General features: G+C 35.4%; 468 protein-coding genes, 1 tRNA gene, 1 other RNA gene, 2 pseudogenes and 1 riboswitch (3 of these 473 cut by a window edge). Of the genes and pseudogenes, 231 read left to right on the top strand and 241 right to left on the bottom strand.

What is annotated here, in order from left to right:
• Both QW060_RS07820 and QW060_RS07815 read left to right on the top strand, forming a co-directional pair.
• On the top strand, positions 1 to 375 hold the 3' portion of the coding sequence (locus QW060_RS07820; RefSeq protein ID WP_290363084.1) for an NAD(P)H-dependent flavin oxidoreductase. It extends 564 nt beyond the left edge of the window; 375 of the gene's 939 nt are visible here — the last part of the coding sequence; its start codon lies off the left edge, out of view; its stop codon occupies positions 373 to 375.
• A 179-nt stretch (positions 376 to 554) separates the two neighbouring features.
• Positions 555 to 1,433: an AraC family transcriptional regulator gene (locus tag QW060_RS07815; protein WP_290363083.1), complete on the top strand. Its 879-nt coding sequence runs from the start codon at positions 555 to 557 to the stop codon at positions 1,431 to 1,433.
• A gap of 5 nt (positions 1,434 to 1,438) precedes the next feature.
• Here the strand turns inward: QW060_RS07815 and QW060_RS07810 are convergent, their stop codons facing one another.
• Complete coding sequence (locus tag QW060_RS07810; protein ID WP_290363082.1) at positions 1,439 to 1,798, bottom strand: DUF983 domain-containing protein; 360 nt, start codon at positions 1,796 to 1,798, stop codon at positions 1,439 to 1,441.
• A 205-nt stretch (positions 1,799 to 2,003) separates the two neighbouring features.
• On the opposite strand from QW060_RS07810, the gene QW060_RS07805 reads away from it, so the two are divergent.
• Positions 2,004 to 2,741: an RDD family protein gene (locus tag QW060_RS07805; RefSeq protein WP_290363081.1), complete on the top strand. Its 738-nt coding sequence runs from the start codon at positions 2,004 to 2,006 to the stop codon at positions 2,739 to 2,741.
• Between the two features lie 3 nt (positions 2,742 to 2,744).
• On the top strand, positions 2,745 to 3,344 hold the full coding sequence (locus tag QW060_RS07800; RefSeq protein ID WP_290364719.1) for a trimeric intracellular cation channel family protein: 600 nt from the start codon (positions 2,745 to 2,747) through the stop codon (positions 3,342 to 3,344).
• On the opposite strand, the gene QW060_RS07795 is transcribed toward QW060_RS07800, so the two are convergent.
• Complete coding sequence (locus tag QW060_RS07795) at positions 3,339 to 4,004, bottom strand: ABC transporter ATP-binding protein (RefSeq protein ID WP_290363080.1); 666 nt, start codon at positions 4,002 to 4,004, stop codon at positions 3,339 to 3,341. The genes QW060_RS07800 and QW060_RS07795 overlap by 6 nt on opposite strands.
• A gap of 119 nt (positions 4,005 to 4,123) precedes the next feature.
• Between QW060_RS07795 and msrA the strand changes: the two genes are divergently transcribed.
• The 12 genes from msrA to QW060_RS07735 all read left to right on the top strand — a co-directional run bounded on the left by msrA (position 4,124) and on the right by QW060_RS07735 (position 16,922).
• The gene (gene msrA, locus QW060_RS07790; RefSeq protein WP_290363079.1) at positions 4,124 to 4,756 is read left to right on the top strand and encodes a peptide-methionine (S)-S-oxide reductase MsrA; all 633 of its coding nucleotides are present in this window, start codon (positions 4,124 to 4,126) and stop codon (positions 4,754 to 4,756) included.
• A 50-nt stretch (positions 4,757 to 4,806) separates the two neighbouring features.
• Positions 4,807 to 5,106, top strand: a complete 300-nt coding sequence (locus QW060_RS07785; RefSeq protein WP_290363078.1) for a hypothetical protein — start codon at positions 4,807 to 4,809, stop codon at positions 5,104 to 5,106.
• Between the two features lie 154 nt (positions 5,107 to 5,260).
• On the top strand, positions 5,261 to 6,085 hold the full coding sequence (ygiD, locus tag QW060_RS07780; RefSeq protein WP_290363077.1) for a 4,5-DOPA-extradiol-dioxygenase: 825 nt from the start codon (positions 5,261 to 5,263) through the stop codon (positions 6,083 to 6,085).
• A gap of 47 nt (positions 6,086 to 6,132) precedes the next feature.
• Entirely contained in the window at positions 6,133 to 6,828 is a 696-nt protein-coding gene (locus QW060_RS07775; protein ID WP_290363076.1) for a carboxylesterase family protein, read from the top strand.
• A 54-nt stretch (positions 6,829 to 6,882) separates the two neighbouring features.
• On the top strand, positions 6,883 to 7,977 hold the full coding sequence (gene ychF, locus QW060_RS07770; protein ID WP_290363075.1) for a redox-regulated ATPase YchF: 1,095 nt from the start codon (positions 6,883 to 6,885) through the stop codon (positions 7,975 to 7,977).
• 75 nt (positions 7,978 to 8,052) lie between these two features.
• The gene (locus tag QW060_RS07765; RefSeq protein ID WP_290363074.1) at positions 8,053 to 9,165 is read left to right on the top strand and encodes a hypothetical protein; all 1,113 of its coding nucleotides are present in this window, start codon (positions 8,053 to 8,055) and stop codon (positions 9,163 to 9,165) included.
• Positions 9,166 to 9,197: 32 nt separating this feature from the next.
• Positions 9,198 to 9,743 carry a hypothetical protein gene (locus tag QW060_RS07760; protein WP_290363073.1) on the top strand — a complete coding sequence of 182 codons (546 nt, stop codon included), beginning with the start codon at positions 9,198 to 9,200 and terminating at the stop codon, positions 9,741 to 9,743.
• A 68-nt stretch (positions 9,744 to 9,811) separates the two neighbouring features.
• On the top strand, positions 9,812 to 10,771 hold the full coding sequence (locus QW060_RS07755; RefSeq protein ID WP_290363072.1) for a YihY/virulence factor BrkB family protein: 960 nt from the start codon (positions 9,812 to 9,814) through the stop codon (positions 10,769 to 10,771).
• A gap of 68 nt (positions 10,772 to 10,839) precedes the next feature.
• Positions 10,840 to 12,705, top strand: coding sequence for a DNA topoisomerase IV subunit B (locus QW060_RS07750; protein ID WP_290363071.1), 1,866 nt, complete (start codon positions 10,840 to 10,842; stop codon positions 12,703 to 12,705).
• Between the two features lie 9 nt (positions 12,706 to 12,714).
• Positions 12,715 to 15,387: a DNA gyrase/topoisomerase IV subunit A gene (locus tag QW060_RS07745; RefSeq protein ID WP_290363070.1), complete on the top strand. Its 2,673-nt coding sequence runs from the start codon at positions 12,715 to 12,717 to the stop codon at positions 15,385 to 15,387.
• The gene (locus tag QW060_RS07740; protein WP_290363069.1) at positions 15,387 to 15,830 is read left to right on the top strand and encodes a GNAT family N-acetyltransferase; all 444 of its coding nucleotides are present in this window, start codon (positions 15,387 to 15,389) and stop codon (positions 15,828 to 15,830) included. Before QW060_RS07745 ends, QW060_RS07740 begins: the two co-directional genes overlap by 1 nt.
• A gap of 96 nt (positions 15,831 to 15,926) precedes the next feature.
• Positions 15,927 to 16,922 carry an OmpA family protein gene (locus QW060_RS07735; protein WP_290363068.1) on the top strand — a complete coding sequence of 332 codons (996 nt, stop codon included), beginning with the start codon at positions 15,927 to 15,929 and terminating at the stop codon, positions 16,920 to 16,922.
• An 89-nt stretch (positions 16,923 to 17,011) separates the two neighbouring features.
• Here the strand turns inward: QW060_RS07735 and QW060_RS07730 are convergent.
• Positions 17,012 to 17,847, bottom strand: a pseudogene (locus QW060_RS07730) (IS1595 family transposase); the annotation flags it as partial.
• Between the two features lie 407 nt (positions 17,848 to 18,254).
• Here QW060_RS07730 and QW060_RS07725 point away from each other — a divergent pair.
• Positions 18,255 to 19,331 carry a DUF4297 domain-containing protein gene (locus QW060_RS07725; protein WP_290363067.1) on the top strand — a complete coding sequence of 359 codons (1,077 nt, stop codon included), beginning with the start codon at positions 18,255 to 18,257 and terminating at the stop codon, positions 19,329 to 19,331.
• 47 nt (positions 19,332 to 19,378) lie between these two features.
• Entirely contained in the window at positions 19,379 to 21,082 is a 1,704-nt protein-coding gene (locus tag QW060_RS07720) for a hypothetical protein (protein WP_290363066.1), read from the top strand.
• A gap of 80 nt (positions 21,083 to 21,162) precedes the next feature.
• On the opposite strand, the gene QW060_RS07715 is transcribed toward QW060_RS07720, so the two are convergent.
• Complete coding sequence (locus QW060_RS07715; RefSeq protein WP_290363065.1) at positions 21,163 to 22,563, bottom strand: DUF4932 domain-containing protein; 1,401 nt, start codon at positions 22,561 to 22,563, stop codon at positions 21,163 to 21,165.
• Between the two features lie 212 nt (positions 22,564 to 22,775).
• Here QW060_RS07715 and QW060_RS07710 point away from each other — a divergent pair, with 212 nt between their 5' ends.
• Both QW060_RS07710 and QW060_RS07705 read left to right on the top strand, forming a co-directional pair.
• On the top strand, positions 22,776 to 23,768 hold the full coding sequence (locus QW060_RS07710; RefSeq protein ID WP_290363064.1) for an LLM class flavin-dependent oxidoreductase: 993 nt from the start codon (positions 22,776 to 22,778) through the stop codon (positions 23,766 to 23,768).
• Positions 23,769 to 23,823: 55 nt separating this feature from the next.
• The gene (locus QW060_RS07705; RefSeq protein ID WP_290363063.1) at positions 23,824 to 24,978 is read left to right on the top strand and encodes a hypothetical protein; all 1,155 of its coding nucleotides are present in this window, start codon (positions 23,824 to 23,826) and stop codon (positions 24,976 to 24,978) included.
• A 61-nt stretch (positions 24,979 to 25,039) separates the two neighbouring features.
• Here the strand turns inward: QW060_RS07705 and QW060_RS07700 are convergent, their stop codons facing one another.
• The 4 genes from QW060_RS07700 to QW060_RS07685 all read right to left on the bottom strand — a co-directional run bounded on the left by QW060_RS07700 (position 25,040) and on the right by QW060_RS07685 (position 28,200).
• Positions 25,040 to 25,645, bottom strand: a complete 606-nt coding sequence (locus QW060_RS07700; protein WP_290363062.1) for an HD domain-containing protein — start codon at positions 25,643 to 25,645, stop codon at positions 25,040 to 25,042.
• A 143-nt stretch (positions 25,646 to 25,788) separates the two neighbouring features.
• On the bottom strand, positions 25,789 to 27,420 hold the full coding sequence (locus tag QW060_RS07695) for a S41 family peptidase (RefSeq protein ID WP_290363061.1): 1,632 nt from the start codon (positions 27,418 to 27,420) through the stop codon (positions 25,789 to 25,791).
• A gap of 103 nt (positions 27,421 to 27,523) precedes the next feature.
• On the bottom strand, positions 27,524 to 27,910 hold the full coding sequence (locus QW060_RS07690; RefSeq protein ID WP_290363060.1) for a CCC motif membrane protein: 387 nt from the start codon (positions 27,908 to 27,910) through the stop codon (positions 27,524 to 27,526).
• Between the two features lie 17 nt (positions 27,911 to 27,927).
• The gene (locus QW060_RS07685) at positions 27,928 to 28,200 is read right to left on the bottom strand and encodes a DUF2752 domain-containing protein (RefSeq protein ID WP_290363059.1); all 273 of its coding nucleotides are present in this window, start codon (positions 28,198 to 28,200) and stop codon (positions 27,928 to 27,930) included.
• An 84-nt stretch (positions 28,201 to 28,284) separates the two neighbouring features.
• On the opposite strand from QW060_RS07685, the gene QW060_RS07680 reads away from it, so the two are divergent.
• Both QW060_RS07680 and QW060_RS07675 read left to right on the top strand, forming a co-directional pair.
• The gene (locus tag QW060_RS07680; protein ID WP_290363058.1) at positions 28,285 to 28,515 is read left to right on the top strand and encodes a hypothetical protein; all 231 of its coding nucleotides are present in this window, start codon (positions 28,285 to 28,287) and stop codon (positions 28,513 to 28,515) included.
• A complete protein-coding gene (locus QW060_RS07675) occupies positions 28,508 to 29,059 on the top strand; it encodes a Smr/MutS family protein (RefSeq protein WP_290364718.1) in 552 nt (183 codons plus the stop codon). Before QW060_RS07680 ends, QW060_RS07675 begins: the two co-directional genes overlap by 8 nt.
• Before the next feature lie 109 nt (positions 29,060 to 29,168).
• Here QW060_RS07675 and QW060_RS07670 read toward each other — a convergent pair whose 3' ends face one another.
• The 8 genes from QW060_RS07670 to QW060_RS07635 are packed head-to-tail and all read right to left on the bottom strand — an operon-like array spanning position 29,169 to position 36,890.
• The gene (locus tag QW060_RS07670; RefSeq protein WP_290363057.1) at positions 29,169 to 29,930 is read right to left on the bottom strand and encodes an acyl-[acyl-carrier-protein] thioesterase; all 762 of its coding nucleotides are present in this window, start codon (positions 29,928 to 29,930) and stop codon (positions 29,169 to 29,171) included.
• Positions 29,930 to 30,892 carry a tRNA (adenosine(37)-N6)-dimethylallyltransferase MiaA gene (miaA, locus tag QW060_RS07665; protein ID WP_290363056.1) on the bottom strand — a complete coding sequence of 321 codons (963 nt, stop codon included), beginning with the start codon at positions 30,890 to 30,892 and terminating at the stop codon, positions 29,930 to 29,932. Before miaA ends, QW060_RS07670 begins: the two co-directional genes overlap by 1 nt.
• Positions 30,855 to 31,685, bottom strand: coding sequence for an ion transporter (locus tag QW060_RS07660; RefSeq protein WP_290363055.1), 831 nt, complete (start codon positions 31,683 to 31,685; stop codon positions 30,855 to 30,857). Before QW060_RS07660 ends, miaA begins: the two co-directional genes overlap by 38 nt.
• 17 nt (positions 31,686 to 31,702) lie before the next feature.
• Complete coding sequence (locus QW060_RS07655; RefSeq protein WP_290364717.1) at positions 31,703 to 33,031, bottom strand: exonuclease domain-containing protein; 1,329 nt, start codon at positions 33,029 to 33,031, stop codon at positions 31,703 to 31,705.
• A gap of 19 nt (positions 33,032 to 33,050) precedes the next feature.
• Positions 33,051 to 33,710, bottom strand: coding sequence for a YggS family pyridoxal phosphate-dependent enzyme (locus tag QW060_RS07650; RefSeq protein WP_290363054.1), 660 nt, complete (start codon positions 33,708 to 33,710; stop codon positions 33,051 to 33,053).
• Positions 33,711 to 33,721: 11 nt separating this feature from the next.
• The gene (locus QW060_RS07645; protein WP_290363053.1) at positions 33,722 to 34,933 is read right to left on the bottom strand and encodes a DUF1015 domain-containing protein; all 1,212 of its coding nucleotides are present in this window, start codon (positions 34,931 to 34,933) and stop codon (positions 33,722 to 33,724) included.
• 49 nt (positions 34,934 to 34,982) lie between these two features.
• Entirely contained in the window at positions 34,983 to 35,873 is an 891-nt protein-coding gene (locus tag QW060_RS07640) for a 3-hydroxyacyl-CoA dehydrogenase family protein (RefSeq protein ID WP_290363052.1), read from the bottom strand.
• A gap of 51 nt (positions 35,874 to 35,924) precedes the next feature.
• Complete coding sequence (locus QW060_RS07635; protein ID WP_290363051.1) at positions 35,925 to 36,890, bottom strand: Gfo/Idh/MocA family protein; 966 nt, start codon at positions 36,888 to 36,890, stop codon at positions 35,925 to 35,927.
• Positions 36,891 to 37,041: 151 nt separating this feature from the next.
• Between QW060_RS07635 and QW060_RS07630 the strand changes: the two genes are divergently transcribed.
• The gene (locus tag QW060_RS07630; RefSeq protein ID WP_290363050.1) at positions 37,042 to 37,686 is read left to right on the top strand and encodes a protein-L-isoaspartate(D-aspartate) O-methyltransferase; all 645 of its coding nucleotides are present in this window, start codon (positions 37,042 to 37,044) and stop codon (positions 37,684 to 37,686) included.
• Between the two features lie 134 nt (positions 37,687 to 37,820).
• Here QW060_RS07630 and QW060_RS07625 read toward each other — a convergent pair whose 3' ends face one another.
• The 3 genes from QW060_RS07625 to QW060_RS07615 form a co-directional block, all read right to left on the bottom strand.
• Positions 37,821 to 38,078: a DUF6952 family protein gene (locus QW060_RS07625; RefSeq protein WP_290363049.1), complete on the bottom strand. Its 258-nt coding sequence runs from the start codon at positions 38,076 to 38,078 to the stop codon at positions 37,821 to 37,823.
• A 3-nt stretch (positions 38,079 to 38,081) separates the two neighbouring features.
• The gene (locus QW060_RS07620; RefSeq protein ID WP_290363048.1) at positions 38,082 to 38,390 is read right to left on the bottom strand and encodes a thioredoxin family protein; all 309 of its coding nucleotides are present in this window, start codon (positions 38,388 to 38,390) and stop codon (positions 38,082 to 38,084) included.
• A gap of 78 nt (positions 38,391 to 38,468) precedes the next feature.
• Positions 38,469 to 39,107 (bottom strand): peroxiredoxin, encoded by a 639-nt coding sequence (locus QW060_RS07615; RefSeq protein ID WP_290363047.1) that lies wholly within the window; start codon positions 39,105 to 39,107, stop codon positions 38,469 to 38,471.
• A 474-nt stretch (positions 39,108 to 39,581) separates the two neighbouring features.
• On the opposite strand from QW060_RS07615, the gene QW060_RS07610 reads away from it, so the two are divergent.
• Positions 39,582 to 41,495, top strand: a complete 1,914-nt coding sequence (locus QW060_RS07610) for an amino acid permease (RefSeq protein WP_290363046.1) — start codon at positions 39,582 to 39,584, stop codon at positions 41,493 to 41,495.
• A 94-nt stretch (positions 41,496 to 41,589) separates the two neighbouring features.
• Positions 41,590 to 43,257 (top strand): amino acid permease, encoded by a 1,668-nt coding sequence (locus QW060_RS07605; protein WP_290363045.1) that lies wholly within the window; start codon positions 41,590 to 41,592, stop codon positions 43,255 to 43,257.
• A gap of 14 nt (positions 43,258 to 43,271) precedes the next feature.
• Here the strand turns inward: QW060_RS07605 and QW060_RS07600 are convergent, their stop codons facing one another.
• Entirely contained in the window at positions 43,272 to 44,444 is a 1,173-nt protein-coding gene (locus QW060_RS07600) for a proline dehydrogenase family protein (RefSeq protein ID WP_290363044.1), read from the bottom strand.
• An 81-nt stretch (positions 44,445 to 44,525) separates the two neighbouring features.
• On the opposite strand from QW060_RS07600, the gene aroB reads away from it, so the two are divergent.
• The 23 genes from aroB (at position 44,526) to QW060_RS07485 (ending at position 63,055) form a co-directional block, all read left to right on the top strand.
• Positions 44,526 to 45,593 carry a 3-dehydroquinate synthase gene (aroB, locus tag QW060_RS07595; protein WP_290363043.1) on the top strand — a complete coding sequence of 356 codons (1,068 nt, stop codon included), beginning with the start codon at positions 44,526 to 44,528 and terminating at the stop codon, positions 45,591 to 45,593.
• Positions 45,594 to 45,882: 289 nt separating this feature from the next.
• Entirely contained in the window at positions 45,883 to 47,289 is a 1,407-nt protein-coding gene (locus QW060_RS07590) for a type III PLP-dependent enzyme domain-containing protein (protein WP_290363042.1), read from the top strand.
• Positions 47,290 to 47,311: 22 nt separating this feature from the next.
• Positions 47,312 to 48,286: a deoxyhypusine synthase family protein gene (locus QW060_RS07585; protein ID WP_290363041.1), complete on the top strand. Its 975-nt coding sequence runs from the start codon at positions 47,312 to 47,314 to the stop codon at positions 48,284 to 48,286.
• 94 nt (positions 48,287 to 48,380) lie between these two features.
• Positions 48,381 to 48,800, top strand: coding sequence for a DNA primase (locus QW060_RS07580; RefSeq protein ID WP_290363040.1), 420 nt, complete (start codon positions 48,381 to 48,383; stop codon positions 48,798 to 48,800).
• Positions 48,801 to 48,922: 122 nt separating this feature from the next.
• A complete protein-coding gene (gene pyrR / locus QW060_RS07575) occupies positions 48,923 to 49,474 on the top strand; it encodes a bifunctional pyr operon transcriptional regulator/uracil phosphoribosyltransferase PyrR (protein ID WP_290363039.1) in 552 nt (183 codons plus the stop codon).
• 23 nt (positions 49,475 to 49,497) lie between these two features.
• Entirely contained in the window at positions 49,498 to 50,424 is a 927-nt protein-coding gene (locus QW060_RS07570) for an aspartate carbamoyltransferase catalytic subunit (RefSeq protein WP_290363038.1), read from the top strand.
• Positions 50,425 to 50,462: 38 nt separating this feature from the next.
• Positions 50,463 to 50,792, top strand: a complete 330-nt coding sequence (locus tag QW060_RS07565) for a ribonuclease Z (protein ID WP_290363037.1) — start codon at positions 50,463 to 50,465, stop codon at positions 50,790 to 50,792.
• A 30-nt stretch (positions 50,793 to 50,822) separates the two neighbouring features.
• The gene (locus tag QW060_RS07560) at positions 50,823 to 51,734 is read left to right on the top strand and encodes a ribonuclease Z (RefSeq protein ID WP_290363036.1); all 912 of its coding nucleotides are present in this window, start codon (positions 50,823 to 50,825) and stop codon (positions 51,732 to 51,734) included.
• A 3-nt stretch (positions 51,735 to 51,737) separates the two neighbouring features.
• On the top strand, positions 51,738 to 52,382 hold the full coding sequence (pdxH, locus tag QW060_RS07555) for a pyridoxamine 5'-phosphate oxidase (protein WP_290363035.1): 645 nt from the start codon (positions 51,738 to 51,740) through the stop codon (positions 52,380 to 52,382).
• Between the two features lie 194 nt (positions 52,383 to 52,576).
• Positions 52,577 to 54,409 (top strand): T6SS effector amidase Tae4 family protein, encoded by a 1,833-nt coding sequence (locus QW060_RS07550; RefSeq protein ID WP_290363034.1) that lies wholly within the window; start codon positions 52,577 to 52,579, stop codon positions 54,407 to 54,409.
• Between the two features lie 20 nt (positions 54,410 to 54,429).
• A complete protein-coding gene (locus tag QW060_RS07545) occupies positions 54,430 to 54,855 on the top strand; it encodes a hypothetical protein (RefSeq protein WP_290363033.1) in 426 nt (141 codons plus the stop codon).
• 76 nt (positions 54,856 to 54,931) lie between these two features.
• Positions 54,932 to 55,315, top strand: a complete 384-nt coding sequence (locus QW060_RS07540; protein WP_290363032.1) for a hypothetical protein — start codon at positions 54,932 to 54,934, stop codon at positions 55,313 to 55,315.
• A gap of 150 nt (positions 55,316 to 55,465) precedes the next feature.
• Positions 55,466 to 56,053 carry a hypothetical protein gene (locus tag QW060_RS07535; RefSeq protein ID WP_290363031.1) on the top strand — a complete coding sequence of 196 codons (588 nt, stop codon included), beginning with the start codon at positions 55,466 to 55,468 and terminating at the stop codon, positions 56,051 to 56,053.
• Between the two features lie 91 nt (positions 56,054 to 56,144).
• Positions 56,145 to 56,525, top strand: a complete 381-nt coding sequence (locus QW060_RS07530; protein WP_290363030.1) for a hypothetical protein — start codon at positions 56,145 to 56,147, stop codon at positions 56,523 to 56,525.
• 3 nt (positions 56,526 to 56,528) lie between these two features.
• Positions 56,529 to 56,783, top strand: a complete 255-nt coding sequence (locus QW060_RS07525) for a hypothetical protein (RefSeq protein ID WP_290363029.1) — start codon at positions 56,529 to 56,531, stop codon at positions 56,781 to 56,783.
• Positions 56,776 to 57,183, top strand: coding sequence for a hypothetical protein (locus QW060_RS07520; protein ID WP_290363028.1), 408 nt, complete (start codon positions 56,776 to 56,778; stop codon positions 57,181 to 57,183). The genes QW060_RS07525 and QW060_RS07520 overlap by 8 nt, the downstream gene beginning before the upstream one ends.
• Before the next feature lie 87 nt (positions 57,184 to 57,270).
• Entirely contained in the window at positions 57,271 to 57,696 is a 426-nt protein-coding gene (locus tag QW060_RS07515; RefSeq protein ID WP_290363027.1) for a hypothetical protein, read from the top strand.
• 99 nt (positions 57,697 to 57,795) lie between these two features.
• Positions 57,796 to 58,320: a hypothetical protein gene (locus QW060_RS07510; protein ID WP_290363026.1), complete on the top strand. Its 525-nt coding sequence runs from the start codon at positions 57,796 to 57,798 to the stop codon at positions 58,318 to 58,320.
• Positions 58,321 to 58,469: 149 nt separating this feature from the next.
• Complete coding sequence (locus QW060_RS07505) at positions 58,470 to 58,802, top strand: PadR family transcriptional regulator (protein WP_290363025.1); 333 nt, start codon at positions 58,470 to 58,472, stop codon at positions 58,800 to 58,802.
• A gap of 2 nt (positions 58,803 to 58,804) precedes the next feature.
• Positions 58,805 to 59,404: a hypothetical protein gene (locus QW060_RS07500; protein WP_290363024.1), complete on the top strand. Its 600-nt coding sequence runs from the start codon at positions 58,805 to 58,807 to the stop codon at positions 59,402 to 59,404.
• Positions 59,404 to 60,723 (top strand): serine hydrolase domain-containing protein, encoded by a 1,320-nt coding sequence (locus QW060_RS07495; RefSeq protein WP_290363023.1) that lies wholly within the window; start codon positions 59,404 to 59,406, stop codon positions 60,721 to 60,723. The genes QW060_RS07500 and QW060_RS07495 overlap by 1 nt, the downstream gene beginning before the upstream one ends.
• 279 nt (positions 60,724 to 61,002) lie before the next feature.
• On the top strand, positions 61,003 to 62,010 hold the full coding sequence (gene glsA / locus QW060_RS07490; protein WP_290363022.1) for a glutaminase A: 1,008 nt from the start codon (positions 61,003 to 61,005) through the stop codon (positions 62,008 to 62,010).
• 43 nt (positions 62,011 to 62,053) lie between these two features.
• Entirely contained in the window at positions 62,054 to 63,055 is a 1,002-nt protein-coding gene (locus tag QW060_RS07485; protein WP_290363021.1) for a hypothetical protein, read from the top strand.
• Positions 63,056 to 63,148: 93 nt separating this feature from the next.
• Here the strand turns inward: QW060_RS07485 and QW060_RS07480 are convergent, their stop codons facing one another.
• On the bottom strand, positions 63,149 to 63,718 hold the full coding sequence (locus QW060_RS07480) for a hypothetical protein (RefSeq protein WP_290363020.1): 570 nt from the start codon (positions 63,716 to 63,718) through the stop codon (positions 63,149 to 63,151).
• Positions 63,719 to 63,876: 158 nt separating this feature from the next.
• Here QW060_RS07480 and QW060_RS07475 point away from each other — a divergent pair, with 158 nt between their 5' ends.
• Positions 63,877 to 64,068: a cold-shock protein gene (locus tag QW060_RS07475; protein WP_290363019.1), complete on the top strand. Its 192-nt coding sequence runs from the start codon at positions 63,877 to 63,879 to the stop codon at positions 64,066 to 64,068.
• Between the two features lie 134 nt (positions 64,069 to 64,202).
• On the opposite strand, the gene QW060_RS07470 is transcribed toward QW060_RS07475, so the two are convergent.
• The 9 genes from QW060_RS07470 to QW060_RS07430 form a co-directional block, all read right to left on the bottom strand.
• A complete protein-coding gene (locus QW060_RS07470; RefSeq protein ID WP_290364716.1) occupies positions 64,203 to 64,928 on the bottom strand; it encodes an SDR family NAD(P)-dependent oxidoreductase in 726 nt (241 codons plus the stop codon).
• Between the two features lie 74 nt (positions 64,929 to 65,002).
• Positions 65,003 to 65,524, bottom strand: a complete 522-nt coding sequence (locus QW060_RS07465; RefSeq protein WP_290363018.1) for a GNAT family N-acetyltransferase — start codon at positions 65,522 to 65,524, stop codon at positions 65,003 to 65,005.
• A gap of 228 nt (positions 65,525 to 65,752) precedes the next feature.
• The gene (locus tag QW060_RS07460; protein ID WP_290363017.1) at positions 65,753 to 66,328 is read right to left on the bottom strand and encodes a hypothetical protein; all 576 of its coding nucleotides are present in this window, start codon (positions 66,326 to 66,328) and stop codon (positions 65,753 to 65,755) included.
• A gap of 250 nt (positions 66,329 to 66,578) precedes the next feature.
• Positions 66,579 to 66,707 carry a hypothetical protein gene (locus QW060_RS07455; protein WP_290363016.1) on the bottom strand — a complete coding sequence of 43 codons (129 nt, stop codon included), beginning with the start codon at positions 66,705 to 66,707 and terminating at the stop codon, positions 66,579 to 66,581.
• 60 nt (positions 66,708 to 66,767) lie between these two features.
• Entirely contained in the window at positions 66,768 to 67,811 is a 1,044-nt protein-coding gene (gene arsB / locus QW060_RS07450; protein ID WP_290363015.1) for an ACR3 family arsenite efflux transporter, read from the bottom strand.
• Positions 67,796 to 68,380 (bottom strand): arsenate-mycothiol transferase ArsC, encoded by a 585-nt coding sequence (locus tag QW060_RS07445; RefSeq protein WP_290364715.1) that lies wholly within the window; start codon positions 68,378 to 68,380, stop codon positions 67,796 to 67,798. The genes arsB and QW060_RS07445 overlap by 16 nt, the downstream gene beginning before the upstream one ends.
• Complete coding sequence (locus tag QW060_RS07440; protein ID WP_290363014.1) at positions 68,337 to 68,477, bottom strand: hypothetical protein; 141 nt, start codon at positions 68,475 to 68,477, stop codon at positions 68,337 to 68,339. Before QW060_RS07440 ends, QW060_RS07445 begins: the two co-directional genes overlap by 44 nt.
• Entirely contained in the window at positions 68,447 to 68,920 is a 474-nt protein-coding gene (locus tag QW060_RS07435) for a DUF6428 family protein (protein WP_290363013.1), read from the bottom strand. Before QW060_RS07435 ends, QW060_RS07440 begins: the two co-directional genes overlap by 31 nt.
• 67 nt (positions 68,921 to 68,987) lie before the next feature.
• Entirely contained in the window at positions 68,988 to 69,320 is a 333-nt protein-coding gene (locus tag QW060_RS07430) for an ArsR/SmtB family transcription factor (protein ID WP_290363012.1), read from the bottom strand.
• 1,072 nt (positions 69,321 to 70,392) lie between these two features.
• On the opposite strand from QW060_RS07430, the gene QW060_RS07425 reads away from it, so the two are divergent.
• Complete coding sequence (locus tag QW060_RS07425; RefSeq protein WP_290363011.1) at positions 70,393 to 71,250, top strand: DMT family transporter; 858 nt, start codon at positions 70,393 to 70,395, stop codon at positions 71,248 to 71,250.
• Positions 71,251 to 71,252: 2 nt separating this feature from the next.
• Positions 71,253 to 71,672, top strand: a complete 420-nt coding sequence (locus QW060_RS07420) for an NUDIX hydrolase (protein ID WP_290363010.1) — start codon at positions 71,253 to 71,255, stop codon at positions 71,670 to 71,672.
• Positions 71,673 to 71,727: 55 nt separating this feature from the next.
• Here QW060_RS07420 and QW060_RS07415 read toward each other — a convergent pair whose 3' ends face one another.
• Together QW060_RS07415 and QW060_RS07410 are read right to left on the bottom strand one after the other, a co-directional pair.
• The gene (locus tag QW060_RS07415; protein ID WP_290363009.1) at positions 71,728 to 72,348 is read right to left on the bottom strand and encodes an L-threonylcarbamoyladenylate synthase; all 621 of its coding nucleotides are present in this window, start codon (positions 72,346 to 72,348) and stop codon (positions 71,728 to 71,730) included.
• 17 nt (positions 72,349 to 72,365) lie between these two features.
• Positions 72,366 to 74,702: an ATP-dependent helicase gene (locus QW060_RS07410; protein WP_290363008.1), complete on the bottom strand. Its 2,337-nt coding sequence runs from the start codon at positions 74,700 to 74,702 to the stop codon at positions 72,366 to 72,368.
• 113 nt (positions 74,703 to 74,815) lie between these two features.
• On the opposite strand from QW060_RS07410, the gene QW060_RS07405 reads away from it, so the two are divergent.
• The 3 genes from QW060_RS07405 to QW060_RS28450 all read left to right on the top strand — a co-directional run bounded on the left by QW060_RS07405 (position 74,816) and on the right by QW060_RS28450 (position 77,038).
• Positions 74,816 to 75,346: a DUF7935 family protein gene (locus QW060_RS07405; RefSeq protein WP_290363007.1), complete on the top strand. Its 531-nt coding sequence runs from the start codon at positions 74,816 to 74,818 to the stop codon at positions 75,344 to 75,346.
• A 41-nt stretch (positions 75,347 to 75,387) separates the two neighbouring features.
• Positions 75,388 to 75,597 (top strand): hypothetical protein, encoded by a 210-nt coding sequence (locus tag QW060_RS07400; protein WP_290363006.1) that lies wholly within the window; start codon positions 75,388 to 75,390, stop codon positions 75,595 to 75,597.
• Between the two features lie 77 nt (positions 75,598 to 75,674).
• A protein-coding gene (locus QW060_RS28450) for an IS3 family transposase (RefSeq protein WP_397385934.1) occupies positions 75,675 to 77,038 on the top strand; the annotation gives its coding sequence in 2 pieces (ribosomal slippage) (positions 75,675 to 76,155 and positions 76,155 to 77,038; 1,365 coding nt in all).
• Between the two features lie 48 nt (positions 77,039 to 77,086).
• Here the strand turns inward: QW060_RS28450 and QW060_RS07385 are convergent.
• Positions 77,087 to 79,177, bottom strand: a complete 2,091-nt coding sequence (locus QW060_RS07385; RefSeq protein ID WP_290363004.1) for a M1 family metallopeptidase — start codon at positions 79,175 to 79,177, stop codon at positions 77,087 to 77,089.
• 106 nt (positions 79,178 to 79,283) lie between these two features.
• Between QW060_RS07385 and QW060_RS07380 the strand changes: the two genes are divergently transcribed.
• Together QW060_RS07380 and QW060_RS07375 are read left to right on the top strand one after the other, a co-directional pair.
• On the top strand, positions 79,284 to 80,564 hold the full coding sequence (locus tag QW060_RS07380) for a DEAD/DEAH box helicase (RefSeq protein ID WP_290363003.1): 1,281 nt from the start codon (positions 79,284 to 79,286) through the stop codon (positions 80,562 to 80,564).
• Positions 80,565 to 80,597: 33 nt separating this feature from the next.
• On the top strand, positions 80,598 to 81,029 hold the full coding sequence (locus QW060_RS07375; RefSeq protein ID WP_290363002.1) for a hypothetical protein: 432 nt from the start codon (positions 80,598 to 80,600) through the stop codon (positions 81,027 to 81,029).
• A gap of 51 nt (positions 81,030 to 81,080) precedes the next feature.
• Here the strand turns inward: QW060_RS07375 and ettA are convergent, their stop codons facing one another.
• Positions 81,081 to 82,769, bottom strand: coding sequence for an energy-dependent translational throttle protein EttA (gene ettA / locus QW060_RS07370; RefSeq protein ID WP_290363001.1), 1,689 nt, complete (start codon positions 82,767 to 82,769; stop codon positions 81,081 to 81,083).
• Positions 82,770 to 82,917: 148 nt separating this feature from the next.
• Between ettA and QW060_RS07365 the strand changes: the two genes are divergently transcribed.
• Both QW060_RS07365 and QW060_RS07360 read left to right on the top strand, forming a co-directional pair.
• A complete protein-coding gene (locus QW060_RS07365; RefSeq protein WP_290363000.1) occupies positions 82,918 to 83,130 on the top strand; it encodes a hypothetical protein in 213 nt (70 codons plus the stop codon).
• 96 nt (positions 83,131 to 83,226) lie between these two features.
• Complete coding sequence (locus tag QW060_RS07360) at positions 83,227 to 83,763, top strand: YfiT family bacillithiol transferase (RefSeq protein WP_290362999.1); 537 nt, start codon at positions 83,227 to 83,229, stop codon at positions 83,761 to 83,763.
• 50 nt (positions 83,764 to 83,813) lie between these two features.
• Here the strand turns inward: QW060_RS07360 and QW060_RS07355 are convergent, their stop codons facing one another.
• The 3 genes from QW060_RS07355 to bcp all read right to left on the bottom strand — a co-directional run bounded on the left by QW060_RS07355 (position 83,814) and on the right by bcp (position 87,077).
• The gene (locus tag QW060_RS07355; protein ID WP_290362998.1) at positions 83,814 to 85,811 is read right to left on the bottom strand and encodes a heavy metal translocating P-type ATPase; all 1,998 of its coding nucleotides are present in this window, start codon (positions 85,809 to 85,811) and stop codon (positions 83,814 to 83,816) included.
• A gap of 163 nt (positions 85,812 to 85,974) precedes the next feature.
• The gene (locus QW060_RS07350; protein WP_290362997.1) at positions 85,975 to 86,382 is read right to left on the bottom strand and encodes a Fur family transcriptional regulator; all 408 of its coding nucleotides are present in this window, start codon (positions 86,380 to 86,382) and stop codon (positions 85,975 to 85,977) included.
• A 242-nt stretch (positions 86,383 to 86,624) separates the two neighbouring features.
• The gene (gene bcp, locus QW060_RS07345; RefSeq protein ID WP_290362996.1) at positions 86,625 to 87,077 is read right to left on the bottom strand and encodes a thioredoxin-dependent thiol peroxidase; all 453 of its coding nucleotides are present in this window, start codon (positions 87,075 to 87,077) and stop codon (positions 86,625 to 86,627) included.
• 77 nt (positions 87,078 to 87,154) lie between these two features.
• On the opposite strand from bcp, the gene QW060_RS07340 reads away from it, so the two are divergent.
• The 5 genes from QW060_RS07340 to QW060_RS07320 all read left to right on the top strand — a co-directional run bounded on the left by QW060_RS07340 (position 87,155) and on the right by QW060_RS07320 (position 93,152).
• The gene (locus QW060_RS07340; RefSeq protein ID WP_290362995.1) at positions 87,155 to 87,817 is read left to right on the top strand and encodes an endonuclease III domain-containing protein; all 663 of its coding nucleotides are present in this window, start codon (positions 87,155 to 87,157) and stop codon (positions 87,815 to 87,817) included.
• Positions 87,818 to 88,010: 193 nt separating this feature from the next.
• Entirely contained in the window at positions 88,011 to 90,815 is a 2,805-nt protein-coding gene (locus QW060_RS07335) for a S8 family serine peptidase (RefSeq protein WP_290362994.1), read from the top strand.
• Positions 90,812 to 91,579, top strand: coding sequence for a T9SS type A sorting domain-containing protein (locus QW060_RS07330; protein ID WP_290362993.1), 768 nt, complete (start codon positions 90,812 to 90,814; stop codon positions 91,577 to 91,579). Before QW060_RS07335 ends, QW060_RS07330 begins: the two co-directional genes overlap by 4 nt.
• Before the next feature lie 17 nt (positions 91,580 to 91,596).
• Positions 91,597 to 92,367 carry a T9SS type A sorting domain-containing protein gene (locus tag QW060_RS07325; RefSeq protein ID WP_290362992.1) on the top strand — a complete coding sequence of 257 codons (771 nt, stop codon included), beginning with the start codon at positions 91,597 to 91,599 and terminating at the stop codon, positions 92,365 to 92,367.
• 17 nt (positions 92,368 to 92,384) lie between these two features.
• On the top strand, positions 92,385 to 93,152 hold the full coding sequence (locus QW060_RS07320; protein WP_290362991.1) for a T9SS type A sorting domain-containing protein: 768 nt from the start codon (positions 92,385 to 92,387) through the stop codon (positions 93,150 to 93,152).
• A 60-nt stretch (positions 93,153 to 93,212) separates the two neighbouring features.
• On the opposite strand, the gene QW060_RS07315 is transcribed toward QW060_RS07320, so the two are convergent.
• Both QW060_RS07315 and QW060_RS07310 read right to left on the bottom strand, forming a co-directional pair.
• Complete coding sequence (locus QW060_RS07315; protein WP_290362990.1) at positions 93,213 to 93,362, bottom strand: hypothetical protein; 150 nt, start codon at positions 93,360 to 93,362, stop codon at positions 93,213 to 93,215.
• Positions 93,363 to 93,415: 53 nt separating this feature from the next.
• Entirely contained in the window at positions 93,416 to 94,000 is a 585-nt protein-coding gene (locus tag QW060_RS07310; RefSeq protein ID WP_290362989.1) for an RNA polymerase sigma factor, read from the bottom strand.
• 229 nt (positions 94,001 to 94,229) lie between these two features.
• On the opposite strand from QW060_RS07310, the gene uvrA reads away from it, so the two are divergent.
• Complete coding sequence (gene uvrA / locus QW060_RS07305; protein ID WP_290362988.1) at positions 94,230 to 97,034, top strand: excinuclease ABC subunit UvrA; 2,805 nt, start codon at positions 94,230 to 94,232, stop codon at positions 97,032 to 97,034.
• A 29-nt stretch (positions 97,035 to 97,063) separates the two neighbouring features.
• Here uvrA and QW060_RS07300 read toward each other — a convergent pair whose 3' ends face one another.
• The 6 genes from QW060_RS07300 to QW060_RS07275 all read right to left on the bottom strand — a co-directional run bounded on the left by QW060_RS07300 (position 97,064) and on the right by QW060_RS07275 (position 103,259).
• Positions 97,064 to 98,350 carry a glycosyltransferase family 4 protein gene (locus QW060_RS07300; protein WP_290362987.1) on the bottom strand — a complete coding sequence of 429 codons (1,287 nt, stop codon included), beginning with the start codon at positions 98,348 to 98,350 and terminating at the stop codon, positions 97,064 to 97,066.
• The gene (gene crcB / locus QW060_RS07295) at positions 98,350 to 98,706 is read right to left on the bottom strand and encodes a fluoride efflux transporter CrcB (RefSeq protein ID WP_290362986.1); all 357 of its coding nucleotides are present in this window, start codon (positions 98,704 to 98,706) and stop codon (positions 98,350 to 98,352) included. The genes QW060_RS07300 and crcB overlap by 1 nt, the downstream gene beginning before the upstream one ends.
• A gap of 3 nt (positions 98,707 to 98,709) precedes the next feature.
• Positions 98,710 to 101,139 carry a YfhO family protein gene (locus QW060_RS07290; protein WP_290362985.1) on the bottom strand — a complete coding sequence of 810 codons (2,430 nt, stop codon included), beginning with the start codon at positions 101,137 to 101,139 and terminating at the stop codon, positions 98,710 to 98,712.
• A 125-nt stretch (positions 101,140 to 101,264) separates the two neighbouring features.
• Entirely contained in the window at positions 101,265 to 101,552 is a 288-nt protein-coding gene (locus QW060_RS07285) for a DUF4834 family protein (protein WP_290362984.1), read from the bottom strand.
• Between the two features lie 100 nt (positions 101,553 to 101,652).
• Positions 101,653 to 102,024, bottom strand: a complete 372-nt coding sequence (locus QW060_RS07280; protein WP_290362983.1) for a rhodanese-like domain-containing protein — start codon at positions 102,022 to 102,024, stop codon at positions 101,653 to 101,655.
• Between the two features lie 32 nt (positions 102,025 to 102,056).
• Complete coding sequence (locus tag QW060_RS07275) at positions 102,057 to 103,259, bottom strand: NAD(P)-dependent oxidoreductase (protein WP_290362982.1); 1,203 nt, start codon at positions 103,257 to 103,259, stop codon at positions 102,057 to 102,059.
• 121 nt (positions 103,260 to 103,380) lie between these two features.
• Here QW060_RS07275 and QW060_RS07270 point away from each other — a divergent pair, with 121 nt between their 5' ends.
• Positions 103,381 to 103,917 (top strand): hypothetical protein, encoded by a 537-nt coding sequence (locus tag QW060_RS07270; RefSeq protein WP_290362981.1) that lies wholly within the window; start codon positions 103,381 to 103,383, stop codon positions 103,915 to 103,917.
• 57 nt (positions 103,918 to 103,974) lie between these two features.
• Here the strand turns inward: QW060_RS07270 and QW060_RS07265 are convergent, their stop codons facing one another.
• The gene (locus QW060_RS07265) at positions 103,975 to 105,681 is read right to left on the bottom strand and encodes an RluA family pseudouridine synthase (protein WP_290362980.1); all 1,707 of its coding nucleotides are present in this window, start codon (positions 105,679 to 105,681) and stop codon (positions 103,975 to 103,977) included.
• A 113-nt stretch (positions 105,682 to 105,794) separates the two neighbouring features.
• Here QW060_RS07265 and QW060_RS07260 point away from each other — a divergent pair, with 113 nt between their 5' ends.
• The 18 genes from QW060_RS07260 (at position 105,795) to QW060_RS07175 (ending at position 126,062) form a co-directional block, all read left to right on the top strand.
• Complete coding sequence (locus QW060_RS07260; RefSeq protein ID WP_290362979.1) at positions 105,795 to 106,214, top strand: GNAT family N-acetyltransferase; 420 nt, start codon at positions 105,795 to 105,797, stop codon at positions 106,212 to 106,214.
• 148 nt (positions 106,215 to 106,362) lie between these two features.
• Positions 106,363 to 107,325 carry a stage II sporulation protein M gene (locus QW060_RS07255; protein ID WP_290362978.1) on the top strand — a complete coding sequence of 321 codons (963 nt, stop codon included), beginning with the start codon at positions 106,363 to 106,365 and terminating at the stop codon, positions 107,323 to 107,325.
• Between the two features lie 6 nt (positions 107,326 to 107,331).
• Complete coding sequence (locus QW060_RS07250) at positions 107,332 to 108,279, top strand: hypothetical protein (RefSeq protein WP_290362977.1); 948 nt, start codon at positions 107,332 to 107,334, stop codon at positions 108,277 to 108,279.
• Complete coding sequence (locus QW060_RS07245; protein WP_290362976.1) at positions 108,272 to 109,078, top strand: DUF4129 domain-containing protein; 807 nt, start codon at positions 108,272 to 108,274, stop codon at positions 109,076 to 109,078. The genes QW060_RS07250 and QW060_RS07245 overlap by 8 nt, the downstream gene beginning before the upstream one ends.
• Positions 109,071 to 110,246, top strand: coding sequence for a DUF4350 domain-containing protein (locus QW060_RS07240; RefSeq protein ID WP_290362975.1), 1,176 nt, complete (start codon positions 109,071 to 109,073; stop codon positions 110,244 to 110,246). Before QW060_RS07245 ends, QW060_RS07240 begins: the two co-directional genes overlap by 8 nt.
• A 1-nt stretch (position 110,247) precedes the next feature.
• Complete coding sequence (locus tag QW060_RS07235) at positions 110,248 to 111,246, top strand: AAA family ATPase (RefSeq protein ID WP_290362974.1); 999 nt, start codon at positions 110,248 to 110,250, stop codon at positions 111,244 to 111,246.
• Position 111,247: 1 nt separating this feature from the next.
• Positions 111,248 to 112,582 (top strand): DUF58 domain-containing protein, encoded by a 1,335-nt coding sequence (locus QW060_RS07230; RefSeq protein ID WP_397386090.1) that lies wholly within the window; start codon positions 111,248 to 111,250, stop codon positions 112,580 to 112,582.
• The gene (locus QW060_RS07225; RefSeq protein ID WP_290362972.1) at positions 112,582 to 113,391 is read left to right on the top strand and encodes a TrmH family RNA methyltransferase; all 810 of its coding nucleotides are present in this window, start codon (positions 112,582 to 112,584) and stop codon (positions 113,389 to 113,391) included. The genes QW060_RS07230 and QW060_RS07225 overlap by 1 nt, the downstream gene beginning before the upstream one ends.
• A 45-nt stretch (positions 113,392 to 113,436) precedes the next feature.
• The gene (locus QW060_RS07220) at positions 113,437 to 114,081 is read left to right on the top strand and encodes a hypothetical protein (RefSeq protein WP_290362971.1); all 645 of its coding nucleotides are present in this window, start codon (positions 113,437 to 113,439) and stop codon (positions 114,079 to 114,081) included.
• Positions 114,082 to 114,199: 118 nt separating this feature from the next.
• Positions 114,200 to 116,404, top strand: coding sequence for a RelA/SpoT family protein (locus tag QW060_RS07215; RefSeq protein ID WP_290362970.1), 2,205 nt, complete (start codon positions 114,200 to 114,202; stop codon positions 116,402 to 116,404).
• 74 nt (positions 116,405 to 116,478) lie between these two features.
• The gene (locus QW060_RS07210; RefSeq protein WP_290364713.1) at positions 116,479 to 116,934 is read left to right on the top strand and encodes a Fur family transcriptional regulator; all 456 of its coding nucleotides are present in this window, start codon (positions 116,479 to 116,481) and stop codon (positions 116,932 to 116,934) included.
• An 18-nt stretch (positions 116,935 to 116,952) separates the two neighbouring features.
• Positions 116,953 to 118,224: an adenylosuccinate synthase gene (locus QW060_RS07205; protein ID WP_290362969.1), complete on the top strand. Its 1,272-nt coding sequence runs from the start codon at positions 116,953 to 116,955 to the stop codon at positions 118,222 to 118,224.
• 108 nt (positions 118,225 to 118,332) lie between these two features.
• Complete coding sequence (locus QW060_RS07200; RefSeq protein WP_290362968.1) at positions 118,333 to 120,003, top strand: OstA-like protein; 1,671 nt, start codon at positions 118,333 to 118,335, stop codon at positions 120,001 to 120,003.
• 7 nt (positions 120,004 to 120,010) lie between these two features.
• Positions 120,011 to 121,201: an aspartate aminotransferase family protein gene (locus tag QW060_RS07195; protein ID WP_290364712.1), complete on the top strand. Its 1,191-nt coding sequence runs from the start codon at positions 120,011 to 120,013 to the stop codon at positions 121,199 to 121,201.
• Between the two features lie 94 nt (positions 121,202 to 121,295).
• Positions 121,296 to 122,690 (top strand): tetratricopeptide repeat protein, encoded by a 1,395-nt coding sequence (locus tag QW060_RS07190; protein ID WP_290362967.1) that lies wholly within the window; start codon positions 121,296 to 121,298, stop codon positions 122,688 to 122,690.
• Between the two features lie 29 nt (positions 122,691 to 122,719).
• Positions 122,720 to 123,451, top strand: a complete 732-nt coding sequence (locus QW060_RS07185; protein WP_290362966.1) for a shikimate dehydrogenase family protein — start codon at positions 122,720 to 122,722, stop codon at positions 123,449 to 123,451.
• A 103-nt stretch (positions 123,452 to 123,554) separates the two neighbouring features.
• On the top strand, positions 123,555 to 125,432 hold the full coding sequence (locus QW060_RS07180) for a DUF349 domain-containing protein (RefSeq protein ID WP_290362965.1): 1,878 nt from the start codon (positions 123,555 to 123,557) through the stop codon (positions 125,430 to 125,432).
• Between the two features lie 18 nt (positions 125,433 to 125,450).
• Positions 125,451 to 126,062, top strand: coding sequence for a C40 family peptidase (locus QW060_RS07175; protein WP_290362964.1), 612 nt, complete (start codon positions 125,451 to 125,453; stop codon positions 126,060 to 126,062).
• A 262-nt stretch (positions 126,063 to 126,324) separates the two neighbouring features.
• Here QW060_RS07175 and QW060_RS07170 read toward each other — a convergent pair whose 3' ends face one another.
• From QW060_RS07170 to QW060_RS07110, 13 genes are all read right to left on the bottom strand, one after another.
• On the bottom strand, positions 126,325 to 126,618 hold the full coding sequence (locus tag QW060_RS07170; protein WP_290362963.1) for a hypothetical protein: 294 nt from the start codon (positions 126,616 to 126,618) through the stop codon (positions 126,325 to 126,327).
• Between the two features lie 558 nt (positions 126,619 to 127,176).
• Positions 127,177 to 127,842: a hypothetical protein gene (locus QW060_RS07165; protein WP_290362962.1), complete on the bottom strand. Its 666-nt coding sequence runs from the start codon at positions 127,840 to 127,842 to the stop codon at positions 127,177 to 127,179.
• Between the two features lie 583 nt (positions 127,843 to 128,425).
• On the bottom strand, positions 128,426 to 129,550 hold the full coding sequence (locus tag QW060_RS07160) for a TlpA disulfide reductase family protein (protein WP_290362961.1): 1,125 nt from the start codon (positions 129,548 to 129,550) through the stop codon (positions 128,426 to 128,428).
• A gap of 86 nt (positions 129,551 to 129,636) precedes the next feature.
• Positions 129,637 to 130,011: a DUF423 domain-containing protein gene (locus QW060_RS07155; RefSeq protein WP_290362960.1), complete on the bottom strand. Its 375-nt coding sequence runs from the start codon at positions 130,009 to 130,011 to the stop codon at positions 129,637 to 129,639.
• 5 nt (positions 130,012 to 130,016) lie between these two features.
• Entirely contained in the window at positions 130,017 to 130,949 is a 933-nt protein-coding gene (locus tag QW060_RS07150) for a transglutaminase domain-containing protein (RefSeq protein WP_290362959.1), read from the bottom strand.
• 7 nt (positions 130,950 to 130,956) lie between these two features.
• Complete coding sequence (locus QW060_RS07145) at positions 130,957 to 131,802, bottom strand: substrate-binding domain-containing protein (RefSeq protein WP_290362958.1); 846 nt, start codon at positions 131,800 to 131,802, stop codon at positions 130,957 to 130,959.
• A gap of 101 nt (positions 131,803 to 131,903) precedes the next feature.
• Positions 131,904 to 133,409, bottom strand: a complete 1,506-nt coding sequence (locus tag QW060_RS07140) for a succinate CoA transferase (protein WP_290362957.1) — start codon at positions 133,407 to 133,409, stop codon at positions 131,904 to 131,906.
• A gap of 164 nt (positions 133,410 to 133,573) precedes the next feature.
• The gene (locus tag QW060_RS07135) at positions 133,574 to 134,440 is read right to left on the bottom strand and encodes a nucleoside phosphorylase (RefSeq protein WP_290362956.1); all 867 of its coding nucleotides are present in this window, start codon (positions 134,438 to 134,440) and stop codon (positions 133,574 to 133,576) included.
• Positions 134,441 to 134,451: 11 nt separating this feature from the next.
• Entirely contained in the window at positions 134,452 to 134,802 is a 351-nt protein-coding gene (locus QW060_RS07130) for a translation initiation factor (protein WP_290362955.1), read from the bottom strand.
• 5 nt (positions 134,803 to 134,807) lie between these two features.
• Positions 134,808 to 135,656, bottom strand: coding sequence for an N-acetylglucosamine kinase (locus tag QW060_RS07125; protein ID WP_290362954.1), 849 nt, complete (start codon positions 135,654 to 135,656; stop codon positions 134,808 to 134,810).
• Between the two features lie 3 nt (positions 135,657 to 135,659).
• Positions 135,660 to 136,664: a type I glyceraldehyde-3-phosphate dehydrogenase gene (gap, locus tag QW060_RS07120; protein WP_290362953.1), complete on the bottom strand. Its 1,005-nt coding sequence runs from the start codon at positions 136,662 to 136,664 to the stop codon at positions 135,660 to 135,662.
• 6 nt (positions 136,665 to 136,670) lie between these two features.
• Entirely contained in the window at positions 136,671 to 137,660 is a 990-nt protein-coding gene (gene pfkA / locus QW060_RS07115) for a 6-phosphofructokinase (protein ID WP_290362952.1), read from the bottom strand.
• Positions 137,661 to 137,738: 78 nt separating this feature from the next.
• Positions 137,739 to 142,175, bottom strand: a complete 4,437-nt coding sequence (locus QW060_RS07110) for a translocation/assembly module TamB domain-containing protein (RefSeq protein ID WP_290362951.1) — start codon at positions 142,173 to 142,175, stop codon at positions 137,739 to 137,741.
• Between the two features lie 173 nt (positions 142,176 to 142,348).
• Here QW060_RS07110 and tsaD point away from each other — a divergent pair, with 173 nt between their 5' ends.
• From tsaD to QW060_RS07095, 3 genes are read left to right on the top strand one after another with little or no spacing between them, the layout of a single operon-like run.
• Positions 142,349 to 143,371, top strand: coding sequence for a tRNA (adenosine(37)-N6)-threonylcarbamoyltransferase complex transferase subunit TsaD (tsaD, locus tag QW060_RS07105; protein WP_290362950.1), 1,023 nt, complete (start codon positions 142,349 to 142,351; stop codon positions 143,369 to 143,371).
• A gap of 3 nt (positions 143,372 to 143,374) precedes the next feature.
• Positions 143,375 to 144,079, top strand: a complete 705-nt coding sequence (locus QW060_RS07100) for a 16S rRNA (uracil(1498)-N(3))-methyltransferase (RefSeq protein ID WP_290362949.1) — start codon at positions 143,375 to 143,377, stop codon at positions 144,077 to 144,079.
• Positions 144,080 to 144,085: 6 nt separating this feature from the next.
• On the top strand, positions 144,086 to 145,261 hold the full coding sequence (locus tag QW060_RS07095) for a THUMP-like domain-containing protein (RefSeq protein ID WP_290362948.1): 1,176 nt from the start codon (positions 144,086 to 144,088) through the stop codon (positions 145,259 to 145,261).
• Between the two features lie 34 nt (positions 145,262 to 145,295).
• On the opposite strand, the gene QW060_RS07090 is transcribed toward QW060_RS07095, so the two are convergent.
• From QW060_RS07090 to QW060_RS07065, 6 genes are all read right to left on the bottom strand, one after another.
• Entirely contained in the window at positions 145,296 to 146,786 is a 1,491-nt protein-coding gene (locus QW060_RS07090) for a malate:quinone oxidoreductase (protein ID WP_290362947.1), read from the bottom strand.
• Positions 146,787 to 146,815: 29 nt separating this feature from the next.
• Positions 146,816 to 147,244: a Holliday junction resolvase RuvX gene (gene ruvX / locus QW060_RS07085; RefSeq protein ID WP_290362946.1), complete on the bottom strand. Its 429-nt coding sequence runs from the start codon at positions 147,242 to 147,244 to the stop codon at positions 146,816 to 146,818.
• Positions 147,234 to 148,409 carry an AIR synthase related protein gene (locus QW060_RS07080; RefSeq protein ID WP_290362945.1) on the bottom strand — a complete coding sequence of 392 codons (1,176 nt, stop codon included), beginning with the start codon at positions 148,407 to 148,409 and terminating at the stop codon, positions 147,234 to 147,236. The genes ruvX and QW060_RS07080 overlap by 11 nt, the downstream gene beginning before the upstream one ends.
• A gap of 116 nt (positions 148,410 to 148,525) precedes the next feature.
• Entirely contained in the window at positions 148,526 to 149,653 is a 1,128-nt protein-coding gene (locus QW060_RS07075; RefSeq protein ID WP_290362944.1) for a cysteine desulfurase family protein, read from the bottom strand.
• Positions 149,650 to 150,558, bottom strand: coding sequence for an EamA family transporter (locus QW060_RS07070; protein ID WP_290362943.1), 909 nt, complete (start codon positions 150,556 to 150,558; stop codon positions 149,650 to 149,652). Before QW060_RS07070 ends, QW060_RS07075 begins: the two co-directional genes overlap by 4 nt.
• Before the next feature lie 97 nt (positions 150,559 to 150,655).
• The gene (locus tag QW060_RS07065) at positions 150,656 to 152,413 is read right to left on the bottom strand and encodes an MFS transporter (protein WP_290362942.1); all 1,758 of its coding nucleotides are present in this window, start codon (positions 152,411 to 152,413) and stop codon (positions 150,656 to 150,658) included.
• Between the two features lie 91 nt (positions 152,414 to 152,504).
• Between QW060_RS07065 and QW060_RS07060 the strand changes: the two genes are divergently transcribed.
• The gene (locus QW060_RS07060; protein WP_290362941.1) at positions 152,505 to 153,455 is read left to right on the top strand and encodes a hypothetical protein; all 951 of its coding nucleotides are present in this window, start codon (positions 152,505 to 152,507) and stop codon (positions 153,453 to 153,455) included.
• A 388-nt stretch (positions 153,456 to 153,843) separates the two neighbouring features.
• On the opposite strand, the gene QW060_RS07055 is transcribed toward QW060_RS07060, so the two are convergent.
• The 4 genes from QW060_RS07055 to QW060_RS07040 form a co-directional block, all read right to left on the bottom strand.
• Positions 153,844 to 154,305: a hypothetical protein gene (locus QW060_RS07055; protein WP_290362940.1), complete on the bottom strand. Its 462-nt coding sequence runs from the start codon at positions 154,303 to 154,305 to the stop codon at positions 153,844 to 153,846.
• Between the two features lie 58 nt (positions 154,306 to 154,363).
• Entirely contained in the window at positions 154,364 to 154,945 is a 582-nt protein-coding gene (locus tag QW060_RS07050) for a hypothetical protein (RefSeq protein WP_290362939.1), read from the bottom strand.
• Positions 154,946 to 155,003: 58 nt separating this feature from the next.
• Positions 155,004 to 155,636, bottom strand: a complete 633-nt coding sequence (locus QW060_RS07045; protein ID WP_290362938.1) for a hypothetical protein — start codon at positions 155,634 to 155,636, stop codon at positions 155,004 to 155,006.
• Between the two features lie 186 nt (positions 155,637 to 155,822).
• A complete protein-coding gene (locus QW060_RS07040; RefSeq protein ID WP_290362937.1) occupies positions 155,823 to 156,695 on the bottom strand; it encodes a PPK2 family polyphosphate kinase in 873 nt (290 codons plus the stop codon).
• Between the two features lie 49 nt (positions 156,696 to 156,744).
• On the opposite strand from QW060_RS07040, the gene QW060_RS07035 reads away from it, so the two are divergent.
• From QW060_RS07035 to QW060_RS07015, 5 genes are all read left to right on the top strand, one after another.
• A complete protein-coding gene (locus tag QW060_RS07035) occupies positions 156,745 to 157,593 on the top strand; it encodes a DUF6929 family protein (RefSeq protein WP_290362936.1) in 849 nt (282 codons plus the stop codon).
• A gap of 97 nt (positions 157,594 to 157,690) precedes the next feature.
• The gene (locus QW060_RS07030) at positions 157,691 to 158,296 is read left to right on the top strand and encodes a hypothetical protein (RefSeq protein ID WP_290362935.1); all 606 of its coding nucleotides are present in this window, start codon (positions 157,691 to 157,693) and stop codon (positions 158,294 to 158,296) included.
• A 1-nt stretch (position 158,297) separates the two neighbouring features.
• A complete protein-coding gene (locus QW060_RS07025; RefSeq protein WP_290362934.1) occupies positions 158,298 to 158,879 on the top strand; it encodes a hypothetical protein in 582 nt (193 codons plus the stop codon).
• Between the two features lie 77 nt (positions 158,880 to 158,956).
• The gene (locus QW060_RS07020) at positions 158,957 to 159,955 is read left to right on the top strand and encodes a hypothetical protein (protein WP_290362933.1); all 999 of its coding nucleotides are present in this window, start codon (positions 158,957 to 158,959) and stop codon (positions 159,953 to 159,955) included.
• Positions 159,956 to 159,990: 35 nt separating this feature from the next.
• The gene (locus QW060_RS07015) at positions 159,991 to 160,593 is read left to right on the top strand and encodes a hypothetical protein (protein ID WP_290362932.1); all 603 of its coding nucleotides are present in this window, start codon (positions 159,991 to 159,993) and stop codon (positions 160,591 to 160,593) included.
• A 30-nt stretch (positions 160,594 to 160,623) separates the two neighbouring features.
• Here QW060_RS07015 and QW060_RS07010 read toward each other — a convergent pair whose 3' ends face one another.
• Positions 160,624 to 161,565 (bottom strand): pyridoxal-phosphate dependent enzyme, encoded by a 942-nt coding sequence (locus QW060_RS07010; RefSeq protein WP_290362931.1) that lies wholly within the window; start codon positions 161,563 to 161,565, stop codon positions 160,624 to 160,626.
• Positions 161,566 to 161,702: 137 nt separating this feature from the next.
• Between QW060_RS07010 and QW060_RS07005 the strand changes: the two genes are divergently transcribed.
• Positions 161,703 to 162,086, top strand: a complete 384-nt coding sequence (locus QW060_RS07005) for a VOC family protein (protein WP_290362930.1) — start codon at positions 161,703 to 161,705, stop codon at positions 162,084 to 162,086.
• A gap of 3 nt (positions 162,087 to 162,089) precedes the next feature.
• Here QW060_RS07005 and QW060_RS07000 read toward each other — a convergent pair whose 3' ends face one another.
• On the bottom strand, positions 162,090 to 162,662 hold the full coding sequence (locus QW060_RS07000; protein ID WP_317623169.1) for a Crp/Fnr family transcriptional regulator: 573 nt from the start codon (positions 162,660 to 162,662) through the stop codon (positions 162,090 to 162,092).
• Between the two features lie 193 nt (positions 162,663 to 162,855).
• Between QW060_RS07000 and QW060_RS06995 the strand changes: the two genes are divergently transcribed.
• The 3 genes from QW060_RS06995 to QW060_RS06985 all read left to right on the top strand — a co-directional run bounded on the left by QW060_RS06995 (position 162,856) and on the right by QW060_RS06985 (position 166,673).
• Complete coding sequence (locus QW060_RS06995) at positions 162,856 to 163,926, top strand: sensor histidine kinase (RefSeq protein WP_290362928.1); 1,071 nt, start codon at positions 162,856 to 162,858, stop codon at positions 163,924 to 163,926.
• Complete coding sequence (locus tag QW060_RS06990) at positions 163,919 to 164,596, top strand: response regulator (RefSeq protein WP_290362927.1); 678 nt, start codon at positions 163,919 to 163,921, stop codon at positions 164,594 to 164,596. Before QW060_RS06995 ends, QW060_RS06990 begins: the two co-directional genes overlap by 8 nt.
• A 130-nt stretch (positions 164,597 to 164,726) precedes the next feature.
• Positions 164,727 to 166,673, top strand: a complete 1,947-nt coding sequence (locus tag QW060_RS06985) for a KUP/HAK/KT family potassium transporter (RefSeq protein ID WP_290362926.1) — start codon at positions 164,727 to 164,729, stop codon at positions 166,671 to 166,673.
• A 77-nt stretch (positions 166,674 to 166,750) separates the two neighbouring features.
• On the opposite strand, the gene QW060_RS06980 is transcribed toward QW060_RS06985, so the two are convergent.
• Positions 166,751 to 167,071 carry a winged helix-turn-helix transcriptional regulator gene (locus QW060_RS06980; RefSeq protein ID WP_290362925.1) on the bottom strand — a complete coding sequence of 107 codons (321 nt, stop codon included), beginning with the start codon at positions 167,069 to 167,071 and terminating at the stop codon, positions 166,751 to 166,753.
• 118 nt (positions 167,072 to 167,189) lie between these two features.
• Here QW060_RS06980 and QW060_RS06975 point away from each other — a divergent pair, with 118 nt between their 5' ends.
• Complete coding sequence (locus QW060_RS06975) at positions 167,190 to 168,263, top strand: saccharopine dehydrogenase NADP-binding domain-containing protein (protein ID WP_290362924.1); 1,074 nt, start codon at positions 167,190 to 167,192, stop codon at positions 168,261 to 168,263.
• Positions 168,264 to 168,265: 2 nt separating this feature from the next.
• Here QW060_RS06975 and QW060_RS06970 read toward each other — a convergent pair whose 3' ends face one another.
• From QW060_RS06970 to QW060_RS06955, 4 genes are read right to left on the bottom strand one after another with little or no spacing between them, the layout of a single operon-like run.
• Positions 168,266 to 168,838, bottom strand: coding sequence for a Crp/Fnr family transcriptional regulator (locus QW060_RS06970; RefSeq protein WP_290362923.1), 573 nt, complete (start codon positions 168,836 to 168,838; stop codon positions 168,266 to 168,268).
• A 52-nt stretch (positions 168,839 to 168,890) separates the two neighbouring features.
• Complete coding sequence (locus QW060_RS06965; protein WP_290362922.1) at positions 168,891 to 169,652, bottom strand: type 1 glutamine amidotransferase domain-containing protein; 762 nt, start codon at positions 169,650 to 169,652, stop codon at positions 168,891 to 168,893.
• Between the two features lie 4 nt (positions 169,653 to 169,656).
• Positions 169,657 to 170,625: an aldo/keto reductase gene (locus tag QW060_RS06960; RefSeq protein WP_290362921.1), complete on the bottom strand. Its 969-nt coding sequence runs from the start codon at positions 170,623 to 170,625 to the stop codon at positions 169,657 to 169,659.
• 21 nt (positions 170,626 to 170,646) lie between these two features.
• Positions 170,647 to 171,759 (bottom strand): alkene reductase, encoded by a 1,113-nt coding sequence (locus tag QW060_RS06955; protein ID WP_290362920.1) that lies wholly within the window; start codon positions 171,757 to 171,759, stop codon positions 170,647 to 170,649.
• A 202-nt stretch (positions 171,760 to 171,961) separates the two neighbouring features.
• Between QW060_RS06955 and QW060_RS06950 the strand changes: the two genes are divergently transcribed.
• From QW060_RS06950 to QW060_RS06905, 10 genes are all read left to right on the top strand, one after another.
• Positions 171,962 to 173,362 carry a gluzincin family metallopeptidase gene (locus tag QW060_RS06950; RefSeq protein WP_290362919.1) on the top strand — a complete coding sequence of 467 codons (1,401 nt, stop codon included), beginning with the start codon at positions 171,962 to 171,964 and terminating at the stop codon, positions 173,360 to 173,362.
• Between the two features lie 174 nt (positions 173,363 to 173,536).
• Positions 173,537 to 173,905 carry a DMT family protein gene (locus tag QW060_RS06945; RefSeq protein WP_290362918.1) on the top strand — a complete coding sequence of 123 codons (369 nt, stop codon included), beginning with the start codon at positions 173,537 to 173,539 and terminating at the stop codon, positions 173,903 to 173,905.
• A gap of 83 nt (positions 173,906 to 173,988) precedes the next feature.
• Positions 173,989 to 175,089, top strand: coding sequence for an MBL fold metallo-hydrolase (locus QW060_RS06940; protein ID WP_290362917.1), 1,101 nt, complete (start codon positions 173,989 to 173,991; stop codon positions 175,087 to 175,089).
• A complete protein-coding gene (locus tag QW060_RS06935) occupies positions 175,046 to 175,690 on the top strand; it encodes a Crp/Fnr family transcriptional regulator (RefSeq protein WP_290362916.1) in 645 nt (214 codons plus the stop codon). Before QW060_RS06940 ends, QW060_RS06935 begins: the two co-directional genes overlap by 44 nt.
• A 222-nt stretch (positions 175,691 to 175,912) precedes the next feature.
• Positions 175,913 to 176,449, top strand: a complete 537-nt coding sequence (locus QW060_RS06930; protein ID WP_290362915.1) for a DUF2867 domain-containing protein — start codon at positions 175,913 to 175,915, stop codon at positions 176,447 to 176,449.
• Positions 176,450 to 176,676: 227 nt separating this feature from the next.
• Positions 176,677 to 177,159, top strand: a complete 483-nt coding sequence (locus QW060_RS06925; RefSeq protein ID WP_290362914.1) for a MarR family winged helix-turn-helix transcriptional regulator — start codon at positions 176,677 to 176,679, stop codon at positions 177,157 to 177,159.
• On the top strand, positions 177,156 to 178,535 hold the full coding sequence (locus QW060_RS06920) for a TolC family protein (protein WP_290362913.1): 1,380 nt from the start codon (positions 177,156 to 177,158) through the stop codon (positions 178,533 to 178,535). The genes QW060_RS06925 and QW060_RS06920 overlap by 4 nt, the downstream gene beginning before the upstream one ends.
• 7 nt (positions 178,536 to 178,542) lie before the next feature.
• The gene (locus QW060_RS06915) at positions 178,543 to 179,499 is read left to right on the top strand and encodes an HlyD family secretion protein (RefSeq protein ID WP_290362912.1); all 957 of its coding nucleotides are present in this window, start codon (positions 178,543 to 178,545) and stop codon (positions 179,497 to 179,499) included.
• Between the two features lie 3 nt (positions 179,500 to 179,502).
• Entirely contained in the window at positions 179,503 to 180,714 is a 1,212-nt protein-coding gene (locus QW060_RS06910) for an ABC transporter permease (protein ID WP_290362911.1), read from the top strand.
• A 67-nt stretch (positions 180,715 to 180,781) separates the two neighbouring features.
• A complete protein-coding gene (locus QW060_RS06905) occupies positions 180,782 to 182,179 on the top strand; it encodes an AAA family ATPase (RefSeq protein ID WP_290362910.1) in 1,398 nt (465 codons plus the stop codon).
• Between the two features lie 66 nt (positions 182,180 to 182,245).
• Here the strand turns inward: QW060_RS06905 and QW060_RS06900 are convergent, their stop codons facing one another.
• A complete protein-coding gene (locus QW060_RS06900) occupies positions 182,246 to 182,701 on the bottom strand; it encodes a hypothetical protein (protein ID WP_290362909.1) in 456 nt (151 codons plus the stop codon).
• A gap of 228 nt (positions 182,702 to 182,929) precedes the next feature.
• Here QW060_RS06900 and QW060_RS06895 point away from each other — a divergent pair, with 228 nt between their 5' ends.
• Entirely contained in the window at positions 182,930 to 184,933 is a 2,004-nt protein-coding gene (locus QW060_RS06895; RefSeq protein WP_290362908.1) for a tetratricopeptide repeat-containing sensor histidine kinase, read from the top strand.
• Positions 184,926 to 185,558, top strand: coding sequence for a response regulator (locus tag QW060_RS06890; RefSeq protein ID WP_290362907.1), 633 nt, complete (start codon positions 184,926 to 184,928; stop codon positions 185,556 to 185,558). The genes QW060_RS06895 and QW060_RS06890 overlap by 8 nt, the downstream gene beginning before the upstream one ends.
• Before the next feature lie 93 nt (positions 185,559 to 185,651).
• On the opposite strand, the gene QW060_RS06885 is transcribed toward QW060_RS06890, so the two are convergent.
• The 4 genes from QW060_RS06885 to QW060_RS06870 all read right to left on the bottom strand — a co-directional run bounded on the left by QW060_RS06885 (position 185,652) and on the right by QW060_RS06870 (position 187,905).
• A complete protein-coding gene (locus tag QW060_RS06885) occupies positions 185,652 to 186,086 on the bottom strand; it encodes a VOC family protein (protein ID WP_290362906.1) in 435 nt (144 codons plus the stop codon).
• 49 nt (positions 186,087 to 186,135) lie between these two features.
• Positions 186,136 to 186,630: a DUF4199 domain-containing protein gene (locus QW060_RS06880; protein WP_290362905.1), complete on the bottom strand. Its 495-nt coding sequence runs from the start codon at positions 186,628 to 186,630 to the stop codon at positions 186,136 to 186,138.
• A 121-nt stretch (positions 186,631 to 186,751) separates the two neighbouring features.
• Positions 186,752 to 187,276 carry a GNAT family N-acetyltransferase gene (locus QW060_RS06875; protein WP_290362904.1) on the bottom strand — a complete coding sequence of 175 codons (525 nt, stop codon included), beginning with the start codon at positions 187,274 to 187,276 and terminating at the stop codon, positions 186,752 to 186,754.
• 140 nt (positions 187,277 to 187,416) lie between these two features.
• Positions 187,417 to 187,905, bottom strand: coding sequence for a hypothetical protein (locus tag QW060_RS06870; RefSeq protein WP_290362903.1), 489 nt, complete (start codon positions 187,903 to 187,905; stop codon positions 187,417 to 187,419).
• 604 nt (positions 187,906 to 188,509) lie between these two features.
• Between QW060_RS06870 and QW060_RS06865 the strand changes: the two genes are divergently transcribed.
• The 8 genes from QW060_RS06865 to QW060_RS06835 all read left to right on the top strand — a co-directional run bounded on the left by QW060_RS06865 (position 188,510) and on the right by QW060_RS06835 (position 198,685).
• A complete protein-coding gene (locus QW060_RS06865) occupies positions 188,510 to 189,856 on the top strand; it encodes a sigma-54-dependent transcriptional regulator (protein ID WP_290364711.1) in 1,347 nt (448 codons plus the stop codon).
• A 247-nt stretch (positions 189,857 to 190,103) separates the two neighbouring features.
• Positions 190,104 to 190,181 carry a potassium-transporting ATPase subunit F gene (locus tag QW060_RS28445; RefSeq protein ID WP_397386089.1) on the top strand — a complete coding sequence of 26 codons (78 nt, stop codon included), beginning with the start codon at positions 190,104 to 190,106 and terminating at the stop codon, positions 190,179 to 190,181.
• Positions 190,182 to 190,346: 165 nt separating this feature from the next.
• Positions 190,347 to 192,035: a potassium-transporting ATPase subunit KdpA gene (kdpA, locus tag QW060_RS06860; protein WP_290362902.1), complete on the top strand. Its 1,689-nt coding sequence runs from the start codon at positions 190,347 to 190,349 to the stop codon at positions 192,033 to 192,035.
• A gap of 21 nt (positions 192,036 to 192,056) precedes the next feature.
• Positions 192,057 to 194,069: a potassium-transporting ATPase subunit KdpB gene (kdpB, locus tag QW060_RS06855; RefSeq protein WP_290362901.1), complete on the top strand. Its 2,013-nt coding sequence runs from the start codon at positions 192,057 to 192,059 to the stop codon at positions 194,067 to 194,069.
• A gap of 99 nt (positions 194,070 to 194,168) precedes the next feature.
• A complete protein-coding gene (locus QW060_RS06850) occupies positions 194,169 to 194,729 on the top strand; it encodes a K(+)-transporting ATPase subunit C (RefSeq protein WP_290362900.1) in 561 nt (186 codons plus the stop codon).
• Entirely contained in the window at positions 194,730 to 195,806 is a 1,077-nt protein-coding gene (locus tag QW060_RS06845; RefSeq protein ID WP_290362899.1) for a porin, read from the top strand.
• Positions 195,806 to 196,930 (top strand): universal stress protein, encoded by a 1,125-nt coding sequence (locus QW060_RS06840; RefSeq protein ID WP_290362898.1) that lies wholly within the window; start codon positions 195,806 to 195,808, stop codon positions 196,928 to 196,930. Before QW060_RS06845 ends, QW060_RS06840 begins: the two co-directional genes overlap by 1 nt.
• 12 nt (positions 196,931 to 196,942) lie before the next feature.
• Entirely contained in the window at positions 196,943 to 198,685 is a 1,743-nt protein-coding gene (locus tag QW060_RS06835; protein WP_290362897.1) for an ATP-binding protein, read from the top strand.
• A gap of 225 nt (positions 198,686 to 198,910) precedes the next feature.
• On the opposite strand, the gene QW060_RS06830 is transcribed toward QW060_RS06835, so the two are convergent.
• Together QW060_RS06830 and QW060_RS06825 are read right to left on the bottom strand one after the other, a co-directional pair.
• Entirely contained in the window at positions 198,911 to 199,174 is a 264-nt protein-coding gene (locus tag QW060_RS06830) for a hypothetical protein (RefSeq protein WP_290362896.1), read from the bottom strand.
• A 388-nt stretch (positions 199,175 to 199,562) separates the two neighbouring features.
• On the bottom strand, positions 199,563 to 200,369 hold the full coding sequence (locus QW060_RS06825; RefSeq protein ID WP_290362895.1) for a hypothetical protein: 807 nt from the start codon (positions 200,367 to 200,369) through the stop codon (positions 199,563 to 199,565).
• A gap of 457 nt (positions 200,370 to 200,826) precedes the next feature.
• On the opposite strand from QW060_RS06825, the gene QW060_RS06820 reads away from it, so the two are divergent.
• The 3 genes from QW060_RS06820 to QW060_RS06810 all read left to right on the top strand — a co-directional run bounded on the left by QW060_RS06820 (position 200,827) and on the right by QW060_RS06810 (position 203,490).
• On the top strand, positions 200,827 to 201,165 hold the full coding sequence (locus tag QW060_RS06820) for a hypothetical protein (protein WP_290362894.1): 339 nt from the start codon (positions 200,827 to 200,829) through the stop codon (positions 201,163 to 201,165).
• 548 nt (positions 201,166 to 201,713) lie between these two features.
• Positions 201,714 to 202,709 carry a UDP-3-O-(3-hydroxymyristoyl)glucosamine N-acyltransferase gene (gene lpxD, locus QW060_RS06815; RefSeq protein WP_290362893.1) on the top strand — a complete coding sequence of 332 codons (996 nt, stop codon included), beginning with the start codon at positions 201,714 to 201,716 and terminating at the stop codon, positions 202,707 to 202,709.
• A 196-nt stretch (positions 202,710 to 202,905) separates the two neighbouring features.
• The gene (locus QW060_RS06810) at positions 202,906 to 203,490 is read left to right on the top strand and encodes a hypothetical protein (RefSeq protein ID WP_290362892.1); all 585 of its coding nucleotides are present in this window, start codon (positions 202,906 to 202,908) and stop codon (positions 203,488 to 203,490) included.
• 12 nt (positions 203,491 to 203,502) lie between these two features.
• On the opposite strand, the gene QW060_RS06805 is transcribed toward QW060_RS06810, so the two are convergent.
• On the bottom strand, positions 203,503 to 203,868 hold the full coding sequence (locus QW060_RS06805; RefSeq protein WP_290362891.1) for a winged helix-turn-helix transcriptional regulator: 366 nt from the start codon (positions 203,866 to 203,868) through the stop codon (positions 203,503 to 203,505).
• 81 nt (positions 203,869 to 203,949) lie between these two features.
• Here QW060_RS06805 and QW060_RS06800 point away from each other — a divergent pair, with 81 nt between their 5' ends.
• Genes QW060_RS06800 through QW060_RS06785 form a run of 4 tightly spaced genes read left to right on the top strand, consistent with a single transcriptional unit; the run spans position 203,950 to position 206,906 of the window.
• Positions 203,950 to 204,825 (top strand): NmrA family NAD(P)-binding protein, encoded by an 876-nt coding sequence (locus tag QW060_RS06800; protein WP_290362890.1) that lies wholly within the window; start codon positions 203,950 to 203,952, stop codon positions 204,823 to 204,825.
• Positions 204,797 to 204,982 carry a hypothetical protein gene (locus QW060_RS06795; RefSeq protein ID WP_290362889.1) on the top strand — a complete coding sequence of 62 codons (186 nt, stop codon included), beginning with the start codon at positions 204,797 to 204,799 and terminating at the stop codon, positions 204,980 to 204,982. Before QW060_RS06800 ends, QW060_RS06795 begins: the two co-directional genes overlap by 29 nt.
• Positions 204,983 to 204,994: 12 nt before the next feature.
• Positions 204,995 to 206,209, top strand: coding sequence for a DUF763 domain-containing protein (locus tag QW060_RS06790; RefSeq protein ID WP_290362888.1), 1,215 nt, complete (start codon positions 204,995 to 204,997; stop codon positions 206,207 to 206,209).
• Positions 206,199 to 206,906, top strand: coding sequence for an endonuclease V (locus QW060_RS06785; protein WP_290362887.1), 708 nt, complete (start codon positions 206,199 to 206,201; stop codon positions 206,904 to 206,906). The genes QW060_RS06790 and QW060_RS06785 overlap by 11 nt, the downstream gene beginning before the upstream one ends.
• A gap of 84 nt (positions 206,907 to 206,990) precedes the next feature.
• Here the strand turns inward: QW060_RS06785 and QW060_RS06780 are convergent, their stop codons facing one another.
• On the bottom strand, positions 206,991 to 207,140 hold the full coding sequence (locus QW060_RS06780; protein ID WP_290362886.1) for a hypothetical protein: 150 nt from the start codon (positions 207,138 to 207,140) through the stop codon (positions 206,991 to 206,993).
• A gap of 18 nt (positions 207,141 to 207,158) precedes the next feature.
• On the opposite strand from QW060_RS06780, the gene QW060_RS06775 reads away from it, so the two are divergent.
• From QW060_RS06775 to ssrA, 6 genes are all read left to right on the top strand, one after another.
• Positions 207,159 to 207,515, top strand: a complete 357-nt coding sequence (locus tag QW060_RS06775) for a hypothetical protein (protein WP_290362885.1) — start codon at positions 207,159 to 207,161, stop codon at positions 207,513 to 207,515.
• 11 nt (positions 207,516 to 207,526) lie between these two features.
• Complete coding sequence (locus tag QW060_RS06770) at positions 207,527 to 207,814, top strand: DUF3817 domain-containing protein (RefSeq protein WP_290362884.1); 288 nt, start codon at positions 207,527 to 207,529, stop codon at positions 207,812 to 207,814.
• Positions 207,815 to 207,904: 90 nt separating this feature from the next.
• Positions 207,905 to 209,167, top strand: a complete 1,263-nt coding sequence (locus tag QW060_RS06765; RefSeq protein ID WP_290362883.1) for an OmpA family protein — start codon at positions 207,905 to 207,907, stop codon at positions 209,165 to 209,167.
• A 74-nt stretch (positions 209,168 to 209,241) separates the two neighbouring features.
• Positions 209,242 to 211,245, top strand: a complete 2,004-nt coding sequence (gene uvrB / locus QW060_RS06760; protein ID WP_290362882.1) for an excinuclease ABC subunit UvrB — start codon at positions 209,242 to 209,244, stop codon at positions 211,243 to 211,245.
• 195 nt (positions 211,246 to 211,440) lie between these two features.
• Entirely contained in the window at positions 211,441 to 212,367 is a 927-nt protein-coding gene (locus QW060_RS06755) for a DUF4421 family protein (protein ID WP_290362881.1), read from the top strand.
• A 77-nt stretch (positions 212,368 to 212,444) separates the two neighbouring features.
• Positions 212,445 to 212,845, top strand: a transfer-messenger RNA (tmRNA) gene (gene ssrA / locus QW060_RS06750).
• A 161-nt stretch (positions 212,846 to 213,006) separates the two neighbouring features.
• Here the strand turns inward: ssrA and QW060_RS06745 are convergent.
• The 6 genes from QW060_RS06745 to QW060_RS06720 all read right to left on the bottom strand — a co-directional run bounded on the left by QW060_RS06745 (position 213,007) and on the right by QW060_RS06720 (position 216,652).
• Positions 213,007 to 213,351, bottom strand: coding sequence for a YciI family protein (locus QW060_RS06745; RefSeq protein ID WP_290362880.1), 345 nt, complete (start codon positions 213,349 to 213,351; stop codon positions 213,007 to 213,009).
• Positions 213,352 to 213,423: 72 nt separating this feature from the next.
• Positions 213,424 to 214,251, bottom strand: coding sequence for a sigma-70 family RNA polymerase sigma factor (locus tag QW060_RS06740; RefSeq protein ID WP_290362879.1), 828 nt, complete (start codon positions 214,249 to 214,251; stop codon positions 213,424 to 213,426).
• An 86-nt stretch (positions 214,252 to 214,337) separates the two neighbouring features.
• A complete protein-coding gene (locus tag QW060_RS06735; RefSeq protein ID WP_317623168.1) occupies positions 214,338 to 214,688 on the bottom strand; it encodes a DoxX family protein in 351 nt (116 codons plus the stop codon).
• A 153-nt stretch (positions 214,689 to 214,841) separates the two neighbouring features.
• The gene (locus tag QW060_RS06730) at positions 214,842 to 215,408 is read right to left on the bottom strand and encodes a Crp/Fnr family transcriptional regulator (RefSeq protein ID WP_290362877.1); all 567 of its coding nucleotides are present in this window, start codon (positions 215,406 to 215,408) and stop codon (positions 214,842 to 214,844) included.
• A gap of 84 nt (positions 215,409 to 215,492) precedes the next feature.
• On the bottom strand, positions 215,493 to 216,230 hold the full coding sequence (locus tag QW060_RS06725; RefSeq protein ID WP_290362876.1) for a DUF3667 domain-containing protein: 738 nt from the start codon (positions 216,228 to 216,230) through the stop codon (positions 215,493 to 215,495).
• A 77-nt stretch (positions 216,231 to 216,307) separates the two neighbouring features.
• Positions 216,308 to 216,652, bottom strand: a complete 345-nt coding sequence (locus QW060_RS06720) for a PKD domain-containing protein (RefSeq protein WP_290362875.1) — start codon at positions 216,650 to 216,652, stop codon at positions 216,308 to 216,310.
• A gap of 446 nt (positions 216,653 to 217,098) precedes the next feature.
• Between QW060_RS06720 and QW060_RS06715 the strand changes: the two genes are divergently transcribed.
• The 4 genes from QW060_RS06715 to QW060_RS06700 all read left to right on the top strand — a co-directional run bounded on the left by QW060_RS06715 (position 217,099) and on the right by QW060_RS06700 (position 218,926).
• Entirely contained in the window at positions 217,099 to 217,233 is a 135-nt protein-coding gene (locus QW060_RS06715; RefSeq protein WP_290362874.1) for a hypothetical protein, read from the top strand.
• 326 nt (positions 217,234 to 217,559) lie between these two features.
• Positions 217,560 to 217,739 carry a hypothetical protein gene (locus tag QW060_RS06710; protein ID WP_290362873.1) on the top strand — a complete coding sequence of 60 codons (180 nt, stop codon included), beginning with the start codon at positions 217,560 to 217,562 and terminating at the stop codon, positions 217,737 to 217,739.
• Between the two features lie 10 nt (positions 217,740 to 217,749).
• Positions 217,750 to 218,115, top strand: coding sequence for a hypothetical protein (locus tag QW060_RS06705; protein WP_290362872.1), 366 nt, complete (start codon positions 217,750 to 217,752; stop codon positions 218,113 to 218,115).
• A gap of 280 nt (positions 218,116 to 218,395) precedes the next feature.
• Positions 218,396 to 218,926 (top strand): hypothetical protein, encoded by a 531-nt coding sequence (locus QW060_RS06700; RefSeq protein ID WP_290362871.1) that lies wholly within the window; start codon positions 218,396 to 218,398, stop codon positions 218,924 to 218,926.
• A 287-nt stretch (positions 218,927 to 219,213) separates the two neighbouring features.
• Here the strand turns inward: QW060_RS06700 and QW060_RS06695 are convergent, their stop codons facing one another.
• The 10 genes and pseudogenes from QW060_RS06695 to QW060_RS06650 form a co-directional block, all read right to left on the bottom strand.
• A complete protein-coding gene (locus QW060_RS06695; protein ID WP_290362870.1) occupies positions 219,214 to 220,800 on the bottom strand; it encodes an ABC-F family ATP-binding cassette domain-containing protein in 1,587 nt (528 codons plus the stop codon).
• A 158-nt stretch (positions 220,801 to 220,958) separates the two neighbouring features.
• Positions 220,959 to 221,351 (bottom strand): hypothetical protein, encoded by a 393-nt coding sequence (locus tag QW060_RS06690; protein WP_290362869.1) that lies wholly within the window; start codon positions 221,349 to 221,351, stop codon positions 220,959 to 220,961.
• A 67-nt stretch (positions 221,352 to 221,418) separates the two neighbouring features.
• A pseudogene (locus tag QW060_RS06685) lies at positions 221,419 to 221,988 on the bottom strand (integrase core domain-containing protein).
• Between the two features lie 149 nt (positions 221,989 to 222,137).
• Complete coding sequence (locus QW060_RS06680; protein ID WP_290362868.1) at positions 222,138 to 222,503, bottom strand: hypothetical protein; 366 nt, start codon at positions 222,501 to 222,503, stop codon at positions 222,138 to 222,140.
• An 86-nt stretch (positions 222,504 to 222,589) separates the two neighbouring features.
• Positions 222,590 to 223,330, bottom strand: coding sequence for a hypothetical protein (locus QW060_RS06675; protein ID WP_290362867.1), 741 nt, complete (start codon positions 223,328 to 223,330; stop codon positions 222,590 to 222,592).
• 103 nt (positions 223,331 to 223,433) lie between these two features.
• Positions 223,434 to 224,396 (bottom strand): GLPGLI family protein, encoded by a 963-nt coding sequence (locus QW060_RS06670; RefSeq protein ID WP_290364710.1) that lies wholly within the window; start codon positions 224,394 to 224,396, stop codon positions 223,434 to 223,436.
• Positions 224,397 to 224,533: 137 nt separating this feature from the next.
• Positions 224,534 to 224,821: an alpha/beta fold hydrolase gene (locus QW060_RS06665; protein ID WP_290362866.1), complete on the bottom strand. Its 288-nt coding sequence runs from the start codon at positions 224,819 to 224,821 to the stop codon at positions 224,534 to 224,536.
• Positions 224,822 to 224,971: 150 nt separating this feature from the next.
• Positions 224,972 to 225,841, bottom strand: a complete 870-nt coding sequence (locus QW060_RS06660) for a DUF808 domain-containing protein (RefSeq protein WP_290362865.1) — start codon at positions 225,839 to 225,841, stop codon at positions 224,972 to 224,974.
• Between the two features lie 71 nt (positions 225,842 to 225,912).
• On the bottom strand, positions 225,913 to 226,581 hold the full coding sequence (locus QW060_RS06655) for a hypothetical protein (RefSeq protein WP_290362864.1): 669 nt from the start codon (positions 226,579 to 226,581) through the stop codon (positions 225,913 to 225,915).
• Between the two features lie 54 nt (positions 226,582 to 226,635).
• Positions 226,636 to 226,989 carry a hypothetical protein gene (locus QW060_RS06650; protein ID WP_290362863.1) on the bottom strand — a complete coding sequence of 118 codons (354 nt, stop codon included), beginning with the start codon at positions 226,987 to 226,989 and terminating at the stop codon, positions 226,636 to 226,638.
• A 428-nt stretch (positions 226,990 to 227,417) separates the two neighbouring features.
• Between QW060_RS06650 and QW060_RS06645 the strand changes: the two genes are divergently transcribed.
• The 3 genes from QW060_RS06645 to QW060_RS06635 all read left to right on the top strand — a co-directional run bounded on the left by QW060_RS06645 (position 227,418) and on the right by QW060_RS06635 (position 229,514).
• The gene (locus tag QW060_RS06645) at positions 227,418 to 228,302 is read left to right on the top strand and encodes a helix-turn-helix domain-containing protein (protein ID WP_290362862.1); all 885 of its coding nucleotides are present in this window, start codon (positions 227,418 to 227,420) and stop codon (positions 228,300 to 228,302) included.
• A gap of 77 nt (positions 228,303 to 228,379) precedes the next feature.
• Positions 228,380 to 228,871, top strand: coding sequence for a DUF1772 domain-containing protein (locus QW060_RS06640; RefSeq protein ID WP_290362861.1), 492 nt, complete (start codon positions 228,380 to 228,382; stop codon positions 228,869 to 228,871).
• Between the two features lie 10 nt (positions 228,872 to 228,881).
• Entirely contained in the window at positions 228,882 to 229,514 is a 633-nt protein-coding gene (locus tag QW060_RS06635; protein WP_290362860.1) for an NAD(P)-dependent oxidoreductase, read from the top strand.
• Positions 229,515 to 229,584: 70 nt separating this feature from the next.
• On the opposite strand, the gene QW060_RS06630 is transcribed toward QW060_RS06635, so the two are convergent.
• From QW060_RS06630 to QW060_RS06585, 10 genes are all read right to left on the bottom strand, one after another.
• Entirely contained in the window at positions 229,585 to 229,791 is a 207-nt protein-coding gene (locus QW060_RS06630; protein WP_290362859.1) for a hypothetical protein, read from the bottom strand.
• Positions 229,792 to 229,870: 79 nt separating this feature from the next.
• Positions 229,871 to 230,986, bottom strand: a complete 1,116-nt coding sequence (locus QW060_RS06625) for an efflux RND transporter periplasmic adaptor subunit (RefSeq protein ID WP_290362858.1) — start codon at positions 230,984 to 230,986, stop codon at positions 229,871 to 229,873.
• Between the two features lie 7 nt (positions 230,987 to 230,993).
• Positions 230,994 to 234,149, bottom strand: a complete 3,156-nt coding sequence (locus tag QW060_RS06620; RefSeq protein WP_290362857.1) for an efflux RND transporter permease subunit — start codon at positions 234,147 to 234,149, stop codon at positions 230,994 to 230,996.
• 6 nt (positions 234,150 to 234,155) lie between these two features.
• Positions 234,156 to 235,547 carry a TolC family protein gene (locus QW060_RS06615; RefSeq protein WP_290362856.1) on the bottom strand — a complete coding sequence of 464 codons (1,392 nt, stop codon included), beginning with the start codon at positions 235,545 to 235,547 and terminating at the stop codon, positions 234,156 to 234,158.
• A gap of 81 nt (positions 235,548 to 235,628) precedes the next feature.
• Positions 235,629 to 236,057 (bottom strand): HYC_CC_PP family protein, encoded by a 429-nt coding sequence (locus QW060_RS06610; protein ID WP_290362855.1) that lies wholly within the window; start codon positions 236,055 to 236,057, stop codon positions 235,629 to 235,631.
• 158 nt (positions 236,058 to 236,215) lie between these two features.
• Positions 236,216 to 236,362, bottom strand: a complete 147-nt coding sequence (locus QW060_RS06605; protein WP_290362854.1) for a hypothetical protein — start codon at positions 236,360 to 236,362, stop codon at positions 236,216 to 236,218.
• Positions 236,363 to 236,496: 134 nt separating this feature from the next.
• Positions 236,497 to 236,937, bottom strand: a complete 441-nt coding sequence (locus tag QW060_RS06600) for a hypothetical protein (RefSeq protein WP_290362853.1) — start codon at positions 236,935 to 236,937, stop codon at positions 236,497 to 236,499.
• A complete protein-coding gene (locus tag QW060_RS06595; RefSeq protein ID WP_290362852.1) occupies positions 236,930 to 238,060 on the bottom strand; it encodes a hypothetical protein in 1,131 nt (376 codons plus the stop codon). Before QW060_RS06595 ends, QW060_RS06600 begins: the two co-directional genes overlap by 8 nt.
• Positions 238,061 to 238,113: 53 nt before the next feature.
• Complete coding sequence (locus QW060_RS06590; protein ID WP_290362851.1) at positions 238,114 to 238,608, bottom strand: hypothetical protein; 495 nt, start codon at positions 238,606 to 238,608, stop codon at positions 238,114 to 238,116.
• Positions 238,609 to 239,089: 481 nt separating this feature from the next.
• Positions 239,090 to 239,177 (bottom strand) — tRNA-Ser (locus QW060_RS06585).
• A gap of 203 nt (positions 239,178 to 239,380) precedes the next feature.
• Here QW060_RS06585 and QW060_RS06580 point away from each other — a divergent pair.
• The 3 genes from QW060_RS06580 to QW060_RS06570 all read left to right on the top strand — a co-directional run bounded on the left by QW060_RS06580 (position 239,381) and on the right by QW060_RS06570 (position 241,844).
• Positions 239,381 to 240,619 (top strand): TraB/GumN family protein, encoded by a 1,239-nt coding sequence (locus QW060_RS06580; protein WP_290362850.1) that lies wholly within the window; start codon positions 239,381 to 239,383, stop codon positions 240,617 to 240,619.
• 222 nt (positions 240,620 to 240,841) lie between these two features.
• Positions 240,842 to 241,018: a histone H1 gene (locus tag QW060_RS06575; protein ID WP_290362849.1), complete on the top strand. Its 177-nt coding sequence runs from the start codon at positions 240,842 to 240,844 to the stop codon at positions 241,016 to 241,018.
• 313 nt (positions 241,019 to 241,331) lie between these two features.
• Entirely contained in the window at positions 241,332 to 241,844 is a 513-nt protein-coding gene (locus QW060_RS06570; protein ID WP_290362848.1) for a hypothetical protein, read from the top strand.
• Positions 241,845 to 242,020: 176 nt separating this feature from the next.
• On the opposite strand, the gene QW060_RS06565 is transcribed toward QW060_RS06570, so the two are convergent.
• The 3 genes from QW060_RS06565 to QW060_RS06555 all read right to left on the bottom strand — a co-directional run bounded on the left by QW060_RS06565 (position 242,021) and on the right by QW060_RS06555 (position 244,768).
• Positions 242,021 to 243,034 (bottom strand): threonine aldolase family protein, encoded by a 1,014-nt coding sequence (locus QW060_RS06565; protein WP_290362847.1) that lies wholly within the window; start codon positions 243,032 to 243,034, stop codon positions 242,021 to 242,023.
• 212 nt (positions 243,035 to 243,246) lie between these two features.
• Entirely contained in the window at positions 243,247 to 243,933 is a 687-nt protein-coding gene (locus QW060_RS06560) for a VOC family protein (RefSeq protein WP_290362846.1), read from the bottom strand.
• A 10-nt stretch (positions 243,934 to 243,943) separates the two neighbouring features.
• Positions 243,944 to 244,768, bottom strand: coding sequence for a siderophore-interacting protein (locus QW060_RS06555; protein ID WP_290362845.1), 825 nt, complete (start codon positions 244,766 to 244,768; stop codon positions 243,944 to 243,946).
• A 331-nt stretch (positions 244,769 to 245,099) separates the two neighbouring features.
• Between QW060_RS06555 and QW060_RS06550 the strand changes: the two genes are divergently transcribed.
• Together QW060_RS06550 and QW060_RS06545 are read left to right on the top strand one after the other, a co-directional pair.
• A complete protein-coding gene (locus QW060_RS06550) occupies positions 245,100 to 246,041 on the top strand; it encodes a DUF4421 family protein (protein ID WP_290362844.1) in 942 nt (313 codons plus the stop codon).
• Between the two features lie 153 nt (positions 246,042 to 246,194).
• On the top strand, positions 246,195 to 247,754 hold the full coding sequence (locus QW060_RS06545) for a hypothetical protein (RefSeq protein WP_290362843.1): 1,560 nt from the start codon (positions 246,195 to 246,197) through the stop codon (positions 247,752 to 247,754).
• A 72-nt stretch (positions 247,755 to 247,826) separates the two neighbouring features.
• On the opposite strand, the gene QW060_RS06540 is transcribed toward QW060_RS06545, so the two are convergent.
• From QW060_RS06540 to QW060_RS06480, 13 genes are all read right to left on the bottom strand, one after another.
• Positions 247,827 to 248,204: a hypothetical protein gene (locus QW060_RS06540; RefSeq protein ID WP_290362842.1), complete on the bottom strand. Its 378-nt coding sequence runs from the start codon at positions 248,202 to 248,204 to the stop codon at positions 247,827 to 247,829.
• 179 nt (positions 248,205 to 248,383) lie between these two features.
• On the bottom strand, positions 248,384 to 249,685 hold the full coding sequence (locus QW060_RS06535; RefSeq protein ID WP_290362841.1) for a TolC family protein: 1,302 nt from the start codon (positions 249,683 to 249,685) through the stop codon (positions 248,384 to 248,386).
• Positions 249,686 to 249,696: 11 nt separating this feature from the next.
• Positions 249,697 to 252,789 carry an efflux RND transporter permease subunit gene (locus QW060_RS06530; protein WP_290362840.1) on the bottom strand — a complete coding sequence of 1,031 codons (3,093 nt, stop codon included), beginning with the start codon at positions 252,787 to 252,789 and terminating at the stop codon, positions 249,697 to 249,699.
• Positions 252,790 to 252,856: 67 nt separating this feature from the next.
• A complete protein-coding gene (locus QW060_RS06525; RefSeq protein WP_290362839.1) occupies positions 252,857 to 253,984 on the bottom strand; it encodes an efflux RND transporter periplasmic adaptor subunit in 1,128 nt (375 codons plus the stop codon).
• Between the two features lie 46 nt (positions 253,985 to 254,030).
• Positions 254,031 to 254,747, bottom strand: coding sequence for an MgtC/SapB family protein (locus QW060_RS06520; RefSeq protein ID WP_290362838.1), 717 nt, complete (start codon positions 254,745 to 254,747; stop codon positions 254,031 to 254,033).
• Positions 254,731 to 254,922: a hypothetical protein gene (locus tag QW060_RS06515; RefSeq protein ID WP_290362837.1), complete on the bottom strand. Its 192-nt coding sequence runs from the start codon at positions 254,920 to 254,922 to the stop codon at positions 254,731 to 254,733. The genes QW060_RS06520 and QW060_RS06515 overlap by 17 nt, the downstream gene beginning before the upstream one ends.
• Positions 254,923 to 255,226: 304 nt before the next feature.
• A complete protein-coding gene (locus QW060_RS06510) occupies positions 255,227 to 255,445 on the bottom strand; it encodes a hypothetical protein (RefSeq protein ID WP_290362836.1) in 219 nt (72 codons plus the stop codon).
• 74 nt (positions 255,446 to 255,519) lie between these two features.
• Complete coding sequence (locus tag QW060_RS06505; RefSeq protein WP_290362835.1) at positions 255,520 to 258,177, bottom strand: beta-sandwich domain-containing protein; 2,658 nt, start codon at positions 258,175 to 258,177, stop codon at positions 255,520 to 255,522.
• Entirely contained in the window at positions 258,165 to 258,584 is a 420-nt protein-coding gene (locus tag QW060_RS06500; protein WP_290362834.1) for a GLPGLI family protein, read from the bottom strand. The genes QW060_RS06505 and QW060_RS06500 overlap by 13 nt, the downstream gene beginning before the upstream one ends.
• Positions 258,497 to 258,907 carry a hypothetical protein gene (locus tag QW060_RS06495; RefSeq protein WP_290362833.1) on the bottom strand — a complete coding sequence of 137 codons (411 nt, stop codon included), beginning with the start codon at positions 258,905 to 258,907 and terminating at the stop codon, positions 258,497 to 258,499. Before QW060_RS06495 ends, QW060_RS06500 begins: the two co-directional genes overlap by 88 nt.
• Positions 258,908 to 259,072: 165 nt before the next feature.
• Positions 259,073 to 259,909, bottom strand: coding sequence for a GLPGLI family protein (locus QW060_RS06490; RefSeq protein ID WP_290362832.1), 837 nt, complete (start codon positions 259,907 to 259,909; stop codon positions 259,073 to 259,075).
• A gap of 408 nt (positions 259,910 to 260,317) precedes the next feature.
• Positions 260,318 to 261,067: a GLPGLI family protein gene (locus QW060_RS06485; RefSeq protein ID WP_290362831.1), complete on the bottom strand. Its 750-nt coding sequence runs from the start codon at positions 261,065 to 261,067 to the stop codon at positions 260,318 to 260,320.
• Positions 261,068 to 261,199: 132 nt separating this feature from the next.
• On the bottom strand, positions 261,200 to 261,508 hold the full coding sequence (locus tag QW060_RS06480) for a hypothetical protein (protein ID WP_290362830.1): 309 nt from the start codon (positions 261,506 to 261,508) through the stop codon (positions 261,200 to 261,202).
• Positions 261,509 to 261,859: 351 nt separating this feature from the next.
• Here QW060_RS06480 and QW060_RS06475 point away from each other — a divergent pair, with 351 nt between their 5' ends.
• Positions 261,860 to 262,618 carry a response regulator transcription factor gene (locus tag QW060_RS06475; RefSeq protein ID WP_290362829.1) on the top strand — a complete coding sequence of 253 codons (759 nt, stop codon included), beginning with the start codon at positions 261,860 to 261,862 and terminating at the stop codon, positions 262,616 to 262,618.
• 44 nt (positions 262,619 to 262,662) lie between these two features.
• Here QW060_RS06475 and QW060_RS06470 read toward each other — a convergent pair whose 3' ends face one another.
• From QW060_RS06470 to QW060_RS06455, 4 genes are all read right to left on the bottom strand, one after another.
• Positions 262,663 to 264,030, bottom strand: coding sequence for a HAMP domain-containing sensor histidine kinase (locus tag QW060_RS06470; protein ID WP_290362828.1), 1,368 nt, complete (start codon positions 264,028 to 264,030; stop codon positions 262,663 to 262,665).
• Positions 264,031 to 264,093: 63 nt separating this feature from the next.
• Positions 264,094 to 264,774, bottom strand: a complete 681-nt coding sequence (locus QW060_RS06465; RefSeq protein ID WP_290362827.1) for a response regulator transcription factor — start codon at positions 264,772 to 264,774, stop codon at positions 264,094 to 264,096.
• Positions 264,775 to 264,938: 164 nt separating this feature from the next.
• Complete coding sequence (locus QW060_RS06460) at positions 264,939 to 266,786, bottom strand: T9SS type A sorting domain-containing protein (RefSeq protein WP_290362826.1); 1,848 nt, start codon at positions 266,784 to 266,786, stop codon at positions 264,939 to 264,941.
• A gap of 88 nt (positions 266,787 to 266,874) precedes the next feature.
• Positions 266,875 to 271,800 (bottom strand): PKD domain-containing protein, encoded by a 4,926-nt coding sequence (locus tag QW060_RS06455; protein ID WP_290362825.1) that lies wholly within the window; start codon positions 271,798 to 271,800, stop codon positions 266,875 to 266,877.
• 274 nt (positions 271,801 to 272,074) lie between these two features.
• Here QW060_RS06455 and QW060_RS06450 point away from each other — a divergent pair, with 274 nt between their 5' ends.
• Positions 272,075 to 272,248 carry a hypothetical protein gene (locus QW060_RS06450; protein ID WP_290362824.1) on the top strand — a complete coding sequence of 58 codons (174 nt, stop codon included), beginning with the start codon at positions 272,075 to 272,077 and terminating at the stop codon, positions 272,246 to 272,248.
• 201 nt (positions 272,249 to 272,449) lie between these two features.
• Here QW060_RS06450 and dapB read toward each other — a convergent pair whose 3' ends face one another.
• The 3 genes from dapB to QW060_RS06435 are packed head-to-tail and all read right to left on the bottom strand — an operon-like array spanning position 272,450 to position 275,636.
• Entirely contained in the window at positions 272,450 to 273,262 is an 813-nt protein-coding gene (gene dapB / locus QW060_RS06445; RefSeq protein ID WP_290362823.1) for a 4-hydroxy-tetrahydrodipicolinate reductase, read from the bottom strand.
• A gap of 18 nt (positions 273,263 to 273,280) precedes the next feature.
• Positions 273,281 to 274,414, bottom strand: a complete 1,134-nt coding sequence (locus tag QW060_RS06440; protein ID WP_290362822.1) for an Atu1372/SO_1960 family protein — start codon at positions 274,412 to 274,414, stop codon at positions 273,281 to 273,283.
• 16 nt (positions 274,415 to 274,430) lie between these two features.
• Positions 274,431 to 275,636 (bottom strand): CynX/NimT family MFS transporter, encoded by a 1,206-nt coding sequence (locus QW060_RS06435; RefSeq protein ID WP_290362821.1) that lies wholly within the window; start codon positions 275,634 to 275,636, stop codon positions 274,431 to 274,433.
• 78 nt (positions 275,637 to 275,714) lie between these two features.
• Between QW060_RS06435 and QW060_RS06430 the strand changes: the two genes are divergently transcribed.
• Positions 275,715 to 276,512 carry a helix-turn-helix domain-containing protein gene (locus QW060_RS06430; RefSeq protein WP_290362820.1) on the top strand — a complete coding sequence of 266 codons (798 nt, stop codon included), beginning with the start codon at positions 275,715 to 275,717 and terminating at the stop codon, positions 276,510 to 276,512.
• Between the two features lie 163 nt (positions 276,513 to 276,675).
• Positions 276,676 to 276,852, top strand: a complete 177-nt coding sequence (locus QW060_RS06425) for a hypothetical protein (RefSeq protein WP_290362819.1) — start codon at positions 276,676 to 276,678, stop codon at positions 276,850 to 276,852.
• Positions 276,853 to 277,105: 253 nt separating this feature from the next.
• On the opposite strand, the gene QW060_RS06420 is transcribed toward QW060_RS06425, so the two are convergent.
• The 4 genes from QW060_RS06420 to QW060_RS06405 form a co-directional block, all read right to left on the bottom strand.
• On the bottom strand, positions 277,106 to 277,741 hold the full coding sequence (locus QW060_RS06420; RefSeq protein WP_290362818.1) for a DUF4377 domain-containing protein: 636 nt from the start codon (positions 277,739 to 277,741) through the stop codon (positions 277,106 to 277,108).
• Positions 277,742 to 277,844: 103 nt separating this feature from the next.
• A complete protein-coding gene (locus QW060_RS06415; protein WP_290364709.1) occupies positions 277,845 to 279,476 on the bottom strand; it encodes an ABC-F family ATP-binding cassette domain-containing protein in 1,632 nt (543 codons plus the stop codon).
• A 114-nt stretch (positions 279,477 to 279,590) separates the two neighbouring features.
• Complete coding sequence (locus QW060_RS06410; protein ID WP_290362817.1) at positions 279,591 to 280,556, bottom strand: T9SS type A sorting domain-containing protein; 966 nt, start codon at positions 280,554 to 280,556, stop codon at positions 279,591 to 279,593.
• Positions 280,557 to 280,559: 3 nt separating this feature from the next.
• Positions 280,560 to 281,861 carry a DUF5074 domain-containing protein gene (locus QW060_RS06405; RefSeq protein WP_290362816.1) on the bottom strand — a complete coding sequence of 434 codons (1,302 nt, stop codon included), beginning with the start codon at positions 281,859 to 281,861 and terminating at the stop codon, positions 280,560 to 280,562.
• A 142-nt stretch (positions 281,862 to 282,003) separates the two neighbouring features.
• Positions 282,004 to 282,179: riboswitch (cobalamin riboswitch) on the bottom strand.
• 183 nt (positions 282,180 to 282,362) lie between these two features.
• Here QW060_RS06405 and lipA point away from each other — a divergent pair.
• Genes lipA through QW060_RS06390 form a run of 3 tightly spaced genes read left to right on the top strand, consistent with a single transcriptional unit; the run spans position 282,363 to position 284,900 of the window.
• A complete protein-coding gene (gene lipA, locus QW060_RS06400; protein ID WP_290362815.1) occupies positions 282,363 to 283,238 on the top strand; it encodes a lipoyl synthase in 876 nt (291 codons plus the stop codon).
• A 42-nt stretch (positions 283,239 to 283,280) separates the two neighbouring features.
• Complete coding sequence (gap, locus tag QW060_RS06395; RefSeq protein WP_290362814.1) at positions 283,281 to 284,285, top strand: type I glyceraldehyde-3-phosphate dehydrogenase; 1,005 nt, start codon at positions 283,281 to 283,283, stop codon at positions 284,283 to 284,285.
• 36 nt (positions 284,286 to 284,321) lie between these two features.
• Positions 284,322 to 284,900, top strand: coding sequence for a PhnA domain-containing protein (locus QW060_RS06390; RefSeq protein WP_290362813.1), 579 nt, complete (start codon positions 284,322 to 284,324; stop codon positions 284,898 to 284,900).
• A 189-nt stretch (positions 284,901 to 285,089) separates the two neighbouring features.
• Here QW060_RS06390 and QW060_RS06385 read toward each other — a convergent pair whose 3' ends face one another.
• Positions 285,090 to 285,905: a penicillin-binding transpeptidase domain-containing protein gene (locus QW060_RS06385; protein WP_290362812.1), complete on the bottom strand. Its 816-nt coding sequence runs from the start codon at positions 285,903 to 285,905 to the stop codon at positions 285,090 to 285,092.
• A gap of 110 nt (positions 285,906 to 286,015) precedes the next feature.
• Between QW060_RS06385 and QW060_RS06380 the strand changes: the two genes are divergently transcribed.
• Complete coding sequence (locus tag QW060_RS06380; RefSeq protein ID WP_290362811.1) at positions 286,016 to 286,558, top strand: hypothetical protein; 543 nt, start codon at positions 286,016 to 286,018, stop codon at positions 286,556 to 286,558.
• A 32-nt stretch (positions 286,559 to 286,590) separates the two neighbouring features.
• On the opposite strand, the gene QW060_RS06375 is transcribed toward QW060_RS06380, so the two are convergent.
• The gene (locus QW060_RS06375; protein WP_290362810.1) at positions 286,591 to 287,430 is read right to left on the bottom strand and encodes a 1,4-dihydroxy-2-naphthoyl-CoA synthase; all 840 of its coding nucleotides are present in this window, start codon (positions 287,428 to 287,430) and stop codon (positions 286,591 to 286,593) included.
• Positions 287,431 to 287,557: 127 nt separating this feature from the next.
• On the opposite strand from QW060_RS06375, the gene QW060_RS06370 reads away from it, so the two are divergent.
• Positions 287,558 to 288,733: a serine hydrolase domain-containing protein gene (locus tag QW060_RS06370; protein ID WP_290362809.1), complete on the top strand. Its 1,176-nt coding sequence runs from the start codon at positions 287,558 to 287,560 to the stop codon at positions 288,731 to 288,733.
• A 76-nt stretch (positions 288,734 to 288,809) separates the two neighbouring features.
• Complete coding sequence (locus QW060_RS06365) at positions 288,810 to 289,331, top strand: lipocalin family protein (protein WP_290362808.1); 522 nt, start codon at positions 288,810 to 288,812, stop codon at positions 289,329 to 289,331.
• Between the two features lie 51 nt (positions 289,332 to 289,382).
• Here the strand turns inward: QW060_RS06365 and QW060_RS06360 are convergent, their stop codons facing one another.
• Genes QW060_RS06360 through QW060_RS06350 form a run of 3 tightly spaced genes read right to left on the bottom strand, consistent with a single transcriptional unit; the run spans position 289,383 to position 292,687 of the window.
• Positions 289,383 to 290,339 carry a transketolase family protein gene (locus tag QW060_RS06360; protein ID WP_290362807.1) on the bottom strand — a complete coding sequence of 319 codons (957 nt, stop codon included), beginning with the start codon at positions 290,337 to 290,339 and terminating at the stop codon, positions 289,383 to 289,385.
• A gap of 9 nt (positions 290,340 to 290,348) precedes the next feature.
• Entirely contained in the window at positions 290,349 to 291,821 is a 1,473-nt protein-coding gene (locus tag QW060_RS06355) for a hypothetical protein (protein WP_290362806.1), read from the bottom strand.
• A 17-nt stretch (positions 291,822 to 291,838) separates the two neighbouring features.
• Positions 291,839 to 292,687, bottom strand: a complete 849-nt coding sequence (locus tag QW060_RS06350; protein ID WP_290362805.1) for a transketolase — start codon at positions 292,685 to 292,687, stop codon at positions 291,839 to 291,841.
• 138 nt (positions 292,688 to 292,825) lie between these two features.
• Here QW060_RS06350 and QW060_RS06345 point away from each other — a divergent pair, with 138 nt between their 5' ends.
• The gene (locus QW060_RS06345; RefSeq protein WP_290362804.1) at positions 292,826 to 294,034 is read left to right on the top strand and encodes an MDR family MFS transporter; all 1,209 of its coding nucleotides are present in this window, start codon (positions 292,826 to 292,828) and stop codon (positions 294,032 to 294,034) included.
• A 12-nt stretch (positions 294,035 to 294,046) separates the two neighbouring features.
• The gene (locus QW060_RS06340; protein WP_290362803.1) at positions 294,047 to 294,820 is read left to right on the top strand and encodes an ABC transporter ATP-binding protein; all 774 of its coding nucleotides are present in this window, start codon (positions 294,047 to 294,049) and stop codon (positions 294,818 to 294,820) included.
• Here the strand turns inward: QW060_RS06340 and QW060_RS06335 are convergent.
• Together QW060_RS06335 and QW060_RS06330 are read right to left on the bottom strand one after the other, a co-directional pair.
• Positions 294,817 to 295,863, bottom strand: a complete 1,047-nt coding sequence (locus tag QW060_RS06335; RefSeq protein ID WP_290362802.1) for a cation diffusion facilitator family transporter — start codon at positions 295,861 to 295,863, stop codon at positions 294,817 to 294,819. The genes QW060_RS06340 and QW060_RS06335 overlap by 4 nt on opposite strands.
• Positions 295,823 to 296,386 (bottom strand): pseudouridine synthase, encoded by a 564-nt coding sequence (locus tag QW060_RS06330; RefSeq protein WP_290362801.1) that lies wholly within the window; start codon positions 296,384 to 296,386, stop codon positions 295,823 to 295,825. Before QW060_RS06330 ends, QW060_RS06335 begins: the two co-directional genes overlap by 41 nt.
• 209 nt (positions 296,387 to 296,595) lie before the next feature.
• Between QW060_RS06330 and QW060_RS06325 the strand changes: the two genes are divergently transcribed.
• On the top strand, positions 296,596 to 297,084 hold the full coding sequence (locus QW060_RS06325) for a lipocalin family protein (RefSeq protein WP_290362800.1): 489 nt from the start codon (positions 296,596 to 296,598) through the stop codon (positions 297,082 to 297,084).
• Positions 297,085 to 297,114: 30 nt separating this feature from the next.
• Here QW060_RS06325 and QW060_RS06320 read toward each other — a convergent pair whose 3' ends face one another.
• Together QW060_RS06320 and QW060_RS06315 are read right to left on the bottom strand one after the other, a co-directional pair.
• Entirely contained in the window at positions 297,115 to 298,527 is a 1,413-nt protein-coding gene (locus QW060_RS06320) for an FAD-binding oxidoreductase (protein WP_290362799.1), read from the bottom strand.
• Positions 298,527 to 299,750 carry an MFS transporter gene (locus QW060_RS06315; protein WP_290362798.1) on the bottom strand — a complete coding sequence of 408 codons (1,224 nt, stop codon included), beginning with the start codon at positions 299,748 to 299,750 and terminating at the stop codon, positions 298,527 to 298,529. The genes QW060_RS06320 and QW060_RS06315 overlap by 1 nt, the downstream gene beginning before the upstream one ends.
• A gap of 118 nt (positions 299,751 to 299,868) precedes the next feature.
• On the opposite strand from QW060_RS06315, the gene meaB reads away from it, so the two are divergent.
• Positions 299,869 to 300,969 carry a methylmalonyl Co-A mutase-associated GTPase MeaB gene (gene meaB, locus QW060_RS06310; protein ID WP_290362797.1) on the top strand — a complete coding sequence of 367 codons (1,101 nt, stop codon included), beginning with the start codon at positions 299,869 to 299,871 and terminating at the stop codon, positions 300,967 to 300,969.
• Here the strand turns inward: meaB and QW060_RS06305 are convergent, their stop codons facing one another.
• Both QW060_RS06305 and QW060_RS06300 read right to left on the bottom strand, forming a co-directional pair.
• Complete coding sequence (locus QW060_RS06305) at positions 300,970 to 301,203, bottom strand: hypothetical protein (RefSeq protein WP_290362796.1); 234 nt, start codon at positions 301,201 to 301,203, stop codon at positions 300,970 to 300,972.
• Positions 301,204 to 301,213: 10 nt separating this feature from the next.
• Positions 301,214 to 302,605 carry an MATE family efflux transporter gene (locus tag QW060_RS06300; RefSeq protein WP_290362795.1) on the bottom strand — a complete coding sequence of 464 codons (1,392 nt, stop codon included), beginning with the start codon at positions 302,603 to 302,605 and terminating at the stop codon, positions 301,214 to 301,216.
• Between the two features lie 109 nt (positions 302,606 to 302,714).
• Between QW060_RS06300 and QW060_RS06295 the strand changes: the two genes are divergently transcribed.
• The gene (locus QW060_RS06295; RefSeq protein WP_290362794.1) at positions 302,715 to 303,212 is read left to right on the top strand and encodes a hypothetical protein; all 498 of its coding nucleotides are present in this window, start codon (positions 302,715 to 302,717) and stop codon (positions 303,210 to 303,212) included.
• 45 nt (positions 303,213 to 303,257) lie between these two features.
• The gene (locus QW060_RS06290; protein WP_290362793.1) at positions 303,258 to 303,683 is read left to right on the top strand and encodes an META domain-containing protein; all 426 of its coding nucleotides are present in this window, start codon (positions 303,258 to 303,260) and stop codon (positions 303,681 to 303,683) included.
• Positions 303,684 to 303,715: 32 nt separating this feature from the next.
• Here the strand turns inward: QW060_RS06290 and QW060_RS06285 are convergent, their stop codons facing one another.
• Positions 303,716 to 304,765 carry a peptide-N-glycosidase F-related protein gene (locus QW060_RS06285; protein WP_290362792.1) on the bottom strand — a complete coding sequence of 350 codons (1,050 nt, stop codon included), beginning with the start codon at positions 304,763 to 304,765 and terminating at the stop codon, positions 303,716 to 303,718.
• Positions 304,766 to 304,876: 111 nt separating this feature from the next.
• Here QW060_RS06285 and recG point away from each other — a divergent pair, with 111 nt between their 5' ends.
• The 7 genes from recG to QW060_RS06250 all read left to right on the top strand — a co-directional run bounded on the left by recG (position 304,877) and on the right by QW060_RS06250 (position 312,592).
• Entirely contained in the window at positions 304,877 to 306,985 is a 2,109-nt protein-coding gene (recG, locus tag QW060_RS06280; RefSeq protein WP_290362791.1) for an ATP-dependent DNA helicase RecG, read from the top strand.
• Positions 306,982 to 307,560: a non-canonical purine NTP diphosphatase gene (locus tag QW060_RS06275; RefSeq protein WP_290364708.1), complete on the top strand. Its 579-nt coding sequence runs from the start codon at positions 306,982 to 306,984 to the stop codon at positions 307,558 to 307,560. The genes recG and QW060_RS06275 overlap by 4 nt, the downstream gene beginning before the upstream one ends.
• Before the next feature lie 95 nt (positions 307,561 to 307,655).
• On the top strand, positions 307,656 to 309,461 hold the full coding sequence (locus QW060_RS06270) for a DEAD/DEAH box helicase (RefSeq protein ID WP_290362790.1): 1,806 nt from the start codon (positions 307,656 to 307,658) through the stop codon (positions 309,459 to 309,461).
• 74 nt (positions 309,462 to 309,535) lie between these two features.
• Positions 309,536 to 310,255: a hypothetical protein gene (locus tag QW060_RS06265; protein ID WP_290362789.1), complete on the top strand. Its 720-nt coding sequence runs from the start codon at positions 309,536 to 309,538 to the stop codon at positions 310,253 to 310,255.
• Between the two features lie 107 nt (positions 310,256 to 310,362).
• Positions 310,363 to 311,616: a dihydroorotase gene (locus QW060_RS06260; protein WP_290362788.1), complete on the top strand. Its 1,254-nt coding sequence runs from the start codon at positions 310,363 to 310,365 to the stop codon at positions 311,614 to 311,616.
• Positions 311,616 to 311,948 carry a hypothetical protein gene (locus QW060_RS06255; protein ID WP_290362787.1) on the top strand — a complete coding sequence of 111 codons (333 nt, stop codon included), beginning with the start codon at positions 311,616 to 311,618 and terminating at the stop codon, positions 311,946 to 311,948. Before QW060_RS06260 ends, QW060_RS06255 begins: the two co-directional genes overlap by 1 nt.
• On the top strand, positions 311,948 to 312,592 hold the full coding sequence (locus QW060_RS06250; protein WP_290362786.1) for an alpha/beta hydrolase: 645 nt from the start codon (positions 311,948 to 311,950) through the stop codon (positions 312,590 to 312,592). The genes QW060_RS06255 and QW060_RS06250 overlap by 1 nt, the downstream gene beginning before the upstream one ends.
• 52 nt (positions 312,593 to 312,644) lie before the next feature.
• Here the strand turns inward: QW060_RS06250 and QW060_RS06245 are convergent, their stop codons facing one another.
• Genes QW060_RS06245 through QW060_RS06235 form a run of 3 tightly spaced genes read right to left on the bottom strand, consistent with a single transcriptional unit; the run spans position 312,645 to position 314,396 of the window.
• Entirely contained in the window at positions 312,645 to 313,148 is a 504-nt protein-coding gene (locus QW060_RS06245) for a hypothetical protein (protein ID WP_290362785.1), read from the bottom strand.
• Positions 313,148 to 313,627, bottom strand: a complete 480-nt coding sequence (locus tag QW060_RS06240; protein WP_290362784.1) for a hypothetical protein — start codon at positions 313,625 to 313,627, stop codon at positions 313,148 to 313,150. The genes QW060_RS06245 and QW060_RS06240 overlap by 1 nt, the downstream gene beginning before the upstream one ends.
• 1 nt (position 313,628) lies before the next feature.
• Positions 313,629 to 314,396, bottom strand: coding sequence for an MBL fold metallo-hydrolase (locus QW060_RS06235; protein ID WP_290362783.1), 768 nt, complete (start codon positions 314,394 to 314,396; stop codon positions 313,629 to 313,631).
• 80 nt (positions 314,397 to 314,476) lie between these two features.
• Between QW060_RS06235 and QW060_RS06230 the strand changes: the two genes are divergently transcribed.
• Entirely contained in the window at positions 314,477 to 315,922 is a 1,446-nt protein-coding gene (locus tag QW060_RS06230; RefSeq protein WP_290362782.1) for a TonB-dependent receptor, read from the top strand.
• Between the two features lie 192 nt (positions 315,923 to 316,114).
• Positions 316,115 to 317,026 (top strand): DUF4476 domain-containing protein, encoded by a 912-nt coding sequence (locus tag QW060_RS06225; RefSeq protein WP_290362781.1) that lies wholly within the window; start codon positions 316,115 to 316,117, stop codon positions 317,024 to 317,026.
• A gap of 64 nt (positions 317,027 to 317,090) precedes the next feature.
• Here the strand turns inward: QW060_RS06225 and QW060_RS06220 are convergent, their stop codons facing one another.
• The 6 genes from QW060_RS06220 to QW060_RS06195 all read right to left on the bottom strand — a co-directional run bounded on the left by QW060_RS06220 (position 317,091) and on the right by QW060_RS06195 (position 322,043).
• The gene (locus QW060_RS06220; protein ID WP_290362780.1) at positions 317,091 to 317,657 is read right to left on the bottom strand and encodes an AAA family ATPase; all 567 of its coding nucleotides are present in this window, start codon (positions 317,655 to 317,657) and stop codon (positions 317,091 to 317,093) included.
• A gap of 9 nt (positions 317,658 to 317,666) precedes the next feature.
• Positions 317,667 to 318,137 carry a GNAT family N-acetyltransferase gene (locus QW060_RS06215; RefSeq protein ID WP_290362779.1) on the bottom strand — a complete coding sequence of 157 codons (471 nt, stop codon included), beginning with the start codon at positions 318,135 to 318,137 and terminating at the stop codon, positions 317,667 to 317,669.
• A 173-nt stretch (positions 318,138 to 318,310) separates the two neighbouring features.
• Positions 318,311 to 318,754, bottom strand: a complete 444-nt coding sequence (locus tag QW060_RS06210; RefSeq protein ID WP_290362778.1) for a carboxymuconolactone decarboxylase family protein — start codon at positions 318,752 to 318,754, stop codon at positions 318,311 to 318,313.
• Between the two features lie 983 nt (positions 318,755 to 319,737).
• On the bottom strand, positions 319,738 to 320,838 hold the full coding sequence (locus QW060_RS06205) for an adenylate/guanylate cyclase domain-containing protein (protein ID WP_290362777.1): 1,101 nt from the start codon (positions 320,836 to 320,838) through the stop codon (positions 319,738 to 319,740).
• A 19-nt stretch (positions 320,839 to 320,857) separates the two neighbouring features.
• Positions 320,858 to 321,844 carry a hypothetical protein gene (locus QW060_RS06200; protein WP_290362776.1) on the bottom strand — a complete coding sequence of 329 codons (987 nt, stop codon included), beginning with the start codon at positions 321,842 to 321,844 and terminating at the stop codon, positions 320,858 to 320,860.
• Entirely contained in the window at positions 321,837 to 322,043 is a 207-nt protein-coding gene (locus tag QW060_RS06195) for a hypothetical protein (protein WP_290362775.1), read from the bottom strand. Before QW060_RS06195 ends, QW060_RS06200 begins: the two co-directional genes overlap by 8 nt.
• A gap of 197 nt (positions 322,044 to 322,240) precedes the next feature.
• On the opposite strand from QW060_RS06195, the gene QW060_RS06190 reads away from it, so the two are divergent.
• Positions 322,241 to 322,405, top strand: coding sequence for a hypothetical protein (locus tag QW060_RS06190; RefSeq protein WP_290362774.1), 165 nt, complete (start codon positions 322,241 to 322,243; stop codon positions 322,403 to 322,405).
• Between the two features lie 57 nt (positions 322,406 to 322,462).
• Here the strand turns inward: QW060_RS06190 and QW060_RS06185 are convergent, their stop codons facing one another.
• The 5 genes from QW060_RS06185 to QW060_RS06165 all read right to left on the bottom strand — a co-directional run bounded on the left by QW060_RS06185 (position 322,463) and on the right by QW060_RS06165 (position 331,593).
• A complete protein-coding gene (locus tag QW060_RS06185) occupies positions 322,463 to 323,527 on the bottom strand; it encodes an AI-2E family transporter (protein WP_290362773.1) in 1,065 nt (354 codons plus the stop codon).
• Positions 323,528 to 323,711: 184 nt separating this feature from the next.
• The gene (locus tag QW060_RS06180) at positions 323,712 to 326,246 is read right to left on the bottom strand and encodes a glycoside hydrolase family 2 TIM barrel-domain containing protein (protein WP_290362772.1); all 2,535 of its coding nucleotides are present in this window, start codon (positions 326,244 to 326,246) and stop codon (positions 323,712 to 323,714) included.
• Between the two features lie 70 nt (positions 326,247 to 326,316).
• Complete coding sequence (locus tag QW060_RS06175) at positions 326,317 to 327,066, bottom strand: SDR family NAD(P)-dependent oxidoreductase (protein ID WP_290362771.1); 750 nt, start codon at positions 327,064 to 327,066, stop codon at positions 326,317 to 326,319.
• Between the two features lie 273 nt (positions 327,067 to 327,339).
• Entirely contained in the window at positions 327,340 to 328,194 is an 855-nt protein-coding gene (locus tag QW060_RS06170) for an alpha/beta hydrolase (RefSeq protein WP_290362770.1), read from the bottom strand.
• 66 nt (positions 328,195 to 328,260) lie between these two features.
• Entirely contained in the window at positions 328,261 to 331,593 is a 3,333-nt protein-coding gene (locus QW060_RS06165; protein WP_290362769.1) for a glycosyl hydrolase, read from the bottom strand.
• Positions 331,594 to 331,857: 264 nt separating this feature from the next.
• Here QW060_RS06165 and QW060_RS06160 point away from each other — a divergent pair, with 264 nt between their 5' ends.
• The 4 genes from QW060_RS06160 (at position 331,858) to QW060_RS06145 (ending at position 334,975) form a co-directional block, all read left to right on the top strand.
• On the top strand, positions 331,858 to 332,931 hold the full coding sequence (locus QW060_RS06160; protein ID WP_290362768.1) for a sensor histidine kinase: 1,074 nt from the start codon (positions 331,858 to 331,860) through the stop codon (positions 332,929 to 332,931).
• Between the two features lie 6 nt (positions 332,932 to 332,937).
• Positions 332,938 to 333,654 carry a LytR/AlgR family response regulator transcription factor gene (locus QW060_RS06155; RefSeq protein ID WP_290364707.1) on the top strand — a complete coding sequence of 239 codons (717 nt, stop codon included), beginning with the start codon at positions 332,938 to 332,940 and terminating at the stop codon, positions 333,652 to 333,654.
• Between the two features lie 202 nt (positions 333,655 to 333,856).
• Entirely contained in the window at positions 333,857 to 334,699 is an 843-nt protein-coding gene (locus QW060_RS06150; RefSeq protein ID WP_290362767.1) for an RteC domain-containing protein, read from the top strand.
• 126 nt (positions 334,700 to 334,825) lie between these two features.
• Entirely contained in the window at positions 334,826 to 334,975 is a 150-nt protein-coding gene (locus QW060_RS06145) for a hypothetical protein (RefSeq protein ID WP_290362766.1), read from the top strand.
• A 494-nt stretch (positions 334,976 to 335,469) separates the two neighbouring features.
• Here QW060_RS06145 and QW060_RS06135 read toward each other — a convergent pair whose 3' ends face one another.
• The 3 genes from QW060_RS06135 to QW060_RS06125 all read right to left on the bottom strand — a co-directional run bounded on the left by QW060_RS06135 (position 335,470) and on the right by QW060_RS06125 (position 337,644).
• Positions 335,470 to 336,390, bottom strand: a complete 921-nt coding sequence (locus QW060_RS06135; protein WP_397386088.1) for a helix-turn-helix domain-containing protein — start codon at positions 336,388 to 336,390, stop codon at positions 335,470 to 335,472.
• Between the two features lie 13 nt (positions 336,391 to 336,403).
• Positions 336,404 to 337,300: an NmrA family NAD(P)-binding protein gene (locus tag QW060_RS06130; RefSeq protein WP_290362765.1), complete on the bottom strand. Its 897-nt coding sequence runs from the start codon at positions 337,298 to 337,300 to the stop codon at positions 336,404 to 336,406.
• Between the two features lie 131 nt (positions 337,301 to 337,431).
• Entirely contained in the window at positions 337,432 to 337,644 is a 213-nt protein-coding gene (locus tag QW060_RS06125) for a hypothetical protein (protein ID WP_290362764.1), read from the bottom strand.
• A 504-nt stretch (positions 337,645 to 338,148) separates the two neighbouring features.
• On the opposite strand from QW060_RS06125, the gene QW060_RS06120 reads away from it, so the two are divergent.
• The 8 genes from QW060_RS06120 (at position 338,149) to QW060_RS06085 (ending at position 350,406) form a co-directional block, all read left to right on the top strand.
• A complete protein-coding gene (locus QW060_RS06120) occupies positions 338,149 to 338,994 on the top strand; it encodes an RteC domain-containing protein (protein WP_290362763.1) in 846 nt (281 codons plus the stop codon).
• Positions 338,995 to 339,252: 258 nt separating this feature from the next.
• Positions 339,253 to 339,606, top strand: coding sequence for a helix-turn-helix domain-containing protein (locus QW060_RS06115; protein ID WP_290362762.1), 354 nt, complete (start codon positions 339,253 to 339,255; stop codon positions 339,604 to 339,606).
• Between the two features lie 5 nt (positions 339,607 to 339,611).
• Entirely contained in the window at positions 339,612 to 339,893 is a 282-nt protein-coding gene (locus tag QW060_RS06110; protein WP_290362761.1) for a helix-turn-helix domain-containing protein, read from the top strand.
• 100 nt (positions 339,894 to 339,993) lie between these two features.
• Positions 339,994 to 341,475, top strand: coding sequence for a DUF3945 domain-containing protein (locus QW060_RS06105; RefSeq protein ID WP_290362760.1), 1,482 nt, complete (start codon positions 339,994 to 339,996; stop codon positions 341,473 to 341,475).
• 2 nt (positions 341,476 to 341,477) lie between these two features.
• Positions 341,478 to 343,562, top strand: a complete 2,085-nt coding sequence (locus QW060_RS06100) for a type IA DNA topoisomerase (protein ID WP_290362759.1) — start codon at positions 341,478 to 341,480, stop codon at positions 343,560 to 343,562.
• A complete protein-coding gene (locus QW060_RS06095) occupies positions 343,562 to 344,443 on the top strand; it encodes an ORF6N domain-containing protein (protein WP_290362758.1) in 882 nt (293 codons plus the stop codon). Before QW060_RS06100 ends, QW060_RS06095 begins: the two co-directional genes overlap by 1 nt.
• Positions 344,444 to 344,582: 139 nt before the next feature.
• Positions 344,583 to 345,020, top strand: a complete 438-nt coding sequence (locus QW060_RS06090) for a DUF1896 domain-containing protein (protein WP_290362757.1) — start codon at positions 344,583 to 344,585, stop codon at positions 345,018 to 345,020.
• Positions 345,007 to 350,406, top strand: coding sequence for a helicase-related protein (locus QW060_RS06085; protein WP_290362756.1), 5,400 nt, complete (start codon positions 345,007 to 345,009; stop codon positions 350,404 to 350,406). The genes QW060_RS06090 and QW060_RS06085 overlap by 14 nt, the downstream gene beginning before the upstream one ends.
• A 49-nt stretch (positions 350,407 to 350,455) precedes the next feature.
• Here QW060_RS06085 and mobC read toward each other — a convergent pair whose 3' ends face one another.
• Positions 350,456 to 352,456, bottom strand: coding sequence for a conjugal transfer protein MobC (mobC, locus tag QW060_RS06080; protein ID WP_290362755.1), 2,001 nt, complete (start codon positions 352,454 to 352,456; stop codon positions 350,456 to 350,458).
• Positions 352,457 to 352,514: 58 nt separating this feature from the next.
• On the opposite strand from mobC, the gene QW060_RS06075 reads away from it, so the two are divergent.
• Positions 352,515 to 353,192 (top strand): Crp/Fnr family transcriptional regulator, encoded by a 678-nt coding sequence (locus QW060_RS06075; RefSeq protein ID WP_290362754.1) that lies wholly within the window; start codon positions 352,515 to 352,517, stop codon positions 353,190 to 353,192.
• Between the two features lie 64 nt (positions 353,193 to 353,256).
• Positions 353,257 to 354,267 carry an NAD-dependent epimerase/dehydratase family protein gene (locus QW060_RS06070; RefSeq protein ID WP_290362753.1) on the top strand — a complete coding sequence of 337 codons (1,011 nt, stop codon included), beginning with the start codon at positions 353,257 to 353,259 and terminating at the stop codon, positions 354,265 to 354,267.
• Positions 354,268 to 354,331: 64 nt separating this feature from the next.
• Here QW060_RS06070 and mobB read toward each other — a convergent pair whose 3' ends face one another.
• Positions 354,332 to 355,621: a conjugal transfer protein MobB gene (gene mobB, locus QW060_RS06065; RefSeq protein ID WP_290362752.1), complete on the bottom strand. Its 1,290-nt coding sequence runs from the start codon at positions 355,619 to 355,621 to the stop codon at positions 354,332 to 354,334.
• A 2-nt stretch (positions 355,622 to 355,623) separates the two neighbouring features.
• Complete coding sequence (mobA, locus tag QW060_RS06060) at positions 355,624 to 356,064, bottom strand: conjugal transfer protein MobA (RefSeq protein WP_290362751.1); 441 nt, start codon at positions 356,062 to 356,064, stop codon at positions 355,624 to 355,626.
• 185 nt (positions 356,065 to 356,249) lie between these two features.
• Between mobA and QW060_RS06055 the strand changes: the two genes are divergently transcribed.
• Genes QW060_RS06055 through QW060_RS06020 form a run of 8 tightly spaced genes read left to right on the top strand, consistent with a single transcriptional unit; the run spans position 356,250 to position 360,138 of the window.
• Complete coding sequence (locus tag QW060_RS06055; protein WP_290362750.1) at positions 356,250 to 356,579, top strand: hypothetical protein; 330 nt, start codon at positions 356,250 to 356,252, stop codon at positions 356,577 to 356,579.
• Positions 356,576 to 356,833, top strand: coding sequence for a hypothetical protein (locus tag QW060_RS06050; RefSeq protein ID WP_290362749.1), 258 nt, complete (start codon positions 356,576 to 356,578; stop codon positions 356,831 to 356,833). The genes QW060_RS06055 and QW060_RS06050 overlap by 4 nt, the downstream gene beginning before the upstream one ends.
• 20 nt (positions 356,834 to 356,853) lie before the next feature.
• A complete protein-coding gene (locus QW060_RS06045; RefSeq protein ID WP_290362748.1) occupies positions 356,854 to 357,621 on the top strand; it encodes a ParA family protein in 768 nt (255 codons plus the stop codon).
• A gap of 5 nt (positions 357,622 to 357,626) precedes the next feature.
• On the top strand, positions 357,627 to 358,088 hold the full coding sequence (locus tag QW060_RS06040) for a DUF3408 domain-containing protein (protein ID WP_290362747.1): 462 nt from the start codon (positions 357,627 to 357,629) through the stop codon (positions 358,086 to 358,088).
• 11 nt (positions 358,089 to 358,099) lie between these two features.
• Positions 358,100 to 358,372 carry a DUF3408 domain-containing protein gene (locus QW060_RS06035; protein ID WP_290362746.1) on the top strand — a complete coding sequence of 91 codons (273 nt, stop codon included), beginning with the start codon at positions 358,100 to 358,102 and terminating at the stop codon, positions 358,370 to 358,372.
• 11 nt (positions 358,373 to 358,383) lie between these two features.
• Positions 358,384 to 358,656, top strand: coding sequence for a DUF3408 domain-containing protein (locus QW060_RS06030; protein ID WP_290362745.1), 273 nt, complete (start codon positions 358,384 to 358,386; stop codon positions 358,654 to 358,656).
• A gap of 2 nt (positions 358,657 to 358,658) precedes the next feature.
• Positions 358,659 to 359,303 (top strand): conjugal transfer protein TraD, encoded by a 645-nt coding sequence (locus QW060_RS06025; RefSeq protein ID WP_290362744.1) that lies wholly within the window; start codon positions 358,659 to 358,661, stop codon positions 359,301 to 359,303.
• Positions 359,304 to 359,340: 37 nt separating this feature from the next.
• Positions 359,341 to 360,138, top strand: coding sequence for a hypothetical protein (locus QW060_RS06020; RefSeq protein WP_290362743.1), 798 nt, complete (start codon positions 359,341 to 359,343; stop codon positions 360,136 to 360,138).
• Between the two features lie 113 nt (positions 360,139 to 360,251).
• Here the strand turns inward: QW060_RS06020 and QW060_RS06015 are convergent, their stop codons facing one another.
• From QW060_RS06015 to QW060_RS06005, 3 genes are all read right to left on the bottom strand, one after another.
• The gene (locus tag QW060_RS06015) at positions 360,252 to 362,597 is read right to left on the bottom strand and encodes a DEAD/DEAH box helicase family protein (protein WP_290362742.1); all 2,346 of its coding nucleotides are present in this window, start codon (positions 362,595 to 362,597) and stop codon (positions 360,252 to 360,254) included.
• Positions 362,564 to 363,475 carry a Hachiman antiphage defense system protein HamA gene (locus QW060_RS06010; RefSeq protein WP_290362741.1) on the bottom strand — a complete coding sequence of 304 codons (912 nt, stop codon included), beginning with the start codon at positions 363,473 to 363,475 and terminating at the stop codon, positions 362,564 to 362,566. The genes QW060_RS06015 and QW060_RS06010 overlap by 34 nt, the downstream gene beginning before the upstream one ends.
• 125 nt (positions 363,476 to 363,600) lie before the next feature.
• Positions 363,601 to 364,680, bottom strand: a complete 1,080-nt coding sequence (locus QW060_RS06005; protein WP_290362740.1) for a DUF3800 domain-containing protein — start codon at positions 364,678 to 364,680, stop codon at positions 363,601 to 363,603.
• Between the two features lie 274 nt (positions 364,681 to 364,954).
• Between QW060_RS06005 and QW060_RS06000 the strand changes: the two genes are divergently transcribed.
• The 18 genes from QW060_RS06000 to QW060_RS05915 all read left to right on the top strand — a co-directional run bounded on the left by QW060_RS06000 (position 364,955) and on the right by QW060_RS05915 (position 377,031).
• Positions 364,955 to 365,218, top strand: coding sequence for a DUF4134 domain-containing protein (locus tag QW060_RS06000; protein ID WP_123901942.1), 264 nt, complete (start codon positions 364,955 to 364,957; stop codon positions 365,216 to 365,218).
• Positions 365,219 to 365,229: 11 nt separating this feature from the next.
• Positions 365,230 to 365,559 carry a DUF4133 domain-containing protein gene (locus tag QW060_RS05995; protein WP_290364705.1) on the top strand — a complete coding sequence of 110 codons (330 nt, stop codon included), beginning with the start codon at positions 365,230 to 365,232 and terminating at the stop codon, positions 365,557 to 365,559.
• The gene (locus tag QW060_RS05990) at positions 365,556 to 368,057 is read left to right on the top strand and encodes a TraG family conjugative transposon ATPase (protein ID WP_290362739.1); all 2,502 of its coding nucleotides are present in this window, start codon (positions 365,556 to 365,558) and stop codon (positions 368,055 to 368,057) included. The genes QW060_RS05995 and QW060_RS05990 overlap by 4 nt, the downstream gene beginning before the upstream one ends.
• A 24-nt stretch (positions 368,058 to 368,081) precedes the next feature.
• The gene (locus tag QW060_RS05985) at positions 368,082 to 368,714 is read left to right on the top strand and encodes a DUF4141 domain-containing protein (protein ID WP_290362738.1); all 633 of its coding nucleotides are present in this window, start codon (positions 368,082 to 368,084) and stop codon (positions 368,712 to 368,714) included.
• A gap of 3 nt (positions 368,715 to 368,717) precedes the next feature.
• On the top strand, positions 368,718 to 369,713 hold the full coding sequence (gene traJ, locus QW060_RS05980; RefSeq protein WP_290362737.1) for a conjugative transposon protein TraJ: 996 nt from the start codon (positions 368,718 to 368,720) through the stop codon (positions 369,711 to 369,713).
• 20 nt (positions 369,714 to 369,733) lie between these two features.
• Positions 369,734 to 370,357: a conjugative transposon protein TraK gene (gene traK / locus QW060_RS05975; protein WP_290362736.1), complete on the top strand. Its 624-nt coding sequence runs from the start codon at positions 369,734 to 369,736 to the stop codon at positions 370,355 to 370,357.
• An 11-nt stretch (positions 370,358 to 370,368) separates the two neighbouring features.
• Positions 370,369 to 370,800: a hypothetical protein gene (locus tag QW060_RS05970; protein WP_290362735.1), complete on the top strand. Its 432-nt coding sequence runs from the start codon at positions 370,369 to 370,371 to the stop codon at positions 370,798 to 370,800.
• A 20-nt stretch (positions 370,801 to 370,820) separates the two neighbouring features.
• A complete protein-coding gene (locus QW060_RS05965) occupies positions 370,821 to 371,108 on the top strand; it encodes a nitrogen regulatory IIA protein (RefSeq protein WP_290362734.1) in 288 nt (95 codons plus the stop codon).
• On the top strand, positions 371,095 to 372,447 hold the full coding sequence (gene traM, locus QW060_RS05960; RefSeq protein WP_290362733.1) for a conjugative transposon protein TraM: 1,353 nt from the start codon (positions 371,095 to 371,097) through the stop codon (positions 372,445 to 372,447). Before QW060_RS05965 ends, traM begins: the two co-directional genes overlap by 14 nt.
• Positions 372,448 to 372,470: 23 nt before the next feature.
• A complete protein-coding gene (gene traN, locus QW060_RS05955) occupies positions 372,471 to 373,373 on the top strand; it encodes a conjugative transposon protein TraN (RefSeq protein ID WP_290362732.1) in 903 nt (300 codons plus the stop codon).
• Positions 373,374 to 373,394: 21 nt separating this feature from the next.
• Positions 373,395 to 373,955: a conjugal transfer protein TraO gene (locus QW060_RS05950; RefSeq protein ID WP_290362731.1), complete on the top strand. Its 561-nt coding sequence runs from the start codon at positions 373,395 to 373,397 to the stop codon at positions 373,953 to 373,955.
• 11 nt (positions 373,956 to 373,966) lie between these two features.
• Positions 373,967 to 374,416: a DUF3872 domain-containing protein gene (locus QW060_RS05945; RefSeq protein ID WP_290362730.1), complete on the top strand. Its 450-nt coding sequence runs from the start codon at positions 373,967 to 373,969 to the stop codon at positions 374,414 to 374,416.
• Positions 374,417 to 374,565: 149 nt separating this feature from the next.
• The gene (locus QW060_RS05940; RefSeq protein ID WP_450091472.1) at positions 374,566 to 374,793 is read left to right on the top strand and encodes a molybdenum ABC transporter permease; all 228 of its coding nucleotides are present in this window, start codon (positions 374,566 to 374,568) and stop codon (positions 374,791 to 374,793) included.
• 26 nt (positions 374,794 to 374,819) lie between these two features.
• A complete protein-coding gene (locus QW060_RS05935; protein ID WP_290362728.1) occupies positions 374,820 to 375,620 on the top strand; it encodes a TIGR02391 family protein in 801 nt (266 codons plus the stop codon).
• Positions 375,621 to 375,679: 59 nt separating this feature from the next.
• Positions 375,680 to 375,826, top strand: coding sequence for a hypothetical protein (locus tag QW060_RS05930; protein WP_290362727.1), 147 nt, complete (start codon positions 375,680 to 375,682; stop codon positions 375,824 to 375,826).
• Positions 375,777 to 376,088: a helix-turn-helix domain-containing protein gene (locus QW060_RS05925; protein ID WP_290362726.1), complete on the top strand. Its 312-nt coding sequence runs from the start codon at positions 375,777 to 375,779 to the stop codon at positions 376,086 to 376,088. Before QW060_RS05930 ends, QW060_RS05925 begins: the two co-directional genes overlap by 50 nt.
• Positions 376,069 to 376,368, top strand: a complete 300-nt coding sequence (locus QW060_RS05920) for a helix-turn-helix domain-containing protein (protein WP_290362725.1) — start codon at positions 376,069 to 376,071, stop codon at positions 376,366 to 376,368. Before QW060_RS05925 ends, QW060_RS05920 begins: the two co-directional genes overlap by 20 nt.
• Before the next feature lie 276 nt (positions 376,369 to 376,644).
• Entirely contained in the window at positions 376,645 to 377,031 is a 387-nt protein-coding gene (locus QW060_RS05915; RefSeq protein WP_290362724.1) for a DNA-binding response regulator, read from the top strand.
• A gap of 13 nt (positions 377,032 to 377,044) precedes the next feature.
• Here QW060_RS05915 and QW060_RS05910 read toward each other — a convergent pair whose 3' ends face one another.
• The 14 genes from QW060_RS05910 to QW060_RS05845 all read right to left on the bottom strand — a co-directional run bounded on the left by QW060_RS05910 (position 377,045) and on the right by QW060_RS05845 (position 387,645).
• Positions 377,045 to 378,433, bottom strand: a complete 1,389-nt coding sequence (locus QW060_RS05910) for a hypothetical protein (protein WP_290362723.1) — start codon at positions 378,431 to 378,433, stop codon at positions 377,045 to 377,047.
• Between the two features lie 70 nt (positions 378,434 to 378,503).
• The gene (locus tag QW060_RS05905; protein ID WP_290362722.1) at positions 378,504 to 378,941 is read right to left on the bottom strand and encodes a hypothetical protein; all 438 of its coding nucleotides are present in this window, start codon (positions 378,939 to 378,941) and stop codon (positions 378,504 to 378,506) included.
• A 529-nt stretch (positions 378,942 to 379,470) separates the two neighbouring features.
• Positions 379,471 to 380,280 (bottom strand): PRTRC system ThiF family protein, encoded by an 810-nt coding sequence (locus QW060_RS05900; protein WP_290362721.1) that lies wholly within the window; start codon positions 380,278 to 380,280, stop codon positions 379,471 to 379,473.
• Positions 380,277 to 380,990 (bottom strand): PRTRC system protein B, encoded by a 714-nt coding sequence (locus QW060_RS05895; RefSeq protein WP_290362720.1) that lies wholly within the window; start codon positions 380,988 to 380,990, stop codon positions 380,277 to 380,279. The genes QW060_RS05900 and QW060_RS05895 overlap by 4 nt, the downstream gene beginning before the upstream one ends.
• A 9-nt stretch (positions 380,991 to 380,999) precedes the next feature.
• The gene (locus tag QW060_RS05890) at positions 381,000 to 382,154 is read right to left on the bottom strand and encodes an alpha/beta hydrolase family protein (protein WP_290362719.1); all 1,155 of its coding nucleotides are present in this window, start codon (positions 382,152 to 382,154) and stop codon (positions 381,000 to 381,002) included.
• 17 nt (positions 382,155 to 382,171) lie between these two features.
• Positions 382,172 to 382,390: a PRTRC system protein C gene (locus QW060_RS05885; RefSeq protein ID WP_038330829.1), complete on the bottom strand. Its 219-nt coding sequence runs from the start codon at positions 382,388 to 382,390 to the stop codon at positions 382,172 to 382,174.
• 26 nt (positions 382,391 to 382,416) lie between these two features.
• On the bottom strand, positions 382,417 to 383,019 hold the full coding sequence (locus QW060_RS05880; protein ID WP_290362718.1) for a PRTRC system protein E: 603 nt from the start codon (positions 383,017 to 383,019) through the stop codon (positions 382,417 to 382,419).
• Positions 383,020 to 383,023: 4 nt separating this feature from the next.
• On the bottom strand, positions 383,024 to 383,227 hold the full coding sequence (locus tag QW060_RS05875; RefSeq protein ID WP_290362717.1) for a hypothetical protein: 204 nt from the start codon (positions 383,225 to 383,227) through the stop codon (positions 383,024 to 383,026).
• Positions 383,224 to 383,700: a DUF1281 family ferredoxin-like fold protein gene (locus QW060_RS05870; RefSeq protein WP_290362716.1), complete on the bottom strand. Its 477-nt coding sequence runs from the start codon at positions 383,698 to 383,700 to the stop codon at positions 383,224 to 383,226. The genes QW060_RS05875 and QW060_RS05870 overlap by 4 nt, the downstream gene beginning before the upstream one ends.
• Positions 383,681 to 384,112, bottom strand: a complete 432-nt coding sequence (locus QW060_RS05865) for a hypothetical protein (protein ID WP_290362715.1) — start codon at positions 384,110 to 384,112, stop codon at positions 383,681 to 383,683. Before QW060_RS05865 ends, QW060_RS05870 begins: the two co-directional genes overlap by 20 nt.
• A gap of 53 nt (positions 384,113 to 384,165) precedes the next feature.
• Positions 384,166 to 385,239: a DUF932 domain-containing protein gene (locus tag QW060_RS05860; protein WP_290362714.1), complete on the bottom strand. Its 1,074-nt coding sequence runs from the start codon at positions 385,237 to 385,239 to the stop codon at positions 384,166 to 384,168.
• Between the two features lie 45 nt (positions 385,240 to 385,284).
• Positions 385,285 to 385,677, bottom strand: coding sequence for a single-stranded DNA-binding protein (locus tag QW060_RS05855; RefSeq protein ID WP_290362713.1), 393 nt, complete (start codon positions 385,675 to 385,677; stop codon positions 385,285 to 385,287).
• Between the two features lie 252 nt (positions 385,678 to 385,929).
• The gene (locus QW060_RS05850) at positions 385,930 to 386,103 is read right to left on the bottom strand and encodes a hypothetical protein (RefSeq protein ID WP_290362712.1); all 174 of its coding nucleotides are present in this window, start codon (positions 386,101 to 386,103) and stop codon (positions 385,930 to 385,932) included.
• A gap of 231 nt (positions 386,104 to 386,334) precedes the next feature.
• The gene (locus tag QW060_RS05845) at positions 386,335 to 387,645 is read right to left on the bottom strand and encodes a site-specific integrase (protein WP_290362711.1); all 1,311 of its coding nucleotides are present in this window, start codon (positions 387,643 to 387,645) and stop codon (positions 386,335 to 386,337) included.
• A gap of 441 nt (positions 387,646 to 388,086) precedes the next feature.
• Between QW060_RS05845 and QW060_RS05840 the strand changes: the two genes are divergently transcribed.
• Positions 388,087 to 391,218 carry an Ig-like domain-containing protein gene (locus tag QW060_RS05840; protein WP_290362710.1) on the top strand — a complete coding sequence of 1,044 codons (3,132 nt, stop codon included), beginning with the start codon at positions 388,087 to 388,089 and terminating at the stop codon, positions 391,216 to 391,218.
• A 19-nt stretch (positions 391,219 to 391,237) separates the two neighbouring features.
• Here QW060_RS05840 and QW060_RS05835 read toward each other — a convergent pair whose 3' ends face one another.
• The 4 genes from QW060_RS05835 to QW060_RS05820 form a co-directional block, all read right to left on the bottom strand.
• The gene (locus QW060_RS05835; protein WP_290364704.1) at positions 391,238 to 391,828 is read right to left on the bottom strand and encodes a Crp/Fnr family transcriptional regulator; all 591 of its coding nucleotides are present in this window, start codon (positions 391,826 to 391,828) and stop codon (positions 391,238 to 391,240) included.
• A gap of 138 nt (positions 391,829 to 391,966) precedes the next feature.
• Positions 391,967 to 392,758 (bottom strand): subclass B1 metallo-beta-lactamase, encoded by a 792-nt coding sequence (gene bla, locus QW060_RS05830; RefSeq protein ID WP_397385833.1) that lies wholly within the window; start codon positions 392,756 to 392,758, stop codon positions 391,967 to 391,969.
• Between the two features lie 79 nt (positions 392,759 to 392,837).
• Positions 392,838 to 393,311 carry a GNAT family N-acetyltransferase gene (locus QW060_RS05825; protein ID WP_290362709.1) on the bottom strand — a complete coding sequence of 158 codons (474 nt, stop codon included), beginning with the start codon at positions 393,309 to 393,311 and terminating at the stop codon, positions 392,838 to 392,840.
• Positions 393,312 to 393,329: 18 nt separating this feature from the next.
• Complete coding sequence (locus QW060_RS05820) at positions 393,330 to 393,695, bottom strand: OsmC family protein (protein WP_317623167.1); 366 nt, start codon at positions 393,693 to 393,695, stop codon at positions 393,330 to 393,332.
• Between the two features lie 30 nt (positions 393,696 to 393,725).
• On the opposite strand from QW060_RS05820, the gene QW060_RS28020 reads away from it, so the two are divergent.
• A complete protein-coding gene (locus tag QW060_RS28020) occupies positions 393,726 to 393,863 on the top strand; it encodes a hypothetical protein (protein WP_317623166.1) in 138 nt (45 codons plus the stop codon).
• On the opposite strand, the gene QW060_RS05815 is transcribed toward QW060_RS28020, so the two are convergent.
• The 4 genes from QW060_RS05815 to QW060_RS05800 all read right to left on the bottom strand — a co-directional run bounded on the left by QW060_RS05815 (position 393,860) and on the right by QW060_RS05800 (position 397,421).
• Positions 393,860 to 394,618 (bottom strand): methyltransferase domain-containing protein, encoded by a 759-nt coding sequence (locus QW060_RS05815; protein WP_290362708.1) that lies wholly within the window; start codon positions 394,616 to 394,618, stop codon positions 393,860 to 393,862. The genes QW060_RS28020 and QW060_RS05815 overlap by 4 nt on opposite strands.
• Before the next feature lie 135 nt (positions 394,619 to 394,753).
• The gene (locus QW060_RS05810; RefSeq protein ID WP_290362707.1) at positions 394,754 to 395,434 is read right to left on the bottom strand and encodes a hypothetical protein; all 681 of its coding nucleotides are present in this window, start codon (positions 395,432 to 395,434) and stop codon (positions 394,754 to 394,756) included.
• A 62-nt stretch (positions 395,435 to 395,496) separates the two neighbouring features.
• Positions 395,497 to 396,456 (bottom strand): YeiH family protein, encoded by a 960-nt coding sequence (locus tag QW060_RS05805; protein WP_290362706.1) that lies wholly within the window; start codon positions 396,454 to 396,456, stop codon positions 395,497 to 395,499.
• A gap of 68 nt (positions 396,457 to 396,524) precedes the next feature.
• On the bottom strand, positions 396,525 to 397,421 hold the full coding sequence (locus tag QW060_RS05800) for a LysR family transcriptional regulator (RefSeq protein ID WP_290362705.1): 897 nt from the start codon (positions 397,419 to 397,421) through the stop codon (positions 396,525 to 396,527).
• 171 nt (positions 397,422 to 397,592) lie between these two features.
• On the opposite strand from QW060_RS05800, the gene QW060_RS05795 reads away from it, so the two are divergent.
• Entirely contained in the window at positions 397,593 to 398,156 is a 564-nt protein-coding gene (locus tag QW060_RS05795) for a hypothetical protein (protein WP_290362704.1), read from the top strand.
• A gap of 60 nt (positions 398,157 to 398,216) precedes the next feature.
• Here QW060_RS05795 and QW060_RS05790 read toward each other — a convergent pair whose 3' ends face one another.
• Together QW060_RS05790 and QW060_RS05785 are read right to left on the bottom strand one after the other, a co-directional pair.
• Positions 398,217 to 398,726, bottom strand: coding sequence for a phosphate ABC transporter permease (locus tag QW060_RS05790; protein WP_290362703.1), 510 nt, complete (start codon positions 398,724 to 398,726; stop codon positions 398,217 to 398,219).
• 84 nt (positions 398,727 to 398,810) lie between these two features.
• On the bottom strand, positions 398,811 to 399,434 hold the full coding sequence (locus QW060_RS05785; protein WP_290362702.1) for a chloramphenicol acetyltransferase: 624 nt from the start codon (positions 399,432 to 399,434) through the stop codon (positions 398,811 to 398,813).
• Positions 399,435 to 399,581: 147 nt separating this feature from the next.
• Between QW060_RS05785 and QW060_RS05780 the strand changes: the two genes are divergently transcribed.
• Positions 399,582 to 400,163, top strand: coding sequence for a Crp/Fnr family transcriptional regulator (locus tag QW060_RS05780; RefSeq protein ID WP_397385828.1), 582 nt, complete (start codon positions 399,582 to 399,584; stop codon positions 400,161 to 400,163).
• A gap of 71 nt (positions 400,164 to 400,234) precedes the next feature.
• Here the strand turns inward: QW060_RS05780 and QW060_RS05775 are convergent, their stop codons facing one another.
• The 4 genes from QW060_RS05775 to QW060_RS05760 all read right to left on the bottom strand — a co-directional run bounded on the left by QW060_RS05775 (position 400,235) and on the right by QW060_RS05760 (position 402,683).
• Complete coding sequence (locus QW060_RS05775; protein WP_290362701.1) at positions 400,235 to 400,405, bottom strand: hypothetical protein; 171 nt, start codon at positions 400,403 to 400,405, stop codon at positions 400,235 to 400,237.
• 238 nt (positions 400,406 to 400,643) lie between these two features.
• Entirely contained in the window at positions 400,644 to 401,828 is a 1,185-nt protein-coding gene (locus tag QW060_RS05770; RefSeq protein WP_290362700.1) for a calcium:proton antiporter, read from the bottom strand.
• 81 nt (positions 401,829 to 401,909) lie between these two features.
• Positions 401,910 to 402,470, bottom strand: coding sequence for a Crp/Fnr family transcriptional regulator (locus QW060_RS05765; protein ID WP_290362699.1), 561 nt, complete (start codon positions 402,468 to 402,470; stop codon positions 401,910 to 401,912).
• Positions 402,471 to 402,524: 54 nt separating this feature from the next.
• Positions 402,525 to 402,683, bottom strand: a complete 159-nt coding sequence (locus QW060_RS05760) for a hypothetical protein (RefSeq protein WP_290362698.1) — start codon at positions 402,681 to 402,683, stop codon at positions 402,525 to 402,527.
• Positions 402,684 to 402,729: 46 nt separating this feature from the next.
• Here QW060_RS05760 and QW060_RS05755 point away from each other — a divergent pair, with 46 nt between their 5' ends.
• The gene (locus QW060_RS05755) at positions 402,730 to 403,887 is read left to right on the top strand and encodes an aspartyl protease family protein (RefSeq protein WP_290362697.1); all 1,158 of its coding nucleotides are present in this window, start codon (positions 402,730 to 402,732) and stop codon (positions 403,885 to 403,887) included.
• 79 nt (positions 403,888 to 403,966) lie between these two features.
• On the top strand, positions 403,967 to 404,473 hold the full coding sequence (locus tag QW060_RS05750; protein ID WP_290362696.1) for a pyridoxamine 5'-phosphate oxidase family protein: 507 nt from the start codon (positions 403,967 to 403,969) through the stop codon (positions 404,471 to 404,473).
• Between the two features lie 297 nt (positions 404,474 to 404,770).
• Here QW060_RS05750 and bshA read toward each other — a convergent pair whose 3' ends face one another.
• From bshA to QW060_RS05710, 8 genes are all read right to left on the bottom strand, one after another.
• Complete coding sequence (gene bshA, locus QW060_RS05745; protein ID WP_290362695.1) at positions 404,771 to 405,895, bottom strand: N-acetyl-alpha-D-glucosaminyl L-malate synthase BshA; 1,125 nt, start codon at positions 405,893 to 405,895, stop codon at positions 404,771 to 404,773.
• Positions 405,896 to 405,929: 34 nt separating this feature from the next.
• Positions 405,930 to 406,385, bottom strand: coding sequence for a DUF1801 domain-containing protein (locus QW060_RS05740; RefSeq protein ID WP_290362694.1), 456 nt, complete (start codon positions 406,383 to 406,385; stop codon positions 405,930 to 405,932).
• The gene (locus QW060_RS05735; RefSeq protein WP_290362693.1) at positions 406,382 to 409,345 is read right to left on the bottom strand and encodes a glycoside hydrolase family 3 N-terminal domain-containing protein; all 2,964 of its coding nucleotides are present in this window, start codon (positions 409,343 to 409,345) and stop codon (positions 406,382 to 406,384) included. The genes QW060_RS05740 and QW060_RS05735 overlap by 4 nt, the downstream gene beginning before the upstream one ends.
• A gap of 82 nt (positions 409,346 to 409,427) precedes the next feature.
• Positions 409,428 to 409,910, bottom strand: a complete 483-nt coding sequence (locus QW060_RS05730; RefSeq protein ID WP_290362692.1) for an ABC transporter ATPase — start codon at positions 409,908 to 409,910, stop codon at positions 409,428 to 409,430.
• A gap of 2 nt (positions 409,911 to 409,912) precedes the next feature.
• Positions 409,913 to 410,704, bottom strand: coding sequence for a (Fe-S)-binding protein (locus QW060_RS05725; RefSeq protein ID WP_290362691.1), 792 nt, complete (start codon positions 410,702 to 410,704; stop codon positions 409,913 to 409,915).
• A 31-nt stretch (positions 410,705 to 410,735) separates the two neighbouring features.
• Positions 410,736 to 412,064, bottom strand: coding sequence for a (Fe-S)-binding protein (locus QW060_RS05720; protein ID WP_290364701.1), 1,329 nt, complete (start codon positions 412,062 to 412,064; stop codon positions 410,736 to 410,738).
• A 57-nt stretch (positions 412,065 to 412,121) separates the two neighbouring features.
• On the bottom strand, positions 412,122 to 413,066 hold the full coding sequence (locus QW060_RS05715) for an MlaD family protein (protein ID WP_290362690.1): 945 nt from the start codon (positions 413,064 to 413,066) through the stop codon (positions 412,122 to 412,124).
• Positions 413,067 to 413,121: 55 nt separating this feature from the next.
• Complete coding sequence (locus QW060_RS05710) at positions 413,122 to 414,282, bottom strand: N-acetylmuramoyl-L-alanine amidase family protein (RefSeq protein ID WP_290362689.1); 1,161 nt, start codon at positions 414,280 to 414,282, stop codon at positions 413,122 to 413,124.
• 113 nt (positions 414,283 to 414,395) lie between these two features.
• Between QW060_RS05710 and QW060_RS05705 the strand changes: the two genes are divergently transcribed.
• Positions 414,396 to 417,077, top strand: a complete 2,682-nt coding sequence (locus QW060_RS05705; protein WP_290362688.1) for a putative LPS assembly protein LptD — start codon at positions 414,396 to 414,398, stop codon at positions 417,075 to 417,077.
• A gap of 15 nt (positions 417,078 to 417,092) precedes the next feature.
• Positions 417,093 to 417,473 carry a Rid family detoxifying hydrolase gene (locus tag QW060_RS05700; protein WP_290362687.1) on the top strand — a complete coding sequence of 127 codons (381 nt, stop codon included), beginning with the start codon at positions 417,093 to 417,095 and terminating at the stop codon, positions 417,471 to 417,473.
• Between the two features lie 32 nt (positions 417,474 to 417,505).
• On the opposite strand, the gene QW060_RS05695 is transcribed toward QW060_RS05700, so the two are convergent.
• Positions 417,506 to 419,125, bottom strand: a complete 1,620-nt coding sequence (locus tag QW060_RS05695; RefSeq protein ID WP_290362686.1) for an ABC-F family ATP-binding cassette domain-containing protein — start codon at positions 419,123 to 419,125, stop codon at positions 417,506 to 417,508.
• Between the two features lie 132 nt (positions 419,126 to 419,257).
• On the opposite strand from QW060_RS05695, the gene QW060_RS05690 reads away from it, so the two are divergent.
• Positions 419,258 to 420,658, top strand: coding sequence for a hypothetical protein (locus QW060_RS05690; RefSeq protein ID WP_290362685.1), 1,401 nt, complete (start codon positions 419,258 to 419,260; stop codon positions 420,656 to 420,658).
• Positions 420,659 to 420,670: 12 nt separating this feature from the next.
• On the opposite strand, the gene QW060_RS05685 is transcribed toward QW060_RS05690, so the two are convergent.
• The 6 genes from QW060_RS05685 to QW060_RS05660 form a co-directional block, all read right to left on the bottom strand.
• Positions 420,671 to 421,576, bottom strand: coding sequence for an SDR family oxidoreductase (locus QW060_RS05685; protein WP_317623165.1), 906 nt, complete (start codon positions 421,574 to 421,576; stop codon positions 420,671 to 420,673).
• 44 nt (positions 421,577 to 421,620) lie between these two features.
• The gene (locus tag QW060_RS05680) at positions 421,621 to 422,751 is read right to left on the bottom strand and encodes an efflux RND transporter periplasmic adaptor subunit (protein ID WP_290362684.1); all 1,131 of its coding nucleotides are present in this window, start codon (positions 422,749 to 422,751) and stop codon (positions 421,621 to 421,623) included.
• 2 nt (positions 422,752 to 422,753) lie between these two features.
• Positions 422,754 to 427,088 (bottom strand): CusA/CzcA family heavy metal efflux RND transporter, encoded by a 4,335-nt coding sequence (locus tag QW060_RS05675; protein WP_290362683.1) that lies wholly within the window; start codon positions 427,086 to 427,088, stop codon positions 422,754 to 422,756.
• Positions 427,089 to 427,165: 77 nt separating this feature from the next.
• On the bottom strand, positions 427,166 to 427,540 hold the full coding sequence (locus QW060_RS05670) for a hypothetical protein (protein WP_290362682.1): 375 nt from the start codon (positions 427,538 to 427,540) through the stop codon (positions 427,166 to 427,168).
• Between the two features lie 108 nt (positions 427,541 to 427,648).
• On the bottom strand, positions 427,649 to 427,858 hold the full coding sequence (locus QW060_RS05665) for a hypothetical protein (RefSeq protein WP_290362681.1): 210 nt from the start codon (positions 427,856 to 427,858) through the stop codon (positions 427,649 to 427,651).
• A 4-nt stretch (positions 427,859 to 427,862) separates the two neighbouring features.
• Positions 427,863 to 428,426: a hypothetical protein gene (locus QW060_RS05660; protein WP_290362680.1), complete on the bottom strand. Its 564-nt coding sequence runs from the start codon at positions 428,424 to 428,426 to the stop codon at positions 427,863 to 427,865.
• 65 nt (positions 428,427 to 428,491) lie between these two features.
• Between QW060_RS05660 and QW060_RS05655 the strand changes: the two genes are divergently transcribed.
• Together QW060_RS05655 and QW060_RS05650 are read left to right on the top strand one after the other, a co-directional pair.
• On the top strand, positions 428,492 to 429,571 hold the full coding sequence (locus tag QW060_RS05655; protein WP_290362679.1) for a sensor histidine kinase: 1,080 nt from the start codon (positions 428,492 to 428,494) through the stop codon (positions 429,569 to 429,571).
• A complete protein-coding gene (locus tag QW060_RS05650; RefSeq protein ID WP_290362678.1) occupies positions 429,568 to 430,296 on the top strand; it encodes a LytR/AlgR family response regulator transcription factor in 729 nt (242 codons plus the stop codon). Before QW060_RS05655 ends, QW060_RS05650 begins: the two co-directional genes overlap by 4 nt.
• Positions 430,297 to 430,405: 109 nt before the next feature.
• On the opposite strand, the gene QW060_RS05645 is transcribed toward QW060_RS05650, so the two are convergent.
• Genes QW060_RS05645 through QW060_RS05635 form a run of 3 tightly spaced genes read right to left on the bottom strand, consistent with a single transcriptional unit; the run spans position 430,406 to position 432,322 of the window.
• Positions 430,406 to 431,272, bottom strand: a complete 867-nt coding sequence (locus tag QW060_RS05645; protein WP_290362677.1) for a helix-turn-helix domain-containing protein — start codon at positions 431,270 to 431,272, stop codon at positions 430,406 to 430,408.
• Positions 431,273 to 431,318: 46 nt separating this feature from the next.
• A complete protein-coding gene (locus QW060_RS05640) occupies positions 431,319 to 431,696 on the bottom strand; it encodes a hypothetical protein (protein ID WP_290362676.1) in 378 nt (125 codons plus the stop codon).
• The gene (locus QW060_RS05635) at positions 431,696 to 432,322 is read right to left on the bottom strand and encodes an SCO family protein (RefSeq protein WP_290362675.1); all 627 of its coding nucleotides are present in this window, start codon (positions 432,320 to 432,322) and stop codon (positions 431,696 to 431,698) included. The genes QW060_RS05640 and QW060_RS05635 overlap by 1 nt, the downstream gene beginning before the upstream one ends.
• A 450-nt stretch (positions 432,323 to 432,772) precedes the next feature.
• Here QW060_RS05635 and QW060_RS05630 point away from each other — a divergent pair, with 450 nt between their 5' ends.
• Genes QW060_RS05630 through QW060_RS05610 form a run of 5 tightly spaced genes read left to right on the top strand, consistent with a single transcriptional unit; the run spans position 432,773 to position 438,732 of the window.
• On the top strand, positions 432,773 to 433,921 hold the full coding sequence (locus QW060_RS05630) for a porin (RefSeq protein WP_317623164.1): 1,149 nt from the start codon (positions 432,773 to 432,775) through the stop codon (positions 433,919 to 433,921).
• Positions 433,922 to 433,937: 16 nt separating this feature from the next.
• Positions 433,938 to 435,368 carry an anion permease gene (locus tag QW060_RS05625; RefSeq protein ID WP_290364698.1) on the top strand — a complete coding sequence of 477 codons (1,431 nt, stop codon included), beginning with the start codon at positions 433,938 to 433,940 and terminating at the stop codon, positions 435,366 to 435,368.
• 10 nt (positions 435,369 to 435,378) lie between these two features.
• Positions 435,379 to 436,059, top strand: coding sequence for a succinate dehydrogenase cytochrome b subunit (locus QW060_RS05620; protein WP_290362674.1), 681 nt, complete (start codon positions 435,379 to 435,381; stop codon positions 436,057 to 436,059).
• Complete coding sequence (locus QW060_RS05615) at positions 436,056 to 437,969, top strand: fumarate reductase/succinate dehydrogenase flavoprotein subunit (protein ID WP_290362673.1); 1,914 nt, start codon at positions 436,056 to 436,058, stop codon at positions 437,967 to 437,969. The genes QW060_RS05620 and QW060_RS05615 overlap by 4 nt, the downstream gene beginning before the upstream one ends.
• A gap of 16 nt (positions 437,970 to 437,985) precedes the next feature.
• Positions 437,986 to 438,732 carry a succinate dehydrogenase/fumarate reductase iron-sulfur subunit gene (locus QW060_RS05610; RefSeq protein WP_290362672.1) on the top strand — a complete coding sequence of 249 codons (747 nt, stop codon included), beginning with the start codon at positions 437,986 to 437,988 and terminating at the stop codon, positions 438,730 to 438,732.
• Positions 438,733 to 438,785: 53 nt separating this feature from the next.
• Here the strand turns inward: QW060_RS05610 and QW060_RS05605 are convergent, their stop codons facing one another.
• Complete coding sequence (locus QW060_RS05605; RefSeq protein ID WP_290362671.1) at positions 438,786 to 439,160, bottom strand: VOC family protein; 375 nt, start codon at positions 439,158 to 439,160, stop codon at positions 438,786 to 438,788.
• A 60-nt stretch (positions 439,161 to 439,220) separates the two neighbouring features.
• Positions 439,221 to 440,009, bottom strand: a complete 789-nt coding sequence (locus tag QW060_RS05600; protein WP_290362670.1) for a DUF3667 domain-containing protein — start codon at positions 440,007 to 440,009, stop codon at positions 439,221 to 439,223.
• A gap of 251 nt (positions 440,010 to 440,260) precedes the next feature.
• Here QW060_RS05600 and QW060_RS05595 point away from each other — a divergent pair, with 251 nt between their 5' ends.
• Together QW060_RS05595 and QW060_RS05590 are read left to right on the top strand one after the other, a co-directional pair.
• Positions 440,261 to 440,740 carry a hypothetical protein gene (locus QW060_RS05595; RefSeq protein ID WP_290362669.1) on the top strand — a complete coding sequence of 160 codons (480 nt, stop codon included), beginning with the start codon at positions 440,261 to 440,263 and terminating at the stop codon, positions 440,738 to 440,740.
• 46 nt (positions 440,741 to 440,786) lie between these two features.
• The gene (locus QW060_RS05590) at positions 440,787 to 441,122 is read left to right on the top strand and encodes a hypothetical protein (RefSeq protein ID WP_290362668.1); all 336 of its coding nucleotides are present in this window, start codon (positions 440,787 to 440,789) and stop codon (positions 441,120 to 441,122) included.
• A 55-nt stretch (positions 441,123 to 441,177) separates the two neighbouring features.
• Here the strand turns inward: QW060_RS05590 and QW060_RS05585 are convergent, their stop codons facing one another.
• Positions 441,178 to 441,981 (bottom strand): DNA alkylation repair protein, encoded by an 804-nt coding sequence (locus QW060_RS05585; RefSeq protein ID WP_290362667.1) that lies wholly within the window; start codon positions 441,979 to 441,981, stop codon positions 441,178 to 441,180.
• Positions 441,981 to 442,619 carry a peroxiredoxin-like family protein gene (locus QW060_RS05580; protein WP_290362666.1) on the bottom strand — a complete coding sequence of 213 codons (639 nt, stop codon included), beginning with the start codon at positions 442,617 to 442,619 and terminating at the stop codon, positions 441,981 to 441,983. Before QW060_RS05580 ends, QW060_RS05585 begins: the two co-directional genes overlap by 1 nt.
• A 97-nt stretch (positions 442,620 to 442,716) precedes the next feature.
• Here QW060_RS05580 and QW060_RS05575 point away from each other — a divergent pair, with 97 nt between their 5' ends.
• Positions 442,717 to 443,070 carry a winged helix-turn-helix transcriptional regulator gene (locus QW060_RS05575; RefSeq protein WP_290362665.1) on the top strand — a complete coding sequence of 118 codons (354 nt, stop codon included), beginning with the start codon at positions 442,717 to 442,719 and terminating at the stop codon, positions 443,068 to 443,070.
• A 492-nt stretch (positions 443,071 to 443,562) separates the two neighbouring features.
• On the opposite strand, the gene QW060_RS05570 is transcribed toward QW060_RS05575, so the two are convergent.
• The 4 genes from QW060_RS05570 to QW060_RS05555 form a co-directional block, all read right to left on the bottom strand.
• The gene (locus tag QW060_RS05570; protein ID WP_290364697.1) at positions 443,563 to 444,915 is read right to left on the bottom strand and encodes a glycosyltransferase; all 1,353 of its coding nucleotides are present in this window, start codon (positions 444,913 to 444,915) and stop codon (positions 443,563 to 443,565) included.
• A 409-nt stretch (positions 444,916 to 445,324) separates the two neighbouring features.
• Positions 445,325 to 446,401 (bottom strand): aminotransferase class V-fold PLP-dependent enzyme, encoded by a 1,077-nt coding sequence (locus QW060_RS05565; protein ID WP_290362664.1) that lies wholly within the window; start codon positions 446,399 to 446,401, stop codon positions 445,325 to 445,327.
• A 91-nt stretch (positions 446,402 to 446,492) separates the two neighbouring features.
• Complete coding sequence (locus QW060_RS05560; RefSeq protein WP_290362663.1) at positions 446,493 to 447,335, bottom strand: tetratricopeptide repeat protein; 843 nt, start codon at positions 447,333 to 447,335, stop codon at positions 446,493 to 446,495.
• Positions 447,336 to 447,403: 68 nt separating this feature from the next.
• On the bottom strand, positions 447,404 to 448,942 hold the full coding sequence (locus QW060_RS05555; RefSeq protein ID WP_290362662.1) for a hypothetical protein: 1,539 nt from the start codon (positions 448,940 to 448,942) through the stop codon (positions 447,404 to 447,406).
• Between the two features lie 20 nt (positions 448,943 to 448,962).
• Here QW060_RS05555 and QW060_RS05550 point away from each other — a divergent pair, with 20 nt between their 5' ends.
• Positions 448,963 to 449,154, top strand: a complete 192-nt coding sequence (locus tag QW060_RS05550; protein WP_290362661.1) for a hypothetical protein — start codon at positions 448,963 to 448,965, stop codon at positions 449,152 to 449,154.
• A 218-nt stretch (positions 449,155 to 449,372) separates the two neighbouring features.
• Here QW060_RS05550 and QW060_RS05545 read toward each other — a convergent pair whose 3' ends face one another.
• Positions 449,373 to 450,110, bottom strand: coding sequence for a hypothetical protein (locus tag QW060_RS05545; protein ID WP_290362660.1), 738 nt, complete (start codon positions 450,108 to 450,110; stop codon positions 449,373 to 449,375).
• A 203-nt stretch (positions 450,111 to 450,313) separates the two neighbouring features.
• On the opposite strand from QW060_RS05545, the gene QW060_RS05540 reads away from it, so the two are divergent.
• Positions 450,314 to 450,463 (top strand): hypothetical protein, encoded by a 150-nt coding sequence (locus tag QW060_RS05540; protein WP_290362659.1) that lies wholly within the window; start codon positions 450,314 to 450,316, stop codon positions 450,461 to 450,463.
• Positions 450,464 to 450,483: 20 nt separating this feature from the next.
• On the opposite strand, the gene QW060_RS05535 is transcribed toward QW060_RS05540, so the two are convergent.
• From QW060_RS05535 to QW060_RS05525, 3 genes are all read right to left on the bottom strand, one after another.
• Complete coding sequence (locus QW060_RS05535; protein ID WP_290362658.1) at positions 450,484 to 451,152, bottom strand: hypothetical protein; 669 nt, start codon at positions 451,150 to 451,152, stop codon at positions 450,484 to 450,486.
• Positions 451,153 to 451,273: 121 nt separating this feature from the next.
• Positions 451,274 to 451,822 (bottom strand): hypothetical protein, encoded by a 549-nt coding sequence (locus QW060_RS05530; RefSeq protein ID WP_290362657.1) that lies wholly within the window; start codon positions 451,820 to 451,822, stop codon positions 451,274 to 451,276.
• A gap of 1,101 nt (positions 451,823 to 452,923) precedes the next feature.
• The gene (locus QW060_RS05525; protein ID WP_290362656.1) at positions 452,924 to 453,052 is read right to left on the bottom strand and encodes a hypothetical protein; all 129 of its coding nucleotides are present in this window, start codon (positions 453,050 to 453,052) and stop codon (positions 452,924 to 452,926) included.
• A gap of 16 nt (positions 453,053 to 453,068) precedes the next feature.
• Between QW060_RS05525 and QW060_RS05520 the strand changes: the two genes are divergently transcribed.
• Together QW060_RS05520 and eptA are read left to right on the top strand one after the other, a co-directional pair.
• Complete coding sequence (locus tag QW060_RS05520; RefSeq protein WP_290362655.1) at positions 453,069 to 453,911, top strand: phosphatase PAP2 family protein; 843 nt, start codon at positions 453,069 to 453,071, stop codon at positions 453,909 to 453,911.
• Positions 453,898 to 455,418, top strand: a complete 1,521-nt coding sequence (gene eptA, locus QW060_RS05515; RefSeq protein ID WP_290362654.1) for a phosphoethanolamine--lipid A transferase EptA — start codon at positions 453,898 to 453,900, stop codon at positions 455,416 to 455,418. The genes QW060_RS05520 and eptA overlap by 14 nt, the downstream gene beginning before the upstream one ends.
• Positions 455,419 to 455,427: 9 nt before the next feature.
• Here the strand turns inward: eptA and QW060_RS05510 are convergent, their stop codons facing one another.
• Positions 455,428 to 456,723: an alpha/beta fold hydrolase gene (locus QW060_RS05510; RefSeq protein ID WP_290362653.1), complete on the bottom strand. Its 1,296-nt coding sequence runs from the start codon at positions 456,721 to 456,723 to the stop codon at positions 455,428 to 455,430.
• Positions 456,701 to 456,940 (bottom strand): hypothetical protein, encoded by a 240-nt coding sequence (locus tag QW060_RS05505; RefSeq protein WP_290362652.1) that lies wholly within the window; start codon positions 456,938 to 456,940, stop codon positions 456,701 to 456,703. Before QW060_RS05505 ends, QW060_RS05510 begins: the two co-directional genes overlap by 23 nt.
• Positions 456,888 to 457,025, bottom strand: coding sequence for a hypothetical protein (locus QW060_RS05500; RefSeq protein ID WP_290362651.1), 138 nt, complete (start codon positions 457,023 to 457,025; stop codon positions 456,888 to 456,890). The genes QW060_RS05505 and QW060_RS05500 overlap by 53 nt, the downstream gene beginning before the upstream one ends.
• On the bottom strand, positions 457,018 to 457,602 hold the full coding sequence (locus tag QW060_RS05495) for a Crp/Fnr family transcriptional regulator (RefSeq protein WP_290362650.1): 585 nt from the start codon (positions 457,600 to 457,602) through the stop codon (positions 457,018 to 457,020). The genes QW060_RS05500 and QW060_RS05495 overlap by 8 nt, the downstream gene beginning before the upstream one ends.
• 134 nt (positions 457,603 to 457,736) lie before the next feature.
• The gene (locus QW060_RS05490; protein ID WP_290362649.1) at positions 457,737 to 458,840 is read right to left on the bottom strand and encodes a WG repeat-containing protein; all 1,104 of its coding nucleotides are present in this window, start codon (positions 458,838 to 458,840) and stop codon (positions 457,737 to 457,739) included.
• A gap of 36 nt (positions 458,841 to 458,876) precedes the next feature.
• Entirely contained in the window at positions 458,877 to 459,473 is a 597-nt protein-coding gene (locus QW060_RS05485; RefSeq protein ID WP_290362648.1) for a CHAP domain-containing protein, read from the bottom strand.
• Between the two features lie 248 nt (positions 459,474 to 459,721).
• Complete coding sequence (locus QW060_RS05480; RefSeq protein WP_290362647.1) at positions 459,722 to 460,204, bottom strand: SRPBCC domain-containing protein; 483 nt, start codon at positions 460,202 to 460,204, stop codon at positions 459,722 to 459,724.
• A gap of 79 nt (positions 460,205 to 460,283) precedes the next feature.
• Entirely contained in the window at positions 460,284 to 460,850 is a 567-nt protein-coding gene (locus QW060_RS05475) for a Crp/Fnr family transcriptional regulator (protein WP_290362646.1), read from the bottom strand.
• A gap of 90 nt (positions 460,851 to 460,940) precedes the next feature.
• Positions 460,941 to 461,373 carry the 3' portion of a DUF6265 family protein gene (locus tag QW060_RS05470; protein ID WP_290362645.1) on the bottom strand. It continues 44 nt past the right edge of the window, so only the last 433 of its 477 coding nucleotides appear in the window; the start codon falls outside the window, past its right edge — the gene reads right to left on this strand; the stop codon is at positions 460,941 to 460,943.
• On the bottom strand, positions 461,329 to 461,373 hold the 3' end of the coding sequence (locus QW060_RS05465) for a hypothetical protein (protein ID WP_290362644.1). 261 nt of this gene lie beyond the right edge of the window; 45 of the gene's 306 nt are visible here — the last part of the coding sequence; its start codon lies off the right edge, out of view; its stop codon occupies positions 461,329 to 461,331. The genes QW060_RS05470 and QW060_RS05465 overlap by 89 nt, the downstream gene beginning before the upstream one ends.

Raw genomic sequence — 461,373 nt, 5'->3', positions numbered from 1 at the left:
GTACAAATGGGAACCCGCTTTGCCATGACTACAGAAAGTTCATCCCACAACAACTTTAAACAAATGCTTGCCGAATTGGGAGAAGGAGATACTCACCTAACCTTAAAAGAGCTGGCGCCAGTTCGTCTGATAAAAAATAAGTTTTATAACGATATTCAGGAAGCCTATGCAAAAGGAGCAACGGTGGAAGATCTAAAAGCAGTCTTAGGTAGAGCACGTGCAAAAAAGGGGATGTTTGAAGGTGATCTTATAGAAGGTGAACTTGAAATAGGACAAATAGCAGGATTACTCACAGAAATAAAATCAGTACACGAAGTAGTTGATGATATCATAAAGGAATTTAAGGAATCAATAGCTACACCAATCAGTTATTAAAAGAAAAAAGGTATTGCTAATTTTTTATAAGTAGCAATACCTTCCAAAAAAAAATAACTATGAAATACAAAATTTAATTAATTGCTTAATAAATTTGTTATTCAAAATTACTGATTATCAACGTTGTTAAGTGTTAATAAAATCTAATATAACAAATGTTTAACTTTATTTAAAGTTTCATGAAAGAAATCCAATTATTGAAAATAGATGATATGAATCAGCATAAGAACAGTTCTAATTTTTATGTGAATACCATTCAAAATCATCTCATCAATAATCATCAAAGAATTGAAAAGCCGCACAAACATAACTTCTATGCCGTTTTTTTATTTACAAAAGGATCCGGAACACATGAAATAGATTTTACCACTTATGAAGTCAAGCCGGGTGCCATCTTCTTTTTATATCCGGGTCAGACCCATGGTTGGCATCTTTCGGATGACATTGAAGGTTATCTGTTTTTTCATACTAAAGAATTTTACGAAATGGGATATGTAAATAACACTTTGTATGAATATCCGTTCTTTAAATCAAATGCTTCTAATAAATGTTTTTATCTGGATCAGATGTTTACTTCAAAGCTCATGCATGATATAGAAAACATTTATAATGAATATCTGCAGAACAACTGGAAAAAAACTCAGTTGATATTGAGTTATCTCACTCAAATCTATATTTTACTCAACCGGCAGATAGAAAGCAATAGCCTGATAGATCATAATAGCCTGAGGCATTATCAAAACCAGTTCAACACCTTTGAACATTTGGTTGACAAGTATTACAAAGAAATCAAATCCGCCAGTGAATATGCTGAAAAACTCAACATCACTCAAAAACATTTAAACCGTATTGTAAAATCCATTACGGATAAAACCACAACAAACATCATTATTGAACGTAATATTCTTGAAGCTAAAAGAAACTTGATTTACACCAATAAAACATTCAATCAGATTGCTCAGGATCTGGGCTATACTGATTATTCCTATTTTAACAAACTGTTTAAAAAATACACAGGAGAGACTCCGACCGAATTCATCAAACGCTATAAAAAATAATCAGATTATTCTTGCTCATCTTTATCATAAAATAAATTCAACCACATAAGCCTTGATATTTTATAATTAAAGGTTGAAAGCAATAAAATAGTGATGACAACTAATATAAACATGGTCATAAATGACCAGCCAAACAACAGTCCTAAAACGAATACGGCTACCATCTCGGCAACGGTTAAAGCATAGCTCATATACATAGCTCCAAAATAAAAACCGGTCTCTCTGTGGAATGAATAGCCGCAATTGTCACATTTCATTTTCATCTTAGGCATTTTAAATAACAATGGATTACCATTAGAAGCAAATACCTTTGTTTTATTACAATTAGGACAGGTTCCTTTAACGACATTAGATACGTATGACATATTGCTTAGTTTTTATGATACAAAGATATTTCATAAATCTTCAAACGTATAAAATATTTAACCCTATTATTTGTTCTTTTCGGACATTTTGGGCTTATATCCTGTTTTGAAGTGTTATTTATTCCTCTTTTCACTTAAAGATACCTATTTTTGCTTTATTTTGTTCTGTATATAAATCAGAATTAAATGACTATTTAACTATTTTATGAATGAACTCTCTATAAATACCTCACAGAACGTAAGTATTGAATTTGTAATGGCTTCTTTGGGAGAGCGTATGGCGGCATCTTTAATTGATCTTATCATTAAGCTTATTTATGTATTTTCCATTACCTATATTCTGGAATTTTTTAGATTTTCACCTTTTGCTTTTGACGGAATGGAACAGATGGTAATCTCTTTTGTCGTTTATGCTCCGGTTATTTTTTATAGTCTTGTATTAGAATCCCTGTTCAACGGTCAGACCATTGGAAAAGCAATTTTGAAAATAAAGGTGATCAAAATAGACGGTTATCAGGCTTCCTTCGGTGATTTTTTGATGCGATGGATTTTGAGGATTGTAGAATTACTGTTGTTTTTGGGTTTAATTGCTATTCTTGTCATTATTTTCAACGATAAAAATCAGCGTCTGGGAGATATCGTCGCGGGTACTGCCGTAATTTCATTGAGAAACCGATACCGTATAAGCCATACCTTTTTACAGGAAACACACAGGTCGTATGAACCTGTTTTTACCAATGTATTGCGGTTTTCAGACAATGACATACGAATCATTCGGGAAACCTACAACAAATCATTGGAATCTAATGATAGGGGATTGATGGTACAACTGGTACAAAAAGTAGAAACCATTCTGAAAATAACCAACCCCTACAATACCCCTACAGAATTCATTGCTGTATTGCTCAAAGACTATAATTATTTAACCAGTAGAATTGAATAAATGATTTTTTCGATATTAGATATTTTAGGTACCGTTGCTTTTGCCGTTTCCGGAACGTTGGCGGCTATTCAGAAAAGGCTTGACTTATTCGGTATTCTTACCATTTCTTTTGTTACGGCAATTGGGGGAGGAACGCTCAGAGATGTGATGATTGGCAATACTCCTGTACTCTGGATGCAAGATTTATCGTATTTTTATATTGTTTTGGTAAGCACGGTTCTGGCCATTATTTTCAGAAAGCGATTGAGTATTCTGCGTACGTCTATCTTTCTTTTTGATACGATAGGGTTGGGATTATTTACACTTGTTGGATTGGAAAAAGGGGTTGCAGCAGATCTGGATCCGTTAATCTGTATTTCTCTTGGTACCATTTCAGCCTGTTTCGGAGGTGTACTGAGGGATATATTATGCAATGAAATACCTGTTATCTTCCAAAAAGAAATATATGCTACAGCCTGTATTTTTGGAGGTTTTATTTTCTTTTTACTAAAATACCTAAATCTGAATGACGATCTCATCTTTTTATCTACAGCCGGTAGTATTATCACAATACGTTTACTGGCAGTCATAAAAAAATGGTCGTTACCGACCATTACTTTATGATGGATTAATTTGACCGTCAGCCATAACTATTTTCCGGTCAGCCATATCTGCCAGATCTTCATTATGCGTAACAATGACAAATGTCTGACCAAATTCATCTCTTAATTGAAAAAACAGCTGATGCAGATTCTCTGCTGATGCTGTATCTAGATTTCCTGAAGGTTCATCTGCAAAAATTACAGCGGGTTTGTTGATCAAAGCTCTTGCAACGGCAACACGCTGTTGCTCGCCTCCTGAAAGTTCAGACGGAAAATGATTTACACGATGTGACAAACCAAGATAGTCAAGAAGTTTTTTTGCTTCTGTCTCTGTTTCTTTTCGATCTTTTCCGGCAATATAAGCTGGTAAACAAACATTTTCCAGTGCATTGAACTCAGGTAATAATTGATGGAACTGAAAGATAAAACCCAAATGCGTATTCCTAAATCTTGAAAGCTCTTTATCGTTTAATTTTAAAACATCAGTTCCATTGATAAACAAAGAAGTTGTATTCTCCCGGTGTGGGTGATCAAGAGTACCCAATATCTGTAATAAGGTTGTTTTTCCTGCACCTGAAGCTCCTACAATCGAAACAATCTCCCCTGAATTAATGGATAAATCAACACCTTTTAAAACGTGTAAAGCATCGTAATATTTATGAATGTTGGTCGCAATAATCATTTTCTGTATTTTTTACAAAGTAACACCTTTTTAGAGAAAATTCAAGAAATAAAGTTTCGTTAATATTTTATACTCAGCGGTGTTTTATCGTTATATTTGATATATAAAAAAAGGAAGGAATGAAAAATATACTGATAATAATATTGATTCCGTTAGTCCATTTTTGCAAAAATGATTCCCTTAACAGTAAAAAAGAAGCAGTCAAAACAATGGAGCAACAAGCAAACGAAGTGGCTATTTTAGCAAATGGTTGTTTTTGGTGTACAGAAGCCATTTTTCAACAACTCAGAGGTGTTGTAAAAGTAGAACCAGGTTATATTGGTGGTGATGTAGACAATCCTACTTATGAACAGGTTTGTACAGGAACAACCCATCATGCAGAAGCATTAAGAATAGAGTTTGACAACAGATTATTGTCTTATGATGATCTTCTCGAAGTATATTTTGCAACGCATGATCCAACTACTCTTAACAGACAGGGGGCTGATGTGGGTACACAGTACCGAAGTGAAATATTCTATCTGGATGAAAAGCAAAAAGCATCCGCTGAAAAAGCAATAAAGCAGCTCAACGATGAGCATGTATTTGGAAAACCTATAGTCACTAAAATATCTGCTGCAACTAAGTTTTGGGTGGCAGAAAACTATCATCACGACTATTTTAAAAATAATCCGAACCAACCGTACTGTGCTGCTGTTATAAGTCCTAAGGTTCAGAAGTTTATGAAAACATTTTCGGACAAAATAAAATAAATGGCATTAGAATTGATATCCATTAGCGTGTTAATTTTAAAATAAAATAAATGGCAGAACTCGTTTTGAATCAGAAAGTAACCCGTACCAATAAAACCACCTTACTTGTAATGGGAATTTTGTTTGATGCGATTGGTTATTTATCATATCTGATACCATTTTTAGGAGAGTTTTCAGATTTGATATGGGCACCGGTTGCCGGTCTGTTACTCAAAAGTATGTATAAAGGAACCATCGGTACTGTCGGAGGTATTTTTGCATTTGTAGAAGAATTACTTCCGGGTATGGATTTCATTCCTACGTTTACCTTAACCTGGATGTATACCTACTGCATTAAAAAGCAGTCATAAACCGGACAAAATATTTAATAACCATCCTCAGAATTATATGCAGTATTCTGAGGATTTTTTTATACACCGTTTTATGTAAAACAATTTTTTTATTAATTTAAATTAAGTGTTTTTGATTTTAATCTTCAGAACTTTGAATATAAATTAAAAGATCATGAACGATTTTAATAACTATATAACTTCTTTCAAAGTACGTGAAAAACTGCTGCCAGTATTCTTTATTGGTCACGGATCTCCTATGAACGGAATTGAAGACAATATTTTTTCAAATCAATGGAAAGAAATCGCTAAAAAGATAGAAATGCCGAGTGCTGTATTGGTAATTTCTGCCCACTGGCTTACTACAGGAACAAGGGTTACAGCAATGCAGGAACCGAAAACCATACATGATTTCGGTGGGTTTCCACAGGCTTTGTTTGAGGTGCAATATCCTGCTCCCGGATCTCCTTTCCTTGCAGAAGAGACCGCCAAGCTGATTACCTCAACCCATGTGGGATTGGATCATGACTGGGGGCTCGATCATGGAACCTGGACTGTCGTAAGACATATGTTTCCGGAAGCCAATATACCGGTATTACAATTGAGTATTGATTATTACAAACCCGCAAGCTATCATTACAATCTGGCAAAACAGCTGTATGAATTGCGTAAACGGGGGGTAATGATTATCGGAAGCGGTAATATGATTCATAATCTCAGAATGTTGGACTGGAAAAACATGAGCGGTTCAGGTTTTGGGTTTGACTGGGCAATGGAACTCAATCAGATTTTTAAAAATAAAATACAGGCGAGAGACCATAAAGCATTGATTGATTATGAAAACCTCAGTAAAGCTGCAACGCTTGCCATACCGACTCCCGATCATTACTACCCGATGCTATATGCACTGGCCTTACAGTCAGATAAAGAAGAGGTAAATATATTTAACGATGATTATGTAGGCGGATCTCTGAGCATGACCTCGTTCCGTATCGGATAATTTTATGCTTATCTATAAAATACTATCTTTACCATTAAAAACAAAAAATGAAAAAGATAGTATTGGCTATTTTGTTTCTCTCGTCATTTTGTGTTCAGGCACAACCCACAGCAGTAGAAGGAGAAACCGCTTATAATTTTTGGATACAGTTTCCGAAACAGGAAATATTAGAAAATAAACCTCCGGTACTGATTTTTTTACATGGCAAAAGCCTTTCGGGCAAAGACCTCAACAGAGTTAAACGCTATGGTGTGCTAAAAGCTATAGAAAAAGGATTGGAAATACCTGCTATTGTTGTAGCTCCTCAGCTTCCTTCCGGACCATGGATTCCTGAAAAAGTAAATGAAGTTCTGGAATATGTAATGGCGCATTATGAGGTTGATCCCACAAGAATCTATGTAGCAGGTATGAGTCTCGGATCTTACGGAACCATGAGTTTTTTAGGTCAATATCCCGATAAAATTGCAGCAGCCGTATCCATTTGTGGAGGAGGTGAAATTAAAGACGCCTGTAATCTTTCCACCATACCCATTGCCGTATATCACGGTGATAAAGATTTTATAGTTCCTGTTTCAGAGTCCAGAAAAATAGTAAATGCTATTAAAAAATGCAATAAAGATGCTCCGGTAGATTTTCATATACTCAAAGGTGAAAATCACGGAACGATTGAAAATCTATTCAGAAAAAAAGATATTTATGATTGGATGTTCAAACATAAGAAATCAATACAGACACAATCATAAAAATCAGTATATTTGCGAACTTAAAAATAATTATTCAAGAATAATTCAAATAATATGAAAGCCGGAATAGTAGGATTACCAAATGTTGGAAAATCAACATTGTTTAATTGTTTGTCTAATGCAAAAGCGCAAAGTGCCAATTTTCCATTTTGTACCATTGAGCCTAATATCGGAGTGGTAAATGTACCTGATCAACGTTTAGAAAAATTAGAAGAACTGGTAAATCCGGAGCGTGTATTGCCGGCCACCGTTGATATTGTTGATATTGCCGGTCTTGTAAAAGGAGCGAGTAAAGGAGAAGGATTAGGAAATCAGTTTTTGGGAAACATCAGAGAATGTAATGCCATAATCCATGTTTTACGTTGTTTTGACAATGATAATATTGTTCATGTTGATGGAAAAGTAAATCCGATCAGAGATAAAGAAACCATTGATATTGAATTGCAGCTAAAAGATCTTGAAACCGTTGAAAAACGTTTGGAAAAAGCAAAAAAAGCGGCAAAGACAGGAAATAAAGAAGCTCAGGTAGAAACAGCTTTATTGGAAAGAATACGTGCCGTTTTATTAGAAGGGAAATCTGCCCGTGTGATTGAACCACAAAATAACGATGAAGAAGTATTGTTGGAAGCTTTTCAGCTCATTACGGCAAAACCGGTATTGTATGTATGTAATGTAGATGAAAACGCTGCGGTAAACGGTAACGATTATGTAGAAAAGGTAAAAGAGCTTGTAAAAGATGAAAACGCAGAAGTAATTGTATTGGCAGTAGGTACAGAAGCGGATATTACCGAACTGGAAACCTATGAAGAGCGTCAGATGTTTTTAGAAGATTTGGGCTTATCAGAACCCGGAGTTTCTAAATTGATCCGTTCAGCATATAAATTACTGAACCTTCAGACCTATTTTACAGCAGGAGTAAAAGAAGTAAGAGCCTGGACTATTAAAGTTGGTGATACAGCTCCGAAAGCAGCGGGTGTAATCCATTCTGATTTTGAAAAAGGATTTATTCGTGCTGAAGTAATCGCTTACGATGATTATGTCGCTTTTGGTTCAGAAGCCAAAGTAAAAGAAGCCGGGAAACTAAGAGTAGAAGGAAAAGAATATGTTGTAAAAGATGGAGATGTCATGCATTTCCGTTTCAACGTTTAATAATAAAAGCTGATATTACATCAGCTTTTATTTTTTATATGCTTTTTTATTTATATTAGCCAAAACAACATTACTATGAACGCATACAAAACTACTGCGCTTATCTTTTTGGCTTTAAGTACCGTCAGCTGTGCTACTATATGGAGTAAAAAGACACAAAAAGTACATGTCTATTCTAATGTTAAAGAAGGTAGGTTAATCACCAATGACAGTGTTATACATCAGCTTCCGGCCACCATTGAAGTGAAGAGAGATAAGAAAGATCTGCACCTTACATTGGCTACGGAGGAGTATAAAGAAACATATACAATAGCTTCACAGATAAATCCGGTATTTACTTTTGGAAATCTGCTGACAATACCGGCATTTGGAGCCGGATACCTTATTGATCTGACAAATAAAAAAAGATTCAGTTATAAAAAACATATCTTTTTAGATAAGTTTGACGAAGAAACAGATCAAACCACCCGCAATGCAGAAGAGTATATTGCCAGACATGCAATTACCAATGATTCTGTAGTGGAAACAATATATAAAAGGGAGATACAGAAAACTCAAAACAGACAGCAAAAACAGATCGCGTATGACGATTGGAGCTTTAAAAGATTTCATCCAGCAAAAGGGACTTTTTACTTCAATATTCTGACGCCTTCTCTCTATATGATCGGGATATCATCTGAAAATCCGAATCTTTCCCGATTTAAAAATAAGGCGGGAGGAATGAGTCTTGGAGTAGCCTTAGATTATTTTTATGCAGAAAAGCAATTTATAACGCTTGAAATAGCACATCGTTCAAACGTTTTTGATCCTTTTTATTTTTTAGACAGATATTCCTATGATCTTATGGTTGACAAGGTAAATCTCTCCGTTATGCACAGTCATCGGATCAATCGTTTCAACATAGGATATGGTCTCTCATTTGACAGGGTTTTTTATAATTACAGAGTATGGAAAGAACATTGGATTCCTAATGATTTGCCATACGAACTATATATGTCTGATGATGGTAAAAAACAATTTTCAGAAAATTATATAACGTTGGGATTTTCCGGTCTACTGTCATATCAATGGACACAGAGACTGCATATAGGTGTTTTTTATAAACCTTCCGTTTATAGTATCCGTTCGGGACAAAGTTCATTCAATTATGAGCATGTTACGGGATTGGATATAAGATTAAAATTTTAAATTAAAGGTAATGAGATATATTTCCTAATTAGATGAAGGCAAAAACATATCATAAAAACAACTTTTACAGAAATACTTTTTGTGTGTTCAGGCAGGCAGAGAAAGATGATTTGCCAGCTCTAAAAGCTGATTACAAAAGTAAAACAGGAAGTGAATACTATTTTACAGAAAAGGGAGTATATCGCGTATCCAATCACTGGGGGAGAGCTGCAGGATGCCGATGGAGATTGAATGCAATTGAATATAAACAACAGCAGGCGTTGATTGGTTATGCCGACTGGACAGCTTTTTTTCCGAATAATGAAGAACAGCCTTTGTACTTTATCTGTCAGCCTTCACCTGATGTATTTTCATTTGACCACAAACACTCAGCTCTTTATGACGGAAAATCAGTGCTAAGAAGTGCAGCAGATACTTCTAAAGTGTTGAAACAGATACATGAACTCCAGAAAAATCCTTCTGCATTGAAATACCTATCTTCAGAAAATCCGCAGCAACTGATTTCAGAAATCATCTATCAGTTGATCTATACCAACACATCCTATGCGAAAATAAAGAGGGAACTGTTGAATAAATAGCTCCAAAGGGCTGTTAAACTTCAAAAAAAGTTATATTTTAGTAATAAAGTGCTTAAAAAGAAAATAACATGAAGAAGTTTAATTTGAAAAAGGTTTTTGATTTATTCAAAAATACCTTTATGGAGTTTATGGATGACAATTGCGTTAAGTTCAGTGCTGCGCTCTCGTATTACACCATTTTTGCCATCCCGCCATTATGTATCCTTATTATTTCCGTTACAGGCTATTTCTTTGGGGAAGAAGCCGTCAGCGGAGAATTATTTGATCAGATCAACCAATTGGTTGGAGATGCTGCTGCCATACAGATTCAGGAGTCCATTAAAAATGTACAATTATCAGGTGCCTCAACTCTGGCGACTTATATCGGAATTATTACACTTTTATTTGGTGCATCAGGAGTATTTGCAGAAATACAGAGCTCTATCAATTTTATATGGGGACTGAAAGCAAAGCCTAAAAAAGGGCTTATTCGTTTTCTCAAAAATAGATTATTGTCTTTCTCAATGATCGGTTCGTTGGGATTTGTATTGCTTGTCAGTTTGATTTTAAACTCTTTAATTGATAGTCTGTATTTTCAGCTTACATCTTTATTCAAGGATACAACAGTGTATTTTGCTTCTGCCATCAACAGTGCATTTGTATTTATCGTGATTACCATTTTGTTTATTACCATTTTTAAAACACTGCCGGACGGTAAAATCCGTTGGAAAGATGTTATTGTCGGTTCGGGATTTACAGCTATATTGTTTATGGTAGGTAAATGGGCGATTGGTTTGTATTTGGGTAATTCGTCAACAACTTCTTTGTATGGTGCAGCCGGTTCGGTTCTGGTCATTTTAGTATGGGTGTATTACTCCGCTATTATCTTGTATTTTGGAGCTGAATTTACAAAAGTTTATGCTCAGATGTATGGTAAATCTATCGAGCCAAACAAATATTCTGTATGGATTGATAAGCAGATTACGGAAGTGGATGAAGAAATTACTGTAGAAAAAAAAATATCGCAAAACGATGGCGAAAACACCTGAGTTAAAGACATAGGCTCTTTTAAATCTCTGAAAAAAACACTAAATTAGCACAAAATCTGGAAAAAAATATGCAAGAGCAAAATCAGTACACCGAAGATAATATTCGCTCGCTCGACTGGAAAGAGCACATCCGTATGCGTCCCGGTATGTATATTGGTAAATTGGGTGATGGTTCTTCTCCGGATGATGGTATTTATATTCTTATCAAAGAAGTTTTAGACAACTGTATTGATGAGTTTGTGATGGGAGCCGGAAAGACTATTGAAGTTACCATCAAAGACCGTACAGTAAGCGTTAGGGATTACGGACGTGGAATTCCTTTGGGAAAAGTAGTGGAAGTGGTTTCAAAAATGAATACGGGTGGTAAATACGATTCTAAAGCCTTTAAAAAATCAGTAGGGTTAAATGGAGTAGGTACCAAAGCGGTTAATGCATTATCCAGTTATTTCAGAGTGGAGTCTGTACGTGAAAACCAGCAAAAGGCAGCAGAGTTTTCTGCCGGAAATCTGGTATTGGAAGAACAGATAACAGAAAGTACCAAACGCAAAGGAACTAAAGTAACCTTTATTGCAGACGAAACCATTTTTAAAAATTATAAATTCAGAAGAGAGTATATTGAAAAAATGCTTAAAAACTATTGTTACCTCAATAGAGGACTTACAATAATTTTTAACGGAGAAAAGCTTTATTCGGAAGAGGGATTAAAAGATTTACTGAAAGAGAATATAGATGAGGAAGACATGATCTACCCAATTATTCACCTAAACGGAGATGATATTGAAATTGCCCTTACGCACAGTAAAACTCAATATTCAGAAGAATATTACTCTTTTGTAAACGGACAGAATACCACACAGGGAGGAACACATCTTGCCGCTTTTAAGGAGGCTATAGCCCGTACCATAAAAGAATTTTACAATAAAAATTTTGAAGCATCTGATATCAGAAAATCAGTAGTTGCTGCTATCTCCATAAAAGTGGAAGAACCTGTTTTTGAATCTCAGACAAAGACAAAATTAGGTTCTACCGAAATGGGGCCTGATTTGCCTACTGTGAGAACATATATCAATGATTTTGTAAAGACACAGCTTGACAATTATTTGCATAAGAATCCGGAAATAGCTGATGCCTTGCTGAAGAAGATTCTTCAGGCAGAACGCGAAAGAAAAGAACTTTCCGGAATCAGAAAACTGGCAAAAGACCGGGCTAAAAAAGCCAGTCTGCATAACAAAAAACTCAGAGATTGCCGCGTGCATCTTACGGATATTAAAAATCCGAGATATTTAGAAAGTACCCTGTTTATTACTGAGGGTAATTCTGCCTCCGGATCTATTACCAAGTCAAGAGACGTCAATACACAGGCGGTATTCAGTTTACGCGGAAAGCCGTTGAACACGTACGGAATGACTAAAAAAATTGTGTATGAAAACGAAGAATTCAATCTGCTTCAGGCGGCATTGAATATTGAAGAAGATTATGAAAATCTGCGGTATAATAACATCGTACTGGCAACAGATGCCGATGTTGACGGAATGCATATTCGCTTACTGATGATTACTTTTTTTCTGCAGTTTTTTCCGGAACTTATCAAAGAAGGTCATTTGTATATACTTCAAACGCCTTTATTCCGCGTTCGCAATAAAAAGAAGACCATCTATTGCTATTCTGATCAGGAAAGAATTGATGCCATTAATGAACTCAAACCAAAACCAGAGATTACACGATTTAAAGGGTTAGGAGAAATATCTCCGGATGAATTTCAGAATTTTATCGGAGAATCAATCCGTTTAGAACCTGTAATGCTTGACAAAGCAAATTCTATTGAAAATCTTCTGGAATTTTATATGGGTAAAAATACACCTGATCGTCAGGAGTTTATTATTGACAATTTGAGAGTTGAGTTAGATAAAATAGAAGAAACAATCAGCGTATAATTAATTTTTATGAGCCAAGACGATATCAACGAAGATAACTTACCGAATCACTCAGAAGACAATGCTGAAGACCATCTAACCAAAAATAGTTTACCCGTTTCTCAGATAGAGGACGACTCCAATGAGACGATAAAAAAGGTGACCGGAATGTACCAGGAATGGTTTCTGGACTATGCTTCCTATGTAATTCTGGAGCGGGCGGTACCGGCTATTGAAGATGGTTTTAAACCGGTTCAGAGACGTATTATGCATTCTATGAAAGAGCTTGATGACGGCCGATACAATAAAGTAGCAAACATTGTAGGACATACAATGCAGTATCATCCACACGGAGATGCGAGTATCGGTGATGCAATGGTACAGATCGGACAAAAAGACCTGTTGATAGACATGCAGGGTAACTGGGGTAATATCTTTACTGGAGATGAGGCAGCTGCTTCCCGATATATAGAAGCACGATTGAGCAAATTTGCACTTGAAGTTTTATATTCGCCGAAAATTACTCCATGGCAGGCATCTTATGATGGTAGGAAAAATGAACCAATCAATCTGCCTGTAAAATTTCCACTTTTGCTGGCTCAGGGAGGAGAAGGTATTGCTGTAGGTTTATCTACTAAAATACTGTCGCATAATTTTAATGAGCTTATTGATGCCTCTGTAAAATATCTGAAAGGAAAACCTTTTACAATTTATCCTGATTTTGCAACAGCCGGTATTGCGGATGTTTCCAATTATAATGACGGAATGCGTGGCGGTAGAGTGAGAGTACGTGCCCGGATAAATCAACTGGATAAAAATACTCTTGTGGTAAAAGAGATACCTTTCTCTACTACAACTACTTCTCTGATAGACAGTATATTAAAGGCAAATGAAAAAGGTAAACTGAAAATCAAAAAAATTGAAGACAATACAGCTGCTGAAGTAGAAATTCTTATTCATTTACCATCAGGCGTTTCTCCCGATAAAACCATTGATGCTTTGTATGCTTTCACGGCATGTGAAACCTCTATTGCTCCGTTGGGATGTGTAATTGAAGACAACAAACCATTGTTTACAGGGGTGACCAATATGCTTAAAGTATCCACTGATCGTACAGTTCAATTACTGAAAAGTGAACTTGAGATACAGTTGGGAGAACTGGAAGAACAGTGGCATTACCTGTCTTTGGAACGTATTTTTATTGAAAAAAGAATTTACCGCAGAATCGAGGAAGAAGAAACATGGGAAGGTGTTTTGGCTACAATTGATGAAGGATTAAAGCCCCACATCAAAAACCTTAGAAGACCCGTTACAGAAGAAGACATCATTCGTCTTACAGAAATAAAAATTAAAAGAATTTCTAAATTCGATATTGATAAAGCTCAGAATAAAATAGATGCTTTAGAAGAAGAAATCGAACAGGTTAAATATCATATAGAACATATTATTCCTTTTACCATTGATTACTTCAGTCGTTTAAAAGAAAAATACGGAAAAGGAAGAGAGCGGAAAACAGAAATACGCAGTTTTGATACGATCGAAGCAACGCGTGTGGTATTGAGAAATACAAAACTCTACGTAAATAGAGAAGAAGGTTTTATGGGAACCTCGTTAAAGAAAGATGAGTATGTGGCAGACTGTTCGGATATTGATGATGTTATCATATTCTTACGCGATGGTTCTATGATTGTATCTAAAGTAGACGAGAAAAAATTCATCGGTAAAGACATACTCCACATTGCAGTGTTTGATAAAAACGATAAGCGTACGATATACAATATGATTTATCGGGATGGCAAAACGGGGAGTTCATATGTAAAACGCTTCAATGTTTCTGGCGTTACACGAGATAAAGTATATGACCTGACACAGGGAAAACCCGGTTCTCAGATTCTTTATTTTTCTTGCAATCCCAACGGTGAAGCAGAAGTAGTGACCATATTACTGCGGCAGTTATCCAACATTAAGAAACTTAAATTTGATCTGGACTTTGCAGATTTGCTCATAAAAGGAAGAGTTTCAAAAGGAAATGTAGTGACCAAATATCCGATCAAGAAAATTGAACTCAAAGAAAAAGGTATATCTACATTGCGTCCGCGTAAAATCTGGTTTGATGACACCGTTATGCGTCTTAATGTAGAAGGGAGAGGCGAGCTTTTAGGGGAATTTAAGCCCGAAGATCGTTTGCTTATCATTCATCAGTCAGGAAAACTCAAGACCATTATTCCTGAGCTCACAACCCATTTTGAAGAAGATATGATTGTGTTGGAAAAATGGATTAGAGATAAGCCAATATCGGTTATTTATTATGACGGTGAAAAAGCAAAATATTTTGTAAAACGTTTTCTCGTTGAAAATGAGAATAAAGAAGAGATTTTCATTACAGAGCATCCGTATTCCAAACTTGAAATTGTTTCTACAGACTACAGACCTGTAGCAGAAATAATGTTTGCAAAAAACAAGGGTGTTCAAAAAGAAAATATAGAAGTAAATTTTGAAGAATTTATTGCTGTAAAAGGCATCAAGGCTCTTGGAAATCAGCTGACTTCCGATAAAATTAAGCTTATTAATTTATTGGAATCACTTCCGTATGAAGTCGAAGAAGAAGAAGAGACAGAAACAGTATCTTCTGAACTAACAGATACAGCACCAGCTAATCTCACGATTGAGGAAGATGGTCAAATAGGATTTAATTTAGAATAATGAATATAAGAAAAGCACATAAAGAGGATTATGCGGAGCTGATGAGAATATGGGAATCAGCTGTAAAAGCAACACATGATTTTTTAAGTAACGATGACTTTGAATACTATAAGCAACAATTACCGGTTGCTTATTTTCCTCAGGTTGCTTTATTTGTTCTTGAAGATGAAAATGTTACAAAGGGTTTTTTAGGAGTTGCAGAAAATTCATTGGAAATGCTTTTCATTGATGATCAGGACAGAGGAAAAGGATATGGGAAAAAATTAGCACGTTTTGCAATAGACGAATTACACGTTCGAAAAGTAGATGTAAATGAACAAAATAAACAGGCAACAGGCTTTTATGAAAAAATAGGGTTTGTAAAAGTTGGTCGTTCCGACTTAGATGCAGAGGGAAAAAATTATCCGTTACTGCATTTTGAATTAGCTGATCAGACTAAATAGACATGATGCTGTTATTAAAAAGACTCTATATATGAATAGTCTGTTTTATCAGATATCAGATAATTTATCAAAAGATGTATATATAATAAACTAAACATGAAAAAAGTATCCCTTTTATTTGCCGTTGGAGCAATGATGTTTTCTTGTAATAAAGAACCAAAGGAAAACCAAAATTCTGAAGTAAAACAAGATGAGAGTGCCACAACAGAGGTAACAGACCAAGCATCAAAAGAGTTTAACATTCAGGATATTCCGGTTACGGATATGGATCCGGGTGTTTTTCCGTTTTTTACGTTACCTGACGGATTGAAAGAACAAAACAAACCATTGCAGAAAAAATTTGATGTTTGTTTTTTCCCGGTCAATGGGGTTATGACTCCGTTTGAAGGAAAACTTTACAAGACTAATGTAACCTCAAAACCGGGCGAGGAATTCTCGCAACGTTATTTTGAGAAAAGTATGGAAGATTATTTGACTTCTATAGGAGCTGTAAAAGTTTTTGATGGTGAAATATCAAATGAAGAATACGATCGTTATAATAAACAGGATCCGAATAAGGGAGATGAAGGAGATATCGGATATACGGGAGAACAGATTAAATTTTATGCAATCCGTACAAAAGATAAAGGTAATATTTATATACAGTTTTCTTCCAATAATGCATCTGCAAAACTCAACATTCTTCAGGAAGAAGCATTGAAGCAAACGATTACTAAAGTCACTGCAGATGAGATTGCAAAAGATTTAACAGAAAAAGGAAAATCAATTCTTTATATTAATTTCGACGTTGACAAAGCCACTATTTTAGAAGATGGTAAATCAATTGTTACAGAAATTGCTCAAGCATTGAAGAAAAATCCTTCTTTAAAAATTACCATTGAAGGACATACTGATAATACCGGAGATGCGGCACATAACAAAAAATTGTCAAATGACCGGGCTGTTGCGGTATTGAATACTATTGCAGCACAAGGTGTTGATAAATCCCGTTTAGCGGCACAAGGTTTTGGAGCGGAACGACCATTAGTCGCAAATGATTCAGAAAGTAACAAAGCTAAAAACCGCAGAGTAGAGCTTATAAAAATGAAATAATAGAAGATCAAGAAAGCCTTTTATGAATGTTTTCATAAGTAAAATCAGATAACTTTTTTAGTTATCTGATTTTTGTTTTTATAGTTATTTCTTGTATTGAACCTAAATGCAAATTCATCACAGTATTTAGATAGATGTTTTGGGCTGGTTACGTGATAAACTCCGATAATACCTCGTTTAAGTTGGCTCCAAAAGCCTTCAATACTATTGGTATGGTATTTATCCTTTACATAAATCCTTTTATTATGTTCAATTGTTTTATGTATGTAGTCTTTAGAAAGTCCACGATAACCTCTCCAACCATCGGTTACAATAATTGAACGTTTAGCTACCAATTCATTAATAAGACCTTTTAAAGTCTTACCTTTTGTATTGGGAATTACTTTTGTATAAACGTATCCATTAGAAATTAAACCAAATACAGGTACTTTAGCTTTTAAGCTATGACCTTGTGTATTTTTGATTCTTTTTCCTCTATTACGATTTTTGTTTTTACTACACCAACATACGTTTCGTCAGCTTGTGTAGTACCTTCAAATACAATTTCTGATTTATCACGGAAATTATGTCGTATTCTACTTAACATAAACCAGGCTGATTTTTGAGTAACATTAATGTCTTTTGCTAATTGTACGCTACTAATTCCTTTCTTGTGAGAAGCAAAAATATAAATTGCCAAGAACCATTTTTTTAATTTTATATGTGAGCCTTCAAACATTGTTCCTACGGTTACAGTAAATCGATTTCGGCAATCTCTACATTTATAAAGTCCTTTGAATCGACCTTTCGAACGTAATTTGTAATGGCTTTCTGATACACTACCACAATGAGGACAAATAGGTTCATTTTTCCAAGGTAATTTTTCTAAAAACTCTCTGCAATCATTTTCTGTTTGAAAGGTTTCCATCAAATTAATTAATGATTTAAAGATTGTTACATCTGATTCCATCTTGTTTTATTAAAATTAATACTAATTCTTTAGGCTGAACAATCTTGTTTAAACAAGTTGTTCAAAATTTGATGGAAGGATATAACAATCTGGATATGTTAAAATGAACAAAACCTGTTCAAAAATGATATTCTGAACAGGTTTTAAATTATGAATAATTCAATAAGGTTTTATTTTTGTTAAGTGTCCAATAATGGGTAATATGCCTTTTTTAAATTTTTTTTTAAATATGTTAAATACCTTGAAATTTTCGTAAATGTAATTTTACTTAAAATAAATATTAGATAATCTTTGGGATAGTTTTGTAAAGTTATATTACTATTGTTTATATATTTTATTAAATAAATGTATATTTATAGCTTAATAACCAAAAATTAAATGTAATGAGTAGTACTAACCCTTTATTTGAAGCTCAACGTGAAAAAGCAGGTTCACAAACTAAGGGTAAATATGATTATCAGTATCATTGGGCTTTATTTAAAGTTTTGAGCGAACATCAATCTAGAGAAGAATATGCTGTTTTTGTTGAACTTCATGAAGATGTCGTAATATCTGATTCATTAGAACCAGATAAAGCAACATTTGAATTTAATCAAGTAAAGACAACGTCTAAAAACATGTCTCATAGCGAGTTAACCAGAAAGAAAAATAAAGTTAAAGGAACTTCGGTATTAGCAAAATTGGTTAATAGTACCAATTCAAAAAAATACTCTTCTAAAATTAATCATTTAAATCTGATATCAATTTTTCCATTTACATTGGAATTGAAAGAAAAAAGTTTAGAACTGGAAAAAATAACTTTAGATGATTTATCAGATTCACAAGTAAAAAAATTAGAAGACGCTATTAAAGATGAATTGGGCGATAAAGTAAGTTTACCGAAAAATTTACAATTCGTTGTTTCGAATCTTTCTGCCAAAAATTATCAAAATGACGTCATAGCATCTATATCTACTTTAATAGAGAAGATGTTTCCTGAATCTTACTGTAAACCTAACGATATATATAGGTTACTATATGATGAAATAAATACTAAAGGAATAGTCACTTACGATTTTTCAAATTGGGAAGAATTACTTGATAAAAAAGCTTTAACATCAAACACAATTAATACTGTAATCAATCGATTCACTAATATTAAGGATGAAGGTAAAATTCAAAGTCAATTTGAAGAAATTGCAAAAGAGATTGATTTAACTATAATTTCTCGAAAAAAATTAAGTCATCATTTTAAGAGATATCGAATGGATAAAATAGGCAATAAAAGTGTTTTACAGCTTGAAATCACACAGAATATTGTTAAATTAATTAATGCAGAATTAAATACTGGTGAGGAAAGTTTTAAAAATTTGATTGACAATGTATCTAAAAGTTTAGACGATAAATATAAGGGTACATTTACAGATGATTTTCATTTGAAAGCAGCAATAATATGCGAATATATATATGACAATGAATAGTATAGAAAACTACAAATTATTAATTCATAATTTACGTACTGGAAAAAATGCCAAACTTAAAATTCAGACAACTACTAGTAATATCAAATTCGGCAAAGTCCGCAAATCAGTTTCAATTCCAAAGATTGACTCTGATAACAGCAAATAATAATAGTGTAGGTAAATCTACACTTGCAAAACTTTTATTTTGGGGATTTGGTTGTGAAACAGAGTTTGATACAACTTGGAAAGGATTTGATTGTAGCACAATTATCAAATTTACAATTGATGAAAAGGAATTCGAAATTAAAAGATATAAAAATAATATTTCACTAAAGGAAAATGGAGTAATAACTGATTTTCCTAAAATCACTGGAGATTTTTCAATGAAATTTGCTGATTTAGTAGGATTTAAAGCTTTGTTACCCAATCAATCTACTGGTGAGCTGGAAACACCGCCTCCTGCTTATTATTTTTTACCTTTCTATATAGATCAAAAGAGAAGTTGGTCTAAAGCTTGGGATAATTTTGATAATCTCGCACAATATAAAGGATGGAAGAATACTATTATAAAATATCATGTTGGTCTGTTAACATCTGAATATTTTGAGTTAGAAATTGAAAAATCAATTAAGAAGAATAACAAAAATATTATATCTTCTGAAATCGCAAAAATTGATTCAACCTTAGAAATTGTGGAAGATTTTTTACCTTCAGAAAGAATAACAACTGTAGTAATTGATGACTTCAACGATTTAACAGAGGAAATAACTCAGGATTTAAAAAATCTTACAGAAAAACAAGAGTATATTCTCGATTTGTATTCAAATACGCAAGTAGCTAAATCGCAATTAGAGCATCAAAAACAGTTTGCCATTAAACTTGTTGAAGAATTAGATAAAGATTATGTTTTTGCTGTAGAAAATATATTTGAAGATCATCTTAATTGTCCATTGTGCGGTACAATGTATCAAAATTCAATTTTTGAAAAATCTTTTATTCTACAAGATAAGGGACAAGCTGAAATACAATTAGAACAAATTGAGAAGGATATTGACAAAGCAAATAATAAATTATCTAGCATTTCTATTGAGTTAAATAAAATAAGATTAGAAATTGATAGATTAAACTCTAAGTATATTAAGCAAGAAGTTTCAAATGAAGATAATTTTACATTTGTAAATCTAATAGAAAGTATAGGTGGGCAGTCGATTAAAAAGAGTATTAATGAATCAAGAAATACTAAACTAGGCATCGTAAAGGATCTTACAAACGCTATAAGTCTTGCTAGTAAAAGCCAAAAGAAACTTTGCTCACCTGAAGATATTGAAGATATCGAAGCTGATTTTAATAAATTCTTTAGCGATTATATTAAAGTTCTTGATGCTCAGGCAGTAAATCTATCTGAAATTAATTCTTCACTTTCATACAACAAAATCGTTAAAGAAGGTGGAGCAGCTGAAAATTCAAGGGCTATTTTAGCGTATTATATAGCTATCTTTTCAATGGTAAATAAATATAAAAATGAGGTTGTTTCTCCACTAGTAATTGATACGCCTAATCAACAAGAGCAATCAGATAATAATTATTCTAATATTGTAAAACTCATTCAAGATAAAATACCTAAAAATAATCAGGTAATTATTTGTGCTATGTCAAATCCAAAATTAAAGCCTCTAGAAGAGAAAGCACATATTATTGAATTAGATAATTCTAAATTACTAGATGATAAACAATATGATGAAATAAAACAGATATTTGATACATGGTAATATGAAAATAAAAAATCTCGTTTCACGCGAGATTTTTTATTTGGTACAATCAAGTATATAGGTGTCTTATTTTATTTCCGTTATTGGGTTTTGAAGCTTATTTTATAATCTTTTATCGATATACCTTCAGGCGACTTAAATGATAAACCTGTTAGTATAAATTCATAGTTTTTGTTTTCTTTAAGCTCCCATTCAATGATGATGGACTTTTTATCTTCAGAATAGGTCAGTTTTTTTAAATCAGGCACAGCATTTTTGTCTTCTCCGAAACTAATGGAATGGCCTTTTCCTAACAAAGGTCTGTCAAAATTTATGGTAAGCTGTTTTAATGAGTTTTTGACCTGTTGATCGCCATTAGTGAACTCACTCATTGAAACGACTTTAGGTCTTTTTGCATCCAACTTTTCCTTGTACATATTTATATCATCAGCATACCTGTTGTATGCTTTTATAAGATTGGGCATATAGCTTTCTAAAGTTGGATACTTTTTTCTATTGGCACCATATTGTTCTAATTCTGAAAGTAAATCTTCTATCCATATAAATCCTCTGTTTAACTGCTCGTTTGTTTCCTTTTCTATTTCTTCTTTACTGAAATGGTGATCTTTCATATACTTGATTACTGCTGCGCGAACTAATGCTTCATTGACCATAGTTTCCCAGTCTGCGTATGCCTGATTCTGCATTTCACCGGCAACAACTTTATATATCTTTTCTCCATTTGCTCTGAACGGTTCAGGATTTTTTTGCAACAAATAGTTTACAAAGGAGTGGTTAAATTCGTGCAGTAAAGTAGGAAAGTAGTTTTCAATGGTAAATTCTGCCATGCCCAGGCTATCCGTTTTCCAGGTTCCCATTATGGCATAAACGTCTCGTTTACCATTGGGTAAATTGATAGAAGGACCATAATTTCCTCCACCATTTCCAAGCCCGTTGATAATTATAAAATTTTCATTGGGTTCTTTTCCGTAAAATTTCGGATACCACGAACGATCTAAATGCTCATATATCGGAAGAAATCGTTCACTTACCTCGGTATATAATTTCTTATTTTCTTTAAAAAATTGCTTACTGTTACTCTCCTGATAAAATTTCTTTAAGAGTCTGACAAATTCAACAGCATTATCCTTGCCCCAACGCTCATCCGGTATGTCATCTGTAAAAGGGATCAAAGGATTCAGATTTTCATCAAGATGGATTGCCATACTCATAACAGCATCATAACCTACGCCATTTTCATTTCTGAGTTTCTTTATAAAGGCAATAAGTTCATGATTCTGATAAGGTTCATAGAAAGACTGAATTTTATCTTTATAGAGTTTAAACCTTTCTGAGCTATATTCTTCACTATCTGCAAGACGAAAAACAATGCTTAGTATTTCAACACGTTCATCTGCTTTTGGTTTTTGTAAAGTGTTTTCTTGTTGTGCAAAACAAAAAACAGTCAGGAAGCTTAAAAGTAAAGTAGTGTAAAATTTCATAACAGAGCGTTTTATTATTTAATCTCTTTGTAAAACTAATAAATAAAATTCTGTGATTTATATTAAAAAAACTATAATAATGATTTACCTCATTAAATAGGTACGAATCCATAAAAACACACCTAAAGGATCTTTAATTATTAAGATATATTTAGTACAGTACCCGGAAAGAAAGCTGTAATTTTAAAGAATACAAAAGTCGATTTATATTTATGATACCCTATTCCTTTTTAGATTTAGCCAATGTAACAGAGGGCAGTACTATTCCTGAAACCTTTACAAAATCTGCTGCTTTGGCTCAATCAGCAGAATCATCGGGATATACACGATATTGGTTTGCAGAACATCATAACATGCAGAGTGTAGCGAGCTCAGCTACTTCAGTTCTGATCGGTTATATTGCCGGTAAAACCAATACCATCCGTGTGGGTTCAGGTGGTGTTATGCTGCCGAATCATTCCCCTTTAGTCATTGCAGAACATTTCGGAACACTGGCGTCTCTGTATCCAGATCGCATTGATCTCGGACTTGGACGTGCACCCGGAACAGATCAGGCGACTGCTCAGGCATTAAATGCTAATTTTTTTGAAAACGTACATAATTTTCCTAAGAATATAGTATTACTTCAGCAGTATTTTTCTGAAGAAAACAGACGGGCAAATGTAAGGGCTTTTCCGGGTGAAGGACTTGATATACCTTTGTGGATTTTAGGCTCAAGTACTGATTCTGCATATCTGTCTTCTTCTTATGGATTACCGTATGCTTTTGCAAGTCATTTTGCTCCGGCTCAGATGGCTAAAGCTTTTGAAATCTATCATTCAAACTTTAAACCTTCAAAACAGCTGCAAAGTCCGTATATCATGTCTTGTGTCAATGTAATTATTGCAGATACGCTTGAAGAAGCACAACGTCTTGCTACTTCATTTTACAGAATGTTTTTAGGTATTATCAGGAATGAAAGAAAACTATTACAGCCTCCTATTGATACTATGGATGATGTTTGGAATGTAAATGAAGAAGCCTATGTGCGTCAGATGACTTCCTGCGCTTTTATCGGAACCAAAGAAACCGTAAAAAGAGAAATATCCTTGTTTATTGAGCGCTACAGGCTCAACGAAATTATGATTACATCGCCTATTTATGATCAGGAAGCCCGTTTATACAGCACCCGTATGTTTGCGGAAATCATGAAAGAACTTGCTTAGCCTTTAGGTAATTCGTCTTTGATTGTTGTATGTTTGTAGTACTAAAAGTCAGAGTATGCTTATTAAAGAAGTAGATAGCCAGGAAATGGTTAAACAGTTTCTACATTTTCCTGTACAATTATACAAGAATGATAAAAACTGGATCCGGCCACTGGATAAAGACATTGAAGAAGTATTTGATCAGAAGAAGAATAAAACCTTTCAGAATGGTGGATTGATTAAGCGTTGGCTCCTATTTGACGGGCAGCAACAACCTATTGGCAGAATAGCCGCTTTTATTAACCCACAGTATAAAGAACAACAGCCAACGGGTGGTATTGGTTTTTTTGAGTGTATTGATGATCAAAAAGCAGCACATTGTTTGTTTGATACAGCTAAAAAATGGCTGCAGGAAAATAAGATGGAGGCCATGGATGGTCCTATTAACTTCGGAGAACGGGACAAATGGTGGGGATTGTTAGTACAAGGATTTCATGAACCTTTATATAATATGAACTATAATTTTCCTTATTATCAGGAGTTGTTTGAAAGTTACGGCTTTAAAAATTACTTTGATCAGGAATGTTATGCATTGCCTATTGATTCAAAATTATCCAACCGTATAAAATATGCACATGAACGCGTTGCGAGAAATAGTGATTACCATGCGGAATATCTTAAAAAGAATCAGCTTGAAAAATATATAGGTGATTTTTTGACGATATATAATGCTGCATGGGAAACACACGGTGGAGGTAAACAGTTGACATTAGAGCAGGCTAAAAATATTTTTTATTCCATGAAACCTATCATTGAAGAAAAAATTGTCTGGTTTGTTTACCATAATGAGCGACCTGTTGCCTTTTGGCTTAACATACCGGATCTCAATCAATATTTTAAAAAGCTTAATGGTAAGTTCGGGCTGATTCAAAAGCTCAAATTTCTCTATCTTCAGAAATTTACAAAAAACAATCGTATTGTAGGTGTTGTTTTTGGTGTTGTTCCTGATTTTCAGGGAAAAGGAGTAGAAGCATACATGATTGTAGAAGGTACAAAAGTGATCAACAGAGATTTGCCTTATACAGAATATGAAATGCAATGGATTGGTGATTTTAATCCTAAAATGATTCGTGTTGCTCAGGCACTCGGAGCAGAAAGGAGTCGAAAATTAACGACTTATCGCTATTTATTTGATCCGTCACAACCTTTTGAAAGACACAGAGTCTTGTAATATGATAAAAGGAAAACCGATAGGTTTTCCTTTTTTATTTTTATGCGAAATGTAAACAGAACTAAGAAGATGATCCTTGTTTCTTTAAAATACCTTTCTCTACATTTTCGTTAATTAGATTTTCAGCATATTCCCATATAGCTGCTGAACCCTCTTTAATAGCTTTCTTCTTTGCATATACTTTTTCATACGGAACATTAAATTCAGTCCACGTTCCTCCGTTATTTGATGCATTTTGCAGTAAGGGTTCCAGGCGATCCATGGTTTTTGCAAACCGGGCTTCATTTGTAACACCTTCTTCAAATTCTTTCCATATAGCGATAAACTCTTTGGCTTGTTTTTCGGGTAAAAGACCAAAAATTCTTTTGGCTGCCAAAAGTTCTTCATCCGTATTGGTATGGTTTTTAACGGTATCATAAATAAAAGTATCTCCGGCATCAATTTCAACAATATCATGTATCAATACCATTTTCAATACTTTAAGGATATCAACAGGTTGGTCTGAATGTTCTGCCAGTATCAGTGTCATCATAGCTAAATGCCAGCTGTGTTCTGCATCATTTTCATGTCTGTCGCTGTTAAATAATTTTGTTCTTCTCAGAATATATTTCAGCTTGTCTATCTCTTTGATAAACGCAATTTGTTGTAATAAAGCATCTGTTTGCATATTGTTTATATAGAAGGTTTTCTATTCTCAAATATCCGAAAATATCTACAGAAGCCCAAATACTGAATTTTGCACAAAAGAGGAGAAGTTGGCAAATTAGAACATAAAAAAACGGAAAACTCCAGTTTTCCGTTCTTTTTATTTTATTTTGATGTTGAAGAATAATCAAGGTGTTTGATAATCCAGTCTAATCCAAGGTCATTTTCATTGACAACATCTTCCGGTGCCGGTGTAATGGTTATATCCGGCATAATGCCGTAACCTTCTGTCTTTTCTTTATGATAAGGTTTAACACTCATAATACCTGCTACCCATTTCAGTTTGGAATGAGGTAATTTCAGTATAGGCATTCTGCCCGCAACAGTACCATTATAAGCTCCTCCGGTTTCTTCTCCTACAAATACGGCTCTTTTGGTGCTTTTGAGATTGGAAGAAATGATACTCGATGCAGAAAACGTTGCTCCGTCAATTAAAACAAATAGTTTACCCTTAAAAGCTTTCGGCTGTATATCGATAGCTTTATATCCGGGAATTTTGTAGTAATAGTGACCGTCATCTGCTTTATATGTTTTGGACCAGAGTGCTATAGTATGGACCAAATAAAAAGGGGATAATAAAGTATAATCAATTACTGATTTTCCTCTTATTGCATCAAAAGGCAGTCTGAAATGACTGTTTACCAGTGTAGGATCCACAAAAGGTTCACTTTCCAAAGCCAGGTATTCATACAATGATTTGATATCGCTTAATCGTCCGCCAGTGTTTCCTCTGAGATCTATTACTAAAGTTTGCACGTGTTTTTTTTCTATTTCTGAAAATACAGAATCATACGCTTTTTCTGCATTTCCCTGAGAAAAATTACGGATCGTCAACACAGCTATCGTACTGTCATTTCGGATCGGATAAGTAAGTTCTTTACTGAATTTTTTTGTCTTTGGGTCAAATCCGAAAGTACGGTTGTATTTTTTCTTTTCTTTTAATTCCTTTTTCTTTTCTTTCTTTTCTTCTTTGGAAACTATTTTATTTTTAAAAGGATTTAATGAATCATTGTTCGTCCATTCAGTTACCAATGAATCGATTTTTGTTTTGGTATTTTCTTTAAAATCACGGTAAATCTTTGTTCTGTAAACTATATCATTGCATGAAAGGGTCATATTTAAAGAATCTTTGTATCCCAGTTCTAATGTATAATAGTTTACAATTGTTTTCGAAAACCTTTTAGCAATAAAAGTGGTGTTATATCCGTCAGAAGTAAATGTCTTACGATATTTTCTATAGATATCTTTAGGTGTAATATTCTCAATACTTAATACTTTTGATCCTGCGCTAATGAGAGAATCTTTAGAATTGTTTTTATAGATATAGAGTTCATCATTGTCCCAATAATATTCAAACTGTGCAAGCGGAGAAACACTTTTTTTATATTTTTTTCGTGTTTTTTTATCTTTTTTATCCATCTTTTCATATAAAGGAACTACACTCATATGCCCTTGCCGCACAGCAGCAACCACCGGACTTATCTTGAGATAAAATTCATTTGGTGTCATTGGCTGCGTAATGGTTTTACGGATGCTGTCAAATTTATAATCAAGATCTTCCTGTGAAATATACCAATACAAATCAGGATGAATTTTTTTCATCGTTTTTTGGACATAATCAACATCTTTGATAAGCTTTTTTGGTGCGACGGGAGTATGGATTCTTGCATTTTGTCGGGAAGTAGAGGCACAACCCAACATGAGCAGTGCGGTAAATAAGAGTGAGAAATGCTTCATATATTATAAATAAAATCAGCTTATAAGTAGCAATTTTCTGATAATTGTTACATATAAGCTGATGAAAAGATAAAAAAGCTATCCAATAGGATAGCTTTTGAAATTATTGTTGAGCTGCCTGAGCTTGTCTTATTGATTCCTGAATGGTTTCGTAATAAGCATTCCATCCTCCAACTGCCATAATGGAGTAGATAGAGTATATTAACGAAAGAGCACTGATTACCAATCCAATGATGTTTAATATTCTTGCTGTATTAGTTGTTTCAATACCTGTATATTGTCTTGGATTTGTTTGATAAAGCTTAATGTCTTTATTTGCCAACATCAAACCGATAATACCCAATACAAGACCAATAACACCTGAACAACAGCATATAATTGATAAAATACCTAAAACAAGGGATCCTGTAGTGTTTGGTAATTTGCTTACCATGTAGTTACCATTGTCATTTGTAGGCTGTTGATAAGCCTGAGATTCATAATTTTCCATAGTTATTTATATTTAATTTAAAAGTGTTTGTAAAAATAGGAAATTATCATAATTAAAGCATTAACAATTGCTAAAGAAATAATTATTTTGTGATATTTTCTGGACGAGTCAATAAAATGAATCCCTATAAATAAAAATAAAAGCAGGGTGGTATAAATTGCCGGAAACATCTTGAAAGCTGCTATAAAATCACCTCTCAGCAAAAATGCTATGGCTCTCTGTGTACCGCAACCCATGCACTCAACACCAAAAATGGTTTTATTGACGCAGGGAATCATATATTCTTCCATTTCTCAGTATTTTATACAATTTTACAAAAAAAGAAGCAATAACGCTACTTCAAAAAATAAATTTTTAAATTTGAGAAAAAAACAATGATGAAATATGCTTTGGGAATTTTGGCTGTAGGTCTGATGATCTGGGCTTTGATAGAGCAAACTAATGCCCAACCCAATATATGGGTTCAGATTTCGGCGGTGATCGTGTTTTTTTATGTAATGATGCGGTTGATGGATAAAACACCGGGTAAATTTGACAAGGAACAAGAAGATACCGAATACAGCGAAAGAAATCAAACAGATAAAGAGGATAGACAAGATGTTTAAAACAGGAGATTTAGTTGAAGTTTTGGATGATGCAATGAAGGGCAAAGTTTTGAAAGTCAAAGAAGATGAAGTAACTATTGAAACAGAAGATGGTTTTGAACTTAGTTACAGACCTTCAGAGTTGATTCTTTTAGGAGATGATCAGGCTATTAAAGATGCCAGTAAACGCGGAGTCATTGAAGATGCAAAATCTGATAAAATAACAATTAACCATCACAGGGTAAATACTGAAAAAAAATCTAAAAAGGAAGAATTTGTTCTGGAAGTGGATTTACATATCGAAAAACTGGTGAAGAGCTTTCATCACATGACCAATTTTGATATATTGAATTTACAGTTAGATACAGCAAGAGGGCAGTTGGAGTTTGCTATAAAAAACAGAATACCTAAAGTTGTTTTTATTCATGGAATGGGAGAAGGAGTACTTAAAACAGAGCTCGATTTTCTTTTTGGCAGGTATGCCGAGATTAGTTTTCAGGATGCCAATTACAGAAAATACGGACTTGGAGCCACCGAAATTTTTATTAAGCAAAAGATGTTATAAATATAAAAGAGGAGTACTTCCTCTTTTTTTGCTTTATTTTACATGCTGTGATGCAGTGATACGGTTGATTATAAATGCATCAAATACATCATGTTATTTACTATCCTTACTATTTATTTTGTGTATCTGTTACTGAAAGTTCTATTTTTAGAGCAAAACAGATGGTATTCTCTTTTTTGATATAAAAATATAAAATGTTTTGAACTTCTTTTTTTTCAATACTGACAAGATCGTTGTAGTTGAGTTCCCGAAGAAAATTCATGTCAAGACTTTTTATACTATTATTTTCCAGTAATCTGATGTCTACATAATCCAGACACCACTCCAGATATTTGACATTATTTACATGATTGACAATATCAAGATCGGAATACTTTACTTTATAATCTGCTACTTTTTCAGTTTCGAGTGTCAGGTCTACAGCCTGATAGTCTGTTTTGGTTGCTTTTAAATCCGGATATTTGTTTAAATGATCGTGTGATAAAGCAATGAGATCCGGCCTTCTTTTCTTTGTGTTTAGCACCACCCAAAGGCTGGAACCCCCTGCAAGAAATCGTCCGTTTTGCGACATTTCAAGATTTCTTACAGAACGTACACCATCAAGACTTTCAATCCATGTTTTTATCTGAACTTTTTCATGCCATTGTGGTAAGTCATTGATTTCAATTCTTATTCTGCTCGAAACCCATGCCTGATCATTAGTTTGCATATCAAAAAAGCTCATACCGCCTAAATCAGAATGTTTTGCTGCTGTAAGCTGGAACAGATTACTCAATTCCGTATATTTTAGTTTGGAATTAATGCTGCATTGGGCAATAGATATTTCCCATTCTTTTGTGTATATCGACTGAAAATCTTTTGAAACCGGCATTATTGAATCTGTTGTTTGATGTGTTGTATGATATTTTGCAAATCAGATTGGTAATCAAACCATTTCGTATTTTCTGATCTTTTGAACCATGTCAGTTGTCGTTTGGCAAACCGACGGGTATTTTTTTTGACTTCATTAACGGCTGTCTCCAATGATATTTCTCCGTCTAAAAAAGAGAAAAATTCACGGTAGCCTACTGTTTGTAAGGCATTCAAATGTTTATATTGATGGTGCTGTATGACCTCTTCTAATAAGCCGTCTTTCATCATTTGATCTACCCGCTTCTCAATACGCCGGTACATAATTTCTCTATCGGCTTCCAGACCGATAATAATGGGTGTAAAATTTCGGTTGCTCTCATTCTTACATAAAAAAGAGGAATAAGGCATGCCAGAAGATTTACACACTCCGACAAAGCGTTTCATTCGCTGTGGATTAAGAAGTGTTTGGGGATTTGTATCGCGTAAAAAGAGAAAATACTGAGGATCCAGTTTTTCTAATTCTTCCTGTAAATAGGTTATACCATATTTTTGATAATCACGTTCAATCTCTTCTTTGATTTCTGAAGAAAGTTCGGGAAACTCATCGAATCCTTTAAGCACCGCATCCACATACAATCCTGAACCACCAACAAGTACCTGCACTGGATTTTTGATGAATAATGCATCCAGTAAGGGGAGTACCTCTCTTTCATAATCTCCAACAGAATAGTCATCAAAAATTGATTTATTCTGGATAAAATGATGCGGAACAGCACTCAGTTCTTCTGCTGTGGGTACAGCAGTACCTATTTTCATCTCTTTGTATAACTGACGACTATCACAGGAAACAATTTCGCTATGAAAGTGACGGGCAATTTCTATAGCAGCTCTTGTTTTTCCGATGGCTGTAGGTCCGACAATGACAATCAGATAGTTTTTCATTTTATAGTTTTGTACCACAGTTGTAGCAGTAATTGGCATTTAAATCATAAATAAAGGTCGTACAATTCGGGCATACCTTTTTTGCATCCAGTTCCGGGTTGTTCTTTTTTACTCCTGCATATTCGGCTGTTACAATTCCTGTCGGCACCGCGATAATCCCGTATCCCATAATCATAATAAAGGAAGCGATAAATTGACCCAGTGGCGTTGCAGGTGATAAATCGCCATAACCAACGGTGGTCATGGTAACAATGCACCAGTATATACTTGTGGGAATATCATTAAATCCGTTTTCACGTCCTTCTATAAGAAACATAAGCGTTCCGAGAACTATAGAAACAATGACAATAAAATAAACGAATACAATGATTTTATTTTTACTCGCTTTCAGTGCCAGTTTTAAATGCGATTGCTGACCTATAATAGGCATGAGATCAAGAATAGCAAATAAACGCAATAACCGTAAAGCGCGAAAGGCAACCAGAAAACTTGTTGAAGGAATAAAAAAGGCCAGATACATCGGCAATAAAGAAATCAAATCTACTACGCCATAAAAACTAAACACATAGGAGAGGGGTTTTTTATTGCAGAGCAACCTCAAAATATATTCTACAGTAAAGAATATAGTAATGATCCATTCGCCATAAAACAAAATTTCATGGTGTACTTTATCGATGCGCTGAACGGATTCCAGCATCACAAGAAATACACTGAGCAAGATGATCAAAAGAAGAATAATATCAAATAATCGTCCCCCTAATGTATTGGAACCATAAATGATGATAAATACTTTTTGACGGAGCAGTTCGTATTTCGATTTTAATTTACGCATAGAAAACGATTTAAAAATTAAAAACGGATCAGTTTATAATCTTTTTTCTTATAAAGATAATATTTAATTATGTTTACCGCTTCTTTTGAAGAGGTCATCCGTATAAGAATATTGTTTAAAATATCTATGGTGTTTATCTGGTAGTTGAGATCAAAAAAACAGTATCCCTGAAAATCTCCATCTTTTATAACAATAGCACTTTTTTCATTGGTTTTTCTGCCTTTGAACGTAATCAACAGATTTTTAAATTCTTCCTGTTGCTGATCGATATAAGCAATGATTTTTTGATTATAGATGTTTTTATCTAAGGATTTGTAATCAGAGGTATTCTTTTTAGGAATCAATGCGTTGAGCTCATACGACAATTCAAGTAAATCGGATAGTTCTTTTATATATTCTACAGCGCTCTGTTGATTTTTAAACGCTCTGATTTCCTTTTTTCTTCCGTCTGTTTTAGATGCTTTTAAGCTTATGTATCCCTCTTTTGTTTTTTCTGCATAAACAGCCCATAAGAAAGGGGATTTACGCTGTGATGTATTTAAAGCGGGTTTGTTAAAAACAATTTCTTCTCTTTCTTTTAACGAAGCAATCAATTCGTTCCCGGTTTCTTCAAAAGTCACTGTATATACTTCATTCTGTATGCGTTTCGCAATTTTTGAAGTCCCGGTAAATAACTGAGTCAGTTTTTTTCGGATGCTGGTACTCTTACCGATATAGATAATTTCTCCTTTAGAATTATGAATGTAAAAAATGCCTACTGTGAGCGGTAGTTTTTCCAGAATATCAAACAGTTTTGGAGATACTCCCTGTGATATTTCATTTTTAATTAATGTTTTTATGATTTTTTTTTCCTTGTCTTTTGAAAGAAGCAAGGTAAATAATTTCAGGGTGGCAAATGAGTCTCCATAAGCGCGGTGTCTGTCTGCAATAGGAATTCCAAGAGAGCGTACCAGTTTACCTAAACTGTAAGAAGCCGCTTCGGGTAATAAAAGCTTTGACAATTCTACCGTACACAGTGTTTGTTTGTTAAATTCAAATCCGAGCCTTTTGAATTCCATCTTTAAGATACGGTAATCAAATGCCGCATTATGGGCTACAATAATACAATCTTTTGTGATTTCAACGATTCGTTTGGCTACTTCATAAAATTTAGGAGCAGAGCGCAACATAGCATTATTGATACCGGTAAGTTTTACAACAAAGGGTTGAATCGGGATTTCAGGATTTACCAAACTAATAAACTGATCTACGACGTTAACACCATCAAATTTATAAATAGCTATTTCTGTGATTCCTTCCTGGTTAAACTGTCCTCCGGTAGTTTCTATATCTATAATTGCATACATCATTTATGTGCTCTGTATTTTATCGATGCCCGAAAATACTGCTACCAATACGTACAATGGTACTTCCGCATTCTATGGCTATTTTATAATCTCCACTCATTCCCATTGATAATTGTTGAAAATGACAATTATCTAATTGATAGGGTTGTATGTAATCGAAGATGTGTTTTAATTCAGTAAACTCATTTCTTATAATATCTTTATTATCAGTGAAAGAAGCCATTCCCATTAAACCTATTACTTTAATGTTTTGTAATGCTTTAAAATCATCACTGTGTATGATTTCCATGAGTTCAGCTTGTGATAAACCAAATTTTGTTTCTTCTTTGGCTATGTATATTTGCAACAGGCATGGAATTATTCTTCGATATCTTTTTGCCTGTCTGTCTATTTCTTTTAATAATTTTAAACTGTCTACTCCATGTATCAGACTTACATAAGGAGCCATGTATTTTACTTTGTTGGTTTGTACATGACCGATCATATGCCATTGTATATCGCGCGGCATTTGTTCCCATTTGTCGGTCATTTCCTGAATCTTATTTTCACCAAAAATACGCTGCCCGGCTTCATATGCCTGCATGAGATCACTGACAGGTTTTGTTTTAGAAACTGCTACCAGATGTACATGTTCAGGAAGTGAATCCTTTATAAGCTGTAAATTGTTTTTAATAGACATATAAAAGGCATTTAAAATTCGTAAATGATTAGTCCGTTTCGGAACTTAGGCTCTATATAAGTGCTTTTTGGCGGCATTGTAAGATTATGGTCAGCAAGATATTTTATTTCATCGATTGACGCAGGAAATAACGTAAAACCTATTTTATAATCTCCGTTATCAATTTTATTAAACATTTCAACGATGCTTTTGTTTCCCGGTATATAATCTATTCTGCTGTCTGTTCTCAGATCCTGTATGTCAAGGATACGATGAAGGATTTTTTCATATAAAATCTGAGCATCAAGATGGGATAATATGTCTTGACTCTCAGGTACTTCTTTTAATTGCAGGGAATAATAATTACCTTCAAGATACATTCCGAACTGATATTTTTGAGATGGTTTCCACAGTTGCTGCTCAATCTTCCTGATGATAAAATCTTCTTCCAGTAACAAAAGAAACTCTTCTGATGTATGTTGATTCAAATCGTGAACTACTCTGTTGTATTCGTTGATTTTAATATCATTTTCACAGATGAGAAAGCTCATAAAATAGCTCAGACTTTCCTTTTGCGGGGTTTCATCATATAAGAGTGCAGAAGAAGCAGATCGATGGTGACCGTCAGCAATATACAAGTGCTCAAATGAGTCAAACTTTTGAATTAGAAAATCGAGGTCTTCTGACTGGTCAATCTTCCATACTTTATGTTCTTCTTTATTGGTAGTGGAAAAATGATATAAAGGGGCTGATTGCTGTTGCTGTTGAATCCATTCGCTAAGGGATGCATCTTCGGGATACATCATCAACACCGGTTCAGTGCTGAATCCGGAAATTTTAAAGTAGTCTTTAAGGGTTTTAACGCGATAATCTAAGGTGTTTTCGTGTTTTTTGATGACATTTTTTTTATAATCATCAATAGAAGTACCTGCCATTATTCCTGTAAAAACAGCTTTTTTTGTTTTTATGGTGTACAGATACATAGACAAAGACGGATCTTTGATCAGGATATCATCACGCTTAAAGTCGTTGTATTTGGTTGATACCATCTTGAAGCGTTGTTCAATGTCTATCTTTTGCTGATTTACATAAGCCGGATTGATGATGTGTAAAAAGGAAAACGGATTAAAATCTAACCATGAAGCCAGTTCTGCCGCATTGTATTCATCATACGCAAGTGTAGTAACCAGAGCTACTTTATCTGCGGTAGGGCGAACTGCTTTAAACGGAATTATTTTTGCCATCTATTATAAAAGGTTCAATGTCCGGATGAAACCGAACATTGAAAAAATATTATTTTAAAAATTGTTTTGCTACTTTTTCTGCTTTTTTACTTTCAGAATAGTCATAAAAACCTTCACCGGATTTTACACCCAGTTTGCCAGCCATCACCATGTTTACCAATAATGGGTTTGGTGCATATTTAGGATTTTTAAATCCATCATACATAACATTCAGAATGGACAGGCATACATCAAGACCAATAAAGTCTGCTAATTGTAAAGGTCCCATCGGATGTGCCATTCCCAACTTCATCACGGTATCAATTTCTTCTACACCAGCTACACGGTTGTAAAGTGTTTCAATAGATTCATTGATCATAGGCATCAGAATACGGTTTGCAACAAATCCCGGATAATCGTTTACTTCAGTAGGCGTTTTTCCTAATTGTACCGAAAGATCCATAATAGTTTTGGTCACTTCATCAGTAGTATTATAACCACGAATGATTTCAACTAATTTCATAATCGGCACCGGATTCATAAAGTGCATACCAATAACGCGTTGTGGATTTTTTACTACTGAAGCTATTTTAGTAATAGAGATAGAAGAAGTGTTAGAAGCCAGAATAACATCTTCACGGCATACTTCACTTAATTCTTTAAAAATATTTAGTTTTAGCGTAACATTTTCTGTTGCAGCTTCTACCACTAAATCAGCATTTACTACACCGTCTTTAATCTCAGTATAGGTAATGATATTTTCAATCGTAGCTTTCTTATCTGCTTCCGTTATGGTTCCCTTTGCAATCATACGATCCAGATTCGTAACAATCGTCTGCATACCGCGTTCGATTGATTTTTCACTGATATCGATTAAACATACTTTAAAACCTTTTTGAGCAAACGTATGAGCAATTCCATTACCCATAGTACCTGCTCCAATTACAGCAATATTTTTCATTTTATTTTGTTCGTTTGTTTCTATATGAAATGCGAATATAAGTGTTTTGGTTTACTTATTAAAACAATCGATGATCTGATGTGCAATTCTCAACGCTTCCGTACCATCTTCTAATGTAACAATCGGGGTTGTATTATTATTAATAGCATCTGCAAAAGTTTCCAGTTCATCTAAAATGGCGTTGTTGGAGGCCACTTCAGGGTTGTCATAATAGATCTGTTTTTTTACACCTTCGGCATTTTGCAGAATAAGATCAAAGTCTCCGGGTACTTCCGGTGCATTTTTCATCTTTACAACTTCACATATTTTATCGAGATAGTCTACAGATATATACGCGTCTTTTTGAAAGAAACGTGCTTTTCGCATGTTTTTCATAGAGATACGGCTTGAAGTTATATTAGCTACACAGCCATTTTCAAATTCAATGCGTGCATTGGCAATATCGGGTGAATCACTGATTACAGCAGTTCCCGTTGCATGTATTTCTTTTACTTTGGATTGCACTACACTTAATATCGCATCGATATCATGAATCATAAGATCCAGTACAACAGGTACATCTGTTCCTCGGGGATTAAACTCTGCCAGGCGGTGTGTTTCAATGAACATGGGATTATTGATTTTGTTTTTTACTGCCATAAAAGCAGGATTAAAACGTTCAACATGACCTACCTGTCCTTTGACACCATATTCTTTTGCAAGTGCAATAATGTGCTCAGCTTCTGTAACTGTATTGGAAATGGGTTTTTCTAAGAAAATATGTCTACCGGCTTTGATGGCCTGTACGGCACATTCATAATGTGAAAGGGTAGGAGTTACAATATCTACAACATCTACTTCTGCAATGAGTGCATCGATACTTTTAAATACACGGTAACCGAACTCCTGTGCTACTTTCTCTGCATTTGATGCTAAGGGATCATAAAAACCGACCAATTCATATTTTTCAGACTGGTTCAATAAACGAAGATGAATCTTACCTAAATGTCCTGCTCCCAGAACGCCTATTTTTAGCATAAAAAAATAATTTATACAAAAGTAAAATATATTTATATATCAAACTCATTAATGCCGTGAAAGTTACTGTTCATTTGTGGTTATTGGCTAAAAAGAGCTTGAAAAATTGAAATTATTGCGTAATTTTGAAGTCTTATAAAACCATTCCCCATTGAGAGATACTGCCAAACATCAAGGACTTCGAAATCAACTTATTTCTGTGTTACAGCAGAAAGGAATTAATGATAAGCGCGTTTTGCAGGCTATGCAAAGCGTACCGCGTCATTTGTTTCTTGAATCAGGTTTTGAAGATTTTGCCTATCAGGATAAAGCTTTTCCAATAGGGGCAGGACAAACCATTTCTCAACCTTATACTGTAGCATTCCAATCTCAGCTGTTACAGGTAAAACCAGATGATAAAATTTTAGAGATCGGAACCGGTTCCGGTTATCAGACTGCTGTTTTATGTAAAATGGGGGCTAAAGTTTTTACAATTGAACGTCAGATAGAATTATATAAGAAAACCAGTAAATTACTGGCTGCTTTGCGATATAATCCCAGAGTGGTTTCTTTTGGTGATGGTTACAAAGGCTTGCCTACAGACGCTCCTTTTGACAGTATTATTGTTACTGCCGGAGCTCCTTATATTCCTCAGGCTCTGATGGCGCAGTTGAAGATCGGAGGACGTTTGGTGATTCCCGTTGGAGAAGATACACAAATCATGACGTTGCTGGTAAGAAGTTCTGAAACTCATTTTGAACAGCAGGAATTCGGAGATTTCCGTTTTGTACCGATGCTGGAAGATAAAAACAGATAGGATATATCTTTATAAAAAAGACTTTAATCTCATATTCTTATAAAATAATCTTCATAAAAGACGAAAAAACCGCTTATAATAAACGGTTTTTTCTAAATAGATTGTTGTTTTTGTTATATAAATAGCAGTACTGCTTATTTATCAATGGATCCTAAAACACGCTGCATAAAGGTATTCAGGGCTTCTTTTTTAGGAGTACCGGCTTTGATTAGTTTATCAACTTCGATAGCACCATACATATTGGAGATTAATTCAGCAATTACATCCAGTTCTTCATCTTTAAGAGAAGGAACTTCTGTTAGGGCTTCTAAAACCTCAATGGTTTCAATTATATAATCCTGATCATTCTCTTCAATAAATTGCGTCAAATGTTTAATAACGGGTAATTTCATAGATTATCCAATTTCGTTAATCAATTCCTGAAGCACTTCCGCTTTATTGGTTTGTGTTTCATTTACCAGTTTTCCGTCTACAAAGGTAGCAAAAGTAGGCAAATTTGTAACACTTGCAAGCTTTCTTGACTCAGGAAATTTTTCTGCATCAACAATTACAAATGTAATATCTTCTTTTTCAGAGGATAGCTTTTTGAATTTAGGTTTCATAATACGGCAGTTACCACACCATGAAGCTGAATATTGAACTGCTACTTTTTTATTGCCTGATACAATTTCTTGTAAATTATCTTGATCTAACTCTACGAACATTGTTTGAATTTTTTTAGGGTTAAAAAATCCAAATTCAAACTCTGTTTCCCGAATTTGGATTTTTATAAATTGTTTTAATTAGTGTTTTGCTAAATATTCTGCTGTAGCATTTCTGTTAGCAGACATTGCATCTTTACCTTCTTCCCAGTTAGCAGGGCAAACTTCTCCATGAGTCTGTACGTGTGTGTACGCATCGATCAAACGAAGGTACTCGTTTACGTTTCTACCCAATGGCATATCATTTACTGATTCATGGAAGATTTTTCCTGTTTCGTCAATAAGGTAAGTAGCTCTGTATGTTACATTTGATCCGTTAATCAATACAGTGTCTAATTCTTCATCATATTCTGTAGATTCAACATCAAGAATACCTAATACATTCGCTAAATTGCGGGTAGTATCTGCTAAAATAGGGTACGTCACTCCTTCGATACCACCATTGTCTTTTGCAGTGTTCAACCATGCAAAGTGTACTTCATTAGTATCACAAGAAGCGCCGATTACTATTGTATTTCTCTTCTCGAAATCTCCTAAAGCTGCCTGAAAAGCATGTAATTCTGTAGGACATACAAAAGTGAAATCTTTCGGATACCAGAATAATAATACTTTTTTATTGTTTTTTGTAGCTTCTTCAAAAATGTTGATTCTTAAATTATCTCCCATTTCAGAAATTGCATCTACCGTAATGTTTGGAAATTTTTTACCTACTAAAGCCATGTTTTAAATTTTATGATTAATAACTATTTTTACTTTTATAAGACAAAGATAGAACAATCCCTACTGCTTTTGAAGCGGTTTCAATTGTTAATTCTTATCGTTGCATAAGCTGTCTTTATGAGTACACATCTTATATGTACTCAAAGATACATAATCTATATGATGATAAAAAATGCCTTTTATCAACATACTATTAAATGTTTCCAAATAGTATAAATACTTCTGTCTGTCCAATCTGTATTTACATATGTGACTTAATTTTGTTACACTAATGTGTTTTTAAAAGGGGAAAGCATTTTATAAGTTGATCAATATGTAAAATTAAATGGTATATCTGACAAATAATACAGCACTAATTCATTGCTTTTGCGTATATTGGAAATACTTTTTTTGCAAAACAGGCTTTTTCATTTTAATTTTTTTGTACTTTTCCCTCTTTAAAAAATTAAACAATAAATAAAAGATACGTATTACATGAGCTTATTCCGAAAAAAGACGGTTTCCGACATATTATCCCAACTAAAAAAAGATCAGGACAGTAATAAATCTTTAGGTAAATATCTTACCCAGCGTGATTTGATTTTTTTTGGAATTGCCGCTATTGTTGGAGCCGGTGTTTTTAGTACTATCGGTAAAGCGAGCTATGATGGCGGTCCGGCTGTTATTTTTCTGTTCATGTTTACGGCACTCGCTTGTGGATTTACGGCTTTTGCCTATGCTGAATTTGCTTCAATGGTTCCGGTTTCAGGAAGTGCTTATACCTATTCGTATGTAGCATTCGGAGAACTTATAGCCTGGATTATCGGATGGGCACTCATTATGGAATATGCTATTGGGAATATTACACTGGCCATTTCGTGGAGCGATTATTTTACGGGATTGCTGGAGACTATGAACATACATTTACCCCAATGGATACAGATGGATTATCTCTCTGCCAGAAATGGTTTTAATGATGCTGTGGCATTGATGCAGAACGGAAAAGCATTTGAAAATCTTCCTGCTTATATACAGGATGCACATACAGCATGGTCTACAGCACCGACTTTAGGAAATATTCATTTTGTGGCAGATATTCCGGCTTTGGGTATAATTGTGTTGATTACATGGCTGGTTTACAGAGGTATGAAAGAATCCCGAAATGCCAGCAATGCCATGGTTATTGTAAAGATTGCCGTAATCATGCTGGTACTCGCAGTTGGTATATTTTATGTCGACACGGAAAACTGGGATCCGTTTGCGCCAAATGGTATCACCGGAGTTTTAAAAGGGGTATCGGCAGTATTTTTTGCTTATATCGGTTTTGATGCTATTTCTACCACAGCTGAAGAATGTAAAAATCCGCAAAGAGATTTACCAAGAGGGATGATGTGGGCTATTATCATCTGTACTATTCTGTATATTCTTATTGCCTTGGTATTAACAGGAATGGTGAATTATAAAGAATTGAATGTTGGAGATCCTTTGGCTTTTGTTTTTGACAAATTGAATCTGAAATGGTTGTCCGGAATAATTGCAGTAAGTGCAGTGGTTGCTATGGCAAGCGTATTGCTTGTGTTTCAAATGGGACAGCCTCGTATCTGGATGAGTATGAGCCGTGACGGTTTACTGCCACCAAAGTTTGCTAAAATCCATAAAAAATATAAAACGCCTTCATTTGCTACCGTAGTTACCGGGTTTGTAGTAGCAGTACCGGCCTTATTTATGAATCTGACGATGGTAACAGATTTGTGTAGTATTGGTACCTTGTTTGCCTTTTCTGTAGTATGTGCCGGTGTTTTGATATTGCAGGATAAAAATATTCCAAGAGGGAAATTCAAAACACCTTATATCAATTCAAAATTTGTTTTGCCTTTCTTGACTGCTATCGGTATCCTGTATGCCCTAACAATCAATCAACAAAATACATGGGATTTTATTACCAACAAAGCGCAGATTGTAGATCCGATTACTTTGGTTACCTCTTTAGATAAAACACAGTCTGAAGCCATGTTGAATTATTTAGGGGAAAATGATTATATACAGACTACTGAACATGCAGATGATTTAGAATATATACTCACACATATCAAAGAAAAAACAACCGGTAACTATCAACAGATTGTAGAAAATGCACCGGTAAGTGACTCTTTAAAATTTGAAAGAGGGTTTGATCTCTTCAAACACAAAATACCGCTTTGGATATTTTTTATAGTACTAATTGCACTCAATATATGGGCGATCCGAAAGAATTTATCTCTAATTCCAATGCTTGGACTTATCTGTTGTTTTTATCTCATGGCAGAACTAACGGTATGGAACTGGCTGTATTTTTCAATTTGGTTGGTGATCGGTTTACTGATCTATTTTTCCTATTCCCGCAAGCACAGTAAACTTAATTTACAATAATTTTCTTTAGAATTATTTGATGAAAAAGCAGACAAGTGAATGATATTTTGCTATTTTTGTTTCTTTATGTTAAAGAAAATTAAAAATAGTTATTATGGGATTATTCACAAGGAAGCCTTTAAATGAGTTGTTAAGAGAAGCGAATGAGAGTGGTGAACATACATTAAAAAAGACATTAGGACCTTGGGGACTTATTGCTTTGGGTATGGGAGCTATTATCGGAGCAGGTCTTTTTTCCATAACGGGTATGGCAGCTGCAAATTATGCAGGTCCTTCTATTATGGTATCCTTTCTGATTGCAGCATTAGGCTGTGCTTTTGCAGGATTATGTTATGCAGAATTTGCTTCAATGATTCCTGTGGCAGGAAGTGCTTATACCTATTCGTATGCCACTATGGGAGAATTTATCGCATGGATCATTGGTTGGGATTTGGTGCTTGAATATGCCGTAGGTTCTGCAACTGTTGCTTCAAGCTGGGCAGGTTATCTCAACGCACTGTTGTCGAATTTTAATATGTCGCTTCCCCCCGAACTCATGACCACACCATTTGATGGGGGCTGGTTTAACCTTCCGGCTGTTTTCATTGTTGTGTTAATGTCGCTTGTGTTAATAAAAGGTACAAGTGAATCTGCATTTGTCAATGCCATTATCGTTTTATTAAAAGTGGCTATTGTTCTTGTTTTTATCATTGTAGGTTTTAAGTATGTACGTACAGAAAATCACATTCCTTTTGTGCCGGATAATACAGGTACTTTCGGTGAATTTGGTTTTTCAGGTATGATCCGTGCAGCCGCGGTGGTGTTTTTTGCTTATATCGGCTTTGATGCCGTGAGTACAGCAGCGCAGGAAACGAAAAATCCCAAAAAGGCAATGCCAATAGGAATTATGGGTTCGCTCATTATCTGTACCGTTTTATATGTCATCTTTGCTTATGTGATGACAGGAGTTGTAAATTATAAAGAATTTGCTGCAGGTGATGCAAGCAGTCATTTGGCTCCGGTGGCTATTGCTATTCAAAATATGGGAACAATGGCGGCTGACGGTACGGTAACACCAGAATATCCGTGGTTGAACACGTCTATTATTATTGCTATTTTATTAGGATATGCTTCTGTAATTCTTGTATTGCTTTTGGGACAGAGCAGGGTGTTTTACTCTATGAGTAAAGACGGACTTTTGCCAAGAGTTTTTTCAAGTGTACACCCAAAATTTAAAACACCTTATAAAGCCAATCTTTTCTTTTTACTTTTTGTAAGTGTTTTCGCTGCCTTTATTCCGGGAAGAGTAGTAGGGGAAATGACTAGTATTGGTACCTTGTTTGCTTTTATTCTGGTATGCGTTGGCGTATTGGTGATGCGTAAAAAGATGCCGGATGCGCCACGTGCTTTCAAGACACCATTGGTACCACTTGTACCTATACTGGGAATTCTTACGTGTTTTTTTATGATGGCTTTTTTACCTTTAGACACATGGGTACGTTTGGTAGTATGGATGCTTATTGGTCTTGATGTTTACTTTTTTTACGGAGCAAAACACAGTTTATTGTCTGAGGATAAGATTACTACAGCTATGCAGGCTAATAAGGTGGTAAGTATATCAGTATTGATTTTATCTGTTGTATTGATTCTTATTGCTATTTTACATCATATTAATACTGAAGGCAGAGATGCAATTTTGTATTATTTCTCACTCATATTTGCAGCAATTCATATAGGTTATTTTACCTATATCTATTTTATGAAAAAAAATAAGGCTGTTTAAAACAGCCTTATTTTTTATTTCATTCTTCGTCTTTTAATTTCTGTATCGAGAAGATTGAGTTCCCGATTGGTTTGCCCGGCTACAGAAGTGTTTTCTTCTGCTCTGCGAATCAAATAAGGCACCACATCGTAAACAGGACCGAAAGGTAAATATTTTGCGACATTATAATGGTGCATGGCAAGGTTATAACTGATATTATCACTCATACCGTAAAGCTGTCCGAACCACATACGTTTATCGTCATGAGCGATATTAAAGTCCTGCATGAGTTTCATCATCATATAGGAACTTTCTTCATTATGTGTTCCTGCAAAGAGTGCCATATTCTTATCCAGATTTTGCAGGATATAAGTTACAGATTTATCAAATGTAGCATCTGTTTGTGCTTTTGTTGCGCAAATGGGGGACGGATATCCTTTTTCTTCTGCTCTCAAACGTTCCTTTTCCATATAAGCACCGCGAACTACTTTAAAACCAACATGAAATCCTTCTGCTAAGCCAATCTCATGAGTTTGTTTGATAAAATCAAAACGGTCCCATCGATAGGTTTGAGCTGTATTGAATACAATACATTTTTCTCTGTTATAAAGACGCATCATATCTAATACCAATTCATCGGCAGCATCCTGCATCCAGCTTTCTTCAGCATCGATAAGTAAAAGTACATCTTTATCGTATGCTGCTTTACAGATAGCATTAAATCGATATACAATATTATCCCATTCTCTTTGTTCCGGTTCTGTAAAAGGTTTTCCTTCTCCTTTTTTCTCAAATAAATAGAAACGTCCGACACCTGTTGGTTTAAAAACAGCAAAAGGTATTGCTTCCCGCTCTTTGGCAAACTCAATCGTTTTGAGTGTCATTTGCAAAGCAGCTTCAAACTGTTCTTCGGTTTCTTTTCCTTCCACAGAATAATCGAGTACTGAAGAAACTCTTTTGGTATACATTTTATCTACTACTTTAAGGCAGTCTTCTTCTGTAACCCCGCCACAAAAATGATCAAAAACAGTTGATCGTATCAATCCTTTTACGGGAAGTTTTGTTCTGATGGCAAAACCCGCAAGTGATGTTCCTATTTTTACCAAAGTCTGGCTGCTGATCATTTTAAACAAGAAATAAGCCCGGTTTAGTTCGGAATTATTTTTCAGTGCGAAAGCAACCTCTGTATTATCAAAAATTTTTTCCATTATTTCGTTTAATATGTGCAAATATAATTACACTTGCCATAATTTTGATTTATTTTTACACAAAAAAATACTGCTTAATTAATGAAAACCATTATTTCAAAAAGCTATTCAATTGTTTTTGGAGAGAAATCATATGAAAACCTGTATGAGATCATTAAAGAGAATAATTATTCTAAAATTTTTATTTTAACAGATACCAACACATCAGAATATTGTCTGCCTCATTTTCTGGCTCATTTTGCTACAGAAGTTCCGTTTGAAATTATTGAGATTGAAGCAGGAGAAATACATAAGAATATCGAAACCTGTTTTGAAGTATGGAATGCTTTAGAAGAACTTGAAGGAGATCGGAAAAGTCTTTTGCTAACACTTGGTGGTGGTACAGTAAGCGATTTGGGCGGTTTTGTAGCTTCAACTTATAAAAGAGGAATACACAGTATTCATATTCCTACTACTTTACTGGCAATGGTGGATGCTTCGGTAGGTGGTAAGACAGGTGTGAATCTTGGAAGTCTCAAAAATCTGATAGGCACTTTCAGTTTGCCCAAAATGGTATTGATTGATGTCAGTTATTTACAGACATTACCACAGAATGAAATGCAGTCCGGTTTGGCAGAAATGCTGAAACACGGTCTTATCGCAGATATGGATTACTGGAATGAACTAAAAGATCTCAGTAATCTGACCACAGACGATTTGGAACGCCTGATTCATCGCTCAATTGAAATAAAAAATAATATTGTATTACAGGACTATGAAGAGCAACATCTGCGCAAAGGATTAAACTTCGGTCATACTCTGGGGCATGCTATTGAAAGTCTGTTTTTGGAAGATCCTGAAAAAGAAAAATTACTACACGGTTTTGCCATCGCTCAGGGTATGATACTTGAAGCTTATCTCTCATATAAAAAAGAATTTATTTCTTTAACATTTTATGAAGAGATAAAAGAAATTATAAGAAGTATTTTTGATAAAGTAGATTTATCAGACAACGATGTGCAGACTATTTTTTCTCTTTTAACCCATGATAAAAAGAATGCCTTTGGAGAGGTAAATTTTACATTATTAAAAAACAGAGGTGAGTTCAGTTATAATGAATTAGTAACGAATGATTTGATTTCAGAAGCGATTCATGATTATCTCAAATAAAAATTATATCAAATATGAAACGTTACGAGGATAATTTTTTTAACTTTGTAACGCAAATTTAATAGGTTCAAGCCAATGCAAATCATTAAAAATAGAGGGATTCATAACTCTGCCTTTTTTAATATAAAAAATAATGTTTTCCTTATTCAAAAGGAAGACATTAAAAGTATCTATTACACTTATTTTTGTACGAATAAATTAAATATCGTATTTGCTAATATCAGGGTTTGAATGGTGTTGTTTTTTCGGTTAACAATAAAAACATTTTTAAACTTAAAAACAACAAGCAATGAATACCAAATATTTCGATTTAATCAATCAGACTTTTTATTTTCCACAGGAAGAATTCACCCTTAATAAAGACAACTTATTATTCCATAATATCGACTTGATGAAGTTGGTTGAACAATATGGAACTCCTTTGAAATTCACGTATTTACCGCAAATTTCCAACAACATCAATAAAGCGAAAAGCTGGTTTAGAAAAGCGATGGAAAAGCATAAATACGAAGGAGAATATTATTATTGTTACTGTACTAAAAGCTCTCACTTTGAATATGTGATGAATGAAGCATTTAAAAATAATATTCATGTAGAAACTTCTTCTGCTTTTGATATTAATATTGTAGAGAAGCTTTTGGAAACCGGTAAAATAAACAAATCAACCTATGTTTTGTGCAACGGTTTTAAAAGAGAGCAGTATATTGAAAATATTGCACGCCTGATCAATAATGGTCATAAAAAAACCATTCCTATTATTGATAACTATGAGGAACTGGATTTGCTTCAGGAAAAAATCAAAGGGAAATTTCAGGTGGGAATCCGTATTGCTTCTGAAGAAGAGCCAAAATTTGAATTTTATACCTCCAGATTGGGTATTGGTTATAAAAACATTTTACCTTTTTACCGTAAAAACATTTTGGAGAATTCTAAAGTAGAGGTAAAAATGCTTCACTTCTTTATCAATACTGGTATTCGTGATACATCCTATTATTGGAATGAACTTTCAAAATGTTTAAAAGTTTATACAAGTCTGAAAAAAGAATGCCCTACATTAGACAGTCTGAATATCGGAGGTGGTTTTCCAATTAAAAACTCATTGGCATTTGATTATGATTATGCATATATGATTGAAGAAATCATCAATCAGATAAAAATTGCCTGTGATGAAGCTGATGTACCGGTTCCGAATATTTTTACAGAGTTCGGTTCGTTTACTGTTGGTGAAAGTGCAGGAGCTATCTATCAGGTTTTATATCAGAAACAACAGAACGATCGTGAAAAGTGGAATATGATTGATTCTTCTTTTATCACTACCTTACCAGATACCTGGGCGATTAACAAACGATTTATCATGCTGGCAATTAACCGCTGGAATGATTCTTATGAACGTGTTCTTTTAGGAGGATTGACTTGTGATAGCGATGATTATTACAATTCTGAACAAAACCTGAATGCCATTTATCTTCCAAAATATAATAAGGAAAAACCTTTGTATATCGGTTTCTTCAATACAGGAGCTTATCAGGAAACAATTGGCGGACAGGGAGGAATTCATCATTGTCTTATTCCTCAGCCAAAACATATTTTAATTGACAGGGATGAAAATGGAATTCTGGCAACAGAAGTATTTTCAGAACAGCAAACAGCCGAAGATGTATTGAACATCTTAGGATATAACAGAAAAAAAGAATAACAACTATTTAAAAATACATAAAATGGGTAAAGGTCCAATTAGTCAGTTTATTGAGAAAAATTATCTTCATTTCAACGCTGCAGCATTAGTAGATGCGGCTAAAGGATATGAAACACATATAAATGAAGGCGGTAAAATGTTGGTTTCACTTGCTGGTGCTATGAGTACAGCTGAGTTGGGAATTTCATTGGCAGAAATGATACGTCAGGGAAAAATTGATATTATTTCCTGTACAGGAGCCAATCTTGAAGAAGATGTGATGAATCTTGTAGCGCACTCGCACTACAAACGCGTACCTAACTATAGAGATCTTACACCACAGGATGAATGGGATTTATTGGAAAACCACTACAACCGTGTTACTGATACGTGTATTCCGGAAGAAGAAGCATTCCGTCGTCTTCAAAAACATTTAGAAGATGTATGGCAGGCAGCCGAAGCGAAAGGAGAGCGTTATTTACCGCATGAATTTTTATATCAGGTAGTAAACAGTGGTGTTTTGGAACAATACTATGAAATTGATCCTAAAAATTCCTGGATTGTTGCAGCCGCAGAAAAAAACTTACCGATCATTTGTCCGGGATGGGAAGATTCTACAACCGGAAATATTTTTGCAAGTAATGTAATCAAAGGAAAATTAAAGGCAAGTACTGTAAAATCGGGTATCGAATACATGATCTACCTGACAGAGTGGTACAGAGCAAACAGCGGTGGAAAAGGAGTAGGTTTCTTCCAGATCGGTGGAGGTATCGCAGGAGATTTCCCTATCTGTGTAGTTCCGATGATGTATCAGGATTTAGAATGGACTGATGTTCCTTTCTGGTCTTACTTCTGTCAGATTTCAGATTCAACAACCTCTTACGGATCGTATTCAGGAGCCGTTCCTAATGAAAAAATTACATGGGGTAAACTCGATATGGATACGCCAAAGCACATAATCGAATCAGATGCAACCATTGTAGCACCTTTAGTTTTTGCGTATCTTTTAGATATGTAATAAATTAGAAAATATTCAGAAAAAAAGAATCATTTTTTTTTGAAGATATAATTATAGGCTCTATTTTTGACGTGAAATAAAGTAATAGTTAAGAATGAAAAGAGTTATTGTTGATTACGCTAAATTGACAAATGAAATTTTGACACTTTTAGTAGAGAAATTTCCTGATGGTTATGATGATTCAGATATCATCCGTTTTAAAAACGCAAAAAATGAATCAATCGAAGCTGTAGAAGTTAAAACAGAAGATACTATTTATTTAGTAAAAGTAAGTACTAAACTGGCAGACCGTATTGAGAATTTTGATGAAGAAGACGAGGAAATCATACCGGAAGCAATCAATGTGAAAGATATTGATGATTTAGACGAAGAAGACGATATGAAGCCTAAAAAAGCTTCTAAAAAAAGCTCATCTGAGACTGATGAAGAGGAAGACGATGATTTTGATGAAGATGATGATGAATACAGAGACAATGATGACATCGATGAAGATGACGATGATGAAGAAGAATAGATATTATAAAAATCCCGGTTTTTACTCGGGATTTTTTATGCCTTTACAGCTGTCATTTCATTTTTTAGTTAAAGTATGATAATTAAATTGTAATTTTACTTTCGCAACACAACACTTTATATATGAGTACCAAAATATTGTTGACTTCTAAAGACGTCAATATCATTTTACACAGGCTGGCTTGTCAGTTGATAGAAAAACATCTTGATTTCTCTGATACGGTTATCATTGGTTTACAACCAAGAGGGAAATATCTGGCTCAAAGGCTTCAGATACTTTTGGAAAACGAATATCAGATCAAAAATATTCCGTTTGGTTTTCTGGACATTACTTTCTTTCGTGATGATTTCAGAAGAAATGATAAACCTCTGGAAGCAAATAAAACACAGATTGATTTTCTGGTTGAAGACAAGAAAGTGATTTTTGTAGATGATGTACTCTTTACGGGTAGAAGCATACGTTCAGCACTAACTGCGATTCAGTCTTTTGGCAGACCAAGTGAAATAGAACTTTTAGTGCTTATTGATCGCAGATTCAGCAGAAATTTACCTATTCAACCCGATTACAGAGGCCGTCAGGTTGATGTTATCAACAATGAAAAGGTAAAAGTGCAATGGAAATCAGTAGACAATGCACTGGAAGATCAGGTACTTTTAATAAACGAATCTAACTAACAACCGAGCTACAGTACAAAAAAATGAAAGAATTAAGTGTTAATCATCTATTAGGAATAAAATATATCAACAAAAACGATATTGATTTAATTTTTGAAACAGCTGATCATTTTAAAGAAGTTATCAATCGTCCCATAAAAAAAGTACCTTCCTTAAGAGACATTACTATTGCCAACATCTTTTTTGAGAACAGTACGCGTACAAAGCTTTCTTTTGAATTAGCTCAAAAACGTCTTTCTGCTGATGTTATCAGTTTTTCTGCAGCTCAGTCGTCTGTAAAAAAAGGAGAAACACTTATTGATACCGTCAACAATATTCTGTCAATGAAAGTTGATATGGTTGTAATGCGTCACAGTAATCCAGGAGCGGCTTACTTTTTATCTAAAAATGTCGGAGCCAGTATTGTCAATGCCGGAGACGGAGCTCATGAACACCCGACTCAGGGATTGTTGGATAGTTTTACCATTCGGGAACGATTGGGAGAAGTAGGAGGTAAAAAAGTAGTGATTGTCGGAGATATTCTACACTCCAGAGTAGCACTTTCTAACATTTTTGCATTACAGATGCAGGGAGCAGAAGTGATGGTTTGCGGACCTAAAACGCTGATGCCGCGTTATATTCAAAGTTTAGGGGTACGATATGAACCGAATTTACGCAAAGCTTTGGAATGGTGTGATGTAGCCAATATGCTTCGGGTGCAAAATGAACGGCTTGATGTAAATTATTTTCCATCAACACGGGAATATGCACAACAATATGGAGTGGATAAAGCACTATTAGACTCTTTAAATAAAGAAATAATTGTCATGCACCCCGGACCTATTAACCGTGGAGTTGAAATCACCTCTGATGTAGCTGATTCACAACAATCTGTTATCTTAGAACAGGTAGAAAATGGAGTTGCAGTTCGTATGGCAGTGATATACCTGCTTGCCTCAAAAATAAAATAAACTGTAGGGATTTATCCGTTTTGAAAAAATTATACTACATGAAAATAAAAGAAAAAGGAAATACTGTTATTATTAAGCGTGTGGATGAAAATCTGCAGGAATTAATTCAGAAAATTACAGATCAGAAAAAAGAATTTTTGTCACATCATCTTGTAATCGATCTGAATACATACAATTTAAAAGCAGAGGAAGTATTGCTTTTCCAAACGTTACACGATATGTTTAAAGATTGCAAAAAATCATTTGCAATCGTTGTAACCGATGCCGATTTTAATGAATTATCAGAAGACATTACTGTAGTTCCAACTTTGCAGGAAGCACATGATATCATTGAAATGGAAGAGATTGAGCGCGATCTTGGCTTTTAAAAACATACAAATTTCTTATTAACTGCTGATATGAAACTAACCATTTTAGGCTGTTATTCAGCAACTCCAAGATCGATAACCAATCCTACATCACAGGTATTGGAAATCAATAATCAGATGTTTCTTATTGACTGTGGCGAGGGTACTCAGGTACAACTCAGAAAACACAAGATTAAATTCTCGAAGATCAATCAGATCTTTATATCGCATTTACACGGAGATCATTGCTACGGACTGGTAGGATTAGTATCTACATTTATGCTTCTCAACCGTCTAAATGATTTGCATATATATGGTCCTAAAGGCATCAAAGAAATGATTCTTCTTCAATTACGCCTATCTAATTCCTATACGGGTTACGGTCTTTATTTTCATGAACTTACTTCTACTGAAAGTGAAGTTATTTTTGAGAATGATAAAGTGCGTGTGCGAACCATACCACTAAAACACAGAGTGTATACCAACGGCTTTTTATTTGAAGAAAAACCCGGAGCCAGAAAATTAAATATGGATGCTGTTCTCAATCACGAAATAGAAACCTGTTATTATCAAAAAATAAAAGACGGAGCAGATATGCTACTTGAAAACGGAACGGTTATCCCAAATCACATCCTTACATTTGATCCGGCTCCTGTACAATCTTATGCGTTTTGCTCAGACACCCTCTATGATGAAAGTATTGTGCCTCTTATCCATGGAGCAGATGTACTGTACCATGAAAGTACTTTTTTGGAACAGGACAAATCCAAAACAGCACATACGATGCATTCAACGGCTATTGAAGCCGCAACCATTGCTCAGAAGGCTCATGTAAAAACACTGGTTTTGGGCCATTATTCCACCCGATATGCCAATTTAAATGCCTTTAAAGAAGAAGCTGAAACGGTTTTTGATACAGTAGAACTGGCTGAAGATGGCAAGGTTTTTAATTTTAATAAATAAAAAATGAGTGATTTAAGCAATTATAGAAAGTCCTATGAAAAGAGTCGTCTTACAGAAAATACTGTTGACGAAAATCCGATGATGCAGTTTCGTAAATGGTTCTATGAGGTAGAAGAATTTGGCGGAATAGAGGAAGTAAATGCCATGACTGTAGCTACCATTGGCACAGATGGCTTTCCTAAAGCAAGGATTGTTCTTTTAAAAAAATATGATGAAAACGGTTTTGTTTTTTATACGAATTATGATTCTGAAAAAGGAAAGGCTATTATCGCCAATCCGCATATAGGCTTGTCGTTTTTCTGGCCTTCTATGGAACGTCAGGTAATCATCAAAGGTATAGCCGAAAAAACAACAGAGCAGATGTCTGATAATTATTTTGCCTCACGGCCTCAGGGTAGTAAATTAGGTGCTGTTGTTTCACCACAGAGCCATGTGATTCCATCTTATGATTTTTTAGAGCAGGAATTGCATAAGCTTGAAAAAGAATTTTCTGATAAAGAAGTTCAACGCCCGATGCATTGGGGCGGTTTTTTGATAAAACCCGTTTCTATCGAATTCTGGCAGGGAAGACCCAATCGGCTACACGATCGCCTGCGCTATACGCTGCAAGAAGATATGGATTGGAAAATTGAGAGGCTTGCGCCCTGATGTTTTCAAAAGAATTCAAAAAGATACACCTTTCATCTTTAAGCAAATTTAGCATTTCATTATAAAAGTATTGTTCGTAGAAAGTAAGTTTTCTAACCTCAGAGTAAAGATACTTATATGTGAATTAAAATTAATACACTTATTATTAGGTTGTTATATTTTTTGTGTTATATTTACAAAAACATCTTGTAAATATGAAAAAAACACTCTTAATTATTTTCACTGTGTGCAGTTTGTATGCATGCTCTGATGACATTACAGAAGAATTAAAACAAACGAATAGTGCTAAGGCTTCTGCAGAGGAAATCCAATATGAGATCTTGAGCTTTGAGGAGTTTTTTTACCGACTGACAGAAACGAAACAGGCAGATCAGAAAACATTACAATCAATTCAAAACAGTTATGAGATTGCCAAAAAGAGAAATCAGGGCAGTATAGAAAAAGATGCCGTTACGGACATCGTTATCGATCACTTTTATGATCCCATTCATACGATTGAAACCTATTCTTTTGTCACACAAAAATTCAATGAAAAGGGAAATTTTCTTGAAAAATTTGTGGTAACCATCAATAATGAAGTACTCAAAACAGCCTATCTGCGCTATTATCCCGAAGGCGGTATATTTGAAGAACTCTTTACCGGAAAAGTAGAACTCTCTACTGCTGATCAGACGATTACCATCAGCGACTATTTCAGAAACGGTGAACGTGATAACCGTACCACTAATGCCGTACAAAAAGACTGCACCACTATATTTACCTTTCGCTCTACCCGATGTACCAATGGCGGTCGCCACAAATTCGGGCAGATGTGTGGCGGTAAATATACCAATGACGCCTATATTTATGTAACTACTGATGTGGTCTGTAAAACAACCATCACCAGCGATATCGTACAATTGTCTTTAGAATTAATCGATCTGAATCCCGCAAAAGGAGGCGGGGGCGGTTCTTCTTCTAATGCTAAATTCGAAAACTTCTTATACAGCCTGCCGGGACTTACAAAGAATATGCTGGCTCAAAATTCTGATCTTAAAACAGCTGTGAGTGTCTATCTGATGCAAAAGAATTATTCTGCAGCCAGTATAAAACTGGCAGCTGACCTGCTTAATTATATTGCCAATGATACTGTATTGCGTACCAACAATAACAAGCTTACACAGCAAATTGTACAGCTATCGCTGTTTGCCAATAAATTTACTGTGAATAGCTTTATTACTTTTTGGAGCAGTCTTAGTTTTATTGAAAAAAATAATATTCAACAATTTATAAACTCTAATTTAACAAATGGAGCCTATCCTGTAATTAAACCTTCTATTATTGAATTCATAAATTGGGTATTACCTTATTTAATTCAAAATAATGATTTCTCATGGGATGAAATTCAGAAAATGTTTTTCGCATCTTATCCTGAATTAGAAAACAGTATTGTTCCAGCAAATTCAGATTTAATAACATATGATGAAATATTGTATCAACAGTCTTTACCAAGTTTAGCCAATTTTATCAGTAATTTTCCCAAAATCGAAACTTCTGGAATGTTTACACAAATGCCTGCGTTCGATGTGTTTCAATTAGTCGGAGGTAGTCCATATTCAAATCATGTATCAGGTAATCAGAATTATTCAAATGCCTGTGCTGTGCGAGGGTCTAGGGGATTATTATATTCAAATATTCATATTCCAGTTTTAAAATATAATGGTTTACAACGAACAGAAAAGGGAAGTGATGGAAAAAACTATATATTAGATGCCGTTTCATTTAACAAGTTTATGATTGATAAATTTGGAGAACCACCTTTAAAGTTAATTGGTAATGATGCGAATGACTCGCAAATGGTAATGGATATGTTAAAAGGAAAAAATGGAATTTATGTAATAATTAATAAGGATTCGAGAAGTAGCAGTTTGGGTGGAGCTGGATATTCAGGACATGTAGATTTAATTTTAAATGGCAAATGTATTGGTGGTGAATATTTAAAGCCAAAAGGTGGTGTTCATTCAATCCGGATATGGATATTAAATTGATGTATATGGAAAATAGAAAAATGATAATAATATATTTAATCTTAATGTTTACCATGCTGCTTAACAATAGTTGTAATGTGACCTATGAAAAAATTGGAAATTATAAGTATGAGATAAGTACTGATAAAGTCTTTACAGGCGATTATGATGGAATTGTTAAGACGATAAAAACGTATAAGCTGAATAATACATTTCAGGCTGGGGTAACATTGGAGTCTAAATTAGGCTTTGAACCACGTACTGATACAATCTATTCTTCTGGCTATACTGAGATTGATACAATCAATAAAACATTAATTGTAAGGGAATACTATTATTACGGTTACAAAAAGTTTATCAAAACAGATAGTATTTATAAAGTCTTTAAACAAACACCTACAGGTAGCCTCAAATTGTCAACATGTACACAATTTTACAATGGAGTTGGTAAGGATATTATGCCTTAAAAATAGGTGAGATAGCAAAAAAGGAAAATTTTAGAATAGTTGCTATTCACAAATAACATTCTTAAAAATTTATACAATGAAGTATCTTATCTATATTCTTTACTTGCTCCCTTTGTGCGTATATGCACAGAAAACAAAAGACAATACCATATATTTATTGTATGATCAGTATAAAGATGAACATTTTCATGAAAAAGGAAAAGTACATTACTTTAGAATATGTGTTGATGATACATATACTGATTTTGTATATGGCACTGGAAAGAAAGTACAAAAAACTAAAAAATTAGACCATAAGATTACAGATCGTAAAAAATTGTCTCTTATTTTGGCGAATGATTCATTTGAAAATAAAATCTTCTTTTATATCGTTGAAAAAGTCGATGATTATTATTTAATCAGGAGTGCCGACTATAGATTCAGAATGCCGGATGAAGATGAAAGTTTTTGGACAAAATAATTTTCTATAATCTCTGGAAATTCATTTTTGGGAACTCGACCAATGAGATAAAATATAGGTAAGCACATAGTTTGTAAACATCATTAATATAATTGCCATCTATCACATGTCAAATGGCAATTGACGACTAATCAAAAAAAATATTTACATATGAAGTATATCATTATAGCTTTCTTGATTTTTACGTCTATGGCGTATTCACAGGATAATCACATATATAAAAAAGTTTTTAAAAATAAGAAAAATTTCAAATATCTAAGTTTTTATGATAAGGATGCAAAAAAGAAAATGGCTACCTATAAAGTTTATGATAGTACATATTTAATTCACAAACGTACTTTTAAGTATAATGACAGTATTTATTATAGTAAGAAATTAGCTGATAGCATAGCTGCTTACGGAAAAATGCATGGTAAAGAATCTTATGCTGCCTATATTACTAAAGTAAGTGAAATTTTATCTTTTGAAGAACAAGATTATTTATGGAAACAAACTGATCAAACTAAAAAAGAAAAAATATTTATTGAAAATAAAAAAGTCGTAATGATTCAAGAAATCCCTAAGGATGAATTGTATTTTCAGGTCTCCAATATTATTTATTCAAATGATAGAAAAAAAGCGTACTTGAAAATTGAAGTACGGGTAAATAACGATATTATTGGGCATTCGTTCTTTATTTTATCACTTGTCAATAAAAAATGGTTACAGATATATCAAGATGAACAAATTTTCTTGTGATTCGGATAGTCCTCGGATATAGATATGGAGAACATAAGCATATAAACTATAGATTATATAGATATTTGGGAATTAGAATAAATAGTTTAAAATGAAAAAAATATATTATATAATAGTACTAATGCTTTTAATAGTTTCATGTAAAAGCAAACAAAAATATCAATACCAATGGACAGCAGCTTATAAAGCGAATGTTTTTTGTTCTTGTCTGAAGAATTTGGATGTTCAATTGAAAAATGATTCTTCCCCATCTCTCAATTTTCAAATATTGGGAAATTTTAATTTAATAAATGAAACCGACTCTTTGGGAAAAGTATATGCAACAATTATTAAAGAGAGAAATATTTGGTATAAAGGAGGAGATTTAGAAGGTTACAATAACATTATAAACGGATGTTTAGAATTTTATCAAAGTAAAGATCTAAAAATACTTTCTAAAAAAAGATATAAAGAGGTGAATAAAAAACATTAAGCAATGGTCAATATGCTCTGGAAATCCATTTTTGGGAACTCGATTAATCAAAATGAAAATATGAAAAATACAGTAACACTTCTATTAATACTTTATATATCTTTTGGATTTTCTCAAGATAAAGAATTGTATCGGATGGCTTTTGCAGATAAAAATAACTTTAACTATCTGAATTTCTATGATGATACTACCTTAGATAGAATGGACACAAATAAAAGTTTTAAGAACTACCAGAAAATTACCTTCTTCTATGTTTAAGTATAAACGCGAAACCTATTATACAAAAGAATTGGCAGATAGTTTAATGATTCACAGCAATATGCACAACATAACGAATACTGTAAATTATATCAATAAAATCAGTGAAATACTGACATTTGAAGAACAAGATTATTTAGCAGATGCTGCAAGCACTTACCCAAATAACGATCTTGAAAATATTCCTGTAAAAAATGTCTTGATTGTAGATACATTAGATTCCGAAGATTATATGTTTTGCGCTTCCAATGTTGTTTATACCAAAAACAAGAAGTACGCATTTCTTTCTGTTAATGTGGAGACCATAGATGCTCATTTTATAGGAGGAACAGTTTTTATTTTTGAAAAGAAAAATAAGAACTGGAAGATAATTTATATAAATAAGTTTTTAGCACTCTGATTTTGATCGAGAATATTTAAAGCCAAAAGGAGGTGTTCATTCAATCCGGATATGGATATTAAATTGATGTATATGGAAAATAGAAAAATGATAATAATATATTTAATCTTAATGTTTACCATGCTGCTTAACAATGGTTGTAATGTGACCTATGAAAAAATTGGAAATTATAAGTATGAGATAAGTACTGATAAAGTCTTTACAGGCGATTATGATGGAATTGTTAAGATGATAAAAACGTATAAGCTGAATAATACATTTCAGGCTGGGGTAACATTGGAGTCTAAATTAGGCTTTGAACCACGTACTGATACAATCTATTCTTCCGGCTATACTGAGATTGATACAATCAATAAAACATTAATTGTAAGGGAATACTATTATTACGGTTACAAAAAGTTTATCAAAACAGATAGTATTTATAAAGTCTTTAAACAAACACCTACAGGTAGCCTCAAATTGTCAACATATACACAATTTTGCAATGGAGTTGGTAAGGATATTATGCCTTAAAAATAGGTGAGATAGCAAAAAAAGAAATTTTTTCAATTGTTTTCAAGAATATAAAATCGGTAAAGCTTTATATTTCTGAATCACAAAAAATAACACAGTATGAAAGTAATTTTTTTATCCGTTTTTTCATTAATATTAGGCTGTAATAGCATTAAGGAATTTGAATACATATCAAATAGTAATGACCGTAAATATAAAGATTTTGTTAGTCAACATGATGCTAATTCCTACACTAACATAGTATCAAAGAAAGGAACATTTTATTTATATAAACCATGTGATTTAGGATTTCAACAGTTGATTGAAATAAATGATAATAAAATCGTTATAGAAGCCGGAGAAACTTTTGAATATCAAATAAAAAGTGTGATACATAATAATGACTTCATTGATTATGAAATATACAACGATTATGAAATGGGCAATTTATTAATGAAAACTCTCGATGATAATAAGGTTCTTTTTAAACTCAAAGATAAAGATGCTATATCATACTTTTTGATGACTTCTTTTTCATCAGCAACAAACTATCCACTGATAATTCATCATTGCAATGAAAAGAGAGCAGAAATGGATTTCGATTCTTTGGATTTGGAGCGTATTTGGCATCATGGTTTTGAATGACAGGTTCTCATATCTGAGTTCATTTTTTCAAAGAATTAGGTAATTCTCTAAACTGATAAATAAGCAAAATAGGTATAGAAGATTTTAGTATAAAATATATTTTTTAACTATATACTTTGTTATACTATGTATTTTTTTATATTTGCATTATGAATGAAGATTTTATAAATAAATGGACATCACAACTAAAGAAAGGCACACTTTCTTTTATTGTGCTCAGTATTCTTAGCAGAGAAAAAGAATATTATGGTTATGATTTAATCAGTGAGATTAAAAAAGTAACGGATATCGATATTGCAGAAGGTACTCTTTATCCACTGCTTATCCGGTTAAAAAAAGAGCTGTTGGTTGATGCCCGGTGGGTTGAGCAGACTTCCGGAATACCAAGAAAATATTATAAAATTACCCGGTTGGGAATGGAAACATTCAGAGAAATGAAAGTGTACTGGGGTAATTTAAATCAAATCATTAATGCCATCTAATTATGAAATTTCAAGAAATAAAATTTACAGATAACAATGCAAAAAGACTGTACAAAGATTATATCAATCGCGTAAAAAGCATGGTTAAAGGACTCAATAAAGAAAATCAGCAAGAGTGTTTATTGGAGATTAACAGTCATATATATGAAGCATTTACAATAGTTGAAGGCAACGAAGTGGAACGTCTGCTTGATGTTTTTGAAAAACTTGGGGCTCCGGAATTCTTTCTTAGAGAACTCGTAGCAGAAAAAAAATTAGAGGAAGCTACACGCAGTTTTAATCCTGTTAAAATTATCAAAGCACTACTATTTAATTTTAGCAACGGAGTTTCTTATATCATCTTTTTTCTGCTCTATCTGTCATTGTTTTCTTTTGTATTTCTCATATTCGCTAAAATTTTTGATCCTCAGAAAGTAGGCTTTTTTTACAAAAAAGATCATTTTTTTGTATTAGGAAGATACAGTAGTGACACGGTAAATTATCAGTCTTACGAACAGTTAGGCAATTGGTTTATTCCAACCATGATGCTGGCTGCGATTATTTTGTATGTATTTATCACCTTATTGTTAAAAGGCAAAAAATATCTTAAAAACAAAAAGTAATGAGATCAATAATTTATATAATTCTGTACTTTATTTCGGCTACTTGTAGTGTTTTTTCACAATCCATTGATACTCAAAAACTCGATGCTTATTTTGAAACGCTTTCAAAACATAATAAGTTTATGGGAAGTGTTGCTATTTCAAAAAATAATCAAATACTATATGAAAAAGCTGTAGGTTTTCGCAATATAGAAGATTCAATTCCGGCTTTGACAACAACTGTATACTCGATAGGTTCTGTGTCAAAAACTTTTACAGCAGTATTAATATTTAAAGCAATTGAACAAAACAAAATACATCTTACTACAACAGTGGATGTCTTTTTTCCTTCCTTACCACAAGCGAAGAATATTACCATAGAAAATTTGTTAAATCATAGCAGTGGCATTGCTAACTTTACTGATACAATAGATTATCTGACCTGGTACACACAAAAAAAATCGGAGAAGGAAATGCTGGAGATCATTACTTCAGGAGGGAGCGATTTCAAACCTGGTACAAAAAACGCATACAGCAATAGTAATTATGTATTACTGTCGTATATTTTAGAACATATATTTGGCAAAAAATATGCTGAGATCCTCGATATTACTATTGTCCAGCCATTGCAATTAAAGAACACTTATTTCGGAACATCAGCCATACGAAAAAAGCAAGAAGCGCTCTCGTACACCTATACCGATCAATGGAATCCGGAACCTGATACACATGCTACTGTTCCTATGGGCGCAGGTGCCATAAAGAGTACTGCAACTGATTTAGTTATTTTTACTAATGCCTTGTTTAATGAAAAACTGATTCATAAAGAAAGTCTTAAGCAGATGATGACGATGACTAACGGATATGGTTCAGGACTTTTTGATTATTCATTTCAAAACCATAATGGTATAGGACATGATGGTGCGATTGATGGCTATAAATCAATCATTACCTATTTTGATAAAGAAGGTTTAACCTATGCTGTTGCGTCTAATGCTATGAACTATAAACTTGATATGATAAGTGCAACAATTTCAAAAGCATTATTTGATATAGCCTATGAAATTCCATCTTTTGTAACTGTAGTTCTAACGCCAGAACAACTTGATGTTTTTACTGGTACATATTCTGCAGAAGGACTGCCTTTTAAAATAACTATTGCAAGAAGTGAACAATCATTAACCGCTCAGGCAACCGGTCAGGCAGTGTTGCCTTTGGAAACAAAATCAAAAAACATATTTACTTTTGATAAAGCGGGAATTGAACTCATTTTTATGAGTGAAGAAAACAGCATGCTGCTCAAACAAGGAGGAAATCAATTCCAATTACAAAAAGAATAGAAAATTCTTCATAAAATATTATGCATTGTTCGATCATTCATAGCAGTGGTGCTGTTTTTATATAAATTAAAATTTTACGAAATGAAATCTGTAAGTGATTGATTATTGTAAATTCCACATAAGTGCATACATATAAGAAGTCCAATTCTCATTATTTTTAAATCTGGAACTCATGAATCAGTTGAATAGCATTTTCAAAAAAGTTAATATATTTATCTTCAAAAAAATAATTTATTGGGTTAGACTCCCTAATCCGACTTTTTTGAATACAATAAATCTATGAAAAACAACTCCATTTTATACTTTTTATCATGCATTATCTGGATACATCTCTTTTTATCAGGTAGTAGACTGTATGCACAGCAAACATCTATAATAGATAAACAGGCATTATCAGAGATTTTAGAAAAAAACCGCTCCTATATAAAACAGGGCACTATAGCCGATTATATTCCTGAACTGGCTAAAATGGAATCCACAGCTATTGCTTTCGCTGTAGCAGACAGTAAAGGGAATATTATAAGTACCGGTGATACAACTAAGAAATTTACGATGCAGAGCATTTCAAAAATCATTGCTTTGATGGTAGCAGTACAAGAAATAGGGGAGAGTTCCGTATTTAAAAATATGGGATATTTTGGTTCTGACAGACCCTTTAATCATTTTGCTAACTTGGAAACAACCGGAAAACCCCTAAATCCTATGATGAATGCCGGAGCGATCATGACTACATCTTTTATAAAAGGAGAAGGAGAAGACGCTTTTATAAAAATTCTGGAAATGATCCGGTACATAACTAAAAATAAAACCATTGATTACAATAAAGCCGTTTATAATTCTGAAAAAGAAACCGGTAATAAAAACAGAGGTATGTTTTACCTGATGAAAAATAACGGATTGATAAACGGAGATGAAAATAAACTGGATAATTATTTTAAACAATGTTCAATTGAACTAACCGTAGAAGATTTGGCTAAAATAGGCTTCTTTTTTGCCAATCAATGCGTCCGTTTTGATGGCGACAGTATATATAGAAATGTAGAATTATCTAAACTGATTCAATCTCAAATGCTTATAGCCGGTATGTATGAATTTAGCGGAGAATATGCCCGAACAGTAGGTTTACCCAGTAAATCAGGTGTAGGAGGCGGTATTGTAGCCTGTGTTCCAGGTAGAATAGGAGTAGGAGTTTTTAGTCCGCCTTTAGATACTCACGGAAATTCGCTGGCTGGTTATCACATGCTTTTGGATTTTGTAAAAAAGTACAATTTGAGCGTGTTTCAGTAAGGCAAACAATAATTTATTCTATCAGAAAAATGATTATTGACATATGAAAAATTGTATACTAATTTTATCTTTCGTATTAGCGACTGTTGCTTGTATTGCTCAGCAAGATAATAACTTGTCTTATAAAAAATATGAAGGCTGTTATGGAAGTAGCAGTAGTGGGCTGTGTTTATTTGGCGATGGAACTTTTTTGCTGTATGGTTATGCAACAGCGGTTTTCGGAACCTATGAGCCAAAAGGAGATATGCTTCGCTTTTATCCTAAGCGACCTCCTGTTTTTGAAGTATATGCTCACAACAACCCCACAATCGGAGATAGCATTCGTATGAATTTCAATGGATTTGAAGAAGGAGATACTTTTATTGCGTCAGATCAGGAAAAACTGAGATCCGTATTTAATGTTGATGCCAATTGTTTCAGCGCACCGTTTGTTTATCAAAAATCAGGAACGAATTCGGCATTTACATTATTTTTGAATGGTGAGGATGATGAATTGGAATCAGGTGAGCATAGCCAATCGTGGCATTATGTTTTTGATTCCATGTATAACGATTTTATTCTCATTTATAATAAATCCCTTCGTTACTATAAACCATTTAGCGCCTATTGGAAACAACTACAAGAAGATGGAGCAGAAATGCAATTATCAGACTATATGACAGGCAAGCCAATAATGCGTTATAAAAAAGCAGAATCGGATAGTGAATGGGATGAGCTTGTTAACTGGAAAAATCTTTATTTACAACAGTCGGAGGCAGAAAATGAGCTTTACGCCAACGTCCATTATAATACTTTTCCGAAACCAGAAGACATAGATTATACATTTAATAAAGAAACAAATCAATATTTCAGTAAGCATTATAAAGAGAATATGGAGGATAATAATAGTGATGCCTATAATGATAGTCGTGTTTTGAAAAAATACTTAAAAATACAACCAAAAGAAACACTTCAGCAAAAAGTATTGATATCAGTATCAGGTTTACCACCTCTGTTTTATACAACTTGTGATGAACCGGAAATCTCCTATCAGTATTCTCTCTGAAAAAAGACGTCTTCCACTACTATTTCCTCTCTAAACCCGGCTCAAACAGTAATAAACATATCTTAATAAACTGATTTGTAATACATTTTTATTTTATTCTTTTGTAATACTTTTGCGATGTTTATAATATAATTCGGAGCATTGATCTGCATAGTTGAAATAATTTTCTTCACTAAAATTATTTAAGTATATAGGATCAAACTTCATTTTGATTTTAATGGCAGGAATTTTTGTGAGTTTATTTTTAGAATGGTCATAATAATTCCAGTTGCCGATATAATCGTTGGTCAATAAATTCACACTGGATTCTCCGCTACCATCATTGGCGGCATTACCAAACTCATATCGGCTCATACCTATCAATCGCACTTTCTGGTTTTTGGGTTCATATCGAAATTGCGCTGCATATCCGGCGCGCATCCAGTTATTAAAAAATTCAAATCCATTTTTTGTTTCTCTGATACCAGCTGAAGATTCCGTCATTTCAATAGGTTCACTTACTATTTTTTCGAAATTCTGGGTAGATAACAGGCAAACAATTGTTAACTCTTCATAATCAATATAAACACTATCCGGAATTCCGTCATTGTCAAGATCTTTTTTTAACTTCTCCTGGCTCCACAGTATTAGAGGAAATAATAATATACAGATAAACTTTTTCATAATTTAATTTTTCTTTTCCCATTTTGAATAACGAATATACAAAATATTAGATTTTTTAGTGATGGGGCCGGAGATTACAGGAATATTTTTTATGCCATTTTATTTAACATACTATATTTATCAGTATATTTACTATCAATTTAAACTTAAAAATAGTTATGAAAAAAGGAGTAGTAAAATTTTTTAATGAATCAAAAGGATTTGGTTTTATCAAAGATGAAGAAACGGGAAACGATATTTTTGTTCATGTAACAGGGCTGAAAAACAAAATAAAAGACAATGATTCAGTAGCATACCGAATCACTGAAGGAAAAAAGGGATTAAGTGCGGTTGATGTAGAAATTGCTTAATCATTTTTAACAGGATTTATTGAGACATCTTTTGATGTCTTTTTTATTTTTATATAAGCCATAAATACATATGTATTCTATACTATTTTCTATTACATCTGAAGTTGGGACTTATTATTTATAAAGAATAAGAATTATAGATTTATATCTTTCATAGCAGGCATATTAATTTCTTTGACACAGCTGGCATTAGACGTAGACACAATAAAGCGTACAGCTTCTACCACATCCTGAAGAGGTATTAATTCTCCATTGCTTTTTTGAATGATTTTTTCAATGCCATCTTCATAGTCAAAATCAGTAGCCAAATATCCCAGATTCACAATCGAAACACCAATTCCGTATTCGCGCATATTCTCGCGTAGTGAATGGACAATACCTCTCAAAGCAAATTTAGTAGCAGAAAACGCAATTTCTTTGCCGTTATGATTGTCTAAGCCCCAGGTAGAACCAATTAATATGATTTTTGCATTTGTTGATTTTTTTAAATTTTCAATACAATTTTGAATAGCCAAAAGGCAGGAGGAGATATTCGTGTTAATAATATTGATTATTTCTTCTGATGAATTGTTCAAAAAATCATAAGTTTCAGAAAAAGCATTATGTTCCCATATTCCAACATTATAAATCAAACAGTCTATGGTTTGATCACCTATACGACTACATACTACATCTGATGATGCTGAGGGATTTGACAGATCTGCGGCTATCCATTCAATGTCATGAGTTGTTTCATTAAGATAATCTGGCTCAGTTCTTGAAACGCCATACACCAGATCATCTTTTTTAGGTAGATATTTAGACAGCGCTTTACCCAACCCTTTACTGATACCATATATTAAAAATGTTTGCTTTTTCATCATCTTTTTTACAAATTTAAAATTGTCTTTTGTCTGAAAGAAATATTTTCTCTTCTTACAGGTAAAGTAACTTCTTAACTAAGTTTCTTTTTCATCATAAAATCGATCTGTTTTTCTTCGCCCAATTTGAAAATATGTTGGTCAAAAAGGACAAAACCATTTTTCTCATAAAAACGAATGGCTCTTTCATTTTTTTCCCAAACTCCTAACCATATATAATTTGCATTTTTTTGAAGAGCAATAGTGTGTGCCCAATCATATACTATTTGTCCAATTTTTTTGCCGTGAAATTCTTTCAGGACATAAATGCGTTCTATTTCTATTGCTTTTTCGTCTTTTAATTCAGTTTGTGACATTCCGGTATTCAATTTTAAATAGCCAACAATTTTGGTGTGCCACCATACAAAATAGAACTCAGAATCTTCACTTTTACATTCATTTTCCAACCGTTCCAGAGAGAATGCTTCTTCAAGATATTGTTGTATGTTCTCTGCAGTATTGTTTTCTGCAAAAGTTTCAAAAAAGGTTTGCTTGCCAATAGATTGTAATTCTTTAAGTTCATCTATTGTTACTCTTGTGATTTTTGTATTTTCCATATTTTATACGTGGTCAGGTCTTTTTTTTAATAAAATGGGATCAATAATATTAGAAAACAAATCTATTATTTCTCATGAAGAAATGGATAAATAGTTAATGCAGTCAGACTTAGCTCCTTCTGACAAAGAAAAGCTATATGAGAGTGTATTGATACTAAAAAGGCTACTTTCTGAATAGGTTATGGCAGCCTCTAATATGATGATGAATTATTCAACCTATTTATTTGTTTACTTCTTTACTTCTTTGAATTTTCCGTCAGATCCTAATATGTATTTCTTAGATTCTTTCACCGTTTCTTCACCCATATAATTCCAATCATCGATAATGATGTTTGATTTATTTAGTGTACTGGTTGTTCTGAATGAAGACTCTGCAATTTCATCATAAGCAATCGTAAGAGTATCAATAATTTTATTGTCATTATTTACTGTAACAAGTGTCGTAAAAAGTTCAAATTCACCTTTTTTATAGGTAATGACAACAGAAGTGAATTTATCTGAAAAGGGTAGCAGATAGTTCGCTCTGAAATTTTCGGCTTCCTTAAAAGTTTGCTGCATATTTAATTTTTCAAATACATCAGAAACTATTTTACTACTGTTTGAAAAATTATCAAAATTAGTTGAATCAATAACTGGAAATTGTTTTACAGGTATATCCTTAAATAGAATGTTACCAGTAAAAGCAGTATCTGTGGTCTGTAAAGTATCTGAAAGGGTTTGTGGTATACCATCTTGTTTATTTTCAATATTTCTGTTACAAGAATAAAGTAAAGCGAATGGAATAGCTAAAAATAGTATTTTCATTATTTTGGTTATTCATAACGGTTCAAATGCGTTATCTCTTATTGAGCAAACTTAGGAAAAAGGATAGAAAATAAAAAGAGGAAAAGATCTATTAAATAGATTCGGATAGAATTTTTATAATAAATTTTTAAAGATGGGGCGAAGATAGAAAACCCTTCTACCACAAAGTTAACCCCGCTCTTCGCCATCCATCAAAATAGAAGACATTTTTTAAGATGCCTTCAGAATCAAATTAAATTTTCATAGCTATTTAATTTTCGCTGCAAATTTTCCACTTTTTTTTATTACCTCCCAGTATAAAGTAATAAGTGGTCATATATGTGGAATAAGTGTTAAAAATCTGTAACAACATCGATACACTTTTAAGAAGAGTCGTCATTATTAAATGCTTTACAACCTAATGGATTTAGTTTATTGTTGAGAAGACCTAAATATTGCTTTATGTAAGCTTTTGACTGAAATATTTTTTCTTAATCCACAATGATAGATTAACTAATGCAATCAGTGCCGGAACTTCCACCAGTGGACCTATTACACCAACAAATGCCTGACCGCTATTGATTCCAAAAACTCCAATTGCAACTGCGATCGCTAATTCAAAATTATTTCCCGTAGCGGTAAAAGCTATCGAAGTACTTTGCGAATAATCTGCTCCAACTTTTTTACTGGTTATAAAACTGATTACAAACATCAATACAAAATAAATCGTTAAAGGAATTGCAATTCGTATGACATCCATTGGCAGTTGAACAATCAATTCTCCTTTCAGACTGAACATTACTACTATCGTAAACAGTAACGCTATTAAAGTAATTGGAGATATGAAAGGAATAAATCTTTCCTGATACCAACTTTCTCCTTTTAGAGCAATCACTCCATATCTGCTTACAATTCCCGCTAAGAAAGGGATTCCGAGATAGATTCCGACACTTTTTGCAATCTCTCCAATGGTAATATCCACCTCAATTCCACGTACGCCAAACAAGGGCGGAAGTATAGTTATAAAAACATAAGCATAGATGCTATAAAGCAATACCTGAAATATACTATTCAAAGCCACCAATCCAGCTGCATACTCACGATTTCCGTCGGCTAATTCATTCCAAACAATAACCATTGCAATACAACGCGCAAGACCTATCAAAATCAGTCCCGTCATATACTCAGGATTATCATTAAGAAATAAAAGCGCCAATACAAACATCAATATAGGACCCACTATCCAGTTCAAAACCAAAGAAGTTCCCAATACTTTTACATTTCGGAAAACCTTTCCAATATGCTCAAAACGAACTTTTGCCAATGGCGGATACATCATAAGAATTAAACCCACCGCCAATGGTATATTCGTTGTTCCGTTGCTATAGCTGTTTATCCATTCAGTAGAATCCGGAACCAAATATCCAAGCAAAATGCCAAGGGCCATTGCAAGAAATATCCATAACGTAAGGTAACGATCAAGAAATTTTAATTTCGATGGCATAACGAACTCTTAATTTGGGAAAATACATAAAACATCTCCGTTGCGATCTCCAGGCTTCTTTCTGAATATACCAGCGTTTGTTCCGGTGTTTTATCCGAAACTTTAGGATCTTCAAACGTAATTGATATTCTCTTTTCAGCATCTGCAATAAATGGACATCCGCTATCTGCCTGCGAACACGTCATTATTGCCACAAATTCCGATTGTGGATTAAACTCACTATCATACTTTTTAGAAAAACCAATTATGGGCAAGGCATTCTCGTCATATTTCACAGCATAAACAGGATTAACGCCATCTGCAATCTTAAATATATTAAAACCTTGATCAGACAGCGTTTCCATTACTTTAGGAAATACCGCCATTTCTTCCGTACCACCAGAATAACAATTTACATTAGCGATACCGAAATATTCAGATGCAACCTGCGCCCAAACCTGAGATAGATGACTTCTGCGTGAATTGTGGGTACAAATAAAATTCAGGTTTGTTTTCTGTTTGCTATCTACCTTTTGCTGGATGAAATCAACCAACGGTTGCAACCTTTTTTTTCTTTCTCCGCCATCCAATTCTCTCCAATTCAGCTTTTGGATGGTAGCCGATAATTTCTCGTACATAAGCCTGTTTTTTGTATCCTAACAACATCCTGAATCCGGAGTACAGCAAGAAGTTTGTTTCGGGGTTAAATCTCCTAAATTTTTATTTTCTTTTTCGGAAGGAATACCGCAAGCATCCTGAGCCAAACAAGCTGTTGTTTTATTTTTCAGAACAAATGTCCTCCCGTTAAATTCAAGATGATACTTTCCAATCGTATCAGTTTGATATTCTACCTCAATTTCGGAATCCTCAATTCCGAGTTTATCTTCCGATAGGCTAATAATATTTAGTAGCTTTTTGGGTTTCAAACGATGCTCATAATCATCTGCGTTCCAAAGCTGAAAGCTTACCACTTTCTCGTGCCTGATAACGCCGCCACAATCAATAAAGTTTTTGGTAATCTGACCCACCTCCGTCACATGGAAGTGCTCAGGAACAAATGTTCCGTTTTCTAATTGAAATTCAACATTATCCAATGTTGGCAAAATTTCCTTGATTTCAGATAATCTCATAAAGTTAAGTTTTAAAAATTTATAACTATATATTGCAATATAACGATATTAAAAATAAAAAAAAGGTTTACGAACAACAGCTCGATACCTTTACTTCTTGATTAAAGAATGCATTATATCCATTTTGCAGCTCTTTCCAAACCTTCTCGTCAATACAATAACAAACCGACTTTCCTTCGATAGTTCCCTGTATAACTCCAATGTTTTTAAGTTCCTTTAAATGCTGTGAAATAGTGGCTTGGGCTAACCCTAATTCATCCACCAAATCATTACAGATACAGGTTTTTTTATCAATAATATACTGGAGTATGGCTATACGAGCAGGATGCCCTAATACCTTGAAGAATGAAGCCAGCTTATTGTGCTCGTCTGCGAAAATTTCTGATTTTGTAAGTCCCATAACCCATAAATTTAATATCGCAATATTACGATATTAAATTCGAATTCCAAAATTAAAATTATTTTTTTTCATTTTTTGGGCGTGCCCCTACGGGTCGGGCTATCCGCTACAAGTCCTCACTGTAGGCTTTTCGCTGCAAATGTGAAACATTCAGCGAAACACTTAAAAGAATAAATAAAACTGAGCTAATCCCTCACGCAATTTCTGTTTAAAATAGAGTAGGGAACATAAACGAAATGCCGAGAGAAGAATTTTATAAGGAAAAGCTCATCGAACATTAATCGTTAATAGAGTAGTGCTTTATATTTCATAAAGTACTGACTTGTTGTGAAATAAAAATTTTATATGAAGCAGAATTTCTCTACATTATGTTAAATAGAAACATGATTGAAGTACACACTCCGGCAATGATGAATGAGTGTTTACAAATGCACGGCATTCATGAACACCAATAAAGACAAATAAAAACCCGTGAATAAAACGGACGTAGCGAAGCGTTAAAAAATGTAAACTGTTTGAGCGCAGCGAGTTTTTACATTTTAGCGTAGCGCAGTCGGTTTTTAGCGAATTGCGAAGCAATCACGAACACCAAATAAAAAATAAATAAACAGTGAGTAATGCATCATAGCCTTGATTTTTTGGTTCTTTTGCATCAAGGCAAAAGAACAGATAATTAACGTCGTGAGCGCCAGCATAGAAAAATGCCAGAAAAAAGCCGACAGGCACATTGGCATTTTTTGTATGCCAGCGAACACCACAAAATAAAATTTCAATTTCCTGAGCGTTGGCAAAAAAAAATTAAATCGACAGGACGAGCGTCGGCAAATTGTGCAGCGAAAATTCAATGTGTAAATTTTATTCCAGACACATTTAATTTTTAGCAAACAAGCGCGTTGGCCGAGCGGCTATTTCCGGAGGCTCCGAACATAATGACTAATTATAGGGCAACCGAGCCTGCGAGGACTATTTTGACCTATAATTTATATTATGTAAAATAGAATATTTAAGAAGCTTAGCATTAACCAAGAATTGTTATATTAATTATCTTTGCTTCCTATTCATTCTATACATTATGCTTTATCTCTTAATAAGTATTTTATGCAGTGTTTCTGTTGGTGTCTTTTTTAAATTATTGAAAAAGAAATCATCTGTTACTGTTTTTTTATTAGTAATAAATTATCTGATTGCATCTTTAGCAACTTATGTACTATTTCGGCCACAATTTGATTTTTCAAAATTAAATTGGAATTATATTATTCCGTTAAGCTTATTATTACCAACTGTTTTTTGGATACTCACTATTGCCATTAATCAATCCGGAATTGTTAAAACGGATATTGCACAACGAATTTCTTTGGTAATACCCATCTTATGTAGCTATTGGCTTTTTAAAGAAGAAATATCCAATTTCAAATTGATAGGATTAATTATTGGGTTAATTGCTGTAGTATTTATTTTACAGAAAAACTCCCGTATGAAAACATCCGGAACGTTTTCCTTTTATTTACTATTAACTTTTTTAGGATATGGTATTATAGACGTACTTTTTAAACAAATTGCTCTTCATAGCCAGATTCCCTATACGACTTCATTATTTTTTATATTTATAGGAGCATTACTTGTGACTACGATCTATTTATGTATCAATCAGAAAGCATTTAAAACCATAATCATAAGACATTTTATCAACGGAATTATTTTAGGTATTCTTAATTTTTCAAACATCTATTTTTATTTGAAAGCACATCAGTATTTTAAAGAAAATCCGACAACTGTATTTGCCTCAATGAATTTTGGAGTGATTATTTTAGGCACGCTGATAGGAATAGTATTTTTTAAAGAAAAGCTTACAAAAGTTAATATAATTGGATTAATTTTAGCGCTTATTGCAGTCGCTTTTATAGTGATTGCCCAAACTAAATCTATTTAAGAATGTACACCCCAAAAATATTTGTTACAGTTGATAATGTTGTCATCAGAAAAATTGACAATATAAAAGAAATATTATTGATCAAAAGATTAAACGAACCCTTTAAAGATTATTGGGCACTGCCGGGTGGTTTTGTAGATGAAAATGAAGATTTGGAAACGGCTGCTAAACGGGAATTGCAGGAGGAAACCAATATAAAGGTTTTTCAGGTCAAACAGATCGGAGCTTATGGCAATCCGAAAAGAGATCCGCGCAGTCATACCATCTCTATTGCTTACTTTTCGGAAATTGACCGATTTGCTATTGCTGAAGCAGCAGATGATGCCAAAGAAGTAAAATGGTTTGATATAAACTTATTGCCAGTAATGGCCTTTGATCATCTGGACATCATTAATGACTGTAAAGAAAAATTTCACTTATAAAATTAAAGCCTGTTTTTACAGGCTTTAATTTTATAGTTTTTTTAATAATATAATACTATATAATATCAATAGATCCCTTACCTTCTCTGACTACCTCAGGCTCAGAACCTGATAAGTCAATAATAGTTGATGCAAGATTGTCTCCATAGCCTCCATCAATAACTATATCAACTTTATTTTGCCATTTTTCAAATATAAGTTCAGGATCAGTCGTATATTCAATAACGTCATCATCATCGTGAATAGAAGTGGAAACGATCGGATTTCCAAGCTTATTCACAATTTCCAGTGCAATCGAATTATCCGGAATACGAATACCTACAGTACTTTTCTTTTTAAACTCTTTTGGCAGATTATTATTACCCGGTAAAATAAAAGTATAAGGACCCGGTAAAGCTCTTTTCAGTATTTTAAAAGTTGAAGTATCTATTTGTTTTACATAATCGGAAAGATTGCTTAAATCATAACAGATAAACGAAAAATTAGCCTTGTCAAGTTTAATACCTTTTATCTTGGCGATTCGCTCCAATGCTTTTGAATTCGTGATATCACAACCTAAACCATATACAGTATCGGTTGGATAAATAACCAAACCACCATTTCTCAGAACATCGACTACTTTAGCAATCTCTTTAGGATTTGGATTTTCAGGATATATCTTTATAAATTGTGCCATAACGTTTTTTCTATAAATTAAGAAATTACATCGAGTTTTGCAAATCGGAGTAAAAGTTTCTTGATGCCCCCTACTTCAAATTGAATCTCTGCTTTTTTATCTGCCCCTGCTCCTTCCAGATTTAAGATTTTACCTTTTCCAAAGCGCTCATGCATAATTACCTGCCCTACTTCTAATCCTTGATAATCTGCCCGGTTTCCTGAACTTTTTACAGCTTTAGAAAGTTCTTTTAGGCGGCGAATGTCATGATTAGGTTTTTCAGGCTCATTATCTTTTACCCATTTAGGAGGTGTTCCGGAAAGGGGTTTTGACAATCGCAATTTAGATTTGTCTACATCTCCAAAAATATCTGAACTCAAACTGGATTTATAACGATAATTGGTTTCAGGTGCTGTCAGATATTCCAGATAAGCAGCATCTATTTCTTCAATAAATCGCGAAGGATCACAATCAACGAGTTTACCCCATCTGTAACGGGATTGTGCATAGGTCAGATACGCCTGATGTTCAGCTCTGGTGAGAGCTACATAAAACAAACGCCGTTCTTCTTCAAGGTCGCTTCTTGAATTCATACTCATGGCACTCGGAAACAGATCTTCTTCCATTCCTACGCAGAATACGGTTGGAAACTCCAATCCTTTTGCCAAATGTATGGTCATTAGAGCTACCCGGTCATCATCACCCTTATCATTATCTAAATCTGTTGCCAAAGCTACATCTTCCAGAAATTCACTTAATGAGCCTCTGGCTCCGTCAACTTCTTTCTGCCCTTCCGTGAAATCTTTAATCCCGTTTAATAATTCCTCAATATTTTCTAAACGCGTGATCCCTTCCGGAGTACCGTCTTTTTTCAATTCCTGTACGAGGCCGGTTTTCTTAACCACATAATCAACCATATTGTATGCATCCTGATTCTGATCCATTACCTGAAAGTTTTTGATCATGGTTACAAAATCGCTGATTTTATTTTTGGCACCCGAAGTAAGTTTCAAATCAATCTTATCAATATGTTCCATCACTTCAAAAATCGAACGTTTGTAGTGATTGGCTGCAATATTTAATTTTTCTACAGTGGTATTACCAATACCACGTGTAGGATAATTGATCACACGAACCAAAGCTTCTTCATCTTTTGGATTGATGATCAATCTCAGATAAGAAAGTACATCTTTTATTTCCTTTCTCTGATAAAAAGACAAACCTCCATAAATACGATAAGGAATATCTCTTTTTCTCAAAGCATCCTCCATAGCACGGGATTGTGCATTGGTACGGTACAAAATAGCAAAATCACTATTCTTCATTTGCTTGTTCATCTGTTCTTCAAAAATGGTTGAAGCAACAAAGCGTCCTTCTTCAGCATCAGTAATAGAACGATGAACTTTTATTTTGGCACCATCAGCATTTGCAGTCCAAACAACTTTATCCAGTTTAGTCTGGTTTTTGTCAATAATACTGTTGGCTGCTTCCACAATATTTTTGCTGGAACGGTAATTTTGTTCAAGACGGTACATTTGAACTCCCTGATAATCTTTCTGAAAATTCAATATATTATTGATATTTGCTCCACGGAATGCATAGATTGACTGTGCATCATCCCCTACCACACAAATATTTTGAAAACGGTCTGATAGGGCTTTAACGATCAGATATTGAGAATGGTTTGTATCCTGATACTCATCAACAAGAATATACCTGAAACGATCCTGATATTTTAACAGAACTTCCGGAAAACGAACCAGTAACTCATTGGTTTTTAATAATAAATCATCAAAATCCATAGCTCCTGATTTAAAACAGCGCTCAACATATTGTTGGTAAATCTCCCCGATACGTGGTTTTTTAGCCATTGCATCAGCTTCTTGCAATTCAGGATTATTGAAATACGATTTAACGGTTATCAAACTATTTTTATAAGATGAAATACGGCTAAATACCTGATTCGGTTTATATATATCTCTGTCCAGTTGCATCTCCTTAATAATCTGGCTGATAAGTCGCTGACTGTCCTGTGCATCATAAATTGTAAAATTTGACGGATATCCCAATTTATCGGCTTCTGCTCGTAGAATTCTTGCAAATACAGAGTGAAAAGTTCCCATCCATAGATTTTTTGCTTCTGACGCTCCTACTATTTTAGCAATACGCTCTTTCATCTCACGCGCTGCCTTATTAGTAAAAGTCAGTGCCAGGATATTAAAGGCATCAACGCCCTGATGCATCAGATAAGCAATACGTAAAGTCAGTACGCGGGTTTTACCCGATCCGGCACCGGCTATTACAATCATTGGCCCATCTTTCTGTAAAACCGGGGCTCTTTGTGCTTCATTTAACTGATCAATATATGTTTGCATGATAAATCTGGAATAATCATCAAAGTTACTATTTGATTATCGTTTCTACAAATTTTAATATGTTGAGAACTATTGTTTATAAGAATTGATTTTTATAATTTCGAATAAAAAAAATGAACGTAGATTTTAAGGAAGCGGCTTTATTATTAGGGATTTTGTTAATCATCATTATCGGATACTATTTTCTGGATAGAATGAATACCAAAAAGCAAAAAAAACGTGTGGCACAGTTCAGCCCGATACCTGATACTCATACAACTTCTGCAAGAAAAGCAACTCCCCAGATATTACAGGCTTACGAACGATTAACAATTTTAATGGAAAGAATAGACACATTAAAATTAGTAAACAGAGTAGCTCCTATTTCTGAATTGAAACAGGATTATGCAAATTTTCTGATTCAGAATATTGATCAGGAATTTGATTTTAATCTTTCTCAGCAAATTTATGTTTCTGAAGAGGCATGGGCATTGGTAACCACAGCAAAGAATACGGTTATTCAGCAGATATTAAAAACCTCTTTGCAACAAAATATAACAAATGCTTCGGATTTAAAAAGTGAACTTATAAATAAAAACACTAATGATTCTGTAGTAGAACTGGCTAAAACGAGATTAAGAAAAGAGGTAAGAGAATTGGTGTAATTTTTGATGTAATAAAATGAATAATAATTAATTATAGTGCTATGAGAATGTTAATATCTATCATTGGAATTTTGGCACTGAGCAGTTGCGAATCTTCAGATACGTGCCATTGTGAGGTGTACAAAAAAGTTTTTGACGATAACGGAGTCGTTATCAACTTGCAATATCAGGGAAGCAGAGACGGAAATTGTAACAGTCTAACTGATAGAGATGATGACAATTATGAATACGATACCATTAGTTGCGACTAAGGAGTAAATTCGATTTATTAAAAAAGGAAGCCTTTGAACTGCCCCCAAAAAGTTAGACACTATTTGGGGGCATTTTTATGGAAAGAAAAGTCAAGTACAATTATGAGTTTAAACTTCGCTGCATAGGTGAGGTTTTGAATAAAAACAGGTCAAAAGAATCGGTTGCTGTTGAAAATGGAATCAGCCCAACTAATCTTGGGAGGTGGTTGAACTTTTATGTAAAATATGGGAAGCAAGGACTGTTATCTCGTAAAAATCAGAATTACAGTTCCGATTTTAAGCTAAAAGTTATACGTACCATTGAAGAGAAGTCTTTATCTTTGGGTGAAGCCTGTTTGTTCTTTAATATTCCCAATGATGGAGTAATTATTAATTGGCAACGAAAATTTAAAGCACAAGGATCCGCAGGCTTACAACATAAACCCAAAGGCCGGCCAAAATCTATGACTTACAAAAGAGCTAAAAAAAAATCCACTAAACCTCTTACCCGAGAAGAGGAACTTTTACTTGAAAATGAATCTTTACGTATGCAGGTTGACTACCTAAAAAAGTTACAAGCCTTAATTCAAGCCGAAGAAGCCAAGCAAAACAAAAAGCACAAGCCATATATGAATTAAGGCATAGGTATGATTTAACTGCTCTATTGGATTATACGGGTATGGCACGAAGCAGTTATTATTACTATCAAAAGAGTAATCAGGTTAAAGATAAATACCATGAGGTTAAAGAGTGGATCAAGACAATTTATCATCGCCATAAAGGAAGATTAGGTTATCGCCGTATCACTCTTGAGATTAGAAATAAAGGCACTATAATCAATCATAAAACCGTACTCAGATTAATGAAAGTTCTTGGTTTAAAAAGCTTGATAAGGGTAAAAAAATATAAATCCTACAAAGGAGAACATGGCAAAATCTTGCCTGATATATTGCAACGGAATTTTAAAGCAGAGCAACCTAATCAAAAATGGGCAACTGATATAACAGAATTTAATGTAAAAGGAAACAAACTATACTTGTCTCCTATTATTGACTTATTCAATGGAGAAATAATAAGCTATGAATTATCAGAAAGACCAAACTTTGAACAAATCATTAATATGCTTAAAAAGGCATTTAAGAAAATAAGCAATAATACCAATCTTATATTACACTCTGATCAGGGATGGCAATATCAGATGAAACAGTACCAAAGGCTCCTAAAAGATAAAGGAATCAAACAAAGTATGTCAAGAAAAGGAAATTGCCTGGATAATGCAGTTATTGAAAACTTCTTTGGAATCATTAAATCAGAGTTATTTTATCTTGAAAAGTTTAGCTCCATAAATCAATTGAAACAAGAGATAAGAAAGTACATTACATACTATAACAACGATAGAATTAAACTGAATTTAAAAGGAATGAGCCCGGTAATATACCGAGCTCATTATTATCAAATTTAATTATAAATTTGTCTAAACTTTTGGGTGCACTCTATTAGCTTCCTTTTTTTATTTCTTATCATCGCTTAATAAAGCTTTTAATGCTTCATGTTCATCATCAGGTAGATAGGGAATCAGTTTGTCAAAATATTCTTTAAATTCTTTTCTTTCATACAGATTACGGATACCATCTTTTCCTAATTTCTGAAACTGCCATTTATGATGTACTAAAGCATTGACTAACTGGGGAAGCACATTACTGTCATAAGGGTTTAAGAACCACATTGCCTGAATGGCATTCTGCCGTATATTGCTATTATATTTACTGGTGGCATAATCACTGAGTTCACTATACCAATGTGGTTTTTTCTCTTTATTATAGTTATCAGTTCCAAGAGCGAGCATTAACCAGGTAATTCTTAAATTTTTATCATTAAATCCTACCCAGGTTTTCGTTTTGTCAAGTAGTGCCTGGCGGTAATCCGGTAACTGATACCATAAATTTTTCAAAGCGATTTCTCGGGTTACATAAGAAGGATCCTCTAAAAAACCTTTATAACTTTCTCTGAATTCAGCAGGAATTTCCTGTATAATCTGTACTAATGCCTGCCGTACTTTCAGATCTTTTGAAGCCGCAATCCACTGATAAAATTCTTTAGCTTCTGCATAAGGAACTTTATGCAGTTGATAGATAACCTCTTTTTTTATTTGTTCAGGGTGATCTCCTTTGAGGAGCGTCAGAAGGTCGTCTTTTTTATTTGAAAACGGAATATTTTGCTTTTCTATAAGTTCTAAATAGTTGGTTATAAACGGACTATTAGAAAGCAATTTAAGAGCTTCTTTAATAGGAAACTTGTTGTTGTAGAGCCACTCTTTTTCAAATTTTTCCCGGTTAAATCCATTGGCAACTGTTTGCACCTCTTCTAAAAATTGAGCAGTGGTGACATTTTTATAAGCGTATTTTTCAAGGTAATTTTTGACTGCTGTATTAAAATTATCGTCTCCGATTTGAGATTTTAAGACAAACAGCATCCAGGCTCCTTTTTGATAATAGGTTAATGTAGTAGCTCCTTCGCTAACTACCATAGTATTGTTGGCTGTTGTACTTTCTTTTTGTATTTTTTCAGCCATTTCATATAGTTCCCAATAAAAATAATCATTTCCAAAAAGATATTGTTCAGCAAGAAGTGCGTAGTAAGTTGCAAAACCTTCCTGCAGCCAGTGATCAGCGCGTGTTTTTGCGGTTACTACATTTCCAAACCATTGATGTGCCATTTCATGTGCATTTACATTTACATAATCGCGGTCATTCACACCAATCGCATCAACAACAAAATCCTGATTAAAAATAGTAGAAGTTGTATTTTCCATTCCGGAATATAAAAAGTCTTCTACAGGAATATTTCGATAAATTTTCCAGGGATAATTAAATCCGGTTTCTTTACTAAGAAAATCAAAAATTTTTTTAGTGTGTTTATAAGTAGTTTCTGATTTGGATGTATCAACTGGTCGCAAATACGATTCGATTGTGGTATTGTCTGCTCCTTTTTCGGTACTCACCTGATATTTACCAATAGCTATCATGGCAAGGTAAGAACTCATAGGATGGTTCATTTTGTAACTCCATGTTGTGGTAGTACCCGAAGATACTTTTTTATCCAGTATACCATTTGAAACTACCTGATAGCCATTTTCAAAAGTCACTTTAGTATTAAAAATTACTTTTTCATTTTCATCGTCAAAACTCGGTAACCAATGAGACGTATATTTTCCCTGACCCTGAGTCCAGACCTGTAAATCCAAACCATTTCCGGCAAAATATAAAGCTTGTTTCGGCACTGTTTTATAAGAAACTGCTAAAGAGTTTTTTCCTTTTACATATCCTTTATATAGCTTCAGCTGCTTTTTATCATTTTTAAAATCTACTGTTTTTCCATTAAGCAAAACTTTATCAATAACCATATTTTTGGCATCAATACGGATGGTATCAATTTCTGTCAAAACAGTAAAGTCATACGTAACATTTCCAATTACTTTTCTTTCGGAAATATCAAATCTGATATCTGAATCAGCTGTTATAAAATCTACCTTAGCTGTCTGCTGTGCCAGGCTGATACCTGGGAGAAGCAATAAAAAAAAAGGAAGTATATTTTTTTTCATACATTCTATGTTATGCCATAAAAATAGTAAATCCATTTAATATTATACACATTCTTTGAAGACGTTTCGAAAATATAAACGTATTTTTGTCCAAAATTTTTAAAATATGCAATTTTCTGATTTATCATTGAATAATAATATACTTGAAGCTGTAAAGGATGTTGGTTATACGACGCCTACGCCTATTCAGCAACAATCAATTCCTGTCATTTTAGAAGGAAATGATCTTGTTGGATGTGCTCAAACCGGAACCGGAAAAACAGCAGCATTTGCGATACCCATTATCAATATAATTCATAAGATTGTAGGATCAGCAAAAAAGAGAAAAAACATTCGCACGCTTGTTCTTACACCAACCCGCGAATTAGCCATTCAGATTGCTGAAAACTTTGATAAATATGCACACTATACCAGCATTAAAACACTCGCTATTTTTGGAGGTGTGAATCAGGTACCTCAGGTAGATGCCTTAAAATACGGAGTTGACGTTCTTATTGCTACTCCGGGAAGATTTTTGGATTTGTATAAACAAAACCATATCAATATTGATCATTTGCATCAATTAGTGCTTGATGAAGCCGATCTGATGCTGGATATGGGATTCATCAATGATGTTCGTAAAATTATCAAACTGACACCAGACAACCGCCAAACGTTATTGTTTTCTGCTACCATGCCTTTAGCCATCAGAGAACTGGCAGATGAGTTTCTGACCAAACCAAAATATGTTTCTGTAAATCCGGTTTCCAGTACTTCTGCACAGGTAAACCAACAGGTATATTTTGTAGATAAAGAAGATAAACGAAAACTTTTATTGCATTTGCTTTCTGAAAAGAAGCTCAAAAACATTCTGGTATTCAGCAGAACGAAACACGGAGCTGATAATGTAGTTAAATTTCTGGTTAAGAACAATGTAAAAGCAGGTGCTATTCATGGAGATAAATCTCAGAATGCCAGACAACGTATATTAAACGAATTTAAAAACAATCAGATTGATGTATTGGTAGCAACAGATGTTGCTTCAAGAGGTATAGATATTGATCAATTGCCTTTTGTCCTCAATTTTGATATTCCGAATATTCCGGAGAGTTATGTACACAGAATCGGAAGAACAGGTCGTGCCGGTAATGAAGGATTGGCCATATCATTTTGTGGACGTGATGAGAAAACGTACTGGCAGGATATTGAAAAGCTGATACGTTTGCAGGTTAAGGAAATGAAAGATCATCCGTATCCATGGAAAGAAGTAAGTGCTGATGCCAAACCGGATTTGCGCAATAAAAAAAATCCTGTAGCAAAGCCTTTTAATAAAAAGCCCAAAGGAGAAGGTTCCGGGCAATCCAAAGCATCTGATACTTCAAAAAAGAAAAAGAAAAGATGGTATTAGTGTATTTTTTACTTATCTTTAAGTAAAAAATATATGAAAAAAATACTTTTAATGTTAACGATGGCTCTTTTTGCTATATCATGTAAGATGAGCAATGCAGATGTAAGTGAAAAGGTAAACGACCTTTATCTGTCAAATAAAACCAGTTTTGAGAAATTTGACAAAGACTTGCAAGAAGGAAAATTTAATAATATTTCTGAGACTGCAGCACATTTTAGTGCTCAGAATGCCGATTATTTGATTAGTGAGAGCAAAAAAGCATTAGGAAAATTGGAAGAAATGCAGGAAGCAGAACTTTCAGCAAAACAGCAGAAAATAGCGGTTTATCTGGAAAGTTTATCGAATGATTACTACCCTACTTTCAAAAAATATCTTGAAAATCAGGATCAGGCAACATTAGCAGATCTTGAAGGCATCAAAATGAAATTAAAAGCGGTTGAAAAAGAAATAGCAACTGTACACTAATAACAAAAAGCCCGCTTCAGCGGGCTTTTTAGTATGATATAATAAAGGTGATTATCGAACCAGTTTTTTGTATTTGATTCTTGTTGGAGCTACATCACCTAATCGTTTTTTACGGTTTTCTTCATATTCAGAAAACGACCCTTCAAAGAAATACACCTGAGAATCACCTTCAAAGGCTAAGATATGCGTACATACCCTATCCAGGAACCAACGGTCGTGGGAAATAACAACGGCACAACCTGCAAAGTTTTCCAAACCTTCTTCCAAAGCTCTCAAGGTATTGATGTCAAGATCATTCGTAGGCTCATCTAAAAGCAGTACATTCCCTTCTTCTTTTAATGTCATGGCAAGGTGCAAACGATTTCGTTCTCCACCCGATAAAGTAGCTACTTTTTTATTCTGATCTGATCCACCAAAATTAAAACGGGATAAATAGGCTCTTGAGTTTACCTGACGTCCTCCCATCATAATGAGCTCCTGTCCGTCAGAAAAGTTTTCCCAGATGGATTTTTCAACATCAATATTTTTATGAGATTGATCTACATAAGCAATTTTAACCGTTTCTCCAATTTCAAAAGTACCTGCATCAGGAGTTTCTTCTTTCATGATCATTCGGAAGATCGTAGATTTACCGGCTCCGTTCGGACCAATAATACCCACAATACCCGCTTGTGGTAATGTAAAATTCAAATCTTCATATAACAATTTATCTCCATAAGCTTTGGCCACATGTTTAGCTTCAATTACATTGGTTCCTAAACGCGGTCCGTTTGGTATGTAGATTTCTAATTTTTCTTCGAGTTCTTTCTGATCTTCATTTAAGAGGCGATCGTAATTTTGTAAACGCGCTTTCTGTTTTGTTTGTCTTCCTTTTGCTCCCTGACGAACCCAATCGAGCTCTCTTTCAAGTGTTTTTCTGCGTTTCGAAGCCGTTTTCTCTTCCTGTTCCAGACGGGTAGATTTCTGATCTAACCATGACGTATAATTTCCTTTCCATGGAATACCTTCTCCTCTGTCAAGTTCTAAAATCCATCCTGCTACATTATCCAGAAAATAACGGTCGTGTGTTACAGCAATGATAGTTCCTTTGTATTGTTGTAAATGTTGTTCCAGCCAATGTACAGATTCCGCATCAAGGTGGTTGGTTGGCTCATCTAATAAAAGCACATCCGGTTCCTGTAATAAAAGACGACAAAGTGCTACCCTGCGGCGTTCTCCACCCGAAAGCACTTTTATTGGAGTATCCGGTTCCGGACAACGCAATGCATCCATAGCAATGGCAAGCTTTGTATCCAGTTCCCAACCACCTACAGCATCAATTTTATCCTGTAATTCTGCCTGACGGTCCATAAGTTTTTGCATTTTATCGGCATCTTCATATACTTCCGGCAATCCGAACATATCATTAATGTTGTTGAATTCATCAAGAACACCCACAATTTCTGCCATTCCTTCCTTTACAATTTCAATAACTGTTTTTTCTTCGTCTAATTGTGGCTCCTGTTCCAAGTAACCTACAGTATAACCCGGAGCAAAAACCACATCTCCCTGATAGTTTTTATCTACTCCGGCGATTATTTTAAGTAAAGAAGACTTTCCCGAACCATTTAACCCCAGAATACCGATTTTGGCACCATAGAAAAAACTTAAGTATATATCTTTTAAAACCTGTTTGTTCGTCGAAGAGTAGGTTTTGGAAACCCTCGACATAGAAAAAATTACTTTTTTATCGTCTGACATTCTATATTAATTAAGATGATTGCTAAATTAAATATCAAAAGTAGTCAAAAAAAGCTGATAATAAAATCCTGTTTTTTGCAGTGTTATTTTTTTGATAATACGTATTGCAATTCCTAAAGATCTTTTTATTTTTATAAAAAATAAAATAATGGAATTCACACAAAATTTTTTAAACACAGACAACATCAAAGTTGATGGACACTATGTACATTTATTCGATGCAAATAATAATGTATTGGAAATGTTTATTGGTGAAGAAGTAAGAAATGCCGTTTGGGCTGATGATAATCAATTGCTGGTTACTCTTGAAAACGGGAGTGTACGTTTGTATCAGGATCAGATCAATTATATCAACATTTAACGGTTCGATTCATACCAACAAATACTAAAAAGAGCTGTTCTCATAGAATAAGCTCTTTTTCTTTTTGATAGCAAATAACTTATATCTCCAAAAAATATGTCTATAGAAAAATTAAAATATCCGATCGGAAAATTAGAATTACCTGAAATAATTTCAGATGCTGTTTTTCGGGAATGGGTTTCCATACTGTCTGTTTTTCCGTCAAAGTTAAAAGCAGCAGTACAACATTTAACCGATGAACAACTCAATACTTCCTATCGTCCTGGAGGATGGACCATAAGACAGGTAATACATCATTGTGCAGATAGCCACATGAACAGCCTCATCCGTCTAAAACTTGCTCTGACGGAAGAGCAGCCAACTGTAAAGCCTTATGATGAGAATAGCTGGGCTGAACTTACAGATACAAAAGAAATGTCTGTTATACCGTCTTTAAGTATTCTTGAGGGCGTTCACGCCAAATGGGTATTTTTATTGAACAGTCTTAAAGACGAGGAAAGACAGAAAACATTTTTCCATCCCGAACAGAGAAAGGCATTTCGTATTGATGAAGTTACCGGTATGTATGCGTGGCATTCCATGCATCATTTAGCTCACATAACAGAGGCGATAAAGCGTCATGAATGGAGATAGTTTTCTACAATTACAAAAAAACCGCAGTATCATCTGCGGTTTTCCATTTTTTAAAATCTCATTTTCTGTATTCTTACTGCATTCAGTACGGCAAGAAGGGCTACCCCCACATCGGCAAAAACAGCTTCCCACATGGTTGCAAGTCCGCCGGCTCCCAGAATTAAGACAATAACCTTTACCGTAAATGCCAGAGTGATATTCTGCCAGACAATTTTTTTAGTCTGTTTACCAATATTGATTGCCATTGGTATCTTTGAAGGCATATCATCCTGTATTACTACATCTGCAGTTTCAATTGCAGCATCGCTGCCCAATCCTCCCATGGCAATACCTACATCGCTGAGCGCTATTACAGGTGCATCATTAACCCCATCTCCGACGAAAGCCACACTGCCACTACCCGCTAATATTTCTTTAACCTTATTTACTTTATCTTCTGGTAGTAAATCGCCATACGCAGTATCTATTGCCAGTTCATGAGCCACATAATTTACAACAGCGGTCTTATCACCACTCAGCATAACGGCTTTGACATTCATATCATGGAGCTTTTGTACCGTAGCCTTGGCATCGGTCTTAATACTATCGGAAATGGTCAGATAACCGGCAAATTTACCTCCGTAAGCAATGGCGATAACCGTATATACCATATTTGCGGTATCAGCATCATAACTGATATTAAATTTATCAAGCAGCCTAAAATTACCTACCAACAGTTCTTTACCGTTTACTGTAGTTTTGAGTCCATGACCGGCAATTTCTTCTATATTCAATAATTGTATGGTAGCATCTGTTTTTCCAACATAGTTGTCAATGGCTGTGGCTACAGGATGGGTACTCATTTTTTCGAGCATGTTTACAAGAAGCAGAATTTCATCTTTATTGAACTCAGGTTTTATGACTACCTCCTGTACTTTAAATACTCCTTCTGTCATAGTACCGGTTTTATCCATCACCACATTTTTTATTTCGGCCAGTTTATCAAGAAAATTAGATCCCTTGAATAGAATACCGTTCCGGCTTGCTGCTCCTATTCCACCAAAGTATCCCAAAGGAATAGATATAACCAAAGCACATGGACACGAAATAACCAGAAATACCAATGCTCTGTATAGCCATTGTGTAAACACATAGTCCTGCACAAAAAAATACGGCAGCAAAGCAATTCCAACCGCTAAAAAAGTAACAATCGGCGTATATATTTTAGCAAACTTGCGAATGAACAGCTCAGTAGGTGATTTTTGTTTTGTTGCATCCTGAACAAGTTCCAATATTTTACTCAATTTACTATCGTTATAAGCCGCAGTAACTTCCACTTCAGTAACCGTATTGAGATTGATCATTCCCGCAAGAACAGTTTCTCCTTTAGATTTGGTATCCGGTTTACTTTCTCCGGTAAGTGCCGACGTATTAAAAGAAGCTCTGTCAGAAAGCAATACCCCATCAAGTCCTAATTTTTCTCCGGGTTTTAATTGTAAAACATCTCCTATTTTAGCGTCTTCTGCTTTTATTGTTTTATAGGTGCCATTTTGTGAAACAGTCACTTCGTCAGGCCTTTGATCCAGTAGATTTTTAATATTGCCTTTTGCTCTTGATACGGCCATAGTCTGAAAAGCTTCTCCAACCGCATAAAAAAGCATAACAGCAACGGCTTCCGGATATTCACCTATTGCAAAAGCTCCTAAGGTAGCGATACTCATTAAAAAGAATTCAGAAAAGAAATCTTTATAACGAATGCTTTCCACTGCTTCTTTTATAACCGGTAAACCTACCGGTAAGTATGCAATTACATACCATGCCGTTCTAACCCATCCGCTGAACCACGGTTGTGAAAAATAATTATCAAAACCAATTCCGGTAAGCAGCAGCAGTAAGGAAATTATAGCCGGCAAAAATAACATAAACGTACTTTTATCCGTATCATCATGACTGTGATCATGCCCGTCTGTATCATTATGTTCTTTATGAGAATGATCTGAAGCGGTTTGCTTATGTGCTTTTTTTACATCTGGTGTGTCATCTTCTGTACTACAACATATTTTAGACATAACTGTAAGATTTTAGATTCGTAATCAATTTTTGAAATACTAATATTACATTTCACTAACAAAAGTAAAGGCATATTTCGGGAACCTGGTTGCAAATACAAAATGTAATGAGATCATTACTTATTAAGTGATTCTTTTTTATCCCCATAAAACATAAAAAAAATCAGGAACATTTACTACACAAACCTTTCATTACAAAATTAACGTTTTGCAATAAAAATTGTTCAGGCAGCTGTATCGAAGGTATTGAAATGCTTTCCAGACAATAGGTATTTTTACATTTATTACAGGTAAAATGCACATGCAATTCGCCCAATGTACACATACAGTCATCACTACATATTGAATATTTCATAGAACCGGATCCGTCGTCTATTGTATGGATAAGGAGTTTTTCCAAAAAGAGATGCAGTGTTCTGAAAATAGTTGATTTATTGACCGTTTCTAATGCCGTTTCCAAATCTGTAAGACTAAATGCGGTTTTAAATTCGGTCATTGATTTCAATATTAACAATCTTACAGAAGTAGGTTTTATGTCTCTTTTCAATAATTTATTTTCCAGATTTTCCATTTTTGTCTGAATGAAGATTTGTATAAGTACCGTTTCCTTTTAGAGTGCTATTTTATCGTCTGCAGTTTGATAAAAGTACTTTTATATTCTTATATTATTGTAGATAAATATAAGCAATTATATCAGGTGATTTTTGGTATATGAACACAAATTTTAAAAAAATTACCTTTCAAAAAATGTAGCAAACTTAAAAAATATACTATTCCATACTATTAAAAAATAAAAGAGCAATTATTGCTCTTTTATTTTAGCAGCTGGCTGCTGTGTTCTTTTGTTTTTACTTTGGTAATAATATCTTCAATATATCCTTTTTCATCAATTACAAAGGTGGTACGGTGAATGCCGTCAAATTCTTTTCCCATAAACTTTTTGGGACCCCATACGCCAAATGCAGTAATAACTTCTTTTGCTTCATCAGCAATCAACGGAAAGGGCAATTCATATTTTTCTTTAAACTTTTGCTGACGCAAAGCGCTGTCTGCACTAACTCCTAATAGTTCATAATTCTGAGCCTTAAAGCGTTCAAAATTATCTCTAAGATCGCAAGCTTCTGCAGTGCAACCCGGAGTCGAAGCTTTGGGATAAAAAAAGATGACCAATTTTTTACCTTTGTAATCTTTTAACGTATGGATGTTTCCTTTTTCATCGGTTCCTTTAAATTCAGGCGCTTTATCTCCTATTTTCAGTGTCATCATGATTTTTTCAGGTAAATTTAGTCAATTATTTGCGTTAAAAGAAGAAATTGTATTTTTGATGTTTATAAAAATATGTGATGACTAAAAAGGAAAAAATCCAGTTTGTAATAGATACGCTTGAAAATATATATCCGGTAATACCGGTTCCGTTAGATCACAAAGATCCATATACGCTTTTAATTGCCGTTTTATTATCTGCTCAATGTACCGATGTACGTGTGAATCTTACCACTCCGCATTTATTTGCCAAGGCCGATAATCCGTATGATATGGTAAATTTAACTGTAGAAGAAATTGCAGATATTATACGACCATGCGGACTCGCACCGATGAAATCAAAAGGCATTCACGGTTTGTCTCAGATTTTGATAGACAAACACAATGGACAGGTACCTGCCAATTTTGCTGATCTTGAAGAGCTGCCGGCTGTCGGACATAAAACAGCAAGTGTGGTGCTGGCACAGGCTTTTGATATTCCTACTTTTCCAGTAGATACTCATATTCACAGACTCATGTATCGGTGGAATCTTTCAAACGGTAAAAGCGTTGAGCAGACGGAACGCGATGCCAAAAAGATTTTTCCTCAAAACATCTGGAATAAATTGCACCTGCAGATGATATGGTATGGCAGAGAATACTCCCCTGCCCGCGGATGGAATCTTGAAAAAGATAGTATTACGGCAACAATCGGCAGGAAAAGTGTATTAAACGAATATTATAAAAAGAAACAGCTTAAATAAAATATATATGCCCCGATAAGAGAATAACTTATCGGGGCATTTTTTAGTGCTTTTTTGTTCTTAAAATGTAACAAAAAAATAATTTTTTATTATTTTTTTATGTTAAATAATTTGTGTGGTTACATATTATTCCTATTTTTAAGAAAATTCTTCTACCAAAATCATTTTATATGAACCAAAAAAGAGCACTTTTATGAGAGCAATTTACACGATTTTGGTACTTATTGTAGCCCATTATGGCCATGCACAACAGGTACAGGAGTTTTTATTTACTCCAAAAGAAGAAAAAAAATTTATTCCGATTAGCACGCAACAAAAAGGAAAATACCTGCAGTTAAGTTTTGCTGATACATCGATTCAGAAACTGTTTCAGGATAAAAATATTCTGGAATATCGAAAAGCTTTTCCCAATTTAAAATCCTATTTAAATACGGTCTATCTCGTTAGAGTAGAAAATTCTTCGTTAAACCTTACCTCCCTTCTTAAAAATAAGTTTATTACGTATGGAGAAAAAATGGAAGAAGCTGCTTTAGCAATGGAATACCCAAATGATTTTATGTTACCGGATGGTTCCCCTAATGATTATTTAGAATTGATAAGAGCTCCATTGGCATGGTCTGTCACCAAAGGAGATCCAAATATTAATATTGGTATTGCAGATAGCTGGTTTAATACTGTTCATGAAGAGTTAGCTGATAAAATTATTGGAATTAGTGGCAGTACTGTACCACAAGGAGGTAGTTACAGCCATGGAATAGAAGTATCCAGTCTTGCTGCTGGAGACACGAATAATGGCAAAGGCTTAGCAAGTATTGGCTATAATACAAAGATTATTGGTAGAGTTGGACTTAAACCGATTGATGTTTATGAATTATCACAAATTCCCAATGTGAAAGTCATCAATATGAGTTGGGGAGATATAGATTATAAACAATATGATAATGATTTATATAACGAAATACACAATGATTTAGATATTGTATTAGTAGCAGCTGCAGGTAATGGTAGATTCTATTTTGATAACTTCAATCAATTTAGATACCGTTATCCGGCCTCTTATAATGCGGTAATTTCTGTTACGGGTGTTGGAAGTAAATATGATCAGGGTGTTACAGCCCCTAATGGTATTCAAACCAACTGGAAAGATGTAGCTACTTACTATATAGGTACTGAAAAAAGTACCATGACGGTAAATGATAAAGTAAATGTAGCGGTTCCATGTTATGACTTGTTCAGAGCAACCAATACTAATGGTATCGCAGGTTCTGTTGATACCTACAGTAGTGATGCTCCAGGAACTTCAGCAGGAGCACCGGTGGTTTCGGGATTGGCAGCTTTAGTCAGAGCAGCCAATCCTGATCTGACTGCCGTTCAGGTCAAACAGATCGTTGAAGAAACCACAGACAATATTTATCATATTCCTGAAAATGCACCGTTTATTGGCAAATTAGGAACAGGAAGAATCAACGCCTACAGAGCGGTTATGCGGGCCCATTGTATGCTCAATCCTTCGGATAATTTAGACTTGATGATTCGCGATAATAAAGAAGATCATGGAGCAGAGCCCAATACTTTAACAGAGGTATATTGGAACAGTAATGATATCTGGGTTCGTAATGAAGATGATGGTATCGAGCAACATCAAAATCCGGAATACCATACATCAAAACCCAATTATGTCTATATACGGGTGTTTAACAAAAGCTGTAAAGTATCTTCGGGCACAGAAAAAGTAAAACTGTACTGGTCTAAAGCCTCTACATCTTTGAATTGGGACACGCATTGGAACGGGCAAAATAATTTTCCGAATAACGGACCTTTATTAGGAGCTCCGATAGGAGAAATTACTATTCCGGTCTTGCAGCCCGGACAGGATGTGGTTGTTAAATTGCCCTGGCTTGTTCCCAATCCCAATATTTATCAATCTATTAATGATGAGCCCTGGCATTTTTGCCTGTTAGCCAGAATTGATTCTCCAGATGACCCTATGACTGTTGCTGAAGGCGAATTCTTAACTGATAATGTGAAAAAAAATAACAATATTGCATGGAAAAATCTTACTATTGTCGATTTAAATCCAAACAATATAGGGAAGCCTATCGGGGGTGTAATTGCTGTTGGTAATCCATTAAAAATCCCTCAAAAATTCAATCTGAAATTTACGATTCCCACCTCTGATCTCGGCAACAGTTTATTTAAAGAAGCCGAAGTAAAAGTGATCTTAGATGATATTGTGTATAATGCGTGGAAAAAAGGCGGATATAAAGGCGTTGGCATAAAAGTAAAAGGCAACAGCATCCTTATTACAGAAGCTGATGCAGAAATTCAGAATTTAGATTTTGACACAAAAGAAATAGGAACAGTTGATGTAAAATTTCATTTTCTTACAAGGAAAATAACTCAAAAAGAGAAATTTGTGATGAACGTTGTTCAGCAGTTGTCTGAAAGCCGAAAAACCTTTGGCGGTGAAACCTATGAAATACACAAATATCCAAGAGAGCTCTTTTATGCACGGGCTCAGGGTAATACAACAGTAGATAAAGAAGAACCGGTATATTTAAAAGCACAATCCGTTGGAAAACCTGCTGTGTATAACTGGTATGATATGGATGGAAATCTGTTGCATGAAGGGATCGATTTTGAAACGTCTGTAGCACTGTCTAACCGTTACAAACTGGAAGTGATCACACTTGAAGACGGTTTTAAAGATTATGATGACATAGAAATTACCCTAAAACCGGATACCATCACCCATGTTTTTCCCAATCCGGTTACTGAAAAGCTTATCGTAGCATACAAAATCAATAAAGGAAGTTCTGCCTATCTGTCTGTTACAGGTACTTACGGAACAAATGTATCTCATAATTATATTTTAAATATAGAAGACACGAATGTTCAGTTAGATTTATCCTCCTATCCTTCCGGAGTATATTCAATTGTATTAATTTCGGATGGAACGGTTTCTGATTCTAAAACCATTATAAAACAATCATTATGAAAAAGCAGGTTTACATTATTACGATACTATTTTTAGTATTAAATATACCTTTTATGAGCGCACAAACTCAGGAAGAAGAATTAAAAAACAATCTGTGGTATGTACACAAAGTTATTTTGGATGATACTGAATATATAGCTCCTTTAAATGAGGAGAGACTAAACTTTTTTTATAATTATAATTTTAATTTTAATCAAGATTACGAATATTTTGAATTATTCTTTTGTTCAAGTTATTATGGTAATAATGTTATGTTTTTAGAGAATCAACAATTCTCTGTTGAAGGATGGATTAGTTTGGCAATTATTCCATCATCTTGTTCTATTCAAGAAAATTCAGATTATGATTTTTTATACTCTTCAGTTATGAAGGTGTTTGAGCCTGTAACTCCCTACCTTTACTCTTATGAAGTAAATATCATAGACAGTGCTACTAAGCAATTGATCATCACTAACCAAAATGGTGATAAAGCCTATTTTTATAATTATTATTTATCCAACCCAATTTTTGAATTACAAGGTATCAATATCTATCCCAATCCCGTAAAGGATGTAGTGCAGATAGCGTTGCCTGATACCGCTAAAGAACGATATGACTATAAAATTTATGATAGTAATGGAAAACTCATAAAAGTCTTTAAAGATAAAAAAGGACAAAACATTACATTAGAGATACAAGACCTTGCTTCGGGAATCTATTGGCTGGAAATCAATACACCAGATACTCAGCAACACGGATATAGTACTAAGATTATAAAGAAGTAACCTAAAAAGTAAACCGTATGAAAAATTTTATATCTATTATGGCAGTAGTAGGTCTATTCCTGCAATCACTATCCCTACAGGCACAAACTCAGGAAGAAGAATTAAAAAACAATGAGTGGTATGTACATAAAGTTATATATAATGACATAGAATATATAGCCCCTGTGAATGATGAAAGATCTGGTTCTGTTCCTAATTTAAAATTTTTTGAGAATTCGTCTGAGGGTTTTTTTGTAATTATTTTTTGTTTTATTAGAACAAGCAATAATTTATTATTTTTAGAAAATCAACAATTTTCTTCAATTGGATGGATTAGTCCTGGTGTTTCACCTTCTGCTTGTATTGTTCAAGAAAACAATGATTATTACTTTTATTATTTTTCAGTGATGAATGTATTTGATGCTACTATTACACCTTATTTTTATTCTTATGAAGTTAATAGTATAGATAGTACGACAAAACAATTGATCATCACTAACCAAAATGGAGATAAAGCCTATTTTTACACTTCATATTTATCAAACCCAATTTTTGAATTAGAAGGTATCAATATTTATCCCAATCCCGTAAGTGATGTAGTGCAGATAGACTTGCTGGATACTACTAAAGAACGATATGACTATAAAATTTATGACAGCAATGGAAAACTCATAAAAGTTTTTAAAGATAAAAAAGGACCACACATTACATTAGAGATACAAGACCTTGCTTCGGGAATCTATTGGCTGGAAATCAATACACCCGATGCTCAACAACGCGGATATAGTACTAAGATTATAAAGAAGTAACCTAAAAAATAAACCGTATGAAAAATCTTATATCAATCCTATTTGTAGCATGCTTATTACTACAATCATCGCTTATACAGTCACAAACTCAGGAAGAAGAATTAAAAAACAATGAGTGGTATGTACATAAAGTTATATATAATGACATAGAATATATAGCCCCTGTGAATGATGAAAGATCTGGTTCTGTTCCTAATTTAAAATTATTTGAGAATTCGTTTGAAGACTATTTTGAATTTTATTTTTGTTTTTATAACTCAAGTAATTATTTATTATTTTTAGAAAATCAACAATTCTCTGTTGAAGGATGGATTAGCCTTGCTATTGTACCTTCTGCTTGTAGTGTGCAAGAAAACAATGATTATTACTTTTATTATTTTTCGGTTATGAATCCGCTTGTAACAGCCGCTCCACTTATCTATTCTTATGAAGTTAATACTATAGATGGCTCAACAAAACAATTGATCATCACTAACCAAAATGGAGACAAAGCGTATTTTTATAATTATTATTTATCCAACCCAATTTTTGAATTAGAGGGTATCAATATCTATCCCAATCCCGTAAAGGATGTAGTGCAGATAGCGATGCCGGATACCGCTAAAGAACGATATGAGTATAAAATTTATGACAGCAATGGAAAACTCGTAAAAGTTTTTAAAGATAAAAAAGGACCACACATTACATTAGAGATACAAGACCTTGCTTCAGGAATCTATTGGCTTGAAATCAATACGCCAGATACTCAACAACGCGGATATAGTACTAAGATTGTAAAGAAGTAATGATATAATACCAAATCCCTTATGAATAAGGGATTTGGTATTTTTAACGATTAGAAAAACTTAGTTCATAAAAAGAATAAACTCTTTTCGTTTTAAGCTCATAATCCGTACTGATTTTGAATAATTAAGCAAAAAATCAATCGTAGACTGGCTTGGTTTTCTGACGAGATTTTCTGTATCAGATCTGTTAGATTTGTAATTTTTTATCATATATAATACCTGTTTATTTTAATAAGATAACGGTATTACTTTTTCATTATTGTTTAGTGTTCCAAAACAATTTGATTTTTTTCAATATTCTTACGAAGGTTCAGAAGAGCGTATCGCATTCTTCCCAATGCTGTATTAATACTTACGCCGGTGATTTCAGCAATTTCTTTAAAACTCAAGTCCTGATAAATACGTAAAGTGATTACTTCCCTCTGATCTTCCGGTAAAGCATTGATCAGTTTTTGAACATCTGATTCAATCTGTGAAGTAATTAAATCACTTTCAATATTAGGACTGGCGTCTACCATATAGTTAAAAATAGAATATTCTTCCGTTTCACGCTGCATAGGCATACGATTGTTTTTTCTGAAATAATCAATAACCAGATTGTGTGAAATACGCATTACCCACGGAAGAAATTTCCCTTCTTCTTTATAATTTTTACCTTTTAGGGTATGTATAACTTTGATGAAAGTATCCTGAAAAATGTCATCTGCAATTTCCTGATCGTTTACTTTTGAATAGATGAATCGAAATACTTTGGATTGATGGCGCTCTATCAGCTGCGCTAATGCCTCTTCGTTTCCTGAAACGTATTGATGGATTAATACTGCATCAGGCAAATCATTCTTTGCCATAATAAATACTTTAAATTAGTGAGATAATTTTCTATGTTCTAAAAGTATTTTTATGTATAGGCTTGCGGTTTTTATAAAAGATTAACATTTCAAATATATTCATTTTTTTATTATCTCCAACAAAAGGTTAAAAAAAATATAAAATTTTCTTCTAATTCTATTTTTGTGATTGTATATAAAACTTTCAATCTTTATAAATTATGCGTAAATTTGTTGTTATTTATAAAGAATGAAAAAAACAGATTTTTCTGCCATAGATCCTAAGAAGAATATCATTATCAAAGGAGCTAACCTCCATAATTTAAAGAATTTAGATGTAGTTATACCCCGTAATAAAATGGTGGTAATTACAGGATTATCCGGATCCGGAAAATCCAGTCTGGCCTTTGATACTCTTTATGCTGAAGGACAGCGAAGATATGTGGAAAGTTTATCTTCTTATGCGCGTCAGTTTTTAGGCCGGATTGATAAACCGAAAGTAGAATATATCAAAGGAATTGCTCCTGCTATTGCTATCGAGCAAAAAGTAAACACGACTAATGCCCGCTCTACTGTAGGAACATCTACAGAGGTTTATGATTATTTAAAGCTGTTGTATGCGCGTATTGGCAAAACGTTTTCTCCTGTATCAGGCAAAGAGGTAAAAAAAGATACTGTTACCGATGTCGTGAATGAAGTGAAAGGGTTTGAAGAAGACAGCAAGTGGTTATTACTGGCTCCTCTTTATAAGAAAAAAAACCGTACCGTTATTGAGCAGTTAAAAATTGCTCTTCAACAAGGTTTTTTAAGAATATTACTCCACAATGAAATACAGCGTTTAGATGAGTATATTGAACAAAATCCGGATATTGATCTGAATCCTAAAGATGTTTATCTCGTTGTGGACCGTCTTGTTGTAAAACATGATGAAGATTTTTATAACCGTCTGGCAGATGCCATTCAGACTGCTTTTTTTGAAGGTGATGGCGTTTGTTTTCTTCAGGAACTTTCAACAGGCAATATATTTGAGTTCAGCAATAAGTTTGAAGCGGATGGGATTACCTTTCTGGAGCCGAATGTACACTTATTCAGTTTTAATAATCCGTATGGAGCTTGCCCTACATGCGATGGCTATGGTAATATCATTGGAATTGATGAGGATCTCGTCATTCCCAATTCAGCTTTATCCGTATATGAAAATGCCATTTATCCGTGGAGAGGTGAATCAATGAGCTGGTATCGCGATCAACTGGTAAATAAGTCACATCATTTCGATTTTCCTGTTCACAAACCTTATTTTGAACTTACAGAAGATGAGAAAGCATTGGTATGGAAAGGAAATAATTTTTTTACAGGACTGCATGCCTTTTTTAAAGAATTGGAAGAGAAGAATTATAAAATTCAAAACAGAGTATTGCTTTCACGTTACAGAGGAAAGACCAGATGTCCTGAATGTAATGGAAAACGTTTGCGAAAAGAAGCAAATTATATTAAAATACAAGGCAAAACTATTTCTGATCTTGTAGATTTACCTATTGATAAGCTGGCTGCTTTTTTTAAGCAGCTTGAATTGAATGAGTTTGAACAAAAAATAGCACAACGACTGCTTTTAGAAATCAATAACCGTTTGCAATTTTTATCTGAAGTAGGATTGAGTTATTTAACTCTTAACCGAAATTCTGCTTCATTATCAGGAGGTGAATCTCAACGTATTAATCTGGCGACTTCATTGGGCAGCAGCCTGGTAGGTTCTATGTATATATTAGATGAACCCAGTATCGGTTTACATCCTAAAGATTCTGAAAAACTGATACACGTTCTTCAAAGTTTAAAAGACCTCGGCAATACAGTTATCATTGTAGAGCATGATGAAGATGTGATGAAAGCTGCAGATGAAATTATTGATATTGGACCGGAAGCAGGATATCTCGGAGGAGAATTGGTCGCTCAGGGAGATTTTGATGAAATATTGAAGTCTGACTCGCTTACAGCACAATATCTCAATGGTAAAATGCAGATAGAAGTTCCTCAAAAAAGAAGAAAGTTTAAAAATTATATAGAAATAAAAGGTGCCAGAGAAAATAACCTCAAAAATATAGATGTTGTTTTCCCTTTAGATTGCCTTACGGTAATCACCGGAATTTCAGGAAGTGGAAAAAGTACGCTGGTAAAGAAAATACTGTTTCCGGTATTGCAGAAAAAGCTTACAGGAACAAGCGATAAAGCAGGTAAATTTACAGATATTCAGGGTTCCTATTCTCATATAAAACATATTGAATATGTAGATCAGAACCCAATAGGAAAGAGTTCAAGATCGAATCCTATAACTTATATCAAAGCGTATGATGATATTCGCGATTTATTTTCTAAACAGCAATTATCAAAAATCAGAAACTACCAGCCAAAACATTTCTCATTTAATGTAGAAGGTGGTCGTTGTGAAGTATGTAAAGGCGATGGTGAGGTAACCATTGAAATGCAATTTATGGCAGATGTACATCTTGAATGTGAAGTATGTCATGGAAAACGATTCAAAAAAGAAATACTGGAAGTTCAGTTTGAAGGTAAAAATATAGATGATGTCCTCTCTTTAACCGTTGATGAAGCGGTTCAGTTTTTCGAAAAGCATCAGCAGTCTAAAATTGTACAAAAAATACAGCCGTTGCTCGATGTAGGTTTGGGATATGTAAAGCTGGGGCAATCTTCTTCTACCCTTTCCGGTGGTGAAGCACAGCGTATAAAACTGGCAACATTTTTAGGAAAAGGAATGGTAAAAGAAAGAGCTTTGTTTATTTTTGACGAGCCTACTACCGGACTCCATTTTCACGATATTAAAAAGTTGTTACAGTCATTTGAAGCCCTTATTGAAAAAGGACATTCAATTATTGTGATAGAGCACAATCTTGACTTAATCAAATGTGCCGATCAAATTATTGATATCGGTCCTGAAGGTGGTGAAAAAGGCGGTGAAGTAGTCGCTTTTGGTACTCCTGAAGAAATCATTAAAAATAAAAAATCCGTTACCGGTAAATATCTTAAAGATAAATTAAAATAAATAAGAGCCTCATCAGAGGCTCTTTATTTTTATTGTGCCATCAGCAATGCGGCTAATTTTTCAGTTAATTTGCGCCGGCTGTAATACTGTAACCCCATACCGTATATTTTTAAATTCTGATCAAGGTATTGGTGGTAGTAATGGATAAGAGTCTGTTTTATGGCTTCTTTATCTTCATACGTATGAAATACACCAGTATTGGTCTTACGTATGATTTCAGAAAAATCTGCTCCTTCAGGTCCAATAGAAAGTATCGGGCGCTCTGCAGCCATATATTCAAATAATTTACCGGGTATAATCCCTACAGTGTCTTCAGAGTCAATTTCTAACAGTAATAATACCTGTGATGTTCTTTGTTGTATTAAAGCATCTGTATGAGAGAGATACCCCATATTATGAACGTAAGCTTCTAAATGAAACTCTTTTAAGACGGATAAAATTTCCTCACTTATTTTACCGATCAATTTAAGGCGAAAATGATCTTTAAATCCTTTTTCTTCTTTTATCAATTCTGCCAATGCTTTCCATAAAACTCTCGGATTACGGTTAGATAAAAGCGATCCGATATGGGCAATGGTAAATTCTTTGTCTAAAGGTTGCTTTTGTATTCTTTCAATATCATAACCATTGGTGATCACACTGACAGGCTGTTTTGTAATTTGCTCAAATTCTCTTTTAGTGGTAGGACTGGTTACAATAATATGATCTGCTGTATTTAATACTTTCTTTTCAAGCTCTTTATGCTTTTGAGCAGCTTTATCTGTTAGTTTAAGTTCTTTATGATAACCTATTGTTGTCCAGGGATCTCTGAAATCAGCCAGCCAGTTTATGGAAAACATTTTTTTTAATTTTAAACCGATAAGATGCACACTATGAGGAGGTCCTGTGGTAATAATACTGTCAACAGGATGCTTTTTGAGGTAATCTTCCAAAAAGCTTACAGACGGATTTACCCATCCTATTCTGGCATCCGGTATAAAAAAATTTCCTCTGATCCAGAGTAACGCTTTTTCCGTCAGTTTTTGTTTCTTTTGTACAGGAATAATACCTGAACTGATATCCTTAGTAGACTTTTTTGAAAACAAAGAAGCCATTTTATAAGGTTCTTTTATAGGATATCTGATGATTTCAACATCCTTGCCTATCTCTTTTTCCAGATCATTATCTATAATAGGATAATGTGCATTTTCAGGTATATATACAACCGGTTCAATACCAAACTCGGGAAGGTATTTTACAAACTTGAGCCATCGTTGTACTCCGGGACCTCCGGCAGGCGGCCAATAGTAGGTAATGATTAATACTCTTTTCTTCATTATTTAGCTATAACAAATCCTAAAAATGTAGCAGCTAATGCAACAATTACACTGCTGAGCATATAAAAAATGGCGAGCTGATACTGGTGATTCTGTAGTAACCTTAAGGTTTCTAATGAAAAGGTTGAAAAAGTTGTAAAGCCACCGCAAAGCCCCGTCATTAAAAACAAATTAATCCATTTACTTTCCGGATTCTTTAGTGTATAAGCAAACAAGATTCCGATTAGAAAACTTCCTGATATGTTGATTATCCACGTTGATAAAGGAAAACTGTTCCACAGCATCAATTTGTTTAACAAATAACGGATACAGCTCCCAATTGCTCCTCCAAACGCAACTAATAAGATGGATTTCATTCTCTATGCTTCTTTCCGGTTACTGCTTCTGAACAGATAAAAAATACCTCCAATCAGTAAAATAAACATAGCAATATTACTGATCAGAGCAATCGTACTTCCTGTTTTGATTACCTGTGGCTCAAATTTAAACTCAACCGTATGATTTCCTTTTGGTAATGGTAAAGCCCGTAAAGTATAATTGGCTTCTATCATTTCTGCCGCTTTACCATCAATGGTTATCTTCCATCCTTTTGGATAATATACTTCTGAAAACACAACCAATCCGTCATTTGCATTGTTTGTTTTATACTTTATATAATCTGAACGATAATCGGCTACTTTTACAGATGCCAGACTGTCTACTATATATTTTTGAGCGATTTTGTCTGCAAATTTGTTTTCTACTACAGCCGTTGTTTTTGTGTTGCCTTTCGTAAGTGCCTGCATTGCTTCATCTGCAGTTGCTACTTTTTCTACCTGAGAAACGAACCATGCATTTCCGTTTGCCTCCGGATTTTCTAAAGCTATCGGCTGTTGGTTATCATCTGTATCAATTACATATTTTACATTCATCATATTAAGTACCTGATGATTGTTTTTTGCAATTTGATAATCAAATAACTCCTGTATTTTTTTAGGTTTAGCGGCATGATATCCTCCTAATGAATGGTGGAAATAAGAAGTTCTTGCACTGTTAAAGCCTCCGCTTAATTCGAAAACACGGAATTTAGTAGTATCCTGTAAAATTTTTTGATCAGCTGCTGTAGGTTGAAAAGGTGTTTTTACCTGAGATGCTTCCACAAAATTATCTTTATTGACATAATTGAGATCCAGACTTACAAGATCAATTACGGCTAATGCTCCTATGAAAATCACTGTGTACTGCATCTTCAGTTTTTCAATACTGAAGAAGTATAATATTCCGGCAGCACCCGCTACATAGATAAAAGTACGGATCAAATCAGATGTGTACATCGCACTTCTGTCTTCGATCAGTGCTTTAATAAATTCGGGAACTATTTGTCCAAAAACCCTTGTACTGTAGTAGTTGTCTTTTTCTGAAGCAAAATCCAAAAACCCTTTACAAATAAATAAGAAGACGATAACACTGCCGGCTACTATTGAAGCTTTCTTTAGTTTTTGCAATCTCTTTTCTCTATTGAGGTTAAAAAATGACTGTAAACCTAATAATGCCAATGCAGGAAAACAAATTTCAGCAATAACCTGAATGGAAGTAACAGCTCTGAATTTGTTGTACATCGGAAAATAATCAATCATCAGATCGGTCAGGAAAAAATTATGTCCCCATGACAAAATAATGGAGAAAATGATTCCCGTTATAAAAACATATTTAATTTTTCTATGTTCAGTAAATAAAGCGAGAATAAAAAGAAAGATAACAACAGCACCTATATAAGCCGGTGCTGCAACTCCGGGCTGATTCCCCCAATAGGTGAGTACATGCTTTGAAAACTCAGCTGCTTCCGCTGGTGAAGCTCCTACTGCTACAAAAAACTTTCCTACATTAGAATCAACTCCTAAATTTTCAACATCGCCTCCGCCCATGAGTCTTGGAACAAATAGATTGAATGTTTCAAAAAGTCCGTAACTGTATTCTGTTATATATTCATGAGACATCGCATTATCAGATGGTTTTGGCAATCCGTCAGCACCAATAGTCAAATCACTCTTACTTCGGGTACTGAAACCTGCATATTCAGAAGTTGCCATAAGATTGGTGGCATTGCTTCCGATAGCAACAATGGCTGCTACAAGAAATACAGCCATCACTTTACCCAATTCTTTGTATTCTTTCTTTTTGATAAAATCTATAGTATAAAAAACAGCTGCTGCAAGTAATAACAATAATAAGTAATAGGTCATCTGAAAATGGTTGGCTCCTATTTCCAGTGCAGCTGCAACCATGGTTAACAAACCTCCGACAATATAACGCTTCCTGAATACAAGCAATACGCCTGCAAGTACCATTGGCATATACGCAATTGCATGGGCTTTAGCATTATGACCAGCACCAATGATGACAATGAGATACGTAGAAAAACCAAATAACAAAGCCCCTGCAAACGCTTTTAACGGGCGTACTTTTAAACAAAGGAGCAGTATATAAAAACCGATGAAATATAAGAACAGATAATCTGCAGGGCGTGGTAAAAATCGCAGTACACTATCCAATTGTTTTACATAATTGTGTGGATATTTGGCACCCAACTGATAGGTAGGCATCCCCCCAAAAGCACTATTGGTCCAGTAGCTCTCTTCTTCATATTTTGTTCTATAATCCATTTGTTCCTTTGCCATCCCGGTATACTGTACAATATCACTCTGAATGATCTCTTTTCCTGATAAAACAGGATTAAAATACGCCAGAGATAAGATGATAAAACCTATGAAGGCCAACAAATGAGGTAAATAGTTCTTATAGTTTTTCATACAACAATTAAATGCTTTTTTAGAATAAAGGCTAAAGTAACAAATATTATCAAGGCTACAAAAAAATAAAACCTTACAGAAGTTTGATTCTGTAAGGTTTTATGGATATTATAAAAAGAAAATGACTAATTCAGTTCTTCAAAATCTATATATTCTCCGACTTTTTTCTTTTCACGCGGAAATTTGTTTTTTGAAAACTGCTTGTTTATATCTTCAGATTGTGTCTGATTGTTTTGTGACTGATAGTTCTCCTGATATCTTCTCTGTTTTTCCTGAAAACTCTGCTCGGCTTTTTTAACTACTTTTGTAATTAAAATAGGAGCAAAAAGTCTGAAGGCAAACTTAAATAAATAGTATAATAAAACAAGAATTAAAACTGTTTTAATAAAATTTTGAAAAGATGCTAACTCCATATGGAATTGATTTTTAAATTATATATGTTCAAATTTAAGAAAATAAATAGGATACTGCCTGATGCTATCTCTTAAAAAAATGATAAATATTAATATTATATCATTTACCCTCTTGAACAGCTCTCCATGCTTCAAAACCACCTTCAATCTCTTTTACGTTTGTAAATCCAAGATTGCTTAAGATTTCAGCTGCTGTCTCGCTCCTTCCTCCTAACTTGCAAAAAATAATCAATGGCGTATTCTTATCAATTTTTTCAACTTCACTTCTGAAAGCGTCATTTTCAACATCAATGTTTATAGCAGAAGGAATCGTTCCTTCCTGATATTCTTCGGGTGTTCTTACATCAATCAAAAGGTAATCTTGTTGCTGTACTGCTGACACATCTTGTGCTCTGATAAAAGAAGATTGCTGTGCAGTAGCAGTTGTGATACCGAACAAAAGAAAAATTCCTAATATTATTTTAATATTCATAATCAGAATTTTAAGTTATTTAATATAAATAATTACTTTACCTCGGCATACTCTTTTAAATATTCAAAACGAGCAGTCAATTTTCCATTTTCACAAATAGTCCCTCTTTGTAATACACCATCTTTATCTCCGTTAAAGAAAGCAGGTACTACAGATTCCAAAAACATCTTTCCAAAACCTTCACTGGCATCTTTCGGTAGTTCACAAGGCAGATTATCTACTGCCATCACCACAACTGCTGCCGGATGATCGATAGATACTTCCTGGTTGTCACGAGGATAATATCCGTATAAAGGTTCTTCTATAGTAGAACTTCTGATTGTTGACTCTATAGGACCATTGATATCACAAGAAATATCGCCAATAACTTTTATCATGTTTTTAGCATGATTAAGCATATCACGTGTCAGGATTACCGGTGATCCGTCTTTATAAAAATGTCCTGCAATAAAAATATCTGATACAAAAACAAACCGTTCAAAATCAGATTCATATTCTTCAGGATTTACGAAGAAATCATTTCTGTCTGAAGGTTTACCATCTTTTCTTCTGTTATAATCCGTTACGTCAATTTGAACATACACAGGTTCATCGAATTCTTTGTGGAGATAGTCTTCAATAGTCACTTCCTTCATTTTCATAGCATCGAGCATTTCTTTAGCTCCCATTGCAACTTTCCCCTTTCCGGTCAGAACTATTTTTATCGGTGGTAAATAAGGTTTTTTTAGACGTTCAATAAGTTCTTCTTTTGATTTTAGTGTTGTCGCTTTTGCAAGATTAAAAAGCTCATATTTAATACCAAAGGCTCTGATGGTGTTGTATGCTCCTACAATTCCTGCGTATCTTCCAAAACCAATTAATCGGTTCCCCTCATCATCAACCAGTGTTTCATGGTCTATAAGTCTGATATTTTTTTCAAGACATGCCTGTAATAGTTTTTTATTATAAGGCTGTTTTTTTATTGTATGTGAAAAGAAAAAATAAGTTTTATTAGGAATAAGTTGATCTAATGGGACTTCCTTTACCCCTAATAAAACATCACAATCCGTCATGTCTGTTGTGATTTCAAATCCCTGTTGCTCATACTGTTCATCTTTAAAAACTCTGATATCAGAAGATTCAACCTTAAATGAAGCTTGTGGGTATGCGTTTTTAAAATGTGTCAATTCATCAGGTGAAAAAACCACTCTTTTATCATGTGGTATTTTCCCTTCTTTAATAATTCCGAATTTCATGTAAATAATTTAATTTCTCAAATATATTTCAAATAGTTCACTTGGCAAAAGAAAGCATTTTTTTGCATGAAGATTTTTTATTAAATCTAAATAACAGTATATTTGCATAAAAATTAATCCGATGAAAAAAATATTTTTTGTAGCAGCATTTGCTTTTGCAGGTTTAACAATGGTATCATGTAGTAGTGATGACAGTTCACCAGTTGTAACTACCGATACTCCTACTCCAAGTACTGACAGTCCGAATCCAGGTACTGATACTCCAAATCCGGGAACAGACACTCCGGATCCTGTAAGCTTAATGGTTGGTACATGGAAAGCGACAACATTGTCTTATAGTTTTACAATTCCTGGTCAGGAAGAACAAACGCATCAATTTCCATTTGATCATGCAAGTATCAAAGGAGGTTGTGCCACTGACTATCTGACTGTTGAAGAAGGTACTGTAGTAAATTTAAAACAGAACAATAAAAATGAAGAAGGCAACTGTGTAGATGTAAACATTGCAGGAACCTGGACTGAAGATGCTATCAGCATCACCGGAGAAACTCAGCCGAGAGAGGTTGTTTCATTTAATCAAACTGAATTGGTTTTAAAATATGAGATGACTTTCAACGGTCGTTCTACTGACGTTACTGTAAAATATACCCGTCAATAAGCATATATTTAATATATAAAAAGTACGAAGTTTTCACTTCGTACTTTTTTTTACTTTTTATTGAAAATCAGCTGCTGCCTGAAACTGCATTCTTTCTCCACTCACAGGATGTGTGATTTCGAGCATCTCAGCATGCAAATGAAGCCGATTGGCTGGTATTCCATATAAATCATCGCCTACAATAGCATGATTAAGTCCCGATTGATGAGAAGCATGTACTCTGAGCTGGTGTGTTCTTCCTGTTATCGGATAAAAATATACCAGTGTTTTTCCTTCTTTTTTTGTAATCATTTCCCATTTAGTCACTGCTTTTTTTCCATAGTCGTAGCAGACGAGCTGTCGCGGTCTGTCATCGAGATCAACTCTTAACGGAAGATCGATTATACCGGATGATTCTTCTAATTCACCGTCTAATAATGCTACATATCTTTTTAAAACAGTTCTTTTAATAAACTGTGATTGCAGCTGTTTGTGTATTTCTTTTGATTTAGCAATGATAAGCAAACCTGAAGTGGACATGTCCAGACGATGAACAATCAATGGTCCCGTAGCATTAGGATATAAGGCTTTTATACGTTCAAAAACAGAGTCTTTTATATGAATACCCGGAACAGTAAGGAATTCTGCCGGTTTATTGATAACTACTATATAAACATCTTCATAGACTATCGGAAGTTTTATATTGACATCCGGATTTTTAAGCAATGGATTTTCATCTATTATTAATCCCGTGAGCATGTGTTTCAAAATGGGTTCACATTTCCCCCAACATGCGGGATAAAACTGTTTATGCTTTTTGACTTCTGATTTTGGAGAAGCACCCCACCAGAATTCTGCCATGGCAACAGGTCTTAGATTATGAAGATAGGCATAATGTAAAAGCTTGGGAGCACAACATTCCCCTGCCCCTGCCGGAGGATGACTGTGGGTATTAGGAGTAAAGATGTCGAGAAGATTTTTAATATTTCCTTCTGCATTCAGAAATTGGTATTGCTCAAACAATTGTTGTTGCAAAATACCGGATTTCTTTTTGCGTAATGCTTTTAATTCTTCAATCTTTAGCTGGTATTCTTCAATGTTGTTTTCTAAAACCTCTAAACGTATTTTCCAATCTTTAAGCAATGTATTGAGTTCGTGTTTATCTCTCAAACTCTGTCGGATCAAATCTTTTTTCTGTTCTTCCCGGTCTTCACATTCAAAAAGATCATTAAGTTGTTCACGCTTGATTTTTCTTTCAGCTTTTAACCGTTTAAGACTTTGTTTTTTATCATTAATCTGCTGTTTTGATGTGACAGATAGTAAAAGTTTTTCTTTCAAAAGGGCTTTATAGGCTGGATCCTGTTCCAGTAGTTCAATTTCTTTGTTGATGTTGTTTAAAACTTGTTCTTCTTTTAGAAAAAAACTGTTCTTTGTAAGCATATCAAATACCGGAGGTACAAAAGAGCCGATGTTATTAGAGTTAGCCAGCTTTCCGGAAAAAGCAGTGAGATATCCTAATGTTCCATTCTGTTTTTGAACTACCAAAACACCAAACATTTTACCGATGACCAAACCTTTTTGCAATGGATCTAATCCAAAATTATGTTCAAAATCAGTCTGTAGCGATAAAAATTCCTGAAGCTCAGTTGCTGCTATTACACTTAGCGGATGCGGAACATAACTAAATGGAAAAGTAAACTTTTCAGGTAATGTGAATGCATCTGTATTTGTTTTAAATTCTGTAAAACAATTTTCTATACCCGTTTGAAAAAAGGAGTTATTCATGGTACAAAAGTAAAACAACCAGATGTATATATTGTCAGACTCATTAAAATGATTGGAGTTTTTTCAGCTGATATGATTTTAAATACTCTATAACACATAAAAAAGTTCTATTTTTGGATGAGCAAAGAAAATATATGATTCAGATTATAGAAAACCAGATTCCTGTTGAAACGTATCGAATGCTTCGTTCTGCATCAGGTTTATCTGAAAAAACTACAGAAGCAGCAGAAAGAGGACTTAAAAATTCACTTTACAGTATTTTGATTGAACAAGAAGATTTACCCATAGGTATGGGGCGTATCATAGGTGACGGAGGCTGTTTTTGTCAGGTTGTTGATATCTGTGTATTACCTGAACATCAGGGTAACGGAATAGGTAAAGTAATTATGGAACATATTATTACTTATATTGAAAAACTACCTGAATCTTGTTATGTAAGTCTTATTGCTGATGGTGATGCTTACCGATTATATGAAAAGTTTGGTTTTAAAGATACCCTGCCCCGATCAAGAGGTATGGGATTGAAAGTTTAATACGTTATTATATAACAGACGTATTCTTCTGAAAATAACAATTGATAATAACATCTATCAATTATGAAACTATTTAGGGAGTTTTATTGATTTTTCATCAAAAAAACTTCTTAAAAATCATTCTTAATTGCTATTTTAGCCTATTGATATGAGAGAGATAGCTTTTATAAAACAAAATAAAGACAAATGGCTTGAATATGAAGAGATCATTCTGGGGAAAGTAAAGAAAACTCCGGATGAAATGGCTCAGATGTATATTCGGCTGACTACAGATTTGTCTTTTGCCCAAACTTATTATCCCAAAAGTAAATTGACAAAATATTTGAATTATCTGTCAGCACAGATTTTTCAGAAGATCTATAAAACGAAGCGGTATAATGAAAATAAGCTGGTGCATTTTTTTAAAACAGAAGTACCCCTGTTACTTTATCACTACCGCAAGTATCTTTATTTTTCTTTTGCCTTTTTTCTACTTTTTGTAGCCATCGGAGTTATTTCATCTAAATACGATGATAGTTTTGTAAGGTTGATTTTAGGCGATGGTTATGTAAACATGACGCTTGAGAATATTGAGAACGGAAATCCAATGGCAGTTTATAAAGGCGGATCTTCCTGGGGCAGTGCCTTTGCCATAACACTTAATAACCTTTGGGTAGGACTTCGCTGCTACATTTATGGAATTTCAGGTGGCTTAGGTACTTTTATGTTTGTTTTCTATAACGCTATTATGCTGGGATCATTTCAGTATTTTTTTTATGAAAAAGGATATTTTATGGAAAGCATACGAGGTATATGGCTGCATGGAGCAATGGAAATATTCGGGATGGTAGTTGAAGCTGCAGCTGGGTTTATTTTGGGAGCCAGTATCTTGTTCCCTAAAACCTTTTCACGTCTTAATTCCTTTAAAATCGGTTTCAAAAACAGTTTTAAAATTTTTATCAGCACACTTCCTTTTACCTTCTTTGCCGGAATGATTGAAGGTTATGTAACCCGCTATGCGAAAGAAATGCCTAATGCATTAAACTATAGTATTATATTAATAACTTTGGGGATAATCACTTTTTATTATTTGATTTATCCTGTAATAATCCACAGAAAAACTTTAAAATAACGTCTTATGTTTCCATTATTTAAAATAAGAGATTTTGGTATTTTGTTCAATGAAACTTTTGGTTTCTTTAAAATAAAAGGAAAAAATTTCTTTGCCAATTATTTTAAATCACTTGCTATCTTATTTGTAGTGTTATCCGTAATACTGTATTTCTTTGGAAACTTTTATTATACCAGTTTTTTTCAAAGTTTGGGCAACGGAGATTTTAATGATGCCTATTTGAGTAATTATTATAGCGACAATGCCGGAACAATTGTTTTATTAGGTATCTTAATGCTGCTTATTAGTCTGGCAATAGGTGCCATTCAAATATCATATCCGGTTCTATACCTTAAATTACTCGAAAAAGATCCTGAAAAGAAACCAACCTACAATGAGATTAAAAAAGAAATTTGGAGTAATTTAGGCAGGGTTCTTCTGTTTGTTATAATCAGTATTTTCTTTTTTGGAATTCTCAGCATCATCATATTGGGAATTTGTATGCTGTTGATTTTTGTAATTATTGGTATTCCGTTAATGTTAATCGTTTTTCCATATCTGATGGGATTATTTTATCTTACTTTTTATCAATACATTATTAAAAAAGAGGGTTATTTTGAATCCTTTTCATTTGCTTTCAGAACAATTAATAATAATTTCTGGACTATTATAGGAAGTATTCTTTGTATTTCATTCATCATTAATATTATCAACTATATCATACTTATGATACCTTATATGATTTTTTTCTTTGCTATGTTTGCCGGAGCATCAGGTAATAATGTAGGAACTGAGGATATGGGTATGATGGCAATAATGCTGATGCTTATTTATATGATTGCCATTATCACTACCATGTTGTTAAACAATGTCATACTTATCAATTGTGGACTTATTTACTACAGCGAAAGAGAAAAAATTGAAAATCATGCTGCAAAAAATGATATAGATTTAATCGGTCAGATGGATGAGTAAAATTTGTAAACTATACAGTATCTTCTTTTTTTGCGTTTTTGTTTTTACGGCAAATGCTGACTCATTGCAGCAACCTGCTGAACAAACAAGCTATACGGATGAGGTAGAAATACCATCTATGAACAAGTTTTCATTAGATGCTTTAAAAAAAGATACGATTCCCGTTTTACAAAAGAAATTTGCTCCAAATTTTAAAGACAAATACGACAGTTCAGATTTTGATTATACCTATGAACGACAGAGGAAAAGAAGTCTGATAGAACAATGGATTCAAAAAATAAAAGAGTTTTTTGGCTTTGTTGACCGCAATACCGTCTCTACAGAATCTTTTTTTGACTCAACTCTATTCCGTATTATTTCTCTGGTTATTATTGCATTGATTCTTGCTTACATTATTAAATTGCTGATTCAGAATGATTTTAATCGTTTTTTTAAAAAATCAGCTAAAGATATCGGTGTAGAAACAATAAATATTGAAGAACAAATTCATAAGGTTGATTTCGAAAAACTGCTCCAACCCATCCTCAAGACAGAAGATTACAGATTGGCTATACGGTATTATTACTTATGGGTATTGAGAAGGTTGTCTAATGCTGAAGTTATCAAATGGCATACAGATAAAACCAATGCAGATTATTTATTTGAAATTAAAGATCAGCAACTTAAAAAAGATTTTGAATACTTATCCTATCTGTACAATAATATATGGTATGGTGAATTTACGCTTACTTCGGAGGAATTTTTAAAAGCACAGGAAGCATTTATCACATTGTTAAATAGATACAAAAACTATGAATAGTACAGTAAAATACATCCTTTATTTTATACTGGGATTTCTGGCAATTGTATTTATCCAAAGCCTTTTGCCAAAACCTATTAATTGGCAGCGCTCATTTAAAACCAATGATAAAATCCCATTCGGATTATATATTCTTAATAAAGAACTACCTACCTTACTTTCACCAATAGCGGTTGAAAAATATGCGAAAACACCTTATGAGTACTTTGTTGAAGAATTTGATACAATCAACCCTAAAAAAGAAACATGGTTTTTTGTTTTAGATCAGGAACAGATAGATAAAGCATCAATTGAAAAGTTACTGAAAGCTGCAGCTATGGGAAATGATATTTTTATCAGTTCTATGAGTCCTCCTTATTTATTATTGGATTCTATTGGTTTAGGAAGTAGATATATGTATGGTAATACAAATAAGGATACGAAATTCCAGTTGTTGAATCCCTATCTGAAAAAAGCTTCTTGTAGTATAAATGTTCCAAGTTTAGAAGTATTTACGGTTCAGGATTCTACCGGATTAACAATTTTAGGAAACTCTGGAGATGAACCCGGCTTTATCCGTAAAAAAGTTGGAAAAGGTGCTTTTTATCTGCACAACAGTCCGGATGTATTTGTAAACTACCACTTATTGGAAAGTAATAATCATTTATATGCTGAAGGTGTACTATCATATATCAATTCTGATAAACTGGTATGGTTCGATCCACAAAGAAATTATAACGAACAGATCGATAATTTTCCGTTGCGTTTTATTTTCAAACATCCGTCTTTGCGTTGGGCATGGTATTTTGTTATTATAGGTTTTTTAATTTTTATCCTATTTAATATAAAACGGCGTCAACGTATTGTACCTGTAATTCCTCCTGTACAAAATACTTCTGTAGAATTTGTAAGAACCATTGCCAATCTCTATTATCAGGAAAACAATCATGAAGACCTGATTCAGAAAATGATCGTTTACTTTTTAGAACACACGCGTATCCGGTTACGGATTGATACAAGTAAATTGGATGAGAAATTTATTGAGAATTATCACAAGAAAACAGGAAAAGATAAGCAAGACATAAAAGAAGCAGTAGATTTGATTATAGAATACCGTAAAACAAATCAGCCCCGTTCAGAAAAAGAATTAAACAAGCTATATCAGAGCATACAAAAAATAAGCATTTAATATGGAAGAATATCACACAAATAGCGATTCTTTATCCTTTGAAAATCGTATCAATTTAAGCGATTTAAAACAAAAAGCGGATGATATAAAGAATGAAATAGGCAAAGTCATTGTTGGCCAACATGAAATGATTGACTTACTTTTAGTTGGATTGCTCGCCAATGGTCATGTCCTTTTAGAAGGAGTACCGGGAATTGCGAAAACGATTACAGCAAAATTACTGGCAAAAACAATTAATACAGAATTCAGCAGAATTCAGTTTACCCCTGATCTCATGCCTTCGGATATATTAGGAACTTCTGTCTTTAACACCAAAAGCAATGAATTTGAGTTTAAAAAAGGACCTATATTTTCTAATTTCATTCTTATTGATGAAATCAACAGAGCGCCGGCAAAAACTCAGGCAGCCCTGTTTGAAGTAATGGAAGAGCGACAGGTAACACTCGATGGCGTTACGCATAGCATGCAACCTCCTTTTCTGGTAATTGCAACGCAGAACCCGATTGATCAGGAAGGAACTTATCAGTTACCGGAAGCACAATTAGACCGTTTTCTTTTCAAAATAGTCATTTCTTACCCTACTGCTGAACAGGAGGTACAAATTCTGATGAATGAACATTTATTACAGGATAAAGATAAAACAGAGCAAGTAAATGAAGTAGTAAAAGCATCGGAAATTATCGCGTATCAACATCTGGTAAAACAGGTTATTGTAGAACAAAATCTGCTGAAATATATTGCAGAAATCGTATCCGACACCAGAACAAACCCTTTCTTATACCTTGGAGCATCACCGAGAGCCTCTATTGCAATATTAAATGCCGCAAAAGGATATGCAGCCATCAATGGCCGAGATTTTGTAACTCCTGAAGACATAAAATTTGTAGCTGTTCCCGTATTACAACACAGAATTATTGTAGCACCAGATAAAGAAATGGAAGGCGTTACAAGCCCTGAAATCATTCGTCAAATCGTAGAAACCATCGAAATTCCGAGATAATATTTTGAAAAATATAAAAGCATTATATATAAATTCTCTCGTATACTATTGCATTGCTGCAATTGTACTACTGTTTATATGTTCTTTTTTCTTTGCTTTTCTATACTATATTGTCTGGGTTCTGGTAGCGCTGTTCTTTATCCTTTTCATAGCGGATATATTACTAATTTATGGTGTAAAAAATGGAATAATTGGACAACGTATTACGCCTGAAAAACTGTCAAACGGTGATGATAATTATATATCCATTCGTCTGGAAAATAATTTTCCTTTCAAAATATCGGTCCGCATTATAGATGAATTACCTTTTCAGTTTCAAAAAAGAGACTTTTTAATAAATAAGTCATTGGCATCGAAAACAGCTGACCATTCCACTTATCTGGTAAGACCTACCAAAAGAGGCGAATATCATTTTGGACATTTAAACATCTATGCATCAGGTCCATTGAAATTGATATCAAGACGCTATATTTTCGATAATAATCAGATAGTAGCCACCTATCCCTCCTTTTTACAAATGCGTAAATATGAATTAATGGCGATTCATAACAAACTCTTTATGCAGGGATTGAAAAAAGTCCGCAAAATAGGAAATACAAGAGAATTTGAGCAAATAAAAGAATATACTCTGGGAGATGATATCCGGACCATAAACTGGAAAGCTACCGCCAAGAAAAGCCAATATATGGTAAACCAGTATCAGGATGAGAAATCTCAGAATATTTACATGATTATTGATAAAGGCAGGGTTATGAAATCTCCTTTTAATGATCTTACATTATTGGATTATGCAATCAATGCCAGTTTGGTTTTATCCAATATCATCATCAAAAAATATGATAAAGCAGGTCTTTTTACTTTTTCTAAAAAGGCAGATAATCGTCTGAAACCCGATAATAAACCGGTCCAGGTACAAAAATTTATGGAAAATCTGTATAAAGTAACTACTGATTTTCATGAATCCGATTTTAGTAAACTATATTCAGAAATTAAACAAAACATCCACCAGAGAAGTTTATTGATTCTTTTTACTAATTTTGAAACTTTAGATGGCTTAAACAGACAGTTAAAGTATTTAAGAGCCATCACTAAAAATCATTTGCTTGTTGTGGTATTCTTTAAAAATTCAGAACTGGATCAAATCGTACACTCAGAAGCAAAGAATACTCAGGAAATATATGACAAAGTCATTGCAGAAAAATTTCATTATGACAAAAAACTCATTGTAAATGAACTTATGAAATATGGCATCTATTCTGTATTGACTAATCCTGAGGATCTAAACTTAAATGTCATCAATAAATATTTAGAAATAAAAGCGAGAGGCATCTTATAATGAAGCATATCAGCAGTAGTCAGAATCCGTATATAAAATCATTGGTTCAATTGCAGGACAAAGCGAAAAACCGAAAAAATTCCCAATCTTTTCTAATAGAAGGTCAACGTGAAATAATGCTGGCATTAAAGGGAAATTTTAAACTTAAAACCCTGCTGTATTGTGAAGAGCTTATTTCTCTTCAGACCATTAATGAAATAGGTGCCCGTGAATCTGACACGGAATTTATAAAAATCGATAAAGAAGTATATCAAAAGTTAGCCTATCGCGACACTACAGAAGGAGTTCTTGCTGTTGCTGAAAGCAAAAGCAACCGGCTTGAAGATCTGAAGTTAAGTAAAAAACCATTAATTCTGGTGGCTGAGGCTCCAGAAAAACCCGGAAATATTGGTGCTCTTTTGCGAACTGCTGATGCCGCTAATATTGATGCTGTTATCATTGTCAATCCTAAAACAGATATTTACAATCCGAATGTGATTCGTTCCAGTGTTGGTTGTATTTTTACAATTCCGGTAGCTACAGCTACAACTTCAGAAGCTATTGCTTATCTGAATTCTAAAAATATAGCAATATATGCTGCTATTCTTCAGGAGGCAGCTCCTTATTATTTACAAGACTATAATGATGCTACAGCAATTGTAGTAGGAACAGAAGCGACTGGACTTACAGATGAATGGAGAATTGCTTCTGCTCAAAACATCATTATACCTATGGAAGGCGTTATAGACTCTATGAATGTATCCGTTGCAGCTTCTATTTTATTGTTTGAAGCAAAAAGACAACGATTTTTAAAAAATTCTTTTTTTTAACGCAAAACTTACTATATTTATAAAATAATAATTTAAGGAATAATTATGAAAACAATAAAAAGAAATTTATTTACTGTCGCATTATTAACTGTGACGCTACTATCAAGTTTTTCCTCAGAAGCACAAATACTTACAAAGAAGCAACGTTATTTAGGGGACTATAAATGGAGAGTCGGAATCGGTGTGAATATGATGGACTTCAACTTTAATAAATCAGATCTTCCTGAAGGTGCTGAAACAGTATTAATGGCTATTCCTTCAAGATTTTATATAGGAACAGAAGTTGCAAAAAATTTATCGATTGAAGCCTCTTTTGCCATGAATGAAGTTAAAAAAGATAATTATACCAGCGGAGTATTAGTTACAGATGACAAGACCATCTATGTACTTGACGGATCTTTAGTATACAGTATCGGCGGATTGTTCAATATTCCTTACGTTGACCCTTATGCAAAAGCCGGAGTCGGATATTTAGGTTTCGGTGACAGCAACTATACTTCCGTAAGTTTTGGTGGAGGTTTGAATTTCTATTTAAAAGATTTCGGAATTGGTAAAGATTACAGATATCCAACAGAAAAATGGTATAGCCGTTTTGGAATCAATGTTGAGGCAGTAGGAAGAAAAAACATTACTAACAGTGGTCCGGGATCACATATGCAGGCATCTGCAGGTGTTTTCTACATTTTCTAAGAAAATCAACGTATTATATAAAATAAAAAAGTGTGCATTTATCACACTTTTTTTGTTTTTTTACTTTTGCAGGTACTACTAATTTATAGTATATTTAATACAGACAAGCTACTTACTTATGACAGAGATTGATATTGAAAAAGAGAACAAAGCAATTGCCCGCGAATACAAGGAATTATTAAGCATCAGCTATCAAACCTTAAACGATGAAGATAAAAAACTCATTCGAAAAGCTTTTGATGTTGCTGTAGATGCTCATAAAGACCAACGCAGAAAATCAGGTGAAGCTTATATATTTCACCCAATTGCAGTTGCAAAAATAGTTGCTTCAGAAATCGGATTAGGTCCCACTTCCATCGCTGCGGCATTAATGCATGATGTTGTTGAAGATACCGATATTACTGTAGAAGACATTGAAAGAATGTTTAATCCTAAAATTGCTAAAATTGTTGAAGGATTAACCAAAATATCACGTTTAGAACCAGATCCGGGTGTGTCATTACAGGCAGAGAATTATCGTAAAATGTTATTAACCTTAAATGATGATGTACGTGTAATTCTCATAAAGATAGCCGACCGCTTGCATAATATGCAGACAATGGAAAGTATGGCTGCATACAAGCAGGCGAAAATAGCTTCCGAGACCTTATATATATATGCCCCCCTTGCCCATCGTTTGGGACTTTTTAACATCAAATCTCAATTAGAAGATTTGGGATTAAAATATACTGAGCCTGATGTATATCATGCCATTCTTAGTAAAATTAAAGAAACAAAAGAAGAACAGGAAGCATATATCAGTCTTATATCAAATGTGTTGAAAGAGTCGCTTGACAAAGAACATATAGATTATACTATCAAAGGACGACCTAAATCCATCTATTCGATTTCACGTAAGATGAAAGCACAAAACGTTTCTTTTGATGAAGTATATGATAAATTTGCACTGCGTATTATTTATTCCTGTGATGAACACGATGAAAAGTTTATTGCATGGAAAATATATTCAATAGTGACGGATCACTACAGACCATCGCCAAGCCGTTTGAGAGATTGGATTTCATCTCCTAAATCAACCGGTTATGAAGCCCTTCATATCACTGTTATGGGACCAAAAGGACGGTGGATAGAAATACAGATCAGAAGTGAACGCATGGATGAAATAGCCGAAAAAGGCTATGCTGCGCACTATAAATACAAACAAGGTGTTACGGAAGAAAACAGTTTAGATATCTGGTTAAATCAGCTAAAGGAAACCCTTGAAAATTCTGAAGCAAATGCAGTTGACTTTGTAGAAGATTTTAAACTAAATCTTTATGCAAAAGAAATTTATATTTTCACCCCGAAAGGAGAAATAAAATCGCTTCCAAAAGGAGCTACAGCATTGGATTTCGCATTTAGCATACACTCTGAAATCGGAATTAAAACCCGTGGAACCAAGGTAAACGGAAAATTAGTACCTCTAAATCATGTGCTCAACAGTGGAGATCAGGTTGAAGTCATTACTTCACCTAATCAGAAACCGAGTATTCACTGGCTTGAGTTTGTTACAACCGCACGTGCCCGTAATAAAATAAAGAATGTATTAAATGAAGACACTAAAAAGACCGGAGAAGAAGGAAAAGAAATACTACAGCGTAAACTGCGTCATCTAAAAGTAGAATTGAACGAAAAAACGGTAAACGAACTGGTAAATTTCTTTAAATTGAAGACCAGTCTTGATTTGTTTTATAAAGTAGGTATCGGAGCAATTGGCAATCAGCAGATAAAAGAATTTGTTTCTTTTAAAAACAGTAATTCTTTCTTTAACTTTTTTAAGAAAAATATCAAAAAGTCTGAACCGGTTGAAGTTATTGAAAAAACCAAACTGGATGTCATTGTTTTTGGAAAAGAGGAAGAAAAACTGGACTATAAATTAGCCAGTTGCTGTAACCCGATTCCAGGTGATGATGTTTTTGGATTTGTAACCATTAACGATGGTATTAAAGTTCATAAAAATGATTGTCCGAATGCTCTCAGTATGCAATCAAATTATGCATACAGAATTATTGCTGCAAAATGGGTTGATTCTTCAAATCAGGAGTTTAATGCCACATTAAAGATTATCGGAATTGACAGTCTTGGTCTTACAAATGAGCTTACAAGAGTGATTTCAAATGACTTAACAGTAAATATAAGAAGTATTTCTTTAAGTAGTCATGCCGGTATGTTTAAGGGAGAAATCACTGTAGTTGTACCTAATAATAATGTGCTTAAAAAGCTTATTGACAGTATCAAGTCCATAGATGGAATTGATAAAGTAATTCGTGAATATTCAAAATAGCAATTATATTGTCTCATAAGTTTTAAAGCTCAAAAATATAAATTATATTTGCAATGTATAAGGAGATAAATCCAATGGAAGTAGATAAAAATCAAGAAATTGTAAAAAATGTTTTTACAAAATATTTAGAAGAAAAAGGACACCGAAAAACCCCTGAGCGCTACGCAATTCTTCAAGAGATTTATGAAAATGAAGAGCATTTTGATATTGAGTCTTTATATATCAAAATGAAAAACAAAAACTACCGTGTAAGTAGAGCTACTTTATACAATACTATTGAATTACTTCTGGAATGTGGTTTGGTTCGTCGCCACCAGTTTGGTCAGAACCAAGCACACTATGAGAAATCATATTTTGACAAGCAACATGATCATATTATCCTTACTGATTCCGGCGAAGTGATCGAATTCTGCGATCCGCGTATTCAAACAATCAAAAAGACAATAGAGGAAGTTTTTGGCGTTAAAATCCATAACCATTCCCTTTATTTCTATGGTACTAAAGAAAATTCAGACACAACTAATAATTAATCACATTATTTAAACATTATGACGGTAGATTTACTGCTTGGTCTTCAATGGGGAGACGAAGGGAAAGGAAAAATTGTTGACGTTCTTACCTCAAAATATGATATTATCGCTCGCTTTCAGGGTGGTCCGAATGCAGGACATACATTGGAATTCGATGGAATAAAACACGTATTACGTACTATTCCGTCCGGTATATTTCATACCAACTCTATCAACATCATCGGTAACGGAGTGGTTATCGATCCTGTAGTATTTCAGAAAGAGCTGGAAGGTTTGGAAAAATTCAATATCGATATTCCATCCCGCCTTTACATCTCCAGAAAAGCACATTTGATATTGCCAACCCACCGCTTATTGGATGCAGCTTCGGAAGCTTCAAAAGGAAAAGCAAAAATCGGATCTACTCTAAAAGGTATCGGACCAACTTATATGGACAAAACCGGAAGAAACGGATTGCGTGTAGGAGATATCGAATTAGCAGATTTCAAAGAAAGATATAAAACTTTAGCAGAAAAACACATCGAAATGATTGATTTCTATAAAGTTGATTTACAATATAATTTACAAGAACTTGAAGAAGAGTTTTTTGCAGCAGTAGAAGAATTAAAAAAACTTACATTTATTGATTCTGAAGACTATCTTAATCAGGCACTGAAAAATGGCAAATCTATTCTGGCTGAAGGTGCTCAGGGTTCTTTACTGGATATCGATTTCGGAACCTATCCGTTTGTAACGTCATCAAATACTACTGCAGCTGGTGCGTGTACCGGTTTAGGGATTGCGCCAAACAAAGTAAAAGAAGTATTTGGTATCTTCAAGGCTTATACTACTCGTGTAGGTTCAGGACCATTTCCTACAGAACTTACAGATGAAATAGGAGCTACCATGGCTCGTGTCGGGAATGAATTCGGATCCGTTACTGGCCGTGCCCGCAGATGCGGATGGTTAGACCTTGTAGCATTGAAATATGCAGTTCAGGTAAACGGAGTGACAGAGCTATATATGATGAAAGGAGATGTGCTATCCGGATTTGACACACTAAAAGTATGTGTGGCATATAAATATAACGGACAGCAGATCGATCACCTGCCTTACAATATTGAGCCGGAAAATGTAACACCAGTTTACGTTGAGAAAAAAGGATGGAATGCAGACCTTACAGGGCTTTCTTCTTATGAAGAACTTCCTGTTGAATTAAAGGAATATATAGAGTTTATAGAAAGTCAGGTAGAAGTACCCATCAGAGTTATCTCTGTAGGACCAGACAGAAAACAAACCATCTATAAATAATCAAACAAAAAGCACTTTTTTACAAAGTGCTTTTTTTATGCATAAAATCTTCTTAACGCCCCACTCTATCCTATTAATTTTGACTATTTTTGAAAAAATTTTACTCGTTTGAAAAAGCATTTATTTTTATTTGTAATCATACTCTTACATTTTCTGCCAGGTAATGCCCAAACCCCGGCACCACCTGCGCCCAAAGGAAAATCTATAGAAATATTACATGCAGACTTCACCGATCAGAATCAAAATGAAATCCCTGGAGCCTTAATTCTTACTGGCAATATCGAAGCACAGCAAGATAGTATGTATATATATTGCAATAAGGCCTATTTTTTTCCAAATGACAATTATCTTAAATTATTTGGAAATGTTCATATCATTCAGAATGATACCTTACAGTTAAACAGCAATTATGCTGAGTATAACGGAAAAGAAGGTATTGCTTTCGCTTCAGGTAACGTATTGATGACTTCACCGGATTCTTCATTAAAATCGGAAAAAGTTTATTATGATAAAGTAAACGGAGTAGCTTATTACAATGATCACGCAACCATCGTTAATAAACTCAATACGTTAAAAAGTAAAGCCGGAAAATACTATACGGCAGAACAAAAATATGAATTCAGAACTCAGGTAATTATTACCAATCCTGATACAGAAATAAAATCAGAACATCTCGATTATTATGAAATTCCCGGACATGCCTATCTGTTTGGTCCGTCAACTATTAAAAATAAAGAGAATTTTATATATACGGAGAATGGTTTTTATGATACGCGCTTAGATATCGGAAAACTCATTAAAAATTCTCATATCATCAGCGACAACAAACGTATTGAGGGAGATGATATGTTTTACGACAAAAATAAGTCTTACTCTCGTGCGATACACAATGTAAAAGTAACCGATACGGTTAACAACATGATTATGACAAGTCATTTTGCTGAATTGTTCAAAGATCGGGATTCTATATATGTCACGGACAAGCCATTGGTTCGCATGCTTACAGAAAATGATACTACTTATTTTCATGCTAAGAGAATTATTGTAACCGGACCGGACAAAGAACGGGTACTCACCGGATACCATAATGCCCGCCTTTTCAGAACACCGGATATGAGCGGGAAAGCAGATTCACTACATTATGATCAAAAAATAGGTTTGGCTCAATTAATCGGTAATCCTGTATTGTTCAGAGGAGAAAGCCAGATGACGGGTAAACTGATTCATCTTATTAATAATCCCGTAACGGAAAAACTGGATTCTTTAAAAGTACTTACAGATGCTTTCTTAATAGAAAAAGACAGTTTAGGAGCTGGTTATAATCAGGCAAAAGGAATCAACCTGTATGGAAAATTCAGGGACAATAAGTTATATGAAGTAGATCTTGTTCAGAATGCAGAAATGATTTATTATGTATATGATGAGGATGATGAATTAACGGGAATCGATAAAAGTATCTGTAGCCGCATTCACCTTGAACTTGAAGATAATCAGATTACAAGTGCCACGCGTTTTGTAAATCCAGAAGGAGAATTATACCCTCCTGCGGAGTATCCTGAAAGTGCCAGATTGTTTCCCGGATTTAACTGGCGTGGAGATGAAAAGATAATGCGCCGGGAAGATATATTTCCACCTGAAGAAAACGATATCGGCGAAAAAGCCGAAATAGACAGTGAAAAGCAGCAGAAAGAAGCAGAAAAGCCAATGGAAGCTTCGGACGCAACCAAGAATTTTATAAGAAAAACAAAACCTGCCAATGTTATTAAAAACGGAAAGTAACGATTCGATGACCCGGGATTTTTTTAAATATCAGGCACAGACTTCAAAATATCCTTTAGCAGTAGAAATTTCACATGCTGAGGGAAGTTATATATACAGTACAGACGGACAAAAACATTTAGATTTTGTTGCCGGTGTTTCAGCCTGTACTTTGGGACACAAACACCCAAGAGTTATTAAAGCTATTAAAGATCAGGTAGATAAATATGCCCATGTGATGGTATATGGAGAATATATTCAAAAGCCAGCGGTTGATTTTTGCAAGTTATTGGCAACTAACCTGCCCCCAACCCTAAACAAGACCTATTTGGTAAACTCAGGAACAGAAGCTGTTGAAGGCGCCTTAAAACTCGCTAAAAGAGTTACGGGAAGAAACCAGATTATATCTTGTGTTAATGCCTATCACGGAAACACACAGGGCTCTATGAGTGTATTGGGCAACGAAGAACGAAAAGGAGCCTTCAGACCTTTGTTGCCGGGTGTCGACTTTATCACCTTCAATAATGAAGAAGATATCCAAAGAATCACGACCAGTACAGCCGGAATTATATTGGAAACCATCCAGGGAAGTGCCGGATTTATTACCCCTCAGAATGATTTTTTAAAGAAAATCAAAAAGCGTTGCGAAGAGGTTGGCGCTCTGATGATTTTAGATGAAATTCAGCCTGGTTTTGGAAGAACAGGTAGGTTATTTGGTTTTCAAAAATTTGGAGTAGTTCCTGATATATTAGTGATGGGTAAAGGTATGGCGAGCGGAATGCCGGTAGGTGCATTTACAGCAAATGAAGAATACATGGATTTACTTTCGCATGATCCAAAATGTGGACATATTACCACATTTGGCGGTAATCCCATCATTGCGGCTGCCAGTTTGGCAACACTGCAAGAATTATTGGAAACAGATCTGATGGAGCAAATAGAGCGAAAGGAACAACTATTTAGAAGTTATTTACAACATCCGCTTATTACCTCAATACAAGGTACCGGATTGATGTTAGCGCCTATGTTGCCTACAGATGATATCACCAATCAGGCAATATTAAAATGTAAAGAAAGAGGATTAATTCTCTTTTGGCTGATGTTTGAAGGCAGGGCAATAAGAATCACCCCTCCCCTTACCATAACTGAAGAAGAAATCAAAGAAGGTTGTGGCATCTTAATTGATGTATTGAATGAGATACAAAATAAGATCAACTAAAATTGTTAATGATTTTGTTTAAAACATTTTGTAATGAAGAAATAGGCTCCTATCCTATTTCGTAAATTTATATAGGAACCAAAACCATTTTGATATGTACGTAAATGACGAAGAAGAACATTTTCGTTTATCAATATCTAAATTTGAATCGATGCTCAAGTCAAATAAGATTTTCTTTTTTGATTCTGAGGAATTTGAAAACATCATTCTGCACTATTTAGATTCGGGTAAACTAAATTTGTCAAAAAAAGCATTAAAATTAGGTTTAGAACAACATCCTAATTCTGTCGGACTAAAATTGGTACAGGTAGAATTATTAGTATTTGAAGACAAACTTGATGCTGCAGAACGTTTATTAAACGAATTGGCAGTTATTGATGCAGCAAACGAAGAAATATACATCCAAAGAGCCAATATCTATTCTAAAAAAGGAAATCACGAAAAAGCTATAGAAGCACTCAACATTGCTTTACAGTACACAGATGATGTGGCAGATGTCTATTCTCTTATGGGAATGGAATATTTGTATGTTGATAAACTGGAACAGGCAAGATATTACTTTATAAAATGTCTTGAAAATGATGTGGAAGACCAATCGGCTCTCTATAACATTGTATATTGTTATGACTTTTTGGATCAGCATCAGGAAGCTATCGTGTTTCTCAATGAATTCATTGACGACAACCCATATAGTGAAGTTGCCTGGCATCAGCTCGGAAGGCAGTATATGCATCTAAAAGAATACAAAAAGGCTATAGAAGCTTTTGATTATGCATCTGTTATCGATGAATATTTTTTAGGCGCACATCTTGAAAAAGGAAAAGCGTATGAACAACTCAAAGAATATGAAAAAGCGATTAATTGTTATAATACAACTTTAGAAATTGATGATGCTTCTTCTTATATCTTATTGAGAATAGGTAGCTGTTATGAAGCCTTAAACAAAAACCAAAAAGCCTTAAAATATTATCTGAGAACCGTTCATGAAGATCCATTATTAGATAAAGGCTGGGTAGCGATCACCGATTTATACATTAAAGTCGGAAACTTTCAAAAAGCATTGTTTTATATCAATAAGGCTATTGGTATTGATGAGCAAAATAAATTGTACTGGCGAAGATATGCCGTTATCAATAAAGAATTAGGCTATTATACCGATGCTGAGTACGGATTTAGTAAAGCCATTGCTTTTGGAGACGATTTTCTGGATTCGTGGTTATTCTGGGTAGATGCTTTGTGGAAATTAAATGAAGTTGAAGTGGCCATTCAGAAACTCATAGAAGCTTCAGAAATTTTTCCTGATGAATATGAGATTGCTTACCGTTTTGCGGGGCTTTATTTTACAAATAATGAAATAGAAAAAGGATCATTTCATCTGTCTAATGCTTTGCGTTGGAATTTCAAGAATAAAAAGCTGCTACAGGATTTATTTCCATTAGTTTGGGAAAATCCGGTAGTGCAGGATTATATTAATCTTTTTAAAAAATAAAAATCGCTTAGGCGATTTTTTTCTTTATCATGAAAACATACGGTCTTATGGGAAAGGATATCTCCTATTCTTTCTCAAAAAAATATTTTACAGAGAAATTTAAACAGGAAGGTCTTTGTTCGCTTCAATATGTCAATTTTGATATTCAGGATATTTCTGAGGCACAAGCCATTTTATCCGATAGCACTTTAGGAGGATTGAATGTAACAATTCCATATAAAGAAACGATTATTCCTTTTCTGGATGGTTTATCGCATGAAGCAAGCACTATTGGAGCCGTAAATACCATACGGTTTTTAGATGATGGAAAAAAAATCGGCTATAATACCGATTATATTGGTTTTAGAGACTCCCTTATTCCCTTACTGAGACCATATCATACAAAAGCTTTAATCCTTGGTACAGGAGGCGCCGCAAAGGCGGTTGCTTACGCCTTAGGTGAATTAAACATTCCTTTTTTGAACGTCTCAAGACAGAAAAACGAGGGACAAATCAGTTATGAGGAGATTACCCCTGAAATATTAAAATTGTATACCATTATTATCAATTGTACACCTATAGGTACTTTTCCGAATAAAGAAAATAATATGCCGATAAGTACGGCACATTTTACATCTGATCATCTGGTATATGACTTGATCTATAACCCTGAAATGACTGTTTTTCTGTATAAGGCAAAGGAAAAAGGAGCAATTGTAAAGAACGGATATGAGATGTTGAAAATACAGGCTGAGCATGCCTGGAAAATTTGGAATTTATAATAAATACAAAGGAAATTAATAATTTTATCCCTATTTCTTTGATATTTTAGAATTGATTATTTATCTTTCAAGAAATTTAATGTGTAACTTAAACATTTAGGCGATGTTAGAAGAAAAGAATGATAACCTGCCACAGGCAGACGGACATGATCAGCAAACCCCATCTAATCACGATGCTGTTGAGGCTATTACTCAATCAAATGCTGAAGAAAGTGAAGATGTGTCTATTGATGAGACCAGTGAAATTGCAGTTGTTGACTACGAAAATCTTACCATGAGTGAGTTGATTGTAGAGCTTGAAAATCTGATGAATAACCATAAAGTAATGGCTATTAAAGATCAGGCAGAAGCCATAAGAAAAGCATTTTTTCATCAATACCACAATCTTATTGATGAAAAGAAGCAAGTTTTTTTAAGTGAAAATCCTACAGCAGCAGATAGCGATTTTTCTTATGAGTTTCCTCTAAAAAATAAATTTGAAAACATATACAATACCTATCGCGATAAGAGAAGTCAGTATCATAAATCCATTCAGGACTCTTTAAAAGGAAATTTGTCAAAAAGAATGGCCATTATTGATGAACTGAAAGAACTCATTGATAATACCGAAAATTATGCTACTGCTTTAAAAGATATACAGAATATCCGAGATCGTTGGAAAAATGCAGGACCGATACCTAAAGATAATTATAATCACGTTTGGAATAATTTTCATTTTCATATCGAACGTTTTTACGACCATCTGCACTTAGACAGAGAAGCCAGAGATCTTGATTTTAAATTTAATCTGGAACAAAAGCAAAAACTTATCGAACGTGCAAGAAAATTACTGGAAGTAAAAGATATATCTAAATCCTTCAGAGAATTGCAGACCCTTCACCGTATTTGGAAAGAAGAAGTAGGACCTGTATCAAGAGAATACAGAGAAGATATATGGAATGAGTTCAGTGAAATAACCAAGCAGCTTCATGATAAAAGAGAAGCTTATTTACAGGAATTCCGCGTAAAAGAAGAAGCAAATCTCGCGATCAAACAAGATTTAATAAAAGAAATAAATGCTATTGCAGAAAAAGGAGCTACTTCTCACAAAGAATGGCAGGATGCCATAAATAAAATTAATACACTCAGAGATACGTATTTCAATACCGGAAAAGTTCCTTTAGAAGACAATGAAACTACATGGGCACAATTTAAAGAAGCTACGAGAGTTTTCAATATGCAGAAAAATGCATTTTATAAAGATATCAAAAAGGACCAGCAAGAAAATCTTAATAAGAAACTGGCCTTGATTGAAAAAGTAAAATCTCTTTATGAAAGTGATGATTTTGAGACGGTCACTCCTATCATGAAGCAGATTCAAGAAGACTGGAAAAAAATAGGACATGTGCCAAGAAAGTATTCCGATCAGATATGGAAAGATTTTAAAGCCACCTGTAATCATTATTTTGATCGTTTACACGCTCAGAAAAATGAATCTATTTCCGCAGAAATGGAAAATTTTGATAAAAAGAAGCAATATCTGGAAGATCTGAAATCTTTTGAGCTTCAGGGAGATCACAAAGAAGATTTGGAATCGATCAAAAAGCATATCGAAAACTGGAAAAATATTGGACCTGTTCCTCAAATGCGCAGACATATTGAAGGGAAGTTTAATAAAATTCTCGATGCCTTATTTGACAAATTAAGCATGTCTAAAAAAGAAGCGGAATTGGTAAAATTTAACAATCGTCTGGAACAGCTTGCAGAAAGTGATGATGTGAGAAGAATACAGAATGAATTCGTTTTCATACAACGAAAAGTGGATGAAATACAAGCTGAAATTTTTCAATTAGAAAATAATATTCAGTTTATCTCCAGTGCAAAAGCAGATAACCCACTGATTAAAGAGGTTAATAAAAACATTGAACGCCACAGAGATGAATTGAATTTATGGAAAGATAAATTAAATCATTTAAGAAGAATTACAGATTCTAATAAATAATTAAGCATAAAAACCGGAATGTTATTCCGGTTTTTTTTATTTTTGATTATGCGTATACAACATTTTATATACTATACTCTCCTATGTTTTGTTTTGGTCGGATGTGGTGCCTCAAAAAACAATAAAAAGCGATGGAATCAGAAAACAACTTCTTCTACGTCTTATTCTGATGCAAGCGGAGCCAGAGGCACTTTTCTTAAAAAAAGAAACAATAGTCTGGATGATTATGCTGATGTTTTAGGAGTTTCTAAAAGTAGTTTAAAAAATAAAGAACTTTATTATTTTATTGATGAGTGGCTCGGAGCTCCTCATAAAATGGGAGGCTTAACCAAGTCCGGTATCGATTGCTCTGCTTTTATAGCAGAGGTATATAAAAACATTTATAATATACAGTTACCCCGTACTTCAAGAGATATGGCAGAACATATCAAAAAAAAGTATACCAAAGATCTTAAAGAAGGTGATCTTGTGTTTTTCTCATTTGGTAAACGATCTATCGATCATGTCGGCATATATCTTCATAACAATAAATTCCTGCATGTATCAACTAAAAAAGGAGTCATAATTTCCGATATTACAGATCCATGGTATGGAAAGTACCTCGAAAGATGTGGTAGTTTTAAAAAATAAAACGGTTACACCAAGTGTAACCGTTTTATTTTTTTTATAAGTATCCTAATAAGTAGAAAATAATTATAAATACGATGATGGTACCAAAGCAGCCTAAGCCTGCTTTTTTAGCACCCCATCCTGCGATAAGGGTTTTAAAAAAATTGTTCATAGCTTTTATTTTTCAATAAATATAAGCATTTTTCAGTATATATTGCTTGCTTTTTCTTCTTTGTTGGCTCCCTATAGCGATAAAATATTGGAAACTTGTAATGAAGCTATTTTAAAAAAACAATTGCTTAATAGTCGAATCAAATATAATTACCAAAGTCACGAATCTGAGGACCACATTATAAAAGTAGTAATTGAATTTGAATTTATTTATAACCCATTGATAAACAAAGTATAGCGTACAGGCGATTGTTGCCAGTATAAGTTGAAGCCATCCGGATTCATAAAACACCATAAAAAATTGAGAACTTCCTATTGCTGGAATTTTTACTAATACCCAAAATAGAAAACACAATAGCAGTATTTGACTTAATATTTTACCAGTAGTGTTTATTGTACTTTTCATCATCTCCAAAATTAGTTTAACTCTTCTATTTCCCTCAGTACCGTCAGGTTTACAACCAAAATCACAATACCTTTTTTCACATTGTGTACAAGATAATCTGAACCTAATTAATACTTATATCTTCATGAAAGACAAAGAAAGTTTTATCAGTTAAAAAAAAATGTAGGACTTAATGTTCCTTCAATAGTAGCTGTATTATTTTCTATCGCTCTAATGTTAGCGGCTACAGCTGATTTTAAATAAGAAATTATGGAATATAATTCTAAATTTAAAGATTGATTTTTTATTTCATAAATATATTTTAGAATATATTCTAAAAGCTATAAACACAATTAATGCAACAATTACTAATAATATTCTTTGCTTAAATTTATTAGTTTTATTTAATTTATCAAATTGTATAAGTTTTTTTAATTCAAAAAAAGCTAAAATAATAATTAAGATAAAACAAATAATTTCATACCATATGCTTTCAGTAAATCCTTTTATTTTAAACAACTTTGGTGAAAAATATAATAATAAAACTATTATGAAATATATCTGAATTTTATTTCTCATCTATAGACCTTTTAAACAATCTTTATAATCTACTTCGGCATCTTTTATACAATCTGTATGTACCATCATAACAGCTACAAGCCCTAATCCACATATAACTGGACCTCCAACACATCCAAGAAGAGCCAAAGCTCCAGTTTTATTTGAATTTCTTTCGCAACGTGATCTATCCTTTTCTCGTTGATGCTCACATTTGCCGGTAACCTGATAGTTATTGCTAAACATTTGATCTATATATTTAGTCAAAATTGCATCTTGTTCTATTTTGTCTAATTTAATAAAAGTTGGATTTTTCGAATGCAATATTTTACTATTTTCAACTTGAAGTAACATTAACTCACCTAATTCATTAAATCGTTTTACACCAGATTCTTGCAAAATACTTTTAAATTCATCTTCAGAAGTGATATCTTTTGATAAGTATTTATCTAAGATTTTACTATTTATATTTGTTTCACTTTCTAAAATAGAAAAAATTTTATCATTTATTTCTATATGTTTTTTTACAAAATCATATACATATTCATCATTACTTGCACTGTATCGGTTTAAAGCTTTTGGAAACATTTCATTATCTGAATTTTCTTCAGTATAATTGTCTTGTGAACAAGATATAAAATTTAAAAGTGCTAATGTGACAACAAATCCTAATATTTTTTTCTTCATAATGATAAATTGTATATGTTACTTTACTATTTTTATTAAGTAACAGGATTATTAAATTATTATTCCTGATAATTAATTCTGAAAATATCAGGCAATTTTCAAAATTCTACAAAATAATCTCAAAAAGTGTAGAATCATCTTGAGATTAACGTTTCAGTTTTTTTCTGTTAGAATGCTAACCGTTTCTTCAATTTCCTTGATTAGTTAAGTTTCATATCTGCAAGCGATTTTCCGACAAGGCTATTCAAAATTTTCTACCAATATATAATTTTACTGCTCTAATTCCCTTTTATCTAAATATAATATCTTGCAAACTCTAATCCTTTACTTTCTCTTGTATTTCCAATCATCATCCGAATTATTAAATGCATATATTAATGAAAAAAATTTAATTTTCAGTATAACTTATTAAATTATTTTTAAATTATAATATCAAAAGTATTAAGTGGGCTATAATATGAAATAAATGCTCTTAAATGAGGTATAACCGTAAATATCGAGCAATGTATTAATGTATAAAAACTATAGAATAAAAAAAACACCTTCAATGAAGGTGTTTTTTTATGTTATGTTTTAAGAACTGTTATTTTAATAGTTCAGCAACTTTTGCCTCTAATTCAGCGCCTCTTAAATCTTTAGCTACGATTACTCCTTTAGAATCTAAGATAAAAGTAGCAGGAATTGAACTGATTCCATATTGTTTAGCAATAGGATCCTGCCAAAATTTTACATTTGAGATTTGTGTCCATGCCAACTGGTCGTCAGCAATAGCTTTTTTCCAAGCATCAGCATCTTTATCTAAAGACACTCCAATGATAGCTAACCCCTGATCTTTGTATTGGTTGTATAATTTTACTACATTAGGATTTTCCTGACGGCAAGGACCACACCATGATGCCCAGAAATCAATGATGGTAACTTTACCTAAACTTTCTTTTAAAGAAACTGTTTTTCCTTCCGGATTCGGAGCAGAAAAGTCAGGTGCTACTTTACCTATTTCTACTAATCCAAGTTCTTTCATTTTTTCTGCTAATTTTTTTCCTCTTGCAGTTTCCTGAAGATCTTTATCCAATGCTTTGAAATATGTTTCTAACTCAGCAGTAGTAATTGTTTTTGATTGTGATAACTGCTCTAATAAAATCAATGAAATAAAAGCATCTTTATGTTTTTTTACAAAATCCTGACTTTGAACTTTTAATTTGTCAGAGATTTTTTCATAATCATTCATCAAAGCTTCCATAGCTGCTTCATCATTACTCATTTGAGCCTGTTGAATTTTAGCCATGTTATTGGTTTGAAAATCTCTTAATTCTTTCTGAACTTTAAAAGCTTCAACATTATAATTTGCTAAATAATCGTTATTTTTTGTTCCGGTAACTTTAGCATCTTCCGGTTTTTCTTTATTATAATCGAAAGTAATGGTTCCGTTTTCATAGATAAAAGGTACCACAAATTCTTGTGTTCCTCCGATTTCAATAAATTTCAAATCCATTTCTTTAGCAGCGCCTTTCATCACGAACTTCCCGTCTTTAATCTCCGTTGAGTCTATTTTAGCCAAACCGAAATTTGCGTTTTCATCCTGAGAACTGATGTATACTTTAGTACCATCTTCAAAACCAGTTACTTTACCATTGATTGTGTAACTTTCTTCTTTATTGCAAGAAGTAAAAGCAATTGCAGCAATTGCAAAAACAAATAATTTTTTCATTTATAATTTATTAAAATTTTTTTTAATTTTAAGGAAACAAAATTATAGAATAATCATACTATAATCAAATTTTTAAGACTCTTTTATTACAGAAAATTCCAAATTAATAAAATCCATCCCAATACCAACAACAAACCTCCTATTGGAGTGACTGGTCCAAGCAAGCTGATTTTTTTATTTAAGGCTGCTGAAATCGATAATCCGTAAATACTGAAAGAAAATAAAATAATTCCGATGATGAAACTATTAACCATAATATTCTGATAGACCGGTACAGAATCACTGTTAAATCCAATGATTAATAATACAATGGCATGATACATCTGATATTTTACTCCTGTTTCATAATTTTTGAGCTGTTCTTCATTCATGATCTTTTTGAGTGCATGTGCACCAAAAGCTCCAAAAATAACAGCCAATGCTCCAAATGTGGCTCCTATGGTAATAATTGATTGATCCATGGTAATTAATTTAATGTTAATGCTCCTAATATTTCTTCAGACATAAACGGTCCTCCCGGATAACGGGCTGTATAATCAAGATTGAGCCATACATTTCCTCTTTCGTCTATATGATAATGTATTTCCTTCCCTTTGCTTTCTTTAACAAATAACACCTCTTTAATCAGATAAACGGCATTTTCCAAATCTGCTTTTGTACCTATCAGCATTTCTGGATATATATGCGCTTTGGTATGTATAAGCCTTGGAGTACCTCCTACTGAACGGATTAACGAAGCCATGAGTATGGCATGGTCTTCGCAATCACCTGAAAAATGTTGTAGTGATTCGGTCGCTGTAGCAATATATTCTCTGTTTTTGGGATCATTTACATAATTCCATCTGCTCTGTACTTCTTTAAAAACAGCAAAGCACTGAATCATTTGACGGTATTCTCTAAAACCTTTGACATCTCTGAAATGTTTGGTTGTAGCAGTCAATGCAAAATTCCGAACTTTTGGATTATCATATTCAATGGAATTCAGTATTTTATTTTTATTCGGAAACGGCAGTAATTTAGAAACAATTACATCCTGCGGATTCGGATTTTCAGACATAGCATATATCATAGATCTATAATCTTCGTATACAGCATTGAATCCGTATCCCTGAAACAGGGTTCCGTAAATCAATACTCCGAGGTATAAAATGAGTACAAAAAAGATAAACCGCTTTACCAGTTGAAAAAGAAGCTGCATCACTGCAGTAATGGCAAGAAAAAGTAATATGCGGTCTAAATGAAACGGCCATTCAGGATCTATCAGGTTTTGATGCAGAATGATAAAAACCGGAATAAGAATAAGAATATTCAGCAATAGTATGACAATACTATCCCAGGGCTTAGGCAAAGTAAAGCTTTTAATAATTCTTTTAAACTTATTTGGTTGTTTTTCTGTCATAAATCCTTTAAAGGATTACTTCGTTATATTTCAATTCGTCAGTAATAATATCTAAATCTACTAATTGTTTTTGAATTTTTTCGAATTTAGAAGGGGTTATATTTTTTTGTGACCAGGTAGTCATCTGTAACCATTCGCGGATGTCCTCTACTTTTTGATTATACCGTTGGGCAAGTGTTTTATCAATACTCGGAATCATCTTAAACTCTGCTGTTGTGGCATTGATGATTTCCATAATATGCCGAACCGCCGATTTGTTTTCCTGTAAAAATTCTTTGCGTGCAACAACTACAAAACAAGGCCATGGAGTGGGACAAACTCCTATTCTCCTGAAAACTTTCTGATCTACTATAGGTTGTGTCATAAAACGATCCCACATAAAATAATCAGCCTGGTGGTCTGTTAATGCCTGAATGGCACCATCCAGTGTATTTACAATTTCATAGCTTAGATTTTCGGTGTCCCAACCGTTATTTTTAGCATTGACAATAGCCATGAGTTGTGAGCCTGAACCTTTTCTGCTTATGGCCACCTTCTTATGTTCTAAATCACTTATGGCTTGATACGGAGCATTATAGGCAACATGGATTCCCCATTGCAACGGTGAACTTACATATTCCTGTACAATAACTGCATCATTGCCATTACTGATGTCTTTGAAGATACCTTCTGTCAATATAACGGCTAAATCAGTCTGATGGTTACGCAGCATTTCACACATTTTACCTGTTCCTTCAGGAACATCTGTCCATTGCAAATCCAACCCTGCTTCTTCAAACTCACCGTTTTCAATACACAATTGCCACGGAAGATTGAAATGTTCAGGTACACCGATAATTTTAACCGTTTTCATACATAGAAATTTTAAGCTAATATAATAAACGTAACGCTTACTTTTTATAAATATTAGGTTAAAAACAAAAAGACATTCAAATTGAATGTCTTTTTGTTTTATTATTTTTTCATGGATTTTGTTTCATTAAATCTCACATGAAATTTAAAAGCTTCTTCCATAATATGAGGAGTATGTCCGCCTCGCTGTTTGGCTCTTTCAAAATAATCTCTTATTTCTTCTTTATAATCCGGATGTACACAGTTTTCTATAATCACTTCTGCCCTTTCTCTTGGAGCAAGTCCTCTTAGATCAGCCAGTCCCTGATCGGTTACGAGTATATCTACATCATGTTCTGTATGATCTACATGTGATACCATAGGCAGTACATGCGAGATATTGTTTTCTTTGGATGCCGCTTGCGTTACAAAAATACTCAGATAGGCATTTCGCGCAAAATCTCCCGAACCGCCAATACCATTCATCATTTTGTTTCCACCAATATGAGTTGAATTTACATTTCCGTAAATATCAAATTCAATGGCTGTATTGATACCTATGATTCCCAATCTTCGTATGACTTCGGGTGCATTGGATATGTTTTGCGGACGCAGGATCAGTTTATCTTTATATTTTTCAAAATTGTTTAATAGATTGGTATAGCATGATTCAGTAACTGTAATAGAAGAACCTGAGGCAAAATCCATATTTCCGGAATCAATCAATTCAAAAGTACTGTCCTGAAGCACTTCAGAATACATGGTAAGATTTTTAAAATTACTTCCTTTAAAGCCTGTCAATACTGCATTTGCTACTTTTCCGATACCTGCCTGTAACGGCAATAAGGCATACGTAAGCTTTCCGTTCTGAACTTCTTTTTCAAAAAAGTTTAAAAGATGTTTAGAAATGGCTGTTGTTTTTTCATCCGGTTCAGCTATTACTGCAGGCTGGTCTAATATATCTGTAAATACTACCCCGATTACTTTTTCAGGATCTATGGATATATAAGGCGTACCAATGCGGTCTGTTGGAGTGTGAATGTTGATCACATCTCTGTCAGGATAAGAATTAGGTACTGTATTATCATGAATTCCTATAAAATTTTTAGGAACCAGTGTATTGATTTCAATGATTATTTTTTTAGCAGAAGCAGCGAAAAAAGCCGAATTACCAATGGAGGTTGTTGGATAGATATTTCCGTTTTCATCTACGCTGGAAGCTTCGATAATGGCTATATCTACCGGAGCGATATGACCACAGATTAATTGTTCTACCGTTTCACTCAAATGCTGATCAACGTATTTTACCTGATAGTCATTAATGCTTTTTCTTAGTGTACCATCTGCCTGAAATGGCATTCTGCGAATCAGTGCGTGATTGGCAGCCAGATCTGCGTCTGTTGTATGTCCTAAAGAAGCTCCGGTAATTAATGTAATCGCAATTTCTTCTTCTTTTGCTCTTTTTGCAAAAGCAGGTAATACCGATTTACTGTCTCCGGCTTTTGTAAAACCACTGGCGCCTACTACAGCTTTGTCAGGTATTAACAGAGCAGCTTCATCTGCTGATATAATTTTTGTTTTATATGAATCAAACAGAATCCGGTCTAATTGAATTAACTCCTTTATCATTTTTGTATGCTTTGTTTTTTTATGTTTCAAAAATAGCAATTACTTACCAATTGGCCTTTGCTAATAATTATATTTTTATTTTTTACTTTATTATTGCTTATATCAATAAAATTTTAAGAAATAAAAATAGAACACAAAAAAAATAGGCTTTAAAAAAATCAATACTAAATTTTATCTAAAGTGTAAATGATGAGTTTTTCAACAGTTTCATATGGATTATCGCTAAACGTACCATTTTTCCTGTTGGCAATGATTGCATTTAATGATAGTGAGTGATGACATAATAACTTTGACAGGCCGTAAATAGCTGCTGTTTCCATTTCTAAATTTGTTGCTTTATGAGTATCAAATTTAAAACTGTCTATTTTTTCATTCAACATTTCATCTTCTACTGCAATTCTTAAAACACGTCCCTGAGCTCCGTAAAATCCACCAGCCGTTATGGTAATCCCCTCATGCATTTCTGAAGATCTGAATTTAGCAATTAACTCTTGATCAGCCTCTATTGCATAAGGCCTTCCTTTGATTGCATTCCATTTTGTATGCTGAATAAAAGCATCTTCCATCGCTAAATTTGTGTGTCCTTCAGAGCGATAGCTGCGGAGCATATTATCCGTACCAATGGCTGCTACTGACATGAGAAGGCTGCCGACTGGAATATGCTCCTGTAACGAACCGGATGTTCCCACACGAATGATGTTCAGTGCAGTGAGTTCTTGTTTTATCTGGCGTGTTTCAAAATCAATATTTACAAGTGCATCCAGTTCATTAAACACAATATCAATATTATCAGGTCCAATACCCGTTGAAATAACACTTATTCTTTTTCCTTTATAGGTTCCTGTATGCGTTACGAATTCTCTTTTCTGAGTTTTGAATTCAATAACATCAAAATGCTTACTGATTTCTTGTACTCTGAATTGATCACCGACAAAAATGATGTTCTGTGCTATATGTTCGGGTTTTAAATTAAGGTGGTAAATACTGCCATCCGGATTTAAAACTAATTCTGATGCTTTTATTTCACTCATTTTATATGATTTTAACTCCCTACTCTTTTTACTTTATATCCTTTTTTCACAAGAAAATCCATTATTTTGTCTCGAAAATTACCCTGTATAATGATTTCTCCATCTTTTACTGAACCACCAACCCCACATAGTGTTTTCAATTCTTTACCCAAAATTTTTAGATCTTCTTCGGCTCCCTGAAATCCTTTTATAACAGTTGCTATTTTACCAGCTCTGTTTTTTTTATCGAGATGTGCTTCAAGTCTTTGATCTTTTGGATCAAGTGTTTCTTCGATTTTATTTGTATCTTGAAATTCAAAATCTTTATTTGTTGAAAATACGAAGCCTCCTAAGTCTTCTAAACTATTTGTTTTTTTTGCCATGTTTTCTACATTTTATGATACTGGATCAATCCGTCTAAAGGCTTTTGTATGATGTTGCCTATGGTTAAATTATTCTGATGTAAGACCGCCGTAAATTCTTCTTTAAGCAGGTAAGCTACTGAACCAACAAAGTGAATAGGTACTCTTTGGTGTACTTCAAACTGCTTGATATAATGATTGATAAAGAAAATAATCTTATCATAAATAAGTTCTTTAAAAAACGAATGTTCTTTGTGTTGAATAAGAAAAGGCAGAAAAGAGGCCAGATAAGCATTCGGATTTTCCAGTTTATATAAATTTTTCTTTACAACATCTGAATTCATTTCATACTTCTCTGCAAATTCTTTTGCAAGATGCTCAGGCATGGTTTTAAAATAATATGCCCTGAGCATTTCTCGTCCAAAATCGACACCGCCACAATCATCCATTGCCATATAGCCTAATGAATCAACCGCCTGAAAGACCTGCTCTCCATCAAAATAAGAACAGTTAGAGCCTGTGCCATTGATACATACTATAGCGGGTTCCAGATTTGAACTGGTAGCGTATACTGCTGCAAACGTATCTTCCTTGATATCAAATTTATGGGTATGATCAAAACAATGCATTAAAGCAGTACGCATAAAGTCTTTTGAACGCGGAGTACCACAACCCGATCCGTAAAAGAAAATTTTTTCAATTGTATCTTTACAATCTGTCAGTGGCTGGCATTCCTGTATGCGGTCAATCAGATCCTGAATATTTAATACTTCAGGATTGAGTCCTTTTGTGGAATAGTGTTCAATATATCTATTATCCTTATCAAATAAAATCCAGTCTGCTTTTGTAGAACCGCTGTCTACTACAATTTTCATCGCTTACTGTATTTTATGAGCATACACAATGAGATCCAATAGTTTTGCAGAATAACCATATTCATTGTCATACCATGATACGATTTTAAAGAAAGTCTCATTAAGTCCTATTCCCGCATCGGCATCTATAATAGATGTTCTTGTATCAGAAACAAAGTCCTGAGAAACAACTGCCTCAGTAGTGAAACCTACAATATCTTTATATTCATTTTCTGATGCTTTTTTAAATACATCCATTATTTCTTCATACGTAGTAGGCGTGTTTAGCTTTACGGTCAGATCAACTACTGAAACATTCGCTACAGGAACTCTGAATGCCATACCTGTCAGTTTTCCCTTTAATGCGGGAATGACTTTGGTAACCGCCTGTGCAGCACCCGTTGAAGCCGGAATTATGTTGTTTAAAGCTGCTCTACCGCCTCTGAAATCTTTTTTCGATGCTCCGTCTACGACTAATTGAGATGCTGTAGCAGCATGTACTGTTGTCATAAGTCCCTCAGCAATTCCGAAAGTGTCATTCAGAATTTTAGCAATCGGAGCCAGACAGTTGGTAGTACAGGAAGCATTGGATATAATGGTTTTATCAGCTGTAAGCTCAGTATGATTTACGCCCATAACAAACATTGGGATATCATCAGAAGGAGATGATAATACCACTTTTTTTGCTCCGGCTTTCAGATGTGCCTCTGCTTTGTCAAGTGTTTTAAAAATACCTGTACAATCGGCAATGATTTCGGCTCCTACTTCATCCCATTTAAGGTTGGCAGGGTCTTTTTCTGCAGTTACTCTTATTTTTGTATTATTGACAATCAGATGATTTCCTTCTACTTTTATTTCTCCCTCAAATTTTCCGTGTACAGAGTCATATTTAAGCAGGTAAGCTAATAAATCAACTTCCATAAGGTCATTAACTGCTACTACCTGTATATCATTTCTTGTAAAAGATTCTCTTAATAACAAACGACCAATTCTTCCAAAGCCGTTAATTCCAATTTTTACTTTTTCCATATCTTTTTATATTGATAATATCTCTGATATTCTTATTAATTCTTCATCTATCGGGGCTTCCCCTTTTATTGCTTTTTCCAGTTTTGTTTCTGCCATCTGATCATTAATGAGACCAATCATGATCCCTGATTTGTTTTCGAGTATGCTTTCTACAGCTTTTACACCTAAACGGCTTGCCAATACCCGATCAAAACACGAAGGGGAACCACCGCGTTGTAAATGACCTAAAACACTAACCCGGACATCATATTCCGGTAGATTTTCTTCTACATATTCACTTAACTCAAAAACATTTCTTCCGGTTTTATCACCTTCTGCCACAATCACAATACAGGATGACTTTCCTGAGAGTTTACTTTTTTTCAGTTTTTCGAGTAATTTTGGCAATCCGATGTTTTCTTCCGGAATCAATATTTCTTCAGCACCAGCTCCAATACCAGCATTTAAAGCAATATGACCTACATCGCGACCCATTACTTCGATAAAGAATAAACGTTTATGAGAGGTAGCCGTATCTCTTATTTTATCAACGGCATCAATGATGGTATTTAAAGCTGTATCAAAGCCAATAGTATGGCTGGTTCCGTTGATGTCATTGTCAATTGTTCCGGGTATTCCTATTACCGGAAAGCTAAATTCTTTGCTGAACTGAAGGGCTCCCGTAAAACTTCCATCTCCGCCAATAACAATTAAAGCATCTATTTCAGCTTCAGTAATATTTTTGTAGGCTTGTTTGCGACCTGCTTCGGTTTTAAATTCTTCTGAACGTGCCGTTTTGAGTATGGTACCTCCTTTACTTACAATATATTTTACATCACGCGGTCCCAGTTCTTTAAAATCACCTTCTATCATTCCCTGAAATCCTCTGAAGATACCTACACAGCTTATATGATAATAGGCACATGCACGAACAACAGCCCTTATGGCGGCATTCATTCCCGGAGCATCTCCTCCTGATGTAAGAACTGCAATTTTTCTGATCGTATTTTTGGTCATGTTTTATTTGTATAATTATTGTAAATATAGGCTTTTTGCCTTTTTTTGACAAGTTAATAAAAATAAAAAACCAGAAGATTATCCTTCTGGTTGTGCTTTTTTATCTTCTACTTTTTCTTTACGACGGTTCTCCTGATATTTTATGAATTCGCTGCCAAAATCATCGTCCGGAATTTCATTGGTTGAATTAGAAGTTGCTTTTTCTTTTGCTTTTTTATTCGCATTGGTAAAAATACGTTTAAGCAGCTCTTTAAAGGTTTCAAAATCGACTTCATAGGTCAATCCGACTCCTTGTGTGTACCCAATACCTTCACCCAGATAATTGATGTCATTTTCACGGTTGAATACCCTTGCTTTGAGACTACCGTCTTCATTGAGCAATAACTGTACTTCGACATCACCAACAATGACATTATCTTCTGCACCACCCACCGGTACCCCTAATTTTCCGTTTATCAATATTTTATCACTTACCTGCGTAGACAGTGTTACCCCTACACGTGCGGCATCGTTTTCTGCATACGGATTTCGGTCACTCTGAGAATAGTTGAGTCCTACTTTAAATTTACCATCTTCATCTGAGAATAAATCATCAAAGAGACTGCTGGCTCTTTCAAACAAACTTCCATAAACGGCTGTAGAGGCATTTTCAGAATTGATAAAGCTACCGGTAGCCAACAATGCCATTGCCTGTGTTTCACGGGTATCTTTATCTGCTAATTTATAATCTATTTCAGATTTAATACTGGAGCTCACATTCGGAAAGTCGATATTGAAATCTATTTCAGGTGTTGCCAGATTACCTGTCAGTATAATAGATACATCGGTATCTACTTTTCTGTTAATGGCCGAATTTTCTACAATTGTACCCGGATTTGCCTGGGTATGATAGATGGCTTGTAAATCGAGTAAGGCATTCATCGGGTCTCCATCCCATCGTATGGTTCCATATTTTTTTACCTGAAATTTCTTATCAATCAAGCCACTGTATTTGAAGTTATAAACCCCTTCATATACCTGAAAATCCCCCCACATATTGAAGCTACCCAGTGTATTTATACCCATAGTGATAAAACCCGCTCCACGTCCTTTCATACCATGTCCGGACTCCCGATCGAGCAAGACCTCAATTTCAGCATCAGGTGTTATGACAAATTCAAAATCGAGCTGTACTCCTCCAAACTGATTTGGATTGACAGAGGTAAATACTCCTTTTTCACGGTTTCTCTTTTCTTCAGCTGTCACAAAATGAATAAAATTATTATCGCCAACACCTCCTGTTTCATTCAAAGGAATTTTAAGGCTTGTACCTTCTTTTGAAGTGGCTTCAATTTTAATATTCAGTGCTTCAGCCGGTCCTATGATAGTGGCATATCCGTCTATATAAGCTACACCATAATAAGGCGTTCCTTCCTGATATGCTTTATCCAGTGCCAGTAAGTTATTGGAGTTTAGTTTTACATTCAGATTCCAGTTTTGAAACCTGTCGTGCGCGATATATCCGTTGATCAATCCCTTTGTTTTATGTTTGGAATCGGTAATATTGACATTCCTAAGAATAAATTGTTTTTCAGTAATGTCCAGCGGAGCATTTTCATCAAACACATAATCTACACCTGTAAATACAGGACGCATTCCCGCATTTGATAAATAAATACGTCCGTCAACCGTAGGATCTGTATGTATACCGCTAACTGTAAGTCTCCCTGAAGCATCTCCTCGCACATCAGACATAATACTGCTCAGAAAAGGAGCAATGGCTTTAAGATCAAATTTTACAAGTCCTACATCCAAATCCAGATTCGATCTTCCTTTCTCAACACTGATGTTTCCGTTCATGTAGAAACTTTCAGCAAAATCATTGACAATATTGGAACGCACTTTAAAATTTCTGAGGCTTTCATCTCCTTCTACATCAAAATTAAATTTTCCAAGAAATACGTCATTGACTTCCAGATTATCAATTTCAAGACTGGAAGATGGTCTGAAAACCTTGTTGCGCTGTTCAAACGCAATTTTACCGTTAATAAGCCCTCCCAATGACAGATTATGAATGTCAGGCGTAATTTTATTGAGATCTACTTTCTCAAAAGTCAGTTTTAAATCCTTGTATGTCGAATCTCTTAAAACACCGCTGAGCAATACTGTCTGCTCTTCGTGAGATATTTCAATGTGTTCTACATCAAAATCGGTAAGTTTTTTATTGAAAACTACCCTGTTTTTATCGTCATCATCTTCATTGATATACCACAGATAATCTTTGAATTTGAATTCTGATTTTTGAAATCCTACAATAGATAAATTGTCTTTATTAATAGTATGGTATAAGTTGAGATCATACGAATCTGTAGCTTCTTTACCACCTTTAAATTCTGTTCTTACAAAAAGAGTATCGTTGTGGGTTACATTCAGCAAATTGAAATCGGTAATATCATATCCTTTGAGTCGTATAGAGTCAATTGAAATATAAGTGTTGAATAAAGGATTTTTATTATCGACCTGAATGGCTATATTTTTAATAGCATTATTGCTCACATTCACAAAGGGTGTATCAAAATTTAATTTGAAATCGCCTTCATCTGCATTTATGGATCCCTGAAGTCTGGTATCTTCACTGATCTGGATGTTAGGAGCAAATAACTCAACAATTTTACTGTTGATATTAAAATCGAAATCAAGGTATTGTCCAGTTTCCAGTTTTAGAGGAGAATAATTGGTATATAAGCTGCCCAATGCATTTTCTACAATGGCTTTTAACTGGTTTATCTTATATTTTCCACGAATATAACCTTCTACAATATCCGGAGAATTCATTTCTACCATCCGCGTTCCGTCTTCAGAAAATGTGGAAGTCATTTCAAAGTCCTTAAACTCAAAATCTGCTTTTGAACTTTTATAGTAAACATCAGAAATATGTACCACACCTTCAAAGTCGTCAATAGTATTTCCTTTAGCATTGAGCTCAATCAAACCTTTTACTTCACTGATACTGTCTTTCACAAAACCAAGCGCTCTAAGATTCAAATGAGTAATATCCGCTTTGAAATTGTATTCTTTTACTGATGAACTAAAATCAATAACCCCATCAAAATCAAGGATTGCATTTGGATCTTTACTGCTTACAAATCCCTGATAGGTAGGCATTTTTAATTTTCCGTCTATAATGATGTCCTGGTATTGATATCCGTTAAAATCAAAATGATATACATCTCCGGTAACCGTTGTATTGAGATTTTTTGTATCAAATCCCTGCCCGTCGATAAATAAATTTAACGAAGCTGTTCCGATGTTCGGTTTATCAATTAATCCTCCGATATTGAAATCTTCTAAAATAACATCTCCGCGATAAAGTGCTTTTTTAGGATTGTTGAGTGCCGACATAGACACTTTTGCAGACGCTAATCCCAATTCAGATACAGTTTGAATATCAGCTTCAACGGTAAAATTGGTGTACATCAGGGCTCCTCTTAAATCAAGCATACCTATTTTATCCAATTCTGCAGGAAGTGCTTTCTCCAGTACATTTGGTAATAACGCCACTGCATTTTTACGGGAGATAAACAATCTGTCCAGATTGGTAATGATTTTAAACTCTTTTGTTTTATCCAGCAAATTTTCAAGTTTAAAATTACCGATAATTTGTGAACCAATATCATCTGCAAGAACAGCATTACTGAGAGTAAAATTATTTAAAGTTCCTGTAGCTCTGGTTTTTAAATAGAGATGGTTCCCACTTCCGAATCCTTTATAAAATGTTCTCAACTCATCTGTAGCAATACTGCTTTTATCTATTTTTACGTTGAGATTTACCTTGTCAACAAAATGTTTTAAATCGCCTTCGTTGTATCTCATCTCAATACTACCTACTAAAACGGATTTATCTGTGGTAAGATTGAGCTTTTTAAGATCCATAGAGGTTTTGGTCATCGAAAAGTCAGCAGCTAAATCTTTTACTGTCAATCCGCGGTGATCATGCAGACTCAGTTTTTTTACTTCTGCACTGATGTTAGGTCCTTTGATTACAAAATGATCTACCAGTCCGCTCATTTTAGTGAAATCAACTGATTTAGCATTTGGCAGATTATCATCAACGATACTGAAACTACCATTAGTAACCTTCAGATGTTCAATATTCATATAGAATTTACCGGAACCTTTCTGGCCGTCATCAAATGTTTCTATAAACTTATCGAGATTTGTAAGAGTATCTCCTTTATACTTACGGATATGAAAATCAAGGTTTTCCAATTCAGTAGAACCAAAATACAGTTGTCCATATAGCAGCAACTGAAAATCTAAAATATTGGTATGCAGTCTTTCAGTATTAGCCAAAACATTTTTTCTGTCGTCCAGTACTTTTACATTTTTAAGGAGTACAGATCCGTCCAGCCCTACTGCTACCTGTTTTATCGATGCATTAATATTGAACTGTTTATTGATCTTCTCCGTAGCATAATGAGCTAATTCAGTTTGAACGATAGGGGTTGTCAGGGTTACTGAAAGCAGTAATACCAAAAGAACAATTCCCAGAAGAAAACCAAATAGTATTTTAGAAAATTTTTTGATAGGTATATTTATTTTAAATTTGCTTAAAAAATTCCGTCTTTTATAATCAACAAAAATAATTATTTTATCAGAACATAGTATATTTATTTAACGTTGATTGTACATAAAAATTATTGCATATAATGACAGATACAAACACCTATATTTTAGCCATTGAAAGTTCTTGTGATGATACGGGGGCAGCAGTTTTATGCAATGACACAGTTTTGTCAAATGAAGTGGCAAAACAGGAGATTCATGAAATTTATGGTGGTGTTATTCCGGAACTGGCTTCCAGAGCACACCAGCAAAACATCGTACCTGTCATTGATGTTGCGTTGAAAAAAGCCGGTATTACTAAAAATCAGCTTTCTGCGATTGCTTTTACTCAGGGTCCGGGATTGATGGGATCATTGCTTGTGGGCAGTTCCTTTGCCAAATCACTTTCTATGGCACTTAACATTCCGCTTATCGCTGTAAATCACATGCATGCTCATATATTAGCCCATTTTATAGATGAAGAGTCATATTCAAAACCTGAATTCCCATTTTTGGCGTTGACCATCAGTGGCGGACATACACAAATTGTAAAAGTGATTTCTTTTTTTGAAATGGAAATACTCGGCGAAACAACGGATGATGCTGTAGGTGAAGCTTTTGACAAAACAGCCAAGATACTCGGTTTTCCTTATCCGGGAGGACCATTGATTGATAAACATGCAGCTTTAGGAAATCCAAAAGCTTTTGCATTTACTAAACCCAAAGTACCGGGGCTGAATTTCAGCTTTAGCGGATTGAAAACTCAGATTATGTATTTTATCCAGAAAAATCAGAAAGAGAATCCTGATTTTATACAGGAAAATTTAAATGATATATGCGCTTCTGTTCAAAATACCATCATTACTATTCTGTTAGATAAGTTAAAAATGGCTGTTGAAGAAACCGGTATTCATCAGGTTGCTATTGGCGGTGGAGTTTCTGCCAATTCCGGAATCCGAAAAACATTAAAGGAGGCAGAAACCAAATACGGATGGAAAACGTTTATTCCAAAATTTGAATATACTACTGATAATGCTGCCATGATTGGTATCGTCGGATATTATAAGTTTTTAGAAAAACATTTCAGTAATCAGGAAGTCGTTTCCAAAGCAAGAATACCCTTTTAAATTATGCAGTTATTTTATACCAATACCCTTCAAGAAGGTGATACCGTTTATAGTTTTGATAAGGAAGAAAGTAAACATATTATTAAAGTATTACGTAAAAAGGAAGGAGATATTCTTTTTGTAACCAATGGATTAGGATTTTTATTTAAAACAGAAATTATATTGGCAACAGAAAAGAAATGTACCGTTTCTATCCTTTCAAAGGAACAAAAAGAACGCGATACATACCATATTCACCTTGCCGTTGCTCCTACCAAAATGAATGAACGCTATGAATGGTTTTTAGAAAAAGCTACTGAAATCGGCATTCATGAAATTACGCCAATCATTTGTGATCATTCTGAACGCAAGGTATTAAAAACGGAACGTTTTGAAAAAATACTGCAGTCTGCGATGAAACAATCCAATCAATATTATTTACCTAAACTGAATGCACCTGTTTCTTTTAAGGATTTTATGAATACAAAACAGCAAGGCAATCTCTATATTGCACATTGTGAAGAAACCAATAAGACAGAATTAAAAGACTGTATTACAGTAAAAGAGAATTATATTTTGCTTATCGGTCCTGAAGGTGATTTTTCTACTAAAGAAATTGAAACAGCTCTTCAGAATGGGTATCAGCCTGTTTCGCTTGGAAATACCAGACTCAGAACAGAAACAGCCGGTATCGTTGCGTGTCATACCTTTGTTTTAGCCAATAATTAGTTCTCTGTGCAACATTTACTCACAAAAGAAGTTCAATCTTTTATCGACGACCATATCGATACAGTGGTTGATGCACTCGCATTAAAAAAAAATCCGTTTCCGGAGATAGAATGGATTGATATTCTTCATCAAATCCAATCCAAACAAAAGGCAAAATTAAAATTACCGACCTGGTACAACCATGATAACATTCTATATCCGCATCCCGTTTCAATAGAACAAACGTCATCCGAACCTCTTGCTCAGTTTAAGGCATCTTTGATTTCAGGTACAAGACTCATTGATCTCACCGGAGGTTTTGGCGTGGACTGTTTTTATTTTTCACAACAATTTAATGAAGTAGTTCACTGCGAACACAATACCACTCTTTCAGATCTTGTGAAACATAATTATGAACAATTAAACAGAGAGAATATTACCTGTCTGAGTGGAGACAGTACCGTAATCCTCGATAATTTGTCACAATATTTTGACTGGATATATATAGACCCTGCACGCAGAGCTGATAACAAACAAAAGGTGTTTATGCTGCAGGATTGTGTACCAAATGTACCGGAAAATCTGGAACATTATTTTTCATTCACTAACCAGATACTAATTAAAACAGCACCTTTACTTGATATTCACGCAGGACTTTCTGAATTACAGAATGTAAAAAAGGTTATTATCGTTGCTTTTGAAAATGAAGTGAAGGAACTTTTATGGATATTGGAAAAAGACTTCTCAGATGATGTAATAATTGAGGCCGTAACTATAGATAAGCATCAGAATATATCATCTTATGCATTTTCCGTGACAGATGCAACTTTTACCACACACAGTCTTCCGAAAAGCTATGTATACGAACCCAACAGTGCCTTGATGAAAACAGGAAATTTTAATGCTATTGCTGATCGTTTCGGATTAAAAAAGCTGCACAAACACTCCCACTTGTATACATCAGATGAGCTGATTGATTTTCCCGGAAGACGTTTTAAGATTTTGGAAATAATTCCGGCGGCCAAAAAAGAAATAAAGCAATATCTGGAGAATAAAAAATGGAATATTACGGTACGTAACTTCCCTATGAAGGTAGAAGAAATCCGGAAAAAATATAAAATAAAGGATGGCGGCAATCAATTTGCCTTTTTCACAACTGATTTGAATAATCAAAAGATTGTTTTACTTTGTGAAAAAATATAAAAAATCCCGGATATTAATACCCGGGATTTTTATCTTAATGAGCTAACTCTAAGGTTTGAGAAGTTTTTGCTCTTAATTCTTTTAATAATTCAGGATGCTGATTTAATGATTTTCCGAAAGAAGGAATCATTTCTCTGAATTTATTCTGCCAGGCAGCTGATTTAAATTCTTCAGGAAAACATTTTTCCAATAACGTAATCATAATGTTTACGGTCGTTGATGCTCCCGGAGAAGCACCTAATAGTGCAGACAAACTACCGTCAGCACTGCTGATTACTTCTGTACCGAATTCGAGAACGCCTTTTCCTTCTTTATTTTTCTTGATGACCTGAACGCGCTGTCCAGCTGTTTCAAGAAACCATTCGTCTTTTTTTGCATCAGGTAAATAATCTTTCAAAGCCTCAACCCTCTTATCTTCAGACTTTAAAACCTCTCCTATTAAATATTTAGTTAAATCAATATTGCTCATTCCGGCACCAAGCATCGGTCCCAGATTTCCAAAATTTAATGATTTAAACAAGTCGCAATAAGAACCGGTTTTAAGGAATTTAGTAGAAAAACCAGCATAAGGTCCGAACAACAAAGCTTTTTGTCCGTCAATATAGCGTGTATCAATATGTGGTACCGACATAGGCGGTGCACCTACTGAAGCTTTTCCATATACTTTTGCATTATGCTGAGCTACTAATTCTTTGTTTTTACATACCAGCCATTGACCGCTTACAGGGAAACCGCCATAACCTTTTCCTTCCGGAATACCTGATTTTTCGAGTAACAATATTGATCCTCCGCCAGCACCAATAAATACGAATTTGGTTATAATGGTTTTCTTTTTTCCCGTTTTAAGGTCTTTAATGCATACTTTCCAGCGTCCGTCTTCCTGTCTGATCAGATCATACACATCCGTATTAAAGGTAACCCGTACTCCGGGCTGACTGATCTGGTGTTTAATCATCATACGGGTAAGGCTTCCAAAATTTACATCCGTACCTACATCCATATAGGTAGCAGCTACTTTTTGACTCATCCGGCGATCTCTCATAATAAGCGGAGCCCATTCTTCGATCTGTTTATAATCTTCAGAATATTTCATTTCCTCAAATAAAGGAAATTGTGTAAGCGCCTGATGACGTCTTTTTAAATAATCTACATCTTGCTCTCCCCAAACAAAACTCATGTGTGGAACAGAATTTATAAAGGTTTTTGGAGAATTAAGTACCTTTTTTTCTACAAGGTATGACCAAAACTGACGGGATTCTTCAAAAGCTTCACATATTTTCAATGCTTTTGATGTATCGATAGTTCCGTCTTTGTCAGGAGTATAATTTAACTCACAAAATGCGGAATGTCCTGTTCCTGCATTGTTCCACGCATCTGAACTCTCGGCAGCAGCCCTGTCAAGCCTTTCTATTATTTCAATAGAGTATTTAGGGTTGAGCTCTTTTAAAAGTAGTCCTAAAGTAGCACTCATAATACCTGCTCCAATAAGAACTATGTCAGATTCGGTTGTTAAATTTGTTGACATTTTTTCTAAAACTAATTTATACTGATTTTTTAAAACATTTTTTGATTGAGATAATCCTGTAAAAGAATGGTAGCTGCAATCTCATCTACCAAAGCTTTGTTCTGGCGCTGTTTCTTTCTTAAACCGCTATCTATCATGGTTTGAAAAGCCATTTTAGAAGTAAATCTTTCATCCATTCTGATGACCTCAATTTCAGGGTATAAGGTTTTAAATTTTTTTACAAACAGGTCAATTTCAGGAGCAATCTGTGAAGGTTCGTTATTCATACGTTTGGGCTCTCCTACCACTACTTTATTAACTTTCTCTCGGGAAAAATATTCTTTTAAAAAGGCAAATAGTTCTTTGGTAGGCACAGTCGTAAGACCAGATGCAATGATCTGCATTTCATCTGTAACGGCTATTCCTGTTCTTTTACTGCCGTAATCAATTCCTACTATGCGTGCGCCCTTAATATTCAAAAGTACCGTATACTGAATTAATGGTTAATTTTTTATGATCTGCTGCTTCTACTCGACCTACAATCTGCGCATCGACATGGAATGATTTGGAAATTGCAATAATGTCTTCTGCAATCGCAGGATCTACATATAGTTCCATTCTGTGCCCGCAATTGAACACCTGATACATTTCTTTCCAGTCTGTACCGGATTCCTCCTGTATCAGTTGAAACAAAGGCGGTACCGGAAATAAATTATCTTTTATGATGTGCAGCTGTTCAACAAAATGTAATATTTTGGTTTGAGCACCTCCACTGCAATGTACCATACCGTGAATGTCTTCAGCAGTATACTTATCAAGAATTTTTTTTATGATGGGTGCATAGGTTCGCGTAGGTGACAACACCAGCTTGCCTGCGTTAAGAGGAGCGTTTTCTACAACATCTGTCAGTTTTTTAGCTCCTGAATAGATAAGTTCTTTAGGAACGGATGAGTCAAAACTCTCGGGATATTTTTCTGCAAGATAATGTGCAAATACATCATGCCGTGCAGAAGTAAGTCCGTTACTGCCCATACCGCCGTTATATTCTTTTTCATACGTAGCCTGACCAAAAGAAGCCAAACCTACAATAACATCTCCTGCTTTTATGTTTGCATTGTCAATTACCCGGCTTCGTTCCATTCGTGCTGTAACTGTAGAATCTACAATTATGGTACGTACCACATCTCCTACATCGGCAGTTTCACCTCCTGTAGAATGAATGGTTACACCAAAAGATTTCAATTCTTCAATCAACTCTTCCGTACCATTAATAATAGCTGAAATAACCTCTCCCGGAACCAGATTTTTATTTCGGCCAATAGTAGAGGAAAGCATGATGTTATCGGTTGCTCCGACACAAAGTAAGTCATCTATATTCATGATGAGTGCATCTTGTGCGATACCTTTCCATACAGAAAGATCGCCCGTTTCTTTCCAATACAGGTAAGCTAATGATGATTTTGTACCTGCTCCGTCTGCATGCATGATTAGGCAGTATGCTTCATCATTGGTTAGATAATCAGGAACTATTTTACAAAAAGCTTTTGGAAAAAGCCCTTTATCAATGTTTTTAATAGCATTATGAACATCTTCTTTTTGTGCAGAAACTCCGCGAAGTGCATAACGGTTATTGTCTGAAATCATATCAATTGTGTTGTTCGTACAAATTTAGTCTTAAATTCGGTCTTAACCAATGGAATCAAAAAAATCTTATAAAAAAAACCTCCGTTAAAATAGTTAAACGGAGGGTCTTTTAAATTTTATACGTTTTTCAGAACGTTTATTAAAAAGTCTATTTCTTCTTTACTGTTATCATGACCAAAAGACACGCGTAAACTTGGTTTCAATAAATCTTCGTCTTTTAAAAATTCTGCCAACACATGCGATGGTTTCTGACTTCCGGACTGACACGCACTTCCTCTGGAAACTGCTACTCCCTTCATATCTAAATGAAACAGCATCATAGCTGTTTTTTCCGGCGAAAAAGGCAATAATATATTCAGTACATTATAAAAAGTTGAACCGTTTCCATTAAACTTTACGCCCGGAAAATTCTGTTCTAAAGACATTTTGCAGTAGTCTCTTAAATCTGTAATCTTTTTGGAATCTTCTTCGAGATGCTGATAAGATAATTCAAGTGCTTTAGCCATTCCTACTACCTGATGCGGTGCTTCTGTACCGGCTCTCATTCCTTTTTCCTGTTCCCCGCCTACAATTAAAGGTTTTAATGCATTTTTCTTTCTTACAAATGTAAAACCGGCACCTTTTGGTCCATGGAATTTGTGTGCACTCGCCACTATGAAATCTACAGGAGTTTTTTCAAGATCAATCTCTATTTTACCTACTGATTGTACAGTATCCGAATGAAATAAAGCATTGTTTTTCTGGCACATTGCGGCTACTCTGTCGAGATCAAGTACTGTGCCTACTTCATTATTTACATGCATCAGACTCACCAGTGTAGGTATTTCACTCTCATTCAGTAAATTTTCTAACTGATCGTAATCAATTTCACTATTAGGTAAGATGCTAAGATATACGACTTCAACTCCATATTCTTTTTCCATTTGCTGCACAGCATATAAAGTGCAATGGTGTTCAATTTTAGTGGTAATAATTCTTTTTATTCCTAAATCGCGAACAGCTGAACGAATGATCCAGTTATTACCTTCTGTACCACAAGATGTAAAAATAATTTCTGAAGCACTGACTTTAAAATGTTTCGCAATTGATTTACGAGCATTTTCGATCAATGCCTTTGAATGCCTTCCAATAGAATAGGTTGATGACGGATTTCCGAAATCATGGGTAAGCACTTTTATCATTTCTTCAACAACTTCGGGTCTGACTGAAGTTGTTGCTGCATTATCTAAATATATCTGACTCATTGTAAATCTTTAATTATTGGCGGTTGTTTTCTGATGATATAATCTTTATTGTAAATAACAATAGAGCACAAAATTAATAAATAAGATGCGATTTGAAAAACATTTACCGCTTCTTTGTAATAATAAACAGCAATGATCAAAGTAATGATCGGGTTGATGTATAACATGATACCGACGGTAGATGCTTTTGCCCCTTTTAAAGCAAATAAATTCAGATACAACGGAACTAATGTAAACAGCAATGCAATTACCGTAGCATACGCATAAAAAGAAACATATTTCGGAATATAGAACCCTTTTATGAGAAAATAGGGTAATATGACAAAAAAAATAAGAAGGATCTGAATTGCAAGAATTGTAAATTTTTCTAAAAAGATATTAGATCTTTGTGAGATAAGGTAGAAAGAATACGAAGCTGCAATAATCACAGCATACAATAAATGACTGCTGTTTGTGAAAAAATAAATAACACAACCTGTAAAACTAATACAGATGGCCATCCATTGGTGTTTTTTCAGGTCTTCTTTTAAAATAATATTTGCCAGAAATGCTGTGATGATGGGGCAAATCAGGTAAGCAAACGAGGCGGATTGTACATTGATTTTATTGACAACAAAAATAAATAGAAACCAATTCAAACCTAAAAAAACAGCTCCAATGAGGGTTAGAAAAATAGTTTTTCTACGGTATTCAGATGAAAGTTTAGTAAACGTTTGGAAGTCTTTTTTTATCAGTTTGTATTGAAACAATCCCATAAATAATAGAATAAAGACTGCGGCAAAGCTGATTCTGTAAAATAAAATATCAAAAGAATTTACGTAAGAAATAGGTTTTAGACCAAGGCTAAAAAAACCCCAGATAAAAAAAGCCAAAAAAGCAGCTAAATAATGCTTTGACTGTTGCATTTTGATTCCATTAAAAAAACAGTCAAATTTAGTAGAATGTTACCTACTTTTTACAAATTTCCAAATAAATTTCACTTCGGAATTAAACCGTTTTATATCAATTACTTACAGTGCTTTCAACATCAATATGTTGCTTTTTAAGAATTCTCTTCACAATGACTGCAAAGAAGAGTATATATACAAAACAAGCCAAAGAAACTAAATACGACCAATGTATTCCAATTATATCTGCCAGTTTTCCCTGAATCGGCGGAATAATACCACCGCCAAGAATCATCATTACCAAAAATGCAGAACCCTGAGCTGTATATTTTCCCAGACCTAAAAGAGACAGATTAAAGATAGCAGGCCACATAATACTACAGGCAAGACCACCCGCCAAAAAAGCATAAATGGCTACCATTCCGGTTGTATTCAACCCTACTAATAAAGCAGTAATACCGAATAAACTAAAAATTAATAACGTACGAACCGGTTTATTTTTACTCATAAAAAAAGCGGCAATCTGCAATACTACACATATAAAATAGTAATAGAGATTAGTGACTTCATACCCTGCCAAAGCGTTTGCCAGCATAATGATGCTAAAAGCAATTATCGGCATCAGGATGATAAGAAACATTCTTTTTTGTCGTGTCAGTTGAAAAGCACTCACTGCTCCGGCCCAACGCCCTATCATCATACTGCCCCAATACATGGAAATATAGGGTGCTATTTCTGAAGCATGCAAACCACCAAACTGTTTTGATTTTAATAATTCACCCAAATTACTCCCAATCGCTACTTCTACTCCTACATAGGTAAATAAAGCAATCATTCCCAAAATGAGCTGTGGATATCGCATAGCTCCCCAGCCTTCTTTATTTTTCTTTGATTGGAAATAGGCAAACACCAATCCGCCAATAACACTAAACAAAGCGCCTGCAAGCCACATGATACGCTTATTTTCTATTTTTGCTTTTAAAGTATTTTTATCCGATTGCAGCTGTTGTATTTCCTGATTTATAGTTCCTTTTGCTGAAAAATCTGTTGTTGTTTGGAGCTCCTTTTCTCTTTTTTCCAACACCAGTTCCATTTCGTTTATTTTTTTATTGTCTTCACTTCTGTAGGATTGAAAAACAGGAGCCAGACAAACAAATAATAAAAGAGTAATGACAATTAGCGTTTTCAAGGCTTTGGTTGATTTTTCAATCGTTTCCACAGATTTGCCTTCTGGCAGCTTTTTTGAAAGATAAAACAAGGTAGCTACACCGATAAATAATAATCCTACACAGGTATAAAGCAAAACAACTTTATCCATGCTTAGATTTTTGATTTGGTTATCTGTGACAGCAGCAGCGGTACCAAATAAAGCGAAAGAAACAATAAGCGGACCTATAGTTGTTCCCAAAGAATTGATTCCCCCGGCAAGATTCACCCTACTATCTCCTGATTTCGGATCGCCCAGTAAAATAGCAAACGGATTTGCAGCGGTTTGCTGTAAAGAGAATCCCAGTGCTACAATAAATAATCCAACCAGCATGCCTATATAAATATCAGCTTCTACTGCCAAAATCATAGCTCCGGCACCGATAGCAGAAAAAATCAAACCGTAGATAATACTTCTTTTATAGCCCCACGAGGTCACCAAATCTTTTCCGCGAAGCATTCCAAATGCAAATAAGACTAATGCACCTAAATAATAAGCAGTGTAAAAAGAAAAGTCTATAAGTTGTGACTGAAACTGATCTAAATGAAAATATTCTTTACAAAAAGGGATAAAAATATTATTTCCTGCCGCAATAAATCCCCAAAAGAAGAAGACTACAATTAATGTATACAACGCAGGGTAATTAGTTTTTTGGTGCATTTCCATTAACAAAAGATTAAGTTTTCAAATATAAAAAATAGTGGCATCTAAATACGGTATTTATATAAAAAAGTTACTTTTGTTTAAAATTTTACTCATGAAAAAATTAGTGGCTTTATTTCTCGTATGTACGTTATTTTCCTCTTGTGATGACGGTGATATATATTTTGATTCTTTATCTTTTCCAAGTAATCTGAATATTTCAAAATGCGCAACAAACGAGTTGTATTATAAAGCATATAATTCTGAATTATTAGCTATTGAACTTTTGAGTAGCGGAACTCCTATACTCAATACATCTCTTACGATAGGACAATTAAATACGATTACCACCTCTTCGTCCAACACACTTTACTACCGTCTTTATGACGGTGCGGTTACAGCAGCCACTATTTGTGGTAATCTGCCACCGGCAAGCCCTGCGGTTGTTAAAGAATATACTTCAAAAAGCGGTGCTACTATGGAATATACACTGAATATGACGGTTGAACCATCTACTTCACAACCAAACCGATTCAGTATTTCATACAATTATATCATTAATTTTAAGAATCTGGTACTTGTGAATGATCAACAGGAAGAAATTAAATATTCTGTTTTTAATTTCGGAACTACGGCAACTTTACCGGAAAATACCAATACCATTAATTTTGACAGTACCAATATTACGTATTGTGAAGGCAATGGTTTTTACAGTGCCAGTAATTCACAGCTGATACGATTCAATATTCCGGAGTCATTACCAGCTCTTGGTAATAGTACTACTATTGCTTTAAATGATACCAATACGCTAAATATTAAAACATATAAAGAAGCTATTACAAGTCCGGCCGGAACAAATTACTGTCAGAATAATCCTGATAAAACAGTAGCGGAAGACTGGACTGCAAGAAGCGGAAGCCTTAAAATTACACATACGGAGGCCGTTGAAAATAATGTTAACACACAGGTATATACTTTTGTTTTGGAAACAGCCGTTTTCTCTAAAGCAACCCGAACTTTTACTGTAACAGACGCAAATCTCGGAACCTATAAAATAGTAGAATAATTAAAAAAGAGCCCGATCAGTTGATTGGGCTCTTTTTTGATTTCAATTTCTATGTGCTTCAGGAAAACTCCCGATTTGAAGACTTTGCTAAGCTGATGCTTTGTTGAACAGTTATAATAGAGTTCGGGTATTCTAACAGCTATTTGGTCATTTGCTCCAATTGCTGAGCAAACTCATCAAAAAATAAAGGTCTAAAATTAATGCCGTATCTCTTCGTGCAAATCCGATTTTATGATTAGCCATGTCAAGCCATATCACTTTTGTCTCCCAATATTTCTTACACCTTTAGCGGAATATGTTTGGCTTTGTCATTCCTGATATACTGTGTTGCTAAGTGAGGTGTCACTGTTGCTTTTTAATAATCTGTTCTTTAAAAATCTATGTTGTTTTATTTGTTTTTTCTTATAAGTTGTAGATGTTCTCCTTCTCTTGTAAGATCAAATACCATTTCTTTAGATGGTTTAAACATCTGTGTCGGAGCCAGACAGGTTCCTGATGTGCTGATACTGTCTACTACCATTTTTATCTGATTAGCTTCTGTAAAATAATATTTTCCGTGTATCTCGGTAAAGCAATCATTCCCACATTCCCATGAATCATAACTTTTGAATTTTTCTTCATCTAAAAATTTTACGGCATGAAAATTAAAAATAACTGCAGTATCTTTTTTTTGAGTCAGATCGTATATTTGCTCTCCATCCGGAGTAATAAGTCCTCCTGAATTAACAATCCAGTTGGTGTTTTTCAGATCATTCGGGAAATGTTTGTGTTTTCTTTCCGCATCTTTACAACTGAAAAATATGATCGACAAAGTACTTAAAAACGGAACAACAATCTTTCTTTTCATCATACGTATTTTATTCAGTAATTTCTAAGATTCGCTTCACGGTCTTGACTTTAAACTTCCATCAGTTCAAAAATTGCGTTTTACAGTAGTCAATTTTGTAATTTCCGTTTTCAAAAACGACTACTACTTCATTTTGTGTTTTGACTCCATTTCCATAATCAATAAACACATCATAAATCCCTTGTTTATTTTTACTGATTTTTAGCTCCTTTAGTTCCCCTATATCTCCATTTCCTCTTCCAAAAAGCCACATTTCACGCTCTTCAATCGGATATATTTTAGACCATTTGGCTTTGTATTCTTTTTCGGCAACAGGAAATTCAGCATCCGTTAAGTTTGAAGGTCCATAGAGTTCACCTGATTCCGATATAAACTCCTGAAATCTTTTTGTACATAGTTTTTCTTCTACGTTATATTCCGGAAAAAATTGGTCTGAATCTTTTGCTTTGAATATGTTTTTCAACCATTCTTCCGCAGCATCTTTTTGCCCGGATTGTGAAACATTTTTATTCTGAATACTCAAAGAATCAATTGTTTGCTGTTCCGTATTTTGTATCATCTTATTATTGTCCTCCTTATTTTTTTGATTGCAGGAACCTAAAAAAAACAGCAACAGATAAAGTGCCAGATATATTTTACTCATTGATTTTATTTTTAGTACAGGTATATTTTTGTAGTCGTATCATGATGTTTTACAGGCTTTAATTGATTCCCTTTTTAGCCTCTTTTACTATTTTTTCTGCTTTAAGCCTTATCGCTTTGGGTAATGATTTAAAATTTTCATCCTTTTCTTCACGATACTGGTCTTCTTCCTGAAAGGGAATCCATGCGGTAATTTTCGATTTTGAAAGTGTTTTTTCTCTGCTCTTGGTATAGATAATAACTTTTAATGGTTTGGCATCTAATCCGTCTGATTCTTCAAAATAAGTAAGATAGAACTCCGGAAAACCATCTTGGTCTGCATCTCCGATCTCACAATAGTTAATGAGATATCGGGGTTGTGCAAGACCTTTTGCAAAGTCTTTAAAAGTTATCAGCGGAATTAGCCCACCGTGGTCTTCTAAATAAATGCCGGCATATAAATCTTTGGGATTATCATCTAAATAAGCGTCTTTTTCAGCTTTACTTTCATTCAGATACCAAACATAACTTCCATGTTTGGGAACAAAAGAGGTTACAATCATCACCGGATTTCCGGGTAGCGGATTTCCAAGTTCTTCCCTAATCTCATTGTATTTCTTGTCGGAAGAAAAATATACTCCTGTTCTTATCTGTGCAAAAGATGATATACTTATCACAAAGGCAGCAACAGCAAATCGTTTTCTGAAAATCATTGTATATAATATTTTTTGAATGCGTTAATACCTACAGATTCATTTTTTTATTTCTTACAATTGTATTAGCTGTAGTAAATAACAATGCATCTATAATTATACTCAATATTACAAAAAAGTGAGGCCTCGCACAATCCCGGTTATCAGCTATATTTTCCGGTAAAGTCGGTTTTCTTCCAATTTATTTCAGGCGTCTTTTTCCAGCGCTTCTTTATATACTTTTATTTTGGATTGAATTTCTTCATCCGCTTCCGGATATTCTATATCTTCATATTGTTTGAGTGTCTTGTATATGATGCGGGCAACGAGTAATCGCTGTATTTCCTTTACATCTGAAGGGATCACATACCACGGAGCATTCGTTTTTGATGTCTTTTTCAGCAAAGCTTCATAAGCCTGCATATACTGATCCCATAATTGTCGTTCAGATAAATCGCCCGGCGAAAATTTCCAGTTGTGTTTAGGTTTTTCAAGTCGTCTCAATAATCGCTTGCGTTGTTCCTCTTTGCTTAGATTCAGGAAAAATTTTAAAATAATCACACCGTTTTCTGCTAAATGTTTTTCAAAATGGTTGATCGATTCATATCGGTTGTTCCAGAACGTGTCTTCAATATCATCTGTGGTCTTGATCTGAGGAATACGTTCATTTAATATGATTTCAGGATGCACTTTTGTGATCAGTACATTTTCGTAATGAGAACGGTTAAACACGCTGAATTTTCCTTTTTCAGGAAGCGCGATATAATGCCTCCACAGATAGTCATGTTGCAGTTCTTTTGCTGATGGAGTTTTAAAACTGTAAACAACTACTCCCCTTGCGTTGATGTTTTTAAATACTTCCCGGATCAGACTGTCTTTACCTGCGGTATCCATTCCCTGAAAACAAATAAGTACGCTATAGCGATTGCTTGCATACATCTTATCCTGAATATCACTTATTTTTTTGCGTACTTTTTTTAATTCCGCTTTTGCTTCTTCGATGGTTCCTGAATCTTTTAAAAAAGTATGAAAATCACTTAAGGAAAAATCTTCTTTTGCTAAAAATTGTTTAATACCCATTACGATCTGAAATTATCTATTAAATTTATATGATTTTATTTTAAAGATAATGAAGAAATTTTATTTAAACATCCTTTTAAAGATTTTAGGCGTAAGTGCTGCTTCAGGATTAACGTATAGTGATGAAATTATTCACTTAGTTTCAGACAACAGCAATTATTTGTATAACTATAACATAAAAGAGAAGACTCTAAGTAAAGACTTGCTTGTTGCGGATTTCCCTTTCGAAAATGTTGCAAAAAAGGATAAGGCAGATTTTGAATCCATGCTCGAAGGTTCTGATGATGTGTATGTTTTTGGCTCGGGTTCTGAACCAAACCGCGAAAAAGGGTATCATTTTAATAAAATCGATAAAAAAGTAATGGTATTAGACTTAGGCACACTTTATATGTCTATGAGAGATTTTGCAGAAATAAAACCGCAAGACTTTAATATTGAAGGCGTCGCTTATAACGGAACCGACTGGTTTTTTCTGAACAGAGGTAACGGACCAAATAATAAAAATGTGGTAATAACAGTTCAGGGAGCCAATCTTACTGATGACTTTAACCTGTTTTATAATGACTTTGAGCTTCCTAAAATAAACGGGATACAAACCGGATTTTCAGATGCTGTACTTATTGAAAACAAATTATTTTTTATTGCTACAGCAGAAAATAACAAATCAACTTATCATGACGGGGCTATAGGAGGATCTTTATTTGGATGTATTAATCTCAAAAAAATGAAGATTGAATTTACGGAAGTCATTTCTACGGAACATAAATTCGAAGGACTCACAGTTTATAAAAGAGAGGGTAAAAAAGTTTCTTTTCTGTTATGTGAAGATACCGACACCGATACTCAAGAAAGCATTATCTATCAATTGGATGTAGAACTTAAAAAAAGAATAAAGTAAGCCTCTGAGCTTACTTTATTCTTTTTTTACACTCCAATATCTTATTTTCCTGTATAGTGTTATTTTTGTTATTTTGTATTCCCGATTAGTTTTTACAATGAAAATCTTTATACCTGTTTTATTACTTTTATTCTGCGTACAACATCCCATTTTTTCCCAAAATGAGAAAACAGCAGCCAACAGTCTCGTAATACGATCCAGTAAACAGCAAAACAATGTAATCATCAATAATGGAAATCAGGCTGCAGCGACCCAAATATCATTCTCACAAGAGGATATTGTTTACAATGATATCAGTAATTATAGCCCTATAAATCATTCTTTTGAAATTTTAACGGATGGTATGTATGAGGTTTCAGCGGTTTTTTATTTTAATCCCAACAGAAAAGAAAAAGATTTTGTACGGTTCGGTATCAATTTTCTTATCCTAAAAAATATGCCCGGACAGGCAGCCCGAAGTTCCATTCCTAAGTACATTATTGCCGGAACACGTTTTTCATTCAATAACGAAAATTCTTATCTGCTGACCAAGATCGAACTTCCTCCGGTTATTGTACGTCTCAAAGCCGGTGATGTGATCAAGGCCTATATCGGAGCTGGTAATCTTGATGTGCTCATTGACAAAGGGCAGTTTGCTTCCGATTTAGGGAAAAACATACCTTACAGTAAAATCATTGATATAAAAAAAATAGAACTTGAGTAGTATGAAAAGCATTTTAGTATTTTGCTCCTTGTTTTTATGCTTTTCTGTGGCAGCTGCTCAGGAATCCTTAAAATTTGCACTTTATGCGCAATCTACCGCATCTCAAAAATTAGAGTCAAAAAATAATACAGAAGAAATAGTGACGTTTGTACAAGATGATATCGTCATCAACAACATCTGCACTTTTGATGAAATGAACCATGCGTTTTCGGTACAAAAAGCAGGTACATATGAAATTACAGCTTCCATCAGTTTTAACCCCTTTATTTATAAACCTATAGCTGTTACTCATAAAAACGATCAAGTAACAATTGTATTACTGATAAAAACATCTACAGATAATTTCATTACAAGTAAAATAGTTTCTGTAAAAAAACACGTTTTCTGTAAAGGCAGTCTCAATGTAGCATCAACTATTCTTACAGTACCGACTACCGTATTTCTCGAAGAAAATGAAAAAATTGCAGTATTTGTTCAGCAGGCCCCATCAAGTACATTACAGATCAATTCAGAAAGTGAGGCTCACATCAGCCGGGCTTTAGGTATGGCGGTTTCAAAAGCCATAAGAATCATAAAGCTATAATTTTTAAGAGACTTTTGTATGGGCAAATTATAAAGATTATTTTCAAAAAGTTTATTTTTGTTTAAAAAGAAGCTATTTTGAAACATCTGTTTATTTATTTCTGGGTATTGTTTATCCTGTATTTTATCATTGCCCATCCCGCCATCATTTACTATAACATCAAAAGTGATACATCATTTTATTTAGAAAATAAAGATCCGGTTATGGCGCTTGTACTGCTTTTTTTATCCGTGGCTCTGTGGGCATTCTTTTTAGGATGGAGCTTTCGATTGATCTATAAATCAACATTTGTCTTAAAGAAAAATATCAGTATCATTTTGTCGAAAGGTAAAACGTTACCTACAAAGATAATAAGTGTCTCCCGATTATCACTCCAAAGTAAAAATATGGAAACAAAGGAAGTAACGGTAGAATTTCATAATTTCTCAAATCAACTCATCAGACATACATTGACTATTAATGACAGTAAACCTGAACTCAACAGATATAGGGAAGGAAATACACTGAAACTGTATGCAGATCGCGAATTAAAAAAAGAACCTTTTATGGTTCCGGAAGGTATTCAGGTAGTTGTAAATTATAAAAAGTTAATCTTTATGTACGCTATTTGGATGCTGTTCTTATGTTTCATTATTTGGTATTATTATTATTCTTATGAAACCGAAAATCAAGGATATGGATGGCGTTTTATCACATTTGAACATCCGTTGGTTTCGTCTGCCCTTATGCTGGCTTTATTTTCTTCCATAGGATATTTTATTGTTTACAAACTTTTTATCTCACGCTTTGCAGGAGTAAAAAAAACAGATGCCCTGCGACTTAAACTTTATGGTATCAAAACAACAGCTACGGTACTCAATGCCTCCCAGACAGGAACTCTGATAAATGATCAGCCTGAAATAAAATTTACTTTACAGTATGAAGATAACAAAGGTAAAAGCCATCAGGTTTCCATAAAAAAAGTCGTACAGTTAATACATCTGTACGAAACAAAGGAAAAACAAAAAACCATTTTTTATCTGCCCGATGAACCACAGATAACCGCTTTTGAAAACGACATAAATGCAATACAATAATGATTAAAAAAACGTTTATAATCCTGGGGTGTCTTATGGCAGTTTCCTGTAACAAGCTGAGCAGAACTATAGAAAAGACACTGAATCCCGATAAGAATCAACAATCAGAAAATTCTACCTACGATAGCGATCCAAAAAAAGAAGATACTTCTATCAAAAAAGCAGAAATTCCTTTTTGTGAAAATGTAAAGGCACTCGAAGCAGCTGAAGCTTCTTTAAGAAATTTGCCACAATTTAAAGGCAAAAATATAAACATTTACCGATCCGTTCATTTTTATGAAGATTATAGGATTAGCCTGAAAATACAACATCCTGACAATCCTGAATACATAGATGAATATTATTATTCAGATGGAAAGTGGAATGAACCCAAGCCTGTTCAGACCACCAAACGGGATAAAATAGAAGAAAATCTGGTGGCCTTAGATAAAATTCCTTTTGTAAATGCCCATAACGTCTATCGTTCTTTACAGGAAAAAATTCGTGAAATACCCGATGTAGAAAAAATACCAACTATTTATGTGATTGCCTATAAAAATAATCCCAGATGGTACCCGAGTAGTATAAATAGCCCGCGATCTAAGTATTCTATTGAATTCAATACGGATGGTACGCTGAAATCTTTTGAAAAAGAATAGAGAGCGCTTTCCATCTGGAAAGCGCCTATATTAAAAAGGAAGTTTGCCTAAATCAACATTTCCACCCGAAAGAAGAATACCGATTTTCTTACCTTTCAGTTTTTCCTTATGCTTTAAAACGCCTGCAAGAGCAATCGCTGCTGAAGGTTCTACTACCAGTTTCATGCGTTCCCAGATGAGTTTCATGGATTCTATAATTTCTTCCTCCTCAATGCGTATAATTTCTGATATATGTTCTTTAATAATAGGAAAATTGATATCTCCTAAAGCTGTTTTAAGACCATCTGCCATGGTATCTGTAGTGGTATTATTTTCAATTTTCCCCGATAACAGTGAACGATAAGCATCATCTGCCGCCATAGGTTCACAGCCAATAACCGATATATGCGGATCAAAACTTTTAGTTGCCAGAAGTGTACCGGCAACCAATCCGCCTCCGCCAACGGGCGCAAAAATCATTTCCAATCCGGAAATATCTTCAAAAAGTTCTTTTGCAGCTGTTCCCTGTCCTAAAATTACCTGAAGATCATTAGATGGATGAATAAAGGTAAGTCCTTTTTCCTTCATCAGATTTTCTGAACAGGATTCCCGATCCTTCAAAGTAGGCAAACATTCAACAATTATTCCTCCATATCCCTTTACCGCTTGTTTTTTAACTTCCGGAGCATTATCCGGCATTACAATATACGCCTTGATTCCCAGACTTTTTGCCGCCAATGCCAATGCCTGGGCAAAATTACCTGACGAATGTGTTACCACACCAAGAGCCTTCTGTTCAGGTGTCAATTGTAACATAGCATTCAAAGCTCCTCTCATTTTAAAGGCGCCCATACGCTGAAAATTTTCACACTTAAAAAAAAGTGATGCTCCGGATATCTCATTCAACATGGAGGATGTCATCACAGGAGTATGGTGTACAAAAGGTGCAATACGTTCATGCGTTTGCAATAATTGATTTCTAATTGAATTCATAAAACAAGTATACGGAAATACCTTATTTATAAAGGAATTTTCATTTTTTTTGATACATTTGATGTTCGCACAAAGATAATAATTCTTAGCGGTATAAGCGGACAGATCTTTTTTAAAAAACTATAATTTCAGGTACCATGCAAACATTTTCTCATCCCGTAATCTATTTTGAAATTCCTGTACTTGATCTTGAACGGGCCATGAAATTTTATGAAGCTGTTTTTAATGTAACATTTGAGAAAGCGGTTGTCCACGACAATGAAATGGCGTTTTTCCCCATATACAATAATAATTTTGGCATATCGGGAGCCTTGGCTAAAGGCAGTATTTATAAACCTACTATTGAAGGTACTCTGGTGTATTTCAGAACTGATAACATACAAAAAACACTTGAAACGGCTTTGAATAACGAAGCTACCCTTTTATTTCCGGTAACAGAAAGTGGTGACTGGGGATGGGTGGCTGAATTTAAAGATTGCGAAGGGAACCGTATTGCACTGCAGCAACCTTTCGAAAGTTAATCATTAATAAAATATTTTTCTATTTTTGATTTGCAGTCTGCCTTCCTTTTCAAGTTGTTTGATGGTACGAATAACGGTTTCTACCCGTAATCCGGTCAAATCAGCCAATTGCTGACGCGTCATGGGAATCTGAAAACAAAAAGGCGTGTTTACATCTTCTGATTGATGTACTTTAAAATATGTAAGTAATGTCAGTAAACGCTTTGCCGGATCTTGTGAAGAAATCTCAGGAGCCATAACAGATTTGTACCACAATCTTCTGGATAAGCTACGGTTCATCTCTATAGAAACTTCCGGATATTGTCTCAGCATTTCAATAAACAGATCTTTTTCTAAACAAATAAGCGTACAATCGGTGACAGCAGTCGCATTAGCAGGATACTTTTCCTCTATAAACAAAGGGGGTTCACCAAAACTCTGCCCTGCAGTAAAAATATTTTGTATAAACTCTTTTCCATCCTCACTGAAGTTATTCATTTTTACCTCTCCATTGATGATCTGGTAATAGTAAACCGCATAGGTATCCTGAAAGAAAATAACAGTTCCTCTTTCATAGGTCTTATAATGCGCCCCCATACGCAAAAGTATTTTCTCGTCAATCATATCATCAGTTCCATTTGTTAAAGGTAAGATATTCCGGCAAATGTATGCAATCTTGCCTTTTGCTTTACTTTATAGCCTATAAACTTGTCAATAAAAACGCGTAAAAAGTCTTTATAAAATCTTTACACAGCATTGATTACCTTTGTATTATTAAAACTTCAAAAGCTTGAAAGGAGAAAAAATAAAAATAGGCAGACAATATGCTGTCAGCATCATTTCAGTGGTATTACTTTCCTCTGTATGCTTTTTATTAAAAGAGTATATAGACTATCAGATTGTAGCTTTACTGTTGCTGCTTATGGTTTCTATTTTGTCTATTGTATATGATATCATCCCTGTTACTATAGCAGCTGTATTGAGCGCTTTTATCCTTAATATCTTTTTTATAGATCCGATATTGCACTACAAAATAAATAATGCAGAGAATGCCCTTTTGTTTTTCATCTATCTTTTGATGGCTCTTGTAAGCGCAATCCTGACAAACAGAATCCGTAAACAGGAAAAAAAGATACGGGAAAAAGAAGAAAAAGAAAAAACGATTAAATTATACAATACCCTGCTGAATTCGTTATCACATGAACTCCGTACCCCCATTTCTACCATTATCGGAGCTATTGATATGCTTAAAGAGCACGATGTACTCATTTCACCAGACTATAAAAGCGTATTACTTACAGAAATGGAAATTGCCAGTATGAGACTCAACAGACAGGTAGAAAACCTGTTGAATATGAACCGTTTGGAAACCGGAAATCTGAGACTAAAAAAAGATTGGTGTGATGTAAATGAACTTATTTTTTTGGTAATACAGAAATTTCCTGATCTCAAAACCCATCAGATCATTTTCAAACCCGAAGAAGAATTTCCCCTTTTTAAAATTGATGCAGGTCTGATGGAGCAGGTATTATACGGATTGGTTCACAATGCTGTTTTATATACTGCTCCAGGCACCATAATAGGTATTGAATTAAGAGAAGACAAGGAACATCTCGAAATCATAATTTGGGATAATGGTATAGGTTTTCCAGAAGATAAAAAAGAAAAGGTTTTTGAAAAATTCTATCGCCTGCCACATAGTAAAACCGGAGGTACCGGTTTAGGTCTTTCCATAGCAAAAGGATTTGTTGAAGCTCATAACGGTACCATTTTTCTTCAGAATCTACCTCAGGGAGGCGCACATTTTACCATTCGGATTCCGTCAGAAGTTTCTTATCTAAAAAATTTAAAAAATGAATAAAGCATCCGTATTAATTATAGATGACGAAATACAGATTCAGAAATTATTACAGATAAATCTGGAAGGGAGCGGTTATAAAATTCATCAGGCAGTCAATGGTAAAGAAGGCCTGCTACTGGCTGCAAATCAGCTTCCTGATGTAATTTTACTGGATTTGGGTTTACCTGATATCAGCGGTCATCAAATATTAAAAGAACTCAGAGAATGGTACACAAAGGGTATCATTGTTTTGTCTGTACAGAATAATGAAACTGATATTGTAGAAGCTTTGGATAATGGTGCTACCGATTATCTGACCAAACCTTTTCGGATGGGAGAGCTCATGGCACGCATTCGCTCAGCAATTCGCAGAAACAGTAATGAATCTGATTGTCATAAAATTACAGTAGAAGAACTGGAAATCGACCTTGTAGCCCGAATTGTCAAATGTGACAATGAAACCGTTAAACTGACCTCTACAGAATATAACCTGCTGGCACTTCTCATCAAAAATGAAGGACGGGTACTGACCCATCAATTCATTCTCAAAGAAATTTGGGGTGTCGGATATCAGCTGGAAACCCAGTATCTCAGAGTATTCATTGCACAACTCCGCAAAAAGATTGAAAAAAATCCGAATCAGCCAAAGCATATCATTACCGAAAGCGGTGTAGGATATCGTTTTCAGTAACTGATTGCGAAGCCCTATAACTATACATACAGTTATCTTTATAAAATCTTTATATACTGTCTGATGGTTTTTATACCTTCTTTATAGAATATGCTTCAATTTTGTACCATCAAACGTAAGCATTACTACTATGGAAAACAAAATTGGACTGGATGGTAAAATTACAGTCGGCTCCTTACTGATTGCACTGGGAATAATTTATGGAGATATAGGAACCAGTCCCCTTTATACCTTTAAAGCCATTATTGGTACAAAAGAAATCAGTGAAATATTGGTACTTGGTGGGGTATCATGTGTCTTCTGGACACTGCTGTTACAAACCACTGTGAAATATGTATGGCTGACGCTCAAAGCGGATAACGACGGAGAAGGTGGCATATTTTCATTATACTCACTGGTAAAGAGATACGGTAAAAAGATGATCATTCCTACCATGATCGGAGCTGCCGCATTACTGGCGGATGGTATTATTACTCCGGCAGTATCCGTTACTTCGGCTATTGAAGGGCTTACCATGATTGACAGTTTGAAACATATTTCTCCGGTACCTATTGTACTTTCTATCATATCAGGTATCTTTTTCTTTCAACGTTTCGGTTCACAAAAAGTGGGTAAAGTATTCGGACCTGTGATGGCAGTATGGTTTACTGTTTTGCTGGCTGTGGGACTGAGCCAGATCATTCATTATCCTTCCGTTATTAAAGCATTGAATCCGTATTATGCGTATGAATTGCTCACACAATATCCGCAGGGCTTCTGGATTTTAGGAGCAGTATTTTTATGTACTACAGGAGCTGAAGCGTTGTACTCTGATCTGGGACACTGCGGTAAAAAAAATATCCGTATTACCTGGGGCTTTGTAAAAACCTGTCTTGTAATCAATTATTTAGGTCAGGCGGCATGGCTGCTGCATCAGGATACCCCATTCCTCGAAGGAAGAAATCCGTTTTTTGAAATGATGCCGGAATGGTTTCTATTACCGGGTATATTAATTGCTACTTTAGCAGCTATTGTAGCTTCTCAGGCACTTATCAGCGGTTCTTTTACCCTTATTAATGAAGCCATCAACTTAAATTTCTGGCAACGTGTTGCTGTAAAACAACCGACAGAAACAAAAGGACAAATTTACATTCCAAGCGTAAATACATTGTTATGGGTTGGCTGTCTTATGGTCATTCTGTATTTCCAGACGTCATCACGCATGGAAGCGGCATACGGCTTAGCCATTACACTTGCCATGATGATGACTACCTTCTTGCTCTCTTATTTTTTGCTTTACAAACTGAAGTGGCATAAACTTGCTGTATTGGGCTTATTATCGGTATTTGGAGTTATTGAAATCTCTTTCTTTATTTCCAATATTGTCAAATTTAAAGAAGGCGGATACATCACCGTATTTGTTGGAGGAGTTTTCTTCTTTATCATGTATGTAAGTTACTTTGGCAGAAAAATCAACAATCAATACACCAAGTTTGTGGATTTGGGCAAATTTTCCGGAAAGATTACCGCCTTGAGTATGGATAATTCCATTCCTAAATTCTGTACCCATCTCATCTATCTCACCAAAGCCAATCGCAGACATGAAATAGAGGAACGAACAATACAATCTATCTTTGCAAAAAAACCTAAAAGAGCTGATGTCTATTGGTTTTTTCATATTAACCGAACCAATCATCCCTATACATTGGATTATGAAGTATCAGAGCTGGTAGATGATAAAGTAATCAAAATTGTATTAAATATTGGTTTTCGTATTCAACCGAGAACAGAATTGTATTTTGAAAAAATCATTGATGACCTTATCGCCAATAAGGAACTGAATATGCACTTAAAAAATAACGGTTCTACCAAATACAATCCCGGTATTGATTTTAAATTTATTGTTATGGAAAAATATTTATCTGTAGAAAATGAATTTGCACTTAGAGACGGGTTGATTCTGAAATCTTATTTTATGCTCAAACGACTTGGACAAAAAGACGAACAGGCTTTTGGTCTGGATAAAAGTGATGTTATTATTGAAGAAATTCCACTGGTGTACCAACCGCTTAGATCCTTTGATTTAAAAAGAAAATAAACAGAAAAATACCTTAATCAAATCCTCTTACTCAAAATAAGAGGATTTTTATTGTCAGCAATTTTCTTAAATTCTAATCAAAAATAGTGTTTATTCCATTCGATGATGCCATCGATAAGTTGTCTTAATGATTTCCCTTTATCAGTAAGATGATATACAACAACCATAGGTGCTTTTGCTACCAAAACATCCCGTATCAGCAAACCATCCTGCTCCATCTCTCTTAATTGCTGTGTAAGTACTTTCTTACTTATTGTAGGCATAGCGTCCATAAGGAGACTAAACCTGTTGATATCTTTGCGAATGAGATAGAGAATAACCGACTTCCACTTACCCCCTGTCATCCGAAAGAAATCAGTCATTATACAGAAATTGGCATCATAAACTATTTTCTCCATAGAATTCCCGAATATTAAAACACAAAAGTATTGATTTTGCGATAAGACTGCTAAATAAGTTTCTTATAGTTCCTTTAGAGTAACTACTTGCGGGCATTTTTGACTTGAAATACCTTTGTTGAAAATACATACAATGATGGAAGGAAAAATTTTAATTATAGGAGGTTATGGAGCTGTTGGAAGTACTATTGCGGAGAACCTGACAACTCATTATCCGGGACAGATTATTGTTGCCGGTAGAAGTTTCACTAAAGCTAAAAAATTATGCGACAAAGTAAAAGGAAATCTGATCCCATACAAATTAGATAGTACACAACCGATTGATACAGAACTTCTCAAAGAAATTGAACTCGTAATAATGTGTATTGATCAGATTGATCCATTTTGGGTAGAATACTGCCTTGTTAACGGAATTCACTACATCGACATTACAGCAGATAAAGATTTAATTGAAAAAATAGAAAACCTTAAGAAAAAACAACTACCCTATCGTTCCAGCGCTATTTTGAGTGTTGGACTGGCGCCCGGAATTACCAATCTGCTCGCACAAAATATTATGAATACGCAGTCTGAAACCAAAGAAATCAACATCTTTATATTATTAGGAATGGGAGAAAAACACGGAGATTCTGCTTATAAATGGACATTTGATAATTTACACAAAAGGTATTCCATACAATATAACGGCAAGAAGCATCTGCTAAAAAGTTTCAGCGCACCGAAAAAAATAATACTCAAAGGAAAGCGTACCTTTTATCTGTTCGATTTTTCTGATCAGCATGCACTGCTTAAAACAACTAAAGTAAAACAAATTGTAACAAGAATGGCATTTGACAGTCGTTTTTTTACAAAAGTGATATACATATTGGCAAAAACAGGAATCACCCGTATTTTCCAATCTCCTAAAATTCAAAAATTGCTCATCCATTCTTTTAAAAAAATAACCATTGGAAGTGATGTTTTTGGAGTAAAAGTGACAGGAACAAATAAAGAATATCAAATGCTGAGTTGCAGTGTTACCGGAAACGGCGAAGGAAAAATTACAGCTCATACGGCTACGGCAATGGCTTTACTTTGCTTAAACGATACATTTCCCAAAGGTATACATCACAGCCATGAAGTCATCGAAAACATACCGGCTTTTTTAACGGGTCTTAAGAAATATGATGCCTCACTTGAAATTAAGCTATAAAATTACTTTTTATGTAACCGGCTCAGAGTCTCACGCGAAACCCCCAAATAGTGCGCAATCATCGTTTTGGAAACACGCTGAAACAATTCAGGATATTGTAAAAGCAGTAGTTCATACTTTTCAGCCACTGAGTTTTTTAACAGGGAAAGAACTCTTTTCTGTAAAGCAACAAATCCGCCAAACGACTTCTTTCCAAAAAAGACATTCATTTTAGGGATTTTTTGCAGTAAAATCTCTTTATCAGTAAAAGGCAATTCTAAAACAATACAATCTTCCAAAGCCTGAATACAGGTGGTAGAAAGCGTCTGATTCTGGTATGCAGGATAGTCAGAAATCCACCAGTTTTCCATTGCAAACTGCATGATGTATTCTTTTCCTGCTTCATCATAAGTAAAAAGCTTCATACAACCCTGAACTACTAAATATTCTTTACTTACTTGTTCATTACAGTTGAGCAGCATATTTTTCTTAGGTACTCTTACCAATGTAAAATATTGTTTAACTTCTTCAAATTCTTCATCTGTCAGCTGAATGACATGATCTATATGCTGACGTAAAAATAGCGCGTATTCCATTTTGTAAAAATACAAAAGAAATATGCGCTTTGATTATCTGTAAATACTCGTTTTATTTTTGCAACTCTTTTTTGAGAGCTTCACCTACAGCAGTAGCTGATTGTGGGTTTTGACCCGTAATCAGACGCTGATCCGTAGTTACATGAACTTGCCAGGGTGCGGACTTTTCATATAATCCACCGCGCTCTATTAACTTGTCTTCCAACAGAAACGGAACTACATCTGTAAGTTTAACTACAGCTTCTTCTTCATTAGTAAAGCCATTTACTTTCTTGCCTTTTACCAGATACTCTCCATTACTCAGTTTAATATTTACCAATCCAGCTGGTCCGTGACATACTGCTGCTACAATACCTCCTTTTTCATAAACAGCTGCAGTAATTTTTGCAATTTGCATATCATTGGGTAAATCCCATACAGCTCCATGTCCACCGGCATAGAAAACAGCTTTATACGATTCCGGTTGTACATCGGAAGGTTTCATACTGTTAGAAATTTTTTGATGGTAATAGGCATCTTCCCAAAATTCTTTATTGACAGGATCGCTAAGATCAAAACCATCCACGGGAGGTGTACCTCCTTTCGGACTTACAAAATCTATCTCATAACCTGCCTGTGTAAATACTTTCCACGGATGTGAAACTTCTCCGAGATAATATCCGGTTTTTTCTCCGGTGTCACCTTTCGTATCATGGCTGGTGACCACAAACAAAATCTTTTCTTTCATAAATTCCTTTTTTTTAGTTTGGGCAACTCCTGTTATACTGAATAACAAAAGCAGAGAAATGCCTGTATTGTTTATAATTGATTTCATACTCTTAAAGATACTGATTAATAATCGCTAACTCGTCATTATGTAAAGAAACATGCAATGCTTTTGCATTGTGTAAAGCCTGCTCCTTATTTCTGGCTCCGGCAAGAACAGTTGTAATACCTTTTTGCTGTATGGTCCACGCCAATACCAATTGGGTAACACTACAATTTTTAGAGGCAGCGATATCCTGCAACGTATTCAACAATTTCTTTAATCTATCAGATTCAAATTGCTGAAAATAAGTATTTCTGTGATCATCACTACTTAAAGTAGCAGCCCCGACAGTATATTTTCCGGTAAGCAATCCTCTTTCCAAAGGACTATAGGCAATAATTCCTATATCTTCTTTCAGGGCAAAAGGAATCAGAGTCATTTCAATTTCGCGTTTCAGCATACTGTAGGGTACCTGATTAGAATGAATAACAACACTTTTCATACCTTCTGCAAGCTGAGCTGTATCATAATTAGATACGCCGATAGCACGTACTTTACCCTGTTGCATAAGGTGCTGCATTGCTTCCATTGTTTCTGCAACAGGTGTTTGCGGATCCGGCCAATGCAACTGTATTAAATCTATATAATCCGTATTCAAGCGTTTTAAACTATTTTCTACCTCACGGATAACATTTGCTTTGGTACCATTCTTATATACCGGAAAACTCTTTCCCTCAAAGCTTGCATCAAAAGCATAAGATCCTTTCACTTCCGGTTCCCAGACCAACCCGAATTTTGTAAGGATTTCTATTTGGGAGCGATCATAAGATTGAATAGCCTCACCTACAACCTCCTCACTCAATCCAAGTCCGTAAAACGGCGCTGTATCTATTGAAGTAATACCTTCATCCATTGAGGAACGGATGGCTGCAACAGAATCTTTTCTGTCATTTCCTCCCCACATTAAGCCGCCAATGGCAAATGTTCCTAAAGTGAGCGGAGAAACCTTTACATCACTTTTTCCTAATTTATTTTTCATATTATGTTATTTTAATTATTCTTAAACATTATCGTTTTTATAAAACGGATAATCGGTATAGCCTTTTGCAGTTCCGCCAAAAAAAGTAGATCTGTCGGGTTCATTTAAAGGCCAATCATTTTGTATGCGCATTGGCAAATCAGGATTCGCAATAAATGGTCTTCCGAATCCGATAAGATCTGCCCATCCCTTATGGAGCGCCTCTTCTGCGCGTTCTTTGGTATATTTGCCGGAATAAATCAAAGTACCCGAAAACGTATTTCTGTATGCTTCCTTAAAAGATTCCGCCATTACGGGAGCATTTTCCCAATCTGCTTCCGCAATATGTATGTAAGCAATTCCTATCTCATTCAGTATTTTTGCAGCAGCAATGTATGTTTCTTCAGGATGAGCATCTATTGCACCCATCAATGTTGTTAACGGAGCCTGACGCACTCCAACCCGCTCTTTACCAACAGCAGCTGCAACAGCTGTGACCACTTCCTTTAAAAAGCGCAGACGATTTTCCAGACTGCCGCCATATATATCCGTTCTTTTATTCGTTTCTGAATCCATAAACTGTTCAATCAGATAACCGTTTGCCCCGTGAAGTTCTACACCATCAAATCCGGCTTCAATAGCATTTCTCGCTGCTTGTGTGTAATCTGAAATGATTTGTTTAATCTCATCTATAGTAAGAGCTCTCGGGTGGCTGTGCTGAACCATTTCTCCTTCTCCGCTCAAAGCTTCTTTTCCATTTTTGGCCAAAAATACCTTAACTCCTTCAGCTGAAATAGCAGACGGAGCTACAGGTGCTTCTCCGTTAGGTTGTAAGGAATGATGCGAAATTCTTCCTACATGCCACAACTGAGCAAATATTTTTCCTCCATTTGCATGAACAGCAGCTGTTACTTTTTTCCAGCCAGCAATCTGCTCTTCAGTAAATAAACCGGGAGTCCATGCATATCCCTGACCCTGACGGCTGATTTGTGATCCTTCTGAAATGATTAATCCCGCTGTAGATCGCTGAGCATAATAATGCGCCATAAGATCGGTAGCTATTTCACCTCTTGCAGCCCGCGAACGTGTCATGGGTGGCATAACAATTCTGTTCTTTATATCTATAGTTCCTAATGTATATTGATCAAAAAGCATTTGTCTTTATTTTTAATAGTACAAATTTCCGAAAACAGAGAACAGTTTACCTGTGATATAGATCACAACTATGAAAAATTTATCCGCAAATTCATTTTCTTTTGACATTTACCAATCTTTTATATACTTTAGACAACCGATTTAAAAATCTTTCTGCACACCATGATTATTATTACTAAAATGTAACTATAACTATTATTATATGAAGCGAATTTTACTTGTACTCTTCTTCTCAGCATGTTATATGACACTCTTTGCTCAGGAAAAAGCTCCGCTGCTTACCGGAAAGGTTAACATTTCAATTGCGCAGGGTACTTTTGAATGTGATCTCACATTAACTGATATTCCAAACGTTAAAGACTATTATATCCGGTTAAATTCCGGGATGAATCCGCTACATTTCAGAAGCAAGGAGCCTCAGGACTTTTTAATATATTATGACAAGACACTTTCCGATAGTACTTCTACAGGAGAATCCAATGCCTACATTTTTCCGGATAATACGAGAAAAAATAAATTTCTTCCGAAAACAATTCAATTCAAATATGTAGGCAAATTTCCGGTTGTAAAAGATACTCTCGAAAACTACAGCCGAAAAGACTGGAAAGGAAATATTGCTTTTAATCATAATTCCGTCAGAACAGATGGTGTTCAGTCTGCATGGTACCCGGTATTATATGATGCTGAAATGGATAAAACGTATGAAGAAGTACGATACAACATTGAAATCAATTGTATAGATTGTACTACACTGTATGTAAACGGAAATGCACCTGTAAAAAGCAGTAGTGCGAAATTTAAAAGCGATACTCCAAAAGAACTCACTTTATTTTGTGGTAATTATGACTTTTCAAATATGGGTAATACGTTCATACTCAACACAACCATAACTCAGGAACAAATAAAGGAATTCAGTCTTCTTATCAACTCCTACAAAAAGTTTTATACGGAAAAATTAAACATTCCTTTTGATCAGCCGGTAACATTCGTAGAAACTACGCCTACTTCCAGAGCAGACGGATGGCTGTTTGTTTCCTACCCGACAATTCTTGATATTGGTTGGGGTGACAATGGATTTAAAAGTTTATTTGATCCGAAAATGCAGAATTGGTACAGACCTTTTATTGCTCATGAATTAGGGCACTATTATTTCGGAACCTATAAAGTATTCAACTCCGAATTAGGTGATATGATGGCAGAAGGATTTGCAGAATATTTGTCTCTACAGCTTACAAAAGAAGTCATTGGAAAAGAAGTATATGATAAAAAACTACAGGATAAAATAAAAGAACTTGAAGATTTTACTCCAATACCTTTTCGCAAAATAAAATCCCAGAAACAATATGATGACCGTGAGCTGTATGTATATTATTATGCACCTGTTATCTTTACAGCCATAGAAAAAGAAATCGGACAGCAGAAAATGTGGCAATGGATTAGTGTTCTGCTAAAAGACAAATCTACCCTTACTAATTATGAGTTTCTGACAAATACGCTAAGAAAAACTCTTAAAAATGAAAAAACAACGGAACGCATCATACAGTTGTATTTTGACCATGATGCATCATTGCAAAATGCGTTGAATATGCTCAAAACGAAATAAAAAAAAGGTGTTGGTTCTGCAACACCTTTTTCAATTCATACATGAAAATCAATTTGAAAACACTTTTTGAAAAAAATCAGACCAAACGAAACATTCATCCTCAGAAAGAAAGAATTTGTCTGGAAGTAGTAACCAATTAGTATTTATATTATTTTTATCTTTTTATTTTGATATATGAAAGGATTTATCACCATTTTGCTTCTCGTCATTTCCAATACATTTATGACGCTGGCCTGGTATGGTCATCTTAAATTTTCTGAATGGAAATGGTTTCATAAACTGGGACTTGTAGCAATAGTACTCATCAGCTGGGGTATTGCACTGTTTGAATACGCGTTTCAGGTACCAGCCAACAGAATGGGTTTTAAAGGAAATGGCGGTCCGTTTTCACTTCTCCAGCTCAAAGTGATTCAGGAAGTAATTACGCTCGTTGTTTTTGCCGTTTTTACCTTAGTATTCTTTAAGACGGAAACCTTCAGATACAACCACCTTATTGCTTTTGCCTTATTGATTTTAGCGGTTTACTTTATGTTTAAAAAATAATCTGAACCGGTAAAGGAAATGATAAATCACCTTTTTAAACCTATTTTTGAATGCATCTTTTTTTTAAAATAATAAAGTATTTTATGATCATCATACTAAGCATCACTGCTCTTTTGTGTCTTGTTGTTATCTTCTATATGCGGCAGCCCAAATTTGGTACAGCACCCAACGGTAAACGACTGGAACAACTTCTTCAATCACCAAATTATAAAGACGGAAAATTTCAAAACCAACATTTCACTCCCGATCTTACAGAAGGATATTCCATGCCTGGCATCATGTATGATCAGCTTTTTAAAAAGTTTCCGAATAGAAGACCCGTTGACCGTTTGCCGTCAGTAAAAACGGATCTTAAAAAGCTGAATAAAAATGAAAACGTTATGGTTTGGTTTGGTCATTCTTCTTATTTCATACAACTCAACGGCGTACGGTTTTTAGTTGATCCGGTTTTTAGCGGTAATGCCTCCCCTATTCCCGGAACCAATACTTCTTTTGCGGGATCAGATATATATACAGCTGATGATATGCCTGATATTGATTATTTGCTCATTACACATGATCATTATGATCATCTGGATTATGAGACCATAGTGGCAATGAAAGATAAAATAAAAAATGTTGTCTGCGGGCTTGGCGTTGGATCTCATTTTGAATTGTGGGGATTTGATATTACAAAAATCATTGAAAAAGATTGGAATGAATCGGTACAGATAACCTCCGATATGGAACTATATACAGCGCCTGCACGCCATTTTTCCGGGAGAACTTTTAAAAGAAATAATACATTATGGCTCTCTTTTCTTTTAAAAGCAAAGGATTTTAAGCTGTACATGGGAGGTGACAGCGGCTATGACACCCATTTTGCAGAAATCAATGCAAAACACGGATCTGTTGATCTTGCCATTTTGGACAACGGACAATACAATATTGCATGGCAGGCTATTCACATGCTGCCTTCAGAAGTATTGGAAGCTGCAAATGATCTAAAAACCAAACGTTTGTTTCCGGTGCATTCTTCAAAATTTATGTTGGCACAGCATCCGTGGGATGAACCCTTAAAAAAAATTACGGCACTCAACAAAGATAAATACAACTTTCCGTTGGTAACACCTATGATCGGACAAACCGTTTACTTAGACGATGCCTCACAGGTATTCGGGCAATGGTGGAAAGATATCAAATAGCTGTTTACTACCGATACAGCTTCAAATGAAAGATATTGAAAAAAAATATGCTGCTCTGTTTGGTATTGATAGAGAACGTTGGAAAATCTTTAAAGACTATCTCATCTCACAATCAGTCGAAAAAAATGAATATCTGCTCAGAGAAGGTCAATATGTAAACAGTTTAGGTTTTTTAATAACAGGAGCTTTACGTACTTTCTACACGGATGAAAAAGGAAATGAAATAAGCTTTCTGTTACAGACAGATGACTCTTTTTTTGGTGATTTCGGAAGTTATCTTTTAGAAAGTCCATCCCGATTAAACATTCAGGCTATTGAATATTGTGAGATCTGGTTTATTGAGAAAGAAGCACTCGAAGGTTTATATCTTACCGATATCTACTGGATGCAGTTTGGAAAACAAATGGCAGAAAAAATATTTTTAGATGCAAGACAGCGTATTGAAGAACTCTTATATCTGAATCCGGAACAACGCTATCTTCATCTATTGGCTAAAACGCCGGAACTTCATAAAAAGATACCACAAAAATACCTCTCCAGTTATCTCGGAATAACGCCACAGTCGCTAAGCAAAATAAGAAAGCGCATCAGCAAATACTAATCTCTCTATTACTTTCTTTATATAAGTGTGTTTTTATCCCAAATAAAAAGCATGCAAAATTGAGTATGCGTTAACTTAAGTTAAGCATTACAGACATTCAAAAACTTAATTTTGACCTTGTCTTTATACAGCAATTATATGTCTCCAGATAAACCGATAAAATAAGATAAAAGACAACTATGAAGATATTATTTTTCTTATGCTATAAAAACTACGTTCAAAATGAAAATCATTAAAAGCACCTTTCCTGCAGATACTATACTTCTATCTCAAAAAACAGTGTATGACTATAGCGATAGTTATGAGATTGCTTTTTTAAGTCCCCGTAAAGAAATTAAGAGCACTTCACTCGCAACCGCATTTTTTTCCGGCGATCCGAATTGGATTCAGTATTTATTTTTGTTAAGAAACAAAATAGTAGCTTTATTCGGATTAAAAACTGGGGATTCGCTTGCGAACAGAGAAAAACAATTAAAGAATTTTAAATACCATCCGGGAGAACGCCTTGGTATCTTTAAAATACTATATAAAAACGATCAGGAGATAATCATTGGAGAAGAAGACAAACATCTTGATTTTAAAGTTTCATTACACATTACCCCTTCATTAAACCAACAACAAAAATTTACACTGCAGATTACCACCATAGTAAAATATCATAATACTATGGGACGTATTTATTTTACTTGTATTGCTCCCTTTCATAAAGCTATTGTAAAAAGCATCCTGAAAAGCATGGTTCGTCAATTAGAACATTAAATTGTATAACTGAATAATACATAAAGTAAATCCTCTTTCCACTTATTGTTCTCTTATTTTTAATTAATAAACTATTAGGATTGTACTTTAATAATCTGTATTTTTAATACAGATTATTTTTATTAAATTATCATAAAATAAGTGATATTGTATTACATAACAGTTATATATAGATTTTTAAAAGAAATAGTTGTTGAACAAACTATTTAATTTTTATATCTTTGTAGTTGTTTAAACAACTAACAACATTCTTTATGCAGAAAGAAACCATTATATCGAATGAAGATAAATACAACCTGCTTACCGGGAGAACCCCTATTCTTGTAGCACGACATTTATCACACAATCTGAAAAAAGCGGGTATCAACATGACAAAAGAGCAATGGTCTGTTCTTGCAATATTATGGAAAACAGATGGATGCTCCCAACAAATGCTTGCCAAACAAACTTATAGAGATAAGCCAAGTATTACCCGTTTAATCAATCATTTGGAAAAAGAAGAATATGTCATTCGAAAACCTGCAAAAAATGATAAGCGTCTGAATCTTATTTATTTGACAAATAAGGCAAAAAGCATAGAAAAAGAAGTCATTACAGTCATGAATGAAACCATAGAAACTGCGACGAAAGGAATTTCTGATACAGAAATAGAATTGATAAAAAAAGCCTTTTATACCATTTATCAAAACCTGCAAAAACAAACACTATGAAAAAAATCTTTACACTGGGAATTCCCCTTCTCTTTTCTGTGTCAGTTGCAGCGCAGATTAAAGTAAGTACGGATCTTAAAAACGCCATCGACAGAGCTCTGGAAAAAGATGCCACCATAAAAAATCAAAACATTGAACTTGTAAAACTGCATAATGAACGAAAGAGTGTTTTAAACAAATACATACCTAAAGTAGAAGCTACTGCCCTATACAGCTATTTTGATAATGACATTACAGTAGATATACCGACACTTACAGTACCGATTATCGGAAACCAGCTTTTTGACGGATCACAAAAAATGAGCAGCTACGGCAATGTATTTCATGGCGGTATTACTGCAAAAACCGTTCTCTTCAGTGGAGGTCAGATCCTAAATGGTGCCAGAGCACTCGAAGCGAAAACAGAAGGTACATCGTTGATGATGAACAGTGAAGAAGACAGAATCATTAAAGAAGTAATCAGTTCTTTTGACAATATTAAACTATTATATGCTGCCAAAAAATTAATTGAAGAAAGTGAACAGCGATTAAATAAAGAACAGGAACGTGTAGAGAAAGCAATTGCACTCGGTCTTGCCATTCCGTATGACAGAGATAAAATAAAACTTGCCGCTCTTGAACTAAAATCTAAAAAAATAGATGTTGAAAACAAACAAAAGCTTTTATTTCAGAAAATAGAACAGCTTACAGGTATTGCTGAAATGGATATCGCAGAAGTTGACTATAGCATAGATGCAATTCTTATTCTTGAAGATCTTTCAAGTGAAAACAGAAATGAATTAAGAGCTCTTGAATCATTTAAAAGAGCCTCTGAATTTGCGATTAAAAAAGAAAAAGGGAGCTTACTACCTACACTGGGTGCTTTTGGCAGCTATTCTTATACATCAGTATTCAATGCCGGTGCCAACATTCCCGTTTCTGCCTTTAATACGTCTCTGAATTTACGATTAGATGAATTTACACTTCATCCGAACTGGATGTTTGGACTTGCCTTGAAATGGGAATTATTCAGTGGCTTTGAGCGAAAACATAAAATAGAAGAAGCCCGACTCAATCTGGAACAGATTGAAAACAAATTAACAGATACAAAAGAGAAATTGCAACTGCTTTTACAAAAAAATAAAGCCGATTATGAAGCATTACTCTCACAGGTAGATATTGCCATTCAAAAAGAGAAAATTGCCATTAACAACGTCACTATGGCACAGAAACAATACAAAGAGGGTCTGATCAACATAACCGAACGCCTGACTGCCGAAACAGATATTTACCAACAGTCCTTAAATAAAATAGAAATTCTTATCAAACAGAGAGCTGCAGCCATTGAAACATACAGCAGCTCAGGTCCCCTATATCCATTACTAACCATTGAATAAACGCTCTATGAAAAAAATAATAATTCTTTACAGTATAGCAGCTATAACATTATCCTGTAATAAAAAACCTCACTTAGATTCAGTACTTCAGGGAAAAGTAGAACGTGATGAAATAAGCATAGTCGGTAAAGTTGCCGGGAGAATTGACAGGATTTTAGTCAGTGAAGGTGATTTCGTAAAAAAAGGTGACACTCTGGCTATTTTAGATATTCCTGAAGTAGAAGCCAAAAAATCTCAGGCACAGGGAGCTGTTCTGTCAGCAAAAGCACAATACGACATGAGCGTAAAAGGAGCTACAGCAAATCAGTTAAAACAATTAAATGCTAAAAAATCAGCACTTAAGGAACAATATGAATTTGCTCAAAAGTCCCTGAAACGTTTGGAAGCTATGGTCCAAGATTCTTTGATCCCACAACAACAGTATGATGAAGTTTTTGCAAAATATCAGGGAGCAAAAGCCCAGCTTATAGCAGTAGATGCAGAAATTGCAGATGTACAGCATGGTGTTCGCGTAGAACAGCAGAATATGGCATTAGGCCAGCAAGACCGTGCATTAGGCGCCTTGCAGGAAGTAGAAACTGCAGAAAAAGAGCGTTATATTGTAGCACCACAGGATATGACCATAGAAAATATCACCCTACGCACAGGTGAATTAGCATTACCAGGTTATACTTTATTTACCGGATCATTAAACGAATCAACTACTTTTCGTTTTACCATTGCAGAGAGTCAGCTGAGTCAATTTGAAAAAGGAAAAGAAGTAACCCTTCATGTCCCATACAATAATAGTTCCATCAAAGGAAAAGTCAAAAACATCAAAAAATTAGGCAGCTATGCCAATATTGCTACCGCCTATCCCGATTATGAGATGCAGGATGCTCTGTACGAAGTAACCATAAGCCCTGAAAACAATAATGCAGCAGCAGCATTACTTTCCCAGTCAACCGTTACTATAAACCAATAAGCTATGAAACAATTTTTAGCATTATTAAAAAGAGAATTCCGGCTTTTTTGGAGCAATAAAGTACTCCGGCTGCTCTTTATAGGAGCTCCGTTGATGTACGGTATCCTCATAGGTTATACTTATAGTAAGGGAAAGGTAACAGACTTACCCATCATTGTGGTAGATAAAGATCAAAGTTCTCTGAGCAGAAAAGCCATACAGATGATGGAAGACAACGAAATTTTGTCTGTAGCAGCACTTCGGTACGATGAAAGCAATCTCTCGCGCCTGGCAATAGAGAAAGACGCTGCGTGTATTGTAATCATTCCTGAAAATTTTGAAAAAAAGGTATTGACAAAAAAATACCCTGAAATAACAACTATTGTCAATACAGCAAATGTACTTACCGCCAATTATGCTTCCGGAGCACTACAGGTTTGTCTGGGTACGTTAAAAGTAGGAACTCAGTTAGAAACATTGCGCAAGCAAGGTACACCGGAACATCTGTTGATGAGCCAGTATGAACCTTTTCAAACTACTTTTATAAAGAAAAATAACAGAAGCACCAATTATATGTATTTTCTATGGCCAGGAGTGCTGGCTACTGTTTTACAACAGGTCATTTTGTTGGGACTGGCACTTTCATTCGCCTCCGAATTTGAAAATCAGACTTTTAGTGAACTCGTTAGATTAGTTCCCTCTACTTTCAAACTGCTTTGCGTAAAAATCATACCTTATCTGATCATGAGCTTTGGAGTGTGGCTTATGTACTGGTTTTTCACATGGTGGTTTCACATTCCGTTTTATAACAATCTCGGAGCATTGACACTTGTGGCAGGAATCTTTATCATTGCGGTCTCTTTCATTGGAATTTTGGTAAGCATACTCGTTCCAAACCAGTTAAAAGCAACAGAAATATTAATGGTTATTGCTACGCCAAGCTTTATTTTATCTGGCTTTACCTGGCCTTTGAGTCAAATGCCGGAATGGATACAAATGATTTCCAATATTATTCCGTTGACCCATTTTTTACCGGCTTTTCGCATACTGATAATCGAAAATGGATCTTTGGATCTTACCTATCCCTACATTGGAAAACTGTGCTTAATAGCATTTATATGTGGGATTGCAAGTTATATAGCACTTTTTATAAAAATGAAGAAAGAATTAAAAATACAAAAAGAGCAAGAGGAGATCATTCCTTTACACGAAGAAGAAGAAAAAGAGGAGCTGTAGTTTCTCTTTTTTTATCTTTTTTATAAGAATCAGATCTATAGTTTCTTTGTATATTGTCAATAAAAAAATGAAACTAAAAGATTTAGCTCAAAACATAAATATCTCTTTGGAAAGCCTTCAAAACTTCATTTTTGACTTTAACATTGACATCAGTCGGTGTGTAGATGAAAAGCTTGAGGTAACCGATAAATTTCAAAAATTTGCGAAGGATAACAAGGAATTTCTTCAATTATACAATGAAGATCACGGAAAAGAAAAAACCGTGAAAGATATTGCCCAAACTTTAAAAATAGACGAAAAAGAAATTCTCAATTTTTTTAAAGAAAACGGACTGCCGAATATTGATCCTAATAATTTTAAAACTACTGTTTCCAGTTTTTTAATTCACATCTATATTGGTGGCAATTATGATTTTATTACAAAGGCCTTTCCAAACGCTATTCATGTTACTGACAGAGCCTTAATTGGTTATGCGGATTTATTCTTTTATGTAACGGACTTATTGGATCCGTTTATTAATGAAGATCAGATAAAAGAATGGGGTATTTTACGACCTACAGGCATTATTTTGTATGGACCTCCGGGAAGTGGAAAAATTTTCTGGGCAAATAAAATAGCCAACATCATTGGTTATGAATTCGTTCATGTCTATAAAGACTATTTGTCTGTTTCTGCAGAAGCGAGTTCAAAAAATCAATTCAATAAATTTTTAATGGAAAAAATGAAGCAGCCAAAAACGCTTCTATTCATTGAAAATTTCGATGAACTCATGCATAAGTCGAAAGACAAAATGTACATTCCTGAAGCAATGGAACTCATCAATGCCATTTTAAGACATATACAAAAAAATGTACATCAGGAAATTGTCATTGTTGGTTCCGCAGAAATATTATCGCTCATTAATGATGATGTTGTTGCTCCGGGCAGATTTGACCTGCAGATACCTGTATTTCCGCCAACAGAGGATGAACGTGCAGAATTGATTCTGTTCCACATGATGCAGCATCTAACACATGAATCTCCATTGTGCAAAATATTAGAGAAGAATAACGCACATGACAAACCTTTCTGGGAACCTTTAGCATCTCAGATGAAGCTATTCTCTAATACGATGATCATTGATTTTACACAATCCCTGAAAAAGAGAATATATGCTATTTACAGAAAAGATGAAAATAAAGACATCCAATTAACCGAACAGTTGTTATTAGCGGCTTTCATGGAAGCTAAAGCAAAACTCAATTCCAGCTATTTAAAACGCTGTGCCGCCTTTATTATGGAAGCTAAGCAAAATGTGGGAACTGAATTCCCTCACCGTATTCTGGAATTAGAATCAGAATTTGATTTCTATAAAGTAAAACAGGAGCCTATCAGACAAATAGGTTTTAAAGCAGATGAAAAAGAAAACGGTTTACATGAAACCAGTGAAATCTCAGAGGATTTTAAAGAAAAGGAATCCAATTAAGTACTATTAAATAAAAAAGATCAGCTATTGGCTGATCTTTTTTATTATAATTGAAATGAGTACTGATTAGTACGTGTAATCGTGTGAATAATTGTTTCCGTCGCTTACTGTAACATTGTTCTCTTCTTTAACCACCTGTCCGTTAACTTCTGCTTTATAGCTAAAAGTATAACTTCTGGTTCCAAAAGCTAAAAACTCCATTCCAACTATAGCCATTCTCAATGGAGTAACCGATTCGATCACGTAGGTTTTGGTACTTCCTGTAAACGAATCTTTATTTAAACTAACAGATGTTTCATTGGTTTGTGTCACTCCGTTAACTTTCCATATAGTACTTTGCATAGGATCGTTTAAAGCACTTCCTACAGTTACAAAAGAAAGGTAATCGTCAGGAACTACTCCGTTGATTGTAATGGTTAGTTTAATGTTTTTTCCTTCACCACCCGGACCCGGTGTTGCTGCTCCGTCATCACTTCCACATGAGAAAGTAAGAACTCCTACTACTAATAGACTGGCTAGCACAGTCATTTTTCTTAAAAACGTTGATAATTTTCTTTTCTGATTCATATTTATTTAATTTAAAATTCTCTCCACTTTTGCAGTTTTAAACTTGTCCAAAGTTTATTATTTTTTCACTGCTATTCAATACCTTCATTACGGTAAAAATTTCTACCTGTTTTTAGGTATTTGTTTCTTACTTTAGTATCCTTATTTTTCCATAAAAAACCTTTTCGCTAAATTAAAAAAAATATGCGTTTTCTTTTTGCCTTTTGTTACCTTTTTTTTATTACATCTACTGTTGTAGCCCAACAACTGGTGCCTGTCAATGAAAAAAAATATGCCGATAGTTTATCTGTTATTCTACATTCAAATGCATCGGATAGTATCAAAGCAAATACGCATTTTTTACTCGCTGATCTGTATCGTTCAAAAGATACTTTACAAAGCAAAAAGCATCTTGGTTTAGGGACTAAACTGAGCCTTAAATATCCTTATCTGAAAGCAGCAGCTTCATTTTATGAAGGACAATATTATTATAATTGGAATAAAATCAAGGCGGCAGCAGCTTTTCAGAATGCCATCAAAAATCTAAAGCCGTTTCAGTTTAAAGAATCCTACCTTTTACAGGCAGCATCCTGGTATAATTACGGCATAATGATTAAAGATAAAGAAGGATATGCAGCGGTTATGGATATAGTAACGCAACATGCTATACCACTGGCTGAAAAATCAGGAGACAAAGAAAAAATATCACACTACAATTCTCAGTTTGGAACGATACTGATGTACAATGGCAAATTTGAAGAAGCTATACCTTATAATAAAAAGGCAATAGATCTTTTATCAAAAGAATATCCGACTTCTGCAACACTGGTTCTGGCATACATTGGCGCAGCTACCAATCTCGTGTATGCAGATAAAAAAGATCAGGCAAAAAAATATCTGGATGCTGCAGAAGAAATTTTAAAATCATTTCCTGAATCCGTCAATTATCCTTTTTTTTACCTCGCAAAATCACATTATTACATTTCAAACTCACAATTTGAAGAAGCACTTCTCGAAACCGAAAAAGGAATAATTCCTGCAAAAAAAAATCATCAAAAAGATGTTTTACAATTGCTTATTTTCAGAAAATATGAAATATACCTTCACCAACAGCACTATACATCAGCCAAAAAAGTATTAACTGATCTCGTTGCGGAAGGATCTATTCTAAAAGATGTAAACAATAAAAAAACCATTTATAATGAACTGGTAAAAATAAATGAACTGCTCCATGATAAACAGGAAGCTTTTATATGGTTAAAAAAATACAGCACCCTGAGTGATAGTATATCAAATGCACGACTGAAAGAAACAATCACCGAACTGGAAGTTCAATATAAAAATGCCGAAAGTCAAAAAGCCATTTCAGCACTTGAAAAAGAAACCGCACAAAATGCTCTGGAAGCAGATAAAAACAAACAGTTTTTATTAATTCTTGCTGTCATTTGCATGATATTACTTCTCATCGCTATTTTTAGTTATATGTATTACCGCAATTATAAAAATCTGATCCAACAAAAAGAAATAAATCATCAGCAGGAAATAGCAGAAAGAACTCAACAAGAACAGCTAAAAGTAACTCAGGCAATGCTTAGCGGAGAAGAAAAAGAACGGGGGCGTATTGCACAGGAACTACACGACGGATTGGGAGGAATGCTTGCGGGGGTAAAAATTAATCTGTCGGGTTGGGCTTCACTACACCTCAGACCTGATGAGCGTACAGAGTTTAACAAAATCATCACCCAATTAGACAATTCCATCAATGAATTAAGAGGAGTAGCACGAAATCTTATGCCGGAATCATTACTGCGGTTCGGACTGGAAACGGCTTTAAAGGATCTCTGTAATTTTTACACACATCACGAACTGGAAATTGATTTACAATGCTATAATTTGCAAAAAGATATTTCATTAGCTACCCAGCTCCATATATACAGAATTATTCAGGAACTGTTATCCAATGCTGTAAAACATGCAAAAGCTACTGCTATTCTCCTGCAATGTACACAGGAAGATTCCGTTTTTCTAATTACCATTGAGGATAATGGTATTGGATTTATTACAGAGGAAGCCATACAAAAAAACGGTATGGGGCTTCATAATGTAGAAAACAGAATTCAATATCTGCATGGAAAAATGGAAATAACTACTGAAGTTAATGAAGGCACAACCATCAATATAGAACTAAAAATAAATGAACATGACTGATATCAATATTGTGATTCTTGATGATCATCCCATTGTTGTAGCAGGGCTGAAACAGCTCCTTATGAATGAAAAAGGACTGAATATTATGGGAAGTTTTCACAAAGGCAGTGAAATTCTTTCTTTTATTAAAGAAAATCCGGTAGATTTAATTTTATTGGATATAACACTTCCGGATAGCAATGGTATTGAATTATGCAGAGAAATAAAAAAAGAGCGGCCTGGGATTGTTATTTTAATGTTGAGCAACCGTTCAGAAAGAAGTATCATTATGCAATCGATACAATATGGTGCCAGCGGATACCTGCTAAAAAATGCTTCAACTGAAGAACTACTGTATGCTATAAAAGAGTCGCTGGCAGGAAATATCTCTTTTTGTAATGAGGTTAAAGCCATTATCAGTAAACCGGTCACCTATGATTTTAATGAGTTTCCAAAACTCACTAAAAGAGAAAAAGAAATTTTAAAAATGATTACGGAAGGTAAAACAAGTCTTATGATTGCAAACGAATTATCACTGAGCGTACTGACAGTTGATACCCACAGAAAAAATATCATGAATAAATTTAAGGCAAAAAACGTAGCTGAATTGACAAAAATTGTCGTGCAAATGGATTTACTTTTATAGTACCAACTTATTAAAATTACAGAAATAAATAAAAAATCAGGTTCATACTATTGTCTTGGAAAATAGTACAAACCTGACAGAAAATTTTTTTAATTATTTCACTTCATCAAAGTTTATCATCCAATGAATTCCGAATTTATCTGTAAACATTCCGAAATAGGCTCCCCAAAATGTTTCGCTCATTGGCATATTTATTTTACCACCCGAAGATAATCCGTTAAATAAAGTATCCGCTTCTTCCCTACTCTGCGCATCAATAGATAAGGAAATATTATTCCCTGCAATATGGTTGTGACCAAAAGCTTCAGAACTGTCACTTCCCATCAAAAGGGTTTCCTTGCTGATCGGTAGTGTAATATGCATTATCTTATTCTTTTCACTTTCCGGAAGTGGAGGCATTCCTTCCTGTGGAGGCATATCTCCGAATTTGCCTACATAAGGAAATTCCCCGCCGAAAACAGATTTATAAAAATTAAACGCTTCAAGACAATTGCCATTAAAATTGAGGTATGCATTTACTGTTGCCATTTTTATATAGTATATGGATTAATGATAAAGTTACAAGTTCGTTTTTAAATTATTTCTGAGCTGACTTTTTTGATTTAACAATAAAAGCAATTATAACTGAAGTTATAATCCCCATAGAAATAGCGCCAAGAATACTCTGTACGATATAATTATTCAAATTAAAATACGCTTCTGCCTGTTTTCTTGTAGCATAATATCCCGTTTCTAAAGAATAAGCAATAACATTATTAAAATAATCCGGAGTAATCACTGTAGAAACAAACCATTGTGACATAGGACTCAAAAGGGTAATTATCAAAGTAAGTAGGAGACCGGAAAAAAGCCCCTGCTTAAAACTCATTTGTCCTGCATATATGGTTTTCTTTTTATTGGTCAAAGCAAAATAATATACTGCTATTGCAGGTATTGCAAATATGAGAGAAACATATTGATGTTTATCTAAATGGGTACTGTGTAAGCCTGTCCACTTTTCAAGCAACATCCATAATAAACTCATGGCTAAAAAAACAAAAGCCCATTTCAATTCTATTTTAATTCGATTCATCCGATATAAATTGAGTATTCTATGAAATAAAAGTATAAAATAATTTACAGTTAGTAATAATGGAAAACCGCTCAAATTTGCTTATAGGCTAATTACCAATAAATATTAGAATAAAAGTCTATCATACATTTTCAAACTCCTTAGAGTAATATACAACACCTTCACTTTCTTTCAAAGCCCCATCAATAAGTTCAATTGCCATAAAAGCATTTTCAGGCACTTCAAAAGGAGGTCTGATACCGTAATAAGATGCTGAAGTAAATCCGAATTTAGTATAATAGGCAGGATGTCCTAATACGATAACAGAAGCAAAACCTAAATCTCTGGCTTTTTTTAATCCTTGCTTTATAAGCGCACTACCAATACCTTTTAACTGCATTTGAGGCAATACCGCCATTGGTGCCAGTGCAAGGCTTTCTTTATACTGACCATCTGTTGTGAGAATAGTTATTTTTGTAAACAGAATATGTCCCATTACTTCCCCTTTGTAAAGTGCTATCAATGAAAGCTCCGGTATAAAAACATCTTTATTTTTTCGTAAAGCTTCAACAAGTTTTGCTTCAGAATTCTGGCCAAATGCTATTTCATTTATCTCATATACTAAAGCATAATCTTCGGGTTTCTCCTGTCTTATTACAATTTCCATAATTTATTTTGGTAAAATACTATTCTGTTTTACGCTAATCGTGATACGACAAATATAGAACTTCTGTAAAAAAATAAACTTAAAAAAAACAGGCATACGCCTGTTTTAAATAGTAATCCGTAATAGTTATCAAATAAAGACTATCGCCAATAACGGTCATTATAATCTCCATAAAAATCTTCGGGATGTCTGGTTACAGGAATATCTTTTAAAATCGTTACCTGTGCTCTTCCTAAATTTACATTGAGCATAAAAGTAGGTACGCTTGTAGTTTGAACCCATCTTCCACGATTTCTATATACATATACTTCGCGATACGGATCGTAAAATGTACCATAATCTCTGAAATAAATATGTCTGTTTGCCTCATATCTATGCGCAGCAGCCCACGCTGGTCTTTTGTGATGTTTGTGTTTCACTTTTGCATATCCTCTGTGAGAGCGATGATCATTTTTCCAATGCTTATAGTCTCTGTGATCTCTATCATAATCTTTCCTTTTTCTGGAAGATTCTTTTCTGTGTTTATCATGTTTATCTCCCCCTCGGTCATGTCGTTGTGCATACATTTCTGAAGGAATTAAAAACAGGAAGCTTACAGCGGTCAGTGTTAAAAAAACAAATTTTTTCATAATAGCAAATTTTTATAATATAATAGATTAAACACATATTTAATGCACCCTAAAACATTTCGACAAATGGCGATAAGCCCCGTGAAATATAGTTTTGTGTGCAATTAATAACCGAAAACCAAAAACCGTACCTAAATTTTCCAATAAAAGATTAGTGCGATAATTTACGAGCAAAGAAGAGGTATAATTCTTTCATTTATTGATTCATTATTCTCCTGTATATCAATTGATTTAGCTGTTTTTGCTTAAGATTCAATTTTTAAAAAAATCCAAAGCTATTTTTAACAAAAAAAATAGTTTCATTAGTAAACATTTTCTCAAACAAAGCGCATGTAGCAAACCAGAAATAAAATACAAGTTGGCTGAATAGTAAAAACAAATACAAAGTACAACCTACCCACAAAAAATCTTTTTGAGTTTATTCCACAGTAACATTTGTCAAATTTCGATTTAGTATGATTCACTCTGTTGGCCCATATACAGGCTGAAGATTATGAAGAAGAAAAACGTTGAAAATGATAAAGATTATCTAAACACATCTTTAGCGGCAATATTTCATGAACAAGCGTTTTTATATTTAAATTTGCGCTATAAATTTAATACCGTGAGCAAAGTTTTAATAATAGATGACGAAGAAAAAATAAGAACCCTGCTGTCCAAAATCATTACCTTGGAAGGATTTGATGTGGTGCAGGCAGACGATATCAAAAACGGTTTTAAAAAACTGGAAATAGCTGATGTCGATGTTGTGATATGTGATGTAAAACTAACGGACGGAAGCGGTATTGAAGCCACCAAAAAGATTAAAGAAAAATATCCTTTAGTAGAAATCATATTACTCACTGCCTACGGCAATATCGCAGATGGTGTTCAGGCAATGAAAAACGGCGCTTTTGATTATATTACCAAAGGAGATGACAACAACAAAATCATTCCCCTGCTCTATAAAGCAACCGAAAAAGTTTCATTAGCCAAACGGGTAATACAGTTAGAAAAGCAGTTGGGCAATAAATATTCCTTTGATAACATCATTGGTAAATCCAAAACCCTTGGTGCTTCTATTGATACAGCAAAAAAAGTGGCAGGCAGTGAAACGACCGTTTTGCTCACTGGAGAAACGGGAACGGGAAAAGAAGTATTTGCACAAGCCATACACAATGCCAGCAACAGAAACAAACAAAATTTCGTTGCCATAAACTGCTCTGCCTTTAGTAAGGAATTGTTGGAAAACGAATTATTCGGACATAAAGCAGGTGCATTTACAGGAGCAGTCAAAGATAGTAAAGGAATTTTTGAAGAAGCAAATAACGGTACGGTTTTCTTAGATGAAATTGGCGAAATGCCTTTAGATTTACAGGCAAAGTTATTACGGGTCTTGGAAACAGGAGAATTTTTAAAGGTTGGCGACAGCAAATCAACCAAGGTAAATGTACGCATTGTCGCCGCTACCAACAGAAATTTACAGCAGGAAGTAGAGGCAGGAAACTTCCGTGAAGATTTATATTATCGTATTGCCGTTTTCCAGATTTCATTGCCTCCACTTCGGGAAAGAATTGTGGATATAGAAGAATTGGCAGCATTGTTTTTACAGACATTCGCCACTAAGACCAACAAAAAAATCAATATGATTTCTAAAGGCTATCTGGAAGCACTTAAACAGCATTCGTGGAAAGGTAACATCAGAGAACTAAAAAACGTCATCGAACGCAGCGTCATTCTTACCGATAGCAATGAATTAACAGAGGATAGCCTGCCTGCTGAATTACAACAGCTCAGTTCAGTAGGAGTTCGGGAAAAAATACTGTCCGGATTCGACCTCGCCAGTGCCGAAAAAATACATATTCAAAAGGTATTGAATTACACCAATGGCAATAAAACAGAAACAGCGAAACTCCTGAATATTGCCTTAACAACTTTATATCGAAAAATTGACGAATACCAAATAAAATAACCCTTTCAAAACGATAGTATCTCCCCTTTCAAAATGAAAGGGTTTTTTATTTTCCTTTTTTATCAAAAAAAATGTAAAATACTATCATACAACTATTTAATATTGATCCCAATGGTATTGGAATAGGGATTGTCTATCTTATGGCATAACAAAATAAATAATTGATTATGCTTACAGTCATTTTACTCCTCACAGGGCTTTTGTGCTTTGCCCTGTTTTTTTCACTCATTAAAATCTTTGAAAAGATATGATCGCATTATTCATCATCGCCATTGCTATATTTTTCTATATGTGCTATGTGCTGATTAAACCGGAAAAATTTTAAGAACGATATCATACAATAAGTTGGGAAACTGGCACAGAATAAAGACCGTATGAGAAACTTAAAAGAAAATATAAAGAAATATGAAAAGTAGGCAAAGTACTTCTTGTCTTTCTGGATTAATAATACTTATCGCCTGGTCTATTAAACTATTATTCAATTAAAAATATGAACACAGAAATTTCAGGAATTATAACCATGTTCGGGATAACATTTTTGCTGGCAATCCCGTTTGGTAAATACATCGCAAAAGTATATGCCGGCGAAAGAACCTTTCTTGACCCTGTATTGAGCTCTATAGAACGGTTATTCTATAAAACATCAGGCATCGATCCCGATGAGGAAATGAACTGGAAACAACATTTAGTAGCCTTGCTTACCATCAACCTTATCTGGTTTCTGATGAGTATGGGCATACTGATGAATATGGGAAGTTTACCTCTCAATCCCGATGGAAATCCAAGCCAGTCCGCAGATTTGGCATTTAATACAACCATTTCATTTTTGGTAAACTGTAACCTGCAACATTATTCAGGCGAAACAGGCATCAGCTATTTAGGGCAAATATGGCTTATGTTTCTCCAGTTTGTGACCGCAGGTGTGGGTATGGCAGCGGCAGTCATATTGTTCAAAGCATTCCGGGAGAAATCAACCACTCAATTGGGCAACTTTTATAATTACTTTTTAAAATCCTGCACCCGCATTTTACTACCTATATCGTTGGTATTTGCAGCCATTTTTGTATTTAATGGTATGCCCATGACCTTTGAAGGTAAAGATACCATAACCAACTTAGAGGGCAATACCGTAGAAATAAGTCGTGGCCCATTAGCTGCTTTTGTTCCCATTAAACACTTAGGTACAAACGGTGGTGGTTTTTTTGGATCTAATGGTGCTCATCCACTTGAAAATCCGAGTTACCTGACTAATATGGTCGAGATGATCGGACAGATGATTATTCCTATGGCGATGGTATTTGCTTTTGGTTATTTTATCCGCAGAAGAAAATTTTCATGGATGATGTTTGGCGTAATGACAGTAGGATTTCTGCTACTGGTCATCCCCAATGTTATTATGGAAATGAACGGCAATCCTGCGATTGAACAGATGGGAATTGATAATACACTCGGTGCGATGGAAGGAAAAGAAATTCGCTTTGGAGCAGCAGCATCCGGCTTTTGGAGTATTGTAACTACGGTTATTTCTACGGGTAGTATCAACTCTATGCACGATAGTTCGATGCCCTTATCCGGTATGAACGAACTATTGGCAATGATGGTTAACGCATTTTACGGCGGTGCGGGTGCAGGCATACTCAATTTTCTCATCTTCATTATTCTGGCAGTATTCATCAGCGGGTTGATGGTGGGCAGAACGCCCGAGTTCATGGGTAAGAAAATTGAAGCGAGAGAAATGAAAATAGCCCTGATAATTGCACTGGCACATCCATTCCTGATTTTAGTAGGAACTGCTATAGCTACCGCTTTGCCACAATATACACTGGTAACTTTGGCCAATCTGGGCTTTCACGGTTTCAGTGAAATGCTGTATGAATATACTTCATCGGCAGCTAACAATGGTAGTGGCTTTGAAGGCTTAGGGGATAATACTCCATTTTGGAACATATCCACAGGAATCGTATTAATGTTCGGCAGATTTCTACCCATTATCGGTCCTGTCGCAATAGCAGGCTTACTCGCAGAAAAGAAATTCATACCGGAAAGTTCTGGAACCCTTAAAACCGACACCGCAACATTTGGACTGATGGTATTTGCCGTCATAGTTATCATTGCCGCACTGGCGTTCTTTCCGGCTCTGGCATTGGGTCCTATTGCCGAATACTTTTCACTTTATTAATCCTTATCAACCACAACATAAATGAATAATAATAGCAATAAATTATTTGAGCCTTCATTGCTGAATGAAGCCTTAAAACAGTCATTCATCAAGTTACACCCGGCAAAAATGTTCCGTAATCCAGTCATGTTTATGGTGTGGATAGGTACGCTGATCATGGCAGGTGTATGTGTATGGATTATCACAGGCGAAGAAAATCAGGGCAGTCTGCTCTACAATGTTATTGTAACGCTTCTACTTTTTATGACTCTGTTGTTTGCCAATTTTGCTGAAGCCATTGCTGAAGCCAGAGGAAAGGCTCAGGCCGACAGTTTGCGTAAAACAAGAGAAGAAACACCAGCCCGGTTAGAAAACGGACAAACGGTTTCTTCCTCTCAACTTCAAAAGGGAAATGTTTTTGTTTGCGAAGCAGGCGATATAATTCCGTCCGATGGCGAAATTATTGAAGGCTTGGCCACCATTGATGAAAGTGCCATTACAGGAGAGAGTGCTCCTGTAATCAGAGAAGCAGGTGGAGATAAAAGCAGTGTTACAGGTGGTACAAAAGTACTGTCCGACAAAATTAAAGTTTGCGTAACCACCGAAGCGGGCGAAAGTTTCTTAGACAAAATGATTGCTTTGGTCGAAGGTGCAAGCCGTCAGAAAACACCTAACGAAATTGCCTTGACTATTCTGTTGGCAGGTTTTACACTCGTGTTTATTATTGTTGTCGTTACGCTGAAACCCTTTGCAGATTATGCACAAACCCCCATTACCGTAGCGGCATTTATCTCCCTTTTTGTCTGCTTAATTCCGACGACTATCGGCGGATTGCTATCCGCTATCGGTATTGCCGGAATGGACAGAGCTTTACGCGCAAACGTCATTACCAAAAGTGGTAAAGCAGTTGAAACAGCAGGAGATGTAGATGTATTACTGTTAGACAAAACAGGAACCATCACCATTGGCAATAGAAAAGCAACGAAATTCTATCCGGTAAAAGGAGTGGATGAAAAACATTTTTTGAAATCAGTCGTGTTGAGTTCTATGGCAGATGAAACTCCTGAGGGAAAATCCATCATAGAATTGGCAGGAATTAATCCATTGAGCTACCAAATTGAAAAACCACGATTCATCAAATTTACCGCAGAAACAAGAAGTTCGGGAATTGATTATGAAAACGTCAAAATTAGAAAAGGGGCATCAGATGCGATCAAAAATCTGGTTGAAAAAGCAGGAAACCATTTCCCACAGGAAACTGCTGAACAGGTCAAATCTATTTCAAGCAATGGCGGAACTCCACTCGTTGTTGCCGAAAATGAAAAAATATTAGGTGTAATTGAATTGCAGGACATCATAAAACCCGGCATACAGGAACGTTTCGAACGATTGCGTAAAATGGGAATTAAAACTGTAATGGTTACAGGTGATAATCCGCTGACGGCAAAATACATTGCCGAAAAAGCGGGTGTAGATGACTTTATTGCCGAAGCAAAACCCGAAGATAAAATGCACTATATCCGCAAAGAACAATCGGAAGGCAAATTAGTAGCCATGATGGGCGATGGTACGAATGATGCACCTGCCTTAGCACAGGCTGATGTGGGCGTAGCGATGAACAGCGGTACACAGGCAGCCAAAGAAGCGGGCAATATGGTGGATTTAGATAACGACCCGACCAAGCTGATTGAAATCGTAGAAATAGGTAAGCAATTATTAATGACGAGAGGAACATTAACCACATTCAGTATCGCCAATGACGTAGCAAAGTATTTCGCCATTGTTCCGGCACTGTTTATTGCTTCCATTCCTGCTTTACAAGGATTGAACATTATGAATTTACATTCGCCTGAAAGTGCTATCCTCTCAGCAGTTATTTTCAATGCAATCGTTATTCCGTTACTGATACCATTGGCGTTAAAAGGAGTAGCTTATAAACCTATAGGAGCCAGTGCATTACTACGCAGAAATTTATTCATCTACGGTTTGGGAGGCATTATTGTTCCGTTTGTAGGGATAAAGCTTATAGATATTTTAGTTTCAATATTTATTTAAAACATTCATAGAAATGAAATAAGTCAGATAATCAAAATTCAATTGATTGCAACTTGACGTATTCCATTGGACAAATAAAAATCAATAAAAAAGTTACAAATGAAAAAACATATTTTACCGGCTATTAAGCTAACGGTTTTTAGTATTCTATTACTCTGCATAATCTATCCGATCATTGTTTGGGGTATAGCACAGTTCTCTTCCAATAAGGGAAAAGGAGAAGTGATTACGTTCAATAGTAAAATCTATTATGCCAATGTAGGACAGTCTTTTACAAAAGATCACTATTTCTGGTCACGCCCTTCCGCTGTAGATTATAATGCCGCAGGTTCCGGCGGTAGCAACAAAGCGGCGTCGAATAAAGAATATCTCAAACAGGTTCAGGCAAGAATTGATACATTTTTGGTACACAATCCGGGTATTTCGAAGTCTGAAATCCCGGTAGATTTGGTAACAGCAAGTGGTAGTGGTCTCGATCCGAATATTTCCGTACAGGCAGCAAAAATACAGGTAAAACGAATTGCTAAAATTCGTGGCATTGCTGAAGGAAATCTTCAGCAACTCATCCTTGCCAATACAGAAAAACCTTTGTTTGGATTATTTGGACCTGAAAAAATAAATGTTCTCAAATTAAATATCGCATTAGATAATTTAAAGTAAATGAAAAAAACAGTATTGGCGGTGCTGATTTTATTAAGTATAAAGAGCACTGGACAAACAGATAATGCAAAATCAGCCTTTTCTTTTAGCGGTTATTTAGAAACGTATTACACTTATGATTTCAGTAAGCCCGGTGACCATAATCGCCCAGAATTTATCTACTCACACAATAGGCATAATGAATTGAATGTAAATTTAGGTCTTGTAAAAGTATCCTATAACACAGATATAGTAAGAGCAAATTATGCCCTGGCTGTCGGTACTTATATGAATGCAAATTACGCAGCTGAGCAGGGCGTATTGAAAAATATATATGAAGCAAATGCCGGTGTAAAAATTTCCAGTAAAAAGAATTTGTGGATTGATGCCGGCTTTTTTCCTTCTCACATCGGTTTTGAAAGTGCGATAGGTATGGACAACTGGACACTCACGAGAGGCATATATGCGGAAAATTCACCTTATTTTGAAACAGGTGTAAAAATTTCTTACACAACTGATAATGATAAATGGTTTATCAGTGGTTTGGTTTTGAACGGATGGCAACGCATACAGCGTATGGACGGCAATAATACCATTGCATTCGGCCATCAACTGACCTGCAAGCCTAATTCAAAAATTACACTCAACAGCAGTTCATTCATAGGTAATGACAAACCCGATAGTACAAAGCAAATGCGATATTTCCACAACCTTTACGGTATTTTTCAAATCACGGAAAAATTTGCCCTTACAACAGGATTTGATATTGGAGCAGAACAAAAAAGTAGGGGAAGTAAGCGTTATAACACCTGGTGCACACCGGTTGTTATCGTGAAATATAGCCCAACCGAAAAACATAATGTGGCAATACGAACAGAGTATTATAACGACGAAAACGGTGTAATCATCGGTACAAATACACCGAATGGATTTAAAACCTGGGGATATTCTATAAATTATGACTACCAGATACGTAAAAATATCATGTGGCGTATTGAAGGAAGAGGGCTTTCCAGCAAGGACAAGGTTTTTACAGGAAACAATAAATCTGGTAATGACAATTTTTTCATCACAACATCATTAGCCATTGCACTCTGATGACAGAAAAAGACCAAACCGTACAACAGTTTCTGGACCTGATAAAAAAATCAAGGCGAGGCAAATTCAAAATTTACATAGGCATGAGTGCCGGTGTAGGCAAAACCTTTCGTATGTTACAGGAAGCACATTCGTTGTTGCAAAATGGTATCGACATAAAAATCGGATACATTGAAACACATGGCAGAAAAGAAACACAGGCTTTATTAGAAGGTACTCCCGTTATTCCAAGAAGAAAGCTGTTTTATAAAGGAAAAGAATTAGAAGAATTGGATGTTCAGGCAGTCATCAATTTACGTCCTGAAGTCGTGATAATAGATGAATTAGCCCATACCAATATTGAGGGCAGTAAAAATGAAAAACGCTGGCAGGACGTATTGGACATCCTGGATGCCGGCATCAATGTGATTAGTGCGGTAAACATTCAGCATATTGAAAGCCTTAATGAGGAAGTAAGACATATTACCGGTGTTGAGGTAAAAGAACGTATTCCTGATAGTGTCATCGCCCAGGCTGACGAGGTGGTCAATATAGACCTTACCGCTGATGAACTGATAACAAGATTAAAGGAGGGAAAAATATATGACCATACAAAAATCGAAACCGCATTAAACAACTTTTTCAAAAGTGAGCATATTCTGCAATTGCGGGAACTGGCGCTAAAAGAAGTGGCATCTCAGGTAGAACGTAAAGTAGAAAATGAAATTACCTTACCAGGTTCTTCCAGAAGAGAAAAATTTTTGGCGTGCATTAGTTCCAATGAAAAAACAGCACGGAATGTTATCCGCAAAACAGCTCGTTTGGCTAACTATTACAACAGCAAATGGTTTGTTCTGTATGTACAAACACCTAAAGAAAGTTCCGATAAAATAGCACTCGACAAACAGAGACATCTTATAAATAACTTTAAATTAGCAACAGAATTAGGAGCAGAAATCATAAAGGTAGAAAATAAAAATGCTTCCAGAGCGATTATTGAGCAGTGTGAGCAACGAAAAATAACCACCGTTTGTATAGGAAAGCCACATTTAAGTCTGTTGCATATCATTTTGGCGGGCAATGTTTTCAATGGTCTTTTAAAAAAGCTATCGACCAATAACATGGATCTGGTGATATTAAGTTAAAGAATTGAAGCGATGAAGGTAAAAACAAAATTAACGTTAGGTGTCGGGCTATTATTTGCTATGATAGCCCTACTTACCGTGTTGAGTGCAAATCAGATAAATAAACTGTCCAACGATGCAAAAAACATTCTGGCGGATAACTACAATACAGTAGATTATTGCCGTCAAATGCTGGATGCATTAAACAATGATATTTCAAATCCTGAACAACAAAAGAAATTCTGGGAAAGTCTGTCAAAACAAACGAAAACCATCACAGAAGTTGGCGAAAAGGAAATCACGGACAGCATAAAAGCCGATTTTGAGCAAATCATAAACAACCCCAATGATAGTTCTTTACACAAAACCATACAAAAAGACATTACCAGTGCCATGCTTCTGAATATGCAGGCTATACACCGAAAAAGTGATGTTGCTCAGGACACCGCTGAGAATGCCGTTTTTTGGATTGCCATTACAGGAACACTTTCTTTTATAATAGCATTCACACTTTTAATAAATCTGCCTTCAAACATTGCTAATCCTATCAGAGAACTAACGGAAAGCATCAAACAAATCGCTGCACAAAACTACTCCAGAAGAGTGCATTTTGAGCAGCACAATGAATTTGGAGAGTTAGCCCAATCATTTAATACCATGGCTGAAAAATTAGAAGAATATAGCAGCACCAGCCTGGCAAAGCTGATGATGGAAAAAAAACGTATTGAAACGCTCATCAATAATATGAGTGAACCGGTTATCGGTTTAGATGAAAATCAGACTATTTTGTTTATGAATAATGTTGCATTAAAGATAGCAGGGCTTCAGAAAGAAAATGTAATTGGCACACCCATTTATACAATTGCAGAACGCAACGACCTCATAAAAAACCTGATAAAAAATTTATCCGAAAATGAAACAACCAATAAAAAAACAAAATCTCTGCCGATAAAAATTTATGCCGACAGTAAAGAAAGCTATTTTGAGAAAGAAATTATTCCGATTAAGATTACCCCTACAGGCGAACAGACAGAAATGCATATTGGAGATGTCATCCTTTTACAAAATATTACCCCTTATAAAGAATTGGATTTTGCAAAAACCAACTTTATTGCCACAGTTTCCCACGAACTGAAAACGCCTATTTCATCGATAAAGATGAGCTTACAATTGCTGGAAAATAACCAAATAGGCGAATTAAATACAGAACAAAAAAGCCTTTTAGAAAGTATAACAGATGATACTTCACGATTACTGAAAATCACAGGAGAATTACTGAATATGACACAAGTGGAAAGCGGTATTATTCAGATAAGTGTTGTACCGTCTGATGTCAGAGAAATAGTAGAATATGCCGTAAATGCAACCAAAGCAGCAGCTGAACAAAAACAAATCAGCTTTGAAATAAGAACAGCAGATCACCTGCCTCAGGTGTTTGCCGATAACGAAAAAACGGCCTGGGTACTTACAAATCTGCTTTCCAATGCTATTCGGTATTCTTATGATAACTCAACGGTATATATTGACGTAACAGCAGCAGACAACAAAGTACACTTCTCCGTTACCGATACAGGACAAGGCATTTCCCCACAGTACCTTGACAAGATATTTGAACGCTATTTTCGCATACCGGGCACAAAGAAAGAAGGTACAGGACTGGGTTTGAGCATCAGCAAAGAATTTATACAGGCACAGGGTGGAGATATTGCTGTAAAAAGTGATTTAGGAGCGGGAAGTACATTTTCATTTTCTTTGAACAGTTTCCCAAAAAAGTAAGGCTTAACCGCGCAGGCAACAAAGCTGCAGCTTAGCTATATCAATTGTATCAAATTCCCTGACAACACATTACAAGAAAACATCATCAGGAAAATAGCCGAACAATACAAGGGATGGTAACGACAATTATGCACAAAATCGTTACTTAACTATTTTAATGATTTTTTATAAAAGCTTAGTATTAAATCCATATAGCCATCCCCTGAAAACTGTAAAACGAATAATTCAGAACTCTTTATCAATAATCTTCTTTTTCTTATTAAAATCCCGAACTTTAATACGTATAAATTTAAGAACCTGATCTTCATATTCTATAAAAATCTTTCGGAGATACAAAACATGACTTTCTTTATAATGCGCATAAACCATCTCACTGATTATAGTAGCTAATTGTAGTGATAAAAAGCCGGCTGATAATTTGTCTTTCAACATTTCCTCATGATGAAATTCCATTTTCGATGTAAGGATGAGATTTTCTTTATTTTTCATAGTAAATTATTAATTGGGTTAAAAATGTGGTCTCTATCTTAAATTTACAAAAATTCTTGCGTCTCTCAAACAATCATTTTGTAATATTTCCCCATACAATCAACACAATTTGATGTAGAAAAATGCAACAAAACGATGACCAAATAAACAGATAAAAAGAAAAAATCAATTTACTCAAAAACCATAAAGCATTAAAAAACAATTGATTAAATGTATTTTATAAAAAAATAATTCTGATGGTATTTTCTTTGCTTTATTTGTAATGCTAAGAAAAGGAAGTGATCGTTATAAGTGTTTCACTCAGAAAACAAAAAAGGAATCCGGTAATCGGATTCCTTTTGTTATATCTCGCATTTTACAGTGTTAATAAAATTATGAACTGATACTATTATTGTGATAAATCATTCTCTACTATTATGAGTATTGCATAATAAATTATTTCAAAATAATGCTTGCTTTCATTGATCTTAACATCCTCTGCTCTCTTTTTTAAAAAATGAATAAGCCCTTCATCATGAATGAGAATTTCTGGTAAATCGCTTTTTAAAAAGGATATTTTTTCCGAAATACTTACCTCTTTATTCTTTAGTCCTGAAAAATTCTTAGATAAAAACTTTGGTGTGATAATACGCTTGTCTAAAATTTCTCTTAAAATAATATAAGCCTTATTCACCGAACCACTTGCAAACAAATCGTGTGCTTGATTTAACTCCGTAAAAATTTCTCTTGTAATTTCTTTTACTTTATTTTGCTTAAAACGATTCATATCATCCAGAGAAGGATACTGACCTATTTTATACAGACTGCCCTCAATCACCTTAAATATAAAACTTATATTATGGGAACCATCTGACACATTCGGGCATTTAAAACTCTTGGATATATAATTCAATTTTTGCAATATGCTCAATAAAACATTTATTTTCTCACTTTCATCCTTATAATCATTTTCAAGCATCAGGAATTTGTATTCATAAAAAGATTCTTTATGTTCCTTATTGGCGATACTTGAAAAAAAAACTTTTTGATCACATGATTTACAATAACAATGCAGGGAAGGATTAAAAAAAAAGATGTCATCATTGTGATAGTAGAACAATAGATTCAACAAAGTATTGACACTTAAGTCATGTACTTTTATTTCTTCATAAAGGCGAGTGTTTAAAAATATTTTATCCAGACTAAGTGTATACATCAGTAATAAATAGTTTTATCAAACCTACGAAATTTCTTATTCATCAACGAAAAAAACAATTAATATCTACAGGATCATACCCTCCTCTCTTAATAAAGTAAAATATTTTTACTGATCAAAAATAATGTAGAATTATTGCATAATTTCACGACACTTTGTTGATTTTATAAGCAATTAATATGCCTTTTTTTCTCACTTATATATCTTATTACTGATTATAGGTTCTTAAACAATCTATCAACGTCCATGGCATCAAAATTGAATAGTTAGGGCTGAAAAAAAATAAGGTTATACAACTATCAGCATTTTTCAGCTGAGTAAATTTTATTTTTCTTACTAAGTTCTTTAATAAGCAAGTATATCAATAGTTTAATATTTATTCAGAATAAATTAATCCTGCTGAAAGTTTGATAAGTCATCGTTATATCTTAATTTCGTAGGGAAAAAAAACATTTTTATGGAGTTAAGAATCTACCCTTACAGAAGACCTTCCTATTTAAGGTCTAAATTAGAAAAATCTATTATGCATGAAGACAGCAATAAATGGATTTTTACAGAAAATGAAGTCAAAATTAATTATAAAATCAGACCCGTTTTCTCTCATATGGAAGAACAATTTAAAGACCTTGAATTTGTCTTTAAAATAAAAAAAGATGAAGAATCAACCAATTATTTATCTATGCATCTTACCAAAGAAAACGAAACGGATAAAAAGGAAACCATCATAGGGATGATGACTTCCTTTGTTTTAGGAAGTCATAAAGATCTGGTAAAATCCTTAGTTATTGTACCATAAAAAAAGCCCGTTTAAAAACGGGCTTTTTTTTTAAGAGCGTTACTCTTTTATTACCATTATATTCTGTATATACCTCCCCAATTTATAAATCACATACAACTTAGGATTTTGTGAAAATAGAAAAAGCCAGCAAGATGGAAGCTTACTGACTTTAAAAAATTACTCACGCGTAACATGAGTAATGCAAAATTACAATAATTATTGAAATAGTCTGGCATTTCTCAATTTTTATACTACCCGTCAACTCCTTTTATGAATTTCACATATAATTGCAGTCATATATTTAGTTACAGCTAAAAATATGTTAATAATATACTGACTATAAAATAATAAATTCTTATTTACGTTATCACATAGGTTACCAATCAGAAATGAACTCTTTTTTTTGAAAAAATATCTTACAAAAGATAAAATTCTCAGATATTTCTGCTTCTATAAAGGTTAATTATTTGGATATCGATTATGAAAACACTTTATTTGATGCTGATTTTTAGTCCAGAGAATTAAATTCATAGTAAGACTGAAGGTTATAACACTAAAAATAATAAATGAAGTCATTCAACATTAATGAAATCAACGAAATACTGAATGGTATTTTAGAAGGTACTACAACTAATCTTATTACAGGACCTGAGCAGCTTGAAAAAGCAAAAAGCAATCACATTACATTTATCGGAAGTAAAAAATATGCCGATCTATGGGAAACCTCTGAAGCATCTGTTGCTATTATAAATGAAGGTATTGTTGCTGAACCTGGAGAGAACCGCGCACTGATACGTGTAAAAAATGCTGATCTGGCAATGGCAAAATTATTAGAGGTCTTTTCACCTCAGTCGCCGGTGCTTGAAGAAGAAATACATCCGACAGCGCATGTTGACAAAACTGCTAAAATTGGTGTAGGATGTAAAATCAGCGCAGGTGTATATGTTGGTAAAAACGTAGTATTAGGAGATCATGTTATTTTATACCCTAATGTGACCGTTTTAGATGACTGTACGATAGGAAAAAACAGTATTATCTGGTCAGGAACAGTCATTCGTGAGCGTTGTCATATCGGAAATGATTGTATTCTTCAACCCAATGTCACTATTGGTGCAGACGGTTTTGGATATCGTTTCTGTCCTGAAAAAGGAATGCTTATAAAAATACCTCAGATTGGGAATGTGGTAATTGGAAACGGAGTAGAAATCGGATCCGGATCCTGCATCGACAGAGGTAAATTCAGTTCTACCATATTAGGAGACGGAACTAAAATAGACAATCTGGTTCAAATCGGACATAACAGCGTTCTCGGTAAATTCTGTATAATGGCAGGAAATAGCGGACTCGCTGGCTCTGTAACTTTAGGCGATGGTGTTGTAATCGGCGGTAGTGCTTCTATTAAAGATCATGTAACTATTGGAGCCGGAGCTGTAGTGGGTGCCGGAGCAGGGGTAATGAGTGATATTGAAAGCGGAAAAAAAGTATTGGGATATCCCGCAGTAGAATCAAGAGAAGCTTTGAAACAATGGGCTGTACTCAGAAGATTGGTAAAGCAATCTTAAAAAAATAACCTTCAAAAACGCCTGTAAAAAACACAGGCGTTTTTTATATCATTTATTGTATCATTTCCTATAATCTTTTCCTTATATCTTCTTTAAAGATAAAAATGACGGATATTGGGGAGTTAATCAACTCTTTTTTTTCTTTTACTTTGTCATCCATCAGATAAGAACTTATAAATAACAAACAGTAAACAATATGAAACAAACATTAAAAACGATTTTAGGCAGCATCGTTTTCCTATATGCCTCTTTAACATTACACGCACAGGAATTAAAAGTAAAAGTCATGCAGAATCAAAAGGAAATAACTTCTGAAAAGAATGTATATATGCTTAACAAAGCTCCTTTTAGTTTTCAAATTCAGTCTATAGGCATTGAAGGCCTTTTGGTTGGGGCTACTCTTGATGAAGATCTGTATCGTTCCGCTCTTGGTGAAGGAGATCTGGAAATAACCTGGTTTGAAAACACGGGTATGGCTGAATCATCTTTCAATGATAAACAGCGTATGTTCATTAGTAACGATGCTCCAAGTTACTGGTACTACACTTCTAAAAAGGACCACAGATTTGACAAAACACCCACAGGAACATCTGAAAACTGGAATGCTGAAAGAACGATAAGTGTACTTGAGCTATTAGAAAGTGACGAACAGATTGCGTGTAAGAATATGGAAAGACCTCTGTATGTGATTTTCTACACAAATGTATATGATGAAGACTATAACATCACAGAAATCATCATACATTTTGATGCGGAAATCAAATGGAAAGCAACTGAATAATCCAGAAGAACTTTACTTTTCAAACACTCCTTTCATATCTTCAGTTGCCCATAGTGCCATTGCATCGATAATAGGATGCAAAGCACGACCAGAATTTGTGAGTCTGTAAGTTACAAAAGGAGGTACCACTGGTTTAGCCTCTCTGATGATGAGTTTATCTCCCTCAAGCTGTTTCAGATGCTGAATCAGCATTTTTTCCGTAATGGCAGGAATTGCCCGTTTCAATTCACTATATCTTTTATCACCTGTTGTCAAGTGATATAAAATGATGGGTTTCCAATAGCCTCCTATTTTTTCCATTACATAAGTAACCGGACATTCGGCCAAAGCATACCGCTTATTTTCCTGAATGGTAGATGATTCTTTAATCGCTGTCATAATACACACTTTAGGGTAAGTACTTGTATAAAAGTAAGTACAAAGATACCTTTGTAAAACAAATTATAAAAATAAATAATCATGAAATTTACAATTGTAGGATCTCTGGGAAATATAGGCAAACCACTTACCCAAAAACTCATCAGCGAAGGACACGAAGTTACTGTAATTACAAGCAGTATCGAGAGACAGACTGAAATTGAACAGTTAGGAGCTAATGCTGCCATAGGTTCAGTAAATGATGCTCAGTTTCTGGAAAAAACATTTAAAGGAGCGGATGCCGTCTTTTCGATGACTCCACCAAATATGGGAGGAAGTAACATTATTATCAATACCACAAATGCCGGAAAAGCACTGGCGTCAGCCATACAAAAATCAGGCATAAAAAGAGTAGTAATGCTGAGCAGTATTGGTGCTGACCTGCCAAATGGCACAGGTCCGATACAGGCATTGCATAATATAGAATCTGTTTTTAATGAATTGAAAGATGTCGCCATAACATATCTTCGTGCCGGATATTTCTATACTAATTTTTACGCTTCTGTTCCGATGATAAAAAATATGGGAATTTTAGGCGGAAATATGCAAAATACAACTCTGTTACCTTTAGTACACCCTACTGACATTGCAGTGGCGGTAGCAGAAGAATTACAAAAGATAGCCACAGAAAACAACATACGATATATCATAAGTGACATCAAAACACCTGAAGAGTTAGCAACGATAATCGGTAGTGCCATCAACAAACCTTTATTATGGACAAGTTTTACAGATGAGCAAAACCTGAATGGAATGTTACAGGCAGGAGTGCCTGTTGAAATATCTGAACTCTATACTGAAATGGGGAGGGCGCTGCGGAACGGAATCATTCAAAATGATTTTGTACTCTCCGGGAGTCCGGTTTACGGATCTGTTAAAGCAGAAGAATTTGCAAAAGAATTTGCAAATCAATTCTAATCTTTACCTTTCTCCTTATTATAAAAGGCAAGCGAATCGCTTGCCTTTCATATTTTTATACAGTACCTTAATAAATAAAATGCTCAAAGATACATCCTGTATCAATGTTTCACTCCTAACTTATTTACATCATGTTTTTATACCTGATTTTCACTAAATTTGTAAGACGATGAAACGATCCGGCACCGCAGATTTACCTTTACATTATGGCCATGTTCCCCTTTGGCTGGCGGAACGCATGGGTAAATTAGGTCTGGCAATTACAGAAGAAATCATAAGTCACAAAGGAAAAAATGAGTTTCTGAGCCGATTGAGCAATCCATTTTGGTTTCAGAGTTTAGGCGCAGTAATGGGTATGGACTGGCATTCTTCAGGTATCACGACGTCTGTAATGGGTGCCTTAAAAAGAAGTATTAATCCGCATGCTAAAGAATTTGGTATTTGCATCTGTGGTGGCAAAGGAAAACTTTCAAGGCAAACTCCTATGGAACTCATGCGATTTGCGGATCTTAACGGTTTAAATGCTGCAGAAATGGTTCGTTCCAGCAAGTTGACCGCTAAAGTGGACAATACTGCCATACAGGACGGTTTTCAGTTATATCAGCATAATTTTATTGTGAGCGATGAAGGTGAATGGACAGTCGTACAACAAGGTATGAGTGATGTCAATAACACTGCAAGACGTTATCACTGGCACTCAGAAGGATTTGATTCTTTTACTGAAGAACCTCATACTTTTATTTATGGACAAAATAAAGGACAAATTCTGAATCTTACAGATAAAGCAGCACGGCCACTCAAAGATGCTATGTTGCAGATCATATCAGAAGAACCTCAAAAAATAATTACTGAAATCAATCATCTGATACTGCCGGGTCATCATGAGGTAAAACCAGAAGATGTAAATCTGAAACGTTTAGGTACATTATTATGGTTGGCTCAGGATCAGCAGATAGAGCAGTTTGAAGAACTGTTGCTCTTACAGGGCGTTGGACCACGAACCTTACAATCTTTAGCATTAGTAAGTGAAGTCATCCATGGCAGCCCATCAAGATTTCAGGATCCTGCACGATTTTCATTTGCTCATGGTGGAAAAGACGGACACCCCTTCCCTGTCCCGGTTCATGTTTACGATGATACAATTGAGACATTGCAAAATGCTATACAAAGATCCAAAATGGGCAACTCTGATAAGCAGCAGGCCATCAAATCACTTTTCCAAATCAGCTCTCGTATGGAAGAAAATTTTACACCTAATAATAATTTTGAACAGGTAGTCGAAAAAGAGCGTTCAGAATCATGGAAATATGGAGGCAGAACCGTCTTTGGAAAGGCTAAGCCACCGGTTGCTTCCCAATTAAATCTTTTTGAAGATGGATTATAACGGTCTCAGCATATCAGAAGCAACGCAGATTCAAAATGAACTACGCCAGCATTTACGGTTTGATTACCCTGAAAATTTTCCCGTTCATACCATAGCTGGTGCAGATATATCTTATAACAGAAACAGCGAAATTCTTTATGCCGCAATCGTTTTACTGGATTATCCTTATATGACATTAAAAGCCTATGCACTTGTAACAGGCCATACCACCTTTCCGTATGTACCAGGCTATCTTGCTTTTCGTGAAGTACCAACTCTTCTAAAAGCCTGGGATCTGTTACCTGAAAAACCAGATGTTCTCATACTGGACGGACAAGGTATTTTACACCCGCGTCAGATGGGTATTGCCTCACATTTTGGAGTATTGACACAACAGGCAACTATTGGATGTGGAAAAAGTTCCCTGTTCGGAAAGTTTAATGAACCACAGCTTAGCAAAGGCAGTTCAGAATTTATTTATAACGGTATGGAACCCATTGGCTATATCTTACGCACTAAAGACAGAGTAAAACCCGTTTACATCTCACCGGGTTATGGTTTGTCACTCATCAAAACACTACAAATTATGAAACAAGCAACAGGAGCTTACCGAATACCGGAACCTACGCGGATAGCTCATGAAATTGTCAATGATTTCAGAATAGGTAAACTCAAAGCCGGATACCATATTATTCAAAATCCCCTTACTCTATTTTAATCCTTCTATTGAGCTTATTTATTTCAAGTCATTAATAATATCAATAACACTTCAATCTACAGATGACCATAAAAAGTGGCATATTTACCCACTTATGTAGACAAAATCAACTGAAAAGGAAATCAGAACAGTTGTATTGGCAGAATTATAAACCCAATAATAAAAGTAAAGAACCTCATAAAATTTATTAAAAACATTATGATAAGATTCATTAATACTATATTTTTGCACCATCTTTAAAATTTCAAGATTGTGGAAAATATAAATGCTAAAAAGTTAATTAAAGAAATTCAAAGTGAAGTAATTTCTAAAGGAATCGACAAATCATTAGTTGCTGATTTAAAAAAATTAAGAGAATTTGCTTTACTGGAAGAAAAGCCTGCAGTTGTTAAAGCGTTGAGATTAGTGTATGAGCATATCGAAAAAAACAACGATTTTTTAATTGAAATTCCAAATGATGAACCTATTGAGGAAGCTGAGGAACAATTACACGAAAAAACAACAGGGGCAGAAAGCTTGAACTATTTTCTTTCTTTATTATTAGACGTGGATAATAAGCACAATATAACGGATATAAAAGAATATAATCAAAAGTTAACGGATTTTTAAAGCCTTCTAAAATGCTGAAACTCTTTAAAATAATAGGATTCCTTGAAGGTGTATCCTATTTGGTTCTCTTCTTTAACATGCTTGTTATAAAAAATATCAGCATGGATTGGTATAAAATATTTTTATTTCCAATAGGTTTGGCACACGGTTTGCTGTTTATATCGTATATTGTTTTGGCAATTGTTCTTAAAATGGAACAGAACTGGAGTGTTAAAAAATTCGCATTAATTTGCTTAGCTTCAATCTTACCTTTTGGAACATTTTATTCTGAAAAACACTGGCTTCCAAAAGTTTTTTAAGAAATAAAGGCCGAAAATATTGTGAGATTAAAAATATGTATTAATTTTGCAGAGTAATTTTACCATTTAAATAAATTAAAAAAAAGAATTATGAAAAAAATAACATTACCTTTATTGGTAGCTTTATTTTCTTTAGGAAATGCTAACGCACAAGAAACTCAAGGTTACAACAAGTGGTCTATTGATGTTAATGGTGGTATTAACAAACCTTCAAGAGCATTAAGCCCAGGATCTTACGGTGAAACTTTCTTTGGTTTTTATCATGTAGATGCAGGTGTACGTTATATGTTTAACAATAAGTTTGGTCTTAAAGCTGATTTTGGATATGATTATTTCAAAAATGGGGAAGATTCAAACTATTTCAGAACAAAAAACTACAGAGCAAGTTTACAAGGGGTTGCTAACTTGGGACGTATCATGAACTTCGAAGAGTGGACTAAAGTATTAAACTTACAAGCGCATGCTGGTGGGGGGTATTCTTGGTTAGCTCCAGGTAAAGATGATGCTGGTTTCCAATATGATAACGACCAAATGGGTAACTTAATTGCTGGTTTAACAGGACAGTTAAAATTAGGTAAAAGAGTTGCTTTAAATGCAGATTTCTCTGTAATCCAAAATATCAGACAAAATAGAACGTTTGATGGTGCAGAATATGAAAACTCAACTGGATTTGGTGGACGTTACTTCAATGCTACATTAGGTTTCTCTTTCTACTTAGGTGGAAACGAAGAGCATGCTGACTGGGCATCTAACGAAGATATGCTTACAAACCGTATCGAAAGCTTAGAAGGAAGAGTTACTGACATCGAAAACAAATTGGTTGACTCTGACGGAGACGGTGTGCCAGATTATTTAGATTTAGAACCAAATACTCCAGCTGGAAACATGGTGGATATCAAAGGTAGATCTATTGATAAAAACAAAAACGGTATTCCAGATTCATACGAAGCATATTTTGCTGAAAACTATGGAAAAGGTGGAGATCAGGTGTTGACTCAATCAGATTCTAATACTGCAAGAAACTTAATCAACGATGGTTATGTAGCAATCTACTTTGATTTTGATAAATCTCAACCAAAAAACTCTGATGCTATCAACTTCATGGTTACTTACTTAAGAAGTAATCCTAACGCAACTGTTACAGTTAACGGATTTGCAGATTCAGTTGGTAATGCAAACTACAACCAAAGATTGTCTGAAAGACGTGCTAAAAACGTAGCAAAAGTTTTAGAACAAGCTGGTGTTGCAAGTTCAAGAATCAAAACTTCTGCTCAGGGAGAAGATACTACTCTTGACGGAGCTAACAAAAATGTATCTAAATTTGCAAGAAGAGTTACTTTCAAAGTTAACTAATCTCGTAAATAACGAATATGTAAAAGCGAAAGGAAATTCCTTTCGCTTTTTTTCATTTTACAATTTTTTATATTATGAGTTTTAAAGTTATTTCTGATTATAAACCAACAGGAGATCAACCAAACGCTATCAAAGAGTTAATAGCCGGATTGGAAAGTGATGTTCAGTTTCAAACCTTGTTAGGAGTAACAGGTTCAGGAAAAACATTTACAATTGCCAATGTAATCGAAGGCATTCAGCGGCCTACTCTTGTACTTGCCCATAATAAAACACTGGCTGCACAGTTGTATTCTGAATTCAAACAGTTTTTTCCAAACAATGCAGTAGAATATTTTGTTTCCTACTATGATTACTATCAACCGGAAGCATACCTTCCCGTGAGTGGTACTTATATAGAAAAAGATCTGTCTATAAATGATGAACTTGAAAAGATGCGTCTCAGTACAACCTCCGCCCTGCTCTCTGGACGCAGAGATGTGTTGGTTGTCGCTTCAGTTTCTTGTTTATATGGTATTGGAAATCCGGTAGAGTTTAAAAAAAATGTAGTCAGTATAGAACAAAATCAAACATTGTCACGTACCAAATTCCTGCATCAGTTAGTACAGAGTTTATATGCCCGTACTGAAGGAGAATTTACACATGGAAATTTTAGAATAAAGGGTGATGTTGTAGAAGTTTTTCCAAGTTATGCAGACCAACCCTTTAGAATACACTTTTTTGGAGATGAAATTGAAGAAATAGAAACTTTTGATCTTATAACCCAGAAAGTCATTGAACGCTATCCCAGATTAAATATTTACCCGGCCAACATGTTTGTGACGTCTCCGGATGTTTTGCAGAATGCAATTTGGGAAATTCAACAAGATTTGGTAAAACAGGTAGATTATTTTAAATCCATAGGAAAACATCTTGAAGCGAAAAGACTGGAAGAACGTACTAATTTCGATCTTGAAATGATACGGGAATTGGGATATTGTTCGGGAATAGAAAATTACTCCAGATATCTCGACAACCGTCTTCCCGGAACACGACCTTTCTGTTTGCTTGATTATTTTCCAGATGATTTTTTAATGGTAATTGATGAAAGTCACGTAACTGTTTCTCAAGTACACGCCATGTATGGAGGCGACCGTTCAAGAAAAGAAAATCTGGTAGAATACGGATTTCGTTTACCAGCCGCAATGGATAACAGACCTCTTAAATTTGAAGAATTTGAAAGTCTGCTGAATCAAACCATATTTGTTTCTGCAACTCCGGCAGATTATGAACTACAGAAATCGGAAGGTATATATGTAGAACAGGTAATACGGCCAACTGGATTATTAGACCCAACCATTGAAATACGACCTACTGCCAATCAGATCGATGATCTCATTGAAGAAATCCATCAGCGAATTGAAGTAGATGAACGCATATTGGTCACAACTTTAACCAAAAGAATGGCAGAAGAACTGGCAAAATATCTTACCCGTGTCGGAATTCGCTGCCGTTATATACACTCTGATGTAGATACATTAGAACGCGTAGAGATAATGCAGGATTTAAGAAAAGGATTATTTGATGTACTCATTGGAGTCAACCTGCTCAGAGAAGGTCTGGATTTACCTGAAGTATCACTGGTAGCAATTTTAGATGCAGACAAGGAAGGATTTTTGAGAAGCAACCGTTCTCTTACACAAACTGTCGGTAGAGCAGCAAGAAATATAAACGGTAAAGCTATTATGTATGCAGATAAAATAACCAACAGTATGCAAATGACTATCGATGAGACAAATTACCGCCGTTCAAAGCAGTTAGCTTACAATACTAAACATGGAATACAGCCAAAGGCACTTAATAAAAAAATTGAATCATCGCTGATTAAAAATACAAAGGATTATGACAGCGAATCCGAACATCAGCTTTCCAAAGTAGCAGAAGATATTACTTCCTATATTTCCGGTAATGATTTAGACAAACTCATCCGGGATAAAAGAAAAGAGATGGAAAAAGCGGCAAAGGATCTGGATTTTATGCAAGCAGCCAAACTCAGAGATGAAATAAAAAAATTGCAGGATAAAAAAAAGGATAACGAATAAGTTATCCTTTTTTTATAAGCATTCTTTTTGGTAGAAACACAAGTATTTGTGCGTATAAAATGTAAAAAATTGTTTATATTAGAGTATGCTTAGTACAAAAGAAGCATTCATCCGCAACAGATTATGCTGAAACATTCTATTCTTTTGTTTGTCCTCCTCTTTTTTTCTAAAATGTTGTCCCAAAAAACAGACAGCTTGACCGACAACACAAAAGATAATGCATATATAGCATATTATGAAGATGCCATCAAAGTACGATTGAACGTAAATAACAGCTTTAACTCTTTTTACATTAAAGACCCTAAAACTAATCTTGCTTTTCATCTGACACCTAACCAAAGAATCCGATCTACGCTAACCGCTATTTATAAATTTATTGAAATTGATATTGGATATACTCCGGAGTTTATTCGCTTTAATAAAGATAACCGTATAAAAGGAGAAAGTAAATTTTTCAATATGGGAACCACATTCTATTTTGGTTCATGGAGACAGCAGTTACAATACTCAAAAACAAAAGGGTTTTATGTAGATAAAAAAGAACTATCAACGAGTGAAAATATATTGTTTCCCGATTTTCAGGTCATTAAGATTGGAGGTACTACTTCGTATATTTTGAATAAAAACTTTTCATTTCGATCTATTTATATTCAAAGTGAATGGCAGATAAAAAGTACCGGAAGTTTTGTTCCGGGTATTAGCTACTACTATACCCGAATAAGAAATAGTCATCCCAGTGAAGACCGCATTGTTGATGTTGCTGCCGGACCAGCCTATTACTATAATTGGGTAATCAACAAATCTTTTTTAATCTCCGGCGGAGCCTATGTCGGACTTGGATACAACCAGACCAAAACAGTATACAAAGATGTTACACCTGCTGAAATGGTTGACGGTCTTTCACTCCAGACGCAGATCAGAGGAACATTAGCCTATAATTCCACTCGTTTTTATACAGGCATTACTGCCAGCCTTAATTCCGTTTATTATAAAACGGATCCTACGATACAGGTTCGTGATAATCAGCAATTTTATGAATTCTTCATAGGATATCGTTTTAATGCTCCTGATAAACTGAGGAAAATAACAGACAAATCTTTAAAATATATCAAGAAAAAGTAACAGTAATCACCAGTAAGAGGAAAAGTGTTTCGTTAATAATTCATATTTTTTTATTATCTTTGCATTCTATTTTTCAAGGGGCCGATCGGTTTTGACAGCGAGTGGAATTGAAAAGTAAGCACGTCGAGCGCTGATATACAGCTCGTAAATATCATGTATCGAACTTTTTTACACGGCGAAGATAACTACGCTTTAGCTGCTTAATTCCGAATAAAGTAAGAATGAGCCTTTGTCCTATCAGATAGGAGAGCTGAATTCCTCTAAAAAGCCTTGATTTATGGCGTTTTGTAAAGAGGAACCGTAAAAATAAATCTAGAAAAGTTAGTGCTTCGGATACTTTTTGAATCTCTTAGAAGCTACGTTTGGAGTGGTTGTTTTTGGCCTTGCTCCTTACCGACAATCTAAACAAAAAATAAGCGTGTAGAAAGCTCTTTGATTGCTTGTTTGGACCAGAGTTCGATTCTCTGCGGCTCCACACAATAAAAAACGCATGAATTGAATCAATTCATGCGTTTTTTATTTTTAATTTTCTGAAGACTTTTATTTTTTGCTATACCAAGCTAAACAAAACCTTACCACAGCTTTAATCCCAGGCTCAAAATATTTCTTTTGTAAGGCTTGATTTTTTATTGTCAAATGTTAATCCCTTTTCAAAACTTCTCTTACTTCAATGTTTCCTCCTACCTGATCAAAAATTGGATTCTTTTTTGCGATTTCTACAGCATCATCGATGGTATCCGTTTTTATCACAACATAACCGCTGATAAATTCTTCAATTTCGGTGTAGACGCCTTCAGTTACGCTATTATTGGGTTTAATTGTTTTAGCACTTCCTAAAGTTGGCAGTAAGGTATTGCCTTTGTCTACTAATTTGTTCTGTGAAATAATTTCTGTTAACCAATTCACACGTTGCTGCATTTGTTCAGGCGATGGTCTGAAATCAGAAATGTTTTTTAATCTGAAAATTAATACGAATTCTTTCATTGTCTAAAAATTTTAATTATTTCTCACAAGACAATTGCAAACCGCAGTATGTGACAAAAGTAAAAGGTAATTTTAAATTTTCATGAGTTTGTCCGGGTCAACAACAGAAAAAATGGCGGCGATTTTGCCATACGGATTAAGCTCAAATACCTGGCAGTTTATCAATATTGTACCTCTGTAAAAGAGCAATGCATATTGATGATTGATTTCTTCAATTTTTATTTCAAGATCTCTTTGATAGCATTCAAAAATATAGGTCATTAGTTTAACCGTATTGGCAATTCCAAATGTCAGTTCAGCGACAGCCTGTAATCTGCTTCCCGCATCTGCCAGAACCTTTATTTCGTCTGACAACAATTGCTCTAAAGTTTTGACATCACCTTTACGTATTGTTTCCACATATTTTTCTAAATATTTTCGGTCTTCTGCAGATGAAGTAGTGATTTCTGATTTCCGAAATTTCAGTTTCTTTTTGGCTCTTGTGAGCAACTGCCTTGAATTGTCAACGGTAATGGACAGTATTTCAGCTATTTCATTGTGATCATAATCGAATGCTTCCCTGAGAATAAATACGGCTCTTTCTTTTATATTCAATGTGTCAAGCAAAACCAGCATTGAATAGTTGAGTATTTCGTCTAATTCAATTTTGTTTTCACCGTGATTGGTAATTATTGGCTGTGGCAATGTGACTTTTTGCTGTCGTTCTCTGTCTTTTTTCTTCTTCAGATTAATTGCACCATTTATTACAGCTTTTATAAGATATGCATTTTGATTGGAAATCGAACGGACATCTTTTTCATTGTAACGTATCAAAACTTCCTGAATAATATCTTTACTATCGTCAATATTTCCCAAAATGTTGTATGCATAAGGAAATAGTATTTTATTTAATAGTTTCAAATCGTCCATTTTTAGATTTTAGAGTTAGACAATTTTTACGTTAATAGTGTGACAAATTCTTAAAGAAAACTTACTCATAAACTGCCTTATTTATAAATCGTTGAAAAATAGGTCCAAACAAGGAATACTATTTGTAACGGGATTCTAATCCATAAATAAGGTAATCCGTTTCCATCAAATGTAGCTTTTTGATAATCTATGTGCTTCATTGAAGCATAGATATTTGCAGGAAGGACTAATAATAGAAAGATTATAAGTAACCAACCAGTTAAAATCTGATAATTTGGTAAAAGGATTCCAATTGCCAAAATAATTTCAACAGCTCCTGTCAGGTAAACTATTGCTGTCTTCAATGGAATACAATCGGGTATCATTAAGGACATTCCTTTAGTAAACATAAAATGACCTATCGCAGTAAACAATAACATTGCAGACATTGCTATTCTACCTGATAAAGTCCATTCATAATTGCCACTTAATATTTTAATAATCAAAAATGTAACAGCAAATACAGTAAGTAAAATGATTAACGGTTTCATATTTTTTCTACAAAGGTCGTGTCTTGTTGCAGACAAAACAATGAACTCAAGTTAAGAAATACGTCTTCTTATTCTGCTTAATGCCTGTGGTGTAATACCGATGTATGAAGCAATATATTTTAATGGTATTTCTTTTATTAATTCTGGCTGTTCCGTAAACAAATTGAGATACCGCTGCTCTGCCGTTTCATTCAACAGAGAGAGTTCTCTTTGTGATTTTTTCAAAAAAAGCTCTTCACTTGCCTTTCGTCCTATAGCATTGCCTATTTTTGTTTGCCTATAAATCTCCTGTAAATCATCATAACTTAATTGCCAAAGCGTTGTTCTTTTTAACGCTTGTATATTATAGATCGACGGTTTTCTGGTTAAAAATGAATTATATCCACTTACAAAGCTGTTGCTAAAAGAAAATCCAAACGTAAGATCGTTTTCTTCTTTAGGAATGTAAGACCGTAGAATTCCTGATTCAATAAAGGATAGATTATTTTCAATTTGTCCGGCTTCTAAGAGGATATGTTTTTTTGGAAAATCCTGCTTTATAAGTTTACAAGAAAAAACCTGCCATTCATACTCCGTTAGCTTAAATGTTTTATCAAAATATTTTCGGATTTGTTCCATTTTTTCTTTTAAATATGTGATGTATCTCCTTCAAAAATATAAATATCTATTTGAGTAAAAAGCCGTTTAAAACATATTTATCTTCTACAACAACGCAATAGAGAAATAATTACTTATTACAATTATTAAAACCAGCAGAGTAAAAATACATATTATATAAATGAAATAAGCTAATAAGGTACTGCTCCATACAGTAAGTTTTTTTTTGTGATCAAAAAACTGAATATTTGTCCATAAAATTAAAGTAATATCTATGACAATCAATATATAATTTAAAAGTGTAATTAATTTAGGTGTTGATACAAACGCATAAAAAAGAGGTAAGAACAAAATGTGGACGAGTAATCTTTGTGTACTTTTAAAAGCTTCAAAAATTATTAGCTCTGAAAAATTGTATTTTTTAACACGAAAAGCAATTTTGGTTGCAAATGCAAAAACCGGTATTGTAAAAAACACATACCAGGAATAATATTTCATTATTCTTTCTAAATGTACAATTGATCCTTTATTATCAGAATTGATAAGAGTAACTCCAAGTAAATGATATAGCAATGCATATACAGTAGCTAAAATTATCGTTAGAGAAATAGGCCTGAAATGTCCTACCCTTTTCCCTGAAATATAGTTGCGGATTTCTACGCCGGGTTTTTTATACAGACGTTTTAAAGAATATCCAATTCCATTATCATAATGGAAGATACCGTGCTCAATGTCTTCCATAAGAAATGACGAATCAATTCTATGGGTCTTTGCCGACTGTCCACAAACATTACAATAATGACCGTTAAATATATTTTGACAATTTTTACAGAGCGTATTCATGGTATAGCTGATACAATATAGTAATGATGTAAAATAAACATCATTACCACATATAGTTTAGTTGTAATTTTTGATGACTAATCTATAATAACCACTTCTTTTACTTCAAATGTAGAGGATGGATTGGTAAGAGAAACTGATGCTCTGGCAGTATATGTATCAGATTGTGAATATGTATGAGAAGTAGTCACTCCATTAACTGTTTCTTTAATTCCATCACCGTAATCCCATACAATAGAATTTTTTAAAGTATATTCTCCATTATAAGAAACATTAAAATTTACTGTTTTCCCATTCTCAACCGAATGATGCACATTTACTAATAACGACTGTCCAAAACAATCAACAATATTTTCACTCAGATCACTACCACAACCGAATAGAAATATGAAAAAAAACATGGCAAACATTGGTTTTTTCATATATTTTAAATTAAATTAAAAAACTAAAACATAAAATTAACTAAAAATAAATTATATTTTTCAAAAAAACACTATTATTTAACAATGACTTAAGGTGTGGTTATTGTTATCAAATTATTAACCTAAAACAAAAAATCAATAACTTATGGACTTAGTATTATTTCGCTCAACTATTATTAAACGAAAGGTTGAATCCTTCCTAAAAGACTGTCTCCTGAGACAGAAGAATGGACTTGAAAACAGAATAATTGAAATTAAATCATTCTTTATTGAAAATGAACCTAATCTTTTTATTGATATACCGATATCAAATAATGGTTTCTTAATCTTAAAAAATATTGTCTTTTCTTCGGATTTGATGATAGAAAATACTAATGGAAAGCATAAAAGAAAAGGAAAATTTAAAAGTAAGGGCGAATTAGTCCTAAATTATAATTCAAATTGTAATGCATACGATATTAAGGAATACAATTTCGAAATTCATCATCTTGATAGGTAAAAGGGAAGTACTAAAAGAAGATATTTTCCACAAAAAGCACCAGATCGGGAAATTAAGAAACAATTTTATTGAGGCACTATAAAAGCAAAAAAGTCTTATACACACTATATGCATAATTTGGAATAATTCTATTTTTTGGTCTTAAATTTGCTTTTAATTTAGTGCTCATGAAAAAGAACTGACACCTCTTTAAGTGTTGGTAATTATTACAGGTAAAGGGAAACATAGGTATGTTTCCCTTTATTTTTTTTATGAATTATACCTATTTTTTGAAAAATATTGTAACTAAGCAATAATAGTTGCTGCATATAATTACAATAAAAAAAACATTTTTTACAAAAATATTAAACAAAATTTGTTTATAACTTTTTTTGTATCTAATTTTATTATGAATTATTTCATGAAGTTATGGATACAAATTTAAAATTCAGTCAGCATTACCAAGATGGTAATATGGCTATCAGAAAAGATGAGATTGTAGCCGTTGATTTGGCAGAGGATAAATACTATGCAAGTGTATTACTTCGGAGTGGTATTTGGATAAGGTTAAATAAAAGTTTTAATGAAGTAACAAGATTACTATATTAAAAAACAAACTATGAAAAAGCTATTTTTAATTCCACTCACTGTTTTAGCTCATATATGTATGGGGTGTTACAGTGATGATAATGATAATCCCCCCACTACGAAAGTAGTAGAGACTTCCTCTACACATGATACCGTAGCGGATGAAAATGGCAAATATGATAATACGTTTACTGCAAAGGTAAAAACAGATGCTACTTTTCCAATAGTTGGTCATGTATTGTTTACTATTGAAGATCATGATTTTATTGAATCAGATAAGGATACTATACTGTACCATCCAGAAGATTTATTTGAATTTACTGCAGAACTTGAATCTGATTATCCACTTACAGCGGATCATCTGGTAAAGGCTGTCTTTATTAGAAAAGTAAATTAATCAGTTTATTTATTTTTTTTAAAGCCGTTTTACTGTTATAAGTAAAACGGCTTTTTTATGCATTTCATAATAAAGTATTTTTGTATCAGAGTGTTATATAATTATTTCAATTAAATAAGAGAAATTAAATTATATTCCTATCTTTGTATCTATAGTAATGTTGTATGACTATAAAACACGTTTCAGATAATTTCACTTTGTACTCACTTTATCTGATCTAAACCTTGTGCTTGATAAGATTTAGCCTCCAACTTCAAAAAATTAATTTAATATAATCATTATGGTAAAGAAAATTCAATCTTTGTGTTTCGTAAGTATTCTCTTACTTTTAGTTTCCTGCCAATCTACAAGTCCAGAAAAATTTTTTGATCAGGCAATACTAAATACTAATCTGATCAGCCAGTTTGAACCCTATTCTTTTGGAAAAATGCTGGAAAAACATACTGTTGAGTATCCGGATAAGCCTTCAAGCAAAAAGAATGGTACCGAAGCACAACATATAGTGGAAAGTAAAATATTACATATAGAAAATGCTTTAGAAAAAGTCAAAGCACTGGACGCAAATGACGAAGAAAGAAAGCAAATAAAACAAAACTCTATTGAACTGTTTGAAGCAGCTTTAAGTGTTTATAAAAACGAGTACTTGCAATATGCAAAACTCTGCGATGAAAAATCCACTTCACCAGAAAAAGAAGCAATCTTAAAAAAAGTAGAAGAGTATGATTTACCAAAAATAGTGAAGTTAATGGATTCTTTACACGAAAAAGGAAAAGTGTTTGCTGCTAAACACAATATTAATGTCAACTGGTAATGACAGATATATGAATCATTTTTAATGAAATTATCATTTAAGTATAATATGATTAAATAGGAAATTCAATCGTATTGTGTAGTTCTCAGGGTAACTAATGCCCCATTAAAAATCAAACAAAACAAAGTAATATACTCACTATCAAAAAGTTAATTCACACATTAATTTTGGTATAAAATTTGTATTTAATGATAGTGCCTATAAAAAGAACTGACATCACTACCTGATGGAAAAGTCAGTATAATCAAAGGGAAACATTTTAGTTTCCCTTTGACTTTTTTAAATGTTTAGAGTTCGATGTTTCTTTCAATATCTATTTCATCAAGAAAATGCGTATCATGCGATACAACAACCAATGTTCCTTTGTATTCATTTACAGCTCTTGTCAGAATTTCTATACTCTGAATATCCAGATTATTTGTCGGTTCATCTAAAATTATCACATCAGGAGTTTGAGTGGCTATGGTCAGACAGCATAACATTAACCGCATTTTCTCTCCTCCGCTCAAATTGAAACAGCATTTGTCCCAGTATTGACTATGAAATAAAAAACGGTTGAGCCTGATTTTTATTTCATGTTCCTGAAGAGCTCCTGTATTAAATTCCTGAGCCTGTTCATAAACCGTTTTAGAAGGATCAATTAAAGAGTATTCCTGATCGATATAAGCAGATGAAAACTCATTTCGCAATACTACACCTGAGAAGTCTTTTTGCTTTCCTAAAATAAGATGTATCAGAGTCGTTTTACCTGAACCATTTTTTCCTTTCAATGCAATGCGTTCTCCACTGAGCAATATAAGATTAAGAGGAGTTTTAAATACAATGTGTTCGTTATATTTGAATTGAAGATCCTTTGTTTCTACCAGGATTTTACCTTTATGTAAAACAGGAGAAGTAAAACCAAACTTCATGTGTGCAAGATCCGGAAGTTCTTTGCGCAATTTCTGGAGTTCCAGAGAAATACCCCCTATTTTCTCACCATGCACTCTTTTTACTTTTGCAGTGCTTTTTTCTGCATTATTCTTTAGTGTATTCATAGAAATAGTAGGCAAACCTGCTTTTTCCTGCTTTTTTTTGCCCCTTGCGTCTAATTTGTTTTGTCGCTCAAGCGTTTCCCTCTCTTTCTCCTGCGCTTTTTTTAATGCTTTTTCTTTACTTTTTACTTCTGAATCCAATGCTATTCGTTCTATTTCTTTCTGTTCAGTATAGAAATCATAATTGCCTCCGTATATTTGAATTCCGTTTTTTGTCAATTCCCATATTTCTTCTAACATATTGAGTAAAATCCGATCATGACTTACAATGAGCAAACTAATTCTAGTTGTGCTGATAAATTCATACAGTAACGCTCTCCCCTCAGTATCCAAATGGTTACTCGGTTCGTCTAATAAAGCCAGCTCCGGTTCATGAATCATCATTCCTGCCAAGAAAACTTTATTTTTTTGGCCTCCGCTTAAGGTCTCCATTTTTTGCTGTAACTCAATATCCTGCAGTTTCCAGTATTCCAATGCTTCACGACAGCGGTCTTCCAATGTCCAGTCATCATTGAGAATGGTTAGGTATTCTTCAGTTACATTTCCATTGAGAATTTCATGTAATGATTTAAGCTTTTTGTCAATATGCAATGCTTCGGCAACAGTAAGCTCATTGAATTGGCCAAATACCTGTGGAACATAATAAGGATCGGTATGAATTTTTCTCACACCTTCAGCAATTTCTAACGTACCAGCTATTATTTTTAAAAGAGTGGACTTCCCTGCGCCATTGTTTCCAATTAAAGCAACTTTTCGATTTTTATTAAGAGTGAGACTGATGTTGGTAAACAGTCGATTTTTATCAGGATGTGTATAACTGATGTTTTGTAAATGTAACATGCATTCTTTTTTTAAGGTATTAATATACAGGCATGCTTCTTAAAAGAAACCTGTTTTTATCGTCCGAAAAAAAATGCTTTTTACATGGAGGTATTATTAAGTTTATTACTGCAAAGTTAATTTTTTTATTCTGTATTTTGCAAATTGAGTACTTATTTTTATTCTTTATGTCTGAATTGCATGTTTAGTTGTTCCAGTTTTTGAATGAGATGATCTGTTTTTTTCTGCTGTAGTCGAATTTGTTTTGGTCGCAGATAGAACCACGAAAAAGCGATCCACAATAAGGTAAAAACAGAAAATATAATGGCCAGAATTAAAGGCATCTTTAAAAGATACTCATAAAGATAAAGTACTATTCCGGTTGACAGCATCACAAAATATAATGTCAAGCTTCGGGTTTGAATGCGATGTTCCTTTTCTTTAATAACCTTTAATTTTTCAAGATACATTTTATTAGTATCCGTAGTGCTGAGATCTTTGTAATTTACTAATAGTTTATTGTAAGAAAAGATAAATACCAACATTGCCATTACAGTTATATAAGCTCCCAAACAGGTAGTGTAGGCTTCCCCTTTTTGTAGGCTTCCCCTTTTTCGGACAAGTTAAAAATATAAAAAATTAGTTATTAATTATTTTCATTATTTGATTTTCATATATCCAAGGACTCATTCCTTTTAAAGCTTTGTGAGGGTGATTTTGATTATAATTTACTTGCCAATTAAAAGCCAAAGCATTTACTTCTAATAGATCTTCAAATAAATAAGCATCTAAAACATCTTCTCTAAAAGTCCTGTTAAATCTTTCTATATAAGCATTTTGAGCTGGTTTACCAGGTTGAATAAATTTTAAAGTTATTTTATTTTGTTCACAAAATATTCTGAATGATTTTGAAATAAATTCCGGTCCATTATCTGTACGTATAGTTTTAGGAAGCCCTCTTTCTCTAATCAAATCTTTTAGCCTTTCGATGAGTTTTTCGGCAGGTATCGAATAATAAGCATTTTCCTCTTGTAACGATTTTAGTTCTTTGAGTTAAGACGAACTCATTCCTGAATATTTTTTCTTCCAAGAGTAAAAAGTAGGTGCAGCGATTCCATATTCGCGACAAATAATCTGAGTAGATTTACCTAAATCATACTCTTGTAAAATCTTTACAATCTGAGTTTCACTAAATTTCGATTTTTTCATGACAGAACATTTTTTTAAAGTTAATACTTTTAATCTGTCTTAAAAATGGGGAAGTTTACCATTTAAACTCATCTTATATTAAGCTAGTGTTTTTTTACTTTGAAATTTATTAAATCTTTGTTGTCTTACTCTCTAATCTCTATTATAACCTATCGAGAGTTTTTTACAAAATCTACTGTATAATATGCTTCTGTATATTCCTTTGGAACGTACCATGAACCTCTAAATTCGGCTATTGTAATATCATTTTTTTCACTATATCCAAAGAGTAAAGATTCGGTTCTTACGGTATCCTTTTGATTATAATGAAACACCACATATCCACTTGTAAAGACCTTACCTTTGGTTTTAACAGTGACTATAGCAGTTGCTATATTATGATGTGTATTGTATTCGTGAATTTGAGCTTTAGACTTCTCAATCTCATATACAGGATGATTATCATCAGAAATGTTACAGGAAGTAAATAAAAATGCTGACACTAAAATCAATAAAGTCAAGTATGTGTATTTCATTATTTTAAATTATATAAAAGTGATCGTAAATAAACATCAATGATGTCGGTAATAGTTTAAAAAAATCAATTCGTTACAAACAGTAATTACTTTATTAACCAAATTTGATTTGTGAGATTATTTAATTCAGTTTTTAATATTCCTCCACGCATTCCTATGTATATATCTTCTCCAGTAATTTGAATGGAATTAGGGTATAAATACACCTTCCAAAACCCCTCTTTAATAAGAGTTTCTATTTCAAAGTCTTGATTAACTTTTATTAGTCCGTGTGAAGTTACTATTAAAAACTCCTTGTCTTTAGTCAACGTAGTAGCATATGGCGCTGCAGGTAATTCAACTTTCTTTTCAACAATCCAGTTATCATTTTTTTTCTCAATTTGAAATATTTGACCGCTTGACATAGATAAATGCGCTAAGCCTTCTGTGATGAATATTTTGCCATTGATCTCAAAAATATTCTTAATATTTCCTGTTGTAATTTTTTCGTATTTAGTACCATCTTCGTTAAACCAAAACAAATTACCTCGGAATTCACCATAATCATAGCCAACAAGCCAACCATCTTTGATTTTGAGGTTGGTCTGTATGCCTTCAAATGAATATTTATCTTCTTTATTGGGAATAATTTTAAAAGGTAATTCTGTTCCTTTTATTCTTCTGAAGTCATATTTTCTATATTCAATTTTATTTTCTGAATTTAAATAAACATCAAAACTTTCTTTCGATTGATTAAGTTTTTGGGCTTGTTGTTGTGTAGGAGGCTCATTAGCTTTTAATTCTTTAATTGGATTTCCAACTAATATGATCGTTCCAATAGTAAGCATTGATAATAGTTTTATCATTTTATAAACTATATATATTTCGGGATTAGATGATTACCTAGAAAATTGTTTTTACAAGGATATTGATTCGGTTGTAAACCATATTTTATTGATTGATATAATTACTTGGGGTTATCTGAGAAGGAAAACTATTTACTTTAACATCACCACTCTCATTAATATTTCTTTTCGGAGAAACCATTTTTCTCAATTCTGAAGACTTAACCAAGCGTTTAGTTTTTTTATTTTCCCACTCATATATTTTTTCTAAGTTTTGCTTTCTTTTTTCTAAAACACCTTTTTCAGTAGGCATTTCTTTCAACATAATCATTCCCTTGCTATTTTTATTCATTTCTAAAAATAAATAATATTCGAAATTATCTCGAATATGTACGTGTTCTTGGATTGTTTTAGTAAGCGTTTCAGGCGGAGGAACAATCTTATTAATATTTTCACAAGGGTAACATACTTCGTATGCAATTATCTGTTGCTTATTATCAAACCAAACTTCTAAAATTACTCCTGGCAATCCAAAAAGTTTTAAAGGCCCGTAAGGAAGTGGTATATCGTTAGTAAACCAAACAATAAAATCAGTACCTCTAAATGTAGTTGTAGCCTTCTTAGCTAATTTACCTGCAATTATTTTAGTATCCTCTAATATGTTCCATTCCATTTCAATCCAATCATCAATCACTTTATACGCAGGTAAGGGACCAACTTTTTGATAATTAAATGACACTTCCTTTGTTTCAAAATTTCTATAGGTAATATATCCTGTTTCATCATGAGTTGGAGAAGTCATAAGAACACTTTTGTCATCGTACTTTGTGCCGCCTAGATCTGCGATAGAATCCATGCCAAGCTTATTCTTTATAAAAAAACTTTCTTTATAATTAAAATCTAAAAAAGAATTGATATTAATTAACTTTTCTGAAAAAGGACTCTGCTCAGCTATGCTATGATATTTTATATATCCTGAAAGAGAATCTTTATTGTAATTTGTTTGGGACAATACAGATACCGAATAACATAAAAAAAAGCTTAGAATTAAAAAACGAAATAAAATCATGATTAACAACGGTTTTATAAGTTAACATATTCGTAAATATATTAAAAAAATGCAACGTCAGAGGTCTTACATCAGTTTTTCAAACTTACTTTCTTTACAACCATCATCATCACATGAATATATTCTAATAATAAAAATTAAATCAAAAGGTAGTTTTTTAATTTTTCAAAAGAAGGATCTTTCTGCGGTTTTATACCCGCAAAACCAGCCATCGTGAAAGTATAACATGTAAATTCAGTCTCAAAATGAGCTGTTGTTGCTTTCCATACGTCACCGGAACTGGCAAACCCCGGAATAAAGATAAGAGATTGATTTCCGGTGCCTGTTTTTTTAATTTCAAAAGGAACATCTATTGTTTGTGCCCATACAGGAGCACTTTGGAACATTAAATAAGCTATGCTTAACCAAAAGAGCGCTTTTTTCATTTTCAGATTTTTTAAATGAATATTTTTCTTTTAGATACATATCACATGATAATGTTACACTTTTCTGTAATTTATTTTTCTCAGCATTCTACAAAATACTTTTTAGCAGATTTGATAAAATATAAAGAGGATCATTTGACCCTCTTTATTCTATTTTGTTTTGAACTTTACCACTATCTTTTTTACCAAAGTAACTACGGCTACCACCAGCGTACCTGCTATAATGCCAAAAAGACTTTCTCTGATTACAGAAGGCCATGAGGTCAGAAAATCATGAAGAAAAGGAATATTGTGGGAGAAAATTCCACCTGAGACTAATATTAGTGCAATGGTTCCTACAATCCCTAAAATTTTAATTACTATTGGCAACGATTTAACAAGTGTACGCCCCACCGAATTAAAAAAACCTTTCTCATGAGACTTTTTTATTAAATGATATCCGGCATCATCCATTCTTACGATCAAAGCGACAATACCATATACGCCAATTGTTGCCAGAATAGCTACTACACAAACCGTGAGTATCTGTACTTCAAGAGGCGCTGTCAAAACAGATCCTAATGCGAGAATGACAATTTCAATTGAAAGAATAAAATCAGTTGAAATTGCAGAACGTACTTTTAGTTTTTCGGCTTGCTGATCATCAAGTGTATTCTTTTCAATGACTTCTGTTCCTTTTTTTTGTTTATGAAATAAAAATTCAATAATTTTTTCCATTCCTTCATACGCCAGATAAAAGCCACCTATTACTAAAACAATTTTAATAGCTACTGGAAGAAAAAAATTCAATAAAAAAGCGATTGGAATAATAATTAACTTATTCAGCAATGAACCTTTGGTTATTTTCCATAAAACCGGCAATTCTCTGGAAGAAAGAAAACCAGTTGCTTTTTCAGCATTTACAGCCAAATCATCCCCTAAAATTGCTGCTGTTTTTTTGGTTGCAACTTTACCTGCAACTGCGACATCATCCATCAGCGCTGCTATATCATCTAAAATTGCAAAAATTCCTGAAGCCATATTTTTTTGATGTAAATTTATGCTTTTCAGTAAAATTTCCTTTATCGCATTCAAAAAAATATCACTTCTTTTTACGGCATCTCAAGGGTATCAAAATCTTTTATATCGGATAATTTTAGAAGTTTATCGGTTTTAACCGGCAGCCAGCTTTCTTTAAAGATTTCCTCACCCGATTCCTGATCGGGACTTCCGTTAGTGTTTTCTTTTAGCAGTTTCTTTTTTGTCAGAAAATTGATGCTGATTTGACTGTCAATTATGGGGCCATAATTATTGCTTTCATCATATCCGATAAGCTCAAAATCTGATTTTTGAAACCGGAAAGTATACCGCCAATATCCATATCTTCCATATCCATAATGTATGTATAAATTTCCTTTTTGTATTTCTACGGACATATCAGGTGGAAAATATACTCCACCCTCTTCGTTTTCTGATGAGAAACAGGAATAATTTCTAACAACAGAAGTATAAGTATATTTTGGATCAGAAAACAATACGATGATTCCTCTTCTGTTGCGATCTACTAATTGATTATAAGAATTGATGACCACTTTTGATTTGTCTGTATCTTTGATGATAAGCACACAATCATCGCGTCCGTCTTTATTCAGATCACCATATACTTTGTCGAAAATCACATATCCTTTTGGTACTATATGTGAAAAATCGTCTGCCTTACGGTTCTGTGTAAAAGCTGTTACCGTAAAAAGAAGACTAAAAAAGGTAAATTGTTTTTTCATTGATTAAGCGTTATAATCAAATATACACATCCTTCCTGAATCTTTACAAAACCTTTATGCACTTAAACTGGCAATTGCTAAAATTGCACCGAATACAAAAATCAATAGTATGATTCCTATTAATGAGATTACCAATCCTGCAATGGCGAACCCTTTAGGTGCTTTAAAAATACCTACAAACGAAAAGATTAATCCCAGTAACCACACCAGCCAGCCAATAAAAGGAATCCATCCTACAAAAATTGCTATCAATGACAGAATAAAACCTGCTATACCCATTCCGTTGCTTTTCGTTTCATTCTGGCTGAAAAAAACGGTCTGAGGCTGTTGATTATATATTGTATTGTATCGACTCGTTTCGTTTTGAGGAGTGTTTTCTGAATGGTGAGAATTGTAGTTTTCTTTCATTATTTGGGATATAATATTTTTTAATATAGCTTTGTTGGTAATTATAATTTAAGGTAATCACGATTTTATCCAAATCAAGATCTTTTTTATTGTTATCAGAATCTCACATCAAGCAACATGAGGAGAATCATTATGTTTATCTTCTGTTTTAAAAATACAGTATATTTTTTACTTATTAATATTACTTACTGAGTTTAATGTATTTGATTGCTCAACCCTTTAAATTATTCCTTTATTCAGGAGGGTTACAATTATAAAAGAACGCGTAAATATACAAATATTTGAGGTGTCAACAAATTAAAAAGCCTATAGTGTATTTTTCTACTAATCCTCTGATTTCATTCGTTTTCTAAAAAGAATCATGATTAAAGAACTCTGAAATTATAAGCTCACACCGAATGGCCTACATCATATTGTCATAGCAAAAAATGAAAAATAACTATATTACATTCAAGGAATTTACAAAGAACTACATCCGGAATTTTCCGGATACATTTCGGTATTTTGAAACTCCCATACAGATATACAAGGCAGAAAATCTATTCAGCCCTGATATACTTACCCCAACGCCTTTGCTAAAAGCAAATTTTAATTTTATTGTATTGCCTACCAGTGGAAATTTTGAGCAGCAGGTAGGTAATGAAATAAAAAAGGTGTCCGAAAATCAGGCTCTGTTGGTGATGCAGGGCGAAGTAACATCATTATTGCGACAGTCACGTAATGTAAAAGGGTTTTATATCTTATTTGAAGATAAAATCTTACAGCAATTCAAAGATCACGGTAGTTTTATTAAGTTGTTTACCACTGCTCCGATTATTCAACTACAAAAAAATGAAAGTGAATTTTTGGAGCTGACTTGTAAGTTGATCATACGCGAACTGGAAGCACCGGAATGTGATGAACAAATTGTATTACATCTTTTTCAATCTTTATTGTTAAAATTTCTGAAATCATCAGAACTCAGAAAAGGACTCTCAAGACAATTTGATATCGCTGTTTTGTTCAGAGAGTTGGTGTATAAACATTTTTCGGCTCATTACAGCATCAATGACTATGCAAGCATGTTGCATATTTCCCCCAACTATCTGAACCGTTGCGTACAAAACATCTGGAACAAATCGGCAAAGCAGTTTACACAGGAGTTTATCATCATCCAATCTCAAAAGCTTTTACAGGATTTTTCCGGTTCTGTATCCGACATTGCGTACCAGCTTAACTTTAGCGATCCTTCTTATTTCAGCAGGTTGTTTAAAAAAACAATCGGTATTTCTCCTCAAGAGTACCGCTCCAATTTAATGCACGATATGTCCTGATAACAGCACGCTGGATCCCTATTTTTTTAAATTAAAGTTGTGAATTTTACAGCATTCATCAATACTAAAAAGGAAAAATGAAAAACACCTTATTTTATAATATCACAATAGCTTTATCAGGACTTTTTGCAGGAGGCTGTATTACTATTTTGTTTATTCTCGTGCCGTTTTGGAAGTCATTGCCACCAACAGAACTTATGGTTTGGTTTAGCCATAATGGACCGCACGTGGGTATTACAATGTTACCCATGCAGATTTTACCCCTTCTTTTTACGGCTTACGCTTATATTTTAGCCCGAAAAAACAAAGAAAAATCTAAAGAAATATGGCTATATGCCAATATTTCCAATGGTATTATTCTGCTGATGTTTGTGGGTTATTATCTGTCTGTCAATTTGCAGTTTATCAATCAGACCATGAATCCTGATGATGTTGCGTTTGAACTGCAGCGATGGGAAATGATACATATTGCAAGAACTATCCTTGCTATTTTAAGTACTGTATTGGCTATTGTGGCGTACTTCAGATATGAGGAAAACCGGAATACAAAAATAACTACTACTCTATAAATTATAAAATATGAACATCTTTCTATTTGGCGCGACAGGAGGCACTGGTAAAGAAATTCTGATTAAATTACTGGAACACAATTGCCCGGTATTTGTTTTAGCCCGTAATCCCGATGCAATCTCAATCAGGCATCATCATTTGACTATCATCAAAGGCGGTGTGTATGATACTGAAACTTATAAGGAACAGTTAAGTACATGCGACGTTGTAATTTCTGCATTGGGAACCGGAACATCAAGGAGACCAACAGAGATTTACTCTAAAGGCGGGCAGCAGATTATTGCCGTGATGCAGAAAACCGGCGTAAAAAGGCTTGTTACTCTGACGGCCGGGGCATTTGACCCAACAGACCCAGCAACCCGAAGCCGTATTATTAAATACATTGTTCAGCCATTATTTAAAAACATCTATGCCGATATGCAGAAATGGGAACGTATCTTAGAAAGCAGTAAAGATATTGACTGGACGATCATCAGACCAAGCCGATTGACTAATGGAAAAGAAAGAGGTAGCTACAGAACACTACAGGACCATTGTCCAAAAGGCGGTAGTAAAATCAGTCGTAGGGACCTTGCTGACTTTATCATTAAGCACGCTGTTGCTCCAAAATACATTCATCAAAAAGTAGCTGTTGCTTATTAGAGTCTGGCTATTGATTACAGTTGTTTTCTTCAGTATATACTTTATAAAATAAACAGAAAATGAAGCATTATTAGTTCATTTCTTCAAAAGAATATCTCAAACATTTCGTTTTCAAATCAATATAATCGAAAAATTCTTCAACCCTTTTTTCAATTAAAAGATAAACAGGATATGGAGAAAATGATAAAAAAAAGAAGCTGTCTTTTTCGACAGCTTCTTCGCTTTCAGCTTCTAAGAATATAATCTTAAGAAAATGATCACCTTCATTATGGTTCAACCTGACCCTGTTGTTTAGTAAAAAGTAATGTCGCTAATGCTATTACCCTTCCTGTTTTTAGAATCATTTTCATGTTTTACTACTTCTTGACCTGTGGATCTTTTGATGGTACCACTTTTCCTTCCATGATTTCTTCAGATGCCATTTTTAAGATATGCTCTCCTTCTGCTAAGTCACCAAAAACTTCTACTTTATCTCCCATTACCCTCCCTTTGCTTACGGGAACATATTGTGTTTTACCATTGTTGATGCGGATTACATAAACCCCCATACCGCTTTCTACAACGGCCGTCTTGGGAACAAAAAACGTAGCCACTGTATTTTGTAATGAAATACTTGTTTCGGCTACCATATAAGGTTTTAATACATTGCTTTTATTGATAAAATCGGCCTCTATTTTTTCGGAGCGTAGTCTTACATCCAAACTTCCCGATTTTCTACTGATTAAAGCCATATATTTCATTTCAGGCTGTGAACGCACATAAAAACGAATCGTATCACCAATTTTAATATACGGTGTGTGGGCTTCAGAAACAGAGAGATTTAATCGTAACTTTTCATTGTTTTCGATTACCAAAAGTGGTGTTTTACTCATCGGACCTACATAAGCTCCTAAATCGATACTTCTATTAGTAATGATACCGCTAAAAGGTGCTTTGATAACCAAATAATCTTTGATATTATTGATTTCATTGTATGCCGAACGGGCAGCAGCCAATTGCGATTCGTCGGAAAGCTTACGTGCTTTGATTTGATCAATAGCATCTTTTGCTACAGCACCTTCGGTTTTATCGGCTTTTAACATACGATCATAGGTTGATTTAGTCGAAAGATAAATCGCTTCTTGTGCCTGCATTTTTGCTTTTGCATTGGCAATTTGAGACATAATTTCTGGTGCCTCTAATACCACTAATGTTTGTCCTTTAACAACACGATCGCCGATATCAACACGAATTTGCTGAACATAGCTATTTACTTTTGCAAATAATTCTGTCTGTTCATCGGGTTTTAATTCACCTGCTAATTTTATCGTAACTAATGGATTGGATTTTGAAATGGAAATGGTTTCCATCATGTTCATCATTCCCATCCCTTCCATATCAGGTTTGGTCTCTTTATTTTCAGTTTTTTCGTTTGTGTTACATGCCGACAGTAACATGATAGCTGCCAGCAGAACGATATATTTGATTTGCATTTTTCTATTATTTTGAAGGTTGATAATGAATACTGTTTTCGTCTTCTGGATCTAAGGAAGGAGAAATAACGCTCGCCTTTTTCTGTATCCAGCCAAATACTAAAGGAAGAATAATCAATACGGAAACGGTAGAAAATAAAAGCCCTCCGATAACGGCTCTTCCTAACGGAGCAATTTGATCGCCACCTTCGCCAAAACCAATCGCCATAGGCAACATCCCCGCAATCATGGCTAATGTGGTCATGATAATTGGCCGGATGCGTAATTTTGCGGCTTCAACACCTGAAAACACCGCATCTTGATTTACTTTGCGCAATGTTTCAGCATTGCTGATTAACAGAACGGCATTGGCAATAGAAACACCAACAGACATAATTAAGCCCATGTATGACTGCAGATTGAGTGTTGAGTCTGTAATGTTTAACATTAATAAAGCACCAACAATTACAAACGGTACTGTTGATAAAATCACAATAGACACACGAAATGACTGAAATGTAGCAGCTAACATCAGGAAAATAACGAAAACGGCTATTAGTAGCCCTACGGCCAGGCTGGATAAAGTTTCTTCTAAAACAGGGTCCATACCCGCCACTTCTATGTTTACACCTTTTGGCAATTCACCCAAAGAGGCAATTGCAGCTTTCACATCTTTTGAAGCTTGCTCCAAATCCTTTTTGTACAAATTGGCCGTTACAGTAGTATATCCCATGGTACCTAAATTGTAACTCTCCCCTAATTCTTTTGTAGGTGTTATTTCAGCTACATCACCTAAAACAGGTCGATCCGAGTTCTTACTCAAAGGTAAATTCGCCAATTCTTCTTTACTGTTTAAAATGTTTTGTGGTGTTTGTACTTGTACATCGTAAGCGATTCCCATCATACCACCAACCCAAAAGTTTTTGTTGGTGTAACGCGTAGAAGCTGTTGCAGCTACCAAAGATTTGGCAATATCTTGTGCATCTAAGCCTAATTGTGCTGCTCTTGTTCGGTCGATATCTATTTGCATTGCAGGATAGTTCATGGACTGTGGAATTTGCTGATCGCGCAAATAATCAATCTCCTTCAGCTTTACTAACAATTTATTTGCGTACATACTGTTCATCTTTTTCATCATACCCGACACACGGATTTCTATGGGTGTATTGGTTCCTTGACTTAAGATTTTCTCTGTTAACTCAATCGGCTCAAATGAAACAGTCAGTTCGGGCATTTTCTCTTTATAATATGTACGTAACTGATCTTTCAATTCGTCTGAATTACCTTTAAATTCTTTCAGAGCAACTTGCATGAGGGCTTCGTGAGGTCCCGCATTGTATAGATAAACAGGACTTACAGCAAAAGTAGATGGGTGCTGACCTATAAATACCGAAGAGATGGCAATATTATCTTTACCTACATTATTTTTTAAATGTTCTAAAAATTGCTTTACCTTAACTTCTGTTACTTCGATACGCGTACCTTCGGTCGCTTTTATACGCACCTGAAACTGAGTTGAGTTAGATGCTGGTAACACATCTTTACCCGTTGTTTGGTAGAGTGCAAATGCGCCAATCAATACAGCAACTAAACTTGTACTAACAATGGTCTTTTTCTGCTTGGTTAACTTCGTTAAAACGCTCACAAAAAGGTTTCTGAATTTTAAGAACCAATCTTCTTGATGAGCAGGATTTTCACAGTGATTTTTCTGGTGTTCCATTATCCAGTTGGCCATCACAGGAACAAAAGTTTGTGATAGTAAAAAGGAAACAATCATCGAAAAACCAATAGACAACGCTAAAGGCATAAACAGCGAACCTGGAATCCCTGTCATCATAAATGCTGGTGCAAATACTGCCAAAATACATAGCATGATTAATAATTTCGGGAAAGCGATTTCCTTACATGCATCCCAAATAGCTTGTGCCCGTGTTTTGCCCATAGCGAAATGCTGGTGGATATTTTCAATGGTTACAGTGCTTTCATCAACTAATATACCGATGGCTAACGCTAAGCCTGAAAGTGACATGATGTTAATGGTCTGCCCAAATAATTTTAGGAACAACACACCTGAGATAATCGAAATGGGTATCGTCATAATCACGATTAGTGCTGCCCGACGATCTCTTAGGAACAACAACACCATTAAACCTGTTAATAAGGCTCCTAAAACACCCTCTAAAACCAAACTTTTCAACGCATTGGTAATGTACACAGATTGATCAAACTCATACGAGATTTGTACATCTTCAGGCATATTCCTCTGGATATTAGGCAGTTCTTTTTTCAAAGTATTTACCACATCCAGCGTAGAAGCATTTCCTGCTTTGGCAATATTGATATAAACCGAACGCTTACCATTAATCAGTGCATAACCTGTTGCGATATCAGCACCGTCTTTTATAGTAGCCACATCGCGGATATACACATTTTCTACCGTTCCTTTAAAAATTGGAATGTCGCCCAATTCTGTTACTTCTTTTACGGTATTGTTGGTTGGCGTTAAATAGTTCTTGTCACCGATATACACATTTCCAGAAGGCGACGTAATGTTATTACGGCTGATGGCTTCCACGATTTGTTCGGGCGATAGATTATGTGAACGCAATTTATAGGGGTCGATATTGACCTCAATGGTACGGGGACTTCCTCCAAAAGGGGGCGCTGTTGTTAATCCTGGGATCTTAATCAAAAATGGACGTGCGTTAAAATTGGCAATATCCTGTAATTGATTATTGGTTTTTGTATTACTTCGAAAGACCAGCTGCCCGACAGGTTGTGAGGAAGCATCAAAACGAATGATGAATGGCGGCGGTGCACCTGGAGGCAAAAATACCTGTGAACGGTTAGATAAGGCGTTAATCGTCGCAATCGCCTCCCCCATTTCAGTTCCTTCGTAAAACGTTACCTTCATTAAGGTAAGTCCTTGCGTATTCTTAGATTCAATATTTTTTACTCCGTTAGTAAAAAGCATCATGTTGACATACATTTTGGTAAAATAGCCTTCCATTTGCTGTGGTGTATATCCGTTAAACGAATGTGCAATGTATACCACAGGTAAATCCATTTCAGGAAGAATATCTACTTTTATATCTTTGGTCGCTTTGACTCCAAAGAACAATAGCCCGAGCACCAAAACCATAATAGCTATGGGCTTTTGTAGTGCAAATTTTATTAAATTCATTTTTTTTTAATTAGATAAAGGCGTTAATACTTCCATATTCCCTTGAGCCGAAGCTACTAATAGTAGAGCCTGCCACACATTGTTTTGTGCAATCTCATAATCAATTTCTGCTCTGTTCAAACTGTACAATGCCTGTGTAAAATCAACCAAAGTGGTCAGTCCATTTTCATACAAGGCCGATTGCTGTTTGTAAGCCAATGCGGCAGCTGCTAACTGAACTTTGGTTTCTTCAAAATTTTCGTAGGCATTTGTTAGTTGTGCATCTGCTTGTAGCAATAGATTCTTCAATTCTTTTGCTTGTGCATCAAACGTATGTTGCAAATATTGCGTCATGAACTTTTGCTCTTTGATTTTAGTAGCAAAACGAAAAAGATTGGTCATATTCCATGTCAAGGAAAAGCCTAATAAATAATTGGAACGATCAATTCCAACACCTTTTATATAACTCATCGAATAAGCTGAATGGTCTTGTGCATAATTAGATTTGAACCCCGATCCACGCCCTTGAATAAGACCAAAGGCAGATAAATTTGGTTTATTACTTGACTGGAAGACTTTGATATGTTGTTCACTTTCATCAATTTTTGACTGTTGCAACTGCAAATACGGATGATTAGAAAGATCATTATCTACTATTCTCAATTCTTTTTCCGGAAGTGTTGTGCTGTACAGGCTATCCAACTCGTAGGATTTAAAATCATCGTTCATTAAAACTGCTAATTGCTTAGACCAGGACAATTCTTTGTCATATGCTTTAATTAGTAATGATTTTGCATTCGACCATTCCGCTCTGGCCAATTGCGCATCCACTTCTGGAATCAATCCGCTTTTGGCTCTGGCATCGGTCATTTCATAGAAAACCTGTGCGCGAGCTGCATTCTGTTCCTGTACATATTTTACGCGTTGACTGGCTAATAAATTAAGGTACACAGCACTTACTTTTACCTGCTGTTGAAAGATTTCTTGCTGCACATCAGCCATAGCCGTCAGTTCCTTTTTACTTCCTAACACAACTTGGTTTTTGATTCGTCCAAAAGTGAACAAATTCCAATTGATATTAGCAAAATAAAGCGAACCGAAAGTTGCATTCCAATTTTGCTCGTCTAAAGGCATAGAGGTTGACGCAGAGCCCAACCCACCGTAGGCATACATAGGACCATGCAACACATTGATGGTGCCAAAACTTTGTTGTGCCGAAAGGGTTAAATCGGGTAAATATTGTTGCTTTTGAAAAGCAGTTTGTTGAGCCGAAGCATTAACTAATTGTTGTTTTGCTTTGATTTTATCGTACTGACTTGTTGTACGATAAATCGCATCTTCTAATGTTAAGACCTGTCCGTAACTATATAAATAACAAACAGATACTAAAATTACAGACGCAATGAATTTTAATTTCATTGGTATAAATTTAGAAATTAGACATAAAATGTAGGGCAGTATCAAAAAGATGAAACTGCGAAAGTAGATTCTTGTCTAAAATCAAATTCTATAAACGCAATGTAAAATATAAAGAGGAGTACTCTGAATAGGGAGTTTTGAGGAAGAGTAAGCGGTATTTTTTTCAGTATCTAATACAATTGCTTCGAAATCGAATACCGTTCCCAACATTTTATTCGGAATGGCATCGCCCCAGAATTTTAATGAAAAATCAAAATTGTTTTGTTTTTTTACACTATTATCAACTTTTACATATTTTGCATCATGTTGACAACAGTTTTTCTTTTGATCTTTTAATCCTTTTTCCTTTGCTGAACAAATCGAACAAGGTTTGTTCTGATTTTGTTCTTTGGTATCGCTAAAACTGTATATTTTACTTTCGGTTCCTTTACAAAAATGTTTATATTGGGTAAAGCCCGAAGCCAATACCAAATAAAATAAAGAAAGGAATATGACAAAGATTTTTTTCATAGGTTTAATGGCAAAATTAACCAATCTATTTTAATAGGGAGTTGTATAATTATCCGGTTTTGTTACATAATTTCAGAGTAGGCTTAATATGAATATTATCCATAATAACGGTTATATGTGATAACAGAAATATAACAAACAAACAATTGTCTTTTCAATTATTCAGATGCAGAGCCATATATACAAAATAAAAAAGTCCGGCGATAGTGCCGGACTTTTTTAGCAGAGAGGAAGGAATTCAAATCCTCGCTACCCTTTTGGAGTATACACACTTTCCAGACGTGCGCCTTCAACCACTCGGTCACCTTATTTTCGTCTGCCAAACAACGAAAAAATGGGATTAAATAAAATTTAATTCGGTATTTCTATCACTATTTTTTAAGAGAGATTAAAAATTATTAACTTTAAAACAAGAAAATCTATTAAAAAACAGATTGTATCATAAATGGCTTTTTACTAATTTGATGTTTTTGTTTAATTCATAAGGGTCATCAAATTTCAAAATAGTATCAACTTTAACCCCATTGAATATTATGGCAGCGGAGCCATTAGTAATGTTATAATTATATAAATACTTTTTATAATCAAATATAATGTTACTATTTTCTTTTTTTATTGAGGACAAATCCACTAATTCACCATTACTCTGGATGATAAACAAATAGTCTTTATTATTTTGGTTTTGTTTTATAAATTCTAAAGTTTTATACTGACAATTTATACATCCTTTTTCTTGAAATACTATAATTGATTTATAATTATCCTTATAGCCTAATGAATCTCTTACGATTGTTTCAATTAACTTATCAGTTGTTACTTCTTTCTTATTACAACTAATAATAGACAATAAAAATAATAGAAAAAATGAATATCTAATCACTGATTTTATATATATCATATCTTATTTTATCTGGTGAAAAATTTGAATTTAATTCGTTATTTGAATTTAACAATAAATTTCCTTCTGAGTTAATAAATATTGGTTTATAAATGTCATATTGCCCTTTTTTAAATTTCTGCTCATTTAATTTATTTAATTCGCCATCATATTCAAGAATGGAAAAATCTCGGTTACTTCTTTTAAAAATTAAATTTTCTTTTTTTAATATATCTGTTTTGTGAGCTAATAAAACATAGAATTTGTCTTTGTATTTATTATAAACTATATATTTTGTTAATGTTGCATAATCATAGTTTTTTTCATAAATACGTCCTCTCTCTTCTGAATCATTATAAAATGAAAAATCTTTATTTATATCAGTGCCTGTAAAATCTGATACGATAGGGACTGTTTTAACTAATTTTAAATTATAATCAAATACATATAGATGATTGCTGAATTGCATTGTGTATACAATATACTTTTTTGAAAGACTTACGTTTGAATAATCTACAAATAGATCTTCTTTCCTTTTATTCGTAAGTTTTTCAATATCAGTATAATTAAAATCAGGATAATGAATACTCTGTCCATTATATTTAATAAATCTTGGGATATGCTTATGGCTATCTATTAATTGTTGATGTGTTAGATTGGTATATTTATTTTTTGAAATACCTACATCTAAGATAATATTTTGATCATTTATTGCTTCAGGATTTTTAAATAGATATGGATTTATAGTATCTTGATTTGATATTTTTTGTACATCAATTTCTTTAATAATTTTGCCTCTGATATTTATATGTCTGATGATTTTGGTTGTATAATCTATTATAAATATTGAATCAGTATTCTTTACAACAATTTTATTTGCCTGTAAGTTTTTTATATGCAAACTCAAAGAATCAACAGCCTTTTTTCCATCATAAATATGAATATTTCTTGTGGCATTACTATAAGAAAAAAATAAATCTTTGTTGTTTTCTACAAATTGTCCTTCTATACTAATTTTATCTTTTGAAAGTATATTTACTTCTCCTGTTTTTATTAAAAAATCATCATTTTTCTTACTATTACAATTTAATAATAAGAAATATAAAAATATATATGAATATCTCATTTATTAAGTAAAAAAATGTAGCTTAAAGCTACATTTTTATTTTTATATACTGTTTATAATTTGAATTTTTTTACTCCAACTAATATATTATCTGAAGTTCTTCTAATCTTGAAATAATCTGTTTGTGTTTCTGTATTAAAATTATGTTCAAGTTTAAAAAAGTTACTCATGACACCTTCTACAACAATCGGTTCAAATAATTCTTCTGCTAATTCTCTATTTTCTTGAAAGATAATTCTAGAGTGAGAAATATTGAATTTTAATTTTGAAATCATCTCAACTACAGTACCAGTATCTCTGTCAATATCCCAGTCTAAAGAGATACAACCACTTGTATCAGTTGCAGAACAATCTCCTTTTTCTTCATTATACCAACCTTCATCAGGTCCTCCAATAATACGGTAATCGAACATCTGTTCTACAGTATAACCAGCACGGGCTAATTTGGTTTCAGAATTTTTGTCTTGTTGATTGTCATTAAAATTTGCATCCTCATTTGAACAGGATACCATAAAAGCGATTGTGGCTAAAAAAAGAATTTTTTTCATAATAAATATTTTTAACAATTAATTATCATAAACATAATAATAAAATTAAAACAAAACAAATATTTAATAAATTTTACTTAAAATAACATACTATATATATCAACACCGTATTATTAAGAGCGCTTAGGTTAATAAGTATTGAAAACAACCGCAAAAAGCGATTGAAAAGAAAAGACATTTCAGAATTTGAAGAAAAGCGGGTAATGTTAACAAAGATATTTATGGTTACTGGCATTTAATATATAACATGAGATATCAAACCTAAAGGAGCAGTAAAACGTTAATCAAAGTAGAGCTTTTACTATAAGAATGTTTAGAATTATTGACGGATATGCAGCATGTTTATTCAAGAGCCGATACACTGTAAAAAAGGAAATTTGTAAACATGGTGTTCAACAGCAATCTTTACTATGAAAATGTAAGAAAAAGGATTACTGATATACGAAAAAAAAGAGGATCTTCTTGATAAAGACCCTCTTAGCAGAGAGGAAGGGATTCGAACCCTCGATACTCTTTTGGAGTATACACACTTTCCAGGCGTGCGCCTTCGACCACTCGGCCACCTCTCTAATTAATTTCGTCTGCAAAACAACGAAAAAATTGGGATTAAATAAAATTTAATGCAGTATTTCTATCATTATTTTTTAATTAGAGATTATAAAATTATACAATTCATTCATTTTAAGGTTTTTTAATCTCGGACTGTCGCTTAATTTGTATATAAGAATTTCGGCAAAATGATCTATATTGCACTTCTAATTTTCCTGTAAACATGAGATATTCATTTACTCTCCTACTTTTATTATTTTGCATTAATATAAAAGCGCAATCTAAAGCAGCGTATTTAAAAAAACACCGACAAGATTTAACTGATACAACATTTGTTTTTCCGCAAACTGATTTTAATATCATAGGTTTTGGTGCCTATCACGGAAGTTCAAAAACGTATGATGCTGAACTTTTATTGATTAAAAGTTTAAAACAACAAAACGCCCTGGATTATTATATACCGGAAACCAATTTTAGTCAGGCTTTCTTTTTTCAAGAATACCTGGAAACCGGAAATGATGATTTATTGAAAGAACTGGTATTGGCTTTTCAAACAATAGTAACACAGGAGGGAACAATCGAAACCTATCAACATTGGAAAAACATAAGGGAAGTAAATCGTATGTATCCGAATGAACCTATAAAAGTTCTGGGATTTGATATTATCAATGAATACCGTTTTCCTATAAAACATATTTTATACCTAACCAGAGATATTTCTAAATGGCAACAAAAGGAACAGCTTCAAGAACTGTTAGATGAAAATAAAACCGACTTTAGCATTCGCAATGAGAGCCTTAAAGAACAATTAAAGAATTTTATCAAAGACTATAATGAAAATAAGCTTTTGTACATTGATCAGATAAAAGATACGCTGAGTTTTAATCACATACTCAAAAACATCGGCTATACATTTGAAACAACTGCTGAACGTGAAAAAATCATTTTTGACAATTATATTTCTTTAATAAAGCCTTATCAGCTTGATCGCAAAAAACAATTTGCCAAGTATGGTTTTTTTCATATTCAAAAAACACGAGAAGCAGCTTATCCATCCTTTTTTACCCGGTTGATAGAACACAATATCTATACCGCTCAAAACGTGATTACCATTACAGGATATTTAACTAAAAGTGAGGTCCTCTGGGATAAGGTATATGATGAACAGAAAAATTATAAAACTTATACGGTAGAGAAAGGTTATGGAATTGGAGATTATTGGAAAGAACACTTTAAGGGTATTCGAAAACTAAAACAAAACAGACTTTATGACCTTACTTTATTCCGGTTAAATGCAGAAAATTCTCCTTATAAAGAAGGTACTGATCTGGTTGAAGTAAAACTGTTTCTAAAGAAATCTAATTCTAAGCAGCTTAAAGGAAAAAATACGATTCAGTTTATGGATTATGCTTTATTAATTCGTAATTCAAAGCATCAGATTCCCATTGAAGAATTAAAATAAAGAATATTTTGGCTTCATTGTTCCGTACTCAGATCTACAAATACGGTTCTGAAATCCATGTTGACAATTGATTATTAATAGGTTAAGCTATATAATATCGTTTTCTATGTATTGATTATCATTTTCTATATTGGTGTTAATCATTCTTTTACTGATTTTATTGGGGTTTTGAAAGGTTTATTCTTGAAAAATGGGTATTTTTGTCGCATAAAAAATTTTATCATGAAAGAATTAATTGAACAAATCAATGCAGAGTTTGAAGCATTCAAAACAGACTCAGAAGTACAGTTAGAGAAAGGAAACAAAGCTGCAGGTACAAGAGCCCGCAAATCAACTTTAGAATTGACAAAGCTTTTAAAAGAATTCCGTAAAGTATCTCTGGAAGAATCTAAAAAATAATTTTTATATTCTAACCCTTATTTCCTCGACGGGATGAGGGTTGGATTATAGCTTTCTTCACTTCATCTTTTTCAATTTTTTTTTCTGCTTTACTGCTTGACTTTTAAGTAAAACTCAAGCATAGTTTCACTCTTAGATTATTGCTCTACAACAATCTTTTTATCGAATTTTTAAATCCTTTAATAAAGCCTTTTATTAAAAATAAAGACTATATTTGCATTGAAAATTATTTTTATTAAATCTAAATTAAGATAATTAATTTTAGATTAAATGGAATATAAAAAGTAAATACAATTAATTTAAATTATACCCCATGAAAAGATTATTTATTATTTCAGCATTTCTTATGTCAGGAGCAGCTATTATATCTTGTAGTAACGACGACAGCACGATAAATGTTGAAGTTCCGGTAGCACCGCCAAGCAGCGATACAGTAACTCCTGAACCAGAGCCACAACCGATCAGTAAAATGGTAGGTGTATGGAAAGCGGAGACTTTGTCTTATAGTTTTACGATTCCCGGACAACCTGAGCAAACTCATGAGTTTCCTTTTGACCATGCGAGTTTAAAACAAGGATGTGGTACAGATTATTTAACCGTTTTACAGGGAACTACAGCTTCTCTAAAACAAAATAATAAAAATACTGCAGGAGTCTGTGAAGATGTTACTCTTGGTGGTACATGGACAGAAAGCAATATTACCATCAGTGGTGAATCAGCACCAAGAGAAGTTGTTTCTGTAAATGCCAATCAATTGGTTTTAAAATATTCTATGACGTATTCCGGAAGAACTACAGATGTAAATGTTACTTACTCTAAACAGTAAAGTATTTAATTATAATTGTTGTTATTGTTAAAATGCCCCAAAAATGATTTTGGGGCATTTTTTTAATATGTTATTATAATGACTACACATTATATTGATTATTAATAACGCCTATTTTGTAGAATATATACTAAAAAAAAGCACCCTGTGAAAATACCAGGATGCTTTATATATAATCAGGAATTCATTTTTTGTTCAAACATTTCCAGATGTATATCTGTAAAGTCTAAATGCGTTACAAAGCGTACCAGTTGTTTACCAAATGATACGCAGTAAATGTCTTTTTCTTTAAGCATGGCTACAAAATCAGTAGATTCCATTGTGTGCAGTTCTGCCAGAACGATGTTTGTAGCAACAGGATATACTTTTTTGATATGTTTATTTTTTTCAAGTATTTTTCCGATTATTTTTGCACGACGGTGGTCTTCTTTGAGCAATGGTATATGATGATCTAAAGCATATATACCCGCTGCAGCCAAACCACCTGCCTGCCGCCAGCCTCCTCCCATTACTTTTCTGTAACGTCTTGCTTTGGCAATTACTTCTGTAGTACCCAATAATAATGATCCAACAGGACATCCCAAGCCTTTTGAAAGACAAATTGAGATGCTGTCAAATACCTCCCCATAATTTTCAGGTGTTTCGTTGGTTTCAACTAAGGCATTGAATAATCTTGCTCCGTCTAAATGAAGAATCAATCCGTTTTTGGTACAAACTTCTTTTATTTTTCTTATTTCTTCAAAATCATAGATGCTTCCTCCGCCTTTATTTACTGTGTTTTCTAAACTTACCAGACTGGTTATTGGCTGGTGTATATCATTCGGATTATTGATGGATTCTTCGACCATTTGTGATGTAATTCTTCCCAGATTACCATCGAGCGTGCGTACTGATGCAAAAGCGTTTAAGGCTATACCACCGCCTTCATATAGATAGATATGCGAAAGTTTATCACAAATCACTTCATCTCCCGGATTAGTATGAACTCTGATTGCGAGCTGATTGGTCATAGTTCCCGTAGGACAGAATAGAGCTGCCTGCATTCCAAACATTTTGGCAGCTTTTTCTTCAAGTTGATTCACATTCGGATCTTCACCATATACATCATCACCCAATACGGCATCTGTCATTACTGCTTTCATCCCTTCTGAAGGCAAAGTCAGTGTATCACTTCTCAAATCAATTTTCATTTTCTTTTGTTTTATGAATTAATGAGTACCTATTATCAAACATACTAACAAATTGTTTTAAGACGGTCAGAAAAGTAAAACTAACTACTCATCTGAGCTGACATTTATCAGTATAATTTTTGAAGTATAATTTTCAACTAATTAACAAAAAAAAAACTTTTATACTGAGACTGATTCCATTAAATATTTCACAAATTTTACCTATTCTCACGTTAATTATAACAAGATGAATACTCAGACAGTATTTCTTCAATTTTTACAGAAGGATCAGATAACTCTACGGTCTGTAATCCGATTTTGTCTTTTACAAATTTTAAACTTTGAGGCATTATTAGTAATTTATTTAATAAAAGAACATTGAGTTTTTCTTCTCCTACTATTAAAGAATTTACGCCTGTAACTCCATTCGGATGTATGGTTTTTAGAGGGCGTGGGTTGGGTGTATACGCTGACATCAAAAACGGAAATTCAATATCCTTGGGAAATAGTAAATGCCAGGAGAGTATTTTGCCATCTTTTGTTTTTCGTCTAATTTTATGCGATTTAAAAGGAATTTTTTCTCTTCTGAAAAAATTTTTCCATGTCTGGAGATCAGTTGCTGTAGATTCTAAAGACCATTCACACCAATTGTTTTCTGTTGTTGTCCATTTATCCATTCTTTGAACTATTGATTTATATCCGATTCTTTTCATTAACCATTTTACTCCAACAGATAACTCAGGATGCCTATATATTTCAATAAATACTCCCTTATCAAACCATATCATAGCATTATAAGCCTTTTCCGGCTGTGTACCATATTCTACTATAAAACCTGCATCGCGTAGTTTTTTAACAGCACCATGTAAATCCTGTACACGATAGAGCACATGGCTTAATCGGATATTGTTGCTTTCCATTTAAATTAGATTATGTATTGCTTTCTTCATTTTCTTTATGACGATCTATTGCTGATTTATCTTCCGCAACTCCTGCTTTCCAGTACGAATATGCATACAGTTCTTCCTGCTTCCATAATTTTTCTTTACGCAGGTAATGACGTATTTGCTTTACAGAAGAAAATTCTGCCGCCACATAGCCCGTGCGCGATTTTTCAGGTAATGACTGTTGCTTCACAATTTCGGCAAGCCTACTTCCGTTTTCCGGATGCCGATTGTGCAACCAAATGAAGTGGATGTCCGCTTTTGTACGTAACAGTTGTTCATCTGTTTTATCATGAACCTCAATAATACAAGCTCCTTTTGCAGTAGCAGGTAAGTCTTCTAAAATAGCAGATAAAACCGGAATAGCTGTTGCATCACCTACCAATAGATAATTATCTGTCTTACGGTATAAATCTGTCTTACCATCTTTCATGAGTATGCCTAATATATCTCCCTTTTTAGCATGGATAGCCCAGGCAGAAGCAGGACTTTTGTCGCCATGCACAACAAAATCAATCCATATCTCTTTTTTTTCAAGGTCGATACCCCTATGGGTATACGTTCTTATAACAGGTTTGATATCTTCAGGTTGTGTCTTCCACTGCATTTTTTCGTAATCGAATTCAGGAAAATGAATTTCATTTAATCCCTTCGGCGGAATAAATATTTTGTTATTGACTCCGATGGTGGTATTTTCAAATGCAGAAATATCATCTCCTGTGAGATATATTCTGATATAATGAGGCGTTATAAATTCCTTTCGGGTTACTTTTAATGCCTGTTGTATGGTTTTAAAGTTTTTAGTGCTCATTTTTTTATTTTTTTAATTTGATAATGAACAACTTAAATAGTCTGGATGCTCTACATTATTTCAGTTGAACAATCAACCTATTAAGATTTATTCTAAATATTTTTTACAAATATAATCGTTGGATATGTGGATGAGGATACGCGAAAAGGACTTAAATATACGCAGGAAGGATATTATGTTACATCGGCTGTAATTATTAGTTAATAATTGCCATTCATCATATATTTATAAAAAACAAGTAACACAAATAAGAACTTTGATTTTTATGCGTTATGGTAGTATATTTAACCTGATTTAATTTAAAGAAATACGTATAGCATTACAATAAATTATGTATAATACTAAAAATACTTTTAATGTATTTATTTTATGGGTGACATTTTTGTCTTTTCTATATGTACCGGATAATGTTACAGCACAGACAGACAGTACTTTTATTGGTAAATTTAATCAGGAATTCAGCGCCAGAATTTTTATGACTCAGAAATTTGTTTCTATGTCACTGGAGAATAATGAAAATCTGGATTTGGAATACAGTGCCAATAATCCCATGGGAATAGGATTGGGATTTTCGTGGAAAGAAATGGGATTTAGTCTCAGTCAAGGATTTAATTCTATGTCGGACCCAAAAAAAGGCGCTACTAAATCGATTGATTTTCAATATCATTATTATGGAAAAAAAGTGACTTTTGACTTTCTTGCACAAAATTACAAAGGGTTTTATCTTGAAAAAGGTAAAGATGATTATACTTTATTTCCGAATCTGAACTTTACGAGATACGGCTTATTCGGCCAATACGTTTTTAACGGAAATAAATTTTCCTACAGGGCAGCCTTTGATCAGAATGAAAAGCAACTGAAATCTGCCGGTAGTTTTCTTCTTGGCGGAGGAGCTTATTATACAAAAGTAAATTTTGAAGACTCAATACGCTTTAACGAAAAGATGTATCAGATAGGGCCGAGTTTGGGTTATGCCTATACCAGAGTCATCAGAGATAAATATTTTGTTACAGGTTCATTAACCCCGGGAATGAGTTTTAACTTTGAAAATCTCAAAAGTAAAATCAATGTATATCCCACCCTATTTTTTCGTTTTGCTTCGGGATACAATTCAGATACCTGGTCTTTAAATCTTTCTTTTATCATGAACCGTGTATATGTTTCCTATACTACTGATCATCAAATAAGTCTTAACTCAGGTAACTTACAGATTACGTTTATCAAACGTTTTGACAGTCAGTCTAAATTTTTAAAAAAACTACCGGTATTTTAAGCGTTGTACAATTAATTTTGTTTTTATATTTTTAAATTTCTTTATGGTAGCATCTGTGTTTACAATTCAATACATAAAGAGCCTTAACTTTAAAAGCTTAAAGAGCATTTTTATAATTAATAAGACCCGATCAGATAATTAAATACCTATATTATGAGCGCCAAGATAGTGAAATATGATGCTATAAAACATTTGATACCAGCTGATTCTGTTTATGCTTCTTTGCATTACCCACATGATGAATCAGAACAAATATATGTTTATTTTCATGAAGGTGATGTAAATCTGGAAGTAATGGTGGATCTTGATGAGCCGCTGAAAAATCTACCCGGAAAATATGATGAGTCCTTATATTTATCTTTTATAGTCATCAATGGTAATTGTTCTGCAAAAAATATTTACAACAGAGAAACAGATGGTTCTACAGGTCTTATAGTACTTGGTAATCTCAATGCTGATAATATAGTTGTTGGCGGACAGGAAATTTATGTCACAGGAAATATGGAATGCCGAGAACTCTACTGGGGCGACTATAATCATGGCGGATTGGTGGTTGAAGGAACAATACAGGCCAAAGTATTGATGTCTACTGATTATGGATTGGATTTTGAACGTTTTTCTTCTTTGGAAAATATGAAAATTGACCATCTGTTATGGGATGAAATAACAGATGATGGAGAATATGAAGAGAGCGGGATTATTGACGATTTGTTTTTACCTGACTTTGTGTATGAAGCCCATGAGATTATAGATGAATATTATTCGTGGAAAGATCGCTTAAAAGATCACAAAATATTTGAAGCGTTAAAATCAGGAACATCAGTTATTCGTGATACAATAGCAATACCAACCCAAAATAAAGATATTCCATTTTTCTTTGAAGATTATAAAATCAGTGCAGACAATCTTAAGAGATTCGCAGACAGCCCTATTCTCACGGGCATGGCTCCGGAAATAGGAGAAGAATTAGTTTTAGAATATTGGGATGAAAATGTTTTTTATCGTTTATATACAAAAATCGGAGAAGAATTCTCAACCCATGCCTACATACAATATGATCAATCGTATGCCTGCCTCATTTACTTTTATAAGGATCCCGGAAATCTGCTGAAAAGATTATCCGGAAAAGCATCTTATAGTTTTGCTCAAGCTTATACTGTACTACCGGGAGATAAGTGGAAGCTTATAGATGCCAAAGCTCCGGAAAAATATCATTCCTTTTTACAAGATCACTGGAAAAAAATGTTGGATCATTATTCTGAGATGATATGGAACCGCGAACAGTTTGAGCAGAAAATAACAAAAGAGAAAATAGAAACCATTCTAAATCTACCGGTTGTCAAAGATAAGTACAGCGATTATTATTCTGAAGAGGGAGATTCAGCATTATTTTATCGCAGTTTTCAATGGCAGTTCAGGCAAGCAGATAATGAACAGGGACAATGTGCAAGGTTATCCATCCTTAAAGAAACAAGAAATGATGCTTATGAATTTTATCATTTTGATATGAAAGAAACAACAGACGGACGATTAGCTCCCATATTATATTCACAGCATACAGACGGATTTGAGTCAGAAGTCTATGAAGTTGAGGTTACTGAGCGTGAAACATTTCGAAAAGCACTGCACTATTTTGAAATACTTGAAAAGTCCATTTTTCGTATTAATAATCTGTATGTGGAAAACAATTTTGATGACAATGGAATAACATAATATTAAATGAGGCTGTCCTGAAAGTATGGGCAGCCATTTTTATTCTAAACAAGCTATCCAAAATAGCTTTGGCTATTGTATGTCAATATTTTGAATTCCATCATTTGTAAGAAAAACAGGTTCATTATATTTGAATTTTAATTCTGACCAATGAGTATTTTGCCTACCTTTTAAAAGAAAGGTATCTTTATTTTGGCGGATGGTAAAAGAAAAATGGCTCTTCTTTTTTTCTTCCGACTGCATACCGTCTTCATTGATGAACCAACCTTCTTTATTTTTCAGCTGATCTATTTTGAGATCAGTCCAGTTACATCCTTCGTGGCATATGAGCCATGTTTCTCCGGAAGTTTCTTTATAGATTTCTATCTTAAAATTACTCTTTTCCTGTGAAAAAACATTCAACGAAATAAAAGTAAACAATAAACAAAGTTTTAAATGTATTGTTTTCATAATTTAATCAATGATGATAATAGTAAGAAACATTTTCCAGCATAAAACTTTCTCAAATTCAATAATAAGAAAGTATTTATAAAGTTAGTAAAAATAAGATTGTATGTATAATAGACAGCCTCTAAAATAGTACTTCTTCTAAAAACACTATTACTCATTACTCCAACATTAAAAATATATTATTTAGTTAAAAAATTAATGTCCCAAATAGCTACAGCTCTTTGTAACTCTACAAGAGCCGCTGCTAAAGCATACTGTGCTTCATTATAGCTTTGTTGTATTTCATTATATGTACGTCTTGCATCTAAAACTTCCAATAATGAGGTTTCTCCTCGCTTATAACTGTATATTTTCCCATCCAGTATTTTTTGTGCGTTCTCAAGCATTCCGTTAGCGAATTGCTGTACCTGTTTTTGGGATGCCAGATAGCTATAATAATACTGACTTACTTCTGCCTGTATCTGAAGTTCTGCCTGTTTATAAAGCATTTCACTTTGTTCAATGGCATATTGTGCTGCTTTGAGTTCCCCTTTATTACGGTTTGAAAGTTTAATAGGAATACTCAATCCTGCTGAAACTGTAGTAAAAGAAGGAGTTGGCGCTTCCATGTTCGTTGCCGCCGAATTGTTCTGAACACCTAATGTTAACCCTAAATCAATCTTTCTGTTCGCTTTCGCTAATTGTAGCATTTTTTGTGATACTTCCCTGTTTTTAACTGCTGCTGCTAAATCTGTTCTGTTTTCTTTTGCAATGGTTAAGAGGTACTTTAAATTATATGTCCTTTGAAAACCAGTGAACGTCTCTTTTGGAAGATATAAGATATCTGCTTTTTCCGATCCGGTCATCAGATACATGTTGAAAAGAGCTGTTTTTAATATTCCTTCCTGCTCATATACTTCATTGAGTAAAGAATGGGCTTCAAGTTTGGTTTGTTGTGCATCAATTTCCGCAATGGCACCCAATGAGAGACGAATACTGTCAGCATCACATAATTTTTTGATTGTTTCGTATGACTGAATTTTCACGTCAAGATTTCTTTGTTCTTTGATGGCTTCAAGGTAGCTAAGAGTGGCATCAGCCCTGAGATTTCTGAAATAATCAGCTAATAAGAGCTGGATGAGTTGAGATTCACTATGGGCAAGATTGATTCTGGCTTTTCGTTTTCCTCCCAATTCCAGTGTATAGGTCAACTCTGAACTGAAACCATATCCCATCTGCATACGACGTTCTCCATTGTCAAAGGCAGTTATTGAAATTTCCGGATCAGGAAAAATTTTTGCTGTCAGTGCATTCGCTTCTGCAATATCAACATTGAATTTTTCAGCCGCATATTGTTTATTATTTTGCCCTACCATTTGCAAAAAAACTGCATATGGAAGCTCTTGTTCAGCAATATAATTCTCGTTCTGTGCATAAGCGATTGTGTGGAATACTAAAGCTAAACAACAACTGATTCCGAATTTTAAAGTATGTTTTTTCATGAGTTTTTTATTTAATCAGCTTTTATTTCTTCTTTACTTCCCCATTTTTTCTCTATCATATAATACAATGCCGGTAAAGCAAACAGGGTAATAATCGTTGAAAAAAGCAAACCGTAAACAATTACAGTAGCAAGCGGTCGTTGCACGTCTGAACCAATACCGGTAGCAATGGATGCTGGAAATAATCCTAATACAGCTACTGTTGCTGTCATTAATACCGGACGGAAACGGTGTCTTGATCCTTCAATCACAGCTTCTTTGAGCTCATTTCCCTTTTTACGCAGATCATTGATATGGGAAATCATAATGACTCCATTCTGAATAGCTACTCCAAAAAGTGCAATAAATCCCACAGCAGAAGAGACGTTTAGCGTCATTCCTCTGAGATTGAGTGCCAGCATTCCTCCGAAAATGGCTAACGGAACTATTGTAAGTATCAATCCTGCCTGACGGAATTTACCAAATGCACCATATAATAAGAGAAACATGATGGATAAAGCAAGTGGAACAATAACAACTAACCGGGAATACGCACGATTCTGATTTTCAAACTGTCCTCCCCACTGTATGGTATATTTTTCATGATCGTATGGTACTTCCTTTTCAATTCTCTGTTGTGCCGTCTTTAATAAAGTAGATAAATCTGTACCTCTTATATTGAGTTTTACCGTAAGATGTCTTTTATTTGCCTCTCTGGTAATGGTACTTTCGCCAGTTCCGAGTTTGATATCAGCAACCTGTGATAACGGAATTTTAACCCCGTCTTTATTTGTCAACATCAAATTTCCTATTTTTTCTGGAGTATCACGACTTTCTTCCTGATAACGACAAATGATATCATACACTCTGTTACCGGAGAATATCTGAGATACGGCTTTACCGCCAATTGCGATTTCTATAAGATTTCCAACATCCGAAACATTTAATCCATACTGAGCAATTTTTTCACGATTGGCATGAATTTGTAACTGCGGTAGCGGCGGTTCCTGATCAATAGCAATATCTACCGCTCCTTTGACTGTTTTTAATGTTTGCTGAATTGCTTCGGCTATGCGTCGGGTTTCTTTAAAATCATCGCCATAAACTTTTACAACGAGTTCACTATGAGCACCTGAAATTTTATCCATTACTCCATCTATCATAGGTTGAGCAAATCCGACAGTATAGCCCGGCATACTTTCATATTCTTTTGCCAGTTCTTCTATAAGGTCATTTTTTGTTTTTCCTTTAGGCCACTGATTGTATGGCAGTATGCCTATGGAGCATTCAAAATGTGAAGGTGTAAACGGATCTGTTCCGTCATCATTTCGTCCCGCCTGAACCATGATATACGTTACTTCATTATATTTCATGGTACGCTGACGAAGTGTATCGCTCATCTGTTTGGATTTTTCTAAGGTGATTCCCGGTGGAAGCTGTACCTGAAGCCATATGGAACCTTCATCCAACGGTGGTAAAAAATCTTTTCCAACGGTTACACTCAGTCCCATTGCCGCTGCTAAAAATACTGCTAACGGCAGAAATACTTTTTTAGGTGCCTCTATTATTGAAGCAATTCGCCGGTAATAACACTGCGTGAGTTTTTCAAGCCACTTATTATGATACAGTTTTTTAGGCTTACGGTAGGTTATGTACGCCAGACCGGGAATGAGCAGTAAAGCCACTGCCAAGGCTCCCAGTAAAGCATATCCTACAGTAAATGCCATCGGTGTAAATAATTTTTTCTCTACGCGCTCAAAAGCAAATAATGGCAGATACGCTGTAATGATGATGAGTGTAGCAAACAGAATAGGTTTGGCAACCTCAGCTGCTCGTTGTGCAATAGTTTGTTCTTTGAGTTCTTTTTCAGGATGGTCTTCCCTCTTTTTCAAAATCGTTTCCATCATCACGATAGCACCATCTACAATGATACCGAAATCAATGGCTCCAAGAGAAAGCAGGTTTGCAGGAATATCTGTTAATTTCATTAGTATAAATGCTATTAACAGGGAAATAGGGATCGTAATTGCTACTAATAATGCCCCTCGCCAGCTCCCTAAAAATACAATAAGCACAATAATAACGAGTGCCATTCCCTCCAATAGCGTGTGTGATACAGTAGTAAGTGTTGTATCAATAAGGTTTGTACGATCTAAATAGGCATGAATCTGTACGCCTTCCGGCAATATTCCGTTGTTGAGTTCTTCAACATTTTTATTAATTCCTTTTAATACATCAGATGGATTCTGTCCTTTGAGTAATAACACAATTCCCTGTACACTTTCACTGTAATCTCTGTTTCTGTCAGTATATCCCAGAATTCCTTTGCGTTCTAAATTTCCATATTTTAAGCTTCCCAAATCATTTAAGAGGATTGGAATTCCCTTTTCGGTTTTAACAACAATCTGTCCGATATCCTCCAGATTTTTTACCAATCCGATTCCTCTGACTACATATCCCTGATCTCCTCTGTTTAAAACACTGCCTCCAGCGTTTGCATTGTTGTTTTCAATGGTCTGAATAACCTCATCAAGAGAGAGTTTGTATTGCTCTAATTTTATTGGGTTTAATTCAATTTGATATTGAGTCGTAATGCCTCCAAAATTAGTCACTTCCGCTACACCGGGTACCTGAGTAAGTTTCGGAATAATGACCCAATTTTGTAAATCCGTGAGTTCACGCAAATCATATCGATCGCTTTCAATAATATACCGGTAAATCTCTCCTGTTGGTGATGTCAACGGATCCAGTCCCGGAACAGCTCCATACGGTAATTCTACATCATTGAGGCGTTCCTGAATACGCTGTCTTGCCCAATAATCATCAATTCCATCATTGAATACAATAGTAATCATGGATAACCCAAACGTACTTCTGCTGCGCATTATGTGCATTCCGGGCATTCCGTTTAAAGCTCTTTCAATGGGAATGGTTATTTGCTGTTCAACCTCTTCTGCCGCCAATCCCGGGACCTGAGTAACGACCTGTGAGGTTACATCTGCAATATCAGGATAAGCTTCTACAGCGAGTTTTGTCCAGGAATAATATCCAAAAATGCAAAGTAACAGAAATAAGCTGACCATCAGCCAACGCTTTTGTATGGCTGTAAATACGATATTTTTCATTTGCTTTTTTTATCTTGAAAAGTATTTTATAGGATTTTAGTGTTGCTCTTAAGCGATTAAGGAAATATTATTTGACTTCCAGGAGGTAAAATCCGCCTTGACTTACAATGACATCTCCAGTTTTTATCCCTTCTGTAATACGTATACGTCCGTTTTCTGAAAGATCAGTCTTTACTTTTCGTCTTACATAGCTGTCTTTTTGAGTCTGAATGAAAACAAAACTATTGTCATCCATTTGAAAAACGGCTTTAGAAGGAACGAAAACGACATCTTGCGTATGGTCTGTAAAGGTTACCGTTACATACATCCCGGGTTTGAGTAAAAGGTCTTTATTTTCACATTCGATCATCACCCGTATACTGCGGGTTTCTTCATCTATGATTTCATCTGTATAGTAAATTTTTCCAGGAATTTTTCTATCCGGATAGGCAGCTACATTAATTTCAGCACTTTCGAGGTCTTTTATGAATCTCATGTCTTTTTCTTTTACCTGTCCTACCACCCATACTTTATCTAACTGAGCAATGACAGCACGGGCATCATCATCTTCGCGCATATAGTGTCCGTTGATAATTTCATTACTGATTACCTGTCCTTTAATAGGTGATCGTATAACCAGAGGCTGTCCTAACGTAAGGGTTTCAGGATTTATGTTAAATACTTTAAGGGCTGAACGGCTATTTTCATATTCTTTGAGCGCTATTTCATATTCTGCTTCTGCTTCTTCTAAATCTTTTATAGCTCCTACACCGTTTAATTTTAAGTCTTTTTGCCGTTTAAGATTTAGAACGGCTTTTTTATATTCGGTTTTGGAAGCAAAATATTTTTTCTGAATTTCAGTAAAATCAGGTGAATTAATCTCAAATAAAGGTGTCCCAGCATTTACCTGCATTCCAAGTTTTAAATATACTTTTGTAACACGTCCCGCATAAGGTGACGCAATTTCAGTATAGAAATTAGGAATGGCTTTTACAGTACCTGCCGTTGTTAAGTGCAATTGAAAGGCTTCTTGCTGGACTTTATAAAGTTGTAATTGGCTTTTGATAGTGGAATGTTGTTCTAAGATAATAACACTATCATTGGTAATCTTATAATCAGATATATGCTCAGCTTCTGTATTATTTTTACAGCTTAAGAAGAAGGTGAGCAATACTGCTACTCCAGTTGTTTTTAATGCATTTTTTAAGAATCTCATTTTTATCTCTTTATATTTATGTTCCAATTGCTTTTGTGATTAAAATTCAGATTTCTGTTTGCTGTCCGGTAAATTCCCAGCTCACTTTCTTTACCTGCTGCTCAATAGTAAGCCGGCTTACCATTTTTTCCATCAGATAATCCTGTTTGCCTACCGCGATTATTTCAGCAATGATTACAGTACTTGTATTTTCTTCATTATCAGTACTGGAAAGGGAACGCAACAGTATTTTATCATAGTTACCCAATTGTTGCATCAACAATACCCGAAAGTGGTTTTCTACATTATTTTTACAGTGTATGAATATTTTATATTCTGTTTTGGCAGTTTCACTTTTAGGAAAAAAAGAAATGGTGTTGAGCTTTGCTCCTATCGGACGTAATAGGATATGCGTGATGATTACTGCAGATGCCGTTAAAGCAGCTTGAGGAAAAAGTCCAATACCTACCAGAGTTCCAACCGCTGCAGAACACCATATCGTCGCTGCTGTATTGAGTCCCTGTACACTCAATCCGTCTTTCATGATAACACCTGCTCCCAAAAAACCGATGCCCGTAACAATCTGGGCAGCAACTCTACTCGGGTCACCTGTCGTTCCTGTAATCGATACCGATAATAATATAAAAGCTGCTGAACCGACAGAAACCAGTGTATTGGTTCTTAGTCCGGCATTTTTATGGCGCCATTGTCTTTCTATTCCGATAGCTGCTCCCAATAAAAAAGCCAGTGCCAGACGTATTGCAAATTCAGTTATTGACAACATGGCTATTGGTATTAAAAGATGAATAATTAGGAAACACTACAACTGCGTTGAATACAGAGTGTGGTATAAAGAAAGGTTTGATATGTAAAACCGGATCCATACTAAAATGGAAGGCAGTATCCGTATTTTTACTGTAAACTGTAATATGTTGTAATAGGTGTAGTAAAAAGTTCATAACGATTGATTATTGGTTCACTAAAGAACAAAAACCATGTTATGTTCTCTACAGTGAAATATTCTTATTCAGTTGGGGGTTATCATCCATAAGGAGTTGTTTTTTATTTGCAGTGCAAAAATAAAACAGCTCAAAGAATTGAGCTGTTAGAAATGTTTTAGAAAAAAATTAGAAATTCATTAGAAGAACAAGAAGTTGTATATCTGGAATTTATTTACAGACTTATTCAACAATCATTATTTAATCTCAGATATAGTATTTTATTCTTTTCACCTATTAACCAGGCAAGCTAATAGTATGAAAATCAATAGCCATAATAGCCATAACTCTTAAATAAATCATTGATTTGAGTTTTTACCGTAGCATTAGAATAAAAATGGTAAAGTGCATTTCCAAGATCTTCCCCACTTTCTACTCCACTGTTGAGTCTGTTAAAAATAGGTGATAAATCATTGGGGCTATTTGGATCTCCTAAATAACATTTATCATTAATAAAAGTAATTAAGGTACCATTGTCCCGCAAAAATTTTGCATAACGATCTTCATTAGCTTTTAAGACTACTGTAAGCTTCCCAGTTTAGTAGAAGTAAAATAAACTTAAAATCTAAATTCAGCTCTTAACAAGGCATATCTGGGAATCAATTTATAATTCGTTTCCGAAATACTGATATCTGTAAGACTGTAAGAAACAAATGTATCGGTATTGAAAATATTATTTACAGCAAACCTCAAACTTATTTTTTCGTTAGGTCGATAATCAATATTTAAGTCTGAAAAGTAAAAATCCTTTTTATTTTGCGACAAATTTCCAAAATAATACCGTTCACTCTGGAGCACAGCATACAATTTTTTAGAAAACCTAAAATTCAGATTCACAAATGTTCGGTTATTGGTATAATCAAATACATTGGTAGTTTCAAATTTGTTATAATCCCATTTGGTACCGAAGTGATAGTTAAAAATACCACTAAACCCTGAGCGTAACTCCATACCATAGTTAATGGAAGTTGAAGTAATATCCCTGATGTCAGATTCATTCACATAATTTTGATATTGAGAACTGGTTCCACCAAAAACAATTTTCATATTAGTTTTGATCGGCTTAAAATAATAATCAGTATTCAGATTGTAATAAATCATGCTCTGATCTTTCAATACAATAGGAGTTGAAACCGTATAGTTTTGTGCTAAAATGGTTTGTGATGAAAAATATTCATCTGAAAAACCATAGCCTGCCATGGCAGACATAAAAAAACGATCAGAAAAATTACCAAAAGAATACATAAGACTTGAACTGTGGTTGGCAAATTTCACAAAATCAGTATAACCGGTTGTAAAATTTCTAAAACCTGTATGCAAATAGTTGGGATACATATTCAACAGGTTATTTGTTTTCATATTGTAATTATACCCCGCCTGTAGTTTGTTTTTATTGTTTATTTCCCAAGTAAAATTCAGACTCGGAGTAAGTAAAAAAGGGTCGTTTTTTTTAACTTCTTGTTGTCCTTCTATCTTTTGACTTAAATAATTTAGTTTTACAGAAGAAGCGATTCTGAAATTATTCCATAACCGGTAAGAATAATTTAAACTGGTATAATAGGAATAATTCTGGAATTTTAGATTGTTTTGAAAATCATCTGGGCGTATTTCTGCCTGATTATCTATTAAATAGAATGTTGTATTTAAATCATCATTTCTAAATTCAGCTCCAGTAGCAAACTCTAACAAATGCCCTTTGGGTCTGCGGTCTAAATATTTAGCTTCAAATCCGTAGAAATGCATCGTATTGGCTGAGTTTTGCTTTACGGCATCTGCATCACGTTTAAATAAATCTTGGTAAACAAATTGGTTAACGGTATAATTTTGCGGAGTTGCTTCATTGATAAATCTACCCGCCAGAATCCATACTTTTTTATCACTTGGTTTGGTGGTATAAAGTATTTTTGAGTCAACGAAGTTGGTAGTTGTTTTTAGGCGCTCTTCCAGATTGTTATCATTAAAATTTATAGTGCTGCGGTCTTTATTGTCGGCATAATTATAGCGTGTAGTAACTTCAAGAGTTGATTTTTTAGAGAAGTCATGAGTCAGATCCAATTTTCCGAAAGCGGATAACCGTTTTTGGCGCATGAAATAATCTTCTTTGTTTTCAAACGATGTTTGTCCATCCGAAAACCAATCGTAACTGTTCCGGTAAAAATTCTGCTCATTTGTATTTAAAAAGGCAATTGCTTTTAATTTACTTTTCGCTGACAATGTAAATATACTGTTGAGAGAGAGCATTTCAGCATTGTTAAAATTCGTTCGGTTATCACGTAGAGATGCTGTTGACGGGGCAAGGCTTAAAAATTGCTGTGCCATCTGATCATCTCCTACAACAAAATCATTAGAGGAACGAATGAGATGGCTTATATCACCTGTACTATCATCTCCTATATTATTCAGATTGGTTAAAAAATAATACTTATCCTTTTTACCAAAATTCATGAGGTTGCTATATGCCGTATAACGGTTTTCTGAAGCTACTCCGTAGCCGGCATCAAAATTACCAAACCATTGACGCTTGGCATCGTCTTCTAACTTTAAGTTTAAGGCAACCTTATCACTGTTTTCAATTCCTTTCAGATGTTTGTTGTTGGAATAATTTTGTAAAAGTTCTACTTCTTTAAGCGGTTTTACCGGCATATTTTTAGAAAGTATTTTATATCCTTTTTCAAAAAAGTCGTCTCCTTCCACCATAATCTTTTCAATTTCCTGATTGCCTACTTTTATTGTCCCGTTTTCATCAACCTGAATTCCGGGAAGTTTTTTAAGCAAATCCTCCACGGTATATTCAGTACCATCTAAAAAAGATTTTACGTTATAGGTAACGGTGTCTTTTTTTTGTTTTAAGGCTACGGGTACTTCAATAATAACCTCTTGCAATTCTTCTGGTTTTTCGATAAGGATAATGTTTATTTTTTTTGTTTTTTCTTTTGATAAATCAATTGTTATCAGTTGTTTTTCATATCCTAAGGAGTTGCATTGTAACAGATATTCTTTAGCTTCCAAATCTGTAAAACTAAAACTCCCATCTGCGCCGGTAAACCGGTAAGCAATGGTTTTGTTTTCATTGCTTTTTAAAATAACACTTACGTTGTTTAGAAACGTATTCTGCTCATTTACTACAACTCCTTGTAAAGTCTGTGAATGCAGAGTATTATAACCTAATAACAACATTATTAGTAAAACAATATTTATAGTCTTTATTTTTCCCACTCATAAATTTTTTCAACATCAATTCTTACTCTTTTACTCTCTTCCATAGTCACTCCTTCAGGCAACATGGCCCGGCTTTGTTCATCACTTTCTCTGAAATTCTTTTCTTCTATTTCAATTTCTTCTTTTAAAGTAATCCTCTTTTTAGGAACGTTTATATCCCTGCCAAACTCCCTATTCTTAAACGGATAAATTATCTGTTCTACTCTCCATGTTGTATTGTAAGTTGGGGATAAAGTAGACAACTCCATAATGAGTCCGGGCAAATTTTTAAATTTCCAGGGACCGAACTGAATAGGAATCTCAGTAGAAAAATAAGCTACAATAGGCGTCCCTCTAAAAAAGCATGTAGCTTTTGTACATTCATACCCACCAATAGTTTTTGTTTGTCCATCGTGTATTTGCAATTGTATTCAGGCAATTCATCAATAACATCATAGATTTCTTTATCCTTGTGATTTCTAATAACAATGGTATTAGATCTATCGAGAAATATTTCTGTTTTAAAAAGATCTAAATCTGTATTCACAATACTAAAACCAACATCATCTTCTTTTTTATGGATTACGTTATCTCTTTTATAAATGATTCGCTCATTCCAAAAAACCGCCCAATCATTTGTTGCTATTAATTCTTGCTTATAAGTGCTAAACAATTCATCGTCTTTAGTATAGAGTACATAGATAGTGTTCTCTTGAGAATAAAGAGGACAACTGATTAGTAGAATCATTAAATATTTAATTTTTTTTTGTATATACTGTCTAGCCATAATAAATAAAAATTGTTTTTATCAGTTTACTGCCTTTTTGATTTATTTTTTTAGTTGCCAATTAGGATACTTATACAAATAGAAATAGTTTGTTGCATCTTTATTATTATTTGTTTTCATCGAAGATCAAAATTCTGTTTCTGTTCTCCATTCATTGATTGGCTCTCTTTTAGTTCCTACTGTAGTAGTAATCATTACTCCCTCTGCCCTCGTATTAAATACTCTATTTCTATCTTTATGAGCAGCTACTACTTTCTTATCATAATCTCTATAGGAAATCTTAGTAAAATCAGGTTTATTATTTATATTTTTTAAAAAGTCAAACCCTTCCTCTACATGATTAGTTACTGATATTGCTTCCCAACTATAAATGCCCTGAATATCTCTTGCAGAAAGAACGAGTCCGGGAAGTCCGTTAAACTTCCATGGACCAGAAGACAAGGGAATTTCGGGGGTATACCACACTTCATACATTCTGCCCCTGAAAACCGTTTTGGCTTTTTCGCAATTATAATTGCCAATCCTTTTTTTCTCCTCTAAAAGCTCCCATTTCATTTCAGGCAAAGACTCCTCAACAGCAAACTTGTTTTTCAATACCATATCTTCAAAAAGATATTCGGTTAATGTCTTTTCGTTTCGGTTTACCACTATTTCATTAAAACTTTCATCAAAATTATCATCATCAATCACTAAAATTGAATCATCACTTGCCATTAGGTCTTCTGCACTATATGCACTCTCTTTAAATTCTGTTTTGCAAAACGAATAATCATCTGATATATATAGTGTTGCCTTGTCTTCATTTATAAAACCTGGAGTATAAATGGAAATCTCCTTATACTCAATTTTCCATATTTTTTCAGTTGCTTTTTTATCAGAAAGGAAACTTCCCTCTATACTTTTTTGGGCGTATATACCCTGAAAATAAAACAGAGCGGCGATACTAAAAAACATTGTGTTCATTATTTTAAGATTTTGATTAAATAACTGGAGATTTTTAATCTCCAGTTAAAATTATACTTAGTTTATGCTTTTTGTGGGGGAAGAATCGTTTTTTGTTTTTCGCTACATATCAAAGTTTAACAGCTCTGTCATTCTATTTTTATAAGAATAAGAGAACTTCATCACAATAACAAAAAACAATATTTTTTCATTTTTACAAAAAATCTTTCTTTTTTAAAGATTATTTTGAATTACTATTGAATAGGTATCTTTTTTTAGAAGTCTTATTTACTCCCGTTTCTTACTTAAGTAAGAATCATAAAGAAATGGCTAATAAAGAATTCGATTTTACCATTTGAATGCGTTAAAAGTAACACTTAAAATTGTAACAGCCGCTACACTTTAGTGTAGTATTTTGATTAGTATTTATTATATTTCCCACTCATACTCTATTTCTGCTCTTTTTTTTCTTATTTCTTTTAAGTCTAACTTAATTACTTTTGCAGATTCTACAAATATTCCTTCAGGCAGTCTAATATCGGATATATTTATACCTGATAGTTCTTCTTCATCCATTTTTTTAATATTACTTTCTAAATCCGTATAATCTTTATTTAATCTTGCAGTAAGCAATAAAAGCGTTTCTTTAAGTTTTTTATCTTCCGCTATTTGCTTAAATTCTTTTAAAATCCAGGAATAGGAGTAATCTTTCTCTAATGATCTTATTTCATATATAAGCCCCGGAACTCCATTAAATTTCCAAGGTCCAACCGAAATAGGGAGGTCTAAATCACACCAGGCTTCATAATTTCTTCCTCTGAAATGTACAGTTACTTTATGTAGTAAAATACCTTCAACCTCTTTTGATTCATTGGTTAAAATCCAGTTCATTACAGGTATTGGTTCTACTGTTTTATAAATATTTTTTTTTTCAATAATATTGTATAGCTTATGGTTTAAGATGTCCGTATATACAAAACTTTTAATTTTCTCTTTCTGTTTTATAAAAATGGCATCCATATTGTAATTATTCTTACTTACAACCTCCTTTTTTCCGATTTCATAATACGCCTTTTTTTCATCAACATATAAAACATCTGTGCTTAAAACCTGATTGTCTATGTCTGCTATGGTTAAATAAGTTATTTTGTATAATTTGCTCTGACTTAACGATAGCAAAGGAATTAGAAAAAAAAAATGCTTTTTAAATGTTTCATATTTTTAAAAGATTTGTGTAATTAGATATTTTTAATTAAAATGAAAGAATTTCGGTAGTTAGAAATTCTTTCATCTTGTAAATATGAGGAAGAATTATTTAGCAGAAGGTTTAATGGTGGTACCATAAGCCCTTTCTACTTCTTTTTTAATTTGCTCTTGCGTATGATGAAAACTACATACAGTTCTTGCCTCTTTCTGTATTGTACCATCAATTCTTTCATATATTACATAAAATGAATAACACGCTCTTTCATCATCAAATCCTATTTCCTCTATGAAAATAATTTTAATAGATTCATTTTCTGACATTACTTCAGTTGATTGAATAAGAGTTTTATTTGAGGCAAAAGTATTCCCAACAAAAGCTATCATTACAATAGCTAAAAACAACATTTTTTTCATGTTATTAAATTTAAAAAATTGAATCTCTACTCTTTTAAGGATTTTCGAGTTACTCCTGACACGCGTGTATATTTTCGGGAAGTTTTTATTTTCTCTCTTATTATTACCTTGATGAAAATTATAACAAAGGCTAAATAAAGAATTTAATTTTGCCCTTTGAATATGATAAAATTAGATATAAAATTCTAACACACGCTACACTAAAGTGTAGATTTTACAGCTATGATTAAATTCTACACTAAAGTGTAGTACATTGATTTATAACTTATTATTTTTTTACCTATATTTATGATATGCTTTACTAACTACTCTCCTATTTAAAGCAGATATTTATAACTCATCTTAAAAAACATGGAAAACACTAACACTCTTGTTTCTGATCAGAAAAATTCAATACTTATTCCCGTTGAAACGATTCAAACAGAAATCAATTATCTGGAAACGGTCAAAGCCTTTGGCAGACTTGCTTTTAATAGCATTTATATATTTGATTATATAGAAAACAGGATGGTATACATCTCTGATAACCGTATTTTTTTACACGACTCTAAAGTTGGTGAAGTATTTGAAAAAAGTGAAAACTATTTTCAAAAATACATAAAGCAAGAAGATCAGACAATAGTAGCTCAGGCCCAGAAAGCCGGATTTGAATTTTATGCTCAGGTACCCGAATCGAAACGTAAAGAATATGTACTGATGTACGACTTTCATCTGATAGATGAAAATCAGAATACATTATTGATTCATCATAAGCTTACTCCTTTATCACTTACTCAGGAAGGAAAAATAGCAAAAGTTATGTGTACCATTACCATGGCAAGCAATACAACAGCAGGGAATATTATGATGAGTAAAGACAATTCTAACATGATTTGGAAATACGATCCCAAAACAGAAAAATGGACTGAAAGTACTAAAATTATAGTATCTAAAAGAGAATTACAGATATTGGGCTATTATAAACAGGGACTTACTATTAATGAAATTTCTGATAAACTCTGTCTTTCTTCCGATACTATAAAATTTCACCGCAGAAAACTATTTCAAAAAATGAATGTTCGTACCATCAATCAGGCGCTTACTTATGCTACCCGTTATCAGCTCATATAATCTATTTAACTGTAAAAAAACTATTTTTAACTCTGCAAAATCTGCTAAACCGTTGTAAATTCAACAATAAAAACACTTCCGACATCCGATTTAGACCTTACTGAAATTGTAGCATGGTGAAGACTTATTATTTTTTTTGTCAGAGAGAGTCCGATCCCATTACCGGATGCAAAATCTTTATTATCCCCTCTGTAAAAAGGTTTAAAAATCTGATCAATATTTTCTTGCGTAATTCCGATTCCGTTATCAAGAAACTCCAGACGCAATTTGTTCTGATGGAATGATATCAATACGCTACATTGGTGGTCTGTAGAAAATTTACAGCCGTTTTCAAACAAATTAGCAAAAGCTACTTTTAGGAGATATTCATTTCCATTAACTGAAATCTGTCGGTCATCTTCAAAATTACTCTCAAAGGAAATTATAACTTTATATGTACTATCAGATTTTTGTACCTGCTGTGCAGCATCAAGCAATACCTCATCAATGCGTGTCTGTTTAAAGGATATCTCTGACGGATCGTAACTAGCCTTAGCCAGATCGAGCAAACTATTTGACAGTCTGTTTAGCTTTTGTGCATCTGATAAGGTACGCGCAATAGCTGTTTTATAGTGCTCTAAAGATCTTTCTTTAGTAAGGGATAGTTCCAATTCGGTAATGATAGCGGCAAGAGGTGTTCGCAGTTCATGGGAGATATTGGATACAAAATGTTTTTGAGTTTCAAAGGAATTCTCCAATCTGCTGAGCATTTGATTAAAAGTATTGGATAGTTCAGACAATTCATCCTTATTTGTGTTGGATGGTAAACGCAAATGCAGATTAGTTGCTGATATATTTTTTACTTTTTTCGTCATCTGATCAACTGGTTCAAAAGCTTTTTTAGAAAAAAACCATCCCGCTATATAAATGAACAGAATAGTAATCACAAAAAGAATAACGCTATTCTGCAATAAATTGTCTAATTTGGCATAACCATAATAATCATAGGCTGCGGCAGTAATAACATAATGCGTATTATTAAATTCATACCTTAATCCTACTACCTGCCATTTATTCTGATAAAACTGCATATTACCTTTTTCATAAATCCATCGAACCATTTCCGGAGTTTCTTTAACAAAATCCAATTCTACAGCATCGTGGTAATGCAGTTTAAATTGTTGATCATAAATAGCTACCTCAACTTCATTCAGAATCTCTCTGTTGTTGCTGTAAATATCCTGAAGTGTCTTTTCAGAAACCTCAGCATTAAAAAATAAATTGGCTTTCGTAACAGCTTCTTTTGTCAATAAATTATAAAACTCTTTTTCTCTGTTTTCTTTTGCGGAATAGTAAATAACAGAAGCAAAAATAAGGACGATAGTAGCCGTAATGATGGTAAATAATACTGTAAGCTTTGTTCTTATTTTCATAAAATCATAAAATTTTTGCTGTAATACAGACAGTATGAGAATGGTAAATACTGAATAATCCCTCTATTTTTCTTTTAAAATAAACCCCATACCAGATTTGGTGTGTATGAGCTTTTTCTCAAAATTTTTATCAATTTTTTTACGAAGGTAATTGATATAGACATCAATAAAATTGGTTCCCGTATCAAAATGGGTATCCCAGACTTTTTCTGCAATTTCTGCTTTGGAAAGTACCCGAGCAGGATTCTGCATCATATATTCCAATAATTTGAATTCTTTTGGGGTAAGATGTATTTCTGTGTTATTGCGCTTAACGATTTTAGTATGTCGGTTCATTTCCAGATCGGCGATTTTGAGCAAAAAACCGATATTTTCTGCTTTTTTACTATATCTTTTAAGCAAAGATCGGATGCGAACCAATAGCTCCCGCATCTCAAAAGGTTTTACCAGATAATCATCTGCGCCAGCATCAAACCCCTCTACTTTGTCATCTGTAGTTCCCAACGCTGTCAGCATCATTAAAGGTATATCAGGTTTTAGTGTTCGGATTTCTTTACAAACCTCTATTCCGTTTTTATTAGGGAGAATAATGTCTGTAATTACTAAGTCATAGGAATTTTTTAGAGCCAGCTTTACACCCGTAGCTCCATCAAAAGCTACCATCACTTCAAACCCTTGCTCTTGCAGTCCTCTCTGGATAAGTTCAGCAACCCTTTGATCGTCTTCTATTAGCAGAATTTCCATAAATGCTGTTTATCAATTCAGTAAAAATGCATAATTCATGCAAATTACTGAAACTATTTGATTTGTCCAATACCTAAACCCGCTTTTAAAAAAAGGTTCTTTCCCTATAATCAATAAAAAAAGCCTGCTGATGACAGCAGGCTTTTTTGGAAATTTCACAAAAATTAATTTTTTATTATTTTCTCAGTTACTACAGTACCACTCTGTGTCTGTAGTCTGATAAAATAGGTTCCTGAGCTCATATTCTCTAAAGAGATAAACCTTTCATCAGTCATAAATGTTCCTCTTAGCAAACGTTGTCCGACTATATTGTAAACTTCATAGGTCTTTAAAATTTCATCCGTTTCAATATAGATTTTGCCCGATGTCGGATTAGGATATAATCTGATGTTCATCTTTTCAAAATCTTCATTACTTACAGTTCCGCATTCTGAAGAAGCCAGTTTAGCTATGAAAAAATCAGTATAATTTCCATTGTTGGCACTATTGGTCAACGGAGTGATATTGTTGATATTATTTGAAAAAAGATTAAATCGGTAATAGCCGCCTACTATATAATTTCCATCATTATCAACCCCAATTGTTGTAATAGCGTCATCATATCCTCCGACGCCCATAATATCATGTAAGCCGATTACATTCCCGTTTTGCTTGTTGAACCGAAGTAAAACAGGATCTGTTCGGTGTCCCTGCGGACGATTGATAGAATAGTTTCCCCAAACATGAGAACGACCTTGTGTTGCCAGAGCAACTTCATTTCCGTTAATAGCTACACCGTAAGCCATATGCCCGCCGGTTGCTGCTAATGGATCTATATATGCAGTGGGTACCTTACTCCATTGTACGGTTCCGCTACTGTTCATCTTCAAAATAAACGGAATATTACCGGTCAGCTCATTACTGAGAATATGATTACCAAATAAAACATCCGAATTTCCTGTATTAAAAAACTTCCCTCCTATGTATAGGTCTGAATTTTCATCGACTTCAATACCATAAATACGGCTGTCATCAAACTGGGTATCCGTTGCCCCCATATCTTTTCTCCAGATTTCCTGTCCGGAACCGGCATTGATCGCTAAAACATACGATCTGCCTTGAACCGCTGTATTATTGTACTGCAGATCAAGATAAGTGCCTCCACCATTATTTCTGGAACCTGCTATATAATATCGGTTAAGATTCTGATCATACCTGAAATGAGTATGGTAGTCTAAAAAGATTCCTGATGCATTCAGTAATAACGGACTACCTTGTAAAACTCCCTCATCATTAAATTTGATGATATAATACTGCAACGTATTGGTAAAAGTATCAGGAACTGTGATGGCATTATTCAGATGGGTTCCTTTTGAATATCCGACCATCATGTGTAATATATTATTAGTATCAATCATGATTTGATATACACAGGCATTACGGTTTTCCTGATTGACACTGCCTTGTAAATTTTTGCGCCATAACAGAGTTCCGTTTTGCGTATTGTATTTTAATAAAAAGCTGGTATTCCATGCTTCACTCTGTTCTGAATTATTAATCGGTGTGTAAGGCAATACATCATCATCTCCAAAACGTGGTGGAAACAAATTGGATCCCTCATAAGCTATATTGAGCACGTTGACCGCTACATAAATTCCGCCATTGGTATCCAGTGCTAATTTGTAAGCGGTATCCTGTTGCTGACCTCCGATAATACGGCTCCATAAATATTCTCCTTCACAGTTAGTCGCAAATATAGCGATGTCATTTCCGGCAACCACATTATTATAAGTGGTAACCTGCTCATTAAGTATTTTTGTATTTCCCTGAGTTATGGTAGCCAGATAATAATTATTGTTTTGATTATCTGTAACAATATCAAATATCTGCTCAGACGTGTACCAATAAGCACTTTGACTTTCGTTTAATCCTCTTGCGCTGCCGCCGCCGCTTTTTGCCCATTTCCATTCATAGTTTTGTGAAAACACGACACAGCTGAATAATAAACTACTAAAGAGTATTATTTTTTTCATTTGTTGTTGTTTTTTTGGTTATAGTCATAAAAATAATAAAAAACAATGCTAAAGTTTACCTTTAGCATTGCCTTTTTTAACATTGAAATTATTTTTTAATCAGCTTTTGCTGCAGAACCGTTTTACCATCGGCTTCAAGACCAATCATATAAGTTCCTGAAGACCATGAGCTGACATCTAAGATAAACTCTCCCTTGTTTTCTTTGATATCCATAGAAGTTAAAACTACTCCATGAATATTATAAACAAGTAATTTCTGAGCCTGCTTATACTGTTCTTTCAAATCGTAAGAAATCACAGCGATACTTACAGACGGATTTGGAGATACTGACATAGTAGCAAGAGAAGTTTCTATTGTTTCTACATCCATCATCTTCATTGCATAAGGTTTATAATAGATTTTATGCAACGTCATACATTGTTGTCCGGCAACCTGTAAGATAATCTGATCTTGTCCTCCGGTGAATCCGGCATTAGGTGTAAAAATCAACGGATTGAAGTTATAGGTACCTCCTACCGGTACTGTTATACTGCTCGGACTGAAAGTACCATATCCGTTAAGGCTGCTGATGGTTACTGTCATTGGAACATTATACGGGTTTGAAATAGAGCCATAAATATGATAAGTACCGTCATCAGACCAGATCGGATCTTTCAAAGCATACTTAAATCGACATGGTGTTACCTTACAATTTTCCATATCCGGAGATACATACATCAAATCACTTTTGTAAGTACAAATATCATTTTTGATGACCAACTGATACGTTCCCGCCTGACTAACCGGTAAGTTTTGAACCGCCATATTTGAACCACCTTGTATTACCGTTCCGTTTACATACCATTGATGAGAATCAAAAATACCTAATGGTCCTATAATATAAGGAGCAGGATTACTAAACGGACAAATTGTAAAACAACCTGTAGGGAACACCCACATATAACGATCGACATTGTGCGGAACCTGAATACCAGCTGTTACTTTACAACCTGTAGGTGCTGTATAGGTAACCTGATAAGCACCTCCGTTTGTCACTACAATTTCAGTACCGCTGTCTCCGTTACTCCAATTGTAAGTTCCTGAATCTCCGTTAGCTTTAATAACAACTTTATACGGACTACATCCTTCTACATCATACGTTAGTACCGGTATTGTTGGCTGTGGATTTACCGTAACCGTAAATGTCTGACTGTTGCCGCAAGTTACATCGGTAACAGGTCTTACCTCAAGAGTATATTCATAGTTTCCTGGTGTATAACTATTCACATCTACAGTCAAAGGAGTAGTAGCTGACCAGTTACCATGAGGGGCTGCCATTGGAATTCCGTTAATCAACCAACGACGTTCTAAGGTATTATTGGAAATTACACCCTGAAGAGTCGTTTGTTCTCCATAACATATATTTGTATTTCCGGTTATATTTACAAACGGACGTTTACGTACTGTAACGTTTACAGGAGATAAAGACATATCATTATATTTACATCCGTAATTATCTATTAATACAGCCCAATAGCTACCGGATTGAGAAGGTGTAAACGAACTTCCTGTTCCTACCTGCTGATTGCCTTTCATCCATATATAACCGCTTGGGTTTGCACTACCAGATGCCACAAAGCTCAACGATGGCATACCTGTACCTTCACACGCAGATATCGGATTTGGGCTAAAGTTTCCACTAAAAGCAGCTTTTCTTATCTGAAGAAACTTAGGTGCACTGATGATCGTACATCCCTGAGGTGTCAATGCCTCTAAGGTAATACCATAGGTATTTTCTATCGCAAGATTAATCTGTGTTGTCATACCTGATGCTACATAATAGGTATCATCAAATCCCCATCTGTACTGATTGGCCGGATTATAGTTAGGAATGGTCAACATTATCGCCTCTTCTGCACAAAATAATGTTCCTGGTAAGGTAAAATCAACATCTGGCATTTGGCCTAATGTAATCGTTTCAGAAACGGTACAGTCTGGTTTTCCCGGAGAAGATAATTTTAAAGTGTAAGTATAGGTACCCGGTAAAAGATTATTCACTACAGCACTCTGTCCTTGAAGAGGAACTGTAATTCCAGGTCCTGTATAGGTAAAAGTGATATTGTTAATATTTATACCAAAAATGGTAGAGTTGTTATGTAACGTAAGATTATAGGTTCCTGAACCCGGATTACAAACCGTTGTCATATTCAGTTTCGGTTCATAATTCTTAGTAGCTACAACACTTTTTTCAATAATACAGTTACCATATCTCAATTTCACAAAAAGAATATGCGCACCCGGAACGGAAGTTTTAAAGACAATATTTGGGGTATTCTGTCCGCTTTCTATTGTCAAATGAGTTCCTCCTGACCAGATAAACTCATCTGGTGTTCCATTATAAGTTACTTCTGAGGTAATAAACTCACAATTCCATTCCCATGTCATCTGAGGATTCGGATTTGGTGTAATGGTACATCCCGGTGTACTACCACAAGATTCACTTACCTGTATGGTATTTGATTTTACAATACATCCGTTAATATCTTTTACTTCAACATAATAAACCCCGCCAGGTGTCAATCCCTGTGTAGCGTTTGAGATAAGATAAGACGATGTATTCGCACCTGAAATGATCTGATTATTTTTATACCATTTAAAAGTTACTGATCCTGTAATTCCTGTTGAGATACTGGATCCTAAACTAATACTATAATTTTGTTGAGGACAAACTACAAAACCATAACCCGGAGAAATATCAATCTTGGTTTCCGGAAATACAACTGCTGATATGGTAGAAGTCGGTACATAATTACACCCATTCGGATTTAATAACTTCACCGTTAACAACTGTGAAATATTCACTGATGAGTTATTGCTGAATCCATTGCTAATGGTATATACACCAGTAGAATTGATATTTACAGGACCCACAACATTTCCGTTGCCAAATTCAAAACTCAGTGTACCAGAAGTGACACCCGGAGTATTTACAGCAACGGTAATAGTATTGTCTAACGGACATACATCACCAATATCTAAAATATTGATCTGTGGAAGCTTATGAAGGTTGATTGTAGTTTCAAAAGGAGTACGGATACCACATTTTGTTACATAAAGAATAAGTTTTCCTGTAGAAATTCCGTTAGAAATTTCATTCCAGCTTACCGTTACATTCGGACTGTTCAATCCGCCGATGATATTACCGAAATTTGAAGGAGAAACTTCCCATTCAATATGATCAGCTATGACTCCGTTCAGATTTGCTGTAAATTGTGTAATAGTACTCGGACAGAAAACGGTTAATCCGTCATTATTCACAATAGTAGCGTTAACAACTAATGGAGTTACATTAAGATTCAAAGATCCCGATTCGCATCCCAAAGCATTCATAGTACGCCTTTTTACGGATACTCCGTAAGGACCTGAAGGATTAAAGACTACCGTAATGGTTTCACCAGTATTGTCCCCTTCAATAGTTCCTCCTACAACATCCCACACTAATAAAGTGGAAGAAGAAGGATCTGTAAAACTGTATTCATACGGCACTCCCGGACATATTTTAGTATCTCCCGCAATGATTCCTGTCGGTGTAACCGGAGTCTGAGTAACGTTTATGATGAAAGGCTGACTCGGACAACCATTTAACGGTGTCGCTGTGAGCACGTATGTTCCACCCTGAGGGAACGGATATTCAAAAACCGGGCTGGTATTGCTTGCAACCACATTGTTACCAAGTTTTAACTCCCAGTTTACGGTATTACCTGATGAATTATAGTATTGATGATAAGCACCACTACAAAATTCAGTATCGCCGTAAATATCAACGGTTGGCAATATGGTGATTGCTTTTTTCGCTGTTCCGCCACATCCTAATAAAGTATTTTTATATTCACAAACAAGCGTGTAATTACCTGGCTCAAGACCTTTTACAATAATCTCATTGCGTTGATCTACCATTACAACTTGTGACGGATTAGTATCTGTTACAAGATACCAGTTAAATTCAGTTGTAGGCCATTGTGGTAAAGAATATCTGCTTTGAGTACCCTGACAAAGAACATCATTACCCTGAATAATTCCTTTTTTAGTAACCACAGGAACCTTTACAGTAGTCCAAAAAGGACAGGTACATTTTGACAAGTAATGTACATAACCAAATCCTACAGCAGGATCAATATTATCCCACACTACATCAATACCATAAGTATCCTCATTGACAATAGTACCTCCTTCAACTTTCCATTCCCCATTACCGCAACCATCGTTAGCTGTATAGCGGACTTTTTCATAATTCTCGCATACCACAGACGGACATGAAATAAGTACATTCGGTTTATCTACAATTTCTATCTTTAAATAATAAGTATCGCTACAGTTACATTTGTTTGTAACCGTAAGTTTCACTTCATACATACCCGGAGCATCATAGGAATGTTGCGGATCAGATGCACTTGAATATTGTCCGTCTCCGAAATCCCAGTTATAATAAACAATATCTGTACCACCATTCTGTGTAGAAAGATTGTCAAAATTAATTGGTGTTTCTAAACAGAATCTATCATCTCCGCTAATATTATTGATTTTAAAGAAAGCCTTAGGGCTATTGATAATTTTAAAACAGGGTTGAAAGGTTTTTACCGTATTATCAGTATAAGTAATCGTAACGGTTATGGCTCCGTTACCCGGTGCCCCCCATTCAATCTGTGCATACTGATTGAGATTTCCGTAAGTGTTGTGAATCACACCCCCTGCTATGTCCCAAGATACATTTGCAATACCTGCACCCTGTACCTCATAATTTACCATATTGTATTCGCATACCAAAATACAGGGTGCGTCTTCAATATCTTCTGTAAATTCAATACCCCGTTTAGGATCTTTATCGTTGAAATCGTATTCAATACAACCAACGGCTTTATCCCAAATAAGACTGGAATTGTTTGTTTGCGCAACGGCAAAATTCTGGAATAACATTACCCAAAAGAGTGTAAAAAGCCCCCTCATGAGAAACTGATAAGTAAATTTCCTACTCATAATTTATAAAATAATAGTTAATGCTAATCGGGCTATCCGATTATTTATTTTCAAATAATGAGTTGTAAAAAATCACCTAAAAACCAAAACTTTTCAAAAAAGCAGCCTTTTTATGAAACATAAAATTTTTACAAGGATGTCTTCTCTCTAAACATCATTATTCTAAAAAATCTACGTCTGATGTCTACAAAATCATGAGTAACTACAGGGCACTTACTCAGCTTAAAGCAACAACAATTGTATGCTTAATTTTTGTGAACATACTACTTAAAATGTGTTTCGGATAATCTTAATCATTCTCTTTTGTCCTCCAGAAATAGTCATATACACAAGAATGATCTCTGCATTACTGAAAAAACAACTTCGGGGAATACCTGTGGTTTATACTATTTTGCAACACACAGTTAATGAAGCGAAAAAAATTCGCAAAATGCTTCGGGGCATTTAACTGTGCATGTAAAACCACAAGGGGTTGTTTTATCGGTAAACTGATACTTAATTTTAAATAAAATAAGTTATAATTATCTTAAAAAACAAATTTATTTAAAATTATTTTTCAACATAACAGTATTTTAAACAAGAAAGCCTTTTAATCCCTGATAAAAAGATAAAGGCTTTATTAAAAAATGAATAGTGAATATTTTTTGAACTAAAATTTCATGATACTGTCAAGTCCTCTTTTTAATCCTTTAAATGTGTGAATTTCTTTAATTGCTAACAATCCACCGGCAACATATGGTGTAGCACTGCTTCCGGAATCATGGCGAATGGTCAGCCGTTCATCCGGCAGTCCAAAAATAGTTTCAATGGCAATCACATAACTTGGTAAGCGCAGGGAATGAACCCGTATGTTATGAATTTTAGCTCCTCTGCTCTCAACCGGACCTACCAGTTCATCATCGGATATGGCATCTGATGGCTGGTGAATTTTTGATAAACGATCTACCAGCTCCAGAGTAGTTCCACTTGGTGTATCTATTTTTTGATGATCTGCATAGTCTATAATTTCAAAATCAGGAAGATATTTAGCTGCAGTTTCTGCAAGCTTTTGCAATAATACTGCTGTGATAGCAAAATTACCAACAGCCAAGACGGCACGGTTTTTTTCCCGGGCAGTCTTTTCTATCTCTTTATAATCTTCTTCTGTAAGACCTGAAGTTCCGATGATGACATCAACACCTTTTCTGAGTGCTGTCAATACATTGTGTTTGGCTATATCAGGTTTCGTGAACTCAAATAATACGTTTGCATCAATAGCAGACAGGGCAGTCTCTACATCTTTAAACAACGGAACCGGAGTTCCATCTGTTCCAAGAACTTCTGACAGATGCTTACCGCTTTGACTTCTTGAAACTCCACTCACCAGCTGCAGCTGATCATCATTTATTATTCCTTTACACAAGGCAGAACCAGCCCATCCGGTGGCTCCTGCTACACAAATTCTGATTTTCTGATTTCTCATAAGATTATGTATTACTATTTATTCTATTTCAAAAACAGCCTGTATCTCAACACTGGAATTTAAAGGTAGTGAAGAAGCTCCCAGAGTCGCTCTGGTATGTTTTCCTTTATCACCAAAGATCAAGACGTTCAAGTCGGATGCCACATTCATTAAATCCGCATGCTTTGTATATCCTTGTTCCGTATTAAACATTCCCGTAAGTTGTACACACTGTTTTACTTTTTCCAAGTCACCATTCGTAGCTTCTTTGAGTACCGCAATGATATTGAGCATAGTCTGATATGTTGCATCTTTTGCCTGCTGTTCAGTAATATCTTTGCCAATGGTACCCGGATAAAGTATTTTTCCTTCTTTTAATGCTACCTGATTAATATAAATTAGATTCCCCGAACGTGTAAACGGGGTGTAGTTTCCTGCCGGAGCAGGTACATCAGGCAATATAATACCTGATTCCTTCAATCTGTTTGCAACCGTCTTATTTTGAGTAGAAGACGTTGCTGACATTTCAACAGAGGCTGTGCTCTTATTGTGTAAAGCAACAACAATATGAGCAAATGATTTTCCCTGCAATATAGCAAATTTTTTCTCTCCGTCAGAAGGTCTTTCACTTCCCGGCATAGCCTGTAAAGAAGTTGCTCCGAATACAGTATTTCCCTGAGCAATATCTCTATCAATTGAAGCGGTACCGGCTGGTACAATAATCATTCCATGTACTGCCAATGTGTTCCAAAAGGATAGAATGGCTGCTTCATGAGCATCTCCGCTGCCGGCTGACATGAATACTGTAGCTGGTTTTCCTGCTAATTTCTTATGCGTATATAAATCAATACTGCCATCGAGAAAACTACGCATGCTACCACTCATATTTCCAAAATAGACAGGCGATCCGAAAGCGATCCCGTCATAATCTGCCAATTCATCAATAACAGCTACGGGTACATCTTTCATCAGCGGATTTAAAGTTGGTTTTACCTGTTTTATAACGGCTGTTGCTTTTCCTTCCTCTTCAATTCCTTTGACGAGTTCTTTTGCAAGCTTATAAGTACCTCCTGATTCAGAATGGATAAGTACGAGAATACGAGCCTTATTCTGAGATAATAACTGTAAAGACGTTAATAATATTGCTATGGTAAGTATTATTGTTTTTTTCATATCATACATTTTATTATTAATAATTTTCAACATATTTATTTCCGGCTGCCTGCCAACCAAAATAAAACAGCGCAACGAGTGTTAGCAGTAAAAAATAGAAAGAAAAATTCCAGCTGCTGTCAAAATCATGCAGTTTTCCAAAAACAGGTGGACCAAAAGCCGCTAATAAATAGCCTATGGACTGAGCCATACCTGAGATTTTAATCGCATTTTCACTATTTTTTGTTCTGATTGAAAAAAATAACATAGATAAACTAAAAGCCAAACCGGAAGACATACCTAATAATACAGCAGCCAGATAGATGTAAGTTGCCTGAAAAAAAACGAGCAATACAATACTTACAACCATACAAATCGTCATTCCCACTATTAGTGGTCTCTGGTTTGACAATCGCGAAGCAACAATAGGACCAAAAAAGGTAACCGGTAACATGGCCAACTGCATCACTGATAGCACCCAGCCACCTGATTCTTTTGGTAATCCGTAATCCAGTAGTACTGCCGGTATCCATGAAATCACGCAATAATATACTAAGGATTGAATTCCCATAAACAAACTTATGTTCCATGCCTGAGATGATCTGAAAAGAGAGTTCTTGGAAGATGGCTGAGCTGATTTTTTTACAGTTGTTCTCTTCTTAGCTGATTTTTCAAAAAGCCATATACACAAGGCAAGGAAAGACAAGATGATCCATACTCCCATTGAACCTTTCCAGCCATAGCCCGTATATTTGCCTATGACAACACTAAAACCTGAAGCTAAAGCAGCCATAAGATTCATGGACACCGAATACAACCCTGTCATAACCCCTATTTTATCTGGAAATACATTTTTTATATATCCCGGCATTATTACATTGCCCACACAGATTCCCAATCCTATCAAAAAAGAACCGAGAAATAAAAAATAGACGGTACCGGTAATACGAAGACATAATCCAACCATCAAAATAAATAGTGCAAAGAAAACGATAGGTTTGATGCGGTATTTTTCACAAAGCCTGCTTACCACTACTGACAGAAAGGCAAATACAAATAACGGAATTGAAATGAGTAAACTTGCCTGCAGATTGGTTAACGAAAGTGCCTTACTTACTTCTCCCAAAACAGGACCTACTGCTGTGATGGGCGACCGCAGGTTTCCGGCAATTAATACAATCGCTAATACAGGAACAAAAGCCTGAAATGTTTTTTTAGTGGGTTGATCTATTGTATCATTCATATTTTTAAGTATTATGTAGGATACAAATGTAAATGCGTTTTTTTGTTTAAATTTGCCAATAATTAAATACAGAACGACATGAAATGTGGTATGATAAAGATTTCTCCAACTGTATTAGTTGATCAGATTCCCAAAAGCAGCTTTGTTTGGTATGAAGATGATTGGGTACACGAGGCAGACCCTCATTCTCATAAACGTGCCCAATTAGTATATGTAGAAGAAGGATTTCAATACCTGCACATCGATAAAAAAATTATATTGCTGCCTCAGAATCACGCTGCCTGGATTCCTTCAAATCTATTGCACAAAACAACAACTGAGGCTACTTCTATCCGATTGATGACTTTGTTTTTTGATGTAGAAGAGCAAGATGCTTTTTATGATAACATCTGTATATTTACAGTTCCGGTAGTATTAAAAGAGATGCTTAAATATGCTGCTAAGTGGAGTAAAAAACAAGAATATTCTATAGAAGAAGAAGCCTTTCTACTGGCTATTTTCAGAGAACTACCTAACTTTGTAAAACACTCGTTAACGTTGAGTATACCCGTACCCGAAGACTCCCGATTAACAGTTGTTTGCCATTATATAAACAAACACTTTTGCGAAGATATCAACATTATCGAACTCGCAGAAGCCGCTAATTTGTCTCTTCGGACACTGGAGCGCATTTTTAAAAAAGAAACCGGAATTACTGTACTAAAATACATACAGCTGGTGAAAATTATTAAAAGTATTGAATATCTGGGTACAGGGGAATATACTATTTCTGAAGTGGCACATAAAGTAGGCTATAAAAGTTTACAGGCATACAGTACCAGTTTTTATATGCTGATAAAAGAACGCCCTACTGCCTTTTTAAAATTCCGCATATAAGAATTTAAATAGCAACACAAGAATCCGCTAAATCATTCATTTATTCCCTGCTATTTATGATGATATTTTTTTAATCTGTTAGAATTCAAAACAATAAGAAGGGCCAAAACAGGGCTGACCAATATTGACATCATAAAAGCTGACCAAAATCCAATGGTTCTTTTTGCCCCGACTCTACCGACAAGATAACTTAAAAGAATTAGAATACCAATCCAAAGAATACTTTCCAAAACCCCATAAATTTATTGTGAATGTAATGGCTTATTTATGGCAGACTTTTTTTCGGCTTTTGGAGAGCATAAAACAACGATTAATCCCACAAGAGGTGTCATTAGTATAGAAACAATCATAGATGTTTTAAATCCAATTACGCGCTGTGATCCTAATTTAGCAACGCCATAGATCAGTAATGACCAGATAGCAAATGATATAATTTTTTCCATAAAATATAGTGTTTTCACAAATATACATGATTTTGTGTAAAGTAGCACGGTATTTTAAGAAGTAATCAATGGATTGATAAATATGAAAAAAGCTCCCAGTATAGGGAGCTTCATTTATATCTTATTTATATCTTATTTATATGTTACTTTTTAATGTACAAGATCCATCACATTCGTTTCAAGCAGATAAACGCCTTTTGCATGTGCCGGATGTAAATTTTTTGCTTTGAAAACATATTCTCTGTTTACCACAGGCATTACTGTCGGAGAAGGTACCAATTCTGCATATACAGTGGATCCTTCTTTAATTTCCGGACTTACAGAACTGCTTATGCGCATTTTCACAACGATTACCTCCATTTTTCCCTGAGCAGCACCTCTACCAATGGATTCTTTTTGTACTTCAAGTACTTTTGCTGTACATTGATATTCCTTTTGAGTCTGTGACATTACCACAGGTAGGTTTTCAGATGTTTTAGCTGTTTTGCTCATCTGCTTAACCAATGAATACTTTATTGAAGAAGCATCTGCAGGTACATTCGCAAGTTTTTCTTCTTTTACTTTAATACGGTATTCATAATTAGGTTCATAGTTGAATCCTTCAATGGTACTGTAAAAATATTCCCATTCGGTAGCATTTCCTTTTTTTACCAATAAACACTTTTGCGGAGCTACTCCCGTACAATCCGCTTGTTGTGATGCAATGATGTAATCGTGAACATTACCTGTACTGCAGGATGTCAATATAAACATCAGACACAAAGAGAAATAGATGATTTTTTTCATATTCTTATTTTTTTAAGTAGTACTAAATTAGTACTTTATTAATTCACTCTCATAAAAAAATAAAAAATTTCCTTTAGCCGGGATTCAAATGATTAATGAATGTTTATTTTTCTATATCTCTTAAATTTTCCATTTTCTTGTGTGCCAAAAAGCCTTTAATATCTTCAAAATGCTCTTTTACACGTTTGTTTCCGAATTCAAATACTTTTTCGGCTAATCCATCCAGAAAATCACGATCATGTGACACCAGTAATACAGTTCCTTCAAAATCTCTCAGAGCATCTTTGATAATGTCTTTTGTTTTCATATCCAGATGGTTGGTAGGCTCATCCAGAATCAACAGGTTTACCGGTTCCAGCAGTAGTTTTATCATTGCAAGACGCGTCTTTTCACCTCCGGAAAGGACTTTTACTTTTTTCTGTATATCATCTCCCGAAAACATAAATGCCCCTAAAATGTTTTTAATCTGTGTACGAATATCACCTTCTGCAATACGGTCAATAGTTTCAAAAATAGTAAGATTTTCATCCAGTAATGAGGCCTGGTTTTGAGCAAAATATCCAATTTTAGCATTATGTCCGATCTCAACTTTGCCTTCAAAATCCAATTCTTGCATGATCGCCTTTACCATAGTAGATTTACCCTCTCCGTTTTTACCTACCAAAGCGACTTTCTGCCCTCTTTCGATCACCATATTGGCTTCATGGAAAACGACATGGTCTCCATACTTTTTCGTCATACCTTCTACGACTACCGGATACTGTCCTGAACGCGGAGCTGCAGGAAATTTTAGGCGAAGAGCCGATGTATCCACTTCATCTACCTGAATAATGTCCAGTTTTTCAAGCATTTTTACGCGAGACTGTACCTGTAACGTTTTGGAATAGGTACCTTTAAAGCGCTCAATAAACTCAGTAGTCTCAGCAATCATCTTTTGCTGTTCTTCGTACGCTTTTAACTGATGAGCACGTCGATCCTGACGCAATACTAAATAATCAGAATATTTGGCTTTGTAATCATAAATACGCCCCATAGTCACTTCAATAGTACGGTTGGTAATGGCATCAACAAATGCGCGATCATGCGAGATGACCATAACAGCTTTTGCCGAGTTAATCAAAAACTCTTCGAGCCACTGAATACTTTCGATATCCATATGGTTGGTAGGCTCATCAAGCAAAATCAAATCGGGTTTTTGTAAAAGTATTTTAGCGAGTTCAATACGCATCCTCCATCCACCAGAAAATTCTGAGGTCGGACGGTCCAAATCTGTTTGTGTAAATCCTAACCCCTTTAGAATTTTTTCTACTTCAGCATCATAATTGACTTCTTCAATAGAATAAAACTTTTCACTTAATTCTGATACTCTTTCAATAAGTTTCATGTACTCATCAGATTCATAATCCGTGCGTACAGTCAGCTGTTCGTTTATTTCTTCAATAGCAGCTTTCATTGAAAATAATTCTGCAAAGGCTTTTGATGCTTCTTCCCGTACTGTGGCATTATCCTGAGTAAGCAAATGTTGCGGTAAATAGGCAATAGAAGCCTCTTTCGGAACTGCAACAGAGCCGGAAGTCGGTTTACTAACACCTGCAATAATTTTTAAAAGAGTAGATTTTCCGGCACCATTTTTCCCCATAAGGGCAATTTTATCGTTTTCATTTATAGAAAAATTGACACCACTAAATAAGGTAGTACCGCCAAACTGAACTGCGATATCGTTTACTGTAATCATGAGTAGAAACTGCTTAATTTTTTGCAAATATACATTTAGTTTTTTCGTATTGGAGTAAAAAAACAAAAACCGCCTGATATTACTACCAGACGATTTTCAAAAAAAAACAATAATTTATTTTTTAATCATTTTTAGATTTCTTTTCTTCCCCTGACTCTGCAAGGTCAGAAGATAAATACCCGAGGGAAGTGAACCAGTATTGATAATGCCTCCGTAATACCTGCCTTCCAAAACTGTTTTGCCTAATACATCTTTAAATACATACTCTATTTCATAATTATAATCATCTGAAATAAAAAGTTCTGTCGTAAAAGGATTCGGATAAACTTTTAATGCAAATACATCAAAACTTTCTTCACTTAAAAGCTGTTCATGAATCACGCCTACTGCCTGCAGATCAAATCCACCCGAAGGAAAAGGTGTTGGAAACGAATCATTGATTTTATTACCATAACTGTCATAAGTGGCATATACCGGATTTAATGATCCGCAGACATCAGTGATTTTTACAAAACGAACTGCCTGTTTATCCAACAGAGGAGCGTTCTGAATATCTGAAAGATCAAACGGTGTTCCATATTCGCCTATATATTTCCCTGCCAGATTATGCAGATTTTGTGCTACAGGTGTATCAAAGGTTCCCAATTGTGTATGAGTCTGTGTTAGACTGTGTGACGGAAACATATAATAATTGACTCCGTCTGAACTTACAGCAACTGTTGCCAGTTCTAAATAGCCGACAGATCCGTTTTCAAATACTGCAAAATCATATCCCTGACCGTCTCTTATCGGATGTTCAAAGGTTGCAACAGCATATCCTTTATCGCCCAAACTTACGACATTACCATCCGGATAGCCTATGGCATTTTCAGGAACTCCGCTACTTGCCAGACCCAGCCCCGGAAGCTGAATATTCTGAAAACCTCTTACAACCCGTACATCGGTAGCCCACGCCGTAAAAGACAGACTTCCCTTATGTATAGCTGTAGAACCTGGCGTACCTGCCTGAGGAGCATAAGGCTGTGCAAAAACGAAGCTGCCCGAAATAAAAAAGGTCAGAAAAATGATCGATTTAAACATGTATTATTTCTTGATTAATTTCAAGGTCTGTACTTGCTTGTTATTTTCTAAACGTACAATATAAGTACCGTTTGCAAGGTAACTTACATCAATTCCTTGTGTACTTGTTTTCGTTTTAAGAATTTGCTTACCAAATAAGTCAAATATAATCACTGAAAATTCTTCTTTTGAATTTACATATAATCGATCTGATACCGGATTTGGATATAGTGATACCAAAGATGTTTTAGGATCATCTATACCCGCTGAAGGGCTGACAGCAGAAGGGTAAAAATGATTGGGAAGACCGCCTACATTAAAAGTATCCAACAAATTACCTTCCATTGAATATACATAAACAAATCCACTGTTGCCATAACCATTTGCATCCCCTACATAGATTTTATCTTCAATAATATCCATTCCATAAATTCCTAAATAATCGGTCACCGGAGTTGTTATAAAAGGGGCTGTATCCAATGTATTGGTAGTCAAAGAATATTTGTATATTTTTTCTTTGCTCGTCACATAAAAACCATCTCCCTGCTGTGCCATATGAGAAGCAGGCATATCTTCTGAAAAAGTTACAAGTGTCTGATATGTATCTGTAGTAAGATCAATTTTTCCGATACTGGAAGGCGTTTGCACCAGACCTAAAGAAGAAGCCCAATCAGGAATTCCACCGTTAAGCAGATAAATATTGTTACCCGAAACAATCATCTCTTTGGGAACATCTCCTACATTGATAACTGTTGTAGTTGCATCTGCAATATTATAGACACTTACTTTACTCTCAAAACCGTAGCCACCCTGATGTGCAATATAAAGTTTACCATTGATTTCCTCTATTTTTTCAACACCGTTTGTCATCGGAACAGGTTGCCCCAGTGTGTAAGTTTCCAGATCTAGAACCGCTAAATAATCATCTTCTTCATTGCTTCCTACACCCCAACAGGTAATATAAGCCTTGTTTCCGGAAAAAGCCATATAGCGAGGGTTAACAAGACCTGTATCGATTGTTTCAATATATTCAAAAGTACTACTGTTGACCACGACAATTTTATTGGATGCGTTCAGTACAATAAATGCTTTATCATCGTGGAAAGCAATACTTTGACCTACATCTCCCAATTCCTCATCATTATTTGCCAATCGGTCAATATAATTCGTCAGCTCATTGTCAGGTGAAAGAAAAGAAACTGAGGCATCATTGCTTCCCATATTTCCTTCATTCAGAATAAGAACACCATCATAATACTGCTGTTGTGAAAAACCATTTACCGCAAATGATAAAAAGGCTGCTACTAAAAAATAATTTTTTCTCATGTTATAGTTATTTAAAAAATTAAACCCACAAAATCTGAGTCAGCTTTCGTGGGTTTATATATCAAAAATATCTATAACAATAGCATGTTTCAGCTATAAATAACTGAAACTATCTGTGATATCTGCCTTTTTTCCCGAAAGCTAAATCAGTATATTTAAGGCAGGTCTCCTGGCTTGCATCTTATTATTTGCCTTCTCAATTTTACAATCAATGGCTTTTTTATAATAATAAGTATATAGCTTACAGTTGCGGGTACAGCTCAAGTATCTCACTTGATTCCCTTTTACTATTTTATAACCTTAAATATTTCGAAATAAAAAGCGAATATAGTGTTTTTTATTAGTGATTTATCATTTTTAACAACTACAAACAAACCTGTATTAAATAAAACTCAAATTTTAAAAATATGATCTTTAGATTTAGTAACTTTGATAGATCAACAATTTCTGATAGAAACAATATAGATTGTTTATATTTGCAATACAATTTTTTGATATAAAATGAACACAGTTCTCGACTCAAATACACTTACACCACAAGGCAAACCCAAATGGCTACGGGTAAAATTACCTACGGGTAAAAAATACACGGAGTTAAGAGGTCTTGTAGATAAATACAAGTTAAATACAATTTGTACTTCAGGCAGTTGTCCGAACATGGGCGAATGCTGGGGTGAAGGAACCGCTACATTTATGATCCTCGGAAACATATGTACAAGATCATGCGGATTTTGCGGCGTAAAAACCGGAAGACCTGAAACAGTAGATTGGGACGAACCTGAAAAAGTAGCACGTTCTATTAAACTGATGAATATTAAACATGCTGTGTTGACCAGCGTGGATCGCGACGATCTTAAGGATGGTGGCTCTATCATTTGGGCTGAAACGGTAAAAGCGGTAAGACGTATGAACCCGGAAACTACCTTAGAAACTTTGATTCCTGATTTTCAAGGAATGGAGCGTCACCTTGATCGTATCATAGCCGTACGTCCTGAAGTAGTTTCACATAATATGGAAACTGTTCGCAGACTGACAAGAGAAGTACGTATTCAGGCAAAATATGACCGTAGTCTGGAAGTACTTCGCTATCTGAAAGAACAGGGAGTAAACCGTACAAAAACAGGTATTATGCTGGGACTTGGAGAGACTGAAGAAGAAGTAATCCAAACCATGCATGATTTAAAAGGTGTACATCTGGATGTCCTGACCATTGGTCAATATTTGCAACCGAGTAAAAAACATTTACCTGTAAAAGAATTCATCACACCGGATCAATTCAAAAAATATGAAACCATCGGTCTGGAATTAGGATTCAAACATGTAGAAAGCGGTGCATTAGTACGCTCATCTTACAAAGCACAAAAACATATTTTATAATAAATCCAGGTCGTTCTAAAAAGAACGACTTTTTTCTTACTCATGAAAAACACCCGAATAGCCATCAATGGTTTTGGTCGTATCGGCCGTAATCTATGTCGTCTGCTCCTCCACCATCCAACGATTGAGATTGTAGCTATCAATGACCTGGCAGATACTAAAACCATGGCCCATCTGTTGAAATATGACAGCACTCATGGAAAGCTCTCAGATGAGATCAGTTTTGATACGGATCATCTGTATATCAATGAAAAAACAATCCGTTACTTTAGAGAAAAAGACATCAGCCGTTTAGATTGGAATGATCTCAACATTGATTTTGTCATTGAGGCAACCGGAAAACATAAAACCTATGAACTTCTGGAGCATCATATCAGAAACGGTGCAAAAAAGGTAATCTTATCTGTTCCTCCTGAAGACAACAAAATTAAAACCGTAGTACTCGGTGTTAATGAGCATATTCTGAACAAAGAAGACATCATTGTATCCAATGCAAGCTGTACCACAAACAATGCGGCACCAATGATTAAGATTATAGATGCATTGGGAGGTTTGGATAAAGCCTTTATAACAACGGTTCACTCTTACACTTCAGATCAGAGTTTACAGGATCAGCCCCACAAAGATCTCAGAAGAGCCCGTGCAGCGGCACAATCTATCATTCCGACAACAACAGGAGCTGCCAAGGCACTTACCAAAATTTTCCCTGAATTTGAAGGAAAAATAGGCGGTGGCGGTATTCGTGTTCCGGTACCAGACGGTTCACTTACTGATATTACCTGTTATATTAATAAAGATGTATCGGTAGAAGAAATAAATGCGGCGTTTAAGAATGCGGCAGAAAATGAATTAAAAGGCATCATCGAATATACAGAAGATCCTGTAGTATCCATTGATATTGTAGGAAATCCACATTCGTGTGTATTTGATGCCCAACTCACCTCAGTTTTAGACCGAATGGTAAAAATTGTAGGATGGTATGATAATGAAATAGGATATTCTTCCCGAATAATCGATTTAATTACGTATTTATCAGACCATAACTAAATTTGTTTGCTATTTTTGCACATTAATTTATAATCCATGAAAACAGAAGAAAAATTAAAGACAAGAAGCGGAAATCAATGCGAACTGTGCGAAAGCAAATCCGGTTTATCTGTCTATGATGTACCTCCGACAGCAAGTAATCTGGCGGATCGTGAAATTTACATTTGTACAACCTGCTTATCGCAAATAGAGAAAAAAGAAGCTCCGGATGCGAATCACTGGCAATGTTTATCAACGGCAATGTGGAGTGAGGTTCCGGCAGTTCAGGTAGTCAGCTGGCGTATGCTCAACCGTTTCAGAAATGAAAGCTGGGCTGCAGATTTATTGGATATGATGTATCTGGATGATGAAAATCTGGAATGGGCAAAACAAACCGGTGATCATGAAGGTGACGGGTCTATTGACCTGCATAAAGACTGTAATGGTAATATTCTGGTAGGTGGTGATACTGTAACCTTAATAAAAGATTTAGATGTCAAAGGATCTACCATCAATGCTAAAATAGGAACTGCCGTAAGAAATATCCGACTGGTTCATGACAATACGGAACAGATTGAAGGTAAAGTAGATGGACAACTATTGGTTATCCTTACAAAATTTGTAAAAAAGCAATAATATTCGTACCTTATTATAGTATAAAAAAGAGAATACATTGTATGAAAACTCCGCAGAATTTAATAGCACAATAATCTGCAAATATGTTTTTGGCATGCGTTTTGAATTATTACTTACAAAAATAAGCCTCGAATTCAATTTAATAAATCCAATCCTGAAGGCCTGTATCCAATACAGGTCTTCTTTTATTTACATAATTCCCAATACATTTAAGATCTCACCTGTAATCGTATATTTTAATGTTTGAAATTCTTTTACTGAAAGATCTTCAATCGATTTATAAATACGTGTTGAAAAATAATAAGTATCTTCCTTGGTTACAATAATACCTATCCACCAGTCAACGGCCTGACCCTTATAAACCGTATAAGCATTATACCCATATAAAGTGATTTTTTCATTCTTATTTACCAGCATTTGATCCAACACATATTGCTGGTGTTCTTTATGGAATCGTAATTGTTTATGATACAGTTTTTGCAACAGATCTATTTGTTGTCGGGGTGTCACAGCCAGACCGCCATAGTTCCAAAAATCAGGTATTTTTCTGTTGATTTTTCTGTTGGAATATTTCAGTTGATTTAAAAAGAAAAAATAATCTTTATCGGAGATTGTTTTGGAAATTCGCTCAAAAAACCAATCGTTTCTATAATAGAGCGCTTCATCTAAATTGGTATCACAATTCCACGATTTCATAGGAAGCCCGAAATAGTATCTTTTTATTCTGTCCCATGATAAAAAATCATCACTCGAGTGTGTTATTTTCTCAAGATCCAGAGCAATCAGCGTATTGAGGATATTAAAAGTAGTTCCCGGTGGTGTCGGATGCGTCAGATCCGATTCGTTATTAAAAATCCAACTGTTTTTGGTTTCATTATAGATAAGAACAGAACCATCTACTCCTTTTGATTTAAAATAAAAATCAATATAGTTTTGTGCCATAAGAGGCATTGAAACAAAAAAAATTACAAGGAATAATAATCGGTTCATTACTGATATTTTCAACAAAAATACATTTTATAAATTATTTTCAGCAGAATAGGACAAAGAATACATATTTTTTCACATATTTGCTTATCTTTTTTTTAAACAATAATTAGAAACACTTTACACTTATGAAAAAAATTATTTTTTTTTGCCTCGCTTTAACTGCGGGTATGGGGTTATTTTCAGCATGTGAACCTGATTACGTAACGGATGCTAATAACAATGGTAATAATGGAAATCCGAATAACAACAATGGCAACTTTGTAGTGAACGTTACATCCGGAACTAAAAGCGGTACTACATTTACATCAAACGGTGTCGGAACAGGAGTGGCGACACAAGGAACTGTAATGGGAAAAACCGTTTATCTTTTTATAATCAATTACAGTACCTGGGGGCTTGCCGGAAATATAGGCGATTTGGATAATCATCAATTTACATTTGTTGACAATGACTTTATGATTACTGATATCACTAATCAAATTATTTACGAAAGTATCGAAAATCAAGGAAATTGGACATTAAGTAATATACAGGTAATAAGAGATATGCCGGAAGTACAACAAAAAGTAATTAAATGTAAAATAACCTTTAAAGGAAAATTTAATGCGCGAAAAGGATTGGAGACTATAGAAGAAAATGTTGAACTCAACGGTACTTTAAATTTTTAATACAGAAAAAGCTCTCTTTCGAGAGCTTTTTTTTATGGAATATATTTTTTATCAAAGTTGGGTTTTCTTTTTTCCAAAAAAGCATTTCTTCCCTCTATTGCTTCCTCAGACATATACGCCAATCGGGTAGCTTCTCCTGCAAAAACCTGCTGACCAACCATACCGTCATCTGTCAGGTTCATGGCAAATTTGAGCATTTTTATAGAAATAGGAGATTTTTCCAATATCTCCTGTGCCCATTCATAAGCCGTATCTTCAAGTTCATTATGCGGGATAACAGCATTTACCATTCCCATTTCATAAGCATCCTGTGCAGAATAGTTTCTTCCTAAGAAAAATATTTCTCTTGCCTTTTTCTGTCCTACCATTTTCGCCAGATAAGCAGAACCATAACCACCATCAAAACTGGTTACATCAGCATCGGTCTGTTTAAAAATCGCATGTTCTTTGCTCGCTAATGTCAAATCGCACACCACGTGTAATGAATGTCCACCTCCTACAGCCCAGCCCGGAACTACGGCAATAACAACTTTTGGAGTAAAACGAATCAACCGTTGCACTTCAAGAATATTTAAACGATGATAACCGTCTTCTCCGACATATCCCTGATATCCTCTTGCCTTTTGATCACCTCCGCTGCAAAAGGAATAAACACCGTCTTTAGGAGAAGGCCCCTCAGCAGAAAGTAAGATTACTCCTATAGAAGTATCTTCATGAGCATCGTGAAAAGCTCTTAGAAGCTCTGCCGTTGTTTTTGGACGAAAGGCATTTCTTACTTCAGGACGATTAAAAGCGATACGCGCAACTCCATCGCATTTTTTATAAGTAATATCATCAAATTCGATGGCTGTCTGCCAATTTATTTTACTCATAACTATCATTTATTTTTTGTAAAAATAAGGGAATAAAACTTTATAAGAAAGTTTTAATAATTTTTAGTCTTTTTTTTAGATGTAATTTTTTGAAGATTGTATATTTGCATATATCACATTTACTTTTATGAAATTTTTATATATAGCAGCCCTTTCCCTTACCCTTTTTTCGTCAGCATGCAGTAAAAATGAAGCCAATGCACAGAGTCTGGATTCAAAGAAAAAAGAGAAGAATTTATATGAAGTTAAATTCAGCAAATTATCAGAAAAATATAAAGAAGATAAAAAACTTGCCGTAGAAGATTATTATAAATCCTATATTGATAAAGGTGGTTTTTCAGGTGGTTTTTTAGTGGCTAAAAATGGTGAAATCATTTATGAAGACTATCAGGGATATTCCAATTTTGAAGAAAAAGAAAAAATAACCAAAGAAACACCAATGCACGTTGCTTCTGTGGGTAAGGTTATTACAGCCGTTTCTGTATTGCGCCTTGCCGATAAAAAAATGTTGGATCTTGATCAGAAAGTAAATACTATTTTAGAAGGTTTTCCCTACAGTACTATTACTGTAAGAAACCTGTTATCACACCGTTCAGGAATTCCTTATTATGGTCATTTTACGGAAAAAGCTGGTGTTTGGGACCGTAAAAAAACGATTACCAATAAAGATGTATTGGAATTATTATCTACAAAAGGCATCAAACTTGATTTTACACCAGATACACGTTTTACTTATTCCAATACCAACTATGTATTACTCGCTCTAATAGTAGAAAAAATCACGAAAAAGCCTTTTAAAGAAGCTTTAGATGGTTTAATTTTCACACCTTTAAAGATGGAAAATACATTTGTATTTGACGATATGACTAAAAAGAATGAAGTTACCCAGTCTTATTATGCCAATAATAAACGAATGCATTGGGATTATTTAGACGGTACTTACGGAGATAAAAATATCTATACCACTCCACGTGACCTGCTAAAACTTGATATCGCTTTATACTCAGATGAGTTTTTGAGTAAAAAGATGAAAGAACAAATGTTTAAAGGTTATAGTTACGAAAAATCAGGTCAGAATAATTATGGTCTGGGTCTCCGTATGATTGAACCAAGCGGTGATGGCGATTTATATACGTTTCACAACGGATGGTGGAGGGGAAACAAAACTTCTTATATTACCATAAGAAAAGATTCAGCTACCATTATCTGCTTTAATAACAAGAATTCAAGTCTGGCTTATAAGACGAAAGCACTTGCAAAAGAATTTGGTAATTTCCCTTTTATAAAGGATGCTGAAGAATAGATAAAAAACCCGGATCAACATCCGGGTTTTTTATTTTTCAAAAATATTTGGTTAACTTTAATAAAAAAGAAATATTATGAGAAAACCATCTATCTTACTTATCCTTATCAGCTGTTTGTTCGCCGCCTGTGTCAACATCCCTGATAAAGCTACGGCTGTGAAAGATTTTGAAAAAGAAAAATATCTTGGACAGTGGTACGAAATTGCACGTTTTGACTTTAAGTTTGAACGGGATTTGAATAATACTACGGCTAATTATTCCCTGAATGATGACGGTAGTATAAAAGTTCTGAATAAGGGATATAATTATAAAACAAATAAATGGAAAGATGCCGAAGGCAAGGCTAAATTTGTTAATTCAGACAAAGAAGGCCGGCTAAAGGTTTCCTTTTTTGGTCCTTTTTATTCCGGTTATAACATTATCTCTATTGACGGAAATTATGAATATGCTCTTATTATGGGAGACAATTTAGATTATATCTGGTTTTTATCGCGTTATAAGACCATGCCTCAGGAGATAAAAGATAAATATGTAAAAATCGCCACAGAGGTAGGTTATGATACCGGAAAATTGATCTGGGTTGAACATGATAAATAAAAAAGGTTGTGAAATTTCACAACCTTTTTTTGTAGGTATTCTCAAAACAGATTATTTTTTGCGTCCCAATACTTTGGTTACTTTCTTAATAATACTGTCTGCATTAAGTTCATATTTCTCCATAAGCTCTTCCGGAGTACCAGACTCGCCAAATGTATCGTTTACAGCAACGAATTCCTGCGGAACCGGATTATTTAACGATAGAACTCTCGCTACGCTTTCTCCAAGTCCTCCTAAGAAATTATGCTCTTCGGCTGTAACCATACAACCTGTTTTGGCTACAGATGATAAAATAGCTGCCTCATCAAGTGGTTTAATGGTATGAATATTAATTACCTCTGCAGAAATTCCTTTTTGCTCAAGAGCTTCTGCTGCAATCAATGCTTCCCAAACCAAATGTCCAGTAGCTACAATAGTTACATCTGTTCCTTCTGATAAAACTAATGCTTTTCCAATTTCAAAAGGCATATCTTCCGGTATAAAATTAGGCACAACCGGACGTCCAAAGCGTAGATAAACAGGTCCGTTATGTTCAGCGATAGCAATTGTAGCTGCTTTGGTCTGATTATAATCACAAGTATTGATAACTGTCATCCCCGGAAGCATTTTCATCAAACCAATATCTTCAAGAATCTGGTGAGTAGCACCGTCTTCTCCTAAAGTAAGCCCTGCATGGGAAGCACAAATTTTTACATTTTTCTCCGAGTAGGCAACAGATTGACGAATCTGGTCATATACGCGTCCTGTAGAAAAATTAGCAAATGTACCTGTGAAAGGAATTTTCCCACCTATCGTCATTCCGGCTGCCAAACCAATCATATTGGCTTCTGCAATACCAACCTGAAAGAAACGATCCGGATGATTTTTTTTGAAATCATCCATTTTCAATGATCCGATCAAATCAGCACATAAGGCTACTACATTTTCATTTTTCTGCCCTAATTCTGTTAGTCCTGCACCGAATCCTGAACGTGTATCTTTACTTCCTGTATTTATATATTTTTTCATTTTTATTCTTTAATCAAGGGAATTTAAATATTCTTTTAATAATTTTTGGTCTTTTTTAGACATCTTTTCTCGTTTATTTTCTATCTCCAACAAGCTTTTTCTAAAAGAATTTATAGTGGTAAAATAGTCAACGTATCCACCGTTTTGGTAGATATATAAATCACATATCTGCCCTACCAAATTATATACTTCATAATATAATTTCTTGTCTTCAAACTGAGGAATTTTTTGTGAAAGCTCGGAACAGTATTGAGGCATATTATCCTTAAACAACTCTTTTGAATCATTTAATTCTGCTGCTAAAAAAACAGGTTCCGAAACCATATCTTTATATACAGACTCGTATTTAGTATAAAAGTCATATTCATCATACGCTACAGCAGCTGTATCTGCTACTGCGTATGCATAGTCTGCAGCATCTACTGCCTGAGAAGACTCTAATTCTTTAGGATTGTATTTTTTTGCAGCCTCCAGTACTTTTTCCAGTGAAGCAGTAAGTGTCTTTCCCTCTTTCTTTGTAATCGCTTTAGATTTTACAAAAGATTTTACCGAAGATTTTATATGTTTTTCATAAATCTTTATTACTTCTTCTCTTTTATAATCTTTTATACCATCATAATCAGAATCAGCATACAATAATGTACACCCTGTATCTTTGATAAGATTGGCAATGTTGAGCAAATTGGCATCCATATCCTGAAAATACTCATAGGTATTACACAATGGGTCTGAATAGTAATCATAATAGGAGTCTTCACCATAATATGGTACAGCTTCCGTTACTGCAATTGAATCTACAGCATAAGCTTCATATTCTGCTTCGGATGCTGCTTTCTGAGCTAAATATTTCTCTTCCAGATCCTTGTATTCTTTATCAAAATCGAAATCCAGTTTGATGGATACATTCTTCATATCCGTTAATTCAAAACTTTCATCGCTGTCAATCTTCTTTAAAGCGAGTATCAAACCATCTATAGAAACGGATGGCAATAAACTTTTCAGATTTTTGGTTTCATTTTTCTCATCAATACAAAGACAGGTTTCAAAAAAAGGTGATGAAAAATTGTCATCTGTACTTTTTATCTCATAATAGTTACATGGAATATTGAAAATGACATCACTTTTATTCATGGCTACCAATTCAACTTTGGCGTCAAATAAAGGAGATTCTGCAAAAGAATTATACATTTTATCATTCTTAACCACTACATTGCGCTCAAGTCCGAACGGATTTAAAGGAATTCTTTTTCCTTCTTTATACATGAGCGTTTCATAGTAATAACTGGCATAATTTATTTCTATCAGATTCGTTTTCTTACTTCCTAAATAGATACTGATATCATATCCGAAATTCTGTTCAGAAGAAGATCTGTCTTTTAAAGAATATACCAGTTTTTTGTTGAGTTCAACAGTAGGTTTAGACTGGCTGAATCCTGTGTAACTGATCAGGAAAATTCCTAAAAATAAACTTATTTTTTTCATAGTATTTTTTGGTTTTATTAATAATCTCCCAAAGTCATTCCGTTTTGTTCCAGAGCCTGTGCCAACTGGTCATCATTAGGGGCTTTTCCATGCCATGCATGCGTATTCATCATAAAATCTACACCGTTACCCATTTCGGTATGCAACATGATGGCAACAGGTTTTCCATTTCCGGTTTTGGATTTTGCCTTTTCCAATCCTTCAATTACTTTTTCTAAGTTGTTTCCGTTTGGTATTTCCAATACCTCCCATCCAAACGCTTCAAATTTATCTTTAATGCTAAACATATTAAGAACAACATCTGTTGGTCCGTCTATCTGTTTTCCGTTTAAGTCTACAGTAGCAATTACATTATCCACTTTGTTGGCTGCAGCATACATAAGTGCCTCCCAGTTTTGTCCTTCCTGTAATTCTCCGTCCCCCAAAAGCACATAAACCAATTTATTGTCTTTATTCAATTTTTTAGTTTGTGCTGCTCCTACTGCCACAGATAATCCCTGACCTAATGAGCCTGAAGCTACACGTACTCCCGGTAGATGGTCGTGTGTAGTTGGGTGCCCCTGTAAGCGCGTATTGATTTTTCTGAAGGTAGCGAGTTCGCTTACCGGAAAATATCCGCTGCGGGCCAGAATACTGTAAAACACCGGAGATATATGCCCATTTGATAAAAAGAAAAGGTCTTCATCTACCCCATCCATATCAAAAGTGTCTTTGCGTTCCATTACAGATTGATACAAGGCTACAAAAAACTCTGTACATCCCAATGATCCGCCCGGATGTCCTGAGTTTACGGCATGAACCATACGAAGAATATCTCTTCTGACCTGAATCGCTAATTGTTGTAATTGTTGTGTGTTAGGTTTCATTTATTTGAAATATAATATTTAGACAAAGATAGTTTTTTTGCTATATTTCACCAATTTGAAAGCTTATAATTATTTTCCTTGTTCCCTCTCAAAATTCAGGTCTAAACAAGTACCTTTGCAGAAGTTTTTTGGTTGGTTATGAAAAATTTTTGGAATAATTATCTGGACTCTTACAGAGGTCTATCACGTGCAACATGGATTCTGGCATTGGTTATGTTTGTCAACCAAAGCGGATCTATGGTTTTACCTTTTTTGGGCGTGTATATGACCGCCAGTTTAGGTTTTTCCTTAAAAAGTGCCGGCATTGTACTGAGCTGTTTTGGTGTAGGTTCTATTTTAGGATCTTTTGTAGGCGGCTGGCTTACGGATAAATTCGGATCTTTTAAAATTCAGACGATGAGTTTGTTTTTTTCGATTCCTTTTTATCTGATTCTGCCTTTTTTCAAATCATTTGAATCCTTGTGTATTGCGATTCTCTTTCTGAGTTTTGTCAAAGAAATTTTTCGCCCGGCTAATAGTGCTTCCGTTTCCTATTATGCAAAACCTGAAAATCTGACACGGGCATTTTCTCTGAATCGAATGGCATTGAATCTTGGGTATTCTATAGGTCCAGCTATCGGAGGGTTTCTTGCCGCTGTTTCTTATGATTTCCTGTTTTACACCAATGCTGTAATGTCTTTTTCAGCCGGTTTGGTCTTTTTCTTCTATTTTCGTTCCAAAAAAGGAAACCATTCTGAAAAAAATGCATTGAACAGGATTCAGGAAATACCTAAAGAAAAGAAACAAACTGCCTACAATGACAAAAAGTTCATTTTGTTCAGTGTTTGTGTTGCTTTATATGCTTTTTGCTTTTTTCAGATTTTAAATACGCTTCCTCTTTTCTATAAAAACGTCGCATTACTCGACGAAAAAAATGTAGGAATTTTAATGGCCTTTAACGGAATTATAGTTTTCACGCTTGAGATGGCTCTGGTGCATTTTACAGAAAAGAAATTCACACTGAGTACGAATCTTATCATCGGATGTATTTTCTGCGGTTTGTCTTATTTTGTTCTGCTCCCCTCACACGCCGTTTGGGTACTGTATTTTTCTATGTTTCTCATCTGTATTTCAGAAATCCTGGTAATGCCTTTCTCCTCAACAGTTGCCGTAAATCGTTCCAATCCGGTAAACAGAGGTTCCTATATGGGATTAAATGCAATTTCTTTTGCTATTGCTCACGTTGCTTCTCCGTTTGTTGGTACTCAGATAGCAGATCGTTTCGGTTTCAATACGCTATGGACCCTTAATATTATTATCATTCTGATGGCCAGTACAGGCTTTTATTGGATTATGAAAAAAATGTAAGTATTTTTGAGAATGGGTGTAATACAAACGAAAAATCTGAATATCGGATATGATCATAAAAAAGGAACGCAAGTCATTGCTGAAGATATTTCTGTTGTTTTAGAATCCGGTAAGCTTATTTCGCTACTGGGTAGCAACGGGATCGGAAAATCTACTTTTTTAAAAACAATTTCAGGTATATTAGCTCCATTGTCGGGCTCCGTTTTTATTGATGATCAGCCTATTGAATCTTACAGTTCTTCAATCCTGTCTCAAAAATTGAGTCTGGTACTTACTGAAAAATTACCGGAAAGTTCGCTGACGGTATATGAACTGATTGCTTTGGGACGACAACCCTATACCAACTGGCTGGATCAATTGGCTCCACAGGACATTTCTCAGATAGAAAATGCCATGGTACTAACTGATATAATGCATTTAAAAAACAAAAAATATTACGAATTAAGCGACGGTCAGTTCCAAAAAGTATTGATTGCCAGAGCCATTGCACAGGATACTCCTATTATTATTCTGGATGAACCTTCTACCCATCTGGATTTATATCACAAAGTAAAACTTTTTAAATTATTAAAAAATCTGGCCGAAAATACACATAAATGTATAGTATTCTCTACGCATGATCTGGATTTAGCACTTCAACTCAGCAATCAGATTATTTTAATGAAAAGGGACGGATTATACTTTGATACGCCGGATCAACTGATTAAACAGGGAGTATTTGATCATTTTTTTGATGATGAAACTATTATTTTTGACCGGAATAACAAACAATTCAGAATCCGTTAGTTCTCTTCTTCTGTTGTTTTATGATGTTTCTGATTAAGTGAAATGTTTTCAATTGTCCAGTCTATTCTATGATCAAAAGCATGCTGACGTACCGGACACTCTTCTTTGGTACAAATCTGGCAGGAGTATGTTCTGCAGCCATCTAAATGAACAAAAAGTTCAATACGGTCTCCGAAATGTTTACGGACAATGTCTTCAAGTATATCTACTTCATGATGCCCTTCATTGATATTGAAATACCAGGGCACTGTCATATGGCAGTCAATGTGCAGGGTACTTCCGTATTTTATTATGCGGAGATTGTGCAAATCAATCCAATTCTCACGACGTTCTTGCTGCAAATGTGCCACAACTTCTTCTAACAGTTCTACGTCTGTTTCATCCATGATACCGGATATGGCAGTTCTTAAAATTTTATAGCCTGTATAAATAATAATACCCGCAAATATCAAAGCAATCACACTATCCAGCCATGGAAGCCGGGTAAAGTACAGCACAATCAGTCCAACCACGATACCTATGGTTGAATAGGTGTCTGACTGTAAATGTTTTCCGCTGGCAATCAATGCTACCGAATGATTTTTCCTGCCTTTTTTTATAGCAAAGAATCCAACGATATAGTTGATAATGGCAGTTATGGAAACGAGATAGATTCCATAATCGATTTGTGTAACTTGTTTCGGATAACGCAGGTTGGCTATGGCTTCATAGATGATGAGTGCACCGGCAATGCTGATTAAGGCACCTTCCAGTGATGCCGATATAAATTCTACTTTACCATGCCCATACGGATGATTATGATCTTTCGGAAGTGCTGATAAATACAGACTGTATAAACCTACAAAACCGGAAACAACATTAATAATACTTTCAAGCGTATCTGTAAGAATAGCTACTGAATCAGTGATGTACCAGGCTATAAATTTAATAACAAATAATGCCACACCGACAATAGCAACAATACGTTGGAATTTAAAGCTTTCATTGGTTGATAAAACTGATTTACTCATTTTTCCAGTCAAAAAGTTTAACTTCTCCTGCATTTAATCCCTTTAAATGAAAATCACCAACTCTAACACGGATCAGTCTCAATGTAGGAAACCCTACCGCAGCCGTCATTTTTCTAATCTGGCGAAACTTACCTTCTGTGAGTGTAATAGAAATCCAGCTTGTAGGTCCGTGGCGTTCATCCCTAATGCGTCTGCCTTCACTGATCCATTCTGGTTTTTCAATAAGTGTGGCACTACATTCTTTCGTAAGATATTTAGTTCCTTTTACACCAATTTGAACACCTTTTTTAAGGATATCAATTGCCTGTTGATCGATAATACCATCTAACTGAACTATGTATTCTTTTTCTATATCCCGGCTTCGCACCTGCTCGCTTACTACTCCATCAGTGGTTAATAATAACAATCCTTCTGAATCTTCATCAAGTCTTCCGATCGCCATCGTTCCAGCCGGAAAAGGATACAATTCCCCTAACATTTTCTTTTTCCTTTTCTTTTCATAAATGAATTGAGACAGGTAACCGTGTGGTTTATGAAGTAAAAAATGTTGATGCATAGTATTGAAATCTTACTTCAAAAGTACATAAAACATTTTAATAAAGAATGTACTTATTATATTATAAAAATGAGAATAGCTTCTGCATCATCATTAAAGATCTGATCATTAAAAACGAATTATTATATGATAAAAATTAAGTTTTTTTATATTTATTGAGTTTATTCTAAAATAAAATATATTTTTGTAAAACTATAAACAATTATTCTATGAAAAATTTTTATTCTATTTTGGCTTTATCCCTTATGATAAGTGTTACAAGTCTTACATCTTGTACCCCTGATTATGTAGAATACAACGGAGAAGCAACAGGCGGTAGTGTTGATAAAGCTAAGTTAGTAGCAAAATGGGATCTGAAAACAGTCAAGCAAAGAATAACTACTATGGGAGTACCCGTTGATGGTCCTACAAAAAGCGTTTCTTCTGGTAATTCTATTCATGTAGAATTTAAAGAAGACGGTACTGCCGCTACTACTTATAATACAACGGATTCATTCGATAGAATGCTTTTTCCGGCACTGAAAAGTTATACTGTTACAGGATCTGAACTACAAATGACTTTATCCAACAATAGTCCATTAAATGTTACTGTTCAGACATTGAACGCCAGCAAACTTATTTTCGTTTTTAAAGAAACTCAAAATATGGCTGGTCAGGAAATTATTACTGAAACGATTTATAACTTTACGAAGTTATAAAAAAGAGCGATTTAAAAATCGCTCTTTTTTTTATTGCTGTGGAAATATTTTTCCCGGATTCATAATATTTTTAAGGTCAAATACTTTTTTAATATCTTGCATAAGCTGTAAGTGAAGACGATTGAATGCGATATCCATATACTCTTTCTGTACCCAGCCAATCCCGTGTTCACCGGAAAGGGTTCCCTTCAAATGAACCGTCAGTTCAAAGATTTCCCTGATTCCCTTCGGAACATTCGTTTTCCAATCTGTATCCGTCATATTTTCTTTAATGATGTTTACATGTAAATTCCCATCTCCGGCATGTCCGTAACAAATGGAACGAAACCCGTATTTTTTACCAATCTCTTTTATTCCTTTTAGTAATACAGGTAATTCATATCGGGGAACTACAGTATCTTCTTCTTTATAGACTGTATTCTGTTTTACTGCCTCAGCAACATTTCTTCGCAGTTTCCATAACTTATTTTTTTGCTCTTCTGTATCGGCATATAAAACTTCATCGATAGCGTAAGCCTCCACCACCTGAACTATTTTTTCTGCTTCTGCAAATAATACTTCCTGATAATTACCATCTACTTCGATAAGTAAATGAGCTTCAATTCCATCATTAATACCTAAATCGCCAAAATCATTATATTGTAGCGTCCAGTCGATAGCGTCTCTTTCCATGAATTCCAAAGCACTTGGTACTATTCCGGCTCTGAAAATAGCTGAAACGGCTTCTGCTGCCTGCGTCATCTGATAAAAAGGTACCAGCATTAATATATTATAACGATTCTGAGGCAATAGCTTTAAAACAATCTGGGTAATGACTCCTAATGTCCCCTCACTACCCACCAACAATTGCGTAAGATTATATCCTGTAGCATTCTTTAGCGTGTTTGCTCCGGTCCAAATGATCGCTCCATTGGGCAAAACGACCTCAAGGTTCAATACATAATCTTTGGTTACTCCATATTTTACGGCTCTCGCACCACCTGCATTTTCTGCTATATTTCCTCCTATAAAACAACTGCCCTTACTACTCGGATCTACCGGATAGAAAAGTCCTGCTTTGGTAACTTCATTTTGCAAGACTTCGGTAATGACGCCGGGTTGTGTTATGATCTGAAAATTTTTTTCATCAATAGCAATAATGCGGTTCATACGTTCTAATGAAAGTCCGATTCCTTTATGAACTGCTAATATACCGCCACTCAATCCGGTTCTTGCTCCTATAGGAACAACAGGTATTCTATATTCTGAAGCGAGCTTCATAATTTCAGACACTTCCACTGTCGTTTGAGGTTTTACCACAACAGATGGCGGAAAATTAAGATCTTCTGTATGGTCACTGCCATATTGCTTCAATACGTCCACATCACTAAAAACAAATGATGGAGAAACAATCTGCTGCAATGCAGTTATTACTTCTTCTGTAATATGATATTCTTTATCCATTATTCCGCTTCTTTAAGTCCAACTTTTTTCATATCCGGTAAAAAGTAAGCAATAATACCTATCAGAGGCAGATATGAGCATACAACGTAAATATAAGCTACGGAGGTAAGATCTGCCCACCATCCTAAAACTGCAGAACCCAATCCACCCATACCAAAAGCAAAACCGTAAAACAATCCGGACACCATTCCTATTTTCTTAGGCAATAACTCCTGAGCATATACCAATATCGCAGGAAAAGCAGACGAGATAATCAAACCGATGATCACAATCAAAATCCCTGTCCACTGCAAGCCTACATAGGGCAACAACAACGTAAAAGGTGCAGCTCCCAATACTGAAAACCATATTACGTATTTTCTTCCTATTTTATCACCAAAATAACCTCCTAATAAAGTTCCTACTGCAACAGACAACAAAAAATAAAAAAGGTAAACCTGTGCCTGAATCTCATTTAAACCAAATTTATCCATGGTATAAAATTGGAAATAACTGGTTATACTTGCTACATAAAAATATTTAGAAAAAATAAGAATTAGTAATATGGCAATAGATGACGTGATTCTGTTTGGCGATAAATCCGGAAGATATATTTTTTTCTTTTGATTTTTATTTACCAGTTTTAAATTATTGGAATACCATCTTCCGATATAGGTAAGTACTATTTTGGCTACCAATGCAAAAAGGACAAACCATAAAATATGATGCTGATCGTTGGGTATTACTATCCAGGCAACCAGTAAAGGTGCCAGCGCAGTACCTGAATTACCGCCAATCTGAAAAATTGACTGTGCAAGACTTCTTTTACCTCCTGATGCCAAATAAGCAACCCGTGAAGATTCCGGATGAAAAATAGATGAGCCTATCCCTACAAGAATAACTGCTGCCAAGATCCATCCGTAACTCGGTGCATACGCCAACGCAATGATTCCGGTTGTTGTAAAAAACATACCTATAATCTGGGAATAAGGTTTTGGATTTTTATCCGTAAATGACCCCACAAGAGGTTGTAATAAGGAAGCTGCCAGCTGATAACATAAGGTAATCATACCAATCTGCCCCATAGACAAATCAAATTTCTGTTCCAGTCTCGGATAAATTGCAGGAATTACCCCTTGAAGTAAATCGTTTAACAAATGGGCAAAACTTACTGCTATCAGAATAGAATAAGCAGTTTTATTCGTTGAAGAAGAAGTACTTACTTCAGATGTGATAGTACTCATAGTTTAGGTTACAATAAAATTCCCTGCAAAATTAGTAAATATTCAAACTAAAAAAGTCGCATGGCCTATTTCTTTTCCGATGATATATTTAGTATTTTTGTTTGAGTGAACACTAATTATGACAGCAAAGAAAAAAGACAAATCGGCACTCAGTGAAAATGAAGGCATTACACAACCTGATTCGTTCAGTTCCCAGTCTATTGCTGCGATACAAAACTTGCGCCGTCAAAAAGTTTCTCCTGAAATTCTAATCGAAGGTATTCTCAAAGGCGACAAAGTGAGTCTGAGCAGAGCCATAACCCTTATTGAGAGTACAAATCCTGAACATCAAAACAAAGCAAATACCATTATTAACGCCTGCCTTCCCTATGCTAATAAATCAGTTCGTGTTGGTATCACAGGAGTTCCGGGTGTGGGTAAAAGTACGTTTATAGAAGCTTTTGGACTTTATCTGACTGGTCTTGGCAAAAAAGTAGCTGTCCTGGCAATTGATCCCAGCAGCAGTATATCACGTGGCAGCATTTTAGGCGATAAAACACGTATGGAAGATTTGGTAAAAGATACAAATGCCTATATACGTCCATCTGCTTCAGGTGAAAGCCTCGGTGGTGTCTCGCGTAAAACCCGTGAAAGTATTATATTATGTGAAGCCTGTGGCTTTGATACCATATTGATAGAAACTGTCGGTGTAGGACAAAGTGAAACTGCTGTTCACAGTATGGTGGATTTTTTTCTATTGCTGAATCTTGCAGGTGCCGGTGATGAATTACAGGGAATTAAACGCGGAATTATGGAAATGGCCGATGCCGTTGTCATCAATAAGGCTGACGGTGACAATTTAGCCAAAGCAAGAAATGCAAAATTAGATGTCAACAGAGCATTACACCTTTTTCCGGTAAAACCTTCCGGATGGCAGCCAAAAGTTGTACTGGCAAGTGCTTTTTATAAAACAGGAATCGAAAATGTCTGGGAAATGATTACAGATTATCTCCAGCTTACAACGGAGAATTCTTATCTGGAAACACACAGAAGAGAGCAGAATCAATATTGGATGATGGAAACCATAAACGAACAACTGTTGCAGAAATTTTACAACAATTCTGACGTCATCGCATTGCTGAATGAAAATAAAAAAGCAGTGCAGAAAAATGAAAAATCACCTTTTGCAGCTGCTTTTGAAATTTTAGCTTTTTATGAAAACAAGAATAAAGAAATATAACTATTCTTCTTCTGCGTATCGTTCCATTTCACGATCATAGTACTCGCCTGCAAGAACTATTAAACGTTCCATTTCTGCTTCTACTTCCTGCTCTTCGTTTTCATCTATTTCTTCCAGAAATTCTATTTCATCATTTTCAAGATTAATAATAAAACGCGGAAATTCTAAATGAATAATAAAAATATCATCCGGATAATCCGTATTATCTGCCAATACAAATTTTGGTAATTCCATGTAATAAGTGTTATATAGTAGCTAAATCACTACGGGTTTTAATTAATTTTTGTGTCAAATAATTGAAGCGAAGATACGAAAAAATAGCAGATGCTGTCAACCCTGCTAAGAGTCCGTACCAAATACCCTGTGCTCCGAGACTGGTTTGCAACCCTAAAACCAAAGCTACAGGAAACCCAATAATCCAGTAAGAGATGAAACATCCTATCATAGGAATATTAACATCCTGTAATCCTCTCAAAGAACCGAGTATGGTAACCTGCAATCCATCAGATATCTGAAAAATAGCCGCAATGAGCAGTAATTTGCCTGCAAGAGCAATTACTTCATTGTTCATTTCCGCATTCATAAGATCTGCCCCGTCCAAAAATAAAAGTGGGATATACTTATGGAAAATAACAAAAAATAAAGCGAAAAAGGTGTACAGCATAGCCGTCATCAGCATAATAGATTTGGCAACAATCTGTAACTGAGGATAATTCTTTAATCCCCGCTGATTCCCTACCCGTATCATTGCTGCAACACTGAGTCCCGAAGCAAACATAAAGGTCATCGAAGCCATAGATAAAGCAATCTGATTGGCTGCCTGAGATACAGTACCCAACATACCTGATAGCCATACAGCAGCAGTAAAGAGACCTACTTCAAAAAAAGACTGCATAGAAGAGGGTAAACCAATGGACGTAATCTTTTTCATAAATCCAAAGTCCATTTCTTTAAAGCTGATTCTTTCTAAGAAAGGTTTAAAAACCATCTGAGAACGCATTGAATAATACATATATATCAACATACATATCCTTGCGACAAAAGTTCCGTAAGCGGCTCCCATCATACCCATCTTGGGGAAAATCCACACACCGTGAATCAATACATACGATAAAAAAACATTAACCAAATTGGCAATTATAGTGGCAAACATGGCATTTTTGGTTTTTGATTTACCATCAGAAAACTGTTTGAAGGCCTGATAAATAACCAATGGTATCAAAGACATGGCTACAATGTCCAAAAAAGGCTTTGCCAAAACAATAACCTCCTCAGGCTGATTCATATAACGAATCAACGGTTTGAAAAAATACAGTCCAAAGAAAAGAATAAGCCCCATAAGAATGCATAAAAACAAACCGTTCATAAACGTCTTACGGCCATCTTCAAAGTTATTTTCACTATCAGCGACGGCTACTAAAGGCGTTATAGCAGTAGAAAAACCAACGCCAATAGAAATTCCTATAAAAACAAAACTGTTGGCAAGAGATGCCGCAGCTAACTCTGTAGCCCCTATTTTTCCTACCAGAATGTTATCTACCACACCTACAACGGTATGCCCAAGCATTGCCAGAATGATGGGATACGCTAATCGAATATTATATCGAAACTCTTTGAAATATATATTCCAGTTCATTTTGATTTTTTTTTTTGCAAAGATAATCCGATAAGAAGATATAAATCACAAAAGCTCAAAAATATTGGCATGTATCTTGTTTTCTTAGCTTTTAAAAAAATTTAATAACATGAAAAAGATAATTTATATAGGATTACTTTCAGTATGTATCGGATCAGGGAATGCTTTTGCTCAGACATCACAAACAAATGACGGTTACCGAAAAGGATTTCGTTTAGGATTTGGTATCAACGGCGGTTTGGAAATGAATCAAAAGTATGAAGCTGCACTCGGAGCTGATGCCAGATTACAATATGACTTGTCTCAAAAAACATCCGTTACATTCACTTCAGGATACACCCATCTTTTTCAGGAAGGAGATGATGCGGGATTTGTACCGGTAAAATTCGGTTTTAAATACTTTTTTGCAAACAATTTTTACGCATTGGGTGAAGCCGGAGCTGCAATAGGTGCTACGGGAGATTTAAATAACTCACTATTACTTTCACCTTCTGTAGGCTTTGCCAATAAATACATTGATATCAGTTTGCGCTATGAAAATTATACTGATTATAATGTAGATCAGCTTGGAATCAGAATCGCTTATGGTTTTAGTCTGAAAAAATAAAATGTAACGATTTATTGCTTACTTTTATAAAAAAAATATCAGAATATGAAAAAAACGATTCTATTACTGGCGTTTATGATGAGTCTAATCTCTTTAACCTCCTGTAAAATGATAAAATCAGAAACAAAACAAGATGTAGTCCTTACCGGTACCGAATGGGTTTTAGTAAGTATCGGAGACAGAAAATTTGAAAAACTTGAAGGCATGCGTGCTGAAACCATAGGATTATCGTTCCTTGAAGATTCTTTCGGATCCTCTGACGGATGTAATGGTCTTGGCGGTACCTTTAAACAAGATGGACATAACATTGAGATGACGAACATCAGAAGTACCCGTATGTATTGTAAAGATATTATGGATAAATTATATAATATCCCTTTTATGTCAGTTACCTCTTTTGAAGTTAAAAACAATGAATTGAAACTTTTAGACGCTTCTAAAAAAGTAGTTGCTACTTTTAAGAAAAAATAAAAAAAAGCTACCTGAAGGTAGCTTTTTTTATTTTAGTTAACTATTGGTTTTACAATTGGCGAATTACTTTTTACTACAATGTAATTTGAAATTGCATAATAGGCATGCGGATTATCTATCTGAGCCTGCATATCATTTGTCCATGGCTGGAATTTATATTCAAAGTTCAGATTTTGTCCGGCTACACTGTTGGTGAATTTGTCAATTCGTACAGGTACCATCATTCCAGGACACCATCCTGCTCTGTCCGGTTTCCAGTTTCCTCTTTGGTTATTGATCGGGTTAGAAGCACAACCTTCCGCTTTTAATTCATGTGAAAATTTCTCTTCTGAATTGATCCATACATGATGTGTTCTGTAACACCACTCAGCACAACCTCTTCCTGCTTCCATAGGCGTTGCATGTCCCCAACCGCTGATAATAGTTCGGATGTGAGCACTTTCTGCGTTTGTAGGAATCTGAATACTGTGTGTAAGATCAAAATTATGGGTTTCTCCATAAGGTACACCTTCCAAAGAATTTTTATTATAAGCCATTACTTCTTCTACTTCATAGTATTTATAATCCGGTGTTCCGTAAGTATAATCAAAATCAGTACTTACCAGCCATCCGTCAGCACCCCAGACTTCAATAAAAATTCTTAATTCTGTAGCTCCCTGTAAAACCGATTTGAAATCCGTTACATCAACAACCAAACCTCTCTCGAGTACTTCAGTGCTTCTCCCATAAGGAGTAATATATCGTGCGATCTCATACCATTTACCGGTTGTTTTGTCTTTTGCCTGTACATTAGCATACATATCCCAGATATTACATCCGGCAGTAGGACATGCTAATTGTAAATAAAGTTTAATATTCTTTACTTTATCCATATCGGTAGGAAACGTAAATGTTTTTACAGCAGTCTGCTCCAGTCCGCCTCCAAAACCCAAATGTTCTTTATCAAATGTTTTTATGTTTACCACCTTATCAGGTTCAGGCCCTGGTGGTACTACCGGATCTCCTGTACTATCATCATTTACGCATGAATTAAACGAAACCACAACAAATAAACAACATAGTGTACTTAATAGTTTTTTCATATTTATAATAATTGTTAATTAAATGTAAAAATATAAATTTCCTTCAAAAAAACAATTTTTAATATTTTTTAATAATATAAATCAGTTTAGTAAATTAGCCCTTAAAAAGAAATGCAATATCAACTACTGGAAACACCTATTGAATATCTGAAAGGCGTTGGTCCTAACAGAGGGGAGGTTCTTAAAAAAGAATTGCAGATTTTTCGCTATAAAGATTTACTGAACTTTTATCCTTATAAATATCTCGACCGTACAAAGTTTTATAAAATAAATGAACTGAGTACTTCTTTAGTTTCTGAAATTCAAATCATCGGAAAAATCATTCATCTTAAAACTGTTGAACAAAAAAGAGGCAAACGTCTTGTCGCCACTTTTACCGATGGTACTTCAAAAATGGAATTGGTTTGGTTTCAAGGCATTAAATGGATCAAAGAAAACATAGCTTTAAACAGTCCGTATGTTGTTTTTGGTAAAATAAACCATTACAATAACATCTTTTCCATGCCACATCCGGAGATGGATCTGCTTGAAGACTATAAAAAGAATAATCAAACCGCTTTACAGGCGGTCTATCCTTCTACAGAAAAACTTCAGCAAAAAGGGATCACCAACAAAGTGATTACACGTCTGATGCAACAGGTGTTTATGGAAACACAGCATTTGTTTATGGAAATTTTTCCCGACAAACTTATGGATGAACTAAAGCTGATTCCTAAAAGAGACGCTTTTTTAAACATTCATTTTCCCAGAAACGGAGATCTATTATCGAGAGCCTCTTTCCGATTGAAATTTGAAGAACTTTTTTTTATACAATTACAGCTATTGTCTAAAAATCTGGTACGCAAAAATAAAATCAAGGGATTCGCATTTGAAAAAGTAGGCGATTATTTCAACCGTTTTTATAAAGAGCATTTACCTTTTCCACTTACCAACGCCCAAAAACGCGTACTCAAAGAAATCCGCAATGATATGGCACATGAAGTGCAAATGAACCGTCTTTTACAGGGAGATGTAGGAGCCGGAAAAACCATTGTGGGCTTCATGAGTATGCTGTTGGCTCTGGACAATGGATTTCAGGCATGTCTTATGGCTCCGACAGAGATTCTGGCCAATCAGCATTTTATTGGTATACAGGAGTTGGCTGAAAAAGCGGGTATCTCAGTCGGTTTGTTAACAGGCTCTACAAAAACGGCTGAACGCAGAGAACTCCATGAGCAGCTTGAAAATGGTACCTTACAAATACTCATTGGTACCCATGCCTTATTGGAAGACAAAGTCATTTTTAAAAATCTGGGACTGGCAATTATTGATGAACAGCATCGATTTGGAGTAGAACAACGTTCCAAACTGTGGAAAAAAAATTATATACCACCGCATATTCTGGTAATGACCGCAACCCCTATTCCGCGTACACTTGCCATGAGTCTTTACGGAGACCTTGATGTTTCGGTGATTGATGAATTACCACCGGGCAGAAAACCCATTCAAACACTTCATTATTTTGAAAGTAAACGTCTCAAAGTATGGTACTTTATCAAACAGGAAATTGCCAAAGGCCGTCAGGTATATATTGTCTATCCTTTGATTCAGGAGAGTGAAAAACTCGATTATAAAAATCTTATGGAGGGATATGAAGCTATTTCAAGAGATTTTAAACACCCTGATTATACCATAAGTATTGTACATGGTCAAATGACACCTAAAGAAAAAGAAACTGAAATGGACCGTTTTGTACAGGGAAAAACCAATATTATGATTGCTACAACGGTTATCGAGGTAGGTGTAAACGTACCAAATGCCTCTGTAATGATTATTGAAAGTGCCGAACGTTTCGGCTTATCACAACTCCACCAGCTCCGAGGTCGTGTAGGTCGTGGAGCAGAACAGAGTTTTTGTATTTTAATGACTGGAGAGAAGCTCAGCAATGATAGTAAGATAAGAATGGATACCATGTGCCGCACCAATGACGGGTTTGAAATCTCAGAAGTAGATTTAAAACTCAGAGGTCCCGGAGATATTATGGGTACACAACAAAGCGGTATTCTAAATCTGAAAATTGCCGATCTGGTTAAGGATCAGGATATTTTAAAACTCGCACGACACAAAGCTATTGAACTTCTAAAAGAAGATATTCGTCTGGAACAACCGGAACATCAGAAACTCAAAGAAATTTTTGAGAGTCTTGCACAAAAAAATAACATTTGGAATTATATATCATGAAAATCGTATTTGCCTCTAATAATAAAAATAAAATAAGAGAAATTAAAAATCAACTGCCTTCCACTATTGAACTCGTAAGTCTTGAAGATATCGGATGTACAGAAGATATTCCTGAAACAGCATCCACTATTGAAGGCAATGCCATCCTCAAGGCAGATTATGTAACAACACATTACCAGCTGCCTTGTTTTGCAGATGATACTGGGCTCGAAATTGAAGCGCTTAATGGCGAACCCGGCGTTTATTCTGCCCGATATGCAGGAGAAGCAAAAGACAGCAATGCCAATATAGAACTGGTTTTAAAAAAACTGAATAACGTAACCAACCGCAACGCAAAATTCAAAACAGTCATTGCTTTAAATATAAACGGTGAGCAACATTTGTTTACAGGCATTGTCAAGGGAACTATTACGGAACAGAAAACCGGAGAAGAAGGTTTTGGATATGATCCTATTTTTCAGCCCACAGCACATGATAAAACCTTTGCTCAGATGTCGTTAACTGAAAAATCAAAAATAAGTCATAGAGGTAAAGCAGTTGAAGAATTGATATCTTTTTTAAATTCTTTAAGATAATTATTATAAATTTCTCACAAACAAAATATTATATTAATAAAAATTGATTTTTTAAACAAAATAGCATTACCTTTGTAGCCATTTTTAAATATTATATGAATAAATTCGAAGAATTAGGATTGAATGAATCGTTATTATCAGCGATTCAAGATTTAGGTTTTGAAACCCCTTCAGAGGTTCAGGAAAAAGCTATTCCCCTATTATTGCAACAAGATACAGACATTGTTGCGTTGGCGCAAACGGGTACAGGGAAAACAGCTGCTTTCGGGTTTCCTTTGATTCAAAAATTAGACCCAAATGACAGAAGCACACAGGCATTAATCCTATCGCCTACAAGAGAATTGTGTTTACAAATTACAAACGAAATCAAGCAATATTCAAAGTATGTAAAAGGGTTACATACTGTTGCAGTATATGGTGGAGCGAGTATTACAGAACAAGCCAGAGAGGTAAAAAGAGGAGCACAGATTATTGTAGCAACTCCTGGTCGTATGCAAGATATGATCAACAGAAATTATGTGAACATCAAAAACATTCAGATTTGTGTTTTAGATGAAGCAGATGAGATGTTAAACATGGGGTTCTATGAAGATATCACTTCGATACTTTCAGATACTCCGGAAGAAAAAAATACCTGGTTATTTTCTGCAACTATGCCTATTGAAGTAGCGCGTATTGCAAAAGAATTCATGAAAAAACCACAAGAGATTACTGTAGGTCATAAAAACCAGGGATCTGTTAATGTTACACATGAATATTATATTGCCGGTGCACGTGACAGATATTCTGTTTTAAAGCGTCTGGCAGATATGAATCCGGACATTTTCTCAGTAATCTTTTGTAGAACAAAACGTGATACACAGGCTGTCGCTGAAAAATTGATTGAAGACGGATACAATGCAGCTGCATTACACGGTGATTTGTCTCAGGCTCAGCGTGACTCCGTAATGAAGGCATTCCGTGGAAGACAAATTCAGATGTTGGTAGCAACGGATGTAGCAGCACGTGGAATCGATGTAGATGATATCACTCACGTAATCAACTACCAGTTACCAGACGAAATTGAAACCTATAACCACCGTTCAGGACGAACAGGCCGTGCGGGTAAAACAGGTACTTCTATCGTTATCGTTACAAAAAGTGAATACCGAAAAATCAGCCAGATTGAGCGTATTATTAAAAATAAATTCATTGAAAAACCAATTCCATCCGGAAAAGAGATTTGTGAAGTACAATTAATTCACCTGGCAAACAAAGTAAAAGAAGTTAATGTAGATCCTGAGATCGAAAATTATCTTCCTCAAATTGAAGCTTCATTAGGAGATATTACTAAAGAAGAATTGATTAAAAAAATGTTTTCAGTAGAGTTCAATCGTTTTATTGAATACTACAAAAAACAAGACATTTTACAACCACAGGGAAGAGAAAGAGGAGAGCGCGACAGCAGAAACTCAAGAGAACCAAGAGTATCTAATGACGGTTCTGTTCGTTATTTCTTAAACCTTGGATCACGTGATAACTTTGACTGGATGAGCTTAAAAGACTTCTTACGTGATACGTTGGATCTTGGAAGAGATGATTTGTTTAAAGTTGATGTAAAAGAAGGATTCTCTTTCTTTAACACAGATGCTGAACATTCAGAAAAAGTAATTGATATCTTAAACAATATCAACCACGAAGGACGTCGCGTAAATGTTGAAATCTCAACCAGCGATGGCGGAAGAAACAGTTCAAGAAGAGATCACAACCGAAGAAACGACAGACCTCGTACAGGCGGTGGTTTCGGAGCTAAAAGCAGTGACAGAAGACCTGAGCGTTCTTTCAGACGTAACTCTGATGACCGTCCGTTGAGAAACGAGCGTTCTTCTACCCGTGGAGACCGTCCAAGACGTTCTAAATAATTTTTGTTAATTATTTAATAATAGCCATATAAACTGTAAAATATCTCTTATTTTTGATTCATTCTAAAATCATTATGAGATATTTTACAGTTTTTTTATTTCTAATCCTTTCAACAACACTGCTGGCACAGGAAAAACATTTATTGAAAGGTGTGGTTATAAACGAGTTAACCCTCGAAAATGAACCTAACATCAGCATCATTAACCTTAATACGCTTAAAGTTGCCAAAACAAACAACGAAGGAGTATTTCAGATTGAAGGTGCCCTTAATGACACTCTTCACTTCTCAGCAGAAGGTTTTCGTGCTTTAAAACTGCGTGTAACGAATGACTGGATCAAAGACAATACGATAAAAGTCTATATAAAAGACGGGTCAACGGTTCTTGATGAAATGATCATCAACTCTGTTCAGCTTACCGGATACCTTCAGGTAGATACTAAATTATTAGCACTGGCAGATTATCCTTACACAAGAAGCTTTGATGTAGCTGGTGTTTCACCTTACTACAATAACGGATTTAACCCTATCAACGGTATTTATAATCTTGTAAAGAGAAAATCAAAAACGAATATGCAGATTCGCCAAATCAAAGAAGAAACAGCTTTGATTGAAATTATGAAATCAAAATATGACAGAGAAACGGTTTCTGCCCTGCTCAACATTTCAAAAGAAGAAATTGTACAGATTTTACAGCGTTGCAATCAGTCAGAACGATTTATTTATACCGCTTCAGATTATCAGATCTTCAATGCCGTGAATGAATGTTTTCAAATAAACACCATAAAAAATTAAATACATCTTTTCAGATGTATTTTTTTTGTTTAAAATAATAGGTTCAACTTTTTAAAAATGTACTTTTGCATTATATAAACAACACTTTACAACACACCAATTAGCAAATGGATTTATTAATCAAAGACGCAATCATTATTGCCCCGGAAACTGCTCATCATCATAAAAAAGTTTCGGTCAGAATTGTAAATGGCAACATTGCTGAAATCAACGAAAACATTGCTGCTGAAGGCATGGAAATATTAACGCTCCCTGACCTTCATATATCATCAGGATGGATGGATAGCTCTGTTTCTTTAGGAGAACCCGGATTTGAAGAAAGAGAAACACTTTCCAACGGATTGGACACAGCGGCTAAAAGCGGTTTTACCCACATTGCGCTACAACCCAATACACAACCTGTAGTTGATAACCAGACACTGGTATCGTTTGTAAAAAATAAAGCATTTGACAAAGCAACTACCCTACTGCCAATTGGTGCTTTTTCTAAACAACAGCAAGGTGAAGATCTGGCAGAAATGTACGATATGAAAAATGCCGGTGCCATTGCTTTCGGTGACTATAAAAAGTCAATTGCCAATGCCAACCTGTTAAAAATAGGATTACAATATACTCAGGATTTTGATGCTACAGTCATTGCATACTGCAACGATGCGTCTATAAAAGGTAAAGGCGTGGTTCATGAAGGAGAAGTATCTACCCGCTTAGGACTAAAAGGAATTCCTACACTTGCCGAAGAAGTTGTTTTGGCACGCAATCTGTTTTTATTGGAATATACGGGAGGAAAATTACACATTCCTACCATCAGTTCTGCAAAATCAGTATCGCTAATACGCGAAGCAAAAAACAAAGGTTTACAGGTAAGCTGTAGTGTAGCTGTACATCAATTGGTATTGACAGATGAAGTACTGGAAGAATTTGATACGCGCTATAAGGTAAATCCGCCCATCAGAAATGAATTTCACAGACAGGCTTTAATAGAAGGTGTGCTTGACGGAACGATTGATTGTATTACTTCTGATCACCAGCCATTGGACATTGAACACAAAAAAATGGAATTTGACCTGGCTAAGGACGGTACAATCGGATTGGAATCTGCTTTTGGAACCCTTCTTACTGTTTTACCTTTAGATGTTGTAATAGAAAAACTTACAGCAGCTAAAAAAATATTTCTAAACACACCGGAAGATTTGTTTGAAATCAACAAACCGGCATGTATTACGCTGTTTACTCCACATGGAGAAAGTATTTTCACAAAAGAAAATATATATTCAAAATCTAAAAATTCTGCATTTCTGAATCAGAAAATGAAAGGAAAGGTATACGGAATTATTAATAATGGCATTTTAAATTTGAAATAATGCGAAACGAAATAACAAAAGACGGAAAACTGGCTGCTATTATTGCTCATATAACCTTCTTAGGTCCTATTATCGCGTATTTTATCAATCTGGATGATAAGGATGCTTTCGGATCATTTTATATCAGACAAAGTGTAGGCATTTTATGCCTGTTTTTTCTTATAGGCGCTTTGATTGGATTTATTCCCTATCCTTCCGCATCCTATGCTTTTTATTTATTCATATTCATCCTTTGGATTTACAGCTTTATAGGTGCGGTTTCCAACGAATACAAACTTTTACCGTTTATTGGTCCTTATTTCCAAAAATGGTTTTCAAAAAAAGATAATTAATGAACCCTTCTTTACACTATCTGATACGCGAGCCAAAAACTATTTTGGAAAAAAATCCGCTGTTGCTTTTACTTCATGGTTATGGAAGTAATGAAGAAGATCTGTTCTCTTTTGCAAGTGAATTGCCCGATCATTACTACATCGTATCGGCAAGAGCTCCTTATACACTGCCTCCTTACGGAAATGCGTGGTATGCCATAACCTTTGATCAGGATATGAATAAGTTTTCAGACGATGATCAGGCTGCTGCTTCCAGAGATCTTATCGTTTCTTTTATCGATGAACTTTTAGATAAATATCCTATTGATAAAAATGCGGTTACGCTGATCGGATTCAGTCAGGGAGCGATTTTAAGTTATGCCGTAGCCCTATCCTATCCTGAAAAGGTACACAAAGTAGTGGCATTAAGCGGTTATTTTAATGAAAATATTTTAAAAGAAGGTTATAAAGATAATGATTTCAGTCATCTTAACTTCTTTATTTCACATGGTTCGGCTGACCAGGTAATACCTGTAGAATGGGCCAGAAAAAATCCTGAAATATTAGATACCTTAGGAGTAAAGAATACGTATCATGAATATCCTGTGGGACATGGAGTTGCGCCTCAGAATTTTTATGATTTCAGAAAGTTTCTTGAACAATAAAAAAATACCCCTTACATTTTGATGTAAGGGGTATTTTCTTTTAAATATAACTTTATTGTAAATTCAAATATTCTTCTTCCTGATCATCTGCCGGATCAATATTTTTTAATCCGCCTTTTGGCGCTTCAAACCTGATAACGTCATCTACCGCCAGGGTGTATTTTTTAGCATCTAATTTATATTGCTCATTAGCATATATATCCTCTTCTTTTTTTTCTAAAACGATTCCTGAATCATTTTGAGGCAGAAATATTTCCGCTTTGGTTTTCTCTTTATCAAAAACAACAAAAGCACTGATAACAGAAGAATTTTCATCTTCCTGCAAATCATTAATCGGATTCAGACGATATCCTTCTTCAAAAACACGAATACAATTCTGGGTAACCTCACTCCACGTATAACCTGCAGAAACTATACATCCGTGTTCATCTTTCTCCCCCCCCATCAATTCATTGATCTGATCATCCGCTTTTTCAGTTACGTCATTTTGCTTGAAAATTTTATCACAGGATACCATTGAAAGTATCACAAGTGACAGGTAGCCTATTTTTTTCATTAGTAAACAGTATTTGATATGGTTTTAAATTCCGTAAACTTATTAGGATCAAAAGTGTATTCCACAAGCATTTCACCCGTATAAGTATCATTATAATAATCTAAAATAATCCATTTATGATTAAGAACCGAAGCTTTGTGCACAATTGTTTTACTTCCGTCAGAAGCAACCGGTAATAAAGGATTTCCGCCTTCCTGAGTATTCAGTATGGTAAGATCATGCAATACTTTCTGCATGGCTTCATCATATTTATATTCCTTAAAGGTTTTTTGGGCATTTTCATTTTCATCAATAGAGAAATAACTCGCTTCATCATACATATTTTTGTACAATTTTAAAGAATCTTTTAGCTGAGTCGTTTTTGTTTTTGTCTGTGCAAGCTCCGTTTCCTGAGATTTTAATATCTTGGAATCGTTTACATATAAAAATACATTGATGAGCAATGAGAATACAAATAAGTATAAAAAAACATTTTTCATTTTATAGATGTAGTTGTAAGTTATCGTATGCCAAATATACGTTTTTTGGAAGTTGTTTTTCAATTATTTCATGAAAACCTAACTGATAGCTTATATGGGTTATATAGGCTTCCTTTGGATTTATACGCCGTATATAGTCCAGCGCGGTCTGTAAATTATTGTGTGTAGGGTGCTCTTCTATGCGTAATGCATTGATAACCAAAACGTCTAAATCCTTTAATTTATTCAAACTTTCTTGTGTAAGTGTTTTTACATCCGTCAGATACGCAAAACGATCCATACGGTACCCCAGAATAGGCAGGTCACCATGCATGACCAATATCGGTTCTATCTTTTTTGAATTGATAAAAAAAGTACTGTTTTCGTCGATTTCATTTGCATGAACTGCGGGAGCTCCGGGATAGCGGTTTTCTTTCTGAAATACATAATCAAATCTGCGCTCAAGACTTTGAAGAACCCTTTTTTGAGCATAGATGGGCATTGCACCTCCTTTTTGAAAACAGAAAGGTCTGATATCATCTAATCCGGCAATATGATCTGAATGTTCATGGGTAAAGACTATCGCATCAATATGAGGGCATTCAGACGTCAGCATCTGCTGTCTGAAATCGGGTCCGCAATCGATCTGAATAATGGTTTCATCCCATTCTACAAACAAAGAAGTCCGCAGTCTTTTGTCTTTCGGATTTGTGCTTAAACACACCGGATCTTTACTCAGAATCACCGGAACACCCTGTGAAGTACCTGTGCCCAGAAAATATATTCTCAATGTTTTTTTTACAAAAATACTATTTTATCCCTTCAAAATCCATATATTTAAGGCATATTATACATTACTTAATTTTTTATATGAAAGCATTTGAAAATGATTTAGTTTTAGAAGGAGACCGAATTATTGAACACAAACCTGCCATCTCTGACAAAGCACTTCGTTTAAATCTGAACAAAAATATTTACGGTACATTTTCTGAAATCGGAGCCGGACAGGAAACCGTCCGACATTTTTTCAGAGCCGGAGGATCTTCAAGAACCATTGCCAAAGCAATGTCTGCTTATGATAAACAATTTAGTGATGCTATATATTCAGTAGAAAATGACGGCAGATATGTGACCGAAAGCCGTTTGAAAAAGATGCTGGAACACGAATGTCTTCTTATGGAAGAACGATTAACCCGTGAAGAACATCCGCAACGTATTTATTTTAGTTATGCCAATACAGTGGCAACTATTGATTTTGCAAAAAAATTTAAAGGACACGGGTGGGTCGGCATCCGCTTTCAAACAGAACCTGACGGAGATTATAATGAAATTATTCTCCACATCCAATTCAAGGAAACCGATTCACGCCTGCAACAACAAACATTAGGTGTTTTAGGAGTTAACCTTATTTACGGAGCGTTTTATCAAAACAACGATCCTAAAAAACTGATCAGCCAATTGTATGATCACCTAGATAAAGATCAGCTCGATATTGATACTATAAACTTCTCAGGACCAATTTTCAAGAATGTTGATAACCGGCTTATGAGCCTTTATCTTGTTAAAAACGGAATGGCTGAAGCCGTTATGTTTGGTCCGCATGGAAAAAACATTTTGCCAGCCAATACGCTTTTCAGAAAGAATATCTTATTACTGAGAGGAAGCTTTCGCCCTGTAACGATTGTAAACATGAATATGTACAAAAAATCATTGGATATTTTTGTAAAACACAATCAGGTTGCCAAAGAAGATACCAGCATTATATTTGAGATCACACTCAACAATCTTTTGACAGAAGGCGATCTCAATGAACAGGATTTTTTAGACCGTGCCGAATTGCTTTGTCATTTGGGACAAACGGTGATGATTTCTAATTTTAAAGAATATTATAAAGTAGTTGAATACTGCTCTCAATATTCTAAAGAAAAAATAGGTTTAACAATCGGTGTAAGTAATCTTATCGATATATTTGATTCTAAATACTATAACAACCTAAGCGGAGGTGTTTTTGAAGCACTCGGTAAACTTTTTAACCGTGACCTTCAGGTGTATCTGTACCCTATGTTTAATGAGGATAATGAAGTCGTTACTTCAAAAAATCTGATGCTAAACGAAGCCCATCTGCAACCTATCTATCAATATTTTCTTGATAATAAACAGATTATTGATATTGATACCTATGAAGAAAAAAATCTGAAAATATTTTCGAGAAATGTATTGCGTATGATTCAGCACAACGAATCTGATTGGGAAGTTTTTCTGCCTGAAGGAGTAGCGGATATTATCAAAACCAAGAAGCTATTTCAAAAACAATAAAAGTTATAAAATACTTTTTTAATGTAAAGCTGCTCAGATGAGCAGCTTTTTTTTGCTTCTCTTCATTATAAAAATAGTAGTAGGCACTAATGTTCTAAAAATATATTTTTAGGGACTCTGCTATTTTTCAAAAAAAGAGTAGTTTTGGCACGATTCGTGAAATAGGCGATTTATATCTAAAATTTAATAATTGTGAAAAAACTACTTACTATCGCAGCCATTTTTACCGGCATCATATCGTTTGCTCAGGAAGCTGGAAAAACGGGAGAACTTCTAAAAAATGAAGCGAACAGCAGAGAAATGCAGGTTCAGAGAACCGATTCTTTTCAAAAAACAAATTCCAGAGACCAGAAAGGAAACGATAAAAATACCAATACCACTTCCGGTTACAGAAATCCGTCCCGAAATACAGGAACTGAAAGAAATAATCAACGATACAACTGGAATCAGAATTATGGTTATTCCGAAGTTTTTTTAAGAATTCCTGAATATGGCTATTTCACTGTTGAGATCGGGAATCAGTCAATTACCAATGATTCCGGAAAATTCCGTTTTTTTGATCTGAGTTCCGGAAGAATGCCTATTTCTATTTATGAAAATGGATATCTTATATACCGTACCCAGCTCAACGTAAGAAATGATAACCGTGTGGTACTTGATTTCTTTACCAATTATGGATTATACCTGTTGGATTCGTATCCGGTACGCGGACAGATGTATGGTTTTAATGAATGGGATGATGTATGGAATAATCCGTATGCCAACGGAAACGGACACGGAAATTGGGAGTCAGGCAATAATTATGCTTCTAAGGTAATGGACAGCCGTACCTTTGATAATTTTTTGCGCACAATGGATAAAACAGCCAGTTTTGATAAAGATAAAGTAGCGTTTATCAATCAGCAAAGTACGCTGAATTATTTTACCTCCAAACAAATCAAAACACTATTGGATGTCTTCAGTTTTGATGAACAACGATTGCAAGCCGCAAAAATTCTGTATCCGAGATGTACTGACGTTACCAATTTTTATATTGTTTACGAATCTTTTGATTTCGATAAAGGCAAAAAAGAATTGATGAACTATATATCGGGATTACGATAGAGCAACCTGATTTACCCATACTAAAAGCCCGGATTATATCCGGGCTTTTATTTATTCACTTTTATTATTTTTTCTGAGACTGTATCTGTGAAAGTATAAACTTTTTTCGCTCACTGACGCTACCTTTTGGAACGATAACGATTTCATAGCCATACCTTATATAGGTTTCCTTCATCTTATCAAAGGTGGCTTCCGCTTCTTTCCAGGTTTGTTTTCTCTCTGTATCCGTTGTATATATTTCTTTCCACGGGGGTAAAATAAATACTTTTGGATGATAGGCATGATTCACAACCAACTCATCAATTTCCTTAGTTATTTCAAGTCCTTCCATATTTCTATAGCATACAGTGTCCGGAATGCCTCTGTCAAAAAAAAGAATCTCATCGGCTTTTGCTAAGGCTACTTTTCTATAGGTATTTAGAGACGCTTCTAACATAAGATCGGCATACAGGTGTTTGTCTTTCCACGGAAGTCCGTTTCCGTCTGTTGCAAGTTGCTGTTGAATGATAGCACGGGCATCTTCAGGTATTACCTTATATCCTTCTTTCTTTAGCTCTTCTAAAAGAGTTGTTTTTCCGACACCGGGACCTCCGGTGATAATATACCAGTTGTTGTAGTTATTGTTCTCCATTAATTTCTGTTATGCTGAAATCGTTTCTTTGTAAACCATTGCATATAAGTCGAATCCGTCTGCCCAATAATTTTTCACTACATCGGCAAGTTCAAAGCCTTGTTTTTCATAAAACCGATAAGCAAGCTGTGAAGTACGTACTGTAATTTTTTGCACACTTTCTATTTTCTTCAATACTTCAATCCGATATTTTGTCAACAGTGATCCAAACGATTTTCCCTGATAATCAGGATGTAAAATATCCCAGCTCAATTTGCCGATGGTTTTATTTTCTACGAAATTAATCCCTCCGCACCCAACTATCATTCCATCAGAAACAACTACATAATACAGTTCAATTTCATGTGCTAAATAATGCTGTAAATCAGCTTCTTCTTCAGCAGCAAAATATTTCGGTGTGTTTAATTTTAAAAGATGGAGTATGTTTTCTTTGTCTTCTTCAGTATAAGCCCGGATATGGGTATCTTGTAGTGGTTTCATACAGCGGTTCAATGAAAAAATTTATGATGGGTAAACAATTATTCTAATGCATACCTCAAAGATAGTACAGGCAAGCTATTGAAACAAAGGTCAATAAAAATAAGACTTTTCTGTCAATTGACAAAAAAGTCTTTATGGAGAAATATATCCTGCTCTTTTTTAGAAAAGAAAAACTATTCTTTAGGCACCTCCAATTGCGTGCTTATCGCAATTCGATTCCAGGCATTTATCGTTACAGCAGCCATTATGATTTGTGCTACATATTCTTTATCAAAAATACTGATCGCTTTGTCATACATTTTTTGGGATACTCCATGTTGATGAATCAGAGTTATTTCCTCTGTAATACCCAACACTATTTTCTCTTCTTCTGTAAATAATGCAGTCTCTTTCCATGCATTTAACAGAAAAATACGCTGTGCCGTTTCCCCATTTTTCATGGCATCTTTTGTATGCATATCAATACAGAAAGCGCAGCCGTTGATTTGTGAAGCACGTATTTTTATCAATTCTTTGTGTATGGGTGATAAACGGGTCGTTTGTAAATAGTTTTCCAATCCGTACATCGCTTTATACGCCTGAGGCTGTAGTTCAAGAATATTCAGTCTTTTTTCCATTTTTTTATATTTTAAATTAAATAACCTTTAACAAAGTAAAATTGCAATTATTTTTTTCAAAAAAAAATTATAAAGAGCTAAAGTAGCTCATATAGAATAGTTTATAAACCCTGTTATTGTCGGAGGTAATGATTTGGTAATGGTACTAATTGCATTCATTTTCTCCCAATTTCCTTGTAAATCTTTTACAAAAGTACAAAAAATTAAATTTATACTGTCGCCTTACCCTTTTTAGGAAATTGCTAAATTCATAAGACCATCATTAATGTTGGCTGTCTCGAGGAAGAATTCTTCCCCGAAATGGTTTTTGTATTACCTTGGCGGCATATCCACGATGGATGATTGGAGATTCCTTGTATTGTAATCCTACATTCATTTTTGAGCAGTGCCCTTGTTAAGCAGTATGTTTTTTGGGCCTCCATAGCATTTCAATAAGTAATAAAACATTATGTTCTCGTTTTTATGAAAAGCCATATAACTATAAAATAGTTAATAATTAACCGAATGAAGAAGCCCCTTTACGAAATTCACTTATTGTAGTTATATGTTTCTCACTGAATTTGAAGGATAACAAAAAATATTAGATCGTGCTTTAGACTGATGAAGCTTATGCTAGAGATCTTTTCTGAAGTGAAATGAGGGAATATCAAAATCCAAGAAATTACTAGGTCTGAATATTCGGAATAAAAATCAGTGCAGCAATTCCTCACAGTCGAAACCTAGTCCCTGAACAATCGCTATAATATCTGTTCGTTTAAAGAAACTCCCTTCGACCCTCAGAACATTATCACAGTCTTCTACGTCAATGGTGAAAATAAAGTTCGAATACTTTTCGTGTAAAGTTTCAATTACCCCTCTCGCAGTATCCTTATTCGATATGTTTGTTTTAAAAACTACTATCATATGTATTATCTGTAAATTTATATAGAAGATTGATATCGTTACTCTGGTTCATATATTTAATGTATTGTAAATAACATAAGTTATCTGCTATTGAAGGTTTTATCTAACATTTCTACATAATAAATTTCCGTTTTTTCATTTTTCCCCTTCAGAAAAATACTGTCGATCATTTCCGCATAAAATGTATTGTTACCCGTTATCCATTCTGCCACATTTACTGATACTAAAAGATTCTTACCGACCTTGTCGCAATGATTTAGGATGCGTGCACATGTGTTGAGTATATCACCATGATATACGATATCTTTTTTTACCGTATGGATTTCTGTGGCGGTGACGGTCCCGGTATGTATTGATGCCTTAAATGACGGCAACATGCCAAATTCCTCTTGGAAATCTGTTTCATTCTTTTTCAATCTGTCCAGAAAATCATAGAAAAGGTATATAGGTGCCAATGATTTTTTTGCCTTTTCCGAGTTCCAGAAAAGAACAGCTTCATCACCTACAAACTGATAGACTTGCGCATCATAGCTGACCATACTCTCTGCAAGTATCTGAAAACACTTCTGTACAAAATGACTATACTTAAGATGACCGATCTGTTCAGCTATCTGAGTAGAAGAAGACATATCAATAAAAATAAACGTAAGGTCTTCTTCCACTGGTCTGTGATATTTTCCAAACAAAGCACCCGTAATTGCTTTTGGTCCCAAATAATCTGCAACAGTTTTGGCCATATTCATAAAAATGCTAAAGCCCATACTATAGACAAAAAGGGATAGAAATGAACCCGATGTCAAATAAACGGCGAGTTGACCCATAAGCTCATCAACATTACGGTTTTGCACTATAAACAGCGTAAAAACTAAAAAAACGGATATGGATACAATAACAATCACCAATGAGATGAAGGTGTATTTATAGAGTATAAACTTACCAAACGCAAAACGTTGTAATCGCGGGAAAATCGTGAAATCCAGATAGGCGAATCCAATAGCGATAAAAATCCCCGTATAAACCGACATTGGCCAGACCGCTTTCCTAGTTTCTTCGTCAAGGTGTACGAATTCATTCATCCCTGCAGTTTTTACGAAAACAAAAAGGACCATTCCTGCCGCATAAATGCCGATGAGAATAACGGAGTATAAACGCTTGTCCTTGGTAAGATATAATAGCCCCATTTTCAAGGTTTTAGTATAATTACTTATTTTTCATTCCAAACGGATTGAATGACACCCCGAGGTTTAAATAAAAAGAAGACTGCGGCCTGATATCCAGGACATAGTTGTTAAAATTCTCGTTCTTTTCAAAAACCCTGCCCGTTGGGATGCTTTTTATACCTGATTTTATCGTGCCTATGAACGATGCTCCAAAGTTGTGTTCATACATCACGCCCGAGTTGATTTCCATCTGCTGGTATTGGTATCGTTTCGAAGTCCCATAGAGATCATAAAGATAAAAAGTGGTCCCATCCAGCTCACTTCCGATGGAAAACCGTCCGTTTTTAAGCACTCCTTTTCGCATATAGATCCTCTGCGGTAGGATAATATCGGCCATCCATCCGTTTTTGAATTTATGTTCATAAGAAAATGAAGGAAGCACCGGTATGAGTGCGGTCGGGTCGATCATGGCTACCAACCCCACGGTCAACTTGGTCTGGGCATTTGCTTTTAATACCAATGTTCCAGTGGCAATTCCCTTCACCCGTTCAAAATGCTTTTCACTTCCTTCCCCTAAAATAGTTCCGGAATAAATAAAAGGTTTTCCAAAAAGTTTTGAGACTCTGGCTACATTCAGACCGACAGAATAATAATGATAATCATTGTCATTGTCCTGTGCGCCCGAAAAGGGATTGGTACTTCCAGAAGAAAACGAACTGTATCGGTAGTTGACCGTTGTCCCGAAAATCCAGCTGTTTTTTGTGAACAGTGTTGTATTGGCATTTACCCTTAGCTGGTTTACACCTTTAACCTTGTTATCCGGCAATTTACTACCCCTCAATTTGGATGAATATTCATAAGGTGCCTGATAATTGTACTCAATGTTAAGTGCACGTGTAGAAGGGAATTTATCTGTTGCATACTGCACGACCTTTTGCGGAATACTGTCTTTCTGCGTTTGCGCTTGGGATAGAGCGGACCAACATAGGAATACTGTTAAAAGGCTTGTTCTTGGATATTTATACATATCTATTTAAGTTTGTTATCTGTCTTTCAAAAAAGTTAAAATGAAAAATCTCCTCGTATAATGAAGAAAGACCATGTTCTTTAATAAGGGCGTGTACCGACGGCAAATCAGCGCCTCTTTCTTCAATAAATACCAACCAGAGTTTATCCAGATGCTGCTCTGCGCTGAATGTCCTGAGTGAAGGGGTGTCTGCTGCCAACCCGTCGGAAAATGATCCATGTAATATTGGGGGACCATAGAAAAGAAGGCCTATCCTATGGCCAGTCTCATCCAGTAGAATGTTGATTTTGTATTGCAGGCACTCAACAATACTCAGGGACTTTTCGTAACATTCGACAAAACGGTGTACATCTACCACCTGCATCAACTTATCTTCCTGAATTTCTCCGTCGGAAGATGATATTTCCATTTTTTCAACCCAGGATAGGAAGTCTGTTGAATTCATTTGCACATAACTTTAAGCAAATGAATAAATTTTGGGAATACCTTTTTTTGGTTTTATACCAACCCTATTTATTATTATACCAAATCCACAAAAAAGTTAAAAGACAGCAAACGTAAATTGTATTAAACGAAGATTTGTGAAACTTAACCCAACACGTTCTAACTCAAAAGTTGTCACTTGGAATTGTCTTTCACTAATGATGAAACGTCATCTGATGAGGTACTGTCTGTGTGCGGTTGTAGTATGTCGGAACCGGGGACCTGATTTCCCATCCTTTCTTCCCATTCAAAATTTTCCGGCAGCTCATCCCCGATGAGATATCCCCAGGGTTCCAACCTTTCTATACGGTCAAAAACCACTTTCATGATCGCTATGAGGGGTATAGCCAGAAACATCCCCGAAATCCCTGCCAGCGTACCTCCGATAATAATGCCAACAATGGACACTATCGCATTGATCTGAACCTTTGAATTGACTATCATGGGACTGAGTATGTTGTTATCGATAAGCTGGACAATCAGGTTAACGGCTGTAACATATAAAATAATAGACAGTTCCACATTGCCTGTCAATGCGACCAGGATGCTTATCACCAGTGCGATCATGACCCCCACATAGGGTATCAGGTTAAGGAGGCCTGTTATAAGGCCGAGCATCAGCGCGTATTCAAGTCCTATGATAGCAAAGCCAATGGCCGAAAGAGCCGATACGCCGATCATTTCCAGCAGAAGGCCCCAAATGTAGCCCTGAACCGAGCGCTTTATCATCGATAAGATTTCTTTTAGTCTTTGCTGCTCCCGGGACCTAAAAAGTTTGGATAAAAATTTCACCAGATGAACCCTGTATAACAGGAACAGGAATACATAAACCGGTACGAGAAAAAAATTCATAAGAGAATCGGTAAAAGAGCTCAGTACGTTACCTAAAATCTGTTTTCCGCTTTCCGCCAGGTCCGTTGCCGTGTGCGCCACAATCTCGTCCTGCCGAGCCCTACTGACGTTCAGGTAAACACTTAGTTTATCCTGTATGTTGCTGTAGTGAACCATCAGATTGCGTTTTATCGCATCGATGTCGTTAACCATATCGGTTACCTGCAGATAAATAAAATAAAACAGACCGATCCCGGCCAGTACAAAAAGTGCAACTGTCATTCCGATGGAAAGCAGGTTGGGAAACTTTAACCTGTTTTTAAAAAAGATGGCAACGGGCTGCAATAAAATCGAGAATAGAAGTGCCATGAGCAGGGGGATCAATATATTTTGTCCATAGTATAGGATCAGTGTAATACATATTATTCCCACAAGTCCCAATATGATGTTTGAATAGACCGTAGGTCTGCGGGGCTTACCCATATCTTTAGTTTAGGTTATTTGTTTTTATTTAATGTCCATCTGCAGGACACTAGACAGATGGGCATAACTGTTACTCTTTGATCAATATCTGTATGCGTCCCTCGCTGATATTGTCTGCTGAAGCTTTTAATGTGACCAATCCTTTCTTTCCATTGGGACGTATGATCGCCTGGGCCCGTCCTTTCCAGCTTGCAACGGTAGTGCTGTTCACACTTTCCATGTCCACCGGATTGCCGTTGCCCGTTGCAGCCAGTTCACCTTCACCGCTCAATGAAAATTTGAACTTGATGCCATCTGTAGGCACCAAAAGCCCATTCTGATCCACTACCTCAACCTTTATAAATGAGAGATCATTCCGGTCCGGCCTGATCTCGCTCCTGTCAGCTGTCAGCCTGACGGCTACAGGCCGTCCCGCCGACCTGAGCGTTCTGCTTCCTATTTCCTTACCTTTTGAATAGGCGGTTGCCTTGAGCTCTCCGGCCTGATAAGGGACCTGAAATGCAGCAATGAACTCTGATCTGTCTGATACAGGACTTTCCCCAATGAGCTTGCCGTTCAGCTCCAGCTTCACGCGGTCGCCCTTTGTAAAGACCCTGACCTGAAGTTTTTTTCCTTCGCTGCCCTGCCACGTCCAGCTCGGCCATTCATCCGGCCATCCCCAGTCGGTGGTCTGTTCCAGCATACCATCCGCAATGGGAGCATGTACAAGCATTTCGACAGGACTATTGTCCCACAGGACATCCCTGTAGTACATTGGCGGTTTTTTCTCACCGGTGATATCCAGATCGCCGCTTCCCGAGACAAATACCGCAGGCAACTTTACGGGGGCGGCCGCAAAGCTAGCGATGACATCCATCGGAACACCTTCGTTTACCATATCGGTAATACTTTTTTCCTTCGGCGCATTGATAGATACGTATTTGGTATTCCCGGCATTGGCCTCCCCTAGATAATCCATCGCCGTCCAGACGAAGTCCCCTATCACGTAGGGTAGCCGGTCGGATTTCTCCCAGTACTGATAAGCTTTCAATGGGTAGGATTCACTCCCGTACATCACTCGTTGCGGGTATTTTTTGTGGTCGGATTCATACTTATGGCTTTTATAATTATATCCTACCACGTCCAGCAGTCCCATATGCCCCGCCTGCTCATCCCAGTGGTCTTTGCCGCTGAATATCCCTTTCATGTCGTTCATGCCTTCGGTCACCGGCCTTGAGGGGTCCAGGGAGCGTACCTTGGCCGCAAGGTTTTGGGCGATACGGAATCCCGAGGTATCTGCAGCTTCCATGATCTCATTACCTATACTCCACATGACGACGGAGGGGTGGTTGCGGTTCGTTGAGATCCATTCCTCAACATCTTTTTCCCAGTGGTCCCTAAAAAACAGGTGATAGCCCTGTGGCATGAACTTTTCACGCTCCCAGACATCGTAGAGTTCATCAATAACCAGCATGCCCAGCCTGTCGCACACTTCCAGCAGGTAAGGGGAAGAGGGATTGTGGCTTAGACGGATGGCATTGTAGCCGTTTGCCTTAAGAAGCTCGATCTTACGTTCTTCGGCCCGGTCCAGTGCAACAGCTCCCAACAGACCATTGTCGTGGTGGATGGATCCGCCTTTGAGCTTTATCTTCTTTCCGTTGATCCTAAAACCACTTTGCGCATCGATCTGGATGGTACGGATCCCGAACGCCTGCTCGATACGGTCTTCATTTTCATCCTCGGCATTGATGGCAATAAGGGCCGTATAGCGATAAGGCCGGTCGGGTGACCATAATTGCGGGCGTTCAATTTCTATGGATTGGCGGAGAGCGGCCGGATGGCCTGTGGACACCTGAAGGTTCGTGCGTGAATATCCGACTTTCTGTCCCGAACTGTCAAGTATCGTCACCGAACAATCGACTTCCTTATTTTCCTTGCCCCTGTTGAGCAGGGTGGCCGTTATGTCGACAACCGCCTTTCCCCCGTCTACCACCGAAGGGTTTACAAATACACTTTTGGGTGCTATATGGACCGGATCGGCAAGGGTAAGCCAGGTATGCCTGTAAATACCCGAACCGGAATACCAGCGGGCAGTGAATCCTTCGTTGCTAACCCTTATAGCGACCATATTGGGTTGCCCTGCCGGATTTAAATAAGCTGAAATGTCATACCAAAAAGAGGTATATCCGTTGGGATGATTGCCGACATGCTTTCCGTTTACCCATACATCGGCATCCATATAGACCCCGTCAAACTGCAGGTAGGCGATTTTATTACTGGAAGATCTGTCCAGGGTAAAATTTTTACGGTACCATCCCGTACCGCCAACGGTAAATCCGGTGCCTGTTTTACCCACAGAACTGCCGGAAAACGGACCGATCAGACTATCCGAATTCTTGTCGGTAAGCTTTTCGATGCTCCAGTCATGGGGAAGGTCCAGGCTTCTCCATCCGGAATCATCAAAATCGGGATCCTGGGCATTCGCGGGATCCGCTTTGATAAAGCGCCACGCGCTGTCGAAAGAGTGTTTTGACCCGGTGCCATCCTTTTTCTCCCGCACCGAGCAGGAGAGTGTAAGCGTGCATATGATGGCTATCAGGTATAGATTGGAACTGTTTTTTTTCATGTCGTAAAAATTGATGGAACGAACTTCCGGTTAAAGGGTCTGTAGATCATCCGGGTGTATTTCCGGTATCCTATTTTGCTGTCCAGCCCCCATCTACGGGCAGTTCGATGCCGGTAATGTAAGAGGACTCATCGGAAGCAAGGAAAAGTGCTGCATTGGCAATATCCTGCGATGATCCATAGGTCCCCATGGGGATCCTTCCCAAAAAATAGGGCTGATATTCCGGTGAGGTCAGGAAGGGTTCACTCATTGCGGTCAGGATATTTCCGGGAACGAGGGCATTTACCCTGATCTTGCGAACAGCATAATCGACTGCCGCAGCTCTTGAAATGGCCGATACCGCCCCCTTGGAGGCCGTATATGCTCCTGCTCCGGCAGTTCCCGTTATGGCAGCAATGGAGGACAGGTTGATGATACTGCCCCCGGTTTCCGGCATATGGGGCAGTACCGCCTGCATGCCCAGCATCACGCTGTTCAGGTTGATGGCATAGACCTTTCTCCATAGCTCTTCGCTCTGCAGTTCAAAGGGCTGGCTGGCGGAAATTCCGGCATTGTTGACCAGGATATCTATTTTTCCGAATGTGCCCACTACTGTTGCCACAACATGCCCGAACCAGTTTTCCCTGCTCGATACGTCATGTACCAATCCTATTGCTTCATGCCCTTCGGCCTGGATGTTGTCAATAATTTCAGCCAGCTTATCTCCCTGGATGTCGGTAGCGATCACTTTCGCACCTTCTCTGGCAAAAGTATGGGCAATGGCCTCCCCAATGCCCGAAGCCGCTCCTGTAACGATGGCTACTTTGTTTTTCAGTCTCATGATTATCTTTTTTTAGTTAATACTGTTTTTAAATCGATCCGCACATGGCACAGCTGATGAGAACCTCATTTCCGTCCACGACTTCTTTCCTGTCCCAGTAACCGGTTAAAATCGCAGGAAACACCAGCGCAAATACAAAACCTTTTCCCATATTATAATTTTTTAATGTTTTTCGTTCTTCTCACGTCAGCTGACACATCGCTTTAATTAATTGTAGCTGGACATGTATTTCGGTCCGTATTGTCGAAGTTAATACCACTGGCATCGATGGTGCTATACTTTGTGAAGTTGTTGCAGCCAGTCATAGAAACGTTCGATCCAGCTGTTTACCGGAAGATGACTATCCACAATTCCGAAACCGTGCCCTCCTCTGGCATAGCCGTGAAACTCTGCTGGTCTTTTAGCATTTATCCATGAGGAGTACAGAGCTGAACACTGAGGTGCGAGCGCAAGATCATCAGCGGTAGCAACACAGATAAAAATAGGTGGGGCATCCTCCCTTACATTATTCTGTTTTATATTTCCGATATAGGGGTAAATGGCTGCCAGAAAATCCGGACGGGCATCCTTGTCACTAGCGTGTCCGACACCTAGGGCAAGGGTACCACCAGCGGAAAACCCCATGAAACCAATACGTGCAGGGTCCAGTTTATACCGAGAGGCATTTCCCCTTACATATTGCACCGCCTTTTTGCCATCAGCCACTGCCATCCTGCGTATACTTTCAGTAATACGCGCAAAGGTTTCCGGGTCCGCCAGTTTAGGCAGCACTTCCTGTATGGGGTCTTGTGTGGATGAACGCATCAGGCGGTATTTTAATACAAAGACTGCGATCCCTTTGCTGTTGAGCCATTGGGCCACGGCAGTTCCCTCGCTTTCGAAAGAAAGGTACTGAAATCCTCCCCCCGGAGCTATGATCACAGCAGTCCCGTCAGTAGCCTCCTCATCAGCGCCGTAATAGGTCAAGGTGGGTACCGCCACATCATACACCGCAGGCATCTGTAAGATATTGTCCCTGCTTTCTTTCTCCCTCCAGTCCCAATCTTCTGAACCCGGTGCCTCACCGTCGTAAAGCCGGATCACTGTTGGGTCGATTCTAGGGAATAATTTTGATTTATCTGTTTTCATTCTGAAAAATTTTAGTATCGCAATTGCTTTATTGGCTCTGGCACAACTGAATTCTCAGCAACCTGTTTACTTAACGGAAATCAGTTTCACTGGTCCCAATAACCCCGAGGGAACTAATTTTGAGCCTGCCTGATAAAAGGGCATGGTCGTATAGGTAATTTTATGCTCCACATCCGGCTGGGCATCACCGATCAGCCGGTTTACCCATAGGTTGGTCACACGTATCTCTATCTTGTTTTTACCGGGTTTCAGTACATCGGTCACGTTTACCCTGAAGGGTTTCTTCCAAACAATGCCCAGGTTTTTACCATTGACGATGACCTCGGCCAGATTTTTCACCTCTCCCAGTTCCATCCAGACCTGCGCACCTTTTATCCGTTGTTTTCTGTTGAAATTGATATCCCGGGTGTAGGTTGCCGTTCCCGAGAAATAGGCGATGCCTTTATCGGGGTTTTCGGTGAAAGAGGCCAGCGTATCGAAAGTGGCACTTGCGGGAGCCCCTCTATCTTGCTGAAAGCCGACCTTCCATGGCCCTTCGACCGTGCTAAGCAAGGTCTCTGTTTTTATGGGCAGTTTAAGACTTTGCTGTTGGGAGTGCGACCGGAACACGATAAAGACGGCATCGTTGGGCGCCAGCTCCATGGATACAACGGTCCTGTCATTGGAAATGGAATAGGATGCCTGTTCAGACCTGCCTGTTTCGGCACGCCATATCTCGGGTGTTTTTCCTTCTATGCGAAAATCCAGCGCAACCTGTAGGGCTTCGCTGCTACGGCTATTTACCCAATAGATATCGGCATCTGCCATTTTGCGATGGACATACAGAAGCTGTGCATCCTTTGGAAGTGGCGAATACCTGAAATCGGGCTGTATTTCCAAAGAGGCAAGTACCTCTGATGAAGTTTTACCTTCCATTACCCTTTTATTTCCAGAATTCCATATCTCGCTGACCAGTTTGTCGAACTCCTGCCTGTCATCGGCTAGGCTAGGCGTCATTTCGGGCCTCGTGCCTCCGATCACCGCACCGTCCTTTACCAGCTGCGCAATTTTTCTCAGTGCCGGCAATGACAGTTTTTTAGTGCTCCCGTCCAGCATCAGCACCTGATAGTTCATTCCTGATGGTGTTTTAAGACTTCCGTCTTTGAAGGTCAATAGATTGACGAGTGCATCCGTGTTGATGAAATCATAACTGTATCCTTCAGGTATATCGGGTAGTTTGCCGCCAAAAAGATTGGTGATGTTATTGTCCTCTCCGTAGAGATAGGCGATATCCGCAACAAATTTACCCTGCTGTAACATGTATGAGCTGCGGGCCAGATAATCGGTCCATGGTCTGGCCTGTTCTGCCCAGGTTTCATTACGGTTGAACCATTGTCCGAACGGACCCAGGCCGAGACCGGGGATCTTATCATCAACTGGTTGATGGACAGAGGTATGGATTACAAAACGGTTCAGGCCATTTGCCATCGCAAAATCCGCGATAGGTTTCAGTGTTTCCGGCGAATAGGACCAGGGTGCATCCCCTATCCCAAGGGTGGAAAATGATTCTGCTGCCACAAGGTTCTGTCCATAGATATGTGCAACCGATGCGGACTCCCGCAGGTCAGCCTGATAACGGGTCAAATTATTTCCGTTCATCATACCCGGCATCCAGATGGCACCCATGGGAACAGCGGCAGTACGTTTAACTTCCATGCCATCCGCCACCAATGCCCTGCCGCTTTCGTGCGATTCGGAATATCGCTTCATTCCTCTCTCGGCAAGGATCGTGGTCAATAAGTCGTAATGGTTTTCTGCGACCAGTTCACTGAGCGTTTTTCTAAAATCCCAGAGAAACTGTTCACTCTGTTGAGCACTGTTCACTATTTTACCTGTGAGTACAGGCATCCAGGAAAGCATACTGTACCCCCTGCGTTTTTCAAACTCCTGCATCATATCCCTTGTCCAGTTTTCCGGACCTGCTTCCCAGCTGTCTGTAACCATATACCGGATACCCTTTTCTCCGATCAGTCCGGCCGAAGCATCCTTGTACTGGTCCAGGTAATTCTCGAAATAGCTCCTTACGGCACGCGGGTCCAGTTTGTCCACCTCCAGACCCGTCGCCTCAGGTACTGTCGGACCATTGTGTTGCCCGGTCAGCGAATAACCGAAACGCACGACCTTCCACCTTCCTTTGGACGGTGTCCAATCCAGTTTGCCATCTGAGTCCATTTTGTCTGTTATATCGATGATGTCCGTGAGTGGTATGGCTTCATTGGTGTCCGTTCTTGTCCATGGATGTTTTTCGCTGTACGCGGCAAATCCGGCCTTTTCCTCAAAACGGTCGATAACGGCATGGGGATGAAGGACGATCTCAGCGATCTCTGTTCCTTTGGGTACCTCAGCTTTTATGTTGCTCCCTCCCAGCACGCTCCCGAAGTCTGGCGGTGCTACCGGATTCTTGAACGTTATCCTGAAATATTTTGCCTTTGTAACGGGTATGGATAGGGTCTGCTGCTGTACATCCCCGGCAGGGATGAAGCATACCTGCCTGAAATTGACCCCGTCATCACTGGCCTGAAAACTGCGGTCTTCTTCCTTTTGCCCATAAAGACCGTGCGGTCCCTTATCGCCGCCACCCACAATGGTCAGCGCCTTGATGGTCTGCGGAGCTGAAAAACTGAACTGTATCCATGCCGATCCTTCTTTTGGAACGGAAGGAAGCAATCCTGAGGTGGCCAGGTCGCCGTCTGTCAATTGATCCAGTGAGAAATGTCCTCCGCTGGAAGTGATCGCCGGGGCGAGTTCCCTGAAGGACACATGGGTGTCCGGCAACCGGTAGGCTATGACGGCAATATCCTGATAGAAGGTGGGTAGTGCTGTTGCCTTACCGCCGCCTACGATATCTTGCTGCACGGGGATGTTCTGGAAGATGCCCGTTGTCACCGGAGGTTTAGGTAAGTTGCCTATAAACGGCCTGCCGGCCTGCACAGTCGTTTCGGACCATACATATTTTTTCATCCCGTCCTCTGGCTGCACCCAGGGGCCTCCGCTCTCACTCCATCCGGGCGATCCGGCGATGGCCATTTCAAGATTTAGCGAATCGGCTAACCTGGCGGTCAGTTTCATTGCCTTTTTCCATTCCGGACTCATATAGACCAACCGATGGTCTACAATTTGTGGCGTTACCAATGCCGCATCAAAATTCTGGAAACCACCTATACCCGAACGCTGCATCCACAGCAGATCTTTACGGATCCCCTGTTCGGAAATATTGCCATTCATCCAGTGCCACCACACACGGGCCCTTGAAGATTGTGGCGGGCTCACAAAATTATTCTGAAGACTGTCTCCCGGATGCGTCTGTCCCGATACCGGGAAAGCTGAGCACACCATAAAAGCAGAAGCGGACCATAACATTATTTTTCGTATCATATGTCTATATTATCCTAATTTGCTGCTACATAACAATAATGCAGACAGAAGTTTATACAAAGGACGTTATAATCAAAGGATCATTGCTGAATATTATACCAACCCATGTTTTTTTTAGACAAACTTCCTTGACATAAAAATTTTGTATAAAAAATATAGCGGTTCGTATAATTTGAATAGTTTGTGGCAAACTAGATGGCTATCTTTGTTTAGAATAAAAATATCATATCAGCATAACATAGATTATAAATGGAAGACCTATCGGAAAATTATAGTAACAGACAGCTCATCAATATCCTGGTGGATAAACGTTATCGTCTATTGCGCCACGCTATCCTGCTGATTGGATTTCTTGGTCTACTATTTTACACCGTGAATCTTTCTTCAGAATATTCCGGGATATATAGGTACTATAGCCTACTGTCCATATACATCACATTTATCCTGATGTTCTATATCAATATGTATGTGCTGATACCAGCTTTTTTCTTCCGTGCAAAATATATGCTGTACCTGTTGGCACTTATGGTGATGATCATACTGGGACTTTATAATCTAACTTTCATTTCGAATAGTCTGCTCGCACCTTTTAGAGTGCAGGATCATCACAAGATATCCGATAATATTGGCAATCTTGTTTGGTTCATTATCGTGTACGCAGTGATCTTAGTTACAACAACGATAAAGTTATTTCAAAAATGGACATCTGACCGGGATAGAATAGTAGAATTGAAGGATCTTACACTGCACATGGAGCTTAATGAACTCAAAAACCAGATCAATACCCATTTCCTGTTCAATATGCTCAATAATGTCAATGTGCTCATCAAAAACAATCCGGATAAGGCATCGATGATCATCCATAAACTTTCTGAATTTCTACGGTACCAACTTTATGAAAACAGCGGCGAAAAGACACTATTATCGGCTGAAGTCAGGTTCTTGTCCAACTTCCTTAATCTTGAAAAGATCAGAAGAGACAATTTTCAGTTTACCATAGAAACGGACCCGGCCCGTTTAAGCAGTATTTTCCTGCCTCCCAATCTGTTCACGACCTTTGTGGAGAATGCCCTGAAACATAGTGTTGACCTTTCCGGAGCAGAAACCTATGTGAATGTGCATATCCGGATTGATAAAGGCAGGCTGTTTTTCAGGTGCTGCAATTCCAGAAGCGAGGATTATAACGCTTCCGTTACTGCCAACGGCGGTCTTGGGCTGGCAAACATAAAAAGAAGACTGGAGCTATTATATAAAGAACAATATAGTCTTGAAATCAGTTCTTCGGAGAAAGAATATACCGTTAATTTAATTATTCCTGTATGAAATGTTATAGTTGTAGATGACGAACCTCTGGCAAGGGAAGGAATCATATCCTTAAGCAGGGAGATTCCCCATATCGATATACTCGGCGAGTTCTCCAATGCTGTGTCGGCACTGGATTTTATCAAGAACAATGAGGTAGACCTCGTTTTTTTGGATATCCAGATGCCCAAAGTGTCCGGTCTTGAATTTGCCGAACAGATACCTGAACAGACATTGGTGATCTTTACCACGGCGTATTCCCAATATGCGCTTAGGAGTTACGAGTTGGAAGCCATAGACTACCTGTTGAAACCTATTGAGAGAGAAAGACTGACAAAAGCCGTTGATAAAGCAATGGTCTATAAAAAGTTCCTGCTTCCCGAGACCTTAAAAAATACGGTTGAAGGGAACAGTAAAGAATTTATCCTCATAAAAGCGGACAGGCGTTATTATAAAATAAACTTCCCCGACATCTTATTCATTGAGGGTCTGAAAGACTATGTCGTGATCCATACCAAAGAAAAAAAGTTAATCACGGCAATGAACATTAAAACAATACATCAAAAGATTGACCTGCCCAATTTTATCCGTGTAAGCAAATCGTACATTGTTAATGGGAACCACATTGATTCATTTGATCACCAGACTATTTACCTGGGTGAAAATGAAATACCGATAGGGGATGTCTACAAAAAAGACTTTTACTTAGAATATGAGAAACAGATATTAAAGGCAAATCTGTGAGTTAAGCATCCAATGCTCCAGCAGGGTACAATTAAGCTGGAAGCTGAAAATCCAAAATAGAGATTTTTCCTTAAAACAGCCACTTCCATATTTTAGACAGAACAAATGCTGTCATAAAAATGTATGGGCTTGTATTTCTATTTATTGTAACGTATCATTAATACCCAGATTGGACATGAGCCAATTTTGATTACACATTTTTATGAACACATTCTATAGCGAAGTATTACAGTTATTGGAAGAAGAGATAAACGACCTGAATATACAGACGGATAATCCAATAAGTCTATCTGAAGGGGCAGTTAGCCTGATTATTGAAAAACTAAAACAGGTAAAGGCATTTATTCTTAATAAAGAATTTTCAAGCAAGAGTGAAGAAATATTCTTTTTTAAAGAACTAAAACCAAAAATTGTTTCTAAGCTTATATTTTATAATGCCATTTATAAAATTGAGATGAAAAAACCGCACGGAAGCAGTCGGGATACTAAAAATTATATAAAAAACGAATTGGGTAAACTCAAAATTTTTTTCGATAACAATCTTGATTTTTATAAATATTATAGGACGAATAGTACCTACCTGGATCATATGTACTTTGTAAGAGGTATTTTTGAAATCAAGTTAAGCCTAGACACTTATTATTTTGAGTCTGATCCGTTTTTTTCCACTTCCCATGATTTTAAAGTTGCAAAAATAATAGCGAACGATCTAATTCAAGTCTACTTGGAAGATCAACTGCTAAATATACAAAGAGGAGCAAATAACCATATAAAAAATTCAAGTCTCTCAAGTGGGTTGCAATGGACAGCAAACAAAACTTCATTAACAGAACTTATTTATGCATTACATGCCACTGGCGTTTTTGAAAACGGTAAAATGGATATTAAAAGGATCGCTAATTTTTTTGAAAGTATTTTTGAAGTCGATCTAGGAGATTTCTATCATACATATCTCGAACTTAAGAACCGGAAAATCAACAAGACCAAATTCATTGATATACTCCGCGAGAATCTCTTAAACAAAATGGAGGAACAAGATCTTTAAGTAATAGAATTATTCAATTAGCTGTCGGGTATTTATCCCAACTTGTGTAGAAGTGTGGAAAGAAAGGTACTTATTTTAATAAACTTTGTGCTATCTAATTATTCTTCTATCAATTAATCAGGAAGTATGAAGTTATTACTATCTAATATTATATTTGAAATACGTAGTAAGGAGGAAAAACTTTCATCTGAATTTCCCCGTCTGATTGACGAGGCCTATCAGATGATCTTTTTTTATAAGAATTGCTATTTTCTGCCAAAGAGTATCTACTTATGAACGGTTTTAGCAAACTACTTGAATAAATTGATTTTATTAAAAAGATTAATTAAGCTCAAAGTGGCTTATGAAAAGTGATTTATAAGATTGAATTTTGTCTCCGGGAACGATTTAGTAATGGTGCTCGCTGCATTTCCTTTCGTTTATTTTTCCCATAACATCAGATGCGAAAATCTGAAAATAGGGTGATAATTGCTGACTTTGTTAGGAAAACGCAATCCGGATGTAGCAGCTAGTATCTATACCAAATCTATTAGCAATCCATAACGGCTGGATTTGCAACGGTACAACAGCCAATATCCTCCCATCGAGATGGAGGTTTTCACCGATGCTCACGACTGATTTTTGATTATTGACAACACGGAACTTTATCACATCGGAGCATCACTGAAATTTCTGGGCAAAAAATGGTTTGCCTTTTCACGGATCGATATAGAATAAACAATAAACCCTCTCGTTTCTATAACGAGTTTGTCTGTACCATTCACAAATTTTCAATTGAATGATTTTCTAAATTCTAAAGGAGATTGGTTAGTCTTACTTTTGAATATTCTATTAAAAGATTGAGAATGTTCAAAACCTAATCCATATGCAATTTCACTAACCGACAAATCTGTTGTCGAAAGTTTTTCTTTAGCTTTTAAAATCAGTTTATCGTGAATGTGTTGCTGCGTGGTCTGTCCTGTCAATATTTTAAGTAAGCCACTTAAATAGTTAGGCGACACGTTTAATCTATCTGATACATATTGAACCGTAGGAAGTCCTCTTGAAATCAAATCGTTGTCGTTAAAGTAATCGTTTAATAGCTTATCCAGCCTGTCCAGGATTTGATGATTAGTGATTTTTCTTGTCAGAAACTGCCGCTCATAAAACCGTTCGGCATAATTAAGCAACGTTTCAATTTGTGAAATAATAATATGCTGGCTGAACTTATCCATATTCGTGTGGTACTCCTGCTGAATACCTAGAATAATATTCTTCAATAGTAATTCTTCCTTTTCCGAGAGGAACAATGCCTCGTGTACGTCATACCCAAAGAACTCATATTTCAAGATTTTATCAGCGAGGCTCGTATGCCATAAAAAGTCAGGATGAATAAGCAATATCCATCCTGAAAAATCGGGCGTTGCCTCTTTATCTATTTCAAAACTAAATAGCTGATTCGGTGCAGAAAAATACATAATCCCCTCATCAAAGTCATATTCCTGTTGCCCATATATTGCTTTGGAATACGAAGACCTTTTGAGCGATATGGAATAAAAATCGAGCATCCATCTATAATCACATACGTCGCCTGTGTGCAGAATGTCAGCACAATTAATCACACTGATAAGAGGGTGCTGTGGCTTGGGCAACCCCCTGACCTTATGGTATTCTCTAATGGTTTTTATTCGATATATAGGCTTACTTTGCACAACATAAAGATATTTATTTTTTATTGAAGACGGTTGCAAATTCGCCTGCAAAATCGGTGAGCTTTACTTTGCCCAAGGCTTGCGGTCTATGAAGATTATAATCTTCGTAGGCATTCGTTCTTCTGCTGGCATTCATTTCTGTATAACCATTGGCAACCTGCGGATTGAAACCAATAGCCAACAAAGTATTTAAAAATTGTTCATCAGAAACCACCTGCCATTTCAGATCGGGTTTTCCAATTGCCCTGCCCAGCACTTGAGCCACTTCGTTTGGAGAAACTTCATCGCTGGCAATATAACGAATTGTCCTGCCGTTAAATGGTTTTTCCATTTCTTCTACAATGGCATTGGCAATATCCAAAGGAGAAACCCACGGTTCTTTTTGATCTCCACCATAATTTTGGATAATTGCTCCCTGGGATTTGATAGCAGGTATAAATGCAAACATATTGTAATAAAAACCGACAGGTCGCATTTCTTTCAGGAAAACCGATTCCGGTAATTCCTTTAAAATTTGCTCTACCTCATAATGAATTCTGAGCATTCCGTTTCCGTGATCTGTATGTGCACCGATACTACTCAAATGCACCACTTTGGTTACACCTGCCAATAGAATAGCCTGTACGTAAATATTAGCTATCCTTATCCTGTGTGCGTAAACGTCGATAGTTTTATTGAAATAATTTGCGGGCGGTTCCATCAGATAAACGATGTCTGCACCTGTAAAAGTTTTTGCAAGAAAACCTACGTCTTCAAGCGAGCCAACAGCAGGAACTGCCCCAATAGCTTCGATCTCATTTTGTCTGCCGGCATTACTGCTGATAACCGTTACGGAATGACCTTTTGCTACCAACCCTTCTGCGAGTGGTTTTCCGATATGCCCTAAAGAACCTGTCAATACAATTTTCATTTTTTTGAATTTTAATTATTGACAAAGTTCAGTTGTTTAAAAATCCGGGATGTAACCGAATCTATCTTTGTTGTAACCAAAAAAATAATAAGCCAAATCCTACCTCTCAAATTGCCCGCATTCTTCTTTTTCTATTTTTCATCCATTGGCTGGGAACGTTTTTCTTTTTCAACCAATTTTTTAAAATCTTCATTTTGGCCGTTGAAGACTTTTAATATCGCATCATCCATTATACCTACACCTAAAAATGATAGCTTTACTTTTTGGGCGGTGGCAAAACCATCGTGCTTCAGCATCTCCTCATAGATCTTGTCAATACGGTAACGAATTAGTAACCTTGCCATTTTAAGCCCAAATCGCATCAGACACCGAGTTCTAAACTAAGACCATTATTTTACAAATCATTGTATATCAATAGTTTTATACATTTTGCTTGTTTTTGCTTTTATCTAATCTTTTAATTATAAAAGATTAATAAAATTCAAAGTATTTAAAAAAGAGTAGTTTACAAGAATTGAAAACCTTATCGGTAACTATTTAGTCATGGTGCTCTCTGCACTCACTTTCTTTTGATTACCTTGTAAATCAGTAGCAAATATAATAAATCTATCCGATTTAGAAGGTCCTAACTTTAGTTAAAATTTATGTGTTTTAAAGTGCTTATTAAGTTCGTTTCATACTAATTTTTTTCAAAATTATCTCCACAGTTGGGGAGCAATAATGACAATAAAATTCCCACAGGTGGGTTGTACTTGGGTTAGATTATCATTTAATCTAATGACTTTTGTGTGATAATATAGGTATAAACTGAATTTTAAGTTTAGTAATCATCACAAAAATTATTAGCTATGGAACATTCATTACACACCATTATTTTAGAGATACATAACAAGGAAGATAAGATTTCATCGCAAAGCAAAAGACTAATCGATGAGGCTTATGAAATGACCTTGTATCTACAAGATCTTTTATTTGAGATCAAGAAACAAGTTATTGAAGAAGGGTTTAAAAATGATGAGGAAGAGGTACAATTCTTCCGAACCATTAAACCCCAAATACTCGGTAAGCTTATCTATTACAATAAGGTATATCGTATTGAAACGACTTGTCCTGTTAGCACTGGAAAAATGTATTACAGATATTTTGCAAACCAATTAGCAACCCTAAAGCGAGATTATGTTGAACATTTATGCAATTCCGATTTTTATAGGTACTACCGTTCGGGACGAACAGATCGTGACCACAGTTATTTCAAGCGAGGAAATATAAACTATCACGACGGCTTAAACAGTATCGTTTTTGAGATTGACCCAGAGTTTTCTACATTCTATGACTATAAAACTGCAAGGATTATCTCCAACGAGTTACTCTACTCTTACCTCCTTACAAAAATCAATCCCGAGGAAAATCCTGATTTAATTCTTCAAAAGCCAGAAAATTCGAAAGACATTTTTTGGACGGAAAGTAAAAATGCCCTCATTGAATTGGCTTACGCTCTTTATACTTCAGCTTCGATTTCACATGGCAAAATCGGTATACGAAAAATCAGTTTGATGTTTCAAATCCTTTTTGGTATTACCCTTGGCGACTTACATCACGCTTTTCATAGAATGAAAACAAGAGCAGGTTCCAGAACGGCTTTTTTGGACCAGCTTAAAACATCATTGGAAGAATATATGGATAAAGACCTTTAAATAAACCTAGATTTTTTGAATAGAGGCAGTACATTAATCGTGTACTGCTTTTTTATTCAATTTGCCAAGGTATGCCAATTGGCAAATGTAGGCATAATCCACACTTAAAATATTCAAAATCCTCTATAACACCTATAAAATAAGGATTTACTCAGATTGAAAAAATTTTAAAAAACCGCCAAACCAATTGGCTTGGCTTGGCAGACAAACACTGCCACCTTTCTCAACTTTGCATTGTGAACATTAAAAAGCAATGCGATGAAAATCATAACAATAGAAGAAGAAGCTTGGAAACAGCTCAATAGCCGTATCAACGCTATTACTGATTATCTGAAAAGATTGGACAACACAAGCTATGATGAACTTTGGCTTAATAATCACGAGGTATGCCAATACCTGCATATTAGCGAAAAGACTTTGTGGCGTATGCGTACCAAAGGCGAAATAACTTACTCAAAAATCTACGGGCAATACTTCTATACCATTGGGGCAATCAAAGATATGCTCAATGCCAATGCCATACAAAGTAGCGATGATTATGTACAGGAACTTATGGCTAAAGGCAAAAGCTATATCGAGAAAGGCAGAAAACTAAAAACCGATAAAAAGTAAAGGCTATGAATATTGACAGAATGGAATTTATATCGTGGATGGAACGTGTAATGGACAGATTTGATATGTTGAACAACCACATTGATGATTTGCAAAAGAAACGCAACAGTATAGACGGAGAAGAACTGCTCGATAATCAGGATCTACTGCAAATGCTAAAAATAAGTAGCCGTTCCTTACAACGCTACCGTTCCATTGGCAAACTACCATACTACACGATAAGCGGAAAATTGTATTACAAACTGTCCGATGTTCATCAGTTTATCAGAGAGAGTTTTAACAAATAGAAAGCCAATGAGTGCCAAACAGAGCCTTTGAACGCCACTTCGCAAAATACATTAACAGCTTCCTTTACTTTGAACATTAAAACTTCAAAATTTTCAGATTATGAGTGAAGAAACTTTAATTAAAAATGAAACACCCAAACAAGTTACACAGGAAGCACCTGAGCAACTATCGGATGTTCTGTTAGTGCTGGATAGGGAGAAAATGAAAATCCAAGCTGTAAAGAATATTGATAAAGATGGGAAAATGGAAACCGTTGACCCTACGGGCAAAAATCAAAGTGAGTTTTTACGTGTGGACAAACACGGCGATTTTGTTACCAATTTCCTTTCCAATTTTTGGAGGCAGTTGAAAAATCCTACCCAATTCTCATTATTCAAAGTATCTGCTGATGAAGCCGTCGAAAAGGCAAAGGATTTTCAAAAGCAGGTAGATAATCCTACCCCAAAGGGAGAAAAGGAAATGAAAAAGCACGAAGTGAAAAATGAACCTGAAAAAGAACAAAAACAAGAAAATCAAAAAGATATGGTAACAACACAAACAGCACAGGAAAAAAGCGAGTATCGCTTCCAGCCTGAACAGGTAGATTGGGAAACTATGAAAAACCTAGGAGTAAGCAAGGAGTATCTTGAAAAAAGAAACCTGCTTGAACCTTTGTTGAAAGGCTACAAGACTAATGAACTTTTGAATGTAAGCATCAATTTCGGAGGTGTTGCAGTTCGCACAGACGCCCGTCTGGCTTTACAAGCCGACCAAGACGGTAAACCCGTCGTATTTGTACACGGTGTTCGTAAAACACCGGAACTGCACAGGGAATTTTTTGGGCATAGCTTTACGGACGAAGACAAAAAGAACATACTCGAAACGGGAAATATGGGTCGTATCGTGGATTTAAAAAATCCAAGAACGGGAGATATGATACCGTCTATCATCAGTGTGGACAAGCTTACTAATGAGCTCATTGCTCTAAGAACTTCTCTGATCAAAATCCCTAATGAGATTAAAGGAGTGCAACTCAATGACGAGCAAAAGCAAACCTTGACGGAGGGAAAACCTCTTTATTTAGAGGGAATTACCTCAACAAAAGGAGCTTCCTTCAATGCAAATGTTCAATATAATGCGGACAAAAATTATGTAGAGTTTCTGTTTGACAGAAGCAACAACAATCAGCAATCCCAAAACAATCAGCAGAACAATCAGCAAAGCCAAACGCAGGAAGCTCCAAGAACTTTTAGAGGAAAGGATTTGACCGATGAGCAATACAACAAATTTAAAGACGGGCAAACAGTCTATGTTGAACTGAAAGATAAAAAAGACCAGCCTTATCAGGGCTATATCACTTTCAACAAGGAAAATGGAAAAACCAATTTCGAGTTTCCAAACCAGTACAAAGAACGCGTTAAGCCTGTTGAAGAACACAAAACACAGACTGCGGTCAATTCAGAGGGTAAAACGAATGAAGCAACCAAAAACCTTAAGGAACCTTTACAAAAAGGACAGCAAAGCCCCAAAAATGAGAAGCAACAGGAGCAACAGGAAAAACCAAAAGCCCCTGCAAAATCAAAAGGCAGAAAAGTTAATTAGCTATGAAAACAGTTATCGCAGAAAAACCAAGCGTAGCAAGAGAAATAGCCAGCTTGTTGGGAGCTTCCGATAAAAAGGACGGTTATCTAACGGGCAATGGCTATTTTGTTACGTGGGCGTTCGGACACCTCATAGGTCTGGGAATGCCCGAAGACTACGGGATTTCGGGATTTGATAAAGCATCATTGCCAATCCTCCCCAACCCGTTTATTTTGACTGTCCGCAAGGTCAAAAAGGATAAAGGCTACCAAGCCGATACAGGAGCATTGAAGCAACTGAAAGTAATCAAAGAACTATTCCATAAAAGCGACAGTATTATCGTTGCTACCGATGCCGGACGTGAGGGCGAACTCATATTTCGGTACATTTATGAGTACCTGAAATGCCATAAACCATTTGAACGGCTTTGGATAAGCTCGCTTACCGAAAAAGCCATAAAACAAGGATTTGACAGCCTGAAAGACGGGGCAGCATTTGACGGCTTGTTTCAAGCTGCACAAGGCAGAAGCCGTGCCGATTGGCTCGTCGGGATCAATGCTACACAATCATTGAGCATCGTAGCAGGCAACGGTGTTTATTCTCTGGGCAGAGTGCAAACACCAACACTGGCTTTGATTTGCAAACGTTATCTGGAAAACAAAAACTTCTCTGTTAAAAAGTATTGGCAAATTCAACTATTGCACCAGAAAGAGGATATTGATTTCAAAAGTATTTCCAAAAGCAAATGGGACGAACAAAAATCGGCAGAAGATACCTTACGTCTAATCCAAAGACAGGGAACTGCCAAGGTTGTATCTGTTGAAAGCAAGAATACTACAGAACAGCCGCCCTTATTGTTTGATCTGACAGGACTGCAAAAAGAAGCGAACAAAAAGCTGAACCTGTCTGCCGAACAAACGCTCAATATTGCCCAAAGCCTGTACGAAAAGAAATTTATCTCTTATCCACGTACAGGAAGCAAGTATATTCCCGAAGATATGTGGGCTGAAATCCCCAACCTTGTAAGAGCATTACAGGACAACGAGAATTTCCAACAAGCTCTATCCAAATTAAAATGGGGACGTTTCAATAAACGAATTGTAAATGACCTGCGTGTAACAGACCATCACGGATTGTTGATTACAGATAAAATACCATCTGCCCTTAATGCAGACGAAACAAAGGTTTATAATATGATTGCCTTTCGTCTGCTCGAAGCCATATCACAACCTTGTGTCAAAGAGGTAACGGATATAGTGTTGGAAGTATCGCATTACGATTTTATATTGAAAGGCTGTAAAGTTTTAGAAGCCGGTTGGCGTTCTATAAAGGGAACTTTCTCGGAAGAAGACACTGAACCAATACAGGATTTGCCCGATTTAAAAAAGGGCGACGAACTGAAAATACAGGAAGCCTCCGTTTTGGAAAAAAAAACAAAACCACCTGTGCTTTTTACCGAAGCCGGTCTATTGTCGGCAATGGAAAATGCCGGAAAGGAAATCGAAAACGAAGACGAACGGAAAGCCCTGCAAAATATCGGTATCGGTACTCCAGCTACAAGAGCTGCAATAATTGAAACCCTTTTTACCCGTAACTATATCCAAAGGGAAAAGAAATCTTTAATCCCTACAGAGAAAGGATTACAGGTATATGGATTGGTAAAAGATAAAAAAATTGCAGACGTAGCAATGACTGCAGAATGGGAACTTGCTTTACAGAAAATCGAAAATAATGAGATTGATGTGAGAGTATTTCAAAGAGAAATGGAAACCTATGCGAAATCCATAACAAACGAACTACTACAAACGTCCATTGCCAACGAAAACCTGCCTAAACTTATTTGTCCGAAATGCAAAAGCCAGCAGCTTATAATCCGTGACAAGATTGTAAAATGCCCTGACGAAAATTGTAATTGGGTGCAGTTTCGCAAAGTCTGTGAGGTACAATTAAGCGTAGCCGATATAACAAGCCTCGTTAATAACGGTAAAACTTCACTTATCCAAGGAATGAAAAGCAAGGCAGGTAAGAAATTTGATGCCTATATCGTGTTAAGAGAGCAAGCCGAGAGTTCCTTCGAATTTGATAAGAAGAAAAAAACAAAAAGGTAATGACTAATCTTATCATATCACAAAGGGAGATTGCACCGCTTATCCACACTATTAGAGATAAACAGATTATCCTCGATACTGATCTGGCAACACTTTATCAGGTAGAAACGAAAGCATTAAATAGGGTTTTGAAGAGAAATGAGAACCGTTTTCCCGAAAATTTCTGCTTTCAGCTTACAGAACAGGAAGCTAAATCTTTGAGGTACCAATTTGGCACCTCAAACGGTGGACGGGGCGGTCGGCGTTATCTGCCCTTTGCTTTTACAGAACAAGGAGTGGCAATGATGTCTGCACTGCTACGTAGCGATATTGCTGTAAAAGTTAGTATTGAAATAATGAATGCTTTTGTAGAAATGCGTCGAATGCTTATCAGCAACGCCGCTTTGTTTCACAGACTGGATAACATTGAGGTGAAGCAACTGGAAGCCGACCAAAAATTTGAGGAAATATTTAAGGCTATGGAAAGCGGAAAGTTACAAAGTGAAAAAGGTATTTTCTACAACGGACAGATCTTTGATGCCTATACCTTTGTATCTGACATTATCCGAAGTGCCGAAAGTTCCATTATCCTGCTCGATAATTATGCTGATGATACGGTACTGACTTTGTTAGGTAAACGTAAGGATAATGTAACGGCAAAAATCTACACTAAAGCTATCACCAATCAGCTACGGCTGGACCTACAACGTTATAACATCCAATATGCCCCGATTGAAATTGAAACTTTTCCCGATGCTCACGACCGATTTTTGATAATAGACCAAACGGAACTGTACCATATCGGGGCATCGCTCAAAGACTTGGGAAAAAAATGGTTTGGATTTTCCCGAATGGATATTGAAGTCCTAAGAATGCTTCAACTCTTAAACGGACAATTATAACCTCTGAATATTCAGAGGTTTTTTTATATCCTATTTCGCCAAATCCTACCTCTCAAAGCCAAATCCTACCACTTCTTTAAAGGCTATTACTGTCTGTTCTAATTTTAGGATTTACGCAAAAATTCTAAACAAATTTACTATGAGCACACAGCAAAAAGACTTGTCGTATTACAGGTTACGACTGCAAGAACACCTCAACAGTAGCTTCCCTGAAAAAGCCCATGACCAAAAAATTATCGACCAACGCTCCTCGTGGGCTGCTAATGCTTATGAGGGTGCATTCCACTCCGGAAACGCTATCGACCAATGTGATGAGATTGCCAATTATATACTCTTTGAGGGCTTGCACTTCTCCAAGTTTGACACGGTTTTCCAAGTGATATGCAATGAGTTTGATACCATTATGGCAGATGAGGAGTTGCGACCGTTTGCTCTTAAAATGTTCCCAATCTGCGAGCCTTTCTTCTTCAAATATCAACTAACCGATGATTTCGCTTACAGTTATGAGTTTGATTTACTCTATACCGAAATAACCGGAACTATCGCAATATGGATAGAGGAAAATGGGCTTCAGTAAAAAGCAACATCTCCAACAGAACATTGATGCCTTACGAATTGCTTTTAAACTGGAAAAGGAGAATCGTCAAGCCACCGTAGGCGAAAGACTGCTAATGATGCAATACAGCGGATTTGGTGGTCTTAAATTCGTACTGAACCCCATAGCAGATCAAATTGACATCAATAATTGGAGAAAGACCGAACACGACCTTTTTCCGATTACGCAAGAACTCCACCGGTTGTTAAAAGAAAATTCCCAAGACGATAAACAATACCGCAGGTATGTGGATAGTATGAAAAGTTCTGTGTTAACAGCTTTTTATACGCCACCACAAGTTATAGATGCCGTTTCTTCACCATTGCGGGATTGCGGTATCAAGACTGATAAATTCTTAGAACCATCCGCAGGTATCGGCTCATTTATACAATCTTTTTCGGGAAACCAGCAACCAAACGTTACTGCTTATGAAAAGGATTTGCTGACAGGCAAGATTTTAAAACAGCTTTACCCAGAAAGCAATATCCGTATCAGCAGATTTGAAGAAATACCCGACAGGGAAAAGGGCAGTTATGACCTGGTAACCAGCAATATCCCTTTTGGAGACACCTCCATATTCGACCTTTCTTACTCCCGTGGCAAAGATCCTGCAAGGGTACAGGCAGCCCGGAGCATCCATAATTACTTTTTCCTTAAAGGTGGAGATATGCTCCGTGAAGGTGGCATTCTTGCTTTTATCACTTCTCAGGGCGTACTCAACAGTCCTGGTAATTTGGCAATCCGTGAGGCATTGATGAAAGACCATAAACTGGTTTCAGCCATCCGTTTACCCAATAATCTCTTTACCGACTATGCAGGTACCGAAGTAGGCAGCGATCTGATCATCCTGCAAAAGCATACTGAAAAAGGCAACCTGTCTGCAAGGGAAAAGTTGTTTTGTGATACACAAGTCAATGCTGAAAATGTTTCAGTTAATGTACTGCTGAATAATCCGGCTCTTAGCATTCATACTAAATCCTATAAAGCTACCGATCCATATGGTAAGCCTACCACCATTTTTGAACATGAAGGCGGTGTCGATGGCATAGCAACCGATTTGAAGAGGATGCTGGCTACAGATTTCGCGGCTCACCTCGACATAAATCTTTACAAAGGTCTACCACGTGAAGATCGCATAACTCAGCCTATCATTTCTCTACCTTCTGAGCCTGTTCTTCCCAAAGAAACTATTGAATTACCAAAAGCTGAAATAAAACCTGCTACGCAACCACAAAAAAATAATGGTTCACAGGTACAAATGAACCTGTTCGATCTCTTTGAGGCTCCGCAAATTTCTGCGACAAACATCAGCACTCCAAAAACCAAAAAGAAAGCAAGCGGAACAAGGCGAAGTAAGAGTGCTAACACGCCGAGCTTATTTGATACTGTTCCTGTTCAGCAAAGCCAGCTAAGACCCAATATCGCCAGACCAGCACAACCATCCGGTAATGATAAAATATATGGCGATTTGTTTAGCCAATCTAACACAAATAACAATCCGTCAGAAACAACGGAATTGAGAAATTCCTCGCTCAGGGCTCCAACACCTAATCCAGCTCCCTATGGTGGAGCGGTTCAAGTCTTCCATCGTGATGAGTGCCTTGCGGTAGATAATGGTTTTGTGGGTTATCTAAGAAATGTAGATGTTGAGGCTGATAAAGCCATGTTCCATCCTTTGGAACTGGCAACATTACAAAAATCGAGAGCAAAGGCATATGTAGATCTGCGTGATGTTTACCACACGCTTTACAACCGTGAAGCAGAACTGAAGACAGAACATTCCGCAGAACGTGAAACGCTGAACAAGCTGTACGATGCCTTCGTCAAACAATTTGGAAGCCTAAACAGTGCCGAGAACATCAAACTGATCAAAACCGACAGTGCCGGAAAAGAAGTTCCGTATCTGGAACGTGTTGTGGGCGGAGTAATCCATAAGGCCGACCTTTTTCAACGCCCCGTCAGCTTTTCCACCCATACACTGGCTACCGATAATCCGGATGAAGCATTGGCTGCTTCGCTAAACCAGTACGGTAAAGTAGATCTGGACTACATGGCTAAAATCAGCGGGATGACATCGGATGACTTGAAGCAGGAACTGCACGGCCGTATTTTTTATAATCCCTTGGAAAGCGAATATGAAATCTCGGAACGTTGGGTTTCGGGCAATGTAGTAGAAAAAGCCACTCAGGTAGAGGCTTACATTAAAAATAATCCTAATGACAGTGATGCCAAGGAAAGTTTTGTAGCACTGGAAGAGGCTCGCCCCAGAAGGATAGAATTTGAAGAACTGGACTTCAACCTTGGCGAACGCTGGATACCTACGGGTATCTATGCCCGGTTTGCATCGCACCTGTACGATACCGAGGTGCGTATCCATTATTCGGAAAGCTCCGATGATTTTGCCATCAACTGCGACCAAAAGAATGTTCATATACGTGATAAGTTTGCCGTAAAATCCGAAAGTCGTACCTATGATGGTATTGCTTTGTTGAAACATGCCTTGGTTAATACCACGCCCGATATCACCAAAAAAATCACCATTGATGATAAGGAAGTCAAGGTGCGTGATATGGAAGCCATACAAATGGCCAATACAAAGATCGATGAAATCAGGACGGCTTTTAGCGAGTGGCTACACGCCCAGAACGATGAGTTTAAAAAACGGCTGACCGACCAGTACAATAATACATTCAACTGCTTTGTACGTCCGCAGTACAATGGTAGCCATCAAGATTTTCCGGGTCTTGACAGAAAAGCCCTGGGTATTGAAGACCTTTATTCCAGCCAGAAAGATGCCGTATGGATGATTAAGCTCAACGGCGGTGCCATCTGTGACCATGAAGTGGGTGCCGGAAAAACACTCATCATGTGTACCGCAGCTCAGGAAATGAAACGTTTGGGCATGGCACATAAACCGATGATTATCGGGCTGAAAGCCAATGTTCATGAAATAGCCGAAACCTACCGTACGGCTTATCCGCACGCAAAAATCCTGTATCCGGGCAAGGAAGATTTTACTCCACAGAAACGCCAACGTATTTTCGGAGACATCAAGAATAACGATTGGGATTGTATCATCCTTACACACGACCAGTTTGGAATGATCCCCCAATCACCGGAGATGCAGAAAGAAATTCTGCAAACGGAACTGGACAGCGTGGAAGATAACCTTGCGGCATTGGAAGCTCAGGGCAATGAGATTTCAAGGGGTATGCTCAAAGGCGTTATCGTCCGAAAGCAGAACCTGGAAGTAAAACTCAAAACTTTAGAGCATGATATCGAAAACCGTAAGGATGATGTAGTTGATTTCAAGATGATGGGCATTGACCACCTGCTGGTGGATGAAAGCCACCGCTTTAAAAACCTGATGTTCAATACCCGCCATGAGCGTGTTGCGGGACTGGGTAATATGCAGGGAAGCCAAAAGGCCCTGAACCTGTTATTTGCTCTGCGAACCATTCAGGACCATACTGGAAAAGATCTTGGTGCAACTTTTTTATCGGGCACTACCATCAGCAATTCGTTGACTGAGTTATACCTGCTTTTTAAATACCTGCGTCCACAGGCATTGGAAAAACAAGGCATTAATTGCTTTGATGCGTGGGCTGCCATCTATGCGAGAAAGACGACCGATTATGAATTTTCGGTTGCCAACAATATTGTACAAAAAGAGCGTTTCCGCTATTTCATCAAAGTTCCTGAGTTGGCACAGTTCTATTCTGAAATTACAGATTATCGTACAGCAAAGGACATTGGTATAGACCGACCGGAAAAGAATGAGATCCTGCACAATATTCCACCCACGCCAGATCAGGAAGTTTTTATCAAGAACCTGATGGAGTTTGCCAAGTCTGGTAATGCTACATTATTGGGCAGGGCACCGCTCACCGACAGGGAAGAAAAGGCAAAAATGCTTATCGCAACGGACTATGCCCGAAAAATGTCGCTCGATATGCGGATGGTCAGCCAAAAGTATGGTGACCATCCGGACAATAAAGCCTCCCACTGTGCGACAAAGATTGCGAGCTACTACAACAATTTCAATGCACAGAAAGGTACACAGTTTGTTTTTTCCGATCTGGGAACTTATAAGCCAGGAGAATGGAATGTTTATGGAGAAATTAAGCGTAAGCTAGTACACGACCACGGTATTCCACCTCACGAAGTCCGCTTTATACAGGAAGCAAAAAATGACAGGCAGCGTAAGCAGCTCATCAGCGATATGAACGAAGGCAAGATCAGGGTATTGTTCGGTTCTACCGACATGCTCGGTACCGGTGTTAACGCTCAAAAACGAGCGGTTGCCATCCATCACCTCGACACACCTTGGCGACCGAGCGATCTTGCTCAAAGGGACGGCAGGGCAATACGCAAAGGCAATGAGATTGCTAAATTCTTTGCAGGCAATAAGGTGGACGTAATTATTTATGCCGTAGAAAAATCATTGGATAGTTATAAGTTCAATCTACTGTACAATAAACAGCTATTCATTGACCAGTTGAAAAACAACAATCTCGGAAAACGTACAATTGACGAGGGAAGTATGGACGAAAAATCGGGAATGAACTTTTCAGAATACGTCGCCATTCTTTCCGGAAATACCGATCTGTTGGATAAGGCAAAACTGGAAAAACAGGTTGCCGGACTGGAGAGCGAACGACAGGCATTCAACCGCTCCAAATTCAGCTCCAAGTACAAAATGGAAGATGCCCAACAAATATTGGAAACTACCCAAAACAGAGTTGACCGTATGAAAGTGGATTGGGATAATCTGCAACAACGTATACAGAAACATCCTGATGGAATGATATTAAACCCTGTTCATCTTGATGGACTAACCGCCAATGCAGATGTAAAACAGATTGGTGAGAAGCTGAACCACTTGTCTTTAAAATCCCGGACCGCAGGGCAATATGAAGAAATCGGTACGCTTTACGGTTTCAGACTGCTGGTAAAAACCGAACTATCCGATAAGGATACTGAAACATTGGAGCGAAACAATCGTTTTTTTGTTCAGGGTGAGGGCGGTATTAAATACACCTATAACAATGGCAATATGGCAAGCGATCCGAAAACTGCATCAATGAATTTCCTTAATGCGCTGGAAAAAATACCAGGGCTTATGGAACAGGAGCAGAAAAAAATTAACGAGCTAAAGAAAGATCTGCCTGTATTACAAGAAGTGGTCAACGGTGTATGGACAAAGGAAAGCAGGTTAAGCGAACTAAAAACGGAACTGGCTGCTATTGAAAGGAAAATACAATTATCCATTGCTCCCGACCTTAAAAATCAGGAGACTGAACGCCATGAAGAAACCATTAAGATTAATGATGTACAAGGACATTCTGTACGATTACGGGTAATGTAGCGGTATCTGAAACAAAAAAAAGCTATCTGAAAAAGATATCTTTTTTTTGTTATTCTTCTTGCACCAAATGCTGTAAATCAGGATCGTTCTTAATACGTTCTAGTTCACTTTCGATAATATGAACTATATCAAGTTTTATCTGTCTGTAATTAGCCTCAATATCCCGTTTCATATTGTCTTCACCGTGTTCATCAACAAAAGATAATATTTCTGGTATCTTCTGATAAGCTTTGGTTTCAGCAGCTACTTTTTCGTTGTCAACGACAATTTCAGCATGAAATATTTTTTGCTCAATACGTTCATCAAAATTGTCGGAAACAGAACCTACAAACATACCCTGCGTTAAGGTTGATATTTTGGAAGCTGGAATAAGACTATCTAACTGTGTCGATATGGAAGTTGAAGTATCATTACTATTGATTGATAAACTTTGACGTTTTTGCAATACTTTTCCGAAACGCTCCGAAAGGCTTTTTGCTGTTTCGCCAACTACCTGACCACTGAAAATATTACCTACAGTATTTTGTATAACCTTTGCTTCCTTATCTCCATAGTCTCTTATTAACTGCGAATAATCCTGAAATCCCAGACAAACTGCTACTTTGTTACTTCTCGCCGTTGCGATTAGATTGTCCAGCCCCCTAAAGTAAATGGTGGGCAACTCATCTATGATTACGGAACTTTTTAATTGCCCTTTTTTGTTGATGAGCTTTACAATTCTGGAATTGTACAAGCCTAATGCTGCGGAATAAATATTTTGACGGTCGGCATTATTACCTACACATAAAATCTTGGGTTCTTTCGGGTTGTTGATGTCGAGCGAAAAATCATCCCCTGTCATTACCCAATACAACTGTGGGCTAATCATTCTTGACAATGGAATTTTTGCAGATGCGATCTGACCCTGCAATTGATCCTGTGCTCCACCTTGCCAGGCATCCATAAAAGGTGACAGATAATTTTCCAAATCGGGATAGGAAGTTAAAATCGTAAATACGTCTGAATACTTTTTATTCAGCAATTCAATGGCGTGTGGAAATGTACAGTATTTACCATTATCATAGATTTTCAGATACCAAATGATTGCTGCTAACAAGATAATTGGACTTTCCACAAAAAAATCCCCTTGCTTCTGTATCCAGCTACGGTTAAGGTTTAGCATTATGGTATAAGCCGCTTCGTAAGCATCTGAAATGTCCGTCATAAAAACTGGATTGAGCGGGTTGCAACGGTGGCTCTTGCGTGGGTCGTCAAAGTTGATGACGTAGAATTTCGGTTGCACTTTATATTTATCCCGATGCTTTAATAAATGATTGTAGGCAATGGTTGAAAGGTCATCAAACTTAAAATCGTAGATGTACATTGAGAAACCTTTCTCGATCTGTTGTTTAATATAATTATTAACAATGGCATAGGATTTTCCGGAACCAGGAGTTCCTAAAACTATCGTTGCCCGAAAAGGATTGACAATATTAACCCAGCCGTCATTCCATTTATTCTTGTAATAAAACTTTGTAGGTAGATTGACAGAATACTCGTTCTCCATCAATTTGGTTTCCTGTTGGAAACTTTCGTTTTCATTATTGAAAACATCATCCATCAAGTTGGTGCGTAATAAACGGCTGATCCATACACCTGCCATCATCAGGGCAATATATCCCAAAGCAAGCGTGAGGATATAAAAGAATGTACCAATGATTGGTGTTAGCTTCAATAAGAATGTGTTCAGAAAGAACAGCACAAATCCAATTCCCAAAGCCACATAAATTTTGGGCCAGGTTATTTTTTCATTCTTCACGCCTTTGGTCCCCAGACAACTTAACGCCAACAATATTATTGCAAATACTTTGGTGTAAAGTGTATGTGAAAACAGACCGGCAGTTCGTTGGAAATTGCCCAGTATCTTGTTGATAACTTCTAACGTCCAGCCACGTTCTATGAAGAAACCGTAGCAAAACCAATAGAGGTGCATCAATACGATGAGAATGCTTACTGCCCTCATAAAAGCCATAATCTTGGCTAAACCTCTTAAATCGTCTTCTCCCTGCATTATTTTAAGTTTTAATGTTCGGGCGTGAATTTAAAGTCTATGATTAGTAGCTGAGAGAATGTGGCAGTTAATGGCTCTGGCTGGCAGTGTTTGGCTAAATTTGATAAAAATATGTGTAATCCTCGTGTTGCATAGTAATAGGTTTTTTTATCTTTACAGTATGCACAATCAGCTTATTCAACTTATGACACAAAGCGTACCTCTTTCAGACTTAGAAAGAGATTTGTGCATTCAATATTTTGAACCGGTATTGTTTCCTAAAAACCGCATTCTTGAAGAAGAAGGAAAGATACCCGGCTATTTGTATTTTGTGGTATCGGGGTTTGTGAGGTTGTTTCATTACAACGATAAAGGCGATGAGGTAACAACACACATCAATTGCCCACCGGGCTTCATTACTTCCTATGCTAATTTTGTCAATCAAAAGAAGTCTGACGAAAACCTTGAATGTATTACAGAATGTGAACTTTTACGTATTACAAAGACCGACCTTGATTTGCTTATCCAACAAAGCCCTTCATTTAAAGACTTCAGTATTCTGGTGTTTCAGCAATCTTTATCTTACAATGAAAATCGTTCCAAAGAATTGGCTACACTTACTGCGGAACGCCGCTATCTTAAACTGATGGAAGAATACCCCGAGGTTCTTCATAATGTACCGATGCAGTACATAGCTTCTTTTCTGGGGATGAACCCCAAAAGCCTGAGCCGTATCCGCAAGCAGATTATTAGGTAACATTTGTGAAGTGGTTTTGAATGAGCAAGGCTGAACTTTGCCCTATCATTTAAAATCAATGGATATGACAAATAATAAATTAGTATTGGTATCGGGAGCCAATGGACATTTGGGAAATAATCTTGCAAGGTTACTAATCAAAAAAGGATTTCAGGTTCGGGCATCTGTTCGTAATATCAACAATAAAGAATGTTTTAAGGGATTGGATTGCGAAGTGGTGCAGGCGGATATTACAGACAAAGCTTCCTTTGTTAGAGCCTTGCAAGGTGTTGATACGTTTTATGCCGTAGGTGCAGCTTTCAAGTTGTGGGCAAAAGACCCAAAGAAAGAGATTTATGATGTGAATATGCAGGGCACTCGCTATACGATAGAAGCAGCCGCTGAAGCTGGTGTAAAGAAAATTGTTTATGTAAGTTCTATTGCAGCTTTGGATTATACCAATCTGCCTACAAAGGAAAGCAACGGATACAACCCTGATCGCAGGGATATGTATTACAATTCTAAAAATGATGGGGAGAAGCTAGCTTTTCAATTGGCTAAAGAATTGGGGATTGAACTGGTATCCGTGATGCCCGGAGCGATGATAGGCAGTGAAGCTTTTCTTCCCCTCAATGTTTCGTATGGTGTTTTGAGATTGATACTAAACAAGCAAATTCCTATGGATACCAAGATTACTTTGAACTGGGTAGATGTAAAAGATGTAGCAGAAGGATGTTATCTAGCCTCACAAAAAGGGCGATCAGGAGAACGATATATTCTTGCCAATGAAAAATGTATGACTATTAGCGATACCACTAAATTGGCACAAAAGCTCTATCCTGATTTAAAACTCAAAGTACCCGGCAGTGTTCCTAAGTTTGTGCTCTACGCTATTGCAGGACTGATGGAGTATTCGGCAAAGTTAAGTGGGAAACCACCTGTGCTAACCACCAAGGAAATTGCAATGTTCTCCGGCCTGCAACAGGATTTTGATATCTCTAAGTCAAGAAACGAATTAGGGTTTTATCCAAAAGATGGCAAACAGGCTGTAAAAGAAGCAATGGATTATTTGATGAAACATAAGAATTTGCTTTAAATGAATATTGATAGTAAATGATTTAATGAGGTGCCGTAATCGTTAAATATCTGATTAGGATGTTTTATTTATGACCTCTATTGCGTTTACTTTTCTTCTTCATTTTGTTGGCAAAATTCTGCTCTTCATAATCTTCGCCCTGTGCTTCGGGCAATAAACCGCCTAATGCTTCAATCAAACCGTCTTCATGTTTTTCAGTAGTATTCAGGAAGTCGAACAAATGGTGTGGTTCTTCCGCAGGAAGATCCGCACCATTTGATGTGGATTTTTTTGGTTGTTGTACAACAGTTTCTTTAATCTCTGGCCTAATGTTATTGTTCCAATAATCATTGAAGGTATTTGCAGAAAGTTCTTTTGCTATTCGTGAACCATTCCAGATTGATTTGGAATTGTGGTCGATAAAAGTCATTCCGTAAATACGACCTGCATCATTTCTTCGTACCACTACATTGATGCCTTGCTCACCTAACTGCTTTTTAAAACTCAATTCATCAACTGTAGATTGCAGTGCAATGGTAACGGCTGCCTTTAAAGTCTGCCTGACTGGATTGTCTTTTAAAGAATCTTTGCTTTTTGCAAAATGTAGTTCCAGAGCCGGAAGCCCAGCGTTCTTGCCAAATAATGAAGCTTTGAACGGATGTCCGGCTCTTTCTCCTTTTTCATTTAATGGGATGTAGAGTAACCCCTGTCTCAACTTTCCCTGCAATTCACCTTCCACTTTTTCAGTAGTTATATTGAAAAGGGAAAGCAAAGCATTGTATTCGCCCAAAGTTTGGTATTGATAATAATGTGGGAGGTGTCGGACGACCGAAGCAATTTGGCTTTTTACATCGCCTGCTTTATAGTCCACCGGTTTAAAAATTTTGTCGTTCTGCTGCCGTTCCTTTTCCGTTGCCGGTATCAGATTGTGCTGCCTCTCCAGTTCACGGCAAACATTCATAGACCTCATTTTCTCGAACTTGTCCGAAATCTTTTTGCCCTCTTCGTCCACGCAAACCGATACGATATGGATATGGCTGCGGTCAATATCGGTATGTTTGAAGACCACAAAAGGCTGTTCGCCGTAACCCATTTCACGCATATACTGCTGTGCTATTTCTCGGAACTTGTCATCACTAACGATATCTCTCGGGTCGGGATTGAGCGAAATATGCAAGGTATGTTTGTCGGTATTGCGGTTAGCCAACAGGTAAGGAACAAAAGATTGGGCTAATTGTGCAACGGAATATTGTTCGGTGCGGGTTTCAATCATCTTGTTGGTAAAAAGGATTTGACCGTTTTCGCTCTCCACTTTAAGATTATTGTATGCCAACGCACCGTATAAATTTACACTTCTTCCAATTTTTGCTATCATTTTTAAGGCTGTTTTTTCAGGTACTTTGTTTCAAATTCCTCTGTCAATTCAATGATTTTTCGGCACAGCATAGCCATTTCCGCCGTCTGCTTTTCTAGTTTAAAGAGATATGCCGATGCTTTTTTCTCGGAAAAATTCTTGTACAAGAGCTTTATAATCTGGTTATAGTTTACCCCAACGGTACGGAACTGGCTATGAAACGTAGTTAACCGCATATAGAAATCAACGGTTCCTTTATCAATCTGAATGGTTTTCACCGTCTTGTCAAAGATGCAGGATCTGATAAAATGTGCTTTTACCTGCATACCCGACTGGTCAAATAGGGCAAGAAAACGGGCGTTTTCTTCCTCATTTAAAGAAAGGGAATACCTGAATATTGCAGGATCTGTTTTAAGTGGACGACCAATGTGTCTTTTCAAATGTTTTTTGTTGTTCTCGCTCATAATAAATCCATTTTTAATCTACACAAAACCCTGACTTCGGAAGGTGTTTTTCAGCCCCCGGCGGGGCAAGTTGTTCTGCATCGGAAAATATTTTCGAGATGCTGAGAACACAACTTGCCGTGTTCTGTTGAACACAAAAATCCGCCCTACGGGACGGATTGAATGTAACAGGGAAAAACGGCTCGATGCCGTTGCTGTTAAAGTCCGTTTTGTCCATTCGATTTTGCATAAATCCATTAATAAAATTCATTTTACAAAGTAAACCCCTCTTTCTGAAAGTATTGCAGTGTAACGGAGTGCCAAAGACTGCCTTTGAACGCCAAACACTGCCAACTATGTACAACAAGGAAAATAACATTGGTTCTTTGTATCAGATTTCAGGCAGGAACGCTATCAGACTATCATTCAGAGCGGATAGACAGCATTCAGAAATGCAGACCATTCTGCAAGCCGGATTGCAAGACTGCAAGATTTCAGGATTGCAAGATTTCAGGATTGCAAGAAAGCAAACGTGATAGACTGTCGGCAGGCAAGCACACAAGACAGATTTCTTGGACGTATGCAGGTTTGCAGGAATACAGGAATGACGGCTCTCCTGACGGATAGCAAACAAGAACGAGTGCAGTCCTGCCACATCGCAGAAAGGCAGGCAATCACAAGTTCAGACAAGCAAGATGGCTGGCTATCCTGCAAGGAAGCCGGAATGAAATCAGGAATGACAGACAGACAGACAGACAGTCCACAGGATGGAATGCCTGCAAGAAAGTAGAAACTTTAAATTTTTAAGATATGGAAACAAAAAAGAAACCTCTGTTCGTTGCCTTTTCTTCTCAAAAAGGAGGCGTTGGCAAAAGCACATTTACGGCACTTGTCGCAAGCCTGCTCCATTACCGAATGGGCTACAATGTAGCCGTGTTGGATTGTGATTACCCACAGTACAGTTTATTGAAAATGCGGGAAAGGGATTTGAAAGCCGTAAGGGAAAACGAACACTTTAAACGTATTGCCCACAGGCAATTTATGACCATTAATAAGAAAGCCTACACGATAGAGCAATGCAAAGCGGAAACCGCTTTGGGGGAAGCTGAAAACTTAATAAAATCCTCAACCATTCCGTTTGATGTGGTTTTCTTCGACCTGCCCGGAACGGTCAACTCTGCCGGAATACTCCATACCCTTATGGGAATGGACTACATCTTTTCGCCTATCACGGCTGACAGGGTTGTCGTGGAAAGTACGCTGAGCTTTACACAGGCTCTTACGGATATTATAATGAAAAGTGGAGGAAGCACCATTAAAGGTATCCACTTGTTTTGGAACCAAGTGGACAGGCGTGAAAAATCGGAACTCTATGATTTGTACGGCAAATTCATAGCGGATTTGGGTTTCTCCCTGATGAAGATTTATGTAACGGACAGCAAGCGTTTTAGAAAAGAAAGCGAAGCGATGGAAAAAACGCCTTTCCGTTCTTCTTTGCTGCCGCCCGACCAAAGGCTGATGACTGCCTGCCAGTTGGATTTATTTATCCAGGAATTTTTAAGAACCATTGAACTGTAACAATTATGGAAAAAGGAAATAAAAAAAGAAACAGCCCTGAAATTGACGAAGAATATGTAATGTCATTAATGGCTGGCGGTGTCCGCAAAGAGGGAATGCAACAGCCTCCTGTTGAAACTCCTGAAGAACCACCCAAAGAGGAAATTAAAAAAGAAATCATCAAAGAAGAAATTACGGAGCCAGCACAGGAGAAGCCCGTACAAAGAGAGCGGACAAGAGCAAAGAAAAATACCGACAGCACTTATGGCGAACGCTTCCTGAATACACACTCTATGGAAAAGCGTGGCGATAAAAGTATCTATATCCGGCAGGAATACCACGAACGTCTGTCCCGTATCGTACAGGTTATCGGAAAAGATAAGATACCGTTGTATGCGTACCTCGACAATATTCTCGAACATCATTTTGAACTGTTTGAGAAAGCGATTACCGATGATTTTAACGAGAAGTTTAAACCTATTTTTTAAAGTAACAGATTATGGAAAATACAAACAAAAAAACAGACAAAGCCATACGCACGGCTCAATACAAATCCACATTCCTTACACCTACAGAATTTATGGCAAGGAAAGGAAAAACGGTATATATCAGCAAAGAGTTTCATCAGAAACTGAACCTGCTTGTATTTATGCTCGGTGGTAGCAAACTGACCCTTGCCGATTATTTGCAGAATTTACTTCAGCATCATTTTGATGATTTTGGAGCGGAAATGAAAGAGCTTTACGACAAAGCAAATAAACCAACTTTTTAAAAATTACAGCGATGAACAGCAATAGAAAAAATCAGAAAAATAAAGAGCGTAAAAATCCTTATCCCTCTATATTCCTCATCAACCGATTTCCGTCAGGACGGCACGGAAAAGTAGTGTACATACGTCCCGAATACCACGAACGGCTACTCCGTATTGTACAGGTATCAAGAGAGGACAAAGCCACGCTTTACTCTCTAATAGACAACATTCTTGAACATCACTTCAAGGAATTTGGCGAAGACATTATTGACTATTATAACAAACAGAACAAACCAATTTTATAGCGATGGAAATAGTAATTGTAATATGCCTGTTGATAGTCATTGCCCTGCTTTTGCAGGACAAGATTGTTATTAAACGGAAGTCGGAACAAAAACCTAAACAGGAAAAAGTTAACCCGAAATTGCCTGATATTATGGGACAACCGAAGGCTTTAAGAAGCCAATCAGTGCCAAATACTGCCACTGAAAGCCAAATAACGGAACCGGAAGTAGATCCTGCTAATTTAGACATTGAATACGACGAAAATGAAAACGTAGGTATTCAGCAAATTCCGCAGGAAGAATTGGATAAGGTGTTCAGTAATAATGTACCCGATTTAGCAGAGGAAGAAGAAGATTTGAACAGGTACAGAACGTCCGGTAGCGATGACGGTTATGCCCAGGGGGTTACCTTTGAAGAACTAAACAACGTGGGGGTGTTGCTCCAAAAAGAAACATTGGAACCAGCCCAAAAGGAAACAGCGATTGATATAGTTCAAAGATTACAGGGAACCGAATTATTTGCTCTACTGGAAAGTTCAATGCAAGGTGCTTCAAGAAAGATTGCCGAGCTTTTGGACAGCACACTTTCATCATCTGATACCGAAACCAATTCTTCCAATTTGCGGAAGAGTGATTTAAGTGATTTTGATATTGCCGATTTCATATAATCCGCAATGCTGTAAATAACGCCCTAAGCATACAGATATGATTAAATCCAAAAACGACCCCGATTATATATTCGAGGAATATAAAGGCTATACCATCGCCAGCCATAAAAATAATGTGGTCGGTAAAGATATAGACAATCTTATCATTGTCTATAAATCTGAAGAGTTCCCCAATCACGGATATATCGTCGGGCTTGATGACAGCAAGATGTCAGGGTATAGAAAATCCTTACCGAACAATATAGAGGATGCCAAAGCCTATATAGATTGGGCAGTTAAAATACGTGAAGAAATGGAAATGGCAATAAAGCCTGAAAACGCCTACGATTTACGCGTAAACAAAGGTGTGTTACCAACCATTGATATTGCAGGGCATACCTTTTATGTAGATATACGAATGGATATGCTTCGTCCCAAAGACGATTTTCTATCCAAAGGAATAGTATTCGATGAAATAGACCATTATTTTTCAGAAGAACGAAATGCCTACCTTATTCCTTATGATCCCAAGAAGCATGAGTTCAGAGAACTTGATTATAACAATCTCGTTAGCGTACCTAAAGATCTCATCGCAGTAGAATTCCCATTTCAAAAGGAGCTTGATCTCATTGGGTGGAACAGAAAAGGTGGTTGGGATATAAAAGAGGATTTAAAACCTACAGGAATTAAACTTCATTTTGAGGCAAAGATTGTCTCTTGGAAGGAAACCTATATCAACGATATTATTAAGGATAATCTTAATAGATTAAAAGACAAATCAGAAAAAGAAAAACTTCAAAGCAAACCTTCCGTTCCATCCCAAAACCAGCAATCTAAGAAAGGTCGAAAAATGTAAATAAAATTTCTGTTAGACAACGCCAAACAGTAAAATGCTTGGCGTTTTTTTATGCTTAGCTTACCACTTGTAATAGTATTATCTTAATGCTAAAGGTTTTCATGGTATTTATACTAATTATTAATAATATTATTTATTCTTTCAAATATTGTCTTTTCATACCCATCGAATGAACCTTGTATTCGGTTGGCTTCATTTTGGTTTTGGGAATCATAATAGTCAATAATTTTTTGTGGTACACCGTAATCACTTGCGATGCGTGCCTCTTCACTGAATGCGTTGTACTCTAACTTGATTAAGAGCACATCGATACCAGTAGCGTCTTCATAAGCAATTCTATCTCTTTGGGAAATGTAAAACTTATACATGAGATTGAACACACCAATATACTTTACCAACTGGTATTTGAAGGTGTTGTATATCAGCGACGAAGTTCTTCTCATTGCACTATTAACCGCATTGGATGAATTGGGATTGGCCTCCCTTCTTAAATTATAATTGTAGACACCATTGAATCCTGTACTTAAATAACTATTGAGTGCTGCAAATAGAATAGAATAATGATTTGGACTATAGTTATCTTTAAAGGTATTTTCTATCATAGCCTTTAAAGTTTCATTTTCAACTACTTCGTAAATTGCGTCCAATATTACCTGAAAGCCATCTTTTTCGAGAGCCATTCGAGGTGCGTTTAATCTTGCTATAAACCTCTTTATCCTTTGATGAAATAATGGTGACAGCCCTGCTATATTATCGTATATCTTAATCTTATCACGCTTGCTTATAACCTTAAATTGTGAAAGAATATAGTCTGGAATGCCTCGCGTTTCCTGCATAGCCCGAATTTCTAACAATCTCTCACGACTGCGATCATCCAAATATTGTTCCGGGGTCATCTCATCATCAATTTCTTTTTTTTCAACATTTAAGTCATAGTTTTTATGGGTAATCTGTTCACCCGTATCGTTTATGACGTTCATAAACTCTTTATCAAGAGAAATCACTCGACCAGTGTAATGTTCCATAAAGCGGCCAGCTCTTCCTGCAATATTTTTGGCATCAAAGGTTAGTAATGGTTTTCCATATCTTCCTCCTCCTTTTTCACTTTTATAAACAATCATATTTTTTGCAGTCGTATTTACACCTTCGGTTATGGTAGTAGTTGAAGTTAATATTCTTACGCCCGATTCTGGATTGTTGAAAAGAGAAATAATCTCCTTTTGAATATATTTAGGTACCATCCCGTGATGAACACCGACGCCTTTCTGTAAAGCTTCTATAACAATCCATTTGGAGTCGAAATTTTGCAAAAGATGGTCAAGAAAAATTTTATAAAATCCGGTATTTAAAGGAGCTCTGTCAAAATCTTTGGCTACTTTCTCAGCATTGCCCTGAGTATTACAATACACAATAGCATTTTCGTTATTGAGTAAAATGCGATCTAGAAGCTCCTGTATTTTTGCTTTTTTTGCAGTTTTTCTGCTAAAATTAAAATCAAGTCCATCAATCGTGATTCGCCCTCTCTCATTTTCTACATCAGTTTTTGTAACTTTTACTATTTCATATTCGTTTCTTAATAATTTTTCAATACCAAAATCACGAAGGAACAAATCGAAAGATGGATTATAGCCGTCGCGAGTCTGGTCAAAGACTTCAATATATGGACCAGCGAGAAAAATATCTATGTCAGTATATTTTGAGAAGCCATAAAATAGGGACATTCTATAGGCAACATCGCGTTCATTTTCTTTTGCTTCATTGTCAATAATGTATCCGTTGTCGATCTTATACACTTCATCTATAAAGATAAAGTCAAGATGAACATCGTGATTCTTGTCCAAAAATGAAAGGAAACGCTCCGGTGTAAAAATAAAAATATTATTTTCCTGAGGGTTTACAGCAAAATCACTTAAGGTTTGAACATTGTATTCATCTGCAAACTTTATAGTTCCATTTTTGATCTTCGCCAAATTTTCTGTCAATAAGGCAATACTCGGAAATATTAAGACAACATTTTTGTAACGCATCTTTTTTATAATTTCATATACAAGATGCGTCTTTCCAAATGACGTAGACGCTGATAGAAAGTAGCGGTTTGTTTTTTCCGAAATAAACAGATCAAGGATTTCCTTCTGATATTGGTGTAATTTTGAATGATCATCCGTGTAGAGTGATGATTCGTATAATAAGGAAGATATTGTACTGAGGCAAATATTATCTTCATCTAAAGCTAGTGACCTATCCTTTTGGAATTTATAAAGAATATCGTAATAGTGCGGAACCCCGACTTTAGAAGAGAGATATAGAAGAAACCTTCGGTCTGCATCATCTATCTCTTCATCTTTTATAAAGTCAAAATATTCACAGACTTCATTTAGTAATAAGTGTTTTGCCGTTATGCCTTCCTGAAAGGAATTTAATGTGGTTACAACGTTAAGGGTTCTTTGCTGTCTATCCATTTGATGATTGTTTCTTTACAGGTTTTTGCACTTTCGATCGGAATTAGAATAAAAAATATTGAAAAATCTATACTAATATTTTTGAATTCAAGGTCTTTGTAATTTTCATTAATATGTTTGATGGCTGTTTCTATTGACTCTTGGTAATTACCATTGACATAGTCAAAAGTGATCAGTATAGGATAAACTAATTTAATATTATTGTCGATAAGCTCCTGTTCCAAATTGTCGATGATGCATTTATCCCATTTATCAAGTATCTTATAGAGGGAAGATTCTTTGTCGACAATATTCCCTTTACTTTGAAGGATTGTCGTAAAATTCGTGTTGATGAGATAATCATCTGAAATAGCTTTCTGAATATTATCAAACACTTTATTAATTGCGGCTTTACCGTCTTGATAGAATTTAGTTTCTCCAAACCATAATTGTATTTCATCCTCAGTTTGAATTAAGTGGAAGCAATCATACCCGGTCACCTCCGATTTCTTCTGTATGTCATAAAAGTAGCCACGCGATACAAGTGTTTCATTTCCGTAGTATACTTTCAATATTGCGTAAAGCAAGGACTCTCCGTAAATCCCTAATTTCAGTTTTGCCAAGTCATCCGCAGAATAATTATATTTAAATTTTGCGTTAAATGCATTTATAAACATCTTTTGATGATCACCGTCCAACAACTGAAATTCATCATAAGCGTAATACAAGATGCTTTCATAGATGATACGAGATAAACTTCCCATATCTTCAGCTTTATAACAATCATCGAAAAGGTCAATATGAGTAACACAAGATTTGCTTATCAAAAGCTTATCATCTGGTAGATTGTATTCTAATAATACAGTCTTTTTTATAAGATCTATTAGGGATGGTTTCATTAATAAGAGCGGTTTGATAAATCAGGTCCATAAGTAACTATAAATCTGACTAATTTAATTTATTTTTTGTGTTTATAAGCAGAATTCAATTAAAATGTTAGATTGACTTTAAAATGATTTTGCACTTAGGCAAGATATTTACTAATGATATCAAATTTCATAACTTCCTCATGACTATCAGTCGCGTGCAGAAATGCAGGATTTTTCTGGTCTGATTTATTAATAATATCAACAAATAACTTTAGATTTTCCAACTGTAATTCCGAGAATGAGTCAATATCTGCTTTAATTTCTTCTACAGTGTGTGTATTCCTGTAATTGGTATACTTACCCATAAAGCCAACGAAAATATCAGAAAGTTGTGTCAATTGGCTATCCTGTGAATCAACAAAAGAATAGTTTTTAAATTCGACTCCCTTATCTAGCATTCTGTAACCGTTCAAAGCTTCCCTGATGGAATCCTCATTATCGAATATATGAGTTGAATTCTTGAAAGTGTAGATTGGTCTAAGATAAAAATGTGTCAGATCTGCCAACAGAACATAATCTTGTTCTTGCATCACAAAAGCTAGCTCACCCTTCTTTTTAGACTCTTTCAATATCTGCCGTAAAGATTCCAGTCCAAAATGAAATTCTGGGATAGGTAGATATTCCTCAAAAAGATTACTCAATGCCTCTATGAAATCACCAATTTTTTCAGGTTTAACATTAGGATATTCGAAAGCATAAAAAAGTTGAATGACGGCATCTATTTCAAGACGACAAAGTTTATAAAGGTCATTCTTTAACCGATTATCAAATCCAGGTCCTAATTGCATAGCCGTGTCCGAATTCATTATAGCAGAGTCAACGATATCAACTACAGACCAATAAAGAATATTTAAGCTCGAATAATGTACATAAAGATCGCTATCCTTTAAAAAGCGAAAGAAGAGATTTAGCTTTTGGGATTTGAGGCAATCAAGGAAATCTCCGAATGCGATATGTTTGAATTTAACTTCCTTGGCTGTTTTCTGCAAATTAAAACTATCAATCAATGGCTGTACATCTGGTACTACTCCCTGATGTAGAAGTCCTCCCAATACGAAATTTGCAGTAAATGTATAATTGAAATCATTTTCTCTTACATAGAATGTTTTGACATTATTAGTCTCATCATAATAGAATGTATATGGTGTTGTAAAATCAACCCTTGGATTCAGCAATCGGGCTAATTGGTTAGCAGTCTCAATTTCGGCTATTTCAAAATCAATCATGGTATTAGTTTATTAAAATTAATATGTGACTAAGTTATAAAAAACACGGCTAATAATGCCACTCAACGCCAAACACTTCCTCTGACTGCCACTTTACGGTAACGCCTCAATTTCCATAAGACATTTGTCCCGAAAGCCCGCAAGGTGTGGGATAACAAAAACAAATTAATGTGTTTCAATTATGGAAAAACAAAGAAAAAAAGTTTTGCTGGCAACCGTAGCGATGTTGTCAGGAATTGGTGCTTTCGCACAGGGAAACGGCTCGGCAGGTATCAACGAAGCTACCCAAATGGTAACAAGTTATTTCGACCCCGCAACCCAGTTAATCTACGCTATCGGTGCGGTAGTTGGGCTCATCGGAGGCGTTAAAGTGTACAACAAGTTCAGTAGTGGAGATCCTGACACAAGCAAGACGGCAGCTTCGTGGTTCGGTGCGTGTATCTTCCTGATTGTAGCGGCTACCATTCTGCGTTCATTCTTCCTTTAATCCCTTGCCTTATGAATTACAATATCAACAAGGGCATCGGAAGAACGGTGGAATTTAAGGGGTTGAAAGCACAGTACCTGTTCATCTTCGCAGGTGGATTGCTCGGCACTTTAATTTTCGTGATGATAATGTATATGGCAGGTGTAAATTCTTACATCTGTCTACTGCTCGGAACCGGAGGTGCTTCACTTATCATCTGGCAGACCTTTTCACTGAATAGGAAATATGGCGAACACGGACTGATGAAGTTGGGAGCCATAAAAAGGCATCCCCGTTATATCATCTGCCGCAAGCCTGTACACAGGTATTTAAAATTCACTCCTAAACTCAAAACCTTATGAGAAATGTAGCTAAGACAGCCACATTGGAAAACAAATTTCCTTTGCTGGCAGTAGAGAACAACTGCATTCTTTCTAAAGATGCAGACATTACCGCCTGTTTTGAAGTACGGTTGCCGGAACTGTTTACCGTTTCATCGGCAGAATACGAAGCTATCCATTCCGCTTGGCACAAGGCAATCAAAACCTTGCCAGACTTTACCGTCATTCACAAACAGGATTGGTACATCAAAGAAAACTACGCTCCGGATTTGGCACAGGAAGATCAGAGCTTTCTGTCGAAATCCTATCAACGCCATTTCAACGAAAGACCATTTCTGAACCACTATTGTTATCTGTTTCTAACCAAGACTACCAAGAACAGAATGCGTATGCAAAGTAACTTCAGTTCGCTTTGTAAGGGTACGCTTATTCCAAAAGAAATCAATAAAGAAACGATACACCGATTTATGGAAGCGGTGGCTCAGTTTGAGCGAATTGTTAATGATAGCGGATTTATAAGCCTACGACGTTTGACCGAAGACGACATCATCGGTACGGACGAAACACAGGGATTGCTGGAGCAATACCTAACTCTATCAAGAGAAAACAGAACGGCAATGCAAGACATAGCACTCAGTGCTGAAGAAGTCCGTATAGGAAATAAAAGGTTATCTCTGCACACCTTGTCAGATACGGACGACCTGCCTGCAACCGTTTCGGCAGATACCCGCTTTGAAAAGTTATCTACCGACCGAAGCGACTGTCGTTTATCGTTCGCTGCTCCTGTGGGGTTGTTGTTAAGCTGTAACCATATCTACAACCAATACCTGTTTTTAGATAATAGCGACGACAACCTGCAAAAGTTTGAAAAATCTGCCCGCAACATGCATTCTTTGGCTCGTTACAGCCGTGCCAACCAAATCAACAAAGAGTGGATTGAAAAGTACCTGAACGAAGCCCATTCATTCGGGCTTTCTTCAGTTCGTTCACACTTCAATATAATGGCGTGGTCGGAAGATCCGGCTGAACTCAAACAGCTAAAGAACGATTGCGGAAGTGCATTAGCATTGATGGAATGCAAACCACGCCACAATACAACTGATGTAGCTACCCTGTATTGGGCAGGAATGCCTGGCAATGCTGGTGATTTTCCGAGCGAGGAAAGTTTTTACACTTTCATAGAACCTGCATTGTGCTTCTTTACCGAAGAAACCAACTACCACAATTCGCCTTCTCCATTTGGGATAAAAATGGCTGACAGGCTTACAGGAAAGCCTATCCATTTGGATATTTCGGATTTGCCGATGAAACGAGGGATTATCACTAACCGGAACAAGTTCATACTTGGTCCGTCAGGTTCGGGAAAATCTTTTTTCACTAACCACATGGTTAGGCAATACTACGAGCAAGGTGCTCACGTATTGCTGGTAGATACGGGAAACTCTTATCAGGGGTTGTGCGAATTAATCAAAGGAAAGACCAAAGGCGAAGACGGTGTTTACTTCACTTATACCGAAGATAACCCGATTGCCTTTAATCCATTTTACACCGATGATGGTGTGTTCGACATCGAAAAGCGTGAGAGTATCAAGACTTTAATACTCACGCTTTGGAAACGTGATGATGAACCGCCTACAAGGTCAGAGGAAGTGGCGTTGTCCAATGCGGTTTCAGGTTATATCGACCGTATAAAAAACGAGGGTATTTTCCCATCATTCAATGGCTTTTACGAATATGTAAAAGGAGATTACCGCAAGGTACTCGAAGAAAAACAGGTTCGTGAAAAAGACTTTGATATAGCCAATTTTCTCAACGTTTTAGAACCTTATTACAAAGGTGGCGAGTATGACTATCTGCTGAACTCGGACAAGCAGTTAGACCTGTTATCCAAACGATTTATCGTGTTTGAAATTGATGCGATCAAGGATCACAAAATCCTTTTTCCGATAGTTACCATCATCATTATGGAGGTCTTTATCAACAAGATGCGAAGACTGAAAGGTATCCGAAAGCTCATTTTGATTGAGGAAGCTTGGAAGGCCATTGCAAAAGAAGGAATGGCTGAATACATCAAATATCTTTTTAAAACCGTAAGAAAATTCTTCGGAGAAGCCATTGTCGTAACCCAAGAAGTCGATGATATTATCCAGTCGCCTATTGTAAAAGAGAGTATTATCAACAATTCCGATTGTAAAATCCTCTTAGACCAGCGTAAGTATATGAACAAGTTTGATGATATACAGGCAATGCTGGGGCTTACGGATAAAGAAAAGGCACAGGTACTATCCATCAATATGAACAACGACGCCAGTCGCTTGTACAAGGAAGTTTGGATTGGATTGGGCGGAACACACTCGGCAGTGTACGCAACGGAAGTAAGCCTTGAAGAATATTTGGCTTACACGACAGAAGAAACCGAAAAAATGGAAGTGATGCAACTCGCTTCCGAATTGGACGGTAATGTGGAACTCGCCATTAAGCATATCGCTATGCAAAGGCGTGATGAATTAAATCAATAAGTAATCATTTAAAAATTCAAGACAATGAAAAAAATATTTTTAATGATGCTCACGGCAATACTGTTTGTCGTAGCACCGTCAGCAAAAGCTCAATTTGTCGTGACTGACCCGGCAAATCTGGCTTCAGGTATTCTCAACTCTGCGAACGAAATCGTACAGACTTCATCTACAGTGAGCAATGTGGTAAAGAACTTCAAAGAGGTTGAAAAAGTGTACAAACAAGGCAAGGAATACTATGATAAACTCCAAGCCATCAACAACCTTGTGAAAGATGCCCGTAAGGTGCAACAAACAGTTTTACTGGTGGGCGATGTATCGGAAATGTATGTAACCAATTTCGGTAAGATGATGAACGATCCGAATTTCAAACCAAATGAGTTAGTAGCGATTGGCAACGGGTATTCGGCACTGCTGAATGAAAGTACAGAACTGCTAAAGGAATTGAAGCAAATTATCAGTGCATCAAGTCTTTCACTGAATGACAAAGAGCGTATGGATATTATTGACCGTGTGTACAAAGAAGTAAAAGAATACCACAGCCTTGTACGCTATTACACCAATAAGAACATATCGGTAAGCTACCTGAGAGCAAAGAAGAAAAACGATGCCAAAAGGGTGCTTGATCTGTACGGAACTTCTAACCAAAAATACTGGTAAATCATGGAATGGGATAATCTTCACGAACTTCTGCGTTCGCTCTACGATGATATGATGCCTCTTGCGGGCGATATGGCTGCGGTTGCGAAAGGTTTGGCAGGATTGGGAGCTTTGTTCTATGTAGCATTAAAGGTTTGGCAGGCTTTAAGCCGTGCCGAACCTATTGATGTGTTCCCCTTACTTCGCCCATTTGCCTTAGGACTTTGCATTATGTTTTTCCCAACTATCGTGTTAGGAACCATTAATGCGGTATTAAGTCCTGTTGTAACCGGAACCCATCAAATACTCGAAGACCAGGTACTGGATCTGAACAAGCTACAACAGCAGAAAGACCAATTGGAATATGAAGCAATGGTCAGAAACCCCGAAACAGCCTATATGGTATCGGACGAAGAGTTTGATAAAAAGCTGGAGGAACTGGGTTGGTCGCCATCGGATATTGGAACAATGGCCGGAATGTATATGGACAGGCAAGCCTACAAGATAGAAAAAGCCATCAAAGATTGGTTTCGTAACCTACTCGAAATACTTTTTCAAGCTGCGGCTTTAGTCATTGATACTATCCGAACGTTCTTCCTGATCGTTTTAAGTATTCTCGGTCCAATTGCTTTCGCCATCTCCGTGTGGGACGGCTTTCAATCCACGCTCACGCAATGGCTTACGAGGTATATAAGTGTTTATCTGTGGCTTCCTGTTTCAGATTTGTTCAGTTCGATGCTTGCAAGAATACAGTCCCTCATATTGGAAAAGGATATTGCGATGCTGTCTGACCCCACATTCATACCCGATACCTCCAATACAGTGTATATCATCTTTATGATTATCGGTATCATCGGTTACTTCACTATTCCAACGGTAACAGGTTGGGTAATACAAGCCGGCGGTGCTGGAAACTTTACCCGAAACGTAAACCAAGCGGCTATGAAAACTGGAAATATCGCAGGTGCTGGAGCAGGTTCGGCAGCAGGGAATATCGGTGGCAAATTAATGGGAAAATAAAATAATTAAATCAGTTAAAAATGGAATTTAAAACTTTAAGAAATATAGAAAACAGCTTTAGGCAGATACGTCTGTATGCCATAGTATTTGCGGTTCTCTGTATTGGTGTGGTAGGATATGCCGTATGGAAATCGTACAGTTTTGCCAATGAGCAACGCCAAAAAATCTATGTGCTGGATAACGGTAAATCCTTAATGCTTGCCTTGTCGCAGGATGCGAGCATCAACCGACCTGTGGAAGCACGGGAACACGTCAGACGTTTTCACGAGTTGTTCTTTACCCTTGCTCCAGACAAGAACGCTATCGAGAGCAATATGAGCAGGGCATTCAATCTTGCCGATAAAAGTGCTTTCGATTATTACAAAGACCTATCGGAGAAAGGCTATTACAGCAGGATTATTTCAGGTAACGTACAACAACGTATTGAGGTGGATAGTGTCGTGTGCAACTTCGACACCTATCCTTATTCGGTGCGTACCTATGCGAAGCAGTTTATCATAAGGTCAAGTAATGTAACACGACGTAACCTGGTTACTTCCTGCTATCTCGTAAACTCCGTTCGTTCCGACAACAATCCCCAAGGCTTTAACATCGAAAAATTTGCGGTAGTAGAGAACAAGGATATTGAAGTCATCGAACGCTAAAATGTAAGGATATGGAACAATCACTTGATTTAGACACGTTTGTAAAAACCCTTACGGATAAAGGATATAACGGTTATTTCCAAACGGAGAGTTCTTATGCAGGTAAGCTAAAAGACAGTATCAGCGATTTTTTAGAGGCGTGCAAGAACGGTACAGATAAACCGCTTAATGCAGACAGCTTTTCATTAAGGACTTACATCGAATGGAACGGCGAAGACAAGCCTAAAACCGAATGTTATATGCGAATACGGTACGAAGACAACAAATTCGATGTGCAGAAAATGGATATTGAAAGGACTGACCGTTATGGGTATTCAATGAAAAAATCAGAACTGACAAACCTTACAACAGGATCAGTTGCGACCGCAAAGGAAGCCCTTGCTAAAGTCCTTGACACACCTAAAGAACAACTTGCTCCGAAAAGAAGAGGGTTTAGAATGTGATAACCTCAAATAATCAAAGTATGAAAAAATTAAGGGAAAATATGGACAGGTTTTTTGACAAGCTGGACGACCGTTGGAGGGCTTTACCATTGGCGAAGCAACACCAATATACATTGTACTTCTTTGTTGGTTATCTGCTTCTGACCGTAGGAGTTGTTGCCAAAGTATGGTACGATACAGGCAAGTCAAAAAACGATATGTCGATAGAACATATCGAAAATCCTGTCCTCAAAAAGAACGAAAGTCCTGTAAGGTTACAGGACACATTATCAACAATTTTAAAAAATCAGATTTATGAAAGAAAATGAGAACAAAAAGTCGGTTGTTCGGGTAACGGAGGGGAACCCGAAAGAAACCGCCGATGTACTGCAAAACGGCACGGAGAACAAAACGGAAAAGCTCAAAAAACCTTTGATTTTTGGTTTGATGGGTATTGTTTTCGTTGGCTGTATGTATTTAATTTTCAAACCGTCTGCTGACAAAAAGGAAATCGAAAACATTGGACTGAATGATGCTGTTCCGCAAGCTACCGGAGCAGGAATGCCTGCCGACAAAGGCAAGGCGTATGAGCAGGAAATGCTGGAACGCAAAGAACAGGAGAAACGTAATGCTTTGGCAACGCTTTCGGATTATTGGAACACCGATGATAAGAAAGAACCTGCTAATGAATTTACCGAAGATGATGAAGACGAAAGCACCGGCTATGGAAACGGCGGTAGAAATTCGGGGAGAAACAATAGTTCTGCATTAAACAGTTATCGAAATGCACAAAGCACATTGGGCAATTTTTATCAGGACAACAATTCGGAAACGATGGAACTGCGTAAGCAATTGGATGAACTGAAAGAAAAGTTAGCTGAAAAAGATGTACCAAAAGCAACAACCATTGATGACCAGCTTGCATTAATGGAAAAATCTTATCAGATGGCGGCAAAATATCTTCCGAACAATACAAACACAGGCAATGTGGAACAGCCTGTACCTGCAAATGGTACAGCTTCAGGAGCTGCGGGTGCAAACAAAAAAGAGCATTTTGTTTCTTTTACTGCCGCAAGGAAAAATACCGTATCTGCTTTATATCGTGAGCCGACAGATAGTGAGTTTTTGGAAAATTGGAGTGAAACCCGAAACAGAGGGTTTTATACCGCAGGTACTGCCGAACAAGTTGTACAGCCCAAAAACAGTATCAAAGCCTGTGTACACGATGCACAGACGGTAGTTGGCGAAACGGGTGTACGGTTGCGATTATTGGAACCTGCAAAAACACCAAGCCGTACTATCCCGCAGGGAACAATTGTAACGGCTAATGCCAAGTTTCAAGGTGGGCGTTTACAGCTTAAAATTACCTCGGTTGAACTGGAAGGTAATATCATTCCGGTTGATATCACCATTTATGATCTGGATGGACAGCAAGGACTGTATGTTCCGTATTCTCCTGAAATGAATGCTCTTACCGAAATGGCGGGTAATATGAGCCAACAATCAGGAACAAGCCTGATGCTTACCCAGAATGCAGGACAACAGGTGGCTGCCGATTTAAGCCGTGGCGTGGTGCAGGGAATTTCGGGCTATTTCGCCAAGAAAGTACGTACCCCAAAAGTAACGCTAAAAGCTGGACATCAAGTCTTTCTTGTATCAAAACAATAATGTTAAACTCAATATTTAGACAAATGAAAAATATTTTTAAAACCTTTTGGGCAGTTGCTCTGACCATCGGCTTTGCCGTAACCTCCTTTGCACAGGATAGTGTACCTGTAAAAACACCCCTTGAATTGGGCAAAATTGAACCATATCGTATGGAAGTAACCTACGATAAAACCTCGCACCTGATTTTCCCGACGGCTATCCGTTATGTGGATTTGGGGAGTGAGTACCTGATTGCCGGAAAAGCAGAAGACGCAGAAAACGTATTGCGTGTAAAAGCATCGGTTAGGAATTTTGAAGCCGAAACCAACTTTTCCGTAATTACCAATGATGGTCGTTTTTACTCTTTCAATGTGTATTACAGTGGATATCCCGAAGCGTTGAGTTATGATCTGTTGACGATGCAAAAAGCAGTAGATAAAGCCAACGGAAACGATGTGCTTTTTGAAGAATTAGGAAACAATTCTCCGTCTTTGGCAGGTTTGTTATTGGAAACCATTTACAAGAAAGATAAGCGTATTGTAAAGCACATCGGGGCAAAGAGCTTCGGTATTCAATTTATCCTGAAAGGGATCTACATCCACAACGGTAAGTACTATTTCCACACCGAATTGAGAAATAAAAGTAACGTACCGTTTAACATTGATTTTATCAATTTCAAAGTAGTAGATAAAAAGGTAGCCAAACGTACCGTAGTGCAGGAACGACCAATGATACCGCTTCGTACTTACAAGCCATTGGAGGACGGTATAAACGGACAATCTACCCAGCAAAATGTTTTTCTGTTAGACCAGTTTACCATTGCTGATGACAAGGTTTTGCTGATTGAGATTTTCGAGAAAAACGGTGGACGACACCAAACCCTCCAAGTGGAAAACTCGGACTTAATCAAAGCCCGTGTAATCAATGATATGCACCTGAAATTTTAGTAACCTTTTAAAGCAATTACAATGAAAAAATATATCTACACCGTGATGTTGCTCTTTATGGCCATTACGGTAACACAGGCACAAAGAATGCTGCCCAAACAGAAAGGTTTGGAGATAAGCACAGGCATTTTGTCTGATGATAAAATCGGTAACGATTATTACATCAGTTTGGGTATGACCGTGAACGGTAAAAACGGAAATTATCAGATATGGGCTTTGGAATACACACACCAATACCACAATTATAAAGACCTCCAAATACCGCAGGAAACCTATACGGCAGAAGGTGGTTACAGTTTCTTTTTATTGGGAGATGCCCGTAAGAATATCACACTGAACGCCGGGATAACAGGTGTTGTTGGTTACGAGAACATCAACCGTGGCGAAACGATGCTGTATGATGGTGCAAAAATAATGACTGAAGATAATTTTATTTACGGTGCCGGTGGTCGGCTGACCTTTGAAACGTACCTGTCTGACAGATTTGTATTAGTCCTGCAAGGACGTACAAAAGTGTTATGGGGTACAGATTTGCGACAGTTCCGACCGTCCGCAGGTGTGGGATTAAGGTTTAACTTTTAAAACGTAAAACGATGATAGCAATATTTAATAAATTCAGAATAGGATTTCTGCCTATATATGTAATGATAGTGATCCTGACAGCTTCGGTTTCTTTGGTATCTTGTAGCAAAGATGATGAACTCGAAATACAGAACGATTTTCCTTTTGAGGTCAATGTAATGCCAGTGCCTAAAGACGTTGCTAATGGAAATACCGTTGAGATCCGCATTACCATACAGCGTACCGGAAATTACAGCAACACACAATATTTCCTACGCTACTTCCAATTCGACGGACAAGGCACATTGCAGTATTATAATGAACCTCCGTATGTTCCGAATGATTTATATCCTTTGGCATCGGAACAATTCCGCTTGTATTATACTTCATCTTCTGCGATTTCACAATCCTTTAATGTTTGGATTTCGGATAGTTTTGGGAATGAAAAGCAAGTGAGTTTCCAGTTCAATAGTGTAGATTAAAAGAAAAAGAAATCCTGTCATGCAAAGGCAGGACTTCTTTTTTTAGCTAATGAGTGGTAAAATTATTTTGTAAATTTAAAATGTGAATTTGAATTGCTTTCATTATGATTTCATCATTAGTTATAGGTGTAATATTTTTAGCTTTAGGCTTGGGTTTGCGTTACTGGATCAACCGCCGGAAGTTTTACAGGCGTGGTATGATGGGTGCAGAAGGTTTTTCTTCTTATGAAAAGTCAGTTGCCATCAAATTTATTGAACGACTTGGTAAGTGGATTGCTTATGCCCTGATTATATTTGGATTGCTATCGTTGTGGGTTTACTCTCGTGAAAAAAAAGATAAACAAGATCACGAAATGGAAATACAAAAAACAAACTAGTTAATTTTAAAAAGAAAAGTTGTAGAATGACAAACTCCTTTGATGACATAACCCTAAGAAATATATCTGATATCATATCAAATATATTAACCCATGCCAAAATCACAGAGCATTTAGAAAGTGCTGGTATTTCTCCATCTCAAAATGGCACAAATAAAACTGATAGAATATTTTATGCTTTAAAAGAGAGACAGATACAAGACAGGTGTGGAAATAATGTCTTGGCTTTTGTTGTCAGGCTACTAAATCCTAAAAGATATAATTCAGAAGATGAATTTGAAAAGGATAGAACAACCATCAACGAAAAGCTTGTTTACGAAGGGATAGAAATTGATAAAAGTGGACAACCAAGGCAAGTTGATAAAGCAAAAACCATTTCGGAAGCTAAAAGGAGATCACTTAAAATAAAAGAAAAAGTACATGGCATCGGTGTGCACTCAGAAATATTGCCATATTGTGAAGCTGAATGGTTAAAAGAAAATTATTTTCACGCCATACTAGAAATCACGAAAAGTGTAGCAGAAAGACTAAGGCAAAAAAGTGGTTATACAACAGACGGAGCAGATTTAGTTGATGATTGTTTTGCATTGGGAAAAGACAAAAGACCTATGCTCGCTTTTAATACCTTGATTAATCAAAGTGAGGAAAGTGAACATAAAGGCTTTGGGAACTTCTGCAAAGGTTTTTTTTCCATGTATAGAAATCCAAAAGCTCATAATCCTAAAATATTAGAGGATACCCAACTCTCACAAATGACAGAAGTTTTGGTTTTAGCAACAATAATTCACAACAAACTTGATAACACTTTTAGAACAGGATTTAAGTAATAAACAAAATCGGAGAGCTTAAATAACTATCCGATTTTTTTATTTAAGACAAAAGTAAAGTGCCAAATACTGCCTTTCAAAGCCAACGGGAGCAACCTTTCCCAACCCTGCAAAAAGCCTTAATATCTTCGACTTCCACAGCAAAATTGAGCAACTATGGAAGTGATCGCAATACAAAAATCCGCACTGGACGGAATGAAAAATGAGCTAAAGGCACTTTTGGAACTGGCCGAAAATGCCACGAGAAAATATACTCCGATTTTTAAGGAAGAGCAATGGCTCGATAACCAGGAAGTGTGTTTGATGATGAACATTACCAAACGGACTTTACAGACCTATAAGGACAAAGGGCTATTGCCTTATTCCAAATTGAACCGCAAGAATTACTACAAACTTTCAGATGTAAGGGCTTTGCTTGAAGCTGAACAAACCCATAAAACAGATAGCGATGGAATTACTAACGAATGAAGCCGAAGAAATCATTACGCATCAGGAAATGATAACACAACTAAGAAGCCGTATTGAAGAAATACTGAAAAACTATCGCCCCGTGATGAACGGTGAAATCTATCTTTCAGGTGAAGACGTGTGCAAGCTACTACATATAAGCAAACGCACTCTCCAACATTATCGTGATGACAATATTCTGCCTTATGTTCAGATAGGAGGAAAGATAATTTATAAGGAAACGGATTTAATGACTGTCTTAGAACAGAATTACGTGAGTGCCTATTCTAAAAAGCTATAGTCAATTTCATAAAGATTTTGCTGTTCTATCAAAACGACTTTAGTATATTTGCTTAGTAAAATATAGAAAATCTTAAAGTGTTTTTGCTTTAAGTCCCACATTGAAAACTGGTAATTTTTAGACAACGGGACGATAAGGAAGAACGCTCATGCTATAGGCGTGGGCGCTCGCTTATTCGTTGTCGGGTATACCAGTACCTCAATGTGCGGTAAGTTGTAGTTGCCTACGCTTCTTTTTTGTGCAGGCAATCCATTAATTTAATACGCATATACAGTTATGGAAACAGGTAAAGCACAACAAAAAATCACCATTAGTTTTATCAATGAAAAAAGTCCGATTTTGGATTTAATCTGTAATGATTTGACAGCTTTAGGATTTGAAACCATATTCCGATCTGAAACAATCGAAGATGTATTGTTTCAGTTAGCTACTTTTAAAGAACTTCCTAAAGTTTGTATCATCGACCTTGATTTTTACGACAAACACATCCTGTCACAACTTCGACAATTAAGAGCAAAATATCCTACAATAAAACTACTTTCTCATAGCGATATTGACGATGAGAAAATAGGTAAGGATCTTTTGGACATTGGCTTTTCAAGTTGTTTATTGGTTGGTAGCGATGTGGATTATTTTAAAAGAGTTATTTCCAAACTATATTAATAAAATCGAGAATTTACTTCATCGGAAACATTGTTTGCTTACCATTTGTAAAGTATCCAATTTGATGTTTTATTTGTTTCAGATAATTTGCTTGTGCGAAGAGTTCTAATTTGGCGAAATCTAAGTCGAAATAAGGTATACCATCGACCTCCAGATCACTTTCACAAGCGTAAACTTTTCCAATATTCATGCTGGCTTTTATAAGAGAATTATTTAAATTATGAACATTGTGATAGCATCCCATGGTAATATCTGACTGTAAGTTTGCAATCTCTTTTCTGTATTCCTCCAAGGATTTAGATTTTGCAATGGCTCTTTCTAAAGGAGTTACAAAGAAATACTTCATTAAATCCATATCAAAAACCTCAGTGTTGGAATACTTTGTAAATAGAGCTAGATTTTCCTGCACTGCTGATAGATGCAGAATAGATTTATTGCCAATGTTCTTTCCATCAAATTGTGTCGAAGGAAATTTAACACCATTATAGCCATTTATTCTTAAAGCTTCAGTCAATATCTGAGCCGGGATATACTCTTCAATAAAAGTATTGGAATGCGTCCGTTTAAAAGTACAAATCTGAGTAAGAATGAATTTTTTAAAGTCCTTTTTCAGATCATTCAAATTAGGTCTGTATCCAGGATCATCAACTTTAGGGATACCCGCTCCCTGATTAATCAAATTGTTTAAAACTTCATTGATCAGCTTATGTATATGGTTAGTTACATCATATATTTTAAGCTTTTCGAAGCGAGTATCTTCTGTTTGGTTTATAGAGCTTTCAATCAAAGGATCATATCCAAAGGAGGCAATTGCAATATCTTCAGCATTATTGGTTTCACAACGTAATTCATATAATACATCAAGTATTGACGAGCCAACATAGAGTATAGGCTGTCCAGAATAACTAAATCTTTGATTGCCGATTAGGAATCTTTTGTCGAAAGGGATATGATAATAATAAGAATCATTAGTTGTTACATCGCCAGATCTAATAAATCTCCCTTTATAGTATAGTCCTAATTCTCCAGGATTGATTACATCAGTCATTTCATATTTTTCAATGACATCAAAAATGTGCAGTGTTGCCTGATAGTGTTTTCCTCTTATAAAAAGCTGATATGAATACATTAGGTCTTTGAAGATATCTTTGAAAGTATTGATTTCTGAAAGCAATCCTTCGTAAGCTCCATCCATCCAGTCATAAAGACTGGGCTTTGTTGATGAAGTAATTGTTTTGAAACAGTCAACTGTGTGGGATGACTGGATTTTGTTAAATTCATCGAAAAAGATATCAAAATAGTTCTGAAGAGTGTTTTCAAATCTATTTCTTGAACCTGATGATGCAATTTCTTTTAGTTTATATTGGAATGAGTCTGATAAGAACTCGTTTAAATCGTGCATTTGTGGATTGGTATTAATTACTTAAAGAGTTTTAAAAATATTATATTGAATTACTTTTATGAAACAGACTTCAAGATTTCGAGATATTTTTGATTCGGTTCGCTTTTTCGATTACACTATCCAAATCAATATCACTTAGACTAATGCTTTTTATTTGAGTACTACACTTAGACTCAGCAAAATTCAATACATCTGTAGCGACATCGTACAATTTATCGAGCCATGTAAAATTGGCAATCGTATCATAATATAGTGATCCCAAAACATTACTTTCTCTAAATCTTATGTTTGCCTCTAAGGTATATCTTGAAGTGACTTTATATATGTCACCGTTCTCAATAATAGATTGTTCTAATCCTAAAAGCCCTGTTTTATCAATTATCATGTCGGATAATCTTTCCAGATTATGAATCCTTATTTTATTGTAGGTTACTTTTTCATCTTCAGTTGATTCCATAAAGATCAATGCTTTTAGGCTGCATTCAATTGAAAACAGTAAATCAATCATTAATTTACTTCTATTTGATATGTGAGTTTGGAATTCTCTTAGTTTTCGATATCTAAATAGAAACTCCTTGCTATCGGAGATAAAATATTCTGAAATTTCATTTTTTATTTCGTCTGTAATAGTATTCATAAGCATTTTTCTACTGAATCGTAAATTTAGTAAATTAGAACATTGCTATGACAAGAGTAATGCGTATATTATCCGTATATAAATTAATTTATTATTAATCTATAAGGTTAAAGATTTAAAGATAGCTCGTAAGAATAAACAATATATTATCCAATAATAATTAGGCGACGTTCTTTTGCTTCTTTTCTTGGGTCGCTCATGTGGCAAGAAAAGAAGTCCTGTCATAAACAACAAAAGGGATAACGAATATCCCTATCAAACAGATCGCAACCTGTTTGATAAAATGTAGAGAAAGGACGGTGCGTAGTCCTACATTTTGGCAAAGGGGTTGTACCGCTTAGATGCAAAAAGACTGCCCCGACCATCGGAGAGGGAGTGTCTTTTTGCCGCCCGATTTTGGCTATCGGGCGACTGGAATGGACTGTGACCTAAAATCTTTCAGATTGAGGAAAAAACCCCTATTTTCCGTCAATCCATTGCGAAATAAACCCCATAACAAAGAACTGCCCATTTGAGCCAATGACGAATTGATATACAAATCCTGTTTTTCCAATGCTTCAGCTAAACTGCAACTTGGTGTATTGTCTTGCTGTTCGGACTGCTTCAGCAAGTCTCCAAATTCATCTGTCACCATTGGCAGATTAGCTACCGTTTCGTATCTGTCGGAATTAGGTTGTTTAATATCGCCAATGGTTGATAACAATACTTGCCCTGTATATTGGCTGTTTCCATAATCCAACCAGTATTTTGGTTTATGATGGTAATATTTGCCGTTGTCCAATGCTTTCAATATTTCGGCAATACCAAATCTTGCTTTTACACTATCTACACAGGTAATAAAGATAGTAGCCTGTGCGTTTTCGGGAGTTTTGCCCAAACTATCTTTTTCAAACTTCTGCGTTTGTGCTTTCCAGTTTGTACCCGAAAAGCGGTTTGCTCGATTAATAAGAGCAACGGATTTATACAGTCCTACCTCACACTCTGCAAAACGCTGTCTGCCTAAATTTGCTTCGGTAATAACATCATCATCCCAAAGACGAACGGACAATCCTGCGTGTCCTAACGCAATTAAACTGTGGTTCATTTCCATTAAAGCGGTCAAAACCTTTGAGCCTGTACCACCTGCACCGATAAGATTTACCGATATGGGATTGGTGGCATTTATTAAACTATTGTCCGTAAAATGGACTTTTATTTTTTCGTTGTTCATCGCAATATGTCTTTTAAGGTTAGATTACTTTTTGTCAATACTTCCATTGGAAAGGCTTCGCCTGTGGCAATTAAATTCTCCCAAAGGCTTACGCAATTCCCCTTTATCGGGTTATGACCGTGCATTAAATGACTGAAATAGCTGTCAAAGAAAAAGCCTTCCCATTTGTTTATAAATTCTTCCAATGAAGCGGTTTTCTTTATGCGTACATCTACCGTACCCATACATACATTGCCGTCCTCATACACGTTAAAAAAGGGAGCGTTGTACAGCTTTGTTTTTATGGTAGGTCTTCTGCCATTTGTCAAAGCGAAAACGGCTAAACCATTTCGGTTCGCTACCCACAGCATAGGCGGTACATTGGCTTTACCTTTAGGTATGCCCAGACTTTCAATAAAATATAGTTCTCTTTGTGTGGCTTTGGTAAACCAAACCACTTTGTTTCCATTAGGCTCAAAGTATAAAACCGCATTGCTTAATATTCCCTGCGGTTTCAATAAAGGTTCTTTTTCCTCTTTTGCAGTTTTCAAAGCCTTAGCCAAGTGGTTAGCTTCCTTTACGGTCAAAGGGTGTGCATTAATGGGCGTACCATTTTTATCCATATCAAAATGCTCTACATAAGTATCGTTACCCTTTCCAGTAGTCTGATAAAATACCAATGCTGATTTTGGATAGTAAAGCGTTCCGAAATCCTGTGTTATATCGTTCATAGCTTTGTTTTAAAAATTATTCAAAATGTAGGTCAATTCGTTTATCATCGGTAACAAACGGTTTTCAAACTCCAATGTGTTGGCGATTATATCACTTCCGTCAAACCGTTTGATAATAATGGGTTCTTCCATCTGTCCGTATTCCTGTAATTCGTTATTTACGGATTCTACTATGTTATCCAATAGCCAGCCTGTACCATCTGCACAGAAAGAAACATACTTCTCCATTGAGATGATATTTTCCATGTCTTCTTCGTTGGCTTCGCCATTTGGTCGGGCATTGCGGAATACATTTGCATTAGGGTACTGCTGATAAATGGCATAGGCTTCCTGTGCTACTTTATGGCAATCAGCATCAATCTTGTCTTTCGATTTAAAGCGGTTTAAACGGTCTTTAAAGAGCCTTAAATTGGCTTCGTTGTAAATCTTCTGTTCCATACGGTCGCCAATCCATTCTGCGTGCGAAAATTCGCTGAGATAGGCTTCTGTATCTTCTCCGTAATCGTCCTCGGTTACCCAATCTTTGTGCATTTCATACATCCAGTACAGGTAACTGCTTTCCTGTCTGTAATACGGAATGTCGGCAATGTGGTACAGATAACTGCACACCGACAAAAGCAATTGAGCGGTATGTTTTCGCTTTGGGTCTTTCAACCAACGAAATAAGGGTATTACGGGAATGTAATACAGGGTAGCACCCGTATTATACCTTTCCTCACTTGTAAAAAACACTTTCCTACTATCCTGTATCAGTCTGATTTCTTCCCAATCGCTTACTTTAAGTTTTAGCTGTTCTTCGGTGTCTTTTAAAGCCAATGCAATATTGTAGGGATAGCCGTAAGATTGTGTTGATTTCGGAATGATACCGTAATGCTCTGCCATTTGAGAAAGGGAAGTATAAAAATCCCTTTCCATTTTGGCATTATCCCTACAAGCCTGTACGGTTTCTGTTTCGTTCAGTCTTGGGAGAAACGAAGTCCTTAGAAAACCATTGGCAACATGGCTACTGGTACGGACTGCTGTTTGTCCTTTTGGATTTCGTTTGCGTCTTTCGGTCGTTGCATCCAGTTGGCGAACTCGCTTAACTGACGGTGCAATTGCTTTTGCTTGGGTTCTTGGGGCATTTGGAATGTTCCCGATACGGTATGTCGTTGCATAAGTCATTGTTTTACTGTTTTGGTTTAACCTTTTGTTCCCATAGCACTTTCAAAGCGGTACTGTACGGTATCGTCCTTGATTTGTGGTGCTGATACTTTTGCGGTGGTCAAAATGGGGTATGTATTGGAATAAAAATTCATTACCGCCTGTACACTCCATTGCGGTTCGGGGTCGTTGAGTTTGATTTCCTGCCCCTTATCATTCAATATGAAAACTCGTTGTAATTGCGTTGCTAATAACATAACATTTGATTTTTGGGTTAGTACTTCTATTCTTCTTCTCCCGCTTCATCAATGGGGTAATCGTCTGTAACTTCTGCCGATTGTATCGGTTCGGGTGTTGCTTCTTCCGTAGTGCCGAAAAGGCTCGGTGTGGCAAATTTGTCCGATAGTGAAGTTTTGCGTTTGCGTATGGCTTCTGCATAGTCGGGAAAATCGGCAGGGTTCGGCACTTTCATCCACGCTTCACGGAATTTGCCCTCTTTTTCCAGTTCGTCTGCCTTTGCCATAGCTTCTTTATACTTCTTGTCCCTGGCTTCCTTTTCTTTCTTCTCTTTATCGGCTTTTTCCTTTTCCATTGCCGATTGTTTTTTGACTTCCTCCATTTGTTTTAGGAACTTTTCCATATCCACCATCAAACCCGAAACAGTTTGTACTGGTGCTGTTATCTGCTCAAAAAATCCCTCGTCAAATTCCTGTGCGGTAGCGTTGAATGTAAGGGGTGGAATAAGGTTCTTGGCGTTATCTCCGCATTGCTCATTGTTGAGCATAACCGATACGATTAGCTTGGTTTCTGCTCCCTTTGAAATGTTCAGTTGCAACACTCCTGTAAAGTCCAACTGCTGTATCTGATTGAAAAAATTTGTGTTCATCGTTCTAATTTTTTTGTTTGTCCTCTAATCGTTTTTTCTTTGCTGTCAGTTTATTGTACATATCCGTCCAGTAGGCATTCTGTCTTTTGTCGAACTCGGAGAAACTTTCGTCCTCGTGTCTGTAACCAGTGAACCGTTTACTAATCTTTATGGCTTCATCAAGGTCGGTGACTTCGATAGAGCATCCGTTTAAATCCGTTACTTTCATAGCAATGATAGTTTGCGTTCCAAAAGCGTTTCCAGTATTTCGCAATCGCTGTCATAGGTTTCCCCCTCAAAATGGTAACTGTCTGTATCTTCGTCAAATTCGTAGGTTTCCAAATCTTCATCGCTTAAACACACATCGTCCAGTATGCCGTTTTGATAAGTTGCCCTGCCATATACTCCGTTTCCCATTTCTTCATAATCCTGTACAAAATCAACTTGGTAGCGGTCTGCTATACTTCGTAGTATCTCGGAGTTTGGCGACCATTTTGTTTCATACTGAAAATTTCCTTCATCGCCCTCGTTCCAGTAGATATTGAAGAAATACCCACCGTTTGTACAGTCTGCAAAGTCGGGCAATTGCCCTTCTTCGGTTTGTTCTTCCTTATCCTTAAGGATTTGGAAAAGCTGTTGTATCTGTGTGATTGCTTCGGGTTTTCCCTCGAATACAACCGTATTACTGCACCAATTCGCCATTGCTGTTATCATTTAAGGGTACTTCAATCATTTTTTGTTCTCCGAAAAGCAGGTATATAGCCTGTTTTAGTTTGTGGTTGCATTCGGGTGTTTCCGCATATTCTATCAAGCTATTTGAAACAAATATGGCGTTGTAACCGTCAAAAAGTTGGTCGGAGAAAACTCTTGGATTTCGCTGTAACATCACGTTGTACTGTTTCAAAACTCTTTCGGTATTCTCTACAAGATCAAACCAAAAATTGGCTGTGATAAGGGTTTTGTCTGCCCATATACTCCGCATATATTCCTCGTGTGTTCTGAAACGCTCGGTTTCCTGCTGTATAAAAAGGCTTATTTCTTTTAGGTTTTTGGAAAACAGTTTTGCCAGTATATACCCCTTTTCCACGTTGTTCATTTCTTCTAATGCTTTCATTGTAATGTTTTATTAAGGCTACCACCGTTTGTAAGGCGGTAGCCTGTGGTTAATTAATTGAGTTGGAAAACCTCTGCACCGACTTTCTGAAAAGAGGTACATAATTCAAATGCTTTCTGTGATTTGAGTTGAGCAGTACCGCCCATTACAATACTCTGTAACTTCGCTTCGTTGTCTTTGTAGCTTCTTACGTTCTGATAGTAGCCTGTAACCGCATTGTATGCCCCGAACAACGTGCCTTTGGTGGTGTCCATTTGTTGGGTATCGCTTATCATTGCATAGGCAAAAGCATCTTCAACCACGTTTTTGAATACGGTTGAAACTTCATCTTCCGCACCTTTTTTCAACAGTTCCAATGTTTCCTTATTGGGGCAAAGTGCCAGTTGGATTAGCTTTTTAACCTCTTGGTCTGAAACTTTAACTTTTGTCCACTCATTGAAAATCCCCTCTAACTGGTCGCTGAACTGGTTAGCCAGTCCCATTACTTTATGGGCATTGTCCAAACGTTGTTTTGCTCCTGCAGTGTGCTTGATGCGTACCACATTGCTCATATTGCGTAAAGAAGCGTTTAAGGTGTTTTGGCAAACGATACGGATAGGTGTAAAAGCGGCTGTAATGCTTCCGCTACCGTCATGCGAAGTCGTAAGGAAGATGTATTTTTCTGTCACATCATCGCCATTACCCACACGGATATAACTCGGCAATTTGGCTGTAATGAAGATGCGTTCACCGTTGCCCAAAGCTCCTGCGGTTTCGTATAAAATGCCGTCCGTACCGCCTACAATACTGTCAAAGAATGAAAAAGCATCCCTGTTTTGTACGATATGGTAGTCTTTACCCACCACGCCCAATACGGCATTGTTATCGGTGCGTATGTTGGCGAAATAGTTAGGCACTTCCAGTTCGCTACTGCCTATCTCTATACCGTTAGTGGTTTCGATAATGCCCGAACCTTTTGTAAAGAGTGGAGATTTTACCACTTCATAATCTAACCCTGCGTGTCTGATTGCTTGCTCGCTTGTTGGGTAATCCTGTACGATTTGCCCCAAACCGTGCCACGCTTTTTCCTTTACGCTAAAAAATGAGTAACGTCCTGTTTTGCTGTTGAAATTGATATTATGTGCCATGCTGTTGAAATTTTAAAAGTTTGAAAAATGAATATTTGATTGTTGTTAAAATGGTAGGTCGTCTTCGGTCTGTTCCGCTGTAACCTTGCCTTTGTTGTTATTGTCAGTAGCCTGTACGGTTTCTGCTTTCCTGCTACCTCCGTGCAGTTTGATTTGTGAGGTATGGAAATTCAGTCCTGCTCTTGGCTCTCTGTCATTACCTGTCCACGCTCTTGTACTTACCCTGCCTGTCAGTTCTACCAGTGTGCCTTTTGTGAGTAGTCTGGCTACGTTGGGAGTTATCCAGTACGAGCAGTCGAAATAGGTTGTTTGCTCTATGCGTTCGCCCTGCTTGTTTTTGTAGCTGTCGTTTGTTGCTACTGAAAAGTTTACTACTTGTTTGTCCTGTGACGTTGTGCGTACTTCCGCATCCCTTGTCAGTCTTCCTGTGATGTTCATGATTTTCGATTTTTACGTTGTTAAATTCCTGTTTGATTTTTTTTGATTTGATTTATTCGGCAATGAGAGGAGGTGCTTGTTTTCGTTTCACTTTTTCCATTTCCAATGCTGATATTTTTCATTTCTGACATTTTTTTTATTCGTGTAAAGAGCCGGAGTATGCTTTGTTTCGTTTCACGAGCATAAAAGGTTAGTGTTTAGCGGCAGCAAGGTTTTGTCAAAAAAATACGACCCGCATGGGTGGAGATTATTTTACAAACCCAAAGGGTACGACCTTGCTGTTGCGTTAAGAACACTGAAATACCTTTGCTCTTGAAATGGGACAAAAACAGCATACCGGTTCTTGGAAAAAAAATAATGTGGAAGCCAGTGGGAAAGGCATTGAGCAAATGGCTGATAGGATGACAATACAGGCACTACCTGCATGAATTTTTAAACTGTTTTTTAATTTGCGGCTCTTAAGAGCCATCTTAAAAGAGAGAAGGAAAAACAAGGTTTGGGAAGTAGACAGGCGTTTTGCAATCTGTCTTTTCAAGAATATCTAATAAAGCTCTTTTATGACAGGATATAGGGAGGGGTAAATGTGCTTTATGGATTTATAGGGGCATAAAAAAAGCAGGATTATCAAATCCTGCTCTCCAAATTAATGTTGTAATGTTAAGTAACGAGTTCCAATTCTTCTTCATCAATCATTAAATCTTGCTGTAAAGGAATATCCGGTTCCATTGTAATAAATGCAGATTCCATAGCTGCAAATTTTGGTGAAACCAAATCCATGTCTTTACTAATTTTCTGGCTCGTTATCTTTGCGTAAATCTGTGTGGTAGCAATATTTTTATGCCCCATCATCTTACTAAGACTTTCAAGCGGTACTCCCTCTGTTAGAAACATGGTAGCGAATGTATGACGTGCCGTATGGAACGTTACTTTTTGTTCCGTTACAATCTCAGCTTCCTCCATCAGTTTACCTACATAGTTATTGCATGTAGCGTTGGAAGGAACTGGAAATATAAAATCATTTCGAGTAACACCCCTGTACTTTTCAATGATCCGTTTTGGAATTTCCATTAAACGAACATTTGATGCAACGTCTGATTTCTTTCTTCGGCTGATAATCCACTGATGGCCGTCAAAGAAAGATTGAATATTGCTCCATTTCAGTTTTTTAACGTCAATATAAGACAAGCCTGTAAAGCAACTGAAAATAAACAGGTCCTTAACAAGTTCATATTTTGGCTTGGATGGTTTTAAGAACAATAATGTTTCCACGGCTTCTTTCAAAAGAAAGCTGCGGTCAGTTTCTTCCATACTGATCTCGTAATCCTCAAATGGATTTTGACGTATCAATCCTTTTTTGATAGCCAGGTCAGCTAAAGCGATAACAGGCATTGTATAAACCCATACCGTATTGTGCGTACATTCTTTATCGATACGAAGGAAAAAATCAAACTCCCTTATAAAATCGGATGTAAGTTCACGAAAAGCCATATCATCCCGATGATACCTTGCCTTTATAAATTCAGTCAAATGGTTGAAAACAATTTTGTATTTGTAATAAGTGTTTGGTGATCGTTTACCTTTTGCCACCATCTTCTCAAAATCTTCATTTTGTTCTTTGAAAACTTTGAGCACCGCATCATCCATCACGCCTACACCAAGAAAGGATAGCTTTACTTTCTGCGAAGTCGCAAAGCCCTCGTCTTTTAGCATATCATCATAAATCTTATTGATACGCACACGTATTTTATCCAGTTTCTGGTTAGTATTGAGTGCTGTTGCACTCTTGCCCTGAACACGACCGTGTTTTAAATCCCAGGCATTGGGGTCGATTTCTAGTTTAGTACCAAAAGTTTTTGGTGTTCCATCAATAGTAATACGTCCCATCACCGGAACATTACCATTCTTTTTCGGTTCGTTTTTCTTCAAGTAAAACAATAGCTTGAAGGTGGATCTTTTCACTGTCTCCATAACTCAAATTTTAATGTTTAAAATTAAATTTCAATGAGTTACAAGGAAAGATAAAAAAGAGTGCAAAAGACTGAATTATAACCTATTAAATCTAAAGTTGCAATTCAAAACAGGTAATGATTTAGTAACCTAACCGTGTCATTTTAAGACCAAAACCTGTTGTACACTAACTTCCAATCGAGGACCATCAATTTATAAACTACTGCAGAGCAACGGTTTTAACCGTTTTGCCTATTTTTGCTTTTTACTAATCTTTTTTTAGAAAAAAATTAAACTGGTTTAAGATAATAGAATATTAAAAAAAATTCACAAAAACAGTTTAAAATACATATTAATCAATATTTTTTTTACTCATATAAGAAGTAATCAAACAATTTTTAATGGTTTTAACTATTTATAATATTAAATAATTATTTTTGTCAGCCCGAATACTACCCAAAGATGAAAACAATATTTACAGCATTTATTATAAGCCTATTCTTATTATCCCCATTTTATGCAACTGCACAAACCAACCCGAGAATTACACACATCTATACAGATTATAATGGTTTCTGGTCTTCCGGTGAAGGGGCTATTAACGCCATACGTCCTGACAACTCTCATAACCTGTTAGGATTTCGATTCAATGGTATAACCTATGCAACGGGAGTTGACAATACAAAACTGGTAGCAAGAGGTATTGGTTTTGTAAATACAAATTTTCAGGCTTTCCCGGTCAAAGATATTCCTTTAAAAGATGGTTCTTCTCTGTTTTTTGGTTTTGGACAAATGTATGACGGAATCAATAATGTAACAGCCTTTCCTCCACCTTTTTCACTTCCCGGACAAATTTCTCATATCTTAAAACGCGGGAAAAACGGATTGGATCTCGGAACAGCCGTAACCAATATTCCATCTACTTCTCAGGCACTGACATTTGTATTCAGAGCTATTTTTGACCCGAATCAGATTGGTGATGGTGTTCCGGATATTCTGGTTACTCAGGTAGCACAGCCCAATTCTAATTTTGACGAAGTATATTTTGAAGATATAAACGGAAATCTGATCGGAAATAAAGTCCTTATCAATTTCAACGAAAATGCTCTGGCACCAGCTGTAGGTTCCTGGAATGTAGATTTTTTTAATCCGATCGCAGGTACCGAAGGAATAAAAAACACGTTTCGTGATATACGGTTGTGGGCAAGAGATGCCAGCGCATTTGGTATCAATATGCAAAATTATAAACAAGTGTATCAATTGCGTTATAAACTGGCTGGTTCGAGTGATCCGGCTTTTCTTGCTTATAATACGGCTTTTATAAAAATTCTGGCCGCTTACGGAGATGAAGTACAGACAAATGTAGATGAAAGTGTCAGCATTCCCTATCTGGCTAATGATATATATCAACCCGGGACAATTATAAATACCAATATTGTCACCAATCCCACACACGGAACTGTCAGCATCAATGCTAACAACACCTTTACGTATACTCCGAATCCTAATTATACAGGTACAGATTCTTTTATATATGAAATTTGTGATCCGAATGGTACCTGTGATCAGGCAACTGTTAATATTGTCATCGGTTTAGCCGATTTGAGTATCACGAAAACAGTAGATAAAGTTACTCCTCAAACAGGCGAAAATGTTGTATTTACTCTAAGAGTAAAAAATCTTGGTCCTCAAAATGCTACAGCAGTAACACTCAATGATCTGATGCCGTCCGGATTTACTTATATAAGCCATAGTCCATCAAGTGCTGCCTATCTGAATGAAACCGGAAATCTATTTATCTCTAATATGCCCAATCAGGGTGAGTATCAACTACAGATTACTGCCCGTGTGAATGACAGTGGTAATTATTTGAATACCGCTGGTGTAATTGGAGCCAAATATGATCCTAATACGGATAATAATACAGCGTCCGTTCAGGTTAAACCAATGCCGAAAGCCACCATATCGGGTGGTGGAGCCGTTTGTACAGGAACCCCTCTTCCGGATGTAATTTTCAAAAATTACGGACAGGCTCCCTGGACGCTTTCTTATAGTTATAACGGTACTGCTACCACAGTGACCAACCTTACCTCTCCTACTTATACTATTACAAATGCGGCAGTAGGAACGTATAGTTTAATAAAAATCACGGACGCCAATGGAGTGTCTGCTAACTTATCAGGATCTGTTTCTGTAGCTCAGGTATCTGTTCCCCAAGTTAAAATCACACAGCCTACCTGTTCCAATCCAAAAGGAAGTTTAGAAGTAATATCGCCTTTAGGTACAGATTATGAGTATCAATTACAAACTACAACATCTGGTAATACGCAATCCGGAAGCTTTCAGCCATCACCGTTATTCAGCAATCTGACTGCGGGTAACAGTGTTCAATACAGAATTGTCGTGCGTTTGAAAAATCTGATTACTTGTAGCAGTAATTCCATGAGTATGAGTATTCCGGAATTGGTACAGGCACAAATAAGTGTCAGCGATGTAATATGTAATAACGGCGTAAGTATTGCCGCCAATAGTGTTGATCAGACATCAGGAAATACTTATCTATGGACCCTAACAGGCGGAACGTTTTCAACTCCAGCTACGAATGCTACGGTTGGTTTTCTTCCTAATGCAAATACTGCACAAGTGACCCTACATCTGAAATTAACCTCATCTACGGGCTGTATTTCTGAAGTAACAAAACTGATAACCGTATCACAGCCAAGTCTCGGAGGTTCTATCAACAGTAATAAAGATCTTATATGTCCCGGACAAAATATCACGCTTAATCTTACCAATCAAAGAGGAAAGATCATCAGCTGGCAGCAAAAAACCATCAACGGCAGTATATGGACAGAGATTCCGCATCAGGGAACAAGTTATACCACACCTGCCTTACAAAACAGTATGCAGTACCGCGCGGTAGTTGGAAACAATCCTTGTTCAACGGCTTTTTCTACTGTTTATACAGTAGCTGTTGTGGAAGATTTTGTGATCAACGAAAGTTTAACCGATGGCACCTATTGTTTACATACTTCAGTAAACGCACTTTCCATAGACAATGGTGTTGCTGAAAAAGGCTATACGTACCAGTGGTATGTCAGTGAGTATGATATCAACATAGGTGGAACTCCGGTCGTGGGTGCAACAGATGCTTTTTTTACACCATCTGGTGACGAAGCCGGTATTAGATATTATTATGTGGTAAAAACACGTGAATGCCTCAGTAAACCTTCCAATCCGGCACAAATTGTTATTAAAGAACTCATACAGGCGAACGCAGGACCTGATCAATCATTAAATAAAAGGTATTTTACCCTATCCGCTAATATCGGTTCTGATCATGAAGGCCGATGGGAAGTGGTTTCTGTACTACGGGACACCATAGCTTTGGACAACAGTTCAGTAATCATTGACGACAGTAACAATCCACAGACAACCGTCACGACCTTGTCTAACAGTATTACAACATTGCGCTGGACACTGGACAACGGAAGCTGTACATCATCTGATGAAGTCATTCTTATTTCGAGAACTTTGCCTGCACAAACCAATCCGATCCTTTTAAATCAGGCTCAAAAAAATATAAAACGCTAAATATATTAACCTCCTATCATCACCGCTTTTTCTTAGAAATCAGCGGTGATTTTTTTCTTATTTCACTCAAATATTCTGGTGTAAATCCTAAAAAAGAGGCTACCAGATATTGGGGTATACGCTGTATAAATTCAGGATAATTTTGAATGAAATGAAAATACAATTCTTCTCTTGAAAAATCATACAGATATTTAATTCTCATTTGTGAAGCGGCAAAAGCCCTTTGATAAATATAGCGAAAATAACGCTCTATTTTAGGATGTTTCATCAACAGTTTTTCCTGTGAATGATAATCAATAGAGAGTACTATAGAAGACTCTACCGCCTGAATGGCAAATGGTGAAAGCAGCTGTCTTTCATAAGCAATATGATCTGTAATCCACCAATTTTCAATAGCAAATTCTGTTGTCTGTTCTACTCCTCTGTCGTTTATAAAAAACTTTCTAAGACAGCCACTGATTACGAAATAATGCTTTTTACAAATGGTGTCTGCTATCTGTAGATTTTGCTTTTTTGAAACCTTTTCATATTCAAAGAATGCAAGAATTTCTGTAAATTCCCCATCCTCCAAAACGATAAATTTTTCCAGATGATTTCTAAACGTATCCATGATTGTTATGTAAACCTGTTTCAAAAATACGATAATATGTGAGAAGAAATGCTGCCTTAATAACTCGAAATAGTCTCTGAATACTATTCTATTTTTTTCTTAAAATAAAAAAACGGTTCTCAAAAACCGTTTTAACCTCTATTTAAATAATTCTATGGTATAATCAAATAATTCAGGACCTGCCGTTTTCCCATGTCCCGGGATAATAATCTGCGTTTCCGGAAAGCGGTTTCTAACTTTTTCTACAGTAGCTGCCCAATCTTTTTCGTTTGCATCTTCCAGATTTCCTTTTCCTGCTCCCTGCTCTTTGATAAGACAACCGCCAAACAAAACTTTATCATCCGGGAAATAACCTACTATATTATCTTTTGTATGACCTTCACCAAAAAATCCTGCATATACCTTCTTGTTACCTACTTTTAGTTCCAAAGTATCTTGAAACCCGTTAAAAGGTACATCAAACGGACTGTTCTGTTCTTTTAAGAAAGCAATAGTACGCTCCTGAGCATAAGAGGGAATTTTTGCCTGATGAAATTCTTTTAATCCGGCTACACAATCGGCATGAAAATGAGTCGCAATAACAGCATTCACTTTATAATGCTGTTTATTTACTAAAAAATCAAGGAGTTCCTTTGAACTTATTGAATCAGCGGGCGTATCAAAAACAACTGCTTCCCCATTATCGATCACAATCATACCGTTACACGGAACTCTTCCAAAACTATCGGTATTTAAAAAAGAATTGTGTTCATATACCTGATTTGAAATTTTGCGAATGGTAAGATCATCAGATGTGTACACAACAGAATCTGTTGCATTTTGTTGTTCCGCTTCCGGTGTCGAAACATTTTCAATTTTTACAACCCGTTCGTTACAAGCGGAAAAAAATAAGCTACCCATACATAAAGCAGTAATAAAACAAATACGCATACTAAATACTTTTTATAAAATTAAGTTGTGATCATCATGCAAAAATAAAACGATGGAGACAATTACAAAAAATAGAAACCTATAATTCTGTTTTTAACAAAATCATATCACGCAATACATTACCATTCTCAATTATCGGTTCGGGATAATTGTCCGTGTAAAAATTTTTTCTGACGTCAAACTCTTTAAATCCGTTTTTCCTGTAAAAATTTAACTGGCGAAATCCACTGTCAGAAGTTCCTACAATCAGATATTGATACTGCTGTTCTCTTGCTATTTCCTTTATCTTATCCATCAGATATTTTCCAATGCCTTTATTTTGTAACGTTTCTGAAACAGCTATATTTTTTATTTCAACAGTTTTCTCATCAATCTTATATAAGGCGGCAACTGCGAATGGCTGTATGTTATCTGTTTGCCGTAACAAATAAACATCACAATCGGTTATATAGGCATTAATGGCTTCAATTGTCTCATCTGCCAATAATAATAAATCATACGGTATTTCTTTTTCAGAAGTACATTTATACAGCTGATATTTTGTGTCATCCATGACGTTTCTTTCTATTTTTTAGTTCTTTGCAGCTTGAGTATTGTTATGGAATACGGGTTCATGTTTAACCGGGAAATTGACCGAATTGGCAATGAAACAGAGTTCACGGGATTTTTTATGCAGTTCCGATAACTGTTGCTGATCCTGTTGATTTTGTACCGTAACATGAGGTCTTAAAGTAACTTCTACAAATCTGCCACTCCCGGTTTGTGTTTCTTCCATAATACCGGTTGGATGATCAGTATACGCTGTAACGATAATTCCTTTATCTGAACAAAGGTGTAAAAACCACAACATGTGACAGCTTGCGAGCGAAGCCAGTAAAAGTTCTTCGGGATTATAGCGGGTATTATCTCCTCTGAATGCCGGATCTGCAGAAAGCATTATGTCCGGTTTTCCGTCTATTTTTACAGTATGGCTCCTTTCATAACTCTTCTAACCCGCAGTTCCTGTACCGACATTCCCGGTCCATTCAATACAAAGATTATAGAAATGCTGCTTATTCATTTATCTTTTTTATTTAATAATACTTTATCCGACTGTGTAAATTAAAACCGGGCATATAATATAATTCGTTTAAAGGCATATACAGCAGGCATTTTGGGAAAAGCTGCCGCTATTCTTCTTTTAAATTCTTGTGTCAGGCTATATTGAAGCTCCTCATCCAGGCGCTCCATATAGGGAATCAATGCAGAACCTGAAATGAATTCATATAATTCATCTGAAGTCTGGGCAATAATAGGATATACTTTTTCGTATATCTGAAAATTTTTACCGCCCTTCTCAAAAAATAATGTAGTGTAGTGCTCAATCGGTAAAACCGGAGAAAGCCTTTTCCAGTTATGGAGGGCCTCGCTGTAGGGTTTTTCCTGTACCAACTGCAATAATATTTTATTGAGAATGTTTTCTGTCTGTGAAGGCATCTGTACAGCCAATTGTCCGTTGGGAGCCAATAAAGAAATAAGTTCTGAAAATAGTTTATCATGATCATCAGCCCATTGCAAAGCAGCGTTGGAAAATATTACATCCCATTTCTGTTTTTCACTTACTTGTTTTTCAATGCTTTTCTGTTCAAAAGAAAGATTAGTACGCTCAGGTGCCTTTGCAAGCATTTCTGCTGATGTATCAATTCCTAAAACAGTAGCATCTTCAAAAGTTTCAGCAAGAAATTTCGTTAGCTCTCCTGTTCCGCATCCCAGATCAATTATTTTCTGATGAGGTCCTTTTTCTATATGGCTTACCAAATCATAATAAGGTTGATATCGTTCTGATTTGAACTTGTCATAGGTGTCAGGATTCCATGCCATACTTGTATAGTTTATTTAGGTATTTAAAAATGAAAAGCGCAATACATACTGCGCATTGCCTACTAAATTAAAACATTTTGCCTCATAACTTCTTAAAATAATATTAAGATCAGCCGTAGTTGGATTTTATAACCGCTAAAATTCGGGCGGATCAAAGTTTTTATAACGCATATAGATATCTTCCGGATTCAGGGTATCTGTGCTGATAAGAATACTATTACCTTTTTTATCTGTTTTATATACAGTCCGATGGCTGTCATTATGAACGCTTGCAATCTCTTTGAGTTGATTTCCTTCCAAAATAAGAAATACGGTTGATGATCCGCCATGTACTAAAAAGGCATCAATACAATTTAACTCTTTATTATAAGCCATATTCGGATATTCCTCAGAATTTTGAATCGGAATCAAAACATCTTTTGCCGGATCATAAATAAGCAGCCTGCGAATTTCATTGGCACCTCTGGCAGCTACATTTGAGACATACGTAATATCATTATACCCGTCATTATTGAAATCGCTTATCTGCGGATCTATATCTGTAATAAGATCTTTAGCAAACTGAAACCGATTTTTAAGAAGCCAGTTTTTACCTTCTCTGCTGTAAAAAGAGAGTATTACTTCACAGGCATCTTCATTTCTTATTTTTGAAATTTCAATTTTATTTTTTCCTTTTCTTCCGATAGTAAGACTGTCCGAAAAAAAATCTTCTATCTGTTGTGTTTGCCGTTCTTTTACAAAAAAAGCAATCAAATCTCTGTTCCAGGTCAATAGATAAACCAATAATATCGATAAAGAAGATAAAAAGTATTTCATGCAAGATTAGACTTCTATTTCAAAGATAAGTATAATTGATTACAACATTACTCTTTTATTCATTACTGCCCTACTATTACCAAAAGACTGGCTGCTGCAATAAAAAACCACAATACAAGGGCAAACAGTAAGGGCTTAACTCCAACCGTTCTGATAACTTTAAAAGAAAGTCCTGCACCAATCAGAAATAAGGTAAGCATGAGTCCTGCCTTCGCCAAAGACACCAAGTACAGACTCAACGTTTGAATCATCGGTACATACGTATTAAGACATATAGCAATAACAAAACAACCGATAAACCAGGGTATTTTGATATTAGCTTCTTTGTTTTTAAATAACAATACAGAAAAAAAAGAAAGCGGAATAATCCAAAGAGCACGTGCGAGTTTTACGGTTGTAGCAATCTGCAATGCTTCTGTACCATATTTACTGCCGGCTCCTACAACAGAACTGGTGTCATGTATGGCAATCGCACTCCACAGACCAAACTGATGTTGTGATAAATGCAACCAATGCCCTATCAAAGGAAACAAAATTAGAGCAGCTGCATTTAGAATAAATACTGCAGCAAGAGCTACCGATATCTGTCCGGGTTTGGCTTTGATAACAGGTGCAACTGCAGCTATAGCACTTCCTCCGCAAATGGCTGTTCCTGCTGCTATCAGATAAGCCGTGATTCGTTCTATTTTGAATAACCGCATTAATATAAACCCTAACAGCAGCACGGCTATTATACTCAAAACCGTAAAAATAAAGCCTTCTTTTCCCGCTTTTAAAGCACTGTCCATATTCATTCCAAAACCTAAACCCACTACAGAAAACTGCAGTAAAAGCTGTGTAAGTTTTTTTGTACGAATTTCATAAGGATTGCCGATGGATATGGCTGTAAAAAAACCAAGAACTAAAGCTAAAGGAGCTGAAAAAAAAGGAAGCAAACAACTTATTCCTAATAGAATAAAGAACGCTCTTTGCACCTTTGGATGCTTTTTAATGTATTGCTGTAAAGAGATAACTGTTTTCATTTCTTAACCAATTGAGATATAAAATTGATTAAAAACCGATTACTGAAGAAATCAAAAAAGAACATGAGCTATAACTTGAAGTTATAACGTTGTGCAAAATTGAGAAACAAGGCAGTAAGACTGTTGTGTGCTCCCAATAACTGAATAAATTGAAAATCGCGTTCGATAGATAATTTTTTTACATCAATAATGGTAAGCGTATTATTTCTTAATTCCTGTAATACAGAGTGTATAGAAAGCAATGCCATGGCATCTGAATGCAATAAATACAGTTTAATACTCTCCGTATTTCCCAACTGCATTTCTACTTGCAGTTCATTTATTTTTATCCCAACCGATTTAAGAGCAAATGACAGGGTTTCCAATGTACCTGACCCGGGTTCTCTGAGCAATAAAGGAATACTTTTTAAATCTTCTGCTTTGAGCATGTTCTTCTGTGCCAATGGATGAGCCGCTTTGGCAACGAGCACAATTTCATCTTTTAAAAATGGAGTGTAATGAAACAAAGAGCTTTTAGAGGAACCTTCAATCAAACCAATATCAATTTTTTTCTGTTCCAGTAATTGTTCAATCATTTCGGTATTATGTATGGTCAGCTCAATTTTGATGTCTTTAAATTTTCCATGAAATTCAGCCAGTACAGGTGGTAATACATACTGGGCAATGGTGGTACTGGCTCCGATACGCAACAAACCTTTATACTGCTTGCTGAGCTGGGCTATTTCGAATTCCATATTGCGGTAAATACCAAAAAGCTGTTCAGTATATTTCAGCAATACATTACCCGAAGCTGTAAGACTTATCTTAGTCCCGTTCCGATCAAACAGCTGTGTACCTAACTGATGTTCAATCTCTTGAAAATGTTTAGTAACTGCTGGCTGGGTAATATGTAATTCACGGGCTGCTCTTGTAAAATTGAGTCTTTTGGCAACGGTATCAAAAACTTTTAATCGGAAGTCAAACATTTTTTGAAATTATAAGGATAATATCAAAGTTAATCATTTCCTTTTCGATTTTCAGTTGTTCTCTAAATCAAAATCTTCTGATCCATTCTCAGCTCAAAAATAAAAACCATATTAAATACCGCTTTTAATAAAAATGTTATAAATTAACTTAAAAATTGTAACCCTTTTATTATGAAAAAATATTTCTTTATCAGCACATTGCTGTTGACAGGCCTGCTGTCTTATGCTCAAAACAAACACATTATCGAAGCGGATAATTTATCAGAATCTCAATTAACCACAATAGATAAGATGGCTTCTAAAGATGGTTGGGTACTCATCAAATATAAGGGAGAAAATTACATCCGTAATTTTTCAAATTCTGACTATATCCTTTCCTTATCTGTTCATTGTTCTGATACCTCTAAAAAACCGGGGTATCTGATCGAATATTCCGATCGTTATGGAGACGGAGAAATGGGAGGTCTCGATTTTTCGAGTGCCACTTCACAATATCATGCAAAAGTGGTTTTTTATCTCGATGGAAAAAGTTATGAAAATCCGTTTGCTTCCGGTAAAAACAAGAATATGAAACCATTCTTCGAAAATTTAAAGAAAGCGAAAAAACTTAGAATAGATTTTTTTGATGCAGAATTTAATCCTGAAACAGCGAAAGAAGAACTAAAAATAAACCGGTCAATAGAATTTAAAACCGCAAATGCCGAACTTTTAGATCAGGCTGTTAATTGCTCCTGATGCTTCAAAATTATACCTCCTTTAAAAATACAGTAAAGGAGGTATACTTTAAGTTTTGCTTCATTGCTTAATTTTTTCCATTTCAAAGAGTCCGTAGTGTAACATTACACCAAATATCCCTGTTTTGCTTTCAAAAGATCCTTCATCGCTAAAACGGATCTTACTATTGGGTTGTGTCTGACACAGAAAAAAATGATCGGCATATATACATTCCATACATCCTTTCTTATGCAACTCACTCCAGCCAAACTCTGTATACTCATCATCTTCTTCATTAAATAAAAACGTTCTTGCTTCAGTTTGTTCGTTTTGATTTTCAGCATCAATTATGAGCCAGCGTTCTGCATTCGTTTTGTATTTAGAAGGTAAATCTTCTGGTACTGCATCTGACGCCTTTTGTATGATTATTTTTTTTGCATCAAAGTCGTCAAGCTTTGAATCGTCGTAAGGCTTCAAAAGATAATGTCCGCTCCAGATATCATTGCCTTGATTTTTAAGCGAGTCCGGTAGTTGAGCCAAAGCATGTTGAAAAATAAAAAAGGTACACGTGATCCGTAATAGCTGTTTCATTCCCTATGGTTTTAAAGTAAAAGTACTCCTTTTTTATGGGTTTTAGAAACTCTTAAAAAGAAGCTGCTACCATCAAAAGAGTACTTACTGATTTAAAAGCTCCTGAAATCTGTCAATAAAAAGGCCTACATGGTATCCGTCCATTAATCCATGATGACCGTGAACAGAAACCGCCATTGTTTTATTTCCATTTTCTTCCATCATTTTTCCAAATGAAATTTTCGGACAGCTGTCCGGAAAAGTAAAGCTTCTCGCATGAGACAAAGAAGTAAAGTTGAGCCACGGAATAGCTGAAAAATGAATGACATTTTCACCCGAAACAGCAGGAATCAATCCTTTTGTTTGCTGCACTTCTGTAATCACTTGCTTTGCATTGGCGAAAAAATCTTCTTGCTCATCTTTATAATTCATATATGAAAAGCCAAAAGTACCGTCCGGACGGTTAATAGTCGGCGAAGCATGCACTTCATCAAAAAGGTAAACTTTTCCATCGATGATCCTGTATCGAAAGTTTTCTGTTTCATTCGCAGCTTTTAGTGCCTGATACAGATAATACAGGAAAAAGGAATATTGGTGTTCTTTAGCCAGTTGGTATGCTTTTGTGCAGTTTACGGATACTGTAACGCCAAAAAAAGGTTCCTGAAATTGACTGAAAAAGTGAAAATGGTCTTTTCTTTCCCATGTTTCAATGTTTATTTGTTGTTTCATTTTTATTAATTTTGATTGTTGAACATCTATAATCTCGGAGATAGAAAATGATTGATTGTAACAAAAAGCATTATTTTACCTCTCCTGATTACTTTTGTATTTTTCAGCTGCAAAATTGAACACAACCCATAATAAAAAAAAGGACATTTGTCCCAACCCGATTATATGCTTCGCACCAATACTCCTTTTTTAGCGTATATAGAACGTCTTTATGAACTACAAGCCCGTAAAGAAGCTATTATATTAAAAGATTTTTCAAAGCACTCTTTTGTACTACAGCAGGGAACAACTGCTCATGCTGTATTGTTTATTAAACAGGGTATTATTAAATGTTTTATGAATGAGGAAAATGGAAAAGAATATATTGTAGAATTTTTAGGAAAAGGCGAAGTGGTAGGTGAAATTGAATTTCTGAAAAACATTCCGTGTCTGTGTACGATTGAAGCACTGACTGAGGTGACGGCGTATAGCATTTCTCTTCCGTATTTTAAAGAATTAATAGAAAAAGATCCGCTTTTTAGCCGGCTTTTACTGGATGCTTTTGCAGAACGGATTATCAATACCAGCAGTCGCGCTTCTTACCAGCAATTGCATACAGTGGAACATAGTTATTCCAAACTTATGGAATTACAGTCCCGACAGAATGTTGCTATTTCAAAAGAAGATATGGCAGCCTATCTGGGCATTACGATACGCACATTGAACCGGGTGGCTAAAAATTTTAAATAAAATATAAAAATCCCTTAGTATTAAAACACCAGATTAGTGTTACTAATATATAGTAAAGAAAATCATCCTTTTTATTTTTTACTTTTAATACTCTTTATTGTCGTAAGAAGAATATCGACAATTAGTAAAACTAATAATAAAATGTATAGTACTATTTTTTCTATATCCGTTTCTTCATTCGGATGAAAATATACTATTAGAAAAAAGACTGCAATTATTTTGTATACTACCTGTTTGTACATCGTTAGCTATTTTATAGATTAAAAATTGAGTAATCAGTATCAGGGATAATTTTTTTCTGAAAAAAAGAACCATTACAGGCTATTAAAGATAAAAATACATATAAGAATATATAATAATATCATGAGAGATTAGATATATTCACAATTTTAAGAAATTAAATACTATCTTCCAAGTATATTAAACAAAAAATTTAAAATTATTCTATAAATAGAATATAGCAAAAAGCTCAACTCTTTTTTAAGGATTAAAAACGAGTAATATAAATACGGCAAACAATACTAAATGCATGATTCCGATTACCGGACTGGTACGCTTTCCTAAAAAAGTCATCAGGCTTAATAAAAGCGTGATACAAAAAAGAATCATTTCAGTGGCAGTCAGTCCAAATAAAACCGTTTTTCCGGTTATCAGTCCGATAATAAGAACAGCGGGTACTGTAAGACCAACTGTTGAGACAAAAGCTCCGTGACAAAGATTGATGGTACGTTGAAATTCGTTATTGAGAGCTGCTTTTACTGCTGTCATTGATTCAGGAGTAAATACGATAATAGCAATCAGTACACCGCCTAATAAAGGAGGTAAATTCATTGCCTTAATACCAAAATCAACCACAACAGCCATATTATGAGAGAGCAACACGATAGGCAAAATCATGGCCATCAATACCAGTGAGCGGATCCACACTTCCTTTTTATTATTATTTTCTTCCGGAAGAACACTACTATCCGGAACCGCTGAGTTTCTTTCGGCAAAAGGAATTTCCATATATCCTGTTTTTGGCTGTATATACAAATGCCGGTATCCTTTCATTTGCAAATACAGAAAAGAACCATATAATACCATGATAAAAGCAGAGAGTGCTACAGCCTGAGTATTACTAAACATCCCCTCACCTGCTCCTTCAATAAAATTTGGCAGAAGCAAGCCAATGCCACCAAGCATAATGATCATACCTAAATAGGACATGGTTCCGGGAGCATTATATTCCTGCTCTCCGAATTTCAGGGCTCCGGTCAAAATACAAAGTCCGATTACCAGATTCATAATAATCATCATTACAGAAAAAATAGAATCTTTTCCGATCGTGGGATTTTCCCCTGGTCCAAGCAATACCGCTGCGATCAAAATAACTTCTATAGCAACAATAGATAAAGTGAGTATGAGCGTTCCGTAAGGCTCGCCCAGTTTATGTGCAAGTTCATCAGCTTCTTTTACCACTCCGAACGCTGATAAAATAATAGTACCTAACAAAACTGCAAAAAGAAAAAATGCTGTAACCGATGACATATTGCTGGTTAAGGATGATCCGAATAGGATAAACACCAAAACAACCAGCCAGGCAACAGCCATTCTGATACGGGTTTTAGGTGGAATAATCTCAGATAGGGTTAACGGTTTCTTTAGATTCTCTTTTATCATCATGCTTTGTTTTTGTTATACTCATAAACACTACAAAAATATTGAGAATACAGGATACAGTATTTATCCTATGATAAAAACGTATTACTTTTCTTTGCGGATGCGACTCAGACTTACCTGTGTCATTCCCAGATAAGAAGCGATGTACATGAGTGGTATTCGCTGAATAAATCCCGGAGAATCTTTCATTAATTTATCATAACGCTCTTTCGCAGACAATAATTCTGAAGAAATCACTCTGCTTTCAATTTTAAGCAATTCCTTTTCAGCCAGTTTTCTTCCCCAATTGGCGATATGAATATCCCGGTTGTAAAGTTCGAATAATTTTTTTATCTCTAATTTATAGAGTTCACAATCTTCCAAAAGCTCTATATTTTCGTATCCCTTTTGATTTTCAACATAGCTTTTCATGGATAAAACAGTTTCGCCTTCCTGTATAAAGCAAAAGGTAATATCCTTCAATTCTCTTGGTGCAAAGGCTCTTACAATTCCTTTTTTAATAAAATACAGCACTTTTTCTACGCGATCTGCCTGCATCAGAATATGCCCTTTGGGGTATTGTTCTTCTGTGATGCACTCCATTAATTCCTTTTTAGAAGCAACAGGTAATGTATATATCTGATCCAGTATCTGTTCTAATATCATTCTGATTATGGTTGTCTTTTATCCGCTAAATTATGAAAAAACTTGATACGGATACTATAGTCTTTTTGAGGTTAAAACGTTATTGGATAATAAAATATCCAGAATTTGCACAAACATGACTGTATTTTTATTTACCAATAAACAATAAAAATTATTAATCTGAGGTTTTCTATGTAAAAGTAATAATAAGTTGCCAATACATTTTTGAGGCATAAAAAATTATTATCTTCGAAACACCAATATTTATTCATCATATCTTATGAAAATTAACCTGTCGCTTGTATTGCTTTTAAACCTTAGTTATGGTTTTTCACAACAACAAATCCCAGTATTGAAGTCGAATACATCACAAGTAAAAATTATTGAAAACGGAGAACTAATAACAGATTGGAATCTGGATCCGGGATTGGATCCGGATATTTATACTACCGGAAAAAACTATAATTCCAGAACGATAAAGATGGTTACCGATATCGATTCTGTTGAAGTGAATTTGAAATATAATGAAACGTTTGATGTAGCAGTCCTGTTTGAAGACCATTTATACAATACAAGATTTCAAAGCCCCGAGCTAAAAAATTATTCCTCCGTTATACCCACTCAGCAGCATACTATTCCTTTTACACTAAGTGTTGATAACAACATACAGGTTACGTCACTACTTAATAATAAGGATAGTATTCCCATGTTATTTGATTCAGGTGCTTCGGGCTTTTATCTTTTGAAAACAGCCATAAAAAAATACCTGAATCCGACCAATAAAAAAATAACGATGAAAGATATCAGTGATAACCATTTTACAATTACGGATCTTGAATGGGATCATGAGCAGATATATCCTTTGGAAACAACAGGATATTGTTGTGAAGGCATGTTTGGATGGACAGCTTTTGACGGTAAAGTGGTAGCAATAGATTATGACACCAATGTGATGACGGTTTATACCAAACGACCTGAAATCAGCACTGACTATGAAGCATTTGCCATAGAATATATGAAAGAACATTTTTGTATTAATGTAGAAATAGCATCCGGGGATAAAAAATACAGCGGTCGGTTTTTATTCGATACGGGCTACCAAAGAACGGCTATGTTAGATCCGGAGATGATCAGTAAAACCGGATTTCCGATTGATGCGCAACCCGTTATTCAAGAAACAATTATGTATAATTCGCGCAATGAAGCAATACCTGTAAAAACAGTAGCTACAGAACAACTTATTTTTGGCAGATATGTTCTGGAAAATGTTCCGGCACAAATCAACAATTATAACAAACCGGCAGGCTACAGTACCAATCTGTTGGGAAATGAAGTTTTAAAACGCTTTAATATAATTTTGGATTTTCAAAACCATGTGGTTTACCTGAAACCCAATCATCTGTTTCATGAAAAATATGCAGAAACCACAAAAAGTTAAGTTATTTATACGTTAAAATCAAAGCTGTTTTGCCCCTGATTTCTTATATTTAATAAATGAATCAGAAAATTTACAAGTTATGAGTACAGAAAATTTACAACACAAAGAAGCAGTCGAAAAGTTTAAGCAAATGATTGATAGTATCGACATTGGTATGCTATCTACTTTTCCAAAAGATCAGGAATATCCGCATAGTATTCCGATGAGTCGTCAGGAGGTAGATGATGAAGGTAATATCTGGTTTTTGTTTTCTTCCGAAAGCGAAACGCATCAACATCTACTAAAAAATGACAAGGTAACTTTAACTTTTGCCCATGTAGGAGATTATCAGTTCTTAAGCGTAAACGCAACAGCCGAAATTTCAAAAGATCAGGCAAGAATTGATAAGTACTGGAATAAATTTATTGAAGCCTGGTTTGAAAAAGGAAAAGAAGATCCTCGTATCCGGGTTCTGAAAGTTATCCCTAATGAAGCCTATTATTGGGATAATAAAACCAATAAGTTAATGACATTGCTTAAAGTTGCTACCAGCGCGGTTACAGGCAAAAAAATGGATATTGGCAGAGAAGGAGAGCTCGACCTCTAACGATGCATTTTTAGAACAAAATACAAACAGCTATAACCACAAAGTTATAGCTGTTTATGTTTATCATCCTTTTTCATTTTCTGTTTGACATATACAAAGAAAGTATATACCACATACACAAGAAGCACTAATATCAAAATATTAAAAATTTGCCACAACAAAAGAGAATAACTCATATTTAAACAGATTAGTTGATTATATTTTCACTACTAAATGCTAAAATACAAATTTATCATTAAAAACAAAAATGCCTTACCATAGCTATGATAATGCATTCTTTATAATATGAAAAAGGTATTATATGTTTAACGCTTTTTGATATAAAGCTTCGTATGCCGGTACAATTTTCTCTACGCTGAAAGCTTTGGAATGTTCAATAGCATTAGCTTTGAATTGGCTGAGTACATCATCATCAGTCAATACCTTTAATGCATTATTAACCATATCATCTATATCTCCGATGTTACTTAAATAACCTGTAACTCCTTCGACATTAACTTCCGGAAGTCCTCCTGAATTGGAAGAAATAACCGGTACACCACACGCCATTGCTTCTAAAGCCGCTAATCCGAAACTTTCTGTTTCAGACGGTAAAAGAAATAAATCTGAATAGCGCAGGATACTATCTACTTCATTGCTGTTTCCAAAAAAGATAATTTTATCTGATATTCCCAGTTCTTCTGCTAATTTCTCTGCATCTCTTTTTTCCGGTCCGTCTCCCACCATCATTAATTTTGCAGGTATTTTTTTCTGAATACCATCGAATACTTTTATAATATCCTGTATTCTCTTTACTTTTCTGAAATTACTGATGTGTGTAATAATACGTTCATCATCATTAGCGAATAAAAGTCGTTTACAGGTCACAGATACAAAACCATTAAGCTTTTCTTCTATAAAATTAGGAATGACGTGAATCTCTTTTTTTACATCAAATAACTCATACGTAGATTTTTTCAAATCTTCTGAAACAGATGTTACATAATCCGATTTATTGATACTGAAACTAACCGCTGTTTTATAATTCGGATGGTTACCTACCAGGGTTATATCAGTACCATGAAGAGTGGTAACCATAGGTAAACGGATTCCCATATCTTCAAGCATCTTTTTTGCCATATAACCTGCAAAAGCATGCGGGATAGCATAATGAACGTGTAAAATATCTATTTCATATAGTTTTACCATATCAACAATTTTACTCGAAAGCGCCAGTTCGTATGGCTGATAATGAAATAAAGGGTAATCAGGTACGTTTACTTCATGGTAAAATATATTCGGATTCAGCAATGCCAATCTTACCGGCTGGCTATAGGTGATAAAATGTACTTCATGTCCTCTCTGAGCAAGAGAGACACCTAATTCAGTGGCAACTACTCCGCTTCCTCCGAAAGTGGGATAACAAACAATGGCTATCTTCATTGGGTTTTCTATAATTAATTAAGACTCCTTGATTTTATTTTTTGTGTAACATCAGGTTATGTTCATATTTTTCAATCCATTGTTGTACCGTCATTTTTTCCAGAAGTTCTCCAAGGAGTTGAAATGGAATATGCTCTGTTTTTTTGAAACGGATACAGCTTTTACCCATATCGAGTTTGGTTTTACAGTGGTCCGGATAAGCAGCTACAAACCATTCCATTAGTTCTTGATCTGCATAAAGTCCCATATGATAAAGACTTATAAAGTTTTTCTGTGATGCAAGAGAAACAAAGGGCAATGCCTGTTTCGGATTGCAGTGATAGCCTGGTGCATACAGACTGTGAGGTACTACAAAATGAATAAATTTTGCATCTGCCCTGCATTCAAAACCTTCCGGAAGATGTGTTTTAAGTATTTGGTATAACTGTATGATCGCATCCTGTCTTTCTTGCGGTACCTGGTCTAAAAATTCACGAATAGGCTCTATCATTGTTGAATAGCATCATAGATTATTTGTTGTATATCTTCTCTTGTATTGGCTTTAGACAATTTGTTATCATCAGCGTTTGGATACGTTCTGTTAGACAGAAAAACATATACAAGATTGTACTCCGGATCTACCCATGTCATGGTTCCGGTAAAGCCGGTATGACCAAAACTGTTTTTTGACGCACAACCACACGTAGGGCCGCTGGATCCTAATTGTGGCTTATCAAATCCTGCTCCTCTTCTGTTACCGTTAGAACAATAATAACAGGTATTAAAATCTTTCAGTGTCTTTTCAGATAAAATACGCTGTCCGTTATAGATCCCTCCGTTCAGATAAAACTGCATCATCTTAAAAACATCTACAGCATTTCCGAAAACCCCGGCATGACCACCTACACCACCAAACATTGCTGCTCCCATATCATGTACATATCCCTGTATTTTTGTATGTCTGTAATAAGTATCCAGTTCCGTTGGCGCAATAAGATGCATGTCCATCTTTTGTAACGGATTATAGGTGAGATTGGTTTGAATTTTTTTATAAAAAGTATCTTCTACCAAAACATCTAATGGTTTGTTGTATTTAGACTCAACGATTTCTTTGAGTAAAATGAAATTCAAATCGCTATACTTATAGGTTTTAGGCCCAAGTTTTGATTCTTTTATACGATCCAGAATAATATCCTGATAGCCTTTTTTCAAATACAGATTTTCACTTACCTGAATGGGAAATTCTTTTGAATAGGTCATTCGGTACAAACTTTTAGAAGGATAACCGTTTTCCAACGTTTCTTTGTAAAATGGGATCCATGCCACCAAACCGGATTGATGTGTAAGAATTTCTTTTAACGTTATTTTTGCTTTATCCGTATTCTTAAAGCGTGGCAATAAATCACCGAGTGTACTGTTAAAGTTTATTTTTCCTTCATCATACAGCTTCATTACCATCGGCAGCGTGCCTAAAATTTTTGACAATGAAGCCAAATCATAAACTGTTTCATTGGTTACCGGAGCTTTATCATCATAGCTTAATGTACCATAGGCTTTCTGATAGATAATTTTACCATTACGGGCTACCAATACCTGTATACCCGGTGTGTATTCTCTGTCGATAGCAGATTGTGCCAAACGGTCAATTTCTTTCAGCTTAGCACCATTCATCTTTTCCTTTTCAGGAGTTGAATATAAATCTGCTGAAACCGGTGCAGAATTGTTGACTACTTCTATTGCTTCTTCAGGAGCAACCGTTACAAGTTTCTCTCTGGTAAAATTTCCTCTCGGGGCCTTATTGGGTGTCGCTTTTAAAAGAACACCATCTCCCACTTGATATGACTTATTGATGGTTACAGGTAGTTTTCCTTTTGAAGGCAAATCTCCGAAAATGATCTGAGTAGCTACTTTTTGTGCAAAGTCATTATTTTGATAAGCCAGTACTACGCTTTTTAAATCGTCAAAAAAGGTAATGGCACTCAAAGCATACGGTTTTGTAAACGCTACTAAAGTGGTATTATGGTTCTGGGCAATGTTCTGTAATAAATTGAGCTCAATTGTTGTAAAATCGTGCTTTTTCCATGCCCCATCTGCTTTATGAAACCCAACAATTACATGATCATAAGCATCAAGGATTGTGGAATCATCTACTGTTGTAGAAAAAAACACATCTACATTGGCATACTTTTTCAATTCGTCAACAAAGGTATTATTGACATCATCCCCCAATTTTACGTAAGCAATTTTAGATCGGGTATCTAACGGCAGTTCCTGACGTTCGTTTTTTATTACGGTAACCAAATTTTCATACAACTTGTTATTGAGTACATCATATCGAACCGAATTCAGATCGTTGTAAAGATTGGCGTAATCAATAGGTTTGTATTTATTAAGTCCTGCTTTATATTTATATGCTAAAATCTTTTTAACAGAATATTCGAGACGGTTGTCATCAAACTTACCGTTTTGATAGGCTTCAACAAATTTCTGAATTGCCAGAGGTACATTTTCAGAAAACAACATTACATCATTACCCGCAAGAAAAGCAGCAAGATCTACCTCTCCGGCTCCTTTGTAAGTAGAAGCTGCTTTCATATTCAAAGCATCGGTAAAAATAAGTCCTTCAAACTCCAGATCTTCTTTAAGAATTTTAGTAATGGTATTATACGATAAGGAAGTAGGGACCCCCTTTTGTGGTTCAAAAGCAGGAACATCCAGATGCGCTACCATAATACTTGCCAAACCATTCTGAATGAGTTTTTTATACGGGTATAATTCTATATCGTATAATCGCTTTTTAGAAAAGTCAAGATAAGGCAGTGAATGATGAGAATCTGTAGAAGTATCTCCATGGCCCGGAAAATGCTTTGCTGTTGCAAATACATTCTGAGATTGTAATCCTTTCATGACTGCCAGAGCTCTTTCGGCTACGATCTCACGTGTCTCTCCGAATGATCGGTTTCCAATGATCGGATTAGCCGCATTGTTATTGATATCTACTACAGGACCAAATGTAAAATGTACCCCCATTCTATTGGCTTGTTCTGCCATTTGTACTCCCATCTGTTCCAATAATTTCATATCCTGAACTGCTCCTAAAGACATATTCCAAGGATAACGGTAAGTAGAATCTAAACGCATGCTTAGGCCCCACTCTGCATCGATCCCTACAAATAAAGGCAATTTAGACGCATTTTGAAGTTTATTGGTGATTTTAGCCTGACGACCGGGACCGCCCTGAAAAAAGATAACACCGCCGATTCTCTGATTCTGAACCAGGCTCATCAATTCATTTACATGACTTTCTGTTTTATTGGAATAAGCAGCTACCATAAAAAGCTGCCCTATTTTTTCTTCAAGAGTCATCTCATCATATACTCTGTTTACCCAAGCCTCTTCAACAGAAATGTTTCTCTTTTGGGCATACATAGTTTGAGCACATACGATAAGAAGTAAAATAAATAATCTCATAGCATTTTTTTGAAATAAAAACATCCTCAAAAATAACCTTTTGAGGATGAAAATTATAATTTTTTAGTAAATATTAAGGATTTTAAAAGAAGCGGCTGTGCCAGCTCTCCTCAGCCGGTATTTCCCAGAATTCTTCAAACTCTTCGATGGTGTTTACCAGATTGTTAAATACGATGGTATTTTTATTAACAGCTCTTTCTTTTGCCATCTTTTTGAAATCTACCAGAGTTTTGTGGGTAATGAATTCACCGGTACGATAGGTTACGTTCATTTTATCCAACAGATCAACTCCAAATTTATTTTCAAGTTCCTGGATTATTCGTACTGAAGAATCGATGGAGCAACCTGAAGCAGCATGATATTCCTGATCTACTGCCAGAATAATAAAGCGGTTGTACTTAATTATATATGATGCCTGTAAAGGTGTACTATGTGCTGCCCAGTTTTCTACAAATTCTTTAACGATTTTATCGGCCTCTGCTATTTCTTCATCGGATAATTTTCGATCGGATTGATAAATCCATATTTTCGATGATTTCGGCATTTCTTCAAAGGGAACATACATACTTATAAATCTTGTGCGTTTGCAATTAGTTCTGCCACATCCAATACTTTTATTTCGCCTTGTTTGTGATTAAATTTTACTCCGTCCGTGAGCATAGTATTACAAAACGGACAACCCGCTGCAACGATATCGGGTTTTACTTCTATGACGTCATCTGTACGCTCCATATTCACTTCCCGATCGCCTTTTTCAGGTTCTTTAAACATCTGTGCACCTCCGGCTCCGCAACATAATCCGTTCTTTTTGGAACGTTTCATTTCTACCAGTTCGGCATCGAGCTTTTTGATGAGGTCTCGTGGTGCTTCATAGATGTTGTTGGCTCTACCTAAGTAGCACGGATCGTGAAAGGTAATTTTTTTACCCTTAAACTGTCCTCCTTCAATTGTCAGTCTCCCATCCTCTAAAAGCGATTTCAAAAATTCTGTATGGTGTACTACTTCATAGGTACCGCCCAATTCAGGATATTCATTTTTTATGGTATTGAAACAGTGTGGACACGCCGTCACTATTTTTTTTACTTCATACGCATCAAATACCTGAATGTTCATCATTGCCTGCATCTGAAAAAGGAATTCATTTCCGGCTCTCTTTGCAGGATCTCCGGTACACGATTCTTCTGTTCCCAATACTGCAAAAGGTACTTTTGCTCTGTTTAATATTTTTACGAATGCTTTCGTTATTTTTTTTGCTCTGTCGTCAAAACTACCCGAACATCCAACCCAAAATAATACTTCGGGCTGCTCTCCTCGAGCCATCATTTCGGCCATTGTAGGTACTACTATACTTTCTGACATTTTCCTTTATATTAAGATGATATAAATTCTTTTAGTTTTCGTCTTTCCAATTCAGACGATCCATTTGATTGTACTGCCAAGGTGCTCCATTGTTTTCCACATTGGTCATCATGGTGTTTAATTCCATCGGAGCAGCACTTTGTTCCATCACCAGATAACGGCGCATATCCATGATAATAGATAACGGACTTATACTGATCGGACATTCTTCTACACAGGCATTACAGGTTGTACATGCCCATAATTCCTCCGGAGTGATATAATCATTGAGTAACGACTTTCCGTCTTCAACAAACGTGCCTTTATTGGCATCTATATTTCTACCCACTTCTTCAAGGCGATCTCTTGTTTTCATCATTATGAGACGTGGAGACAGTTTTTTACCGGTAATGTTTGCCGGACATGAAGCGGTACATCTTCCACATTCTGTACAGGAATAGGCATTTAAAAGCTGAACCCAATTGAGATCCTGTACATCACTGGCTCCGAATTTTGAAGGTGCTTCTGCTGCATCCGGTGCCGGTGCTGCAAACGGATCAGCGTTAGGATCCATCATCAGTTTTACTTCATTGGTAACAGCTTCCAGATTATCAAATTTTCCTAATTCATCAAGATTAGCATAATAGGTATTAGGGAATGCCAGAATAATATGAAGATGTTTGGAATAATAAAGATAGTTCATGAAACACATCACTCCTATGATGTGTAACCACCAACAGGCTCTCTCTACATAAAATACAACTTCCGGATTCATTCCGTTGAAAATAAGTGAAATGTATTGAGATACCGGAAAAGATCCAACTTGTGCAAAATGGGTATAGTTTATCGTCTGAAGGTAATAATCAGCTGCATTCATCACTAAGAAGAAAACCATAAGTATGGCTTCAAAATAAATAATGGTATTCGCATCTTTTTTTGGCCATCCATCCAGCTCTTTCTGATTTAATCTTTTTAGCTTTAAGATGTTTCTGCGTATCCAGAAGATGACTACTGCAAAAATGACAAGGAAAGCCAATACTTCAAAAACACCGATCAGAACATCATACACAGGCCCCATAAAAGATAGTACCCGGTGGGTTCCAAAAATACCGTCAATAATGATTTCCAGCATTTCGATGTTGATAATCACAAAGCCTACATATACGAAAATATGAAGTACAGCAGCAATTGGTCTTTTAACCATTTTAGATTGACCCAATGCTACCATTGCCATATTTTTCCAACGTTCAGAAGAGCGGTCAGAACGATTTATATCTCTTCCCAGATTTATATTCCGGTATATCTTCCTGGCATTTTTTATAAAAAAACCGAAGCCAATACCCAATAATATCAAGAAGAGAATACTACTCAATAGTTGCATACGCATTAAAAATTAATTATTGTTTTTGTTTTGTTTTGTTTTGTTTTGCTTTTTGTTTTATTCTGTTGATTTTGGAGCTACATAGGGTCCCGGATTTTTTCCGAATACTGATAAATGAATGTAGCGTTTAGGATTTAATTTCACATCTTCTAACAATTGAGACATTTCTTTTGAGGCCTTGTTCAGATTGTTATACAATGCTTCATCTTTCAATAATTTCCCTAAATTCCCCTGTCCGTTTTCTATACCTGCAATCAATTGATCTAAATTAGTTGCCGCAGCATCAAATTTTTTCAAAATACCGTCAATATCTGCCTGTGACAAATTATTGGAAAGCTTGTTCAGGTTCTGAGACGTTTGTCCGAATTCTGATACAATTGAGTTGATTTTACCTGTATTGGTGTCTACTATACGGTCAAATTTCCCCGTAATCCCTTTGGCATTTTTCATGGTTTCATTTAAATCTGCCAGAGCAGCTTTAAGGTTTTGCTGAGACTGTGGATCCAATACATTGTTTATCGAAACGACTACTTTATTGACATTTAATAATACAGAATCTAACTTTTGCATTACAGGATCAACTTTTTCTCCCAGACCATCCAACATACCCACTTTTGCCTGAGGGATTAAAAAATCACCATCTTTTGCATATTCTTTATCAGCAAAATCGGTTTCAAGAGCAATCTGTTTTCCTCCAATAAATCCCGGAGCATAGATAACTGCTTTTGTAGATTTTGGAATTTCTACATGATTGGTCATTAATATTTCTACCAACAGTTTACCTGAGTCAAGAATAGTTATCTTACTTACTTTTCCTACTGTTAACCCATTGATGGTAACTGTAGAAGCGGTAGATAAACCTTCAACATTATCATATTCCACATAAAACTTTCTACTGGTATCAAAAATATTTTTCCCCTTAAGGAAGTTATAGCCCCATAACACCAATGCAATTGATGTTAAAACTAATATTGCTGTCTTTAATTCTTTAGATAACTTCACAATATATTTTTTTATTTAGCAAATTTAATGCTTTTTATAGTCTTATAAATATTTTTTATTTCAATGCTTCCTGGAGATTTATTTTCTTACCGTCTTTGAATGCAACGATAAAAGCCGAATCATATCCTTTTTGTTTTGCGGTTTCCAATGATTTTCTCGCCTGAGCAATATCGGAAGTTTCATTATAATAGTATTTATACAGAGTACCTTCTTTTGAAGAAGTAATGTTGCTAAGCCCTTTAAAATTAGAAGCAGAGGTTGCAATATTTTTACTGCTTGCAGCTACCTGTACCATAAAGACTACTCCTTTTTTGGTTTCTCTTACCGGTTCAGGTTCATAATTCTTTACTTCAGGAACTTCTGTTCTTTCTTCAGTATTTCTGACAGATTTTGGTGTGTCATCATCCTGGTTTCGGCTTGATTTTGGCTCCGTTGTATTTTTGATATTATTTGGTGAATGGTATTTTTTCTTGTAATCTAAAATAGCATTGGCAATTGAACGTGCCATCTCATTCTTACCCTTATCAGAATTCAGATAAGCGCCTTCTTCGGAGTTGGAAAGAAAACCTAATTCAATTAAAACACTCGGCATAAAAGCTGTATATAAAACCAGAAAACCTGCTTGTTTAACGCCTCTGTTTTTACGGTCGAGTTCATTCGTAAATTTTGATTGTACAAAACTTGCCAATTCTATACTCTGCGCAATAAACTGTTCCTGTACAAGTGTTAGTCCGATAATGGATTCCGGAGAAGAGGGATCGTATCCGGCATACGTATTTTTATAATCTTCCTCCAAAGTAATTACAGCATTCTCTTTTTTAGCAACTTCGAGGTGGGATTTGTTTTTACTGACCCCCATTACAAATGTTTCTGTTCCGGCAGCATCAGGACTGTTAGGCACTGCATTGGCATGGATGGAAATAAAAACATCTGCCTTTTCTTTATTCGCAATATTGGTTCTTCCGTTTAAAGGAATAAAAACATCGGTCTTACGGGTATATACAACATCTATAGACTTATCTTTCTCAAGAATCTCCCCTACTTTGAGAGCTACATCCAATACAATCTTTTTTTCTACGTAATTGCTTCTTGTAGCACCAAAATCCTTTCCTCCATGCCCGGGATCTAAAACGACCTTGAATTTCTGAGCATGACCAGAAGCACTACAAAACAGCACTACCCCTACTAAAACCAGTTTTATTTTCTTTATCAGCATACAATAATTTTATATTGTTTTAAATTTATTAAAAATCTTATTTTAAAAAAAAATATATGTAAGTTTGAACTCAAAATTTCATACATCAGCTTACAAAAATAGTATTTATAAAATTGCAAACAAAAGTAATATATATCGTTTTTATTTCTTTAGTAATATCTCTTATTTCTCCCAAACTTTCAGCGCAGGATATCCGCACTTCCAAAAAAAGTTTAAAATCTGAAAATAAAGCTATTACAAACTCTATCCAAACTGATTCTTTAATCAAAAACGACACTATTAAAAATAATTCTAAATCCACAAAACAAAAACAGAAACTGGAAGGAATTGTAAAACGAAAAGCTTCTGAATATGAAAAATTTGATCAGAAAAATAAGTTGCTTACACTCTATAATAATGCTGAATTTCACTATTTAGACTATGAACTTACAGCCGGAATCATTGTTTTTGACTATGGAAAGGATGAAATTTATGCCGGAAGATATAAAGATTCTTTAGGTAATTATTCGCAAAGGCCTGTTTTTAAACAAGGAGGTCAGGTGATTGAGCCTGATTCCATACGTTTCAATACCAAAACAAAAAAAGCGATTGTCTGGAATACAAGAACTACATATGATGAGTTCAAAATAAAGGCTGAAAAAACAAAAAAGGTAAACGATTCTGTTTACTATATGAAAAAAATACAGTTTACTACTGCTGATGATATCGACAATCCTGAATATTATTTTCAGACTGATAAAGCAAAATTCATTCCCGGAGAAAAAGTAATAACGGGAGCTACCAATATGGTTATTGCCGGAGTACCTACACCGTTAGGTTTGCCTTTTGCTTTCTTTCCAATGACAACCAAATCAGTATCAGGGTTTATTATTCCGAGCTTCGGTGACAACAATTTACGCGGTTACTTTCTGCAAAACGGAGGGTATTATTTTGCCCTCAGTGATAACTATGACCTTACCATACTCGGAGATTATTATACCAACGGTAGTTATCGTTTACAGGGGCAAAGTATGTATGCCAAGCGATATCGGTTTAACGGTAATGCTAGTATAAGTATCGAAAACCTGATTGAGAGCGAAATAGGTTTTCCGGATTATTATACTGCTAAAAACTACAACGTACAGTGGACACATGCACAGGATGCCAAAGCGAATCCTATGTCTCGTTTTTCTGCATCGGTCAATCTGGGAAGCAGCACGTATTTCCGACAATCAATGAACACGCAAAACGTCGGAGCTGCACTGAATAATACGCTGAGCTCTTCTGTTTCGTACTCCAGAACTTTTCAGACAGTACCCCAGATAAACATGAGTTTGTCTGCTACCCACTCGCAAAATGTGAACACCAAACAGATCAATATGTCTCTGCCTACTTTACAGGTGAATGTAGACCGTATTTATCCGTTTGCGCCAAAAAACGGTTCTAAAAAAGGAATTATCCAAAACATCAATCTGCAGTATAGTGTACGTGGAGAAAACAGAATAATGACCACAGATACACTGTTTTTCAAAAAGGAAATGTTTAATCAGATGAATACCGGTTTCCAGCACAGCATTCCTATTGCCACCAATTTCAAAGTACTGCGTTATCTTTCGGTTTCTCTATCCGGAAATTATAATGAAGTATGGTACCTGAATACCGTTAAAAAATATTATGACGAAGTACAGAATAAGGTAATTGATCAGCGGGTAAATGGTTTTGATTCTTATAGAACCTATAATGTTGCGGCAAATGTAGGAACTACAATTTACGGAACTTTTAATTTTAGCAAAGACGCCAAGATACAGGCCATCAGACACGTAATGCGACCATCTGTATCGTATACCTATACACCGAGTTTTGAACAATATTATGATACGTATGCCATTGATGCCAACGGTACTACTATGGAACAATACACACGTTTCCAAACCGGTATTTTCGGAGCTCCGGGCAAGGAGATGTCGAATATGCTGGGCTTTTCATTAGGGAATAATTTTGAAGCTAAAGTCAGAGATGATAATTCAAGTACGGGAGAACCTAAAAAGGTAATGCTCCTCAATACACTTAATTTCAACACAAGCTATAATATGACGGCAGATTCATTAAAACTGGCTCCTTTGAGAGTTGCTGCCGGAACCCAATTGCTGGACAATAAACTTCAACTAAACCTTGGTACAACACTGGACCCGTATGCCATAAACAGTGCCGGGAGAAGAATCGATGTGCTTAACATCAACAACGGCGGTAGTTTATTCAGAATGACCAGTGCAAATATTACTTTAAATTACGCATTCTCCAGTAAAGATGCTTTGTTTGGAAATTCAGGTGATACTTCTGATAACAAAAATGTACAAAACGGAGGTCGTGCTGATGATTTATTTGGTCAGGCTACTGACCTGTCTGACCGCAGAAAGAGTATGTTTAATAAAGATGGTGATGAAAAAGATGACGAAGGCTTTAAAGGATTTTATAACAGTGAAATACCATGGGATCTGAACCTCGCCTATTCTCTTACCTATTCTAATAATGCCCGAAACCCTGAAATTGTAAACAATTCTGTGATGTTTTCAGGAAATGTTACACTTTCTCCGGGATGGATGGTAGGAATATCCAGCGGATATGATTTTAAAAATAAAGGAGTTACTTACACCCAACTGCGTTTTGAACGCGATCTAAAATCATGGCGCTTTGATTTCAGCTGGGTACCGAACGGATTCTATAAACAGTGGAATTTCTTTATCGGTATCAAGTCGACCATACTACAGGATATCAAATATGAGAAACGAAATGCTCCTGACAAAATTTACAGATAATTTAAATACATAAAAATGAAAAAAATAATCAACTCAGATAAAGCACCAGCTCCAATAGGTCCCTACAATCACTCGGTAATGGCAGGAGATTTGTTGTTTATTTCAGGACAGATTCCTTTTAATCAGGCTGAAGAAAAACTGATTACAAGCGGTATTCAGGATGAAACTACTCAGGTTATGGAAAACCTGAAATTTATTATTGAGGAAGCAGGACTTACTTTTGAAAACGTAGTAAAAGCAACTATCTTTATCCGAAATATGGAAGAGTTTACGTTAATCAACGAAGTATATGCCCGTTATTTCTCACCCGCTACAGCTCCTGCAAGAGAATGTGTACAGGTAGAAAAATTACCAAGAAACGTGAATATTGAAATTTCAATGATTTGTCATAAATAAAAAAATCCCGGTTTTCCGGGATTTTTTTATTCTTATATCTGATACATTTTCTGTCTTAATTCTTTGATTTTCGGATCATCAAGATAATCATCAAAACTCATATAACGATCAATAACTCCGTTTGGCGTCAGTTCCACAATTCGGTTACCTACCGTTTGCGCAAACTCATGATCGTGCGTGGTTAGCAATACAGATCCTTTAAAGTTTTTAAGTGAATTGTTAAATGCTGTAATCGATTCAAGGTCTAAGTGGTTCGTAGGCTCATCCAGCATCAATACATTTGCTCTGAGCATCATCATACGGGAAATCATACAACGTACTTTTTCTCCTCCAGATAGTACAGATCCTTTTTTCAATGCTTCTTCACCTGAAAAAATCATTTTTCCTAAAAATCCACGTACATAAACTTCATCACGCTCTTCTTCTGTTTTTGCCCATTGACGCAACCAGTCAACAAGGGTTAAGTTTTCTTTAAAGAACTCGCTGTTATCTGCAGGAAGATAGGACTGTGTAGTAGTAATACCCCAATCAAATTTTCCGGCATCAGCCTGCAGATTTCCATTTAGGATTTCATAAAAAGCAGTCGTTGCTCTGGAGTCCTTTGAAAAAACAACAATCTTATCCCCTTTGTTCATATTCAAATCTACGTTTCGGAATAAGATTTCTCCGTCAATGGATTTTTCCAATCCCTGTATGTTTAGGATTTGATCTCCGGCTTCTCTTTCCTGATCAAAAATGATAGCAGGATATCTTCTTGAAGAAGGTTTAATTTCATTTACGTTCAACTTTTCAATCATCTTCTTACGTGATGTTGCCTGTTTCGATTTGGCAACATTGGCAGAAAAACGACGTATAAATTCCTCCAGCTCGGCTTTTTTCTCTTCTGCTTTCTTGTTTTGCTGAGCACGTTGTTTAGCCGCTAATTGAGAAGACTCATACCAGAAGGTATAGTTTCCTGAAAAGTGGTTGATTTTACCAAAATCGATATCTGAAATATGTGTACATACCGCATCCAAAAAGTGACGGTCATGCGATACTACCAATACTGTGTTTTCATAATTGGCAAGGAAGTTTTCCAACCATCCGATGGTTTCAAAATCCAAGTCGTTGGTAGGCTCATCCATAATCAGTACATCCGGATTACCAAATAGCGCCTGAGCGAGTAATACACGGACTTTGAGTTTTCCTTCCATATCTCCCATTAAGGTATAATGAAAGTCTTCTGATATTCCTAAGTTTGATAATAAAGATGCTGCATTCGAATCTGCATTCCATCCGTTCATTTCATCAAACTGAATCTGGAGTTCTCCTATTCGGTCTGCATTTTCATCAGTGTAATTCAGATACAACTCATCCATTTCTTTTTTCACTGAATGAAGTACTTCATTACCCATTAATACTGTTTCCAGAACCGTTTGCTCATCAAACATATTATGGTTCTGGTTCAGAACCGACATACGTTTTCCCGGTTCTAATATGATGTGTCCTGAAGTAGGATCAATCTCTCCAGCGATTATCTTTAAAAAAGTTGATTTTCCGGCACCATTGGCACCAATAATTCCGTAGCAGTTTCCCTGAGTAAATGTAGCATTTACTTCATCGAATAAAATACGTTTACCAAATTGAACTGATAAATTTGAAACAGTTAACATAATTCTTATTTTTTGCCTGGCAAAGGTACAAATTTTAATCCAAAAAACAGAACTGCTACTTTTAAGAATCATTGGCCTGCTTTAACTCAAAATTAACAGCATGTATGATACTTAAAAGATAAATTTGTAGTTATGAAAACTTTGCCTTTGTTTCAAACGCGTTTTGCCTTATGCATTCCTTTTTTAATTTCTCTATTCTTTTCATGTGATAAAAAAGATATTGAAGTTAATAATTTTAGTGCTTATTTCGGAGGGCATATATATCATCCGAAGTCTGACTACATTTTATTGTACAAACAGGAAAACCTCATCGATACGCTTTTTCTTGACAAACAAAATCATTTTGGTAAAAGCTTTTCGTTTCTGGCACCGGGAATGTATATTATAAAACATGCCGATGAAAGAAAATATGTTTATTTTGACAAAAACGACAGTCTTTTTGTTCGAATAAATGCTAAAGATTTTGACAATGCTTCTACATTTTACGGCAGAGGAAAAGATAAAAACAACTGTTTACTGGAATTTTTTGCTTTCAGCAATCAGGATCGGAATGATTTTTTTAAGAACTATAAAAAGTCTCTCAAACGATTTATGAAAACGGCTGATTCGCTTCACGATGCCAGAACAGCTCTTTATCTGAGAAGAAAAACAGAAATTGGGTGGGATAAGGATTTTGACCTGTATGCGAAAGCAATTGTAGATTATGATTATTATGCGCGTTTAGAAAGTTATCCGTATGCGCACCAGAAACTGACTTCTGTAAAAGTGTTGGACAGCCTCCCTGAGAATTATTATAACTTCCGTCAAAAAATAGATCTTAACAATCAAAAATTAAGAGAATTCAGACCTTTTACTTCTTATCTGGCGATTATGCTGAATTCGCTGGTGTGTAACAAGACTTACAAAAATGAATTTGAACGGAATATAGCAAAACTGAATATGGTAGACTCGCTGATTAGCAATCAGAAAGTAAAGAATAATGTTTTAAATAATATCGTTTTTAATTATTTTATTGAGGATCAGAACCACCATAACAATAATGCTTTTCTGAAACGTTTTTATGAATTATCAACGGATACTATTCAAAGAAAAGAGATTTCAACCATACAGCATGCCGTAAAAAACCTGTCACCAAACAGTATATTGCCCGATGTTCGCTTTTTAGATACGAATTTAAAGGAAGTATCTGTAAAAGATACGATTCATAATAAAACGCTCATCATTTTCTGGACAAAGAATGCATTGAGTCATTACAATGATGCACAGGATATTGTACTGGATCTTTTATCAAAAAACAAAGGTTTACAGGTTATTGCCATCAATCTGGATGAAGATGAAATATCCTGGAAAAATATATTGGCTACACAGGATGATTCCCCAATTATCAACCTGCATACCGTAGATTTTACCGAACTGCGTGAAAAATGGGCTATCATCAAACTCAACAGAGCTCTTCTGGTTAATAAAAATGCTACTATCAATAATGGTTTTGTAAACATCTTTGAAGATGACCTTGATGATATTCTAAAATAAAAGGAATGGTTGTTAAGCCATTCCTCCATTCACTCCTATATTTTGAGCATTGATCCATTTTGCTTCATCACTGGCAAGAAACAGGATTACATCTGCGATATCCTCCGGTTCTCCTATTCTGTTGAAAGGAGAAAGAGATGCCAGCCGATCCATAACTTCCTGAGATTTGCCATTGGTAAATAATTCTGTATTGGTTGGTCCTGGCGAAACGGAATTGACATTGATTCCTCTGTTCCCGATTTCTTTTGAAAAAACACGTGTCAGCTGTTCTACAGCCGCCTTAGTAGCTACATAGGTCGCATATCCGGGTAACATAATTCTGTTTACCGAAGTAGAAAAGTTGATAATGCTTCCGTTATCCGCAAGACGTGTCGCAGCTTCACGTAAGGTATTGAACACTCCTTTGACATTGATATCAAACTGTCGGTTAAAATCCTCATCTGTGGTATCTTTAACAAGTTTGGTGATCATAATCCCTGCATTATTTATCAATACATCGATTTTTCCATAATGGGCTATTGCTGCATCAAAAAGATATTTTACATCAGCAACTTTACTCACATCGGCCTGCAGCGCAATTGCCTCTCCTCCTGCTTCCCTTATCTGTAGAACAAGAGTTTCAGCCGATGCCCGGTCATTCGCATAATTTACGATTACTTTGGCTTGTGCTTTTGCAAGTTTCAGCGCAATAGCTGCTCCAATACCTCTGGAAGCCCCTGTAATCAGAATGATTTTATTATTTAATTTTTGCATAACTGTTGTATGGATTGTCTTGTATAAAAGTACAACTTTCTTTTGCGTTTTAGTGTTATTAATCCATTTTATTCCCTCAAAGCAATATATTGTTGACAAATTATATGGTATAGAACACGGTAATCCATCTTTCAATAATAAGTGCTCTGCTATCAATAAAAACACCCGAAAAAAATAGATCCGGGTGTCTTTTATAAAATTTTTGATGCTTATTCTTCCGGCTTATTTTTAAGTGCCATTAATAGAGAATACGCTCCTTTGCGCACTAATTTTTTATTTTGTAAAGATGAACTGTTCTTTATTTCAACCCATTCCTTTTCTGTAGTAGTAATTTCTACAGGTAACATTCTGTATGTATGATTTTGCAGCCTCTCAAAGATGTAGTTTTTGCCTTCAAATCCTACTATGGCTTCCTGTGGCAAAACCCATGCATTTTTATTTATCACCCCTACTTCAGCATTTACATACATCCCGGCTGAAAGATCTATTCCGCGCTGGTCTTTTATACGGGCATAAACATCGCTGCTTCCGTCTGTGTTGACCGATCTGCCAATAGAAACTATTTCGCAAAGAAACAGTTCATCAGGATTTGTATTTGAAGAGGCCTGCACCTGCTGACCGATGGCAATCTTAGCTAAATCTTTTTCAAAAACTTTGAGATTCAATAAAAAATCTCTTGGATTTATAAGCTCAAAAAGTACATCAAATGGGGCTGCATATTTACCTGTATTGACAAATACCTCTCCTACCACACCGTCAAAGGGTGCATGTAGTGAAATAGTACGGGTAATTTTATCTAATGTAAGCGTATTCGGATTGATATTTATCAGCCGGAGTTTTTCTTCCAATGCTTTTTTGGATATTTGCAGGGTTCTGTAACCGGCTGTAGCCTGTTGAAAATTTTTATCGCTGCTCGCCTTATTCTGATTTAATTCTTTCTGACGCAGGTATTCTGCTTCTGCCATTGCAAGATTGGCTTTGGCAGACAGATAATCTTCCTGTAGCTGTATGAATTGATTGTCTTCAAGAATAGCTAAAACCTGTCCTTTTTTAAAACGCTGTCCCTGTAACAGTCTGATTGATTTTACGTATCCGCCTAAAGCACTGGTTACCGAAACCAGATTTTGAGGAGGTACTTCTGTTTTCCCATAAAGTTTTAAAGTAGATGTAATGGACTGCTGTTGTATCTCAAATGTTTCAATAGCAGTAGACTTTTCCTGAGCTTCTGTAAGCACAACCGTATTACTGCTGTTCTTTTCTTTTGTTTCTATCGTTGTTGTTGGCTTTTCTGTACAAGCGATAAGCGTACAGATAAGAAACAATAAAAGCGTATTTCTCATGATTATTGTTCGATTAGTGTTAAATATTGAAGAGTAATAATACTCTGATTCAGTTCTTCTAAGGCATCTATAAAGCCACTTTGTATTTCTATAGCCTGATTATTGAGTAATACCCATTCCAGATAGTTGATTTCACCCGTTTCAAACTGCTTCAGGCTCGTCTCTGCGATGACAGTTGCTCTGGGTAACTGTATCTTTTCATACCGTTTATAAATATCAAGTTGTACACCATATTCGGCTATGGCTTTCTGATACTGGGCATCTAACTGTGCTTCCTGAAACGATTTCTGATTTTCTGCCAAGGCTATTTTTGCTTTTGCCGCATTAATATGAGCATTTACGGATTTATTAAAAAGAGGGATGGCAATACCTACTTCAAAAGAATGAAAACGGCTGTTGTTTAATTCTCTAAAAGTCTGATTGTAATATCCAAAAGATAAACCAGGCATTTTTTTAGACTTTTCCCATTTGAGTTCTGCTTCTGCAATCTGTATCTGCTGTTGAAACCATTGTGTCGTCAGATGATCAGCCGTTGAAGGGGCTATCTGTATCCATTCAGCATCCATTACAGGATTCTGAGCAGCCGGCTTATACCGTTCTTCCGTATTCAACAGTAACTGTAAATGAATTTCTGATACTTCAATCTCCTTTCTGAGCTGTTGCAATTGCTGCAGAACTTTTTCCAGCTGTAGTTCTGCAGAAGCTTTCTCCATAAGATTGGAAGCTCCTTTTTCAAACCGCAATAACGCTTTTTCTGCAAATGCAGTATATAACCGGTGGTTCTTAGTCAGCAAAATCTCTCTTTCTCTGAGTACCAGTAAGTGGTAAAAGTTTTCTGTCACGACTTTCTTTACTTCACGTTCCGTAAGCTGTTGTGAGAGTTTACTGGCATTCCAGTATTCGTACAATACTTTTTTACGGCTGGAATAAACTGTAGGAAAACTAAAAGACTGTGAAACGCCGATTTTTTGATCCGTTCCGTCATAATTTACCTGTCCGAATTCTCCTGTAATATTGATGGCTGGAAGTTCTAAATAGGTTTGCTGCTGTTTTTGGTGATAGAGCGCTATCAGATTTTTATCCTTTACTTCATAATTATTCTTCAGAGCTGTATCAATTGCTTCTTCAAGAGTAATGTTTTGGGAGTAAACAGGCATTGCTGCAAACATGAATAAAAAAAGGACTGTAGTTATTTTTGTTTTTTTGAATTTCATCATAGGTTTTTGGATTTTCTCAAAGATGATATAGAGTACCGGAAGTACAAATAGCGTTAGAAAAGTAGCCAGCAAAAGTCCACCAATCACAACAGTAGCAAGCGGTCTTTGTACCTCTGCACCAGAACCGGTACTGATCGCCATCGGCAGAAAACCAAGAGAGGCAACAAATGCAGTCATTAATACCGGTCTCAAACGTATTCTCGTTCCGAGAAGAACAATTCTTGTTGTATTGTTAATTCCGTTTTGTTTGAGTCTGTTAAATTCCGATATTAATACAATACCATTGAGTACAGCCACTCCAAACAGAGCAATAAACCCTATACCCGCACTGATACTAAACGGCATACCTCTTAAAGCAAGTAAATAGACACCTCCGATAGCAGATAATGGAATGGCGGTATAAATCAGTAAACTGTGCTTTACGGAGCGGAAAGCAAAAAACAGCAGTAAAAAGATAAGTGCCATAGAAACGGGTACAGCGATCATCAACCGGTCTTTTGCCTTATTGAGATTTTCAAATGCACCGCCATAGGTCGTATAATAGCCCGCAGGCAGCTTCATTTGCAAGTCTGCCTTTTGGCGAAGTTCTTCTACCAAACTCTGTACATCACGGTTTCTGACATTAAAACCTACAACAATTCTTCTCTTAGCATCTTCCCGTTGAATCTGATTAGGACCATTTTTAAAATCTACCGTTGCCAATTGATACAGAGGTATTTGTGTACCATCAGAAACAGGAATGAGAAGATTTCTGATATCATCAAGATTTTTTCTCTGTGTCTGGTCTAATCGTACCACCAAATCAAAACGCTTTTCTTCTTCAAATACCCTTCCCGTACTCTGCCCTGCAAATGCCATATTTACGATATGGTTTACATCGTTTATTGTAAGACGATAACGGGCAATCATCTCGCGATTGTACTCAATAACCACCTGTGGCATTCCTGTAACAGGCTCTATATAAAGATCCTCTGCACCTTTGACAGTATGGATAATTTCTCCTAATTTTTGAGCCTGATGCGCTAAAGTATCTAAGTTTTCACCGAAAATTTTTACAACCACATCCTGACGTGCTCCTGTCATCAATTCATTAAAACGCATCTGCACCGGAAACTGAAAACCTGTTGTCATCCCAGGAATAACTTTGAGTGCTGTACTCATTTTTTCCGCTAATTCCGGAAATGTTTTAGCGGATGTCCATTCTTTTTTGGGTTTTAAAACAATGATCATATCTCCAGCATCCATTGGCATTGGCTCTGTAGGTATTTCACCGCTTCCTATTTTTGTGACTACTTTTTCTACCTCCGGAAATTGTGTTTTCAGTATATGAGCTGCCTGGTCCATATAGGCAATTGTTGTGGTCAGATTGCTTCCGGACAGAATTCTCGTTTCTACCGCGAAATCTCCTTCCTCTAAAGAAGGAATAAACTCACCACCGAGATTGCCCAGGGTGATCACAGCCCCTGCGAAAAGTGTAATAACAAGGCCAATTACCAGTTTAGGATAACGCAATACTTTGATTAATGCTCTCTGGTGTTTGTTTTCAACAACAGTCATGGCTTTGTCAGACAGATTGGGTTTTTGCTTTTTCTTTTTGCTCAATACTAAAGCACTCATCATAGGAATATAAGTCAAAGAAAGTATAAAAGCTCCGATGAGAGCAAAAGCAACGGTTTGTGCCATTGGTTTAAACATTTTACCTTCGATACCTTCCAGAGTAAAAATCGGCAGATATACAATAAGAATAATGATTTGTCCGAATACAGCACTGTTGACCATTTTCGTTGCCGAAGAAGCTACCTGACCGTCCATTTCTTTTTGAGAAATGCCATTTTGTAAACCAATTTTTTTATGATGATAGAGTTGATGCATGACCGCCTCTACAATGATGACCGCTCCGTCAACAATAAGACCGAAATCCAAAGCACCCAAGCTCATCAGGTTGCCTCCTACTCCAAAAATATTCATCATAATGATGGCAAATAACATGGATAGAGGAATGACAGATGCAACCAGAAAACCCGCTCTGAAATTGCCCAAAAAAACAACAAGAATGAATACGACAATCAAGGCACCTTCCAACAAGTTTGTTTTAATGGTATCGATTGTATTGTTTACCATTTTTGTCCTGTCTAAAAAAGGCTCAATAACGACACCTTCCGGAAGGGTTTTCTGTATGACTTCGATGCGTTCTTTAACATTCTTTATTACTTCGTTGCTATTCGCTCCTTTGAGCATCATTACAATAGCTCCGGAAACTTCACCTTCATCATTATAGGTCATGGCTCCATAGCGTATTGCATGACCTATATTGATTTCAGCAACATCTTTCAGAAATACCGGAATGCCTGATGTACCGTGGGTCACTGAAATATTTTCAATATCCTCAACGTTTCCGATCAAGCCTTCACTACGGATAAAAAGTACGGTTTCCGCTTTCTCAATATAAGCTCCTCCGGTATTTTGGTTGTTGTTTTCCAAAGCAGAAAAGACATCATTAATGGTGAGGTTAAAAGATTGCAATTTATGTGGGTTTACTGCAATTTCATATTGTTTGAGTTTGCCTCCAAAACTGCTTACATCAGCAACCCCTTTAACCCCTAATAACTGCCTGCGTACTACCCAATCCTGTATGGTTCTGAGTTCCGTTTCATCATACTGATCTTCGTACCCTTTTTCTGCTCTTACTACATACTGGTATATTTCGCCCAATCCGGTAGAAATGGGCCCGAGTTCAGGAGTTCCGATACTTTGAGGAATTTCTGACTGAATTTTTTGTAAACGTTCGGCAACCTGCTGACGGGCCCAGTAAATATCGGTTTCATCATTGAATACAATAGTTACTAATGACAGCCCGAATCTGGAAAAGCTGCGGATTTCTTCAATACCACTGATATTACTGTTTGCCTGTTCGATCGGAAAAGTTACCAATCGTTCTATATCAACAGCTCCAAACGATGGAGCTACAGTAATTATCTGTACCTGATTATTGGTTATATCGGGTTGGGCATCAATAGGAAGTTTTGTGGTTTCATATACGCCCAGCAGAATAAGCGCAAAAGTAAATAGCGCAATGATGAGTTTGTTCTTTATAGAAAACTCAATGATTTTATTAAGCATAAATTTTTACTGTTAATCAAATAAATAACTGAGCCATTCCCTTAGGAAACAGCTTTAATAAACGTATCTAAATTGAATTAACAGAATTTTGGCGGCTGCCAGATAGCAGATAAATACGAAGATTGAACATTGGGCTCATAGTGAAAAAAGATTTCTCTGCCCTGAATGAGTTCATTCTTTATTACAAAGTGATAAGGATCATTAAAATAAACCACGATAGTAGCCATGTCTGACGGAGTCATAAACGGTAACTTTCTATCGGTTTCATAATCTCCGTCCGGTTCATGATGATCATAGTGCAATACTAAAAAATGCCACAAAGATAAATCATGATCTTTCTCGGTATGTTCTATAAAATGCTCTACCAAAATAGGCAACCGCAACACCTGTGAAAGCTGGGTTGTAGATACCAGATAGGAAATCAAAAAGAAAATGGTGAGCATTTTTTTCATCACAGCAAATGTACTAATAATCTGCAGAAGAACAAAAATCGAGGGTTAGGCCGAATGGTTTTCTATAAACCTAAGTGATAAAAATATTTATGCCGAACACATAAATAATCAGGTCAATTCAGCACATTCATATCCTAACGCTGTAATACACTCAACAATAATTTGCGGATGTACAACAGTCCCGTCGATTCGAAGTATATTGTCGCAATCTTCGAGATCAAAATTAATTTTATAGTCGGGAAAGCGTTTCAATAACTGTGACATAACAAAATATGCTTCTTTAATATTTTGAATGTTCGTTTTAAAAACCTCAATCATACTTTTAATTTAGTTCGTGAATAATAGATGGAAAGAAATGAAAGATGAAAATTTTGTTATAAAAATCGGTCAGTTGCTTTGCAGCTGTAAATTCGAAGATTTCTTCATCATTAATATCATTTTGTTCTTTTACAAAAACAAACCAGAGTTCTTCAATACCTGATTCTTTTTTAAAATCTTCGAGTGCAGCGGATTCATACAAAAAGGAATGAGCTTCTGCTTTGCTTATTTCTTTATAATCAAAAAATACAATTCCTTTTCTGACTCCCAGATCAGACACAATATTGATCTTATGATTCAGACAGTCGATAATCGTAAGTGAAGGCTTATAGCATTCTATAAAATGACGTAGATCTACTACCTGAATTATTTTTTCTTCATGCTCGTTTTCCGGCAGACAAAATGTGTCAATTTCATCTGCCCATTTTTGAAATTCCTCTAAATACATATCTGCTATTTTTATACAAATGAAGAACAATGAGGCAATGGTTCTTTTTTTATTATACGAAACGGTATATATTTTATACGAAAGTTTATTTTTACATACTTGGTATAAAAAAAAGCACATCTTGTATAATTTATAGATACTTATCTTCTCTAACGTTTACTTTTGTAAAGAATAAATAAAATAAAATGGATTGTAATGCACATGATATAAAGAACAGACAGGTGGTCAATTTGCTGATTGAAGACCGTTACCGTATCTTCAGGCACCTGATCATGCTTATCGGTTTTATGATCATTCTTTTTAATACTAAAGGACGGGAGGAATATGCAGGCATGTATGAGTTTTACAGTTTGCTCATTACGTATGTTCTGTTTGTCTTTATGTTCTATATCAATATGTATGTATTGGTACCTGCTTTTTTCTTTAGAGCCAAGTATATCCAATATATAGTATTACTCATGATCATGGTTGGAGCCGGAATTTATTTTGTTTCAGAGATTATGATTGTGTATTTTGAACCGCACCGTATCATTGAAAAACATATAGAAATCAGCCAGACCCGTGTGATTATTTCAGCTACTATTTTTCTTACACCTTTTATTATGGTTACCACAACCTTAAAACTGATTCAACGCTGGGTAAAAGATAATGAACGCCTTAATGAGTTAAAAAACCTTACCCTGAGTATGGAATTAAATGAACTGAAAAACCAGATCAATCCTCATTTTCTTTTCAATATGCTCAATAGTGTTAATGTACTTACAAAGGCAAATCCTGATAAAGCCTCTTTGGTAATCTTAAAATTATCGGAGTTTTTAAGGTACCAGCTTTATGAAAATAATGAAGAAAAAACAGCATTGATTTCTGAGATAAATTTTTTATCAAATTTTCTTAATCTTGAAAAAATAAGAAGAGATAATTTCATCTTTACCATCAATACTCAAACCGCATCAGAAGATTATAAAAAGGTATTTATACCGCCTAATTTATTCACTAATTTTATTGAGAATGCCGTGAAACACAGTGTAGATATCAGTGATCAGGTTGCTTTTATAAAAATAGATCTGGAAATTAAAGATAAAATACTGTATTTTGTATGTACCAATTCTAAAAGTGCTGAAGACATTACATCCAATGATAAAAACAGCGGTCTCGGATTAGTCAACGTAAGAAGAAGACTCGATTTATTATATGGTGAAGCATACAATCTAACCCTGACAGAAAAGAAAAACAGCTATACCGTAAACTTAAATTTTCCGATATGAATTGTATTATAGTAGATGATGAGCCACTCGCAAGAGAAGGAATGCGTTCCCTTATAAAGGAAGTGTCTGATCTGAAAATTACAGGAGAATTTTCGAATGCGGTAACAGCTGCAGAATTTTTAAAAACCCATCAGGTAGATCTGATTTTTTTAGACATTCAGATGCCGAAAGTAACGGGACTGGAGTTTGCAGAACAGCTGCCGAAAGACACATTGATCATTTTTACTACCGCTTATTCACAATATGCATTGAAAAGTTATGAACTTGATGCTATTGGCTATTTATTAAAACCGATTGACAAGCATCGGCTTGAAAAAGCAATCGCTAAAGCTGTTGCCTATAAAGGATTACTTTCCAAAGATTCCCCAAAAAACACATTTGAAGGAAGTACAGAAGATTTTTTATTTATTAAATCAGAACGACGCTATTACAAAGTATATTTTAAAGAAATCCTGTTTATTGAAGGCCTTAAAGATTATGTGGTGATTTATACGCAGACACAAAAACTGATCACCGCTATGAATCTTAAAACTGCCCACCAAAAGATTGCTTCAGAGGTATTTATTCGCGTGAGCAAATCGTATGTGGTTAATATAGATTTTATTGAATCCTTTGACAATCATACCCTGTATGTTGGAGAACATGAAATTCCGTTGGGAGAAGTATATAAGAAAGATTTTTTTAAGAAGTATTCAGGAGGTTTTATGACGCCTGAAGAATCATAATCCATACATAATAGAAAAAAGGTTTATCGGAATTTTAAAAAGCGGACTTTTAAAAGTCCGCTTTTTATGGAAAATACTACTGCACGTTTTTTATAAGCATTTTAAAAAGTTAATGCAATGATCCTTTACGAAACTCTTCTGGTGTCTTACCCGTATGTTTTTTAAAAAAAGTTATAAAATAGGAAACATGTTCAAATCCTAATTTTCCGGCTATTTCACTTATGGCGTCATTTGTATAATGCAGCATACGCTGTGCTTCAATAATTACCTGCTTACGGATAAGATCACCTGCTGTCTGCCCCGTAATTTTTTTACATATTTTATTCAGATAGTTCGTACTGATAAAAAGCATTTTTGCATACTCTGAAGGTAATTTATGCATATTGAAATATTTTTCTGTCAATTTCTGAAAATGCAATACCTTTTCATGTGCAGGCGTGTGAAATCCTCTTACTTTTGAAGGCTTATGTAAACGGTCGAGCTCTATCAATATAATATTGAGATAAGATCGAATCGCTTTTTCAGATTGTTTTTTCTGTAATTCAAATTCATTCCATATCAGATACAATAGGGTGTTCCAGTAAGCCATTTGTTTCCCATCCAGAAAAACATTTTTTTGTACCGAAGTCTCTAAAAATGAAAAATGATACAATACATTATTATTGTAACGCAAGGAAAAAAAATCTTCTGTAAAACAGATGAGTTTTCCCACCGCTCCTTTGTGGAGCTTTATACTATTGATGCAATGTGGCTTAATAATGATGATTTGGGCATGATCCGCAATGAAATTGGTTCCGTCAATGTTTACGGTTCCCTCCGCTTTTTCTATAAAAAGTAAGCTATAAAAAAGATTTTCATGATGCTGTTCCAGCACAGGATACCGCTCGGTTATGGCCGCTATACTCCCTAACCAAAAGTGGTTGGCTTTATCATCAAATAAGTCTATATTGCAAACAGGTACAGTGACAGTTTGCATTTTTTATTTGTTTTTGTTTTAATAAATTGTTTTAACGATAGTCCTGTTAAACAATTTCAGGAGGTTGAAAAACGCCTGATAAAACATATAAAATCAGTGCTTCAGACTGATATACCGGATAACTCTTTTCAGGAAAAGGAATAAAAGAATGATACGGAGCCTCGTAAATAAATGTAAGATGAAATAACGGTTGTATTTCCGGTGTTTTTATAGTTGGAATCTGTCCTTCTTTGTCCTGATCTTTTTTTAGCTCCGCAGACAGGTAACATTTCCCATTACATACCGGAATTGCATCAAATCTGTTGATACAGATGTTTTTAGCAATATATTCCTGATTGATATAAAATGAAGTGATGATCCAAAAACTGGAAGTACTTTGGTAGAGAAAAGAGAGCAGAAAAAGAAAAACAAATGCTTTTTTCATCAAACGGATTTTTCTTCAAGTAAAATTACAATATCTTTTATCAATCTATCGACATCTTTTGAATTTGTACCGTCATATACACCACGGATGTGTCTGTTTTTATCTACGAGAATAAATCCGGCACTGTGTGCATAGCCTCCGGGAGCAGACACATCTGCATAAGCCTGAGTAAAATATCCCTTCTCTGCTATTTGCAAAATTTCCTGTTGTGTACCGCGTAAAAAATGCCATTTATTACCGTCAACATCCAAGTTTTGTGCATAGCTTTTCAAAACCGGTATCTGATCGTTTTCAGGATCTACCGTATGAGAGACAAATACAACAGAAGCATTATCTTTAAAGACATCATATACTCTTTTCATTTCGTGATTCATCACAGGACAAATTGTGGGACAACTCAAAAAAATAAAATCAGCGATATAAATTTTATCTTCAAACGTTTTATTCGTAATCACAATACTATCCTGATTTCTGAATTTAAAATCGGGAATGGTAAAGTATTTTTTTATCTGCATTTTCCCGTTTACAACTCCTTCAGTATGATTCCCTAAATATGGGAGTTGATCTGTCTTATTCTGACATGAAAACAGTATGAATACTCCAAAAAGAATCAAAATTCTCCGCATCTGATTTTATAAAATATAAGATTACAAAAATACCGGATTTTTTTAGAAATATGCTTTTTAAAACAATAAGAAAGCAGTTTTAAAAGTAGAAAATTAACAATATTTATTTTATAGATAAACTATACATATAATAAACAAATCATTTATTTCATATATTAAAATAATATAAATTAACTTAAAATAATATTAAAATAGTACATTTTTATTTTTTTTATTCAGATTTAACTTCCTACTTTTACTGAACAATCAACAAAAAAGTTGATACTAAAGGTGGCGAATGATTCCCTTATTTTAATGTTGTGATTCATTTTGATGCGTTAACAAACAAACCAATGCAGATTGGAGATGGGGTTCAATAAATAGTAATAAGTAAGTAAAGTATTCTATGAAATCTGATACCGCTTATTTGATGCATAATAGTTTATTCGTTTATATCGTAAATATTTCTATATGAAAAAATCTCTACTTCGCCAGCCTTTTCCTTATTTCTTTGTTTTATTGATGGGTTTTGGAATGCATGCACAGGTCCCGGATAGTACTCAGGGTGAAATATTGGAAAGCTATCCAAAATTTCAGTTTAAGGGACTCTTTCAGGGACGCTATACTGCCAGTCTTAAAGAGCATGTAGATGTTGAGGGTGTTCATCATACAGATGAAACGGCTACTAATAACAGCTTTTCTTTAAAATATATGCGTGTACAGGTAAAAGGTCAGATCAGCAGAAGAGTTGAAGTAGTCGCACTTGCCAATTTTGCCGATTTTAAAAACGATCCCAAAACCCGCGTTTTGGAAAATGCGTATCTCAGATATTCCTTTAATCAAAAAGTAGCCATTACAGTAGGACAATTTCGTCCCTGGTTTGGTATTGAAGAAACCTATCCTGTAGATATTATTAAATCTCTTGAATGGTCTAATCAATATACTGAATTTGGAAAAAATGGATGGACAAGCTTTCAGATCGGTGCATCTGTTGGAGGTACTCTGCCTCTTGGAAAAGTTCCCATGCAATATGCTGTTTCTGTAGTAAACGGAAACGGAAAAAATCAGGTATCCGATAAGGACAATGGCAAACAATTTCTGACAAGACTTGTATTTGATGTATCAAAGAAATATGGGTTGAATATCGGAATCAACGGAGGTGCCGGTAAGGTTTTTAAAAAAGGCGTATATGCTTTGGGAGTTGATCTAGCCACAGATATTGAATTGGCTCCAAAATGGAATCTGGATATTCAGATAGAAGCCAAACAGGCAGTAAATCATAACCTGTATTTTGGAATCGAAGAAACAGACCGTTTGCCAGATATTAATGAATATCAAATGCGCGGAGTATATTTTTTACCTAATATGCGATATGAAATCGATTATAAAAACCTCAAAGCAATTGAATTTTCCTGCAGATATGAATATCTCGATACAGATTTCAGACAAAATTCCAATCCGAGACAATCCCTGATTCCTATGATCAGTTTGGAATTTTTAAAAAACTATGGTGCCAGAATACAGATGGGAATGCAGATAGACTATTACAAACATCAGATCGAAAATACAAACAAATATAATGGTAACCTGTTTATTTTACAGGTTCAGAGCCGACTATAAACTAAAAATTCTAATTATGAAAGAAGTAAACATCAAGAAGATGGCAATTACTTTTGCTTTTGCATTAATCATCTGGTTTATACCGGTTCCGCAAGGTGTAACAGATAATGCCTGGCATTTATTTGCCATTTTCGCAGCCACTATTCTGGGTATTATTCTCAAAGCAGCACCTATGGGTACTATGTGTATGCTTGCTATTGGCTTCACTGCCCTGACACAGGTTCTGGCACCGGGTAATGCGGCGCTGTCCGTTACTAAATCGCTAAGTGGCTTTGGTGACAAAGTGATCTGGCTTATTGGGATCTCCTTTTTTATTGCCAGAGGTTTTATCAAGACAGGTCTGGGCAACAGAATTGCTTTTATGTTTATAAGAATATTCGGTAAGAGTTCTTTAGGACTGGCATACGGACTTGGTCTTGCAGATGTATGTCTTGCTCCTGCTATTCCGAGCAATACAGCACGCGGTGGCGGTATTATTTATCCTATTATGAAATCCATGGCCATCAGCTTCGGTTCTATGCCTGAAGATATTTCTACCCATAAAAAAATTGGTTCTTATCTGACGCTTAACAGTTATTATATGAATCTGATTGCTTCTTCCATGTTCCTTACCGGAACAGCAAGTAACCCTATGTGTCAGAAATTTGCGGCCGATCTGGGGATTAATATTACGTGGATGTCATGGGCAGCAGCAGGATTTGTACCCGGTCTGGTAGCTTTTTTTACTGTACCACTCGTATTGTACAGACTGTATCCGCCGGAGTTAAAAAAAACAGGAGATGCACCAAAAATGGCAGCACAGAAACTGAAAGAAATGGGAGCGATAAAAAAAGAAGAATGGCTGATGCTTTTGGCCTTTTTTATCCTTTTAGCCTTATGGATTTTCGGAGGTTCTCTGTCTATCGACGCAACAACAACTGCATTTATCGGACTTACCCTTTTATTACTGACTTCTGTACTCACCTGGGAAGATATAAAATCTGAAAAAGGAGCCTGGGATACTATTGTATGGTTTGCGGTACTGGTAATGATGGCAAGCTCTTTAAATGAGCTCGGTTTTATAGGCTGGTTTAGTGATTTGATAAAAGTACAGATTGGTGGACTCAACTGGATGGTTGCTTTTCCGGTCATCATTCTGGTCTACTTTTACAGCCATTATATTTTTGCGAGTGCTACTGCTCATGTGGCGGCAATGTATGCAGCAATGCTGGGCGTAGGAGTTTCTTTAGGAATACCCGGCATGTTACTTGCTATGATGCTTGGTTTTATAGGTTCTATTTATGGAGTGCTTACCCATTACGGACACGGTCCCGCACCTGTATATTTTGGTAGCGGCTACGTAGATCTGAAATCTTGGTGGACAAAAGGCTTCGAAATTGGTATTCTGCTGTTGCTCATCTATATGGGTATCGGAGGTTTATGGATGAAAATAATCGGATATTATTAAACTGTTGCTTATGTTTACGACCCTTACACGAAAGCTAATAATGTGCCTCACAGGCTTGTTTCTTTGTTTTTTTCTTATCATTCATTTTTTAGGAAATTTACAATTATTCCTTCCTGCTGCAGAAGCACATACAAAATTCAATGCATATTCACATTTTTTATCCGGTAATATACTGATCAAAATAGTTTCTTATATTCTTTACAGCTGTCTGATATTGCATGCAGTAGATGCCTTGTTTATTACCCTTAAAAACAAAAAAGCAGCAAAACCGTACAGACATGACCGTCGTAAAAGAGCCAGCAAATGGTACAGCCGTAATATGGGATTATTGGGAACGCTGATTTTAATTTTTCTTGTCATCCACTTTAAAAACTTTTGGTATGTCTATAAATTCGGTTCTCTTCCACTCGATGCAGACGGTCACAAAGATTTATACATTCTGGTAGTTACTACCTTTAAAGAAGGATGGTATGTACTCCTTTACGTACTTTCCATGGCAGCCTTATGCTACCATCTCATACATGGTGTACACAGTGCAGCCCGTACATTGGGACTTTTTCATCCTAAATATGTTCGATGGATTAAGATTTCCGGTATTTTATATGCCGTAATCATCAGCGCCGGGTTCGCCATGATGCCCCTCTATATCTACTTTATACAACAGGATAACCTTTATATTGTAACAAGATGAATTTAAATGCAAAAATCCCTGAAGGTCCATTGGAAAAGAAATGGGAAAACTATAAAAAAACAGCGAAATTGGTCAATCCTGCCAATCGTAAAAAAATAGATGTTATTGTTATTGGTACCGGATTGGCGGGCAGTTCACTTGCTGCTTCACTGGGAGAAATGGGATATAATGTAAAGTCTTTTTGCTTTCAGGACAGTCCCCGTCGCGCTCATTCTGTAGCAGCACAGGGAGGTGTTAATGCAGCTAAAAATTACAAAAATGATGGTGACAGTGTCTATCGTATGTTTGCTGACACGCTGAAAGGAGGTGATTTTCGGGCAAGGGAAGCCAATGTATACCGTATGGCAGAATGCTCTCTAAATTTGATTGATCAGGCGGTTGCTCAGGGCGTACCGTTTGGCAGGGAATACGGAGGCTATTTAAACAACCGTTCCTTTGGCGGCGTTCAGGTCAGCCGTACTTTCTATGCGCGCGGTCAGACAGGACAGCAATTACTTCTGGGATCGTATCAGGCTCTGATGCGACAGGTTGGTAAAAAAACAGTTGAACTATTTACGCGTCATGAGATGCTCGATGTAGTCGTTATCGACGGTAAAGCCCGTGGCGTTATCATCAGAAATCTCGATACAGGGGCTATTGAACGTCACGGAGCCCATGCGGTAGTATTGGCGACAGGAGGTTATGGCAAGATCTATTACCTTTCCACTCTGGCTATGGGATGCAATGGATCTGCTATCTGGCGCGCTCATAAAAAAGGGGCTTTAATGGCAAGTCCAAGCTGGATACAAATTCATCCGACTTCTTTACCGCAATCAGGAGATTATCAATCAAAATTAACCCTGATGTCCGAATCATTGCGAAATGATGGTCGTATATGGGTTCCGCTCACAAAAAATGAGACCCGGTCTGCTAATGAAATTCCCGAGTCGGAAAGAGATTACTATTTAGAACGCAGATATCCTGCCTTTGGAAATCTTGCACCAAGAGATATTTCTTCGCGTGCTGCAAAAGAAAGAATTGATGCAGGCTATGGAATTGGTCCCTTAAAAAATGCTGTTTATCTTGACTTCTCAAAAGCAATAAAAGAACAGGGAATAGAAAAAATTAAAGAAAAATATGGTAATTTATTTGATATGTATGAGAAAATCACCGGATACAACGCTTATAAAGTACCTATGATGATTTCGCCCTCAGCCCACTTTTCAATGGGCGGTCTGTGGGTAGATTATGAGTTGATGACTACAATTCCCGGCTTATTTGCTTTAGGTGAAGCCAACTTTGGTGATCACGGAGCCAATCGTCTCGGAGCTAATTCTCTTTTACAAGCATCTGTTGACGGATATTTTATTGCTCCCTATACTATGGCTAATTATCTTTCAGGAGACATACATACCGGAAAAATATCTACGGAACATCCTGAATTTGAAAAAGCAGAAATGCAGGTAAGAGAACAACTGGCACGCTTTAGTAATTGTAAAGGAACTAAAACAGTTGATTATTACCACAAAACACTGGGAAAAATTTTATACGACCATTGTGGCTTGGCACGTAATGAAAAGGGATTACAACTTGCCATCAGCGAAATAAGAAAATTACGGGATGAATTTTATCAGAATGTGCACATTCCCGGGAATGAGGCAAGTATGAATACTGAAATAGAAAAAGCCGGAAGAGTTGCTGATTATCTGGAAATAGGCGAACTCATGTGCTATGATGCACTTACCCGTAATGAATCATGCGGAGCTCATTTCAGGGAAGAATATCAGACCGAAGAAGGAGAAGCGAAACGAAACGATGCTGATTACCAGTTTATTTCTGCATGGGAATGGAATTCGGGCAATACTCCTGTTCTTCACAAAGAACCATTGTCATTTGAAGTGCTGCAACCTATAGTGCGCAGCTATAAATAATAGTAAACATAAAATTATGAAATTACATCTGAAAATATGGCGTCAGGAAAGCAAAAATACAGAAGGTAAATTAGTGGATTATACCCTTGATAATCTCAATCCGAATATGTCTTTTCTGGAAATGCTGGATACACTTAATGAGCAGTTGATCATGACTGATGAAAGACCGGTAGAATTTGATCATGATTGCCGTGAAGGAATTTGTGGTCAATGTGGTGTGATGATCAATGGAGTGGCTCATGGTCCGCTTAAACATACTACAACCTGTCAACTGCATCTGCGTTCTTTTAAAGAGGAAGAGGTCATTTTTATTGAGCCTTTTCGTTCAGAAGCTTTTCCCATTAAAAAAGATCTGAAAATAGACCGGTCAGCTTTTGACCGTATTATTTCTTCAGGAGGTTATGTATCTGTAAATACCGGACAGGCTCCGGAAGCATTAACCATTCCCATAACCCATCAGGTAACCGAAGCCGCATTCGATTCGGCTGCGTGTATCGGTTGCGGAGCCTGTGTAGCTACCTGTAAAAATGGTAGTGCAGCTCTTTTTACATCAGCAAAAATAAACCATATGGTATTGCTACCTCAGGGAAAAGAAGAGCGTCAGAAAAGAGTTTTGGATATGGTTTATCAAATGGATCAGGAACTATTTGGTCATTGTTCCAATACAGAAGCCTGTGAAGTTGAGTGTCCGCAAGGCATTTCTGTACTCAACATTGCCCGCATGAATTATGAATACAACCGCGCTCATTTTTATAAAAAATAAGAGCAAAATACGATTATAAAAGAGCCGTTTATTTTATAAACGGCTCTTTTTTATCACCCTACATGCTGATCGATAAGTATAATGTTACCATCGGGATCTTTTACCATAAGACTGGCAGGACCTGATGTATTTTCGGCTACTGAAGCCAATAACTCAATATTGTTGTTCTGTAGTGTCTCTTGTATGGTTCTTATGTCTTCAAAACCTTCAACCAGCTGGGCATCCTGATCCCATCCCGGATTAAATGTAAGCAGATTTCCTTCAAACATGTTTTGAAAAATACCAATAAGCGTAGTTCCACTTTTCATGATAAGATAATTTTGATCTACACTTCCTGCCCATGCAGTAAATCCCAGAGTTTCGTAAAACTGTTTAGAAACCATAAGATCGTTCACACTCAAACTTATTGAAAAAGCGCCTAATTTCATATTCCTCTATTTTTGTATTGTTTTATATTTTATGAATATCTATTGCCATCACAGACCGGCTTAAAGAACATATTTGACTTCACCACCCTCCCCGTTCGTGGCCATCAGCAATATAAACATAAAAAGTAATAAGAACGCTACGAAAAACAGTATAAAAAAGACAAACATCCGCAAGGCAAATCCACCTAATGTATAATCGTTTCTAAAAGCACCATAATAACCAAAAATGATATATGCCAACATAAAAACAGGAATGACAAAGTAGAAAATTTCTCCAACAGGTTCCAAAAAGGGAGAAAAATCCAGATAACTCAATAGAGTTCTTAAAGTAAACAGAATAAGAATGCCTAACAACAGTATTCCTGAAACCATACAATGTTCACTAAAATTTAATTTACGTCTTTTAAAAATCAAATAGCTGTTCAAAGCCGTCAACGGAACAAATGAAAAAATAATGAGTTTATTATAAGCAGAGAGAAAGTAATCTATCTTCTCCCCTGCCTTATTCATAGCAGGTCCGGTTTGATGTCCGTATAGCTTTACAGCCCATCCGTCATAGTAGTGCTTCAAAAATATATTCAACCCAATTAATAGCAAAATAAAATAAAAGACGTTATAGTAAACCACTCTTTTGCCTGCTATATATTCCAAAGCTGCTTTTCCCGGCCGTACAATAGCTTGTTTTGCCGTATAAAGCATCCCCCTTTCAATATGAAAGGTACCGTGCAATACGTCATGCGTAATAAAATGTTTGAAAGAAATACGATGTGTATCTGACTTTTGTCCACAATTGGAGCAATACTTCCCGGATAAATGGGCATTACAGTTGAGGCAGTAGTTTTTTTCCATATAAAATTTGCTAAATACGATAATAATGATGATTTGTATGTATTTATAAAAATACAATCAATAGTTTACCTATATAAAAATAACATATTTCATAATACAACAAATAATATATATTATTTTAACAAATAAAACACAACACTATTTCTTATGATACCAACTATTTTATTGTGTAACGCATCGGTATTATAAAAAACGAATCCCTTTGGTACAGCGTTTGCAAAGTCATCTGTATAAACTATAAAAAAATTGATATGACCTATTACAATTATATCAGGAAAGGTGTTTGGCTCATGGCAGCGGTTTTAATGCTTTCCTGTAAGAAAGAAGCAAAAAATACTGAAAACCTTATCGGCTCGCGAACCGATACTACCCGAATTGAAGCTTCTGCTATGGAGAGCGGAAAATATCTGTATCAAAAAGAAGGCGATACCATATCTTTACAGTTACAGGTGAAAGATAGCAAAGTAACCGGAGAGTTGGTTTATAAATTAAAAGAGAAAGATGCAAATACAGGCACTATTGAAGGTGAGATTAAAGACAATATAATAATCGCTTTGTATACCTTTCAATCAGAAGGCACAACATCCGTCAGACAGGTAGCTTTTAAATTTACAGATAAAGGTGTTGTGGAAGGTTACGGTGCCGTCGAAGAGAAAGAAGGAAAAGTATTGTTTAAAGATATCAATACACTGAATTACACAGACGAAATGATTTTACTGAAACAAAATTAAGAATAGTAACCGCTCTCTGATAGAGACCCAAAAAAAATTAATATCCATGAAATACTTATTTATTACCGCGCTTTTTAGTGTAACGGCACTCACATTTTCAAGCTGTAAAACTGTTAAGGCAAATGATGTAGCCCAAATTGAAAATGAAAATTTACGTGTTAACGGAAAAATAATTCATATCGAAAATGGAAAAGATGGCTATGTGGCTACTTTGTTAACAAATGATAATAAGGAGTATACAGCCACTATAAGCATTGTGAACCTCAATAAAAGAGGTCAGAACTATAAGAAATACGATGTAGGTGAAACTATTACAGTAGAAGGTCCGTTTTGGAAAGACGACTCGGGCAAAACCTATATTACGGCTTACAAACTGCAATAAAAAAAACTCCTAAGACCGACTCTTTGCGGTCTTAGGATAATACCAACCTGTATAATTACTTTTTATGAAGAGTTCGCAAGGCTCTTTTTACAATATAAGCCGTTGCTTTTACAGGACTTTCATTATTCCATCGCTCACAAATGGTCTGTACGAAATCCGGTCTGGTTTTACTGGCATCGTTGAGCCAGTTCGCTACACTGTTTTGTACATAAAGCGAAGAATCAGCCCTCAAGGCTTCTAAAATAGTAACGGCCATTTCTGGTGTTTGTTTTAACTCTTCAATATGTTCACACCAAACTCCTCTGGGTCTTGTAACTTCTGTCGCAAAACGCCGTACGTTTTCATCTTCATGCATGGTCCAGTTTTCTAAAATTAAAAGTGCTTCCTCCAAATGGGCTGCCACTAAGGGTCTGACCGCCATCCAGGCAATCTCTCTTACTCCGAAATGCTGATCGGCTGCAAATACCTGAATAAAATGTAATGTTTCAGAAACGCTTTTAAAAGGCTTATTTATAATCGTGTAAACAGCCCAGCAACGCACCATATCAGAGGTATGTTGTGACAGTATTTCAAAAAATGCTTCATCATTTGAGTTGATACTTTCTCTGTAAAGTTGTGCGCCGATTGCTTTATTAACCGTATTTACGGTCTGATTTTTTAATGATTCTACTGCACTTAATACGGGTTTCAAATAAGATTCCCGACTATGCGCTTTTAAAATATTTTTCAGTAATAGTGTCTGGTCTACCGCTAACCACTCCGTCAGATTTACACTTGAAATTTTTCCTTGATTTAAGTGTTGTAACACATCATTCGGAATATCCTTTAAAGACCTTGCTCCTTTTCTTTCGAATTCCATTACAATGTTTTTAAAAGTTGCTGAATGTCGAACCGATTGGTATAATCAGCATCAATAAAGCTGTAACTAATGATTCCATCTGAATTAACTACGTATACCGCCGGAACCGGCAAGGTATTTTCATCATTGCCATTAAAATGATGAAGGTCAATTCCCAATTCTTTATAATGTGATCGTACAAAGTCCTGTAAAGAAAAACGGATTCCTAATTGTTTTGCCAGTTTGTTGTTAACATCAGTTACTACGGTAAAAGAAAGATTGTGTTGTGCTGCAAGTGATTGGCTGTGCTCTGCTTTCTGAGGAGAAACCGCTACTACGGTTACTTTTTTTTCATGTAACAATTGAAGATGCTTCTGAAGGTATTGTAATTCGAGATTGCAGTACGGACACCAGCTTCCTCTGAAAAAAGTAAGTAACATCTTACCATTTTTAAGAACATCCTTAGAATTGACTTCATTTCCATTTGAGTCTTTCAATATAAAATCCGGCATTTTATCGCCTGTTTTGATACTGTTATGCTCAATCATTCTTTTTTTTAAATCAAGAATTGATGTGGCAAAGGCTTGCTGAGTTTCCAAAGGTAATTGTTTTGTAATGCTTTCCTCAAGTATTTTTATTTGATCTGTCAAATTATCCATTTCTATATATTTTAAGTATTTTTACAAAGGTGATTAATAGGCATGATATATACAATAACGCAGTTTTTTATCCCATAGTGACAAAAAAGTCAATATTATGAATACTAAGGAAAAGACGACAGAAAATAAAATATGTCCACTTGAATTTGCTGTGAATACCATTAGTGGCAAGTGGAAAATTCCCATTGTGTGGCAAATAAATGAAGGAAAAAAAAGACCAAGTGAATTTTTAAGAGGTATTGGTACCGTTGATCGCAGAGTTCTCAACCAGCAACTTAATGAAATGATACAGGACGGGATTCTGACAAAAGAAGCATTTCCTGAACTTCCTCCACGTGTAGAATATTCTCTTACTGAATTAGGGGGAAAATTAGTTGAGGTTCTATGGAAACTCAATGATTGGGGATTATTATTACTTGAAAAGGAGGACTGCAATTTTCAGAAAAAATAACTTTTTCTGAATCTTTATACTTTTATTTATTTTATAAATTAAGAACGGATTCCCCAATTGAATGGGGAATTCCCCATTTATGCTCAAAACAAAATAAAACATAAGTAATTAAAAATCAATAAGTTAATACTTATATTTCACTATTTACCGCTATTGGTATGATTATTCTATTATGTATAGTAATAATAAATTAAGAATCGTTTTTGCACATCTTGTCAGATACAATTGGGGTTTAAATATATCTATCATCTTGATTTAAATTTGTAGGCATCAGGCTATTAAAGCCAAACGCAACTGACAATTGGCATATAACGCTTTTTATAAGAGGAGACAATATAATTGTCTCCTTTTTATTTTAATAGATAAATGACTATAAAAAGATTCTTCCATTCCAAAAAACAAAGTATAGCTTTATCCTCTCACTGGAATACTCTTGATAATCTTATATAAAAAAGCCAACCGTAATGGTTGGCTTTTTCAATTTTGATGTTATTATTTTTTCTCGGATAAACCCCGTGTCAACCATCCCCTTCTTCCGGCCGTAGCAATTGCATACGGTGTAATCCAGAATAAGGTAAAAGCATAAAATATACTATATGGATACGCCCAGAATGACTCTGACAAGTTGTGTATTTTGGCATAAAAGAATACCTGTATGCTTGAAAAGATAAAAATACTCAACAAAGTTGCACTAAGGAATAATACGGGTTGTGTTACAATAAAAATCAGCATAAGCAATGTGAACGGATATGCCAAAATCACATTTAACCATTGGTTAAGCAATAATATTCGGGGGCCGGCAGTCGATTCTTTACGGAATTTTGTAAAAGCGAATTTGCTCATCATAATATTTTCACGCACATTGCTTCGTTCCCATCGTATAAACATCTTATAAAGACTTTTATATTTTTCAGGAATATTAGTCAATACATAAGCATTTTTCTGAAACAGTACATGATATCCCTGTTTTAATATCATATTGGTCATGGCACGGTCTTCACCAATATCTGTTGGCTGTCCCATAAAAGTCTGATTCATCCATTCGTCAAGACAATTCATAACAGCCTCTTTTTTGTAAGCAGCCAAAGCTCCGGGTGTACATAAAACGGTACCTATAGAACTTTGCGCAGACCGCATGAATTCAAAACTGAAAACAAAACTTACATTCAGCATTCTTGGAATAATGGCTGATTTATCATTTAATACCCTAACGTTTCCGGCTACAGCGCCACATTTATCGTTGCCAACAAACGGACTTACCAGATTTCTCAGCGTATCTGCTTTAACAATAGAATCACTGTCAACAGTAATGAATACCTCTCCCGTAGCCATTTTGAATCCTCTATAAAGGGCATGTCTTTTCCCTTTGTTTTCAGGCTGTTGGAAAATTGACAAACGGTCTCCCAACTGCTCTTTCGCTTTTTGCATCCAATACCACGTATCATCCTGACTTCCGTCATCGATAGAAATGATCTGTACTTTTTGGTCCGGATAATCACTCGCTGCCAAACTCCGTAAAGTTTCCCAAACAAGTTTTCCTTCATTATAAGCAGGAACAATGACAGTACAGGTTGGTAATAATTCGTCTGATACTGATTTTACAGGTTTGTATTTTATATACAGAAATACCATATAAAGCAAAAAAGCTACCTGTATTACTAATAAAACCACTCCAATGCCGGCAAGCGCTGAACCCCAGAAGGTTTTCATTCTTTCTAAATGAATTGCCTCAAATTGCGGTTGTAGCTGATATACAAGAAATACTCCTGCTACCAACACTAAAAAAGCACTGATGAGAATGGTATAATCTAAAGTGGTTAAGGAGTTTCTTTTTATACGATTCATGAATTTGTTTTCCTGAATCTGTTGTTTCTTTACATTCAAATCTGGCGATTCCAATGTTTCTATTAAATTTTCGGTTTTGTATTCTCTATTTATCATCTTACTATAGGCATATAAATTACTTTATACTATTTTTATTCTACTATAGTTTTTCAACTATTATGCCATGCGTTTTGAACCCAAAAAACGTGCTTTTTCACTATTTCATGACCGCATTGTGTAGAATATGACAACAAAAAATGTAGAATTCAAAGGTTACAATATAGAGAATCTACTACTCTTTTTAGCAATAAATAATGCTTTTAAGCGGTGAACAGATATATAGATGACTAAAAAAGACCCGATTCTATTGTGCAAAAAAAAACCCGGTCAATGCCGGGTTATTTGTTTATTGATCACAATATTTTATCATCTATTTTGAATCTATTATCTCTAAAAGTTTTTCGAGATCAGCTTGGGAATTGTAAAAGTGAAAAGAGAATCTGATACCACCACCTCTCGGAGAAAACAATATATTGGCATCATGCAGCTTCTGAATAAGCTTTTCCTGAGCCGGAATATTAAAAATAGTGCTGTTATCCTGTTGCATCATTCGCATGTCTGACAGAAGCCCTCTGTTGCCCAATTCTTTTTTAGCTGTTGTGCTGATCTTTTTAATTTGCTGTTCGATTTTTTCAAATCCATGTTGCTCAAAAAAATACAACGACTGCAATAAAGTGCCGAAATTCAGCGTATCTAAATGCCCGGGTTCAAAAGAAAGAGACAACAAACTGCGCTCTTTTAAAAACGGCACATCGGGTAGCGATACTGTCGCTGTATTGTTGAATAATTGGTCTTTAATTTCTTCTTTTATCAAGATATATCCGTTGCCATAGCCTCCCAACATCCATTTGTAATTACTGCCAACAAGCACATCGAGACCGGAAGTATCAAAATTAAAATCCTGTGTACCGCAAAATTGTGTTCCGTCTGCAATAAGAATGAGCTGTGGAAATTCTTGTTTTAAGCGTTTGATAAATTCAAGATTGATTTGGAGTCCTGATATATACTGAACAATGCTGAAAGCAAATACAGCAGGTTGCGATGTTTTTATCTTATCGATAATTTTTTCTTCGATATGTTCGTCAAAAGTTACATATTCATAAGCAAAACCTCCGTTTAATACAGGAAAAGTCAACGATGGATAATCATCTTCAATTAGGAGAAAGGAAGTTTTCTTTGGAAGTCCCTGTAATAATGTAGTAAAGCCGAAAGAAAAATTGGGGATGAGAAACGTATTTTCGGCACCTGTGTGAAAAAACTTTGCCAGCTGTACTCTAACATCCTGCAGAAAAGCCGCCTGATGTAATCTAAAATTACTGCCTTGTTCTAAAAACCAGATATCATGACTGTTTCTCCATTGCTGGGCAGCTTTGGTCAACAAACCTGAACCTGCAGTATTGAGATAGGTATACTGATCCAATACCGGAAATTGTTTTCTTATATCCATCTTATCAATTATCTTCTAAACTTAAAAATATATTTCTGGAATTACAAGGGCTTTCTATTAATATTCTAAACTGAAAAATGAGTCTGAAAACCTACTGTTTTCCCCAATTTTCTTTAAAATAATCAAGGTATTGATTGAATTGTGAATCCTTTTCCATATATTTTTTAGTTATCTTCTCCCATTCATCGAATTTGGCTCTGTTTTTTAGAAGAAAATAGGAATGTGTCATGTTCAAAGCCATCTCTGATTTTTGCTGATTATCTTTAGTAAGAGCTATTCCTTTTTTATAGGTTTCCTCTGCCTTTTCTATCTCCCCCATACCCAATAAGGTAAATCCAAGCTCTTTACAAAATAAAGAGTTTTTCGGGTCTTTGCTGATCGCTTTTGTCAATACTTCAAATGCTTTTTCATAGTTTTCCGTGGCATTGTAAGCATACGCCAGTTCAAACTCAACTCCTTCATAATGTGGATTGACGGCATAGACTTGCGAAAGCGGTTTAAGAGCATTTATACTCGCGCCAACATGATTATAACTTGAACCTATTTTCACAAGATAAGACAGCTCATTTTCATTTCTTTTATATACCTCTAACCATTCGGGTTGAGCAGGTAATTGTAAATTAGCAATTTGTTTATCTGTAAGGATGTGTACATTAGCTGTATTTGCAGTAAGTCTGGATTTGAACATTCCCTGAAATTCGCGTGGGATATTTTCGAAACCTTCATCTGTAATTTTAAAATCAGAGGTATAATCAAACGTAAATCCCGCATCCTCGTCGATATAAATAAATCCGTATCCATATTCTTTCTGATCACCATTTTTTTCAAAAGCTACCCATTTGTCAACCGCATCAAAAAAACGTGTATCAAAATTCAAATCTTGTCCAAAACAATATCCTGAACATAAAACGGCTAATAGTAAAATTTTTTTCATAGGTAAAATTATTGTATGTTATTTTTATTATATCTCAAAATGGATTTCATTTAGCTGCTATTTGCTGACTAAACCGCATCCAAAACAGAAAATTCATTATATCCTTCTATTTGCTCTAAATGCCTGTTGATCTGATACTCATTAAAATTATCCCAATAAGGTGCACTACTTCTCTTCTCTCCATACATGGCATCCAGACACTTATTATTGTCTTTATATTTTGTGTATAGGACCTTCAGTATTTTAAAGAAAAAGGCATCCAGTTTTGTGATAGCTTCAAATTCTGTATGTAAAACTTTTTCTGACGCATCGGCAATTTGTAATAAGTTCAGGATTTCTCTTTTTTCTTCTTCATTGATTTCAGTTAAATAACCTGATTTCAGCACTTTAAAAACGAGATTATTCCAAACCTCACTGTCATGTCCCCAGGATACATCTGCAATGTTTAAAGAATGTTCGCAGATCAGAATAAGTGCATACAGTACATCTTTTAAATTCTGTTCAGGAAACTCATCCAAACTTCTGAATTCAAAACCACTTTGATACATTTTCTCCTGATTGAAGTCGAGACCCACTTCAGATAGCAGCTCATATCCCATGTAGGTTTCAATCTGATCACGCCACCAAATATTTTCCTGCTTTGAAAATTTTAGCAATTTTCTGAAATCCTCTACTTTATAAGTGAGTATTTTTCCTTTTGGCATTGACTTATGATAAGTACCCACACCAATATAGCGGGACATGGCATTTCTCATAGAACCCAGGGTGAACTTTTTATCAAGAGTGTATTTTTCACTTATGACCCCCATAATATCGGGACTGCCTAATGTAGCTATAAAAAAAGGTTCAAACCATTGCAGCATATAAATCGCATTGGCATGTGTTTTTTCAAAAGCATCATAATCAACAATACGGCTGTCTTCTGTTAATGTAGGCAATGTAATATGAAAATGATAGGTACCGTTATTGAATAAAACCAGATTTTCCTGATTGGTCATAAACATATTTAAGCCAGAATTATAATCCGGAAAATATAAGGTTTCGTTTAAAATACCCGATGCGTTGATTTTGTCTAAGAACAATTTCTTGGTCGCTTTGAGTTCTTTACAGGAATCAATAACGGTACGGTTTTCGAAATATTTGGTTACAAATTCAATCGAATCGCCATCAAAATGAACACAACCCATCGTTTTATTCCTTTGCGTAATCATGCTCTGAATATTGTAGGGTTGACCTTCCAGAAAAAGTTCCATAATTGATTTTCCAGTATACAAGGGATTTTCAAGAGGTTCCGGTATAGTCTCATCAACAGCTGTTTTAGGTACTGCCAATGTTTTGTGCTGATAGTGAATATCCAGTTTTTCAAGCGAATGGCTGTTGATCATCCTGCTTACCTGATAATATTCATTACCCTCAAAAGCCTTTTTCAACAAAGGATCTAAAATGCCTGACTGGTAGCATGTTGTATAATCAAGACTATATCGTTCAAAACCGATGTTATCATGTATAAATTTTCCAGTGACTATTAATGGATCCTCAAATTGCAAGTAGGTTTCATTTTCCAATCCTATTCCCCAATAATACTTTTTTGTCTGACTGTTTTCCATTTATACTGCTTATCTGTTGTATGTTATTGAACTTTTATTCCGCGATTTATTTTTGGAAAAAACCGATCACATATACAATTCCTGGAGATAAAAGAATGTATGGTGGAAAAGACAAAATTTATCATGTCCGCCAGAAAATCTTAATTTTTACTTTAAAAGTAAAAGTATATCTTGTTTTCAGAAATTGGTTTTTGTATCGACTGAAAGATTGATAATAAGTAGCATTTTATAAGGAAGTTATAAACCTGTACTGTTATTAATTGCTTTTTTATCAATAATTTGAACAAAAGAATAGCCCAAAATTATTTTCTTTGCTTCCGTTTTTCCAAGTAGCGAAAGTACTTCTTTATTACGTCATTTGCAAGCGTATAAAACACTGATAGTCAGACATCCTTTTTAATTATCGGATAAGAAGCAGAATTGTTTGCATCTAATCATGGTAATAAAGCACAAATGAAGAATATAAATCATCTTGCCACCAGTCTTTTCTCGCCTCAGAAAAATAATTATAGTTCAATTTTCCGGCTTGTGACTGCAGCGGATATACTACAACTCCATTCACACGATGGGCTTTATGATTGGCGTTTTCAGGAACCACAGGAACAATATGTCCTGAAAGTCCTTTTACTTTTCTTTTGGCGCAAATAATGCCAATACCTCCGTTCGTATTTACCAGATTCTGAAGTGTATCAACAGAATCTACTCTTTTCCATCCAAAACTGCTTCCCCATTGTAAGAACCAGTCATGTATGGCACTGGAATATATACGATCGACCGTTTCACCGAAAATTGCTTCTACTTCTTCTCCTTTCAGCACCCGTTCCAAAGCATCATCTGTCCACCAGACTGTGGGAAGATATACATTGGAAAAATAACAATAATCATAAGAATATACATTGCAGTACGTATCTTCAGCCGTTTTCTGATATCTGAGGTTTTCTTCAACATTCAATTTCTCAATCAGTTGATGCAAACTTTGTTTTTTAAGATCTGTATTTGTATTGTCTCTGTAAGGAATAGTGGTATCAAGAATCGGATGTTCTTTCTTTTCCTGAGTTTCGAGACGGGACTTTATATGAGGTAATAAATCAGCTTTTTTTATGTGTGTATTTGGTATCGGAGTATCATCTTCAGATAACAATGGTATTGTTATGGTGTCTTTGCCCATATTTGGTTACTTAAAATTAATTATTCTACCACTATAAAAAATAATTCTATAGTACGATTTGGTCAACCTAAAAGTAAATATAAGAATTTTAAAGTTTTAATCGGTTTTCTAAGGTCTTTTATTTCTTTGAAGTAAGAGAATTCAAGTTGGATTTTTTAAAGTAGATAAAGAGCAGAAATGATTCTATCGAAAAACCAAATTGGTTGAATCACTTTAGATCGGAAATTACTATCTGTTCTATTCTGAAGTTAATCATCATCCTCCTCAAATATTTGGTCCATTCTTTTATTAAATTCTTCAACTTATTTTTTAATGATTTAACTTATAAAAAGAATTGGGACATAAGGATTTGATGTTGTTTTAATGATGGAAATTAAGCATTCTTATATGCTGTTTTAGCATCATCCAGTACCTCTTTCAGTATACAAGCTGCCTTATAATATTTTTCTGCATTTGATTCGTTCGGTGTTTTTTCAAAAAATTCTTTTTTTGTTTTTACAAGGGCATCCATATAAGCATGATACCCTTCATCATGACACAAACACAAAATAGCGGCTTTTTTAAACTCAGAATACGGACCAAGTATTTCTTTAATTTCGGCATTATCTCTTACATTGCTTATGAATTCATAGAGACTATTGATATGCCCCCATCTGTCAAAAAAAGGAAGAATATTTTGCTGAAACTGTTCTTTAAATTCAAAAATGATACTCTCTGTAACCGGTAGTTCAGCGTTGGTTTGCTGATGTATAAAAAAGGATGGCAAACGATTATCATCAGTAACTTTAGGCAACAATCCTGTTTGAATTAGAACCTCATTAATAATATTATCAAACTCATTATAGTTTACCTGATAGCGTACCGGTGTAAAAATGTATTCCTTATTATTTATTTTTTTTAGAAGTAAGTATATTTCTAAATCAGTCTGGGTGCCCTTGTTTAAGTAATGATAACTTACATAATCTCTTCCCGTTACAATAGTTTCGTCTGTTGGTAACGATCTGTTGATGATTCTTTTTATCTCTTTCATTATCTGATTCATACAATCTATTTTTAATTAATGTATATTTTCTGTTTGATGTTCTTGTTTAGTAATAGATTCAGGGCGTATAAACAGCACCTATAAATTAAACAGAACTATAATGCTGTAACAATTAGAATGTTTAATTGTCTGGTAAATATCTTGCCGTATTTTTATAGATACCATGCTCAAAAAAATGGATTCCTCCGTCATAGACTACTTCTTTACTTTTGCGGTCTCTTCCTTGTAACTCATTTTTAAAATAATCGACATATTTTCTAAAATATTTTTTACCGTAGTAGTCACTATCTATTACAAATAGTGGCTCACTAATGGGTTCGTCTAATGCTTCGTCCAAGTCCTTGTAACTTGTCATTACAAAAAATATTTTATATCCGTTAGCCCGTGCATATGCTTCATAAACTGGCAACGGTAAACAACTGTCAGCCGGACAGCCAACAGTAAAGATATATACTATAGCTTTGGGATACTCCCTGAGTTCCTCTAACAGCTCTGTAGCATTGATCTTATACACTTTACCTTTGGTTAGTATGGTATTGCTCCGAAAAGGCTGTACCAATGTTTTTTGCTCAGCAGTAAGTTTGTTGTAGTCGTCTGTCAGTCCTCTGACCTGAATACAGGATAATAATATACAAGATACCAGTCCTGATAAAATGCTTTTTTTTAACATATTATTTTTATTGAATTACTTATTTCGTTTTAAAAGATGATGTACACAGTAGGTATTTCTGTTACTGAAAAGGAGTTAGTACAGATGTGCTAACTGTTATTAACATCACTGAAAGATCATTATAATTATTAATAATATAAGATGCCCTGTATTGTTGAAGTGATATACAGCTGAATGCATCTGCATTTATGGTAGATTAATATCAAAGTAAAGGCTTTATTTTAAAAAAAGCAAATTATCCTCTATGAATTCATGACTTTTCATATCCTTATGTATATATTAATTCATACAATCACTCCAAATTCAAGATATAAGACTTGCTATTACCTAATAAAAAAATATTACTTCCTGCCCAAAGGATGATCATATAAATGATGAATCACTATTGAAAAACTAAAGGATGATTGTTGAGTCAGTTATAGAAAACCAACTCTCAATATTTAACCTTTAATAAGTCAATTCATCATTTTAGTTAATGACAAAGTGAATGTTAAGTAAAGTTTAAATTTCAAGTAAAGTTTATTTTATACAAATATTATTTTTAAGTTTGCTCCTGATCGAATTAATATTTGAGAAAATTAATCCTCCTCATAAAGGGTTAAATATTCTACTTACAGACAGATCATTCATTATAGAAATGATCTGACAAAAAAATCAAATTTAGCGACAATAAAAAATCCATGACGATTTTTATTGGACTATAGGTGATAAATTTCAGTACTATATTTATCATAAATAGAAAAATACTCTTCGTCTTTTCCAAAGTGTAAAACTTGGGAATACATTCTACCAGCTAAAAAATTTACAGTAAAAAAAGAAATCCTTTAGGAGCAAGAATTCTATGCTTTAGATGTTACGAAACAGAGACTTAATAAAGCTTTAAATTTCATTAACTCGAGAACTATATTTTAAAGTATTAAAACTTAGTAAACAAGTGTTTACACACAAAGATTTAACCAATACATTGTACTCTTCCATAAGAGATGATGTACAAACTTATACTATTCTATACCAACTATAATTGATGTGGTATGTTGTTGATTCATTGACCAAATATACTTCAGGTAAACAGCAGTTACATCAAGTTTGATATTATATACATCAATCCATTCTCTCTGCCTTCTGTGACAGGTTAGGCTCAGATATTATATGATGTAAACGCAAACTTCTTCTTCCATCTACTGTACAATAGTAATTGTATGGTATCGTGTAATAATAAGTACATAACAAATAAACTTTTAAAAACATGCAAAACAAGCAGATGAATTCAAATGTTATCCATAATTACTGTAAACTCAGCATATCAGCATTTGTACTTCCCTTACTTCTACTGGGTTTTATCATACTATGGCTTTATAGTAAGAATGCATTGAATATTAGTGAATATGTGGAACTACAGAAAAACAGTTTCCTTTATATCAACCACACACTAAGTCAATATCCCTATCTGCAAAATAACCTTACTCAGTTTGGAGATGCCTTAGTTTTTCTGTCTTTTTTGGGTATTTTAGTAATCTATGCTCCAAAAATATGGGAGGTACTTCTACCAGCATCATTGGTTTCGCTTCTTTTCTGTTCGTCTCTAAAAAGAATATTTGCTGTACCGAGACCTGCGGTCATGATTGATAATGACAGCTTTGTAATCATTGGAAAAAAACTTTCGGGTTCCAACAGTCTTCCCTCTGGTCATTCTATTACTATTTTCACTATTCTTACCATACTAATGTTTGCATTTATACCCCAAAAAACAAAGTATAAAATGATATATAGTATTTCCATATTAACCTTTGGGTTAGTCCTTGCTTTTTCAAGAGTTGGTGTAGGTGCCCATTATCCTATTGATGTTATCTCCGGCAGTATTATTGGATACATCTCCGGATTAATTGGTATCTTTATCAGTATAAGATATAAAATATTTAACTGGATAGGCAAGATTAAATATTACCCGATAATACTTCTATTTTTACTCATTAGCGGTATATCACTCGTCAACAGAATAATTACTGATAACCTCATAGTTTATTACTTAGCATTTGCCAGTGTGGTAATCTCTTTCTATAAAATAATTTGTGTATATGTTAAAAAATAATTTAAAGTTAGTTCCTTTTGCCCTTTTAGTAAGTGTGTTGAATTTTATACTCTTCCATTTTCCATTTTACACCTATGTATTTAATAATGTAGATTATAAAAGCTTTAATGGTATCATTTTAATTTTTAGTCTGGTAATTCTGATGCTGGTTGCAAATGCTTTCGCTTTCTTTCTGCTGTTTAGTTTATCCCGACGTATCGGAAAATTTCTACTCATCTTATTTTTTATCATAAATACAGTTGCCGTATACTTTATCAATACATATGGTGTGATCATCGATGAAAGTATGATCGGTAATATACTGAATACTAATTATGAAGAATCCAGCAGTTTTTTTTCTCTCAAATTAGTGCTTTATGTAATCTTATTGGCTATTATTCCCGGATTTTTTATCATTAAAGTAAAAATCACAAAATTACCATTAAAGAAGTCTTTATTGGTGTTATCAATTGCGCTGCTGTTTATGACGGCTATGGCATTTGCTAACGCAAGCAACTGGCTCTGGATTGACAAAAATTCTAAACAATTGGGCGGACTTGCCATGCCCTGGTCTTATACGGTAAATACTTCGCTTTTCTATATTCATAAAAATCAGAAAAACAAAAAAGAAATACGCTTACCGGATGCGGTTATAAAAAATCAGGAAAAAGCAGTAGTGGTACTTGTTATAGGAGAATCTGCAAGAAAACAGAATTTTTCTCTCTATGGTTATAAAAGAAACACCAATCCTTTGCTTTCCAAAACAGAAAACCTTTTCCACTTTAATGCTACTTCCTGTGCTACCTACACCACAGCAGGGGTAAAATGTATTCTTGAGCATGCCGATACTGGTAAATTGTACGAGATTCTCCCGAACTATTTGTACAGAAATGGTGCTGAGGTTATCTGGCGAACAACGAACTGGGGAGAACCACCGGTTCATATAAAGGATTATCTGAAAAAGGATGAACTGATGGCACAATGCGAAGGAGAACGATGCGGCTATGATGAAATCTTACTCACAGGACTGAAAGAGCAGATACTCGCAAGCAACAAAGCCAAAATACTGGTGGTTTTGCATACCAGCACAAGTCACGGACCTACATACAGTAAAAAATATCCAGAAGATTTTGAAACATTTAGTCCCGTATGTAACAGCGTTGAGTTAGGTAACTGTACAAAAGAAGAACTCATCAATGCGTATGATAATACCATAGTATATACAGATTACATCCTACACAGTGTAATTGAGAGTTTAAAACAATTGGAAGGTTATAAGAGTACGATGATCTTTGTGTCAGATCATGGAGAATCATTAGGCGAGAAAAATTTGTATATGCATGGATTACCGATGAGTATAGCTCCAAAAGAACAGTATGAAATACCTTTTATTGTCTGGACTTCGGATAACTCAAAACAACTGAAACCAAACCGTACACTGACACAAAATCATGTGTTTCACAGCGTATTGAATTTTCTGGATGTACATAGTCCGGTATACAATGAAGATATGAATATTTTTAAATGATGCACGGCATTACTTATAATGCCGGCTGACAATACTTTTATATACATCCGGATTATGAAGCCACGGGATATGACCTGAGTTAGGAACGGCAACAACTTTTGCGGTCGGGTAACGATCTATAACGAAGCTCTTACTAACCGTATAAATATCTTGATCGCCATAAAGGATTGTTATTTTAAAATCCGGATGTGACAAACCTTTTAATAAGGGATATTTTACAATGGCAGGTCTTGTTTTATTTATAGGATCTGCCTTGAGTAAGTCAAAATCTTCCGCTATAATGGAAGCATCTACAGAAACAAATTTTTTATTATAATTTTTCATTACCTGAGTGAAAAGACGTTTATAGGCGTTATCGCTTCCCAGCATTCCCAAAAAACTGTTCATACCCATTTTTGTCCATTCCCAGGTGGTGGTCATAGACTTATTGAGTTTCATAACTTCTTTTTCAGTTTGTTTCCATTGCACATTGGTTCCCGATCCGGGGCTGCACAAAAAAAGACTCAACAGATGATCCGTATATTTTTCAGCATAGATCTGAGCATAAAGTCCGCCCCAGGAATGTCCCCACAAATTAAACTTTTCTATGTTATAAAAATGACGAACGGCTTCTATATCCTCTAAATAGGCTTTCATTGAATAATCTCCACTCCTACACGGTGATTTTTTTGTTCCCCTTTGATGAAAGAAAATGATGTGAAAATGATCTTTTAAATCATTAATAACTTCTGTAAGACTGGACGGAAAACCAGGTCCACCATGTAATAAAATAATCGTTTCTTTTCCCGGATTTGGATGCATAACAGTGAAGAGTTTGTCTCCGTTGTTATCAATAATTGCAGTTTTCATTTCTGTTTCGTAATGGTTTGATTCAATAATTGAAGTTTTAGTATCTTCTTGATGACTATTGTTTTTCATTTGTAAGATACCACCTACTTTTACTTGTATAAAAAAGGAGTTGGTCGGATCAGAGAATTCTGAAGATCCATTAGTAATACCCTTTTTCCAAAAGGAATTTTCATTCATTACAATTTGATAACCTATCTTTACCCCATATAATAATCCGGATGCATTCGTAAATGAAAAATCAATTGCCGGAACAATACCTGTACTATTTTTGGTAAAATATACAGATTCGTTGTTTCTAAAATTATCCGTATTTACCTTATTTTTCATCATAACAACTCCTACATTGGGTTCAAAAGAGTATTTATAAGATTTCAATATATTATATCCTACAGATAGTGTGGAATTCAGACCAGATAGAGAAAGGCGGTAATCACTATTTTTTCTGTTGTCCGTCAATAAATTGAAATTCAGTGCCAACAAAAAAAGAGCCAAAATAAAAATAACTACCTGCTCCTAAAGAGAATGAAGTAATCCTGGGACCAGTATTCGTAGAAAAACCAGAATTGAACCTATTATACTGTGAGCCAGCCGTTGCGGTTAATTTTAACTTTTGCATTTGGCTATATCCGCTGTTGAACATCAAAACAACTACTGCAATTAAATACCTTTTCATATTTATAGATCTTTACTTTATGAATGGTACAAATATCTGTTTCTGTAGAAGTTAAAACGTTCTCATTTGATAACATTTTAGCCATTGGATAATTCATTTCTCAATCTGCTGAAAGATACATTTGTTATACCAAGATAAGAAGCAATGATATGATGTGGAACTGTATTTTCTATTGCAGGATATTTTTTTCGTAAACTCAACAACCGTTCTTTCGCACTGTAAGAACGAAAAACTATTTCATTCGCAAAGGTATCCGCAAGTTCACCCTCAATTATTAGTTGGCCGAATGCATGAAACTCCTGATTGTTTTTTCTTAAACTATCCAGTTCTTTCACCGGAATTTCAACCATAACAACGGTTGTCAAAGTTTGTAAACTAAATATATTTTTACCTTTATTGGTTCTTGCAAAATGAGGTGTAATTACAGAACCTGACATATAAAATCCTGTTGTGATGTTGTCTCCCTTTTCTGAAATATTAAACCGGTGCACTACTCCTGAAAGCAATATATACTCTGATTGATTTTTTTTACCTTCAGTAAAAATCATTTCGCCTTTTTGTAATTCAATAACTTTTGAGTGCTGTATAAACATCTCCTTAGATTGGAGAGAAGAAATATTAAATGTATGCAGTATAGTATGCAGCGGGCTTTCTATGTTCAATTTTTTATTAATAGCTTTAAAAAATAAAAGGATATTTTTAATGAAATCATTCTTCGGGTTTACGCATTTATATCATCATAAAACACAATTATGAATATTATTTACAAATGGCATAAAGTATCATAAAGGGATTTCTACAGTTTAAGATTGGCATCGCGTATCGTCACTGAAATAAGTTTATATCCGTTATCTGTCCGTAAAAAATCAAAATGATTCTGCTGTATTTCTTTATTCTTATAATAGGTAACTACGACACTCATTACAGGATATTTCCATTCGAGAGCCTCTCTGCAATTATTATAATACTGATCAAAAGAAGAATCTTCATAAATAAACGGATTTAATCCGCTTTTGAAAATGGTATATTCCATATCCGGATTAAGAGTTTCTATGATTTTTTTCTGAATCAACAGAAAATTTTTAGCTAAAAAACTCTTCTTGTGAGTATGAATCCATCCTTTTTCAGCATCCCAGCTACTGATACTATTATAAGAAGCATCCAACAATTTTTGTTCAGTAAAGTTTACTATAAGCTCATTCAAAAACCAGCTGGAAAATTCTTTTTCAAAATCAATAAACGAAAAATAAGTCCCATTTTTTGCTAAGAAATTTACCCTTATAGGGTCGGGATGAGGTGTTTTCGTTTTGAGCAACGAATAAAAGTTCAGCTTATCAGTATAAGAAAAGTTTTCTATCAATACATTGTTTAAGGTATCCATCAACACTTCTTTTCCCCCTTTCCAGCTATAATGGTTACATCCTTCATGATTCGTATGTTCCCAATATTGTTTCTCCGCTTCTTTAAGCGCCATTACCATTCCGTTTTGTACTTTGCTTATTGCATTATATTGAGCTGGAATCACCACCCTTCCATTTCTGTCAAGCATTCCTACGTTTTCTGTTTTAGTATCAGTAAAACGGATAAATCCTTCATTCTCACAGTCTATCGCATTATCAAAAATATAAAGACTGTCATTCCCTACCTGTTTCCCTGCTTTAGTCAGATAATAACTTTCCCAAATACCCTTTTTTTTCTCTGTAACTGCAATTATATGCTCAAACTTATCGGTATAATAAACGGAACTGAATTTAGGAGGTATTTTTATATCACCTTTCAAATCTTTATATCCAAACAGGGTTTCATCTTCATTCATAAAAGCTTTCCAATAGTTACTTTTCTGTGAAAATACGGTGTTGCCTAAGAGAAAACAATAAGCTATTAATACGATTTTTTTCATTCTGATGATTTTTATTGATGTTGAGATGGTAATGCATTATTCTTTTCTGAGCCAGCCCAAAACGCGATCATTATCAATTATCCATTGATCCTCTTTATGGATAAGAGGATAAATTTCACGGGATTTTGCATACGGTCCGGGATTTTGCTGTATGATCTCTATCTCATGTGCCGTTACATTAGAAACTATAGCTACATGTCCGTATCGGTTAAAAACCGTGCCTTCAAAAATAATAAGATCATTTATCTGTGGCGGTGTACAACTCGGATTGATATATTGTATCAAGTCTCTTTTCTCATTTTTCACTCCATCCGATAAGGTAGAATCAAAGAAATCTTTTGCATGACCATAACTGTCCGGCATTTTATGGCAAAGATGCTGATAATAGTATCGCTTGACAAACTCAACACACTGATATTTGAGACCTAAATTATAGCCCTCTTCAGTCATATTGCGTTCCAATACATGGTTTACCCCACCATTGTAATAAACAACAACACCGTTAAGGCTGTCTAAAGGTTCACCAATAAAAAAATCCCTGTTAAAATTAAATTTTTTAAAACTCCAGATACCTGTACCACCAAGAATCAGCAGGACAATAACAACTATATATAGCAAACGTTTCTTTTTCAATTTTTGTTCTTTTATGAAACAGCACGGTATTGATTAACCGGCATGATTCCAATTGTATCCATCTGCAAATTATTTACCGAGAGCAAATTTACTCCTTTATAAATTTACAAAAAATCATAAATTGAATTATAAAATATGCTGAAAAATGGTAATGCTTGTTGGCAAATCCAGCATTCACTGACTTATTAATCACTTTTTTATTAGTTATTTCAAATATCTTTATTTGAGCAAAGTATTCTTTTAGTGTACTATTGCTGAGTTTCTGCTATTTCCTTTATTTTTTCATTCATCAGAATAAAACCGGCTTCTGTTTTCTTTGTATTAAACATCCACACTAATACACCTCTAAATTTTTCACTGTGTTTCAATGTAACCGTTCCATCGTTGTTATCAACAATTTCAAAGCGGTGTTCACCATCAAAAATCCCTCTGAAAAATAACGTACCGAACCAACTTAACTCTTTTTCATCTGTCTTTGTTAAAACTATAGGTCTGAAAGTCATTTCTTTAGCTTGTGGTGGATGGATAATTACTTTTATCTTTTCACCAACTTCTACATTTCCTTCAACAGAGCGAATAAAAGGATTCCAGTCGGGATATTTTTTAAAATCGGTAAGAACAGCCCATACTTTTTCCGGTGTTGCCTTAATGGTAATCTGAGTTGTAATTTCTTTTGCCATGGCTGTTGTATTGATGCAAATAAGAGATAATAAAACGAATAGATACTTCATGATTGTTTTGGTTTTTAGACAGACCAAAGTTCTATTATTTGTAATTGAAATGGCTTGATAAATATCAAGAAAATAATATTTATTGTTTTTTTCTAATCCGGCTAAAGGTTTCCGGAGTCATCCCCAACATTGAGGCAATATATTGTAACGGTACCTGATGGAATAGTTCTTTATTATGCTGAAAGAAAAAATGGTAGCGTTGCTCAGCTGTCATGGAAAGGTGACTAAAGATTCTGTCTTCGAGTGTGGTAAAGCAATGGACAATAAATTGTCTTTCCAGTTCCGGCCATTGCGGTATAAAGGTATTTAATTTTTTATATTTGTTTCTATCAATGTAAAATAGGCGGGTATCCGTCAATGCTTCTATCGTCCAGCGGGACATTTTTTCAAAAATAAAACCTGACAAATCGGTTACAAAATAGCCATGTGGAGCAATCCATTGCGTTATTTGTTTGTTTTCCGTTTCTGTAAAAATGCGTAAAAAACCGGATTGCACAAAGCAGAGTTTATCACAGCTCCTTCCTTCTTCCAAAAAGACTTCTCCTTTTTTCAACAGCACGGGTTCAAACTGTGAAATAATGTATTTTAGCTCATCAGTACCTTCAATTCCAAAAGAATGTCTTAAGCTGTTCTCAAACGCAGTCATATTTTTACATCCATATGATTTTTATTTATCAGTATCGCTTTTTTAGAAAAAACTCAGCAGTAACTCTGCATATCCTACTCACAAAATGAATTATTTAATCTTTTCAAATTCATATTTAATTTCCATGTCATCTCCTGAAATCACAGCACTTATCTTATCGCCATTTTTTCGGTACAGTATACGTTTCGGAAAATCAAGCGTATCATTTTTACATTCAAACATTTCTTTACCAATATCCGACACTTCAAATCTGGTAAACTCCTTTTCTCCGGGAGCTATGACCAATAAATTCCATATACCTCCTGTTTGTATAAGCTTCATCTGTTCCTGACTGATGGTATCGTTATTTTGCATGGTAAATCCAAGTCCGGAGTACTCAGAAGCACTTATCTTCTGCCAGTTTTCAAAAGTTTCTTTGTCTTTTTTTTCATTTGTACGTTTCCAGTTGCCGGTCAGCCAATCAAAATGTTCAACATTCTCATTTGCGTTGGTTTCTTTCTTTGGAGTACACATAATAGCAGTT

This window comes from Paenimyroides ceti, from assembly GCF_030409925.1.
Note: the sequence above shows the minus strand (reverse complement) of the source record. Positions and strands in the feature narration are given on the sequence as shown.

What these genes read in the sequence shown, in the direction of transcription:
- QW060_RS07815 (WP_290363083.1), top strand. Translation starts at nt 555, where the DNA reads ATGAAAGAAATCCAATTATTGAAAATAGATGATATGAATCAGCATAAG.
- QW060_RS07810 (WP_290363082.1), bottom strand. Translation starts at nt 1,798, where the DNA reads ATGTCATACGTATCTAATGTCGTTAAAGGAACCTGTCCTAATTGTAAT.
- QW060_RS07805 (WP_290363081.1), top strand. Translation starts at nt 2,004, where the DNA reads ATGAATGAACTCTCTATAAATACCTCACAGAACGTAAGTATTGAATTT.
- QW060_RS07795 (WP_290363080.1), bottom strand. Translation starts at nt 4,004, where the DNA reads ATGATTATTGCGACCAACATTCATAAATATTACGATGCTTTACACGTT.
- msrA (WP_290363079.1), top strand. Translation starts at nt 4,124, where the DNA reads ATGAAAAATATACTGATAATAATATTGATTCCGTTAGTCCATTTTTGC.
- QW060_RS07785 (WP_290363078.1), top strand. Translation starts at nt 4,807, where the DNA reads ATGGCAGAACTCGTTTTGAATCAGAAAGTAACCCGTACCAATAAAACC.
- ygiD (WP_290363077.1), top strand. Translation starts at nt 5,261, where the DNA reads ATGAACGATTTTAATAACTATATAACTTCTTTCAAAGTACGTGAAAAA.
- QW060_RS07775 (WP_290363076.1), top strand. Translation starts at nt 6,133, where the DNA reads ATGAAAAAGATAGTATTGGCTATTTTGTTTCTCTCGTCATTTTGTGTT.
- ychF (WP_290363075.1), top strand. Translation starts at nt 6,883, where the DNA reads ATGAAAGCCGGAATAGTAGGATTACCAAATGTTGGAAAATCAACATTG.
- QW060_RS07765 (WP_290363074.1), top strand. Translation starts at nt 8,053, where the DNA reads ATGAACGCATACAAAACTACTGCGCTTATCTTTTTGGCTTTAAGTACC.
- QW060_RS07760 (WP_290363073.1), top strand. Translation starts at nt 9,198, where the DNA reads ATGAAGGCAAAAACATATCATAAAAACAACTTTTACAGAAATACTTTT.
- QW060_RS07755 (WP_290363072.1), top strand. Translation starts at nt 9,812, where the DNA reads ATGAAGAAGTTTAATTTGAAAAAGGTTTTTGATTTATTCAAAAATACC.
- QW060_RS07750 (WP_290363071.1), top strand. Translation starts at nt 10,840, where the DNA reads ATGCAAGAGCAAAATCAGTACACCGAAGATAATATTCGCTCGCTCGAC.
- QW060_RS07745 (WP_290363070.1), top strand. Translation starts at nt 12,715, where the DNA reads ATGAGCCAAGACGATATCAACGAAGATAACTTACCGAATCACTCAGAA.
- QW060_RS07740 (WP_290363069.1), top strand. Translation starts at nt 15,387, where the DNA reads ATGAATATAAGAAAAGCACATAAAGAGGATTATGCGGAGCTGATGAGA.
- QW060_RS07735 (WP_290363068.1), top strand. Translation starts at nt 15,927, where the DNA reads ATGAAAAAAGTATCCCTTTTATTTGCCGTTGGAGCAATGATGTTTTCT.
- QW060_RS07725 (WP_290363067.1), top strand. Translation starts at nt 18,255, where the DNA reads ATGAGTAGTACTAACCCTTTATTTGAAGCTCAACGTGAAAAAGCAGGT.
- QW060_RS07720 (WP_290363066.1), top strand. Translation starts at nt 19,379, where the DNA reads ATGCCAAACTTAAAATTCAGACAACTACTAGTAATATCAAATTCGGCA.
- QW060_RS07715 (WP_290363065.1), bottom strand. Translation starts at nt 22,563, where the DNA reads ATGAAATTTTACACTACTTTACTTTTAAGCTTCCTGACTGTTTTTTGT.
- QW060_RS07710 (WP_290363064.1), top strand. Translation starts at nt 22,776, where the DNA reads ATGATACCCTATTCCTTTTTAGATTTAGCCAATGTAACAGAGGGCAGT.
- QW060_RS07705 (WP_290363063.1), top strand. Translation starts at nt 23,824, where the DNA reads ATGCTTATTAAAGAAGTAGATAGCCAGGAAATGGTTAAACAGTTTCTA.
- QW060_RS07700 (WP_290363062.1), bottom strand. Translation starts at nt 25,645, where the DNA reads ATGCAAACAGATGCTTTATTACAACAAATTGCGTTTATCAAAGAGATA.
- QW060_RS07695 (WP_290363061.1), bottom strand. Translation starts at nt 27,420, where the DNA reads ATGAAGCATTTCTCACTCTTATTTACCGCACTGCTCATGTTGGGTTGT.
- QW060_RS07690 (WP_290363060.1), bottom strand. Translation starts at nt 27,910, where the DNA reads ATGGAAAATTATGAATCTCAGGCTTATCAACAGCCTACAAATGACAAT.
- QW060_RS07685 (WP_290363059.1), bottom strand. Translation starts at nt 28,200, where the DNA reads ATGGAAGAATATATGATTCCCTGCGTCAATAAAACCATTTTTGGTGTT.
- QW060_RS07680 (WP_290363058.1), top strand. Translation starts at nt 28,285, where the DNA reads ATGATGAAATATGCTTTGGGAATTTTGGCTGTAGGTCTGATGATCTGG.
- QW060_RS07675 (WP_290364718.1), top strand. Translation starts at nt 28,508, where the DNA reads ATGTTTAAAACAGGAGATTTAGTTGAAGTTTTGGATGATGCAATGAAG.
- QW060_RS07670 (WP_290363057.1), bottom strand. Translation starts at nt 29,930, where the DNA reads ATGCCGGTTTCAAAAGATTTTCAGTCGATATACACAAAAGAATGGGAA.
- miaA (WP_290363056.1), bottom strand. Translation starts at nt 30,892, where the DNA reads ATGCCAATTACTGCTACAACTGTGGTACAAAACTATAAAATGAAAAAC.
- QW060_RS07660 (WP_290363055.1), bottom strand. Translation starts at nt 31,685, where the DNA reads ATGCGTAAATTAAAATCGAAATACGAACTGCTCCGTCAAAAAGTATTT.
- QW060_RS07655 (WP_290364717.1), bottom strand. Translation starts at nt 33,031, where the DNA reads ATGTATGCAATTATAGATATAGAAACTACCGGAGGACAGTTTAACCAG.
- QW060_RS07650 (WP_290363054.1), bottom strand. Translation starts at nt 33,710, where the DNA reads ATGTCTATTAAAAACAATTTACAGCTTATAAAGGATTCACTTCCTGAA.
- QW060_RS07645 (WP_290363053.1), bottom strand. Translation starts at nt 34,933, where the DNA reads ATGGCAAAAATAATTCCGTTTAAAGCAGTTCGCCCTACCGCAGATAAA.
- QW060_RS07640 (WP_290363052.1), bottom strand. Translation starts at nt 35,873, where the DNA reads ATGAAAAATATTGCTGTAATTGGAGCAGGTACTATGGGTAATGGAATT.
- QW060_RS07635 (WP_290363051.1), bottom strand. Translation starts at nt 36,890, where the DNA reads ATGCTAAAAATAGGCGTTCTGGGAGCAGGACATTTAGGTAAGATTCAT.
- QW060_RS07625 (WP_290363049.1), bottom strand. Translation starts at nt 38,078, where the DNA reads ATGAAATTACCCGTTATTAAACATTTGACGCAATTTATTGAAGAGAAT.
- QW060_RS07620 (WP_290363048.1), bottom strand. Translation starts at nt 38,390, where the DNA reads ATGTTCGTAGAGTTAGATCAAGATAATTTACAAGAAATTGTATCAGGC.
- QW060_RS07615 (WP_290363047.1), bottom strand. Translation starts at nt 39,107, where the DNA reads ATGGCTTTAGTAGGTAAAAAATTTCCAAACATTACGGTAGATGCAATT.
- QW060_RS07610 (WP_290363046.1), top strand. Translation starts at nt 39,582, where the DNA reads ATGAGCTTATTCCGAAAAAAGACGGTTTCCGACATATTATCCCAACTA.
- QW060_RS07605 (WP_290363045.1), top strand. Translation starts at nt 41,590, where the DNA reads ATGGGATTATTCACAAGGAAGCCTTTAAATGAGTTGTTAAGAGAAGCG.
- QW060_RS07600 (WP_290363044.1), bottom strand. Translation starts at nt 44,444, where the DNA reads ATGGAAAAAATTTTTGATAATACAGAGGTTGCTTTCGCACTGAAAAAT.
- aroB (WP_290363043.1), top strand. Translation starts at nt 44,526, where the DNA reads ATGAAAACCATTATTTCAAAAAGCTATTCAATTGTTTTTGGAGAGAAA.
- QW060_RS07590 (WP_290363042.1), top strand. Translation starts at nt 45,883, where the DNA reads ATGAATACCAAATATTTCGATTTAATCAATCAGACTTTTTATTTTCCA.
- QW060_RS07585 (WP_290363041.1), top strand. Translation starts at nt 47,312, where the DNA reads ATGGGTAAAGGTCCAATTAGTCAGTTTATTGAGAAAAATTATCTTCAT.
- QW060_RS07580 (WP_290363040.1), top strand. Translation starts at nt 48,381, where the DNA reads ATGAAAAGAGTTATTGTTGATTACGCTAAATTGACAAATGAAATTTTG.
- pyrR (WP_290363039.1), top strand. Translation starts at nt 48,923, where the DNA reads ATGAGTACCAAAATATTGTTGACTTCTAAAGACGTCAATATCATTTTA.
- QW060_RS07570 (WP_290363038.1), top strand. Translation starts at nt 49,498, where the DNA reads ATGAAAGAATTAAGTGTTAATCATCTATTAGGAATAAAATATATCAAC.
- QW060_RS07565 (WP_290363037.1), top strand. Translation starts at nt 50,463, where the DNA reads ATGAAAATAAAAGAAAAAGGAAATACTGTTATTATTAAGCGTGTGGAT.
- QW060_RS07560 (WP_290363036.1), top strand. Translation starts at nt 50,823, where the DNA reads ATGAAACTAACCATTTTAGGCTGTTATTCAGCAACTCCAAGATCGATA.
- pdxH (WP_290363035.1), top strand. Translation starts at nt 51,738, where the DNA reads ATGAGTGATTTAAGCAATTATAGAAAGTCCTATGAAAAGAGTCGTCTT.
- QW060_RS07550 (WP_290363034.1), top strand. Translation starts at nt 52,577, where the DNA reads ATGAAAAAAACACTCTTAATTATTTTCACTGTGTGCAGTTTGTATGCA.
- QW060_RS07545 (WP_290363033.1), top strand. Translation starts at nt 54,430, where the DNA reads ATGATAATAATATATTTAATCTTAATGTTTACCATGCTGCTTAACAAT.
- QW060_RS07540 (WP_290363032.1), top strand. Translation starts at nt 54,932, where the DNA reads ATGAAGTATCTTATCTATATTCTTTACTTGCTCCCTTTGTGCGTATAT.
- QW060_RS07535 (WP_290363031.1), top strand. Translation starts at nt 55,466, where the DNA reads ATGAAGTATATCATTATAGCTTTCTTGATTTTTACGTCTATGGCGTAT.
- QW060_RS07530 (WP_290363030.1), top strand. Translation starts at nt 56,145, where the DNA reads ATGAAAAAAATATATTATATAATAGTACTAATGCTTTTAATAGTTTCA.
- QW060_RS07525 (WP_290363029.1), top strand. Translation starts at nt 56,529, where the DNA reads ATGGTCAATATGCTCTGGAAATCCATTTTTGGGAACTCGATTAATCAA.
- QW060_RS07520 (WP_290363028.1), top strand. Translation starts at nt 56,776, where the DNA reads ATGTTTAAGTATAAACGCGAAACCTATTATACAAAAGAATTGGCAGAT.
- QW060_RS07515 (WP_290363027.1), top strand. Translation starts at nt 57,271, where the DNA reads ATGATAATAATATATTTAATCTTAATGTTTACCATGCTGCTTAACAAT.
- QW060_RS07510 (WP_290363026.1), top strand. Translation starts at nt 57,796, where the DNA reads ATGAAAGTAATTTTTTTATCCGTTTTTTCATTAATATTAGGCTGTAAT.
- QW060_RS07505 (WP_290363025.1), top strand. Translation starts at nt 58,470, where the DNA reads ATGAATGAAGATTTTATAAATAAATGGACATCACAACTAAAGAAAGGC.
- QW060_RS07500 (WP_290363024.1), top strand. Translation starts at nt 58,805, where the DNA reads ATGAAATTTCAAGAAATAAAATTTACAGATAACAATGCAAAAAGACTG.
- QW060_RS07495 (WP_290363023.1), top strand. Translation starts at nt 59,404, where the DNA reads ATGAGATCAATAATTTATATAATTCTGTACTTTATTTCGGCTACTTGT.
- glsA (WP_290363022.1), top strand. Translation starts at nt 61,003, where the DNA reads ATGAAAAACAACTCCATTTTATACTTTTTATCATGCATTATCTGGATA.
- QW060_RS07485 (WP_290363021.1), top strand. Translation starts at nt 62,054, where the DNA reads ATGAAAAATTGTATACTAATTTTATCTTTCGTATTAGCGACTGTTGCT.
- QW060_RS07480 (WP_290363020.1), bottom strand. Translation starts at nt 63,718, where the DNA reads ATGAAAAAGTTTATCTGTATATTATTATTTCCTCTAATACTGTGGAGC.
- QW060_RS07475 (WP_290363019.1), top strand. Translation starts at nt 63,877, where the DNA reads ATGAAAAAAGGAGTAGTAAAATTTTTTAATGAATCAAAAGGATTTGGT.
- QW060_RS07470 (WP_290364716.1), bottom strand. Translation starts at nt 64,928, where the DNA reads ATGAAAAAGCAAACATTTTTAATATATGGTATCAGTAAAGGGTTGGGT.
- QW060_RS07465 (WP_290363018.1), bottom strand. Translation starts at nt 65,524, where the DNA reads ATGGAAAATACAAAAATCACAAGAGTAACAATAGATGAACTTAAAGAA.
- QW060_RS07460 (WP_290363017.1), bottom strand. Translation starts at nt 66,328, where the DNA reads ATGAAAATACTATTTTTAGCTATTCCATTCGCTTTACTTTATTCTTGT.
- QW060_RS07455 (WP_290363016.1), bottom strand. Translation starts at nt 66,707, where the DNA reads ATGACGACTCTTCTTAAAAGTGTATCGATGTTGTTACAGATTTTTAAC.
- arsB (WP_290363015.1), bottom strand. Translation starts at nt 67,811, where the DNA reads ATGCCATCGAAATTAAAATTTCTTGATCGTTACCTTACGTTATGGATA.
- QW060_RS07435 (WP_290363013.1), bottom strand. Translation starts at nt 68,920, where the DNA reads ATGAGATTATCTGAAATCAAGGAAATTTTGCCAACATTGGATAATGTT.
- QW060_RS07430 (WP_290363012.1), bottom strand. Translation starts at nt 69,320, where the DNA reads ATGGGACTTACAAAATCAGAAATTTTCGCAGACGAGCACAATAAGCTG.
- QW060_RS07425 (WP_290363011.1), top strand. Translation starts at nt 70,393, where the DNA reads ATGCTTTATCTCTTAATAAGTATTTTATGCAGTGTTTCTGTTGGTGTC.
- QW060_RS07420 (WP_290363010.1), top strand. Translation starts at nt 71,253, where the DNA reads ATGTACACCCCAAAAATATTTGTTACAGTTGATAATGTTGTCATCAGA.
- QW060_RS07415 (WP_290363009.1), bottom strand. Translation starts at nt 72,348, where the DNA reads ATGGCACAATTTATAAAGATATATCCTGAAAATCCAAATCCTAAAGAG.
- QW060_RS07410 (WP_290363008.1), bottom strand. Translation starts at nt 74,702, where the DNA reads ATGCAAACATATATTGATCAGTTAAATGAAGCACAAAGAGCCCCGGTT.
- QW060_RS07405 (WP_290363007.1), top strand. Translation starts at nt 74,816, where the DNA reads ATGAACGTAGATTTTAAGGAAGCGGCTTTATTATTAGGGATTTTGTTA.
- QW060_RS07400 (WP_290363006.1), top strand. Translation starts at nt 75,388, where the DNA reads ATGAGAATGTTAATATCTATCATTGGAATTTTGGCACTGAGCAGTTGC.
- QW060_RS07385 (WP_290363004.1), bottom strand. Translation starts at nt 79,177, where the DNA reads ATGAAAAAAAATATACTTCCTTTTTTTTTATTGCTTCTCCCAGGTATC.
- QW060_RS07380 (WP_290363003.1), top strand. Translation starts at nt 79,284, where the DNA reads ATGCAATTTTCTGATTTATCATTGAATAATAATATACTTGAAGCTGTA.
- QW060_RS07375 (WP_290363002.1), top strand. Translation starts at nt 80,598, where the DNA reads ATGAAAAAAATACTTTTAATGTTAACGATGGCTCTTTTTGCTATATCA.
- ettA (WP_290363001.1), bottom strand. Translation starts at nt 82,769, where the DNA reads ATGTCAGACGATAAAAAAGTAATTTTTTCTATGTCGAGGGTTTCCAAA.
- QW060_RS07365 (WP_290363000.1), top strand. Translation starts at nt 82,918, where the DNA reads ATGGAATTCACACAAAATTTTTTAAACACAGACAACATCAAAGTTGAT.
- QW060_RS07360 (WP_290362999.1), top strand. Translation starts at nt 83,227, where the DNA reads ATGTCTATAGAAAAATTAAAATATCCGATCGGAAAATTAGAATTACCT.
- QW060_RS07355 (WP_290362998.1), bottom strand. Translation starts at nt 85,811, where the DNA reads ATGTCTAAAATATGTTGTAGTACAGAAGATGACACACCAGATGTAAAA.
- QW060_RS07350 (WP_290362997.1), bottom strand. Translation starts at nt 86,382, where the DNA reads ATGGAAAATCTGGAAAATAAATTATTGAAAAGAGACATAAAACCTACT.
- bcp (WP_290362996.1), bottom strand. Translation starts at nt 87,077, where the DNA reads ATGATGACACTGAAAATAGGAGATAAAGCGCCTGAATTTAAAGGAACC.
- QW060_RS07340 (WP_290362995.1), top strand. Translation starts at nt 87,155, where the DNA reads ATGACTAAAAAGGAAAAAATCCAGTTTGTAATAGATACGCTTGAAAAT.
- QW060_RS07335 (WP_290362994.1), top strand. Translation starts at nt 88,011, where the DNA reads ATGAGAGCAATTTACACGATTTTGGTACTTATTGTAGCCCATTATGGC.
- QW060_RS07330 (WP_290362993.1), top strand. Translation starts at nt 90,812, where the DNA reads ATGAAAAAGCAGGTTTACATTATTACGATACTATTTTTAGTATTAAAT.
- QW060_RS07325 (WP_290362992.1), top strand. Translation starts at nt 91,597, where the DNA reads ATGAAAAATTTTATATCTATTATGGCAGTAGTAGGTCTATTCCTGCAA.
- QW060_RS07320 (WP_290362991.1), top strand. Translation starts at nt 92,385, where the DNA reads ATGAAAAATCTTATATCAATCCTATTTGTAGCATGCTTATTACTACAA.
- QW060_RS07315 (WP_290362990.1), bottom strand. Translation starts at nt 93,362, where the DNA reads ATGATAAAAAATTACAAATCTAACAGATCTGATACAGAAAATCTCGTC.
- QW060_RS07310 (WP_290362989.1), bottom strand. Translation starts at nt 94,000, where the DNA reads ATGGCAAAGAATGATTTGCCTGATGCAGTATTAATCCATCAATACGTT.
- uvrA (WP_290362988.1), top strand. Translation starts at nt 94,230, where the DNA reads ATGAAAAAAACAGATTTTTCTGCCATAGATCCTAAGAAGAATATCATT.
- QW060_RS07300 (WP_290362987.1), bottom strand. Translation starts at nt 98,350, where the DNA reads ATGAAGAAAAGAGTATTAATCATTACCTACTATTGGCCGCCTGCCGGA.
- crcB (WP_290362986.1), bottom strand. Translation starts at nt 98,706, where the DNA reads ATGAAATCCATCTTATTAGTTGCGTTTGGAGGAGCAATTGGGAGCTGT.
- QW060_RS07290 (WP_290362985.1), bottom strand. Translation starts at nt 101,139, where the DNA reads ATGAAAAACTATAAGAACTATTTACCTCATTTGTTGGCCTTCATAGGT.
- QW060_RS07285 (WP_290362984.1), bottom strand. Translation starts at nt 101,552, where the DNA reads ATGGAGTTAGCATCTTTTCAAAATTTTATTAAAACAGTTTTAATTCTT.
- QW060_RS07280 (WP_290362983.1), bottom strand. Translation starts at nt 102,024, where the DNA reads ATGAATATTAAAATAATATTAGGAATTTTTCTTTTGTTCGGTATCACA.
- QW060_RS07275 (WP_290362982.1), bottom strand. Translation starts at nt 103,259, where the DNA reads ATGAAATTCGGAATTATTAAAGAAGGGAAAATACCACATGATAAAAGA.
- QW060_RS07270 (WP_290362981.1), top strand. Translation starts at nt 103,381, where the DNA reads ATGAAAAAAATATTTTTTGTAGCAGCATTTGCTTTTGCAGGTTTAACA.
- QW060_RS07265 (WP_290362980.1), bottom strand. Translation starts at nt 105,681, where the DNA reads ATGAATAACTCCTTTTTTCAAACGGGTATAGAAAATTGTTTTACAGAA.
- QW060_RS07255 (WP_290362978.1), top strand. Translation starts at nt 106,363, where the DNA reads ATGAGAGAGATAGCTTTTATAAAACAAAATAAAGACAAATGGCTTGAA.
- QW060_RS07250 (WP_290362977.1), top strand. Translation starts at nt 107,332, where the DNA reads ATGTTTCCATTATTTAAAATAAGAGATTTTGGTATTTTGTTCAATGAA.
- QW060_RS07245 (WP_290362976.1), top strand. Translation starts at nt 108,272, where the DNA reads ATGAGTAAAATTTGTAAACTATACAGTATCTTCTTTTTTTGCGTTTTT.
- QW060_RS07240 (WP_290362975.1), top strand. Translation starts at nt 109,071, where the DNA reads ATGAATAGTACAGTAAAATACATCCTTTATTTTATACTGGGATTTCTG.
- QW060_RS07235 (WP_290362974.1), top strand. Translation starts at nt 110,248, where the DNA reads ATGGAAGAATATCACACAAATAGCGATTCTTTATCCTTTGAAAATCGT.
- QW060_RS07225 (WP_290362972.1), top strand. Translation starts at nt 112,582, where the DNA reads ATGAAGCATATCAGCAGTAGTCAGAATCCGTATATAAAATCATTGGTT.
- QW060_RS07220 (WP_290362971.1), top strand. Translation starts at nt 113,437, where the DNA reads ATGAAAACAATAAAAAGAAATTTATTTACTGTCGCATTATTAACTGTG.
- QW060_RS07215 (WP_290362970.1), top strand. Translation starts at nt 114,200, where the DNA reads ATGACAGAGATTGATATTGAAAAAGAGAACAAAGCAATTGCCCGCGAA.
- QW060_RS07210 (WP_290364713.1), top strand. Translation starts at nt 116,479, where the DNA reads ATGGAAGTAGATAAAAATCAAGAAATTGTAAAAAATGTTTTTACAAAA.
- QW060_RS07205 (WP_290362969.1), top strand. Translation starts at nt 116,953, where the DNA reads ATGACGGTAGATTTACTGCTTGGTCTTCAATGGGGAGACGAAGGGAAA.
- QW060_RS07195 (WP_290364712.1), top strand. Translation starts at nt 120,011, where the DNA reads ATGACCCGGGATTTTTTTAAATATCAGGCACAGACTTCAAAATATCCT.
- QW060_RS07190 (WP_290362967.1), top strand. Translation starts at nt 121,296, where the DNA reads ATGTACGTAAATGACGAAGAAGAACATTTTCGTTTATCAATATCTAAA.
- QW060_RS07185 (WP_290362966.1), top strand. Translation starts at nt 122,720, where the DNA reads ATGAAAACATACGGTCTTATGGGAAAGGATATCTCCTATTCTTTCTCA.
- QW060_RS07180 (WP_290362965.1), top strand. Translation starts at nt 123,555, where the DNA reads ATGTTAGAAGAAAAGAATGATAACCTGCCACAGGCAGACGGACATGAT.
- QW060_RS07175 (WP_290362964.1), top strand. Translation starts at nt 125,451, where the DNA reads ATGTTATTCCGGTTTTTTTTATTTTTGATTATGCGTATACAACATTTT.
- QW060_RS07170 (WP_290362963.1), bottom strand. Translation starts at nt 126,618, where the DNA reads ATGAAAAGTACAATAAACACTACTGGTAAAATATTAAGTCAAATACTG.
- QW060_RS07165 (WP_290362962.1), bottom strand. Translation starts at nt 127,842, where the DNA reads ATGAAGAAAAAAATATTAGGATTTGTTGTCACATTAGCACTTTTAAAT.
- QW060_RS07160 (WP_290362961.1), bottom strand. Translation starts at nt 129,550, where the DNA reads ATGAAAAAATTATTTGTTTTTGCAATTGCTGCAATTGCTTTTACTTCT.
- QW060_RS07155 (WP_290362960.1), bottom strand. Translation starts at nt 130,011, where the DNA reads ATGGATCAATCAATTATTACCATAGGAGCCACATTTGGAGCATTGGCT.
- QW060_RS07150 (WP_290362959.1), bottom strand. Translation starts at nt 130,949, where the DNA reads ATGACAGAAAAACAACCAAATAAGTTTAAAAGAATTATTAAAAGCTTT.
- QW060_RS07145 (WP_290362958.1), bottom strand. Translation starts at nt 131,802, where the DNA reads ATGAAAACGGTTAAAATTATCGGTGTACCTGAACATTTCAATCTTCCG.
- QW060_RS07140 (WP_290362957.1), bottom strand. Translation starts at nt 133,409, where the DNA reads ATGATAAAGGAGTTAATTCAATTAGACCGGATTCTGTTTGATTCATAT.
- QW060_RS07135 (WP_290362956.1), bottom strand. Translation starts at nt 134,440, where the DNA reads ATGAGTGAAATAAAAGCATCAGAATTAGTTTTAAATCCGGATGGCAGT.
- QW060_RS07130 (WP_290362955.1), bottom strand. Translation starts at nt 134,802, where the DNA reads ATGGCAAAAAAAACAAATAGTTTAGAAGACTTAGGAGGCTTCGTATTT.
- QW060_RS07125 (WP_290362954.1), bottom strand. Translation starts at nt 135,656, where the DNA reads ATGAAAATTGTAGTAGACAGCGGTTCTACAAAAGCAGACTGGATTTTA.
- gap (WP_290362953.1), bottom strand. Translation starts at nt 136,664, where the DNA reads ATGGAAAAAGTAAAAATTGGAATTAACGGCTTTGGAAGAATTGGTCGT.
- pfkA (WP_290362952.1), bottom strand. Translation starts at nt 137,660, where the DNA reads ATGACCAAAAATACGATCAGAAAAATTGCAGTTCTTACATCAGGAGGA.
- tsaD (WP_290362950.1), top strand. Translation starts at nt 142,349, where the DNA reads ATGACAGATACAAACACCTATATTTTAGCCATTGAAAGTTCTTGTGAT.
- QW060_RS07100 (WP_290362949.1), top strand. Translation starts at nt 143,375, where the DNA reads ATGCAGTTATTTTATACCAATACCCTTCAAGAAGGTGATACCGTTTAT.
- QW060_RS07090 (WP_290362947.1), bottom strand. Translation starts at nt 146,786, where the DNA reads ATGTCAACAAATTTAACAACCGAATCTGACATAGTTCTTATTGGAGCA.
- QW060_RS07080 (WP_290362945.1), bottom strand. Translation starts at nt 148,409, where the DNA reads ATGATTTCAGACAATAACCGTTATGCACTTCGCGGAGTTTCTGCACAA.
- QW060_RS07075 (WP_290362944.1), bottom strand. Translation starts at nt 149,653, where the DNA reads ATGAGTCAGATATATTTAGATAATGCAGCAACAACTTCAGTCAGACCC.
- QW060_RS07070 (WP_290362943.1), bottom strand. Translation starts at nt 150,558, where the DNA reads ATGCAACAGTCAAAGCATTATTTAGCTGCTTTTTTGGCTTTTTTTATC.
- QW060_RS07065 (WP_290362942.1), bottom strand. Translation starts at nt 152,413, where the DNA reads ATGGAAATGCACCAAAAAACTAATTACCCTGCGTTGTATACATTAATT.
- QW060_RS07060 (WP_290362941.1), top strand. Translation starts at nt 152,505, where the DNA reads ATGAAAAAATTAGTGGCTTTATTTCTCGTATGTACGTTATTTTCCTCT.
- QW060_RS07055 (WP_290362940.1), bottom strand. Translation starts at nt 154,305, where the DNA reads ATGATGAAAAGAAAGATTGTTGTTCCGTTTTTAAGTACTTTGTCGATC.
- QW060_RS07050 (WP_290362939.1), bottom strand. Translation starts at nt 154,945, where the DNA reads ATGAGTAAAATATATCTGGCACTTTATCTGTTGCTGTTTTTTTTAGGT.
- QW060_RS07045 (WP_290362938.1), bottom strand. Translation starts at nt 155,636, where the DNA reads ATGATTTTCAGAAAACGATTTGCTGTTGCTGCCTTTGTGATAAGTATA.
- QW060_RS07040 (WP_290362937.1), bottom strand. Translation starts at nt 156,695, where the DNA reads ATGGGTATTAAACAATTTTTAGCAAAAGAAGATTTTTCCTTAAGTGAT.
- QW060_RS07035 (WP_290362936.1), top strand. Translation starts at nt 156,745, where the DNA reads ATGAAGAAATTTTATTTAAACATCCTTTTAAAGATTTTAGGCGTAAGT.
- QW060_RS07030 (WP_290362935.1), top strand. Translation starts at nt 157,691, where the DNA reads ATGAAAATCTTTATACCTGTTTTATTACTTTTATTCTGCGTACAACAT.
- QW060_RS07025 (WP_290362934.1), top strand. Translation starts at nt 158,298, where the DNA reads ATGAAAAGCATTTTAGTATTTTGCTCCTTGTTTTTATGCTTTTCTGTG.
- QW060_RS07015 (WP_290362932.1), top strand. Translation starts at nt 159,991, where the DNA reads ATGGCAGTTTCCTGTAACAAGCTGAGCAGAACTATAGAAAAGACACTG.
- QW060_RS07010 (WP_290362931.1), bottom strand. Translation starts at nt 161,565, where the DNA reads ATGAATTCAATTAGAAATCAATTATTGCAAACGCATGAACGTATTGCA.
- QW060_RS07005 (WP_290362930.1), top strand. Translation starts at nt 161,703, where the DNA reads ATGCAAACATTTTCTCATCCCGTAATCTATTTTGAAATTCCTGTACTT.
- QW060_RS07000 (WP_317623169.1), bottom strand. Translation starts at nt 162,662, where the DNA reads ATGGGGGCGCATTATAAGACCTATGAAAGAGGAACTGTTATTTTCTTT.
- QW060_RS06990 (WP_290362927.1), top strand. Translation starts at nt 163,919, where the DNA reads ATGAATAAAGCATCCGTATTAATTATAGATGACGAAATACAGATTCAG.
- QW060_RS06985 (WP_290362926.1), top strand. Translation starts at nt 164,727, where the DNA reads ATGGAAAACAAAATTGGACTGGATGGTAAAATTACAGTCGGCTCCTTA.
- QW060_RS06980 (WP_290362925.1), bottom strand. Translation starts at nt 167,071, where the DNA reads ATGGAGAAAATAGTTTATGATGCCAATTTCTGTATAATGACTGATTTC.
- QW060_RS06970 (WP_290362923.1), bottom strand. Translation starts at nt 168,838, where the DNA reads ATGGAATACGCGCTATTTTTACGTCAGCATATAGATCATGTCATTCAG.
- QW060_RS06965 (WP_290362922.1), bottom strand. Translation starts at nt 169,652, where the DNA reads ATGAAATCAATTATAAACAATACAGGCATTTCTCTGCTTTTGTTATTC.
- QW060_RS06960 (WP_290362921.1), bottom strand. Translation starts at nt 170,625, where the DNA reads ATGAAAAATAAATTAGGAAAAAGTGATGTAAAGGTTTCTCCGCTCACT.
- QW060_RS06955 (WP_290362920.1), bottom strand. Translation starts at nt 171,759, where the DNA reads ATGCTTTTTGATCAATATACATTAGGAACTATAGATATAAAGAACAGA.
- QW060_RS06950 (WP_290362919.1), top strand. Translation starts at nt 171,962, where the DNA reads ATGAAGCGAATTTTACTTGTACTCTTCTTCTCAGCATGTTATATGACA.
- QW060_RS06945 (WP_290362918.1), top strand. Translation starts at nt 173,537, where the DNA reads ATGAAAGGATTTATCACCATTTTGCTTCTCGTCATTTCCAATACATTT.
- QW060_RS06940 (WP_290362917.1), top strand. Translation starts at nt 173,989, where the DNA reads ATGATCATCATACTAAGCATCACTGCTCTTTTGTGTCTTGTTGTTATC.
- QW060_RS06935 (WP_290362916.1), top strand. Translation starts at nt 175,046, where the DNA reads ATGCCTCACAGGTATTCGGGCAATGGTGGAAAGATATCAAATAGCTGT.
- QW060_RS06930 (WP_290362915.1), top strand. Translation starts at nt 175,913, where the DNA reads ATGAAAATCATTAAAAGCACCTTTCCTGCAGATACTATACTTCTATCT.
- QW060_RS06920 (WP_290362913.1), top strand. Translation starts at nt 177,156, where the DNA reads ATGAAAAAAATCTTTACACTGGGAATTCCCCTTCTCTTTTCTGTGTCA.
- QW060_RS06915 (WP_290362912.1), top strand. Translation starts at nt 178,543, where the DNA reads ATGAAAAAAATAATAATTCTTTACAGTATAGCAGCTATAACATTATCC.
- QW060_RS06910 (WP_290362911.1), top strand. Translation starts at nt 179,503, where the DNA reads ATGAAACAATTTTTAGCATTATTAAAAAGAGAATTCCGGCTTTTTTGG.
- QW060_RS06905 (WP_290362910.1), top strand. Translation starts at nt 180,782, where the DNA reads ATGAAACTAAAAGATTTAGCTCAAAACATAAATATCTCTTTGGAAAGC.
- QW060_RS06895 (WP_290362908.1), top strand. Translation starts at nt 182,930, where the DNA reads ATGCGTTTTCTTTTTGCCTTTTGTTACCTTTTTTTTATTACATCTACT.
- QW060_RS06890 (WP_290362907.1), top strand. Translation starts at nt 184,926, where the DNA reads ATGACTGATATCAATATTGTGATTCTTGATGATCATCCCATTGTTGTA.
- QW060_RS06885 (WP_290362906.1), bottom strand. Translation starts at nt 186,086, where the DNA reads ATGGCAACAGTAAATGCATACCTCAATTTTAATGGCAATTGTCTTGAA.
- QW060_RS06880 (WP_290362905.1), bottom strand. Translation starts at nt 186,630, where the DNA reads ATGAATCGAATTAAAATAGAATTGAAATGGGCTTTTGTTTTTTTAGCC.
- QW060_RS06875 (WP_290362904.1), bottom strand. Translation starts at nt 187,276, where the DNA reads ATGGAAATTGTAATAAGACAGGAGAAACCCGAAGATTATGCTTTAGTA.
- QW060_RS06870 (WP_290362903.1), bottom strand. Translation starts at nt 187,905, where the DNA reads ATGAAAAAATTTGTTTTTTTAACACTGACCGCTGTAAGCTTCCTGTTT.
- QW060_RS28445 (WP_397386089.1), top strand. Translation starts at nt 190,104, where the DNA reads ATGATCGCATTATTCATCATCGCCATTGCTATATTTTTCTATATGTGC.
- kdpA (WP_290362902.1), top strand. Translation starts at nt 190,347, where the DNA reads ATGAACACAGAAATTTCAGGAATTATAACCATGTTCGGGATAACATTT.
- kdpB (WP_290362901.1), top strand. Translation starts at nt 192,057, where the DNA reads ATGAATAATAATAGCAATAAATTATTTGAGCCTTCATTGCTGAATGAA.
- QW060_RS06850 (WP_290362900.1), top strand. Translation starts at nt 194,169, where the DNA reads ATGAAAAAACATATTTTACCGGCTATTAAGCTAACGGTTTTTAGTATT.
- QW060_RS06845 (WP_290362899.1), top strand. Translation starts at nt 194,730, where the DNA reads ATGAAAAAAACAGTATTGGCGGTGCTGATTTTATTAAGTATAAAGAGC.
- QW060_RS06840 (WP_290362898.1), top strand. Translation starts at nt 195,806, where the DNA reads ATGACAGAAAAAGACCAAACCGTACAACAGTTTCTGGACCTGATAAAA.
- QW060_RS06835 (WP_290362897.1), top strand. Translation starts at nt 196,943, where the DNA reads ATGAAGGTAAAAACAAAATTAACGTTAGGTGTCGGGCTATTATTTGCT.
- QW060_RS06830 (WP_290362896.1), bottom strand. Translation starts at nt 199,174, where the DNA reads ATGAAAAATAAAGAAAATCTCATCCTTACATCGAAAATGGAATTTCAT.
- QW060_RS06825 (WP_290362895.1), bottom strand. Translation starts at nt 200,369, where the DNA reads ATGTATACACTTAGTCTGGATAAAATATTTTTAAACACTCGCCTTTAT.
- QW060_RS06820 (WP_290362894.1), top strand. Translation starts at nt 200,827, where the DNA reads ATGGAGTTAAGAATCTACCCTTACAGAAGACCTTCCTATTTAAGGTCT.
- lpxD (WP_290362893.1), top strand. Translation starts at nt 201,714, where the DNA reads ATGAAGTCATTCAACATTAATGAAATCAACGAAATACTGAATGGTATT.
- QW060_RS06810 (WP_290362892.1), top strand. Translation starts at nt 202,906, where the DNA reads ATGAAACAAACATTAAAAACGATTTTAGGCAGCATCGTTTTCCTATAT.
- QW060_RS06805 (WP_290362891.1), bottom strand. Translation starts at nt 203,868, where the DNA reads ATGACAGCGATTAAAGAATCATCTACCATTCAGGAAAATAAGCGGTAT.
- QW060_RS06800 (WP_290362890.1), top strand. Translation starts at nt 203,950, where the DNA reads ATGAAATTTACAATTGTAGGATCTCTGGGAAATATAGGCAAACCACTT.
- QW060_RS06790 (WP_290362888.1), top strand. Translation starts at nt 204,995, where the DNA reads ATGAAACGATCCGGCACCGCAGATTTACCTTTACATTATGGCCATGTT.
- QW060_RS06785 (WP_290362887.1), top strand. Translation starts at nt 206,199, where the DNA reads ATGGATTATAACGGTCTCAGCATATCAGAAGCAACGCAGATTCAAAAT.
- QW060_RS06780 (WP_290362886.1), bottom strand. Translation starts at nt 207,140, where the DNA reads ATGGTGCAAAAATATAGTATTAATGAATCTTATCATAATGTTTTTAAT.
- QW060_RS06770 (WP_290362884.1), top strand. Translation starts at nt 207,527, where the DNA reads ATGCTGAAACTCTTTAAAATAATAGGATTCCTTGAAGGTGTATCCTAT.
- QW060_RS06765 (WP_290362883.1), top strand. Translation starts at nt 207,905, where the DNA reads ATGAAAAAAATAACATTACCTTTATTGGTAGCTTTATTTTCTTTAGGA.
- uvrB (WP_290362882.1), top strand. Translation starts at nt 209,242, where the DNA reads ATGAGTTTTAAAGTTATTTCTGATTATAAACCAACAGGAGATCAACCA.
- QW060_RS06745 (WP_290362880.1), bottom strand. Translation starts at nt 213,351, where the DNA reads ATGAAAGAATTCGTATTAATTTTCAGATTAAAAAACATTTCTGATTTC.
- QW060_RS06735 (WP_317623168.1), bottom strand. Translation starts at nt 214,688, where the DNA reads ATGTCTGCAATGTTATTGTTTACTGCGATAGGTCATTTTATGTTTACT.
- QW060_RS06730 (WP_290362877.1), bottom strand. Translation starts at nt 215,408, where the DNA reads ATGGAACAAATCCGAAAATATTTTGATAAAACATTTAAGCTAACGGAG.
- QW060_RS06725 (WP_290362876.1), bottom strand. Translation starts at nt 216,230, where the DNA reads ATGAATACGCTCTGTAAAAATTGTCAAAATATATTTAACGGTCATTAT.
- QW060_RS06720 (WP_290362875.1), bottom strand. Translation starts at nt 216,652, where the DNA reads ATGAAAAAACCAATGTTTGCCATGTTTTTTTTCATATTTCTATTCGGT.
- QW060_RS06715 (WP_290362874.1), top strand. Translation starts at nt 217,099, where the DNA reads ATGCATACGATATTAAGGAATACAATTTCGAAATTCATCATCTTGATA.
- QW060_RS06710 (WP_290362873.1), top strand. Translation starts at nt 217,560, where the DNA reads ATGGATACAAATTTAAAATTCAGTCAGCATTACCAAGATGGTAATATG.
- QW060_RS06705 (WP_290362872.1), top strand. Translation starts at nt 217,750, where the DNA reads ATGAAAAAGCTATTTTTAATTCCACTCACTGTTTTAGCTCATATATGT.
- QW060_RS06700 (WP_290362871.1), top strand. Translation starts at nt 218,396, where the DNA reads ATGGTAAAGAAAATTCAATCTTTGTGTTTCGTAAGTATTCTCTTACTT.
- QW060_RS06695 (WP_290362870.1), bottom strand. Translation starts at nt 220,800, where the DNA reads ATGTTACATTTACAAAACATCAGTTATACACATCCTGATAAAAATCGA.
- QW060_RS06680 (WP_290362868.1), bottom strand. Translation starts at nt 222,503, where the DNA reads ATGAAATACACATACTTGACTTTATTGATTTTAGTGTCAGCATTTTTA.
- QW060_RS06675 (WP_290362867.1), bottom strand. Translation starts at nt 223,330, where the DNA reads ATGCTTACTATTGGAACGATCATATTAGTTGGAAATCCAATTAAAGAA.
- QW060_RS06670 (WP_290364710.1), bottom strand. Translation starts at nt 224,396, where the DNA reads ATGATTTTATTTCGTTTTTTAATTCTAAGCTTTTTTTTATGTTATTCG.
- QW060_RS06665 (WP_290362866.1), bottom strand. Translation starts at nt 224,821, where the DNA reads ATGAAAAAAGCGCTCTTTTGGTTAAGCATAGCTTATTTAATGTTCCAA.
- QW060_RS06660 (WP_290362865.1), bottom strand. Translation starts at nt 225,841, where the DNA reads ATGGCTTCAGGAATTTTTGCAATTTTAGATGATATAGCAGCGCTGATG.
- QW060_RS06655 (WP_290362864.1), bottom strand. Translation starts at nt 226,581, where the DNA reads ATGAAAAAACAATTTACCTTTTTTAGTCTTCTTTTTACGGTAACAGCT.
- QW060_RS06650 (WP_290362863.1), bottom strand. Translation starts at nt 226,989, where the DNA reads ATGAAAGAAAACTACAATTCTCACCATTCAGAAAACACTCCTCAAAAC.
- QW060_RS06645 (WP_290362862.1), top strand. Translation starts at nt 227,418, where the DNA reads ATGAAAAATAACTATATTACATTCAAGGAATTTACAAAGAACTACATC.
- QW060_RS06640 (WP_290362861.1), top strand. Translation starts at nt 228,380, where the DNA reads ATGAAAAACACCTTATTTTATAATATCACAATAGCTTTATCAGGACTT.
- QW060_RS06635 (WP_290362860.1), top strand. Translation starts at nt 228,882, where the DNA reads ATGAACATCTTTCTATTTGGCGCGACAGGAGGCACTGGTAAAGAAATT.
- QW060_RS06625 (WP_290362858.1), bottom strand. Translation starts at nt 230,986, where the DNA reads ATGCAAATCAAATATATCGTTCTGCTGGCAGCTATCATGTTACTGTCG.
- QW060_RS06620 (WP_290362857.1), bottom strand. Translation starts at nt 234,149, where the DNA reads ATGAATTTAATAAAATTTGCACTACAAAAGCCCATAGCTATTATGGTT.
- QW060_RS06615 (WP_290362856.1), bottom strand. Translation starts at nt 235,547, where the DNA reads ATGAAATTAAAATTCATTGCGTCTGTAATTTTAGTATCTGTTTGTTAT.
- QW060_RS06610 (WP_290362855.1), bottom strand. Translation starts at nt 236,057, where the DNA reads ATGAAAAAAATCTTTGTCATATTCCTTTCTTTATTTTATTTGGTATTG.
- QW060_RS06595 (WP_290362852.1), bottom strand. Translation starts at nt 238,060, where the DNA reads ATGAGATATTCATATATATTTTTATATTTCTTATTATTAAATTGTAAT.
- QW060_RS06590 (WP_290362851.1), bottom strand. Translation starts at nt 238,608, where the DNA reads ATGAAAAAAATTCTTTTTTTAGCCACAATCGCTTTTATGGTATCCTGT.
- QW060_RS06580 (WP_290362850.1), top strand. Translation starts at nt 239,381, where the DNA reads ATGAGATATTCATTTACTCTCCTACTTTTATTATTTTGCATTAATATA.
- QW060_RS06575 (WP_290362849.1), top strand. Translation starts at nt 240,842, where the DNA reads ATGAAAGAATTAATTGAACAAATCAATGCAGAGTTTGAAGCATTCAAA.
- QW060_RS06570 (WP_290362848.1), top strand. Translation starts at nt 241,332, where the DNA reads ATGAAAAGATTATTTATTATTTCAGCATTTCTTATGTCAGGAGCAGCT.
- QW060_RS06565 (WP_290362847.1), bottom strand. Translation starts at nt 243,034, where the DNA reads ATGAAAATTGATTTGAGAAGTGATACACTGACTTTGCCTTCAGAAGGG.
- QW060_RS06560 (WP_290362846.1), bottom strand. Translation starts at nt 243,933, where the DNA reads ATGGAAAGCAACAATATCCGATTAAGCCATGTGCTCTATCGTGTACAG.
- QW060_RS06555 (WP_290362845.1), bottom strand. Translation starts at nt 244,768, where the DNA reads ATGAGCACTAAAAACTTTAAAACCATACAACAGGCATTAAAAGTAACC.
- QW060_RS06550 (WP_290362844.1), top strand. Translation starts at nt 245,100, where the DNA reads ATGTATAATACTAAAAATACTTTTAATGTATTTATTTTATGGGTGACA.
- QW060_RS06545 (WP_290362843.1), top strand. Translation starts at nt 246,195, where the DNA reads ATGAGCGCCAAGATAGTGAAATATGATGCTATAAAACATTTGATACCA.
- QW060_RS06540 (WP_290362842.1), bottom strand. Translation starts at nt 248,204, where the DNA reads ATGAAAACAATACATTTAAAACTTTGTTTATTGTTTACTTTTATTTCG.
- QW060_RS06535 (WP_290362841.1), bottom strand. Translation starts at nt 249,685, where the DNA reads ATGAAAAAACATACTTTAAAATTCGGAATCAGTTGTTGTTTAGCTTTA.
- QW060_RS06530 (WP_290362840.1), bottom strand. Translation starts at nt 252,789, where the DNA reads ATGAAAAATATCGTATTTACAGCCATACAAAAGCGTTGGCTGATGGTC.
- QW060_RS06525 (WP_290362839.1), bottom strand. Translation starts at nt 253,984, where the DNA reads ATGAGATTCTTAAAAAATGCATTAAAAACAACTGGAGTAGCAGTATTG.
- QW060_RS06520 (WP_290362838.1), bottom strand. Translation starts at nt 254,747, where the DNA reads ATGTTGTCAATAACTGAATTTGCAATACGTCTGGCACTGGCTTTTTTA.
- QW060_RS06515 (WP_290362837.1), bottom strand. Translation starts at nt 254,922, where the DNA reads ATGAACTTTTTACTACACCTATTACAACATATTACAGTTTACAGTAAA.
- QW060_RS06495 (WP_290362833.1), bottom strand. Translation starts at nt 258,907, where the DNA reads ATGATTCTACTAATCAGTTGTCCTCTTTATTCTCAAGAGAACACTATC.
- QW060_RS06490 (WP_290362832.1), bottom strand. Translation starts at nt 259,909, where the DNA reads ATGAACACAATGTTTTTTAGTATCGCCGCTCTGTTTTATTTTCAGGGT.
- QW060_RS06480 (WP_290362830.1), bottom strand. Translation starts at nt 261,508, where the DNA reads ATGAAAAAAATGTTGTTTTTAGCTATTGTAATGATAGCTTTTGTTGGG.
- QW060_RS06475 (WP_290362829.1), top strand. Translation starts at nt 261,860, where the DNA reads ATGGAAAACACTAACACTCTTGTTTCTGATCAGAAAAATTCAATACTT.
- QW060_RS06470 (WP_290362828.1), bottom strand. Translation starts at nt 264,030, where the DNA reads ATGAAAATAAGAACAAAGCTTACAGTATTATTTACCATCATTACGGCT.
- QW060_RS06465 (WP_290362827.1), bottom strand. Translation starts at nt 264,774, where the DNA reads ATGGAAATTCTGCTAATAGAAGACGATCAAAGGGTTGCTGAACTTATC.
- QW060_RS06460 (WP_290362826.1), bottom strand. Translation starts at nt 266,786, where the DNA reads ATGAAAAAAATAATACTCTTTAGTAGTTTATTATTCAGCTGTGTCGTG.
- QW060_RS06455 (WP_290362825.1), bottom strand. Translation starts at nt 271,800, where the DNA reads ATGAGTAGGAAATTTACTTATCAGTTTCTCATGAGGGGGCTTTTTACA.
- dapB (WP_290362823.1), bottom strand. Translation starts at nt 273,262, where the DNA reads ATGAGAAATCAGAAAATCAGAATTTGTGTAGCAGGAGCCACCGGATGG.
- QW060_RS06440 (WP_290362822.1), bottom strand. Translation starts at nt 274,414, where the DNA reads ATGAAAAAAACAATAATACTTACCATAGCAATATTATTAACGTCTTTA.
- QW060_RS06435 (WP_290362821.1), bottom strand. Translation starts at nt 275,636, where the DNA reads ATGAATGATACAATAGATCAACCCACTAAAAAAACATTTCAGGCTTTT.
- QW060_RS06430 (WP_290362820.1), top strand. Translation starts at nt 275,715, where the DNA reads ATGAAATGTGGTATGATAAAGATTTCTCCAACTGTATTAGTTGATCAG.
- QW060_RS06420 (WP_290362818.1), bottom strand. Translation starts at nt 277,741, where the DNA reads ATGAAAAAAATCATCTATTTCTCTTTGTGTCTGATGTTTATATTGACA.
- QW060_RS06415 (WP_290364709.1), bottom strand. Translation starts at nt 279,476, where the DNA reads ATGATTACAGTAAACGATATCGCAGTTCAGTTTGGCGGTACTACCTTA.
- QW060_RS06410 (WP_290362817.1), bottom strand. Translation starts at nt 280,556, where the DNA reads ATGTTTAAATCGATCATTTTTCTGACCTTTTTTATTTCGGGCAGCTTC.
- QW060_RS06405 (WP_290362816.1), bottom strand. Translation starts at nt 281,861, where the DNA reads ATGAGAAAAAATTATTTTTTAGTAGCAGCCTTTTTATCATTTGCGGTA.
- lipA (WP_290362815.1), top strand. Translation starts at nt 282,363, where the DNA reads ATGAACACAGTTCTCGACTCAAATACACTTACACCACAAGGCAAACCC.
- gap (WP_290362814.1), top strand. Translation starts at nt 283,281, where the DNA reads ATGAAAAACACCCGAATAGCCATCAATGGTTTTGGTCGTATCGGCCGT.
- QW060_RS06390 (WP_290362813.1), top strand. Translation starts at nt 284,322, where the DNA reads ATGAAAACAGAAGAAAAATTAAAGACAAGAAGCGGAAATCAATGCGAA.
- QW060_RS06380 (WP_290362811.1), top strand. Translation starts at nt 286,016, where the DNA reads ATGAAAAAAATTATTTTTTTTTGCCTCGCTTTAACTGCGGGTATGGGG.
- QW060_RS06375 (WP_290362810.1), bottom strand. Translation starts at nt 287,430, where the DNA reads ATGAGTAAAATAAATTGGCAGACAGCCATCGAATTTGATGATATTACT.
- QW060_RS06370 (WP_290362809.1), top strand. Translation starts at nt 287,558, where the DNA reads ATGAAATTTTTATATATAGCAGCCCTTTCCCTTACCCTTTTTTCGTCA.
- QW060_RS06365 (WP_290362808.1), top strand. Translation starts at nt 288,810, where the DNA reads ATGAGAAAACCATCTATCTTACTTATCCTTATCAGCTGTTTGTTCGCC.
- QW060_RS06360 (WP_290362807.1), bottom strand. Translation starts at nt 290,339, where the DNA reads ATGAAAAAATATATAAATACAGGAAGTAAAGATACACGTTCAGGATTC.
- QW060_RS06355 (WP_290362806.1), bottom strand. Translation starts at nt 291,821, where the DNA reads ATGAAAAAAATAAGTTTATTTTTAGGAATTTTCCTGATCAGTTACACA.
- QW060_RS06350 (WP_290362805.1), bottom strand. Translation starts at nt 292,687, where the DNA reads ATGAAACCTAACACACAACAATTACAACAATTAGCGATTCAGGTCAGA.
- QW060_RS06345 (WP_290362804.1), top strand. Translation starts at nt 292,826, where the DNA reads ATGAAAAATTTTTGGAATAATTATCTGGACTCTTACAGAGGTCTATCA.
- QW060_RS06340 (WP_290362803.1), top strand. Translation starts at nt 294,047, where the DNA reads ATGGGTGTAATACAAACGAAAAATCTGAATATCGGATATGATCATAAA.
- QW060_RS06335 (WP_290362802.1), bottom strand. Translation starts at nt 295,863, where the DNA reads ATGCAGGAGAAGTTAAACTTTTTGACTGGAAAAATGAGTAAATCAGTT.
- QW060_RS06330 (WP_290362801.1), bottom strand. Translation starts at nt 296,386, where the DNA reads ATGCATCAACATTTTTTACTTCATAAACCACACGGTTACCTGTCTCAA.
- QW060_RS06325 (WP_290362800.1), top strand. Translation starts at nt 296,596, where the DNA reads ATGAAAAATTTTTATTCTATTTTGGCTTTATCCCTTATGATAAGTGTT.
- QW060_RS06320 (WP_290362799.1), bottom strand. Translation starts at nt 298,527, where the DNA reads ATGGATAAAGAATATCATATTACAGAAGAAGTAATAACTGCATTGCAG.
- QW060_RS06315 (WP_290362798.1), bottom strand. Translation starts at nt 299,750, where the DNA reads ATGAGTACTATCACATCTGAAGTAAGTACTTCTTCTTCAACGAATAAA.
- meaB (WP_290362797.1), top strand. Translation starts at nt 299,869, where the DNA reads ATGACAGCAAAGAAAAAAGACAAATCGGCACTCAGTGAAAATGAAGGC.
- QW060_RS06305 (WP_290362796.1), bottom strand. Translation starts at nt 301,203, where the DNA reads ATGGAATTACCAAAATTTGTATTGGCAGATAATACGGATTATCCGGAT.
- QW060_RS06300 (WP_290362795.1), bottom strand. Translation starts at nt 302,605, where the DNA reads ATGAACTGGAATATATATTTCAAAGAGTTTCGATATAATATTCGATTA.
- QW060_RS06295 (WP_290362794.1), top strand. Translation starts at nt 302,715, where the DNA reads ATGAAAAAGATAATTTATATAGGATTACTTTCAGTATGTATCGGATCA.
- QW060_RS06290 (WP_290362793.1), top strand. Translation starts at nt 303,258, where the DNA reads ATGAAAAAAACGATTCTATTACTGGCGTTTATGATGAGTCTAATCTCT.
- QW060_RS06285 (WP_290362792.1), bottom strand. Translation starts at nt 304,765, where the DNA reads ATGAAAAAACTATTAAGTACACTATGTTGTTTATTTGTTGTGGTTTCG.
- recG (WP_290362791.1), top strand. Translation starts at nt 304,877, where the DNA reads ATGCAATATCAACTACTGGAAACACCTATTGAATATCTGAAAGGCGTT.
- QW060_RS06275 (WP_290364708.1), top strand. Translation starts at nt 306,982, where the DNA reads ATGAAAATCGTATTTGCCTCTAATAATAAAAATAAAATAAGAGAAATT.
- QW060_RS06270 (WP_290362790.1), top strand. Translation starts at nt 307,656, where the DNA reads ATGAATAAATTCGAAGAATTAGGATTGAATGAATCGTTATTATCAGCG.
- QW060_RS06265 (WP_290362789.1), top strand. Translation starts at nt 309,536, where the DNA reads ATGAGATATTTTACAGTTTTTTTATTTCTAATCCTTTCAACAACACTG.
- QW060_RS06260 (WP_290362788.1), top strand. Translation starts at nt 310,363, where the DNA reads ATGGATTTATTAATCAAAGACGCAATCATTATTGCCCCGGAAACTGCT.
- QW060_RS06255 (WP_290362787.1), top strand. Translation starts at nt 311,616, where the DNA reads ATGCGAAACGAAATAACAAAAGACGGAAAACTGGCTGCTATTATTGCT.
- QW060_RS06250 (WP_290362786.1), top strand. Translation starts at nt 311,948, where the DNA reads ATGAACCCTTCTTTACACTATCTGATACGCGAGCCAAAAACTATTTTG.
- QW060_RS06245 (WP_290362785.1), bottom strand. Translation starts at nt 313,148, where the DNA reads ATGAAAAAAATAGGCTACCTGTCACTTGTGATACTTTCAATGGTATCC.
- QW060_RS06240 (WP_290362784.1), bottom strand. Translation starts at nt 313,627, where the DNA reads ATGAAAAATGTTTTTTTATACTTATTTGTATTCTCATTGCTCATCAAT.
- QW060_RS06230 (WP_290362782.1), top strand. Translation starts at nt 314,477, where the DNA reads ATGAAAGCATTTGAAAATGATTTAGTTTTAGAAGGAGACCGAATTATT.
- QW060_RS06220 (WP_290362780.1), bottom strand. Translation starts at nt 317,657, where the DNA reads ATGGAGAACAATAACTACAACAACTGGTATATTATCACCGGAGGTCCC.
- QW060_RS06215 (WP_290362779.1), bottom strand. Translation starts at nt 318,137, where the DNA reads ATGAAACCACTACAAGATACCCATATCCGGGCTTATACTGAAGAAGAC.
- QW060_RS06210 (WP_290362778.1), bottom strand. Translation starts at nt 318,754, where the DNA reads ATGGAAAAAAGACTGAATATTCTTGAACTACAGCCTCAGGCGTATAAA.
- QW060_RS06205 (WP_290362777.1), bottom strand. Translation starts at nt 320,838, where the DNA reads ATGGGGCTATTATATCTTACCAAGGACAAGCGTTTATACTCCGTTATT.
- QW060_RS06200 (WP_290362776.1), bottom strand. Translation starts at nt 321,844, where the DNA reads ATGTATAAATATCCAAGAACAAGCCTTTTAACAGTATTCCTATGTTGG.
- QW060_RS06190 (WP_290362774.1), top strand. Translation starts at nt 322,241, where the DNA reads ATGATATTTCCATTTTTTCAACCCAGGATAGGAAGTCTGTTGAATTCA.
- QW060_RS06185 (WP_290362773.1), bottom strand. Translation starts at nt 323,527, where the DNA reads ATGGCACTTCTATTCTCGATTTTATTGCAGCCCGTTGCCATCTTTTTT.
- QW060_RS06180 (WP_290362772.1), bottom strand. Translation starts at nt 326,246, where the DNA reads ATGAAAAAAAACAGTTCCAATCTATACCTGATAGCCATCATATGCACG.
- QW060_RS06175 (WP_290362771.1), bottom strand. Translation starts at nt 327,066, where the DNA reads ATGAGACTGAAAAACAAAGTAGCCATCGTTACAGGAGCGGCTTCGGGC.
- QW060_RS06170 (WP_290362770.1), bottom strand. Translation starts at nt 328,194, where the DNA reads ATGAAAACAGATAAATCAAAATTATTCCCTAGAATCGACCCAACAGTG.
- QW060_RS06165 (WP_290362769.1), bottom strand. Translation starts at nt 331,593, where the DNA reads ATGTTATGGTCCGCTTCTGCTTTTATGGTGTGCTCAGCTTTCCCGGTA.
- QW060_RS06160 (WP_290362768.1), top strand. Translation starts at nt 331,858, where the DNA reads ATGGAAGACCTATCGGAAAATTATAGTAACAGACAGCTCATCAATATC.
- QW060_RS06150 (WP_290362767.1), top strand. Translation starts at nt 333,857, where the DNA reads ATGAACACATTCTATAGCGAAGTATTACAGTTATTGGAAGAAGAGATA.
- QW060_RS06145 (WP_290362766.1), top strand. Translation starts at nt 334,826, where the DNA reads ATGAAGTTATTACTATCTAATATTATATTTGAAATACGTAGTAAGGAG.
- QW060_RS06130 (WP_290362765.1), bottom strand. Translation starts at nt 337,300, where the DNA reads ATGAAAATTGTATTGACAGGTTCTTTAGGGCATATCGGAAAACCACTC.
- QW060_RS06125 (WP_290362764.1), bottom strand. Translation starts at nt 337,644, where the DNA reads ATGGCAAGGTTACTAATTCGTTACCGTATTGACAAGATCTATGAGGAG.
- QW060_RS06120 (WP_290362763.1), top strand. Translation starts at nt 338,149, where the DNA reads ATGGAACATTCATTACACACCATTATTTTAGAGATACATAACAAGGAA.
- QW060_RS06115 (WP_290362762.1), top strand. Translation starts at nt 339,253, where the DNA reads ATGAAAATCATAACAATAGAAGAAGAAGCTTGGAAACAGCTCAATAGC.
- QW060_RS06110 (WP_290362761.1), top strand. Translation starts at nt 339,612, where the DNA reads ATGAATATTGACAGAATGGAATTTATATCGTGGATGGAACGTGTAATG.
- QW060_RS06105 (WP_290362760.1), top strand. Translation starts at nt 339,994, where the DNA reads ATGAGTGAAGAAACTTTAATTAAAAATGAAACACCCAAACAAGTTACA.
- QW060_RS06100 (WP_290362759.1), top strand. Translation starts at nt 341,478, where the DNA reads ATGAAAACAGTTATCGCAGAAAAACCAAGCGTAGCAAGAGAAATAGCC.
- QW060_RS06095 (WP_290362758.1), top strand. Translation starts at nt 343,562, where the DNA reads ATGACTAATCTTATCATATCACAAAGGGAGATTGCACCGCTTATCCAC.
- QW060_RS06090 (WP_290362757.1), top strand. Translation starts at nt 344,583, where the DNA reads ATGAGCACACAGCAAAAAGACTTGTCGTATTACAGGTTACGACTGCAA.
- QW060_RS06085 (WP_290362756.1), top strand. Translation starts at nt 345,007, where the DNA reads ATGGGCTTCAGTAAAAAGCAACATCTCCAACAGAACATTGATGCCTTA.
- mobC (WP_290362755.1), bottom strand. Translation starts at nt 352,456, where the DNA reads ATGCAGGGAGAAGACGATTTAAGAGGTTTAGCCAAGATTATGGCTTTT.
- QW060_RS06075 (WP_290362754.1), top strand. Translation starts at nt 352,515, where the DNA reads ATGTGGCAGTTAATGGCTCTGGCTGGCAGTGTTTGGCTAAATTTGATA.
- QW060_RS06070 (WP_290362753.1), top strand. Translation starts at nt 353,257, where the DNA reads ATGACAAATAATAAATTAGTATTGGTATCGGGAGCCAATGGACATTTG.
- mobB (WP_290362752.1), bottom strand. Translation starts at nt 355,621, where the DNA reads ATGATAGCAAAAATTGGAAGAAGTGTAAATTTATACGGTGCGTTGGCA.
- mobA (WP_290362751.1), bottom strand. Translation starts at nt 356,064, where the DNA reads ATGAGCGAGAACAACAAAAAACATTTGAAAAGACACATTGGTCGTCCA.
- QW060_RS06055 (WP_290362750.1), top strand. Translation starts at nt 356,250, where the DNA reads ATGCCGTTGCTGTTAAAGTCCGTTTTGTCCATTCGATTTTGCATAAAT.
- QW060_RS06045 (WP_290362748.1), top strand. Translation starts at nt 356,854, where the DNA reads ATGGAAACAAAAAAGAAACCTCTGTTCGTTGCCTTTTCTTCTCAAAAA.
- QW060_RS06040 (WP_290362747.1), top strand. Translation starts at nt 357,627, where the DNA reads ATGGAAAAAGGAAATAAAAAAAGAAACAGCCCTGAAATTGACGAAGAA.
- QW060_RS06035 (WP_290362746.1), top strand. Translation starts at nt 358,100, where the DNA reads ATGGAAAATACAAACAAAAAAACAGACAAAGCCATACGCACGGCTCAA.
- QW060_RS06030 (WP_290362745.1), top strand. Translation starts at nt 358,384, where the DNA reads ATGAACAGCAATAGAAAAAATCAGAAAAATAAAGAGCGTAAAAATCCT.
- QW060_RS06025 (WP_290362744.1), top strand. Translation starts at nt 358,659, where the DNA reads ATGGAAATAGTAATTGTAATATGCCTGTTGATAGTCATTGCCCTGCTT.
- QW060_RS06020 (WP_290362743.1), top strand. Translation starts at nt 359,341, where the DNA reads ATGATTAAATCCAAAAACGACCCCGATTATATATTCGAGGAATATAAA.
- QW060_RS06015 (WP_290362742.1), bottom strand. Translation starts at nt 362,597, where the DNA reads ATGGATAGACAGCAAAGAACCCTTAACGTTGTAACCACATTAAATTCC.
- QW060_RS06010 (WP_290362741.1), bottom strand. Translation starts at nt 363,475, where the DNA reads ATGAAACCATCCCTAATAGATCTTATAAAAAAGACTGTATTATTAGAA.
- QW060_RS06000 (WP_123901942.1), top strand. Translation starts at nt 364,955, where the DNA reads ATGTTGTCAGGAATTGGTGCTTTCGCACAGGGAAACGGCTCGGCAGGT.
- QW060_RS05995 (WP_290364705.1), top strand. Translation starts at nt 365,230, where the DNA reads ATGAATTACAATATCAACAAGGGCATCGGAAGAACGGTGGAATTTAAG.
- QW060_RS05990 (WP_290362739.1), top strand. Translation starts at nt 365,556, where the DNA reads ATGAGAAATGTAGCTAAGACAGCCACATTGGAAAACAAATTTCCTTTG.
- QW060_RS05985 (WP_290362738.1), top strand. Translation starts at nt 368,082, where the DNA reads ATGAAAAAAATATTTTTAATGATGCTCACGGCAATACTGTTTGTCGTA.
- traJ (WP_290362737.1), top strand. Translation starts at nt 368,718, where the DNA reads ATGGAATGGGATAATCTTCACGAACTTCTGCGTTCGCTCTACGATGAT.
- traK (WP_290362736.1), top strand. Translation starts at nt 369,734, where the DNA reads ATGGAATTTAAAACTTTAAGAAATATAGAAAACAGCTTTAGGCAGATA.
- QW060_RS05970 (WP_290362735.1), top strand. Translation starts at nt 370,369, where the DNA reads ATGGAACAATCACTTGATTTAGACACGTTTGTAAAAACCCTTACGGAT.
- QW060_RS05965 (WP_290362734.1), top strand. Translation starts at nt 370,821, where the DNA reads ATGAAAAAATTAAGGGAAAATATGGACAGGTTTTTTGACAAGCTGGAC.
- traM (WP_290362733.1), top strand. Translation starts at nt 371,095, where the DNA reads ATGAAAGAAAATGAGAACAAAAAGTCGGTTGTTCGGGTAACGGAGGGG.
- traN (WP_290362732.1), top strand. Translation starts at nt 372,471, where the DNA reads ATGAAAAATATTTTTAAAACCTTTTGGGCAGTTGCTCTGACCATCGGC.
- QW060_RS05950 (WP_290362731.1), top strand. Translation starts at nt 373,395, where the DNA reads ATGAAAAAATATATCTACACCGTGATGTTGCTCTTTATGGCCATTACG.
- QW060_RS05945 (WP_290362730.1), top strand. Translation starts at nt 373,967, where the DNA reads ATGATAGCAATATTTAATAAATTCAGAATAGGATTTCTGCCTATATAT.
- QW060_RS05935 (WP_290362728.1), top strand. Translation starts at nt 374,820, where the DNA reads ATGACAAACTCCTTTGATGACATAACCCTAAGAAATATATCTGATATC.
- QW060_RS05925 (WP_290362726.1), top strand. Translation starts at nt 375,777, where the DNA reads ATGGAAGTGATCGCAATACAAAAATCCGCACTGGACGGAATGAAAAAT.
- QW060_RS05920 (WP_290362725.1), top strand. Translation starts at nt 376,069, where the DNA reads ATGGAATTACTAACGAATGAAGCCGAAGAAATCATTACGCATCAGGAA.
- QW060_RS05915 (WP_290362724.1), top strand. Translation starts at nt 376,645, where the DNA reads ATGGAAACAGGTAAAGCACAACAAAAAATCACCATTAGTTTTATCAAT.
- QW060_RS05910 (WP_290362723.1), bottom strand. Translation starts at nt 378,433, where the DNA reads ATGCACGATTTAAACGAGTTCTTATCAGACTCATTCCAATATAAACTA.
- QW060_RS05905 (WP_290362722.1), bottom strand. Translation starts at nt 378,941, where the DNA reads ATGATTGATTTACTGTTTTCAATTGAATGCAGCCTAAAAGCATTGATC.
- QW060_RS05900 (WP_290362721.1), bottom strand. Translation starts at nt 380,280, where the DNA reads ATGAACAACGAAAAAATAAAAGTCCATTTTACGGACAATAGTTTAATA.
- QW060_RS05895 (WP_290362720.1), bottom strand. Translation starts at nt 380,990, where the DNA reads ATGAACGATATAACACAGGATTTCGGAACGCTTTACTATCCAAAATCA.
- QW060_RS05890 (WP_290362719.1), bottom strand. Translation starts at nt 382,154, where the DNA reads ATGACTTATGCAACGACATACCGTATCGGGAACATTCCAAATGCCCCA.
- QW060_RS05885 (WP_038330829.1), bottom strand. Translation starts at nt 382,390, where the DNA reads ATGTTATTAGCAACGCAATTACAACGAGTTTTCATATTGAATGATAAG.
- QW060_RS05880 (WP_290362718.1), bottom strand. Translation starts at nt 383,019, where the DNA reads ATGAACACAAATTTTTTCAATCAGATACAGCAGTTGGACTTTACAGGA.
- QW060_RS05875 (WP_290362717.1), bottom strand. Translation starts at nt 383,227, where the DNA reads ATGAAAGTAACGGATTTAAACGGATGCTCTATCGAAGTCACCGACCTT.
- QW060_RS05870 (WP_290362716.1), bottom strand. Translation starts at nt 383,700, where the DNA reads ATGGCGAATTGGTGCAGTAATACGGTTGTATTCGAGGGAAAACCCGAA.
- QW060_RS05865 (WP_290362715.1), bottom strand. Translation starts at nt 384,112, where the DNA reads ATGAAAGCATTAGAAGAAATGAACAACGTGGAAAAGGGGTATATACTG.
- QW060_RS05860 (WP_290362714.1), bottom strand. Translation starts at nt 385,239, where the DNA reads ATGGCACATAATATCAATTTCAACAGCAAAACAGGACGTTACTCATTT.
- QW060_RS05855 (WP_290362713.1), bottom strand. Translation starts at nt 385,677, where the DNA reads ATGAACATCACAGGAAGACTGACAAGGGATGCGGAAGTACGCACAACG.
- QW060_RS05850 (WP_290362712.1), bottom strand. Translation starts at nt 386,103, where the DNA reads ATGCAGGTAGTGCCTGTATTGTCATCCTATCAGCCATTTGCTCAATGC.
- QW060_RS05845 (WP_290362711.1), bottom strand. Translation starts at nt 387,645, where the DNA reads ATGGAGACAGTGAAAAGATCCACCTTCAAGCTATTGTTTTACTTGAAG.
- QW060_RS05840 (WP_290362710.1), top strand. Translation starts at nt 388,087, where the DNA reads ATGAAAACAATATTTACAGCATTTATTATAAGCCTATTCTTATTATCC.
- QW060_RS05835 (WP_290364704.1), bottom strand. Translation starts at nt 391,828, where the DNA reads ATGGATACGTTTAGAAATCATCTGGAAAAATTTATCGTTTTGGAGGAT.
- bla (WP_397385833.1), bottom strand. Translation starts at nt 392,758, where the DNA reads ATGCGTATTTGTTTTATTACTGCTTTATGTATGGGTAGCTTATTTTTT.
- QW060_RS05825 (WP_290362709.1), bottom strand. Translation starts at nt 393,311, where the DNA reads ATGGATGACACAAAATATCAGCTGTATAAATGTACTTCTGAAAAAGAA.
- QW060_RS05820 (WP_317623167.1), bottom strand. Translation starts at nt 393,695, where the DNA reads ATGCTTTCTGCAGATCCGGCATTCAGAGGAGATAATACCCGCTATAAT.
- QW060_RS28020 (WP_317623166.1), top strand. Translation starts at nt 393,726, where the DNA reads ATGGCTCCTTTCATAACTCTTCTAACCCGCAGTTCCTGTACCGACATT.
- QW060_RS05815 (WP_290362708.1), bottom strand. Translation starts at nt 394,618, where the DNA reads ATGGCATGGAATCCTGACACCTATGACAAGTTCAAATCAGAACGATAT.
- QW060_RS05810 (WP_290362707.1), bottom strand. Translation starts at nt 395,434, where the DNA reads ATGAAATACTTTTTATCTTCTTTATCGATATTATTGGTTTATCTATTG.
- QW060_RS05805 (WP_290362706.1), bottom strand. Translation starts at nt 396,456, where the DNA reads ATGAAAACAGTTATCTCTTTACAGCAATACATTAAAAAGCATCCAAAG.
- QW060_RS05800 (WP_290362705.1), bottom strand. Translation starts at nt 397,421, where the DNA reads ATGTTTGACTTCCGATTAAAAGTTTTTGATACCGTTGCCAAAAGACTC.
- QW060_RS05795 (WP_290362704.1), top strand. Translation starts at nt 397,593, where the DNA reads ATGAAAAAATATTTCTTTATCAGCACATTGCTGTTGACAGGCCTGCTG.
- QW060_RS05790 (WP_290362703.1), bottom strand. Translation starts at nt 398,726, where the DNA reads ATGAAACAGCTATTACGGATCACGTGTACCTTTTTTATTTTTCAACAT.
- QW060_RS05785 (WP_290362702.1), bottom strand. Translation starts at nt 399,434, where the DNA reads ATGAAACAACAAATAAACATTGAAACATGGGAAAGAAAAGACCATTTT.
- QW060_RS05775 (WP_290362701.1), bottom strand. Translation starts at nt 400,405, where the DNA reads ATGTACAAACAGGTAGTATACAAAATAATTGCAGTCTTTTTTCTAATA.
- QW060_RS05770 (WP_290362700.1), bottom strand. Translation starts at nt 401,828, where the DNA reads ATGATGATAAAAGAGAATCTAAAGAAACCGTTAACCCTATCTGAGATT.
- QW060_RS05765 (WP_290362699.1), bottom strand. Translation starts at nt 402,470, where the DNA reads ATGATATTAGAACAGATACTGGATCAGATATATACATTACCTGTTGCT.
- QW060_RS05760 (WP_290362698.1), bottom strand. Translation starts at nt 402,683, where the DNA reads ATGCCTCAAAAATGTATTGGCAACTTATTATTACTTTTACATAGAAAA.
- QW060_RS05755 (WP_290362697.1), top strand. Translation starts at nt 402,730, where the DNA reads ATGAAAATTAACCTGTCGCTTGTATTGCTTTTAAACCTTAGTTATGGT.
- QW060_RS05750 (WP_290362696.1), top strand. Translation starts at nt 403,967, where the DNA reads ATGAGTACAGAAAATTTACAACACAAAGAAGCAGTCGAAAAGTTTAAG.
- bshA (WP_290362695.1), bottom strand. Translation starts at nt 405,895, where the DNA reads ATGAAGATAGCCATTGTTTGTTATCCCACTTTCGGAGGAAGCGGAGTA.
- QW060_RS05740 (WP_290362694.1), bottom strand. Translation starts at nt 406,385, where the DNA reads ATGATAGAGCCTATTCGTGAATTTTTAGACCAGGTACCGCAAGAAAGA.
- QW060_RS05735 (WP_290362693.1), bottom strand. Translation starts at nt 409,345, where the DNA reads ATGAGATTATTTATTTTACTTCTTATCGTATGTGCTCAAACTATGTAT.
- QW060_RS05730 (WP_290362692.1), bottom strand. Translation starts at nt 409,910, where the DNA reads ATGTATGTTCCCTTTGAAGAAATGCCGAAATCATCGAAAATATGGATT.
- QW060_RS05725 (WP_290362691.1), bottom strand. Translation starts at nt 410,704, where the DNA reads ATGTCAGAAAGTATAGTAGTACCTACAATGGCCGAAATGATGGCTCGA.
- QW060_RS05720 (WP_290364701.1), bottom strand. Translation starts at nt 412,064, where the DNA reads ATGCAACTATTGAGTAGTATTCTCTTCTTGATATTATTGGGTATTGGC.
- QW060_RS05710 (WP_290362689.1), bottom strand. Translation starts at nt 414,282, where the DNA reads ATGCTGATAAAGAAAATAAAACTGGTTTTAGTAGGGGTAGTGCTGTTT.
- QW060_RS05700 (WP_290362687.1), top strand. Translation starts at nt 417,093, where the DNA reads ATGAAAAAAATAATCAACTCAGATAAAGCACCAGCTCCAATAGGTCCC.
- QW060_RS05695 (WP_290362686.1), bottom strand. Translation starts at nt 419,125, where the DNA reads ATGTTAACTGTTTCAAATTTATCAGTTCAATTTGGTAAACGTATTTTA.
- QW060_RS05690 (WP_290362685.1), top strand. Translation starts at nt 419,258, where the DNA reads ATGAAAACTTTGCCTTTGTTTCAAACGCGTTTTGCCTTATGCATTCCT.
- QW060_RS05680 (WP_290362684.1), bottom strand. Translation starts at nt 422,751, where the DNA reads ATGAGAAATACGCTTTTATTGTTTCTTATCTGTACGCTTATCGCTTGT.
- QW060_RS05675 (WP_290362683.1), bottom strand. Translation starts at nt 427,088, where the DNA reads ATGCTTAATAAAATCATTGAGTTTTCTATAAAGAACAAACTCATCATT.
- QW060_RS05670 (WP_290362682.1), bottom strand. Translation starts at nt 427,540, where the DNA reads ATGAAAAAAATGCTCACCATTTTCTTTTTGATTTCCTATCTGGTATCT.
- QW060_RS05665 (WP_290362681.1), bottom strand. Translation starts at nt 427,858, where the DNA reads ATGATTGAGGTTTTTAAAACGAACATTCAAAATATTAAAGAAGCATAT.
- QW060_RS05660 (WP_290362680.1), bottom strand. Translation starts at nt 428,426, where the DNA reads ATGTGCTTTTTTTTATACCAAGTATGTAAAAATAAACTTTCGTATAAA.
- QW060_RS05655 (WP_290362679.1), top strand. Translation starts at nt 428,492, where the DNA reads ATGGATTGTAATGCACATGATATAAAGAACAGACAGGTGGTCAATTTG.
- QW060_RS05650 (WP_290362678.1), top strand. Translation starts at nt 429,568, where the DNA reads ATGAATTGTATTATAGTAGATGATGAGCCACTCGCAAGAGAAGGAATG.
- QW060_RS05645 (WP_290362677.1), bottom strand. Translation starts at nt 431,272, where the DNA reads ATGCAAACTGTCACTGTACCTGTTTGCAATATAGACTTATTTGATGAT.
- QW060_RS05640 (WP_290362676.1), bottom strand. Translation starts at nt 431,696, where the DNA reads ATGAAAAAAGCATTTGTTTTTCTTTTTCTGCTCTCTTTTCTCTACCAA.
- QW060_RS05635 (WP_290362675.1), bottom strand. Translation starts at nt 432,322, where the DNA reads ATGCGGAGAATTTTGATTCTTTTTGGAGTATTCATACTGTTTTCATGT.
- QW060_RS05630 (WP_317623164.1), top strand. Translation starts at nt 432,773, where the DNA reads ATGAAAAAATCTCTACTTCGCCAGCCTTTTCCTTATTTCTTTGTTTTA.
- QW060_RS05625 (WP_290364698.1), top strand. Translation starts at nt 433,938, where the DNA reads ATGAAAGAAGTAAACATCAAGAAGATGGCAATTACTTTTGCTTTTGCA.
- QW060_RS05620 (WP_290362674.1), top strand. Translation starts at nt 435,379, where the DNA reads ATGTTTACGACCCTTACACGAAAGCTAATAATGTGCCTCACAGGCTTG.
- QW060_RS05615 (WP_290362673.1), top strand. Translation starts at nt 436,056, where the DNA reads ATGAATTTAAATGCAAAAATCCCTGAAGGTCCATTGGAAAAGAAATGG.
- QW060_RS05610 (WP_290362672.1), top strand. Translation starts at nt 437,986, where the DNA reads ATGAAATTACATCTGAAAATATGGCGTCAGGAAAGCAAAAATACAGAA.
- QW060_RS05605 (WP_290362671.1), bottom strand. Translation starts at nt 439,160, where the DNA reads ATGAAATTAGGCGCTTTTTCAATAAGTTTGAGTGTGAACGATCTTATG.
- QW060_RS05600 (WP_290362670.1), bottom strand. Translation starts at nt 440,009, where the DNA reads ATGGAAAAAAACTACTGCCTCAACTGTAATGCCCATTTATCCGGGAAG.
- QW060_RS05595 (WP_290362669.1), top strand. Translation starts at nt 440,261, where the DNA reads ATGACCTATTACAATTATATCAGGAAAGGTGTTTGGCTCATGGCAGCG.
- QW060_RS05590 (WP_290362668.1), top strand. Translation starts at nt 440,787, where the DNA reads ATGAAATACTTATTTATTACCGCGCTTTTTAGTGTAACGGCACTCACA.
- QW060_RS05585 (WP_290362667.1), bottom strand. Translation starts at nt 441,981, where the DNA reads ATGGAATTCGAAAGAAAAGGAGCAAGGTCTTTAAAGGATATTCCGAAT.
- QW060_RS05580 (WP_290362666.1), bottom strand. Translation starts at nt 442,619, where the DNA reads ATGGATAATTTGACAGATCAAATAAAAATACTTGAGGAAAGCATTACA.
- QW060_RS05575 (WP_290362665.1), top strand. Translation starts at nt 442,717, where the DNA reads ATGAATACTAAGGAAAAGACGACAGAAAATAAAATATGTCCACTTGAA.
- QW060_RS05570 (WP_290364697.1), bottom strand. Translation starts at nt 444,915, where the DNA reads ATGAATCGTATAAAAAGAAACTCCTTAACCACTTTAGATTATACCATT.
- QW060_RS05565 (WP_290362664.1), bottom strand. Translation starts at nt 446,401, where the DNA reads ATGGATATAAGAAAACAATTTCCGGTATTGGATCAGTATACCTATCTC.
- QW060_RS05560 (WP_290362663.1), bottom strand. Translation starts at nt 447,335, where the DNA reads ATGAAAAAAATTTTACTATTAGCCGTTTTATGTTCAGGATATTGTTTT.
- QW060_RS05555 (WP_290362662.1), bottom strand. Translation starts at nt 448,942, where the DNA reads ATGGAAAACAGTCAGACAAAAAAGTATTATTGGGGAATAGGATTGGAA.
- QW060_RS05550 (WP_290362661.1), top strand. Translation starts at nt 448,963, where the DNA reads ATGTTATTGAACTTTTATTCCGCGATTTATTTTTGGAAAAAACCGATC.
- QW060_RS05545 (WP_290362660.1), bottom strand. Translation starts at nt 450,110, where the DNA reads ATGGGCAAAGACACCATAACAATACCATTGTTATCTGAAGATGATACT.
- QW060_RS05535 (WP_290362658.1), bottom strand. Translation starts at nt 451,152, where the DNA reads ATGAATCAGATAATGAAAGAGATAAAAAGAATCATCAACAGATCGTTA.
- QW060_RS05530 (WP_290362657.1), bottom strand. Translation starts at nt 451,822, where the DNA reads ATGTTAAAAAAAAGCATTTTATCAGGACTGGTATCTTGTATATTATTA.
- QW060_RS05520 (WP_290362655.1), top strand. Translation starts at nt 453,069, where the DNA reads ATGCAAAACAAGCAGATGAATTCAAATGTTATCCATAATTACTGTAAA.
- eptA (WP_290362654.1), top strand. Translation starts at nt 453,898, where the DNA reads ATGTTAAAAAATAATTTAAAGTTAGTTCCTTTTGCCCTTTTAGTAAGT.
- QW060_RS05505 (WP_290362652.1), bottom strand. Translation starts at nt 456,940, where the DNA reads ATGAAAAGGTATTTAATTGCAGTAGTTGTTTTGATGTTCAACAGCGGA.
- QW060_RS05500 (WP_290362651.1), bottom strand. Translation starts at nt 457,025, where the DNA reads ATGGCTAAAATGTTATCAAATGAGAACGTTTTAACTTCTACAGAAACA.
- QW060_RS05490 (WP_290362649.1), bottom strand. Translation starts at nt 458,840, where the DNA reads ATGAAAAAAATCGTATTAATAGCTTATTGTTTTCTCTTAGGCAACACC.
- QW060_RS05480 (WP_290362647.1), bottom strand. Translation starts at nt 460,204, where the DNA reads ATGAAGTATCTATTCGTTTTATTATCTCTTATTTGCATCAATACAACA.
- QW060_RS05475 (WP_290362646.1), bottom strand. Translation starts at nt 460,850, where the DNA reads ATGACTGCGTTTGAGAACAGCTTAAGACATTCTTTTGGAATTGAAGGT.